Annotated in this window: 356 protein-coding genes, 3 tRNA genes, 1 other RNA gene and 2 riboswitches (2 of these 362 cut by a window edge); of the genes, 152 read left to right on the forward strand and 208 right to left on the reverse strand. The window is 54.7% G+C overall.

Annotation, left to right across the window (positions count from 1 at the left end):
* Positions 1-260: the 5' portion of a hypothetical protein gene (locus HBA55_RS09835; protein WP_166989969.1), read on the reverse strand. Its footprint begins 94 nt before the window's first position; only the first 260 of its 354 coding nucleotides appear in the window; its start codon is at positions 258-260; its stop codon lies off the left edge, out of view.
* 162 nt (positions 261-422) lie between these two features.
* Positions 423-2732 carry a TonB-dependent receptor gene (locus HBA55_RS09840; protein WP_166989970.1) on the reverse strand — a complete coding sequence of 770 codons (2310 nt, stop codon included), beginning with the start codon at positions 2730-2732 and terminating at the stop codon, positions 423-425.
* A gap of 180 nt (positions 2733-2912) precedes the next feature.
* Here HBA55_RS09840 and HBA55_RS09845 point away from each other — a divergent pair, with 180 nt between their 5' ends.
* From HBA55_RS09845 to HBA55_RS09855, 3 genes are read left to right on the forward strand one after another with little or no spacing between them, the layout of a single operon-like run.
* The gene (locus HBA55_RS09845) at positions 2913-4088 is read left to right on the forward strand and encodes an MFS transporter (protein ID WP_166989972.1); all 1176 of its coding nucleotides are present in this window, start codon (positions 2913-2915) and stop codon (positions 4086-4088) included.
* Between the two features lie 26 nt (positions 4089-4114).
* Positions 4115-4651: an SRPBCC family protein gene (locus HBA55_RS09850; RefSeq protein WP_166989974.1), complete on the forward strand. Its 537-nt coding sequence runs from the start codon at positions 4115-4117 to the stop codon at positions 4649-4651.
* Positions 4651-5769 carry an Ldh family oxidoreductase gene (locus HBA55_RS09855; RefSeq protein WP_240945991.1) on the forward strand — a complete coding sequence of 373 codons (1119 nt, stop codon included), beginning with the start codon at positions 4651-4653 and terminating at the stop codon, positions 5767-5769. Before HBA55_RS09850 ends, HBA55_RS09855 begins: the two co-directional genes overlap by 1 nt.
* A gap of 61 nt (positions 5770-5830) precedes the next feature.
* On the opposite strand, the gene HBA55_RS09860 is transcribed toward HBA55_RS09855, so the two are convergent.
* The 3 genes from HBA55_RS09860 to HBA55_RS09870 are packed head-to-tail and all read right to left on the reverse strand — an operon-like array spanning position 5831 to position 9096.
* Entirely contained in the window at positions 5831-6907 is a 1077-nt protein-coding gene (locus HBA55_RS09860; protein ID WP_166989978.1) for an arginase family protein, read from the reverse strand.
* 32 nt (positions 6908-6939) lie between these two features.
* Positions 6940-7737 (reverse strand): SDR family NAD(P)-dependent oxidoreductase, encoded by a 798-nt coding sequence (locus tag HBA55_RS09865; RefSeq protein WP_166989980.1) that lies wholly within the window; start codon positions 7735-7737, stop codon positions 6940-6942.
* Positions 7738-7746: 9 nt separating this feature from the next.
* The gene (locus HBA55_RS09870) at positions 7747-9096 is read right to left on the reverse strand and encodes a pyridoxal phosphate-dependent decarboxylase family protein (protein ID WP_166989982.1); all 1350 of its coding nucleotides are present in this window, start codon (positions 9094-9096) and stop codon (positions 7747-7749) included.
* A 232-nt stretch (positions 9097-9328) separates the two neighbouring features.
* Here HBA55_RS09870 and HBA55_RS09875 point away from each other — a divergent pair, with 232 nt between their 5' ends.
* Positions 9329-10174 (forward strand): response regulator transcription factor, encoded by an 846-nt coding sequence (locus HBA55_RS09875; protein ID WP_166989984.1) that lies wholly within the window; start codon positions 9329-9331, stop codon positions 10172-10174.
* Here HBA55_RS09875 and HBA55_RS09880 read toward each other — a convergent pair.
* Genes HBA55_RS09880 through HBA55_RS09890 form a run of 3 tightly spaced genes read right to left on the reverse strand, consistent with a single transcriptional unit; the run spans position 10171 to position 14906 of the window.
* The gene (locus tag HBA55_RS09880) at positions 10171-12258 is read right to left on the reverse strand and encodes an EAL domain-containing protein (protein ID WP_166989986.1); all 2088 of its coding nucleotides are present in this window, start codon (positions 12256-12258) and stop codon (positions 10171-10173) included. The genes HBA55_RS09875 and HBA55_RS09880 overlap by 4 nt on opposite strands.
* Positions 12259-12264: 6 nt before the next feature.
* On the reverse strand, positions 12265-12897 hold the full coding sequence (locus HBA55_RS09885) for a YfiR family protein (RefSeq protein WP_166989988.1): 633 nt from the start codon (positions 12895-12897) through the stop codon (positions 12265-12267).
* Positions 12898-12911: 14 nt separating this feature from the next.
* Complete coding sequence (locus tag HBA55_RS09890; protein ID WP_166989990.1) at positions 12912-14906, reverse strand: TonB-dependent receptor plug domain-containing protein; 1995 nt, start codon at positions 14904-14906, stop codon at positions 12912-12914.
* A gap of 322 nt (positions 14907-15228) precedes the next feature.
* On the opposite strand from HBA55_RS09890, the gene HBA55_RS09895 reads away from it, so the two are divergent.
* From HBA55_RS09895 to HBA55_RS09915, 5 genes are all read left to right on the forward strand, one after another.
* Positions 15229-16524: an imelysin family protein gene (locus HBA55_RS09895; RefSeq protein ID WP_166989992.1), complete on the forward strand. Its 1296-nt coding sequence runs from the start codon at positions 15229-15231 to the stop codon at positions 16522-16524.
* Positions 16524-17966, forward strand: a complete 1443-nt coding sequence (locus HBA55_RS09900) for a di-heme oxidoreductase family protein (protein WP_166989994.1) — start codon at positions 16524-16526, stop codon at positions 17964-17966. The genes HBA55_RS09895 and HBA55_RS09900 overlap by 1 nt, the downstream gene beginning before the upstream one ends.
* 64 nt (positions 17967-18030) lie before the next feature.
* Positions 18031-19074 carry an imelysin family protein gene (locus HBA55_RS09905; RefSeq protein WP_166989996.1) on the forward strand — a complete coding sequence of 348 codons (1044 nt, stop codon included), beginning with the start codon at positions 18031-18033 and terminating at the stop codon, positions 19072-19074.
* Complete coding sequence (locus HBA55_RS09910; RefSeq protein WP_166989998.1) at positions 19064-20209, forward strand: DUF1513 domain-containing protein; 1146 nt, start codon at positions 19064-19066, stop codon at positions 20207-20209. Before HBA55_RS09905 ends, HBA55_RS09910 begins: the two co-directional genes overlap by 11 nt.
* Positions 20206-21609 (forward strand): multicopper oxidase family protein, encoded by a 1404-nt coding sequence (locus tag HBA55_RS09915; protein ID WP_166990000.1) that lies wholly within the window; start codon positions 20206-20208, stop codon positions 21607-21609. The genes HBA55_RS09910 and HBA55_RS09915 overlap by 4 nt, the downstream gene beginning before the upstream one ends.
* Before the next feature lie 418 nt (positions 21610-22027).
* Here the strand turns inward: HBA55_RS09915 and bfr (HBA55_RS09920) are convergent, their stop codons facing one another.
* Positions 22028-22513, reverse strand: coding sequence for a bacterioferritin (bfr, locus tag HBA55_RS09920; protein WP_166990002.1), 486 nt, complete (start codon positions 22511-22513; stop codon positions 22028-22030).
* A gap of 2 nt (positions 22514-22515) precedes the next feature.
* On the reverse strand, positions 22516-22986 hold the full coding sequence (gene bfr, locus HBA55_RS09925) for a bacterioferritin (RefSeq protein ID WP_166990004.1): 471 nt from the start codon (positions 22984-22986) through the stop codon (positions 22516-22518).
* Positions 22987-23293: 307 nt separating this feature from the next.
* Between bfr (HBA55_RS09925) and HBA55_RS09930 the strand changes: the two genes are divergently transcribed.
* Positions 23294-24673: a type 2 periplasmic-binding domain-containing protein gene (locus HBA55_RS09930; RefSeq protein WP_166990006.1), complete on the forward strand. Its 1380-nt coding sequence runs from the start codon at positions 23294-23296 to the stop codon at positions 24671-24673.
* 24 nt (positions 24674-24697) lie between these two features.
* Here HBA55_RS09930 and HBA55_RS09935 read toward each other — a convergent pair whose 3' ends face one another.
* Positions 24698-26587 carry a DUF3604 domain-containing protein gene (locus tag HBA55_RS09935; RefSeq protein ID WP_166990008.1) on the reverse strand — a complete coding sequence of 630 codons (1890 nt, stop codon included), beginning with the start codon at positions 26585-26587 and terminating at the stop codon, positions 24698-24700.
* A gap of 223 nt (positions 26588-26810) precedes the next feature.
* Here HBA55_RS09935 and HBA55_RS09940 point away from each other — a divergent pair, with 223 nt between their 5' ends.
* The 5 genes from HBA55_RS09940 to HBA55_RS09960 are packed head-to-tail and all read left to right on the forward strand — an operon-like array spanning position 26811 to position 31373.
* Positions 26811-27956, forward strand: a complete 1146-nt coding sequence (locus HBA55_RS09940; protein WP_166990010.1) for a cytochrome c oxidase subunit II — start codon at positions 26811-26813, stop codon at positions 27954-27956.
* The gene (ctaD, locus tag HBA55_RS09945) at positions 27953-29665 is read left to right on the forward strand and encodes a cytochrome c oxidase subunit I (protein ID WP_166990012.1); all 1713 of its coding nucleotides are present in this window, start codon (positions 27953-27955) and stop codon (positions 29663-29665) included. The genes HBA55_RS09940 and ctaD overlap by 4 nt, the downstream gene beginning before the upstream one ends.
* Complete coding sequence (locus HBA55_RS09950; protein WP_166990014.1) at positions 29662-30270, forward strand: cytochrome c oxidase subunit 3; 609 nt, start codon at positions 29662-29664, stop codon at positions 30268-30270. The genes ctaD and HBA55_RS09950 overlap by 4 nt, the downstream gene beginning before the upstream one ends.
* A gap of 53 nt (positions 30271-30323) precedes the next feature.
* Complete coding sequence (locus tag HBA55_RS09955; RefSeq protein ID WP_166990016.1) at positions 30324-30986, forward strand: heme-copper oxidase subunit III family protein; 663 nt, start codon at positions 30324-30326, stop codon at positions 30984-30986.
* 39 nt (positions 30987-31025) lie between these two features.
* Positions 31026-31373, forward strand: a complete 348-nt coding sequence (locus tag HBA55_RS09960; protein WP_166990018.1) for a cytochrome C oxidase subunit IV family protein — start codon at positions 31026-31028, stop codon at positions 31371-31373.
* On the opposite strand, the gene HBA55_RS09965 is transcribed toward HBA55_RS09960, so the two are convergent.
* The 5 genes from HBA55_RS09965 to HBA55_RS09985 form a co-directional block, all read right to left on the reverse strand.
* A complete protein-coding gene (locus HBA55_RS09965; protein ID WP_166990020.1) occupies positions 31370-31924 on the reverse strand; it encodes an NAD/FAD-utilizing enzyme in 555 nt (184 codons plus the stop codon). The genes HBA55_RS09960 and HBA55_RS09965 overlap by 4 nt on opposite strands.
* A gap of 312 nt (positions 31925-32236) precedes the next feature.
* On the reverse strand, positions 32237-33412 hold the full coding sequence (fadA, locus tag HBA55_RS09970) for an acetyl-CoA C-acyltransferase FadA (protein WP_166990022.1): 1176 nt from the start codon (positions 33410-33412) through the stop codon (positions 32237-32239).
* 44 nt (positions 33413-33456) lie between these two features.
* Positions 33457-35607 carry a fatty acid oxidation complex subunit alpha FadB gene (gene fadB / locus HBA55_RS09975; RefSeq protein ID WP_166990024.1) on the reverse strand — a complete coding sequence of 717 codons (2151 nt, stop codon included), beginning with the start codon at positions 35605-35607 and terminating at the stop codon, positions 33457-33459.
* Positions 35608-35798: 191 nt separating this feature from the next.
* A complete protein-coding gene (locus HBA55_RS09980) occupies positions 35799-37313 on the reverse strand; it encodes a diguanylate cyclase domain-containing protein (protein ID WP_166990026.1) in 1515 nt (504 codons plus the stop codon).
* 63 nt (positions 37314-37376) lie between these two features.
* Complete coding sequence (locus HBA55_RS09985) at positions 37377-38744, reverse strand: MATE family efflux transporter (protein WP_166990029.1); 1368 nt, start codon at positions 38742-38744, stop codon at positions 37377-37379.
* Positions 38745-38907: 163 nt separating this feature from the next.
* On the opposite strand from HBA55_RS09985, the gene HBA55_RS09990 reads away from it, so the two are divergent.
* The 5 genes from HBA55_RS09990 (at position 38908) to HBA55_RS10010 (ending at position 43265) form a co-directional block, all read left to right on the forward strand.
* Positions 38908-40101 carry a molybdopterin molybdotransferase MoeA gene (locus HBA55_RS09990; RefSeq protein WP_166990031.1) on the forward strand — a complete coding sequence of 398 codons (1194 nt, stop codon included), beginning with the start codon at positions 38908-38910 and terminating at the stop codon, positions 40099-40101.
* 33 nt (positions 40102-40134) lie between these two features.
* Positions 40135-40434: a DUF1244 domain-containing protein gene (locus tag HBA55_RS09995; protein ID WP_166990033.1), complete on the forward strand. Its 300-nt coding sequence runs from the start codon at positions 40135-40137 to the stop codon at positions 40432-40434.
* A gap of 32 nt (positions 40435-40466) precedes the next feature.
* Complete coding sequence (locus tag HBA55_RS10000; RefSeq protein ID WP_166990035.1) at positions 40467-41330, forward strand: MOSC domain-containing protein; 864 nt, start codon at positions 40467-40469, stop codon at positions 41328-41330.
* 3 nt (positions 41331-41333) lie between these two features.
* The gene (gene ansA, locus HBA55_RS10005; protein ID WP_166990037.1) at positions 41334-42350 is read left to right on the forward strand and encodes an asparaginase; all 1017 of its coding nucleotides are present in this window, start codon (positions 41334-41336) and stop codon (positions 42348-42350) included.
* A gap of 126 nt (positions 42351-42476) precedes the next feature.
* A complete protein-coding gene (locus HBA55_RS10010; RefSeq protein WP_166990962.1) occupies positions 42477-43265 on the forward strand; it encodes an esterase/lipase family protein in 789 nt (262 codons plus the stop codon).
* Between the two features lie 277 nt (positions 43266-43542).
* Here HBA55_RS10010 and HBA55_RS10015 read toward each other — a convergent pair whose 3' ends face one another.
* Together HBA55_RS10015 and HBA55_RS10020 are read right to left on the reverse strand one after the other, a co-directional pair.
* Positions 43543-44970: a WS/DGAT/MGAT family O-acyltransferase gene (locus HBA55_RS10015; protein WP_166990039.1), complete on the reverse strand. Its 1428-nt coding sequence runs from the start codon at positions 44968-44970 to the stop codon at positions 43543-43545.
* Positions 44971-45175: 205 nt separating this feature from the next.
* A complete protein-coding gene (locus HBA55_RS10020) occupies positions 45176-45739 on the reverse strand; it encodes a DUF924 family protein (RefSeq protein WP_166990041.1) in 564 nt (187 codons plus the stop codon).
* A gap of 144 nt (positions 45740-45883) precedes the next feature.
* On the opposite strand from HBA55_RS10020, the gene ydiJ reads away from it, so the two are divergent.
* Both ydiJ and HBA55_RS10030 read left to right on the forward strand, forming a co-directional pair.
* On the forward strand, positions 45884-48934 hold the full coding sequence (ydiJ, locus tag HBA55_RS10025) for a D-2-hydroxyglutarate dehydrogenase YdiJ (RefSeq protein ID WP_166990044.1): 3051 nt from the start codon (positions 45884-45886) through the stop codon (positions 48932-48934).
* Between the two features lie 49 nt (positions 48935-48983).
* On the forward strand, positions 48984-49505 hold the full coding sequence (locus tag HBA55_RS10030; RefSeq protein ID WP_166990046.1) for a DUF1993 domain-containing protein: 522 nt from the start codon (positions 48984-48986) through the stop codon (positions 49503-49505).
* Between the two features lie 18 nt (positions 49506-49523).
* Here HBA55_RS10030 and HBA55_RS10035 read toward each other — a convergent pair whose 3' ends face one another.
* The 5 genes from HBA55_RS10035 to HBA55_RS10055 form a co-directional block, all read right to left on the reverse strand.
* The gene (locus tag HBA55_RS10035; RefSeq protein WP_166990048.1) at positions 49524-52625 is read right to left on the reverse strand and encodes an ATP-binding protein; all 3102 of its coding nucleotides are present in this window, start codon (positions 52623-52625) and stop codon (positions 49524-49526) included.
* A 13-nt stretch (positions 52626-52638) separates the two neighbouring features.
* Positions 52639-56880 carry a transporter substrate-binding domain-containing protein gene (locus tag HBA55_RS10040; RefSeq protein WP_166990050.1) on the reverse strand — a complete coding sequence of 1414 codons (4242 nt, stop codon included), beginning with the start codon at positions 56878-56880 and terminating at the stop codon, positions 52639-52641.
* Entirely contained in the window at positions 56877-60017 is a 3141-nt protein-coding gene (locus HBA55_RS10045) for a hybrid sensor histidine kinase/response regulator (protein WP_166990052.1), read from the reverse strand. The genes HBA55_RS10040 and HBA55_RS10045 overlap by 4 nt, the downstream gene beginning before the upstream one ends.
* Positions 60014-61036 carry a GGDEF domain-containing response regulator gene (locus tag HBA55_RS10050; protein WP_206019699.1) on the reverse strand — a complete coding sequence of 341 codons (1023 nt, stop codon included), beginning with the start codon at positions 61034-61036 and terminating at the stop codon, positions 60014-60016. The genes HBA55_RS10045 and HBA55_RS10050 overlap by 4 nt, the downstream gene beginning before the upstream one ends.
* 284 nt (positions 61037-61320) lie before the next feature.
* Positions 61321-62796 carry a sigma-54-dependent transcriptional regulator gene (locus tag HBA55_RS10055; RefSeq protein WP_166990054.1) on the reverse strand — a complete coding sequence of 492 codons (1476 nt, stop codon included), beginning with the start codon at positions 62794-62796 and terminating at the stop codon, positions 61321-61323.
* 159 nt (positions 62797-62955) lie between these two features.
* Here HBA55_RS10055 and HBA55_RS10060 point away from each other — a divergent pair, with 159 nt between their 5' ends.
* The 3 genes from HBA55_RS10060 (at position 62956) to HBA55_RS10070 (ending at position 64192) form a co-directional block, all read left to right on the forward strand.
* On the forward strand, positions 62956-63441 hold the full coding sequence (locus HBA55_RS10060) for a cupin domain-containing protein (protein WP_420821496.1): 486 nt from the start codon (positions 62956-62958) through the stop codon (positions 63439-63441).
* A gap of 9 nt (positions 63442-63450) precedes the next feature.
* The gene (locus HBA55_RS10065) at positions 63451-63906 is read left to right on the forward strand and encodes a hypothetical protein (RefSeq protein ID WP_166990058.1); all 456 of its coding nucleotides are present in this window, start codon (positions 63451-63453) and stop codon (positions 63904-63906) included.
* Between the two features lie 124 nt (positions 63907-64030).
* Complete coding sequence (locus HBA55_RS10070) at positions 64031-64192, forward strand: YqaE/Pmp3 family membrane protein (RefSeq protein WP_166990060.1); 162 nt, start codon at positions 64031-64033, stop codon at positions 64190-64192.
* Between the two features lie 17 nt (positions 64193-64209).
* Here HBA55_RS10070 and HBA55_RS10075 read toward each other — a convergent pair whose 3' ends face one another.
* Positions 64210-65451 (reverse strand): MFS transporter, encoded by a 1242-nt coding sequence (locus HBA55_RS10075; RefSeq protein ID WP_166990062.1) that lies wholly within the window; start codon positions 65449-65451, stop codon positions 64210-64212.
* A 95-nt stretch (positions 65452-65546) separates the two neighbouring features.
* Positions 65547-66386, reverse strand: coding sequence for a helix-turn-helix transcriptional regulator (locus tag HBA55_RS10080; protein WP_166990064.1), 840 nt, complete (start codon positions 66384-66386; stop codon positions 65547-65549).
* 152 nt (positions 66387-66538) lie between these two features.
* Here HBA55_RS10080 and HBA55_RS10085 point away from each other — a divergent pair, with 152 nt between their 5' ends.
* From HBA55_RS10085 to HBA55_RS10095, 3 genes are all read left to right on the forward strand, one after another.
* A complete protein-coding gene (locus tag HBA55_RS10085) occupies positions 66539-68824 on the forward strand; it encodes a TonB-dependent receptor (protein WP_166990066.1) in 2286 nt (761 codons plus the stop codon).
* Between the two features lie 591 nt (positions 68825-69415).
* Positions 69416-70804, forward strand: coding sequence for an aminotransferase (locus HBA55_RS10090; RefSeq protein ID WP_166990068.1), 1389 nt, complete (start codon positions 69416-69418; stop codon positions 70802-70804).
* A 92-nt stretch (positions 70805-70896) separates the two neighbouring features.
* On the forward strand, positions 70897-72309 hold the full coding sequence (locus tag HBA55_RS10095) for an aldehyde dehydrogenase family protein (protein WP_166990070.1): 1413 nt from the start codon (positions 70897-70899) through the stop codon (positions 72307-72309).
* Positions 72310-73252: 943 nt separating this feature from the next.
* Here the strand turns inward: HBA55_RS10095 and speB are convergent.
* Both speB and HBA55_RS10105 read right to left on the reverse strand, forming a co-directional pair.
* Positions 73253-74194 carry an agmatinase gene (gene speB, locus HBA55_RS10100; protein WP_166990072.1) on the reverse strand — a complete coding sequence of 314 codons (942 nt, stop codon included), beginning with the start codon at positions 74192-74194 and terminating at the stop codon, positions 73253-73255.
* 89 nt (positions 74195-74283) lie between these two features.
* On the reverse strand, positions 74284-75936 hold the full coding sequence (locus HBA55_RS10105; protein WP_166990074.1) for an HAD family hydrolase: 1653 nt from the start codon (positions 75934-75936) through the stop codon (positions 74284-74286).
* Between the two features lie 138 nt (positions 75937-76074).
* Here HBA55_RS10105 and HBA55_RS10110 point away from each other — a divergent pair, with 138 nt between their 5' ends.
* The 5 genes from HBA55_RS10110 (at position 76075) to HBA55_RS10130 (ending at position 83224) form a co-directional block, all read left to right on the forward strand.
* Positions 76075-76941, forward strand: coding sequence for a helix-turn-helix domain-containing protein (locus HBA55_RS10110; protein WP_166990076.1), 867 nt, complete (start codon positions 76075-76077; stop codon positions 76939-76941).
* Between the two features lie 531 nt (positions 76942-77472).
* The gene (tal, locus tag HBA55_RS10115) at positions 77473-78444 is read left to right on the forward strand and encodes a transaldolase (RefSeq protein ID WP_166990078.1); all 972 of its coding nucleotides are present in this window, start codon (positions 77473-77475) and stop codon (positions 78442-78444) included.
* A gap of 16 nt (positions 78445-78460) precedes the next feature.
* Positions 78461-79954: a xylulokinase gene (xylB, locus tag HBA55_RS10120; protein ID WP_166990080.1), complete on the forward strand. Its 1494-nt coding sequence runs from the start codon at positions 78461-78463 to the stop codon at positions 79952-79954.
* 48 nt (positions 79955-80002) lie between these two features.
* Positions 80003-81349 (forward strand): xylose isomerase, encoded by a 1347-nt coding sequence (gene xylA, locus HBA55_RS10125; RefSeq protein WP_166990082.1) that lies wholly within the window; start codon positions 80003-80005, stop codon positions 81347-81349.
* 183 nt (positions 81350-81532) lie between these two features.
* Positions 81533-83224: a hypothetical protein gene (locus HBA55_RS10130; RefSeq protein WP_166990084.1), complete on the forward strand. Its 1692-nt coding sequence runs from the start codon at positions 81533-81535 to the stop codon at positions 83222-83224.
* A 539-nt stretch (positions 83225-83763) separates the two neighbouring features.
* Here the strand turns inward: HBA55_RS10130 and HBA55_RS10135 are convergent.
* Positions 83764-85137, reverse strand: a complete 1374-nt coding sequence (locus HBA55_RS10135) for a glycoside-pentoside-hexuronide (GPH):cation symporter (RefSeq protein ID WP_206019701.1) — start codon at positions 85135-85137, stop codon at positions 83764-83766.
* Positions 85138-85196: 59 nt separating this feature from the next.
* Positions 85197-86549: a GH1 family beta-glucosidase gene (locus tag HBA55_RS10140; protein ID WP_166990088.1), complete on the reverse strand. Its 1353-nt coding sequence runs from the start codon at positions 86547-86549 to the stop codon at positions 85197-85199.
* A 130-nt stretch (positions 86550-86679) separates the two neighbouring features.
* On the opposite strand from HBA55_RS10140, the gene HBA55_RS38020 reads away from it, so the two are divergent.
* Both HBA55_RS38020 and HBA55_RS10150 read left to right on the forward strand, forming a co-directional pair.
* Positions 86680-88326 (forward strand): sugar porter family MFS transporter, encoded by a 1647-nt coding sequence (locus tag HBA55_RS38020; protein ID WP_338109403.1) that lies wholly within the window; start codon positions 86680-86682, stop codon positions 88324-88326.
* A 58-nt stretch (positions 88327-88384) separates the two neighbouring features.
* Positions 88385-89356: a Gfo/Idh/MocA family protein gene (locus tag HBA55_RS10150; protein ID WP_166990092.1), complete on the forward strand. Its 972-nt coding sequence runs from the start codon at positions 88385-88387 to the stop codon at positions 89354-89356.
* A 577-nt stretch (positions 89357-89933) separates the two neighbouring features.
* On the opposite strand, the gene HBA55_RS10155 is transcribed toward HBA55_RS10150, so the two are convergent.
* From HBA55_RS10155 to HBA55_RS10165, 3 genes are all read right to left on the reverse strand, one after another.
* Positions 89934-92786 (reverse strand): TonB-dependent receptor, encoded by a 2853-nt coding sequence (locus HBA55_RS10155; protein ID WP_166990094.1) that lies wholly within the window; start codon positions 92784-92786, stop codon positions 89934-89936.
* Positions 92787-92949: 163 nt separating this feature from the next.
* Positions 92950-94584 carry a glycoside hydrolase family 43 protein gene (locus tag HBA55_RS10160; protein WP_166990097.1) on the reverse strand — a complete coding sequence of 545 codons (1635 nt, stop codon included), beginning with the start codon at positions 94582-94584 and terminating at the stop codon, positions 92950-92952.
* 12 nt (positions 94585-94596) lie between these two features.
* Positions 94597-95736 (reverse strand): glycoside hydrolase family 26 protein, encoded by a 1140-nt coding sequence (locus HBA55_RS10165; RefSeq protein ID WP_166990099.1) that lies wholly within the window; start codon positions 95734-95736, stop codon positions 94597-94599.
* A 272-nt stretch (positions 95737-96008) separates the two neighbouring features.
* On the opposite strand from HBA55_RS10165, the gene HBA55_RS10170 reads away from it, so the two are divergent.
* Together HBA55_RS10170 and HBA55_RS10175 are read left to right on the forward strand one after the other, a co-directional pair.
* A complete protein-coding gene (locus HBA55_RS10170; RefSeq protein WP_166990101.1) occupies positions 96009-97025 on the forward strand; it encodes a LacI family DNA-binding transcriptional regulator in 1017 nt (338 codons plus the stop codon).
* Positions 97026-97127: 102 nt separating this feature from the next.
* The gene (locus tag HBA55_RS10175; protein ID WP_166990103.1) at positions 97128-98063 is read left to right on the forward strand and encodes a GGDEF domain-containing protein; all 936 of its coding nucleotides are present in this window, start codon (positions 97128-97130) and stop codon (positions 98061-98063) included.
* Here the strand turns inward: HBA55_RS10175 and nhaA are convergent.
* The 3 genes from nhaA to HBA55_RS10190 all read right to left on the reverse strand — a co-directional run bounded on the left by nhaA (position 98060) and on the right by HBA55_RS10190 (position 101416).
* Positions 98060-99226 carry a Na+/H+ antiporter NhaA gene (nhaA, locus tag HBA55_RS10180; protein ID WP_240945992.1) on the reverse strand — a complete coding sequence of 389 codons (1167 nt, stop codon included), beginning with the start codon at positions 99224-99226 and terminating at the stop codon, positions 98060-98062. The genes HBA55_RS10175 and nhaA overlap by 4 nt on opposite strands.
* A 650-nt stretch (positions 99227-99876) precedes the next feature.
* Entirely contained in the window at positions 99877-100902 is a 1026-nt protein-coding gene (locus tag HBA55_RS10185) for an NAD-dependent epimerase/dehydratase family protein (protein WP_206019703.1), read from the reverse strand.
* Positions 100880-101416, reverse strand: a complete 537-nt coding sequence (locus HBA55_RS10190; protein WP_166990107.1) for a 2,4'-dihydroxyacetophenone dioxygenase family protein — start codon at positions 101414-101416, stop codon at positions 100880-100882. The genes HBA55_RS10185 and HBA55_RS10190 overlap by 23 nt, the downstream gene beginning before the upstream one ends.
* A gap of 133 nt (positions 101417-101549) precedes the next feature.
* On the opposite strand from HBA55_RS10190, the gene HBA55_RS10195 reads away from it, so the two are divergent.
* The 3 genes from HBA55_RS10195 (at position 101550) to HBA55_RS10205 (ending at position 105238) form a co-directional block, all read left to right on the forward strand.
* A complete protein-coding gene (locus HBA55_RS10195) occupies positions 101550-102584 on the forward strand; it encodes a helix-turn-helix transcriptional regulator (protein ID WP_166990109.1) in 1035 nt (344 codons plus the stop codon).
* Positions 102585-102681: 97 nt separating this feature from the next.
* Positions 102682-103701, forward strand: a complete 1020-nt coding sequence (locus tag HBA55_RS10200; protein WP_166990111.1) for an MBL fold metallo-hydrolase — start codon at positions 102682-102684, stop codon at positions 103699-103701.
* A 34-nt stretch (positions 103702-103735) separates the two neighbouring features.
* Positions 103736-105238 carry a PQQ-dependent sugar dehydrogenase gene (locus HBA55_RS10205; protein WP_166990113.1) on the forward strand — a complete coding sequence of 501 codons (1503 nt, stop codon included), beginning with the start codon at positions 103736-103738 and terminating at the stop codon, positions 105236-105238.
* A 44-nt stretch (positions 105239-105282) separates the two neighbouring features.
* Here HBA55_RS10205 and HBA55_RS10210 read toward each other — a convergent pair whose 3' ends face one another.
* A complete protein-coding gene (locus tag HBA55_RS10210; protein ID WP_166990115.1) occupies positions 105283-108399 on the reverse strand; it encodes an ATP-binding protein in 3117 nt (1038 codons plus the stop codon).
* A gap of 257 nt (positions 108400-108656) precedes the next feature.
* Here HBA55_RS10210 and HBA55_RS10215 point away from each other — a divergent pair, with 257 nt between their 5' ends.
* Positions 108657-109184 (forward strand): YfiR family protein, encoded by a 528-nt coding sequence (locus HBA55_RS10215; RefSeq protein WP_166990118.1) that lies wholly within the window; start codon positions 108657-108659, stop codon positions 109182-109184.
* 22 nt (positions 109185-109206) lie between these two features.
* Here HBA55_RS10215 and HBA55_RS10220 read toward each other — a convergent pair whose 3' ends face one another.
* The 6 genes from HBA55_RS10220 to HBA55_RS10245 all read right to left on the reverse strand — a co-directional run bounded on the left by HBA55_RS10220 (position 109207) and on the right by HBA55_RS10245 (position 115690).
* Positions 109207-109605 carry a hypothetical protein gene (locus tag HBA55_RS10220; protein ID WP_166990120.1) on the reverse strand — a complete coding sequence of 133 codons (399 nt, stop codon included), beginning with the start codon at positions 109603-109605 and terminating at the stop codon, positions 109207-109209.
* A gap of 321 nt (positions 109606-109926) precedes the next feature.
* Positions 109927-111036 carry an NADH:flavin oxidoreductase gene (locus tag HBA55_RS10225; RefSeq protein ID WP_166990122.1) on the reverse strand — a complete coding sequence of 370 codons (1110 nt, stop codon included), beginning with the start codon at positions 111034-111036 and terminating at the stop codon, positions 109927-109929.
* Positions 111037-111132: 96 nt separating this feature from the next.
* Positions 111133-111714: a TetR/AcrR family transcriptional regulator gene (locus tag HBA55_RS10230; protein WP_166990124.1), complete on the reverse strand. Its 582-nt coding sequence runs from the start codon at positions 111712-111714 to the stop codon at positions 111133-111135.
* Positions 111715-111782: 68 nt separating this feature from the next.
* Positions 111783-113597, reverse strand: a complete 1815-nt coding sequence (locus HBA55_RS10235) for a sugar phosphorylase (RefSeq protein WP_166990126.1) — start codon at positions 113595-113597, stop codon at positions 111783-111785.
* Positions 113594-114820 (reverse strand): glycosyltransferase family protein, encoded by a 1227-nt coding sequence (locus tag HBA55_RS10240; protein WP_166990128.1) that lies wholly within the window; start codon positions 114818-114820, stop codon positions 113594-113596. The genes HBA55_RS10235 and HBA55_RS10240 overlap by 4 nt, the downstream gene beginning before the upstream one ends.
* A 27-nt stretch (positions 114821-114847) precedes the next feature.
* A complete protein-coding gene (locus tag HBA55_RS10245; protein WP_166990129.1) occupies positions 114848-115690 on the reverse strand; it encodes an HAD-IIB family hydrolase in 843 nt (280 codons plus the stop codon).
* A gap of 177 nt (positions 115691-115867) precedes the next feature.
* Here HBA55_RS10245 and HBA55_RS10250 point away from each other — a divergent pair, with 177 nt between their 5' ends.
* The gene (locus tag HBA55_RS10250; protein ID WP_166990971.1) at positions 115868-116986 is read left to right on the forward strand and encodes a CvpA family protein; all 1119 of its coding nucleotides are present in this window, start codon (positions 115868-115870) and stop codon (positions 116984-116986) included.
* A gap of 35 nt (positions 116987-117021) precedes the next feature.
* Positions 117022-117654, forward strand: a complete 633-nt coding sequence (locus HBA55_RS10255) for a uracil-DNA glycosylase family protein (RefSeq protein ID WP_338109390.1) — start codon at positions 117022-117024, stop codon at positions 117652-117654.
* Here the strand turns inward: HBA55_RS10255 and HBA55_RS10260 are convergent.
* Positions 117647-118651 (reverse strand): diguanylate cyclase, encoded by a 1005-nt coding sequence (locus HBA55_RS10260; protein ID WP_166990131.1) that lies wholly within the window; start codon positions 118649-118651, stop codon positions 117647-117649. The genes HBA55_RS10255 and HBA55_RS10260 overlap by 8 nt on opposite strands.
* Positions 118652-118876: 225 nt before the next feature.
* On the opposite strand from HBA55_RS10260, the gene cobU reads away from it, so the two are divergent.
* From cobU to cobS, 4 genes are all read left to right on the forward strand, one after another.
* Positions 118877-119422 carry a bifunctional adenosylcobinamide kinase/adenosylcobinamide-phosphate guanylyltransferase gene (gene cobU, locus HBA55_RS10265; RefSeq protein WP_166990133.1) on the forward strand — a complete coding sequence of 182 codons (546 nt, stop codon included), beginning with the start codon at positions 118877-118879 and terminating at the stop codon, positions 119420-119422.
* A gap of 61 nt (positions 119423-119483) precedes the next feature.
* Complete coding sequence (gene cobT / locus HBA55_RS10270; RefSeq protein WP_166990135.1) at positions 119484-120533, forward strand: nicotinate-nucleotide--dimethylbenzimidazole phosphoribosyltransferase; 1050 nt, start codon at positions 119484-119486, stop codon at positions 120531-120533.
* A 2-nt stretch (positions 120534-120535) separates the two neighbouring features.
* Positions 120536-121186 (forward strand): histidine phosphatase family protein, encoded by a 651-nt coding sequence (locus tag HBA55_RS10275; RefSeq protein ID WP_166990137.1) that lies wholly within the window; start codon positions 120536-120538, stop codon positions 121184-121186.
* A complete protein-coding gene (gene cobS / locus HBA55_RS10280) occupies positions 121187-121939 on the forward strand; it encodes an adenosylcobinamide-GDP ribazoletransferase (RefSeq protein ID WP_166990139.1) in 753 nt (250 codons plus the stop codon). It abuts the gene before it with no gap.
* Here the strand turns inward: cobS and HBA55_RS10285 are convergent.
* Genes HBA55_RS10285 through HBA55_RS10320 form a run of 8 tightly spaced genes read right to left on the reverse strand, consistent with a single transcriptional unit; the run spans position 121929 to position 130739 of the window.
* Entirely contained in the window at positions 121929-123482 is a 1554-nt protein-coding gene (locus HBA55_RS10285; RefSeq protein ID WP_240945993.1) for a cobyric acid synthase, read from the reverse strand. The genes cobS and HBA55_RS10285 overlap by 11 nt on opposite strands.
* On the reverse strand, positions 123475-124170 hold the full coding sequence (bluB, locus tag HBA55_RS10290) for a 5,6-dimethylbenzimidazole synthase (RefSeq protein ID WP_166990141.1): 696 nt from the start codon (positions 124168-124170) through the stop codon (positions 123475-123477). The genes HBA55_RS10285 and bluB overlap by 8 nt, the downstream gene beginning before the upstream one ends.
* A gap of 17 nt (positions 124171-124187) precedes the next feature.
* Positions 124188-125093 (reverse strand): cobalamin-binding protein, encoded by a 906-nt coding sequence (locus HBA55_RS10295; RefSeq protein WP_206019705.1) that lies wholly within the window; start codon positions 125091-125093, stop codon positions 124188-124190.
* Between the two features lie 21 nt (positions 125094-125114).
* The gene (gene cobD, locus HBA55_RS10300) at positions 125115-126158 is read right to left on the reverse strand and encodes a threonine-phosphate decarboxylase CobD (protein WP_166990143.1); all 1044 of its coding nucleotides are present in this window, start codon (positions 126156-126158) and stop codon (positions 125115-125117) included.
* Positions 126152-127054 carry an adenosylcobinamide-phosphate synthase CbiB gene (gene cbiB / locus HBA55_RS10305; protein ID WP_166990145.1) on the reverse strand — a complete coding sequence of 301 codons (903 nt, stop codon included), beginning with the start codon at positions 127052-127054 and terminating at the stop codon, positions 126152-126154. Before cbiB ends, cobD begins: the two co-directional genes overlap by 7 nt.
* Positions 127055-127056: 2 nt before the next feature.
* A complete protein-coding gene (locus HBA55_RS10310) occupies positions 127057-127827 on the reverse strand; it encodes a heme ABC transporter ATP-binding protein (protein ID WP_166990147.1) in 771 nt (256 codons plus the stop codon).
* Positions 127827-128843 (reverse strand): FecCD family ABC transporter permease, encoded by a 1017-nt coding sequence (locus HBA55_RS10315; protein ID WP_166990149.1) that lies wholly within the window; start codon positions 128841-128843, stop codon positions 127827-127829. Before HBA55_RS10315 ends, HBA55_RS10310 begins: the two co-directional genes overlap by 1 nt.
* A gap of 9 nt (positions 128844-128852) precedes the next feature.
* The gene (locus HBA55_RS10320) at positions 128853-130739 is read right to left on the reverse strand and encodes a TonB-dependent receptor domain-containing protein (RefSeq protein ID WP_166990151.1); all 1887 of its coding nucleotides are present in this window, start codon (positions 130737-130739) and stop codon (positions 128853-128855) included.
* A 127-nt stretch (positions 130740-130866) separates the two neighbouring features.
* Positions 130867-131121, reverse strand: a riboswitch (cobalamin riboswitch).
* 192 nt (positions 131122-131313) lie between these two features.
* Between HBA55_RS10320 and HBA55_RS10325 the strand changes: the two genes are divergently transcribed.
* The gene (locus tag HBA55_RS10325) at positions 131314-131694 is read left to right on the forward strand and encodes a PilZ domain-containing protein (protein WP_166990153.1); all 381 of its coding nucleotides are present in this window, start codon (positions 131314-131316) and stop codon (positions 131692-131694) included.
* A 26-nt stretch (positions 131695-131720) separates the two neighbouring features.
* Here the strand turns inward: HBA55_RS10325 and radA are convergent, their stop codons facing one another.
* Positions 131721-133094, reverse strand: a complete 1374-nt coding sequence (gene radA, locus HBA55_RS10330; protein WP_166990155.1) for a DNA repair protein RadA — start codon at positions 133092-133094, stop codon at positions 131721-131723.
* Between the two features lie 107 nt (positions 133095-133201).
* On the opposite strand from radA, the gene HBA55_RS10335 reads away from it, so the two are divergent.
* From HBA55_RS10335 to HBA55_RS10345, 3 genes are read left to right on the forward strand one after another with little or no spacing between them, the layout of a single operon-like run.
* On the forward strand, positions 133202-134383 hold the full coding sequence (locus tag HBA55_RS10335) for a DnaT-like ssDNA-binding domain-containing protein (RefSeq protein ID WP_166990157.1): 1182 nt from the start codon (positions 133202-133204) through the stop codon (positions 134381-134383).
* Positions 134283-134990 (forward strand): replication protein P, encoded by a 708-nt coding sequence (locus tag HBA55_RS10340; RefSeq protein ID WP_166990159.1) that lies wholly within the window; start codon positions 134283-134285, stop codon positions 134988-134990. Before HBA55_RS10335 ends, HBA55_RS10340 begins: the two co-directional genes overlap by 101 nt.
* Before the next feature lie 8 nt (positions 134991-134998).
* Positions 134999-135919, forward strand: a complete 921-nt coding sequence (locus HBA55_RS10345; RefSeq protein WP_166990161.1) for a glucosaminidase domain-containing protein — start codon at positions 134999-135001, stop codon at positions 135917-135919.
* A gap of 12 nt (positions 135920-135931) precedes the next feature.
* Here the strand turns inward: HBA55_RS10345 and HBA55_RS10350 are convergent, their stop codons facing one another.
* The 16 genes from HBA55_RS10350 to HBA55_RS10425 form a co-directional block, all read right to left on the reverse strand.
* Complete coding sequence (locus tag HBA55_RS10350; protein WP_166990163.1) at positions 135932-137137, reverse strand: cyclic di-GMP phosphodiesterase; 1206 nt, start codon at positions 137135-137137, stop codon at positions 135932-135934.
* 93 nt (positions 137138-137230) lie between these two features.
* On the reverse strand, positions 137231-138262 hold the full coding sequence (locus tag HBA55_RS10355; RefSeq protein ID WP_166990165.1) for a polysaccharide deacetylase family protein: 1032 nt from the start codon (positions 138260-138262) through the stop codon (positions 137231-137233).
* 137 nt (positions 138263-138399) lie between these two features.
* On the reverse strand, positions 138400-139212 hold the full coding sequence (locus HBA55_RS10360; protein WP_166990167.1) for a substrate-binding periplasmic protein: 813 nt from the start codon (positions 139210-139212) through the stop codon (positions 138400-138402).
* A 36-nt stretch (positions 139213-139248) separates the two neighbouring features.
* A complete protein-coding gene (locus tag HBA55_RS10365) occupies positions 139249-139578 on the reverse strand; it encodes a PilZ domain-containing protein (RefSeq protein WP_166990169.1) in 330 nt (109 codons plus the stop codon).
* A gap of 268 nt (positions 139579-139846) precedes the next feature.
* Positions 139847-142096, reverse strand: coding sequence for a DNA topoisomerase IV subunit A (gene parC, locus HBA55_RS10370; RefSeq protein ID WP_166990171.1), 2250 nt, complete (start codon positions 142094-142096; stop codon positions 139847-139849).
* Positions 142097-142615: 519 nt separating this feature from the next.
* Positions 142616-143797, reverse strand: a complete 1182-nt coding sequence (locus HBA55_RS10375) for an alginate export family protein (protein WP_166990173.1) — start codon at positions 143795-143797, stop codon at positions 142616-142618.
* Positions 143798-144046: 249 nt separating this feature from the next.
* A complete protein-coding gene (locus tag HBA55_RS10380) occupies positions 144047-144892 on the reverse strand; it encodes an ABC transporter ATP-binding protein (RefSeq protein ID WP_166990175.1) in 846 nt (281 codons plus the stop codon).
* Between the two features lie 52 nt (positions 144893-144944).
* Positions 144945-145874, reverse strand: coding sequence for an ABC transporter permease (locus HBA55_RS10385; RefSeq protein ID WP_240946024.1), 930 nt, complete (start codon positions 145872-145874; stop codon positions 144945-144947).
* A gap of 94 nt (positions 145875-145968) precedes the next feature.
* The gene (locus HBA55_RS10390; protein ID WP_166990179.1) at positions 145969-147360 is read right to left on the reverse strand and encodes a CmpA/NrtA family ABC transporter substrate-binding protein; all 1392 of its coding nucleotides are present in this window, start codon (positions 147358-147360) and stop codon (positions 145969-145971) included.
* Positions 147361-147797: 437 nt separating this feature from the next.
* Positions 147798-149015 carry an EAL domain-containing protein gene (locus HBA55_RS10395; protein WP_166990181.1) on the reverse strand — a complete coding sequence of 406 codons (1218 nt, stop codon included), beginning with the start codon at positions 149013-149015 and terminating at the stop codon, positions 147798-147800.
* 103 nt (positions 149016-149118) lie between these two features.
* A complete protein-coding gene (locus tag HBA55_RS10400) occupies positions 149119-149949 on the reverse strand; it encodes a nitrate- and nitrite sensing domain-containing protein (protein WP_166990182.1) in 831 nt (276 codons plus the stop codon).
* Positions 149942-151099: a methyl-accepting chemotaxis protein gene (locus HBA55_RS10405; RefSeq protein WP_166990184.1), complete on the reverse strand. Its 1158-nt coding sequence runs from the start codon at positions 151097-151099 to the stop codon at positions 149942-149944. The genes HBA55_RS10400 and HBA55_RS10405 overlap by 8 nt, the downstream gene beginning before the upstream one ends.
* An 86-nt stretch (positions 151100-151185) precedes the next feature.
* On the reverse strand, positions 151186-151914 hold the full coding sequence (locus tag HBA55_RS38025; protein ID WP_166990186.1) for an ANTAR domain-containing protein: 729 nt from the start codon (positions 151912-151914) through the stop codon (positions 151186-151188).
* A gap of 136 nt (positions 151915-152050) precedes the next feature.
* Positions 152051-152542, reverse strand: a complete 492-nt coding sequence (rimI, locus tag HBA55_RS10415) for a ribosomal protein S18-alanine N-acetyltransferase (RefSeq protein ID WP_166990188.1) — start codon at positions 152540-152542, stop codon at positions 152051-152053.
* On the reverse strand, positions 152535-153446 hold the full coding sequence (locus tag HBA55_RS10420; protein WP_166990190.1) for a hypothetical protein: 912 nt from the start codon (positions 153444-153446) through the stop codon (positions 152535-152537). Before HBA55_RS10420 ends, rimI begins: the two co-directional genes overlap by 8 nt.
* A gap of 65 nt (positions 153447-153511) precedes the next feature.
* Positions 153512-155056 carry a 2-isopropylmalate synthase gene (locus HBA55_RS10425; RefSeq protein WP_166990192.1) on the reverse strand — a complete coding sequence of 515 codons (1545 nt, stop codon included), beginning with the start codon at positions 155054-155056 and terminating at the stop codon, positions 153512-153514.
* Positions 155057-155606: 550 nt separating this feature from the next.
* Between HBA55_RS10425 and HBA55_RS10430 the strand changes: the two genes are divergently transcribed.
* Positions 155607-156032, forward strand: coding sequence for a hypothetical protein (locus tag HBA55_RS10430; RefSeq protein WP_166990194.1), 426 nt, complete (start codon positions 155607-155609; stop codon positions 156030-156032).
* A 498-nt stretch (positions 156033-156530) separates the two neighbouring features.
* On the opposite strand, the gene groL is transcribed toward HBA55_RS10430, so the two are convergent.
* The 5 genes from groL to HBA55_RS10455 form a co-directional block, all read right to left on the reverse strand.
* Entirely contained in the window at positions 156531-158183 is a 1653-nt protein-coding gene (gene groL, locus HBA55_RS10435; RefSeq protein ID WP_166990195.1) for a chaperonin GroEL, read from the reverse strand.
* Positions 158184-158305: 122 nt separating this feature from the next.
* The gene (locus HBA55_RS10440) at positions 158306-158599 is read right to left on the reverse strand and encodes a co-chaperone GroES (protein ID WP_166990198.1); all 294 of its coding nucleotides are present in this window, start codon (positions 158597-158599) and stop codon (positions 158306-158308) included.
* Positions 158600-158797: 198 nt separating this feature from the next.
* The gene (locus tag HBA55_RS10445) at positions 158798-159286 is read right to left on the reverse strand and encodes an FxsA family protein (protein WP_166990200.1); all 489 of its coding nucleotides are present in this window, start codon (positions 159284-159286) and stop codon (positions 158798-158800) included.
* Positions 159287-159422: 136 nt separating this feature from the next.
* Complete coding sequence (locus tag HBA55_RS10450; protein ID WP_166990202.1) at positions 159423-160469, reverse strand: DUF481 domain-containing protein; 1047 nt, start codon at positions 160467-160469, stop codon at positions 159423-159425.
* A gap of 89 nt (positions 160470-160558) precedes the next feature.
* The gene (locus HBA55_RS10455; RefSeq protein ID WP_166990204.1) at positions 160559-161872 is read right to left on the reverse strand and encodes an AmpG family muropeptide MFS transporter; all 1314 of its coding nucleotides are present in this window, start codon (positions 161870-161872) and stop codon (positions 160559-160561) included.
* A 139-nt stretch (positions 161873-162011) separates the two neighbouring features.
* Here HBA55_RS10455 and HBA55_RS10460 point away from each other — a divergent pair, with 139 nt between their 5' ends.
* Positions 162012-162905: an ABC transporter ATP-binding protein gene (locus HBA55_RS10460; RefSeq protein ID WP_166990206.1), complete on the forward strand. Its 894-nt coding sequence runs from the start codon at positions 162012-162014 to the stop codon at positions 162903-162905.
* A gap of 24 nt (positions 162906-162929) precedes the next feature.
* Positions 162930-163931, forward strand: coding sequence for an ABC transporter permease (locus HBA55_RS10465; RefSeq protein ID WP_166990208.1), 1002 nt, complete (start codon positions 162930-162932; stop codon positions 163929-163931).
* 16 nt (positions 163932-163947) lie between these two features.
* On the opposite strand, the gene HBA55_RS10470 is transcribed toward HBA55_RS10465, so the two are convergent.
* From HBA55_RS10470 to HBA55_RS10490, 5 genes are all read right to left on the reverse strand, one after another.
* Positions 163948-164430 (reverse strand): YajQ family cyclic di-GMP-binding protein, encoded by a 483-nt coding sequence (locus HBA55_RS10470; protein WP_166990210.1) that lies wholly within the window; start codon positions 164428-164430, stop codon positions 163948-163950.
* Between the two features lie 438 nt (positions 164431-164868).
* Positions 164869-165603: a TetR family transcriptional regulator gene (locus HBA55_RS10475; RefSeq protein WP_166990212.1), complete on the reverse strand. Its 735-nt coding sequence runs from the start codon at positions 165601-165603 to the stop codon at positions 164869-164871.
* A 75-nt stretch (positions 165604-165678) separates the two neighbouring features.
* A complete protein-coding gene (locus tag HBA55_RS10480) occupies positions 165679-166515 on the reverse strand; it encodes a histidine kinase (RefSeq protein WP_166990214.1) in 837 nt (278 codons plus the stop codon).
* 76 nt (positions 166516-166591) lie between these two features.
* Positions 166592-167176: a 1,6-anhydro-N-acetylmuramyl-L-alanine amidase AmpD gene (ampD, locus tag HBA55_RS10485; RefSeq protein ID WP_166990215.1), complete on the reverse strand. Its 585-nt coding sequence runs from the start codon at positions 167174-167176 to the stop codon at positions 166592-166594.
* A gap of 75 nt (positions 167177-167251) precedes the next feature.
* A complete protein-coding gene (locus tag HBA55_RS10490) occupies positions 167252-169477 on the reverse strand; it encodes a DUF1631 domain-containing protein (RefSeq protein WP_338109391.1) in 2226 nt (741 codons plus the stop codon).
* A gap of 187 nt (positions 169478-169664) precedes the next feature.
* Between HBA55_RS10490 and HBA55_RS10495 the strand changes: the two genes are divergently transcribed.
* From HBA55_RS10495 to HBA55_RS10555, 13 genes are all read left to right on the forward strand, one after another.
* Entirely contained in the window at positions 169665-170198 is a 534-nt protein-coding gene (locus HBA55_RS10495) for a retropepsin-like aspartic protease family protein (RefSeq protein ID WP_166990219.1), read from the forward strand.
* An 80-nt stretch (positions 170199-170278) separates the two neighbouring features.
* Positions 170279-171136: a carboxylating nicotinate-nucleotide diphosphorylase gene (gene nadC / locus HBA55_RS10500; protein WP_166990222.1), complete on the forward strand. Its 858-nt coding sequence runs from the start codon at positions 170279-170281 to the stop codon at positions 171134-171136.
* A gap of 153 nt (positions 171137-171289) precedes the next feature.
* Positions 171290-172468 carry a glycosyltransferase gene (locus HBA55_RS10505; protein ID WP_166990224.1) on the forward strand — a complete coding sequence of 393 codons (1179 nt, stop codon included), beginning with the start codon at positions 171290-171292 and terminating at the stop codon, positions 172466-172468.
* Positions 172469-174493: a protein O-mannosyl-transferase family gene (locus tag HBA55_RS10510; RefSeq protein ID WP_166990226.1), complete on the forward strand. Its 2025-nt coding sequence runs from the start codon at positions 172469-172471 to the stop codon at positions 174491-174493. It begins immediately after the preceding gene.
* Between the two features lie 125 nt (positions 174494-174618).
* Positions 174619-176460 carry a hypothetical protein gene (locus HBA55_RS10515; protein ID WP_166990228.1) on the forward strand — a complete coding sequence of 614 codons (1842 nt, stop codon included), beginning with the start codon at positions 174619-174621 and terminating at the stop codon, positions 176458-176460.
* A 5-nt stretch (positions 176461-176465) separates the two neighbouring features.
* Positions 176466-177419 (forward strand): glycosyltransferase family 2 protein, encoded by a 954-nt coding sequence (locus tag HBA55_RS10520; RefSeq protein WP_338109392.1) that lies wholly within the window; start codon positions 176466-176468, stop codon positions 177417-177419.
* A gap of 11 nt (positions 177420-177430) precedes the next feature.
* On the forward strand, positions 177431-178156 hold the full coding sequence (locus HBA55_RS10525) for a class I SAM-dependent methyltransferase (protein ID WP_166990230.1): 726 nt from the start codon (positions 177431-177433) through the stop codon (positions 178154-178156).
* Between the two features lie 363 nt (positions 178157-178519).
* The gene (rfbA, locus tag HBA55_RS10530; protein ID WP_166990232.1) at positions 178520-179419 is read left to right on the forward strand and encodes a glucose-1-phosphate thymidylyltransferase RfbA; all 900 of its coding nucleotides are present in this window, start codon (positions 178520-178522) and stop codon (positions 179417-179419) included.
* Positions 179420-179428: 9 nt separating this feature from the next.
* A complete protein-coding gene (locus HBA55_RS10535) occupies positions 179429-180577 on the forward strand; it encodes a TDP-N-acetylfucosamine:lipid II N-acetylfucosaminyltransferase family protein (protein WP_166990234.1) in 1149 nt (382 codons plus the stop codon).
* Positions 180574-181704: a dTDP-4-amino-4,6-dideoxygalactose transaminase gene (rffA, locus tag HBA55_RS10540; protein WP_166990236.1), complete on the forward strand. Its 1131-nt coding sequence runs from the start codon at positions 180574-180576 to the stop codon at positions 181702-181704. The genes HBA55_RS10535 and rffA overlap by 4 nt, the downstream gene beginning before the upstream one ends.
* The gene (locus tag HBA55_RS10545) at positions 181694-182878 is read left to right on the forward strand and encodes an ATP-grasp domain-containing protein (RefSeq protein ID WP_166990238.1); all 1185 of its coding nucleotides are present in this window, start codon (positions 181694-181696) and stop codon (positions 182876-182878) included. Before rffA ends, HBA55_RS10545 begins: the two co-directional genes overlap by 11 nt.
* Positions 182875-184011: a Gfo/Idh/MocA family protein gene (locus HBA55_RS10550; RefSeq protein WP_166990240.1), complete on the forward strand. Its 1137-nt coding sequence runs from the start codon at positions 182875-182877 to the stop codon at positions 184009-184011. Before HBA55_RS10545 ends, HBA55_RS10550 begins: the two co-directional genes overlap by 4 nt.
* Positions 184008-186359: a glycosyltransferase gene (locus tag HBA55_RS10555; RefSeq protein ID WP_166990242.1), complete on the forward strand. Its 2352-nt coding sequence runs from the start codon at positions 184008-184010 to the stop codon at positions 186357-186359. Before HBA55_RS10550 ends, HBA55_RS10555 begins: the two co-directional genes overlap by 4 nt.
* A 79-nt stretch (positions 186360-186438) precedes the next feature.
* Here the strand turns inward: HBA55_RS10555 and HBA55_RS10560 are convergent, their stop codons facing one another.
* Complete coding sequence (locus HBA55_RS10560) at positions 186439-187371, reverse strand: lysylphosphatidylglycerol synthase domain-containing protein (protein ID WP_166990244.1); 933 nt, start codon at positions 187369-187371, stop codon at positions 186439-186441.
* Between the two features lie 39 nt (positions 187372-187410).
* A complete protein-coding gene (locus HBA55_RS10565; RefSeq protein ID WP_166990246.1) occupies positions 187411-188262 on the reverse strand; it encodes a glycosyltransferase family 2 protein in 852 nt (283 codons plus the stop codon).
* A gap of 249 nt (positions 188263-188511) precedes the next feature.
* On the opposite strand from HBA55_RS10565, the gene rfbB reads away from it, so the two are divergent.
* Positions 188512-189525, forward strand: coding sequence for a dTDP-glucose 4,6-dehydratase (gene rfbB / locus HBA55_RS10570; RefSeq protein ID WP_166990249.1), 1014 nt, complete (start codon positions 188512-188514; stop codon positions 189523-189525).
* Between the two features lie 2 nt (positions 189526-189527).
* Here rfbB and HBA55_RS10575 read toward each other — a convergent pair whose 3' ends face one another.
* The 8 genes from HBA55_RS10575 to HBA55_RS37790 all read right to left on the reverse strand — a co-directional run bounded on the left by HBA55_RS10575 (position 189528) and on the right by HBA55_RS37790 (position 199014).
* Positions 189528-190670: a CDP-glycerol glycerophosphotransferase family protein gene (locus tag HBA55_RS10575; RefSeq protein ID WP_166990251.1), complete on the reverse strand. Its 1143-nt coding sequence runs from the start codon at positions 190668-190670 to the stop codon at positions 189528-189530.
* 49 nt (positions 190671-190719) lie between these two features.
* Positions 190720-191847 carry an iron-containing alcohol dehydrogenase gene (locus HBA55_RS10580; protein WP_166990253.1) on the reverse strand — a complete coding sequence of 376 codons (1128 nt, stop codon included), beginning with the start codon at positions 191845-191847 and terminating at the stop codon, positions 190720-190722.
* Positions 191844-192983 (reverse strand): phosphonopyruvate decarboxylase, encoded by a 1140-nt coding sequence (gene aepY, locus HBA55_RS10585; RefSeq protein WP_166990255.1) that lies wholly within the window; start codon positions 192981-192983, stop codon positions 191844-191846. The genes HBA55_RS10580 and aepY overlap by 4 nt, the downstream gene beginning before the upstream one ends.
* A 4-nt stretch (positions 192984-192987) precedes the next feature.
* Positions 192988-194289 carry a phosphoenolpyruvate mutase gene (gene aepX / locus HBA55_RS10590; RefSeq protein ID WP_166990257.1) on the reverse strand — a complete coding sequence of 434 codons (1302 nt, stop codon included), beginning with the start codon at positions 194287-194289 and terminating at the stop codon, positions 192988-192990.
* 35 nt (positions 194290-194324) lie between these two features.
* Positions 194325-194582: a hypothetical protein gene (locus tag HBA55_RS10595; RefSeq protein WP_166989592.1), complete on the reverse strand. Its 258-nt coding sequence runs from the start codon at positions 194580-194582 to the stop codon at positions 194325-194327.
* 36 nt (positions 194583-194618) lie between these two features.
* Positions 194619-196379, reverse strand: a complete 1761-nt coding sequence (locus HBA55_RS10600; protein ID WP_166990260.1) for a sulfatase-like hydrolase/transferase — start codon at positions 196377-196379, stop codon at positions 194619-194621.
* Positions 196380-196554: 175 nt separating this feature from the next.
* Positions 196555-198486, reverse strand: a complete 1932-nt coding sequence (locus tag HBA55_RS10605; RefSeq protein WP_166990261.1) for a hypothetical protein — start codon at positions 198484-198486, stop codon at positions 196555-196557.
* A 111-nt stretch (positions 198487-198597) separates the two neighbouring features.
* On the reverse strand, positions 198598-199014 hold the full coding sequence (locus tag HBA55_RS37790; protein WP_166990263.1) for a pilin: 417 nt from the start codon (positions 199012-199014) through the stop codon (positions 198598-198600).
* A 342-nt stretch (positions 199015-199356) separates the two neighbouring features.
* On the opposite strand from HBA55_RS37790, the gene pilB reads away from it, so the two are divergent.
* The 6 genes from pilB to HBA55_RS10640 all read left to right on the forward strand — a co-directional run bounded on the left by pilB (position 199357) and on the right by HBA55_RS10640 (position 204971).
* Positions 199357-201087: a type IV-A pilus assembly ATPase PilB gene (gene pilB / locus HBA55_RS10615; RefSeq protein WP_166990265.1), complete on the forward strand. Its 1731-nt coding sequence runs from the start codon at positions 199357-199359 to the stop codon at positions 201085-201087.
* Positions 201088-201093: 6 nt separating this feature from the next.
* Positions 201094-202320, forward strand: a complete 1227-nt coding sequence (locus tag HBA55_RS10620; RefSeq protein WP_166990267.1) for a type II secretion system F family protein — start codon at positions 201094-201096, stop codon at positions 202318-202320.
* Between the two features lie 28 nt (positions 202321-202348).
* Positions 202349-203221, forward strand: coding sequence for a prepilin peptidase (locus HBA55_RS10625; protein WP_166990269.1), 873 nt, complete (start codon positions 202349-202351; stop codon positions 203219-203221).
* Positions 203222-203272: 51 nt separating this feature from the next.
* Positions 203273-203884 carry a dephospho-CoA kinase gene (gene coaE, locus HBA55_RS10630; RefSeq protein ID WP_166990271.1) on the forward strand — a complete coding sequence of 204 codons (612 nt, stop codon included), beginning with the start codon at positions 203273-203275 and terminating at the stop codon, positions 203882-203884.
* Complete coding sequence (gene yacG / locus HBA55_RS10635) at positions 203881-204084, forward strand: DNA gyrase inhibitor YacG (protein ID WP_166990273.1); 204 nt, start codon at positions 203881-203883, stop codon at positions 204082-204084. Before coaE ends, yacG begins: the two co-directional genes overlap by 4 nt.
* Before the next feature lie 134 nt (positions 204085-204218).
* Positions 204219-204971 (forward strand): class I SAM-dependent methyltransferase, encoded by a 753-nt coding sequence (locus tag HBA55_RS10640; RefSeq protein WP_166990275.1) that lies wholly within the window; start codon positions 204219-204221, stop codon positions 204969-204971.
* An 11-nt stretch (positions 204972-204982) separates the two neighbouring features.
* On the opposite strand, the gene HBA55_RS10645 is transcribed toward HBA55_RS10640, so the two are convergent.
* The 20 genes from HBA55_RS10645 to mraZ form a co-directional block, all read right to left on the reverse strand.
* On the reverse strand, positions 204983-205912 hold the full coding sequence (locus HBA55_RS10645; RefSeq protein ID WP_166990277.1) for a Nudix family hydrolase: 930 nt from the start codon (positions 205910-205912) through the stop codon (positions 204983-204985).
* Entirely contained in the window at positions 205909-207135 is a 1227-nt protein-coding gene (gene argJ, locus HBA55_RS10650; RefSeq protein WP_166990279.1) for a bifunctional glutamate N-acetyltransferase/amino-acid acetyltransferase ArgJ, read from the reverse strand. The genes HBA55_RS10645 and argJ overlap by 4 nt, the downstream gene beginning before the upstream one ends.
* A gap of 51 nt (positions 207136-207186) precedes the next feature.
* Positions 207187-209913, reverse strand: a complete 2727-nt coding sequence (gene secA / locus HBA55_RS10655; protein WP_166990281.1) for a preprotein translocase subunit SecA — start codon at positions 209911-209913, stop codon at positions 207187-207189.
* A gap of 168 nt (positions 209914-210081) precedes the next feature.
* Entirely contained in the window at positions 210082-211014 is a 933-nt protein-coding gene (locus HBA55_RS10660) for a peptidoglycan DD-metalloendopeptidase family protein (RefSeq protein WP_166990284.1), read from the reverse strand.
* A gap of 161 nt (positions 211015-211175) precedes the next feature.
* Positions 211176-212087 carry a UDP-3-O-acyl-N-acetylglucosamine deacetylase gene (lpxC, locus tag HBA55_RS10665; RefSeq protein WP_166990286.1) on the reverse strand — a complete coding sequence of 304 codons (912 nt, stop codon included), beginning with the start codon at positions 212085-212087 and terminating at the stop codon, positions 211176-211178.
* A gap of 229 nt (positions 212088-212316) precedes the next feature.
* Positions 212317-213483, reverse strand: a complete 1167-nt coding sequence (ftsZ, locus tag HBA55_RS10670; RefSeq protein WP_166990288.1) for a cell division protein FtsZ — start codon at positions 213481-213483, stop codon at positions 212317-212319.
* 84 nt (positions 213484-213567) lie between these two features.
* Complete coding sequence (gene ftsA, locus HBA55_RS10675) at positions 213568-214806, reverse strand: cell division protein FtsA (RefSeq protein ID WP_166990290.1); 1239 nt, start codon at positions 214804-214806, stop codon at positions 213568-213570.
* Between the two features lie 76 nt (positions 214807-214882).
* On the reverse strand, positions 214883-215710 hold the full coding sequence (locus tag HBA55_RS10680; protein ID WP_166990292.1) for a cell division protein FtsQ/DivIB: 828 nt from the start codon (positions 215708-215710) through the stop codon (positions 214883-214885).
* On the reverse strand, positions 215700-216620 hold the full coding sequence (locus HBA55_RS10685; RefSeq protein WP_166990294.1) for a D-alanine--D-alanine ligase: 921 nt from the start codon (positions 216618-216620) through the stop codon (positions 215700-215702). Before HBA55_RS10685 ends, HBA55_RS10680 begins: the two co-directional genes overlap by 11 nt.
* 30 nt (positions 216621-216650) lie before the next feature.
* Positions 216651-218072, reverse strand: coding sequence for a UDP-N-acetylmuramate--L-alanine ligase (murC, locus tag HBA55_RS10690; RefSeq protein WP_240946033.1), 1422 nt, complete (start codon positions 218070-218072; stop codon positions 216651-216653).
* Positions 218073-218112: 40 nt separating this feature from the next.
* Complete coding sequence (gene murG, locus HBA55_RS10695) at positions 218113-219192, reverse strand: undecaprenyldiphospho-muramoylpentapeptide beta-N-acetylglucosaminyltransferase (protein ID WP_166990296.1); 1080 nt, start codon at positions 219190-219192, stop codon at positions 218113-218115.
* Positions 219189-220526 (reverse strand): putative lipid II flippase FtsW, encoded by a 1338-nt coding sequence (gene ftsW / locus HBA55_RS10700; RefSeq protein WP_240945994.1) that lies wholly within the window; start codon positions 220524-220526, stop codon positions 219189-219191. Before ftsW ends, murG begins: the two co-directional genes overlap by 4 nt.
* On the reverse strand, positions 220523-221875 hold the full coding sequence (gene murD / locus HBA55_RS10705) for a UDP-N-acetylmuramoyl-L-alanine--D-glutamate ligase (protein ID WP_166990297.1): 1353 nt from the start codon (positions 221873-221875) through the stop codon (positions 220523-220525). The genes ftsW and murD overlap by 4 nt, the downstream gene beginning before the upstream one ends.
* Before the next feature lie 64 nt (positions 221876-221939).
* A complete protein-coding gene (gene mraY, locus HBA55_RS10710) occupies positions 221940-223022 on the reverse strand; it encodes a phospho-N-acetylmuramoyl-pentapeptide-transferase (protein WP_166990299.1) in 1083 nt (360 codons plus the stop codon).
* A 2-nt stretch (positions 223023-223024) separates the two neighbouring features.
* The gene (locus HBA55_RS10715; RefSeq protein WP_166990301.1) at positions 223025-224440 is read right to left on the reverse strand and encodes a UDP-N-acetylmuramoyl-tripeptide--D-alanyl-D-alanine ligase; all 1416 of its coding nucleotides are present in this window, start codon (positions 224438-224440) and stop codon (positions 223025-223027) included.
* Complete coding sequence (locus HBA55_RS10720; RefSeq protein ID WP_166990303.1) at positions 224433-225923, reverse strand: UDP-N-acetylmuramoyl-L-alanyl-D-glutamate--2,6-diaminopimelate ligase; 1491 nt, start codon at positions 225921-225923, stop codon at positions 224433-224435. The genes HBA55_RS10715 and HBA55_RS10720 overlap by 8 nt, the downstream gene beginning before the upstream one ends.
* Positions 225920-227749 (reverse strand): peptidoglycan D,D-transpeptidase FtsI family protein, encoded by a 1830-nt coding sequence (locus tag HBA55_RS10725; protein ID WP_240945995.1) that lies wholly within the window; start codon positions 227747-227749, stop codon positions 225920-225922. Before HBA55_RS10725 ends, HBA55_RS10720 begins: the two co-directional genes overlap by 4 nt.
* Positions 227746-228027 (reverse strand): cell division protein FtsL, encoded by a 282-nt coding sequence (gene ftsL / locus HBA55_RS10730; protein WP_166990305.1) that lies wholly within the window; start codon positions 228025-228027, stop codon positions 227746-227748. Before ftsL ends, HBA55_RS10725 begins: the two co-directional genes overlap by 4 nt.
* A gap of 49 nt (positions 228028-228076) precedes the next feature.
* On the reverse strand, positions 228077-229006 hold the full coding sequence (gene rsmH, locus HBA55_RS10735) for a 16S rRNA (cytosine(1402)-N(4))-methyltransferase RsmH (RefSeq protein ID WP_166990306.1): 930 nt from the start codon (positions 229004-229006) through the stop codon (positions 228077-228079).
* A 21-nt stretch (positions 229007-229027) separates the two neighbouring features.
* On the reverse strand, positions 229028-229468 hold the full coding sequence (mraZ, locus tag HBA55_RS10740) for a division/cell wall cluster transcriptional repressor MraZ (protein ID WP_166990308.1): 441 nt from the start codon (positions 229466-229468) through the stop codon (positions 229028-229030).
* 703 nt (positions 229469-230171) lie between these two features.
* On the opposite strand from mraZ, the gene HBA55_RS37795 reads away from it, so the two are divergent.
* Together HBA55_RS37795 and HBA55_RS10750 are read left to right on the forward strand one after the other, a co-directional pair.
* Positions 230172-232445 carry a nidogen-like domain-containing protein gene (locus tag HBA55_RS37795; protein WP_166990310.1) on the forward strand — a complete coding sequence of 758 codons (2274 nt, stop codon included), beginning with the start codon at positions 230172-230174 and terminating at the stop codon, positions 232443-232445.
* 63 nt (positions 232446-232508) lie between these two features.
* Positions 232509-234350, forward strand: a complete 1842-nt coding sequence (locus HBA55_RS10750; protein WP_166990312.1) for a GGDEF domain-containing protein — start codon at positions 232509-232511, stop codon at positions 234348-234350.
* A gap of 27 nt (positions 234351-234377) precedes the next feature.
* Here the strand turns inward: HBA55_RS10750 and rnpB are convergent.
* The 4 genes from rnpB to HBA55_RS10770 all read right to left on the reverse strand — a co-directional run bounded on the left by rnpB (position 234378) and on the right by HBA55_RS10770 (position 240209).
* Positions 234378-234744: RNase P RNA component class A (gene rnpB / locus HBA55_RS10755), an RNA gene on the reverse strand.
* 39 nt (positions 234745-234783) lie between these two features.
* Positions 234784-237183: a TonB-dependent receptor gene (locus tag HBA55_RS10760; RefSeq protein ID WP_166990314.1), complete on the reverse strand. Its 2400-nt coding sequence runs from the start codon at positions 237181-237183 to the stop codon at positions 234784-234786.
* Between the two features lie 268 nt (positions 237184-237451).
* A complete protein-coding gene (locus tag HBA55_RS10765) occupies positions 237452-238648 on the reverse strand; it encodes an iron-containing alcohol dehydrogenase (RefSeq protein WP_166990316.1) in 1197 nt (398 codons plus the stop codon).
* Between the two features lie 31 nt (positions 238649-238679).
* Positions 238680-240209 (reverse strand): aldehyde dehydrogenase family protein, encoded by a 1530-nt coding sequence (locus tag HBA55_RS10770; RefSeq protein WP_166990318.1) that lies wholly within the window; start codon positions 240207-240209, stop codon positions 238680-238682.
* Positions 240210-240387: 178 nt separating this feature from the next.
* On the opposite strand from HBA55_RS10770, the gene HBA55_RS10775 reads away from it, so the two are divergent.
* Complete coding sequence (locus HBA55_RS10775) at positions 240388-241239, forward strand: helix-turn-helix domain-containing protein (RefSeq protein WP_166990320.1); 852 nt, start codon at positions 240388-240390, stop codon at positions 241237-241239.
* A gap of 110 nt (positions 241240-241349) precedes the next feature.
* Here HBA55_RS10775 and HBA55_RS10780 read toward each other — a convergent pair whose 3' ends face one another.
* Positions 241350-242696 carry a glutamine synthetase family protein gene (locus HBA55_RS10780; protein WP_166990322.1) on the reverse strand — a complete coding sequence of 449 codons (1347 nt, stop codon included), beginning with the start codon at positions 242694-242696 and terminating at the stop codon, positions 241350-241352.
* A 68-nt stretch (positions 242697-242764) separates the two neighbouring features.
* Positions 242765-245029 (reverse strand): TonB-dependent receptor, encoded by a 2265-nt coding sequence (locus HBA55_RS10785; protein WP_166990324.1) that lies wholly within the window; start codon positions 245027-245029, stop codon positions 242765-242767.
* 247 nt (positions 245030-245276) lie between these two features.
* On the opposite strand from HBA55_RS10785, the gene HBA55_RS10790 reads away from it, so the two are divergent.
* The 3 genes from HBA55_RS10790 to HBA55_RS10800 all read left to right on the forward strand — a co-directional run bounded on the left by HBA55_RS10790 (position 245277) and on the right by HBA55_RS10800 (position 249385).
* Positions 245277-246641, forward strand: a complete 1365-nt coding sequence (locus tag HBA55_RS10790) for an aspartate aminotransferase family protein (RefSeq protein WP_166990326.1) — start codon at positions 245277-245279, stop codon at positions 246639-246641.
* A 162-nt stretch (positions 246642-246803) separates the two neighbouring features.
* On the forward strand, positions 246804-248201 hold the full coding sequence (locus HBA55_RS10795; protein WP_166990328.1) for an APC family permease: 1398 nt from the start codon (positions 246804-246806) through the stop codon (positions 248199-248201).
* 422 nt (positions 248202-248623) lie between these two features.
* The gene (locus HBA55_RS10800; protein ID WP_166990330.1) at positions 248624-249385 is read left to right on the forward strand and encodes an enoyl-CoA hydratase/isomerase family protein; all 762 of its coding nucleotides are present in this window, start codon (positions 248624-248626) and stop codon (positions 249383-249385) included.
* Between the two features lie 8 nt (positions 249386-249393).
* Here HBA55_RS10800 and HBA55_RS10805 read toward each other — a convergent pair whose 3' ends face one another.
* The 6 genes from HBA55_RS10805 to rsmI form a co-directional block, all read right to left on the reverse strand.
* Positions 249394-250422: an AraC family transcriptional regulator gene (locus HBA55_RS10805; RefSeq protein ID WP_166990332.1), complete on the reverse strand. Its 1029-nt coding sequence runs from the start codon at positions 250420-250422 to the stop codon at positions 249394-249396.
* Between the two features lie 76 nt (positions 250423-250498).
* The gene (locus HBA55_RS10810; protein WP_166990335.1) at positions 250499-251650 is read right to left on the reverse strand and encodes an acyl-CoA dehydrogenase family protein; all 1152 of its coding nucleotides are present in this window, start codon (positions 251648-251650) and stop codon (positions 250499-250501) included.
* Between the two features lie 24 nt (positions 251651-251674).
* Complete coding sequence (locus HBA55_RS10815; protein WP_166990338.1) at positions 251675-252094, reverse strand: MaoC family dehydratase; 420 nt, start codon at positions 252092-252094, stop codon at positions 251675-251677.
* Positions 252095-252112: 18 nt separating this feature from the next.
* Positions 252113-252553: a MaoC family dehydratase N-terminal domain-containing protein gene (locus tag HBA55_RS10820; RefSeq protein ID WP_166990340.1), complete on the reverse strand. Its 441-nt coding sequence runs from the start codon at positions 252551-252553 to the stop codon at positions 252113-252115.
* A 115-nt stretch (positions 252554-252668) separates the two neighbouring features.
* Complete coding sequence (locus tag HBA55_RS10825; RefSeq protein ID WP_166990343.1) at positions 252669-253841, reverse strand: lipid-transfer protein; 1173 nt, start codon at positions 253839-253841, stop codon at positions 252669-252671.
* Between the two features lie 154 nt (positions 253842-253995).
* On the reverse strand, positions 253996-254865 hold the full coding sequence (gene rsmI / locus HBA55_RS10830; RefSeq protein ID WP_166990345.1) for a 16S rRNA (cytidine(1402)-2'-O)-methyltransferase: 870 nt from the start codon (positions 254863-254865) through the stop codon (positions 253996-253998).
* Positions 254866-254913: 48 nt separating this feature from the next.
* Between rsmI and HBA55_RS10835 the strand changes: the two genes are divergently transcribed.
* From HBA55_RS10835 to HBA55_RS10850, 4 genes are all read left to right on the forward strand, one after another.
* Positions 254914-256803, forward strand: a complete 1890-nt coding sequence (locus HBA55_RS10835; protein WP_166990349.1) for a penicillin-binding protein activator — start codon at positions 254914-254916, stop codon at positions 256801-256803.
* Positions 256803-257180: a YraN family protein gene (locus HBA55_RS10840; protein ID WP_166990352.1), complete on the forward strand. Its 378-nt coding sequence runs from the start codon at positions 256803-256805 to the stop codon at positions 257178-257180. Before HBA55_RS10835 ends, HBA55_RS10840 begins: the two co-directional genes overlap by 1 nt.
* A 125-nt stretch (positions 257181-257305) precedes the next feature.
* Entirely contained in the window at positions 257306-257893 is a 588-nt protein-coding gene (locus HBA55_RS10845; protein ID WP_166990994.1) for an SIS domain-containing protein, read from the forward strand.
* Positions 257890-258465: a BON domain-containing protein gene (locus HBA55_RS10850; RefSeq protein WP_166990356.1), complete on the forward strand. Its 576-nt coding sequence runs from the start codon at positions 257890-257892 to the stop codon at positions 258463-258465. The genes HBA55_RS10845 and HBA55_RS10850 overlap by 4 nt, the downstream gene beginning before the upstream one ends.
* Positions 258466-258503: 38 nt before the next feature.
* On the opposite strand, the gene HBA55_RS10855 is transcribed toward HBA55_RS10850, so the two are convergent.
* Positions 258504-260606: a DUF748 domain-containing protein gene (locus HBA55_RS10855; protein ID WP_166990359.1), complete on the reverse strand. Its 2103-nt coding sequence runs from the start codon at positions 260604-260606 to the stop codon at positions 258504-258506.
* Positions 260607-260738: 132 nt separating this feature from the next.
* Here HBA55_RS10855 and HBA55_RS10860 point away from each other — a divergent pair, with 132 nt between their 5' ends.
* Entirely contained in the window at positions 260739-262391 is a 1653-nt protein-coding gene (locus HBA55_RS10860; protein WP_166990363.1) for an acetolactate synthase large subunit, read from the forward strand.
* 21 nt (positions 262392-262412) lie between these two features.
* Here HBA55_RS10860 and HBA55_RS10865 read toward each other — a convergent pair whose 3' ends face one another.
* A complete protein-coding gene (locus HBA55_RS10865; RefSeq protein ID WP_166990366.1) occupies positions 262413-262847 on the reverse strand; it encodes an Lrp/AsnC family transcriptional regulator in 435 nt (144 codons plus the stop codon).
* 111 nt (positions 262848-262958) lie between these two features.
* Between HBA55_RS10865 and HBA55_RS10870 the strand changes: the two genes are divergently transcribed.
* Together HBA55_RS10870 and HBA55_RS10875 are read left to right on the forward strand one after the other, a co-directional pair.
* Complete coding sequence (locus tag HBA55_RS10870; protein ID WP_166990369.1) at positions 262959-264098, forward strand: type III PLP-dependent enzyme; 1140 nt, start codon at positions 262959-262961, stop codon at positions 264096-264098.
* Between the two features lie 186 nt (positions 264099-264284).
* Positions 264285-264773, forward strand: coding sequence for an aminoacyl-tRNA deacylase (locus tag HBA55_RS10875; RefSeq protein WP_166990372.1), 489 nt, complete (start codon positions 264285-264287; stop codon positions 264771-264773).
* Between the two features lie 67 nt (positions 264774-264840).
* On the opposite strand, the gene HBA55_RS10880 is transcribed toward HBA55_RS10875, so the two are convergent.
* The gene (locus HBA55_RS10880) at positions 264841-265257 is read right to left on the reverse strand and encodes a biopolymer transporter ExbD (RefSeq protein WP_166990375.1); all 417 of its coding nucleotides are present in this window, start codon (positions 265255-265257) and stop codon (positions 264841-264843) included.
* 266 nt (positions 265258-265523) lie between these two features.
* Between HBA55_RS10880 and HBA55_RS10885 the strand changes: the two genes are divergently transcribed.
* The gene (locus HBA55_RS10885; RefSeq protein WP_166990378.1) at positions 265524-265874 is read left to right on the forward strand and encodes a HopJ type III effector protein; all 351 of its coding nucleotides are present in this window, start codon (positions 265524-265526) and stop codon (positions 265872-265874) included.
* Positions 265875-266312: 438 nt separating this feature from the next.
* Here the strand turns inward: HBA55_RS10885 and HBA55_RS10890 are convergent, their stop codons facing one another.
* Together HBA55_RS10890 and dinB are read right to left on the reverse strand one after the other, a co-directional pair.
* The gene (locus HBA55_RS10890; protein WP_166990381.1) at positions 266313-268016 is read right to left on the reverse strand and encodes a GIY-YIG nuclease family protein; all 1704 of its coding nucleotides are present in this window, start codon (positions 268014-268016) and stop codon (positions 266313-266315) included.
* Positions 268017-268223: 207 nt separating this feature from the next.
* On the reverse strand, positions 268224-269339 hold the full coding sequence (gene dinB / locus HBA55_RS10895; protein WP_166990385.1) for a DNA polymerase IV: 1116 nt from the start codon (positions 269337-269339) through the stop codon (positions 268224-268226).
* A 124-nt stretch (positions 269340-269463) separates the two neighbouring features.
* Between dinB and HBA55_RS10900 the strand changes: the two genes are divergently transcribed.
* Positions 269464-269871 (forward strand): hypothetical protein, encoded by a 408-nt coding sequence (locus tag HBA55_RS10900; RefSeq protein ID WP_166990392.1) that lies wholly within the window; start codon positions 269464-269466, stop codon positions 269869-269871.
* A 15-nt stretch (positions 269872-269886) separates the two neighbouring features.
* On the opposite strand, the gene HBA55_RS10905 is transcribed toward HBA55_RS10900, so the two are convergent.
* The 5 genes from HBA55_RS10905 to HBA55_RS10925 all read right to left on the reverse strand — a co-directional run bounded on the left by HBA55_RS10905 (position 269887) and on the right by HBA55_RS10925 (position 276731).
* Positions 269887-270726 (reverse strand): hypothetical protein, encoded by an 840-nt coding sequence (locus HBA55_RS10905; RefSeq protein WP_166990397.1) that lies wholly within the window; start codon positions 270724-270726, stop codon positions 269887-269889.
* Positions 270727-270735: 9 nt separating this feature from the next.
* Complete coding sequence (locus HBA55_RS10910; RefSeq protein ID WP_166990402.1) at positions 270736-271350, reverse strand: hypothetical protein; 615 nt, start codon at positions 271348-271350, stop codon at positions 270736-270738.
* Between the two features lie 95 nt (positions 271351-271445).
* On the reverse strand, positions 271446-274631 hold the full coding sequence (locus tag HBA55_RS10915) for an efflux RND transporter permease subunit (RefSeq protein ID WP_166990409.1): 3186 nt from the start codon (positions 274629-274631) through the stop codon (positions 271446-271448).
* A complete protein-coding gene (locus HBA55_RS10920; protein WP_166990414.1) occupies positions 274628-275824 on the reverse strand; it encodes an efflux RND transporter periplasmic adaptor subunit in 1197 nt (398 codons plus the stop codon). The genes HBA55_RS10915 and HBA55_RS10920 overlap by 4 nt, the downstream gene beginning before the upstream one ends.
* A gap of 214 nt (positions 275825-276038) precedes the next feature.
* Positions 276039-276731 carry a cyclic nucleotide-binding domain-containing protein gene (locus HBA55_RS10925; RefSeq protein ID WP_166990419.1) on the reverse strand — a complete coding sequence of 231 codons (693 nt, stop codon included), beginning with the start codon at positions 276729-276731 and terminating at the stop codon, positions 276039-276041.
* A gap of 358 nt (positions 276732-277089) precedes the next feature.
* On the opposite strand from HBA55_RS10925, the gene HBA55_RS10930 reads away from it, so the two are divergent.
* Entirely contained in the window at positions 277090-278253 is a 1164-nt protein-coding gene (locus HBA55_RS10930) for a TonB family protein (RefSeq protein ID WP_166990424.1), read from the forward strand.
* A 32-nt stretch (positions 278254-278285) separates the two neighbouring features.
* On the opposite strand, the gene HBA55_RS10935 is transcribed toward HBA55_RS10930, so the two are convergent.
* Complete coding sequence (locus tag HBA55_RS10935; RefSeq protein WP_206019708.1) at positions 278286-278624, reverse strand: DUF1820 family protein; 339 nt, start codon at positions 278622-278624, stop codon at positions 278286-278288.
* A 263-nt stretch (positions 278625-278887) separates the two neighbouring features.
* Here HBA55_RS10935 and miaB point away from each other — a divergent pair, with 263 nt between their 5' ends.
* The 5 genes from miaB (at position 278888) to lnt (ending at position 284453) form a co-directional block, all read left to right on the forward strand.
* On the forward strand, positions 278888-280258 hold the full coding sequence (gene miaB / locus HBA55_RS10940; RefSeq protein ID WP_166990427.1) for a tRNA (N6-isopentenyl adenosine(37)-C2)-methylthiotransferase MiaB: 1371 nt from the start codon (positions 278888-278890) through the stop codon (positions 280256-280258).
* 99 nt (positions 280259-280357) lie between these two features.
* Positions 280358-281479, forward strand: a complete 1122-nt coding sequence (locus tag HBA55_RS10945; RefSeq protein WP_166990431.1) for a PhoH family protein — start codon at positions 280358-280360, stop codon at positions 281477-281479.
* A gap of 20 nt (positions 281480-281499) precedes the next feature.
* On the forward strand, positions 281500-282015 hold the full coding sequence (ybeY, locus tag HBA55_RS10950) for an rRNA maturation RNase YbeY (protein WP_166990434.1): 516 nt from the start codon (positions 281500-281502) through the stop codon (positions 282013-282015).
* Between the two features lie 26 nt (positions 282016-282041).
* Positions 282042-282899 (forward strand): HlyC/CorC family transporter, encoded by an 858-nt coding sequence (locus HBA55_RS10955; RefSeq protein ID WP_166990437.1) that lies wholly within the window; start codon positions 282042-282044, stop codon positions 282897-282899.
* A 6-nt stretch (positions 282900-282905) separates the two neighbouring features.
* Positions 282906-284453 carry an apolipoprotein N-acyltransferase gene (gene lnt / locus HBA55_RS10960; protein WP_166990440.1) on the forward strand — a complete coding sequence of 516 codons (1548 nt, stop codon included), beginning with the start codon at positions 282906-282908 and terminating at the stop codon, positions 284451-284453.
* Here the strand turns inward: lnt and HBA55_RS10965 are convergent.
* Positions 284425-284841, reverse strand: a complete 417-nt coding sequence (locus HBA55_RS10965) for a hypothetical protein (RefSeq protein WP_166990443.1) — start codon at positions 284839-284841, stop codon at positions 284425-284427. The genes lnt and HBA55_RS10965 overlap by 29 nt on opposite strands.
* A gap of 93 nt (positions 284842-284934) precedes the next feature.
* Between HBA55_RS10965 and HBA55_RS10970 the strand changes: the two genes are divergently transcribed.
* On the forward strand, positions 284935-285912 hold the full coding sequence (locus tag HBA55_RS10970) for a DUF6279 family lipoprotein (RefSeq protein ID WP_166990446.1): 978 nt from the start codon (positions 284935-284937) through the stop codon (positions 285910-285912).
* 30 nt (positions 285913-285942) lie between these two features.
* Here HBA55_RS10970 and HBA55_RS10975 read toward each other — a convergent pair whose 3' ends face one another.
* The gene (locus HBA55_RS10975; protein ID WP_166990449.1) at positions 285943-286836 is read right to left on the reverse strand and encodes a hypothetical protein; all 894 of its coding nucleotides are present in this window, start codon (positions 286834-286836) and stop codon (positions 285943-285945) included.
* Between the two features lie 186 nt (positions 286837-287022).
* Complete coding sequence (locus HBA55_RS10980; RefSeq protein WP_166990452.1) at positions 287023-287778, reverse strand: YdcF family protein; 756 nt, start codon at positions 287776-287778, stop codon at positions 287023-287025.
* A 149-nt stretch (positions 287779-287927) separates the two neighbouring features.
* On the opposite strand from HBA55_RS10980, the gene HBA55_RS10985 reads away from it, so the two are divergent.
* The 4 genes from HBA55_RS10985 (at position 287928) to HBA55_RS11000 (ending at position 293802) form a co-directional block, all read left to right on the forward strand.
* Positions 287928-288956 (forward strand): LacI family DNA-binding transcriptional regulator, encoded by a 1029-nt coding sequence (locus HBA55_RS10985; protein WP_166990455.1) that lies wholly within the window; start codon positions 287928-287930, stop codon positions 288954-288956.
* A 200-nt stretch (positions 288957-289156) separates the two neighbouring features.
* Positions 289157-290317, forward strand: a complete 1161-nt coding sequence (gene nagA, locus HBA55_RS10990; RefSeq protein WP_166990457.1) for an N-acetylglucosamine-6-phosphate deacetylase — start codon at positions 289157-289159, stop codon at positions 290315-290317.
* A gap of 17 nt (positions 290318-290334) precedes the next feature.
* The gene (nagB, locus tag HBA55_RS10995) at positions 290335-291129 is read left to right on the forward strand and encodes a glucosamine-6-phosphate deaminase (RefSeq protein ID WP_166990460.1); all 795 of its coding nucleotides are present in this window, start codon (positions 290335-290337) and stop codon (positions 291127-291129) included.
* An 18-nt stretch (positions 291130-291147) separates the two neighbouring features.
* The gene (locus HBA55_RS11000) at positions 291148-293802 is read left to right on the forward strand and encodes a family 20 glycosylhydrolase (RefSeq protein ID WP_166990463.1); all 2655 of its coding nucleotides are present in this window, start codon (positions 291148-291150) and stop codon (positions 293800-293802) included.
* On the opposite strand, the gene HBA55_RS11005 is transcribed toward HBA55_RS11000, so the two are convergent.
* Entirely contained in the window at positions 293780-294586 is an 807-nt protein-coding gene (locus HBA55_RS11005) for an SDR family oxidoreductase (RefSeq protein ID WP_166990466.1), read from the reverse strand. The genes HBA55_RS11000 and HBA55_RS11005 overlap by 23 nt on opposite strands.
* Before the next feature lie 235 nt (positions 294587-294821).
* On the opposite strand from HBA55_RS11005, the gene mhpA reads away from it, so the two are divergent.
* On the forward strand, positions 294822-296396 hold the full coding sequence (gene mhpA, locus HBA55_RS11010) for a bifunctional 3-(3-hydroxy-phenyl)propionate/3-hydroxycinnamic acid hydroxylase MhpA (protein WP_166990469.1): 1575 nt from the start codon (positions 294822-294824) through the stop codon (positions 296394-296396).
* Between the two features lie 546 nt (positions 296397-296942).
* Here the strand turns inward: mhpA and HBA55_RS11015 are convergent.
* Positions 296943-299261, reverse strand: a complete 2319-nt coding sequence (locus tag HBA55_RS11015) for a TonB-dependent receptor (protein WP_166990472.1) — start codon at positions 299259-299261, stop codon at positions 296943-296945.
* 178 nt (positions 299262-299439) lie between these two features.
* On the opposite strand from HBA55_RS11015, the gene HBA55_RS11020 reads away from it, so the two are divergent.
* A complete protein-coding gene (locus HBA55_RS11020) occupies positions 299440-300444 on the forward strand; it encodes a zinc-binding dehydrogenase (RefSeq protein WP_166990475.1) in 1005 nt (334 codons plus the stop codon).
* Between the two features lie 6 nt (positions 300445-300450).
* Here HBA55_RS11020 and HBA55_RS11025 read toward each other — a convergent pair whose 3' ends face one another.
* A complete protein-coding gene (locus HBA55_RS11025) occupies positions 300451-301068 on the reverse strand; it encodes a TetR/AcrR family transcriptional regulator (protein WP_166990478.1) in 618 nt (205 codons plus the stop codon).
* A 191-nt stretch (positions 301069-301259) separates the two neighbouring features.
* Between HBA55_RS11025 and HBA55_RS11030 the strand changes: the two genes are divergently transcribed.
* Together HBA55_RS11030 and HBA55_RS11035 are read left to right on the forward strand one after the other, a co-directional pair.
* Entirely contained in the window at positions 301260-302366 is a 1107-nt protein-coding gene (locus HBA55_RS11030) for a VOC family protein (RefSeq protein ID WP_166990480.1), read from the forward strand.
* Between the two features lie 44 nt (positions 302367-302410).
* Complete coding sequence (locus HBA55_RS11035; RefSeq protein ID WP_166990483.1) at positions 302411-303397, forward strand: fumarylacetoacetate hydrolase family protein; 987 nt, start codon at positions 302411-302413, stop codon at positions 303395-303397.
* A gap of 65 nt (positions 303398-303462) precedes the next feature.
* Here HBA55_RS11035 and HBA55_RS11040 read toward each other — a convergent pair whose 3' ends face one another.
* The 4 genes from HBA55_RS11040 to HBA55_RS11055 form a co-directional block, all read right to left on the reverse strand.
* The gene (locus HBA55_RS11040) at positions 303463-304965 is read right to left on the reverse strand and encodes a tryptophan halogenase family protein (protein ID WP_166990486.1); all 1503 of its coding nucleotides are present in this window, start codon (positions 304963-304965) and stop codon (positions 303463-303465) included.
* A 14-nt stretch (positions 304966-304979) separates the two neighbouring features.
* Positions 304980-306290, reverse strand: coding sequence for a sugar MFS transporter (locus tag HBA55_RS11045; RefSeq protein ID WP_240945997.1), 1311 nt, complete (start codon positions 306288-306290; stop codon positions 304980-304982).
* Between the two features lie 59 nt (positions 306291-306349).
* Entirely contained in the window at positions 306350-307243 is an 894-nt protein-coding gene (nagK, locus tag HBA55_RS11050) for an N-acetylglucosamine kinase (RefSeq protein ID WP_240945998.1), read from the reverse strand.
* Between the two features lie 88 nt (positions 307244-307331).
* Positions 307332-310052 carry a TonB-dependent receptor gene (locus HBA55_RS11055; RefSeq protein ID WP_166990495.1) on the reverse strand — a complete coding sequence of 907 codons (2721 nt, stop codon included), beginning with the start codon at positions 310050-310052 and terminating at the stop codon, positions 307332-307334.
* 495 nt (positions 310053-310547) lie between these two features.
* Here HBA55_RS11055 and leuS point away from each other — a divergent pair, with 495 nt between their 5' ends.
* From leuS to holA, 3 genes are all read left to right on the forward strand, one after another.
* A complete protein-coding gene (leuS, locus tag HBA55_RS11060) occupies positions 310548-313160 on the forward strand; it encodes a leucine--tRNA ligase (protein WP_166990498.1) in 2613 nt (870 codons plus the stop codon).
* An 85-nt stretch (positions 313161-313245) separates the two neighbouring features.
* Positions 313246-313779 (forward strand): LPS-assembly lipoprotein LptE, encoded by a 534-nt coding sequence (locus HBA55_RS11065; RefSeq protein ID WP_166990502.1) that lies wholly within the window; start codon positions 313246-313248, stop codon positions 313777-313779.
* Positions 313772-314821 (forward strand): DNA polymerase III subunit delta, encoded by a 1050-nt coding sequence (gene holA, locus HBA55_RS11070; protein ID WP_166990505.1) that lies wholly within the window; start codon positions 313772-313774, stop codon positions 314819-314821. The genes HBA55_RS11065 and holA overlap by 8 nt, the downstream gene beginning before the upstream one ends.
* Before the next feature lie 7 nt (positions 314822-314828).
* Here holA and HBA55_RS11075 read toward each other — a convergent pair whose 3' ends face one another.
* The 6 genes from HBA55_RS11075 to hemA form a co-directional block, all read right to left on the reverse strand.
* Positions 314829-317096 (reverse strand): putative bifunctional diguanylate cyclase/phosphodiesterase, encoded by a 2268-nt coding sequence (locus tag HBA55_RS11075; protein WP_166990508.1) that lies wholly within the window; start codon positions 317094-317096, stop codon positions 314829-314831.
* Between the two features lie 428 nt (positions 317097-317524).
* Complete coding sequence (locus HBA55_RS11080) at positions 317525-318901, reverse strand: SLC13 family permease (protein ID WP_166990510.1); 1377 nt, start codon at positions 318899-318901, stop codon at positions 317525-317527.
* 76 nt (positions 318902-318977) lie between these two features.
* Entirely contained in the window at positions 318978-319724 is a 747-nt protein-coding gene (locus HBA55_RS11085) for a molybdopterin-synthase adenylyltransferase MoeB (RefSeq protein ID WP_166990513.1), read from the reverse strand.
* Positions 319725-319775: 51 nt separating this feature from the next.
* Complete coding sequence (gene prmC / locus HBA55_RS11090; protein ID WP_338109396.1) at positions 319776-320603, reverse strand: peptide chain release factor N(5)-glutamine methyltransferase; 828 nt, start codon at positions 320601-320603, stop codon at positions 319776-319778.
* A 12-nt stretch (positions 320604-320615) separates the two neighbouring features.
* Positions 320616-321698, reverse strand: a complete 1083-nt coding sequence (gene prfA / locus HBA55_RS11095; protein ID WP_166990516.1) for a peptide chain release factor 1 — start codon at positions 321696-321698, stop codon at positions 320616-320618.
* A 68-nt stretch (positions 321699-321766) separates the two neighbouring features.
* A complete protein-coding gene (gene hemA / locus HBA55_RS11100) occupies positions 321767-323059 on the reverse strand; it encodes a glutamyl-tRNA reductase (RefSeq protein ID WP_166990519.1) in 1293 nt (430 codons plus the stop codon).
* Between hemA and HBA55_RS11105 the strand changes: the two genes are divergently transcribed.
* The 11 genes from HBA55_RS11105 to ychF all read left to right on the forward strand — a co-directional run bounded on the left by HBA55_RS11105 (position 323030) and on the right by ychF (position 334428).
* Entirely contained in the window at positions 323030-323299 is a 270-nt protein-coding gene (locus HBA55_RS11105; RefSeq protein WP_166990522.1) for a hypothetical protein, read from the forward strand. The genes hemA and HBA55_RS11105 overlap by 30 nt on opposite strands.
* Before the next feature lie 43 nt (positions 323300-323342).
* Entirely contained in the window at positions 323343-325082 is a 1740-nt protein-coding gene (locus HBA55_RS11110; protein WP_166990525.1) for a tetratricopeptide repeat protein, read from the forward strand.
* A 6-nt stretch (positions 325083-325088) separates the two neighbouring features.
* Complete coding sequence (lolB, locus tag HBA55_RS11115; RefSeq protein WP_166990528.1) at positions 325089-325706, forward strand: lipoprotein insertase outer membrane protein LolB; 618 nt, start codon at positions 325089-325091, stop codon at positions 325704-325706.
* Between the two features lie 38 nt (positions 325707-325744).
* On the forward strand, positions 325745-326584 hold the full coding sequence (ispE, locus tag HBA55_RS11120) for a 4-(cytidine 5'-diphospho)-2-C-methyl-D-erythritol kinase (RefSeq protein ID WP_166990531.1): 840 nt from the start codon (positions 325745-325747) through the stop codon (positions 326582-326584).
* 7 nt (positions 326585-326591) lie between these two features.
* Positions 326592-326666: transfer RNA gene (locus HBA55_RS11125), tRNA-Gln, on the forward strand.
* A 156-nt stretch (positions 326667-326822) separates the two neighbouring features.
* Positions 326823-327752: a ribose-phosphate pyrophosphokinase gene (locus HBA55_RS11130; RefSeq protein WP_166991003.1), complete on the forward strand. Its 930-nt coding sequence runs from the start codon at positions 326823-326825 to the stop codon at positions 327750-327752.
* Between the two features lie 128 nt (positions 327753-327880).
* Positions 327881-328516 (forward strand): 50S ribosomal protein L25/general stress protein Ctc, encoded by a 636-nt coding sequence (locus HBA55_RS11135; protein ID WP_166990533.1) that lies wholly within the window; start codon positions 327881-327883, stop codon positions 328514-328516.
* Positions 328517-328640: 124 nt separating this feature from the next.
* Positions 328641-329222: an aminoacyl-tRNA hydrolase gene (gene pth / locus HBA55_RS11140; protein WP_166990536.1), complete on the forward strand. Its 582-nt coding sequence runs from the start codon at positions 328641-328643 to the stop codon at positions 329220-329222.
* A 290-nt stretch (positions 329223-329512) separates the two neighbouring features.
* Positions 329513-330250, forward strand: a complete 738-nt coding sequence (locus HBA55_RS11145) for a glutathione peroxidase (protein ID WP_166990539.1) — start codon at positions 329513-329515, stop codon at positions 330248-330250.
* A gap of 513 nt (positions 330251-330763) precedes the next feature.
* Positions 330764-333262 (forward strand): TonB-dependent receptor, encoded by a 2499-nt coding sequence (locus tag HBA55_RS11150; RefSeq protein ID WP_166990542.1) that lies wholly within the window; start codon positions 330764-330766, stop codon positions 333260-333262.
* Positions 333263-333336: 74 nt separating this feature from the next.
* Positions 333337-334428 carry a redox-regulated ATPase YchF gene (ychF, locus tag HBA55_RS11155; protein ID WP_166990545.1) on the forward strand — a complete coding sequence of 364 codons (1092 nt, stop codon included), beginning with the start codon at positions 333337-333339 and terminating at the stop codon, positions 334426-334428.
* A gap of 160 nt (positions 334429-334588) precedes the next feature.
* Here the strand turns inward: ychF and HBA55_RS11160 are convergent, their stop codons facing one another.
* A complete protein-coding gene (locus HBA55_RS11160) occupies positions 334589-335824 on the reverse strand; it encodes a sterol desaturase family protein (RefSeq protein ID WP_166990547.1) in 1236 nt (411 codons plus the stop codon).
* A 227-nt stretch (positions 335825-336051) separates the two neighbouring features.
* Between HBA55_RS11160 and HBA55_RS11165 the strand changes: the two genes are divergently transcribed.
* Positions 336052-336128: transfer RNA gene (locus HBA55_RS11165), tRNA-Met, on the forward strand.
* A gap of 440 nt (positions 336129-336568) precedes the next feature.
* On the opposite strand, the gene HBA55_RS11170 is transcribed toward HBA55_RS11165, so the two are convergent.
* From HBA55_RS11170 to HBA55_RS11185, 4 genes are all read right to left on the reverse strand, one after another.
* Entirely contained in the window at positions 336569-337240 is a 672-nt protein-coding gene (locus HBA55_RS11170) for a hypothetical protein (RefSeq protein WP_166990549.1), read from the reverse strand.
* Positions 337241-337326: 86 nt separating this feature from the next.
* On the reverse strand, positions 337327-342120 hold the full coding sequence (locus HBA55_RS11175) for a DUF4214 domain-containing protein (protein WP_166990552.1): 4794 nt from the start codon (positions 342118-342120) through the stop codon (positions 337327-337329).
* 124 nt (positions 342121-342244) lie between these two features.
* Complete coding sequence (locus HBA55_RS11180; RefSeq protein WP_166990555.1) at positions 342245-344053, reverse strand: hypothetical protein; 1809 nt, start codon at positions 344051-344053, stop codon at positions 342245-342247.
* 239 nt (positions 344054-344292) lie between these two features.
* Positions 344293-344658, reverse strand: a complete 366-nt coding sequence (locus tag HBA55_RS11185; RefSeq protein ID WP_166990558.1) for a nuclear transport factor 2 family protein — start codon at positions 344656-344658, stop codon at positions 344293-344295.
* Between the two features lie 312 nt (positions 344659-344970).
* Between HBA55_RS11185 and HBA55_RS11190 the strand changes: the two genes are divergently transcribed.
* Positions 344971-345744: a tyrosine-protein phosphatase gene (locus HBA55_RS11190; RefSeq protein ID WP_166990560.1), complete on the forward strand. Its 774-nt coding sequence runs from the start codon at positions 344971-344973 to the stop codon at positions 345742-345744.
* Between the two features lie 51 nt (positions 345745-345795).
* Here the strand turns inward: HBA55_RS11190 and HBA55_RS11195 are convergent, their stop codons facing one another.
* From HBA55_RS11195 to HBA55_RS11205, 3 genes are all read right to left on the reverse strand, one after another.
* On the reverse strand, positions 345796-345957 hold the full coding sequence (locus HBA55_RS11195) for a hypothetical protein (RefSeq protein WP_166990563.1): 162 nt from the start codon (positions 345955-345957) through the stop codon (positions 345796-345798).
* Positions 345958-346115: 158 nt separating this feature from the next.
* On the reverse strand, positions 346116-347297 hold the full coding sequence (locus HBA55_RS11200; protein WP_166990566.1) for a PqqD family peptide modification chaperone: 1182 nt from the start codon (positions 347295-347297) through the stop codon (positions 346116-346118).
* Positions 347284-348504 (reverse strand): nucleotidyltransferase family protein, encoded by a 1221-nt coding sequence (locus HBA55_RS11205; RefSeq protein ID WP_166990569.1) that lies wholly within the window; start codon positions 348502-348504, stop codon positions 347284-347286. The genes HBA55_RS11200 and HBA55_RS11205 overlap by 14 nt, the downstream gene beginning before the upstream one ends.
* A gap of 192 nt (positions 348505-348696) precedes the next feature.
* Here HBA55_RS11205 and HBA55_RS11210 point away from each other — a divergent pair, with 192 nt between their 5' ends.
* The 3 genes from HBA55_RS11210 to HBA55_RS11220 all read left to right on the forward strand — a co-directional run bounded on the left by HBA55_RS11210 (position 348697) and on the right by HBA55_RS11220 (position 350858).
* The gene (locus HBA55_RS11210; protein ID WP_166990572.1) at positions 348697-348897 is read left to right on the forward strand and encodes a hypothetical protein; all 201 of its coding nucleotides are present in this window, start codon (positions 348697-348699) and stop codon (positions 348895-348897) included.
* Positions 348898-349030: 133 nt separating this feature from the next.
* A complete protein-coding gene (locus HBA55_RS11215) occupies positions 349031-349441 on the forward strand; it encodes a hypothetical protein (protein ID WP_166990575.1) in 411 nt (136 codons plus the stop codon).
* Positions 349442-349772: 331 nt separating this feature from the next.
* Entirely contained in the window at positions 349773-350858 is a 1086-nt protein-coding gene (locus tag HBA55_RS11220; protein WP_166990577.1) for a cyclic nucleotide-binding domain-containing protein, read from the forward strand.
* Between the two features lie 20 nt (positions 350859-350878).
* Here the strand turns inward: HBA55_RS11220 and HBA55_RS11225 are convergent, their stop codons facing one another.
* The gene (locus HBA55_RS11225) at positions 350879-351796 is read right to left on the reverse strand and encodes a methyl-accepting chemotaxis protein (RefSeq protein ID WP_166990580.1); all 918 of its coding nucleotides are present in this window, start codon (positions 351794-351796) and stop codon (positions 350879-350881) included.
* Between the two features lie 78 nt (positions 351797-351874).
* Here HBA55_RS11225 and HBA55_RS11230 point away from each other — a divergent pair, with 78 nt between their 5' ends.
* Positions 351875-352279: a hypothetical protein gene (locus tag HBA55_RS11230; RefSeq protein ID WP_166990583.1), complete on the forward strand. Its 405-nt coding sequence runs from the start codon at positions 351875-351877 to the stop codon at positions 352277-352279.
* A gap of 143 nt (positions 352280-352422) precedes the next feature.
* On the opposite strand, the gene HBA55_RS11235 is transcribed toward HBA55_RS11230, so the two are convergent.
* On the reverse strand, positions 352423-354384 hold the full coding sequence (locus tag HBA55_RS11235; RefSeq protein ID WP_166990586.1) for a TonB-dependent receptor plug domain-containing protein: 1962 nt from the start codon (positions 354382-354384) through the stop codon (positions 352423-352425).
* Between the two features lie 109 nt (positions 354385-354493).
* Here HBA55_RS11235 and HBA55_RS11240 point away from each other — a divergent pair, with 109 nt between their 5' ends.
* The 3 genes from HBA55_RS11240 (at position 354494) to HBA55_RS11250 (ending at position 357192) form a co-directional block, all read left to right on the forward strand.
* Entirely contained in the window at positions 354494-354997 is a 504-nt protein-coding gene (locus tag HBA55_RS11240; RefSeq protein WP_166990590.1) for an MOSC domain-containing protein, read from the forward strand.
* A 60-nt stretch (positions 354998-355057) separates the two neighbouring features.
* A complete protein-coding gene (locus HBA55_RS11245) occupies positions 355058-356236 on the forward strand; it encodes a cation:proton antiporter (protein ID WP_277345562.1) in 1179 nt (392 codons plus the stop codon).
* 65 nt (positions 356237-356301) lie between these two features.
* The gene (locus tag HBA55_RS11250) at positions 356302-357192 is read left to right on the forward strand and encodes an LIC_10091 family protein (RefSeq protein WP_166990596.1); all 891 of its coding nucleotides are present in this window, start codon (positions 356302-356304) and stop codon (positions 357190-357192) included.
* On the opposite strand, the gene HBA55_RS11255 is transcribed toward HBA55_RS11250, so the two are convergent.
* The 5 genes from HBA55_RS11255 to HBA55_RS11275 all read right to left on the reverse strand — a co-directional run bounded on the left by HBA55_RS11255 (position 357165) and on the right by HBA55_RS11275 (position 365016).
* Positions 357165-358403, reverse strand: coding sequence for a DUF1501 domain-containing protein (locus HBA55_RS11255; protein WP_166990599.1), 1239 nt, complete (start codon positions 358401-358403; stop codon positions 357165-357167). The genes HBA55_RS11250 and HBA55_RS11255 overlap by 28 nt on opposite strands.
* A 14-nt stretch (positions 358404-358417) precedes the next feature.
* The gene (locus HBA55_RS11260) at positions 358418-363076 is read right to left on the reverse strand and encodes a DUF1800 domain-containing protein (protein WP_166990601.1); all 4659 of its coding nucleotides are present in this window, start codon (positions 363074-363076) and stop codon (positions 358418-358420) included.
* Positions 363077-363297: 221 nt separating this feature from the next.
* Positions 363298-363374, reverse strand: a tRNA-Pro gene (locus HBA55_RS11265).
* 51 nt (positions 363375-363425) lie between these two features.
* Positions 363426-364052 carry a cob(I)yrinic acid a,c-diamide adenosyltransferase gene (gene cobO / locus HBA55_RS11270; protein WP_166990604.1) on the reverse strand — a complete coding sequence of 209 codons (627 nt, stop codon included), beginning with the start codon at positions 364050-364052 and terminating at the stop codon, positions 363426-363428.
* A 173-nt stretch (positions 364053-364225) separates the two neighbouring features.
* A riboswitch (cobalamin riboswitch) is annotated at positions 364226-364313 on the reverse strand.
* A gap of 40 nt (positions 364314-364353) precedes the next feature.
* Positions 364354-365016 carry a TetR/AcrR family transcriptional regulator gene (locus HBA55_RS11275; protein WP_166990607.1) on the reverse strand — a complete coding sequence of 221 codons (663 nt, stop codon included), beginning with the start codon at positions 365014-365016 and terminating at the stop codon, positions 364354-364356.
* Between the two features lie 259 nt (positions 365017-365275).
* Here HBA55_RS11275 and HBA55_RS11280 point away from each other — a divergent pair, with 259 nt between their 5' ends.
* From HBA55_RS11280 to qhpG, 4 genes are all read left to right on the forward strand, one after another.
* The gene (locus HBA55_RS11280) at positions 365276-366337 is read left to right on the forward strand and encodes a GGDEF domain-containing protein (protein ID WP_166990610.1); all 1062 of its coding nucleotides are present in this window, start codon (positions 365276-365278) and stop codon (positions 366335-366337) included.
* A 32-nt stretch (positions 366338-366369) separates the two neighbouring features.
* Positions 366370-367419 (forward strand): helix-turn-helix transcriptional regulator, encoded by a 1050-nt coding sequence (locus tag HBA55_RS11285; RefSeq protein WP_166990613.1) that lies wholly within the window; start codon positions 366370-366372, stop codon positions 367417-367419.
* A gap of 50 nt (positions 367420-367469) precedes the next feature.
* A complete protein-coding gene (locus tag HBA55_RS11290; RefSeq protein WP_166990617.1) occupies positions 367470-368960 on the forward strand; it encodes a DNA-3-methyladenine glycosylase 2 family protein in 1491 nt (496 codons plus the stop codon).
* Between the two features lie 72 nt (positions 368961-369032).
* On the forward strand, positions 369033-370364 hold the full coding sequence (qhpG, locus tag HBA55_RS11295; protein WP_166990621.1) for a flavin-dependent monooxygenase QhpG: 1332 nt from the start codon (positions 369033-369035) through the stop codon (positions 370362-370364).
* Positions 370365-370834: 470 nt separating this feature from the next.
* Here qhpG and HBA55_RS11300 read toward each other — a convergent pair whose 3' ends face one another.
* The 6 genes from HBA55_RS11300 to HBA55_RS11325 form a co-directional block, all read right to left on the reverse strand.
* Positions 370835-373147, reverse strand: coding sequence for a TonB-dependent receptor (locus tag HBA55_RS11300; protein ID WP_206019710.1), 2313 nt, complete (start codon positions 373145-373147; stop codon positions 370835-370837).
* 103 nt (positions 373148-373250) lie between these two features.
* The gene (gene peaD, locus HBA55_RS11305; protein ID WP_166990624.1) at positions 373251-374372 is read right to left on the reverse strand and encodes a quinohemoprotein amine dehydrogenase subunit beta; all 1122 of its coding nucleotides are present in this window, start codon (positions 374370-374372) and stop codon (positions 373251-373253) included.
* 42 nt (positions 374373-374414) lie between these two features.
* The gene (gene qhpC / locus HBA55_RS11310; protein ID WP_166990628.1) at positions 374415-374738 is read right to left on the reverse strand and encodes a quinohemoprotein amine dehydrogenase subunit gamma; all 324 of its coding nucleotides are present in this window, start codon (positions 374736-374738) and stop codon (positions 374415-374417) included.
* A gap of 11 nt (positions 374739-374749) precedes the next feature.
* Positions 374750-376126: a quinohemoprotein amine dehydrogenase maturation protein gene (gene peaB / locus HBA55_RS11315; protein WP_166990632.1), complete on the reverse strand. Its 1377-nt coding sequence runs from the start codon at positions 376124-376126 to the stop codon at positions 374750-374752.
* Between the two features lie 13 nt (positions 376127-376139).
* Entirely contained in the window at positions 376140-377753 is a 1614-nt protein-coding gene (peaA, locus tag HBA55_RS11320) for a quinohemoprotein amine dehydrogenase subunit alpha (RefSeq protein ID WP_206019712.1), read from the reverse strand.
* A gap of 79 nt (positions 377754-377832) precedes the next feature.
* Positions 377833-379224 (reverse strand): aldehyde dehydrogenase family protein, encoded by a 1392-nt coding sequence (locus tag HBA55_RS11325; protein WP_166990635.1) that lies wholly within the window; start codon positions 379222-379224, stop codon positions 377833-377835.
* Positions 379225-379493: 269 nt separating this feature from the next.
* On the opposite strand from HBA55_RS11325, the gene HBA55_RS11330 reads away from it, so the two are divergent.
* Positions 379494-380168: a TetR/AcrR family transcriptional regulator gene (locus HBA55_RS11330; protein ID WP_166990637.1), complete on the forward strand. Its 675-nt coding sequence runs from the start codon at positions 379494-379496 to the stop codon at positions 380166-380168.
* An 11-nt stretch (positions 380169-380179) separates the two neighbouring features.
* On the opposite strand, the gene qhpE is transcribed toward HBA55_RS11330, so the two are convergent.
* Together qhpE and HBA55_RS11340 are read right to left on the reverse strand one after the other, a co-directional pair.
* Complete coding sequence (gene qhpE, locus HBA55_RS11335; protein WP_166990640.1) at positions 380180-380836, reverse strand: subtilisin-like serine protease QhpE; 657 nt, start codon at positions 380834-380836, stop codon at positions 380180-380182.
* On the reverse strand, positions 380833-382557 hold the full coding sequence (locus tag HBA55_RS11340; protein ID WP_166990643.1) for an ABC transporter ATP-binding protein: 1725 nt from the start codon (positions 382555-382557) through the stop codon (positions 380833-380835). Before HBA55_RS11340 ends, qhpE begins: the two co-directional genes overlap by 4 nt.
* A 171-nt stretch (positions 382558-382728) precedes the next feature.
* Between HBA55_RS11340 and HBA55_RS11345 the strand changes: the two genes are divergently transcribed.
* Positions 382729-383202, forward strand: a complete 474-nt coding sequence (locus tag HBA55_RS11345; RefSeq protein ID WP_338109398.1) for a methylated-DNA--[protein]-cysteine S-methyltransferase — start codon at positions 382729-382731, stop codon at positions 383200-383202.
* A 530-nt stretch (positions 383203-383732) separates the two neighbouring features.
* Here the strand turns inward: HBA55_RS11345 and HBA55_RS11350 are convergent.
* From HBA55_RS11350 to HBA55_RS11360, 3 genes are all read right to left on the reverse strand, one after another.
* Positions 383733-384836, reverse strand: a complete 1104-nt coding sequence (locus HBA55_RS11350) for a class II histone deacetylase (protein ID WP_166990649.1) — start codon at positions 384834-384836, stop codon at positions 383733-383735.
* A 51-nt stretch (positions 384837-384887) separates the two neighbouring features.
* Positions 384888-387113, reverse strand: a complete 2226-nt coding sequence (locus tag HBA55_RS11355; protein ID WP_166990653.1) for a TonB-dependent receptor — start codon at positions 387111-387113, stop codon at positions 384888-384890.
* 129 nt (positions 387114-387242) lie between these two features.
* Entirely contained in the window at positions 387243-390122 is a 2880-nt protein-coding gene (locus HBA55_RS11360) for a winged helix-turn-helix domain-containing protein (protein WP_166990655.1), read from the reverse strand.
* A 218-nt stretch (positions 390123-390340) separates the two neighbouring features.
* Here HBA55_RS11360 and fbp point away from each other — a divergent pair, with 218 nt between their 5' ends.
* Positions 390341-391342, forward strand: a complete 1002-nt coding sequence (gene fbp / locus HBA55_RS11365) for a class 1 fructose-bisphosphatase (protein ID WP_166990658.1) — start codon at positions 390341-390343, stop codon at positions 391340-391342.
* Between the two features lie 19 nt (positions 391343-391361).
* On the opposite strand, the gene HBA55_RS11370 is transcribed toward fbp, so the two are convergent.
* Genes HBA55_RS11370 through HBA55_RS11380 form a run of 3 tightly spaced genes read right to left on the reverse strand, consistent with a single transcriptional unit; the run spans position 391362 to position 393696 of the window.
* Positions 391362-392228 (reverse strand): pirin family protein, encoded by an 867-nt coding sequence (locus HBA55_RS11370; protein ID WP_166990661.1) that lies wholly within the window; start codon positions 392226-392228, stop codon positions 391362-391364.
* Positions 392228-393211: a glutathione S-transferase family protein gene (locus HBA55_RS11375; RefSeq protein WP_166990664.1), complete on the reverse strand. Its 984-nt coding sequence runs from the start codon at positions 393209-393211 to the stop codon at positions 392228-392230. Before HBA55_RS11375 ends, HBA55_RS11370 begins: the two co-directional genes overlap by 1 nt.
* A 35-nt stretch (positions 393212-393246) precedes the next feature.
* On the reverse strand, positions 393247-393696 hold the full coding sequence (locus HBA55_RS11380; protein ID WP_166990667.1) for a DoxX family protein: 450 nt from the start codon (positions 393694-393696) through the stop codon (positions 393247-393249).
* Between the two features lie 123 nt (positions 393697-393819).
* On the opposite strand from HBA55_RS11380, the gene HBA55_RS11385 reads away from it, so the two are divergent.
* The 3 genes from HBA55_RS11385 (at position 393820) to HBA55_RS11395 (ending at position 398860) form a co-directional block, all read left to right on the forward strand.
* On the forward strand, positions 393820-394734 hold the full coding sequence (locus HBA55_RS11385; protein ID WP_166990670.1) for a LysR substrate-binding domain-containing protein: 915 nt from the start codon (positions 393820-393822) through the stop codon (positions 394732-394734).
* Positions 394735-394796: 62 nt separating this feature from the next.
* Positions 394797-396797 (forward strand): hypothetical protein, encoded by a 2001-nt coding sequence (locus tag HBA55_RS11390; RefSeq protein WP_166990673.1) that lies wholly within the window; start codon positions 394797-394799, stop codon positions 396795-396797.
* A gap of 2 nt (positions 396798-396799) precedes the next feature.
* The gene (locus HBA55_RS11395; protein WP_166990676.1) at positions 396800-398860 is read left to right on the forward strand and encodes an FHA domain-containing protein; all 2061 of its coding nucleotides are present in this window, start codon (positions 396800-396802) and stop codon (positions 398858-398860) included.
* Between the two features lie 25 nt (positions 398861-398885).
* Here the strand turns inward: HBA55_RS11395 and HBA55_RS11400 are convergent, their stop codons facing one another.
* Entirely contained in the window at positions 398886-400859 is a 1974-nt protein-coding gene (locus HBA55_RS11400; protein WP_166990679.1) for an EAL domain-containing protein, read from the reverse strand.
* Positions 400860-401146: 287 nt separating this feature from the next.
* Here HBA55_RS11400 and HBA55_RS11405 point away from each other — a divergent pair, with 287 nt between their 5' ends.
* Positions 401147-401980, forward strand: a complete 834-nt coding sequence (locus HBA55_RS11405; protein ID WP_166990682.1) for a hypothetical protein — start codon at positions 401147-401149, stop codon at positions 401978-401980.
* Between the two features lie 21 nt (positions 401981-402001).
* Here the strand turns inward: HBA55_RS11405 and HBA55_RS11410 are convergent, their stop codons facing one another.
* From HBA55_RS11410 to HBA55_RS11425, 4 genes are all read right to left on the reverse strand, one after another.
* Positions 402002-402400: a YkvA family protein gene (locus HBA55_RS11410; RefSeq protein ID WP_166990685.1), complete on the reverse strand. Its 399-nt coding sequence runs from the start codon at positions 402398-402400 to the stop codon at positions 402002-402004.
* Positions 402401-402480: 80 nt separating this feature from the next.
* A complete protein-coding gene (locus tag HBA55_RS11415; RefSeq protein ID WP_206019714.1) occupies positions 402481-403635 on the reverse strand; it encodes a lipocalin-like domain-containing protein in 1155 nt (384 codons plus the stop codon).
* Complete coding sequence (locus tag HBA55_RS11420; protein WP_166990687.1) at positions 403616-406150, reverse strand: ABC transporter permease; 2535 nt, start codon at positions 406148-406150, stop codon at positions 403616-403618. The genes HBA55_RS11415 and HBA55_RS11420 overlap by 20 nt, the downstream gene beginning before the upstream one ends.
* An 8-nt stretch (positions 406151-406158) precedes the next feature.
* Positions 406159-406893: an ABC transporter ATP-binding protein gene (locus HBA55_RS11425; protein WP_166990690.1), complete on the reverse strand. Its 735-nt coding sequence runs from the start codon at positions 406891-406893 to the stop codon at positions 406159-406161.
* A gap of 126 nt (positions 406894-407019) precedes the next feature.
* Here HBA55_RS11425 and HBA55_RS11430 point away from each other — a divergent pair, with 126 nt between their 5' ends.
* Entirely contained in the window at positions 407020-407631 is a 612-nt protein-coding gene (locus tag HBA55_RS11430) for a flavodoxin family protein (protein WP_240946001.1), read from the forward strand.
* A 276-nt stretch (positions 407632-407907) separates the two neighbouring features.
* On the opposite strand, the gene HBA55_RS11435 is transcribed toward HBA55_RS11430, so the two are convergent.
* The 7 genes from HBA55_RS11435 to HBA55_RS11465 all read right to left on the reverse strand — a co-directional run bounded on the left by HBA55_RS11435 (position 407908) and on the right by HBA55_RS11465 (position 418935).
* Positions 407908-408825: a substrate-binding periplasmic protein gene (locus HBA55_RS11435; RefSeq protein WP_166990693.1), complete on the reverse strand. Its 918-nt coding sequence runs from the start codon at positions 408823-408825 to the stop codon at positions 407908-407910.
* Positions 408826-408892: 67 nt separating this feature from the next.
* Positions 408893-411736 carry an aminomethyl-transferring glycine dehydrogenase gene (gene gcvP / locus HBA55_RS11440; protein WP_166990696.1) on the reverse strand — a complete coding sequence of 948 codons (2844 nt, stop codon included), beginning with the start codon at positions 411734-411736 and terminating at the stop codon, positions 408893-408895.
* Between the two features lie 109 nt (positions 411737-411845).
* A complete protein-coding gene (gene gcvT, locus HBA55_RS11445) occupies positions 411846-412976 on the reverse strand; it encodes a glycine cleavage system aminomethyltransferase GcvT (RefSeq protein WP_166990699.1) in 1131 nt (376 codons plus the stop codon).
* Between the two features lie 177 nt (positions 412977-413153).
* Positions 413154-416111, reverse strand: coding sequence for a serine/threonine-protein kinase (locus HBA55_RS11450; protein ID WP_166990702.1), 2958 nt, complete (start codon positions 416109-416111; stop codon positions 413154-413156).
* A gap of 167 nt (positions 416112-416278) precedes the next feature.
* Positions 416279-417079: a PepSY domain-containing protein gene (locus HBA55_RS11455; protein WP_240946043.1), complete on the reverse strand. Its 801-nt coding sequence runs from the start codon at positions 417077-417079 to the stop codon at positions 416279-416281.
* Positions 417054-417599 (reverse strand): FMN-binding protein, encoded by a 546-nt coding sequence (locus HBA55_RS11460; RefSeq protein WP_166990707.1) that lies wholly within the window; start codon positions 417597-417599, stop codon positions 417054-417056. Before HBA55_RS11460 ends, HBA55_RS11455 begins: the two co-directional genes overlap by 26 nt.
* 118 nt (positions 417600-417717) lie before the next feature.
* A complete protein-coding gene (locus HBA55_RS11465; protein ID WP_166990710.1) occupies positions 417718-418935 on the reverse strand; it encodes a porin in 1218 nt (405 codons plus the stop codon).
* Positions 418936-419154: 219 nt separating this feature from the next.
* Here HBA55_RS11465 and HBA55_RS11470 point away from each other — a divergent pair, with 219 nt between their 5' ends.
* Complete coding sequence (locus tag HBA55_RS11470; RefSeq protein WP_166990712.1) at positions 419155-420834, forward strand: caspase family protein; 1680 nt, start codon at positions 419155-419157, stop codon at positions 420832-420834.
* Positions 420806-422080, forward strand: coding sequence for an autotransporter outer membrane beta-barrel domain-containing protein (locus tag HBA55_RS11475; RefSeq protein WP_166990715.1), 1275 nt, complete (start codon positions 420806-420808; stop codon positions 422078-422080). The genes HBA55_RS11470 and HBA55_RS11475 overlap by 29 nt, the downstream gene beginning before the upstream one ends.
* 12 nt (positions 422081-422092) lie before the next feature.
* Here HBA55_RS11475 and HBA55_RS11480 read toward each other — a convergent pair whose 3' ends face one another.
* Both HBA55_RS11480 and grxD read right to left on the reverse strand, forming a co-directional pair.
* Positions 422093-422707 (reverse strand): OmpA family protein, encoded by a 615-nt coding sequence (locus tag HBA55_RS11480; RefSeq protein WP_166990718.1) that lies wholly within the window; start codon positions 422705-422707, stop codon positions 422093-422095.
* Between the two features lie 105 nt (positions 422708-422812).
* Complete coding sequence (grxD, locus tag HBA55_RS11485) at positions 422813-423136, reverse strand: Grx4 family monothiol glutaredoxin (RefSeq protein ID WP_166990721.1); 324 nt, start codon at positions 423134-423136, stop codon at positions 422813-422815.
* Positions 423137-423491: 355 nt separating this feature from the next.
* On the opposite strand from grxD, the gene HBA55_RS11490 reads away from it, so the two are divergent.
* From HBA55_RS11490 to HBA55_RS11500, 3 genes are all read left to right on the forward strand, one after another.
* The gene (locus tag HBA55_RS11490) at positions 423492-424655 is read left to right on the forward strand and encodes an acetylornithine transaminase (RefSeq protein ID WP_166990724.1); all 1164 of its coding nucleotides are present in this window, start codon (positions 423492-423494) and stop codon (positions 424653-424655) included.
* 71 nt (positions 424656-424726) lie between these two features.
* Positions 424727-425638, forward strand: a complete 912-nt coding sequence (argF, locus tag HBA55_RS11495) for an ornithine carbamoyltransferase (RefSeq protein WP_166990726.1) — start codon at positions 424727-424729, stop codon at positions 425636-425638.
* Between the two features lie 61 nt (positions 425639-425699).
* Complete coding sequence (locus HBA55_RS11500) at positions 425700-426764, forward strand: ABC transporter ATP-binding protein (RefSeq protein ID WP_166990729.1); 1065 nt, start codon at positions 425700-425702, stop codon at positions 426762-426764.
* Positions 426765-426773: 9 nt separating this feature from the next.
* On the opposite strand, the gene HBA55_RS11505 is transcribed toward HBA55_RS11500, so the two are convergent.
* Entirely contained in the window at positions 426774-428216 is a 1443-nt protein-coding gene (locus HBA55_RS11505; RefSeq protein WP_166990732.1) for a C1 family peptidase, read from the reverse strand.
* Positions 428217-428385: 169 nt separating this feature from the next.
* On the opposite strand from HBA55_RS11505, the gene HBA55_RS11510 reads away from it, so the two are divergent.
* The 3 genes from HBA55_RS11510 to HBA55_RS11520 are packed head-to-tail and all read left to right on the forward strand — an operon-like array spanning position 428386 to position 431503.
* Complete coding sequence (locus HBA55_RS11510) at positions 428386-429564, forward strand: hypothetical protein (RefSeq protein WP_166990735.1); 1179 nt, start codon at positions 428386-428388, stop codon at positions 429562-429564.
* The gene (locus tag HBA55_RS11515; RefSeq protein WP_166990738.1) at positions 429557-430636 is read left to right on the forward strand and encodes a hypothetical protein; all 1080 of its coding nucleotides are present in this window, start codon (positions 429557-429559) and stop codon (positions 430634-430636) included. The genes HBA55_RS11510 and HBA55_RS11515 overlap by 8 nt, the downstream gene beginning before the upstream one ends.
* Before the next feature lie 21 nt (positions 430637-430657).
* Entirely contained in the window at positions 430658-431503 is an 846-nt protein-coding gene (locus HBA55_RS11520; protein WP_166990741.1) for a hypothetical protein, read from the forward strand.
* Between the two features lie 74 nt (positions 431504-431577).
* Here HBA55_RS11520 and HBA55_RS11525 read toward each other — a convergent pair whose 3' ends face one another.
* The 5 genes from HBA55_RS11525 to HBA55_RS11545 form a co-directional block, all read right to left on the reverse strand.
* Positions 431578-434427, reverse strand: coding sequence for a bifunctional serine/threonine-protein kinase/formylglycine-generating enzyme family protein (locus tag HBA55_RS11525; protein WP_166990744.1), 2850 nt, complete (start codon positions 434425-434427; stop codon positions 431578-431580).
* 13 nt (positions 434428-434440) lie between these two features.
* Positions 434441-434953, reverse strand: a complete 513-nt coding sequence (locus HBA55_RS11530; protein ID WP_166990747.1) for an FHA domain-containing protein — start codon at positions 434951-434953, stop codon at positions 434441-434443.
* An 88-nt stretch (positions 434954-435041) separates the two neighbouring features.
* Positions 435042-435593, reverse strand: a complete 552-nt coding sequence (locus HBA55_RS11535; RefSeq protein ID WP_166990750.1) for a class I SAM-dependent methyltransferase — start codon at positions 435591-435593, stop codon at positions 435042-435044.
* 77 nt (positions 435594-435670) lie between these two features.
* Positions 435671-436162: an acetolactate synthase small subunit gene (gene ilvN, locus HBA55_RS11540; RefSeq protein WP_166990753.1), complete on the reverse strand. Its 492-nt coding sequence runs from the start codon at positions 436160-436162 to the stop codon at positions 435671-435673.
* A gap of 1 nt (position 436163) precedes the next feature.
* Positions 436164-437900, reverse strand: coding sequence for an acetolactate synthase 3 large subunit (locus tag HBA55_RS11545; protein ID WP_166990756.1), 1737 nt, complete (start codon positions 437898-437900; stop codon positions 436164-436166).
* Between the two features lie 562 nt (positions 437901-438462).
* On the opposite strand from HBA55_RS11545, the gene HBA55_RS11550 reads away from it, so the two are divergent.
* Positions 438463-438891, forward strand: coding sequence for a DUF4124 domain-containing protein (locus HBA55_RS11550; protein ID WP_166990759.1), 429 nt, complete (start codon positions 438463-438465; stop codon positions 438889-438891).
* Here HBA55_RS11550 and HBA55_RS11555 read toward each other — a convergent pair whose 3' ends face one another.
* The 6 genes from HBA55_RS11555 to HBA55_RS11580 all read right to left on the reverse strand — a co-directional run bounded on the left by HBA55_RS11555 (position 438892) and on the right by HBA55_RS11580 (position 445689).
* Positions 438892-439569, reverse strand: coding sequence for a 3'-5' exonuclease (locus tag HBA55_RS11555; protein WP_166990762.1), 678 nt, complete (start codon positions 439567-439569; stop codon positions 438892-438894). It lies immediately after the preceding gene.
* A gap of 10 nt (positions 439570-439579) precedes the next feature.
* Positions 439580-441463, reverse strand: coding sequence for a DUF294 nucleotidyltransferase-like domain-containing protein (locus HBA55_RS11560; protein WP_166990765.1), 1884 nt, complete (start codon positions 441461-441463; stop codon positions 439580-439582).
* 41 nt (positions 441464-441504) lie between these two features.
* The gene (locus HBA55_RS11565; protein ID WP_166990768.1) at positions 441505-442002 is read right to left on the reverse strand and encodes a hypothetical protein; all 498 of its coding nucleotides are present in this window, start codon (positions 442000-442002) and stop codon (positions 441505-441507) included.
* A gap of 211 nt (positions 442003-442213) precedes the next feature.
* Positions 442214-443944 (reverse strand): sodium:solute symporter family protein, encoded by a 1731-nt coding sequence (locus HBA55_RS11570; protein WP_166990771.1) that lies wholly within the window; start codon positions 443942-443944, stop codon positions 442214-442216.
* 14 nt (positions 443945-443958) lie between these two features.
* The gene (locus HBA55_RS11575) at positions 443959-444225 is read right to left on the reverse strand and encodes a DUF4212 domain-containing protein (RefSeq protein ID WP_166990774.1); all 267 of its coding nucleotides are present in this window, start codon (positions 444223-444225) and stop codon (positions 443959-443961) included.
* A 153-nt stretch (positions 444226-444378) separates the two neighbouring features.
* Positions 444379-445689, reverse strand: a complete 1311-nt coding sequence (locus HBA55_RS11580) for a DcaP family trimeric outer membrane transporter (RefSeq protein WP_166990777.1) — start codon at positions 445687-445689, stop codon at positions 444379-444381.
* Positions 445690-446235: 546 nt separating this feature from the next.
* Between HBA55_RS11580 and HBA55_RS11585 the strand changes: the two genes are divergently transcribed.
* A complete protein-coding gene (locus tag HBA55_RS11585) occupies positions 446236-446907 on the forward strand; it encodes a response regulator transcription factor (RefSeq protein WP_166990780.1) in 672 nt (223 codons plus the stop codon).
* A gap of 1 nt (position 446908) precedes the next feature.
* On the opposite strand, the gene HBA55_RS11590 is transcribed toward HBA55_RS11585, so the two are convergent.
* The 4 genes from HBA55_RS11590 to rluD form a co-directional block, all read right to left on the reverse strand.
* Positions 446909-450442 carry a PAS domain-containing hybrid sensor histidine kinase/response regulator gene (locus HBA55_RS11590; protein WP_166990783.1) on the reverse strand — a complete coding sequence of 1178 codons (3534 nt, stop codon included), beginning with the start codon at positions 450440-450442 and terminating at the stop codon, positions 446909-446911.
* A 95-nt stretch (positions 450443-450537) separates the two neighbouring features.
* Positions 450538-453186: an ATP-dependent chaperone ClpB gene (gene clpB, locus HBA55_RS11595; protein ID WP_166990786.1), complete on the reverse strand. Its 2649-nt coding sequence runs from the start codon at positions 453184-453186 to the stop codon at positions 450538-450540.
* Positions 453187-453293: 107 nt separating this feature from the next.
* Positions 453294-454067: a peptidoglycan editing factor PgeF gene (gene pgeF, locus HBA55_RS11600; protein WP_166990789.1), complete on the reverse strand. Its 774-nt coding sequence runs from the start codon at positions 454065-454067 to the stop codon at positions 453294-453296.
* 51 nt (positions 454068-454118) lie between these two features.
* Positions 454119-455066: a 23S rRNA pseudouridine(1911/1915/1917) synthase RluD gene (rluD, locus tag HBA55_RS11605; protein ID WP_166990792.1), complete on the reverse strand. Its 948-nt coding sequence runs from the start codon at positions 455064-455066 to the stop codon at positions 454119-454121.
* A 190-nt stretch (positions 455067-455256) separates the two neighbouring features.
* On the opposite strand from rluD, the gene HBA55_RS11610 reads away from it, so the two are divergent.
* Entirely contained in the window at positions 455257-456228 is a 972-nt protein-coding gene (locus tag HBA55_RS11610; RefSeq protein WP_166990796.1) for an outer membrane protein assembly factor BamD, read from the forward strand.
* An 82-nt stretch (positions 456229-456310) separates the two neighbouring features.
* Here HBA55_RS11610 and HBA55_RS11615 read toward each other — a convergent pair whose 3' ends face one another.
* Positions 456311-457939 carry an NAD+ synthase gene (locus HBA55_RS11615; protein ID WP_166990798.1) on the reverse strand — a complete coding sequence of 543 codons (1629 nt, stop codon included), beginning with the start codon at positions 457937-457939 and terminating at the stop codon, positions 456311-456313.
* A gap of 108 nt (positions 457940-458047) precedes the next feature.
* Between HBA55_RS11615 and HBA55_RS11620 the strand changes: the two genes are divergently transcribed.
* Entirely contained in the window at positions 458048-459658 is a 1611-nt protein-coding gene (locus HBA55_RS11620; RefSeq protein WP_166990801.1) for a sensor histidine kinase, read from the forward strand.
* Positions 459659-459663: 5 nt separating this feature from the next.
* On the forward strand, positions 459664-461031 hold the full coding sequence (locus HBA55_RS11625; protein WP_166990804.1) for a sigma-54-dependent transcriptional regulator: 1368 nt from the start codon (positions 459664-459666) through the stop codon (positions 461029-461031).
* 11 nt (positions 461032-461042) lie between these two features.
* Here HBA55_RS11625 and HBA55_RS37400 read toward each other — a convergent pair whose 3' ends face one another.
* A protein-coding gene (locus tag HBA55_RS37400) for a type IV pilin protein (protein WP_166990807.1) crosses the window boundary here: on the reverse strand, positions 461043-461373 show its 3' portion. It continues 101 nt past the right edge of the window; 331 of the gene's 432 nt are visible here — the last part of the coding sequence; the start codon falls outside the window, past its right edge; the stop codon is at positions 461043-461045.

The following is a 461373-nucleotide window of genomic DNA, read 5'->3' on the forward strand; positions in this document are numbered from 1 at the left end:
CCACGGAGCAGTTCCTGCCCTTTGGGCGTGATCGTGAGAGGCACTGATTTCCAACAGACCCGGCCGTCAGGGCCGATCTCATAACCCATTTCGCCATTGGGTGTCGCAATCAGGTCCTGGCGAATAAGGTCAATATAGGCCGCCAGAAACACGATCAGGGAAGTATCATAACCATGCCGCTCAAAGACAGTAAAATCGGCGGTTTCACCCTCCGAGTCCTGTAGCACAGACAATAGATCACGCTGGTCGTAACCAGTCACGGGTCTCCTCTCAATCGCCGCAACAGCGAAGTTATTTGTAGTGGAGGCCAGTCTACGCTCGCTTCACAGCGAGCGCCTTAGCTTTGTCTTCACGTTGCGGACTGGGTCACAAAATATTTGCTTATGCGCGAGAGAGAAGTCCCGTGCCAACCCAGAGGTGATTTAGTGATAGTGAAAGGTCAGAGACATACCGTAGGTCCTGGGAGCCTCAAACATGTATCCCGCAGTGCCGTTAAAGGTACCGAGATCAAACCCAAAGCCATGGTATTGCTCGTCGCCCAGATTTTTGCCCCACAGCGCCAGCTCCCATTTACCTGCCTCATCACTGAGCGCTGCCCGGGCATTGACAGTGGTATAGGCATCCGTTTCCAACAGATCCATGTTAAAGGCCTCGATATACTTGCTATCGGTGTATTTAAAATCTGACTGCAGTGCCAGAATAACCCCCTCCGCCACATCAAACTCATAGCGGACCAATCCGGTCAGCTGCAGATCTGCCGTGCTGGGAATATGATTCCCCAGGCCCTCATCATCCAGCTCGTGATCCAGATAACCCAATCCCGCACGCAGCTCCAATCCCTGTAGAGGCAACCACTGCAGTTCCAACTCCAACCCGGCGACACTCGCCTGATCGGCATTGGCCAGGGGGAACACCGTACCGGCGGGAGTATCCACGGGAACCAGAGTCTGCATGTCTTGATAGTCGTAGTAGAACACCGCACCATTTAGCTGCATAGTGCTATCGAGCAGCGTGGATTTAAAACCGGCCTCCCAGGCCACCACTTCCTCACTGTCGTAGGGCTCATAGGCGATCTGATCAAAAACAAAATCACCGACAAATCCACCGCTCTTGAATCCGTTGGCCACATAGCCGTAGATCAGTAGATCATTGTTGGGGCGATAGTCGAGCCCCACACGGCCCGAAAGCTGCTCTTCGTCAATCGAATCCTGCGTCGACCATTGGCTGGTGGCGATGGTAGCCTCCGCCAGTGTCGCGGCCGGAGTCAGGGCGCCGACAAAAAACAAGTCGACAACATCCACAGCCAGGGCGTCAAAGTAAGCGTAGGTGGCACCCTCAAAGTCGCGCTCCTCTTCAGAATAACGCAGCCCCAGATTCAACGTGAGCGTATCTGACAGTTCAATTTCGCCACTGGCAAACAGAGCTCCAGACCGCGTTTCCTGCTGATAAGCCCAACGAGCATCAAAGCCAATGAGAGGCAGATTTTTGAAATCGGCATAATTGTCGGTGTCGACATCGTCCTCGCTAAAGAAAACACCCAGCATCCAGCTGTAGCCATCTGCGGCGTAGCTCATGCGCAACTCCTGACTGAACTGCTCAATACGTTCATCCTTGGTAATCGCCGAAACAATGCCCGTGCTGCGTCCATCCAAAGTTATATTGGTCTGGGCCTGAGGGTCGTGGTCTGAAGCCCCTTCCGCCCAGTCCCGGTCCAGTCGGCTCCAACCCGTAACAGAGGTAAGACTGTAGTCTCCAAGATCCCAGTTCAACTTGACCACGGCCATGTCACTGTCGACCTGATTGTCGTTAAACAGCGATTCTTCTTCTGCATTAAGCCAGTGCCTGAGTGGATCGTCACTGGGGCGCTGCCAGCCTTGATCATTCACACACCGATTGGCGAGAATTGCAGAGTTGCCGCAGAGGCTTCCATCGGCAGGGTTAATCACCCCGAAGTTGGCAAAAGGAATTGTGCCGAATTCCTGCTCGCCATGGGTGTAGCCGATAGACGCGGTAAAACTCTCGCCATTGTCATAAGCCAGTTGAGCCCGAACGGCCTGGGTCTGGTTGAAGCCAAGATCACCGCCGGTCACAACGTTATCGTGATAACCCTCACGATCGTCGTAGCGAAAGCTGATACGACCACTCACTGATTCGGAAAGCGCGCCTCCCAATGCCCCCTCCACCTCGCGCATCTGGTAATCCCCTACACCTGCCGTTACATAAGCTTGCATTTCCGAAGTGGGCTGTGCGGCAATGATATTGATCGCACCGCCGTTGGAGTTGCGGCCGTAGAGAGTACCCTGAGGGCCCTTTAACACCTCAACACGATCGATATCGAACATGGTGAAGTTCATCATCGCCGGCGAGGTGACAAACACCTCATCCACATACACGCCTACCGAAGGGTTATTGTTAACATTGAAGTCATTGAGACCAATGCCGCGAATGGTAATGGCCGGATTGGCACCACCCAGGGTGCTCTTGAAATCAACATTGGGGGCAATCGCCGCAATGTCGTTGGGAGAAGACATTCGCAGCGTCTTGATATCCTCAGCGGAAGCCGCGTTGACTGCAACACTGACATCGTTCAGAGACTGCTCTCGCTTCTGCGCGGTAACGACTACCTCCTCGATCATCCAGCCCTGGTCAAGGCTGTAAACGGGTGTACTCATGCCTATAGCAAGGGCGAGTGCTGACAAGGAACTGAGGGCTTGCAGGTTTTGACGGGTCATGGACTTCTCCTCTCGGGCATCTTGTTATGAATGTCGGTGTCTATAGTTATCCCACTAGACCCCGCTCATCGAAATACCCACAACGGGTAAACGCCCACCGGGCATGTACCCCGATGTTGTTAATGCGATTCCCGTGCTAATAGTTACTATAGCCCCAACTCACTTTGGTCGAGCCAGCCTATGACTACCGATGTCGCACCACACGCAGAAAGGCCTTTATCAGTCTCAACCACAGGCATCCAGTCAAACCGGGCATTGGTGGCCGCCTGCAGCAATGGTGTCGCCGGCGTTCTGGTGTTTTCCACTTTACCTTTGGTTCTCGGTGGGTTTGCGCAAAGTTATGGACTCAGCGATTTGCAGACCGGCACGCTCGGTTCTATATACTTCGGTTTATATTCCCTGGTGGCATTAAGCTCCGTATTCTGGATTCAGCGCAGCTCCTGGCGTGTTATGAGCACTCTGGGATTGCTACTGATGTTAGCGGGATTAGTGACCTGCCTGCTGTTCAGACACTACACCGGTGCCATCGCCGGTCTGTCTGTCTCTGCGATGGGGGCGGCAATTGTCACGCCCATCAGCTTTAGCGTGATTGCCCAACGACAGGAGACCGAACGTGATTACGCGATCAAGTTAATTCCCGAGCAACTGGTGCCCGGCATATTGATTGTGGTGGTGGCGAGTCTGTTTGCGGAACAGCTGTCGATATTTCCCTTTTTACTTCTACTGTGTGGCTTGATGTTGGTTTGTCTGGGGTTAAGCCAATGGATTCCCGCGAGGCCACAAGCCCTGAATACATGCCAGAGCACCACCGTAAAGCACACACCCGTGCTGCTGGCACTGCTCGCCCTTAACCTTTACTTCCTGGGTTTCGCCGGGCTCTGGGCGTTTCTGGAACGTATTGGTGACAGCGGTCAACTTGATACCGCTGTGGTTGGGCAATTGCTGGCCCTGGGCCTGATGACCTCGGCACTGGGCCCGCTGTGCGCCGCGTTGTTGGGTGAGCGATGGGGGCGCACTCTGCCGTTACTGATCGCGCTCGTCGGTTGTCTGTTGTCGCTCGGCTTATTGATATCAGACATCACATTAGTCCGCTTTGGCCTGATGGTGGCACTACTGCCCCTGGCCTACTACTTTGGCATTGGCTATTTCTTTGCCGCTGTAGCAGACGCCGATAAAGGGGGGGCCTATACCGCGTTAATGCCTTTTTCTCTGGCACTTGGAGCTGCACTGGGTCCCTACCTGTTTGCGCTCTGTAAAACGTTTGCAGGCTTGCCCGGTGCCTTGGCGCTGGTGGCAGTAACCCTTACAGCGGGAACCCTGTTACTGCTCAGTTTGCAAAAAAATGATCTCCAATAACGTTTCCAACAACGACAGGAATCACCATGCCCCACCAATCCTCTGAATTTGATATGACCCCCTTCACCCAGGCACCGTTACGCATGGAGGGAATCATTGAGTACGAAGGCAAAACACCGTGGCAGGTTTTTGAAACACTGGGTGATCCAGAGCAAATTCCCCATTGGTATCTGCTGGCCCGAGAAGTCAATATGCACCCACGCAAAGCAGGCGAAGAACAAACCTTCAACGTCGTATTTACCTTTTTTGGTGACGTCTATGAGGAAGTACTGCACTGGGATCCTCCGCACCGCTACGTTTACCTGGCACAAGGCGATGACTTTCCGATTCGCGATTATGTTTCCCAGATTGAAGTCGTCGATCACGGCAACCAACGCGGCACAATGAGCTGGCGGGTGTACTGCAATCAGATTGACGGCGAACACTTTCAGAAAATCCTGCCCGTGATGCTGCCCGCCATTAACGAGGCCAGCTTGCAACGCCTGGCACCTCTGATTGGCGGTACAAGTGTTCGTTGCCGCAACTTTTTTGACACAACTATTTTGACACCCGGGATAAAATGATGAGTGAGACACGCACTGAAGATATCGGCTTTTTGGAATTCGCCATTAAACGGGTATGGATGGCCGCCGGCGCCAGCGCCGAACACGCAGACACCGTTGCCTATGCCATCGGCTTTGCTCACCGGCAAGGTAAACTCAATCAGGGCCTGGGCGTGTACGAAGCGATTGATATCGCCCTGCAGGCCGGCGTGCTGGACATCACCGCGGAACCGGAGCTGATCGACGAAGGTCCCAGCTGGGCAGTCTTTGACGGCAAACAATCAAGTGGCTACTGGACCTTAATGAAGATGGCTCGCACCGCTATCAAAAAAGCCAAAGAACACGCCATCAGTATATGCTACGGCGGCAATCACAACGATGCGGGCTCGTTTGCCGCCTACGCCTGGCTCGCCCATCAAGAGGGCATGGCGGCCATGACCTCCAACAATTCCGTGCCCCTGGCGGCCCCTTATGGAGGCATGAGCAATCTGCTGTCCTGCCCGCCGTTTGATGCCATTATCCCCTCGGGCGAACAGCCACCCCTGTGGACCAGCGTTAAGTTTGCGGAGTTTTATGACGCCGACATCGCTGAAGCCATGTTACACCGGGAAAAGATGAAAGGCCGATGGCTGATTGATCCCGCCAGTGGCAAACTGACAGACGATCCCACTGACTATGCCCGCCCGCTGGAAGGCTATGGGCGGGTCATGGATTACACCTGCGGCGGCCAGATTGAATCACCCCGCACCTACGCGCTGAATCTGTGGAACGAGGGCATGACCTCGGTGCTCAACCCCATTGGCGTAACCGCAGCGCAGATGCCCACCATTGAAGATGTGGAAGCCGGCACCATGCCCAGCGTGGGAGGCAGCTACTTTCTCTGCATTGATCCGTCCCACTTCGGTCCCTTGAACAAAGTCACTGAGCGTGCGGACGACTTTGTGGCTGCGATCAAGAAGGTAAATCCACGCCCCGGCCATCATGTCCGCGTACCAGGCGAGGGTGGCTACCGGAACTTACAACAAGACAGTACTCAGGTTGAAGTGCTGGAGAATCACTGGCAGCCGTTTTTTGAGAATATTGCCGGGCGCTATGGTCTAAGTGAACAAAAGCTGAGAGAGGAATTTTCAAAGCGTTAAACACAAAAAGCGAGATCCCAATAAGAGATCTCGCCTATTAGGTGATAAGAAACAGTTGTTTTTAAATCTTGAGCCACCGTGTTGGGTTAGCCCTGCCGACAGACTTCAGGCGGCAATCGGCCAATAAACAGAGCAATTCAAAGAACAGCCCCGTCGCCAGATGCGACGCCATCTGATTCGAGTCCCGATTGGGGTTCAGCTCCACCATATCCGCACCGATAACATCAAACTCGCGACTGGCGAGGATGATATCCCGCACCTGCCTCGGCGTCAAGCCAAAGGGCTCCGGACCGGTGGTGCCCATCATATAGCTGCTGTCGAGGCCATCCACATCAAATGAAAAATACGTCTTTTCCGCACCCACCCGCTCACGCACACAGTCCATCACCCAAGCGACGCCTTTTTCGAACACTTCATCTGCGGAGATGACCTTCATACCGGTGTCGTGGGCGAACTCCCAGAGGAAATCGGAACGGCCACGAATACCGATTTGCACGGTTCGCTCCGGATCAACAAAACCCTGTAACACCGCCTGGCGAAACACCGAGCCGTCGTTAACGGCATCGCCGCCCCAGCTGGCCATGGTATCGCTGTGGGCATCAATATGGATCAGACTGAAGCTGTCGTCATGCACTTCCGACAGCGCTTTGAGCACACCGTAGGAAGAGGTGTGTTCACCGCCACAGGACAAGGTGTAGGCGCCTGCCTCGGCCGCTCTTTTGGCGTGCTGGTAAATGTCCTGTTCGACCCGCACGTTTAACTGCGCAGATGACCACTCCACATCGCCAAAGTCCACGATCTGGCATTGCTCAAAGGGGATCTGCCCGGTGGCATCGTTATAGGGGCCAAAAAAGCGCGAGCGTTCCCGCACGGCTCTGGGGCCATGTCGGGTCCCGCCCAAGCCTATGGCTCCGAGATCGCAGGGGCAACCGAAGACGGCGATATCCGCACCGGTGGGGTCCTGCACATGTGGAGCCTGGAAAAAACCCTGATGTTGATGAAACGCCTCGGGATCCAGGTTGTAACCTTGCGCCTGGGCTCGTGCGAAAAACGATTGTACTTGTGTATTCTTAAACTCAAACGCCGCTGCATCCAATTGGCGATAGGATTCGAGTCGTTGTGGAGATACTTTGGCCATTGAGAACCTTACCTCTTGAAGATAATTCGTGTTTACAGGCCCGGCGACATGCCACCAGCCACCGGCAGCGTGATACCAGTGATATAGCTGGCGGACGGTCCGGCCAGGTAACTTACGGCATCCGCCACTTGAGCCGGTTGTGCGGAATAGCCCATGGGAATATGCGCATCCTCGCGCTGTTGCGCCTGTTCGAGGCTGATGCCCTCCTGCTCGGCAATCAGCTCCAGTGTCTGTTCGTGCATCTGTGTCACTATCGAACCCGGACACACCGCATTACAGAGGATTTTGTCCCGTGCATAGTTGCTCGCCAGCTGTTTGGTCAGCCCAATCACAGCGAACTTGGAGGCGGTATAACAGGCCGGTATTGCCTCGATTGCTCCTAACCCGGCCAATGAGGCAATATTGATAATGCGACCGCCACCCTGAGCCTGCATTGTCGGTATCACAGAACGACAACCGTTGACCACGCCTCGAAGATTCACACCGAGGGACAGTTCCCAGTCATTGTCGGTCAGTTCCAGAAAATCCGCTGAACCGACGCCAACCCCGGCGTTGTTAACCAAAACATCGATGCGACCAAAGCGCTCAACCACTCTCGCCATCGTCTCCTGTACCTGTGCGGAATCAGTCACATCACACGGTAGCGCCAGACTGCCGACGCCCAGGTTTTCGATGGATTTGGCACTTTCAAAAAGATCCGCCGACGATGGCAAATCGGTGATGGCCACATCGGCGCCCTGGCGGGCCAGACTGGCCGCTATCGCGTAACCAATTCCTCTGGGATGCCCGGCGCCGGTGACGACGGCTACCTGCCCTTGCAGCTGTGCCATGATCCTACCTCACTTTTCTGGCGATTGTTGTTCGAAAATCTCGACGGCGCTGAGCAACCACTTGGGGGCAGTTTCCACGGCTCCCACGCCTCCATAGGACAAGAGACCTTCGCTGTTCAGCTCTCCACAGCGAATTTGATCCACCACTTCCTTAAGATCCACCAAAAACTTCTGTAAATAGTCTTCTTCCATCACATCCAGCGTCAGGTGAATCGCCGGAGGGTTATTCACCCCAAGCAATCGCCATCCCCGTTCTTCCATGCCACCGACGACTAATTCGATGTTGAATCCGTCCGCCGCAATCATCAGCAACGGACCATCGGTTGGCCAGGTCGTCAACCCTTCAATGCGTTGGCATTGATCAATAATGGCGTTTTTGACATGGAGTATGCGACGTGCGTTATCCAGATACCCCTGTTTACCCCAGTAGTGCATCAGCGCCCAGATTCCCGCCACCGGCCCGAGCGTACGGCTGCCGACAAAGCCTTGAGACAGGTAGAGACCGCAGGCCCATTCCGTTATCGGCATATAGTGGTAACCCTGTTCCCGTTGGCTGCGCCATAGAACGGAAGAGCAGGGCTTGGGCGCGTATCCGTATTTGTGCAAATCTGCCGAGATGGAATTTACGCCTTCGACACTGAAGTCATAGGCGGGCACCTGGACGCCAAGCTCTCGAAAAAAGGGCAGAATATACCCACCCACGCAGGCATCAACATGCAGCCACAAGTCGTGCTTCAACGCGAGTTGACCAAAGGCCTCGATGGGGTCAACCGTGCCATAGGGCCAGTTGGGCGCCGAACCCACAATGCCAATGGTATTGGGACCGATCGCCTTGGCAAGGCCTTCCACATCCGCCGACAGGTCTGCCAGCTGGGGTACCGTTACCACCTTGAGGTCCAGATATTTGGCGGTCTTGTGAACCGTGGAGTGGGTGGAATAAGGAGCCACGATTTCGGGCTCAGTAATATGGGGTTTAGCCTCCCGTGCCCACTTGCGCATCGCATGCAGGGCGTTGAAGTTCGACTCGGTGCCGCCACTGGTGAGATTGCCACGCCCCTGCTCACCCCCATTCATAATGTCTACACAGATATCAATAACGTCGTTTTCCAGGCGCGCGGCCGGCGCCTCCTGAAAGGTAAACAGACCGTTCCAATCCATAAACTCCCCAAAAGCATCGTGCAGAACCCGCTGCATTTCCTCCTGCCCCTGAAAGGTGGTACTGGCCAGCTTGCCTCTCTGCCCCTCCGTCATGGCATTGCGCAGCTCGCGTACCCTGCCCATTACGGTATCGTAGTTGCTGCCCTGTGGAGGCAATTGGTAGAGTTTGGCTCTGGTCTGTTGCGGTTTGGGAGTCGACATCTTGGGCTCCTGAAGCTCTATTAAGGAGTTTAGTTGAATCATACTTCGTTCGCGGTCAGAGCCCGCTGCTACAGGGTAATGTGGGTTCGTAGCAGCCCGCTCTGAAGGCGACATCAATAGGTTGCATCAGGTGTTATCAGACCACGGCGGGGCACCGCCGCCCAGTACCCGTAGTGGGTACAGCCCCAGCGGATGGGATCTATAGGCTATAGTCAATAAGAAGGAGAGAACTATGGCACTGGAACACTGGCAACCGCTGCTGGCGGAGGCGATTGAAGCGCTGGGCGAAGAGGCTTTTTACGCTCGGTTGGCGCGAGTGTGTGAGCAGGTAGCGGGTTACGAGAGCTCGGTGGTAATCATATACACCGAGGGTCAGTGTCCGGTGGTGGTGTTCGACGACCTGCCCAGCGACTACTCCAGCAGTTACCGACGCAATTTGCCGGCGGAATATATACTCGACCCCTATTTCACCCTGTTTGAAAACCGGGCTCCCAGCGGCATTTACCGGTTGCAGGACATCTCTCCAGACCATTTTTTCAAAAGCGAAATCTACAAGACTTACTACGAACCTCAGGGCATCAAGGATGAAACCGGCGTTTTCTGCAAGCTCGACGAGCACCGCTACCTGTTGGTTGATATGGCCAATCGTTTGCAGGGCAAGGTGGGTATCGGCAACATCCGTCGGCTACAATCCATTTTTTCCATGCTGGCGGCACTGGCGATTAAACACGAAGAATTGCTGGCTATTACCGGAGAGGCGCAGAAGTTAATCGGTGCGCCGCTGGATCGTGCGTTTTACAATTTTGGTAAAGACTTTCTCAGTGCCCGCGAGTGTGAAGTGATTCAGTTAATTCTAAAGGGGCATTCCAGCAAATCCATCGCGCGATTACTGGAAATCAGTGAGGACACCGTTAAAGTGCACCGCAAGCGCTTCCACGCCAAGCTGGAAATATCGTCTCAGGCGGAACTGTTTTCGTTGTTTCTGGAAGCCATTGCCCTGTTGCCTCTGGGCAGTGACGAAGATCCGCTGAGTTACTACTTCAGCGGAGAACGAACCAGCGCCGGCCCAACCCGCTAACTGGCCCTGCCCTGAGCGTCGTGCCGCTCCACCAAAAGCTCACGAAGCTCTTCAATCGGCATGGGGCGACCATAGAGAAAACCCTGCACCATATCGCAGTGGTGGTGTTTTACAAACTCGTACTGTTCGCGGGTTTCCACGCCTTCCGCCACCACTTTAAGACCCAGGTTGTGCGCCAGTGTGATAATGGTGCGTACCAGAATTTCATCGTCCGCATCCTGCCCCAGATCACGCACAAACGACTGGTCGATCTTAAGCGTATTCAGTGGCAACTGTTTGAGACGGCTCAATGAAGAGTATGCGGTACCGAAGTCATCGATCGAGATTTCCACGCCCTGATCGCGAATGGCCCGCAGCTGCCGGTGGACATCTCCCGCGTCGGGGCCTAACAGACTTTCTGTAATTTCCAACTCCAGATACTGACCGGGATAGCCGGTGGACTGCAGGGTTTTGGCCACTTGCTGTGCGGCATCGTGATGAATAAAGTGTGAGGGTGAGAAGTTGACGGAGAGGTGCAAGGGCAAATTGCAGTCCCGCTGCAGCTGCCGGATCTCCCGACAGGCGGTTTCCAATACGCACTGGTCAATGGCGTGAATCAGACCGCACTCTTCAGCCAATGGAATAAATTCACCCGGAGAAATCCAACCCTCCTGCGAGTCGCGCCAGCGAACCAGTGCCTCTACACCGGTAATTTCCAGGGTTTCGCAATCTCGTTTGGGCTGATAATACAAAAAGAACAGCGAGTCTTTAATGGCCCGACGCAATTTGTTTTCCAGCACCAGCCTTCTCTCCACGCGGGAGTTCATATTGGACTCGAAAAATGTAAAACAGTTACGGCCCTTGTCTTTTGAGCGGTACATCGCGGTATCAGCGTTCTTCAACAGTGTCGCGGCATCTTGGCCATCACCGGGGAACACACTGATACCAATACTGGTACTGAGATGCAACTGATGGCCATCGATCAACATGGGCATAACGATACTTTCTGTTACCTTGGCCGCCACATCGCCGGTAGCCCCCGGTTCGATATCAGACAGTAGAATGGCGAATTCGTCGCCCCCCAAACGCGCCAGTGTATCGCTGCTGCGCAGGCACTCCTCCAGCCGACTGGCCACTTCGATCAACAGTTTGTCACCCAGCGCATGCCCCAGGGTGTCATTGATCACTTTGAAGCGATCCAGATCCAAAAACAGGACCGATAGATGATTGTTCTGACGCTTGGCCAGATCAATGGATTCCTGCAATCGGTGGTCAAAGGTGATGCGATTGGCAAGTCCGGTCAAAGAGTCGTGATAGGCCTGGTGCTCAAATCGATTGGCCAGCTCCTCCAGTTCCGCGGTGCGCTCGGCCACTTTTTCTTCCAGCTGTTCCTGGGCGCGCTTGAGTTCGTTGTCACGCATCTGAACCTGGTTGACCATTTCATTAAAGTCGTCGGCAAGGCGACCGATTTCGTCCCGGGATAGCTTGTCAGCCCGCAGGCTGTAGTCCTGATTTTGGGTAATGCGTCTGGCCGTCTGCGCGAGTTTCAATACCGGGTCGGTAACGAGTCTTTGCAATCGACTCGACACCAATGCCGCCACCAACAGCGACATGATGAACAAGGCCAGTACGATTCCAGCTCGAAACCACTGCTGCTCCTGCCACTGCGTGTGGTCCGACAACAGTACAATTGTTCCGACCCGCTCCGCATCCAGTTCAATCGGCATCTGCACATACAGGCGGCCATCTATCGAGCCGGATTGATTGTCAGGGAGATTAAATGACACCGGATAACGACCGCGATGATAACTGGCAAAAATGCCGCCGTCGCCAGTCAGAATCCAGGCGGCAACGATTTCTGTTTCACTGTGCAGGCTGGCAAGCGTGCGTGCGGCAGAATCCTGATCTTCGAAAGTCAACGCCGCCACCGAGTTATTGCCGATAATGGCGGCCTGTGAGCGCATGCGTTCCATCATCTGATGGCGTGAGCTGATCCAGTCGTTGACCGCAAAACCCAGTGTGGTGAGAGTCAGCGCCGCACTGCTGGTAATCAACAGTACCATCTGTAGTGTTTTTCGGATCGAGTTGCTGCCCAGAATCTTCACCGCCACTCACCTGTGGTTGTCATCGTCGCCACTCTCTGGCGACACGGATTCGATGGCGGTGTTGGCATCACGCACAATGTTGGCCAATTTAAGCAACTGAGAACTGAGCTGTAGGCCGGTGCGGTTAACAGCGCTCAGGTTGACTTCAAACCCAATGCGGGCACCGTCCCGAACCAGGGCCAACAGAATACCTGGATGCGCAATACCCTCTGCCTCACGGGAGGTCAGATCGACGATCGTCAATACCGGTTGATCAAAGCCCAGGGCCGCCTCTTCGCTCAGTGCCGGCAATTGTTCTTCCGGCACCAGCAGAATATCGCATTCACTGCTATCGACCAGACTCTGGCGTGGTTGCGATAACAGTTGACGACCACCGACCTTGCGCTCGCGAATAGTCTCGAAACCTTTGCCTAGAAAATCCCCCTGATAATGGCACATCAGCAATTGCTCGGGGCGCGCCTGGTAGACCTCCGCCGGCCAGGAAACAAATTTGGCGATATTAAGCACAAAAGCCGCTTTGACGTGGCGCAGTTTGTCGCTTTGTGTATCCGCGTAGCTGACCTGAGCACAGATGCTGAACAACACCGCCAGTAATAGCTGCCAGTGCCGGACTGGCTTTGCTCCTACTGGTCGAGACAACCTCCAGCGCCTCATCAGAGAACTGGCTTCCAGGTCAGTCGCACCCACACCTGGCGGACGCTTTTTTCAGTATTGTACTGACCACCGAAGTCCGCGGCCGGATCCTGCACGTCGCGATCAAACAGATTATCGACACCCAAGCTGTAGTCGAGATTGGTTAACAGTTTGCCACTGGCAAAGAAACTGCCGATCACAAAGTCATCGGCGGCGTCATCCGCATGGCTGTTGGTGTCGCCTCTGGGGCTGTTGTGAACCAGAGAAAAGCCTACGCGGTGATCGCTGTTCCAGCGGTAATTCACATTGAAGCTGCTGCTCCAGGAGGCGACATAGGGCAGCTCATCCAATTCGGAACGATCCAGGTCGGAATCCACATGCGATAGCGCAAAGCGCACATTGAGGTTGTCGCTGGGATTGAGATCGAGCAGCACCTCCGCACCATGCAGTTTCAGTTTGCCAGTGGAATTGGTAAAGAACTCATCCTCGCCGTCCGGCGTTGGTGCCTCGCTGATAAAATCTTCGAAGTGATTGTCGTACAACGTCACACTGAAGTTATGTTTTTGCCCCTGGTAGACATAGGCCAGCTCGGTTGATTCTATGCTCTCGGCATCCGGGGTCGGCGGCATAAAATCCGTACCCTCCAGCACCTTCAGGTATTCCCTCAGGCCGGGAGTGCGAATGGCCGTGCCGTGCATCAGCTTCCACACATGATGCGTATTGTGGGTGTAAACCAGCGCAGCACGGTAGTTAAAGTAGTCGTCGAACTGCTCAAAGTCGTCGTAGCGGCCACTGAGTGTCAGCTGCAGATTCTCGTCGATATCCCAGACGTCCTGGGCAAACAGGGCATACTCATCATTGCTGATACCCGGAATTGACAGAAGATCACCCGACACGGTGGGGTCGAGAAAGCCATCACGGAAGTGGAACCAGCGCTCAAACTCGGTATCCTCTGCCTCCTCACGGCGCCAACTGAAGCCAGCCGCCAGGGTGTGGGTGTTGATCGCCCGAAAGCCCGTCAGGGTAATGCCCGCCATAGTGGCATCCTGAAACTCCTCGTAGCCCAGACGCCTTGTTTGCTGCTCCACCTCATACTCGCGGGCATCGTCCTGGTGGTAAAACAGATTCGCCTCCAAGCGCCCGGACTGCAAATCACCGGCTTTGTAATCAGCTGACAAAAACAGCGACTCTTCTTCGATGAATGCATCCTGGTCGGAGGGGATAAACAGGAACGGCGCCTCGCTTTCACTGTAGTCCAGTGAAAGTGTCAGCCCCGGCAGGGGTCGCGCCTTGACCTGCAAGGTTGTGTAATCTTCGTCCAGAGGTTGGAGGACATCCCGGCCGATAAAGCTCTTGCGGTCTTCGTCGAAAGGCGCTTCCTGATCCAAATAGCTGCCGAAAATCTGCACACGCCGGCTGTTGTAGAGTCCTGTGGTTTTGATGCGCTCGTTATTGCCGGCCTCCATACTGATTTCCAGCTTTGGCTGATCGCTGAAGTCCCTGGTTGTGACCGAGATAACGCCGGCAAAAGCGTTGGCGCCGTACAGACTGGAGGCGGGTCCGAGAATGACCTCGACACGCTCAATCCTCTCCAGCGGGAAATTGTCCCCTAGAGAAAAGTGGCCGTAGTACAGGTGCTGACGTCGAACGCCATCCACCATCAGGATCATTTTGTCGTTGTAGCGATCAAGCACACCACGTGCCCAGAGCGAGTTATGGCGCTTGCGATACTGGTTCACTTGCATGCCAGGTACAAATTGCAGCAAGTCATCGAGGCGACGTACCCCGTAACGAGCAAAGTCGTCCCGAGTGAAGCTGTATACGGTGCCAGGCGCCTTTGAGATCGGTGTCGGCATCAGGGTGGCTGACACAAATACGTCCATGCCCATCAGGTCTTGCAGGGACATATCAGCCAAGGCGTCGCGGGCTCCTTCCTGAGCCAGGGCGGGAATTGCGGGCAGGACGGCCACTGCCATTCTCAAGGGCATTGATCCGAACTTGGAAATCAATCTCATGTGCTTTTATACCTGTCCATTGGACAGGTAAGCCGGTTATTTTCCACGCCTGCCACCTGTCGACAGGGGCGGCACTTTAATTTCTGCCGTGTCGCCCAATACATCACGTTATTATTGGCGCAAGTATACACACAATGCCGGTAAATGATGACCGCAATGTAGCAACAGGCGCCCGATATTGAGTATGACTTGACTCACAACGCCAGCCGCGTGAACGGGATCGTTTCAGCCAAACGTTATTGATAGCCATTCCCATTTGCCGTACCATCTCGCCAGCCCGGATTCCGGGTAACGACCCGCTATCGCCAGTTAAGGAGCAACCATGCCCGCCGAGACAACCCGCAAGCCCTGGAAGGCTCAAGCCAATCGCTTGATCACTGCTGTGGTCACCGCCTTCTGCCTGACGGCAGGAGCTCATATCCATGCGGGCGAAAGAGAAGTGGTCACTCACTATGCAGACATTGCCCACGCCACCTTTGAAGATTCTCTCATCGCGGCTCAGCAATTGGAGCAGAAGTTGCTGGCACTGACCGCCAACCCCTCTGACAAAACTCTGCAGGACGCCCGCCAGGCATGGAAAGCGGCACGAGTGCCCTACCAGCAATCCGAAGTGTTTCGCTTTGGCAACGCCGTCGTGGATGACTGGGAGGGCCAGCTCAATGCCTGGCCTCTGGACGAAGGACTGATCGACTATGTCGAGCAAGACAGCTACGAATCCGAACTTGGCAATGTTGGTGCCAATGCCAATATTATTGCCAATACCCAGCTGCAACTGGGCAGCGAAATTCTGGACACCGGCGAGCTGACCCCGGAGCTGCTGGCCAGCCTCAATGAGCTGGGAGGTTCTGAGGCCAATGTTGCCACTGGCTACCATGCCATCGAGTTTCTGCTCTGGGGCCAGGATTTGAATGGCACCGGCTCGGGCGCCGGCGATCGCCCTCATACCGATTACGCCAAAGGCTCGAACTGCACCAACGGCCACTGCGCGCGCCGAAGCGCCTACCTGCAGGCAACAGCCCGCCTGCTGGTCATGGATCTGGAAGACATGGTGCAACAGTGGGCACCTGAGGGACAGGATAATTACCGCCAGCAGCTACTGCAGCTGCCGGCCACCGAGGGTCTGATCCGCATGCTGTTTGGCATGGGCAGCCTGGCGCTGGGAGAACTGGCCGGTGAACGCCTCAAGGTAGCCCTGGAGGCCAACTCTCCGGAAGATGAACACGACTGTTTCAGCGACAATACGCATTTCTCTCACTATTATAATGGTATGGGCATTCGCAATGTGTATTTGGGTGAGTACCGTCGCATCGATGGCACTCAGGTCCAGGGAGCCAGCCTGGCTGGCTTGGTTCATGCCAGGGACGCAGTCCTGGACGGGGAACTGCGTGCCAGCCTGAACCGCATGCACGACTCCTTACAGCTGCTGGTGGACAGCGCGGAACGCAACGATCACCCACTCAAATTTGACCAGCTGATCGCCGAGGGCAACCAGGAAGGTACCCGCATGATCGAGCAGGCTATTGCCACGCTGGTTGACAGCACCCGGCAATTGGAGCGGGCGGCCCGGGTTTTGGGTATCGACAACCTGAACCCGGACAGTGCCGATCACGATTTCTGATGATCCTGCGTCGGGCGTTGGTCACACTAGCCATACTGCCTTGCCTTCAGGCATTCGCCGCCACGCAAACCACACTGACCGCCCTCTCCGGCGGTCAGGCCAGCGTCAGAGCTACCGACCATCGTGCCTTTTCCAGGCCCTCTGCCAATATGCCTCTGATGAAACGTCTGGACTTTAGCGTCGGCCACAGCTTTTTCCGCAACCCCTGGGTTGCCGCGCCGGCCAGCACCGACGCCCGCGACGGCCTGGGTCCTCTGTTTAACACCAATGCCTGCCAAAACTGCCATATTCGGGATGGTCGCGGTCACGCACCCGCAGCGAATGGCGACCAGGTCGTCTCCATGCTGGTGCGCCTGAGTATCGACTCTGATCAACCACTGCCACCGTTCCTGCCCAACCACCCGGAGCCCAACTATGGCTCCCAACTGCAGGACTTTGCCCTGCCCGGCTTTCAACCCGAGGCACGGGTCAATATCAGATACATCAGCCACTGGATCACCCTGGACGATGGTGAGCAAGTGGAACTGCGCCGACCGCAACTGGAGCTGAGCGACCCGGCCTATGGCGAATTACACCCGGACCTGCGCACCTCGGCCCGAATCGCTCCGCCGATGATCGGGCTTGGGCTCCTGGAAGCTATCCCCGCAACACAACTGGAGGCCGCAGCGGACCCGACCGACCGCGATGGTGACGGCATATCCGGTCGAATCAACCTGGTCTGGGACCAGAGTAAACAGCGGCTGGTGCCAGGGCGTTTTGGCTGGAAAGCCGCCCAACCCAACCTGCGTCAACAAAATGCGGCTGCCTTTCACGGTGATATGGGCATCACCTCGGATTTGTTTGTGGCCGAAAACTGCACCGAGGCACAATTACCCTGCGGCTCACAGACCACTGGCACTGCGCCCAACAAGAGTGGTTCGCAGGAAACCGACGCCTCACAAAGTGCCGACACTGTCCCGGAAATCAGTTCTCACCTGCTCGATCAGGTCACTTTCTATACTCGCAACCTGGCGGTGCCCACGCGGAGAAATCCGGACCACCCGCAGGTGCAACGGGGTGAAAAGCTGTTCAAGGAGTTTGGCTGTCACCAATGCCATATCAGCCGCCAGCGAACCGCCCCCGATTACGAACTGTCGTGGCTCGCCGACCAGACCATTTTCCCTTACACCGACCTGCTGCTGCACGATATGGGTGAGGGGTTGGCCGATCAGAGTCGTGAATTTGTCGCCAACGGGAGTGAATGGCGCACTCCGCCATTATGGGGTATCGGTCTCACTTTTACCGTTGGCGGTGTAGAGAGTTACCTGCACGATGGTCGCGCCCGCAACCTTCAGGAAGCGATTCTCTGGCACGGCGGCGAAGCCCAGAAATCCCGTGACGCCTACAAAGCCGCACCCAAGGATCAGCGCCGTGCCCTGTTACAGTTTTTACAGGATCTTTAGTGTCCTGTAGACTGCCGCCCCCATAGGACTTCACCTCAGAACACATCCAGACAAGATCAACCCCATGACATTTTTCAGAGCCCTGCTCGTTTCCACTCTGGCGGCCGTTGTTGGTTGCAGCTCAAAAACGCCGGAAACCGCGTTTGTGGAAACCGCCATTAACACAACCATTGTGCCAGCTTATCAGCAGCTCGCTGAACGCTCGCAGATGTTTTCGATCTCAGTAACCAATGTCTGCACCAGCTCTGACGATATTCAGACTCTGCAAAACCGGTGGCACGACTCCATGGCTGCCTGGCAGTCCGTCCAGGGCATCCAGTTTGGACCGATTCGGGACAACAACACCACCTGGGAAATGCAGTTTTGGCCAGATAAGAAAAATCTTGTGGGTAAAAAACTGCGTGCCCTGCTGAAGGAAGACACCCAGTTGACACAGGAGCAGCTGCAAAAAAGCAGCGTCGTGGTACGTGGACTTCCCGCCCTGGAATACCTGCTGTTTGACCCCGCGGCCGGAGAGGGCCAACGTAATTGCGAAGCCCTGTCGCTGATCGCCCAACATCAGGCACAGATCACTCAACAGCTTCACAATCGCTGGCAGCAGGACTACCGGCAACTGATGCTGACCCCTGGCCCCGACAACCCGGAATATCCTGAACCCATGCACGCCGTTGCCGTGATTATCGACAGCTACGCCAGCCTGCTCGATCAACTCAGAGACCGCAAACTGACCCAGGCTCTGGGGCTGAACAGCCGCAAACCCCGACTCAACGGCTACTTGTTGGAATCCTGGCGTTCCCAAACCTCACGGGACAACCTCAAGGCCAATCTCGCCGCTTTCGAACAGCTCATGAACTCCGGTGGCCTTAGTGCCTACTTGCAGGAAAAAGACCATGGCGCGCTGGCCACTGAACTGGAACAACGCATCCAGGCCGTTCAGACCGCCCTCCAGGCTTCAGACGAGCCACTGTTCAAGCTGCTACAGCAACAACAGCCCGACAACGCAATCGCTATCCAAGAGGCGCTGACAGCTCTCCATCAGACCTTTAAGACCGACCTGCCTCAGGCACTGGGCATCCGACTGGGTTTCAATGACAACGATGGCGACTGAAAGTAAAACTCTGACGCGGCGGCAGCTTTTTAAAGGCACAGGAGCACTTGCCACCGCGACAATGCTCACTGGCTGCAACCTGTTTGGCAGTAAACCGGGTGTTTACCTGTCAGCATTCCGAGATCACCTTGGTCAGAACCATATCGCAGGGCTCAACACCGACGGCGAAAGCCTGTTTTCCATCGCCGTCCCCCAGCGGGCCCACGACAGCCTGATGTTGCCCGGTGCCGGTCTGGCCCTGTTCTTTGCGCGCCGCCCCGGCAATCTGATCTACATCGTCGACCTGGCCCGCGGCCAGTGGCTGCGATCACTGCAAGCCCCAGAGGGCCACCACTTTTACGGCCACGGTTGCGTCAGCGGCGGCGGCCGTTATCTGCTGACCACCGAGAACCACATTGCCGACGGCAATGGTCACATCGGCGTCTATGATATCAATGACGAATTTCGGCGGGTCGAACAACTGCCCAGCCATGGTATCGGACCCCATCAACTTAAATCCCTGTCAGATGGCAAAACACTGGCCATTGCCAACGGCGGTATTCTCACCCACCCCGACAAGGGCCGGGAAAAACTGAACCTCGACACCATGCAACCCGGGCTCGCCTACGTCGAACTCAACTCCGGCAAATTACTGAGTCAATACCACCCACCCCATCACCAGCAGAGTATTCGCCATATGGACATTACCTCTGCGGATGAAGTAGTGGTGGGAGTTCAGTTCGAAGGCGACCCCGACCAAGTCGTGCCGCTGGCCTACACCCATCGCGGTGAAGACCAACTGCAGCCGCTGCCGGCCACGGACGCCAGTTGGCGCCAGCATCGCAACTATATCGCCAGCGTCTGTGTGGACGCCGACGGTGAACGTCTGCTGCTCAGCTCACCTCGCGGTGGTGTTGTCAGTGGTTGGGATCTGTCAAAGCGCCAGCTGTTGGCCATCCAGACGCAGCGCGACGGGGCGGGCATTGCCTTTAACGGAGTCGCCCGCCGGTTTTTAATCAGCAATGGTCTGGGGCAACTCACCGCCGTTGATCAACAACAACTGCAGCGGCAAACCCACCACAGCCGTTTCTACCAGAACCGTATCTGGGACAACCATATGAGCTTTTCGGAACTGCCAACGGGAACATCCGCATGAACACACTAGACCGTCGGCATTTTCTGAAATCCGGACTGCTCGCCGCTGCCGGAGCCTCCCTGGCCGCTTGTGTACCCATGGCGCGGTTGCGACAGACAGACCAATACCAATACACCTTAACGCTGGAACCGGCGCCCTTTGAGCTGATACCCGGTACTCAAACACCGGGGCTGGGTTTTAACGGGCAATACCCCTCGCCGATACTGCGCGCTAAACAAGGGCAACCGCTGACCGTTACCGTCATCAACAAACTGGACCAACCCACCACCATCCACTGGCACGGCATCCGCATCGATATCGCCATGGACGGAGTCCCGTTTCTGAGCCAAAAGCCGATTATGCCGGGTGAGCGTTTTGTGTATCGCTTTACGCCTCCCGATGCCGGTACCTTCTGGTACCACCCACACGTCAACAGCGTAGAGCAACTGGGCAAGGGTCTGGTGGGTATGCTGCTGGTGGAAGAAGCCGACTCTCCCGATTTCTCACCGTCGGAATTTGCGGCTGACCTGCCGTTAATGCTGAAAAACTGGCACCTGAACGACGACGGCAGTTTTAAACCGCTGACCATACCCCGCTACGCCGCGCGTATGGGAACCCCCGGCAACTATGAAACCATCAACGGCTTACACAAACCCGAGATGGAGGTGCCGGCAAACCGCTGGGTGCGGTTGCGTTTTGCCAATGTCGACAACACCGTCATGTATAAACTGCGCATTAAAAACCGCCCCGCGTTTATTGCCAGCATTGATGCCAATCCGTTGCCAAGGCCCAAAAAACTGAAGCACCACACGATTGGCGCCGGCATGCGAGTGGACATCGTTTTAAAAACGCCGCCCGCCGGTGAAGAGGTTATTATCCAGAACGGCAAGGGCAAACTGTTTTTTGACTTTATGCGGTTAAAAACGGTGCAGGCCCGCGATGGTCTGACCGGAGATGCTCCGATGCCTCGGTTGCCTCTGAACCCTTTGCCGGAACCCGATTTGGCCAATGCGGAAACAAAGCGCTTTGTGTTTGAGTGGGAAGGCGCGGTCACCCCGGCGGATGATCAAGGCAAGGCCAATCATAAATTCTGGACGATTAACCGCCGTGCCTGGGAAGGTATGAGTGCGGATAATATCCCGGCACCGCTGGCGACTCTGGACCTTGGCAAGAGTTATGTATTCGATTTAAAAAACAATACACCCCATGCCCATCCGATTCATATCCATGGTGTAATGTTTAAGGTCATCAAGTCGAACAAAAAGCGCATTGAACCGTTTTTTACGGATACCGTTCTGATGGCAAAGAACGAACGGGTAAAAATTGCGTTTGTGGCGGACAACCCCGGCCGGTGGATGTATCACTGCCACGTGATTGAGCATATGAAAACCGGATTGATGGGTTATATTGAGATTCGATAGATTGCGCGGGGTGCGATCTGATCGTCAGAAACGCCATAACCGGAAGTTCATAATCCTGGTTCAGAGCACCATGGGCGTTCGATAATGTCCGCAACGGCCGCACGACGTAGGGTGGATTAGAAGCGCTTTGCGCTTCGTAATCCACCGATCCGCCGAAGGTTTAAATTGGCGGCGGCCGTGTACAAATCACCTGTTGCAGGCACATTCAAGGGTGTTAAAAACCGGGCCGAAGCCAACGAACATCTCCGGCAGAACCGACGGATTACGGCGCAAGCGCCTAATCCGCCCTACGCATAAACAACGCCGTCAGAGCACCAATCCTGCGAATTTCTAAGACCGGTTATGGCACGAATCTGACCTTAGCCCCCACACACGAGGCCGCCCTCACGGAACGATCAACTACCTACAGCAACCAAATTTAACTGGGAGAGCCACCGCCCATCTGAGACTGAATATAATTCTGAATCCCAATCTTATCGATCAAACCCAGATGCTGCTCCAGCCAATAAATATGATCCATCTCGGTATCATCCAGCAGCGACTCCAACATCTCGCGGCTCACATAATCCCGCTCCTGCTCACAAACCTCAATAATATCGCGCAGACTCTCAGCCACCACACGCTCAGCCGCCAGATCATTCTCCAACATCTCCTTCACATTGGAGCCCACATTGATCGAATCGCGGGAATGCGTATCCGGAGTCCCCTCAAGAAACAAAATCCGCTCAATCAACTTCTTCGAATGATCCAGCTCCTCCTCATACTCATGAGCGAGTTTCTCATGCAGCTTGTGAATCCCCCAATCCTCATACATCTTCGAATGAGCCAGATACTGATCCATAGAGGTCAGCTCCAGAGTCAGCTGCTTATTCAGCAAATCAACGACTTTTTTGACACCTTGCATGATCAATCCTCCATCATCGACTGCAGCCAGTTCTGTACACCCGTGTTCTGGATCAGGAACTGCTGTGCCTCAATCCAATCCACATGCTCCTCCTCGTACTCGAGAATATCCTCCAGCAACTCACGGCTGACATAGTCCCGCTCCTTCTCGCACAGCTCAATAGCATCGCGCAGCAGAGCAATCTGGTCCATCTGCAAATCCATATCACACTGGATCATCTCCTCGGCATGCTCACCAATGCGGATCTTGCCCAGATCCTGCAGGTTCGGCAGCCCCTCCAGAAACAGAATGCGTTCGATCAGATCGTCCGCCTGTTTCATATCCTTGATAGACTTTTTGTACTCCTTCTCATTGAGCTCCTCCAGTCCCCAATTGCGGAACATACGCGCATGGAGAAAATACTGGTTAATGGAGGTCAACTCATGAAAGAGCACCTTGTTGAGCATTTTTATAACATCGCTATTGCCTTTCATTGCGCACTCCCGGGGTTGTTCTTGTTGGCGACGTTCAAGGTTGATTCTTACCGGCGCAGCCACTCACCGACATGAATGCAGTCGGTGTCATAAGCATAGCCGTTTAAACAGCAAGGAAAATATCATTTCCGCATAAACGTTGAAAGCAATATTTCCTTATTTTTCAGTAAGTTAAAATGATACTGAGAGGCGCTCTCATTAGCTTTTAGAATGCGCATCGGAGGTGTACAGCGTCTATACTGAAGTTGTCGCGTAAATCTTCAGAACAAGCGTTGATCCAATTAATGTCAAAAGAATACCCAACACCATGCTGACATCGACCAAAGGACTGCCCCTCCTGAGAGATTACTTTTTACTCCTGACGTTCCTTTGCACCTGTAGTGTCACTTCCGCCAACGATACCAAAACCATACGGTTTGTCTGCGAACCCACTCCCCAGCAATCCAACTACCGCCTGGCGCAGCGCTTCCTGGGGAGCGTCTTCCAGCGCCTCGGATACCGTTATGTCCAAACCCACGCCAATGTGGATGACGCCATCGACCAACTGCGTTCAGGGGAAGCGGACGGCGACTGTGGTCGACTGCAGGGGTTTACCGAAACCAACAACCTCAACAACCTGGCCACCTTACGCCCCGCCTATGGCTTTGCCTCTATTGCCGCCTGGTACACTCACCTCAACCGCAAACCCCGGTCAGAGCAGATTGCGGGCTACAACGCCAATGCCCTCATGATCGAGACCCATTTGCGCAAGATGGGTTACCAAAAGATTGTCCCGATTCAAGGCCAGACGGAACAGATTCGTCAAATACTATCCGGCGAAATCGATCTTTTTTTTAACTATGGCCGAGCCTTTGATCATCTGACGCTGGAGAACTTTAGCCCAAGAATTTATCGATCCGACATTTTGGTCACCCTGCCCATTCGGCCGCTGATTCAGAAGCGTTATCAAGAATTGATCCACAATTGGAGACGGGTTGCCCGGCAGGTAATGCAGGAAAATCAACGCCGTGAGCTCCCACCCGTCATCGATGGGGACAGAGAAATCCTGTTTGGTTGTTCTGTCGCTCAACAAGACCGGATTTTTTCCGAATTACTGCCGATCTACACCGAAGCCTTTCGACGACTGAACCTTAATTTCCGGATGGTGTCCCTGCCACGGGCTCGGGAGGCCCATGAGCTGGCCCGCGGCAATCTGGACGGCACCTGCGCGCGCACTCTCGCTTTTGATACCCGTCGCAGCGACACAGTTCGTATCGATGTGCCACTCATCACAACCCAACTGCGAATCTGGAGCCTGGATGCCCAAAGGGAAATTCACAGCCTCGAACAGATCACAGCAACAGATCGCGTGGCCATGGTGCGAGGCACCTCGTATCTGGAAGAGAAATTCAAGGGATTTGAGGGTAAGCTCGAACGCCTGCCGAATATGATCACCGGCCTGAAGATGCTGGCCAGCGACCACCTGGACTTTCTGGTGGGATTTGAGGTGGCTTACATGACCACACTGGGTAGTGACGTGATCGATGTACCAATATACTCTGTCGGCAAACTGGGCGAGATCAATATCTATCCGTTTTTACAACGCAAGAATGAGAGTCTGGCGCCCCGGCTGGAACAAACCCTGAAGGCGATCATCACCGAACGACGACGCCAGACCCTGCCACAGGACCTGGCACCATTTCGTTAAGACCGTTTCCTTAAAACAGGACCACTAATTCGACGGTGAGTACCAGACCGGGGAGCTGTATGCGCGCTCCTGCAGCGTGGGCGGATGCTCCTGGGTGGGTTCCGACTGCAAGGCAATCGCATCATAAGTGGAATGTCGGGGTGTGGGTATTTCCAATACCCGCACATAGTAGAAAGCACGTTGCGAAGCATCGAATTGTGGATCCGTCCAGAGTACGGACAATTCAGGGGCACCTATGCTGTTGTCATAGCTAGGCACGCTTATGTCCACCGTAGAGCCGACACTTGGCAATTTACCCTGGGCATCCAGGGCGCGATCTCCTGACCAGGCGACGTTGTATACTTGCTCGCGCTGAGAACCATCGGAGTCAATCCAACCCTTTACTACCTGCACGCGGTCCAGATTGGCCCCTTTCGGGTCCTTGCGTGCTCTGATAAGCAGCTGGGGTATCTGTCCGGCGGTGGCCGCTGTTAAATCCGCCCCCATGGGAACACCCTGTTCGTAGCCAATTTGCGCCAAGCGCTTGGATGTTGCGGCATCCTGAGGGAAATCCCAGCCGGCAAACAGGCGCACGCTCATGCGCGAACCGGTGGTGGCGTAAACCTCTTTGCGTTTAAAGGCTTCGAAAATCGCCTCGCGGGTATTTTCCTCAGCCCAGACCGCCGCCAGACCTCCGGCCCCCATGCTCCATCCGGTGGCGCGACTGCCGCCGATCTTGTCGCCCAGTTTGGTTTCCGGGGTGGAGTCCACCGCCAGCTTGCCCCAGAAATTGTCTTCCTCATAGGCCGCCATACCGGTATGTGAGTCCGTGGAACCGATCATGCCAAATTTGTAGGGATTGACACCGATGTTCTGTTCAATCGCCAGGCCCTGCTTAAGACCGGAACGAGCGTAGTCTGCAGGTGCCACTTTGTAGGACTCGGGAGTCTGTTGAATATAATGGCCATAGGTTTCGAAATCAGCGAATTCGTCATTGGGCGACAGGTCGGGGTGCGTTTCCGAATCCCCTTTGTACTGCGTCACCTCCGCAACCGGCTCCCACTTCATGCGACGACGGGCATAGGCCGCAGTAATCGGCTCGCCCTTCAAGGTGGTTTCGGCAAACATGTAGCCCTTGGAAATATTGGAATTGTGCGGAATAGCGATAAAGCGGGCACCGCTTGACGCGCTGGTATTTTCCAGCCAGTTCCACAGGTCTTGCGGGTATTGGCTTTGATCGGAACCAAAGGGAATATATTGCCTGGCCGTGTCACCGCCGTCCGGGCTCATCACCACGCGATGCAGGTTGGCACCCGTGGGAATGGAACTCCACTCCCAACCGATCATGGAGGTAAACACACCCGGTTGGTTATGTCGCTCGGCGGCGTCCACAATATTTTGCCAGGCACTGCGAGCCATCATGGTGGGGTCGCCCAGCGCACTGGAGATTTCGTTATTGGGGTCCTGCACCGGATCTCCGCCAGGGTTTGCGGGCGACATGGGCAGCAGATCCGTAAAGATGTCGCTGCCACCACCGCCATCAATGGCGTCTATAAGAAAGTGCACGGCCAACCAGCGTTTGAAGTTGCCCCATAATCCCAAATCGTCGAATTGTTCCTCGCCGTTATAGATGGCCTTCATGCCGCCAAGTAATTCAGCGTGATCCGACACCACCAGAAAATCCAGGGGAGTATTAATTTGAACCCGTGCGCGGTGATAGGGATGAATAACGGGTTGCCCCTTGGCGTAGCGATAAGCCGTATCCGGGTCGGCGGAGTGATTGCGGTTGAGAAACGCATCGAAAGAATAGGAGGTATGAAGATGTGTATCACCAAACAAGAGCGTTGTCGGTTCTTCGTCGGCCACAACGGACTGACTGACGGCTGCAATCGCCAACGCCAATATCACCTTCTTACTTAAAGACTGTTTGGTCATTTCCACTCTCTCTGTTATGCGCGTTTTGACTATAAAACGATTATAGGCTGCCGTAGCACGGCAATCTCGACATTCAGCGACAATTCGCAGTGATGCTCCGCCACTGCACGCAGTTGGCGGACTTTGGGTTCCCTGACTAAGCTTGCAAGAGGATCATTCTCCGTCCAGACGTAGAAGCCCATAAAAGCGCAGTTGGGCATAAGCATAATAGGGAACCAAACCCATGCCTTTGGCAATCGCACTGATTCTGATCGTGGTGTTGTCGGTACTGTTCCAGGTGTTCACGCCCTGGTGGTCGACACCCGTGGCGTCCAATTGGGGGCATATTGACGACACCCTGGTGATTACCGGTCTGATCACTGGCGTGGTGTTTATTGCCGTTAATATCTTTATCGCCGTCGCCATTATTCGCTACCGACACCGCGAAGGTCACAAAGCCGATTACCAACCGGAAAATAAGAAACTGGAGTGGACCCTGATCGGACTCACCACTCTGGGTATTGTCGGCATGTTGGCCCCGGGCCTGTTTGTGTATTCCGAATTTGTGGATGTACCGGAAGAGGCTGATCACTTCGAGGTAGTCGGTCAACAATGGCAATGGAGCTTCCGTTTCCCGGGTGAAGACGGGGTGCTTGGGCACGCCGACAATCGATTTATCACCCCTGATAATCCCTTTGGTCTCAAACCTGACGACCCCAACGGTGCCGATGATCGACTGGTGCTCAGCAACGAAGTACACCTGCCGCTAAACAGACCCGTGAAGGTATTGATGCGCTCCAAGGATGTCCTGCACGATTTTTACGTACCGCAATTCCGCGCCAAAATGGACTTGGTGCCCGGTACCGTTTCCTATTTCTGGTTCACCCCCACACGCCCCGGTCAATTCGAAATTCTCTGCGCCGAACTCTGCGGCGTCGGTCACTACAATATGCGCGGCAAAGTGGTGGTGGAAACCGAGCGCGCCTACCGCGAATGGATGGCTGGCCTGCCCACCTTTGCCAAACTGCAGGAGGGCACCACACTCACCGACAGCTCGGATCTGAGCTTTGAAGAACTGGTGGAACAAGGCAGACAACTATCCCAGGCTCAAGGTTGTATCGGTTGTCACAGCCTCGATGGCAGCCCCACTCCGGGTCCCACCTGGCTCAATCTCTACGGCAAACAGGAAGAGCTGGCCGATGGCAGCAGCGTGCTGGTAGATGACGGCTATCTGCGTGAAGCCATCGTCAACCCCAACAGCCAGATCGTCAAGGGCTTCGCCCCGATGATGCCGCCCTATCCGTTTACCGATGTCCAGCTCGACGCCACCGTCGCATTTATCAAATCTCTTTCCGATAAGGCGCCAAATCAGGAGGGGGATACGCAATGAACGAACCTCAGAGCTTCTGGACCAAATACGTCTGGAGCCAGGATCACAAAGTGATCGCGGTGCAATACTCCATCACGGCCATAGTCGCCGGCATTGTCGCTCTGGTTTTGTCAGTGCTGATGCGCATGCAGCTGGGTTTCCCCGACAGCGTGCCCTTTATGGACTCGGAGGCCTATTACCAGGCGATGACACTGCACGGCATGATCATGGTGATCTACCTGCTGACGGCGTTGTTCCTGGGTGGTTTTGGCAATTACATGATTCCGCTGATGGTGGGGGCCAGAGACATGGTGTTCCCCTACCTCAATATGCTCAGCTATTGGTTCTATCTGCTCTCGGTCATTGTATTAATGGCCAGTTTCTTTGTCCCCGGGGGGCCCACCGGTGCCGGCTGGACCCTTTATCCACCCCAGGCCATTCTGACGGGAACGCCGGGAACAGACTGGGGCATTATCACTATGCTGATCTCGCTGGCAATTTTTATTGTCGCCGCCACCATGGGCGGGCTTAACTACGTCACTACCGTTCTGCAGGCACGTTGCCGCGGCATGACATTGATGCGCATGCCTTTAACCGTCTGGGGTATTTTTGTCGCCACTATTATGGCGCTGCTGGCATTTCCCGCTCTGTTTGTCAGCGCGGTGATGATGTTGTTCGACAAGCTGCTGGGCACCAGCTTTTTTATGCCGGCGGTGGTGTCCATGGGGCAGGCGCTGGATTACGACGGCGGCAGCCCGGTGCTGTTCCAGCACCTGTTTTGGTTTTTTGGCCATCCCGAAGTTTATATTGTTGCGCTGCCCGCCTTTGGCATCGTCTCGGATCTGATCAGCGTACACGCGCGCAAGAATATCTTTGGCTTTCGCATGATGGTCTGGGCGATTGTGTTTATCGGCGTGTTGAGTTTTGTGGTCTGGGCACACCACATGTACGTAAGCGGTATGAACCCCTATTTCGGTTTCTTCTTTGCCATCACCACGCTGGTGATTGCCGTCCCTACCGCCATCAAAGTCTATAACTGGGTATTGACGCTCTGGCGCGGCGATATTCACTTAACGGTACCCATGCTCTACGCCATTGCCTTTATCAGTACCTTTGTGATCGGTGGGCTGACCGGACTGTTCCTGGGCAACGTGATTGTGGATATCCCCTTATCCGATACCTATTTTGTCGTTGCTCATTTTCATATGGTGATGGGTGTGTCACCGATTCTCGTTATCTTCGGGGCCATTTATCACTGGTATCCGAAAATTACCGGGCGTATGTTGAACGACACCATTGGCAAGACCCATTTCTGGATCACCTTTATCGGCACCTATGCCATTTACTTCCCCATGCACTACCTGGGGATTCTCGGCATGCCGAGGCGTTACTACGCCTACGAAAACTACGAGTTTATTCCCCAATCCGCTCACGATCTCAACAGTTTTATCAGCGCCATGGCGATAGTCGTCGCTGTCGCCCAGGTACTGTATATCTACAATCTGTTCTGGAGTTACTGGAAAGGTAAAGAGGCGGGCCCCAACCCGTGGGGTGCCACCAGCCTGGAATGGCAAACCCCACAAACGCCACCAGTGCATGGCAATTGGGGCGAGAAACTGCCAGAGGTACATCGCTGGGCCTACGACTATAGCGTGCCCGGTTACGACGAAGATTTTGTACCCCAAACCCAGCCGCAACCCGAAGACCGCCCGGCGGGAGAAATGGCATGAGTGAGCCCAAGGCGTATCCCAGTCTGGAAGAAAACCCTGTACGGGATTTTTCCCTGCCCACTCCTACCGACCTGACCTTGGCGCGGGGTGGCTTGCGTATGTTGTTTGCAGTGTTAGGGGTAATGTTTGCTCTGTTTGCCGTGGCCTACAGTATGCGCATGCATATGGGCGACTGGCAAGTGTTGGTAGATCCGTGGCAGCTGTGGCTGAACACGGCTATGCTGATAGCTGGCAGTGTTGCCATGGAGATCGCCAGACAATCCTGGCGCCGCGGCCGAACCCAATGGGTTGGTCCGGCACTGTTGATCGGCGGTGGCTTCGCCGTAGTGTTTTTGGCCGGTCAGTTGTGGGTGTGGTCAATGCTGACCTCGGAAGGCTATCTGGTGAACGGCAACCCCGCCACCAGCTTTTTTTACTTGATTACCGGCCTCCACGGCTTGCACATCGTCGTGGGACTGGGTTTTTGGGCCTATGGTACAGGTAAGGTTTTGCGCGGCGCAGAGAGCGCACAACGCGCCGGTGTCAGCATCGAGCTCTGCAGCAGCTACTGGCATTTTTTACTGGTGGTGTGGCTGGGGCTGTTCGCCCTGTTGGCCAACACCTAGCAGTCAGGACTAAATTCAATGGGCGCAAGGACGCCAAAGGGTGAGGTAGACCCATGGCACATTTACTTTCTGAAGATTCGCAATTGGTAAAAGACTGGGCCTCTGACCAGGATGCCTTTAAAGGCGTTTCCTGGGGCAAGGCCATGATGTGGATCTTCCTGCTCAGCGATACGTTTATCTTCTCCAGTTTTCTGGTGGGCTATATGACGGTGCGCATGTCCGTCACCGAGCCCTGGCCCAATGCCAGCGAGGTGTTTGCGCTGACCATTGCCGGCCATCACATTCCCCTGATCCTGATCGCCATCATGACGTTTATCCTGATCACCAGCAGCGGCACTATGGCCATGGCGGTAAACATGGGCTATGCGCGCAAACGCAAACAGGCGGCGCGACTGATGTTTGTCACCGCCTTGCTGGGTGCCAGCTTCGTGGGCATGCAGGCATTCGAGTGGACCAAACTGATTGAAGAGGGTGTGCGCCCCTGGGGCAACCCGTTTGGAGCCGCTCAATTCGGCTCAACCTTTTTTATGGTAACCGGCTTTCACGGCCTTCACGTAAGCGCCGGTGTGATTTACCTGTTAATCGTTGCCCGCAAGATCCAGCTGGGCCATTACGAAAAAGAGGGCAATTATCAGATCGTGGAAATTGCCGGCCTCTATTGGCACTTCGTGGATCTGGTGTGGGTCTTTATTTTTGCATTTTTCTATCTGTGGTAACTATTGTTCAAAATGGAAGATGATGTCGGGAGGTAACCGATGAGTACGTCTAACGCCCTTGGCCAGGAATCCCAGGAACATAACACCCAGGAACACCCGATTGGACTCTATTTGAAAATCTGGGTGCTGCTGTTTGTTCTCAGCACATTATCCTACATGGTGGACTACATGCAGCTGCAGGGCTACCTGCGCTGGACACTGATCATCATATTTATGCTGCTGAAGGCGGGCTTGATCGTTGCGGTATTTATGCACATGATGTGGGAGCGGCTGGCTTTGATCTATGCGATCCTGCTGCCGCCTCTGTGTTTGCTGGTGCTTATCGGCCTCATGGCGATTGAGGCCGACTACACCATTTTGATGCGATACGATTTCTTTGGTCGTTAAGGCATTGACTTCATAAACGCTTTAAATTTGTTTTGAGCACCAATGACCAAAGCCGGTGTTGCCGCGCCCACACCGGCCACTTCCATAGCGGGATGATGGCTGATCACCTTCTCCAGCACAGGCTCTTCTTTTTCGTTCACATCCACAAACAACACATGCTTGCCTTTGGCGAGCACATCCTGAAAGCGCTTGAAGTCAGTATGGGGAACCTGAATACCAAACAGGCCACCCTCCCAGGTACAAAAACCCAGGGCAACAATCGCCAGGAAAATAAACGGAACCCAGGTTGTGGTTTCCGGAACACCGGAGACATAGGCCAGCCCTAATATCACGGCAGCCACAATAACGCCCACCAATGCTCCGATTTCTGTGGAATGCACCACGTCTTTTTTCAACACGGATTCCACTTCATGCAAATGATGCTGCTCGACCTCAAGGTCGTTTTCACTGAGAATGTGGATTTGCGGAAGGGTCAGCCCTTCATCTTCGAGCTCGTGCTCTACCGCTTCCAGCTCGTCGATGTTGTCGCTGATATAGTAATGCCTTTTCATTTCGGCCTCCGTCGATCACTCCATCCCTGGGATTAACCAAATTCCACATCGTCACAGCTTCGGTGTGGAGTCACTTTCACTAACAGTATAGTACGTAGTACGCACTCACAAACTCGACGGATGTCTTACGTCAAGCGGTTATTAGACGGATAGGAAATTAGTAATGGACCGCTAATAATCCAATGGACTTAAAAACAGGAAGGAGGCAGTTTCCGGAAGAACAACAACAAGCGGGGAAAAGCGAAGAAAGAGACAACAACAGAGGAAAAGACGGCGCCAGCCGAAGCGGAACTGACGCCGTGGGATGGAAACTTACACGCGCTCGATAATGGTGGTGATACCCTGACCCAGGCCCACACACATGGTGGACACACCCAGAGTACCCTCACGCTGGCGCATCACGTTCAACAGTGTGCCGGTAATACGGGCACCTGAACAACCGAACGGGTGGCCCAGAGCAATGGCGCCGCCGTGCAGGTTGACCTTGTCGTCCATTTTGTCCAGCAGATCCAGATCTTTCAACACAGGCAAGGCCTGGGCGGCAAAGGCTTCGTTGAGTTCAACAAAGTCGATATCGTCCATAGTCAGACCGGCGCGCTTGAGCGCCTTTTGGGTGGAAGGCACAGGACCATAACCCATGATAGAAGGATCAACACCGGCAACAGCCATGGCGCGAATGCGGGCCAGAGGCTGCACCCCCAGAGCCTGGGCGCGTTCGGCACTCATCACAATCATGGCGGAGGCACCATCGGTGATCTGTGAAGAAGTACCGGCAGTCACAGTGCCGCCTTTGGGGTTAAACGCAGGTTTCAGCTGCGACAGACCTTCAACGGTGGTTTCAGGGCGAATGGTTTCGTCCTTGGTCATGCGGACTTTAAAACCATTGTCGTCGTGACCATCAATAGCAACGATCTCTTCGCTGAAACGACCTTCTTCCGTGGCCTGGTGAGCCAACTGATGGGAACGTGCACCGAATTCGTCCTGCTGCTCGCGGGTAATACCGTGCATCATACCCAGTACTTCGGCGGTCATGCCCATCATACCGGCAGCCTTGGCCACGTGCTTGGCCAGACGCGGATTGGGATCCACGCCGTGGGTCATTTGTACATGGCCCATATGCTCAACACCACCCACTACAAACATATCACCGTTGCCGGTCATAATGGCCTGAGCGGCGGTGTGCAGCGCGGACATGGAAGAACCACACAGACGGCTCACCGTTTGACCGGCAGCCTGGTGAGGAATCACAGTCATCAGTGACATCATGCGGGCGATGTTCATGCCCTGCTCCTTGGTCTGGTTCACACAACCCCAGATCACATCTTCCACTTCAGCGGGATCCAGCTTTTCGTTGCGGGCAAACAGGCCGTTGACCAAATCAGCAGACATGTTTTCCGCGCGGGTGTAACGGTAGGCACCATTCTTGGAGCGGCCCATGGCGGTACGACCAAAATCTACAATTACCGCATCTCTCGGATTCAAGCTCATCACTTAATCTCCATCAAATTCTTTGTCAGTGTCAGTCAGTGGTATCAGGCGAAGAACACTTCGCCGTTGGCCGCCATCTCGCGCAGTTTCTCAGTCACCTGATATGACTCGCCGAGCTCGGTGTACTTGTCAGCGCGAGCAACAAATTCCGCGATACCCATATCCTGAATGTAATGCAGGGCGCCACCACGGAAGGGAGGGAAGCCAATGCCGTAGATCAGCGACATATCCACATCCACCGCAGATGCCGCGATGCCCTCTTCCAGACAGCGAACCGCTTCCAGACACATGGGGATCATCATACGATCAAGGATTTCCTCATCGCTGAAGTCATTGGCGCCGTCGACAACCGGCGCCAGCAATGCAACCACCGACTCATCCACAACCTTCTTGGGCTTGCCTTTGCGATCCACTTCGTAGCTGTAGTAACCCTTGCCATTTTTCTGACCGTAACGGTCGTTCTCAAACAGCACTTCGTGAGACGTTTTAAAGTCACGGCCCATGCGCGTCGGGAAGCCTTCTGCCATCACCTCGCCGGCGTGAACACCGGTGTCAATGCCCACCACGTCTGCCAGGTAAGCGGGGCCCATGGGCATACCAAACTTCTCCATCACCTTGTCGATCTTGGTAAAGTCGGCACCGTCTTTCACCAGACGCATAAAGCCGCCAAAGTATGGCGAGAGAATACGGTTGACCAGAAATCCCGGGCAGTCGTTAACCACAACCGGTTTCTTGCCCATGGCCAGTGCGTAGGCAACGGTGCGGGCAACGGCTTCGTCTGACGTCTTTTCGCCACGAATCACTTCCACCAATGGCATTTGGTGCACCGGGTTAAAGAAGTGCATACCACAGAAGTTCTGTGGGCGCTGCAGCGCTTCGGCCAGGTAAGTAATGGAAATGGTTGAAGTGTTGGAAGCGAGGATGGCGTCTTCGCGAATCTGCTTTTCGGTCTCAGCCAGTACAGCGTGTTTAACCTTCGGATTTTCAACGACGGCTTCTACAATCACGTCGGGAGTGTCGAAACCGTCGAAGCCCAGCTGCGGCTGAATATTGCTGAGAATAGCGGCCATTTTTTCGGGGGTCATGCGGCCGCGGCTGACACGCTTGGACAGCAGTTTACTGGCCTCAGACAGCCCCAGATCGATTCCGGCCTGGGCAATGTCCTTCATGATAATTGGCGTACCTTTGAGGGCTGACTGATAGGCGATACCACCACCCATGATGCCGGCACCCAGTACCGCGCCACGCTCTACCTTGCCGCCCTTCTTGGCCCAGGTCTTGCCGGTTTTCGCCAGTTCCTGATCGCCCAGGAACAGGCCCACCAGATTGCGGGCCACTTCGGTCTTGGCCAGTTTGGCAATGCCCTTGGCTTCCTCAGCCAGCGCATCGTCGCGACCCAGCTTCGCCGCTTTTTGAATGACCTTGACGGCAGTCACAGGAGCCGGGTAATTGGGTCCTGCCTGACCGCCAACAAACGCCTTGGCAGTTTCGAAAGACATCATGGCTTCAATATCATTCAGCTTCAGCGGATCGAGTTTTTCCTGACGCTTGGCTTTATAGTCGAACTCACCGTCGATACATTTTTGTACCAGGTCCAGAGCTGCGTCGCGCAGCTGCTCGGGTGCAACCACAGCGTCAACCGCGCCAGCGGTCAGAGCGGCCTCTGGCTTTTGTTCTTTACCGGCGGCGATCCACTCAACGGCGTTATCGGCACCGATCAGGCGTGGCAGACGTACGGTACCACCGAAACCTGGAATAATGCCCAACTTGGTTTCAGGCAGGCCGATCTTGGCAGCGGTGGACATGACCCTGTAGTCGGTAGTCATGGCCATTTCCAGACCGCCCCCCAGCGCAAAACCATTGATCGCGGTTACCGTCGGGAAAGGCAGGTCTTCGATCGGGTTAAAAACCGTCTTGTTGGTTTCCAGTGTGGCGGCGGCGATGGCCTCTTCGTCATTGCTGAAGTTATCGCCAAACTCGGTAATATCGGCGCCAACGATAAAAACATCTTTGCTACTGGTGACGATCAGGCCGGTGACGCCTTCGGCACTGGCCAGTGCCTCGCCGGCTTGCTTCAGTTCGTTGACGGTCAACGCGTTAAATTTGTTTACCGACTCACCTTCCAGATTGAAGTTGAGCTCGGCAATGCCATTGTCCAGGGCAGTTACCGTTATGGCTTTACCTGAATAGATCATCTATCAGCCTCACACTCTAGGGTTATGGGGACCCGCACGCGCGTGCGTCGCGGACCTAAATCTTAGCGGTGTCTAGATTAGAGGCAGGCGGCAAGGCTTCCAATTGCAAAATCGACCGGAACCGGTGACGAATAAGAGCAATCGGGTCAGATTGGGTGGTTGATTGTGACTGTCAAGCAGTGACTGTCAGGTCATGGACGCTCTGTATAGATCAGGCGATTACGCCCTTCGCTTTTGGCCTGGTAGAGGCGTTGGTCCGCTTCGGCGAGCAACTGTTGTGGCGATACATTAAGTTGGGGTACCTGAGTGACAGCCCCAATGCTGAGACTCAGCTGCCTGTAATCAGGTGATGCCTGATGCTCAATCTCCAGCTTTTCCACCATCCGCTGGATGTTTTCGACACTGCGCTCAACAGCCCGACCCTCGACTCCCGGAAGTAAAGCCACAAATTCCTCACCGCCGTAACGGGCGACAAACTCGCCGCTGCGACTCAGGCAGCGTCCCAACACCTCACCCAAACGGCGTAGACATTCATCGCCGGCCAGATGGCCATAGTGATCGTTATAGGCTTTAAAGTGATCCACATCGATAAACAACAGCGTCAGAGGAGCCTGAACCCGGCAGGCCCGGCGCCATTCATTCTCAAGCACATGTTCGAACTCACGGCGATTGTGCAGCCCGGTGAGACTGTCATAATTTGCCCGCACCTCCAGGATTTCTGTCATGCGACGCAGCTGCAGATGCGTTTTCATTCGCGCCTGCAGTATCACCGGTGACCCACCCTTGCGCAAAAAATCTGCGGCGCCGTATTGCAAACCTTTTACTTCGGCTTCTTCGCTGTAGTCCTCAGCCAACAGAAAAATGGGCAGACGGGTGGTTTTCTCCTGTGATTTCAGGTGGCGGCAGAGTTCAAACCCATCGCCTTCTCCCAGCGATACAGACACCAACACCAGATCCGGGGGTTCGGCTTCCTGGCAGAGGCTAACGACGCGGGCACTGGTATGAACCACACGCACATCAAAGGCATCTTTCAATTGTGCCTGCAGCTTATGGGCATAATTAATGTCATCATCTGCGATCAGGATGTTGGCCACTGATTGACGCTCGCACACCAATGTGGATTGATTGTCTGCGAGCGCGTGCTGATCGAAAAAAGTTTTGAACTGGGAAGGTAACGGCAAACCCAAAAAAGTGGTCTGATCGGGCAACCACTGCAGTGAAGGAATGCGTAACTGAAAGGGGCCCTGCTCCCAGGCCTGCTGCCATTGGGCTAACAAATGATTAACGGCTTTATCCTCAACCCTGGAAGACAGACCACTGAGTAATACCAGCTCTTGCAGCACGTCTGGTGAGGAAATATCTTTCCCTTCGATCCAGTAGGCCCGGTAGATAAGACCTCGCAGCACCACAGCCCGTGCCGGATCGGACAGATAAGCGGCGGCAATTGCGCGATTGGCTGTGCCGGTGTTTACCCGGCCGCCGGGCAAGGTGATCACCAATCCGGGCGCTTTTGTACGCACCCTCAGCAGCTCTTCCTCCAGTTCGTCCTTGATTGAAGGATCCATGCGGTGCAGATCCGCCTCGGGCTCATGCTCTATGGAGCGCCACTGGACTTTGCGTTCCAGGCCCAGTGTGATCAGATGCTCATTGAGCGCATAACAAAAGGGGCAATTAAAATCCCCATAAACGACGAGCAGAGGCTCCATCTACACCTCCAGACCGAAAGCTGTTATTTACAGCTTAGTCTAGTACACCTTCGAGGTATGCATTCATTTGGCAGACACTATCGACACCGGCCTCCGAGCGATAACCAGCAAACGGCTTCCCAACAGCAAGGCCGTCATTATCAGCCCGGTCACCAGGGCAATCCAGAAGCCTTCGGCGGCCAGCGGAGGCCCCAGCAGATCGGTTCTCGCCAGCGTATAACCCAAGGGCAGCGCCACCCCCCAATAGGACACCAGGATTAACAGCATGGGCACGCGCCCATCCTGATAGGCTCGTAGCGCGGCATTGGCGGAGATCTGGAGTTGATCGGGAATCTGGTAAAAGGCCATCCACAAGAACAGAGCCACAGCCGCGCTGTGCACCGCCGCGTCATTAGTAAACCAGCTGACGATGGATTCGCGCCCCAGCAATATCAGAGTCATGGTGCTCAGGCTCACCAGCAGAGAAGCTGAAACCCCCGTACCCGCCGCAAAATTGGCGAGATTCTGCTCCCCCCTGCCCAAATAATGCCCAACGCGGATAGTAATCGCCTGAGCCATACTCAGGGGCAGCATAAAGATGATATGGGACACCGTCAGGGCAATCTGATGACCCGCCACCACCAATGCCCCCAGCGGCGCCAACAACAGTGCAATTGCTGAAAAAATAGACACTTCGGCAAACACCGCCAATGATATCGGCAGGCCCAGTTTCAGAATCTTGCGAATCTCACTCCAACTCGGCGCCTGCCATTGACGGTACCAGCTCACTCCATCGTAGTTGCGGCGACTGGACGTCAGCCACACCATCATGACCACCTGCAACCACAGACAGATGGCAGTTGCCACGCCGCAACCCACACCGCCCATTTCGGGCATGCCCCAACGGCCATAAATCAAGGCAAAATTAAGTGGGATATTGGCCAGGAACGCCACCAGGCTACTGATCATATAAGGCCGAGTCCGGCCCATACCTTCAGTAAACGAACGCAGGCTGCTGAAGATGGCCGCGGCTGGAAGGCCAAACGCCATGGCCTGAAGGTAACCACGGGTAATGTCGATAAGCTTTGGGTCCACCTCCATCCAGACCAATAACCGTCCCGTATTAAGCAGCAATACAACGCCCGGAACCGCTGCAAACAGTACCATCCACATACTCTGCTGTACGGTGGTGACGATGGCGGCGTGATCTTTCGCTCCATGCAAGCGGGCAATCATTGACGTGGCAGCAATCAGCAGTCCGGTCAACAACAGATAAATGGGCAGCCAGATACTATTGCCCACTGCTACCGCGGCCAGATCTTCGGCACCGTAGCGGCCTGACATCAGGGTATCCACCGCGCCCATACTGGTGGTCAGCAACTGCGCCGCCAGTAGGGGCGAAGCCAGCTTCACCAACTGTTTTAACTCGGAAACCCAGGAATTCAGCACCACAAAACCTCAAGACCAAAAATCAGCCCGCCATTCTATCGATTTGACGACCACTTTGCTCGGCTTACTTCCTTTCCCACCAGCACTGCACTACCCCAAAAGTTCAGCTGCGGTCGGAGCCCGGGGCGGAGTATAATGCCGGACTACTGCCCGATTGAGATGAATTATGAAGCCGGTACAAGACGCACTAAACGCCATTCTGGACACAGCCAAACCCGTCTCCGCGACCGAAACCCTACCTCTGATGCAGGCCCATCAACGGGTTCTGGCAGCTGCCCAAACATCACCGGTGGACGTGCCGCCTGCGGACAACAGCGCAATGGACGGTTACGTGTTCTGTACCAGTGACTACAACGGTGAACAACAACAGTGGTTTGAAATCAGTCAGCGGATTCCGGCCGGTACCGCCCCACAGCGGCTGGAACCCGGTACGGCCGCTCGAATTTTCACCGGCTCCGAGATACCCGAGGGTGCCAATTGCGTGGTGATGCAAGAGCACTGCGAAACGGAAGACAACCGCGTGCGTGTGCCCGGCGGAAAACCGGTCAACAATAATATTCGTCCACGCGGCCAGGACATCCGCCAGGGCGCCGAGGTGGTCTCACCCGGCGATCGTTTGACCCCTCAAGCCCTGGGGCTTCTCGCTTCTGTCGGCGTCGCAGAGGTGCCGGTGTATCGACGCCTGAAGGTCGCGATTCTATCCACCGGCGATGAATTGGTGGAACCCGGCGAGACATTGGCCAAAGGCCAGATCTACAATTCCAACCGCTATCTGCTGGCTGGTCTGCTGGACAAAATGGGTATCCAGGCCATTGACCTGGGACGCGTGGAGGATACGCCGGAAGCCACCTTGAAGGCACTTAGCCGTGCCACTCTGGAAGCCGATGTGATTCTAAGCACTGGCGGAGTATCCGTCGGCGAAGAAGACCATATCAAGGGCGCGGTTGAAAAACTTGGCGAGTTGCAGCTCTGGCGCATGGCCATTAAACCCGGCAAACCACTGGCGTTTGGACGCGTGGGAGACACACCCTTTTTCGGGTTGCCCGGCAACCCGGTCTCAACCTTTGTCACCTTTCTGTTATTTGCCCGCCCCTATCTGCAAAAAATGCAGGGACTTGAACCACGCTTACCGCAAGGCATCGAGATGCCCGCCAGCTTTGAGCGCAGAAAGAAGAGCATCCGCCAGGAATACGTGCGTGTTCAGGTCGATGACGCAGGCAAAATGCACCACCACCCCAACCAGAGTTCCGGTGTCCTCTCCTCTACTGCCTGGGCCAACGCCCTGGCGGTGGTGCCGGCAGACACCGAAATCAGCGAAGGCGATCCCGTGCGGGTGATTCGCTATGACCAACTGTTTTAACGCCAACCGGTTATGACATAAGAGGAGAACACCATGGACAAGCAAACCCAAACCGAACTGGAAGCCGCTACCTTTCGCCGCCTGCTCAAGCACCTGGACGAGCGCAAAGATGTTCAAAACATCGAACTGATGATTCTGGCCGGCTTCTGCCGCAATTGTCTCAGCAAATGGTACATGGCGGCCGCCGACGAAAAAGGCCTGGAAGTCAACTACGACCAGGCTCGGGAGCTGGTGTATGGCATGCCCTACGACGAGTGGAAAGACAAGTACCAGCAACCCGCCACTGCGGAGCAACTGGCCGCGTTCGAAGAACACCAGAAAAAGAATCACTGATCAACAACGTTTAGACGCAGGAACACAGACTCATGGCAGAGATCACCATTCGTGAACTCAACGTATATCCGGTTAAGTCTTTGCGCGGCATCAGCGTGCGGCAATGGCCGTTGCAGCGCACCGGCCTGGCCTGGGATCGCCACTGGATGCTGGTTATGCCCAATGGTCGCTTCGTCACCCAACGCCAGCTTCCGTCAATGGCATTGATAGACACCGCCATTGAAAACGAACAGCTGCTCCTCAGTGCCAACGGCAAAGGTCAGGTCAGTCTGCCTCTGCACGCGACCGCGGGAGACATCTTCAACGCAACCGTCTGGCGCGACCAGTGCGAAGTCATTGCCGCCAGCGAAGAAGCCTCCGCCTGGCTCACCGACGTTCTCAATGCGCCCCAGCCCCTGAAACTGGTCCGTATGGCTCCGGGCTCTGAACGAGAGCAATCTTGCGCAGATCGTTTTGGCAGTCACCAGACTTATTTTGCCGATGCGGCGCCACTGCTGGTTGCCAACCAGGCTTCTCTGGATGCACTCAACCAGACGCTGCAGGAACGTCAACTGGGTACCGTCGACATGCGCCGTTTCCGCCCCAATATTGTCGTGGAGGGTCTGAATGCCTTTGAAGAACAACGCCCGCAAGAATGGTCCGGCGGCGACGCAACCATTCAGCTGGTGGATCACTGTGAGCGCTGCATTATGACCACCATTGATCCGGACAGCGCCGAGAAACATCCAGACATGCAGCCCTATAAAACCCTCGCCGAAATTAACCCTATGCCGGATAACCCGCGTGCGGCTGCCTTTGGTGTGAACGCCGTTGTTACCAGAATGACGGGTGATGCCAGCCCCTCAGAACATTCCATGTTAGCCGTGGGTGATCGACTCAGTGTTTCCGGGCGTTAAGCAATGACTCGTAAATCCATCTATATTGCCTATACCGGCGGCACCATTGGAATGCAGCCCTCTCCCCAGGGCTATGTGCCGGCCGCCAACTTTCTGGCCGACCACCTGGCGGGCATGTCCGAATTCCAGCGGCCGGAACTGCCAGAGTTTACCCTCAGGGAATACAGTCCGCTGATGGACTCCTCCGACATGAGTCCAGCCGACTGGCAACATATCGCCAACGACATTGCAGCCCATTACGATCAATACGACGGCTTTGTCGTATTGCACGGCACCGACACCATGGCGTTTACCGCCTCGGCTCTGTCGTTTATGCTGGAAGATCTCACCAAACCGGTCATCGTCACCGGCTCACAGATTCCACTGGCACAACTGCGTTCTGATGGCCACGCCAACCTACTGAATGCCTTGTACGTGGCCGCCAACTACCCCATTTACGAAGTGGGTTTGTTCTTCAACAATCGCCTGTATCGCGGCAACCGCAGTATCAAAGCCCATGCCGACGGATTTAACGCATTTGATTCACCCAACTTTCCACCGCTGTTGGAAGCCGGCATTGATATCAGACTGGTAACTGGCCAGTTGGGTGGTACTGCTAAAGACATGGGCACTTTACGAGTACAAACCATCGAACCACAACCCATTGCAGTGGCCACTCTCTATCCCGGAATCTGCGCCGATGTATTGGGTAACATCCTGCAACGCCCTATCAATGCACTGGTACTGCGGAGTTTTGGTGTAGGCAACGCTCCCCAGAGCGGAGACTTCCTGGCCAAGCTTAAAGCCGCCTGCGACGCCGGCATTGTGGTCGTCAACACCACCCAGTGCAACCAGGGTAAAGTCAACATGGGCGGCTATGCCGGCGGCAACGCCCTGGCCGAGGCAGGCGTCATCAGCGGCGGTGACATGACTTTTGAAGCCACGCTGGCGAAACTGCATTACCTGCTCAGCAAGAAGCTGCCAGTGGATGAAGTACGTCGATTGATGGGACAAAACCTTCGCGGCGAACTCACCGTCTGAGCCTGATACGGCGTTTAGCCCAAACGTCATGAACCACCGGTCGGCAATTTTCCTCGAAAAACCCACCCCCGTCGTCTAAGCTGGATCTCCAAGAAAACGGGTTATCATGGAGGTCCAACCGTGGCCATGGGAAAATTGCGCAAAGCCCAATTTACGCTTTGCCGTCTTGCAGAACCTCGCGCATTGCTGGAATGGCAGAGCTTTTACGCCCTGCGCCCACTACTGAAAACCCTGCCCCAAGGAGACGGACACCCCGTGATCGTCTTTCCCGGATTTGGCGGCAGCGACCGGTCAACACGCCCCATGCGCGATCTCCTTAACGACCTGGGCTACCAAAGCCACGGCTGGGGCCTGGGTTCCAACATCCTTTTTGACCACAGCCTCGAAGACGAAATGCTGGCCCTGGTTAAAGAAGTTGCCGAAAACTCTGGCCAAAAAGTTTCGCTCATTGGCTGGAGCCTCGGTGGGGTTTATGCCCGAGAACTGGCCAAATCCTGCCCCGATCAGGTTCGCTGCGTCATTTCTCTGGGCAGCCCCATCTCCGGTGATTCCAACCACTCCAACGCCAGCAGAATCTACCAGGCTATCAACGGCAAACCCTCGCAAGCCGCCCAAGTTCGACGCAGCCATTTAAACGAAGCACCGCCGGTGCCCACCACTTCCATTTATTCCAAAACCGATGGTATCGTCGCCTGGGAAGGTTCGGTTCAACATGGCGGTGAACAAACCGAAAATATTGAAGTACCGGCCAGTCACCTGGGCATTGGAGTGAATCCGTTGGTGATGTATTTACTCGCTGAGCGACTGTTACAGTCTCCCGATAACTGGCAACCGTTTGAGAACACTGGTTTGAGGAGCTTAGTGTTTCGAAAACCTGGCCAATGTTGGCCGATGTCAGCCCGTCCGGCTTATTGACAAAAACATGTAGATCTTCAGGAAGATTTGTGGACTGTTTGAGTTCAGGCTTTAGCTGCAGTGTGCCATACCGGCAATTCATAAATGCGCTCTTCGAGCGCAATCGCCCTCAGAGCGGGCTCCTACAAGCTGCTCCAACCAGATCGGGACCACTGCGAGATTCTCTGACCAACCGTAGCAGCGGGCTCCGACCGCAACCGGTCTTCTCCATAGTAACGGTTCAAAGCTTCGAAGTTCAGAACGACAAAGTGCGCGATACTTTGAGAACTCTTTAAACCTAAGCCGCCTCTTCCAGAGCAACCGCTGCTTCCAGCAATTCCTCAAAAGACTCCCGCAAACACTGCGCATAAAACGCCGGATCGGGCATCATCTCGCGACAGCTGCTTACGCCGATATTAAACTTACCGCAGTAAGACAAAAGCCCGTGGAACAGTCCCATCCCATCCACCGGCGGCCCCAGGGCAAAATTGCTTAACATCTTCGCACCGGTAAAATACAGGGGTATCTGCGGTCCCGGCACATTGGTAATCACACAGTTATAGGCAGGTTTGATACGATTGGCCAACGCTAACCGACTCGACAATCGCGCCGCCGAAGCCGTCAAGGTAGAAGGAATAAACTGCGCATAGTCTGTCATGGTCTTGGCACCAATTGCGTTAGTCAACTCCTTGGCCGTGGCTGTGCCCGCGTTCACCTCGCGCAACCGTTCAATCGGGTCGCCAATATTACTGCCGATACGAACCGTCATTTGCGACACCTGATTGCCCGCCGTACCCTCCTGATCACGGCTACGAACATTAATCGGCGCCATAGCCGCCAGCGACGCCTCCGGCAATTCACCTTTACTGTCCAGGTAACGACGTAGTCCGCCGCCACAGATGGACAAGGCCACATCATTCAGCGTCACACCCGCAACCGCATTTTTAATGCGCTTGAGATCCTTCAGATCAAACTCCACGGCATCAAACACCCGGTAAGGTGACACCGTGGAATTAAAACGCGTACGCGGAATATCTGTCACCCGCTTCAGCTTGCCACGGGCCAATCCGGTCACCATCCTGGCAAAACCCGGCACGGTATTTTTGGCTACTTCAAATACCCGCAGAGGCGTTTTTATCGTATTGATCTGAGAACGCCAGAGCAGTTCGATATTACCGGGGCGCCGGTCCTTATACACCGGATCACGATGCATATTAGTATCGTAATCCGGGCTCAGGTCGTGGATCGCCGCTGAAATCTCAACCCCCGAAGCGCCATCGATGGCAGCATGATGCATCTTGCTGACCACCGCAAAACACCCGGGTGGATAGCCCTCAACGTTATCCAGCCCCTCGATGATATAAAATTCCCAGAGTGGACGCGCCCGGTCCAATGGCCGCGCGTGCAACCTCGACACCTGAATACACAGTTGACGCCAGTCTCCGGGTTTTGGCAACGCGATATGGCGAATATGGAATTCAGGATCAAAGGGACCATCTGACTTCCAGTAAGGGTGATCCAACCCCATGGGCACTTCCACCAACACATTGTTCATGGCTGCCACCCTGCCGGCGCGCCTCAAGGTGTTTTCAAGGATCTGCTTGAAGCCAACCGCCCCACCGGGCGCCGTTGCAGGATCGTAAATTCCCAAACCACCGATGTGCATTGGGGAATTGGCCGTTTCAAGATATAGGAACGAGGCGTCCAATCCGCTGAGCTGTTGCAATGGCTTTCTCCTTATTGTCGCGACCGCCGAGTGGTTTGAGTCTGCCTGTTCAGTTCTCGAGCGTCCAGGCCAGACCTTGACCACGCAGTCAGATCCCTATATGGGGACGGCGAGGGCTACTGGTCGCGCTCAGAGCGCGCTGCTACGGTATGTATCGAGCCATTTGATTGCCATAGCATCGCGGTCTTGGCAGCTGTTACCGCGCTCAAAAGCTCGACCCTGGCCCGGCCAAAAACTCCAGCTCCTCCGCCGTCGACTCCCTCTCCAAAATAGCATTGCGGTGCGGGTAGCGCCCGAATCGCTCGATGATATCGCGGTGTTGCTCAGCAAATCGCTGGTTATCTTCGAGACCGGGCTGAGCAAACAGACGCATACTCTCGGCCTGAATCAACCGGGATTCACTGTGCATATAGGGCATGAGTATAAACGCCAGCTCCCGTGGTGACAGATCCGAGGCGGCCTCCGGATGCCCCTCAATCAGCCCCACCGCCTCCTGGGCCAGACACAACGCCAGAGCGTCTGCCGCAAACGCCCCCGCCTGATCCCGGTAGATATTGCGCGAAAATTGATCCAATACAATAATCTCCGCCAAGCGCCCGCGAAGACTGGAACGCCAGCTGTACAACTCCCCTGCACGAGCCTGCTGCAACAGCGGACCAAACCGTTGCTTAATCAACTGATCCAGCGCCTCATCCTTGGCAAATTGCTGCTTGGGCTCAAGCTCCTCAAACCAAAACCTCAGTACCGATTCTGCACTTTCAGTCATCATCACAACCTCCTTTTTAAACCCTATCACTTGTCAAAATCCGCCGATGAGGCTTTCTGTCTTTTCTGGCCCTCAATCGGTAGAATATCGGCCCTTTTGAGACTGCCGAGCGTATAACAGCCAGCGCTGTTTGGAAATCGACGTATTATGATCCCCAGTATTCGCGAGACCTCCCCCGTCCAGGCCCAGTACCTGGCCTTTATCGACGCCCTCAAGGCCTGTGGCTTCGAGGGGGACCTGAACCCTGACTATGCCAACCGCACGGTGTTGGCCACCGACAACTCCATCTACCAGGTGTTGCCCCAGGGTATTATCTACCCCAGGAACGCCGCCGATCTGGTAAGGGTAGCCGAGCTGAGCAACCTCAAGCAGTTTCGCGATATTGTGTTAAGCCCCCGCGGCGGTGGCACCGGCACTAATGGTCAATCTTTGACCGATGGCCTGGTGGTGGATATTTCCCGGCACATGAACCGCGTCCTGGAAATTAACGCCAAAGAAGGCTGGGTGCGGGTTCAGGGTGGCGTGGTCAAAGACCAGCTCAATGCCGCCCTCAAACCACACGGGCTGTTTTTTGCTCCAGAACTATCCACCAGTAACCGCGCCACCATTGGCGGCATGATCAACACCGACGCCTCCGGCCAGGGCTCCTGTCTGTACGGCAAAACCCGCGATCATGTATTGGAACTGACCAGTGTTTTCCTCGATGGCAGCGAATGGACCTCCAAGGCGCTGAGCGATGAAGAATTCACCGCCGTTGCCAGCCGACAAGACCGGGTGGGCGAGCTTCACCGGGTCGTCAATGACATTCAAAAAGAACACTCTCAGGCCATCGAAGAAAAGTTCCCGAAACTCAATCGCTGCCTGACCGGCTACGACCTGGCGCACATCCGCGATGACGAGGGCTGTTTTAACCTCAACAACATCCTCTGCGGCAGCGAAGGCACCCTGGGCTTTATCAGCGAAGCCAAACTCAACGTGCTGCCCATCCCCAAATACTCGGCGCTGGTAAACGTCAAATACGAGAACTTTAACGCCGCGCTGCGCGACGCCACCGAACTGATGAAGGCCGGCCCTACTTCCATCGAAACCGTGGATTCCAAAGTGCTCAACCTGGCCATGAGTGACATCGTCTGGAATACCGTGGAAGAATTTTTCCCACCAACGGAAGGCAAGGAAATCCAGGGCATCAATCTGGTCGAATACACTGCTGATGATGAAGAAACCCTGAAGGCCAACGTACAGGTGTTAACGGCCCAACTCGATAGTCTGGTCGGAGACGAAAGCGCAGCCAGTATTGGCTACTCCGTTGCCTGGGGCTCTGACTCGGTGAAGAAAATCTGGGCCATGCGCAAAAAATCCGTCGGTTTGCTCGGCAATGCCCAGGGCGAGGCGCGCCCGATTCCCTTTGTCGAAGACACCGCCGTGCCTCCCGAAAACCTGGCCGACTTTATTCTGGAATTCCGCCAGCTTCTGGACGACCACAACCTCGCCTATGGCATGTTCGGGCACGTGGACGCCGGCGTACTGCATGTACGCCCTGCTATCGACATGAAAGATCCGGCCCAGGAACCCCTGGTTCGCCAGATCTCCGACCAAGTGGCAGCCCTGACCCACAAATACAATGGACTGCTCTGGGGCGAACACGGCAAAGGCCTTCGCTCCGAATACGCTCCCAAGTTCTTTGGCGACCTCTACCCGCAACTGCAGCGGATAAAGGCCACCGCCGACCCTCGCAACCAGCTCAACCCAGGTAAAATCGCAACCCCGGACGACCATCACCAGCTGACTAAAGTGGACGAAGCCCCCACAAGAGGCCAGGAAGATCGCAAAATCCCTGTGCAAGTGTGGGAGGGCTACAGCGAAGGCATGTACTGCAACGGCAACGGCGCCTGCTACAACTGGAACCCCAACGACGCCATGTGCCCTTCGTGGAAAGGCACCCGCGAACGTGTACACTCACCAAAGGGACGCTCGGCGCTGGTGAGAGAATGGCTGAAACAACTGAGCGAACGCGGCGTCGACCCCATTACCGAAAGCGCCAGGGTTAAGGAGCAATCGTTCCTGGGCTCACTGTACGAACGCACCAAGAACACTCTGGCCAAACGCAATGGTGAGTACGACTTCTCCCATGAAGTTATGGATTCCATGGCCGGCTGCCTGGCCTGTAAATCCTGCGTCGGCCAATGCCCCATCAAAGTCGACGTCCCCAGCTTTCGCAGCAAATTCCTGGAACTCTACTACGGCCGCTACCTGCGCCCGCTCAAGGACTACTTTATTGGCGGTCTGGAATTCCTGATGCCGACTCTGTCCAAAGTGCCCTGGCTCTACAACGCCCTGATCGCACCGCGATTTATGCAAGCCATCCTCGCACGCACCGCCGGCATGGTCGACAGCCCTCTGCTCTCCGGCATTAATCTGGATCGAAAACTGCGCCAGATGGGTGTGCGTTACGCGGTTCCGGAAAACATCCGCAGTCTTAGCGACGAGGAGCGCGAGAATGCCGTTATCATCGTTCAAGACGCCTTCACCAGCTACTTTGAAACCGAAGTCGTACTGGACCTGCTGAAACTGCTCCAGGGCGTCGGCTTTGTGCCATTACTGGCACCGTTTAAGCCCAATGGCAAGCCCCTGCACGTACACGGCTTCCTCAAAGCATTTGAAAAAACCGCCACCAACACCGGCGAATTCCTCAACGCCCTGGGCGACTCCGGTATACCTATGGTGGGCATAGACCCCTCCATGACCCTCGCCTACCGCAGCGAATACGAAAAAGTCCTGGGCAACCGCACTCCCAACGTACAACTGCTGCAAGAATGGCTGGTTAACCACACCGACCGTTTGAAAAAGCAACGTGAACGATTCCGCGGCGCCCACTTCAAGTTGCTGGCCCACTGCACCGAGAAAACCAATGCCGCCGCCTCGCTCAAAGACTGGGGAGCCATCTTCGACTCTCTCGGCCTGCAGCTTGCCATGGTTGACGTGGGCTGCTGTGGTATGGCCGGCACCTATGGCCACGAAGCCCAGAATCTCGAAACGTCCAAGCGCATCTACGACCTGTCCTGGTCCGAAGTCGTCAATGCACCGGAAAACCGCGGCAAGCTGGTGGCCACCGGCTACTCCTGCCGCAGCCAGACCAAACGCATAGACGCACTTGAACTGCCTCATCCTTTCCAGGTACTGTTGCGGCAGATGCGCTGATTCGATACCCGAAGGGCAATCCAAACGGTGTATTTACGGAGACAACAACATGGGTTTATCTGAAAGCTCGGTGTCACCCAAAACTGTGTTATTGCGCTACCTGGGACAACTGCGTTTACTACTCGACACACTTGAACGACAGGGACCGCAGGATATCCTGGAACGGCGTCTGACGCCGGAAATGTTCCCCCTGCGGACCCAAGTGCGGATCTGTGCGAACTTTGCACTGCGCATCTGGTGCCCTCTTACCGGTGGGGAGCCGGTCTCATTTGACAACGACGACAATACATTTGCCGGCTTGCGACGTCAGCTGCAACAAACTCAGCACTACCTTGAAGCCACTGACGACGATGGCCTGAACTGGGACAAGCCTGTCACTGAGCGCGCCGGCTTTGGCGAATTCACCCTGCCCATGGTGGATTTCACTTACCAGTACGCCCTACCCAACTTCTATTTCCACCTGAGCATGGTCTACGCCATTGGTCGCGCTTCGGGTGTCAATTTGAGTAAGGGTCACTACGACGGTTTTCACAGTTATCCGCCCGGCTTTTCGTTTGAGAATCCGAGTTGATCGCGGTCATAGAAGACGTTAAACCTGTTCTTCGAGTTCCTGTTTCAACAACTCCAGCGTCCTTGCCGCCGCATCGAAATCAAAGGTTTCAACATTGTGTTGCAAGCGCTCAAGCGAATCTGTATGAGCGTCCGTCATTAATTGCCGGATCGCCAGTACCGATTCCAGGGCCTCAGGGCTGGCGTCTCTAATGTGCCGCCTTAGTTGGTCCATCAACTCGGGCAGCTTGTGGCGGTCTGGCAGTTGAGCCGTCGACTCCTCTGAATCTGTCGTCGTCAGGATCATCAAACCCCGAACAACCCGGCTCAATGCCGTCTCCAGTTGTAATTGCTCCGCACTTCCGTCGCGCCCGTCCGCCAGTGCCCTTTCCAGCCCTGCAGCTGCAGCTGACAGCTCGATCGCTCCCAGTGTTGCTGCCGAACCTTTCAGCGTGTGGGCCAACCCCTGAGCTACCTCCCTTTGCCCCAACTTCAACATCGTGGCCAGTTTGTCCGCGGTTGTTCTGTTATCGTGAAGAAAGTCCAGCAGTAAGCGACGCAGAAGACGCCTGTTGTTCCGCACCGCCGTCAATCCCCGCGCCAAATCAATCCCCGGCAAGGCCAGCGTCAGCACGTCAGAGTCATCCGCGTTAGTGTCGGCATCTTCCCCAAGGTAGTGGTCCCGAGCCAACCAACTACCCAACATCTGGTACAGGCGCTCCGGATCAATGGGTTTGGAAAGATGGTCGTTCATGCCGGCCGCCAGACATCGGTCACGGTCTGAGGCCAATGCATGAGCAGTCATGGCAATAATAGGACATTCACGCCGTTGCAACTTTTCGCGGATCATTTTCGTAGCCTGATAGCCGTCCATCTCCGGCATCTGAATATCCATCAGTACCAGATCGAACGATTCGCAGGACATGATTTCCACCGCCTCCTGCCCATTATTAGCCACCATAACCCGCAGGCCTGCCGCTTCCATCAGTTCTCGGGCTACCTGTTGGTTAGTTCTATTGTCCTCCACCAGCAAGACCCGCTGTGATAGAAAGCGGGGAATAGTACCGGTTGTCAATCGGGATGCTTTGGGCAAGCACACCGACGCTTCCCCGGCCACGGCAAACGGCAATTCAAAAGTGAAGCAGCTGCCTTTGCCCAGTGTACTTTGAACGGCCAGATCACCTCCCATCAAGGTCACCAACCGCTGGCAGATCGACAGTCCGAGACCGGTACCCCCATATTTTCGAGTGGTGGAGCCATCAGCCTGGGTGAACGCCTGAAAAATATTTTGCAAGTCGCCCTGATCAAGGCCGATACCAGTGTCACAGACCGAGAATTGAACCCACTGTACCTCCGGCGTAACCCGGCGGGGTTTAAGACTAACACTGACAGTACCCCGCTCAGTGAATTTGAGCGCATTACTGATCAAGTTGGCCAGCACCTGCTCCAGTCGCAAGGCATCCCCTAACAACACTTCCGGCAATTGCGGAGAGATCTCGACCGTCAGCTGAAGTTGTTTCTCCTGTGCCTTAACGCCGTAAAGATCGCGCAGGTTTTGCATTACCCGCTCCAAAGAAAAGGGCATTTTTTCAGCGGTTTGCTTGTCGGCCTCAAGCTTGGAGAAATCAAGAATATCGTTGATCAGCAACAGTAGCGACTGAGACGACACCTGGATTTTGTTGAGATAATCCCTCACCCGGGCGCTGGGTTCGGCTTGAAGAGCCAAATGCGTCAGGCCGATGATGGGATTGAGCGGGGTGCGAATTTCGTGACTCATATTGGCGAGAAAACGGGACTTCTCCTGATTGGCGGACTCGGCTTGCTCCTTGGCCGCGCGCAGTTCGATGGTTCTGTCCTCAACCAATTGCTCCAGGTTTTGATTGTTAGACTCCAGTTCTCTGGACATGGACTCGACCAAATCAAAAGCAATAGAAAAGCGCTGGGAAATCACCACCGCCTGGGCAAATACGAAACCGATCATCCCCAGCGAGGAGAAGGAATAGGCAATGGCTTCTACGATGTTAAGAATAACATCCAGAATGATCATCGCCCCCAGGAACAGAAATGACAACATAAAGGGAATCGACGCCTGGCGCTTGCGACACACCGCCCGGGCGGTAATCACCGGGCAGGCGATTACCGCCAGCACCAACACCACCTGAAAACCAATCACCAGCTGGGAGGAAAGCTCCGGTGGCAGCATCACTGTGGCCATAAAGCCCGCACAGGTAAATACGAAAGTATTTCTCGCCCATACAGGCAATTCCTGGGGAAACAGTTCCCGGGTAAAAAAGGCAATACATGGCACCATTCCATAGAGTGTGAGGTACTCCAGGGCCAGGTCAATCTCGAAGTTCAGTTCTGGAAGAAAGATATGAATTATCTCTTCTCCGGTAATAAACGTCCTATAAGACATCAACACTGTCAGACTTCCAAACCAGAAAGCTGCACTGTTGGAACGGATGATATGCAATACGATATGGTAGAGACCAAAAATGAGAAACACGGCCACCGCCATTCCCTGCCAGACCTGTTGCGTCACCGTCTCGCGCAGGATATCGGTAGACAGACCCAATAACGGCGCCTGCAACATACCGCCGCTTTGATGATGGAAGTTGGCGACATCGATTGAAATTACAAGTTCTGTTCCCTGGGGATTGAGGGGAATGATTTCGCGCCGCGTTACCGGCCTTGTATCGTCACGGGACGTCGCTGGCTCACCGATAGAAATAGTTTGATCTGGTAAATAGATGCGAGCGGCGGAGTGGTAGTATCCCGCCTTCAGTGACAATGGTGGTGTCTTTTCCGGCAACAGGATTTTTATCCGATAGGAGCCATAGCCGAGCTCTCCCACAGGCTGGCCGTCAAGTTTGAAATCATCCCACTTGCCGGGGCTGATCAGGGCTGCAGGCCGATCAGCGATTTCATTGCTAAAGGTTCGCCAATAGAACTGCCACTGGCCGTCCAGTGCCACCGATCCGGATTGATGGAAATCCCAGTCTCTGAGGTCCAATACACCCGCAACCGCCTGCGGTATCTGGGTTGGCTGGACCGCTGGATGAACTTGAGATGCACCCCAGGCACTGCCTAATATCGCCCACAGCAGAACGCCAATTCCAACAGACTGTATCCGTGTCAACATCGATGCTCTTCCATTAGGCCCGGGTGCCACTTTCAGCACCAGGGCCATGTTGTTCCAGGTGGGCTTCGAACAGATCCAGTGCCTGCTCAGCTTGCTCAAACTGATACGCCTCCAGATGTGCCTTTAGACTGTGAAAGCAACTCGGCAAAGCGCTACCTAAACCACTTCCAATTTCTTCCATCGGCTCACAGGCCTTGGGGCTGGCCATCCGTAAATGGAACCTCAGCTGCTCAATCAACCTCGACAACTGCTCAGCCTCAAGCTTGCAGCTTCCTGAATTCGACGGCCCGTCCTCAATCAGATTCAGCCCGTCCAGCACTCGCTGCAAAGCCGTTGCCAGTGCTGTCTGCACCGTCATGTTCTGTGGATCCCGCACCAACGCCTCTTCACAGTTCTTCGCCGCCTGTGCCAGAGACTCAGCACCCAATGTGCCGGCGGCGCCTTTAATTGTGTGTGCCCAAGAACGAGCCACTTTCGCTGGCGCCTGTTCCAGCTCTGTCACCACTTGGCGATAATCCTCGCGAAACTCCAGTAATAACTTGCGGTACAACTGCTGATTATCGCGAACGTTGGCAAGGCCCGCCATCATATCGATGCCTGGCAAACGTTGTGGAAGGGCGGGTCCTGTTTGCACCTCAGATTCATCACCGTGTTCTGATGACGCATCCAGCGCTGGCAGCCAACGAGCCAGAGTGCGATAGAACACGGCTGGCTCTATGGGTTTGGCAATATGATCATTCATCCCGGCGGCTCTGCACTTTTCGCGATCCTGGGCCAGAGCATGGGCTGTCATGGCGACAATGGGCAATTCCCGCAACCCGAGTTCATCACGAATGACGGCGGTGGCTTGATAACCATCCATCTCAGGCATCTGAATATCCATCAGTATCAGGTCAAAGTGATGAAGCGCGGCCTGGTTTACACCCTGGCGACCATCGGTGGCCTCAACCACTGTCAATCCGGCGGTTTGCAACAATTCTCGTGCCACCTGCTGGTTGGTGGCATTATCTTCCACCAGCAGCACCCGCTGACCGCCGAAATGAGGATAGGTGCCCCAATCCCTTTCCTGCTCCTCTTGCTCCAGCGTTTTCTCGCGGTCACGCTCTAAAACCACCACGAAAGAAAAACAACTGCCCTGCCCCGGCCGACTGCTGGCCTTGATTTCGCCCCCCATCAGGGAGACCAGATGCTGACAGATCGCCAGCCCCAGTCCGGTGCCCCCATACTTGCGCGTGGTGGACCCATCAGCCTGGGTAAAGGCCTCAAAGACCTCCTCCAGACGATCCTCATCCATGCCGATACCGGTATCGGTTACGGAGAAAGACAGACTGAGTTCTGTCTCTGTCAAGTTTACAGGTTTGGCCTCCAACACCACACTGCCGTACTCCGTGAATTTGATGGCGTTGCTGATCAGATTACCCAACACCTGCTCTATTCGCAGGCTGTCACCCAGCAGCGCTCGCGGCATGTCCGGAGCCAGATTGATCTCCAATTGCAACTGCTTTTCACTGGCCTTTACACTGTAAAGGCTGCGCAGATTTTCCACCACTTGATCGAGACAGAATGGCGAATGATCGACCACCAATTTGCCCGCTTCAATCTTGGAATAGTCCAGTATGTCATTGATAAGACTCAGCAGGGACCGGGATGAAGTTTGGATCTTGGACAGGTAATCACGTACCCTGACCTCTGGATCAGTCTCAAGAGCCAGGTGCGTCAGCCCAATAATAGGATTGAGCGGCGTGCGGATTTCGTGGCTCATATTGGCAAGGAACTCACTTTTCGCGCGGCTAGCCACCTCGGCCCGTTCCTTAGCCTGTTGCAACTCCGACTCTCGTCTTTTTTGATCGGTAATGTCAAACATAAAACCATGTAATTGTTGCGGCCCATCCCGGTCCGACAAGACAGTAATCATCTCACGAATCCACACAATGCGTCCGTCCGCCGCCCTCAGGCGAAACTGCAGTTCATGATCCAGCCCCAGCCCCGTGTCCCTCATACAGGAGGCCACCGCAGCCTCGCGATCCTCAGGCACAATTCTGTTGGCCCAAGACTCCATATCCGTCCAACTTGAGACAGGATAACCCAACCATTTTTCCACCTGAGCCGCAATGTAAGTATAACGATTAGTTGCCAGATCAAAACTGAAGTGAACGGCCTGGGCTGATTCGACCAGATAACGAAATCTGGCCTCACTGCGTTTAAGGGCATCTTCGGCCAGTTGACGTTCGGTAATATCTTCGAAGCTCCACACCCTGCCGTGGAGTTTTCCCTGCCTCTCCAATGGATGGGAATAACAGTTGATGATCCTGCCATCGGTCAGGTGAATCAGTTTCTCGAACAATCCGCGACGCTGGTTCAGTCCGGCCACACAGTCGGCCAATGTCCCTGCGTCATCCAACATCGGCTGCAAACGTTTCAGCAAGCTACTGCTGTCCAGTGCCAGCAGCGGCTTGTCGGACAATGCCCACAGCTGCTGAAAGCGTTCATTGACATGTGTCACGCGCCCGTTTTCATCCACTACCAGCACACCATCCCGGCTGGATTCAATGGTGGCCCGCAAGAGTGCCTCCTGTTGGCTGATCAACTTGCCAAAAGATGCGAGTTTGCGGTTCCAATAAAGCACCGTTACCACTACGAGAGCGACCAGCAGCAATAACAACCATAAGCGCTGAAAATCGAAGACTCGCTCGATCTGAATCGAAGACCATTTATCAGCCAAAGCTTTCCTTTCGCCGCTGGAAAAACTGTTTAAGGCCTTCTGCAAAGAGGTCAGCAGTTCTGGTGGTTGCTGGCGATGCACCGCCAGGGACAATTGCAACGGTGAATCCAGCTTTGCGCCAATGGTCAAATCTTCGTACCCATGGCGCCGCAAGGTATAGCTAATGGCTGGCGCCACATCCAGATAGCCGAACAGCTCGCCGCGTCTGACCCGTTGCAAACCTTCGGTTGCACTGTCTACAGTCACCCAATGCAGGTTAGGGTAATCGACGGCCAGTTGCCCTACCGAAACCCGCCCGGTGACTAACCCCAGTTTACTGTTGTCGAGTGTTCGTAAATCGTCTACGAATAAGTGTTCATTGCGTACTGCCATCACCAGTGGGAATTCGGCGTAGTGATTAGTGAACCGCAGTTCCTCTCGCAAGCTCTTGTCCGTAGCGGTATCCAGACCAGTGGCGACGAACTGACACCGCCCTTGAAGAAGGTATCGCCGGGTCTGCTTCCAGTCGGAGGTTGGCTGTGGGCTCAGGACAACACCCAGACGCTGTTGCAAGCCGCGCATGAGCTCAGCATTGAATCCCTGATGCTGCTCTTTGTCGTCGAACCACTCGATTGGCCGCCAATCGGGACCCGTGCAAAAGGTCAGGGATGGGTTACGTTTGAGATACGCCTGTTCCGACTCAGACAACCGCACCGAGTCGCTGCCTGGTGCGATCTGTTCGGCGCCCAACTCAGGAGACAGTGCAATCCAGCGACGAAAAATAGCCTGCCTGGTGTCGACGTTAATACTTGCCAGCGCCTTCTCCATAATGCTCGCTAACTCCGGCCAATCTTTGCGCACAGCAATTCTGCCCAGAAAAGGTTCGGCAAAATCTCCGCTGAATCTGAGGTTGGCAATACCCTCCCGCTCCAGATAGTAAGAAGCCGTTGGCATAAAGGCCGCCATTGCGTCCACTTGACCTGAGGACGCCAACCGCAATCCCGCGGGCACGTTATTGACAGGGACAACCTGCACCAGAGGGTGTTTGTCCCGGATGTAGATCTCTTCCGGGTATTGAGTAGTGACCGCGACTTTCTTCCCGGCAAGATCATTCAGCGTCAGGGATGTAACACCTCCCTGGCGGGTAATCAGAACCATGGGAAATTCGAAAAAGGCGGAGGTGAAATTCAGATACTCAAGGTTATCATCGTCAATGGCATTGGCTCCCATAAGATCCAGTTCGCCCCGCTGAATTGCACTGACGACTTGGTCCCAGTTGTCCAATCGCTGTACATCGAAGGTGATGCCGGTGCGCTCACTGATCAGTGTCAGAATGTCTGCCGCAATGCCCACGTAGCGACCCTGTTGATCAAAGAACTCGATGGGGGGGAAATGCGGGTCCGGCGCTATGCGGATACTGGGATGCCTTTGAATAAAAGCTCTTTCACTATCAGTCAGATTCAGAAGAGTGGTGGCGTGTTCCCGCCCCACCGTGGACGATGCAAACATCAAGCACAACAGCGATATCAACCAACGGCACATGTGCTTGCTCATGGATCGCCTTTGCACTCCTCGTCCAGAGCCATCACCAGCGAGTGAAGAGCTGCTTCTGCATCCTCGAATTGAAACGCGTTGATCTGCTGTTCCAACTCTTCCAACAACTCTGCTCGCCGCCCCTGCAATGCTGCCCGAATATCACGCATGAGTTCTAGTGCTTGAGGATTGGCATCGTGCAACAGTGCACGCAGAGATTGTAGCTGCGCGCTTAATGTGGGCCATGATACAGCCACAGCGGACGTGGCAGGCGCCCTCAATTTTCGATCAGCCAGGGGGGCAAGGCCATCCAATACCTGCTGCAGACAGGCACGAAGCGGTTCGATATTAACGCTAATGGTCGCAGCGCCGGCCAGAGTCCGTTCCACTTCCGCAGCCATCGCCGACAAATCCTGAGCCCCGAGATTGCCCGCCGCCCCCTTGAGGTTATGGGCTATTTTCCGCACTCGCTTCATGTCTCCTTCCGCCAGGGCCGCGTTCAGTTCTTCAGGCTGGCGGCGATGATCCTCAAAGAATTCCACCAGCAATTTATAGAATAATTGCCGGTTGCCGCGTACCCGGTTCAGTCCGGAGGTAAGATCGACTCCGGGTAAACCCTGCGGCAAGTGATAGTCTCCCGCTGATCGTTTTACGGTCTCGGCAGGAGGTTGCAATTCGAGGGGCAACCAGCGAGCCAGGGTGTGATAAAGTGAATGCGGGTCCACTGGTTTACTGATATGCCCATTCATGCCGGCGCTGAAGCAGCGTTCCTGGTCATCAATCAGTGCGTGAGCTGTCATAGCCACAATGGGCACGGTGTTGAAGCGCTCATCTGCTCGAACCATGGCAGTTGCCTGATAACCATCCATGAAGGGCATTTGAACATCCATCAGTATCAAGTCAATGCTCTGCTCTTCCAGCTTCTTCAATGCTTCCAGCCCATTGTTGGCTATGGTGACCCGCAGTCCTGCTGTCTCCAGTAATTCCCGGGCGACCTGTTGATTGGTGGCATTGTCCTCCACCAGTAGCACATGAGCCGCGGCAAACTGTGGCGGAGGAGCTGACCCGAGCGATTTTACTGATGTCGCTTGGGGCGTATTCACCACCACAAAGGGTAGACTGAAACGAAACTCACTACCCTCTTCCAGAGCGCTGCTGACCTCAATATTGCCGCCCATCTGAGAGACCAGACGCTGACTGATAGTAAGCCCAAGGCCGGTGCCGCCGTATTCGCGAGTGGTGGAGTCATCAGCCTGGGCGAACTCCTGAAACAATGCCTGTTGCTGCTCGGTACTCATACCGATACCCGAATCCCTGACGGAAAAAGTCAGTATCACCGTGTCCTTCCCCCGACTCTCCTCAAGTTCGATATGCAGCTGTATCCCGCCCTCACGGGTAAACTTGACCGCATTGCCAATCAAGTTGACCAGTACTTGTTTCAAACGCAGGGGATCGCCCATCAGTCGCGCGGGTATCTGCTGCGCCACCCGAGTCCGAAAATCTAAATTCCGAGTCTGGGCTCTGGCCACAAACAGGCTGGAAATGTCCGCCATCACTTCATCGAGAGAAAACTCAATATGTTCAACCTTGAGTTTGCCCGCCTCGATTTTGGAAAAGTCCAAAATATTGTTAATGATCTCCAGCAGGTATTGCGCCGACGATTGGATCCTATCGAGATGATGTCGATTATCCAGGCCGGAATTGCTGTTAAGTGCCAGGTAGGTACTGCCGAGAATACCGTTCATCGGCGTTCGGATTTCATGACTCATGGTGGCAAGAAAGGCACTCTTGGCGCGACTGGCCTGGTCGGCTTCTTGTCTGGCGAGCTCCAGGTCCCGGGTTCTCTGTCGTACCTTCTGCTCCAGTTCTTCGTGAGCATCGAGCAGGATTTTTTGTTCCCGGCTCTTGGCGGACTCTTGCTCCCGACGCAACAGATTGATGTGGTCAGCCAGTGCAAACGAAAACAGAATTGCTTCGAACCAAAGCCCGATGCGCCCACCCCAGAGCGATAGAAAACTGGTTTCGCTCAGCCCCAGCCAGCGCATCAATGACACGCAAAAGAAGGCTGCTGCCACCACCCAGCCCAAGGTGTAGTAGCGAACCCTGCGCTCACCACGGCGCCATAACCAGATACTCAGAACTGGAAGCACCAACAGAAAGACACCCAGCCCTCGCAGGATATAGGTTGTGATTACTTTATTACCCAGCAGCAGGGCCACAATGCCCACACCCGCAATTACCAGGCTGATCTGCAACAGTCGATCAAGTTTGGGGGTAGACTCCGCCGTGCGCAGGAAGGTGCGACTGAACTGAATCAACATCACCATGGTCAGCATCATCAGTATGATATGCAGATGATTGGTCAGAAAAACTGAATCCGCATAAAGATACCGGTGCCCGAGCCCAAGATTGGCAACAGCGAAACACAGAGATACTCCCAGATAACAGACATAATGGAAATACTCCCGCATGTGTGTTGAGCAATAGATGAACAGGTTGTACAACAGCATCAACAGCATTCCGCCAAAATAGGCCCCCATAATCAGGGCGTAACGCTCCTTGTTATCGATAAACGCCTGTGGAGACCAGAGGCGTACCTGAGTATCGAGCAAGCCGTAATCGGAGTAAGCCATGCGGATCATAACCTGAGTGCGCGCCCTAGCTTCGGTCTCCACTGGAACCACAAAAGACTCGTGACTGAGCGGACGCTGATGAAATGGACGCATATCGCCCAATGGCAGTTGCTCGACCCCACCGGTTTCATCAATCAAGTAGACATCGACAAAGTCTACATGGGGATAGACGGTTTCCAGCATCCAGTTGATGGACGACGATGTCGGATTGTGGGCCGTGAACGCCAGCCAGTAAGCTGAATCACTCATACCGAGATTGCTGCGGCCATTGACCAGCGGCCGCAATTCTCCGTTCTCCATCAACCTCATCACATCTCGAAGTTGCAGTCGGCGTTCTGGGTCTTCCAGCAAGGTAACGAAAGGACTCGCCGCCTGACCGTCAAGCGGAAGCGACAGATCCACAACCGGTGATTGGGAGAAGGCGCCGGCGCGCACTGTCAGTAATCCGAGCAACAGCAGACACAGCGCTGCGGTTCTGGCCTTTACCCCCCCTTGGCATCGCTGCGACTCAACGGTACTCATCATTGGCCAGCGACATCGTTTTGGCGAGAACCGGAAACCACTAAAGTGTCTCGACCGCGACGTTTGGCTTCGTAGAGTAATTGGTCGGCCTTCTGCAGAAACTGTTGGGTAGTGTGCTCCCCGTGAGGGACTATGCTGGTGCCACCGATGCTAACCGAAACCCAAGCGCTGCCGGGACAGCCCCCGTGAGGCCGATTCAACTCCCGCACCGCCTGTAACATGGCCTGGCCAACCTGCCGCACACCCTCTAATCCTGTGTCGGGCAGCACGCAGACAAATTCCTCACCACCAAAACGGGCCAACAGATCCGAAGGTCTGCGGACCTGTTCCGCCAGAGTAATGGCCAGCTGTTGCAGGCAATCGTCACCCTGCAGATGGCCATAGTGATCGTTGTAGCATTTGAAGTGGTCCACATCCAACATCAACAATCCCAAGTGGGAGCCGCTGCGCAGACAACGGGACCACTCCCTTTGCAAAAACTCGTCAAAGCCACGCCGATTGGTCAACCCGGTCAATGGGTCCTGAATGGACAACGCCAGCAACTTTTGGTGCATCACTTGCAACTCTCGCTTTTGACGCAATTGGGTCAAGTGGGTTTTGACCCGAGCCCGGACAATCTCCGGACGAATAGGCTTGCTGATGAAGTCTGCGCCGCCGAGGCTGAGTCCCCGAATTTCGTCCTCCTCGCTGGTCCTGGCGGTGATGAACAGAACAGGAATATCAGCGGTGGCGGCTTCACGCTTGAGCTGTTCGCATACCTCGAAGCCAGTGAGTTTGGGCATAACCACGTCCATCAAAATCAGATCCGGACGCGGCTCCATCCTAGCCCTCTGCAGTGCCTGCTGCCCGTCCAGTGCCACCCTGATACGGTGTCCATCCTTTAGCAGATCATTGAGTAGATTGAGGTTCAGTCGATCGTCATCAACAATCAGAATGATTGGCTCCTCGGCAACCTTTGTGTTCTCATCATAATCATGCTCTGTCATTGCGCCGACACCTGACACCACCTTCAGTGAATTCATACCCGCTACCAACTTGTGCAATACCGTTGATCAACCCTTGAGAAACAGCATCAAGAATTGGGCCAAGCCAATGGGTGAGAAAAAAGTGCAATAACATCAAAGAGATAGCGAAGAGAGGCGAAAACTACAAACCCCATTGAGGGGTGAGCCAGAATGCACAGGGACAGAAGACGAGATTCTGTCAAAAAGATAAACTGCTTTAGATTCAAAGACTTAAATAGATCCAGGAAGTTCGGAGTCGGGTGTGCATGTGTGCAAATTGGCACACCCCCCTTCAAGGCAGCTCAGTACTGCTCATCCAGACGCTGCTGAAGTCGGCGACTGAGACGGCGGTTTAGAGCAGTGCGGGATATACCCAGCAGCGAGGCGGCAATCCCCTGGTTATTGCCTGCCTGGCGCATGGCTTCGTCAATTAACGACGTTTCCGCCTCCTCCAGGGTAGGTAAGCGTCCCTTGAATGAGAGTGAAATAGATTCCTCTTCGTTGGTGTGTGCCGAAGGGGACTGTGTGGCCTTGCGAGATTCAATGGCACTGCGAATCGATTTCATGGACAAGGTGGGACCCCCTCGATGCTGTGCTACTGCATCAACAATCAGTCCCCGCAATTCACGCACATTACCGGGGAAATCGTACAACTTCAGCAGGCTGATTAACTCCGGGGGCGCCTCCAGCGAATCCCATTGCGCGGTGTGACAAGCTTGCTCCAAAAAGTAAGCCACCAGGGGCGCGATATCCTCTGGCCGCTGCCGCAACGCTGGAATATGGATATGGTGGCCTGACAAACGGTAAAACAGATCAGTCCGAAAGCGATCCTGACGCATCAGCGCCTGCAGATCTTGATGAGTTGCAGCCATGATACGTGCGTCCATTGTCTGCAACTGATCGTCACCCAGCGCGTGATAGGATCGTTCCTGCAACAGCCTCAATAGCTTAATCTGAGAAGAGGGCGCCAGGTCTCCAATTTCATCGAGAAACAAAGTCCCCTTTTCAGCCCCCTTGACCAGACCACTGCGGTCCCGATCCGCCCCCGTAAAAGCGCCTTTTTTGTGACCAAACAAGGCATCGGCAAAGGTGGGATCATCCAGTCCTGCCAGATTGACCGCCACCAGATCCCCGCTCCGTTGGGACAGTCGATGCAAGGCACGTACAAACAACTCCTTGCCAACACCGGTTTCGCCGGTAATCAGCACGGGCTCACCGGTATCGGCCACCGCTTCCATATAGTGGAATAACCCATGCATCTCCGGGCTGCTGGTGACGATATCTGCGAAGGCTTGCGGATGTTTGAGGACTTCATTGGACAGACTGCGGGTCAATGCACCGACCTGGGTTCGTAACGACTGCGCCTGACGCTTTGCCTCCAGTGTTTCCCGCACACTGCGCCTTAAACTGAGATGGGTATTAATGCGCGCACGAACCACCGCTGGGGACAGGGGTTTGGTAATATAGTCCACCGCACCCAACTCCAGCCCCCGGGCCTCATCCTCCTCCGCATCGCGAGCGGTCAGGAAGATGACCGGAATATCGCGACTGCGCGGGTCTGACTGCAGCTGCCGGAGCACCTCAAAGCCATCCATATCCGGCATTTGAATATCCAGCAGAATCAGATCGGGGCGCGGATCGCTCAGGGAGCGCTCTACAGCTTGTCGTCCATTCAGTGCGACCTTGATAGCATGCTCGCTCTTGAGCATGTCGTTCAGGATATTAATATGAAGACGCTCATCGTCAACGATTAAAATTCGGGTCTTGTCGCCAGTCATTCCCTTTGCCACAACTGCAATGTCAGTGATTTATGGAGCGTTTATGTTACCGCCAATTGCCAAGCTTATGAAACGGCAATCTATCTAATACACTACACTAGGCTTACACACACCCTCGGGCGTATTCGCTTGAGAAAACATGCATAGGAGTCGATGCCTGTGAAACCCCTGCTCAACCTCAACGATATCCGAGACTTTCAGCATCACCGGAAAGGTCCCTTTAACGCCAGCTTTGCGGCCATCAGCGAAACCATTGGGGCGCAAAAACTGGGGTATAGCCTTACTGTATTGGAGCCAGGCTTTAAGGTCTGCCCGTTTCACAATCACCGCGTCAATGAAGAAATGTTCCTGATTCTGGAAGGCGAGGGAACCCTGCGCTTTGGTGTTCAACAATATCCGCTCAAACCACTGGATATTATCGCCTGCCCACCCGGTGGTCGCGAGGTGGCACACCAGATTATCAATACCGGTGACCACACATTGAAGTATCTCAGCCTGAGCACCAATGAGCCTGTCGATATCTGTGAATATCCGGATTCCGACAAAATCTACTCATTTATTGGTCAGCCTGGCCAACGGGAATTCGGCCACCTGACTCGTGCCGCCGATGCGGTAGACTATTTCGATGGTGAACTGGAACAATAAGGGCAAACTATGAAAGCACAAGTCAACTTCAGCGGATGGCAGGCGGTGGTTGCGCTGGTGGCTGTCATCATTTTCGTCATCATCCGCATCACATCCATGAGTGACCAGCTCGACAATAAGCCCCTTATGGAGAAGCTGCAGAGGGAATTGAACGGTCGCCACTTTTCCGCTCAGATGCAACAGATTCAGATGTCATTGGCCGCTGGAGACGCTGATGTGGCGGATCAAGCCCGGAAATTGGCAGCCGGAGGTGTTCAGATTTTGGAAGTGACTACCAGTGCACCACTCTTGGGGTTTTCTTCCAATGAGAGAGTGGTGGTCAAAGTCGGGTACTTTATTACCATGGGACCGCGCAAGGACGACTACGTGACTGAATACTTTTGGTTTACCCATGCGGCCCTCGGCAACCGCTGGCATCTGGAAAGAAGAGCAACGCCGTTTTCGTACTACCTGAATTTTATGTAGCGGTTGAATAGCAGTATTGTCACTGCGCTTATTTCACACAAATTTTACAGGTCTGCCATGTCCGGGTTATGAGAACTGGCGTAGACTTTTTGCATCAAAGATAAGCTCTTAAACGGAGAACCCCATGAACAAAGTCGTACTGATCATCCTGGCCCTGTTGTTACCACCCATTGCTGTCTTTTTGAAAAACGGCGCAGGTAAAGACCTCATCATTAATATCGTACTGTGCCTGATCTTTTTCTTCCCGGGCATGGTTCACGCCTTGTGGCTGACCACAAAGTCCTGAGCCCGAAGAAGCCCTGATCAGGCGGCGTCCGCAACCTCGGGCACTCGCAGCTTGAGTTGTCGATACACAATGCGATAGCCGACGAAGGCTATCGCGGTACCCACCGCGCACAGCAACATCACACCTGCATAGCCGGTTCCCTGCACCAACAAATAACCGGCAAAGGCTGGCGCTATCGACTGGGTCAGCCCCTGAGCAGCCGGTACCAGCGCCGCATAGCGACCACTGTGGTCGATATTGCCGATAGTGCCCAACTGAAAGATATCGATAAACAACCACATAAAATTAAACAGGGTGGCCCCTATAACATAGGACACGGGATTGATATCAAACGCCAGACCCACCAACAGAAACGTCATGATGACCAGCGCACTCAGAAGCGGCTTCGACTGCCCTACCCGGTTGCTTACCCAAGTGGCCACCGCACACCCCGTCAATGTAAACAAGGTACCCGCCGCCAAGGTGTTGGCGATAAAGTCATCGCCCAATCCAGCATCCACACCCGCTCGTTCAATAAACGCCCAAAACGCCCCAACATTGACATACACCGCTGACACCGAGGCCAGGCACACCCAGGGCACCCAGGCCGGCAATTTATCCAGCGCAGAGTCTTCTTTGGTCTCGGGGGTCACCTCCACCTTGGCAGACGCATCCGGCGTCAGGGGCCCGGCCGGTAACCAGCGAACAAAACCTGCCACCAGTACAAATGCAAAGCAGAAAAACAGAAAAATACCGTCTACATTCCAGCGCTCGGAAATCACCGGAAAGCTGTATAGCTCGATCGCATTGACCGCCACCAGGGCAAACAACAGGATACTGTAATTGCGACCGGTATGATGAGAGCCCGCCAGAGTAGCCACTCCCAGCGCATAACAGATTCCGCCACCGATACCGGACAATACCCTCACCGCCACCAGTGGCTCAAAGGTATTCAATGTGGTGGAGAGGTAATTGGTGACAATAGCGATGGCAATCCCCAGATACGCCATCGCCCTTCGGTTGACCCGATTTAACAGGAGGGAGGTGACGATAGAGGCCACAAAAATGCCGGATAAGTCCGCCGAGGCCAACCAGCCCAGCTGCTGCTCATCGAAGCCGAGGGAGTCCGCCATAGCACCCACCAGCATCGGCATCCCGATAAACACTGCATTGCCGACAATACTGATGATTACCGCAGCGGCGATGGTTTTGGGGGCGTCAAAATCGGTCAAAACGGGGGCTTGGGAAGGGGCCGGGGCAACAGCGGCGGCAGTGGTCATGGGCACGGACTCTTATCATTGTGATGGCCCTGATTGTGTCAGTATTGCGGTGACTCCCCTATCCCCCGATAAGGTGACCTCCCCCAAGCCTCTAATCAGCGCTCGTACAAGGCCAGAGGATCCTGATCCGGGGTGGCCGGACTGTGCCGCACAGCTTCGATAAACAGGTAAAACAGCTCTGACTGTGAAGTGATATCGAGCTTACTGTAGATGTTCTTACGATGGTGTTTAATGGTCTCCAGGCTGTTGTCCAGCCTCTGAGCGATGCTCTTCATGCTGTGCCCATGCAACAACAGGGACACCACTTCCGATTCCTTCGGGGTCAACACCGAGGAGCCGAAATTCTTGAGCGCGCAGTCAAGGTGCGCCTCCAGGTTCATCTTGTCGCCATGCAATGAACGCACCCAACGCAACAAGACCTCACGCACCAGAGGTCCCACACGTCGCAATCGTTGCAGCTCATTACCGGTAAATGGCTGACTGCCCTCTCGCCGGCCCAGTGACACGCTCACAATGATGCGATGATCAGCCTTATATATGAAGCAAATCTCGTCGACCAGCCCCGCCTGGCAATAGTAGACATTGTAATACTCAGACTCATCAAACCCTGTGGGAGCCACCTCCTGCAGGCTATAAACGCCCTCCAGTCCCTGATCCAGGGCGCCTCGATAGTGGGGATCCAGCAGATAGGCCACCGTCTCATACTTTTCCACATGCAATTGACGGCTTTCGTTGGCCAACAAACGAGAGTGGGTAATGTGGGGAGACTGCCCCGGGGGGTACAGCAGCACCATGCTGGATTCGCCATCGACCAGCCTTTCCAGGCCTTTCAACAGCTCGCCAATGGCATCATTGCCAAAGTCCTTCTCAATTACCGACGCCAGTGTTTCATGCCAACCAGCGCCCAGCTCTGGTGCAAAATCCGATGAATTCAAACGTGTCCTCCTGCCGCTCGGGACGCTCATCCCCTCTTCAGGGGATCAACAGTCCGCCGTAAAACTGGAATAGTGAGATCCTCAAAAAAGCATAACAACAACACCTACAAATGCAAATTGCGACAAATACCCACGATATTGAGGAGCAACACATGATGCCCAAGTTTCGCAACGCCCTTCTGGGCGCCGCTTTGATCACCACCGCCCCACACACGCTCTCCGCCGTGATCGAGGAAGTGATCATCACAGCCCAAAAGCGGGCTGAATCCGTCAACGACATCGGCGTCTCCGCCAGTGCCTTTTCCGGCGATCAACTCAAAGACGTGGGGATCGACTCCGCCGTCGACCTCGGCAGCCACACACCCGGGTTGGTAACCGTTAACTCCACCTCCGGTGGCACTCCGATCTTCGCCATCCGCGGCATTGGCCTGGATGATTTCAGTGCCAACAATTCCAGTGGCGTGGGCGTCTACACCGACGAAGTTTTCGCCAGCAGCCCCGCCTACCTCGGCGGCCAGCTGTTCGATATCGAGCGAGTGGAAGTCCTCAAAGGCCCTCAGGGCACCCTTTACGGCAAAAACACCACCGGTGGCGCCATCAACTTCATCACCAACAAGCCCACCGAAACCCTCGAAGGTTATGTGGAAGCCGACTACAGCCGCTTTGACACTCTTGAAGTCACCGCCGCCGTCAGCAATGCCCTGAGCGACAACGTACGCGGTCGGGTCAGTCTCAACTACGTCAAATCCCAGGACGGCTGGCAGCAAGACGACACCACCGGTGAAGAGTTCGGCCTGCAGGACCGCTTCGCCATCCGCGGCCAGCTGGCCTTCGATTTCGGCGACAACGGCGATGGTAACCTGCGCGTCTACTACAGCAGCGACGAATCCAAACCCCTGTCTCCCGACAGCGAAGGCATTGGCGACGCTCTGTTTATTCCCGAACTCAACGTCCTCAATTCCAATAGCGATGCCCGCAAAGTCAATGTCGGCAACCTCGACGTCAAACGCGACGAATCCGGCCACGGTATTGCCCTGACCCTCAACTACAGCTTCGAAAACTTTGACTTCGTCTCCATCAGTGCCTATGACGCCTACGAGCGCGACATCGTCGACAACTACGATGGCTCCGCCGCCTCCACCATGACCCTGCTGCAGGACAACGAACTGAGCCAGTGGTCCCAGGAACTGCGCTTCGTCAGCAACAGCACCGATGGTTTCAACTGGGTGGCCGGATTTAACATCTCCAATGAAAATGTTGAAGTCATCGACATCTTCGACGACTCCTTCCTCGTCACCGACGCCGCTGCCACCGGCGTGCTGACCCAGGAAGACATTGACGCCTTCGGCCTCGACCAGTTTATCTCCGACTACACTCAGGAAACTGACTCCTACGGCTTCTATCTGCACACTGAAACCGAGCTTTCCGATGTACTGGCACTGACCGTAGGCGTACGCTACTCCTACGACGACCGCTCCTTCGACGGCAACAACACCAACCTCAGTTTTGGTGAAAGCTTTGACATCGTGCGCCTCGACGAAGCCCACGACGAAGACGCACTGACCGGAAAGATCGGCATCGACTGGGACGTTAACGAAGACATCCTGGCCTATGCCAGCGTCTCCACCAGCTACAAAAGCGGCGTGTATTACGGCGCGGCGGTGGTCGACAGCGACGCCTGGAGCTACATCAAACCCGAAGACGTGCTCGCCTGGGAAGCCGGTTTCAAATGGAACCTGTTCGACGGCAGCATGCAGCTGAACGGCGCCGTGTTTATGCTCGAATACGAAAACCGTCAATCCCTGTTCACCTTCGTCTCCGATGAATTCAGCGAACTGCTGGGCTTCCCGGTACTGGATACCACCCTGGCCTCCATCCCCGAATCCGAAACCAAAGGTTTCGAAATGGACCTCTACTGGCTGCCCACTGACGAACTCACCATCTCCGCTGGCGTCGCCTACCTCGACACCGAAGTCACCAAAGCCCCAAGCATGGCGGAACTGCGCGGTATCAACCCCGACCCCACCGCCAACGACCAGGCCACCGAAGACGGCTTCGGCTTCGTTGACGCCCTGGGCGCCGCGCTGCCCGAAGGCACCCCCCTGTCCCAGGCACCCCAGTGGAGCTACAACGGCCTGATCGCCTACGAAACTCCACTCACCGAAGACTGGAACATCCGCCTGCAGACCAGCTACAGCTGGGTGGACGAACAATTCGCACAGCTGGCTGACGCCAACGCCCAATACGGCGAAATCGAAAGCCTCGATGCCATGATCTCGTTCAACAGCAGCGATGAAACCCTGAGCGTGTCGCTGTGGGGACGTAATCTGCAGAACAATGACGCGGACACTTATTCATTTACGGGTTTCGCCGGTCGTACCGTTTATCGCCAGCAACCAACGACTTATGGCGTAAATGTAAAGTACAACTTTATGTAACCGACTCTCCTCTCCGACCCAATTATTGGTTAGGAATCTTCAGGGCAGCTAAGGCTGCCTTTTTTTTTGGAAAAAGCTGAGAGCCCTTCAAATACGTGCATCCCTTCTGGCTTGTCTTTATTGCAAGTTTGGTTGTGGTCTAGTAGTCAGCATAGTGCCATAACCGGTCTTAGAAATTCGCAGGATTGGTACTCTGACGGCGTTGTTTATGCGTAGGGCGGATTAGGCGCTTGCGCCGTAATCCGCCGGTTCTGCCGGAGATGTTCGTTGGCTGCGGCCCAGTTTTTAACACCCTTGAATGTGCCTGCAGCAGGTGATTTGTACACGGCCGCCGCCAATTTAAACCTTCGGCGGATCGGTGGATTACGAAGCGCAAAGCGCTTCGTAATCCACCCTACGTCGTGCGGCCGTTGCGGACATTATCGAACGCCCATGGTGCCCTGAACCAGGATTATGAACTTCCGGTTATGGCACGAAGCTGCCTGTCTGAAGCAAACCTCTCAATCCGGCATCCCCCCTAAGCGGGATACCGAAAGATCCCACAATTTCCCATACTGTCAACATCACGAAAGACACACCAGAGAGAACAAAATGACTGACTACAGCACCCAACAACTGGTAGAAAAAGACAAGGCCCACTTCACCCACCCCTGGACTGTCTGGGACGTCTACAACACCGAAGGCGCCCTGCCTATTGCCAAAGCCGAGGGCGCTTACATCTACGACACCGACGGCAACCGCTACCTCGACGCCGTCGGCGGCCTCTGGTGCAACAACATTGGTACCGGCCGCGACGAAATGGCTGAAGCCATCGCTGAACAAGTCAAAATGATGTCCTACTCCAGCCCCTTCGTGGACCTCACCAACGTCCCCGCAACCCTGCTGGCCGAAAAACTCGCCCAACTGGCACCGGGTAACATCAACCACGTTTTCTACAGCTGCGGCGGCTCCACCGCGGTAGACACCGCCTTCCGCCTGATTCACTACTACCAGAACTGCCGCGGCAAGCACGATAAAAAGCACATCATCTCGCGCAAATCCTCCTACCATGGCTCCACCTTTGCCGCCATGTCCATCGGAGGCAAAGCCGGCGACCATCCGCCCGAGTTTGACTATCTGAGCGACACCATCCACCACATCTCCGCGCCCAAGTACTACGGCGACGACAGTGGTAAAACCGAAGCCGAATTCCTGGACAGCCTGGTACAAGAACTCGAAGACAAAATCCTCGAACTGGGTGCCGACAAAGTCGCCGCCTTCTTCGCAGAGCCCATCCTCGGCGCCGGCGGCGTTATCGTACCGCCCGAAGGCTACCACCGTCGCACCTGGGAAACCTGCAAGAAATACGACATCCTTTACGTCTCCGACGAAGTGGTTACCGCCTTCGGCCGCCTCGGTCACTGGTTCGCCTCCGAAGACGTCTTCGGTTTCCAGCCAGACATCATCACCTGCGCCAAAGGCCTGACCTCCGGATACCAGCCCCTGGGCGCCACCCTGTATTCTGATGAAATCCACAACGTCATCAGCGAAGAAGGCCACGGCCGCTGCTTTGCACACGGCTTTACTTACTCCGGCCACCCCGTTGCCTGCGCCGCCGCTCTGAAAAACATCGAAATCATGGAGCGCGAGCAAATGATGGCCAACGTTAAAGAACTTGGCCCCTACTTCGAAGATCGCCTCGCCAGCCTGCGCGACCTGCCCATCGTCGGTGACGTACGCGGCAAAGGCTTTATGTGGTGCGTGGAATTTGTTGCCAATAAAGAAAACGGCGAACTCTTCCCCGAAGAACTGGATATCGGCAAGCGTATTTCCAACAACGCCGACAAAAAAGGCCTTATCGTTCGCCCTATCGTGCACCTGAACGTGATGTCGCCGCCGTTGAACCTGACTCGCGAAGACATCGACTTTATCGTTGACACCCTGCGCGCCAGCATCGAAGAAACCGTTGCCGAGCTAAACAACGAAGGTTACTCCTTGTAATACCCAATTGATGAACACCATGTGCTGACAGACTGATTCGGGGGCCGATGAAAACCAAGTTTTCGTCCGCCCCCTTTTTTTGGAGAACACCTATGCAAAACCTCGACAAACTGTTTTTCAATGGCGACTGGAGCGCCTCTCGCGGGAACGAATGGCTGCCTGTTATCAACCCCGCCACCGAAACCGAAATCGCACGCGTGCCAGCCGGCACGGCAACTGATGTAGATGCGGCCGTCGCCGCTGCCAAAGCCGCTTTTCCCGCCTGGTCCGCAACCACTATCGAGGAACGCAAACAACTATTGGTTGCCATTGCCGACGGCATGCAGGCGCGCTTCGATGAATTGGTCGATGCCGTATCCAGCAGTATGGGCTGCCCTGCCGCCACCGCCGCCTGGTTGCAGATAGAAGGCCCCATCGAAGGCATGCGACTGTTTGCAGATTCCCTGGATCAGATTGAGATCGAGCAAACCATGGGCAACTCCCTGGTTGTGCGGGAAGCAGTGGGTGTGTGCGGATTTATCAATCCGTGGAACTATCCGCTGCACCAATTCGTCGGTAAAGTTGGTGCCGCTCTTGCCGCGGGTTGCACTATGGTGGTTAAACCCTCCGAGCAAACTCCGCTGCAGGATTACCTGATGGCAGAAATTATGGCGGACGCAGGCGTACCCGCCGGTGTGTTCAATTTGGTCCCTGGTCGGGGCCAAGTCGTCGGCTCCCGGCTGAGCCAACACCCGGATGTGGATATGGTGTCTTTTACCGGTTCCACCCGCGCAGGTATCGAAATTGCCAAAGCCGCCGCTCCTAGCGTTAAACGCGTTACTCAAGAGCTGGGAGGCAAGTCTCCATACATCATTACACCGGAAGCCGATCTGGCAGCCGCCGTGCGCTACGGTGTTGAAGACGTTATGCTTAACAGCGGCCAGACCTGTACGGCATTGACTCGTATGTTGGTTCACCGCAGTCAATACCAGCAAGCTACCGAAATTGCCAAAGGCGTGGCTGAATCCCTGGTAGTCGGCACCGGCGAAGACGCGTTCCTGGGACCAATGAGTTCTTCAATGCAACAGCAGCGAGTCTTGGAGTACATTGCAAAAGGTCAAGACGAAGGTGCACGTCTGTTGTGTGGTGGTAAAGCACAGCAGGTAGACGGCAAGGGTTTCTATGTCGAGCCGACGATTTTTGCGGATGTCAGCAATGAAATGGAGATAGCTCGTGAGGAGATCTTTGGTCCGGTTCTGTGCATGATTGCTTACGACTCTGTTGAAGAAGCGGTGGAGATTGCCAACGATACACCTTACGGTCTTTCTTCTGCGGTTTACGCCGATAACGAAGAAAATGCGCTGAAGTTGGCGCGGCAGATTCGTGCTGGTCAGTGTTATATGAATGGTGCACAGTTTAGCTATCACGCGCCGTTTGGTGGTTATAAACAGTCTGGTAATGGGCGTGAGTTTTCTGTGATTGGGGTTGAGGAATTTATGGAGGTTAAGGCGATTCAGCGGCCTTGATTTTTGGGTTGTTTTTAAAGCTGGAATATCGGGCTCTGTGAGGACGAAAGTGGCGTCTGGTATGGGTGCCTCATAGCGACTGGGTATTCCGCTTTCTGCCCTGATTTGCGCCCCTCCGGGGTCCCCTCCCTCCCCAAAGAGCCCGGCAAAAAACGCCGGTCTCTTTGACTCGCTCGGCGCGGCATCTTTACGGGCCGAAATCGAAACACCCAGCCGCCTTTACTCCGCAGTTCTCGTTGTTGGGTGGTTTTAATGGGGGGTTGTTTGTTTTGGGCTTGTAGTGAATTTTAGCTACGTTTTGAACACCTTGGTTCCCTGCCGTTACACCTTACTTTGTATGCGCTCAGTCGCTAGCAAGATTGCACCGATTTTTTAATGGTCACACCCATAGTTTTTCTGTCTTAATCAGGCTTTGTCTTGAATTTTCCCTACCGGAAACCAGACTGCTGCTGACCGTCCCCGCGAACACGAAAAACCAGGCAGATATTGCAGATCCGTCTCCAATTCCCTACTTTGGTGTACTGAAAAACTACTCAACATAGGATGGATTAGCGCAGCGCCATCTACCATGAATACCGCACTTACCGGAAAACTCAGGTAAGCTGAATCGGGAAGGGTTTTAGTAACAATGAGGCAATAAACTTGATGAACTACGGTGTTAGCGGTGTCTGGGGGTTTCGTTTTCCGAGCATTAAAGAGGGCGCCGAAAGAGCCAAAAAGACCGGCGTTTTTTGCCGGGCTTTTTGGTGACTGAGGGCAGCCGGGACGGCCGCCCGACAGCTCGGAAAACGAAACCCCCAGGCGCCGCTTGAGGCACAGAACTTGAAACCAACGAACTAAGGAAAGAACTCGTAGTCCCCAGACAACAAGAAAAGGGGGCAGGGCATTTTTCAAAAAGAACGCGAAAATCTAGTCTGAACCCTGAGTTTCGTTAGAACTGAGATTACCGAGGTCTACGAGCAAACAAACACAACATATCCAATGCCAGACTCGCTCCCGCCAGCGCCGTCATCTCCGCGTGATCATAAGCAGGCGCCACCTCAACCTGATCCATACCAACCAGATTAATTCCCTCCAACCCACGCAATATTCGCTGCGCCTGATAACTGCTCAAACCACCGATCACCGGCGTACCCGTTCCAGGCGCAAAACTCGGGTCCAGACAATCAATATCAAAGGTCAAATAGGTCGGATGATCCCCCACCCGCTCACGAATCGCCTCAACCACTGCATCGACACCATTTTGATGCACCCAATGGGCATCCAACACCTTAAAGCCTATGGTGTCATCAATCGCCGTGCGCATACCAATCTGAATCGAACGAGACGGGTCCACAATCCCCTGCTTGGCTGCATGGTAAAACATCGTTCCATGATCAATCGTACCCTTACTGTCATTCCAGGTATCATAGTGGGCATCAAAATGAATCAGCGAAATCGGCCCGTGTTTCTTCGCATAGGCCTTGAGCGCCGGATAGGTTACAAAATGATCCCCACCCAACATCAATGTGGCCGGCCCCTGCTCAATAATATTGGCAATGTGGCTCTCAATAACCTCAGGCACCTCACTGGGACAACTGCTGTCAAAGCCGCAGTCACCGTAGTCAACAACGGCCAACTCCTCAAACGGATCAAAGCCCCAGTGAGCGACCGTACCCCAGGCCAGATTGGAAGACGCCGCTCGCAGCGCCCGCGGGCCCATACGCGCCCCGGAACGGTTAGAGACCGCCAAATCAAAGGGAACACCAGTAACCGCCACATCCACACCCTCCAGGTCGCGGCTGTACTTGCGGCGCATAAAACTCAGCACACCGGCATAGGTAGGCTCTACATCGCTACCTTTCAGGTCCTCACGGGTAATGGCAAAATCGGTGGGACGGGACATGCTCTTCCTCTCTCCTGATACATGAACCCACCAGTGTAGAGATCGGGAAATTCACCGCCATCCCCCACCTGGGGGAGACAAACAACAGACTATTCCGCGCGACAGGCCAATACCAGCGCCCAGAATTCCGAAAAGTCGTTAACCACCACATCCGGCTTATGGGGAAAACGCTCATTACCCGGAAAAATCTTATTCAGCCAGGGCAAATCCCACTGTGCACCATTAAAAAACACGCTGGTCGTACCGGCACTTTTTGCAGCAATGGTATCCGTAGTACTGTCCCCCACATACCAAACCTCGGGACCCAATGCCCGCCCCAAATTGTCCACCGCCTTTTGCAGCTGATCCGTATGAGGTTTACGTTTCACCGTATCGTCGCCACAAACATCCGTCAAAAAATAACCCGACCAATCCTCCCCATTCACATTACCCAACTCCGCCACAAAAAACTCCCGGTCACGATTGGTAATAACCCCCACTGGCATACCGATCTCGTTCAACCCCTGCAGCACCTGCCGAACCTGCGGTTCAAACGGTAACGCCGTGCCGTAATACTTACGATAGTGACGGGTAAAATGCCCATGAGCAATGCGTTTGGCTTCATCGTCCTCACCAAACAATACCTCGAAAATATCCGTACGTGAAATTTTCCGGTCCGCCTTTATTTTAGGATGCAACTGCTGATACTCCCGAACATGAGAAACCAGCTTCATGTCCTCCGGTGACTTCGCCCGCTCCGGAGTTACTAACCGAATCATCAAATCCAATTCATCAAATTCCGCCAACATATCATCCACTGCGTGATACATCGCATCGAGCGTATCTACCAGGGTCGCATGCCAATCAAACAGGATCAAAGAAGGTGGTGTTAGCTGAGCAACCGCTGGATGCCAGTCAGGTTCAATTCGTGGTACAGGTGGCTGGCGCGGCGGCAAGCGCTCTGGACGCTGTTCAAAACCGACACCACAATGCTCCAGCAAATCCAGTAACCCGTCAAAGTCCGGCACCACCGCATCCGGCGAATAATGACTCTGGCTGCCGCTAAACGTTCGCTCGAACCAATCGTCCGGCCAGAGCGCGCCGTTATAAAACACCCTCGTCACACCGGCGCGACGGGCAGTCGCCATATCACTTTGACTGTCGCCCACATACCACACCGACTCCTCCGCCGTCAGCCCGACGGCCTCCGCCGACTCCTCCAAAACATCCGGCGCCGGTTTATAACGTTTGGCCTCACTGCCGCACAAACTGACATCAAAAAACGATCGCCAACGGCCTCCATCCACCACCGACATCTCGGCATCCAGAAACTCCCGACTGCGATTGGTGGCGACACCCAGTTTGATTCCCGCCCCTTTCAAACACTGCAGATAACCGTAGATTCCGTCCTGAAAAGGTGTCACCTCACCGTAAAACTGACGGTAGTTATGGTTGTACGCCTGATGAGCCGTATTCTTCGCCAGCTCATCACCACCGAACAGCACATCAAAAATATCCGTACGGGAAACACGGCGCTCCGCCAGAATCCGCGGGTGCAAATGACGAAAAATCCGAATATAGCGCAACAACTTCTCATCATCCGCGTTGCGTGCCTGGGATTCGGGAATCAGATAAGGTAAGAGCTCCAACTCATCCAGCTGGGCCAGCAACGCCTCGACCGCCTGATACATCGCATCCAGCGTATTGACCAAAGTTCCATGCCAATCGAAGAGAATCAACCGTGGAGGTGTTAAGGCATTCATTCTTATACTTTCCTGTCTGCAACCGTCCCTTTAAGACTAGTCCATTGAGCGCTCCGGCGCCCCACACTCATCACAGTTGAAACGGCAGCCGTAAAAGCGCTACCCTAAAAACACTCAAACACACATTCGACCCGTGCTATGGACCCGACCTTCGAAACCGTCCAGCTCGATGGCAACGACTCCATCCGCTCCCTGCACTTCCAGTGCGAAGCGTTCCAGCAGGACCACAGCTGGCACTACCACCCCCAGTGCGAACTGGCCCACATCGTGCGTGGTGCAGGCACCCGCTACGTGGGAGACAGCGTCGAAACCTTCCAGCCCGGTGATCTGGTCTTTATCGGCCCCAACATCCCCCACTGCTGGGTCAGCGACCCCGACCAGCACAACAACGAAATGCAAGTTCTGCAATTCGACCCCGCCTGCCTCGGCAACGACTTCTTGCGCCTGCCCGAAGCCTCTCCCCTGGCAGGACTGCTGCAGCAAGCCAAACGCGGCCTCCACTTCGACGGCGGACAGCTTAACCCCATCCTGGACCTGCTCACCCAAATCGAACAACAGCGCGGTCTCTACCGCCTGTCACTGTTCGTTCAACTGCTCGATCAACTCTGCCAGGCAACTGGCACCAGTCCGCTGACCAGCGAAGTCTACGTCGTGGACAACAGCCAATTCCACAGCGCCCGCCTCAACAAAGTGATGGACTACCTCAAGCGCAACCTGCAAGAGGAAATCAAACAAACCGACGTCGCCGACCTTGTCCACATGACACCCCAGAGCTTCAGCCGCTTCTTTCGCGCAACAACGGGCCGCACCTTCGTCTCCTTCGTCAACCTTATGCGCATCACCGAAGCCTGCCGTCAACTGGCCAGCAGCGACGACGACATCATGGATATTGCCTTTCGCTGCGGCTACGCCAACCTCTCCAACTTCAACCGCCGCTTTGTCGAAATCAAACAAGTTACCCCCAGTGAATATCGCAGACAGCAGCGGCAGCTTGTCAGCAATTAATCTCAGGCCTTGAAATCGAAGGGTTCTGTGGAAATCTTGTCGGCAGTTTGTGTCCAGGCTTTGACGGCAATGTGCCATAACCGGTCTTAGAAATTCGCAGGATTGGTACTCTGACGGCGTTGTTTATGCGTAGGGCGGATTAGGCGCTTGCGCCGTAATCCGCCGGTTCTGCCGGAGATGTTCGTTGGCTTCGGCCCGGTTTTTAACACCCTTGAATGTGCCTGCAACAGGTGATTTGTACACGGCCGCCGCCAATTTAAACCTTCGGCGGATCGGTGGATTACGAAGCGCAAAGCGCTTCTAATCCACCCTACCTCGTGCGGCCGTTGCGGACATTATCGAACGCCCATGGTGCCCTGAACCAGGATTATGAACTTCCGGTTATGGCACTCTGCTGCCTACTCGACCCTGCCAGTGCAGAAACCGGCAGCCACAAAAAAGTACCACCCCACAGCCAACTGCGACGTAACACCCCATCGCCCCCCAGCGCTACCTTATGACCACGACTGGCAATAACCCAAAGCGCTCACAATGAACAAACTCGAACAACTCAAAACCATGACCGAAGTGGTCGCCGATACCGGTGATATCGACGCCATCGCCCAATTCAAACCCCAGGATGCCACCACCAACCCCTCACTGCTGCTCAAGGCCGCGCAACTGCCCAAGTACCGCAATCTGGTAGTCAACTGCATCCGCGCCGCCCAACTCGACAACGGCAGCAGTCAAGACCAGCTCAACACCTGCATGGACCAGCTCTCCGTCGCCATCGCCTGCGAAATCCTGCAAATCATCCCAGGCCGTATCTCCGTCGAAGTGGACGCACGCCTCTCCTACGACACCGACGCCACCCTGCGCCGCGCCCGCCACCTGATGGCACTGTTTGAACAACGCGGTATCGGTAGCGAGAGAATACTGATCAAAATCGCCTCCACCTGGGAAGGCATCCAGGCCGCCCGACAACTTGAGCAGGAAGACATCCAATGCAACCTGACCCTGCTGTTCGGCTTCTCCCAGGCCGCCGCCTGCGCCGACGCGGGCGTATTCCTGATCTCCCCCTTTGTCGGCCGCATCCTCGACTGGCACAAAAAACACAGTGGCCGCGACCACTACCCGCCAGAACAAGACCCCGGCGTACTCTCCGTCACCCGCATCTACGACTACTACAAGCAGCACACCTACAACACCGTGGTGATGGGTGCCAGCTTCCGCAACCTGGGCGAAATCGAACAACTGGCCGGCTGTGACAAGCTCACCATCAGCCCCGCTCTGCTGGCACAACTGGCCGCTGAAGAAAGTCCACTGGAGCGCAAACTCAATCCCAACAACCGCAGCGCCCCCCAGGCGATGCTGATCGAGCCGGAACCCCGCTTCCGCTGGTCCATGAACGAAGACGCCATGGCCACCGAAAAACTGGCCGAAGGCATCCGCAACTTCGCCGTGGACCAACGCCAGCTGGAACTGCTGCTGGTCAAGCAGGCTGATCTGCTCACCTGTGCCTGAGACGAGGAACGTAACCATGAAAACCGTTGTCGGCATCGACCTGGGTACCCAGAGCATCAAAGTCCTGTTCTACAGGGCAGATACCCGAGAAGTGGTGGCCAGCGCCAGCCACGAGCTGGAACTGATCACTGATGCGGACGGACGTGCCGAACAGCTGGCGTCCTGGTGGATCGAAGCCCTGCATGAAGCCTTTGCCGAGATACCGGCGGAAGTCCGCCGCAGCGCCACAGCCATGGCAGTCTCCGGCCAACAGCACGGCTTCGTGCCCGTCGGCAGCGATGGCCAGGTGCTGGCCCCGGTAAAGCTCTGGTGCGATACCACCACCACAGCGGAATGCGAAGCGCTGATGAACGCCTTTGGCGGCGAACGACGCTGCCTGACCGTGTTGGGTAATCCCATCGTCACTGGCTATACCGCCCCCAAAATTCTATGGCTGAAGAAACATCATCCCGAGCTGTTCGCCCAGATGCGCCATGTATTGCTACCCCATGACTACCTCAACTTCCACCTCAGCGGCGAAGTGGCTATGGAATACGGGGACGCCTCCGGCACCGGCCTGCTCAACGTTCGTGAGCGCTGCTGGAACCAGGAGATGGTCAACAATATCGACCCGGGCCTGATGACCTGCCTGCCCAAATTATTGCCCGCCGATGCCCGACTGGGGCAACTGCAGCCAGCAATCGCGGAACAATTGGGCCTGCCCGCCGGCATTCCCATTGCCACCGGCGGTGGTGACAACATGATGGCCGCCATCGGCACCGGCAATGTCGGCAATGGCGTGGTCACCATCAGCCTCGGCAGCTCCGGCACCGTATACAGCCTCAGTGACAAACCCATTACCGATGACATGGGTCGGTTGGCGGCTTTTTGCTCCTCCACCGGTGGCTGGCTGCCATTGCTGTGCACTATGAACTGTACACTCAGTACAGAGCTGCTCAGGGGTTTATTGGATACAGACCTGGAAGAATTTGAAACCGCGCTGAGAGAGACCCGACCCGGAGCAAATGGCGTACTGACACTGCCGTTTTTCAATGGCGAACGCACACCCAATCTGCCCGATGCCAAAGGCTGCATCCTGGGATTGGACAGCTCCAACTGCTTGCCCCGAAACCTGCTGCGCTCGGCCACCGAAGGCGCCAGCTATGGCCTGCGCCTGGGCATAGATGCCCTGCGCGAACAGGGTGTGGAGGTGAAAGAAATTCATCTGACCGGCGGCGGCAGCAACAGCCCCGGCTGGCGCCAAATGCTGGCGGATATTTGCCAGGCACCGGTTACCCTGTTGACCCCCGACGAAGGCGCCGCCTTTGGCGCAGCCATGCAGGCCCTGGCGCTAATACAAACTCAGGCCGGGCAGAGCGTCGATATTAACGAACTGGTGACAGAGCACCTGCAAAAAGACCCTGATCGCAGCTGTCAGCCCATCGCCGAAAACGTAACCCTCTATGAAAACCTCTACCGCAACTATCTGGATGCGGTAGAAACCTTAACACCCTGGTTCCAGCGCCGCTGAGCCGACCATCAAACACACAACAGACCAGACACTTTAAGAGAGGTCACTATGAGCACTTCACCCTATATCGGCGACCGCGAATACTTCCCCGGCATCGGCAAGATCGCCTATGAAGGCCCCGAGTCCGACAACCCACTGGCATTTAAACGCTACGACGCCAACAAACGGGTCGCTGGTAAAACCATGGCCGAACACCTGCGTTATGCCACCTGTTACTGGCACAGTTTCTGCGGCGATGGCAGCGATCCCTTCGGCCCCGGATCGCGCAGTTACCTTTGGAACGACAGTAGCGATCCTATGACCAACGCCCGCCAGAAAATGGATGCCGCATTCGAGTTTTTCACCAAGCTGGGCACCCCCTACTATTGCTTCCACGACCGCGACATGGCCCCCGAAGGCGACAGTGTTGCGCAATCGGAAGAAAACCTGTTTGCCATGGTCGAGTTAGCCAAACAGCGTCAGGCAGAGACCGGCATGAAACTGCTCTGGGGTACCGCCAACGCCTTTAGCAACCCCCGCTACATGAACGGTGCCTCCACCAACCCCAACTTCGACGTCGTCGCCCACGCCGGTGCCCAGGTCAAAGCCGCCCTCGACGCCACCGTCGCCCTGGGTGGTGAAAACTACGTCTTCTGGGGCGGCCGCGAAGGCTACATCTCGCTGCTCAACACCTCCACCAAACGCGAGCTGGAGCATATGGCCCGCTTCCTTACCATGGCCAGAGACTACGGTCGCAGCATCGGCTTCAAGGGCACCTTCCTGATCGAACCCAAACCCATGGAACCCACCAAACACCAGTACGACTTCGACGCCCAGACCGTTATCGGCTTCCTGCGTCACCATGGACTGGCCGGTGACTTCCAGCTCAACATCGAAGCCAACCACGCCACCCTCTCCGGCCATACCTTCGAGCACGAACTGCAATTGTGCGCCGATGCAGGTCTGCTCGGCTCCATTGATGCCAACCGCGGTGACGCGCAAAACGGCTGGGACACCGACCAGTTCCCTGTTGACCTTTACGACGCTGCACGAGGCATGCTGGTGGTCCTGGAAGCCGGTGGTTTCAAAACCGGCGGACTCAACTTTGACGCCAAGGTGCGGCGTGAATCCACCGACAATGAAGACCTTTTCCTCGGACATATCGGTGCCATGGACACCTTTGCCCATGGATTGGAAGTGGCAAACGCCATTATTGAAGATGAAGCCCTGAGTGCACCTTTGGCCCAGCGCTATTCCAGTTTTGATTCCGGTGCGGGAAAAGACTTTGCAGATGGCAAACTGGATTTGGCGGCACTGCGTGACCATGCCGCCAGTGCAGGAGAACCAGAGAAGATTTCCGGTAAGCAAGAACAGCTGGAAAATCTGGTTAACCAGTACCTGCTGAAGTCATTTTGAACCAGTTCCCCCGTGAGGCAGTGTCACGGGGGCTGAAATGACATACGGTTCCTTGTCTCTTGGACCTTTGGGCACCGAGCAACTGCTCCAAGTGCCCTTTTTTGGCCCTGAAAAACCTAAAGTTCTCTTCCAGCCCGCCGATAACCCCGTTTGGTGCCAAACAGATGCACAGGGAGGGGTTCCGTGAACAGCATCGGCTCACAGGGAATAACCAATGTTATCCAAAGCCTGCACAGTCGCAAAGCTGACGAACCGCGCAACGCGGACGCGTCCGCTAAACTCGCCTCATCGCAGCGCCTCTCCTCCCAAACTGAGGCAAAAACCGAGCCCACCAACTTCCTCTCCAACCGCCCGCAGAATCTGGCAACGGACCACTCCGCCAAACTCTATACCCACCTCGAGCGAGAGCTCACCCGCGAGCAGCTGGACCTGACCGATATTCGAGCCACCCTGGCCCGCGTACAAGACTATGCCGGCGACACCAACAGTTTTAAGGGAATTCTGACGGGCGACACCCAGCAATCACAGAACACAGTGGCACTGCAACCGCATCAATCAGATGGCGGCCGGGAACCCGACAACAAAGCGGCGAACAGCGGCAAACTCTTCAGCCTGACCGTAACCACCGCCGACGGCGACCAGGTAGAAATTGAAATCAACAAAGGCCACGGCGACGACGAAACCACCATCACCTTCAAAGTCGACGGCGAACTCGACCTCGACGAACAGGAAGCCCTGACCAAGCTTACCAATAAGCTCGGTGCTCTCGCCGATAACTACCGCAGTGACGCCTGGGTACAAATGGGTAACCTAGATGCCTTCGACCACACTGAACTGACCGGATTCAGTCTGCAGGTAAAAGGAGCCTCTGACCAAATCTTTAAGCTGCAATACACCATCGACGAAAACGCCGGCTACCGCAGCCTGAGCAGCAACCTCAATGGCTACAACTTCAATATCCGCGTCGACCTGGACGGCCTCAAACTCGACCCCGATATCGCCACAAATCACCAATACCAACAATACCTCGACCTGATCAGCGAAACCGCCCATGCGTACCGACAGGGTGAAGACGCAGGCGGAGAAAGCACCAGCCGCACCGCCGTATTCTTCCTCGAAGGCATGAACGCCGTATTTGGCGTAGACCACAACACCCACGCAGACGACGCTACAGCCACCTCCCAAACGACAGATACAACTGTGCAGGGCGAAGCCCCCCTATTCCCCCAGCACAATCCAGCGGCCGCAGAACCGTTTGGCGATCTGACAACCCGCAATCAGAAACTGATCGACAACTTTACCAGCGGCCTGCCCGACTTTATCGCCTCCTTCGACACTCCAGTATTCAGACCCAACCCGGACCAGCCGATGGAAATCTCCACCCTGTCACTCGACATCCGGCAGATTACCGAAATCACCAGCCGGCGTGACGACCAACACCGCTATACCAACATCAACCAGAGAAGTGAATACGAATCCAGAGTCTCCCAACACCTGGGCCTGGCGGGCGACAGCGTTGAACACGCCAACCTCGCCCCCCAGGAAGAAGGCGGCCAATCCTACCTCTACCGAACCGACATCAGAGCCGCCTCCATCGAACGCTCAATGACCTTCGAAGATCGCAGTAAACTCATCGCTGTCGACCAGATACGGGAACAAGAACATATTCGCAAGGAAAAACTGGTGGTGGGCGGAGAAATAGAACGCGCCACCATAGAAGACCTGAGCGCCGCCTTTAAAAATGTCGACCAACACTACAGCATTGCCAACACGCCGGCACAACAACGCCAAGCCGAAAAATTCCTGAATGACTACCGAACTATCGAGCAACTGAATGACTTTATGGACGGCAACAAAGTAGAGCTCTTTCTATAAAAAGGTTCCTCCGAAGAATTTGTGGGTATAATTTGCCCGGAAAGATGACTAAATTATTGAAAGTTCGGCTATTCGTGTTGCACATCTAGCTCTATTACTTGAGCATTATTCACAACAAGCGTTGGGCGGGATCGGATAGGCCGCAAAGTGCCATAACCGGTCTTAGAAATTCGCAGGATTGGTACTCTGACGGCGTTGTTTATGCGTAGGGCGGATTAGGCGCTTGCGCCGTAATCCGCCGGTTCTGCCGGAGATGTTCGTTGGCTGCGGCCCAGTTTTTAACACCCTTGAATGTGCCTGCAGCAGGTGATTTGTACACGGCCGCCGCCAATTTAAACCTTCGGCGGATCGGTGGATTACGAAGCGCAAAGCGCTTCTATTCCACCCTACGTCGTGCGGCCGTTGCGGACATTATCGAACGCCCATGGTGCCCTGAACCAGGATTATGAACTTCCGGTTATGGCACTTTACCGTCATAGCTTGAACCAAAACAACTTACAAATGTTCCCGAAGACCCATGAAAAAAACTCTGATCTCACTTAACGGCCAACATCTCGCCCCAACTCCCGATGCACCTCATCCAAATACCGATTCGTCAACTTATAAAGCCGCATCACAACCGCAATCGCCACCCCACAAACGACCCCACTCAACGAAAACACCACCAAAATCCCAGACATCGCCGATTCCGACTGCAGCTGATTCGGCACATACCCATAAAAATCCAACAACCACCCCGTCAGTGCACCGCCAATCGCCAGCCCCAACTTAATTGCCAACAAGTGCGCCGAATAACTCATCGCCATGTTCTTCTTACCCGTCTTCAGCGCCCCATAATCCACCGTATCCGGAATCATCGAAAACATCAGCGGCACAAGAATCAACTGGAAGAAATTCGCCAACCCGAACAACAAAAATGCCCCGATCACCTGCCCGGGTGGCAAGAAAAACAACGCCCCATGGAAAACGATCGCTCCCAAAATCGCAAAATTAAACAACCGCACCTTACAAACATAGCGAGTCAGGAAATTCGTACAGCAAGCACCGGCAACCCCCGTCAGCATTCCAAAGGTAAAAAACCAGGACACCAAATCCTCACGTTGTAAAAAATAAATCACATAATAAGGCGTAGCCGCCCCACGCATGGCCACCAAAATCAACAACAACACCGCAACCAGTGCCACCAGATTCCACTGATCATTCTTAAGCAATGCGAAAAAGTCCTGCGCAATATTCGACTTGACCGCCTGTGATTCTTCCACCACCCGTTCACGAGTCGTATAAAAACAGATCCAGAAGCACAACACCGCGATACTCGCCAAGACACCCATCGTCAACTGAAACCCAAGGGCCTTATCCCCGGCCCCGAGCAAATCCACCATTGGCAAGGTCAAGGCGGTGACAATCGCACCACCCACCATCGCCATGGCAAAACGAAACGACTGCACAGAGGCCCGCTCTGTGGGGTCCTCTGTTAACACCCCGCCCAGCGCGGAATAGGGAATATTGATCGCCGTATAGATCGTCATCAACACGGCATAAGTCACATAGGCATACACCAGCTTGGCATTGTCACCCAAATCCGGCGTGGTAAACGCCAGCACCGCCAATACACCGTAGGGAATGGAAATCCAGATCAGATAGGGACGATAACGCCCCCAGCGGGTGCGAGTCCGGTCAGCGAGCCCTCCCATCAACGGATCCGTAACCCCATCAAACAGCCTCACCACCAACATCAGTGTTCCTACAGCCGCCGCCTCCAGCCCGAATACGTCGGTATAGAAAATCATCATGAAATTGATAACGACCTGAAAGATAATATTGCTGGCTGTATCCCCCAGGCCATAGCCGATTTTCTCTCGAACACCCAGGGTCGTGCTTTCGCCGCTCAGGGCTGTATTGTTTCCGCTCAAGGCTGTTTTTTTCCCGCTCACGGCTGTGTTTTCCCCGCTCACGGCTGCTCCACTCTCGCTCATACCACACCCCTCTGCTTGCGCTCCAACAGTCGTTGCTGCAGCCATTGACCGCTACGCTTGAGAGTGCGCTCTTGACTATCATAGTCCACATAGACCAAGCCAAACCGTTTGCGATAACCCTCAGCCCATTCGAAGTTGTCCATCAGGCTCCAGGCAAAATAACCGCGAACATTCACCCCGGACTCCATAGCCCGCTCCAGCGCAGACAAATGTTGCTGCAGATAAGTGAGTCGCTGATCATCCACTACCGCTCCGTCGAACAGCTGGTCGTCACTGGCCATGCCATTTTCCGTAATCAGCAGCGGTGGCAGGCGATACTCCCGATGTAACTGCTGCAACAGATCTGTCAGACCAGAGGGACAAATCTCCCATCCCATCGCCGTTACCGGTACATTCGATGCAGGCTCCTGCACTTTGTAGGGAGGCCAATCGACATCGGTCGGCTCACAGGCAAGCACTCGCTGGCAGCTGTAATAGTTAATTCCCAGATAATCCAGAGGCTGCGAAATGATCTCCATATCACCAGGGCATATCGCCGGCCGAAATCTATCGTAGTAATCCCACACCTTCTGGGGATAACGGCCCTGCAACAATGCCTGTAAATACCAATGGTTATTCTCAAGGGCAGCAAACTCCGCCGCGGCCTGGTCACCGGGAGTCTCAGCAGCTGAATAATAAGGAGACAGATTCAGCACAATTCCATGCTGCGCCTGAGGCGCATTTTTGCGCAGCGCATCCAGGGCCATACCATGGGCCAGCAACAAATGGTGGGCAGCCTGCAGCGCCGCGGCACGATCCTGGATTCCCGGCGCATGCACGCCAAACCAGTGCCCCAGCACAGCACTGCACCAGGGTTCATTCAACGTGCACCAGGATTGCACCAGATCACCCAGTTCACTGGCAGCCACCTGTGCATAATGTCGAAAGGCCAGCGCAGTATCACGATTCAGCCAGCCACCCTGATCCTGCAAAAACTGAGGCAAATCCCAGTGGTAAAGTGTCACATAGGCCTTGACACCTCGCTCTGCCAATCCCTCCAGCAGCTGGCGGTAAAACATAAGCCCCTGCTGGTTCACCCTACCGTCCACATCAGAAATAATTCTCGGCCAGGCAATCGAAAAACGATACGCATCCACGCCCAGCGAGGCAATCAGGTCGAAATCCTGCTCCCAGCGCCGATAATGCTCGCAGGCGACCCGACCATCGCCGGCATCAGCGATAGCACCATCCCGGCGGCAAAAAGTGTCCCAGATTGACTCCACCTTGCCGTCGATATCCACCGCCCCCTCTATCTGGAACGCCGATGTAGCCACGCCGAACACAAATTGGGGATCTTGCCAAAGTCTCATAAGCTCCTCGTGATTTTCCGATACAAGCGGTCATGCCTGGCCAAGACCCCCAAAAGCGTTCTGGTCGCGTAATTCCGTTGCCAGATGAGGGACTTACTGATACCTTTACGATCATAATGTAAACGTTTACATCAACAAATACCAGAAACATAATAAAATCGCCATGACCCCAAAACTCCCTCTGTTCTCCCCCACTGTCACCATCGCCCTGATTGTCTCCATGGGTGGCTTCCTGTTTGGATTCGACGCCTCCGTCATATCCGGTGTTATTGGCTACGTCGGCGAGGAATACCGACTGGGGGACTGGGAAATCGGCCTAATGGTAAGCGCCCCCACTCTGGGCGGCATTATCGCAGGCTCCACCGTCGGCCCCCTGAGCGACCGCTTTGGCCGACGCCGCCTGCTGTTGATTATCGCCATACTCTACACCGCCTCTGCAATAGCCTCCGCGCTGGCCCCCAGCATCACCTGGCTGGTGGTCGCACGGTTTATCGGCGGGCTCGGATTCGCCTCACTGGGACTGGCGCCCATCTATATTGCTGAGATCTCCCCAGCCCATCAGAGGGGCCGCATGATTTCCATCAATCAGCTCAATATTGTGTTGGGATTCTCCGCCGCCTACTTCTGTAACTACTTTTTCCAACAGGTGGCACAGTCCGAAGCCGAATGGGTCAGCCAACTTGGGATCGACCGCCACACCTGGCGCTGGATGCTAGGACTCGAAATCATACCGGCATTGATTTACGTCACCCTGCTGACCCGCGTCCCGGAAAGCCCGCGTTGGCTTCTGACCCAAAAACGCTGCGACGAAGCCGAGCGGGTACTCAATCAACTAAGCAATGGCACATCCGTACAAACCCAGTTGCAGGAAATCGAAAACAGCTCCGCCCGGGAAACCGCACCCTTACTCGAACGCCTGCGTCGAGTACTCAAACCCAGCATGAGAATGGTGCTGATATTGGGCCTGTTTCTGGCCATGATTCAGCAAATCACCGGCATCAATGCCATCTACTTTTACGCCCCCAGCATCTTCGAACAAAGCGGCATCGGCACAGACGCCGCCTTTGCACAGGCCGTATGGGTTGGCATCATCAACGTTATCTTCACCTTGATCGCCATGGCACTGATCGACCACATCGGTCGCAAACCATTATTATTGATAGGATTAAGCGGCATCGCGTTGAGCATGCTTCTGTGCGCCTACGGATTCCACAGCGCCAGTTATCAACTTGACGCGGCGGCACTGGCCGCTCTCGACCCGCACCTGCAAACCGCGCTGGCCCCTCTGCAAGACCAACACTTCGCAAACGACGTCGACTACAAACAGGCACTCGCCGCCCAGCTGGGAGCCACGGAAGCCCGTTTACGACACAGCGAACTGATTGCCGCCGCCATCAACATGAACGCCACCATCGCATTGGTCGCCATTCTCGGATTTGTCGCCTCCTTTGCCGTCTCTCTGGGACCTGTTATGTGGGTCATGCTGCCGGAAATTTTTCCCAACCAACTGCGCGGCGTAGCCATGGCTATTACCGGCTTTGCCAACAGCGCCGCCAGCTTCGGCATCCAATTCTTCTTCCCTTGGCAGTTGACCAATATGGGAGCGGCCTGGACTTTTCTGAACTACGGTGTATTTGCGCTGCTGGGATTTATGGTCGTACTTTGGTTTCTGCCCGAAACCCGCAACAAAAGCCTCGAACAACTGGAGCGGGAACTGGCAGACAATGCGGTCGAAGAGAATATCCCCCAGGCCGTCGATGCCCGCACAACCTTGTGACTCGCTCAATGCCCTGAGCTTTTCAACAACCTGCTGACCCAACCAACTGGAGACATCAATGACGCCATCCGACAAGAAAATCCGCTGGGGCATTATCGGCGCCGGCCGTATCGCCCACGCCTTTGCCGGCGACTGTAACTTCGCACCTTCCGCCGAACTGGTTGCCGTCGCCTCCCGCTCTCAGGAAAATGCCGAACAGTTCGCACAACAATACAGCCTCGAAAAAAGCTACGGCGATTACCAGAGTCTCTATAGCGACCCAGAGGTAGACGCCGTCTACATCGCCACCCCCCACACCCACCATCTGCGACAAGCCACCGACGCTATGGAAGCCGGCAAAGCCGTCATGTGCGAAAAACCCCTGGTGATCAGTGCCGAAGAATGCCAGACCCTGATAGAAACCCAGAAACGCACCGGCATCTACCTGCTCGAAGCCATGTGGACCCACTTTCTGCCCGCCATACAAAAAGCCCGGCAGTGGGTGGAAGAAGGACGCATCGGAAAAGTTGAGCATTTGAAGGCAGACTTTGCCTATCCACTGTTGCCTTATCGATCAGACCTGCGCGAATACAACAAAGAACTCGCCGGCGGTGCACTGCTCGAAATGGGCATCTACCCGGTGGCTATCGCCTGGTGGTTTATGCGGCGCGACCCTGTAAACATGCAGGTAACTGCAGGTTATGCCCCCAATGGCGTGGAAGACGATGTGATTGCGGTAATGGACTATGGTGATGCTATCGCCTCCCTCGCCACATCCTTTCGCTGCCGGCTGCACAACTTTTGCCATATCATTGGCGACAAGGGCTATATAGCGATTCCGGATTTTTTTCGGGCTTCAGAGTGTCACTTATATGAACTGGATACATTGGTCGATACTTTCAGTGAACCTCGCGAGACTCACGGATTTAATTACGAGATTGAAGCCGCCAGCCAGGACATACTGCAAGGTCGTACTCAATCTGAAATTGTTCCACTGTCTAGCAGCCTCAGTTTTCAAAAGCATATGGACCTGATTCGATCGCATTTTTAATACCACTTTCAATTCCGAGCAGGGTACTTGCGAAGATTTGTAGCCTAATTTAGAGGGGTCAGAGTCAGACCCCATGGTTTTTGACTCAGTGCTTGAACTTATCCTGGCAGCGGGCTGCTACAGAGAAGGTGCCATCGGTCTCAAACCCCATGAAAACTATTAATGGGGCAACAAATTTGACGTACTACAGTGTAAAGGGTGGCTGGTGTGTTGTTTTCGGAGCATTAAAGAGGGAGCCGAAGGAGTGAAAAAGACCGGCGTTTTTTGCCGGACTTTTTCGGGACTGAGGGCAGCCCGGAGGGCCGACCGACAGCTCCGAAAACAACACACCAGCCGCCCGTTGAGGCACAAAACCCGAAGCCTAAGAGCCAACACTCCGTCACCTGTCGAAACACGAAACCCGAAGCCTAAGAGCCAACACTCCGTCCCCTGTCGAGGCACAAAACCCGAAGCCTAAGAGCCAACACTCCGCCCCCCGTTAAAGCACTAAACCAAAAACCACTCCAGAACAAACCTGCCACCCACAAAAAAGCCACCCGAAGGTGGCTTTCCCAAACTCAACGACAGAAGACAACTATCAGAAATTCACCCGAACCCCAGCCGCAAAACGTGCCTCCTGGTCATCCTCATAAATAAACTGATTATCAAAACGCCCATGGGCCTTGGCATCCTCACCAAAGATATTCAGACCTTCAAAGAACACAGAAAAATTGTCATTGATATCATAACTGGCACTGATATCCCACTGACCATACTCCTCCACAAACACCGGCTCGTTCGCCTGACGCAACTGGTTCATCGACAGCAAAAACTCATCGCGCCAATTATAAGCCAAACGCACCTGCCAATTATCCGCCTCATAAAATCCAACAAAATTCGCAGAATCACTGAGCCCAGTCAGTGCAATCGTCTGATCGAGAGACGTCTCATCATACTCCACGTCCCCATCCACAAACGTAACATTCGCCTGCAGGCCGAAACCGGAGTCCCCAAACATATGCTGGACAGCCAACTCGATACCATCCACCTTGGCGGCCTCGCCATTCTCAAAGCTGGAGATATCCCACAGAATCACCTCATCATCCGGACCGCCCGCCACATTCGTCGGGAAATTAATATCCGCAGATGGATTCGGATCCGTCAATGCATAACCACCGGCTCCCATTATCGTATCCTGAGTGATTGTGGTAACTACATAATTATCCACCCACTTCTTGAAGTAACTGATTGCCGCATAACTGCCCTCAGCGTAATACCACTCCAGTGACATATCCAGATTGTCCGATTCATAGGGTATCAGGCCGGGATTACCCTGAGCAGCCCCATAAGGACCTCCAGGACGAGCGTCCACAATATTCAGAGCAGGCTTCATGCTGTTTAGATCAGAACGTGTCAGCGTACGTCCCGCAGAAAAACGAGCCATCAGATCGTGACGGATCTCCAGACTGACATCCAGACTCGGCAGCCACATGTCATAATCACTTTCCAGAGAATACTCCACCTCTTCAGTCGTGTAATTCGGACGAAACTCCGTTGAACTCACATACTGCATGGAAATCGGTGAAACCTGCAAGGTCGTGCCAGTCACATCTGTCTGTTCATAACGCATACCTGCCAGAATATTCACGGCCATACCGTTGAACTCAGTCTCCAGCTCAAACTGCACGTAATAAGCGTCCGTCTCCTCCGTAATCGTGTTGGTATTGGTAAACAACAGATCAAACACGCTGGGAAGACCATTGTCGCCATCCAGATAAGTATTAAATACATCGGCCGCGTTAAAGGACAACAGATAAGGGAAGGTATCGGAAAACTCGGTAGATTCCACACTCAGCATGTTTTCCAACCCGGCACAGCTGCCATTAACCACACACTGCGGCTGGCCCTGCACACCCAGATCAAAATACCAACCGGTCTGGATCTCGTATTCCGTGCGAGACACGCCAAAATTAATAGACTTTAAAGCACCCTCATCGGCATTAGCCCACTTGCCGTGCAATTGAAACTGCTCCACATCATTCTTGGCGCTCTTGTTGCGGGCCAGATCAATGTTCGGACGAATCGCATTGGGGTCCAGATAATCCGCCGGCGTATAAGGTGTATTGGCACCAGTCACTGCCGAAGTATTGTCAATCAACTCAATAGTTGGACGACTGCCACTGAAATCGGTAACCGAACTCATACCCAACGGGCCGGACAAAATCACCAGAAAATCGCTGATCTGGTCTCCCGGCTGCGCCTCGGAGGTGGAATCGTGATAGTCAAACTCCAGACTCAGATTGTCGGTGACATCCCATTCGAAGTTAAAGCCCACCGACTCGTTTTCGGTTTTCTCCACATCAGAATAGCCCTGCCAATCCAACGCTCCGTAGCCGGCACCAAAATTCTCCTGAATCATGACCGTAGTCACAGTACCATTGGCATCGGCAATACCGCTCGGAGCGTTAGGGGCACCCACGCCACCTTCCTCAATCCACAGACCTGCCTGGCTACGCTCAATCTTGTCCTCATAATCCGACATGGTGTAGTCAAGGGTCAAACGCATGCGGTCATTGGGCTCAAACTGCAACACCCCTTGAAAATTAGTACGCTCGCGCTCATGGTCCGCCTGCTCCACCACCACATTACGGGGCAACCAGATCTGACCCAGACCGGACGTCACCGCACTGGTATCGATGTTATTACCGTTCACTCGCATCCAGCCATCAGTCTTTGCAGATTCCTGGCGGCTGTGACGCTCGGAATAGGAACCCGTCAGCAGTATGCCCACGCGCTCATCAAACAGTTTGTGGCTCCAAATACCGGAGATCTCGGGGGTAACTTCATCGCCCTCTTCCACCGTCTGGTCCATATTGCCCTTGATGGAAAGATTGCCGACGTTTTCGCTCATTTGCAGCGGCCGGGCGGTGCGCACATCAACCGTGGCACCTATGCCGCCAGTGGGCTGGTCGGCGCGGGCCGTTTTGTAGACGTTCACGCCGTTGACCGATTCGGCAGCAATCTCCGCGAAGTTAAAGGCGCGGCTTTGTTCGGCGCTGCTGTCGCTTTCCTGCTTGGCGGTGGCAGCGGAGGGCATCTGACGACCGTTGAGGGTGACCATGTTAAAACTGGGTCCGAAGCCTCGCACGGATACCTGGTTACCTTCGTTGTTGCGTCGGTCGATAGATACGCCAGGAATGCGCTGCAGCGATTCAGCCAGATTGGAATCGGGAAACTTGCCGATGTCTTCTGCGGAGATGGCGTCCACCACGCCGCTGGCGTCACGTTTGATATCCATGGCCGCCTCCAGAGAGCGGCGGATACCGGTAACTGTGACCTCCTCGATCAGGTCTGCTCTGTCTTGCGTGTCGTTCTGTTGAGCCAGCACAGGCAGGGCAAAACCTGCGTTGGCCAGCGCTATGGATACTACCAGAGGTTTTATCTTAATCATCTTACGCTCCAAACCCATTATTATGATTTTAGTCTCCAGCTGGCTTCTGGGACATTCTGCATCTCACCAGCCTTGACACTGATTGTAAACGTTTACATCTTTAAATGTAAACGTTTACAAAAACCGTTTTTTCATAAAGCCGCACGCTTTTCATAGCCAAAGGTTAGTCCTCTGCGCCATGATGTTCGAGATACTCAAAAAACGAAAAATCAGCGTGTTTTCTCTGTCCGGACAGATCCTGGCAACACAATCCGTAGAATGCGCCGGTAAAACAGGGTTTAAAAATACCACTGCTCACCTCGACATAATCATCGGAGAGAATACTGCCATCCAATACCGATCCCACCGGCTGCCAGTCGCCCTCACTCAGCGCGTAGTAAAACTGCAGCTCCGCACCATTGAAGTCCGCCCTCAAGTAGACCTGATCGGCACCGGTAATATCAATCGGCTGGTCCAGGGCATCACTGACGCGCCCGGAATCACAGCAAGTAATATTCAGAAACTTGCGCACCGACTCACCCTTGGCCCGGCGACCAAAATCGTCGCCCGTAATGTGCAGGTAATAGTAGTGAGACGTGTTGTAGTAACACACTAAACCTGCCATCTGCTGAAAGGTTTCCGGTTCAAACTCCACACAGGTAGACGCTTCCGTCGCGTGATTTTGTACCCGCCGAGCCACCAGGCTTTGCTCAAAGCAGGAACTGAGCGAATCACGCCCCACTACGCGCAAATACCCCTTGCGTTGCGTCTGGCTCACCCAGTCTGAAGAAAATGGCACACGCAACGACTGGAAGTTGAGATCGATCTCATCGCTGTCAAAGTCCGTGCGTTGCTTCGGTGCATCAAATGGGTGATCCGGTAAATCCGGCGCCTCAACAACCCGGCGGGCGGCCCTGCCGCCACAGGCCAGGTACAACCAGTCATCCTCACGCCACTCTACCCGTTCAATGGCGGTTTCACGGCCGGTAATGCAGCGCCCGCGCTCGGTCAGCGGTCGTCCGGTTAAGAAGGTTGCATACCAATCGCCGTTCTGAACCTGTACCAGATCACCGTGGCCGGTTTTCTGAAGATAGGCCTCGGGGTTGTACTTTGAGGTAATAAAGGGATTCTCGGGATGCACATCATAAGGCCCGGTAATGGACCGGGAACGCGCCAATGTCATACAGTGCTCGTAGCCGGTACCACCCTCGGCCGTCATTAGATAGTAGTAACCGTTGCGCTTATAAAGATGTGGCCCCTCAGTGCGCCCGTGCTCTGTGCCTTCAAATAGATAATGGACTTCTCCGACCAGCTTTTGCTGTTCCTTGTCGTACTCCTGCATCACAATACCGCCAAAAAAACGGCCCTTGCGGTGATCCATAAGCATATTCAGCAGCCAACAGCGACTATCGTCATCATGGAATAATGAACCGTCAAAACCACTGGAATTCATGTAGATCGGCTCAGACCACTCTCCGAGAATATCATTGGTGGTTACCAGGTAATTGGGCATATCTTTCCAATCGCCCTTAAAGCTTCTTACATTGGTATACAGGAGGTAGAAAGTGCCGTCGTTGTAGGTCAAACAGGGCGCCCAGACACCGCAGGAATCGGGCACGCCCCTCATATCCAATTGGCTGACCCGATTCAGTGGTCGTCCTACCAACTGCCAATTGCGCAGATCCCGTGAATGATGAATCTGATAACCGGGAAACCATTCAAAGGTCGAGGTGACGATATAATAGTCGTCACCAACCCGGCAGATACTCGGGTCGGGATTAAACCCCTTGATGATGGGATTGGTAATGTACTTGGTCATTTGCCTTTATCTCTATTGTGCATTTAAAAACATGGGCCGACGAACATAGCTGGCCCAATAGGCTTCAAGGGTGGCGTTATCCTGGAGACGTGAATTGGAGCGGGCAAAAAAGCCGCCGCAATTGTGATCCTGTTGATCATCCCACATGGGGGCGTAGGTTTTGTCCGACCAGTTTTCGTTGATGTAGGCAAAGCCACCGATCACATCCCGGTGCTTTTCCAGGTAGGCAAAAAAACTGTCTATCCACTGTTTGCCCAACGCCGTATTTTTGGCAAGATCAATCTGCCGCTGGCAATCACCGGTGTGAGGCGCGACCTCCCCCAGAAACACCGGCAAGTTTTTACGCCGTGCAAACGCCAGCTCATTGGCCCCCACCGTGTCTGAATCCAGGGCAAAGTAGGAATACCCCACCCAGTCCACATAGCGCTCGCTAGTGGCGTCGGGTTCGGGAAAGTAACGCTGCAAAGTCTCTTCGCTGGCATAACCAAACGAGTGCCAGACAAACTCCACATTGCTGACGCCAGCGCGATTGAGAAACCGGTGGATGTATTTGTAGGCCGCGATAAACTGATTCGGGTCATAGCCATTCCAACTGCCATCAAACTCGTAACCAACCCGCAGCAATACACGGTGACTACGGTATTCGGTGAGCCAGTCCGCCAGTTCCCGCAATTGGGAATCCATTTCACCACGAACCATTTTTTGCGTGTTGCAGTCTGGCCTGGCGCTGCAGAGGGAGCCATCGTCATAGCGTGGCCCGGCCAGATACATGCCTATGTTGATGATCGCATTACTGAATTCGGGTCGAGCCAGGTTACAGGCCACACATTGTTCACCGCTGCCCCAGTTGGTGGCCGTTTTGAGCCCATCATTGCCCCGATAGATGGCGGGATAGTCCGGCGCCAACGCCAAGTAGGGCGTGCCAACATCATAGGAAATATAATCTGAAAAACCCGCCGGACGCGGAAGCGCCGGTGACTGGTAATAATCCAGTGTGGCACGAACACTCTGGCCGGCCAGCACCAATATGGAGTCCCTGGTGTGACCAGAAACAGGATCATCCGCTACTGACACGGGTGGCGCGACTGCCAGCAACGCTATGAGTGCCACCAGAATAGTTCTGATCCCATCGGGGTTGCACCATTTAGACATAAGGCTCTCCGATTTATTGGCCACACCGCGAGACACAATGAAAACCTGCCCTTATTGTGTTGGAGATTGATTCCACAAACTTCCATTACAATGTAAACGTTTACATTTAAACGGTCAACACCTATCCAAAAGATCGATACGAACGAGAAGAAACGGCCTGATTGCTATAAATCCTCTCAAATTGGGGTAAACTAGGCTGAAAACGTTAACAGCGACTAGGCACTCATGATGCCGTGGTCGACTGTAAACCCTCATTTAGGAACAGCTGTTTTATGGTTTCCATTAAGGACGTGGCCAAAATTGCCGGAGTTTCCATCGCCACTGTCTCGCGATATCTCAATTCTCCGGACCAGGTACGGGAAAACACCCGTAACAAGGTGGAAAAGGCCATCAAGGACACCGGCTATGCCCCCAACACCTTGGCCCGCAATTTTCGCCGTGGCAAAACCCATATGATCGTGGTGGTGGTGCCTTCCATTGGTATTCCGTTTTTTGAAGCGGTGATGGAAGGTATCTGGCATGTGGCCGAAGAACAGGACTACAGCATTCTGGTTCGCGACACGCGCTACAACACCGTCGACTTCGATGAGTTCAGCAAAATGATCTTCTCCAAAGAGGCGGACGGCATCATCCTGCTCAGCACTTTGTCACCCTTTACCTATGACGAACAGGTCCTTTCCGGTCGCAAGCACCCGCCGATTGTGCTCAGTTGCGAAAGCGTTACCTCTGAAATGAGTCAATTCCCCAGTGTTCGTATCGACAATGAGGCCGCCGCCAGGGAGGCCACGCAATACCTGATCTCCCTTGGCCATAAAAAGATCGCCTTTATGAAAGGCCGTTCTGATTCCACTCTCACCCAGGGGCGCGAGCAGGGGTACCGGCGGGCCATGAGTGATGCCAAATTACCTATTGAACCGGATTGGCTGCTGGAAGGACAGATGTCCCTGGAGGGTGCCCGTCGCAGCACTCGCAAACTGTTACACCAAAGCGATCGGCCCACGGCCGTGTTTTGCGCCAATGATGAAATGGCCATGGCCGCTATACACGAAATAAAAACGGCGGGATTGAAAGTCCCGGACGACATTTCCATTATCGGCTTTGACGACATTCGTTTTTCAGAAGTCATGGACCCACCATTGACGACAGTTGCCCAACCGGCGGAGGAGATCGGCGAACGTACCATGTACCGTCTGTGCCGCGCCATAGAGGGCAAGGAAATAGGTCAGGCCACCGAAACGGTGCCACACAAGCTGGTGGTGCGCCGCTCGACAGCCCCCCCACCCGGTTAAAAACAGGTCCGCCATATAACTCTTCGCAATCGTACTCGCGTTGCCCTATACCTAAGCCTTGTCTAGGCTTAGAGGGAGCATCCACGAATTGAGTACTGAGCCATGCAATCCCAACCACAGCTCAACACCCCCGCTGAAGCCCACCTGCACGAACTGAAGCTGAATCAGATTCTTGAAAAGAAGCTCGAAGCGGCCTCCACGCGATTACTGGAAAGCGGTGCATACAGTCTGCATGTGGACTTGGAAACCATATGCAGAGATTTCAGCGCCAGCGAACCTTTTGAGCTGATGCTGATCGAATTGAACTATAGGGATTTTCATCTCACCTGCGGTGAAATGGGCGGCACTCCCAGTGACCCCCAGGCCAGAGACGCCAGCGCGCCAATTCGTGACCAGGAGCACCACTATGGTGTTATTCGGTGTCGGTGGATTGCCGATAATGAGCACGAAATCCTGTTGAGCAGTTTGCAGGTATCCATTGCCAACCTGATTGCAGCCACGGCCAAGCGCATTGAGCTGGAACAGAAGCTGGAACGATTAACTCGCGAGGATACCCTGACCCGGTTAAATAACCGCGGACAGTTTATACGGCTTTGTGACAGCGAAGTGGAGAGAGGATTGCGCTATGGTCACAATGCGGCGTTATTGATGATGGACATTGATAATTTCAAACTGATCAACGACCACTATGGCCATGACATGGGGGACCGGGTACTACAGGAGCTGGGGCGCATTTTGATTGAAACGGTACGGCCCAGCGATCTTCTGGGCCGCCTGGGCGGCGAAGAGTTTGCACTGTTCCTGCCAGAGACCAGTTTGAGCGCTGCGATGGAAACTGCCGAACGTATCCGTCAATTGGTTGAGGACAGCCCGATAGCTGTTGAGGATAAACTGCTGTCCATTACACTCAGTCTCGGAGTCTGCCCGCTCGACCACAGCGCGGAAGACCCTATGCAACAGGCGTTGGAAATGGCCGACCAGGGGCTCTACGACGCCAAGCAGCAGGGACGCAATCGAGTCTGCTCTGTTTGTGTTTAGGCGCCATCTGATGAGGCACTGGTTTTTGGCAGTACCATGGCCAACACCAGATAACCGGCTACACCGGACAATAACGAGCCCGCGAGAATACCCAGACGTTCATCGAACAGCAGATTTACACCACTGGCTTCAAACGCCAGAGATCCGATAAACAAACTCATCGTGAAGCCAACACCACAGAGCAGCGATACACCATAGAGACTGCGGAAGTTGAGACCGTTCGGCAACTTTACCAGCCCCAAGACCACACTCAACCAACAAAGCCCGAAGATTCCAATCTGTTTGCCCACCAGCAAACCCAGAGCAATCCCCACCGGTACCGGGTGCAGAAAACTGTCAAAACTGACACCTACCATCTGCACTCCGGCATTGGCAAAAGCAAACACAGGAAGAATACCAAAGGCCACTACGCCATGCAGGTCGTGCTCAAGCTCTTTGAGCGGTGACTCGCTGGAACCTGCTGCCGGTTTTATGGGGATAAACAGGGCCAGAATCACACCCGCCAATGTCGCGTGCACGCCTGACTTCAGCACCGCCACCCACATCACCATGCCAACAAACAAATAGGGCGAAAACGAAGTCACGTGGCGCTTATTCATAACCGCCAATACCGCAATACAGCCGGCAGCCACAATCAGCGCCGACGTGGACAGATCACTGGTGTAAAACAAAGCGATGATAACAATCGCCCCGATGTCATCAAAAATCGCCAGGGACACCAGGAAAATTTTCAAGGCGAGCGGAACTCGCGAGCCCAGCAGTGCCAGAATGCCCAACGAAAAAGCGATATCCGTGGCCGCCGGAATGGCCCAGCCATTCATGGCTGTGGCGTCACCCTGATTAAAATAGGCGTAAATCAGTGCAGGAGCGACCATACCTCCGACCGCACCAACGCCTGGCAGCACTATGGCGCTGAGGTTGGACAACTCCCCTTCCAACAACTCCCGTTTAAGCTCCAGCCCGATCAAAAAGAAAAACACCGCCATCAAACCGTCATTGATCCACAACAACAGCGGTTTGGCAATTTCAAAGGCACCGATGCGCACTGCGACCGGCATTTCGATCAGGGCGTCATAGAAGATATGCAGCGGTGTGTTTGCCGCCACCATCGCCAGGACCGCCGCAATCATCAATAAGATGCCACTGGCGGATTCCGTATTCATAAACTTCTTAAATTCATCAAACATGAGTTAGTAGGCGCTCACACATTATACATTGCCCCCTATTCGGGCTCGACAGCTTTACACAAAGTCTACACGAAACAAAAGCAATATCGGATTAATGATGGGCTATTATTTGGGCGGATATCGGCGGCTTGTAGGATATATCTCACACTCAAAAAGGATTTTTGCGACTATCGCCGCCGGCAGCATTGCGAGAGAATACACCCATACAAGGAAGTAAACAGGAACGATGCTCCGGGATCGGGCATCACATGACCAGGGAGGTCACAGGGACACCAGATTAATGAGACGGCAATCACAGGGACATGGCTAGGGATTGGCTATAGCGGTCAGGGAATGGGATACAATTGATCGTCTCGTGAGGGACCACAGGCGGGCTGAACCGAAAGGTTTAGCCCGCTTTACTTTTCAGCACTGATAAAAATTGGTGCGTTTCTGCCGCGCCAGATTGTCCGTATTAAGTCTCCTGATTCTGCCCTAGTGTCGTGAGTCTGAAGTTCGTTGAATTAATTTCAAAGCCAAAAATTAGAGAACAAGGCGGCTGGACGCAGGCGTAGTGGTGCTACGTCAAGTTCAGCCAACGCCGTTATCTGATTTTTGGCGAAGAAATTTTTCAACGAACTTCGGATTCACGACACGAGGAAGTGCTGTTGCAATTGTTGCATCGCCTCGTCAAATCTTGTTGTGGGTGTAAACCCAAGTTTCAAGCGTGCTTTATCCGTGCAGAATTCATTAGCCCCTCCCATCAACCGCAAGGATTGCCGGGTTAACAATGGGCGCTCTTTTTGTTTCCGCACGCGACCAATAAATTCCAGTATTGGCGCCCCCAAGCGAGCCACAGCATTGGGTATCGAGCGCGGTGGCGGTGTACCCGCAACACTTGCCAATCTTTGCAGATAGGTTTTCCAGCTAACACCTTGTCCATCAGCCGCAATAAAAATATCCCCTGCATCGGCACGATCACAGGCCAGAAGCAGGGATACCAGGTTGTCGACATGGCAGAGTCCTGCGTCCCACTCACCACTTCCCAGCAAACAGGGTTTACGCTCGCGAAGCATCTCCACCATTAGATTTACCCAAGGCCCACTGCCGACGCCGTAAACATTTCCCGGGCGAACAATAACGCCTTTTAATCCGCTCGCCCGAACGGCTTCGAGGGTAATACGCTCTTGCTCCTGCTTGCAGATCTCGTAGGGAGAAGTGGCTCGACCCAATGGCGTGATCTCATTCACCCCGCCTTTGGCAAGCGCATCACCATAAGCGCAAACACTGGTGGTCACGACAAAACGCGCTTGCCAGAGCAATGCCAGCTCAATGGCTTCTCTGGTGCCGCCAACCGTGATATCCACATGGGTTTGCTGCGCACCCCAATCACTGACCACCGCTGCCAGATGATAAATCACATCTCTCGGAGCGAGGCATTTCGCCAGAGAAACCAGTTCTCTGACATCGCCGCTAATGATGTCGACACGATCTTCCCACTCATCGGGAATGGGCTCGTCCGGCAACATCAGCGCCGTTACTGAATGATTGTGCTGCAGGAGCGCACGCACTAAATGTCGACCGATAAAACCACCGGCGCCTGTGATCAAAGCCGAATCCGGCTTACGCTCATTACTGGACATAATCAGCTTATTCGCCGAAGACGATGACATTGTCACAGTTGCTGCCCTGTGCTTGGCACAGTGCGCGATAGAGCTTCAGAACGGTACGTGCATCGAGAACACTGGTCACGTCTCCATCGTCGTTGATATTGACGTTACTGCCGAAGATGGCAAACCAGACCACGGCGTCCTCTTTCGCATCGTCGGCAACCGTCAGTGTATGCACAGAGTGTGCAGGTTCGAACAGATAGGAGCCGGCCTTATTCACCTTGCCCGGGTATTCCTTGTAGAACCACTCGCCCGATTGAGTGACCGCAAACACCGGCCCCGTGTGATAGTGAGTATCAATACCAAAGCCGGGCTTGAATCGATTTCGTACTACCCATAGATTCTGGTTCAAATCCACATGCAGAAGCTGCAGGGTGGAACCATCAGGTAGCGGTACCTGTGGCAACTCCTCATCGTGGATCAGAATTGCCTCGCGGGAGTCCTCGCGATTAATGACTCCGCCAGACATCATCTCGGCCAGCATTTCCAGAACGGGGGTTTTATTCTCGGCATTCATAGTTGTGGGTTCCTGCAGTGAGGGCTGAAAGTGAAGACAGGGGCAGTCTATGAAAGCAGAGCCTCCTAAACTTGATATTTTACGAACATAAATTGATACTTTACGAACAATGTCAGTAGATAGGAAGCCCACCATGTACCTGATTAGAAGTGGCGCCATTGAAGGATTTTGGGCACTGATCAGCAGCCTCGGAGAAAACCCTCATCCATTGCTGGAATGGGCTGGCATCAGTGCCGCGCAGTTGCGCCAGCCCGACGCTTTGGTCTCCTATACCCGTCTCGCGGACTTACTGGATTACAGTGCGGGCATCTGCCGGGAGCCCCTGCTGGGGCTGCGCCTCGCTGCAACGCAGAATCCCCTGGTGATTGGCGAATTGGCGCTTTCCAGTGGCCAGCAGGCGACACTGGAGGAATCCCTTCACTATTCCAACCAGCATCTTCATCTGCACGCACATGGTGTGCATATAGCCCATCATAAGACCGGCGAACGTGTACAGATACACCTCCAGTTCGACTTCAGCAATAGCGAGGGTCTGTGCCAACTGCGCCAGATGAGCTGTGGCCACCTGTACATCACCACCGAAGCGATGCTGGATCGCCGGAACGCCGGATCCCCGGATCGGCAACTGCACATGCACCTGCGGCAAGCTCAACCGCACTCATCCTGGCAGCCTGAGAAGCGCTTTGGCAGCATCCACTACGACGCGGAGTTTGACGGTATCTCGCTGCCGGCCCAGTGGCTGGGGCGAAGGCCCAATGCCGACACCATCAGCCTTCGACACCACTTTGAACAAAGGGTCGAGCTGCTGGAACAGCGTTACCCGGACAACCTTCAGGCCCAGATCAGCTACATCATTGGTAACTTGCTGGGCAGCGGTGAATGCAGTCTCGAACGGGTCGCCAATGCCCTCAATATGCATCCCAGAGTGTTGCAGAAGAGGCTCGCACGGCAACAGCTCACCTTTCGAAACATACTGCGCGAGAGCCGTCAGCGACTGGCTGAACAACATCTGCGCTACAGTCATATCAGCGTCACCGAACTGGCTCTGCAACTGGGGTACGCGGAGGTTGCCGTGTTCAGCCGCAACTTCCGTCAGTGGACCGGCCAGTCACCCCGCCAATGGCGTCTGCAGTATCAGAAGGGCGCTGCCGCGCCATCTCCTGAGTGAGCCAAATGGCAATTCGATTGTCACTTTTGGATATTGTCTGAAGCCGATACATAGATAAGACTCCGATTGAGTTTTATTACAAAAGTGGCACCCTTCTATGGCGGCATTGCAGTATACCGAACACCAACCGCCGGAACAGACGCAGCTGGTTGAGCTTAAACCCGGTATTTACTGGGCACGCATGCCGTTGCCGTTTCCGCCCAATCACATCAACGTATACCTTCTCGAAGGCGACGACGGCTGGACGGTGATAGACACGGGCATGAATCTGGCGGAGGCCAGGGAACGCTGGTTGGGGATTTTCGATCGGTATCTCGGCAACAAACCGGTTACCGCTGTAGTCGTCACCCACATGCATTTCGATCATTGCGGGCTCAGTACGTTTTTGACCGATCATTGGCGGGCACCCTTGTGGATGAGCCGGAGTGAATATTTGGCGGCCCGCAGCGGTCGCCCGGAAAATAGAGCCGGCAGTTGGCAGCTTCAGCAACACTACCAGCGGGCCGGTATGGACGAACAATACCTTCAGCGTGTGGCGGAGAAATTCGAATCATTTGAAAAAGTGCACGAACCTGTACCACTGAGTTTTGAAAGGTTGCATGAAGGTCAGGCGCTTCGGTTTGGGGCGGATGAATGGCGTGTGATGATGGGCCTTGGTCATTCTCCCGAACATGTGTGTCTCTATAGCGAAAATAGCAGCGTGTTGATTTCCGGCGACCACATATTGCCGCGCATTTCTCCCAACATCAGTGTATCGGCGGAGTGCCCTGGCGCCGACCCGCTCGCAGACTATCTGGATAGCCTGCTGCCATTTGCGGAGCTGCCGGAAGACACTTTGGTGCTGCCCTCCCACGGGCTGCCGTTCCAGCAATTACATCTGCGCATCGAGCAGCTACGGGAAGATCACCAGGGCAATCTCGATAAGCTGTTGAGCTTGTGCCAAAACGAACGCAGCTTGAAGCAGATCATACCCGGCATCTTTACCCGTAAACTGTCACCTGTGGAGTATCACCTTGCCATGGGCGAATCTTTGGCTCTGGTTAATCGCCTGTGGCATTTGGGTCTGCTGCAACGGCGACTCGATGATCGAGGTGTGTTCCTATACAAAACCGGTTAATGCGCTAGGCTGATAAGAAAAGGAACCAGGGCCCATGCTCCTGCTGTTAAAACGAACTCTGCTCATCTTGGCCCTGTTGCTGATACTGGCCCTGGCAGCCCTGGCGGGTTACATTGCCTTTGGACCGGTCTCCAGCACAGCTATTCTGCACGTGCTACTGGGCTCAGGCATTGAATCTCCGGACCAATCCACCATACGCCAGCGCCTCAAATTGCCTTCGGGATTCAGCCTGGGTGTCTATGCCCGAGGCCTGAAGAATGTTCGCTTTATGGAATTTTCCGAGACTGGTGATCTGGTGGTAACTCAGCCGCGCCAGGGACGTGTTGTGCTGCTGCAACGGGATAATAATAGCGATGGGCAGCATGACGGTGAACAGGTTCTACTGGATCAATTGCGTCGCCCCCATGGTTTGGAGTTTTATCAGGGCTGGTTGTATATCGCCGAGTCACACGCTGTTGGGCGGGTCCGTTTCAATCACACCAAGGGCACTCTCGAAGGCCCCTATGAACATATCATTACCGGCTTGACCGACGACGGCAATCACTGGAGCAAGTCGATCCGCATTGGCGATGACCATCTGTATGTGAGCATGGGCTCAACCTGCAACGTTTGTGAAGAAGACGATCCCCGTCGCGCCACCATTATGCGCTTCAACGCCGACGGCAGTAACGGCACTATTTATGCCACCGGCCTGCGCAACAGTGTGGGGCTGGATTTTGCCCCCTGGGATGGCAGCCTCTACGCCACCGACAACGGGCGCGACTTGTTGGGCGACGACTACCCGGTCTGTGAGTTGAACAAGATTGAGGAAGGGCAGTTTTACGGCTGGCCCTACATCAACGCCTTTGGCGATCTGGATCCGGATTTCAGCCAGGGCCATGAACACCGGCTAGAATCAGCGCGTTCGCCGGTGTTTGGTTTTGCCGCCCATAATGCACCGCTGGGTATGCGTTTTGTCCGTAATTCCCAGCTGCCCGAACATTTCCACCGCAGCGCCCTGGTTGCTCTTCACGGTTCCTGGAACCGCAGCCAGCCGGATGGCTACCGTGTGGTCTCCCTGCACTGGCAGGAGGACGGCAGTATTACCCAACAGGACTTCCTCAGCGGATTCGAACTCGACGGCCATGTGATCGGCCGGCCAGTTGACATCGCAGAAGGTCGGGATGGCTGTTTCTATATTTCAGACGATTACGCCGGTAGCATCTATCGCGCATGTTACGGCATTGAACAGAATCTGGATGACAGCGACCAACAACCGCGAATTGACCCACTCTGGCAGGGGCTGGATAAACAGCAACGGCAACAGCTGGTCAATGCAGGTAGGATACTCTACGAAAATCAGGGCTGCGCCGCCTGTCACCGTCTTCAGGGCCGGGGAGCACCCAGTGGCAAAGCACTGGAACAACTGCATCAGCGTTACGGTCTGGCAGAATTGCAGGAATACTTTCTGACACCGAATCCACCCATGCCCCAATACGCCTTGCCGCAAGCTCAGCGCCAACAGCTGGCCGCTTATTTATTGCAGGCCACCCGTTAGTGTCCGGAGCCTGAAATCATTCAACCCGGTTCGGATTCAGGACACTACGGCAGATATTGGTCAGCATTTTCCAGGTATCGCCGTGCCTCCTGTCGAAAATCTGCAACAGCCTTGACCACTTTGTTCAGGCAAAGCTCTGCTTCGCTCGGCTCGCCCTGCAAAACGTCTTCGCCTTCATCGCGAACCAGAGCTTCCAGTTGCGCACTGTATTCACTGACAACTTCAGCGCCGATATTGGCAGCAGCCCCTTTGAGTCCATGGGCTTGAAAACGCAGATTGTTGACCTCGCCCTCTTTGAGGGCGTGCTTCATTTGCGCCAGGATGTCGTCCAGACGTTGTGAAAAGGATTGAGTCAGCGTCTGCGCACGATCGCGCCGATTGCGAACCCGTTTTTCCAGAGCGCTACTGTCAAAGACCTTGATTACCCTGTCGCTATGTCCTCCAAGGCCAGTCCGTTGTTTCGGCGTCTCTTTGACATTAATCACGTCGAGGAAGCGGCTCAATACCGCCGCGAGTTCCTGCTCTGAGACAGGCTTGGACAGATATTCGTTCATGCCTGCCAGCGTCACCTGGCTGCGGGTCTCTTTGATGACGTCGGCAGTCAAGGCAATGATGGGCACCTCTGCATGACCATGGCGCTGTTCATATCGGCGAATTTCGCCGGCAGCCTGAAGTCCGTCCATATCCGGCATATGCAGATCCATCAGTACCAGGTCGATATTTTCTCCGGAAGACTCCGTAAACGCTTGCACGGCCTCTCGACCATTGGCAGCACTAATAACCTCCAGGCCCAGGCCCCTCAGCATTTCGGTGGCAATATCGCGGTTAAACTCAACGTCCTCCACCAGCAGTACCCGCCCTTTCAACAGGTACTCACGCTCCAGGAATGCATTTTCTGATGCAATTGCGTCGCAGTACGTCTTCAACGAATCCACATCTTCAGCCAGGTTTAACAGTTGTCGCAGCTGATCGCTTTTGAGCCATGCCGGCAACACCAAGCGATAACCCTCAGCTTGGTTGTCGGTGATCAGTTGAATGCTTGACTGATGGCTATCGATGGCGATAACGGCCTTACTGCCGACACTTAAGCCGAATGCAGGTTCGAGGGCGATAACCGGTAAGGCTCCGGAGGCTGCAGTAACCCTTTGCACACGAAAGCCCCAGTAGCGCAGACGCTGCAACCAGATATCCGATCCGCCGAGCACCTCAAATTCTCCGCTTCCTTCGTTCCACCCCACATCCACATGGCTTTTCAGCAGGGGTAGCCGCACGCTAAAACGGCTGCCCTGGTCAGGCTGGCTGCTGACCTCGATAGTCCCCCCCATCAGTTCTGCCAGCCGCTTGCAGATCGACAATCCCAGGCCGGTGCCACCGTAACGACGATTGATGGAGCTGTCTGCTTGAACGAAAGGGTCAAACAAGTGCTTTTGCCCCTCTTCGGAAATACCGATGCCGGTATCATGCACCTCCAAAATCAGCTGTCGTGACTCTCTGTACAGACAACGAAGGGTGACGAACCCCTCCTCGGTGAATTTAATGGCATTGGACAGCAGGTTAAGGACAATTTGTTTGATACGTACCTCATCGCCGCGCCAGATTCCTTCGCAGACTGGGTCAAAATCCCAGACCAGCCGCAAGGGTTTACCCTGCAGTCGCAGACTGAACAAACTCAACTGATCGATCAATAGCTGTTCCAGGTCGAACTCGACTTCGTCCAACATCAACTCATCGGCTTCAATCTTGGAAAAGTCCAGAATATCGTTAATCAGATCCAACAAGGTTGCACCCGAGTTTTGGATCAGTGCCAGGGTATCACGCTGGCGCCCGGACAGCTCAGACTTACCTAGCAGGCCAGCGCCACCCAGGACAGCATTGAGCGGCGTGCGGATCTCATGGCTCATTGACGCCAGAAACAGACTCTTGGCTTTATTGGCCGAATCCGCCTGCTCGGCCAGGTTTTCCGCGGTGCGCTTCTGCTCCAACAGATGTCGATTAAGTTGTTCCGTTTGCTGTTGGGCCTGAATCACTTCCCTGGTGCGTTTTTCAATCGCCTGTTCCAGCATTTCATTCTGCAGTGCCAGATTGCCGGCGTTAAGCCGAATATTCTTGACCAGGTAATAACCCAACAGTAGAGCCAATAAAACCATGATGCCCACCACCCAGAGAACGGTATTGCGCCAACGATTGATCTGCTGCTGCTGTTGGTAATAACTTTGCAGCAATCCCCCCTGAAGATACGCCTCATAGGTGATGGTACGATTAATCAGAAAATCAAATTCACCGGCCAGCGACTGCACTTCCTGATTGATTGCTCCGCGGGCTCCTTGCGCTCCCTCAAGCACGCCCGCAAACAGCAAACGACGCTTCTTCTCCAGCAGTTTTTCCGCGTTGGTCAATAATGCGGACAGACGTTCGGCGAAATCACGGTTGCCGCGTCGTGACAACCACTGGGGATCGAGGTATAAGCGATCGAGCTGCGCCCGATACTCGATGACCCGATCAATATAGTTTTTTATGGTTTCATTGGTATCAGCATCCACTCTGGCGTTAAGCAAACGCACCATGCCGGCCGCACCCACATTGAGATTACCAATCAACGCCGGCAGCAGTTCAGTGACCTGAGTGGCGACAATTCTCGGGGTGGCGTCCTCTCCAGCCTGAAAACGCGAGACCCGGCCTATTGCAGCAATCAGCTGCAAAAACTCTTCGTTCAGCATTCGCAACTGTTCCAGCTGATAGGCTGAACCGCTGACGTGCTGCCGGCGAACACCCTCTTCCAGACGCTGCCAGGACCATAATTGTTCGGGGTAGTATTGCTCGACCCCCTGCCTGGAGCGGCTAAGCAGTTGCTCCAGATCACTGGGTAGGGTGTCTGATCGTCGGGGTGCATAAATGGTGTCGATACCTGCCGGCATGGTGTACTGGAGACTGCGCCGAACCATCTGAGCCTGTACGCGGCTGATCGAGATCATCAGCTCCATGCCCCGGACTTTGCCTTGAATTTCCCGCTGATCGGAAGACAGCTCCCCCATATACAGGTAGACTAACCCCATCAAAGGCAAGATCAACACCAGCGCCGTAATCACCAGGCGATAGCCAACTCGCCCGGAACGGAATGCCTGTTCTGCCGCAATAGGGTGGTACTCAAGTTCGTCCGACATGCTCAAATATTATTTTCGCTGTAACAAGCGCATTGTTATTCTGTTATCTTTGACTTTGACGTTTTTTCGCCAGACCTTGGGGATGGAGAACATCATATGGGGCTAGCCATAATATAGCCGTTTGCAATAACGAATACCTTATCCTGCCAGCCACATTTGAAAAGAAGCCATCTTACCTTGAAGTTAAACCAATACCGTCGATCAACACAAGCGAATCAAGGGCCGGCTCCAGGAAAGCCGGGGTAGACGCTGCAGTTATGAACGCATCCTTGCGGGAATGGCCGGTTATAAAATGGACAGCCCTGTGGCTCAGCGGCTGGATTGCCGTGGCCGCCAATGTCTGTGCGAGACCACTGCCCACGGAATTGACATCAGCGCTGTTGCTGAAAGCAGTGGAACTGGAAACCAGGCTTGGTGCAAAAGATGCCTTGACGATATTGGTACTGGGTAACCGGGAGCTGTTCTCTGCGTTACGGGCCAGGCGCCGGGACGTGATAGGTACAGGCAATCTCCAGGAGATCCTCCGAGACGAGCTACCCACCAAAGTCAAACCGGATGTCATATTTATCGGCCGACATACCGACCTGACCGCCATTCTTGAGTACGCTCAGCGCCATCAAATATTAACAGTCTCCGATAACATTGCGCTTGCAAGTCGCGGTGTGGCAATGATTCTTTACGACGACGACGGCCTGCCCGGCATCCTCTTGAACATTACCGTTTCCAAACAGCGGGGACTGGTGTGGAAACCGGAAATCCTGGAATTTGTCGAGCCGATCTACTGAACAGTCCTACCCGATAGCCGGTTCATGCGGCGCGTGTCGGCAGACGATACTGAATCTCGCGTGACTGGTCTTTCAGATTAAAACTACGGGCAATCTCGGCGCAGGCGTTGTAATACATATTGCCACCCATGCTGCGCATGCGTGACTTCTGCTCTTCCAGCCAATCGCTTTCAAATGCCAGTTCCACCTCATTGAAGGTGCTGTAAAAGCTGGCTGGTTTATCGTCTTCGATTTGAAACCAGAACAGACTGCAGTCATCGACATCGAAAGCCATACCCTGGTTGTAGAGTTCTTCCGTGATATTGCGAAGTGCCGGGTCGCGCTTCTCCAACGCCCCATTAATAACGGTTGCGCCATTGTGTGAAAATCCTGCTTCCGCGTGATAGTAGGATTTCAGACGCACAGCAATATGTTTTTTCATGTAAAACTAGAATGCCACTCTTCAGAAGTACGTGCGAGATACAGGAAATACGCACGGATTACCGCTCAACATGTGCATTAAACGCTCAGGAAGCGATCCATTTAGCACTTTGCTTGAGTCGAATACAACAGCCTGCATCAAGTCAATAGGGAGAAGCCCCGACCCGATGTTGAATTGACTGAATCACATGGGAGCTGCAGAGAAAATTGCAACCGACCGGGTGCTGATGATAGCAAGTTGCTGCGGAAAGGTACAGACATGGGAGGCCCACTGCACACGCGGTGCAGTGGGGAGAAGCTATTGAGGTCAAAATCGCCAATATCAGACCAGCTCGGCCAACAAACCTTTGTCGTAGGATTTAAGCTGTTCGAAATTGCCGTCACGAACCTGATTGCTCCAATCCGGGTTGGCAATCAATGCGCGACCCACGGCAACCAGGTCAAATTCGTTGGCATCCATACGCTGTAACAAATTGTCGAGGCTGGCCGGCTCAGCACTGCGGAAATCAGCAGTTCCGTCCTCCGGCAGAAAATCCGCATTCAGCCCGACGCTGCCCACAGTGATAACAGGTTTACCGATTAACTTGCGGGTCCAGCCTGCCAGATTCAGGTCACTGCCCTCGAACTCCGGCTCCCAGAAACGGCGGGTGGAACAGTGGAAAATGTCCACACCGGCATCGCTCAGCGGCTGCAGAAACGCCTGCAATTGCTCTGGAGTTTCCACCAAACGCGCACTGTAATCCTGCTGCTTCCACTGCGACCAACGCAGAATAATCGGAAAGTCGGGACCAACGGCCGCGCGTACCGCACTGACAATTTCAAGGGCAAAGCGCGAGCGCGCCGCCAGATCGCCACCGTAACCGTCTTCGCGCTGATTGGTGCCATCCCAAAAAAACTGGTCGATCAGGTAACCGTGCGCACCGTGAATTTCAACGGCATCAAAACCAATACGCTTGGCATCAACCGCTGCCTTGGCGAATGCGGCCACCACCTCATCGATGTCTTCTTGACTCATGGCGTGACCCCGAACCTTTCCGGGCACCGCCATGCCACTGGGACTGTGGCCCGGAGTATCGCCACCGGGGTTCACGCCGGGCTTGCGAATAGCACCCACGTGCCAAAGCTGAGGCGCTATCTTGCCGCCCTCCGCGTGAACCGCATCCACCACTTTTTTCCAGCCGGCCAGGGCTTCTTCGCCGTGAAAGCTGGGTACATTGGGATAACCGTGAGCCGCCTTGTGATCAATACAGGTGCCCTCGGTAATAATCAGCCCCACACCACCGGCTGCACGACGGCGATAATATTCAATCACCTTTTCGTTGGGCACGTTACCCGGCGAGTAGGTCCGCGTCATAGGCGCCATCACCACACGGTTTGGCAGCGTCAGTTTTTTCAACTCCAGGGGTTGAAACAGGCTATCGGTATTGCTCATTAGTGACCTCCGTCTTTCATGTTGGCCCCACCCAACTAACCTACTAGTAGGATGGTTATCAGGCCAAAAAATTTTGCCCTGACAGGGGCGGTTCCGCTATTGCGAAGCCACCATTAATTGCTTCATCTGCGCCATAGCCTCATCAAACATCTCGCTGCCATGTACGCGTGAATACTGCAGTGCCGCCTTGCAGGTCAGCACAACAAGTACTGCCTGGGCCCGCACATCTCCCGGAAAGCTCAGCTCACCGTTATCCCGCCCCTGTTGCAGCAGTTCCGCCACAAACTCCAGCTCATGGTCATCCAGCCGTTTAAGCGCGGGCCGCATGGCCTCCGGCAGTGATGCGATATCAGCCTGCAGGCTGCTGAGGGGGCAAATTTTTTTCTCGCAACCGCCATAGCGCAGAGTGCCTCGCACATAGCGATCAAGCTTTTCCAGAGCGGAGCCGGCAAAAGCGCGAGACTTACTGAATTCCCGTTCATGCCAATCCTGAATGGCCTGACACAGGGCCACACCCAGATCTTCCTTTTTGGGAAAATGGTGATGGATACTGGCCTTGGTAATACCCAACTGGCGCGCCAGGTCCTGGTAGCTGAAATTTTCAAACCCACGGGTCTGCAGTAATTCCAGGGCCAGATCCACGATCTGCTGTTTGCGGTTCTTCAGTCTGACTTGCATGGCCAGCGATACTAACCTACCTCAAGGTCAGTTAGCAACTATTGTATGAGACCGGGAAGTCACCGGAATTATTGAGAATCACGCAGATTACTGATCCAAAGCGTTTGGTAGGGCGCAAGCGCCAGTACGGCGTCATCCTCCGGTAACTCTTCGCTGCCGATCAGATCCCACCACTGGTCCGTGGAAATCAGGTTGATATCGGACAACTGCAAAGACTGCTCTTGAGCACTGATGTTACTGATGCAGAAGATGCTCTGGCGACGGTCGTGGGACTGGCGCCAGAAGCCGAACAGTTTATCGCCCAGCTGCAGAGTAAATTGAGTGGCATTGGGATGAAACGCTGGCTGGCGGCGACGGATTGCCAACAGGTTTTTCAGCGCTTTAAACACCCGTGCATGGGAACTGCTCTGATTGGCCAGTTCTGACTCAAGGCTATCGTAAGACCACTGGTGACGATTGATGGACCGGTTGTGACCGGTGTGCTCCATGCGGGCGTAGTCATTGCGGGTCCCCAACAGACTGTGCACGTAAATTCCTGGAATCCCCTCCAGCCCCAACATAATGGCATGGGCGCAAACAAATCTCTGCAGACCATACCCATCAGCGCCGTCGACAGTACCTTGCAAGGCATCGAACAGGGAGATATTAATTTCATAGGGTCGGGTTTCACCACTGCCCAAGGCCCGCCAGGAAATTCGCCCCCCAAAGTCTTGCATGGTCTTCACAAGTGTATCGGTCTCTGTCTCGGTCAACAGGCCTTCAACAGGTCGTAAACCGATACCGTCGTGGGAGGCGATAAAATTAAAGTAAGTGGTGCCGTTCTGAGCCGGTGGCATGCTCATCAGCCAGAGTTTGAGATGATGGCTGCTTCCAGTCACCAGTGTATTGACCAGCAATGGCGGCAGCGAAAAATTGTAGACACAGTGTGCTTCGTTGGCATTGCCGAAATACGACAGGTTTTCCCGATTGGGGATATTGGTTTCCGTGATGATCACCGCCTCACTTTCAGCGTGCTCAATCAACAATCGCAAAAGGCGGATAATTGCATGGGTTTCGTCCAGATTGATGCAGCTGGTGCCGGCTTTTTTCCATAGAAATGCCACGGCATCCAAGCGAAAAATACGCACCCCCATATCCAGGTATTGCCGCACAATTGAGACAAATTGTTTAAGAACGGCGGGATTGGCAAAGTCTAGATCGGCCTGATCGTGACTGAAGGTGCACCAAACATGCCGTTCCCCCTTTGCAGTTTTAACGGGCCGTAACAGATCGCTGGTTCGAGGCCTGACCACATGGGAATAATCGTCCTGGGGATCGGCACAAACGAAATAGTCATGGCCCGGCCCTTCACCTTTGATAAAATTCTGAAACCAGAGACTGCGGCTGGAGCAGTGATTGATCACAAGATCACTCATCAATCGATACTGACTGGAGATTTCGAAAATATGACTCCAATCACCCAGCGCCTCGTTTACGCTGGAGAAATCGATAACCGCAAATCCGTCGTCGGAGCTGAATGGAAAAAACGGCAGGATATGCACACTGTTGATGAGGCCATCGCCGTGTTCATCCAGAAATTGTTTGAGCACCTGCAACGGCTTGGGATCAACATCCGTCCGCGCCTTCTCTTGCGGAATAAACGTATCACCATAGGTAATCAGGATAACGTCTTCCTGACTCCAGGGGTTGTGATGGGGTTCCGGACAGCTGATTTCCTGATCCAACCGCATTAGCTCGATCAGCTGCTCGGTAAGAGCCTCATAGCCAATATTCAGAGGCGTTTGGTGATAGATTAAATCCAGATGATGCACCAGTCGCGCTTTAAGGGACTGCAACTGTTGTTCATCAATCGATCGCTGATCAACTGAACCGGAGGCTGTCATTTGATACAAAACTCCTTATGGTCCGACTCTACCGCTTCGCGCAGACGCTCCAACACATCCGGCATGGCACTGATTACCCGGTTCCAACTTGGAATAAACGGAGTTTCCATCGGACGATCCAAAAATGCCTCACCCGCTTTCATGATATTCTGCGCAAACAGCTCCACCGCTTTTTCTTCCTGATGGATGTCCAGTGTCAAACCATTCATGACTGCATCGTTGTGATAGGTTTCGATAAAGTCGAGCGCAATACGGAAATAAGTCGCCTTGATAGACCGAAAAGTTTCGGTGTTAAAGGTCTTACCCTGGGTAGCCAGCTTGCGGAATAACGCCTTGGAAATATCGATGGACATTTTCGACAAGCCGCCATGTTCATTGTCATAGGACAAATCCTGATGTTTGTGATCGTACACATCCGCGATATCCACCTGGCACAAACGGTTGTTAGCGTAGTTGCGATGCATTTCTGACAACACGCCGATCTCCAGTCCCCAGTCACTGGGAATACGGATATCGTTCAAAACATCCTTGCGAAAAGAAAATTCGCCGGCCAGTGAATAACGATAGCTGTCCATATACTGCAAATATTCGAGCTCACCAAAGATCTTCTTGAGTGCACGCAATAAAGGCGTCACCAGTAACCGGCACACCCGCCCGTTGATTTTCCCATCGGCGACCCGCGCATAAAAACCCTTGCAAAACTCGTAATTGAAACGAGGGTTGGCCACCGGGTAAATCAGACGCGCCAGTAATTCACGATCATAGGTCACAATATCGCAGTCGTGCAGCGCCACAGATTCTGCCCTTCCCGATGCCAGTGTATAACCCATGCAATACCAGACATTGCGCCCTTTGCCCAATTCCTTGGGTGCCAGATTGAGTGCCTGCAATTCGGCGTCCAGCGCTTTTAACCGAGGGCCGTCATTCCACAGCACGCGATGGTCCTGGGGCAGCTTGGAGAAAAATTCCAGGGCATATCGATACTGTTCCTCTGTTGCGCGATCCAGGCCGATCACAATTTCCGAGAGATAATCGGCATCGACCAGATGATCGACGATATTGGGAAGAGCCTCCCCCTCCAGCTCAGAAAACAGCGATGGTAAAATAAGGGACATGGGACGAGACTTGCTGAAACCGCGCAAATCGTCCTCCAAATCCGCCAGAGGCCGTTTCGACAAATTGTGAAGGGTGGTCACGATTCCGTTCTGATAAAAGTCTGCCAAGGTCTGCTCCTTTAATCCGTAATCAATTTATTGAGAAATACCTAAGTGTCTTAACCAATGTTCGACGCCCTCGCTCCAGCCTTCGGGACCGCACTTGTGCGAAACCACGCTATTGCCAGCGCCTCGCAAGACCGGAGGTTCCTGCACGGGAGAGCGAACCACAACCGCGTAATCGGCGGCTTCCAGCATCGCCACGTCATTGTGGCTGTCTCCCGCCGCGATGGAGACCACGGGCATGTCGGGCTCACGTTGGCGCCACTGCTCGGTTAACCAACGCAGTGCCTGTCCTTTATCGGATTCGCCGGCCAGGTGCACAAACCGCCCGCCTCGTAGAACCCGAGCGCCACGAGAGCCAAACCACTCGCTGAATGCGGTCAGCTCTTCGTCAGTGCCTAGCCATCGTAAGGGTTCACCATATTCCCGCGCGCGTGCCCTGCCCGCTTCGACAAGGTTCAATCCGGTCAGCTCCGCCACTCGTGCATCGCCCATGGCGGCAAAATGCTCGAATAGCCCGCCGAATTGCGGTTTCACCTCTTCTATTAAGGTTAGCCAATGCTGACGGGGAGGGCAGAAATCCCGCACCCAATAATCGTTTACCAGTCGCGCACCTTGCGGCGTTGCAGAAAGTTGTTCTGCAGGAATAAAGACGGCGGCCCCGTTTTCGACGATAAAGGGACTGTGATTGCCGATGTGTTTGCGCAGATGCTCTACCTCAGCCCGGGTTTTGCTGGTACAGAATACGACGGGCACCCCTGCTGCTTGCAGTCGTTCAAGCATGGGCAATGCCGGTTCGTAGCTGTAGCTATGGTGGTCAAGCAGCGTTCCGTCCAGATCTGTAAATACCATCAATTGCATTTTGTTTGCCGTCATAACACCTGTACCTTAGCTCAGCAATTAACATGCCCCTTTTGCACAATAGCAGCGGATAGGTCTCTTTGCCCGGGAGCATAGGCCTCCTTATGCACCAAACATGAGCACAGTAAAGGAGCAGCCGTCCTGTATTCGCTCTTTTTTGAGGCACTTGGATTGGTTTACACTGGCACGTCTATGGATATCGCCAATACCGTTATACTGATTTGCATTGCTTTTTTCGCCTGGCGCGGCTATCGCGCCGGCGCGTTAAAGGCCTGCGGCCAGATTCTGGCGCTGATTGCCGGTTATGCGGGGTCACTGCGATTCACAGAATCCGTTGCGCAGACGCTGGAAGCTCAAATCCAGTCACCCGCCATACGTTATCTGACCGTTGCCGTCGGGCTGTTTGTGGCCGCCAGCCTGGCCGTGAAGCTGCTTGTGTATTTGATGGCCAAACCCCTGCCAGAAGGCTTTGTCAAAGTGCCCATTGTCCGCTGGGGTGGTGCCAGCGTTGGTGCGGTAGCTGGTTTCGTGATTGCCCTGTTGGTGCTCTGGTTTTACGGGATTCTGACCGCTGCCCTGCAGCAGATGCCGTCTACCGGGATCTATGCGCAACTGCGTGAGAACAACCCTCCCCCGGACAGCGACAGTATTGGCCAGAAATTGGTGGATCGGGCATCCCACATGGTGGTCCACCAGATAGTGCAGCTCAGCGATGATACCTCGCCTTCGGGCACGGCTATGGCGCAGCTGATGACCCAACCCGCCGAAACATTGCAGACTTTCCAGCGACTTAGCCAGAGCTCTCCTCTAAAAGCCTTGTTAAGTAAGCCTGCCAATCAGCAAGTACTGCTCGGGGGCGATAAGAACGCCATTACCAACCTCCCGGACTTTCAAGCACTGCGCGAGCAGGAAGATATGCGCTCACTGTTCCCCCCTGGTCAGGTGAGCGACCAGCAACTGGCTGATGTCATGATCACCTATTTGCAGCGCGGTTTGGCATTGCGACAAGACCCCGAGTTACAGGCCCTGCTACAGGATCCCGAGGTACAGCAACAATTACAGTCGGGCAACCCTATTGGATTACTGACTCATCCAAAAACCTCTCGTTTGATGACTGCGCTACTTTCTACCGCTGAACCCTCTGCCGCAGCTTCAGAACAAGAAGCCCCCAGAGGGGAAAGATCACCGCCGCCCGCCGACGTCAGCCAAGAGGACGCTATGCCGGCATTACCTGAGCCGGCAACCCGTATCTACCGCTGGGTGGACGAAAACGGGCATACTCACTATTCCGACCAAGCGCGCCCCGACTAGGGCAATTCGACCATCTTTAATGTGACCATTTAAACGTGACCGACGCTTCCCACGCTCTGATTCCCAGCCAGGACTTGACCGAACTGCTCGGCCAGGTGCGCGACTGCTCGATTTGCGAGGCACATCTGCCCCTGGGGCCTCGCCCCGTCGTGCAGATAGACCCGAACGCACGTCTGCTGATCATCGGCCAGGCTCCGGGCACACGGGTACACAATACCGGCGTCCCCTGGAATGATCCGTCCGGTGATCGCCTGCGAAAGTGGCTTGAGATGGATCGGGAGGTCTTTTATGACCCCCGCAAAGTGGCCATCATGCCCATGGGGTTTTGCTATCCGGGCAAGGGCAAAAGTGGGGACTTGCCACCTCGAAAAGAATGCGCCCCGCAGTGGCACGATGCCCTATTGAGCCGGATGCCCAATATCGAGTTAACCCTGTTGATCGGCCAGTACGCCCAGGCCTACTACCTGAGCGCCGACGACAGCGAAAGGGCTGGCAACTACCGTACGCTTACCGAACGTGTCATGGATTGGCAGGCCTTCACCCCGAAGTTTCTGCCGCTGCCTCATCCTTCGCCACGCAACCTTCGCTGGTTCAAGAACAATCCCTGGTTTGAATCCGAGGTGGTACCCTGGTTACGGCAACAGACCCAGTCGCTGCTGGTCAAGTGAGCTTCTTTACCTCATCGATCCAGACCAACTGATTGCGACCGCCCTCCTTGGCTCTATACAGGCGCTTATCCGCCGCCTCCACCGCATCCTGCCACTCGGAAATATGGTCATCGCCACCCTTGGCATCCACTGCACTCAAACCTGCGCTGAGGGTCAACTTCCCAAAAGGACTGTGTTCGTGTGTCACCGATATTTGCTGCAGATTGCCGATAACACGTTCGACCACCATGGCACCATCTTCGATCAACGTCTCAGGCAGCAGCAGTAACAGCTCCTCGCCGCCATAACGGTAGAGCCTGTCTGAGCTGCGAATGCTGGCCTTGGTACAGCTGGCAACCTCTTGCAGGGCTTCATCTCCGGCCTGGTGACCGTAATGGTCGTTATACTTTTTAAAGAAGTCCACATCCAGCAACGCCATGCAGTAGGGGCGGTTATAGCGGCTGGCGTTGGAGTGGGTAAACTGGATATCAACTTCCATGGCCCGGCGATTGCCAATTCCCATCAGAGCATCCTGCAGAGACAGCGCCTTGAGTTCCTCATTGGCTTCGATCAATTCCTGAGTGCGTTCGCTGATTTGGCGCTCAATGATCTCCCGCTGCTGCTCTACCGCCTGGAAGTGAGCACCGGCAATATCCCCCTGGGTCAAAATGCCAATAATATTCTCCTGCGCATCCAACACGGGCAAATGGCGGATACGTCGCGCCTGAGTAATCACCAAAGCTTCATAGAGAGAGGCGTCCTGATTAATGCAGACGGGTGGCGCAGACATATAGTCCGACACGGTAAACTTGCGCGTCGGACACATCACCAGCAGCTCCGACAGAATCTTCACCATATCCCGTTCTGTAATGATTCCCACGGGGCTGCGGCCATCAACGATAACGATGCAGGATCGCCGCTTGGTATGCATCAGCTCGATGACGCGGTCCAATGAAGCATCGGGTTCAATACACAATACATCCCTGGTCATTAAGTCCCGTATCGGGAGTTGATTCATAGAGTCCTCCGTTAGGGCGTGCTTTTGCTTTTATACGCGGACACCACTTTCTAAGTGTAGAAAAAATCTTGTCCCCAAGTCGCTGACTCCCGGTCTTTTGCCTCTCCGATTTTGTTATTACTAAAGGCAATATCGGCGTTTTTTGTAATAAGTACGGCGGTTTTGAAGTACAATCCACCTACTTTAGGTACCCGCAAAACCCACTGTTGAGAACGACACTCTGACATGAAACAACTGATATTCGGCGGTGCCCGCTCCGGTAAGAGCCGCCTGGCGGAGCAACTCTGTGAGTTGCAGGGCGACTCCGTGGCTTATATTGCCACCGCAGACCCGCGTTTTCACGATGACGAAATGCAAGCCAGGGTGCGGCATCACCGCAATCAACGGCCGGCGCATTGGCAAACCATAGAGGAACCCCTGGAATTGGGTGCCCGATTACTGCAGCTCGATGGGCAAGTGGACGCCATTATGGTGGATTGTCTGACGCTGTGGCTGAGTAATTGCCTGCTGCTCCGAAGTGAGGACTACGCCGAGGGTGAGGCCTGGACAAAGCAACGGGCGGCCTTGTTGGAGGCGCTTACTCAAGTGACGACACCGGTCACTCTGGTCAGCAATGAGGTGGGTATGGGCATAGTGCCTCTGGGAGAAATCAATCGGCGATTTGTGGATGAATCCGGCTTTCTCAACCAGGCCTGTGCCGGGCTCTGCGATCGGGTCATCTTTACCGCCGCCGGTCTGCCGATGGTGCTAAAAGGTCCACCCCTGAGCTAAGATCCTTGCCACCAAGGATTCAACTCACTATTTTCACAACCACTAGCAAGCAGGAAATGTCATGAGCTGGTACCACCTTGAAGCCGCCCCCATCAGTGAATCGCATCGGCAAAAGGCCAAAGAGCGTCAAGGCAGCCTCACCAAACCAAACGGTTCTTTGGGTCAGCTGGAACAACTGGCGATTACCCTGGCCGGCATGCAGGCCAGTGAGACTCCCAACTGCGAACAGGTGGCCATTGATATCTTTGCTGCCGACCACGGCGTTGCCGCGGAAGGGGTTTCCGCATTTCCGCAGTCCGTCACCGTGCAAATGGTTCAGAATTTCTCCAGTGGCGGCGCTGCCATCTGTGTACTCGCCAAGTCCCTGGGTGCTCAATTGCAAGTTACCAATGCGGGTACCGCCACTGCTCTGGAACAGCTGCCCGGCGTAAACGACCAACGTATCGCAGACGGCACAGCAAATTTTGTTGACCGCGCCGCCATGTCGGAAGCGCAGTTACAAACGGCCCTGGGAATAGGCCGTGACCGCGTTCTGGCGGCCGCAGAATCCGGTGCACAATTGTGGATCGGCGGCGAAATGGGCATTGCCAACACCACCTCAGCCACAGCTCTGGCCTGTGCCTGGTTCGATCAACCCGCCTCACAGTTTGTCGGGCCGGGCACAGGGCTGAACAACAGCGGCCAGATTCATAAAGCGGCCGTCATTCAGCGGGCGCTGGATTTATTTCACGCGTCATCCCAAACACCGTTAAAGACGCTTCAGTATCTCGGGGGATTTGAAATTGCCGCGCTGACGGGCGCCTATATTGCCTGTGCACAGCGAGGCTTACCGGCATTGGTGGACGGCTATATTTGTAGCGTAGCGGCGCTCTACGCGCGCACCATTAATCCCGCAGTCGCGCCGTGGTTACTGATCGCCCATCGCTCGGCGGAGCCGGGGCACAAGCGCTTGCTACAGGAGTTTGACCAATCCCCTCTGCTGGATTTGGGCATGCGTCTGGGTGAAGGCAGCGGTGCAGCCGTCGCCGTTCCCCTTTTGCGTTTGGCCTGTGCACTGCACAACCAGATGGCGACGTTTGCAACTGCCGGTGTCGATAACCGCGAGCGGTGATCATGACGTATTCTTTCACAGGCTTTGACCTGCTGCGGCACGGCGAATGTACAGATGGCTCTATCTTCCGGGGTCATACGGATTCTGCACTCTCTCCGCAGGGATGGCAGCAAATGGTGACCGCTGTGGATAGCGCCCGGCAGCACCCGGCATTTGAATCCTGGGATGTTATTGTCAGTTCGCCGCTGCAGCGATGCCAAACATTTGCGCAACACCTTGCTGAGAAGCTGGCGCTGCCATTGGACATTGAAACTGATTTGCAGGAAATTTTTTTCGGACACTGGGAAGGCCGCAATATTGTCGACATCGAGCAACAGGACCCGACAACCCTGGCCCTGTTTTGGAGAACCCCCGATAAGGTAACGATACCTGGCGCAGAGTCACTGCAAGACTTTCACACACGGATCGAACAGTGTTTTGCGCGCTTGCAGCAACAATTTCGCCATCGTCAATGTCTGCTCATCACCCACGGCGGGGTCATTCGCAGTTTGTTGGGCAGCGCTCTGGGCATGCCCCTCAGTCACTTGCCGAGGCTCGCGGTTGCGCACGCCGGCTTCAGTCAACTGCGCATCCACCATCAACAAGGTGAACCCGATTGGGTTCAGCTGCAGCAACATATCACAGCCTGGCCGAGTGAAACGCGGAGTGAATAAATGCTGTCACATCCTATCGTACGTGCTTTTATCACCGCACTCGCCTTTTTGACGCGTCTGCCAGTACCCACCTTGCCGGACTACCGGCCTCAGGATGCGGGCCGTGCATTTCCATTGTTTCCGTTGGTAGGATTCATCATTGGCGCTCTGCTTGCGCTGGCGGGCTGGTGGCTCCACACGGTATTGCCCGTCACAGCAGTTGCCGCGGTAATGGTAGCACTTTGGGCGGCGCTAACCGGCGGTTTGCATCTGGATGGATTGGGAGACAGTGCCGACGGTTGGTTGGCCGGCGGCGACCGTGAACGAACCCTGACAATTATGAAAGACCCCCGCAGCGGAAGCGCGGCCGTGATCGCCATTGTCTGTGTGTTACTGATCAAATTCGCGGCACTGCAGACGCTGATCGAGCATCAGCAGTGGCTGATCATCGCTGTCACCCCCATGCTGGGTAGAACTGCCGCACTGGCGTTAATGCTGAGTACGGACTACGTCAGCGAGTCCGGCATCGCCACCGATTTTCTGGAATACGCGTCAGTGCTGGCAATGGCGATCTCTGTTTTGTTGGCGTTAGTTGTGAGCCTGGCATTGTTACCAGGTTCGCAAGTGTTCAGCATGCTAATGGCAGGCATTCTATTGTTGTGGGCATTACGCCGGCTGATGTGCCATCGGTTAGGCGGCAGCACCGGAGACACCACCGGCGCCAGCATTGAAATACTTGAGGCCGCACTGCTATGCGCGGCGCTTATCCACTGACAGGTGTTTTTTCCTTTAAAAAGCCAGGCAACGCCGCTTGCCAGGCTTCCCAGTCCAGACGTTGCTCAAGGGTATCGGCCAACCGGGAAACTTCCCGTTCTCGCAATGCTTCGTAATCGAAAGCTTGCACCTGTTTTAACCCCGCCCACTGCAGCATTTTTTCCAGCGCGGGTGGATGGTCGAACAAGCCATGCAAATAGGTTCCGAATATTTGACCATCGGCGGAGATGGCGCCATCGTTTTGTAGCGGTTGCTGTGGCTGACTGTCAGCCACCTTGTCGTCCCGCAAATGCACCGCCGGGCGCAATAGCGCTTCGCCGCGGGTGCGACCAGCATGAATCTCATAGCCGCTTACCGGTGTTTGACCATCGAACAACAGACCGCGACGATTAATCAATTGCTTGGTCGGGTACAGCCGTGTCTTGAGCTTTAGCAGGCCCAAACCGTCACAACTGGCAACATTGCCTTCCACGCCGTCAGGGTCTTTGATCTTGCGACCCAGCATTTGATAGCCACCGCAGATACCAATCAATTTACCGCCATAACGCAGGTGGCGGTCAATCGCCTCGGGCCATCCCTGGCTTTTGAGAAATTCAAGATCCGCCATGACGTGTTTGCTGCCGGGCAAAATAATCAGATCGGCAGGAGGAATGGTCTGACCCGGCCCAACATAGGTGAAATCCACTTGTGGGTGTAACCGCAGCGCATCGAAGTCGGTATGATTGCTGATGCGGGGTATCGCGGGCACCACAATTTTTAACCTGGGCACGCCTTGTTCAACCGTCGCTTGCGTACTCGCCGTCAATGCGTCTTCTGCCTCCAGGTGAAAGCCCTGCAGGTAGGGTAAAACCGCCAACACCGGCCGACCGGTTTTGTTCTCCAGCCAATCCAGCCCCGATTTCAGCAAATCGATATCGCCGCGAAAGCGATTAATCACAAAGCCCACCACCCGTTGCTGCTCCGAAGGCGACAAGAGCTCGAGTGTACCCACCAAATGTGCAAAAACACCGCCTTTATCAATGTCAGCGATCAGAATTACCGGACAGTCGACTGCCTCGGCAAAGCCCATATTGGCAATATCGCCTTCGCGCAGATTAATCTCTGCCGGACTGCCCGCACCTTCTACAAATACATAACGATAGTTGGCCTGGAGCCGCTGGTGAGATTCCAACACCGCATCCATGGCAACACGCTTATAGTCGTGATAAGTCGTGGCCTCCATATTGCTGATAGCGCGACCATGGACAATCACCTGTGCGCCGGTATCGCTGTTGGGCTTCAGCAATATCGGGTTCATGTCAGTGTGTGGCGGCAAGCCGGCGGCAAACGCCTGTACGGCCTGCGCCCGGCCGATTTCACCGCCGTCTTGGGTGACAGCACTGTTGAGCGCCATATTTTGCGGTTTAAAGGGAACGACATTGTGGCCGCGTCGGGAAAACAGCCGACACAATGCAGTCACCAGCGTGCTCTTACCGGCATCAGAAGTGGTGCCCTGAACCATCAGGGTTGTTGGCGAACCCCAGTCTCGGGCGTGTTCACTCATCGGTTGTCTCCCACTGTTGCTGTGCGCGGATGGCTTTGTCTTCATCCCAAGCATCCAGCATCACATAATCGTTCAAGTCGCCGCGCTGCGCCCAACCCTCCTTAGCCAGCATCGGTTGATCATAGAATTCCGGGACTTGTCCGATACACAGAATGGCAATCGGATCGGCTCCGTCGGGCATTCCCAACAGCGATCTGAGATCCTCTGGTTCAAACAGAGATACCCATCCAACACCCACACCTTCGGCCCGGGCTGCCAGCCACAGATTTTGAATGGCACAACTGGCAGAGGCGAGATCCATTTGTGGCATGGTGCGCCGCCCGAACAGGTGTCGCTCCCGGGCCTCCATCAAACTCACCACCCAGACTTCGCCACAATCGAGAATGCCCTGAACTTTCAGCTGCATAAATTCGTCCGAGCGTTTGCCCAGGGCTTTGGCGGTTGTCTGGCGCTCCTTTTCCACCAGCCCATGCAATGCTTCACGGGTGGCCCGGGCCCGAATTCGCAAAATGCGCCAGGGTTGCATATAACCTACGCTGGGGGCAGCGTGGGCGGCCGACAAGAGTTTTTCGATCAGAGCTTCATCAAGAGGGTCTGGCAGAAAGTGGCGCATATCGCGACGCTGGTAAATCGCCCGATAAACACCGGCCTTTTCCGATTCAGGAAAACTGTCTTTAGAATCGCTCAACGAAGACTCTCCTCATGTCAGTGGGCCTGACGGCCTTGCGCATAATGCCGTCGCGATTGCTGCAAGTGTTCACACATCATGGTGGCACCATCAAGTACCCGAGGGGTGTGGCGCTGCAAGATATCCGGGGGAATAAACTTCAACTGCTCCTGCGCCACTGCCTGCAGTGCCGGCCAGCGACGCCATTCGTCCAGCCACTCCGGTCGCTCCTCGCCCATGCCGCTGGCAAGAATCACCTGAGGGTTTAACCGCAGCACCGCTTCCACACTCACCTTGGGTGCCAGGGAATGAGCATCGGCGAACACATTGCGCCCGCCACACAACTTCATCACATCACTGATCAAGTGCTTGCCATTGAGGGTTTGCAGTGGCTGGTTCCACACTTGGTAAAACACACTGATCGGTTCACGGTCGGCGTAACGGGAGCGCAGCGCCTGTAATCTTTGTTCGAAAGCTTTGCGAGCCGCCGCTGCCCCCGCGCTGCCGGTCAGGCGGCCGATCTTTTCCAGCGAGTGGCCAATATCTTCCAAGGCTCGCGCTTCCGAGTAGTACACCGGAATACCGAGAGCCTCGATGGGCGCCACCCGCTGGCGGCCATTACCCGATGACCAGGCCAATACCAGATCCGGCTGCAACCGCAGAATGGTTTCGCTGCTGAATGACTTATAGGTCCCTACCCTTGGCAGCGTTTTGGCCGCCTCAGGATAATTACTGTAGTTCACCGCGCCCACCAGACGCTCGCCACTGCCTACCGCGTACACCTGCTCCACGATGTGTGGCGCCAGAGCCACCACCCGTTGGGCCGCCGCCGACAAGGTCACCTCACGACCCAGGTCGTCAGTAACACTCACCGATTGCGCTACCACCATAGGAGTGCACAACACACCCAAGAGCAGCAACAGTTTGCATCCAATTCTTAACATTGTTTCTGTTTCCGTTTGTTGTCAGTCTTGAGCCAATCGCTCAAGGGCATGCTGCAGGCGCGCGAGTCCCTCAGCATCGGCCAACCCAAACCTCAGGCAGGAGCGACCGTCGACGGGTTGAAACAGGCGCAGCCAGATACCCTGTTCAGCCACGCCTTGATGAATGGCTGCAAGTAGGGCCGGATCTCCAAACACAGTCAAAAACAGCGGCCCTCTGTACAGTGTTGCCCTGGATGCTTCCTGCAACGCCTTTGCCAGCGCCGGGCAGGTGCGCAGCACTGCCTCCAGACGGTTCCGAAAAGTGGTAATGCGCTGCCTTTGAGCCTGCTGCCAGGCCCGATCCTGCAGCATTCGTTGCCCCGCCCATAGCGCCGGTCCCGATACAGACCACAGCGGAATCCGCTGTGACAATATTTCCTGCACTGCGGCATCCGCAACCACAAATCCCAATCGCAGACCGGCCATCCCGAAAAATTTGCCCACAGAGCGCAGCACCAAAACACCGGGTGCTCCCTGCAGACCCAACCCCGGCGTGGTGGCGTCCACATCTGCAAAAGCGGCATCCAGCAGCAGGTAGCCGTTGTTGCGCAGCAGCCTCTGCCTCCAATTCTCCAATTGCACCTCATCAATGCAGGCACCGGTTGGATTGTTGGGCTGAATAACCACCACGTACTGCACCCGGCCTTGCTGCAGCCATGTTTCTACCTGTGCAGCATTGTCGTAATAGTGAACCCGGTGCCCCTGACGCTGCCAGTGACGAGCGTGTTCGCCATAACCCCAGCGGGGTATCGCTACCGATGCCTGATCAAATACCTGGGGAATGCCTTCGATGGCCACCTGGGAGCCGGCCACAGTTATCAGTTTTGCGCTATCCACCCCGTAATAGTCGGCCGCGGCCTCACGCAAGGGCGCATCGCTTTCGGGCAGGCGCTGCCAGATAGCGTTGGGAATCTCCGACACCGGCCAGCTCCAGGGCGCAATTCCCGTGGAGAGATCCAGCCAGGGTTGCGGGGCCCGAGGGAACAGTTGCTTTGCTTTATTGAGTTGGCCGCCGTGATTTAGCAAATCGAACCTCCCAACAACAGTACAGCCGCCCATAACAGAACCGTACGGTCCACCAGCGTTACTCCACGTTTGACATCCACCATCGCAGCTCGCTCTCCTTCTCCCATCAAAGGACGCTGCTGAAGGGCACCGTGATAATGGGTGGGGCCGCCCAGACTCACACCCAACGCGCCCGCTCCACTGCACATCACTGGCCCGCCATTTGGACTGGCGCAGGAAGACGCTTGTCGGCGCCAGCAATCCAAGGCTGCGCCCGTGCGCCCCAAAAGCGCATAACAAAGCGCTGTTAAACGGGCCGGAATCAGATTAAGCACATCGTCGGCGCGAGCACTGAAGGTACCGAAGCGTTGGAAGCGTTGATTGCGATAACCCCACATGGCATCCAGGGTATTGGCGAACCGATACAAGACCGCACCGGCGGGCCCCGCCAGACAGAACCAAAACAAAGGGGCGAAGATGGCGTCGCTGCCGTTTTCCAGTACGGACTCCAGCGTGGCACGAGACACTTCGGCTTCGTTCATAGCCTGGGTATCGCGGCTGACAATCAAACTGACTTTTTGACGGGCCGCTTCGATACCTCCGAGGTCAAAGGCGACGCAAACCGCGGTTGCATGTTCGCGCAGACTTTGCCAACCAATGGTCAGGTACAGGACCGGCATGGAAAACAGCCAGAGCGCGATACCCTGCAGGTTTTCTTGCAGCAACCAAAGCACAGCGGGAATAGGCAATACCATTAACAGCCAGGCCACAGCGCCCTTTAACATCAACCAATGGCCACGATTCAGGTGCTTCTCAACAGCACCGGCAAGATTTCCAAAACCCACCAGCGGATGCCATCGACGTGGTTCCCCTATATAGCGATCGAGTAACAGCGCGAAAAAAACTGACCAGCCCATCGTCAACTCAACAGCCAGGGTTTGCCGGTTTGCGGATGCGTCACCCGGTGAAAATCCACTTCGAACACTTCGCGCAGAAGATCCTCCTGCATCACTTCTTCCGGGGTTCCTTCAGCAAAAATACGACCACAGCGCATCAGCACGATGCGATCAGCACAGCCCGCCGCCAGGTTAAGATCGTGCAGAGCCGTAAGCACGGCGACACCGTTATCCGCCAACCGCCGCATGATATCGCCGACCATGCGCTGATGGGCATAGTCCAATGCAGAGGTGGGCTCATCCAGAATCAACAGACGATCGCCTTCGCCGCCCGCCTCCCAGATTTGGGTCAGCACCCGCGCCATCTGCACGCGCTGTTTCTCACCGCCTGAGAGTTGTGTGTACAGCTGCCGGCGCAGGTAATGGGCATCCACGGCCCTGAGCGCTTCATCGACAATGCGTCGATCCGCTTCGATTCCGGTATCGTGGGGCGTACGTCCCAGCAACACCACTTCGTCGACCTGAAAAGGGAAATTAAGCAACGATAACTGCGGCAACACTGCCATATGGCGCGCTTTCAGCTGTACCGGTAATGAGCGCAACGGGTCGCCATTAAACTGTGCGTCACCGTCGACGGGCAATAACTCTCCGCTGGCAACTTTCAGCAAAGAGGACTTGCCGGCGCCATTGGGACCGAGGACGGCGACCACCTCACCCGCCTGCAAGTGCAGGTCAATGTCCTGAAGGATCGGTACAGAACCGAAGCGCAATTGAATGTTGTTTAATCGCAGCATCACATGGCCCCCGTACTGCCGCCCTGGCGACGCAGCAGAGACAGGAAAAAGGGGGCTCCCAACAGCGCCGTCACCACACCGATGGGTAATTCTCCCGGCGCTAACAGATAGCGGGAAAAGGCATCGGCCAGGATCAACAGAATGGCTCCCGCCAGGGCTGAACAGGGAATCAGGTGACGGTGATCAGGACCGATCAGCAGCCGTACCATGTGAGGCGTTATCAGCCCCACAAACGCGATAGTACCGGAAAGAGCAACGGCAACACCCACCGTCAACGCCACCAGAACAATGATGTGCATTTTGATACGGTCAACATCCACCCCCAGGTGCCGCGCCTCGGATTCCCCCAGCAATAACGCATTTAGCGCCTGACTGTAACGCGGAAACAGAATCAACATCGCACCCACAGCCAGGGCCGCAAAGCCGGTTTTGGTCCAGGTGGCACCACTGAGCGAGCCCATTTGCCACAGACTGATCTGACGCAGCATATGGTTGTCGGCGATAAAACTCAGAAAGCTGTTCAATGCGCCGGCCATAGCGCTGATGGCGATGCCGGCCAATAGCATAGTGGCAACAGAGGTGCCGGTGTCGCTGGCAGCCAAACGGTACACCACCAGTGTGGCCGCCATTGCCCCGAGAAACGCCCCCAGCGCAATCAGTGAAACACCCAGCAGAGCCTGGCTGCCCAACCAACCGCTGGCCAGCACAATCACAAAACTGGCCCCTGCAGAGGCACCGGATGACACCCCGATCAGCGATGGGTCTGCCAGAGGGTTGCGAAACAGGCCCTGCATCACCACACCGGATACTGCCAGAGCGGCGCCAATAATCGCGGCGAGCAGTGTTCTCGGCAGACGAATTTGTTCGATGATCATGCGGTTGGATATCACCGCGTGATCATTACCGAAACTGAAGGGCAGAATCCATTCCGGGCCGATCATCAACCCGAACACACACGCCACTGGCAAGAACACCAGCAGCGCGAGCAGGCAATGTCGGGGAAGGATTCTTTGCATCACATTGAATTAAAGACTGTAAGAAACCCCAACTTTAAAACCGCGACCCTGCTCGTTGTAACCTACGTGCTGGGTGTATTCCTTATCGAGCACGTTAGTCAGGCTGGCATCAATGCGCAGTGTTTCGCTAAAGCGGTAGTTGGCGCGCAGGTCCAGTACACCGAAGCCGGGCAGAGTTGGGGTTTGCCAGTCACGGGTTGTCCGATCACCCCGCAGGCGCAGTCCCGCCCCTACCTGCCAATTGCCAAATCCGTAATCGATATCGGCATTAAAAGTTTTGCGGGGACGATTGGGTAATGGGTCGTCGATTGCCAGATCCACCGCGTCGGTCCAGGCGTAGTTAACCGAGGCCGACCAGGCACCCTGGCTAAAGGCGTAATCCACTTCAAAACCTTCCACCAGCACGTCATCCAGATTGGATGGCGTCCACTGACCGCCGAAATCGAAAGGAATCACCGGAGCCCAGTTGATCATGCCATCCACACGGTTGCGGTACACCGCCAGATTGGCGCGATGCGGACCTTGCGCGAATTTCAAAGCCAGTTCTGAGTTTTCGCTTTCCTCGGGATCCAGATCGGGATTACCCACTCCGAACGGATTTTCCGGCCAATAGAGATCATTAAAGGTCGGCGCACGGAATGCAGTACCCCAGCTCGCGATCAGTCGCAATTGGTCGTTCAGACGGTAACCCCAAGCCAATGTCTGTGTGGTGTGAGAACCATAGGCTTCGTTGTCGTCGTTACGCAAACCCAGTTGAATATTGTGGTTGCCCAGATCGAACTGCCCCTGCACAAACCAGGCAACGTTATCGCGCTCGTCATCGAGATAGGCGTTGGTCGACTCCACTTCATCGTTGTAATACTCACCGCCGGCAGTCAGTGCCACTTTTTCATTGAGGTTCCAGTGGGCTTGAACGGCGTAAGTGTCTTTGGTGGTTTCGAACGCTGAGTCGCTGCCGGACACCTCTTCACCGGTCACCAGGTCATCCCCATTGTCGGTTTCATCAATGGTACGGGCGATCTGCGCCTGCAAGCGCAGACTGTCATTGACTTGCCACAGCTCCTCCAGATTCAGAACCTCTTGGCGAGTGTCGGCGAAAGGAAGGCACGCCACTTGTGCAAACGAACCGTTTCGGCAAATGCTGTCGATTTCGCTATGACCCTCGTTGAGCATATAGGTCGCACGAAAGGTGTGGTTTTGGGTCCAGTTATGGGTGAAGCTGGCATTAAATTGAGTATTGCGGTAATTGTCGTCATCGTCATTGCCGAAGGTATCTGTCTCGCGACGATCAAAACCGTTCATGGCTTCGTGGGTAGCCCCCAGGGTCAGATGGGTATCGTCGTTACCAAACCCGGCGCGAAAACCGGTACGACTCCATTCCTGACTGCCGAATTCCGCCTTCAGAGTCAGCGTATCCGCTTGCTGTTTTTTGGTGAATACCTGTAAAACCCCAGCGACAGCATCAGCACCGTAGAGCGCCGATGCAGGCCCACGAACCAATTCCACGCGCTCCACATTGGACAGGTCCAGCAACTCAATCTGAGTCTGCCCCAAGGTCGCGGAATTCACGCGGACACCGTCGATCAGTACCAGGGTATGAACCGTATTGCCACCGCGAATATAAATACTGTTGTTGGAACCAGGCCCGCCGCTGGTAGTGGTATCCACGCCCGTCATGCGTGACAAGACTTCGTTCATGTTGGTGATCTGCAGCGCCTCGATATCGGCAGCCGTAATCACACTGACAGGGGCCAAGACATCGGTAATCGGGGTTTCAACCCGGTTGGCGGTTACAATCATGGTTTCGTCAACGGCGGCAGGGGCGGCCTGAACGGCGTGCGTCGCAGAGGCCAGACCAATCGCGGCGGCCAGAGGTAGTACATTTGATGGTTTCACAGGGGTTTCTCCTCAACCTGAATATTGGATTGAGGGAGGGACAGCAAGCAGGGAGGAAGCACCGGACAAACGGCCTTCGCAGAATTCCTACCGATAAAGCCCTCCGCTTCATCGTTAAGCGCGCGGTAACGCGCCATTACTCGAGGCCGGTATCGGGCTTATCGCCTTAAGGTTTTTACCCAACAGGGTTTTAACCAAGAGGCGAATTACCGTTGCGGGGGCAGCGTTGGTTTTGTCCGGAACCGTTTTGGGTTCCCAAGTTGGCCTGATCCGTGTCCGGGCAGGACATCGGCCAAGAGACTCACCACTCTTCCCGTTTACCCTTGAGTCACCTAAATGCTCCTGAAAAGGAGCGCCAGTAACCTCAAGGCACCTTGAATAACGGCGGGCAGACTAAGTCCGGCGTTGCTTTTAGTCAAGCAGACGTGAGCGTATTTATCCAAATTCCTGCTAAAAAACCACCAATTTGGACATAATCGCTCAATTTCTGAGCCAAGGTGGAGCCCTGAAAGCTGGTGACAACAGTCATCTGCCTCTACAATGGGGCAGTATCCACTGTGCGACGACAGATGCTATGACCCAATCACAGGAGAGACGCCGTTTCAGCCGCGTGCCGTTTAATGCCTGGACGGAGCTGCGCCAACAGCAACATTCCTGGCAGTGCCGCCTGATTGACCTGTCACTGAAAGGACTGCTGATCGCCGAGCCGGAAAAGTGTGCTGTAGACCCACACCACATGGCCACGGCCACTATCCGTCTGGCTGACCAGACAGAGATTCGTATGAAGGTGAAACTGGTACGTCAGCAGGAGGGCCATTTGGCCTTTGCCTGCCAGGGTATTGATGTGGAAAGCATCAGCCACCTGCGGCGCCTGGTGGAGCTGAATTTGGGCGACCCGCGTGCCTCGGAACGAGAACTCAACGAACTCATGTCGCCCATCAGCGACGAAGACTGATTCGCGCGAGCTTACTGCAGAGGGGTTTATTCAATCGCCGCCAGGGCCTCCTGCAAGGTCTTCACGGCAACGATTTTGATGCCCTCCACGGGCTCACGCGGCGCATTACCTGCCGGAACAATAGCCCGTTTGAAACCGTGCTTGGCCGCTTCCCGCAGACGCTCCTGGCCACTTGGGACAGGGCGAATTTCTCCCGACAGGCCCACCTCGCCAAACACCATCAGGTCATAACCCAGGGGACGATCGCGAAAGCTGGAAACCACCGCCAGTAGCAGCGCCAGGTCAGCGCTGGTTTCCATGACTTTGACACCACCCACGACATTGACAAACACATCCTGATCTCCGATCAATACACCGCCGTGACGATGCAAAACCGCCAGTAGCATACTGAGCCGGTTTTGATCCAAACCAACGGCCACCCGGCGGGGATTACCGACGTGGCTGTCATCCACCAGTGCCTGAATCTCAACCAGCAGTGGCCGAGTGCCCTCCCACACCACCATCACCACCGAGCCGGCGGAAATCTCGTCGGCTCGCTGCAAAAAGATTGCGGATGGATTGCTGACTTCCCGCAGCCCCTGTTCAGTCATGGCAAACACGCCGAGTTCATTTACCGCACCAAAGCGGTTTTTATTTCCGCGCAGTGTGCGAAAACGCGAGTCATGGCCGCCATCAAGCAGAATGGAACAGTCAATCATATGCTCCAGAACCTTGGGGCCCGCCAGGCTGCCATCTTTGGTAACGTGCCCTACCAGCATCAGTACCGTACCGGTTTGTTTGGCGAAACGGGTGAGGTAAGCGGCACTTTCCCGCACCTGCGACACCGAACCTGGCGCAGACTGAATATCCGCCATGTGCATCACTTGAATGGAGTCCACGACCATCACTTTGGGCTTCAGCTTCTGGGCCGTAGCCACCAGCGCCTCTACACTGGTTTCGGACAGGGTTTTGAGTTTATCCGTGGGGAGATTCAGCCGTTGGGCCCGCATGGCCACCTGTTGCAGGGATTCTTCCCCGGTACAGTAGAGCGCTTCCATCGTGCCGGCCAGATAACACATGGTCTGCAGCAGCAATGTCGATTTACCGGCACCGGGATTGCCGCCGATCAACACGACAGACCCGGGTACCAGCCCGCCCCCGAGCACGCGATCAAACTCGCCCGCTCCCGAGGAAAATCTCGGCAGCGCCTGCAGGTCGATCTGCGCCAGGGTTTGTACATCTGTGTCAGCCCCGGCATTACCGGCGTAGCCGCTGAATTTTTCTCCGCGATTGGAGGGGGTGGGCCCGAGCTTAACTTCCGTGAGACTGTTCCAGGTGCCGCAATCACTGCATTGGCCCTGCCATTTGCTGTAATCAGAGCCACATTCGTTGCAAACATAGGCAGTTTTGTTTTTGGCCAAGGCGGTGATCTCCGGGAGCTGAGTTGTTCTGAGAACGATATGTTACATGCAGGCTGCTGCGTCATTCTATAGCGACTTATGGACGGAAAAATGCTACAGTCCGCCCCATGACTTCGTCCCTCATTCCGGAACGACCGATACTGGTCTCTCCCTCTCTGGCCGCCACCATTGGCCTGGAGGAGGCAACCATGCTCAGCGTTCTGGATGAATTGACCCGCCCGCTGCATCCGGTGGCCAGTCAGGGCTACCATTGGTTTGAGCTCAATGACGGGCAGCTGCACGCCTCTCTGCCATTCTGGAATGATCACGATATCCAGCGCATCAGCCAAAGCATGAGAGCAAAAGGCATCCTCTTGTTGAAATCCGCGCCATTCAGCCAGTGCCAGCAGCTGATCTTCGCCTTTAACGAGCCCGCCTCCGAGGCTGAACCGGTCATTGTCAGCGGCGTACGCCGCCCTACAGCACCACCGGCGACCACGCCGGTAACTGCCCCCACGGCGTTAAATGCGATAGGCGCAACCCCGATTGCACCCAATTGGCAGCCCTCCCAGGAAACCCTGGCGCGCATCGCGCAGCACAATATTCCCGAACAATACATGCGCGAACAGGTACCGGAATTCGTGACCTTTTGGCGTGAAAGCGGAGAAGCACAGCGCTCCTGGGGCTCAAAATTTCACAAGCACGTGGTCAATCAGTGGCGCAAGCGGGAAACATTTACAACCCAGAAGGATCAAGAGATTTCCATGCACAACCAGTGGCGCCCAAGCGGCGATGCACTGGATGTACTCTGCCGCCACGCGGGCATCAATGCCCAGTTTGTCGAGGATGCCATTCCCGAGTTTGTGCTCTATTGGACGGAGAGAGGGGAGCGCTCACGCACCTGGAACAGCAAATTTATTCAACACGTGCGACGTCAGTGGGCGAGATACACCGCGGCATTGGAACACGACAGCGAACCGCGACGGATTCCAGACAACTGGCAACCGGGCGACGATGTCTACGATATTTTACGCATGGCCAATATCGATCTGAAATTCGCCCGTCAGCTGTTGCCGGAGTTTGTGATCTTCTGGCGCGACAGCAATCAGGTGTACGCCTCCTGGAACACCAAGTTTCTGCAACATGTTAAATACCACTGGGCCAAGCGACATGCGCTGACCCCGGTCGGAACCACTCAGGGTAAAGGTAATGAAGGACAGCAACCAGCTGCTGCAACAGGTCACTCAACAGGTCGCACCCGGGACAGATCCCTCGCCGAAGACCTCAACGACCGCAGCTGGGCCTTCTGAGGGCCAGCCCTCGGAGGGTCACAAACAAAGACCATCGGCCCCCAGCCCCGAACTCATTGATGCCATCAATCAGGTATTCGCCCTGTTTCGCATCAATTACCATAATCAGTACCACAGCGCTTTTGGCGATGTCTCCACGGTCAATCAGGCGAAACGCCTGTGGGTGGAATCGCTGCAGAGATTTGCGCCGGAGGCCATTTTGCGCGGCGCCAAAAAAGCGATCGAGGATTCGGAATATTTGCCCACGCTGCACAAGATGATTGGCTTCTGCCAGGGTACTCCGCAAATGCACGGCCTTCCCGATGTGCACAGCGCCTACCTGGAAGCCTGCCAGGCCCCCTCGCCCAAGGCACAACACCATTGGAGCCATGCTGCCGTCTATCACGCCGGTCGCGCCAGCGACTGGTATTTTCTGGGTAACAATCCCGAGCGATTGACCTTTCCCGTCTTTCGCGATCACTACCAGCAGCTGTGTCAACGAGTTGTGGAAGGAGAGCAGTTGCCGGCGCCCGAGATCCAACGTCTGCCCCAACATTCCGAAACACCGCTGACCAAAGAAGAAAATGCCGAACGCATGGCAGAGCTGCGCCGACAGCTGGATATCTGAGACGCCCTATGTCACCACCTGATAATTCGGCCGTAGCGCCGGCCCCTGGAACGCTTCCAGGATTGCTGCTGGTCCTTTTTTGTCTGCTCTGCATCCCCTGGTCCCTGTATCTGGCTCACTGGCCCAGACCCGAGCCACCCAAGCCTGTTGTCGCAACCCCGCCACCCCCAGTGGTCAGAGAAGATATTCGCGTGGTAAAAAAACGCTTTTATGGACATTTGCTGCCCGCGATCAAGCGCCAAAACCGGGAGACACGGTCTGAGCGTCAACAACTGTTGGACTCTCGCAATCAGTTGAAGCTGGGCGAATCTCTGGAAGCGGATCTGATCAACGATATTTCCCGGCTGGCCGTAAAGTATCGAATCAGCAAAACCTCACCCGATAAGGTCAATCCGGAACTGATCGATGCCCTGTTGCTGCGCGTTGACGAAATTCCACCGTCCATGGCGCTGGCACAATCGGCAATGGAATCCGCCTGGGGCCGCTCCCGCTTTGCCAAGCAAGGCAATAACTATTTTGGTCAATGGTGCTTTAGTGCCGGCTGCGGCATGGTACCCGGCCGCCGCACTCCAGGCGCCACCCACGAGGTCGCGCGCTACCACAGCATTGATGACGCCGTCGGCGCCTACTTGCTGAACATTAACTCCCACCCGGCCTACGAACAGGTTCGCCTGCTCAGGGCGGAGCAACGGCAGCAAGCGGGAACCGCATTGGATAGTCTGCAGCTGGTCCGAGGATTGGAGAAGTACTCTGCCAAAGGACTGATTTATATCGAAGAACTGCAGAGCATTATCCGTTTTAACCGCCTGCAACAGTACGACGACTTGCCAATAACGCGCGCTGCTGTTGATTCAAACACTGCAGCGAGCGTAAAGAAAAAGGATCTGCCATCAGGCCAACACAATGGCGAATCCGATCCGGCGCTGTGAGCCGCTTGTGCGTTATAAATAGTCTTCCGGTTTAAGCCCGAATTTATTGGGAGACACCGCCCCTTTGATCTCGCCGAGCCGATCCTCCTTCATCAGATCCACCACCTGCCCGGCGAGTTTGACACTGCGCTTGGGATCAAACACCAGCCTCACTACCGGTCGGGTCGGCTTGCGCCTGTTGACCTCTTGCACCACGGCCACCACACCGCTCTTGAGTTGCACCAGCGCTCCGGCCGGATAGACACTGATGCAACGAATCAGCTGGTAGACCAGATCGCGATCAAGGTGGTCTCCGCCCCACTCCAGCATCTTTTTCAACGCAGTGGTGGGCTCCATGCCGGAGTGATAAACACGTTCGGCAGTGATCGCATCGTAGACATCCACCACGGAAGCCATACGTCCGTGGCGACTGATCTGCTCCTGTGACAGACCGTAGGGATAGCCGCTGCCATCCAGGCGCTCATGGTGCTGAGAACAGATGTCCATTGCGATGGGGGGAATTTGTTCAACCTCCTTCAAGGCTTCGACACCATACTCCACATGCCGCTGCATCTCCGCCCACTCTTCCGCCTCCAGACGACCGGGCTTGTGGAGGATATTCTGATCCACACGCATCTTGCCGATATCGTGCACAAATGCACCAAACACCAACTGGTGCAATTCCTCACCGGCAATGTTCATGGAACGCGCGAGCACACCCATCAACACCGCGACATTCATGGAATGCTCCAATAGGTACTGATCCTTGTGCCGCATGCGCATCAAACTGCTGAGGGCGTTTTGATTGTTGATCAGAGAGTGATTGATTTCTTCAGTAATGGCGTTGACCGCTCCACGGTCAAAGGAGCGCCCCATCTTGACGTCCTGCATCACATCACTCACCAGAGACAGGGCCTTTTCCCGCACCGCCTGGGCCTGTTTACGTTCTTGCTCGAAAGGCACTCGGGCCTCAAGCGGATCACCCGTGGTGGAGCGCAACTGCTCACCGCTGCGGCGATGCAGCTCGGAGACCGGCTCCCCGCCAGCACAATCGGCGCCCTTTTCGACATCAATGTAAATCTGGCGGATACCCATGGCCCTGATGTTGTCCACGGTATCCTGGCGGCTGACCAGCCCTTCGGCTCTGAGATTGGATTCTGTGGCCCATTCATCGTTGAGCTCGGCAATGTACATCCCCACCTTGAGCTGATCTATCGAGATCCTTTTGATGTTATCCATAGACGTCACTTGATACCCTTCTACCTGATGCAAGTATAGGTGCATTCGGGTCATTGCAAAGAGAATTTAGCCCTCATATCTGCTGCCGAAGTACTACTCCGGCAGCCAGTTTCCTTCCGCATCCGTGCTGACGAAAGGCCGAGAGAACCAGTAGAAACGCCCCTTCCCTGCGGGTGCGGTGCAGTTAAAACGCTGCCTGCCTGGTGACAGCGGCCTGGCACTGGTGACCTCGACAGTCGTCTCTCGCCTGTTCATCAACGCCTTGCCCTGGCCACTGACAAAACAGGTCAGCCGCGTCGCCACGGAGGCGTCCGCCAGCGTCAGGCGCAAACGGGGGGCCATCAACTCCCCCTCGGCATTCGGGTGAATAAGAGGGTGTTCCTCGCCCCGCCACTTGCCCCTCACAATATCGTACTGGCTCACGCCCACCAGTGGCAGCGGCAGGGTCGCCACTTTCAAACGAAAGTCATCGAGAGTGCCGTAGTCACCGCCCATGGGAAATCTGGGCAGTGCTTGCTGTGACTGCCAGCCAGCGGACGATGGCAGAGCCCCTGAATGCTGGCCAAAGGCGGTGAACCGCTTGCCGTTCAACAGCTGTAGCAATTCGGGATCATACTCACCATAGGGATAAGCCAACAGGCGATGAGCCTGACCGGTTTCTTGAGTGATGCGTTGTTCCGCCTGATACACATCCTGCCACACCCGATCTTGCCAGTGTTCCTCTGACTCGTCCGGGCGACGACGAACCAGGTGGTCATGGGTAACCGTGTGATTGGCAATACTGGCGCCATGTTTTGCCATTTCACGCAACTGATCCCAGCTGACAAATTGATTCCATCCTTCGTCAATGGGTTTGGTATTCACAAATACCGTAAATGGCCAACGCCGCTCTCGCAGCAGCGGAAACGCTTCCGTGAAGACACTGAGATACCCATCATCGAAGGTGATTGCCAGAGTGCGATCAGGCAGCGCTTCGCCTGCCTTTAAGCTCGCTACCAGCTGTGGCAATGGCACCACCTTGAATCCCTGCTGCTGAATGTGTTCGAGATGCTGCCGAAACAATGCGGGAGATGTGGACGTACTGCGGGGGGAATGGTCGTCGATATGGTGATATTGCAAGACCACTGCCGCCTCTGCGTATGGCGAGAGAAGCAATTGCCAACAACACAAAAAAACGAACAGTTTGAGCGAAGCTGATACTGGCGCAGACGACATAACATCCTGATCCTCGGAACGGATGTCTATCTTATTTTATTGGGATTCTAATAACTATTCACGATCTGCTGCAGCCGACCATCGGATTCCAGCCGTTCCAGCGCGCGATTCATTGCCATCACATATTCAGACGGCATATCACCAGACATAACCATGGCCACCTCACGTGCCGGCAGCGCCAACACCGCAAAATTGAATGCATTATCAGCCGCCATGGAAGCCTCTAACTGGCGGGCGCGAGCTACGAATCGCGCCCGCCGCAGATCCTCCAGATACACATCTGCGCGCCCCATTTCCAACATACTGAGAGCATCATAGGAGTCTTCTGCATACTCCAGCCGGGTACCGAGCTTTTGCAACTGGGACAACACCGGACCGTAATCGAAGCCACGAATCAACACCACAACTTTATCAGCCACATCGTCCAAAGAACGAATTTCCAGGCGGCGATCCGCTCTGGTCACCACGCCCGGTTGAAAACTGAACAGATTGATTTTGGAAAAATGGTGATCTTGCCAAGCCGGGTCGTTTTCCCAGGCGCGTTGACCATAGCTGATCCAACGCTGATAGCGTTTGCTGGCAATACTGCGCTTGAGGCGCCGGGCCGGTTCTTCCAGAGAAAGAATCTGAAAGCCGGCCTCCCGGGCGATTTCTTCCGCCAGGCGACAGACAATACCCACCGTCGCAAGCCCCAGCTCTTTGAGCTGCGGATTGGAAAATTGGTAGGGCGGATTTTCCGCACCATAGACCAAGTACTGGACCTGCTGTGGCGTTTTCTGTTCCGTGCCCCACACCTGGCACGCACAGCACCACAACGCCAGCCCTATAGGCCAGAGTTTAAGGCTCTTAACGCTTTTCAAGAGTTTCTTCCTGCCGTGAAACCTGAACTTATTTTCTTATATAAATTTTAAGCCCAGTCCCTCGGGGTCGGAACGCACCACCTGCAGCTGTAAAAGAGGGCCATCACCGCCTGGCAAGTCCAATACCTGTGCCTGTAACACCTCGCCCACCGAGGGCGCCGGATTACGGTTAAACAACAGGTACACACCGCCGTCGGAGATATCCCGTGTAGTGGTTTCCACCTTGCCAATGGCTTCGTGAAGAATACTGATGCGACACCGAAATGGCGTGCGTACGCCAATTCGCTCTCCTCCCAGGCCTGCAGATTTTTGATTATGTTGCTGCTGATCCGAACTTTCTGGTTTATCAGTTATTCCCGGATTCATTGGTCGCTCGTTTTTTTTCGCGTTTTTGTTATAACCGCTTTTCGCGTTTACCAATTTGCTATTGCAGCAGGTCTGTACAACTTTTTTTGCCTGGTGGTGCCGATCAAACGAAGTCCGTTGACGCTCCGAACGACCAGTATAACCACACAACTGAATAAAAATCACCCAAAAAATAAGGGACGAATGTTCTAATTTCGTCCCTTCGGATTTCTAACTGTCGAGCAAATCTGACATTAACCGTTTAAGCCATTCGGGAAGTGTGGATAAATCAGGCTTTGATTTCCGCGCCGTCCACCTTCTGGAATCCCCTTGGCAGTTTATTGCCCCGTCGCCCACGTTCCCCCATATAGTGGTCAAGATCGGTGATTTTCAGAGTCAGATGACGCTTACCGGAGAACACTACCAACTGCTCGCCAACACTGATCACCTCCAGGGCGACCACATACTCCTCACGGGCCTGAACTCTGGCGGAAGGAATATTCATGATCTTATTGCCCTTACCGCGGGCCAACTCCGGCAATTCACTGACAGGGAACACCAACAAGCGCCCCTCGCTGCTGATCGCCGCCAGCAGATCCGTAGTGGCGTCCTTCACCATTAACGGCTTGAGCACCCGGCCCCCTTTGGGCAGCGTAAGCGCCGCTTTGCCGGACTTGTTTTTACTGTAGAGGTCACCCAGATTACCCACAAAACCGTAACCGGCATCCGAAGCCAACAACACCTTCTGGTCATCCGGCCCCATCAATGCTCCCTCGGGCGTGGAACCACTGGGCAAGTTAAGGCGGCCACTGACCGGCTCCCCCTGCCCCCGCGCCGACGGCAGAGTATGTGCCCCCAAGGCGTAACTGCGGCCGGTAGAATCGAGCAGAATCACATTTTGATTCGACTTGCCCTGTGCAGACAATTTGTAGCTGTCACCGGATTTATAATTCAGTGCCGTCGGGTCAATATCATGCCCCTTGGCGGCGCGAATCCAGCCCTTCTCGGAAATCACCACCGTGACCGGATCACTGCCCAGAAGATCGCTCTCGCTAAATGCCTGAGCCTCTGCGCGACTGACAATGGGAGAACGGCGCTCATCACCGAACTCCTCCGCAGCGGCCAATAGCTCCTTCTTCACCAGCGTTTTCAGACGACGGGCGGAATCCAGAGTCTGCTTCAGGTTCTCGCGTTCCTTCTCCAGAGCCTCCTGCTCCTCACGGATTTTCATCTCCTCCAGTCGCGCCAACTGACGCAATTTGGTATCGAGAATATACTCCGCCTGCATCTCGGTCAGATCAAAGCGCTTGATCAAAACCGGCTTGGGATACTCCTCATTGCGGATGATATGAATCACTTCATCCACATTCAGGAACACGATCATCAACGCCGCCAGGCGCTCCAGACGCTCCTCAACCTTGGTCAGACGATACTGCAAACGCCGACGCACCGTAACCATACGGAAGCTGAGCCACTCCGTCAGGATCTTATCGAGCGACTTCACCTGAGGCAGACCGTCAATGCCGATCATATTCAAATTGACCCGGTAGGTACGCTCCAGATCCGTGGTGGCAAACAAATGATTCATCATCGCATCGATATCAATACGATTGGAGCGCGGCACAATCACCAGACGGGTCGGATTCTCATGATCCGACTCATCGCGCAAATCCGCCACCATCGGCAACTTCTTAGCCTGCATCTGAGCCGCGATCTGCTCCAGCACCTTGGCGCCACTGACCTGGTGCGGCAATGCGGTGACCACTACGTCACCCCCATCCGTGGACCACAGCGCCCGCATTCGCACACTGCCGCGCCCGGTTTCGTATAGTTTCTGCAGATCCGCCTTGGGCGTAATAATCTCCGCCTCGGTCGGCATATCAGGACCGGGGATAAACTCCACCAGATCCGCCACCGTGGCAGCCGGGTTTTCCAGCATATGAACCGTGGCATTCACCACCTCTCGCAGGTTATGCGGCGGGATATCCGTCGCCATACCCACTGCGATACCTGTGGTGCCATTGAGCAATACATTGGGAACCCTGGAGGGCAAAACCGAAGGCTCGTCCATGGTGCCATCAAAGTTCGGCACCCAGTCAACCGTGCCCTGACCCAGCTCCGAGAGCAGCGCCTGACTGTACTTCGTCAATCGGGATTCGGTGTACCGCATCGCCGCAAACGACTTGGGATCATCCGGAGAACCCCAGTTACCCTGCCCGTCCACCAACGGATAGCGATAGGAAAACGACTGCGCCATCAGCACCATTGCCTCATAGGCAGCAGAATCACCATGGGGATGGAACTTACCGATCACATCACCCACGGTACGGGCGGACTTCTTGAACTTGGCCGTCGCACTGAGTCCCAATTCGCTCATGGCGTAGACAATACGCCGCTGCACCGGCTTCAGGCCATCGCCGATATTGGGCAGGGCCCGATCCAGAATCACGTACATGGAATAGTCCAGATAGGCCTTTTCCGCGTAAGTCTTCAGGGAAATCTGTTCAGTGGCGTCCTGAGAGGTCACCTCGGTGGTCATAAAACATCCTAACTGTGCAAAAGACGAATTCCCCTGCTGATTATTTGAGCCAAAAGCGGCGTTATTGCGGGGGACTGCAAGGGAGTAAGCTTATACCAGAACCTGGGGGGAGACTCTAGTGTCTTGATTCCTAAGCTCGATATGAAATGGCAGCAAAGTGCCATAACCGGTCTTAGAAATTCGCAGGATTGGTACTCTGACGGCGTTGTTTATGCGTAGGGCGGATTAGGCGCTTGCGCCGTAATCCGCCGGTTCTTCCGGAGATGTTCGTTGGCTTCGGCCCGGTTTTTAACACCCTTGAATGTGCCTGCAACAGGTGATTTATACACGGCCGCCGCCAATTTAAACCTTCGGAGGATCGGTGGATTACGAAGCGCAAAGCGCTTCTAATCCACCCTACGTCGTGCGGCCGTTGCGGACATCATCGAAGGCCCATGGTGCCCTGAACCAGGATTATGAACTTCCGGTTATGGCACCTTGCCGACAACGCCCGAGTTCCATTTCTTTAGGGTTTAAAGCTTAAAACTTGGCAGAAGCGGTCAACCACAACTTATCGGTATCCACACTGAAATCATCCGCGGAATAATCGGAATACTTCAGACTCAAACCAACAGGACCAAATTTCTTGGCAACCACAAAGCCAATTTCGCTACCCAAATCATCCATACCAGACGCATCGGAATCATCGGACGCAAGACTGTGATAAACCACACTCAACTTCACACCAGCCAATTTGGTGGAAGCCGACACGTACAAATCCTCGATGCCACCCGTGATATTGCCGGTACCGCCACCCAAGAACTTATCATTCCAACCCTGGAACTTATGCAGTGTTGCCAACGGAGTACTAAACTGACCGTCAGTACCATCAGCACCCAACAACTCATAACCACCCTTCAGAGTGACACCACCCAGCTTATAAGAAGCCTCGGCAAACACATAATCTGCATCATAGCTGTTAGGGTTATCACCGCCATCAGACTGAGTCGCGTACTCCAATGCATAACCGAAATCACCACTCTTACCGGCAAAACGCAGACCATAAGTATCCGACGAATAGTGCAGCGCATTCTCGTTATCAATCAAATACGCATAACCCGTCAAAGTACCTGCCGACAGACCCGTATACTTAACATTCAAAAGATAGGTGTCATTCTCGTGATCACCAATCGCACTGTCTTCACCGAAGATGCGATTCACATTGTTAATGTTGGCGAAAAAGATCGTCGTATCCGGCAGACTCTTGTTCGTGATACTCACACCATCGTAAGTCTGCTCATTCTGACGAAATCCCACACCACCGATAAAACGCTGGTTATCCAACAAGATCCGCTGACGACCATACTTCACCGTCGTCTCACCAAACTTATAGGCCAGATAAGCCTGATTAACCTCAGTACCTTCGGGGTCGGCCACCCCACCCTCGAAATCAGAAATATGAGTCGTATCGTCCATCTCGATCAACGCACTGACACCCTGATAGGCAGCACTTTTATAGGTCAGGCGAGTCTTGAGCGAAGTCAAATCGACCTTATCGCCACCATCAACGTCTACCTGTTCCGCACGCATGCGCAAACTCAAAGTGACATCGCCCTCTTTCAGGGCGCCTGCGATAGTGTCTGCAGCAAATGAAGGCATAGCAGATGCCGTTGCGGCGATAGCGACGGCACTGGCCAGCAGGTTTTTCTTCAGTGATTTCATGGTTATCTCCTAACTTTTCCTAAATTAAAAATCTGTGTCTGTCTATTCCCGGCGCTTTTGACTGGCATTTCCGCCTATTTTTGGTCCGATTTGATATTTTTGTTTCAGACCTGATTTATTTAGAACCTTTGCCAGCTTGCTGCTGTGTCACTCCTTCGGGAGTTACCTCAAACCTACTTTATGAACTACCTTTCATTGAGCAACTTCCGGGCCAGCTTTAAGCATTCACATATCTACAAATTTCAAGACTTATGCAGCCTCACTCTTGCTTTCGTTTGCGGTAGCGGTCGCCTTCTTCTGGGTCATGGGCTCCACCTTACGCTGCTTCTCGTACAGGAACTTCAGTACCTCAGAACGCAGATGCGTATACTCGGCATCCTCCGCCAGTGCCAGGCGATCACGAGGTCTTTCCAGATTGATATCGAGAATTTCACCCACGGTCGCGGCCGGGCCATTGGTCATCATTACAATGCGATCAGACAACAGTACGGCCTCGTCCACATCGTGTGTGATCATAATGACGGTATTATTCAACTCCGCCTGGATCTCCATCAACGAATCCTGCATATGCGCACGAGTCAATGCATCCAGAGCACCAAAAGGCTCATCCATCAGCAAAATCTCAGGCTGCATGGCCAGTGCACGAGCAATACCGACACGCTGCTTCATACCGCCGGAAATTTCATCAGGGCGCTTGTACATGGCGTGGTCCATGTGCACCAATTGCAGATTGTGTTCAATCCATTCCTTTTTCTCGGCCTTGCTTTTGTTTTTGCCGAACACCTGATCGACTGCCAACTCAACATTTTGGTACGCAGTCAACCAAGGCAATAGCGAATGATTTTGAAATACCACAGCCCGCTCCGGCCCCGGCTCCGTCACCTCCTTGTCGTTTAGCAACACGCCGCCGTTGGTCGCCTGGTAAAGACCGGCCACAACGTTCAACACTGTAGACTTGCCACAGCCGGAGTGGCCAATCAGAGAAACAAATTCACCTTTTTTGATTTTTAGGCTCACATCACTCAGCGCGGTGAAGGGTCCTTTTGGTGTGGGAAACACCATGTCGATGTGACTGATATCCAGCAATACACTCATGTTGATTCTCCTTTAATTCCTTGATTCAAATGGGTCAGGTTAAGATGCACAATTAGCGGTCAGCGCTGCTCTTGTCCCAGGAAACATAGCGCTGCAGCTGCAACATGCCCCGGTCAAGCAGGAAACCGATAAAACCAATCACCAGAACCGCCGCCATAATTCGAGCCAGAGAGTTGGAGCTGCCGTTCTGAAATTCATCCCAGACAAATTTGCCCAACCCCGGATTCTGCGCCAGCATTTCCGCGGCGATCAGCACCATCCAGGCAACCCCCAGCGACAATCGCATACCGGTAAAAATCATGGGAATAGATGCCGGCAATACAATCTTGCGCACGTGGGTCATTGCCGGCAGACGCAACACACGGCTGACGTTTACCAGATCACTGTCGATGGACGCCACTCCCACGGAAGTGTTGATCACCATCGGCCACAGGCAACACAGCGTCACCGTTATCATAGAGTTGAGGAACGACTTGGATACCATCGGATCGGGAGACACATAGAGCGCACTGACCACCATCGTCACCAGAGGCAACCACGCCAGCGGTGATACCGGTTTAAAAATCTGCACGATCGGGTTGATCGCAGAGTTCAGGGTTTTGCTCAACCCCACTGCAATGCCGAGGGGAATCGCCATAGCAGCAGCAACCAGAAAACCACTCATTACCGTCACCAGACTGGTGGCGATCTGATCGAGAAAGGTTTCTTTGCCCGTGTAGGCGCGAATTTTGGGCACATAGTCGGGATCCTTTTCCATTCGTGCCGCGTTGCGTTTTTCCTGGCGCTCGTAAAAGGCGGCTTCCTTGCCGCGTTCAGTGGTGTGCTCCTCATAGAGCGAACCAAACTGTTCCCACACCGCCGCAGGGCCAGGGAACTTGCCCAGGGAGGTATCGATATTTTGTGCGGCAGCAGACCACAACAGCAGGAACCCGAGGATACCCAGCAGAGGGATGACCGCCATCCTGGTGATGTTATTAACCATGTCTTTCGCCTTCGGCGAGAGCACCTGGTTGTCGCTCAACTTACTGACAATAGATGTTGCTGTCATGATCTGTTCCTATTTCTTTTTTCCGCGTTTAGATCTTGTCGCCGGACTTCAAACCGATGGCAAACTTGTTGATGTACTCGTTGGGCTTGGTGCCATCGTAAACAATGCCGTCGATAAAGTGAGTCTGGGGATCGCGAAAGCCATCTTCGGTGGCAAAGTCAGGAAACTCTTCGGCTTTGATCAAACCTTCGTCCACCAGAGATTCAGCCGCCGCTTTGTAGATGTCGGGGCGATAGACTTTAGCCGCCAACTCTTTATACCACTCGTCGCTTTTATCATCAGAGATCTGACCCCAACGACGCATCTGCGTCAGATACCAAATCGCGTCGGAGTAGTAGGGATAGGTCGCGTTGTAACGGAAGAACACGTTAAAGTCGGGCACTTCACGCTTGTCACCCTTCTCGTATTCAAAGGTACCGGTCATACTGTTAGCGATCACATCGTAGTCCGCGCCAACATAGTTGGACTGCGACAGAATCTTCACGGCTTCAGGGCGGTTGGAGTTGTTGTTTTCATCCAGCCACTTGGCGGCACGGATCAGCGCGCGAGTCAGACGAACGGTAGTATTGGGGTACTTCTTGGCGAACTCAGCAGTGATACCAAAAACCTTTTCCGGATTGTCCTTCCAGATTTCGTAGTCGGTAACAACAGGAACGCCGATGCCCTTGAACACGGCCTGCTGGTTCCAGGGTTCACCCACGCAGTAACCGTAGATGGTTCCCGCCTCAAGAGTCGCCGGCATCTGTGGCGGAGGCGTTACGGACAACAATGCATCCGCGTCGATTTGACCGGAGGTATCGCCTTTGTGCGGGGCATAATAACCGGGGTGGATGCCACCGGCGGCCAGCCAGTAACGCAGCTCATAATTGTGAGTGGAAACCGGGAATACCATACCCATATTAAAAGGCTTACCGTCGGACTTGTATTTTTCAACCACCGGTTTGAGAGCATCTGCTTTGATAGGGTGAACCGGGCGACCGTCGTCCATCTTGGGAATATTTGGCTTCATTTGTTCCCAGATATCGTTGGATACCGTGATGCCGTTACCATTCAGGTCCATCGAAAACGGCGTAATAATATGTGCTTCGGTTCCAAAGCCCATGGTGGCTGCAATGGGCTGGCCGGCAAGCATATGGGCACCATCGAGACGACCGTCGATAACACCATCCAACAATACCTTCCAGTTGGCCTGAGCTTCGATCGTGACGTACAGGCCTTCATCTTCGAAGTAGCCTTTTTCATAGGCAATGGCAATGGGAGCCATGTCCGTCAGCTTGATAAACCCGAAACGAAGCTCCTCTTTTTCCGGATACCCCAGTTCTTCAGCCTGAACAACGCTGGCGGTAAAACTCACTCCCACACAGGTTGCGCTGATCACAGTCGCGGATAACGCGCGCTTAAACGGCTTTAACCAATTCATGTTGCTTCCTCTTTTCCAAGTTCAAAAAAAAACGCCCATACTCAACACGCCGACTATCAGCATCTTGGGTATGAGCGCCTTTGCTCGGAGAGGTAAGACTCCGCTGTCTTACCTCAATCTCATTTGTGTCCAAGCGGGAGACTGGTGAGAAACCATCGCCGTTGACGGTTCGCCCTTATAAGCTCCCTGGATCGTTTGCTCTGAACATTCAGTGCATATTTTTAATAATGCAGACAGTGTGCCAACTTCCAAAAGCGGGAATTAAAGGGGAATTTCGTTGGATTTTACGGGTCTCTGCACCAGCTTTGCGCAACATTGCACTCAATTGTGGCCAGCGGATGCAATTTTGGAGTTTCGGACTCAGAAATGGATGACAGGGAGCGGCTCAATATAGGGCAAAATGAACTGTGTTGGGGCACCCTGCATTTGAGATGCCCCTAGCGCAACTGAAACAACACATCGTCCTTGACCCACACATCAAACAGCAACACTTGGTCATCACCGGCAAATATACCGTAGGTTTTGCAGAAACTGCCGCTGCTGATGTCCCGGTAAGGGGTCGAGACCACAATGTGATCCGGTTGAATCTGCCTCATGGCGATTAACTGGGCGAAGTAAGGCCGATGACTCCAGTTGCTGCCCAAATAGTGGCTTTCCCGGGCCACCTCGCCCGGAGAAAACTCCAGATTACCGGATAACTGAGTCCCGCTGCTATCACATAAGTAGCAGCGTAAGATGCCGAGCCGTTGCATCAACTGAAGATCAATGGCGGTTGTCAGTGTTTCAAGGCACCCGGCGTGAGTAAATATTTCACCCAGCTGGCGAACCTGAGCCGCCACCTTGCGATTGTGTTCGAAGCTGCCCGATAAATGTTGGCTCTTACGTTGAAGATAGCTTGATTTCAATTCTGTCAGCTGCTCACAGTAGTAATCACCTGCCACTGGCGCCGGCAAAGCACCGTCAAACAGCCAGCCCTGGATCAGATCCGCACCGCACTCAATCGCAAAATGCAGCTCCTGCTCGGTCTCCACCCCCTCGCAGATAATCCGACTGCCCGCTCGCTGTGCCAGGGCGGTGATTGACAGAACCACATTGGCTTCCGCTCCACCTTTTGAAGCCCGGCGGAACAGATCCATATCCAGCTTGATGTAGTCCGGTTGCAACGCAATCAGGCGATCCATCTGTGAGGCTCCGGCGCCAAAGTCATCAATGGCGAGGCGAAAGCCGGCCTGTTGGTACTGACGTGCCAAACGCTGCAGATTGGCAATCTGTCCGTTGCACTCCGTAATTTCAACCAACACCCTCGATGGATCAATACCACTTTCCCGAACCATGCTGACAGTCGGGCTGATCGCCTCCTCGGACAACATATCCACCCAGTCCGGAGATATGTTGAGAGAAATAAACCCGGCATCAACATTGTTACTAAAGCAACGCAAAGATTGTCGACGCAACTGACGGTCCAATGCCAGTTTACGTGCCGCTGGAATGCCGGGATTGAAAAACATCGCTCCCGCAGAAATCAGTTTGCCGCTTTCCAGTCGCTGACGGGCCAATGACTCGTAGCCCGCTACGCGTCCGCTCGCCAAATGAATGAGTGGCTGAAAGTGTGCCTCAAAACGGTCCATCGCAATGATCGGGTCCTGCTGATTCAACCTGCGTACTGATGAAAGATTTAAAGAAATAGTAACCTCCTCTGGCAAGGTTCGCGCAGAAGAGGTCATGAGTTAGAGACGCCTCTGCATTCCCTGTTCCGCGTCAGGCGGGTTGTTGCTGAAATTGCTGGTCCTTGATGATGTCATCATACTGTTCGTGGAGACCATCCAGAGCTGCCGAAGCCAATGCGAAGAAGTCTTCGGCGCTGATCTCCGGTGTATCTTTGATCACCTTGCTGTTGATACAGGTTAATAGATCAGAAACTTTCCGCCGCTGGTGCTCGCTGGGTTCAATTTCACGCCACAACCGACCTGTATTGGCCTCAATCATCTGGCACAAATAGTTCAATCGAATTCTGGACACGCTGTCACAGTGCTGAGCAGCCGATACCCCAGTACCGATCGCTCGTGCCTGGCCAATATATTCAGCCGCACCAAGCATCTCTCGCCAGGATAGGTGCAGAGGCTTGTTGTTCACACTCCTCAGCGTCATAAGATCACACTGGCGCGCCATGTCGTCGATCAGATACAGTACACTCTGAATCAGGTTGTTGTGCTGCGTCAGATTGTTTTCCGGCGACAGGTTTTTGAAGTTGCCCGCCAATCTTGCCCAATGCTGGGTAATATTCTGCCAGCGTTCATTTTCCTCTATCAGCACATCCACTCTGGAGGCTTGCCGCAGATCCTGACTCACTCGCCCCTGAATCTGTTGTAAATCGGCGCTGGCCGCGTGGTTTCCATGCAGGTATCCGTTACTGAGCCCACGGTGTTTTTGAATATTTGACAGCAGCGACTTGAGATTCTTTAACCATTGCAGGCCTTTTTCCTGGCGGCGCTGCAAAGTAACCTGGTGCTGGCGCAGAGCAATAACGATAATTCCCGCAAGTAGCAGCGGAATGACCAAAACTGAATAGGAAAGTGCGAATTCAGGCATAGTGCTCCTCCTTCTGACCACACAGCTGATACAGATGACCGGCAATATTCGACGACTGCACCGCCATTCGACTGTTTTCTCCAGCGGCTACGGCAACTTCTTCGATATTTTCCGAGATTTCCCGAACTGCCTGATTCTGCTGCGAGGCGGCCTCCGAAATCGCACTGACCATGGAGGAAACCGACTCAGTATGTTCAGCAATTTTTGCAAACATATCCTGGGTACCCAGCGTCTGCTCCAGGGTTTTATCCGCTCGTGCGACCACCCCATCCATACTGGTTTTGACGTCCGCCATACTGCCTTGAATATCTTCGACAGTAACGCCGATTTCCTGGGCGGATTCGTAACTGCGAGTGGCCAGCGCCCTGACCTCTTCCGCAACCACAGCGAATCCACGTCCATGTTCACCCGCACGCGCCGCTTCGATAGCTGCATTCAGGGCCAACAAATTTGTTTGCTCGGCGATGTCGCGGATCACAGTGGACATCGAAGCCACCTGCTGGGTTTTGTCGTTGAGTTGTGACATTTGTTCAAAGGTATCAGAGGCGCCGCGGGAGACTTCTTCCATCTGCGCCTTCATTGCCTCCACTGCCGCCATGCCCTCGCATCCGAGCTGATTGGTTTCGTCGGCGGAGTGATAAGCCCCTTGTATACGACCGGAAACTTCCTCAATACTATGACTGATTTCGGTGACCGCCGCCGCAATAGAGTTGGTTGCCTGGGATTGCTGAAGGGTATTACTGGCGAGAAGCTCGGAATTGGAATTCAACTCGCTGGCTGAAAAACCGATTTCCGATACCGTATTGAGGAAACCCTCGTTGAGTCGGCGCTCCTTACTGGCGAGCAACAACAAAGAACGGTCTACATCAACCAAAAGACCATCGGATTCCAGGATCAGGTCTTCTCCGTTGCCACCAGCATCGAGATCAAGTTTTTCCAAAATTTCCGCCGTTGCCAACAGACTGCTGCGCAGCACATAGATAAACCCAAAAGACAGATATACGAGACTCAGCAACAGACCCCACCGCACCGCTGACCACTGAGGCTGCGCCAGTGTTATTGCCAGAGAGGCAAACAGCACGAGAAGAAGTGCGCATCCGCTGCGAACACCCAGAGCTCTGAGTAAAATTCTGGCTGGAGCGAGTATCATAGTCACCTGCTTGCCCCGCAAGGCAGTTAATGCTTTAAGTTGAAGCGCGGAACTTCCCGTAGCTTCAGAGTCATTCCGCGCGCGGTCTAACTGCTGGCCTGAGTCTCCAACAGCGACAGAACGTCGATAATCGATTCCGCAACCGCGGACAGCGTCTTGCCTTTGTCCATCGCCATTTTACGCAGGGCTTTATAGGCCTCGTCTTCACTCAACTGACGATGCTTCATCAACATCCCTTTTGCCCTGTCTATCACACGCCGTTCAGCCAATTTGCCTTTGGTTTGCTCCAGCTCTTCGCGTAACTTCTGATTTTCCGAAAAACGAGCCATGGCAATGGAAATAATCGGGCGCAGTCGATGCGCCTGAATGTCATTTACGACAAAGGCATTCACCCCGGCCTTTACAACCGTTTCAATTAACCTGGGCGCTTCCTTTTCCGCAAACATCACAACAGGCCTTGGGTCTTGATCACGCATACTGCTCAGCTGACCCAAGGTATCCGAATCCGGCTCGTCAATACCGATAACCAGCACGTCGGGCCGCTGCAACTGCACCTCATGCGTTAAATTACTGCTGTGGGTCAGCCGCGCCACCAGATTAAAGCCAGAGTCCAGCAAGCCGCGCTTAAGCACAGAATGCCGTTCTGGATCAGCATCCAACAACAACACCGTTCTGGCGTCCACGCCAGCGTCATAATCGCTGTCAGATGATGGGAGTCGTCGAGACAATGAGTTCACCGCCGTCACCGTTACTACACCGAGAGCTCCCCAGTGCACCAATACCAAGGCGTCAGCACGAGGTACAAACGCCGCCACCAAGTTCTTTTGCCAAAACCGTGCCAACCGGTTATTAACGGCTAAATGTCGACTTCTGGCGGTGCCTTGAAGGGCAGTGATGCACTAAATACAGGCAGGAATCGGGAACTGAACACTTGATTGGGGCGAAGAGAGGCTAATCAACCAGCTCCATAGCCATCAGAATGGCGTCCTCACGGCCACCATTGGGGGCAGGGTAGTAATTCTGTCGAATCCCCACTTCGGCAAATCCGGCTCCGAGATACAAGGCAATGGCAGGCTCGTTGGATTGCCGAACTTCCAGAAACACCCGGCAGGCGGGTGGCGAAATCTGTTTGAGACAGAGGCCGAGAAACGCACCTCCCAGCCCCAGCCCCTGCTGCGCAGGATCCACGACAAAATCGAGCAACTCGGCTTCATCGAGAACCAGCGAAAAGACCGCAAAGGCCCTTATCTCTTGCCCCTCAAGCAAGCCAAAGACCCGCTGCCGCTGCAGCGAACGGCTCATGTTGGTTTCGCTCCAGGGGTGTGAATGGGCATCGCGTTCGAGCACCATCAGTTGAGACAGTGCCGATTCATCGAGAGTGTGCAGCCGCAGAGTGCGCCCGTTGAATTCCAGGGCATGCGCGGAGGCTATTGGGTCAACCATCTGCCGGGAAGCGTCGCAGAGGCTGCAGCGCCCGCCAGGCATCGGCCTTTTGCTCGGGGTGTTGCAACAAATCCGACAGGCTGGGGATCACCGCAACCTTGATCGACAACTCAGGCAGGTTCAGGATTTTGCCGAGACACTGGCGATAGAAGTCGTCGTCAACAAAATTAGAGGTGATATTGTCCTGCTGCTGGGGGGCGATATAGCGGCAGGCATCCTCGCCCATCAACAGCAGATGCTTGACTGGCTGACTCTCCAACATGGTCTCGATCATGGCCGCCAGGGTATCGCGTGCCTCGCCCGCACCTTGGGCCGCATGGGGATTGTTCACCATGGGCCATCTGACCACTTCTGCCGGCGGCAGGGGCGCCCTGGGAAAACCCAAGGCCGAGAGCATGTTGATCAGCAGGGGTTCGGTAGGCAGCGCCAGTTCCGCATGACGGCTGTCGATCACCAACAGCTCTTCACCAATACGCCACCAGGACAGCGCAAATTTGGGAACCGGGGCGTCCAGCGAAGCCAGCAAAGAGGCCGCCGGTGAGGCTTTTTGCGGGCCGGCGCCACCTGAGATGGCTGGATCACTGGAAGCCGGAGACTCTTGGGCGGGTGTTTCAGCCAGCACTTTGAGCGCGTCGGCGGGAGCGCCAACCTCAGCGGTTGGTGCCCGTTGAGGCGCTGCTGACGGGTCAGCTGAACTGGCGGCGGTAACTGTCGAAGCATCGGCAGCAACACCTGGAGATGCACCAGCAGCTTCTGCAGGTCGTTCAGCCTCATCATTGCCCGGTGACAACACCGGCTGACAATACTGGGGCTGGGGGGCCATCGGCAGGATCCAGCGAGGCATATAGCTGTCGATACCCATGGCATCGAGATAGGTCTGTCGCTGGATTTCGTTGATTGCCATCGGCGCCCCTGTCGTTATGGAAAATAGTTATGCAGAATCCGTTGATGCAGAAAGAATCCGTTTGGTCACACCCCGGTATGCTGGGGATGCGCCTTGACGCCGGATTCTAACAGATTCAGCGCATGCAGGTAGGCCTTCGCGGATGCCGCAACTACGTCAGTATCGGCGCCAACGCCATTAACGATGCTGCCAGCGCGGGAAAGACGCACCGTCACATCACCTTGAGCCTCTGTACCCGCTGTAATCGCGTTCACCGAATACAGCGCCAGCTCCGCATTACTGTTGGCCACCTTTTCAATGGCCTTGAATACCGCATCCACCGGACCACTGCCGTCGGACTCGGTGGACACGTTTTCGCCATTTTTGGTAAAGCTGAGCTTTGCCAGGGGCTTTTCGCCGGTTTTGCAGTTAACTTCCATGGACTCAAACGCGTATATCTCTGCGGTAAATTCCGCTTCAGCGTCTGATACCAGAGCCTGCAGGTCTTCATCGAAGATTTCGTGCTTTTTGTCCGCCAGCTCCTTAAAGCGCTTGAAGGCGTCGTTAAGAGACTCCTGGGAATCAAAGGAAATACCCAACTCTTCAAAACGTGCCTTCACCGCGGCACGGCCAGAGTGCTTGCCCAGTACCAACTTGTTGGTGTTCCAGCCTACATCCTCGGCCTTCATGATTTCGTAGGTTTCACGGTGCTTAAGCACACCATCCTGATGAATACCGGATTCGTGGGCAAAGGCGTTGGCGCCGACGATGGCCTTGTTAGGCTGCACGGGGAATCCGGTTACTGTTGCCACCAAGCGCGAAGTGGGCACGATATGCACAGGATCGATGCGCGACTCCACCGGGTAGAAGTCTTTGCGGGTATTCACCGCCATTACCACCTCTTCCAGAGAGGCGTTACCGGCACGCTCACCCAGACCATTGATGGTACATTCCACCTGCCGTACGCCGTTCATCACCGCTTCCATAGAGTTGGCGACGGCCAGACCGAGATCGTTGTGGCAGTGGGCCGAGAAAATAGCCAGATCGGAGTTAGGCACATTCTCGATCACATTCTTAAACATCACACCATATTCAGCAGGAGTGCCATAACCCACGGTATCGGGAATATTAATGGTGCGGGCACCGGCCGCGATCACCGCCTCAACAATGCGATACATAAACTCGGGCTCTGTACGACTGCCGTCCTCCAGCGAGAACTCCACGTCGTCACAGAGATTGCGCGCCATTTTGACCGCTTCAACCGCTTGAGCCAGAACCTGATCCGGCTCCAGCTGCAGCTTGTACTTCATGTGGATCGGCGAAGTGGCGATAAAGGTATGAATACGGCCGGAATTGGCGCCTTTGACCGCATCACCGGCACGCTCAATATCGGGGCGCACGGCGCGGGCCAGACTGCAGATGGTGGAGTCCTTAACAGCGGCGGCCACAGCCTGGACCGCTTCAAAATCGCCGGGGCTGGCAATCGCGAAACCGGCCTCGATCACATCGACCTTCATCTTCTCCAGCATTTTGGCAATGCGGATCTTTTCGTCTTTGGTCATGGAGGCGCCGGGGCTCTGCTCGCCGTCGCGCAAGGTAGTATCAAAAATTACCAGATTATCTTTTTGCATGAATTCTGCCTCAGTCGTCACTCACACCGAGTAACAACACATAAACACCCAGGTATTGGGCGCGGATTTAAAGTATAGGTTTCTTTCTGGGGTGTACGCTTAGAGGTACGCTGCGATGGAAAAAATAATTACACTGCCCAAGGCAGTCGCAGCTGAGCGCGCAGTAGAGTCACCGCCAGCCCGGAGGGACGGATCAACAACTGGGAATGTTGGCAAAAAGCGCGCATGGGGGGTATCCGGTTCAGGATGGTCTATGGAGCACATTATGGAAGAGGCAGCCCTCTCAAATCAACAGTCATCCTAAAAGAAAGTGAAAATTGGGACAGAATAACAAAATCACCACTTTATAGCCTTTCTTATGCAAGGACCATCATATAAATTTCCATAATTTAGGATAGTTTAGACTCAGAATAAAGTTAAGCCTGCCCCGGGAAAGACCCCCACACGACAATTTGTGACAATTCGCACGGACTGTGGCATAACAGCGGCAAGAATCCTTGCTTGAATAGCTTGCGGCAACCTTTCAATCCCGCCGACCCGGAGATACCAGATGCGCGCCATTGCGAAAACCTCTCTCACCCTGCTTGCAGCCGGCCTGATGTTATCGGCCTGCAGCAGTAACGACACCAAACTGCACAAGAGCCTGAGAGAAACCTTCGACACTGAAATTACCGCCAATGGCAGCAAGATGTTCACCTTCGAACTCACCACCAAACGCCCAAGCGGACCGAGAGAAACCCCCAGAGTCAAAACCGAACGCAACGGTGATAAACCCAGATCCTCTGGCCTGAGCAAGAAAAAGCTCAAATCCCACCTGCATAACCGCCTGGACCAGAAGCTGGTGGAAAACGGCTACTGCCGTGAAGGCTACCTCGTCCTGGACAGCTTCGTCGCCAGAGGCCACGCCAGTCTCAGGGGCGAATGCCGGGAAACCGCCACCAGCGGCGACAGAGAAAAATTTCCGAACCAGGCGTGATTGGTATCAACCGGCGCAACGGCCGCTGAAATCCCGTGTTCAGGTTGGATTCTGCTACATCGATGGCGGGCTCTGACCTTATTACCTGGACCAGTGCCACAATCATGGTGGGTTACGCCTTCGGCTAACCCACCCTACGCGCAATTCCGTAGCAGCGCGCTCCGAGCGCGACCGATACGAAGTGCCCAAACCTGTCGCGCTCGGAGCGCGCTGCTACAGCTAACTCGCCACAAACTGGCAGCGGCCGATCCCCATCTAACCACTGACCCTAAACGAAAAAGGGCTCGCAAACGCGAGCCCTTTTTCGTTTAGGGAGGCAATCCGAGCGCTGCACCAATGCAGCCACAACGCTCGGGATTGGCCGCCCAGGGGCGAGGATTTTCTTTCGAGATCAAGGCGGTTGAGAGACCTGGAGCGCAGCGTACTACAAGTACGTGAGCACCAGCAGCTCTCAACCAACGCAGAGATCGGAAGAAAAGACCGCCCCTGGGTGGTCAATCACATCATGCCTGGCATTCCGCCCATTCCACCCATGCCACCCATATCAGGCATGGCAGGACCACCGGCACCGTCTTCAGGCGCATCAGCAACCATGGCCTCGGTGGTAATCATCAGACCAGCAACAGAACCGGCAGCCTGCAGCGCAGTACGGGTTACTTTGGCAGGATCCAGAATACCCATTTCCAGCATGTCGCCGTACTCACCGGTACCAGCGTTGTAACCCTGGTTGCCGTCGGACTTCTTCACCTGGTCAGCAACAACAGAAGCTTCGTCACCGGCGTTGGCAACGATCTGACGCAGAGGGGCTTCCATGGCACGGCGAGCGATGGCGATACCAGCGTCCTGATCTTCATTGTCACCTTTCAGGTCAGCGATAGCAGCAACGGCACGGATCAGAGCGGTACCACCGCCAGGAACCACACCCTCTTCTACCGCAGCGCGAGTAGCGTGCAGCGCATCTTCAACGCGAGCCTTCTTCTCTTTCATTTCAACTTCGGTCATGGCGCCAACCTTGATCACGGCAACACCACCAGCCAGCTTGGCTACGCGCTCTTGCAGCTTCTCACGGTCGTAGTCGGACGAGGACTCTTCGATCTGAGCGCGGATCTGACCAACGCGGGCTTCGATGTCAGCCGCAGCGCCGGCACCGTCAACAATAACGGTGTTCTCTTTGCTCATAGTCACGCGCTTGGCAGTACCCAGGTGCTCCAGAGTGGTGCTTTCCAGGTCCAGGCCAACTTCTTCAGAGATAACGGTGGCGCCGGTCAGGATAGCGATATCCTGCAGCATGGCCTTGCGACGATCGCCGAAGCCAGGTGCTTTACAGGCAGAAACCTTAACGATGCCACGCATGTTGTTCACAACCAGAGTGGCCAGGGCTTCGCCTTCGATGTCTTCAGCGATGATTACCAGAGGCTTGCCAGCCTTGGCAACGGCTTCCAGAGTCGGCAGCAGCTCACGGATGTTGGAAACCTTCTTGTCAACCAACAGGATGAACGGAGACTCTTGCTCAACGCTCATGTTTTCCTGGTTGGTGATGAAGTAAGGAGACAGGTAGCCACGGTCGAACTGCATACCTTCAACCACGTCCAGCTCGTTTTCCAGAGCCTGGCCTTCTTCAACGGTGATAACACCTTCTTTACCCACTTTTTCCATGGCTTCGGCGATGATGTCACCGATGGAAGTGTCGGAGTTGGCGGAGATGGTACCTACCTGAGCGATGGACTTGGAGTCTTCACAAGGCTGGGCGATAGACTGAACGTGAGCAACAGCAGCGGCAGTCGCCTTGTCGATACCACGCTTGAGGTCCATTGGGTTCATGCCGGCAGCAACAGATTTCAGACCTTCGTTAACAATGGCCTGGGCCAGAACGGTAGCGGTAGTGGTACCGTCACCGGCGTCGTCAGAAGCCTTGGAAGCCACTTCCTTGACCATCTGCGCGCCCATGTTTTCGTACTTGTCTTTCAGTTCGATTTCCTTGGCAACGGAAACACCGTCTTTGGTGACGGTAGGGGCGCCAAAGGACTTGTCCAGAACTACGTTACGACCCTTGGGGCCCAGAGTGGTTTTTACTGCGTCGGCCAGGACGTTTACACCAGCCAGCATGCCCTGGCGAGCTTCGTCGCCGAATTTTACGATCTTAGCAGCCATGTTACTTAGCTCCCTTGTATGTGTTTGTTTAGCAGTATGTGCGCTTGGCAGTCCATCTGCTGAATTCTAGAACTTATTAGTTTTCAATCACTTAGCTTTCTTTAGCGATGAGTGAGCGAAAATTAACCTTCGATAACAGCTTTGATGTCGCTTTCGCTGAGGATCACCAGCTCTTCGCCATTGACTTCGATGGTGTCGCTGCCGGCGTACTTACCGAAAACCACGATGTCACCCACCTTAACGTCAACAGCACGAACCTCACCGTTATCCAGAGTACGGCCGTTGCCAACGGCAACAACTTCACCCTGATTGGGCTTTTCCTGGGCAGAACCGGGCAGCACGATACCGCCGGCGGAGGTAGTTTCTTCTTCCTTGCGGCGAACCACAACGCGGTCGTGAAGAGGACGAATATTCATGTGTTTGTTCTCCAAAACGTCTGTTTCTGGACAATTGCCGGGCTTGGGGCCCGATTTCTTTAGATTTACGCCCCAGCCTGCCTTAGCACGGCCTGGTCTGGAACACCCGCTCCAGGCCGGGACCCGAAGCGCTAAAACCAAGTGATAAGGAAAATGGGGACCGAAAAACGGATTTCAACACCCAAACGCAAAAAAAATTTAAGGCAGGCGGTCTCGGTCTGAAGAAGGGTCGTGGCGACGGAATTCGCCATCGATAATGTCGCCCTGATTGTGGGATTGATGAGGCCCCTGGCGCTGCCCGCGGCCAGGACCATAGCCCGAGTTGATCACAGTGGCGCGAAATACCAACCCCTTGAGCAGGCGCCCGATCACCAGCTGGCGCAGCCCGGGAATCAGGCAGCTCATCCCAATGGCATCGGTGATAAAACCCGGCGTCAGCAGCAGGGCTCCACCCACGGCCAGGAAAATCCCCTCGACCATCTCCTGAGCGGGAAGTTCTCCGGCCTCCATACGGCGATTGGCGCGAGTCAGGGTGGATATGCCCTGACGCCGCAACAGCGCCAGACCGATCATGGCCGTCAATAGCACCAGGCCGATGGTGGGTAAGGCGCCGATAACGGCACCCACTTCAATCAACACCCACATTTCGACAATGGGCATCACAATAAACAGGAAAAGCAGTGGCATGAGCGCCTCAGTTAACAGATCAATAGGGTAATCATGGCGGCAACCGCACAAACTACAAGGTTGCCACCTTTTGAATTTACCCTACTTTACGACTTTCCAGGCCACTCTTGCCACACCGGTAACAGCTCTGGCGTGATCACCACTCGTAGCCGATGCCGACGGTAACCTTGGTGTCTTCCTTGGAGGCTTCGGTTGGCGGGAAGTTGTCGTAGTCGTATTCGATCTTATATTCCGAGAACAAGCCCGGCCCCAGGGGCATACTCAGACCCAAATCGGCACTGAATTCCCAATCGTCGCTCGCCTCAAAGGAGTAGAGAAACTCATTGGTATTGACCAGCTCGGCATTAAACGGCAACTTGTAGCGAAAGTCGGTAGCGAATCGCCAGGCCGCCCGCTCCTGACTGGACTCCCAGCTGGGATCAGCCAGATCGGTATCCGTCGGGTCCAGCAGTTCCTTGACGTAGTCAAAACCGCTTTCCAGCGCCAGCGCCGTATCCGGGTACTCCCACATCTGTACGCCCACACCCGTACCATAGAGGTAGCGTTCGTCGATATTCTTCGATTCTTCCATGCTGACCCGCAGCTCGTTGTACCAGAACCAGCGCTCCTGGAAGAACCAATCCAGTCGATAACGAGCCTCGTAGTCCTCCACAGCCGCCTCGTCATTGACGGACTTGCTGTCCACATCGAGCGCCATGACATGGCGGAAATCGCCGTGGCGGTATTTGACACTGGCATCCAGATCCAGGTCTTCTTCAATCTTGTTACCCCGGGAGAAGGTTCCGGCGAGCGCCATTTTGCCTTCGTAGATATGGCCATTGGCCTGGAAGGTGGAAAACGGTTCGACCTTATCCAGCGCCAACAGCTCTGTACGCATCTCCCGAGAACGGTCACCACAGACATAGCTCAAGCTGTGATTGCTCACCCCAGTGACCTGGCAGGATTCTTCCTGGCCCTGGATCTTGACCGCCTCGGTAATCGCCAGATCAGCAATTTTGGTCTTATCGATGGTCAGGCTGCCAAAGTTGTCGGACTGCCAGACCAACGATTTTTGATCCATGCGCACCAACTTGCCCTGGATACGGTCACCGTTATTGAGCACCAACTCATCGGCAAACACACATTGGGACAAAAACAGGGTCCCGGCACCCCAAACCAACCGGGAAAGGTAATTGAGCTTCATAACACCACTCATCAAAGGCTGAAAATTAGAATCTGTCAGGGAAGGAATGGCCGCGATTCTAACGAATTCCAACTAAACTGAACAGGTGCTTAACGGCTCTCTCGTCGCATCAATACGATCGCCAGAATAATCGCCGGAATCCCCATCACTGCGGCATAGATAAAAAAGTGGGTATAGCTGCTGGCATCCACAATCACGCCGGAAAAGCCGCTTACGAATTTACCCGGCAATGTCATCACAGAGCTGAACAGCGCATACTGTGTTGCGGTGTAGGCACGGTTGGTCAAACCGGAAAGATAAGCGATAAAGACCGCATTGGAAAACCCGCCACTGAGATTGTCTGCGCTGATCACCAACGCCAGCCATGGCAGCTCCGGCCCCACCAGAGATAACTGGGCAAACAGGAGATTGGTTAACGCAACCAAAACCGCACCCGCCACCAATGGGCGGAACACCCCGTAACGCACCACCAGCAATCCTCCCAGAAAGGAACCGGCAATGGTCATAAAAAAACCGAACACTTTGCCGATAGAGGCAATATCGGATTTACTGAATCCCAAATCCAGGTAAAAGGGATTGGCCATGATCCCCATCACAATATCACTGAGGCGGAACAGGCCGATAAACAACAGAATAAGCAACGCAAAGCGTCCGTTGCGGCGAAAGAACTCAACAAAAGGCGCCACCACCGCATCCACAAACCAATTCAGCGCTCGATTACCACCGGATACTTTATGATGCAGCTCTTGCTCGATTAACTCACTTTCCGAGACCTTGGGATGGGCCGGCTCACTGATCAGCAACACGGTGATCACCCCCACTCCCATCAACAGAGCCATACACAGATAAGCCAGCGGCCAGGAGCCAAAATCGGCGATATATAAAGCACCGGCACCGGCCACCAACATGGCAATGCGATAGCCCAGAATATAAGTGGAAGCCATTGCTCCCTGATATTCAGTGATCGCCGCCTCGATACGAAACGCATCAATCGCGACATCCTGTGTCGACGAAGAGAAGGCCACCAACAGAGCCAATAGAGCCACCTGAACCAACTGCTGCTGCGGATCCGTCATCGCCATCCCCAGCAAACCGATGACGACGCCAATCTGCCCCGCCAACATCCAACTGCGACGCTGGCCGAGACGGCGGGTTAACAATGGCAGCGGCAATCGATCCACCACCGGTGCCCACAGCACTTTGATGGAATAGGTAATGCCCACCCAGCCAAAAAAACCAATAGCCGTGCGACTGACATTCATATCCGCCAGCCAGGCCGACAAGGTGGAAAATACCAACAACAATGGCAGACCGGCAGAGAAGCCCAAAAAGAAAAGCGTCACAACGCGAGGATGCAGATAAACGCGCAGGGCTTCGGACCAGGAAATGGAGTCTGTGGGCATAGTGGACGGCAGTTAACAAATAGTGGCTGGCGGTTAATGAACTGGGCACAGACTATCAGATCATGCCCCTCACCGACAGGATGTACCCGCGGTGGCGATGCTTTATACTGACGGCCACTCTTTGCAGCGAAGTCCCTTTATGAGCGCGAGCGAGTCGCCCATTATCGAAGTCCGAAATCTGGTCAAGCGCTTCAAACACGTTGAGGCCGTCAAAGGCGTATCCTTCTCTATCCCGAAAGGTGTTTGCTTTGGTTTACTGGGTCCGAACGGAGCCGGCAAAACCACAACCATTGAAATGATGGAGGGCATCACCCGACCCGACAGCGGCGAGATCCTCTATAAAGGCACCAGCAACAATCCCCACTTTAAACAGGAAGCCGGCATTCAGTTCCAGTCCACGTCACTGATGGACTATCTCACCGTTCGGGAAGTGCTGGAGCTGTTTGCCAGCTTCTATAAAAAGCCAGTGCCATTGGAGCCGTTGATTCATCGCTGCCATTTGGGGGAGTTCCCTGACCAGCCCGCCGCCAAATTGTCGGGCGGCCAACGCCAGCGTCTGCTGCTGGCTCTTGCGCTCATCAACGACCCCGACATTATTTTTCTGGACGAACCCACCACTGGACTCGACCCTCAGTCTCGTCGCAATTTCTGGAAGCTGATTACAGAGATCAAGCAGCAGGGTAAAACCGTCGTTCTTACCACCCATTATATGGATGAGGCCGAACAACTCTGCGACCAACTGATCATTGTTGATCGAGGCCAGATCATTGCGGAAGGAAGCCCCGAGCAACTCTTGAAAACCCACTTTGAACAGGTGTTCGTCTGCCTGAACAAACACGACCTGCCTGCTCATCTGCAAGAACAGATGGTGGACGAAGGCCCCAACGGTCAGTGGGTAATCGAAACCACCTCGGTTGAAAATACGCTGCAGGATCTGATCCGTCAGGGGGTGCCGCTCAGCTCCTTGCAGGTACGCACACCCACCCTGGACGATCTGTTTCTAAAACTGACCGGTCACAGCCTTCGTGAATAGCAGCGCATTCTACAGGAGACCTGAGTGAATCAGATTACCGCCCTGACTTGGGCGCGAACCAAAGAATACTATCGCGATAAGGGCTCTCTGCTGTGGTCCTTTGTGCTGCCCCCTCTGATTATTGCGGTGGTGGCTCTGGCCTTTTCCCGAGAGGACGGCCACCTGTTTAAAGTCGGATACTATCCCGGCGAACAGGCCCCCACTGTCCTCAACAGCCTGAATTATGTACAGAAAGTCCCCTTCTCTAATGAGGAGGAAGCGGTACGCAAGGTACGTCATCACCAGATCGACCTACTGCTCTACACTGATGGCAACCACCGCTTTCTCTATAACCCCGACTCCCACAATGCCAGAGTGCTGCAGGACCTGATTAACGCTTCACCCACGCAAGCCTGGCAGGGCGAAGTTGCCGAAGGTCGGCGTGTGCGCTATGTGGACTGGGTCATACCGGGGATTCTCGCCATGAACATGATGTTCAGCGGCCTGTTCGGGGTGGGTTATGTCATTGTTCGCTATCGAAAGAATGGTGTGCTGAAACGGTTGCAGGCGGCTCCGGTCTCCCCCGCTGCTTTTCTGTGCGCGCAAATGCTATCGCGGCTGATCATCATGCTGGCCGTGAGCGTTATCGTGTATACGGCCAGCGACTGGTTCCTGGACTTTCTGATGCTGGGCAGCTATCTCAACCTGCTACTGGTCGCCGCGCTCGGTAATTTATGCATCCTGTCGCTGGGTCTGATTGTGGCCAGCCGCCTGGCCAACGAAGAGCTCGCCAACGGGCTGCTCAACTTTCTGACCTTCCCCATGCTGCTGCTCTCAGAGGTCTGGTTTTCGCTTGATGGCGCCCCGGAGTGGATGAGCGATGCCTCCCAGTTGCTTCCGCTGACCCACATGGTGCAGGCTGCCCGGGCCATCATGATTGAAGGCGGCGGTCTGGCTGATATCAGTCATCATCTCATCGCCATGGCATTGATGACCACTGTATTTCTGGGATTGGCCGCCCGACTGTTCAAATGGCGGGCAGACTGACGAAAGACAGAGGGGATCAGTCCCTGAAGTTGGTGAACTGCAGCGGCATATCGATATCCGATCCTCGCAGCAGCGCCATAACCGCCTGCAGGTCATCGCGTTTCTTGCCGGTCACGCGCACCTGATCACCCTGTACCTGAGCCTGAACCTTGAGCTTGGCACCTTTGATCATCTTGACCATCTTGCGGCACAAATCGGCATCAAGCCCGGTACGCACCTTGATGCCCTGTTTGACCTGCTTGCCCGAGGCCTGGGACTCCCCCTCCTCCAGGCAAGCGATATCGATGCCATTTTTGTGCAGGGCGCTCTTGAGCACGTCCAGCATCTGCTGTAACTGAAAATCGACCTCTGCCCAGATAATGACCTGGTACTCTTCCAGCTCAAAACGGGCATCCACTCCTTTAAAATCAAAACGGTTACCAATCAGGCGATTGGCCTGGTCCACCGAGTTCATAAGCTGGTGCTTGTCGACTTCGGATACCGCGTCAAATGATGGCATGGATACTCCCTCTGAATCATTTTGAATATGGCAGCGGATTATAGTGCCCAGAGCACAGGCGCACAAAGCCGGGCATTGGAGATACAGGGTAGCGGTGGAGATGTGTCGATAAAGGAGCTGGGGGGGGGAAATTGGACTTACTGGCAGAGCGCAAAGTTGCAGCTCATGTGCTGTGTTAGTGGTTGCATCCTTGCAGTCGAGGAGAACTGTATACATATACAGCCCTGCCAGTAAGTGTTTCCATCATAGGCCTGGCGGGCCTTCAGGGTCAACCCTTTTTATGCTCTTAGAGCAAAATATTTCTAAGCCAACACCCCCTATACAACGGGCTTCTCACGGGTAGCAAGCACTAACAAACTCCGTAGACACTGAATTCTAGGGGGCAATTTTTCAGAGATCCGCCGATGAAAACAATTTCATCCGCGCCAGCCATAGCGCTCAGCTATAAGTCTTTACAGAGTGATCGCCATGGCTGTCTTCAGCAACCGACGAGGTGGGGATTGGCCACAGAGAACACAGCAGCCGCTGCATCTGAGCCTTGATGCGCTCTGCATTGGTATGCTCCGGCACCGATAACGCCTCGTACTGAAGACGCTGAATGGTCCCGGTGATCAGTTCAGCATCTGCCTGGGGATCCGGAGAACCCAAGGCCGCACAAAGGGCGGCTATTTCCTCTACAAACTTTTGCCGCAGCTCAAATGCCACCTGACGGAAGTATTCGGGCATGTGCAGGTCAAAGAAGAAGGCCATCTCAATGGCGAGCCCTTCATTGCGCTCAGCCACCTGATTGAGCACAAACGCGCAGATTCGGTCCGCCAAGTGCCTGACCCCTCGACCCACGGCCTCCCAGTCGCCCGCGGCCCGGTCCCGTTCCATCTGTTCCACAGTGGCATCGTACTCGATCAAATAGGGCCGCAGGGCCTCATAGAGCTCAAACTTGTGCAGACGCAGCGCCTCAATCTGCATTTCCGCCAGATCTTTGAAGTAATAGGTGGTCAGCGACAGACTGACGCCCGCCTCCTTGGCAACCGCCCTGTGAGATACGCCCTGACGCCCCTGGGTAGCCAAGAGCCGCAAGGTCGCCTGGAGGATCGTCTGGCGGGTTTTCTCGCCCTTGGTGGTCTTATCCGATCGAGTGCTGCGGGCAAAGGGGTTTTCGTGGGCTTGGGTCACAACAGTACAACTTTCACACAACTGGCTTTCGATAACAGCGAATTATGGCACAGGTGCACCGCCAAACAACCCGTTCTAAAGCAGCGACAACAATGCCAGCACACAGAGCCACAGCATCAGGCTGCGGCTGAGCAGGGGTACCAGCGCTTCCACCTCCTGCTCGGTGACACCATCCAGCGTCAACTCCTGGTCATTCACATTGAGCGCCCCATGGACATAGTGCTCCATAACCCTCTGGGTGGACTGATCAACGCAAAAAAAGTGCTCCCGCCAGCGACTGAAGCAACCCACAAAATTGCCGGTCAGGGCAAAGCTCAACCCCAGCAGACGGGCCACGGGCCACTCCAGCAACCACATCAGTCGCAGGGACAACTCCCGTGATTCCTCACCCTGCTCCTCATGGGTCGCCCCCAGGCTGGTCAGGCGATAGAGTACAGCGCCAACCGGTCCCAGCAGCACAAACCAGAAAATGGCGATAAACCAGCGCTCCAAGCCACGATAGCTGGCCTGGCGCAAGACTTGATGGTGAAGGTCGTCCCAATTGTCGGTTTCGGAGACGTCCACACCCAGGCGAGAGGCGTATTCCGTGGCGGTCTCATTGTCGTTGCGATGAAAGGCATCGGTATACCCCTTAACCCATTCGACAAAATCGCCACGCCCCAGACTGTAGAGCAACACCGGGATATAAGCCGCAAACAACAGCCAGGAGGAGATATCGGCGAGCATGTCCAGCACCCACCAGAGCAGCAGCAACGGGAGAGAAAGCTGCAGCAGCAACTGCATCTCCGCACCCAGTCCCCAGCCCTGAACTGTGCGCCCCCAACTGCGATACCAGCCGTCGTTGTGTGCCGGATCGGCTGAGCCCCAGTACTGCACCAACGCAAATACAATCACAATTGCCAAAAACGTCATCCCACTCCCCCAAATGTCCTTAGATCGATGCCTTGAAACACCGGTCTGCCCAACCAAAGCCCTGAACCAGTACCAATTACGAAGTAGCCTCAAGCGATCGCCGAAAGCGTTCCCAATCAAAGCCCGGTCCCGGGTCGGTCTTGCGTCCCGGCGCAATATCGCTGTGTCCCGTAATTCTATGCGGATGAATAGCAGGGTATCTTTGCCACAAGACCTTCGTCACCCCAACCAAAGTCCGATACTGTGCATCAGTGTAGGGCTGATCATCGGTCCCTTCCAGTTCGATACCTACCGAGAAATCATTGCACCCCTCGCGCCCCTCAAAAACGCTGACACCGGCATGCCAGGCCCGATCATCCGTGCTCACAAATTGAGTCACCTCCCCCTCCCGATCAATCAGAAAGTGAGCCGACACTTCAACTCCGCGGATCTCGTCGAAAAAGGGATGCCGGTCATGATCCAGTTGATTGCAAAAGAAATCCTCCACGCAGCCACCACCGAACTCACCCGGAGGCAGGCTGATATTGTGGATCACCAACAGAGAAACGGATTCGCCCTCGGGACGGGCATTGAAATTGGGTGAGGGGCAGGCCCTGGCGCCGGTCAGCCAACCGTCGGCCTGAAAAGAAAAAGTGCGGTCTTCAATGGAATTGGCTGGCATGGGCGCGGTCGCGACGGTGCAAACGCGCCCATGGTTACATATGTCAGGTCGGCAGCCAAGCCCCGGCGAACGGGTTTAAGCTACACCGGATCGGGATTTACGCAGATCGCCAATCACAGATTCCAGTGCTCGATCAAACAGCTTGCCATCATCCAACATACGCACCGACTCATTCTGCAGAGCCATGGCCAGCTGTTCACGGGATTTCTCCGCCACTTTGACACCGGTGCGATTGACAAAGATGTATTTGTCGACAGATTTGATCACGGCCGCCAAACGACAACGAACCGGCGCGGAATCGGGCTCCTGAAATTCAAACCAGCAGCCCTGCACAAACCCATCCACCTGAACCAGCAGCTGCGGGTCCAGCGCATCCACCTTGCTGGTGGGCTCCGGTGTTGCCTCTGAAGCCACTTCCGATACTTGAGCTGTGGGCTCAGGCACCGCAGGTGTCACTTCCGCGGAGGGTAGAGATGGCTGAGAGGGCTCTGCCGCCTGTGCCTGCACAGGGTGCTCCATGCGCAGACGCTTGAGATGTTCCAGCTTAAGATCATCCAGCAGCTTGTTGGTTTCAAACGGACTGTGGGAGATGCCCTCAAAACCCTTCTGCAAACGCATCAACAGATCGGGCAAGAGCTTCATCAATCGGGGCTTGCCTTCGCGATCCAGTGGAGCGGTCACACTCCAGATCAGATCCTGTGCGGTATCGCAGTGGGCAGACCACTCTTCGCTCTCCTGACCCTGTTTCAGGCAGGTGAGAAACAGTAGATTGTGCCAGGGTTCATTCAGAATCTTGTGAACACAGTGCGGCAAAGTCCTGTTGTCAATAATGGCATCCAGTTGCTCCGAAACCAGTGCCCGGGCCTGCTCCGATCGGGCCTTACCGTCCTCAGCGTCAACCGTTCTGCGCTCCAGCACGGTAGCGCGCCGGGTTTCCTTATCAAGAAAGGCAATAAAATCCTGTAGCAGTTTTTCGAACAAAGTGACGTCATTGTCGAAATCCGCCAGCAGGCACCGCACCAATTCCGACATTTTTTTGTAAAGGGGATCGTCCAGACTGCCATCCTCAGCTGCCTGCCACCCCAACCCCGCGGTGGCCATTTCGTTCAGCAGCCGCCGTGCAGGATGCCCCGGCCGGTTAAAGAAATCATTGTCGGCCACAGCCACTTTGAGCAGCGGAATCTGCAACCGTGCGATCAAAGCCTTCATGGGCTCTGCCAGATTGCCGTCATCGAGTACAAACTGAAACAGCATATTGATCAAGTTGATCACATCGCGATCAACTTGTGCCAGTTCCCTGCCTCGATTCTGCTGCTGGATCATCTCCACCAGCTGAGCCACGCTGAGCAACGCACCCAATTGACCACCCGTTGCCAACGCATCAACCTGGGACTGCTGCAATTGAGTCAGCACCTGACCCAAATCACCGCTGGGCAAAGACGAAACCGCCGCTCCCCGGCCCGCTTCGGACTCCTGCGCAGCACCGTGTAGCAGCCCTCGCAACTGGCTTAGCACCGGTGAACCGGCCCCCTCCCCGGAGCCTTGCGCTTTGGCTTTGGGACGCCGCCGGGCATCCCCCTTCACCGTTAACGAAGGCAACACATTCTGCTGGATCAGCAGGTTGTTAAGTACCGTATAAATTTTGTCCAACTTCGCCACCACAGCCTTGTCGAACAATTTCAACAACACCAGCTTGACCTTAATATCCACCTGTAGTGATTCGATCGCGCTGTAAAAGCTGTTGCAAAGCACATCGGGCCCCAGCGGATTGTTCTGCTGGTAGACCTTGATGGGCACCAGGCTGTCAAGACGCAGAGCGATGTGTTGAGCGGGTTCCGCTACCCGCTCCAGAGCTTTCGAGACCATACTCTCCACGGCCACGTGACACTCAAGCTGTTCATTGTCCACCAGCGAGAGATTATCAAGATCGACCGCAATATCGGGTGTCTCCGCTTCTGCTTCGGATGGGCCACCGCCGTTGCCCGTGCGCAATAACCCGGAAAAGGCCTCATCCAGCCTGGCAATATAGCCTGCCTCGATGTCCCGGCGACGAAGGCGAACCTCCCTCATGGCTTCAAAATAGAGGTTCTGATCGTGATTGCTGGAGGCTTTGTCGGCGAGATCAAAAAGGGCGTCATCGGCACCGTCAAACAATGCCTTCAACCGCTGCTGCAGCAACTGTTCAGCTTTTTCCCGCAGGCGATGCACCTGAGCCGGTAGCCGAGCCAACCTCGCCCGGTTAAAACCGCCCGTTTCACCGGCAATCGATATCACGCTCGCCTTGTTTGAATCCTTAACCACCCTCATACCCCCGGGATGTGATCATCGCATGCGCAGCACGCTGTTAAATTGGGTCTCTCTGGAGTATAAATCACACTGATAATGTCCACAGTGGCAAATTTACTATTCGAGAGACCGATCACAAGTTTGAAACCATCATCCCTGGACCGGTCCGTTTGTTAGAATATTTTCGTATCAATAACCGCTTATGAATAACAACGACAGCCCCGAAGACAGCCGCCCCATGGGACGTGGCATGCTAATGATCTTTTGGGTCATGGTATTGGGATTGATGACCTGGGCGCTCGGCGGCTGGCAGGAGAGGAAAGACAATCCCAACCGGGACCCCTTGAGCGCAGATACGGGCCAGTACCGGGAGGTGATACTGGAAAGCAATCGCCAGCACCACTACGTCGCGGGGGGCAAGATCAATAATCGCCCCGTCACCTTCCTGCTGGATACCGGCGCCACAGACGTGGTTGTGCCGGAACAACTGGCACGCTCGCTGGGACTGCAAAAGGGCCAGTCCCACATGGCCTCGACCGCCAATGGCAATGTGCGGGTATACAGTACATTAATTGATCGATTGCAGCTGGGCAGTATCGAGCTCAGGGATGTGCGCGCCAGCATTAACCCCGGCATGAAAGGCAAAGGCGTGTTACTGGGCATGAGCGCCCTGCGCAATATCGAATTCCGACAACGGGATGGCAAGTTAACCCTGCGCCAATACCCCGCAGGATAAGATCAGAGCGCGGTGAATTCGAGCCCTTGTCCTGCTAGAATTCCCGCCTTTAGACGTTATTGAACACAGCAGGTTAATTTATGATCGACACCATCCCAGGCCTTGAAGAAGATATGCGCAACAGCGTCAAGGCGGCCCTGGCCGAAGACATCAAGGATGGCGACATCACAGCCCAACTGATTCCGGCCACCACACCGGGCGAAGCGACCATCATTACCCGCGACGACTGCGTGATTGCCGGCCGCGCCTGGGTGGACGAGGTGTTTAACCAGCTCGACAATAGCGTGGAAATCACCTGGCACGTCAGCGACGGCGACCGGGTCGCCGCCAACAGCCCACTGTTCAGCCTCAAGGGCTCCGCCAGATCCCTGCTTACCGGCGAACGCAGCGCACTGAACTTTCTGCAACTGCTCTCCGGCACCGCCACCACCAGCCAGCGCTACGCCGATCTGGTGTCCGGCACCCAGGTTCGCCTGTTGGACACCCGCAAAACCATTCCCGGTCTGCGCACCGCCCAAAAATACGCGGTCACCTGCGGCGGCTGCTACAACCACCGTATTGGTCTCTACGACGCCTTCCTGATCAAGGAAAACCATATTGCGGCCTGTGGTGGCATTGAAAAAGCCGTCAAGACTGCCCAGCAGCAGGCACCCGGCAAGCCGGTGGAAGTCGAAGTGGAGAATTTGGCCGAATTCCAGCAAGCCGTCGATGCGGGTGCCAATATTGTGATGCTCGACAACTTTTCCCTTGAGAATATGAGAGAAGCTGTGCAGCGGAATAAGGAGCTAAACGGTGGTGCCGCGAAGCTGGAGGCGTCTGGGGGGATTACGGATGCGACACTCAGGCCGATTGCGGAGACCGGGGTGGATTATATTTCCATTGGGGCGTTGACGAAGGACTGTAAAGCGGTGGATTTGTCGATGCGGTTTGAGATGTAGGCTGAGCGCTTCGATCGCCGGACAGACCAAAATGCTAAGACGAAGTTAACTCCGTTTCTATTTGGCAACGCCACTCCCATCCAACCACTCGCATTGGTGTGTCTCTGCACTCAGCATCTGCACCGCGATCATAAAAGTGAGGAAGAATAATAAATGCAGCAAGCAGATCAACTTCCCACATCGGTTGTATCACCTCTGGAAGCAGAAACAACTGTGGACGCAGGCCAGCTAAAAGACGGAAAACCCGCCCTGAAGCCAACCCTTACCATTGTTGTCCCCACCTTCAACGAGCGTGAAAACATTGAACCGCTGATCGAATGCTTGCAGCGAGCCCTCACAGGGGTTGACTGGGAAGTTCTGTTTGTCGACGACGATTCTCCCGACGGAACCCACCAAGCGGTGCAAGAATTCTGCGAGCACAATCCACGAGTACGACTACTACGAAGAATCGGACGGCGCGGATTATCATCAGCCTGTATAGAAGGCTTCTTGGCATGCTCATCTCCGTTCGTGGCTGTTATTGATGCGGATATGCAGCACGATGAACGCTGTCTCGTCGAAATGCTCAGACCGCTACAGAATGAGGAAGCCGATTTGGTTATCGGAACCCGCTACGCCTCGGGAGGCAGCACCGGCGAACTGGCCAGCAACCGGGTGCTCATCAGCAAGCTTTCCTCCCTGGCGGGCAAACTGCTGTTAAAGCATGATGTCTCCGACCCCATGAGCGGCTTTTTTATGCTCAACCGCAAATCCATGGAATCGGTCATACACGATCTATCGGGCGTTGGTTTCAAAATCTTGATCGATATTTTGTCGTCGTCTTCGAAAACACTCAGGGTTTTGGAAGTACCCTATCAGATGCGGGCCCGAACTCGCGGAGACAGCAAACTCGATGCATTGGTGGCACTGGAATATCTGTCTCTATTATTGGAAAAGACGCTTGGGCGGTATATCCCGGTCCGTTTTCTGTCATTCGTCAGTGTCGGCGCTATCGGAGTCCTGGTGCACGTTTTCACCCTGTGGTTTGCACACATACACCTGGGAAATGACTTTGTCCTGTCACAAAGCCTGGCCATCCTGGTCGCCATGCTCAACAACTTCTTACTCAACAACATTTTTACCCACAGAGAACGACAATTAAAGGGCTGGCAGCTGCTCGGGGGCTTCGCCAGCTTTTCTCTGGCTTGTTCCATTGGGGCCTTGTTCAATGTGCAATTTGCCAGTTTTATCTTTGAACACAGCCAGGTCTGGTGGTTATCCGGCATCCTAGGAGCCACCGTGGGCTCTATCTGGAACTATGCTATGACGGCAAAATTCACCTGGAAGCATTGAATGCAAGTACATCCCCGGAATACAACACCGCAATCCCTGGAAACCCGTTCGATCATCTCTGCGATAGCCGTTGCCGCTACCCTGTTCAGCCTCTATCTGCTTTCCATGCCACGAATCGTCGCCCTTGAAGATGATGGGCTGTTTATTCTCTCGGCCTACTTCAATGGAGTTCCTCATCCACCCGGCTACCCTCTGCACTCGATATTGTCGCGACTGGCAATGGAGATCCCCATCGGCACTGTTACCGAGCGCATCCATGCCCTAAGCGGCCTGTTGGCAGCGCTGACCTGTGCTCTGCTGGTACGAATCCTGATGCTCCTGAAAACTTCACTGCCCATTGCTATATTGGTTTCTCTTAGCTTCGGTGCTTCACAAACCCTATGGTCGCAAGCCATTATCGCAGAAGTCTACACTCTCAATGTATTCCTGTTTTCCATTCTGCTGTACCTGTCATTGCGCATTTATCAAGCCAACGACGAACAGTGTCTATCCCAACTGCGTTGGCTGGCACTGTGCTACGGACTGGCAATCAGCAATCATTGGCCTTTGATTGTTCTGAGTAGCCCTGGGTTATTCTTACTACTGATCCATCGCTGGAAACTGATTTGTACCCAGCTGCCCGTGTTGATTACCTTGTTATGTTTGGGGCTATCACCCTATTTGTACCTGTATTGGAATAGCCAGACCAATCCCGCAATCAGTTTCCTAGGTCCAATTGACAACCTCAGGGAGTTTTTCTACTACGTCTTACGGCAGAACTACAGTCAGATTGACGCGAGTCCGAGTGCAGGCTATCTCGACAAAATCAATTTCCTCTGGTTTTATCTGAAACAACTAACCGGTGAGTTTTCACTGATAGGCTTTGCCCTTGGGGTTTGGGGCGCTGTCGGCCTATATCGGAATGCAGGTTATCGACTTCTGTCCGCCATTTGCCTGATCATTGTTGGTAACAGCCTACTACTTATTGCACTGCTCAATTTCGATTTTGATCGTTTGATGGTACTGGCATTTCGCGTCTATCCATTAATCTCATTTCTGGTCTTCAGCCTCCTGATCGCTCTCGGCCTTCAGCAATTAGCCCAAATTCGAAACCACTTCAGAACGCAACGGCTACTACCAACAGTAGCTGCGATGGCGATTCTGATATTGACCCTGGCGGGCTCAGCCAAGGTCAATTTGCGCAGTGACTACAACTGGACTCGCGAGTACGCCAGCGCCGTATTCGAGCGCATAGAAGATAAGGGGATTGTGTTTCTTTCCGGTGATATCCAGGTCGGCGTCCTGAGCTTCTATCACTTGCTTGAACAAGAACGCTCGGACCTCGATCTCTACAATCCCTATGGCCTGTTCTATGCTAACAGGCTATTTCCACATGACGCTGAGCCACAGCAACGGGCGAGAGAGATCAACCACTTAATAAATACTACCCGTCGCCCTATATACTCCGATACAAGCTTTATTCAAGGACCACCAAAGCAAGACCTGTGGCTGATTCAGCAGTATTTTCCTGGGAAACCTGATGACACCATGCAGCAACAGCAAGCAGATTCCGATAGTATCTTCGCAGCTACTCTGGTCAATCATCCAGACGCCTCCGATGCATGGACCAACGAACACCAGCGACGCTTGAAGGCTGGCTATGCCCGCAGCATCGTTACCGATCTTGCCAGGCTTCGTGCAAATGACAACTCCGAAAGCTCACTTGAGCTACAACAGCAAAAACTTACTCTGCTCAATAGCCTGTTTGATAACTTTTCAGTCGGCGTCGCCATCCTTGATCAGATCAACAGACTACATACGCCAGCACCACTGAAAGTTCCCGAAGTTCTCGCAAGAACTCTGGAATTGCAACAAGGAGACGAGATAAAGTCGGAACAAGCAACGCTGTGGCTGAACGTCGCGATTCATCTCCAGCGAATGGGCAAACATAAAGAAGCGCAGACCATGCTGGACAAAGCGGTATCTGTCTGGCGTCATCCTCAAAACACTGCGGCATCGCAATTCCAAACGGCGGCAAACATATGAGCGGGATTTGAGCCCCCCCCTTTGAACGGAAGGACCTACACATTCAAACACACTTATCTGGCTGACTAGCCAACCTCAGGTTAATATGAGTACTTGACCCAACACGGACACTTGATGGTCAATTAATGAACAACCCTGCTCTCCACCCCGCTGATGTTCGCCCTGACACCCCAGGACGACTGGCATGGATTCCATCATTCGGCTTTTTTGTGGCGAGCCTGGTGTTTTATGGCGTTCTATATGGCTCGAATCTCGATCCCGATCAAGGCTCCATTGGCCATGATTTCAGCTATTTTCTCCCCCATTTGCTGGATGGCTTTCTCTGGTACAGCAATAACGGGCTCTTCTCCCCTCAATGGTTCAGTCCTGCTTTTTGCGGTGGCGTCCCTGCAATGGCGAACCCTCAGCATCTCGGCTGGTCAGTACCCCAATTGCTGTTTAATCTGTGGGGCCCCGGGGCAGCACTAGAACTCACCTTTTATTCGTTTGCCTCTCTTGGGTACTGGAGTACTTGGTGGCTAGTCCGCAAATGTTTCGGACTTTCTACCGCGGCCGCTACTGGTGCGGCTTTGCTGTTTATGTTCAATGGCTTTTACCTCAGCCACATGAGTGTCGGCCATCTGACCTTTCATGCCATTGCCACAGTGCCAATGCTCGGTATTTTTCTGATCCAGGGCACACTTTATCATGGCTCCGGCCGGGCTCTTCACTTTTGCCTGTATACGGTTACTCTGGGCTACTACATCCTGGCTGGAGCCCTGACCCTGCTGCCAATCGCCGTGCTATCTTCTGTACTCATTGGGCTCTGCCATTGCTGCCGGGTGGGTGGAACCTGGCGGCTGCTATTATTTGCCTGTGCCGGATTCTGCGCCGCATTGATGCTTGGCGCCTACCGCCTATACCCCACTCTTGCCCTACTGTCTCACTTCCCGCGAGACTTTTACCCGATAGCAGGATTCGACAGTCTTGGCAGTTTATTGACAAACCTGTTGAGCAATTTCGCCTGGGGTGGTGTCCCGCCAGATTCCCACTCCTGGGTTAACAGTAAAATTGGACTGGGTAATCACGAATGGGACTACAACGTTACCATTGCGCCTCTGCTTCTGACGATAGCTGCATGTTTGCGCTACCACTTCACTCGGCGCCAGAAGCAACAACACCCATCAGTTTTTGGACAATGGCGGATGCTACCCCTGTGCCTGATGGCGGGCGGCCTGTTAATCCCCCTACTACTGAATATCTATCATCCGTGGATTGAATCATTACTGAAAGAGCTGCCTTACTTCAGGAGCAGCAGCTCTAATGTTCGTTGGTTCTTTGTCTATATTCCGATCCTTATTCTTATCGCTGCCTTCGCTCTTGACCTCAGCGCCCATCTCACCAGAGCAAGATATGCCGGCCTGCTGTTGGTGACTGTAGTCATTGCCCTGACCCATGCCAGCATGGACAAATCCAGGTATCTCACCCACAGCTATGATCCATCCGCGATAGTGCAAACTTATGAAGAACTGAAACAAAACGATGCTACTCTCTCTATCCGCCACATGGTCGGCGGAGCCTTAAAGATTGGCGGCACCGAGCAACTATACGTTGGCAACGATCTTTTGATCATGGGCGCTTCCCAATTGAAGTGCTATGAACCTCTGTTCGGCTATCGACTAGAGGCACTGCCGACGTTCGAGCTGCGCAATGGCCCATACGACAAGCAGTTGGGATCGGGCATCAACGTAGCCCGGCCCGAGTGCTATGTGTTTCCCAAAAGCAATCAATGCCAGCCTGGGGACCGATTTTCAGTGCATCAAATGAACGACGCTGAACGGCTGTTAAACTACCAGCCCTATCCTTTCGAATATCCTCCGGCGCTGGCGATTTATCGAGCAATGAGCACTTTAATCGGTTTATTGCTTGCCACCTGTATCATATATTGCATCCTCAAGAACAACAGAGTCGAAAGGAACGAGGGTTAGTTATAGTGTCTGCCGTTGGCAAAGTATCTATTATTGTTCCAGTCTGGAACGAACGTGGCCTGATTCAGGATTTTCTTGCACGAATTACCGGTATCCTTGACAGCGTCGACTGCGCCTATGAAATCGTTTTTGTAAACGATGGCAGTAACGATGGCACCGACAACATCATTGCAGAGGCTGCAAGGGACGATGAACGAGTCAAACTGGTGTCCTTATCAAGGAATTTTGGCAAGGAAGCCGCACTCACTGCCGGCCTGGATCATTGTGACGGCGACTGTGCCATCCCCATGGATGTGGATATGCAAGACCCTCCAGAGCTGATCCCGGAGATGATCCAACAGTGGATTCGGGGCTTTGAAGTTGTTAACGCCATCAGATCGGACCGTTCGGCAGACACCCTAGGCAAGCGCCTGACCGCCGACCTGTTTTATCGACTCTTCAATTATACCGCTGACAGTCGTATTCCCTCACACGCAGGGGATTTTCGTTTGCTCGACCGCAAAGTTATTGAAGCGATTCGCTCTCTGCCGGAGCGCAATCGGTTTATGAAGGGCATCTTCGCTTGGGTCGGCTTCAAACAAACTCAGGTTTACTTTCAGCGCTGCCCCAGGCAGCAGGGAAATAGCAAGTGGAATTACTGGAAACTCTGGAATTACGCTATAGATGCGCTCACCGCGTTTGGCTCATGGCCACTGAAGATCTGGACTTATGTAGGTACAATAATTGCCATGCTCAGTGCCCTCTACGGCTTATTTCTGATCACCCGCGTACTTATCTCGGGCGTAGATGTTCCCGGTTACGCCTCACTGATGGTGGTGGTTCTTTTTTTTGGAGGTATTCAGCTACTCACGCTCGGCATTCTCGGCGAATATATCGGCAGGATTTACACTGAAAGTAAACACCGCCCGATATATCTCGTTTCCGAAATGATGAACATTAAACAACCCAACGACAGATAGAGATCCGCCCCATGGATAAGGAGCTATATCTGGAAATGCGCGCAATGGAGGACCACCATTGGTGGTTTACTGCTCGCCGGGAAATTCTGACGTCGATACTGCGTACACAGATACCCCTAACAAATTTGCGAATCCTCGAAATTGGGTGCGGTACCGGGGGCAATCTGGAGATGCTCAGCCGTTTCGGGCAGTTATCTGCGCTTGAACCTCAAGTAAACGCCTGGGCAATGGCGAAGGCAAGAGGTATTTGCCCGGTTTATAATTTGCCACTGAACGAACAGTTTAACCCTGAACAGCCGGTAGAACTGGCCTGCATGCTTGACGTATTGGAACATATCGAAGATCAACAACAAGCCCTGGCCCATGTCAGACGGATTCTGACCCCAGGTGGACGCTTACTGCTGACCGTTCCGGCATTTCAGTTTCTCTGGAGTGGTCACGACGAAAAACACCATCATTATCGCCGCTATCGAAGACCACAATTGGTAGAACTGTTAACGAGAGAAGGCTTTCGCGTGGACTACTGCAGTTATTTCAACACTCTGCTGTTTCCGCTAATCACCTCAGTACGGCTGCTGCAAAAGACCATAGGGATGGAAGGATCGCATGTCACTGCAACTTCTAAACCGCTGAATACGCTACTTCATCATCTGTTTGCATTCGAGCGCAGGTTGTTGGCAAGGTGGACACTGCCCTTTGGAGTGTCTGTGGTAACAATCGCATCGTTGAGCGAATAGCCGAAGGTAATACCCTTATAACCAAAGTGAATATCAATCAGAGCCAACCGCTTCTATTGCCCGCAGTACGAAGGCTGATAACACTCCAGGAGCGATCACGGCAGCGCAGCATCCAAAGTGAATTCAAGCCCCCATGCTGCTAGAATTCCAGCCTCTGGCGATGTGAAAGTGCCGTCGCTCAGAGCAAACAGCAACAACGTAGTTGATGCAGGTGCCTATATTGTGATGCTCGACAACTTTTCTCTTGAGGATATGAGAGAAGCTTTATAACGGGATAAAGATGGCAGCGGTGGAGTGGCAAAACCGAGGAGGGCTCTGCGAAGGCATCGCTACCCCTCTGAAGCCAAATGAGGAGATTTTTTCATGAAAGGAATAGTTCTGGCCGGGGGTACTGGCACCAGGCTCTATCCGACAACACTAAGTGTGTGTAAGCATCTTCTCCCCGTGTACGATAAACCGATGATCTATTACCCCATTTCTGTATTGATGCTGGCGGGAATCCGGGACATTCTCATTATTACCACGCCAGAGGATCGCACCACCTTCGAACGCCTTTTGGGGAACGGACAACGCATCGGAGTTCGGTTGAGCTATCGGAGCCAGGAACAACCTCGCGGCATCGCCGAAGCCATTTTGATTGGAGACGATTTTATCGGCTCGGATCCCGCCTGCCTGGTTCTGGGTGATAACCTTTTTTTTGGTCAGGGCTTTACTCCTGTCTTGGAAAGGGCCTCTAGGAAAATCAGAGAGAACGGCGGCGCGCTTGTATTCGCCTATCCAGTCAAGGACCCGAATCGTTTTGGTGTCATCGAATTTGATGATCAATACAACGCGGTCAGCGTCGAAGAAAAACCACAGAGGCCGCGTTCAAACTACGCGATAACCGGACTCTATTTCTTCGATTCAAAGGCCGTGGATTTTGCCAAAAGTACAACACCCTCCGCCCGGGGAGAACTGGAAATCACCGACATCCTGCAGCGCTACCTCCTGGAACATCAATTGTCAGTCGAGCTTCTCGGCCGGGGGTTCGCGTGGCTGGATACAGGCACCCACGACTCCCTGCTCGAAGCCAGTACCTTTGTGCAAATCATCGAGCAACGCCAGGGGTTTAAAATTGCTTGCCTGGAAGAAATCGCATTTAACCGCGGCTGGATGAGCGAAGAACAGGTTGAGATCGCTGCAGGAACCCAGGTGAGCAGTATCTACGGTGATTATTTGCGATCCATTCTCGCAGAACATCGGCAACAATCCACAGAACAATAATTTTGCATCTTGATAACGCAAATCGAACTATCACATGAAGTTGTCATGACCAATCGAAAATCCAACGAAAAACTGCACATCTTTTCAAGCGGAAACTTCACTCAGGGATTTTTCGACTTTCTTCGGCGTCACCAATTTGATCTCGACGAACACGTTCTGTTTCAATACAGACGTCGTAAACCCTTCGAAGGGCTGGCCCATCTGGATGCCATCTATTGCCATTCTTTTTTTTCCCCCCTTGCGAACCTGAAACTACTGCTCCGTATGTTCCGGGCCAAGAACATCATTATTCACTGCCTGTCGTCTCCTGTTTTGCTACTTTATTTGCTGGCATTTCCCTCGCTTCGCGCTAAGAGTTATTGGGCTATCTGGGGAAAAGATCTGTACTTTTACCAGGTACTGGATAAGCCCGGCATTCACCATCGCGCCTATGAGTTTTTGCGCCGAAGGGTAATTAAACGCCTGCCTCACATCATCACCTTTAATGGTGGCGATTATCGGCTGGCACAAACGCTGTATGGCGCCAAAGGAACCAGGCACAGTTGCTTCCTCTACCCCAGCAACGTCTTTAAGGAAGTAGCGAAAGCTCCCCCAGAACCAGACCTTACCGTAATATTACTGGGCAACTCTGCCGACCCCAGCAACAACCATCTTGATCTTATGCAGATGCTGGAGCCCTACAGACATTTGAATCTAGAGATCATTACCCCTCTGGCGTATGGGGATTCCAACCACGCCGAAAAGGTCATCGAAGAAGGCAAAAGACTCTTCGGCAGTAGGTTTAAGCCGCTGACAAATTTGCTACCGTCATCCCAGTACAATCAGCTGCTCGCACGAGTGGACATCGGGGTGTTCGGCCACAAACGGCAACAAGCCATGGGAAATATTGTTTCTCTTCTGGGAATGGGTAAGAAAGTCTATATCCGAACCGATATCACCTCGCACAGGTTGCTGCAGGATAACGGAATCAAAACCTTTGACCTCAACGAATTTGAACCCTCTCCTATCGATGACGATATCGCCGAACATAACGTTCTGGCCATCAAAACTACCTTTTCGGAAGAGAACCTGCGAACGCAATGGCAGGAACTTTTCGCCAAAATGAGTAATCAGCGGAAGTCAATGAATCAAAGCACGTCGAGCGAATCCCTCACATGATACCATTTCATAAACCTTATCACGCGCCTTCCTCTCAGGATTACCTGAATCAAGTCATAGAAAGTGGGCATCATGGCGGCGATGGTCCCTTTGGAAGACGCTGTGAACAGTATCTACAGGATCTGATTGGTTGTCATCGCGCTCTACTGACAACGTCATGTAGCGTCGCTCTCGACATGTGTGCCATGCTGATCGATGCCAAACCTGGCGACGAAGTTCTGGTGCCCTCCTTTACCTTTGTAACCACCGCCAACGCATTCTACAACCGGGGGGCCAAGCCAGTGTTTGTCGACTGCCTGCCTGGCACGCTCAATATGGACCCGGATCACGCAGAAGCCCTTGTGAATAGTAACACCGTAGCGATAGTGCCAATGCACTACGGCGGTGTCGCCTGTGACATGAATGCCATTATGAAACTGGCAAATAAAGAAGGGTTGCTTGTCATTGAAGATGCAGCCCAGGCCATAGATGGCTACTATGATGGCCAACCTTTGGGGTCATTAGGTCATCTTTCCACACTGAGCTTTCATGAGACCAAAAACATCACCTGTGGCGAGGGCGGTGCGCTGCTGATCAATGATCAACAGTTTAAGGAGAGGGCTGAGATTATTAGAGAAAAAGGCACCAATCGCCGCCGTTTTTTTGAAGGTCTAGTGGACAAATATAGTTGGCTCGACATTGGCTCCTCCTACGTGCAATCAGATTTACTCTCTTCATACCTGTTGGGTCAACTCGAAGCCCACAAGATCATAAAACAGAAACGCCGTGACATCTGGAACGAATACTACCAACGACTGAAACCATTGGAGAACGCCGGGCATCTCTGCCTTCCACAAATAGGTAAAGATTGCGATCCATCCTGGCATTTGTTTTTTGTGTTAACGGAAGACAACCACACTAGAAAACGCTTGTTAACCTTCCTGAAAGACAGGGGTGTTATGGCACAATTTCATTATTTGCCATTGCATTTGTCGGATGTAGGAGTCCGTCTTGGTAGCAAGCCTGGCGATTGTCCAAATTCGGAACGCTTTTCTGAGACGCTGGTGCGACTGCCTTTCTATACAGACATGCCTCACGAAGAAGTGGAGCTAGTATGCCGTCACCTGGGAGCATTTTATGGCCACTGAAAAGCGACTGTTGCTCGTGGGAGGAGGCCACGCCGAAATACCTTTGATTAAGGCTGCTCAGGCGCAGGGCTACTATGTGATCACAAGCGGCAACCGTCCGCAAGATCTCGGACACCAATATGGCAATGAATATCGTCCCGCCGACTACTCAAATATCGAGGCAATGCTCACTCTCGCAGAACAACTCGACATCGATGCCATCGTACCTTGCTGTAATGACTTTGCCGCTATCTCCTGCGCCTACGTGGCCCAGAAGCTTGGCCTTCCCGGACATGACAGTGTTGAAATCTGTCGGCAGATTCACCATAAGGACCAATATCGGGCATTCGCTCAGAAACACGGCATCGCCTCACCCGAGGCCAACAGATTTGATGACATCAACGAGGCCATTGTATCAACCCGGAACAGCCGGCTGCCAGTTATCGTCAAACCTGTTGACCTTACCGGCGGAAAGGGCGTCAGCAAGATTTCTCAACCGCAACAAATCTCAACAGCGATAACAAACGCTTTTGAGGTCTGCCGAGCCAACAGGATAGTCGTTGAAGAGTTTATCGAAGGCAGCCACCACGGATTTTCATCTTTCATAGTCGATGGCAAGGTGGTATTTCACTTCACTGACAACGAGTACTACTACATCAACCCTTATCTGGTTTCGGGGGCTTCAGCCCCCAGCCATACAGCGGCGGCAGCCGAACAGGAGCTGTGTCGCAGCGTCGAAACCATCGCCAGTGCACTTAACCTATGCGATGGTATTGTGCATGTTCAGTTTATTTTTCAGGCCGGTCGGCCTGTGATTATTGAAATCTGCAGACGCCCTCCAGGTGATCTGTATATAGACCTGGTTCGGCATGCTACTGGTTTGGATTACGCCCACTGGCTGATCAAGGCCTACACCGGACAGGATTGCTCAGATCTAAAGAACAAACCCGCCAAGAACTTCATCTTGCGCCATTGCGTTATGGGGGCGCATCCCGGTACTCTGAAGAACATCGAATTTGAAGACTCCATCAAAAACAAAATTGTCGATCAGTGCCTTTGGTACAAACCCGGCGACATCGTCAGTGATGTATTGACTCATAAGCACGGTATTGTATTTCTGAAATTTGATTCAGAGGAAGAGCTGCAAAGGAAGTCCGAAACTATGCAACAGCGGATTAAGGTAATCGTAGAATGAAAGACTCAGCCCTGAAACTAGGCTTTATCGGCGGCGGACTCAATTCCGCCATTGGGTACACCCACAAGATTGCCGCGCAGATGGACAACCGCTGGGAGCTGGTTTCCGGATGTTTCAGTCGAGACCCTGAGGTCAGCAGAGATACAGGCATCAACTGGGCACTCAATGAAAATCGCATTTTTCATGACTGGCGGGAATTTCTCGCGCGTGAACGAGGCAAGTTGGACGCCGTTGCAGTACTTACACCTATTTTCTCTCATACCGAGGTTATTCTGCAGGCATTAGAGGCGGGCTATCATGTCATTTCCGAAAAGCCGTTGACTGGAACCGCTGAGCAAGCTCATGCTATTGCCGAGATGGCTCAGACTCATAACCGCTTTGTCGGGGTAACGTACAATTACACAGGCTACCCGATGTTGCGAGAACTCCAATCAATGATCAAGGAAGGGCGACTGGGAAGAATTCATCAAATCAATATCCATACTCCACTGGAGGGCTACCTGAAGCTTGACAGCCAGGATCACGCTATCGTGCCACAAAAATGGCGGCTGGAGGATAGCGCCAAGGCTCCCACCATTTCGCTGGATCTCGGTACCCACGCCTTTCATATGGTCAACTTTCTAACTGGGGAAACCCCTTTGGAAACAATTTCCACCATGCAGAGTTGCGGAAATTTTAGAGGTGTCATTGATAATGTTTCGGCGATCGTCGAGTACAGCAACCAGCTTCACTGCAATATCTGGTACAGCAAGGCCGCCCTTGGGCATAGCAATGGACTTCGCATTTGGATCTATGGGGACAAAGGTTCTGCTGAGTGGTTTCAGATGGAGCCGGAGTACCTCATATTTAACGAACAACACGGCAGACGACTGATTCTTGACCGCGCCAACCCGGACGTGAGGATCGCCAACCAGAACCGTTACACCCGCTTCAAGGCTGGCCACCCAGCAGGATTTATAGAAGCATTTGCCAACTACTATGCCGATCTGGCCGACAGCCTCATACGCTTTACAGAAGGCAATTCTCCGTACTGTGATTTCGTTCAACCATTGTCAGTGTCCGAGGACATTCTCAGAACCATGGAGGCAATGGAGCGCTCGACTCACAGTAGAACCTGGGAGAAAGTGCGATGAGCACAACGGGCTTTACGGTCATTGTCCCTGTTTATAATGCTGAGGACACCCTTGTCAATTGTGTCAACAGCATTATTGAGGCGAGCAAACTGGTTACCGGTTGCCTGGAAGTATTACTGATTGACGACTGCTCAACGGACAATTCGCCTGTGGTCATTTCCCGCCTTGTGGATGAACATAACGCCGTTCGTGCGTTCAAAACCCAGTCTAACAGCGGTCCCGGTGCGGCGCGTAACATTGGCATCGAACAGGCCCAAGAACCGTGGATTCTGTTTGTTGACGCCGACGACCAGTTAGATAGTTCTGCCTTCCAGAGCCTGACGTCATTTCTCGGCACCAATAGCGGCAAAGATTGTGAGATCATCGCGTTTGACTGGGACTATGGGCAACACTCCAATGCGCAGATACACACTCAGCACTGCGGCCGCTCGGACACCCACTATCTGGGACTCGGAAAGGCCAAGCTCATATCCAGTTATCTGCGAATGCACCTTGATCATTCAGTCATTTACTGTGCTTTCCGCACGGACCTGTTGAAACGCAACCAACTGACGTTCAGTAACGATTACCACGAGGACGTTGATTTCCTATTTAAAGCCTATTGGCACGCGGAGTGCATTCACGTTCTGGAGGCTCTCCTATATCACAAAAACTCGAGACAGCACTCTATCGTCAATACCATTTCCACCAAACATCTGGATGGTTTTATTCGCGCCTATGTAGAACTGGCGGGCTTCCTTGACCGACATTGTGTCTTCCAGGATTACGCCAGTGCCTATAGCTCCGGGATTATCGCCCTGCTGGCCACCCGAGCAAGAGAGATCTGTCGCCACGGCCAGCAACCATCGAAACGTGCGGAGCTGTTTCAACACCTATATAACAGCATGTCCGCTGCCGGCCTGTTGCAGCGGGTACACCTGGCAGCCGCAGACAGATCGCTTTATCGCATGATATTCGACCGTTTCGTTGAAGTTATGGGGAGCAAATCGCTCCCGCAAAACATCAAGGAAGTGAAGGTCTACGACTTTATCAATAGTAACTCTTCGAAGCGCTGGAGTTGCTCCTATTTGCACCACGGCATCTACCTGAGACCTGAAGAAATTCGCACCTGTTGCAAGCGCTTTTTCGTGGACGATCTCATGCAGGGCGACGTCACAATACTGGATAACACCCAAATCCAGCCCAACGGACTGATGGTGGACGAGGTCATTGCCGCCAAATCCCGGCTATTTAACAGTATCAATCGCGGCGAAGCGACCCCCTGCGATGGCTGCCCGTTTATGGAGTTCAAAGAGTGGCCCTCCATCGAACAGTCAAAGATTACTACACTCTCCTTTGAATACCATTCTGTCTGTAATCTGGTTTGTACCTATTGCTCAGATGAATACTACGGTGGACTGAAAGTACAATATGACATCGAAGCATTTGTTCAGCAATTGCTGCAAAAGAATAGTCTCGCCGAGGATGCCACCATAATCTGGGGGGGTGGAGAGCCTGTGGCTGACAAGGCATTTCCCCGTTTGATCACCTCTATACTCAATGCATTACCAAGATCCCGCCATCGTGTTATCACCAATGCAGTCAAGTATTGTAAAACGACGGCTGAGCTGCTTGGGCAGGGCAAGGTAATGGTGTACAGCAGTTTGGATGCTGGTACTAGAGAAACCTATGAAAGAGTCCGAGGTAAAGACCGATTCAGGAAGCAGTTAACTAATCTGCAAAGATATGCCGAGGCGGGCGCTGAAAACACCTTTGTAAAGTATATCTTCACTGAGGGTAACAGCTCCGAACAGGAAGTGCTGGCATTTGTTGATACGATTCAAGAGTACAAGTTATTGAGCTGCACATTTCAAATCAGCTATGACTTCACGGAAGAGCGTGTTGAACCATTCGATTTGGCATTGATGGCATTGATGTACAAGTGCCTGAGTGACCTGGGGGTTGATTTGGTATTCGTTGACGAGTTGATTCGTCAGCGGGTCGCAAACTTTACAACTGACGACACTCTACGGTTTGAACGAGAACTTGAGAAATTAGGCATAAGTGATGTGCTATTCAAACCTAACAGGGAAAATCCATTAATTATCTGGGGTGCCGGAGAACAGTCCCGGTTACTACTGGAAAACTCGCTGTTTCTGAAACCGGAATATGTCGATTTCTTTGCTGATTCGACCCCAAACAAACTGGGCACCACATACTTTGGCCGAGAGATACGGTCTCCGGACACAGTCGGGCAATCAGATCACCCGATACTGATCGCGGCGACGCAGAATTTCGCACCCATTTTCCGGCAATTCAGAGAGCTGGGTATTGATGAAGGCCGGTTGGTTCGAAAGTTTATCATCTAGTGTTTGTCCAAAAACAAACTTTCTGTATAAACCGGATTAAGCCTGCAGCTCTTGTGCCCATTCTTGGGGTAACTCCCTCCTAAGAACAACTACGCTGAAAACCCGGTAGAGAAATCAAAGCCACACAGACCAGCTCCTGCAAAACCTGCCACCCACGAACCAGTACCGCCACACTGATCAAGACGTCCGCAGGTATCTCAGGCAATACCCAGCCAGCCCCACCGATAAAGATCAGTTCCCTGACACCCATTCCAGCGGGGACAACCAGTGTCAGAGCTGCTGCCACCCAAGAAAGGGCCAATAAGGCGGTGTAAACACTGGCCTCACCAATATCCAAACCAAATATCGCCTTCAACATAAGGATGTTGGACATGGTATAGGACAGGAAGAAAAGGCTGAAGAACACGCTCCCTTCTTTCAAGCTCGTTTCGAATGTTTGATGCGAATCACTGGTCAGGAGCTGCTGCCAACGTCGGGGGAGAAATCTGGCGCTAATTGACACCAAATCCAGGCTATAGAGGTACAGGAAAGCCATTAACCCAATGACAACAATAAACACTGATAACGGCAGATTGACACCACTAGAGAACAAACTGGCGGCAATCACAAGAGTCATCCCCAGTGAAACCAACATAAGCTCAATGTTGGCCACGACAATGCCTTTAACCCCCTTTGTATCAGGAAGGTGGGAAGATTGATAAACAACTCCCCAGATCTTTCCTGGTATGTACTTCGCTATCTGCCCGACAACATACATTTTTATTGCAAGTCGGTCACCGATTTCCACCCCGTATTTACGTAGCAGACGATTAAAATAGATAGCGAGTGTAAAATTGCCCAGCACCCCAACCAGCACCGAGCCGACAAAAATCGACACATCCGCTCGATGCAGCGACGTAGTCAAGGTAGTCCAGCTGTCTCGCGATAGCAGGACCAAGAAACCAAGCCCAATCAGGAACAGACTGTAGCCAAATTTACCCTTGAATTTATTATATTGAGTGAAGATGGACATGGCTCGACACCAGTGGAGAAACCGAATGTAATATCCGGATCACTTCTTGTAGTAAAGTGTGGAAATTTGCTCTGCTACCAGGCCAAATAGAAAAATCTCCACCGAAGTCGTAAATAGCAAGGCACTCATATTAGTGAAGCGCTCAAAGTTTATATAGGTGTAAACATAATACGCTAAACCGGCAGAGAACGTCCCCGCCGCCAGCAAGGTAAATAACTTGAGGGGTGAATAGAGGGTGCCGATTTTAAAGATAATCAAGAGAAATTTCAGACCATCTCTGAAAAGCCGAATATGGCTTTTACCCAGCCTTTCGTGGACCTTAATAGGCAGGTAACCCACTGAGTAGCCGGACCGGAAGAAAGCCATCGTAATAGTGGTGGGATAGGAGAAACCATTTGGCAGGAGAGATAGAAACTCCTTGAACTTAGTGGCATCCACCGCCCGAAATCCAGACGTCAAGTCCTCTACCTTACGCTCCACCATCCAGCTGGCAAAACCATTGTACAGTGCATTGCCAGCCCACCTCGCACCGCTCGCTTGACCGGAGGAGGAGCGCGCACCGACAACCATATCGTAACCTTCTGACATCGCGTTTAGTAACCGAGGAATGTCAGACGGCTGGTGCTGGCCATCACCATCCATAAAGACAAAAATATCTCCACTGGCCTCACGTGCTCCGGTTTTGATCGCGGCACCATTCCCTTTTGAGTAAGCGTGTGAAACTACTTTTGCACCGTATTCCTTTGCAACGCTGGCTGTAGCATCGGTAGAGCCATCATCGATCACTAGTAGCTCCAGCTCATACTCGAATGACATGGACTTTAATTCGGGTAGGATTTTGGCTAGTCCCTCCTCCTCATTTTTTGTAGGAATTATCACAGAAACTCGCATATATCACCCATTTTCTCCGGAATCGTCTAGAATACGGTAAGTAATAGTCAGTGTCTGTCCAGAAACCGGTCCGCTGCAAGCATAGGGTTTCGGATAAACACCAGTTAAAACCTGGTCGATTATAATTCATCGACTTGTATAATGATAACTGAACTGTCGCTGTCAAGAGCTTTTGATGTTTACCAGTTCCGACGTCAGCTATTGTAAAACCAATCTAGAAGTCAACTTTAGGTATCGAACGAAGGCCCCATGAAGATCTTGCTAACCGGCGGCGCCGGATTTATCGGCTCAGCCCTGGTCAGACACCTGATCGCAGACACCTCCCATGAAGTCTGCAATGTGGACAAACTCACCTATTCAGGTAATCTGAAGAATCTGATCGGCTTCGATTCAGGCCCCCGATACCAATTTCATCAGGTCGACATTTGCGATCGAGATGCCATAACGACACTGTTATTTGATTTCCAACCTGATTGCGTTATACATCTCGCCGCAGAATCACACGTGGACCGCTCCATTCAATCCACCGCAGAATTTATTGAGACCAATATTCTTGGTACCCATTGCCTGCTCGAAGTCTGTCTGGATTACCAAAAAAGCCTGGACGCCCCCGGACAAGCGGCATTTCGATTTCTCCATGTGTCTACCGATGAAGTGTATGGCAGCCTCGGGGAGCAAGGCAGCTTCACAGAATCCAGCCCCTATAAACCCAATTCACCTTATTCTGCCTCAAAAGCATCAGCTGATCACTTGGTTCGAGCCTGGCACGTGACTTATGGCTTAAATTGTCTGACAACCAACTGCAGTAATAATTACGGCAGTCATCAACACCCTGAAAAACTGGTTCCAAAGACCATTATCAACTGCATATTGGGCGAAAAGATTCCAATTTACGGTCAGGGCAAACAAGTGAGAGATTGGCTATTCGTAAACGACCATGTCAATGCCCTTATGAAGGTTGCGCTAGAGGCGCCAATAGGCTCCGATTTCAATATCGGCAGCCGCTGTGAACGTAGCAATATCGAGCTGGTGCAGATGATTTGCTTGCAGATGTCCAAACTGAAGCCGCTGAGGACCGGAGAATATACCGACCTTATTGAGTTCGTCTCGGACCGACCGGGTCACGATTTTCGGTACGCGATTGATCCCGGGAAAATCGAAAAGGAATTAGACTGGAAAGCTTCTACGCCGATACAACGCGGCATTGAAGAAACCATACTCTGGTATTTAAACAATAGAGAATGGTGGGAATCATCGATTTAGATCTAAAGGTCTTTTTCCTTCCCATGCTGCCTGGCGATACGAAGTAATTCGATGACGGCGGGCTCAACAGAGTTGTGCAGATTAAAAACACTTTCATCACGAACCCTTCGAATTTCTTCAATAAACTGAGAAGCATCTCTGTAAATAGCCTCGATTTCCTTCGGGACTTGAATCAAGTCCTGAGGATCAACTATCCGGCCGATCTGTCCGCGAATAGTAACCTCCACAGGTGTTAATTGGAGTTTGTCTGCCTCAGGGTTATGGCACTTCTTTGGCACATCGATATAGATTACCGGTCTCTCACAGCTGAACGCGTACTCCATGCCCACGCCGGACCAATCACTGATCATTACGTGACTTTGATACAGGTCACACTTCTCGCGAATATCTGTCTGTAGTTCAAAGCGGGGATTCCCTCCAAAGGTTCGTTGCAATTGTTCCAGCAATACCGAATTGTGTTTAACAGTCATGGGATGTGGTCTGACGATCACCCGATACTGATGATCAAGCAACACCTTCACCAAGTCATGTCCACAAATTTCTATCAGGCTGTTTTCACCCCAAGTCGGAGCGACAATGATCGTTTTTGTCCCGCTGTCCGAGGGGTTGCCGTGTTCTTTTCGGTAGACTTTCACCTCATCAATAAGGGCTTCCAGGCGTCGATAACCGTCGGCGTACAGGTGTTTTTCCGGCAGCTGGTATACCTGTTCCGTTTTACGTATTTCCTCTATTTGAAACGGACTGGTACAGAAAATAGTGTCGAAATGGTCGAAAGCGCCCTGCCGATAGTTTGAATGAGTACTTACCATTGCATGAAACAGATACAGATAATGCACCTTATCAGCACGAGAGCGCTTGATATGATACTTTTCCAGATCAGGCATGGTCATGACCAGAATATTTGCCCGCATCCCCATAAACAAGCTTGTTCTGACACTGCCTTCGCCTATGTAAAATGCTTTTATTTTGTCATTTGACGACTCTAGTATGGGATCATTTTTCTCGGACGTCAGGTAACAGATCAATTCGTTGTGTCGTTTGGTAAGGCACTCAATCAAAGCTTCGAAGTGCATCATGGAGTGAGCGTCTTCTGCGTAAAAGACAATGTTGCGTTCACTATTGGGCAGTGCAAGAAAGCTTTTCATACCCTTCCTTGCCAGAGAGAAGTCATTGTAGGTTTGCAGTATCCCCATGTTAATCATTGCCACTTTTGCAAGGTATGGATCCAAAAGCCCCGAACAGTTGAGACTTACTTAACTCAACAGGATGGTTCGACAAACGCTCAATATTGACCTGATCAACGATGTAACCCCGTTCATGCTCTCCTATCTTCAAACAGCGCAGATCGTATTCCAATCCACAATCGTTCATCAGCTTGTACCACTTTGCCTTGGCGGAGCCACCGCTTTCGACCCCCATCAGCGACATCAACACATGATGCCTCTGCTCAAAGGCTTCATCTTTTTCTAAGGATTCGTGCAACTCAAAGAAACTGCCCAAAGTTAAGGCCACAGCATGCCCATGGGGCAGGCCATATTTGGAAGTAATCGTATAAGAAAGGGCGTGCGGCGCAGTTGTCTTGCTAATATTGATAGCTTTACCTGAAAGATGCGCCCCTTGCATCATATTTTCGCGCACTTGTGTAGTAGGTGAGTTAACCGCCAGCGGCAGATTTTTCAACAATATCTCGATGCTTTCCTGGGCAAATTGACGACTTTCTCCTGTCGCTGATTTAGCCCAATAGGACTCAATAGCTTGCGATAGCGCATCAAACCCGCAACAGGCACTGATGTATGGCGTCATTGACTCGGTGAATACCGGGTCCAGCACTGCAACATCGGGCAAGAGCATCGGCGAAGCCAGCGAATACTTCCTGTTTTCGAAATACAGCACTGCAAAATGCGTCGCTTCGCTGCCGGTGCCAGCGGTGGTGGGGACGGCAACGCTCGGTAAAAGAGGACCAGTAAGAGGCAGGTCACCTCGCAAGATATCGAGGGCTCTCTCTGGATGCGCCTGAAAAGCATTAATGGACTTCGCAACGTCAATACTGCTACCACCGCCGACGGAAATAATAGCCTGACACCGATTCTCCCTGCACAAATCCGATCCGGCTTGCGCCTCAGAAAAAGCGGGATTAACCGAGAAGTCTTGAAAATGAACCACCGAAAAAGGCTTCAAGAGCCCATTAAATACTTTACGGGCCCCGCTCAGGGAATATGAGTCTTTACCCGTAACCAGCAGTACATTCTTGATGTTCCGCTCCAACAGGAAATCAGCAAGGAATGAAACTTCGGTTTGGATGACCAACTTCTTCGCCGTCACGGTATGCTCGTCGACCTAATATAATTCATAAACGCCTGCTTGTTTTCATCAGGAGTCGTCGTTGGACGGCCGATGTCATGCCTATATCCGGGGCGAGTTCTGACTTCCAATAATCCGGCGCCAGATTGTGAGAATAGCTGATTCAACTTCAACGCAAGATCACATCGGCGTTCACACCGATCAGCGTAACGATATCCGGAAGCAGTCGCCAGGCCCACAAAATCTATAGAGAAGCCTTGTGTGGGTTGAGCCCCCACAGAATCGTGAGCGGCGTTATTGATAATGATGTGTTTGAACCCGGCTTGTCTCTTGGCTGCATTAATAGCGAACGCGCCCAGATGCATCAGTGCTGCCCCGTCACCATCTATACATATCACTTGCCTGTCGGGCTGCTGCTCAGCAATCGCTACCGCAATATGCGAAGCATGGCCCATTCCACCGACAGTCAGGAAATCTCTATCGTGCGACTGCCCGGAGTGGAACCGATGTTCAAACAGCTCTCTTGATGCCATCCCGGTAGTGGCCACTATGAGGTCCCTGTCACTACTTTCACGTACAACAGAATGAACAACTTCCTCTCTAGTGAGCTCGTAGCGGCTGTTTTGCGCCTTTTTTGAGCTGTATTCAAAAAAAGAGTTCTTTCGCACCAATAGTGCATGGGGTGAAGAATTTTGCTTGGCCGACTTCACCGCCTGAGCCACTAACTGTAATGCCTGAGTATCTTCGCCATCGATAATCGAATAGGGAATTTCCATCGCCTCAAGCAGAGAAGTCGTAACGCGCCCTTGCTTGATGTGCTGAGGTTCATCACTGACACCCGGCTCGCCTCGCCAACCAACGAGCAGAAGCATCGGAATACTGTAGACTTCCTTGTCAGCGAGGGATAATAAAGGATTGATAATATTTCCCAACCCCGAATTTTGTAAATAGACCAGCGGTACATTTCCAGTGGCTAGGTAATTGCCAATCGCCAACGCTATGGCGCCGCCTTCATTGGCCGTAATAATATGATTTTTATCGTCGACATAATCAGCTATGCAAGAACAAAAGTTCTTCAATAGCGAATCGGGTACACCTGCGTAGTAGTGGACGCCCAGCCTCTTCAGCTGTTCACAGAAATCATCAGGTGCCAGCATGGAATTAACGTGTCCCGGGTATCAAGTTAAGAATCTCATTAAGCGGCATGCATTCACCTTCACTCTCATAGGTACGGCCATTACGCAAAATCGAATGCGCAACCTTTTGCATTGCAGGATACGCTGCCCTAAGCATATGATTGGCATATATAACGACGTTGACACCAGCTGACGCCAGCTCTTCATCTGTAATAGAATTATAGCTGGATGGAACCGCAACCAGAGGCACCTGTTTCTCCATCTGCTTATACAATCTGCAGAATTCGAGCACTTCATCTGCTGACCCTTGCCGACTGTGAATCATAATGGCGTCGGCACCGGCGCCGATATATGCGCCAGCTCTTTCCAGGGCGTCGCCCATGCCCTTATCCAGGATCAGACTCTCAATTCTCGCGATAATCATAAAATCCTGAGTAATTTGCGCCTTTTTCCCTACGCTAATTTTATGGCAAAATTCTTCTATACTTTCTTGTTGCTGCGCAACCTGATTGCCCAGCAACGAATTTTTCTTCAAACCAATCTTATCTTCAATAATCGTGGCCGAAACCCCCAAGCGCTCGAGACTTTTTACGGTAAACGCAAAGTGCTCTGGCTTTCCGCCAGTATCCGCATCATAGATAAGTGGTTTAGTAGTAACTTCAAAAGTATCATTAATCGTTTGTAAACGAGCGGTCAAATCCAGCGCTTCAATGTCCGGTTTTCCTTTGAGCGTGGAATCAGTCAGAGAGCTTGACCACATTGCATCAAACTCCCTGGGAACATTGTCGACAACTTCCCTCGCGTGTTCGATGATGAGGCCACACAGAGGCGTGTGAGACTCGAGCACTCGAACTATATTTTTAGCATCTATGAGCCGCCTGAGTCGTTTCAATCTAATATCCGGAGTGGTTCCTACTTCCTTGATACTGCCATGCAACTGAGTCGATGAAATCCCTGGCGTGTAGCCGACCTCAACAAGCTCTCCTCCCCATTGCGCCAAAACATCAATAACCTGTTGGCGTGTTTTGGCTTGAACTCCGGTCTTCCAGTCATCGCCATGAACCACGTAGTCCGGGCGAAGTTCTTGTAAATTCGGACGATAATCGAGAGTCTCCTGTGCGACGACACGCGCAACACCCCGAATGTTCTCTACTACTGTCTTGCGTTGCTGATAACTCAGGTAGGGTAATCGCTTATAGCTCGCAATCGCTTTATCGGTCAACACGCCGACAGTGACATCACCTAACTTGGCTGCTTGATCAATAATATTGATATGGCCGGGATGCAGTAAATCTGCACTCATTCCAACATAGACGGATTTTTTCATTTCATCTGGAACTTGCTTTAGTTTCGTTTAGGGCGTTATTGATCAGTATCTTGATCTTTTTTTTCCACACCATCGTCCGCTTCATTTCGCTCAACATCCTTACCCATCCACTCTCCCACCAAGGCCTTCAACCTGTACCAGTACATCTTGATGGTATAAAAAGCACCCACCAAACCGGCGATCAGCATTTGGATCAGGAAACTGCCGGACCCGGGATCCAGGTAGGCGTAGGCGAATTGAGGCGATAACATCGCAGCTGTTAGGGCCAGTATTGATAAACACAACTTTTTCATGCAAGTAACCCACTTTGATATTCAGTATTGATGTAACTATTGCACTTGCTTCCTACTTGTATCGATTGGGTGAATCACCCTCTTTTCAATCCACTGACTTTCGTAGTGGCTTCCATTAATTTCGAACTCAACAATGGGGCCAGCAAATTCTGTTTCCCATGCATCTCGCTGCCATGCATAAAAATAGAATGAACGCGACCCTAAGTCGTCATCAGCCATATCAAGTATGGACTGCTGACCAAATTCATCTTGCCACTGCAAGATATCTGATATGGTATCTGGCAATTGCAACAGCGATGTCAGCTTATCGGAAGTTTTAAGCGGTTCAGCTGCCGAGGGAGGTTTAATCGCCAACAAGGGGGAAGCCAGAGAACTGAGCCAGTCGGGAGCGACATTGCCATTGGGAAATCGAATTGGGGGGCCTTTGCGTCGGTTGCCGGGCCAACCGCCATGATCACCTTGTATAATAATCAGGCTATCATCATACAAGCCACGTTCCTTCAGGACATTAAAGAAACTGGCCAAGGTGTCTAGCGTACATTTGGATTGATAAGTGAGTAACTGTCTGTTCATTCCATCCGCCCTGCCCGAATAGTGACAACGTCCATCCACCACCATTGGATTGTGGGTATTCATGATATGGAAATACTTGTATACCGGCGCGTCACGATCAACTCTTATTTCACGTTCAAAGTTCAGCAGGAAAATCGTATGCTTGAAGTAAAGATGCTGCAGTCCATTTCCCTGACTGAACCAAGATGACAGCAGCCAGGACTGCCCTCTATAGACTGCCGGTTTTAAGAAATGGGGCAGTGATCGAAACAGGCTCAGATCCATAAGTTTAACAAATTGAGTATGTACTGACCCTGTTAATGCGTCACTATTTAGAGCGAATATGTTCTTATAACTGGTATTGCTATAACGTTTCAGCCAATAATCTCCGGAAATTCCAAGATCCACTTCATATCCTTGTTCGGAAGCGGAATTCAGAATATTTTTCCCTGAAAAAACGTCATCTATAAAGCTATCCTTGGATGTCTGATTGTCGTATACCCTCCCCGCCAGAAAAGCGGGTATTGCGAAACGTGTGTAGGGGAAAACGCCAAGATTCTCTCTGTAATAGGTGAAACCTGTAAACGATTCCCGATAGGCCGCCCCCAACTCTGAGCGGTTAATCAGCTCATCAAATACATCGGCCTGAAATCCGTCAACCGTTAAATGTATGACATTGTGCTTACTGGAAAAACGATATAGCTGATCCAAGCTCTCAGTTGAATCAAAACTTTGTATAGACGCCAGCTCATGTCGACTTTCATAGATTTGTGCCGCCAAAGGAGCCAGCTGAATCAACAGAATTAGCGCAAGAAGTTTGCTTAAACGCTGTAAGTGGGGAGAACCAAACCTAAATACGGCGATAAACACCGCTATCCAGATACTTGCATCTACCCACCCCTGCCACGGATACTGCCCCCAATCAATTGCCCGACCATCGAGAATACCGTAGTCCCATAAGATTGCATTGGCCTGGAGCCACAAACAGACTATCAAAGCAAATTGCAGAAGCTGCAAATAAAGCCAGACCCGACCAGCCAAGAGCCTCTGCAGAATAAATAAAACAAGGACCAACAAGACTGCTGGAATCAAGCATAACCTTAAGAAGGTCCCTAAGGTAATTCCCACCTCTTGCAAATTGGTCAGATAAAGTGACAATGGCGTCAGAATAAACAACTGGGCTGCCAGCGTGGTGCTTATGACTAATGCCACAATACTGTTTCGTAACGAATCTACTGTCGGCATCAATCACACCCCGGAGATATCTTATTCACGTATCGGTTAACGGATAGCGTTGCCCAGACAAGGCCCACCATCCTTTTTATCTTGAGTCTAGTTACCATATTGCCACTTCATTTTGTCGTTTCATTGGTAGCTATGGCAACCCCTTACGGGAAGGACACAGCCCTGAATTCAGAACCTAGCCTCGCTGCACGCCCATTTTCAACTCAACCGAGGCCCTCTTTTTTACCAGCTCTCGCAGCTGTGAATACCTTTCCCTATGCATACTCGGCACCAAAGGAAGAGCATCCAGCGCTCTTTCGTATCCTTCCAGATAGGAGTCTGCGAGACTGTAGTTCTTCAAACTCATCGCAATAGAAAGTTGCCACTGATAAACATCCAATCTGGCGGGATAGACACCAACAGATGCTTCCAGATTCTGCAAGGCAAGGTCAGCCTCCCCCCTGAACACGTGAATTTTAGCCAGGAAGAAAAACAAACTCGATAAGGTGTAAGGCTCTGCGTAGGCGGGGTCTGCAACGTAGAGTTTGAAGATCTTGACCATGTCCATGGTAGTAGCACTCTGACATCGACCTTCCAAGAATTCGTTGACAAGTTTATCAAGCGTAGCGGCGATACCGACATGCCCCACACTTCCCGGAATCATTCTCTGGTAATTGGCGATATCCTCAGAAGTATCAATGGAAAGTCTACAGCGCAGGTTTAACCGCACTGTTTGCATCATGGCGTGCCGAGGGTATTGTCCAGAGATTTTGGAATAGACCTTATCGGCTTCGTAGGGGTAATCTTCTGATAACCAGTACTCGGCCAGGTTATGCTGCGCTCTCATAGAAGCCGGTTTAGTCAGCGCCCAGTTGACAGCGATGTTTCTAGAGCTACTCCACACATCAGAGTTCCACAACGCGATTCCTCCCGTCACGGTCATTGCCACAACACAGAGCATTCCACTAAGTATTCTGTGCTGCCTTGCCAACCCCACCACCACAGATGCAAACAGAAAAATACAACCGAAGATAGGCAGATAATTCCGGTGCTCGAATGCAATCTCCAGCGGCAAGGCCGTAGATTCCATCACATGCCCCAGAAAGTACCAGCCTATTGCAAAGCAAAGAATTGGCGCCCTTTTCCTGCTGGCAAACCCCAGCGTGATCAAGGCGGCCAGGAACAGCAGACTGTATAGAGTGGTCACCGGAGTCAACAAATCAACGGACTTGATGATATCGTCATGAAACAGGCCTGAATTCCCCAGTGACGGAATCCAGATTTGATATAAATATAGACACAATACCCGGGTCTGGGTCAGCAACCTTTCGATGGGCGTGAAATCGCGGGTAATAAAGACTTGGTCTAATTGGGGAAACCTAAGGGCAAGTACCACTGCCAATGCCGAGAGAGGTACTGCCAACAACAGTAAATAGAAGGAAGTCCGGTGTTCCAGCGGTTTAACCAGGCGATTAGCGCCTAGCCAGTATTCAAGCATGGCAATATAGAAAATCAACAGAAAGGCACTCTGCTTACACAGACCACCGAGCACCACAAAACTATATACAACTCCTATTAAACAGCCCAACTGATACCAGCTGGAAGCATTGTAATGACGCCTGAGGTAGCAGTAGCTGCAACAGCCCAACAGCACAAAGAATGTTGACATGGACGTCATGCGCTGGACAACGTAGAAAACCGTCGACTGCTGCTGCGGATGGACCGCCCAGATCAGTGCCACCATCGCTGCCAGCATTAACGTCTCACGGCTGCGCAACCCTGCCGGCGATATCAGCAGAGACAGGACATAAACCAATACCACATTCAGAAGATGGACAATCAGATTAAAACGCTTTAACGCCTCAGTGTTGCCAACAAGATAGTGATCGAGCTGCAGATAAAAGGATGCAAACGGCAGCACCCGGTCACGCACCTTCGGGTCAGATGCCGCCAACTCCCAAAAGCTCAGGTTCTCCTCCACCACCAACGGTAAAAGAAAATTCAGATTTAGGGTGTCGTCGAGTAACAGCGGCCCACTTAAACCCGGATACAGAATAGCGGTGGCTACCAGTAGCACGATCCCCAGCAGGGAAATCGGCGTGTAATCGCCTGTCAGGTTTAATCTCAAATCTATACACCTCTGCGCCTGGCAAAAAAAAACCACCCCATCAAGGGTGGTTTTTGTATTCCATTATATAGAGCCGGAGACCTCAGGCCGCGCCGGCTCTAGACAATGTAATTAACCACGGCAGCTACTGGGAGCAACACTGTCGTTGGTTGAATCACAAGTCCAGGTCACGACATCTTCGTTACCCAAAGCTGGAGTCAAAGTAATAGTGATAGTCGCGCCGATGTTGGCAGTTACGCCCTGCACGGTGACCACGCCGTTAGCGGTAATGGCTGCTTCACTGACCATGTCGCCTGCGGTAGACAGTGTCAGGCCAGAACCGGAGCCCGTCAGGGTACCGTTCACCTGGGCAAATTCTGATACTTGCTGCTTGACCGAAGACGCCACTAACACGAGCTCGGTAGTACGGGCGCGAGCGGTATAGTCTTGATAGGCCGGCAGCGCCACGGCCGCCAGAATGCCGATGATTGCAATAACAATCATCAATTCAATCAATGTGAAACCTTTTTGGTTTTGCTGTTGAGTCATGATAACGATCTCCAAAAATTTACTGTTATACTGCCAGGATAGAGCTTGCCGGGTTCTACAAGCAAACCCCATGCCACAGCCAGAAGGCCCGCAGAAATACTGGCTCCATACCACACAGAAAGGTAGACCGACACCTCTCTTTGACAACAGCAATGTCAGTTTGTGACGCTTTTTGTCACCCAGGGCATAACCCTCAGTCATAGGCTATTCTCTAGAGAGCAATAGAATCACGCTTTAGTCTACTTATGGCACCTGTACAATTTACAAAAGATGCATAATTTCATAGAGTTATAGGCTAAATTTAAAGGATATCGCCATTAGGGGATAACAAGGTCACTTGATATGAATGCTCCCGCCACCGTGCTCAGTGGATTAGCCAGGCGACTCGTCTCCGATGGTATTCTGCAAGAAGAGCTTGCGCGAGAAGCGCTTGCCAGTGCCAGCAGAAACAAAATCACCTTTGTCTTCGAGCTAATTCAACACCAGGGCATTTCAGCCAAGACAATTGCCAGTGCGGCCTCCGATGAATTCGGCAGTCCGATATTTGACCTCAATGCGATTCAACAGGACAGCCTGCCACAGGATCTGGTCGACTCCAAGCTCATCCAAAAACACCAGGTACTGCCGCTGTTTCGGCGCGGCAATCGTCTGTACCTGGCAGTAGCAGACCCGACCAACCTCCATGCGCTAGACGAAATCAAGTTTCATACAGGCCTGAACACCGACGCTATCCTGGTTGAGGGTGACAAGCTCCACAGCAGCATTGACGTCTTTCTGGAAAAACAAGAGGGATCGATTGGTGACGCATTGGGAGGGCTCGACGACGAGACCCTGGATGCTCTAGATATCGAGGCAGTGGATGAAGACGGCCCCACCGACGAAGGAACAGACCAAGAGGCTGACGAGGCCCCCATAGTCAAATTTGTTAACAAAGTACTGCTGGATGCCATCAAGACTGGCGCTTCGGACATTCACTTCGAACCCTACGAAAAAACCTATCGTGTGAGATTCCGCACCGATGGTATTTTGTATGAGGTTGCAAAGCCCCCCACGGCACTGGCAACCCGCCTGGCAGCTCGCCTGAAGGTTATGTCACAAATGGACATCTCAGAGCGTCGAGTTCCCCAGGACGGTCGCATCAAATTAAAAATAACCAAAACGCGAGCCATTGACTTCCGGGTCAACTCCCTTCCTACGCTGTTTGGCGAAAAGATAGTGCTGCGGATTTTGGACCCAAGTAGCGCGAAACTGGGTATTGATGCACTGGGTTATGAAGATAATCAAAAACAGCTCTACATGGACGCACTGGCGCAACCACAGGGCATGATTCTTGTGACCGGGCCTACGGGCTCAGGTAAAACCGTTTCTCTCTACACCGGCCTCAACATTCTCAACACCAGCGAACGCAACATCTCCACCGCTGAGGACCCCGTGGAAATCAACCTGGAAGGAATCAACCAGGTCAACGTCAACCACAAAGTGGGTTTAACCTTTGCCGAAGCTTTGAGGTCCTTTCTACGACAAGATCCCGATATCGTTATGGTCGGAGAGATTCGGGATCTGGAGACAGCAGAGATTGCTATCAAGGCAGCTCAAACAGGGCACTTGGTTCTCTCGACGCTTCATACCAACAGCGCCCCGGAAACTCTTACCCGCCTGTTGAACATGGGGGTCCCCGCGTTTAACGTGGCGACTACCGTAAGCCTGATTATTGCCCAACGATTGGCACGACGACTCTGCACACAGTGTAAGAAGCCCGCAGACGACATTCCCGATGATATTCTCAGTGCAGAGGGCTTTGACAACATCGGAATGGACAGGGAAGAACTGCAACTCTTTCACCCTGTCGGATGTGACGGCTGCACCAATGGCTACAAGGGTCGAGTAGGGGTCTATGAAGTAGTTCGCATCACTTCCTCCATTTCCAGGATTATAATGGAGGGCGGCAATGCCATTGAGATTGCTGATGCCGCCCGAGAAGAAGGATTCAATAACCTCCGGATTTCAGCGCTCAGAAAGGCGGCTCAGGGGCTTACCAGCTTGGAAGAAGCAAACCGTGTAACCAAGGACTAATCAGTTATGGCTACGGCAACAGCAACAGCAACAACCGCCACCTTTATCTATAAAGGCGTAGACAGGAAGGGGGCAAAGGTTGAAGGCGAGATCACCGGGACCAGCTCTGCCTTGGTCAAGGCACAGCTCGTCAAGCAAGGCATCAACGCTCGTACGGTGCGCAAGAAGCCAAAACCCATGTTTGGAGGTGGCGGCAAGAGCATCAAGCCTATTGACATAGCCATTTTCACCCGTCAAATGGCCACCATGATGAAAGCCGGTGTTCCACTGGTGCAGAGTTTTGAAATTGTGGCCGAAGGGCTCGACAATGAGTCACTGAAAAAGCTCATTATGACCATCCGTGAAGATGTAGCAGCGGGCTCCTCTTTCGCAGCGGCACTGGAAAAACACCCCAAGTATTTCGATGATTTGTTTTGCAGCCTGGTGGAATCAGGTGAGCAATCGGGTGCCCTGGAAACCATGCTGGACAGGGTAGCCACTTACAAGGAAAAAACGGAAGCGATTAAGGCCAAGATTAAAAAGGCCATGACCTACCCCATCGCGGTGGTGGTGGTTGCCATTGTGGTAACCGGCATTTTGCTCGTTAAGGTGGTTCCGCAATTTGCTGAAACCTTTAGCAGCTTTGGCGCCGATCTACCCGCTTTTACTCTGTTTGTGCTCGGAATCTCAGAAACGATGCAGGAATGGTGGTGGATTATCCTGATTAGCATGATTGGCGGGGTCTTTGCGTTTACCGAAGCCAGACAACGGAGCGAGTCTTTCTCCCACAACGTAGATCGTGCCATTCTTAAATTTCCAATTATTGGTGGCATCGTTTATAACGCCATTGTTGCCCGTTTTGCACGAACCCTGGCAACCACATTCTCTGCTGGTGTACCTCTGATCGATGCCCTTGAATCTGTGGCAGGCGCTACCGGCAATTGGGTTTATGAAAGTGCCGTTCACAAAATTCGAGAAGAAGTATCAACAGGGATTCAGCTTAATATATCCCTGAGAAAGGCCAACATCTTCCCGACAATGCTCCTGCAGATGACCGCAATCGGCGAAGAATCCGGTGCTCTGGACGAGATGTTGGACAAAGTAGCAACCTACTACGAAGAACAGGTCGACAACATGGTAGACGGTCTTACCTCACTGCTCGAACCTCTAATCATGTCAGTCCTGGGTGTCCTCGTAGGCGGTCTGATGATCGCCATGTACCTCCCGATTTTCCAACTGGGCAGCGTGGTTTAAACCAGACGAAACAAGGACTTACCCCCACATGACCGCAACCGAACTGGCCGGCGACTCCACCGGCCTTTTTATTGCCCTGGCCACAATCCTGGGCCTGGTCGTCGGCAGCTTTCTCAACGTGGTGATCCACCGCTTGCCAAAGATGATGCAAAACGCTTGGCGGCAAGACTGCTGCGAACTGCTGGAAGTGGAAAACCCCGAAGCAGGTAAACCCTATAACCTGCTAAAACCGGACTCCCACTGCCCAAAATGCCGGACACCCATCAAACCCTGGCAGAACATCCCCATTGTCAGCTATCTGATGTTGAAAGGCCGTTGTGGCAATTGCCAGGAGCCCATCAGCAAGCGCTACCCTATTATTGAAGCGGTAACGGGACTGATCAGCGGCTATGTCGCCTTCCAGTTTGGCTGGTCGGAGCAAGCCATTGCTGTGTTGCTGCTGTCCTGGGCCTTGATCTCCCTGACGATGATCGATATTGATCATCAATTGCTGCCAGACAATATCACTCTACCTCTGGTGTGGCTGGGCGTATTGGTGAACAGCCAAGGGCTGTTTACCGATCTGGAGTCCTCGGTATTCGGCGCTATAGGGGGCTATTTGTCGTTGTGGTCAGTATTCTGGCTGTTCAAGATATTGACCGGAAAAGAAGGCATGGGCTATGGGGATTTCAAGCTATTAGCGGCTCTGGGCGCCTGGATGGGCTGGCAAATGCTGCCTCTGGTTATCATTCTGTCTTCTTTCGTCGGCGCCGCCATCGGCATCATTGGCATTGTTGTCCAGGGCCGTGACAAGAGTGTACCCATCCCTTTTGGCCCCTATTTGGCTATTGCCGGCTGGATTGCGCTGCTTTGGGGGGATATCATCACCAACCAATACCTGCAGTTTGCCGGGGTGAATTAATTCCCGGGCAATCTGCATAGAGCTAGAGATCAGCAACGAGTTTTATCCTGAATGACCTTTGTAGTAGGCCTGACCGGCGGCATCGGCTCCGGCAAAACGGCGGTTTCTGACCATTTTCAAACCCTTGGCATCTGTGTGGTGGATGCCGATCTGGCCTCTCGTGTGGTGGTTGAACCGGGGCGCCCGGCGCTAGAGAAGATCGCTGACCACTTTGGCGCAGAAATGCTTCTCCCCGATGGCAATATGAATCGTGCATTGATGAGAGAAAAGATATTTGCCAGTCCTGACGAAAAACGCTGGCTCGAAGCCTTACTTCATCCTCTGATTCGGGAAGAGATTGTCTCCGGCCTGGAGAACGCCACATCACCCTATGCTCTTCTCGTTTCACCACTGTTGGTAGAAACAGGGCAAAACACGCTGACCCGCAGGGTGTTAGTCGTGGATGTCCCTGAAGAACTACAGTTGTCTCGAACCATGTTACGCGACAGCAACAGTGCTGAGCAGGTGCACGCCATTATGGCCAGTCAGGCCAGTCGTGAGCAGCGACTTGGTTATGCGGATGATGTGATCGTTAACGACAGCAGTCTTGAAGCTCTGCAACAGAAAGTCAATGGGTTACACCAACGCTATCTGCAAATGGTAAATGAGGAGGGAACTCAGTGAACACACCAGTCCCTACGCTTAATTGTCCCACCTGCCAGAAGACCATCGAGTACTCCAACAAGTATCCTTACAGACCTTTTTGCAGTGAACGCTGCAAATTTATCGATTTGGGAGAGTGGGGCGATGAAAACCGCAGAATCAGGGGCAACTCAGTGTACGATGATTTGTTATCGGGAGATTTGAACGATCCTGACTTATAGTCTGCGATTATCATACACAACACCACTCACACCTTGATATGACCTGCTTGTTTTCAGAGAAGACACTTTTTGGTACTTGGGGCGTATATCAAATCGTATTACCCCCCACAAAATAGCAAAGAGGAGACATCGACTTGGACAGAGGTTATCAATACGAATTTTCCGACAAGGGAACGGAGATGTTCAATGCCTCAGGCAGGCAGAAAAAGGCGATGACCATGGTCAACGTTTTGTCTGAGTTTATTGATGAACCTCTTGATACGCTGACAGTACTGAATGTTGGAGGTTCCGCAGGTATTATCGATGAATATCTGTCCCGATATTTTGGCCAGGTAACCGGTATAGATATTGATGAAAAAGCAATATCTTATGCAAATCAACATTTCCGAAAAGGCAATTTACGCTTCGAATTAGGCGATGCGATGGGCATGAAGTATCAGCCCAATACATTTGATGTTGTCGTTTGCTCACAGGTTTATGAGCATGTGCCGGATGCCGAAATTTTGATGTCTGAAATTTTCCGGGTTTTACGGCCAAAAGGAACCGTTTATTTTGCCGCAGGCAATCGAATAATGGTAAATGAGCCTCATTACAACCTGCCGTTTCTCTCTGTAATCCCGCGCCCCCTCGCACATAAATATGTAAGAATGGCTGGTAAAGGTGAATTTTATCATGAGAAACACTTCACCTATTGGGGTCTAAAAAGGCTCGTAAATCGGTTTGAAGTGACTGACTATACGCCACTGATTCTAGCTGACCCCGAAAAATATGGTGCAGATTATATGGTAAAGCCGGGATCAAGAAAGCAGAAACTTGCCGTGTTTGTTTCAACACACATGATTTGGTTAGTACCTGGATATATATGGGTACTAAAAAAACCTGAATAATAACGAAGGAACTACCACCAAGCCCTAATCCCAGCAATCCCCTGCGCACCCGCTGCACGAGCCTGTTCAAGCTCAGCATCAGTCATACCGCCAAGAGCATAAACAGGCAGCTTTGACACAGCAACCAACTCGGCAAAACGCTCCCACCCCAGCGGCTCAGCATCAGGATGTGAAGCAGTCGCAGCCACGGGAGACAGGGTCACAAAGTCCACCCCCAAGGCCTCGGCGTGGTCCAATTCGGCTTTATTGTGGCAGGAGGCACTGACCAGTTGTCCGGGAGATTTGGTCAGCTCCTTTGTGCCCATCAACTGAGCGCTGGTCAGGTGAATGCCATCCGCAGTACCGGCATCACCCTTGGTGGAGTTCAATATCAATCGGGCGTTATGTCTCTCGCAGAGCTCCTTGGCGCGAATTCCCAAGCTCTGCCATTGCGGATCGCCCCAGGTCGTCTGACGCAATTGCACCAGACGAATCCCCTGATCCAAAGCCACCGCCAAACGCTTTAGTACTGTGTCCGGCTCCGACTCGTCACCAGTGATTAGCAGTCTCTGAGGCAGACGCGCCGCCGTAACAATGGGCACATTGGCGGCTGGAAATTGAAAATCCTGTAACCCATCCGGGCGCACCCAGGTAATGGGCTGCCCCTCTTTGCCATGAGCCTGGCCATCAAAAGCAGTGACATCCCACACATCCAGCAATACGGATTTGTCGGGATAATCGTGACGAATCTGGATAAGCGGAGCCATTTTGGTCGGGCGAATGCCCAACTCTTCCTGCAACTCACGGCCCAGTGCCTCCTGCACCGATTCACCGGATTCCAGCTTGCCACCGGGAAATTCCCACAGGCCGCCCTGATGGGTGTGGTCAGGACGACGGGCAATCAGGATTTGGCCAAGACCGTCTCTGATGACGCCGGCAGCCACATGGATAACTTTGCTCACGTGCGGTATTCGGCGTTGATGGTCACATAATCGTGGGACAGATCGGTGGTCCAGACACGGTCGCTCGCATCCCCCCGATCCAGATGAATGCGGATGGTGATATTTTCCTGGTTCATCACCGCCTGGCCCGCCTCTTCGGTGTAGCTGGGGGCACGACCACCGTTTTCGACAATCAGTACGTCACCCAACCACACTTTGATGCGATCCGAGTCCAACCCGTCCACACCGGCATAACCGATGGCCGCCACAATACGGCCCCAGTTTGGGTCCGAGGCAAACAAGGCGGTTTTTACCAGCGGAGATTGCGCAACACTGTAGGCTACCTTGACGGCTTCTTCCGACGAAGTCGCGGCCTCCACCTCGATAGTGACAAATTTGGTCGCGCCTTCGCCATCGGTCACAATCGCCTGAGCCAGCTGAATATGAATATCGGTAACCGCTGCCGTCAGCTTGGCATAGAGTTCTGAATCGGCATCGGTGATCTCCGGCAGCTTGCTCTGCCCGGTGGCAACCAACATACAGGAATCATTGGTAGACGTGTCACCGTCAACGGTAATGCGGTTAAACGAAGCATCTGCCGCGTGCTTGACCAATTGATTCAGCAGATCCTGCGAAACCGCCGCATCGGTGGCGATATAGCCCAACATGGTTGCCATATTGGGTTTGATCATGCCGGAACCCTTGGAGATACCACTGACGGTGACCGTTTCACCATCGTGATCAAACTGGACGGTAGCACCTTTGGGCCGAGTGTCGGTGGTCATAATGCCCTGGGCAGCGGCTTCCCATCCATCGGCGGTCAGGTTTTGCAGTGCCTCCGGCAGTGCTGCCAACAGACGATCCATCGGTAGCCTTTCGCCAATCACACCGGTGGAAAAAGGCAGTACTTGCTCCGCGCTGACATCGCCACCCGCAAGTTTGGCCAGCTCCTCACAGGAGCTGAGAGCATCACTGAGACCTTCATCCCCGGTACAGGCGTTGGCGTTGCCGCTATTGATCAACAGATAACGGGTTTCAGCACTGGGCAGGTTACGCTTACACAGGGTTACCGGGGCGGCGCAGAAGGCGTTTTGGGTAAACACGCCAGAGGTTCGGCTGCCCGGCGCCAGCTCCAACACCACCAAGTCCCGTCGCCCCGGGGTTTTGATGCCCGCGCTGGCAGTACCCAACTTAACGCCGGGAACAGGATGCATTGTGGGAAAAGGAAACTCGCCAACCGCCATGGTCTACCTCGTTGTTTTCTGTGTCAGCCCGGTATCTATACCGGCGCAGTTTTATGCCAGCTTACCGTGGCACTGTTTGTATTTTTTACCGGAACCACAGGGACAGGGGTCGTTACGACCCACCTTGGGCTGCTCGCGAATAAAGGGCTTGTGCTCTTCGTCGTGTTCTTCCATGCCTTCTTCAGACATGGCAGAGGCCTGAGCGTGCTCCAGCTGCATGCGCTGCTGCTCCATCTGCAGACGACGCTGCTCTTCCAGCAGAGCCATTTCTTCTTCGGTAATGGGCTCTACTCGAGCCAGCATTCTGACCACTTCGCTCTTGAGCGAGTCAAGCATCTGCTGGAACAGCTCAAAGGATTCCCGCTTGTATTCCTGCTTGGGGTTTTTCTGGGCAAAGGCGCGCAGACCAATACCCTGACGCAGGTGGTCCATGTTGGCCAGATGCTCCTTCCAAAGCATATCCAGCACCTGCAGCATGATCTGCTTTTCCACCTCGCGCATAACAGGGCCGAAACGTTCGCACTTTTCGTCATAGGCGCCCTGGATTTGCTCCAGAATCTTATCGCGCAGACTTTCTTCGTGCAGTTTTTTGTCTTCCTCCAGCCACTGACCGATGGGCAGCTGTTGACCGAATTCCGCTTCCAGATGCTGTTCCAGACCGGGAACATCCCACTGCTCTTCCATGGATTGTGGTGGAATAAAGCCGGACACGGTATCGAAGATCACGTCCTGGCGGATAGCGGTTACGGAGTCGGCGATATCGTCTGACTCCAGCAGTTCGTTACGCTGCTGGTAAACCACCTGGCGCTGGTCGTTGGCGACATCGTCGAATTCCAGCAGCTGTTTGCGAATATCGAAGTTGCGGCCTTCGACTTTGCGCTGGGCTTTTTCGATGGCGTTGGTCACCATGCGATGCTCAATGGCTTCGCCTTTTTCCATGCCCAGGGCCTGCATAAAACCACGCACCCGGTCAGAGGCGAAGATGCGCATCAGGCTGTCCTCCATGGACAGGTAGAAACGGGACATACCCGGGTCACCCTGCCGACCCGCGCGGCCGCGCAGCTGGTTATCGATACGACGGGATTCGTGGCGCTCGGTACCGATAATGTGCAGACCGCCGGCATCAAGCACCTGCTGATGGCGCTGTTTCCACTCCTCGCGGGCGGCTTCGATCTGGGCTTCACTGGGGTTGTCCATACCCGCAACTTCGGCTTCGAAGTTACCACCCAAGACGATATCGGTACCACGGCCCGCCATATTGGTGGCGATGGTGACGGTGCCGGGACGACCGGCTTCGGCAATAATCTGGGCTTCTTTTTCGTGGAATTTGGCGTTCAACACCTGGTGCTTGATACCGGCTTTTTTCAAACGCTGAGACATTTCCTCGGACGATTCGATCGAGGCGGTACCCACCAATACCGGTGCTTTCTGAGTCTGCAACTCCTTCACCGCATCGGTGATAGCGTCGAACTTCTCCTCAATCGACAGGTAGACCAGGTCGTTCAGATCTTCACGGGCAATCGGTTTATTGGTCGGGATCACCACTACGTCGAGGGCGTAGATCTGGCGGAATTCGAACGCTTCGGTATCCGCCGTACCGGTCATACCGGACAGTTTCGGGAACAGACGGAAATAATTCTGGAAAGTCGTGGAAGCGAGGGTCTGGCTTTCATTCTGAATGGCAGCACCTTCTTTGGCCTCAAGCGCCTGGTGCAGACCTTCGGACAGACGACGACCGGGCATGGTGCGACCGGTGTGCTCGTCGATCAGTACCACCTGGTTGTCCTGCACAATATAGTCAACATCACGTTGGAACAACGTGTGAGCCTTGAGCGCGGCGTGCACATGATGCAACAGGCCGAGGTTGCCGGCGGCATAGAGACTGTCGTTTTCCTGCAGCAACCCCTGGCTGACCAGCAGATCTTCCACGCGCTGGTGGCCCTGCTCCGTCAGCTCGACGGTGCGGCTCTTTTCATCGACCACATAGTCGCCGGGCTCTACCTCAACTTCGGCTCCAGGCTCAACGGCATCCTGAGGCTGTAGCTTGGGCAACAACAGGTTCATCTGCATATACAGCTTGGAACTGTCTTCGGCCGCACCGGAGATGATCAGCGGCGTACGGGCCTCGTCGATCAGGATCGAGTCGACCTCGTCCACGATGGCAAAGTTCAGGGGCCGCTGCATCTTATCTTCTTTGCGCAGGGCCATATTGTCGCGCAGGTAGTCAAAACCGAACTCGTTGTTGGTACCGTAGGTGATGTCGGCACGGTAGGCGTCGTACTTGCTCTGGGGGTCCTGCATGGACTGGATCACGCCAACGGACATACCCAGGGCTTCATAGAGCGGGCGCATCCATTCGGCATCCCGGTGAGCCAGGTAGTCGTTCACCGTCACAATATGGACGCCGTTGCCGGACAGCGCATTGAGGTACGCGGCCAGTGTCGACATCAGGGTTTTACCCTCACCGGTGCGCATCTCAGCAATACGGCCTTCGTGCAGGGTAATACCACCGATCAGCTGCACGTCAAAGTGGCGCATACCCAGGGCGCGACGGCTTGCCTCACGACAGGTGGCAAAGGCTTCGGGCAGCAGATCGTCCAGGGATTCGCCGTTCTGGACTCTTTCTTTATAGGCGGTACTTTTCAGCCGCAGCTGCTCATCCGAGAGCCCCTGCAGCTCTTCTTCCAGGGCATTAACGCGCTTGACCAGCTTGCCCATGCGCTTGAGTTCCCGGCTGTTCTTGGTGCCGAAAACGGATTTGACCAATTTACCTAACATGTCAGAGTCCAAAAATTGTCAGTTTTGAGGCTGTAGACGGCTCTTTCAGCACTTTCTGTCAGCCCTGGCACAGCTGCTGAGTCTCTTATGTCAGCAGCGGCCGGATAAAGGGCACAAGTAAACCGAAAGGCGCCTGCGGAAGCAAGCAAAAAGATGGCGCCAGGGGGCTCAGCGCAGGGTGCGGTGAATATATCGGGAGGGGTCCACGGCGCGGCCGTGTTTGAAGACTTCGAAATGGACGTGAGGGCCGGTGGATCGACCGGAGCTGCCCATCAGGGCGACCACCTGGCCTTTTTTGATCACATCACCAACCTTGACCTTGTTTTCGCTGTTGTGGGCGTAGCGGGTGGTAAAGCCATTACCGTGGTTGACCTCAACCATCTCGCCATAGCCACTGCGCTCGCCGGACCAGGTCACCACACCGGCCGCCACTGCGATCACATCGGAGCCCATTTTGCCGGCGAAATCCACGCCGTTATGCCAGGCGATATGGCCTTTAAAGGGGTCGGTACGGCGACCGTAGCGGGAAGACATCCAACCCTTTTTGACAGGACGACCGGCAATAAACACGTCGCGCTGAATTTTGCGCTTGGCCAGTAGCGCTTCCAGGGTTTCCAGCTGCTGCTGGCGATCAGAGATCTGCTCCGTCAGCTGGTCGATGGTCTGCAGAAAATCGGGGGGTTCATAGGCCTCACCCAGGACCACGCCTTCGGGGCCGCCCACGGCAGGCGTCTGACTGAAGTCGAACTCGCCGCGGTCCAGTTTGGCAATGGTGGTCAGGCGTTCACCCAGGGCATCGAGCCGTAACAGCCGGGCCTGCAGCTCCGCCATACGCAGGGTCAAAGCCGCCAGCTTTTCCTCGGCGTCGCGGCGGGCCTGTTCCATATCGCGATGCTGCTGATCCAGGGCATCTTCCCAGCTGCGAGCGGTATCGCGGGTAATGACGTCCGAGGCCTCTTTGGCACTCATCTCGTGACCCAGCAAGGCACCAAGGCCTACGGGAATCCCCAGCAAACAGACAGACAACATTGCACGAGTCCAGCCCCCGAGGGTAAAACTGCGTGTACGGCCATGGTGTTTGCTGACGACGATGATTTTCACAGTGAATGCTTAATTTGTGGTTGGCTTATTTAGTTATTGACTTATAGATACAAGCTTTCGGGCCAATATGGCATAAAAAACAACCAATTACCAATCTTTGTTAAGACCTGACTTAAAGCTGGCGCGATATTCTCTTTTGGCCCGATTTTTCGGGCCGGATGCTATACCGCCAGAATCGGCTTGATATAGGAAATCGGAGCGACGGCTTCGTCTTCGAAGGTAACCACTTCCCAGCAATCTTCTTGAGTAATCAGCTGGCGCAGGGACTTGTTGTTGAGGCCGTGACCGGATTTGTGGGCCTTGAACTCACCAATCAGGCTGTTGCCCAGCAGATAGAGGTCACCAATGGCGTCGAGAATTTTGTGTTTGACGAATTCATCTTCGTAGCGCAGGCCATCTTCATTGAGGATGCGATACTCGTCCACGACGATGGCATTGTCGACACTGCCGCCTTTGGCCAGGCCTTTAGAGCGCAGATACTCAATTTCGTGCATAAAACCGAAGGTGCGGGCGCGGCTGACTTCTTTCACAAACGAGGTGCTGGAGAAGTCCACCTCGGCATCCAGGGTACGGCCACGGAATACCGGATGATCGAAATCGATGGAAAAGGACACTTTAAAGCCATCAAACGGCAGAAAACTGGCCACTTTGTCGCCATCTTCAACCACAACGGGCTTCTTAATACGGATAAACTTCTTGGGGGCCGTCTGCTCTTCGATACCAGCGGACTGGATCAGGAATACAAAGGGTCCCGCGCTGCCGTCCATAATCGGCACTTCTGCCGCGCTGACTTCGACAATGGCATTGTCGATACCCATTCCCGCCATCGCTGAGAGCAGATGCTCAACGGTGGAAACTCTCACATCCCCGTTCACCAGGGTTGTGGACAAAGTGGTATCACCCACATTCACCGCTTTCGCCTGGATTTCCACCACGGGATCCAGATCCACCCGCCGAAATACAATGCCGGTATCAACCGGAGCGGGCAAGAGCGTCAAGTAGATTTTGTCGCCAGTGTGCAAACCTACGCCTGTGGCCCGAATTGCATTTTTTAGTGTGCGTTGTTTGATCATTTAAGTGATTTTCACCTGGCCGGGTCAATTAATCGGCGAATACTACCAAGTTAGTGCTTCTAAACCAATAGTGGGATTATCAAAACTCCCGCTGGCTCCCCTCGTGCCGGTTGAGATTCGCAAATCCGGCATCCTTGCCTGGAGGGGTGTTTTGGATTTGCGAACCTGTCCATACCCGCTTCTTTATATGTCTCCATATAAAAAGCAGGATGGATTTACCGCGACCGGATCAGTCCGCCTGACGACGCAGGAAAGCCGGAATGTCCAGATATTCCATATCCTTGTCTTCCACCGGCTTTTGCACGGCTGAGCCAGTGGTCTTGACCGGCTGCTGACGCATGACGGTGGGCTTGTCCAACTCACTGTAATCGCGCTGGCCATTCGGACGCTGGGTATTGTCCACAACCATACGGGTAGGCGCAGGCGCTGTGGCTGCCCGAACTTCGCCCAGGCCAGTGGCAACCACAGTCACGCGCAGCTCGTCGCTCATCTCCGGATCGATTACGGTACCTACCACGACAGTGGCATCCGCAGAGGCGAATTCTTCAACGGTATCACCCACTTCAGAAAACTCACCCAGAGACAGGTCCAGACCGGCCGTGATGTTAACCAGAATACCGCGAGCACCCTGCAGGTTGATATCTTCCAGTAGCGGGCTGCGAATGGCGGCTTCGGCGGCTTCACGTGCACGGTTTTCACCGCTGGCGCTGCCGGTGCCCATCATGGCCATGCCCATTTCGGACATCACGGTGCGAACGTCTGCAAAGTCCACGTTGATCATACCCGGGCGGATAATCAAATCGGCAATACCCTGAACCGCGCCCAGCAGAACATCGTTGGCTTCTTTAAAGGCATCCAGCAGGCTGGTGGCTTTGCCCAATACTGCCAACAGTTTCTCGTTGGGAACGGTGATGAGTGAATCCACACGCTCTTGCAGTTCGCGGATACCGGCGTCGGCAATGGCCATGCGCTTTTTACCCTCGAACGGGAACGGCTTGGTCACCACCGCAACGGTAAGGATACCCAGCTCTTTGGCCACCTCGGCAACCACTGGGGCGCCACCGGTACCGGTACCGCCACCCATGCCAGCGGTGATAAAGACCATGTCGGCGCCATTCAGAACTTCAGCGATACGCTCGCGATCCTCGATGGCAGCCTGGCGGCCCACCTCTGGATTGGCGCCGGCACCGAGGCCTTTGGTGATATTGTTGCCCAACTGCAATACCGTGCGGGCATCAATGTCTTTCAGTGCCTGAGCGTCTGTGTTGGCACAGACAAACTCGACACCATCCACATCATTGGCAATCATGTGCTTAACGGCGTTACCGCCACCACCACCGACACCGACGACTTTGATTACTGCGTTTTGTGGAACGCTATCGACCAGTTCAAACATAGTTTTTCCCCTCTTTTTCCCTGACCAGAACTCCGACTAAAGAGTTCTTTCACTAACAAACGGTTACATCAAACGAATTAACAATTAAAAATTACCCTGAAACCAGGCTCTGACTTTTTCCCACCAGGAGTTTTCCTCAGCGACGACTGGCGGCTGCGGCGTGCGCGTTTCGCCCTGTTGCTGTTTGGCATAGAGCAACAGTCCGACTCCAGTGGAGTAAATCGGATTGTTGACAATATCCGTCAGACCACTGACGTGTTGTGGATTACCCAGACGCACCGGCATATGGAAGATTTCTTCAGCCAGCTCCACAACACCCTCCATTTTTGCGGTACCACCGGTAAGAACGATGCCCGCCGCCACCAGGTCTTCAAAACCGCTGCGACGCAGCTCAGCCTGCACCAGCGTAAACAGTTCGTCATATCTCGGCTCAACAACTTCGGCCAGAGCCTGGCGGGACAAATCCCTGGGCTCACGATCACCGACGCTGGGTACCTTGATGGTTTCCTCCGGGCCGGTAAGCTTCGCCAGCGCGCAGGCATACTTGATTTTGATGTCTTCTGCGTGTGGCGTCGGTGTGCGCAACGCCATGGCGATATCGTTGGTTACCTGATCGCCGGCAATCGGAATCACTCCGGTGTGGCGAATGGAGCCTTCGGTAAAGACGGCAATATCTGTGGTGCCTCCGCCGATATCCACCAGGCATACACCCAGCTCTTTTTCATCTTCAGTAAGGACAGAATGACTGGAAGCAAGCTGCTCCAGAATTACATCTTCCACTTCAAGCCCGCACCGGCGAATACATTTTTCAATATTCTGGGCCGCATTGACGGCACAGGTCACCAAGTGCACCTTTGCCTCCAGACGCACGCCGGACATGCCCAGTGGCTCCTTGACGCCCTCTTGCTCGTCAATGAGATATTCCTGCGGCAGAATGTGCAGGATTTTCTGGTCCGCCGGAATTGCCACTGCCTGGGCCGCGTCAATCACGCGGTCCAGATCCTGGCTGAAAACCTCGCGATCCTTAATGGCGACAATACCGTGCGAGTTAAGGCTGCGAATGTGGCTGCCCGCAATGCCGGCGTAGACCGAGTGGATCTGGCACCCCGCCATCAACTCGGCCTCTTCCACGGCTCGCTGAATCGACTGCACCGTAGACTCGATATTGACAACCACGCCCTTTTTCAGACCGGTCGAGCGGTGCGAACCGATACCAACGATTTCAAGCTCCCCATCGCTGGAAATCTCGCCGACGATGGCAACCACCTTAGACGTGCCAATGTCTAGGCCTACGATCATGCGATTTTCATTTGCCTGCGCCATTACACACCCTCGCTGTTGGGCTTGCCGGATTGTATTTGCATCATTGTGTTTCTGTTCATAATGGTCATGTTTTTATCTATTGCGCCTGGCGCCAATGAACGGCAACGCCGTTAAAATACCTCAAATCTATTCTGTCCAGCTCCGCCCAACGCTGTTTCAATTGTCTTTCATAGACCTTCAAAAACCGTTTTGCCCGAGCCGCCACCTGTTCTCTGCCAATATTTATTTCAGTGCCGTCTTCCAGCGTCGCACTCCAGCTGCGGGTTGCATCCATTTGCAACTGCGCCAGCACCAGCCCCCGCTCCGATAACATTTTGCTGAGCGTCTGATACTGCTCCATAACTTCAGCTTCCATACCGCTCAAACCGGACAGCCGGGGCAGACCTTGCAACAGTTGTTGCACGCGCTCATCCTGCGCTTGCTTCAGCTCAATCACTTCACCCCGGTGATTGAGTGCATCACTGGTTCCCCAGCGAGCAATGGGCTTGTGCTCAATCACCGTCACTTCCAACTGATCCGGCCAACGGCGCTCTACCCTCACCCGGTCAATCCAGGGTTGCCTCTCCAGCTGCGCTTTGATGTTGTCCAGTTTCAACGTCATAAACGAACTGCCCATGGCTTCGTACACTTGGTCAGCCACCTGTTGGCGACTCACCAGCAGAAACTCGCCGCGAATTTTAACGCTGGTTACCGGTTTATCCAGCTGAATCATCAGCCATTGTCCGGCAAAGTTCAGCATCACTCCCAACGCTGCCAGGATCAATCCGCCCCGCAACCACCGCAGTATCTTAAAGACACCCGGCGGCCATTCGCTCACCTTCCAGTTAAAACCCCGCGCTCGGCGCGACCTTTGTTTTTTGGCAGCCGGCTTGCGGCTTGCGCCCTTCTTTTTTTCACTGCTCACCGGTCAAAATTGCCATGACCAGGTCTTCAAACGACAAACCTTTGGCAGCCGCAGCCATCGGCACCAGGCTGTGATCTGTCATCCCCGGCACGGTGTTCACCTCAAGCGTATAAAAGTTGCCTTGTTCATCGGCCATAAAATCGACACGCCCCCAGCCGGTGCATCCCAAGGCATCAAAGGCTTCTTTTGCCAGCGCCAGCAGACGCTGTTCATCCTCTGCCGGCAGACCACAAGGACAGATATAACGGGTGTCGTCCGCAATATATTTGGCGTCGTAGTCATAGAACTGGTGATCGGTTTCCAGCTTGATGGCGGGCAGCGCTTCGCCATTGAGGATGGCCACGGTATATTCCGCGCCTTCGACCAGCGCTTCGGCAAATACATCCCGATCGTAGCTGGCCGCCAGTTCGAAAGCCTGGTCAAGCTGCGAGCGATCCAGGACTTTTGTCATACCGATACTGGAGCCTTCGTGGGCCGGCTTGATCATCAGCTTCTCGCCAAGTTTGGCCACCACATCATCCAAATCCGCGATTGACTCAATCGCCGCATAGCGAGGTGTGGAAATGCCGGCAGCGGTAAAAATCTGTTTCGACTTCCACTTGTCCATGGCCAGGGCGGATGCCTGTACACCACTGCCGGTATAGGGCAGACCGAGGAATTCCAGTAACGCCTGCATACGCCCGTCTTCACCACCTGGCCCATGCAGAGCGATAAATACGCGAGCGGGATCGAGGTCACGCAGTTGATCAATAATGTCCGGGTCAACATCCACCAGGTGCGCGTCCACGCCGCGACTGACCAATGCCTTGTGCACGGCCGCACCGCTATTGAGAGACACTTCCCTCTCGGCGGACTGACCACCGTAGAGGACTGCCACTCGACCTAGTTGTTCCGGCTCAGTTGTTGTCATACCACTCACTTCTCTCTTCAACTTGCCCAATTAACGCTGCAACTTGCGTTTGGCCAGCTCCACGGCCAGCAAACCCACATTACCGGCGCCCTGGGTCAGGACGATGTCACCGGCTTGAACAATATCGCCAATGATCTCCGGCACACCATCGATGCCTTCGACAAAAATCGGGTCCACCTGGCCGCGACCGCGAATACTGCGGCACAGGTGCCGGCTGTCGGCACCGGCAATTGGTGATTCACCGGCGCTGTAGACTTCCAGCAGTACCAATTGGTCCACTTGGGACAAGACGTCAACAAAATCTTCGTACAGGTCCCGGGTGCGGGAATAGCGGTGCGGCTGGTAAATCATCAGCAGCCTGCGATCGGGCCAGCCCTTGCGGATGGCGGCAATGGTCGCAGCCACTTCACGGGGGTGATGACCGTAATCGTCGACCAGCTTGGCTTCGCCCTGAGCGTTACCCTCGCCGACAGCATATTCCCCATAAACCTGAAAACGTCGCCCCACTCCCTGGAATTCCTTCAGGCCACGTTGAATAGCGTCATCATCAAGCCCTTCGTCGGTGGCTACGGCGATGGCAGCCAACGCATTTAACACATTGTGGTGCCCGGGCATTGCCACGGTTACCTGAAGATCCGTGTAACCCTCCGGGCGAATCGCCGTAAAGCGGGTCTCGGCGCCGTCCTGAACAACGTCGATGGCGCGGTAGTCATTGGCTGCACCCACACCATAGGTCAGAACCGGACGGGCGATATCGGGAATAATCTCCTGGACTATCGGATCGTCACCGCAGACAACTGCAAGCCCGTAGAATGGCAGATTATGCAGAAATTCTACGAACGCATTTTTGACGTTGGCAAAATCACCACCGTAGGTATCCATGTGGTCGGCGTCGATATTGGTTACCACCGCCACCATCGGCTGCAAGTGCAGGAAGGAGGCATCACTTTCGTCCGCCTCTGCGACCAGATAGCGGCTACCACCCAACTGCGCATTTGCCCCGGCGCTGTTCAGCAGGCCGCCGATCACAAACGTCGGGTCTTTATCGCCTGCACCCAATACAGAAGCAATCAGACTGGTGGTGGTGGTTTTGCCATGGGTACCGGCAACGGCAATACCGTGTCGATAGCGCATCAGCTCACCGAGCATCTCGGCACGGCGGACCACCGGAATACGGTTTTCCCTGGCGCCAACCATCTCCGGATTAAACTCATCAACCGCCGATGAATTCACCACAACGTCTGCACCCAAAACGTTGCTTTCACTGTGGCCAATAAAAATGGTGGCGCCCTTGCCTGTTAAGCGGTTGGTGACATTGGTTTCGCGCAGGTCAGAACCTGAGATCTCATACCCCTGGTTCAGCAGTACCTCGGCGATGCCACTCATGCCTGCCCCGCCAATACCAATAAAATGAATCCGCTTGATGCGACGCATCTCAGGAATATCGATCATTTTCTTGTCGAAATTTTGCATCGCTGTTTCCGTGTTTGTTTTAGCCATGGGCCACCTGCTGGCATCGGTCTGCCACATCGCTGGCGGCGTTGGGCATTGCCAGAGAGCGGGCCGCCGCTCCCATTGCCACGCAACGTTCTGGCTGAGACGTTATTTCCTGAATAAACTCAGCCAGGTTCTCCGGCGTTAACTCCTTTTGCTGACACAAACGAGCTGCACCCTTTTGCTCCAGCCAGCGGGCATTCAAAGTCTGATGATCATCGATGGCGAAGGGGAAAGGCACCAGCAGCGCTCCCCGTCCGGCCAGAGTAAGTTCAGAGACCGTCAGTGCACCTGACCGACACACAACGACATCCGCCCACTCATAAGCCGCGGCCATATCTTCGATAAAATCCACCACCTCAGCATCCACACCCGCTGCCCCGTAGTGATCTTTAGCACTTTGGAGGTGGCGCTTACCCGTCTGATGTCGAACCTGTGGTCGCTGCTCCGCAGACAACAACGCCAGCGCCTTGGGCACCAGCTCATTCAAGGCCAATGCCCCCAGGCTGCCGCCCAACACCAACAAACGTAGCGGACGCTGCTGGCGCACTTTGAGGTCGGCAATTGCTCCGATGCTGGTGCGCACCGGGTTGCCTACATGGCGAGCTTTCGGCAGACTGCCCGGGAACGCTTCCAATGCATGGGGCGTCAGTTTTGCCAGCCAGCGATTAGTGGTCCCGGCCACCGCATTCTGTTCATGCACTACCAAAGGCACTCCCATCAACCAGGCGGCAACCCCACCGGGGCCAGACGCAAATCCGCCGAGTCCGAGGACCACATCCACGGGTTCGGACTTTAAAACCTTGCGCGCCTGCCAGACGGCTTTGAGCAGCAGCCAGGGCGCCTTGAGTTTGGTCAACGCCCCCTTGCCTCTCACACCTTCAATGGTCAAACAGTGAAGATCAATATTGGCTGCCGGCACCAGCTCGGCCTCAATACCGCGAGCTGTTCCCAGCCAGCGAACCCTGGCGCCACGTTCGCGCAACTCTTCAGCGACGGACAGCGCCGGGAAAACGTGGCCTCCGGTGCCGCCCGCCATGACAACGACATTCAGTGGTGCGTTTGCAGAGGTCGTCATGCCATGACCTCCTCAGCGGGCCGCTGCTCGATAACTTGCGTTAACACAGGAACCTCGACGGGTTTGTCTTTAACGGGCGCTTTTTTATTTTCCTGCCCTTTTGCTTTCTGTTTCACATTCGCCGACTTGGATTTTTTCTGTTTGGCCGTCTCAGGCGCGGCCAATTCTTCGCGCCGGAGCTCCCAATCAATGCGCAGCACCAACGCCATCAGCGCGCAGGACACCAGCAAACTGCTGCCGCCGTAACTGATAAAGGGCATGGTCAAGCCCTTGGTGGGCAGCAGACCGGAGGCCACACCGACATTGATAAAAGCCTGGCCCGCGAACATCACGCCGGTGCCGAAGGTGGCAAAGCTGGCGAACAGCTTGCCGCGCATCATCGCCCGCCGGGAAATATCCAGCACACTCACCACCAAAGCAAGGAAAACCAAAACCACTAAAGCCACACCAACCAGCCCAAATTCTTCGGCGATAATCGCAAAGATAAAATCGGTATGAGCTTCAGGAAGATAGAAGAGTTTCTGTACGCTGTTGCCGAGACCGAGACCAAACCATTCACCCCGACCGAAAGCAATCAAGGATTGCGTCAACTGATAGCCACTGTTGAATTGGTCAGCCCAGGGATCCTGATAAGTGACCAGACGCTGCACTCGATAGGGTGACAGCAATGCCAGTCCGGCCAGGCAGGCTGCGCCACCCACCAACAACCATAAAAAGTGAAACAGGCGCAAACCCGCCACAAACAACATGGCCATCACCGTACCCGTTAAAACAACAGTGGCTCCAAAATCCGGCTCCAGCAGCAACAGCGCAATCATCCCAATCAGAATGACCAGCGGTTTGAGCACACCGGACCAATGCCTGAGAACCTCCTGGCCCCGTCTGGCCAGATAGCTGGCGTAAAACACAATGACACAGAACTTCACCATCTCAGACGCCTGCAGCGCCAGTGGCCCTATCTGCAACCAGCGCTGGCTGCCATTCACCTTGCGCCCCAGTCCTGGAATCAGCACCAGCGTCAATAGCATCAGTGCAACAATCAGGAACAGGCTGCCATAGTTTTCCCAGATACTGGCAGGTACGGCGGCGACCAACAACGCACCCGCAAAGCCAAGACTCCAAAATACCGCGTAACGTTTAGCGTAAAACCAACCGTCGTTGTAATTGACCTCTGCGAATGACATGGATGCCGAAGTGACCATAACCAGACCAATGGAAGACAGCGCCATGATCAGCGCCACCAGCGTCCAGTTGATGCAGTCACTCCAGTGAGTGCCACCTGGCTGCAAGGACAGTTGCCGGGGCATCATGGCTGAGGCTCTGGAAGTGCTCATTGCAGCACCTCCTTCACAGCAGTCACAAAGGCATTACCCCGGTCTTCAAAGCCTTTGAACATATCAAAACTCGCGCAGGCGGGAGAGAGCAAAACATCGTCGCCCGGTTGCGCCAGTTTCTCAGCCTGTGCAACGGCCTCGTTCATCGACTTGACGAAAATCACCTGAGTATGGGTTTTCAACAGGTCTCCGATTTTGTTGGCATCTTCGCCCATCAGCACCGCAGCCCGTAGCTCCCCGGCCTCACTTTGCAATGGAGAAAAATCAGCGCCTTTGCCCACACCGCCAGCGATCAACACAATACGGCCATCGTCTTTTTTCAGCCCTTGAAGCGCCGCCAGTGTGGCCCCGACGTTGGTTCCTTTGGAATCGTTGTACCAAGTCACACCATCGCACTCCGCCACCCATTGGCAACGGTGAGGCAGGCCTTCGAAGCGCTGCAGGGTCTGCAACATGGACGCCATGGGAAGGTTAACGGCGTGTCCCAGTGCCAGAGCGGCCAACGCATTGGCCACATTGTGGCGCCCGGGCAGTTTGATATTGGCGGCTGGCATCAGTGGCTTGAATTCGAAGGTGAGCTGCTCAACACCATCGACTTGTGTCAATCCGAATCCGGCGCGATCCGGGCGATTCAGCCCGAAGCTGTACTGCTCTACCCCACCTGCCAGAGGAGGAACTGTCAAAGGATCCTCGCGATTAACCACAACCTTGCGAGCCCCAAAGTAGATTCGCTGCTTGGCCAAATGGTACTGGGCCAGAGAATCGTAGCGATCCATATGGTCTTCGCTGATATTCAGGATGGTCGCCACTTCGGCATTGAGCTGTTTTACCGTCTCCAGTTGAAAACTGGACAGTTCCAGCACATACAGTTCAGGGGCTTCTTCGGCGGTTAAGAGATCGAGTACCGGCACGCCGATGTTGCCGCCAACGGCGACACGCAGACCCGCATCGGCCGCCATTTCGCCCACCAATGCGGTGACCGTGCTTTTGGCGTTGGAACCGGTGATTGCGACCACGGGTGCCTTAGCTTCGCGCAGAAACAGATCAATATCACCCAGCACATCAATACCGGCATCGATCGCCTTGGCAATCGCTGGATGAGACAGGGCGACGCCGGGGCTCACCACGATTTGCTCCGCCGACAATAAAGTGTCGGGATTGAGCGCACCCAGTTCCAGATTAACTTGCGGGAACTCTTCACGAATCGCGTCCAACGCGGGCGGCTGTTCGCGGGTGTCCAGCCACACGAACGGGCGGCCGCTGGCCACAAAGAAACGCGCAGCCGAACGCCCGGTAATCCCCGTACCGATGATCACTGCAATGTTGCTGTTAGCGATCAAGTTGCCCACTTTCTTTACTTCCCGTTGTGTCTCTATGTCTGTTTCAAAAAACAAGTGCAATTGGGTTGCGTGATTACCGCAGTTTCAAGGTCGCCAGGCCAAACAGCACCAGCATCACCGTAATAATCCAAAAGCGTACGATCACCCGCGGCTCTGGCCAGCCCTTGAGTTCAAAGTGATGATGAAGGGGCGCCATGCGAAAAATGCGACGGCCCGTTAATTTGAACGAACCCACCTGCAGGATCACTGATACGGTTTCCATCACGAACACGCCGCCCATGATGAAAAACACAATTTCGTGGCGCACGATTACGGCCATGACTCCCAGCGCAGCCCCTAATGCCAGGGCACCCACATCCCCCATAAATACCTGGGCGGGATAGGTGTTGAACCAGAGAAAACCAAGCCCGGCTCCGGCCAGCGCCGCACAGAACACTATCAACTCACCGGCACCGGCGATGTAGGGAATATGCAGATAGCTCGCGAACTGGGAGTTACCCACCACATACGCCAACAAACCCAGCGCACCGCCCACCATGACCGTGGGCATAATGGCCAGGCCATCGAGACCATCGGTGAGGTTCACCGCATTGCTGGAGCCCACGATCACAAAGTACGTCAATACAATGTAAAAAAGCCCCATATCCAGGGCGACGTTTTTAAAGAAAGGCACGATCAGTTGGGTTTCCGCCGGGCTGATCGCGCTGGTGTATAGAAATACCGCAGCCCCCAAACCGGCCACTGATTGCCAGAAGTACTTCCAGCGAGCCGGCAGACCACGGGAATTTGCCTCTACCACTTTGCGGTAGTCATCCACCCAGCCCACGGCACCGAAAATGGCCGTCACTACCAACACCACCCAGACGTAGCGGTTGCTGAGATCCGACCAGAGCAGAGCGCTGACAAAAATGGCCGCCAGAATCAGGGTCCCGCCCATTGTGGGGGTACCGGATTTACTCAGGTGCGATTCCGGCCCATCATCGCGCACAGACTGGCCGATCTGCAGGTAATTCAGTTTGCGAATCATCCAGGGCCCCAGAATCAGGGAAATCGCCAGCGCCGTCAGCACCCCCAAAATGCCACGCAAGGTCAGATACTGAAACACCGCGAACAGCGATGAGTATTGTTGTAAATATTCGGCAAGCCACAAGAGCATTGTTATTGTTCTCCGCCAGAGGTCAGTGCCTGCACGATGCACTCCGTTCGTGCACTCCGGGATCCTTTCACCAGTACCACCGTGTCGTCTGTGATGTGTTGTTGTAAATGTGTGATTAACTCACCCTGAGTTTTAAAGTGCTGTCCATGAGCTGTTGTATTGATGCCATAAAAGGCATCGCTGGCGTGTTGACTGTTGTTGCCCACTGTCAGCAGCCGGCCAATACCAAGAGCTTTGAGATCCAGCCCTAGCTGTTGCAGTGCCGCGTCGCCATCTTCCCCCAGTTCTGCGAGGTCGCCCAGCACCAGTACGGTCTCTCGACCCGTGTCTTGCAGATCCGTCAACACCCGGGCCGCCGCCATCACCGAACCCGGGTTGGCGTTGTAACTGTCGTCGATAATCACACTGGTGCCGGGCCCGACCAGAGGCAGCAGCCGACCTTTTACCGGTGTGACCTTAGCCAGACCTCGGGAGATCTGTTCAAGGCTTGCGTCGCATGCCATGGCGCAAGCCGCAGCCGCCAGCGCATTGGCAATATTCTGTCGTCCCATTAAAGGCAGCTGAACGTCAATCTCGCCTTTGCCACTGTTCAGACGGAAACCGTAGCAACCCAGCGAATCCAGTTTGATCTCAGAGGCGTAGAGGTCCGCTGCCGGATTTTCCGCTGCAAATCTCAACAGCTTGAGATCAGAGCGATTGCTTTGCAGCCATTGCATCCAACCATCGGCGTAAGGCTCGTCGAGGTTGATCACCGCAGTCCCACCGGCTTGCAAATGGCGATAGATCATCGCTTTTTCGCTGGCGACGACTTCTTCAGAACCGAAGCCCTCCAGATGGGCCGCCATGACGTTGTTTACCAGAGCCACCGTGGGTTGTGCCAGTGACGCCAGATAGTCGATCTCGCCCAACCCGTTGGCGCCCATTTCGACAACCGCAAGTTGACAGTCCGCCGGCATGGCCAACAGGGTTTGGGGCACACCAATGTGATTATTTAAATTACCTGCGGTGGCATGCACCGCACCAACTTCTGACAGAATGCTCGTCAGCATGGCCTTGACTGTGGTTTTACCGCAACTGCCCGTCAATGCGACCAAATGACTCGCATAATCCTCATGGCTTATTTTGGCCAGCTCGCCCAGGGCGCGAATTGTGTCGTCGACTTGCACCTGAGGAATGGACACTTGTGTACTGAATTCTTCCACCAGTGCCGCTGCCGCACCACAATCCGCCGCTTGTTGCAGAAAGTTATGGGCATCAAAACGCTCGCCGCGCAGAGCGACAAATAAATCCCCCGGCTGAATCGAGCGGGTGTCTGTACTTACGCGACTGATCTTCAATTGTTGCCCAGTCGTGAAACCGCTTTGCAGCTTGCCATTGAGGCGTTGCTGCAGCTGTTGCAGATCCAAAGTCTTATTCACCTTGAACCTCCCGTCGCTCCAGCGCTTCCCGCGCCACCTCCACGTCACTGAATGGCAGTTTTTCTCCCGCAATCAGTTGATAGTCTTCGTGGCCTTTGCCGGCCAGCAACACGCAGTCTCCCGGGCGGGCATTGGCAATCACGTATTCGATAGCTTCTCGACGGTCGACGATAGACTCTACCTGTTCCGGGCGGGCAAACCCGGCCATCACCTCTTCCAGGATCGCTTGCGGGTTCTCACTGCGGGGGTTATCACTGGTCGCCACCACCCGATCGGCCAATGCCTCACTGACACGCGCCATCAGTGGACGCTTGCCTCGATCGCGGTCTCCGCCACAGCCGAACAGGCACCAGAGATCACCCTCCGTCTGTTCACGAATTGCCCGCAGCACAGACTGCAACGCATCGGCGGTGTGAGCGAAATCCACCAGCACCGTCAAATCATCATCCGCTCCGCTAACGGCTTCAAGGCGACCGGGCACGGGACGAATACTCTTTAATGCCTCTCCCAGGTCCTGCTTGTCCAAAGCCCAACAACTGGCCGCCACCGCCAGTAAATTGCTGAGGTTAAATTCACCCCAAAGCGCCAACTCCAGCGGAATTTCAGCAGCCGGGGTATGCAGGGTTGCGCTCACCCCATGAGAACTGAATTGAACATTACTCAGATAGAAGTCCGCTGCGGGATTGTCCAGGCTATAGCGCCAAATCTTCACTGCGGGGGCGAGCCGCTGCTGGAATCGCTCCGCATAGGCATCATCAATATTAATGACCGCCGCTTTGAGTGATGGGCAATCCATTAACGCCACCTTGGCGTCGACGTAGCTGTCCAGATCACCGTGGTAGTCCAGGTGGTCGCGGCCAATGTTCGTGACCACCGCCACATCAAAAGCAAGGGCGGCCACCCGCCCCTGATCCAGGCTGTGAGAAGAAACTTCCATGGCGACTGTGTCGACACCTTGCGCCTGCATCTGGGCAAGGATGTGTTGTACTGTGATGGAATCCGGTGTTGTCATGCCGGTGTCAGTAAGCGACTGCGTTGCCGGGCCGTAGCCCAATGTTCCCAGACTTCCAGAGTTCTCACCTAAATGATGCAGAACCTGAGTCAGCCATTGGCTGCAGGTGGTTTTACCGTTGGTTCCGGTAATGCCGACCACTGACATCGCTTTTGAGGGTTCGTTATACCAGCGCCCGGCAATCAAACTTAAACGTCGGCTCAAATTGGGAACATCGATCTGCAGATGTGACCCCAGCATCTGCTCGCGCCAGGTATCGGCTTCCACCAAAACCAGCGCAGCACCGGCTTCAACCGCCGCGGGAATGTAGGAGGCACCGTGTTCGCGGCTGCCCTTCAGTGCCACAAACGTGTCCCCTGTATTGACCTTGCGACTGTCCAGACACAGGGGACCAACACTACGATCAGCACAGAGTTCAATGGCGGCATCCGGCAACAACTGACTTAGCGTTTTGTCGGCTCGCGGCGTCATGACAGCGGCCCCTTTTCAGCGCTTTGGGCTTTTCCGGAATCGGCCAGCGTTGCTTTGGTTGTCTGTGTGATTTTTGGCGGTACGTGCAGAAGGCGCAGCGCCCCTTCGGCTACTTTTGAAAACACCGGTGCAGCGACTTCTCCGCCAAAGTACTGGCCTGATTTGGGCTCTTCAATCACCACTACAGCCACAACCCGCGGATCAGCTGCAGGTGCCATTCCCGCGAATACGGAACGGTAACGGTCGTCGGCATAACCCTCCTTACCCACCTGGTGTACCGTGCCGGTTTTGCCCGCAGCCGGGTAAGATTCGATTTGTGCCTGACGGGCGGTACCCTCGGATTGCAAAACCGTCTTCAGCATGGCCACCAATTGCTGGGAAACCTCGCCATCCACTACTCGCTCCGGCTGAACCGTGCCGGCCTGACGCAGCAGACTGACCGGTTTTTTAAGGCCATGGTTGGCGACCACATTATAAGCCTGTGCCAACTGCAGTGCTGTCACGCTCATACCGTAACCAAAGCTGAAGTTGGCGTGCTCAATGTCAGTCCAGCGACGCCGATTTGGCAGCACACCAACGCTTTCACCGGGGAATCCGATGCCGGTTCCCTGCCCCAACCCCAAGCGGAAGAACATATCGCGAATTTGATCCGGCGTAAGGTCCAGGGCCACCTTGCTGATGCCCACCTGGCTGGATTTTGTGATCACTCGTGTGAGACTGATGCGGCCGTAGTTTTTGGGATCCAGCAGCGTTTTTTGTCCAACGCGAATATAGCCAGGGTGTGTATTAATGATGGTCCCTGGCGTGTAACGACCGGTTTCCAGCGCCGCCATTACGGTTAAGGGCTTCATGGTGGAGCCCGGCTCAAATTGATCAGTTACCGCACGATTGCGCAACGCCGCCATGCGAATGCCCTGGCGGTTGTTCGGGTTGTAGGAAGGCTGATTGACCATCGCCAGGATTTCACCTGTGTGGGTATCGAGCAACACCAGCGAGCCGGACTGTGCCTGGTGGCGAATCACCGCTTCTTTTAATTCACGGTAGGCAAGGTACTGCATGCGAAGATCAATACTGAGCTGAACATCCTTACCGGTTCTGGGGGCACGCAGCTCACCATCATCGCGAATAATGCGTCCCTTGAGATCCTTCAGCACGCGCTTGGAACCGGGAATGCCCGTAAGCCACTGGTCAAACGCCAGCTCCACACCCTCTTGGCCCTGTTCGTCAATGTTGGTGAAACCAACGACGTGCGCGGCCACCTCGGCCGCAGGATAATAGCGCTGGTACTCGGTGCGCCCGTAGACACCGGGCCAACCATTGGCGAGTACTGCCTCAGCTTCCTGTGGCGGCATTTTGCGCTTGAGATACATAAACTCTTTGCCAGCGTAGCGGGAAAACTTCTTTTCCAGACTCGCCGCATCCATTTTGATGGCTTTGGCCAAAGCGGCCACTCCCATGGCACCGGCCTGCCACTCTTTGGGATTGACCCACAGAGTCACTACAGGAGTGCTGACGGCCAGTGGCTCACCGTGACGATCAGTGATGACCCCCCGGTGGGCAGGCAACTCTTCGGTACGAACAGTACGTGCGTTGCCCTGGCCCTGGAGAAACTCAAAGCCCCGATCATTGCCGGGGACAACCTGCAACATGGCGACGTGCCACAGCAGACCCGCCATCAGGGCGGCAAGCAGCGTTAGCGCCAGAACAAATCGCCAACGGGCGATAGGCAGCACGGCATTTTCTGCACCCTTTTTCTCCGCAGCACGCCTGACCGCTCCCCTTGCCGGGCTGGCCGAATCGTTCTTGTCGCGACTCATACGACTCATGGCTGTACCATCACCAGCTGTTCGCCCTTGGGCACAATCATTTGCAATTGCTCACGCGCCTGCTGCTCAATACGACCGTAGGCAGACCAGGCACTCTGCTCCAACAGATACTGCCCCCACTGCTCATGCAAAAACGCCGCCTCACGCCGCAGCACTTCCAACTCATTAAGTTGCGTGCGGGATTCGTGGGTGCTGCGCACGACCGCCAGGGCGCTGCCAAGCACCAGTAGCCACAGCACCGCCAACACCGCTTTTGCCTTGAGATTGCTGCTGGTCATCGACCCGTCCGTTCAGCCCCGTTGATCCGTTATTCAGTCGTAGAAATGGTTATTGTAATTTTTCAGCAACCCGCATAACAGCGCTTCTGGAGCGCTGGTTAGCATTTACTTCGCCCGATTTTGCCTTGACCGCCTTGCCGATGGATTTAAGGCGACGGTTAAGCTGGGATTCCATCAACGGCAGCCCCGCGGGAACATCCTGGCCCCTCTCATGGTGGCGAATAAATCGCTTCACCATACGATCTTCCAGGGAGTGGAAACTGATCACCACCAATCGCCCTCCCGGGCGCAGGACTTCCAGCGCCTGATCCAGGAAACTCTCCAGATCTCCAAGCTCATTATTCACTTCGATGCGGATGGCCTGAAATGCTCGAGTGGCAGGATGTTTGCCTTTTTCCCAGGCGGGATTGGCCTCGGCAACGATGTTGGCCAGGCGACCTGTACGGGTAATGGGCGCCTCTTCGCGAGCTTTGACGATGGCACGCGCCATGCGCTTGGCGAAGCGCTCCTCGCCGTACACTTTTAGCACACGAGCGATTTCAGTTTCATCGGTGGTATTCACCCACTGCTCCGCGCTGATGCCCGATGTGGTATCCATGCGCATATCCAGCGGCCCGTCATTGAGAAAGGAAAACCCCCGCTCCGCCACATCCAGCTGCGGAGATGACACCCCCAGGTCGACCAGTACGCCATCCACTTGGCCGTCCCAGCCCCGGGCATCCATATAAGAACGCAGTTGAGCAAAAGATCCATGTTCAATAGAGAAACGGGCGTCGGCCTGCTCAAGCGCCTGTCCCTCAGCGATGGCCGTTGGGTCTTTATCGATGCCTACAAGCTGCCCCTGTGGTCCCAACTGGTCGAGTACCAGACGGGAGTGACCGCCGCGACCGAAGGTGCCGTCGACATAGATGCCGTCGACATTGCTCACCAGTGCATCGACAGCCTCTTGCAGCAATACCGTTATATGTTGGTCACTCATGGCGGCCACCCAGTGGTTTCATTACAGCGTCAGCCCCTGCAGCTCTTCAGCCAGTTCATCGTCATCCTGCTCTTCCAACAGAGCATTCCAGCTTTCCTCACTCCAGAGTTCGGCTTTTTCGTTCAATCCCACCAACACCAGTTTTTTATCCAGCCCGGCATATTCACGCAGTATGGCGGGCAGCAGCACACGGCCATTGCCATCCATCTCCAATTCAGTGGCGTTACCCAGAACCAGGCGCTGAATGCGGCGGACCGATTTTTTGGCATTGGGGAGAGCACTCAAGGTGGCAGCGACATCGCGCCACTGATGCTCCGGATAAATGTTCAAACAGCGCTCATAGGGGTTGGCAGTAACGACCAGACGGCCGCTACAGGCAGCAGTAAGCACATCGCGATACTTGCTAGGTATCGCCATGCGTCCTTTTGCATCCATATTAATGGATTGGCTGCCCTGAAACACGTTTCACCCCAAGTTGGAAAGATTGGGCACTGACCACCACTCAGCACCACAAATACTCCACGAAAAAACACTTATATCCACTTTTTACCACACTGCCACTATAAGTCGGCACACTGCAAAGTCAAGGAATTGCGCAGCTAAATAGAGGAAACATGAAGGGAATATCGGCGAACTGGCCGCGAACGGGCCTGAAACCCCAATACGAATGCGTATGAATTTTCTTAAATTACAATAGACTAAAGCACAAACTTAAAGTATTACTTTAAGTATGGTATTTTCTTGGCATTGATAAGGATAAACAGAAGGGGAAGGAGTGGGGATTTGACCCACTGGAAGCCGCCTGGCGCCTTGCTTTGCATCAAAGGCCGATGCAGGGCATCCTAACCGCGTCTTTTCGCTGCAACAAAGGAGAATTAACCTTTGTATTGCACGATATTAAAAGATCTTTTGCCTGGCAACCCCTTTATTGAGATTGACAGCTTTGATTTTGAACCAGGTTTTACCTGTATGCAAGTACAGCAGTTTAAGAAAAGGGCAATATAAAGATGAGCAGGATGCCACCTGGCTCACAGAATTGCCCTTCAAAGCTTTGAGCGGTGGGTGCTACACTCATGAGGTAGTAGCGCCTTTTTGGATCATAGTGCCTGATGCCCGCAGAGGATGTCCCCTGCGCTAACAATTATTTTTAACAAGGAAGCCTGACATGGGATCACTGAACAGCCCCTTCCCCTCCGATGGAAGCTCTGGAGGCTCTTCCGATAGCCAAAACCCCCTCCTGCCGGATGACGCTGAAGTTTCTGAAGACGCGGGCGAACTGGTCGACGGCCTGGGCGGCGAATTCGGGTTTGGAGAAAATGTCGTATCGCGTAACGATGACGGTTCCAGCCCACTGGTGGATATCACGAGCGTATTCCCGGATGGTATCGATTTCTTCGGCACCACCTGGACAGGCATCTACATCAATACCAACGGTAATATTACCTTCGAACGGGCGCTCTCCTCTTTTACTCCCAACGTCATCGGCGAGAATTTTGGCTCCCCAATTATTGCGCCATTTTGGGCGGACGTAGATACCCGCGCCGAAAGCACCTCGTTCACCAACGGTGGCAATTCCCGGGGTACAAACCAAGTCTGGTACGACCTGGATACAGAGACCAACACCATCACCGTTACCTGGGATGATGTGGGCTATTACAGTCGCCATACCGACAAACTCAACGCCTTCCAGTTGCAATTGGTTAATACCGGTGACGCCGGCGACTTTGACATCATTTATCGCTATGAGGCCATCAACTGGGTGACCGGCGACGCCAGTGGCGGCACCAACGGATTGGGCGGAACCCCGGCCCGAGCGGGATTTGCCGCCGGCGACGGCATTAATTATTTCGAATTTTTCTTCTCCGGCGACGAAGCTTTTATGCTCAACCTTGAGCGCCTGCTGCTCGCTGGCTCAGAAGAGCCCGGCGTCTGGCGCTTCTCCGTCCGGGATGGTCGCGTCGTAGGTGTCGGTCAGGAAAACGTCGATGACGTTCTGGAAGGCACCGAAAACGCTGACATCATGGATGGCCGCAGCGGTAATGACACCCTGATTGGCCTGGGCGGCGACGACACCATGGTGGGCGGAGAAGGAGACGATACCCTGCGCGGCGGTGATGGCGACGATGACCTGATTGGCGGCACCGGTACCAACGCTATCTTTGGCGACGCCGGCGACGATACGGCCGTGTATGCCATCACCCGGGATCAGGCCAATATTGCCCATCTGGGCGGCACCACCTATACCGTCAGCGGCCAAATCGGCGGTGTAGACTTCAGCGACACCTTGAACGACGTTGAACATTTGCAGTTCGAAGACGTGACTTTAACCTTCGGCGTCGATGAGATCAGCAACGTCATTGAGGGCACTGAAGAAGGCGAAAGCCTGACTGGCAGTACCGGCAACGATACCATCAACGGCCTGGGCGGCGATGACACCATTAATGCCGCCGGTGGCGACGATGTGCTTGATGGCGGCGACGGAGATGACACTCTGAATGCAGGCGATGGTAACGACCGCTTGATCGGAGGCACCGGTACCAATGCCCTGTCCGGTGAAGACGGCGATGACAGTGCCGTATTCGCGCTGGCTCATACGGACGCCACCATTATCGAAAACGAAGACGGCACCATTAGCGTCAGCGGCCAATTGGGCGAAAACCCATTTGCTGACACCTTGACCGGCATTGAACGCCTGAGCTTTACAGACTTCGACTTGCTGTTCGGCCAGGACGATGCCGATGACAACCTGACAGGCAGCGCCAACAACGACAAAATGGAAGGTCGCGGTGGCGATGACACCCTTACCGGCGGCGCCGGTGACGACTTCCTGATTGGCGGCACCGGCACCAATACGCTGATGGGTGACGATGGCACCGATACTGCCGCCTATGCTGCGATCCGCAATAGTGTTGAGATCGCAGACAATGGCGACGGCACTTATGCGCTGACAGGCCTGCTCGGTGAAACCGCATTCTCCGACAGTCTCTCCGGTATGGAACGCCTCAACTTCTCAGACGGCGATATGACCATCGAGAGAGCCATAGAGATCCGCGAGACACAGAAAGAAGTGGCACGGCTCTTTAGCGCGCTCTTCGACCGGATGCCGGCTGAAGAAGGCTTACGGTACTGGGTCAACGACATCAGCACCTCCATAACGATCCAGGGCGCAGCACACGCGTTCACCCAATCTCAGGAGTTTATCGATCTCTATGGCGCGGCGGTATCCGACGAAGAGTTCGTCACGCTGCTGTATAACAATATTCTGGATCGAGATCCTGCAGCTGCGGGTTTGGAGTATTGGCTGGCTGAGCTGGCGGTGACTGAGGATCGTGGAGCGGTGATTGTCAGCTTTTCTAACTCTGAGGAATTTATTAATAACACAGAGGCCGAGATTGATAACTACCTCGCCAACATTGCCCTGACAGATTACATCCTCTAACCCAATGGGGCCGAGCGTCGCCACGCGACAAAGTCTCGGCCCCTGATTTCTATTACAGTTGTCATGGATGTATTCAGCTGTCTGCTGCGCTCCCTATTGGTACTGCTGCTCACCGGATTCGCTTCCTATTTGAGTGCCCAGACCAAAACTCTTGACTGCCCAACTGCCCCGGTTGAACAAGCAAGCGTCAACCTGCAGTGCCTGCACATCAGCAACCAGATCGAGCTTAGGGGGCACTGGCAGCTGGATTTTAAAGCTGAGCAGGGCAATTTTCACTTTCAAGGGCTGGCCCCGGTGCCTCTGCGCTGGATGCAGCTGGTTGGTAATGAGAGCAGACTTTTCCGCGGAAAGGGGGTTTACCGGCTCAGTTTATCGGGCGGGCAGAACCTGCCACCGTTATCCCTGGCGTTGCCTCGCATCTGGGCGGGCCGGGAGATTTCCATTTTGCATACCGACGGTCGGGTAACGACTTTACTCCGCGCCGGCGATCTTGACGACAGAAACAACATCCACCGTGCACCGGTTTCGGAACAACTGTTATCCCTGCCTCCATTGGAAGAGGGTGCACAGTTGCAGATTTCCTTGGGGAGTTATGAAACCCGGTTTGCCGGACTCTGGCAGGCGCCAGTCATCGGCATCAACACCGAGCTACAAAGGCAGTTTGTCGCCCGCAAGAGTGGCGCCATTGCCGTCTCCACAACCCTACTGTTGTTTGTCGGCGTGATTCTGGCGTTGCGACGGATACAGATTCGCGAACAAGGTATGCTGGCACTCGCCTTCACAGCCACTTGCCTGGCCACCCGACAAATCAACAATTCGGGGGTTATTTATGACCTGTTCCCGACGCTTACCTCAAGTACCGATGCGTACATCAGTTGGCTGAGTTTTCTGTTTGGCGTATTGGCAGGTTTCTATTACCTGTTCTTGCGTTTTCAGCCCCGTATTCCCATTTGGGTAGCCTCGCTGCCAATGGGCGCCGCACTGCTGCACATCGGTCTGGTCGTGACCGCCGACCTTAACACGGTGCAACAATTCGGGAACATCCTGCGTCCGCTTATCGCACTGATGGCCTTTGTTTCCTTCGGATATATGATCCGGCATCTGGCCAACAGCTCCCTGGATGACCTGCTGACACTGGGTGGCTTTTGTCTGATTGTCGTTGCCTTGGGATTCGACATCGCCTACTTTCACTTTTCCCAGAGCGATTTACTGGTCCCCATGACCTCTCTTGCCTGGATCGTGTTCATTGGTTCCCAGACTTATCTCTTTTCCCGACGCTATTTCGACACACTTCAACAGAATGCTCTTCTGAACCAAGAGTTATCCGAACTGAACCAACACCTGGAACAACGTATTCTCGCGAGAACCCAAGAGCTGGACGCTAAAAACCGGGAATTGGAAATACTCTCTCGAACAGATACCCTCACGGGCCTGGCAAACCGCTGGGTGGTGCAAGAGTTTGTCCAACAGGAATTTTCTCGTTTAAAACGGCAGCCATCCACGCTGTCGGCTGCACTGCTGGACGTGGACTTCTTTAAGAAAGTCAATGATTGCCACGGTCACCAGGCCGGTGATGAGGTATTGAAAGCTGTAGGCAAACTGCTGAGCGAATCGGTACGGGAGATGGATTTGGTGGCACGCTGGGGCGGTGAAGAATTCTGTGTCATATTCCCCACCATCAATGAGCAGGAAGCTTTTCAGATTATGGAGCGCATACGAACCAAACTCTCGACCTCCCCCATCAAAACCTCAAACGGTAGCGTTGTCGAAGTTACCTGCAGCACCGGCGTCGCCTCTACAGACCAACCGATACCGCTGGAGCGTTTAATGGAAGAGGCAGACCGTGCGCTATATGACGCCAAGAAACAGGGCAGGAATCAGACCAAGCTTGCGCAGGCGCTTTGAGCACTGCCAGAGAAAACACCTGAAGAAAAATAGAGCAGGTCGATAAGCCGGGTTCTGTCGCGGACAATCATTCATCTAGGGCCAGCGTCGCCACTGGCCTCAAGCAACCTACCCGCCTTCAGTGCGGGTCACACCAACGAAGGCCTATTTGGTCTTGCTCCGAACGGGGTTTACCATGCCGCAAGCTGTTGCCAGTTGCGCGGTGCGCTCTTACCGCACCCTTTCACCCTTACCTGTGCTGCCCCTTGCCGAAACAAGAGATAGCCATCGGCGGTCTGCTCTCTGCTGCACTTTCCGTAGGCTCGCGCCCCCCAGGCGTTACCTGGCGTTCTACCCTATGGAGCCCGGACTTTCCTCCCCCCGCAAAGCGGGCGGCGATTGTCTGACCTGCTCTGGGGCGCAGGGTAGCGCCTAAGCAGGCAGATAGCAATAGTTAGAACCTCAATGTGCCCTGCAGGGCGACACTGGAGGAGCGGTCATAGAAGCCGTAGTAAACCGCACCTGCTCCACCGGTAAAGGTTGTCGCCAGAGGGGCGATATTGCCAAAGCTCACGACCTCCTCATCGGTCAGATTCTTACCCACCAGGGCGAGGTCCCACTGGCCATCTGCCGCACCGATGGATATCCGCGCATTGACCTTGGTAAATGAATCTTGCTCCAGATTCGGATCCAGTGCCGGTGACGCCAGATAGGAATCGCTATAAACAAAATCCACGGTCCCCCGCAGCTCCAGCGTATCGCCTAGCGGACGGACATAATCCGCCGACAAACTGGCCTGATATTCCGGAGTAAACTCTCGCCTTTTGCCGGTGACGTCACACAGCCCCGGATTGCTGGTGCTGTTAGGCTCTTGACCGAAATAACATTGAGCATTGGGAAATTTGTCATATTCAAAGTCAAGGTACGCGGCAGATCCTGACAGCGTCAAACCTTCACTGACTCTCCAGCGCCCATCGAGCTCAAGCCCCTGGCTGGTGGCTTCACCTGCATTAGTTACATTGAACCCAAGAGTGCCATCAAACTGACTGGTTTGAAGATCCGTATATTCAGTTCTGAAGAGCGCCACGTTGAGCTCAGCCGCACCGTCAGCCAGAGTGAATTTGCCGCCAAATTCGATGCTTTCAGCCTCCTCTTCTTCGTATTCGAATACGCCCTGCAGATCGATCGCGAATGCTCTCATCGCATTGACAACCGATGAATCAGGATGAGCATTGGAACGCACGTCAAATCCACCGGATTTAAAGCCCGTGGTGTAGGTGGCATAGAGCATAGCGTCCGGTGTTACGTCATACTGGAAAGTGACCAGAGGAGTGAACGCTCCTTCGTTGCGATCATCCGCAATCTGCGCGTATGGTTCGATACGAAACAACCCATAAAAAACATTGAGATCGTCCGCCATTGTACCTACCGGTGTTGGTGTTCCCGTTTGATCGATATGCACCTGCAGGCGAGACGCTTCTTTATCTTCATCGGTATATCGAGCTCCCAATGTCAGGCGCGCTGCATCACTGATATTCCAAGTGACCTGAGCGAAGATCGACCAAAGATCCGTATCCTGCTCAAACGCCCGATTCGTCGATGTATTTGCAACTACCGTAGGGTCCTCAAGGCCCAGAGCTCCCAAAGTTCCGGCCAACCCTGGCACCAATAAACTGTCGGAAGGAATAATGATGGCATCAGTAAAATCCAGCTCTGAACTCTGGTAAAAGAAACCTGCAATGTAATCCAGAGTTTCTCCACCCGGCGAGGTTATGCGAATTTCCTGACTGAATTGCTCAAAATCTTCAGTCGTATCGACGGTGAAGATTGATGCACCCGTAAAGTCACAATCACATATTTCCCTGTACTCGTAGGCGTTGTAACCTGTGACCAGGGTCAGCGTGTGATCACCAATTGCGTAATCGATATTCAGCGTTACGTTTTCAGTGTCATTGACACTGGTGTCACCATTGGCCTGTCGATTAAAGTCCTGATCTGTATCCAGAACATACTGACCACCGGTGAGCAGGGACAAAACCCCCGCATAGGACGCCCCAACAGGATTCACGATTTCCAAAAACCGGCCCTTGGTATCAAAAGAACCATCTTCCACTTTTAGGTTAATCGTCAAATCGTTGTTCACGTCCCACTTCAAACTACCGCGAATAACTCTTTCTTCCTCATCCGACTCCGGGCGATCCAGAGTGTCATTGTCATAGTAACCATCAATGGTGCGATCCAGGATCGCCAGGCGACCCGACAGGTTATCCGTCAGCGGGCCTGACAACACCAGGCGAACATCCGTTTCTTCGTGGTCCGGCTCGTAGAGCGCCGAGATCGAGCCCTCAAATTCATCCGTAGGTTTGGCAGTGAGCATACTGATGGCACCGGCAATACTGTTCTTGCCAAACAGAATACTCTGCGGCCCACGCAACACCTCCACCCGTTCCAGATCCATAAACGGCGCCCGCGCCAGTTGCGCACGACCGTAATAGATACCATCCACATATTGGCCCACTGACTGCTCAAAGCCCTGATTGATACCGGAACTGATACCGCGAATGGCGATAATGGTTCCGATACCCGTCTGATTCATGGTGAGGTTGGGCACATAGGCTGTCATGCCTTCCAGATTGGTAATGCCCGCCTCATTCATCTTGGCGCCATCCACCGCATTGACGGAGATGGGCACGTCCATAAGGCTTTGCTCGCGCTTCTGTGCGGTCACTACAACCTCTTCGAGCGCATAGGTTTCCGCATGGGATAAATGTGGCACGGCCAAACCAGCGGCGGCAACCATTGCAGTGGATATCGAAGTGGAAAGAAGGGTGCGACGAAGAGTGTGCTTGCTCATAAAGCCTGCTCCAATTTCTCTCTGTAGGATTATTTATTGGACTTCCAACAGTGATGACGCATGGTGTTGTGCAATGGGGACAATGCGCCTTGTCCATTAAGTTTTGTTCAAGATTCCGGGTCTCGCAAGTTGAATCACTTCGATATCTGGTTATTTTTAATCGCTTTTTAACTCATTTTGGCCCAACAGGAAAACAAAGGCGCCACCTTGCCACAATCTGCCGAAGAAGCGCCTGAACAGTATTCACCGTGACCGGCCGGTCTTGACCTTAACCCACCGCCTTGGTGGCAATCCGCTGAATGCGATCCACAGGTATGGGGTAGAAAAGCGCGGCCGGATCGGACGCAATCGCCACTATCTGACGCTCCAGGTCTTCGACACTGACATGCCAACGCTTAAAGTCCGTGGCACAGCCAATACGCTGCTGAAACTGACGCAGATGCTCCACCACATCGGCCAACAAAGATTCGCCGCTGGCGTTGCTGTCGAGGTTAAGTGCCTGTGCCAATCGGGACGCATTGGCCGCATAAAATTCCGGCAGAGCTTCCATCACAATCGGCAATAACACGGCATTGGCATCACCATGGGGCACATGATAGAGACCACCAAAGGCATGGGCACAGTTGTGCACCGGGATAGCATTCAGGGACATCATAAAGGCGTTGATTGCCATGGTGCTGGCCTGGATCATATTGTTGCGCGCGTCGATATCCTTACCGTTTTGCACCACCTTGGGCAGGTTCTGTTCAATCAATTGAGCCGCCAACAACGCATGCGCATCCGAGAAGTGATTGGCACTGGGGGAGGCAACCGCCTCCAACGCATGGGTCAGTGCATCCATACCGGTTGAAGCCGTTAAGCCAGCAGGTAACCCAACCGTCAACTGGGCATCCAGCAGCGCCATATCCGCTTCAATAAATGGTGCCGCCAGGTTGCACTTGATGCCCGTCTCTTCGTTCAGGAATACGGCACCAGCGGACACTTCGGCCCCTGTCCCGGCGGTCGTGGGTACCGCAATATGGGGAATAGAAATGGGCTGGGCGCTTGGCCAGCTCTCCAGACGAATCCCACCGTCAACCACTTCCCGAAAGTCAGTCAGATTGTGATGCAATGCGTACTTAACACCTTTGGCGGCATCCAGAACACTGCCGCCGCCCACGGCAAGAATTGAATCGGCCGCGATTTCCCGGGCATACCTCAGGGCTGCATTGACGGCATCACAACCGGCGTCCGGTGTAATTTCCGGGTAAACTCCCACCAACTTTGGCGTGGTGCCGGAGTTCATGTTTTCAAACACCTGCACGACTTTATCAACGATGCCCACCTGCTTTAGACCAGCGTCGCTGAGCAGCAAAACCCGTTTGGCACCGAGCCCTTCGAACAAACTGGGCAAGCGCACGATTCCACCCACCGCACAGTGTACCGCGGTGCGCATGTTGTATTGAAAGTATCCTGTCTTAGACATGTTATTTGCCTCGATAAATTTGCAGCGGTGATTACGGCATTTGGGTGTGGACAATACGATGCAGCTTCTTGGCCGCCGGATTGCGCTCAAACGATGTGGATACCGACTTGGTTTCCACATAGCTGCTCAAACTGTACTTACCAAATTCACGGCCGTAGCCACTTTGCTTAAAACCACCGAAAGCGGCATCACCACGCATCATGTGCCAGTCGTTGATCCATACCGAACCCGCCTGCAATTCCCGGGCGATGGTTTGCGCCTGCACCAGATCCTCCGTCCAGACGCCCGCGGACAGTCCATAGTCAGAGTCATTGGCCATCGCAACAGCATCGTCAAGATCACTGTATTTAATAACCGATAGCACCGGTCCGAAAATTTCTTCTCTGGCAACCTTCATGGCGTTGGTCACATCGGCAATAACCGTGGGCTCGACGAAAAAGCCGCCTTCACAACCCTCAACATCAGCGCGCTTACCACCCGTGACAATACGAGCACCCTCAGCCTTGGCTGAGTCAATATATTGCAGGACTTTGTGAAAGTGGCTCTCGCTGGACATGGGGCCCATGCCCGTCGCCGGATCCATGGGATTACCCAGCACCACCCGCTCGGAGAGGGTTTTTAAGCGCTGCAGAAGATCCTCGTAAATGCTCTCATGCACCAGCAATCGCGTACCGGATTCGCACGCCTGACCGGCATTGAGATAAACGCCCCAAAGCGCGCCATAGGCGACTCGCTCCAGGTCGGCATCGGGCAGTACTATACCCGGCCCCTTGCCACCAAGCTCCAGGGTGACTCGCTTCATGGTTAGCGCGGCATTCTGTTGAACGCGGCGGCCCATGTTGGTGGAGCCGGTAAAAGAAACCTTATCGACATCCGGGTGCAGCGTCAGCGCCTCACCGACGACCGAGCCCGGCCCGGAAACCACATTCAACACCCCCTTGGGCAGCACCTGATTGAGCAATTCCACCAACCTAACCGTAGAGGTTGGTGTATTCTCTGCGGGCTTGACCACCATGGTATTGCCGGCTGCGAGCGCCGGTGCCACCTTCATGGCAAACAGCAGCATTGGGAAGTTCCAGGCGGTAATCAGCGCACAAACACCGATCGGTTCGCGCCAGATTTGCGTATGCGTCAGCTCGGGCAGAGGCTTGGCGGGCAAGGACTCCACAAAGGGAAATTGTTTGACTTCATCGGCGAGGGTGGTGAAGAGATCGGCCACCGCCAGCAAATCCAGACCGCTAACCCGATTCAGGGTACCGCCGGAACAGGTTACCTCCAGCACTGCCAGTTCCCGGGCATTGGCCAGCACCACCTGAGCGCACTGCTGTAGGATTCTAGCGCGATTTTCCGGTGCCATACGCCGCCAATTGGCATCGCCATAAAATGCCTTTCGGGCCGCCGCCACGGCACAATCCACATCATTCTGATTGCCGCAGGCGGCTTCGGCCACGACGTCTCCGGTAGCCGGATTGATCACCGGCGAATACTCGCCACTGTCCGGCTCGCAAAATTCGCCGTTGATAAACAGTGGAAAGCGCTGCAGCTGGTTCGCTGTTGGCATCTCTTGTCTCCCAGGTAAGAATAGAAGGGTCTCACTCAATCTCGACGCCCAGTATAGAAACACCCCGCCTTCGCCATTTGCCCCTACGCGCCAGATGCCAGTCGAGATTTGACCGTTAGCGCCAACGGGCAACTTCAGCTACCATTGCCCGAACAGCATTAATAAGACTGACAACGCTATGTCTCGTCCATCGCCGTCCCGCCTGGCCACTTTCAGCCATCACGCCAGCTCCCTGCTGGAACACCTGCAGAGTGATGACTACCCCACCCGGCTGACCGACATGTTCAAGGATCTGATCGACCTGGACGACGTCTCCATTATTCTGTACCCGTTTGAGGATATGCCGCTGTGCGAATACCTGGAATCCCCCGACCAGGGCGGCAGCCTGCATATGGACAGTTTCGTCAAGGCGCCGTTTTTGCTCGACCCCTTTTACCTGGCTTCCGTAGAAGGTAACTATGGGTTTTTCCGGTTAAAGGACCTGGCGCCCAAAGGGTTTCGGCAAAGTGAGTACTACAACAGCTGGTACCGCTTGTCTGGCTTGCATGACGAATGCGGTTACATCATCGATCTGGGCGGGGGCAGCTTTGTCAACGTTTCTCTGGGGCGCACGCTGAACCCGGCCAACTTCCGCAAGGCGGAGCTGGATCTGTTGCGGGACATCACACCGATGGTTAACACCCTGGTGCAGAAACGCTGGGCTTCGGCACCGGGCCAGCAGAACAAACTGCGACTGCAACTCCAGACCGCTCTCAACTCCTTTGGCGACAGCCTGCTCACCGAACGGGAAAAGCAGGTCATCAATATGATTTTGCGCGGCCACAGCACCCGCTCGCTGTCGGAGAAGCTATCGATTTCAATGGAGACAGTAAAGCTGCACAGAAAACACGCCTACGCCAAGCTGGAAGTCAGCAGCCAGGCGGAACTGTTTTATCTGTTTATCGATTCGCTGATGAGCGTAGAGAATTATGAGGAGGGCGATGCGCTGGCGACTTATCTGAACCTGCGCACCGGGGGGCAAGCCACTTAGCTCCACGCCAACCCAGGAACGTAAAACTAAGGTGGATTACGCTTCGCTAATCCACCCTACAATTACAATGAATATGCATTAAACCATTTCATATCACGCGGGAATGGATACTAAAGATACGTTTCGTACTCCAGCGCTGAAATCTGGCCGCTAAACTCATCCAGCTCCTGCAGTTTCACGGCACTAAACGTGCGCTGAAAAGGCTCGCCCAGATAGCGGCCCACAAACTCGGAGTGGGCAAATCGATGGTGCGCCAGAAACCATTGCGTAGGCAGATCCGGCTCGCTTTGTTCATAACCATTACCCTCGATAGGCGCGGGCGCATCCAGGCGCTCTTCAATGCCACGCAGGATACCCGCCAGGATCGCCGCCACCACCAGATAAGGATTGGCATCCGCTCCGGCCACTCGATGCTCGATTCGCTTCGCCTGAGGTTTATCCGCCGGCACACGAACGGAGACGGTGCGGTTTTCGTAGCCCCAATTGGCCGCCAGTGGTGCGTGTGAACCGCGCTGAAAACGTCGATAAGAATTGAGATGAGGAGCAAACATTAACATGGTGTCGGCCATGCCAGCCAGGCAGCCGGCGATGGCGTGCCGCAATAACTCGCTGCCCTCCTCAGTACCGTTATTGAAAGCATTTGCTCCGGCTTTGTCTATCACGCTGCAATGCACGTGCATACCATTGCCCGCTTGATCACCAAAGGGCTTGGCCATAAACGAGGCCCGATAGCCATGTCGCTTCGCCACGCCTTTGATAACTCGCTGTAACATAAATGCCTGATCGGCGGTGCGCAGGGCATCATCCTGGTGATAGAGATTGATTTCGTATTGGGACGGTGCCGCCTCTTTAATCAGTGTGTCCACCGGCAATCCCTGCACCTCGCAGGCGTCGTAGATATCGTGCATCAGATCACTGACGTCCTGCATGGCTTCGATGCCGTAGGTACTGCCCGCCCCCATAGTCGCTCCGAGTTCGGACTGGGTATGACAGGGCCGCCCCTGCTCGTCCAACTCCTGTCGAAACAGGGAAAACTCCATTTCGCAGGCCACTACCGGAGTCAGGCCCAAGCGCTGAAAACGCTCCATCAGTGCCCGCACCACATTGCGGCCGTCGTAGGCGCAGGGCTCCCCGGTGACTTCACTCATGGACAACAACACCTGACCGGTTTTGCGCTTTAACCAAGGTACCGGTACCAGGGTGTTAATATCCGCAACAGCCAGACCATCAGCGTCACCGCTGTCAAACACCAGTGCTTCGGGATCGCGGCCCCAGATATCAAAGGCCAGACTGCTGATGGGCAACTTGAGACTGCCGGCAAAGGCTTTTTCGATCTTGTCTCTGGCGATCCACTTGCCGCGCTGGCGGCCATTGAGATCGGGAAGTATCACCTCGAACATTTCGATATCGGGGTGTTGTTCCAGAAACTGTTGCAGATCCGTATGTTGAGTTGGCATAAATTGTCCCAAAGTCGCTGTAGGGTGTGAGGAGAACATGGGGGGCAATGCCCCCCCGAAAGATTTGATCAGAAGCTCATGTCCAGCGTCAGACCAATAGTGCGTGGTTTGGCGGGCCAGACCAAAGAGTTCAACAAACCGAATCCGGCAGTGTCGTCTTCATCCGCGTTTTCCCAACCCCGCTCGAAGTACTCTTCTTCGAAAATATTGGTTGCCCACAGGGTCAGGGACCATTCGTCATCGCTCTCGTAACCCAGCCGCAGGTCCACTTGATCCCAGGCATCAACCTTGGCGAGATCGAAATTACCGGTACCGCCAAACATTTCATCCTGGTACACGTACTGCACGGTGTAGAACATGTTGCCGCCTGACACCGGCTGGTTATAGGTTGCAATCAGGCTGCCGCTGACTTCCGGTGCCATCGGTAAGTGGTTGCCCTTACTGCCATCACCCTCTTCAATTTCTTCAGTGATCTCACTGTCTTGCCAGGCAAAGGCGGCACGGATATCCCAATTTTCACCGGGGGTCCAGTGGGCATCCATTTCAATGCCCTGGTTCTCCGCCTCGCCCAGATTTTTCACCAGCTGGGAGCCACTTTCAAAGATAATCAGTTGCAGATCGGTATAGGTGTAAAAGAAGTACGCCACGTTCAGGTGCAGACTGCCATCCAATAATTTGGTCTTGGCGCCGACCTCGTAGCTATCAGTCTCCTCTGGCTCAAACGCCAGAGGCATTCCCGCTTCCAGCTGCCCGCCAAATTCGAAGGTACCGTCATTGGCGATACCGAACGTGGAATAACCACCGGTTTTGTAGCCTTTGGAGTAGTTGGCGTAGAGGCCGATATCTTCGTTAACCATGTAGTTAGCGGCGATACGGGGCGTGAATTCGCTCCAGGAATCGTCGTCTTCGACAAAGCCGTCAGTGTAAAACTCCCAAGAGAAGGTGTTGCCAAGTGCACCGCCACTGTCAAGCACCTGGGTTTTCATCTCTTTGTTGTCGACGGTATAACGACCACCGATGGTGATATCCAGATCCGCGGTCGCCTGCCAGGTCACATCTCCGTAAACAGACCAACCATCGCTTTCCAGTTCATTGATATTCACTTCCGCTTTATCGGTCAGAATGTCCGCCGGATCAATATCGTCTTCCCAGTAAGCTTCAAACACCGGATCGTCACAACCAGCGGCGCCACCGCCCTCATCCGTTTCAATAATAGCGATACAGAGATGGTCTTCGTTGTAAGCGTTGGTGAAGGTGGCATCCACCGTCTCGCGGTAAATACTGGCGCCGGCAAACCAGGTAATGTCGCCGCCACCATCGTAGTTAAGACGGAATTCCTGACTGAAATAATCCACTTCCTGCGATTGGCCGTAGTTGTTCACATACAACGCCGTGCCGTCGAAATCTTCCAGATAGTCAAAATCGTAAGTCTTGTAGCCGGTGGTGGAAACCAGCGTGTAATTTTCTGCCAAATCCCAGGTAATATTGGCGGTGACGGTAAGAATTTCGCCGCGGTCAAAACCTTCGCCACTGAGATCAGACGCAACCTTGTCTTCCGGCAAACCATTGGTGGGCGTCCAGTAAACAGACGGCGCCTGCTCACGATCTTCGTAAGTCAAACGGAATACCGCATCCACTTCATCGCCGGCATAGCGCAGTGCCAGACGGGTGGAGGAGAGTTCTTTTTCCCCCAGCTCCTTGCCGTCAACGGTATTGTCGAGCCAGCCATCTGCTTCGCTCCAATAGGCGGAGCCACGGAAGTAAAGACTGTCGGTCAGGGGCAGGTTAACCGTTCCCACGGCTTCGATTTCGCCGTATTCGGCTATCGTCAAACTGATATTGCCCTCGAACTCATCCACCGGCTTATTACTCAGGATATTGATCCCACCGGCAATGGCATTACGACCAAACAGGGTGCTTTGGGGCCCCTTTACCACCTCAGCGCGAGCCAGGTCATAGAAGGCCATTTGCACACCACCGTTGCGACCGGCCCAGATGCCATCCTGGAAAATCGCCACAGAAGGGTCACCACCGATACCAAAGTCATTGGTACCAATACCGCGAATGGCAAGGGCATCAATAAAGCTGTCTTCCGTTTTGCCATTGAAGCCCGGCGTTAAATCCACCAGGCCGCGCACATCACCGATGCCCATTTTGGCCATCATGTCCCCTTCAAAGGCGGACACCGCCACCGGCACCTCCTGCAGGGTCTGTTCGCGCTTCTGCACTGTGACGATCACCTCCTCGATCACCGCCGCCAGCAGCGTCGGGCTAAAGGCCGATAGACCTAAAACGGAAGCGATAATGGGTTGCTTTAGTCGTGATATGTTCATAATCCGCTCTTCTGTGAATAGTTGGTTTTTTGAATTCTTGTTATGAGGCTTACGCCCACCACCGTCAGCTGTGACGGCGGATGCTAAACACCTTATGCCCGTTGGCGCAAAGAAAACATAACCCCAAAGGGTTGTACGGGCAGTGCGCGAACCACCCCTATGGGGTTAAGTTCATTTGCCTCAGGCTGTGTCAGACTGTGTGACAGGATCAAATACACAACCTTATGATTTATAGAGGAGATTCACGATGACGCAAGCGCGCAGCACTCAGCAGTGGCAGGCCCTGGACCAATCTCACCACTTACATCCTTTTACCGACTTCCAGCAGTACGCTGGTAAGGGCGGCCGCATTGTGACCGGCGCTGAGCACATCTATATCATGGACTCCGATGGCAACCAGATCCTCGACGGCATGTCCGGCCTCTGGTGCTGCAACCTGGGCTACAGCCAGAGCACCATCAACGAAGCCATTACCAATCAGTTGCAGCAACTTCCTTACTACAACAACTTCTTTAATTGCTCCAATCAGCCCGCGGTGGAACTGGCCAAAGCACTGGTCGACGTCACCCCGGCCGGTTTTAACCACGTTTTCTTCACCAACTCCGGCTCTGAAGCCAACGACACCAACATTCGCCTGGTGCACCGCTACTACGACCTGCTGGGCAAACCCGAGAAAAAACACATCATCAGCCGCAAGAACGGCTACCACGGCAGCACCATCGCCGCCGCCTCCCTGGGCGGAATGGACTACATGCACAAGCAGTTCACCGGCCTGAACTATGTACACCACATCGCCCAGCCCCACTGGTTTGCCGATGGCGGTGACCTCAGTCCCGAAGAATTTGGCCTGCAAGCTGCCAAAGAACTTGAGGCCAAAATTGACGAACTGGGTGAAGACAAAGTCGCCGCCTTTATCGCCGAGCCGGTACAAGGTGCCGGTGGCGTTATCGTGCCGCCTGCAACCTACTGGCCCGAAATCCAGCGTATATGCCGCGAGCGCGACATCCTGCTGATCTCCGACGAAGTCATCTGCGGATTTGGCCGCACCGGCAACTGGTTCGGCTGTGAGACCTTCGGCTACGAGCCTGACCTGATCACCTTCGCCAAAGCCGTCACCAACGGCTACCAGCCCCTGGGCGGTGTTATGGTGGGTGACAAGATCGCCAACGTGCTTATGGCCCACGAAGGCGAATTCGCCCATGGTCTCACCTACTCCGGCCACCCGGCGGCGGCAGCGGCGGGTATTGCCACATTGGACATTCTCAAGAACAGCCAGATCATCGAAAACAGTGGCGAAATCATGGACTATTTCCAGCAGCAACTGCGCACCCTGGCAGACCACCCCATTGTGGGCGAAGTTCGCGGCCTGGGCATGTTCGCCGCGCTGGAGCTGGTTAAAGACAAATCCTCCCGTGAACGCCTGGCGCCAGAGTCGGCAGGTGCGGTCTACTGTCGCGACCAGGCCATCGGCAATGGTCTTATGGTGCGAGCCGTGGGCGATGCCATGGTCAGCGCCCCACCACTGATCTGCAACCGCGAGGAAATCGACACTCTGGTTGATCGCCTCAATCGTGCACTGGATGCCACTGCCGGTCACTATGGTTTGAAATAATTTGGGGTTTGAAATAATTTGGGGTTTGAAATAACTATCCCGCTATCGGGGGATGGCTTTAGCGCCATCCCCGTGGCAAAAATCTACTTTCAACCCTATGCTGACTGAACAGATCGGACCTCCCAACCCCGACCGTCAACAATAAAAAGAGATCCTGACGCCATGACCGACGCCATCACTCACCGCAAGACGCTGGGTCAAAAGGACATGGTGTTGTTCACCGTCTCCGCCATCCTGCTGCTGGACACACTGGCGGCAGCCGCTTCCGTGGGTGCTTCAGCGATCACCTGGTGGCTACTGCTGGGAATCATATTCCTGGCACCCTTCGCCCTGATCTGCGCCGAAATGGGTTGCGCCTACCCCGAGCAAGGCGGCATCTACGCCTGGGTCAGAGACGCCTTCGGCCGCCGCTGGGCCTCCCGCGCCACCTGGGGCTACTGGGTTAACACCGCTGTCTGGGTTCCGGCCATCTACATCCTCTTTGCCGGTATCTACAAACAACTGTTCGACCCCGATCTCTCCCTGGTTGGCCAAATCACCATTGGCATCGTACTCACCTGGGTCGCCGTCGCCGTCAACGTCATCACCCTCAACGTCGGCAAATGGATCCCCAACCTCGGCGCCATCCTCAAAGTCGTTATCTTTGTCGCCATTGTGATCGGTGGCTTCCTTTACACCCAAAACCATGGCATGGCCAACCCACTGACCTTCGAAACCCTCAAACCCGACTGGGGCAGCAGCCTGCAATACATCCCCGCCATCATCTACGGCATGCTCGGATTCGAACTGGTCAGCGCCGGCAGCGACGAAATGAAAAACCCGGCGCGAGACGTCCCCCGCTCCATCTTTATCTCCGCCATCGTCATCATCGCCCTCTACGTCCTGGGCACCACTGCCGTACTCGCCGCCATCCCCTCCGCCGACATCAACCTCGTCGAAGGCTTGATGGACACCTTGAACCTGTTCTTTGGCGGCAGCGACACCGGCAAACTATTCGCCCTCACCCTGGGCGTCGCCGCCCTCTTTACCTTCTTCTCCAACGGCGTCACCTGGGCCATGGGCTGCAACCGCGCCGCCGCCGAAGCCGCCAACGAAGGCGAACTGCCCCGCTTCTTCGGCATCGAAAGCAAAACCCGCGGCACCCCGGTGGGCGCCGCCATCCTTATGGGCATCGTCAGCACCCTGACCCTCAGTCTCTACGGATTTATGGCCGGCTCCAACGAAGACCTGTTCTGGTCCCTGTTCGCCTTCAGCGCCGTCATCTTCCTGCTGCCCTACCAGGGCATGCTGCTGGCCTTTGTCAAAATGCGCATTACCGACCCAGAGCACCCGCGCCCCTACAAAATTCCCGGCGGACTGCTTACCGCCCGAATACTGGCCTACACCTGCATGGCGGTACTGGCACTGAGCATCGTCCTGTTTGTTTACACCCCGGGCGAAGGCATTCAGTGGCCAGTACTGATCGGCGTCATCGTCACACTGGCGATTGGAGAAATGGTGATCCGCTCCGCCGAAGGTCACAGAGTCAACAGTAACCCACTGTCTCACGAAGCGGCATAAAATTGAGGCACAAAACCCAGCGCACCTCGATGCAAAGGTGGCTGGGCGTTTCGTTTTCAGAGCATTAAAGAGGGCGCCGAAAGAGCCAAAAAGACCGGCGTTTTTTGCCGGGCTTTTTGGTGACTGAGGGTAGGCCGGAGGGCCGACCGACCGCTCTGAAAACGGAACGCCCAGCCGCCGATTGAGGCACCCAACCCGACGCCTTCCCAGATTCGGGCAAGTGCCTACTGTTGAAACCCGCCACATCGTGGCCAATTAAACGGCGGATTACGCCGCTTCGCGACTAATCCGCCCTACGAAATCGGTGCAACCACCTTAATTAAGTGCCATCCGAGTCTGATCCCGGCTCTGCCGCAACAACCATCGAAATGCCCCTCTCCTCTGCTATAATCCGCCTCCGATACAACCCCTCGGAGCCCAAAATGCCAGACACCAGCGTTCTACTTACCACCGAAGGCACCATCGCCACCCTCACCCTTAACATCCCCGAACGCCACAACTCCCTGGCCGGCCCGCAAATCGACCTGATCAGACAATACCTCGACCAAATCGAAGCCAACCCCGAACTCAGAGTCCTGATCGTCACCGGCGCCGGCGAAAAAACCTTCTGCTCCGGCGCCGCCCTCGACGAACTCGGCTCTGGCTCCATCAGCGGCGAACTCTTCGCCGACATGACCGACCACCTGGCCGCACTGCCCATCCCCACCATCTGCGCCTTCAACGGCAGCGCCTACGGTGGCGGCTCCGAAATCGGTCTCGCCTGCGACTTTCGCATCGGCATCAATGGCATGCGCCTGTTTGTACCACCCGCACGTATTGGACTTTGCTATCCGGTAAATGGCATCCAGCGATTCGTCACCACCCTCGGCATCAACACCGCCAAACGCCTGCTTATCGCCAGCGAAGAATTCGACGCCCAAGAACTCAAAAACGTCGGCTACCTGACCCACCTGGTTGAGCGAGACCAACTCCAAGACACCGTTCGCCACCTGGCCGAACGCATCGCCGGCTACGCCCCACTGGCCGTCAAAGCCATGAAAAATATCTGCAACCACAGTGCCCTCGGCGACCTCAACCTCGACGCCGCCAACGCCATCGCTCAACACTGCAACAACTCAGAAGATTTGAAAGAAGGATTTCGCTCCGTCAGCGAAAAGCGCAAACCGGTTTTTCACGGACGCTAGCAAGTCTCTCAGGTATCAGAACGAGCTCGATACTGGGCCGGGCTGACACCGGTCCACTGCTTAAACGCCCGGGTAAAAGACGCGGGTTCGACAAAACCCACCAACTGACCGATATCGGCTACCGGCAGATCCTCATTGATCAGCTTATCCACGGCGATATCCCGCCGCAGCAAATCCTTGATTGCCTGATAACTCGTATTTTCAGCCTGCAGCTTGCGACGCAACGTCTGAGGGCTCACACATAACTCCGAAGCCACAGTAACAAAATCCGGGAAGCCCCGCCCCTCCTTCTGCTGCTTCAGCGCCATACCCTTGATACGGGTGGTATAACTGTTATCGGTACCGGACATCACCATCAACTGCGCAGGCGCCGACTCCAACAGCACCTTCATTTCCTCAGAAGAGCGCACCAGCGGACTGGACAAATGTTTAAGATCAAACGCAAACCCGCAGCGCTGTTGATCGAAATGATGTTCACAATTAAACAGATCCCGATAATGCTGATAGTGGGAGGGTTTGCTATAAGCAAAAAAACACTGGGTCGGGTGTATTCTTGTACCCGTAATCCAACAGAAAAGCCGATGCGACGCCACCAGCAGAAACTCTATGAGAAAGTGATCCGGATCGTTACGGGCGTCTACCAAATCACAATACCAGCGAACCTCTGAATCCGTGATTTCGTATTCCATCCGCACGTCGTCGCGTGTGGAGCGATAAAAGCGCTGATACTCCTTCAGTAATGCACGAAGCGTATCAAAATGAAGAACATAACGAACCATTAAGGCGAACAGACCCGGCTTGCAGCGCTCCGCGCCCATGCCAAGAAATTCGTCATCCATCAAATGCCAACAGCGCTTGACCAAGCCTACGTATTGGGCAGGCTCGAGTACCCCATCGGTGGCCACAACCACTTGCAGTGGCAGCTTGGCCTCGCGGCATACCTGCTCAAAATCATGCCCGGCATCGGCCAACACCTGCCTGAACACACGCGCATAATGGCTGGGAATGGTAATGCGTTGATCGAAATTGAGTTCCATACCGGGATTCCCAAGGGCCATACAATTGCAAAATTCACATTATTGTAAGCCCTGACAGGAAAAACAACAGTGGAACCTAGGCACTCAACACGGAGCGCGAAATCAGCTCCTTCATAATCTCCGAGGTGCCACCGTAGATACGTTGGATACGCGCATCCACAAACGCCCGCGACACCCCGTATTCGCGCATGTAGCCATAACCGCCATGTAACTGCAGACAACCGTCAGCAACACGATTCTGCATTTCTGTGGTCGACAGTTTGGCCATACTGACCGTTGCCACATCGAGAGTGCCTTCGATAAAGCTGCGTTTGCATTCTTCCGTAAACGCCTTGTTCACCCGCACATCCGTGGCCATCTCTGCCATCTTGAACTTGGTATTCTGAAGCTGGGCGATAGGCGCACCAAATGCCTGACGCTCGTTCACATAGGCAACCGTCTCATCCAGAATCCCTTCAGCCGCTGCGACTGCCGAAATCGCCAACGACAACCGCTCACGCTGCAGCTCACCCATCAACACCGCAAAACCGGCATCCAACTGCCCCAGAATAGCGGAAGCGGGAACCCTGACGTCCTCAAAAAACAACTCAGAAGTGTCACTGGCGTGAAGCCCGATCTTCTCCAGATTGCGGCCACGACTGAAACCAGGAGTGTCGGAATCCACCAGAAACAGTGTGGTTCCCTTGGCACCGGGCACATCCAAATTGGTTTTGGCCACGACAACGACGACATCACCGTGCTGACCGTTGGTGATAAAGGTCTTGCTACCGTTAATAATGTAATCATCACCATCACGCTTGGCCGTAGTGCGAATACCCTGCAAATCGCTGCCGGCACCTGGCTCCGTCATGGCCACAGCGCCGATACATTCACCACTGACCATCCTGGGCAGATATTTCTGTTTTTGCTCCTCGGTTCCGTTATTGAGGATATAGTGAGCCACGATATCTGAGTGGACAATCATGGGGCCGCCCAGGGCACCGCAGTTGGAACGACAGAACTCTTCCGCGACCACCATGGAAAACTCATAGTTGCTGCCATAGCCACCGTACTCCTCAGGAACATCCACCGCCAAAAAGCCCTGTTCACCCAGCTGATTCCAGACCTCTCTGGGAAAGATCTCAGCTTTTTCCCAGCCTTCGTAGTGGGGTAATATCTTGTCCTGGATATATCGTTTGACATTATCGCGAAACAGTTGCAGTTCCGATCGGTCGGCAAATTGAGACATGGTGATTCCTCCCATCAGATTCGCTTAGGCGTTCACTGCAACCAGTGCTTCACCCACCAGAGTGATTTCACCGGTAGCCTTGACGGCTTGAATTTCGCAGCGCGCCAGGGTTTCACCCTCTTGCTCCAGCAACTCAACCACCTTGCCACTGCAGGTAATCGCATCCTGCAGGTTAGTAATGGCCGCGAAGCGGTTACTGAACTTGCGCAGTTTTGACTGGGGCTGCCAACGGGTCAGCATACGACCGAGGTAGGCCATCGATAACATGCCGTGGGCAAAGACATCATCCATACCTGCCTGTTTGGCAAAATCGATATCGATATGGATGGGGTTGTGATCGCCGGAGGCGCCGGCAAACAGGGCCAGCGTTGTCCGGGTAATCGGGGGTAATTCCAGGGCCGGGATCTCGGTACCGACTTTCACTTCGGTGTTAATCTCTGACATAAATCTTCTCCCGACAACTCAGTTGCGATAAACGATGCTCTGCGTGGAACGAACCACGAGTTCACCGTCCTGATTGGTAAAGGTGACTTCCATTACGACGAATTCCAGAGCTCCGCCCTTTTTGTCAAACATGTCTTTGATGGAAGCCTGACAAGTAATGGTGTCGCCGGCACAGATCTGGCCAAAGTACTCAAAAGTCTGATCACCGTGCAGAATGCGACCGATATCCATGTCCAGTAACTGCAGGAATGGCAGAAACTCGGGCGCCTCCAGATCAATGGAAAATGGATAAGATGGCGGCGCCGGAATATTGCGGTAACCGGCATCGCGAGCCGCAGATTCTTCGAAGTAAATGGGGTCCGTTTCGCCGATGGCCTTGGCGAAAAAGCGCAGCTTGCCTTTTTCTACCTCTACCGTATGAGGTTCAAAGGTATGGCCGATAAAACTGCGATCAAGCATGATGTGGTTCTCCTGGCAATTATTCAGAGCGCAGAAAGCCCCGCGCTTGTCCGACAAGGACAACCGTTGCTGAAAAGCGGGGGCAGATTTCTGTTTACGTAGTGCGGGTTGGCCTTTAGGAAGCCTTGTACATGGTCACCACAGCGGCGCCACCCAGACCCAGATTATGCTGCAGTGCAATGCGGGCGCCTTCCACCTGGCGTTGTTCCGCCGTGCCGCGCAATTGATTGACCAGCTCATAACACTGAGCCAGACCGGTTGCCCCCAGGGGGTGTCCCTTGGACATCAGGCCACCGGACGGATTCACCACAAACTTGCCGCCATAGGTGTTGTCGCCATCGGCGACAAAGCGAGTGGCCTCACCTTCACCACAAAGACCCAGTCCTTCGTAGGTGATGACCTCGTTGGTGGTAAAACAGTCGTGCAACTCCACCACCTGCACATCCTCGGGGCCGATACCGGCTTCGTCATAGACCTTGCGGGCCGCACGGTGAGTCATATCCGCACCGACAAGCTTGATGGGGTCCACCCAACTGTCTGGGGTATCGGTGGTCATCGCCTGACCCACAATCTCCACCCCGTTGCTGATACCGTGTTTTTTGGCAAAAGCGTCACTGACAACAACCGCAGCACCGGCACCACACGTAGGAGGGCAGCACATAAAGCGGGTCAGGTAATCCATAAATACCACTGGCGCGTCCAGGACTTCCTGCTCAGTCAGGGGGGTATTCAGCAGCGAATAAGGGTTGTTGAGCGCGTGATTGCGGGTTTTGACGGAGACCTTGGCGAACAGGTCAGAGGTGGCTCCGTACTTTTCCATATAGTAGTGACCGGCTGCACCAAAACAACGCAGGGCCAGCGGCGCCTGAGGATAATCCTTTTCATCCAGGATATTCATAAAACGATCGAAAGGCCCTTCACGATCGTCCCAGTGGGAACCCAGTGCGCCGGGCTGCATTTCTTCAAAACCAAACGCCAACGCACACTCGACCGACCCGCTGGCCACCGCCTGGCGGGCCAGAAACAGCGCCGTGGAACCGGTGGAACAGTTGTTATTGACATTCACCACCGGAATGCCGGTCTGGAAGGCATCATACAGGGCATGTTGGCCACAGGTGGAATCACCGTAGACGTAGCCGGCAAACGCCTGCTCGATGTCCGAGGGCTGGATGCCCGCCTCTTTCACCGCGCCTAGAATGGCCTTGGAAGCCATGACGCGATAGGGTTCGGACTGGCCTGGCTTGGCAAATTTGACCATGTCCACGCCGGCGACGATTGCTTTTGACATTGAAGTTCTCCCTGGGCACTGAGGTTTTGGACGATACTGTCTATTAGGCGAGTACTGTGTTTTAAAACCAGTACTATGTCCTAAAACCAGTACTATGCGCGTCCCGGTGCCTGATCGGAATGATCAGATGCCACAAGCGAATTGTCGAAAAGAATCAGCCCCTATGTTCCTGTTGCTCTAGGGCCCACTGGTAGAGCGCCTTCTTCTTCAACCCGGTGATCTCGGCCCCGATCTGACTGGCCTGCTTTACAGAGAGTGATTCCAACAAGATAGTCATAATGCGTGCCGCTTCGGCATCCAGTGTTTGTTCTGCGGCCTTATCCTGCCCGCGCACCATCACCACCATCTCGCCCTTGCGCTGGTTGGGATCGGCCGCCACAAAAGCCTGCAGTTCCTCAAGAGTACCACCGCGGATGGTCTCAAAGGTCTTGCTGATCTCCCGCGCCAGCACCGCCTCTCGGGAAGCCCCAAAGGTGGCACCCATATCCTTGAGGCAATCCTCAATACGATGAGGCGCCTCGTAGAAAATCAGTGTTCGGCTCTCTGCAGCCAATGGTTGCAGTCGATTGAGGCGCTGGCCGGTCTTGGGGGGCAGAAAACCCTCAAAGGAAAACCGGTCAGAGGGCAGACCAGAAGCACTGAGCGCAGCAATCAGTGCACAGGCGCCCGGTATTGGTATGACCCTTATCCCCGCCTGTCGGGCGCTGCGCACCAAGCGGTAGCCGGGATCAGAGACCAGAGGTGTGCCTGCGTCCGAAATCAGCGCCAGGTTCTGGCCCTGTTGCAATCGCTCCACTAAAGACTGCACCTGGCGCTCATCGGAATGATCGTGGTAGGCCACCAGGGGCGTACGAATCTGGAAATGGTCCATCAAACGACTACTGTGGCGGGTATCTTCGGCGGCAATCAGGTCTACCGTTTGTAGAACCTCAACCGCTCGCGGTACCATATCGCCCAGATTGCCGATGGGGGTGGCAACCACGTAGAGTGCGGGTTCGTTCCCCGGAGTGGATGGCTGTGTCATAACAGAAATTCAGTCTTGGCTAATGTAATTGATTTTGGACACCGCGCTATGGACATCCGCTTACAGATACGACATTGGCGACGGCTGGGGCTGACCGCTCTGGCATTGGCCTTGTTCGGCTGCGGTGGCAGCACGCCCGTCGTAAAGGGCCCAATAACACCGGAACCCCAGCCCCAACAGGAGCAGGTGGACATTAATGGCCTGCTTAATCGCGCACAGCTGGCCCGTTCACCGGTGCGCGAACAGCTGCTGCTGGAAGCCGCCAGCCACCTGCATCAGCGCCAGGAAAGCCACTGGGCTCGCAATCTACTGTCATCCGTTGATCCGGCGCTGCTGGACGACTCACGCTTTGTCCACTACACCTTGCTGTTCAGTGATATCGCTTTGGGCGACGACGCCTACTTCCTGGCCCAGCGCATTCTAACCAACCCGCGCCTGGATCAACAGTGGCAACTGCTGACAGAGCAGCAGCAAATCACGCTGCGACAGCGTCGCGCCGACCTGTTTATGTTACTGGGTGAAACCAACGCCAGCATCAAGGAGCGCCTGGCGCTGCAGCCGCTGCTGGATGAAACCACACTGGGGCTGTCCAACCAGGATGTGCTGTGGCGGACACTGATGACCATGCCCCTGCCCGAGCTCCAGTACCGCGCTGAGCGCAGCAAGCATGCAGAGCTCAAGGGCTGGTACCAGCTGGCACTGATCAGCAAGAATAATCAGTCCAACCTGGAAAAACAGCAGACTCAGGTAAATCTGTGGCGCCAGCGCTGGCCCGAGCACCCCGCCAGTCAGCGCCTGCCTAAAGATCTGCAACTGCTGCAACAACTGATCGATGAACGACCACAGCAGGTCGCTTTATTGCTGCCGCAGCAAGGGCGCCTGAGCAAAGCGGGCAAGGCCGTCAGGGACGGTTTTGTCGCCGCCTATTACCAGGCACTGAAAAAGCAGAGCAGCGTGCCAGAGCTGAAATTCTACGACAGCGCCTCCGGCGATATTCGCCAGACCTATCAACAGGCTGTGGCAGACGGAGCCGACATGATTATCGGCCCCCTGGACAAGGACCGGGTCACGCAGCTGAGCCAGCTCGACGAGCTTGCGGTACCGACTCTGGCCGTCAACTACGCCAATGCCCAGGCCGGGAGCGGACAACAATTAGCGAAGGAACCGCCGCGACAACTGTTTCAATTTGGCCTGTCCGCCGAAGATGAAGCACGCCAGATTGCCCGTCGCGCCTGGGTGGAAGGCCATCGCTACGCCATGATTCTGACCACCGCCGCCGGCTGGGGAGTTCGCAGCGCCGAGGCATTCCGCGAGGCCTGGGAGGCCCAGGGAGGCACAATCCTGCGCGAAGACCAGTTCACCGGGCAGGGGGATTTTTCCAAGGTGATCAAATCTGCCATGCATATTGATCAGAGCCAGAAACGGGCTCGGGATCTGCGGGCCATCCTCAATAAACCCATGGAATTCGAACCCCGTCGCCGCCAGGACGCGGACATGATCTTTCTGGTGGCCAGACCCAATGAGGCGCGCCAGATCAAGCCGACTCTGGATTTCCACTACGCCAGCAAACTGCCGGTTTATGCCACCAGCCATATTTACGGCGGCACTTCTGATCAAAAGATAGACCGTGATCTCAATAATATCCGCTTCTCCACGCTGCCCTGGTTCTTTGACCGGGACAGCGCTGAAAAACGCAGTATCAATGCAGCAGCCAATCCGGCGCCATCGTACCAGCGCCTGTATGCGCTTGGAGTGGACAGCTTTCAGCTCTATCCCCGCCTCAAACAACTGCAACAATCAGCCGAGACCCGTCTCTATGGCGTAACAGGTTCACTGAGCATGACCATGGACAGGCGCATAGAACGGCAGCAAATCTGGGCTCAGATGCGAAACGGCCGCGCCAGCGCCATGCCAATGGTCGTCAGTAGCCGCCCGTGATGGATCAGCAATCCCTACCGGCTCACCTGTTGGCGGGCCAGGAAAAAGAACGAACTGCGGAACAGTTCCTGCTTGCACGCGGTCTTAAACTGCAACAACGCAACTTTCGCAGCAAAGTGGGGGAAATCGACCTGATCATGATGGATAACGACACCCTGGTGTTTGTAGAAGTGCGCTACCGCAGCAACCCGAACTTCGGCCACCCCGCCGAAACTGTGGACTATCGCAAACAGCGCAAGTTGATCCGTTGTGCTCAATTCTACTTGCAGCAACAATACGGGGATCATCCGCCTCCCTGCCGGTTCGATGTCATGGCCGCCAGCGAAGAACAAGGTGAATCCCGATTTGAGTGGATCAAGGATGCCATTGGCGCTTAACATTGATGCCTGAAGCGCCTGCGGCCACCAAAGCAAACATAACCCGAATTTACTGAGTCTCAGACATGTACGAGCACTCCTCTATGGAACCCATACCTCCCCATTCACAAGACCCCCATGAGACCATGGAACAGCACATTATTACCCTGTTTCATGAGAGCATTGAGGCCAAGATGCAGGCCGGCGAATACCTGGCACCACTGTTGTGCGAGGCCAGCGAAATTATCGTCCACTGCCTGCTCAATGAAGGCAAAATCCTGACTGCGGGCAATGGCATCTCCGCCGCCAACGCTCAGGTGATGAGCGCCAACCTCTGCAATCGCTTTGAACGTGAGCGCCCCAGCTTGCCGGCACTGACTCTGGGAACAGACTTCACGACTCAAACTTCCATCGCCAACGATTACAGCTTTAATGAGATCTTTGCCAAGCAGGTTCGAGCCCTGGGACAACCTGGGGACTGCCTGCTGTTGCTGACCACCAGCGGCAATCCCAGCAACTTGGTGCAGGCGGTGGCTGCCGCCCACGAGCGGGAGATGAACGTGATCGCCTTTTCCGGCCGCGATGGCGGTAATGTCGCCTCTGTATTGGATATGAACGACCTGGAATTGCGGGTACCGGTCTCTTCCCGCACCCGCATTTACGAAATTCACCTGTTAAGCCTGTTTTGTCTTTGCGACCTGATCGACCAACAACTGTTTGGAGTTGAAGAATGATGACTCTTGCCAAACGTGGCTTCGCCGCACTCGCGATTCTGGCCCTGGCCGGCTGCACCAGCCTGATCGACGCCACCACCGACAAACCCATCGATATCAATCCGGGCAAACGCACCCTGGGTACCATAATCGATGACCAGCAGCTGCAAACTGTGGCGGAGGTCAATATCGGTAAAGCCGATCCTTCGCTGGATAGTGCCAACATCAGTGCGGTGGCCTTTAATGGCATCGTCCTGATCACCGGTCAAGTGGCGGACAACCGCCTGCGCGAACTTGCCGGCGCAACGGTGACCAGAATCCACGGTGTGCGCCAGGTGTTTAATGAAATTCAGGTACAGGGCAAGACGTCCTTTTTGTCACGTACCAACGACTCCTGGCTGACCACTAAAGTCAAATCCTCTCTGCTCGGCAATAAAGATATCGATAGCAGTCGCATCAAAGTGGTCACGGAAGACGGGGTGGTATACCTGCTCGGCTTATTGTCTCAGATGGAAGCCTCACGCGCCGCAGAGCATGTCAGCACCATCGGTGGGGTACAGAAGGTGGTCAAAGCCGTCGAGTACATTGATTAAGACTTTATCCGGCGGCCACTAGTTTCGGATTCACGACACTAAAGACTGATCGCTACATTGGGCTTGGCGCTGCTGTTTAGTGCCAACTGCGGCTGGCACAGAATCAACTGACCCGCCCCTGCACCGGCATCCAGCAGCGAACGCTGGATTGACACGCTGCGCTGTCTACCCAGTTCCAGCAGCTGTTGATGCTGCTGCTCTGTCAATTTCCAGTCTTTTTCAGGCGCAGATGCCAAACCACTGACCGACAGCGCATCCGCTGCGGTGAGCTCTGGACAAAAGCTCAGACTGATCTGAGGCTTGGCCGCCAAGAGACTGGCCAGCTGCGACAGGCGTTCGTTGTGGCTGCCATCGGAGCGGGTTGAACCGGCCTGAAAATACAGGGGGTCGAACCGCAACTTGGTAGCCGACTTCACCACGGCTCCGGCGATATCCACCAGTCCATAGGGCGTGTAGTAATTGATTACCGCGGTGGTCAGGGCCTTGCGAGCCACCGTGGCGTAAAGGTCCCGCAGGGAAAAGTCTGGAGCATCCACATTCCCTTTTATAGGCAACTCCAATTCGATATTGTCATCGCTGTCGCGCAGCAGGTTCAACGCCAAGCCAACAGGAATATCTTCAGCAGCGGATTCCTCTTGCGGTTGTTTCGCCTCGTTCACAACCGGCTTTTCGGGCGGCGCCTGCAGGTAAAATTTGCTCAGCTTGATGTTGGTTTTGACATCCAAAATATTGTCGGCAACCGCGATTTTGCTATGTGAAGCGACCTGACCTCGCTCAATCTGGAAGCCACTTGCCTGTTCCACATAGGGCGAAAAGGGCAACACATCCAAGGCTTCGAGTCCTCCTTCCAGTACCAGATTGAGCTGTTGCTTGAATGGCCACAGCTCTCCCTGCAAGAAGAAGCGTCCCGCTTCATTGATTTGCGTGTCCAGGCTCACCGGCGTCGGCATCTCAGCCTGCTCCGAATCCAGAGAACCCACCTGTATGGCAATATTGCCAAGACGCTGCTGTTGCGCAGGCTCCAATCCCTCGTCCAGCCACACCACTTCAGAAGCACCGCCGATTTGTGCAGATTGCAGCTGCAACCTCAAGGTGCCGGGCTCTTTATCCCCATCCCCAGCCTCCGTTTTCTCGGCAGCGGTCGTGTTCGATTGAGTATTGTCCTGCCACAGTGCCAATTGTTGCTGCAATCCTTCAATCGCCTTCAGCGCGGGTAAGGCCTCACTACTATCCCGATGACCGGCTAGCTGCAGCCGCTGCAGTGTCAGGTTGCCCAATGTCAGGCTTTGCCCCATATTCATGGCAGCGCGATCCAGACTGATCGACTGCAGCTGCCCGGCAAAAGGAAATTGCGCCGATAAGTACGCCGTCTCGCTGCGCTCAAGCAGACCGAACCCTGTCAGACCAAAGCTTTGCAACTCCAGTCTGTCTGGTCCCATCTGCAGATCTTTAAACTGCAACTCCTTGAACTTAAGCAGCCCCTGATCCTGCAATTTATCTGTGACTTCCCAGCCGGAAAGTGCAACGCCGGGGATTTTTAACTGCAGGGGCGACAGCCCCAGCACCTGCAATCCTTGTTCAAGCTTCAAACCTTCAAAGCCTGCACACAAATGGCTGCGGTCTTTACCACTCTCATTGACTAACGCACAGAGGGCCCAGTGTTCCAGCTCCAGATTTCGGATCTCCACACGCCATTCGGCCAACGCATTGGAGTCCTCTTGAGGTTGAGGCGGGGTAGTGGAATCGGCTTGCGCTTGGGGATCAATGCCACCAATTCGTAAACGGCCATCGTGGCGTTGCACATCCAGGTACAGTCCCTTGACACTGAGGCTCTCAATGATCAACTGGCGTTTCCATAGAGGCGCTATGGCTATATTGACTTTGAGTTCGTCCAGATCCAGTTTGCGCCCCTGCCCATCTCGGGTACTGAGCCCGCCGAGGGTAAAGACACCGGCACCGGGCGAGAGGGAAACATGCTCCAATTGCGCCGCAATACCCTGAGATCGAAACCAGTCCAGCAGCAGAAATCGACCCGCGAGCGGAGCCAGCGACAACGCCAGCAGAAACACCAGCACCAGACACAGCACTGCCCAACCCTGATATTTGAGAAACCGCTTCAGACGCTGAGAGCGAATCGCCATATTGACCTCTTCCTTGCCTATACCTCTGGCGTGTCACTTTAGGTGATTCCCGTCGATGCGTCCATTTATGAACTAAGCTGAAAGCCACAAACCAACAAACCCTGTTCCCCCACCTGCAAATGAGGCAGCGCGATGAAAGCATCAGACCTGATGGTGAAATGCCTGGAAGAAGAAGGCATCGAATATATCTTTGGTGTTCCCGGTGAGGAAAACGCTGACTTTATGATGTCGCTGGAGCAGTCAGAGTCGATTCGTTTTGTATTGACACGGCATGAACAGGGTGCGGCGTTTATGGCTGAGATCTACGGCCGCCTGACCGGCAACCCCGCCGGCTGCCTTGGCACCCTCGGTCCCGGTGCCACCAATTTGATTACCGGCGTGGCGGACTCCAATATGGACCGCGCGCCCATGCTCGTCCTGACCGGGCAGGGGGCATCCACCCGACTGCACAAGGAATCCCACCAGGTGATGGATGTCGTGGATATGTTTAAGCCGGTGACGAAATGGGCAACCACCGTCTGGCACCCGGAAAACATTCCCGAGATTGTGCGCAAGGCCGTGCGCCTGGCGCGTACCGAAAAGCCGGGCGCCGTGCATATCGAACTGCCGGAGGATATCGCCAAACTGCCCTGTGACAAATCACCTTTGCCGGTCCGCAAGTTCCGTCGTGCAGTGCCGGCCGACAAAATTATGGACATGGCCTTCGAACGGATTGGCGCAGCCAAACGTCCACTGATCATCGCCGGCAACGGCTGTATACGCCGCCGGGCCAGCAAACAATTGCGCATCCTCTGTGAAAAAACCGGTATCGGCGTTATCAGCACCTTTATGGCCAAGGGCTGCGTGGACATGGACGCCCCCTATTGCCTCTACACCATTGGCCTGGGCGCCAAAGACATTCCCGCCTGTGCGGTGGATGCCGCCGACCTGATCATCACCCTGGGCTACGACATGGTGGAATACCATCCCAAGCTCTGGAACGAAGGCCGCTCCAAAGACGTTCTGCACATCGACTTCCTGCCGGCGGAGATCGACGAACACTACCACCCCGAGATCGAAGTGGTGGGCGATCTGGCCCATTCACTGTGGATGCTGAACGAGCGGATAGATGCCAGCGATGGGCTCAAGTTCGATCTGGAACAGCAAGCTGCGGTCAGACGGGATATGACCGAAGAATTAGAGAGACACGCCAAGGACGATACCGAAAGCAGTATTCGTCCCCAGAAGGTGCTCTGGGACGCGCGCCAATTGATGGCACCTGAAGACATCCTGTTGTCGGATGTGGGCGCCCACAAAATGTGGATCGCGCGCCACTATCAATGCCACGAGCCCAACACCTGCCTGATTCCCAACGGCTTTTGTTCGATGGGATTCGCCCTGCCCGGCGCTATCGCCGCCAGTCTGGTTTACCCGGACAGGCGTATTCTGGGCATCTGTGGCGACGGGGGTTTTCTGATGAATATGCAGGAAATGGAAACCGCACGCCGGCTTAACTGCAAACTGACCATAATGGTGTGGGAAGACGGTGGATACGGATTGATCGGCTGGAAGCAAAACAACGAATTTGGCCGACAGACCGACCTGGCTTTTGGCAACCCCGATTGGGTCGCCCTGGCTCAGGCTTTTGGCTGGCACGGACACAAGATCGACAGCGCCAAAGAGCTCAGCCCGGCGTTGCGACAAGCCTTGGATGAAGACGGCCCGAGCCTGTTGGTGCTGCCGATAGATTACCGCGAAAATCTGGAGCTTACGCGCCGCCTGGGTGAAATGACCTGCCCAATTTGAAGGGCGGTTTTTTGCTGAATATCAGCGGGAGAACTTCTGCGACAGCAACACTGAACTGTGGCCACGATTGACCCCTTTAATCTGGGTAATACGATCCATCGCCTGGTCCAGTTCGCGGGTGCTGTTGGCCCGCAACTCGGCAACCAGATCATATTCCCCACTGATGGAATGGAGCGTTCGAATCTCGTCGATCTTCTCCAATGCCCTTACTACCGGTCCAATCATCTTCTGATCGGTGGCGATCAGCATATGTGCACCGATCTGCCGCTCGGTGTAATCCCCGTGTAACCGCACGGTATAACCCTGAATCACCTTTTGCTGCTCCAGCCGCTGCATATGACTCTGCACCGTCAAACGGCTGGCCCCCAGGGCTCTGGCCAGATCGGCAACACTGACACGGGCATCTTCTGTCAGCAACCGCAGCAGCTTTTGATCGAATTCGCTGAGATTCTGCATAATTGATCACTTTCTATAATTGATTTGCCATTTTATATAATTATGACATCAACTTTATAAAGTATGAATATACCAAGTGTATAGCCAACCTCCTAACCTATCGGCAATAACATGAACTTCCAAGAGACCATTGTCGTGAATATGCCCGCCAAATCCCCAGAGAACCTGCAACCCGTCCAGCACCAAGATTACTGCGGACCCGAACTGCACATCAGCACCGACAGTCTGACTCATCAGGTACAAGCTTTTCGCAAGGCGCTGCCCGGCATTCGCCCCCACTTTGCCGTCAAAGCCAATCCGGCCCCCGAGCTGTTGGCTCACCTGGACGCCCAAGGTGTGGATTTTGAAATCGCCTCGGAAGGTGAACTGGCACTGATGCAACAACTGGGCATCTGCGGCAAACGCATCATCTTCAGTAACCCCATCAAAACGCCCCGCAGCATCCAACAGGCCGTTAGTTACGGAATCGAGTGGTACGCCTTCGATTGCCTGGAAGAACTGCAGAGCCTCCAACAGCATGCCCCCGAAGGCCGCTTTGAACTGCGCATCAGCACTGATGGCAAAGGTGCCGTCTGGCCCCTGAGCCACAAATTTGGCGCCGGCCCTGACGACGCCGAAGCCATCCTGAAATACGCCGCTGAAAACGGACTGCAAGTCCAGGGCGTCACCTTCCATGTGGGGTCACAGTGCCTCGACCCGCAGGCGTGGGTGCGCGCCATCGAGCGCAGCCGGGAACTGCTGTCAAGAATGCAAGAACTCGGACTCAAACCCGCTCTACTGAACCTGGGAGGTGGATTCCCGTGCCAAACCTCCGCCCACGTGCCCTCCATCAACGCCATCGGCACCGCCATCCTGTCAGCCCTGGAAACATTGCCCCAAGGCCTGGAAATCGTGGCCGAACCAGGTCGTTTCCTGGTGGCTCCCGCCGGCACCATTCGCTGCCAGATCATCAATACCACTCTGCGGCAGGGACGCCCCTGGGCTTTCCTGGATTGCGGTTACTATAATGGTCTGATCGAAATGACCACCGACTTCGGCTTTACCCCTCGGAGCTCCAGGTGCGGCGATCTTTGCGACTGGGTCATCGCAGGGCCAACCTGTGACTCCATCGACCACTTCAGTCCCAATTACCAACTGCCTGCTGACAGCCGTGCTGGCGACCTGATCGAAATCCCCAATATGGGCGCCTACAGTAACGCCTGCGCCGTCAGTTTTAACGGCTTTCCCGGTCCGAGGCTGATTTTCGACTGATCGACACAACAGCCGCCCCCTCGACTGCGCGAATTTCCAGAATTGTGCTTATACTTATTCGTGAGAGTACCATTCAAGCGTCGTCAAAGTCGGCGCCAGCTCTTTGGTGGGGGCTCTTCCAATAGGCTGATCCCACCAGAGCGACAGCGTGGCCGCGACGATTGCATACTGCACTGGAGGTAGGTTATGGGCGTTGCGATCACGCTGGAGAATTATCTCAACACCAAAGCGGTTGACTACGATATTCTCGAACACAAATACAGTGAAGGCTCTTACAACACCGCGCTCTGCGCCCGCGTCCCGGCTGAACGGCTGGTCAAGGGGGTTGTGTTTCGTGATGAAGACCTGCACTACACCATGGCGGTACTGCCCGCCAGTCACCGGGTGCTGAGACACACCCTAAACCAAATCATGGACCGCCGACTCGAACTCGCCGATGAAGAAGAACTGGAAGACATCTTCTTTGACTGTGAGCGAGGCGCCATACCCTGCCTGGGCCAGGCCTACGGCATCAATGTCATCTGGGACGACGGTCTCGCACAAGGCAACGAAGTCTGGCTGGAAGCCGGAGATCACGAACACCTGATTCACTTCCGGGGTTCGGACTTCAAGCGCCTGATGCAAGACTTTATGCACGAACGTATCAGCTGCGATCGCAATACGGCCGCCCGCTGACCAACCTCAAGATAAAAAAAAGCCACCGAAAGGTGGCTTTTTTATCGCATCCGGGCTACGTCTGAAATCAGGACTCAGGCGGCACCAGGGATACGTTATAGACGTTCGCTTCACGAGCGGCATCGGCAATGGCAACAAACACCTTCGAGGTGGAGTTGGCATCGGCCTTGACAACCACAGGCGCCTTGGGGTTCTCGGCGTGCAGACGCTCAATATTCGCCCGTACCGCGCGCACATCCACGCGACGCTCTTCCATCCAGATCTCATCGTTAGCGGTCACTGTGACCAGGATAGCCGCATTATCTTCCGAGGGAGGTGGTGGGTTTTCCTGACTCTCAGGAATGTTCACATCGATACTGGATTCCTTAACAAAGGACGCCGTCACGATAAAGAAAATCAACATGATGAACACCACGTCCAGCATCGGCGTCAGGTCGATATCGCTGCTATCCTCTTCGGCTCCGCGGCCCTTTCTACGTCTCACTATCTAACTACCTCTTTTCAGCACGGCCATCACACCTGGCCTGTCCCTTCGTTATTAACTCGCACAACAGGCGGCCCCTCTGTTGGAGACCTGACTGAAGCACAGTGGTTGAGATTGCCTCATCACTCAGGGTCGCCATCTTAACAGCTAATTCCTCAAGAAACTAACCTTCAGACAACCTCTACACACTTTGTTAAGCTTGCCGCCAAAATCCCCGGTGGCGGTAGCATTCGCCACCACAAACTGTAACCCAAGGTAACAAATCCATGAAAATTGACGACTTTTTGGCCACATTACGAAACACACCCGAGAGCGTCCAGTTCGAAGACACCATGGCCGTCATCGCCGCCAACTACCAATTCACCCCCACCGCCTTTAGCAACGGCGACCTGCAAAATGCCCCCGATCAGAACCAGGGCTCCTGCAAACTGCTGGCCTTCGCCAAACTCCAACAACTGAGCCCCGAGGCTACGCTGGCCTGTTTCGGCAAATACTACCGCGAAGACGTGCTCCAGAACCCCGAAGGCAACGACCACCAGAATATTCGCAACTTTATGACCACCGGCTGGGAAGGAGTCTCGTTCGAGGGCGAGCCGTTGGCGGCCAACCAGACATAATGTATTCAATAGATTGCCCGATATCAGCCTTCGACGGAACGTCGGATTACGGCTTCGCCTAATCCAACCTACATCGATGAAGTCGTTACAAACATAGGGAGTTGCGAAGTAAAGGAGAGTACCCCTACACAGAAATCCAGCCTTTCCCATGAGGCAAGAAACCCCAAAAGAAACCCCTAAAAGGAAGAGGCACCCGACTCCGAGCACTACAGAACCAAGGTGGCTGGGGGTTTCGTTTTCCGAGCATCAAAGAGGGCGCCGAAAGAGCCAAAAAGACCGGCGTTTTTTGCCGGGCTTTTTGGTGACTGAGGGCAGCCGGGACGGCCGCCCGACCGCTCGGAAAGCGGAACCCCCAGCCGCCGATTAAGGCACCAAACCCCGAGTCCATAAAAACTCAACGACGCCGCTTGAGGCACCAAAACCCGAGCCCATAGGAACTCAACGACGCCGCTTAATCCGCTCAGCCTCTTTCCCACGAGCATCCAGACGCGACAAAATCGCCGCCATCTCATCGGCCTCCGCAGCCCGGCGACTGTTCAAATTCGCCTCCCGCATCGCCTTCTCCTGCTCAATTGCCTCCCGAATCCGCCGCTCCTTCGCCGCCGATCCTGTGCGGCCGCTGGCAAGCCGTGTCGGCACCCGCACATCCGCCTGCACCTTGGGACCGGAAGACTTGGGATGAGGCGCCACTTCCACCGCAGGAGACCCGGCATCCACTGCATCAGCCTCCGCCACCTCCTGGCGAGCGGCCTGACGACGAGCCCGAGCCTCACGCCGCTTACGATCCGCCTCAGTCCGGGCATCGCGCTCAGCCTTCTGAGCCAGGCGCCTCCCTTCAATCTCAGCAACAAGCTCCCGTATCTGTACCTGCTGCTGACGACTGCGGGTCTGATGGCGCAATGCCCCCTCAGGCGAACTCACCTCTGCGCTGGCGGCCTCTACTTCCCGACTCACCCGCTTCGCCTTCGCCAACTCTCCCGTGGTCGATCCAATGGGTTCAGGTGGCACAGCCGTCCCGCTCGATGTGGAAACAGAGTCGCCAGCCGCTCCACTGCCCGCGGAAGACTCAACCAACGATTGCTCTGCAACGGCAACCGCCGCAGATGCCCTGCCAGCTTCCTGCTTCGCGCTGTCCTGTTTTGCTGCCTCCTGAGCTGCCTTCTTAGCCTCAGCCTCTTGAGCTGCCTGCTTTCGAGCTGCCCTCGCCTCCGCCGCCTTGCGCGCCTTGGCCGCCTCCTTGGACTTGACTGACGTCGCCTTCTTCTGCGCGATACGTCGCATCTCAATGCGCGCCATCACCGCATTCATCTCCGCCTGCTCATCGCGCCCCTTTACCTGCCGGAGACTTTCACGACGCTCACGCTCAGCTTCAATCGCCTCGCGGATACGCTTCTCCTTGGCGCTGGAACCCGTACGACCGGAGGCGATCTTCGCTTTGGTCTCAACAGCCGCAGGTGTCTGGGCTGAGATCTTTGTTTTGGCCGGTTTGGATTTACTGCTTCCAGACAGACCACGACGACGCATCTGAATCCGCGCCATCAACGCATTCATCTGAGCCTGCTCATCACTGTCGGCGCTATGACGAAGTACCGACGTCTCCGAATTCACAGTCTCCCTTTGCACGACAGTTGACGGCTGTTGAACCCTTGCGGAGGTCTGATCCGTCTCCGCATGCACTATTCCAGCCGCTCCTGAATCCTTGGCGGTCTCCCGCTCAGACTCCGCAGACTTCGACGACGAGCGCTCGCCGATACCCTCGAAAGCCTCATCCTCATCCACAGGACCGCTATCGCCTTGCATAGCCTCCTCGAACTCAGACATCAGCGCCTTCATACTGGCGCTGCGAATCTTGCTGGTGCTGCTTCCAGCCGGCTTCTGCCGACTGATTCGAATTTGCTCCGCGCCAAGATCCTCGCGCGCCTCCCGCAGAGACGCCCTCGCCTCCGCCGGATTATCACTGTAGGCCCAGGTTTCCACCCTGAAGCCATCGCTGCGCACTTCCCGCAGCTGATCAAAAAAGCGGCCTTCTGCGCCGCCATCTGCCTGGGACAAAAGACTTGCCCACTCCTCCTCGACACTGTCTCGTGCTGTGCCGACAAATACATCCTGGGTTTGAACATTGGTGGCGGTAAAAACAATCACCCAGCCTTACCTCTCCTTAACGCTGCGCCTGAAAAAATGAGCTTTTCCCGAATGGAAATCCGCCCGGGCGCGCGATTATAGTGGGGATAAAAAAAATGACTAGAATTGACAGCAAAGCAATCTTATGGCGGTCATAGTCCAGACAGAAAGAGAGAGAAAGAATTGTTTTTTGCAACCCCAATCAGAGGTTAATTATGGGCAGAATTTTTACAGATTTTGCTCATCAGACAGGATATCCCCTTCGTCGGAACCCGAGATCTCCGGCTCAAAAAAATCCAGTTGAACCGCCTCACTGGATTCCCGCAGATCAACCAGCCGAACGCCGATACCCAACAACCTGACCGGCCGCCCGCCGCGCTCGTATGCCTCTGTCATCAACTGCTGGTAATCCGGTAATTGTGCGCCGGTGCCAACCCGCTCCAATGTGGTGGTCGAAAAATCCTCAAACTTAACCTTTACAAATGCCTTAACCACCCGATAGCCGTCGTCAATGCGCTTAAGGCGACCACGCAACTGTAAAAACAACTCCGGCAGCTGGCGCAGGCAGGCTTTCGCATCCGGCAAATCCTGCGAGTAGGTGTGCTCCACACTGAGCGACTTGCGACGCCGACTGGGCTTCACCTGGCGCTCATCCCGGCCACGGCTGAGCTCATGCAGTCGGGGCCCAAAACTGCCAAACCATTCGCTTAACTCGAATACCGAGTATTGACGCAGATCGCCACACCGTCTAATGCCCCGCCGGTGCATCTTTTCCGCCGTCACCTTACCCACACCAAAGATACGCTCCACCGGTAACTGCTTCACAAAATCATCCACCTGATCCGGTGCCACCACCGTCAGGCCATCAGGCTTTTGCCAATCACTGGACACCTTCGCCAGAAACTTATTGGGTGCCACTCCTGCAGAAACAGTGATATTCAAGGTTTCTTTGATACGCTGGCGAATCTCAGTGGCAATCAGAGTGGCGCTGCCATGGCAACGCTGGCAGTCGGACACATCGAGAAAGGCCTCGTCCAGGGATAAAGGTTCCACCAGATCGGTGTAATCAAAAAAGATCTCCCGCATGGCCTGAGAAGCCTTGCGGTACTTATCCATGTTGCCGGGAATAATCAGCAGATCCGGACACAGTCGTTTGGCATGGGCGGACGCCATTGCCGATCGCACTCCAAATTCCCGGGCTTCGTAGTTACAGGTGGAAATAACGCCGCGCTTGCCCGGATCCCCACCCACCGCCAGCGGACGATTACGCAGCGATGGGTCATCCCGCATTTCGATGGCGGCATAAAAGCAATCGGCATCTATGTGGATGATCTTGCGGCTCACGGAATAACAAATAGCATGACTACTGGCTGTTTATACAGGCTACCTTAATCCAGGGCGAAATCCCACGGTTTTTTCCTGGCAGCAGGCGTATAATCAGCGCCACTATCAAAGACAGGAATCAGCTATGACTGTGGGTGATTGGGATCCCAACGCCGCCGCTCAGGCGCAAAGTTTCGAAGTGGATGAAAGCATACTGGATCGGTTTGCCGACCTCAGCCGTCAACAACAGCTGGACCAGCTTGCCGATCAGCTCGACCGTGAGCTGATCGTGCAGCAAGCACCACTGATGACGCTGGGCAAAGCCCATTGGTTTGAAATCGGGGAGACTCTGGACACTGACCAGATCATCGAATTGGTTCGCTTCTTCACGGTTGCCGAAGCTCAGCTGCCCGGCTGGGAAGCCGGCGCCGAATCGCCGGTGGTGTGGCTGGTAAAACTGCTGCGCCAGCGCAAGCAGCCGCCCTCAAAAGAGCTGCTACTGTGGATCAAAGCCAATTCGGAGAATCGCTTTCTTCCCAACGGTGCTCTCTAATCACCGGGACCAGCCCTAACCTCTTTCCAGCAATCGTTCGATTCGTGGCCCCAGCTCTCTCAGGGTTGGCGGTTGACGGAAGTTAAGGCTGCGTTCGAACAACAGCGGCGGTGATTTCGATCGCTGCGATTTATCCACCGCCGGCAGTAGCGCCAATGCCGGCCTTAGCGCGTGCTCGGGGCCAGGCAAACAGGCGCTGCCACCTCGCAACCACAGCCCCAGCCGCTGGCAACCGCCGCCGTCTCTGTCGTACCAGACATGGCAACCCATATCCTGAGCTGACTTTGCCCAGCCCGGGATCGATTCGGCAAAGATAATCGCGCACTGCGACGCGGACACCTCACCGCCACTTTGCAAGTAAGCCAGCAGCTCGCGCATTGCGATCCGGGCATGGGGATTCCAGTGACTGTGCACAAACAACATCAGTCTTACACCCCGCTGCTCGGCGCTGACCTGCCTGCCTTCTTTATCCAGAAAAAGCTCGCTCGACAGGGCGTCGACTTGACCGCGATCTTCCCGCACTCCCAACGATAAACGGGAAACCAGAAACAGATAAAACAACAGTGCGAACAACCCTCCAAGCGACCACCACAGAACGGCATCACGCTGACCCGTCATCAAAACCAGACCGATGCCCGCCAACGCCAGCGCCATCACACCACTCTCGCGCTCGTCGCCCTGCTCCAGGCTCCGTCCGAAGTAGCGTTTGATACTTACCCCCCAGAGTGGCAACCACACCAACAAGGGAGAAATCCAGGCCCACTGCCCCTGCATCAGTTGCCAGGCGGCCAGTAACGTCAAAACCAATGCAGTCAGCCCGTAGGCCGCCAGAAACAGGGATTTTAGAAAGAACATAGGCGGCGATTATTGTCCCGGTTTGCGGGCACGGATTTTTAAAGTGGCCGCAGTTTCTTCGTCGGGCGAAAAGCAATGAGCCCGATACAACAGTGGTTTGCCTTGAAGGGTCTGCGCATCAAAGTCGATGTCAAATCCCACTTCGCCGGTAGCCTTTGCCTGTGGGTCAGGGCGGCCTTCCTGAAGTCGCTTGAGCTTGCGCATAAAACGCGTCTTGGATTCGAACTTGGCCTCACAATCCTCCCAGACAGCCGCCACCCGCTTTCTCAATTCCTTCCCCACGTACACTTTGGTCTCATCGAGAGGCACCATGTAGGTGAGTTCCAATGAGTTGGCATCGGCCAGCACAGAAAAGGTTTTACGCTCGGGGTCGCGGCAGACCAGGAGAAACACCGCCTGCTCCATGCCCTGTGTGGAATCGTGCAAACTGCCGCGCAGAACCTTATCACAACGCGGCGTGGCCTCCAGCTTAAGGGCGGCCCGTCTGAGTTTATGGGCCAGCTTGGTGTAGCTGCCAGGCAGCCACAGAGCGTCGTTTTCCACGGCTTGCACACTGGCAGAACTGGCGAGAATCAACAGTAAACCCGACAGCGCCGCCATCAGGGTTGAATGAAAACGAATCATAAGTAGGGCGCGAAGTTTTCCAAGGCTCTAAACCTTCACACCATAAACGCGGATAGCGCCGCCGTCCAGTATTGTCCGCCCTTCTTGAAAAACCGCTAACTGCGCTCCAGGCGCCGGCCTCGCAGGTGTCTCAGCCCGCGGCGAATGGGCGGCATCACAAACAGTTTCCACAGGTAGCTCAATCGACCGGGCACCACCAGCATGACCGGTGTTACCACCAGCGTCAGCAAGGTGGAGAAGAGTAGTCCGGAAACAATGGCACTGGCCAGAGGCTGGAACATGGAGGTCACGACACCGTCAGGCACCACACTGCGCGACAGCAGGTCCACACTCACCCCCATGGAGATGGGTAAAAGACCCAGAATGGTCGTGGCTGTGGTCAAAAATACCGGCCGCAGTCGCTGCGCGCAGGCAATGACCACCGCTTCTTTCGGTGTCAGATCGCGATTTTCCTGACGCACCACATTATAGGTATCGATCAGCACGATATTGTTATTCACCACAATACCCGCGAGTGCAACTATGCCCACACCGGTCAAAATTGTGCTGAATACCTGGCCGGTTACCAACAGACCCAGCATAACACCGGCGGTAGACATCACCACCGCCGACAAGATAAGAAAACCCTGATAAAAACTGTTGAACTGGGTCACCAGCAACACAAACATCAGGAACAGCGCCAGAGAAAATGCGACCGCCAAAAACGCCTGGGCATCGTTTTGCTCTTCGTTGGCCCCCCGGAATAAGACCTTGACCTGGGACGGCGGCGGATTTTCCTGCAGCCACTGCTCGATCTCCCGAACTTTGGCTTCTACCAACACACCGGGCAAGACATCCGCCTTGACCGTCATCACCTGAACGCCGTCAATATGCTTGACGTTGTCTACTTTAGGCTGAGCCTCGCGAGTCACAAAACCACTGATGGGGACCGGGCCATTGCGCGTATTCACCCGCAATTCATCCAGCACCTGAATACCGCGGGACTGGGCCGGATAGCGCACCCGAATTTCCACCTCGTCATCGGCATCATCCGGACGATAATCGCCGATCCGCACACCGTTGGTCACCAACTGCACGGCGCGACCAACCTCGGCGACATTGACTCCCGCCTGCGCGGCTAACGAACGATCAACACTCATCTCCCACTCAATCCCTGGCAGCGGCGTGGAGTCTGTAACATCTCGCAGCCCCTGGATGTTGTTAGCAAGATGATCGCGAAGATATCGGGTGGTGGCCAGAAGCTGGTCGCTGTCGATGGATTCCAGCTGCAACTGAATCGGCTTGCCCACCGGCGGCCCACCTTCAAACGGGCCGGCACTGACAAGAATACCGGGAACATCCGCAATCTCTTCGCGAATGTGTTCAAAAACGGTGTGAGTGGAGTAACCGATCAGGGCCGGGTCCCACAATTCCACCATAATGTTACCGATTTCGTCCTTATCCGTATCACGTCCGCCATTGCTGCTACTCGAAGAATAAGTAGAGTGTACGCCTCTGACGGTCAGTACCCGGGCTTCGACTTCGCGCACCAGTTTGCTGGATTCGGCAACCGAGAGATTGCCCATAGCCCGCACAGACACCGAACCAAATTTTTCTTCGGTTTCAGCAAAGAACTGCGAACCGTGATTGTATTTGCCATAGGTAATAAAAATGCCCGCCAATACCAGCAGAGCGCCCAGACAGAAGACCACAGGCCGCCGCAGCGCCCACGCCAACAGACGCGCGTAGCGCCCGGTATGGCCCGGCATTTCCGTGGGCGGGGAGGTTTCCAGGCTGCGCAGATAATTCTGCACATCCAGCCCCATCTCGGACTTGCCCATCAAAGAGCCGACAACCGGAGCAAAAAACAGCGCGTAGGTAAGAGAGGCCGCCAATACGGAAAATACCGTCACCGGCAGATAACTCATAAAGTCACCGGATATTCCCGGCCAGAACATCAACGGCAGAAAGGCTGCCAGGGTGGTCGCCGTGGAGGCAACCACGGGCCAGAACATGCGCCTTACCGCTATCTGATAGGCAGCCCGACTGCTCATGCCTTCAGCCATCTTGCGATCGGCAAATTCCGTGATCACAATCGAGCCATCAATCAACATACCCAGCGCCAGCATCATGCCGAACATCACCATCATGTTGAAAGAGAAGCTCATAAAGTCGAGCATAATCAGACCGACTATCAGCGAGAAGGGAATGCCCAACCCCACCAGGGCTCCCGACCGGAAACCCAGGGCCGCCACCACAATCACCATAACCAGTGCCATGGCGGTGAAAATGTTGCCCGTCATCTCTGCCACCATGGCAGAGGAAAAGTCAGACTGGTCAAAGGCAAAAACAATTTCCACACCCGGCGGAATCCGGTCTTTCATGGAAGCAACCAGGGCACGCACATCCTGAGAGACTTTAATCTGGTTGGTACCACTGCGCTTGTTGACCTGCAAGAGAATGGCAGGCCGATTGTTAACGCTGGTAAAACTGCTGGCATCCTTAAAGGTGCGTCGAATATCCGTAACATCACCCAGGGTAACCACACCCTCTGGTGTGGATTTGACCGGGATCGCATAGACGTCCTGATAGGACTCAATCAATCCCGGCACCTTGACAGAAAAACGACCGGCGCCGGTATCGATTTCTCCGGCGGGCACCAGCAGGTTGTTGCCCAGGATGGCGTTAACCAACTCATCGCTGGTGATGTTGTAATGCTCCAGCCTCGCGGGATCTATCAGCGCTTCTACCACCTCCTCGCGATGACCGGCCAAGGGAGCTTCCAAGACGTCCGTCAGCGCTTCGATCTCTCGCTGCAGCATTTTTGCCGTTCTGTGGAGAACCCGCTCCTGAACATCGCCATCTGCCAGCAGGGCGACCGTAACAGAGGGGAAGTCCATGGCCGAAATTTCCTCGACCACCGGTTCTTCAGCATCCGTTGGCAGATCCGCCTTGGCGCGGTCCACAGCGGCACGCACGTCATTTAAGGCTTTGTCGATATCAATGGCGCCGGCTTCGAATTTGACAACCAGTGAGGCGTGTGACTCTACCGCGGTCGCTGAAATTTCATCAAGGTCTTCGAGTGAACGCAGTTCCTGTTCAATGGGCCTCAATAACAGCCGTGCACCGTCCTCGGGAGAAACCCCATCCAGGACGACACCGACGTAGACATAGGGCACCTGAATTTCCGGCTGCGCCTCCACAGGCATGTGGTTGTAACTGTAGAACCCGACACCCAGCAGCAGTGCCATGATGCAGAAGGTACTGCGAAAATGGCTGACCGCCATAGAAAGGAAATTCATAACTTGTCGGCACCCACCACTGTCATTGGCTCAGATTCCGAGTGGTCGGGGAGGCCGGCTGGCTGCGTCTGCAACACCGCAGTTTGCACCGCCGGGAGGTTGTCGGCAGCAGGAGTGTTTATGGCTGGATCGTCACCAGCGGGGTTAACACCAGTGGGATTAACAATGGTCGCGTTCACCAGCTCACCAGGGCTCACATATTCCTGACCCACTGTGACCACCAGGGCCCGATCAGGCAACCCCGTCACCCAGACACCATCGCTGTGATCACCAATCAGATCCACATTGAGAAAGCTGACATGATGATCCTCGGACAGTACCCTCACCCCCACTTTGCCCCGGTCATCCAGGGACAACAAAGAGGAAGGTATTACATGGGCGGTTTGAACCGAGAGCGGTACCGTAAGGTCCGTGGTAATGCCGCTGCGCAGTGACAAATTCGGATTGGGCAGCTCCACCTCCACAAGAAAAGTGCGTGTGACGTCATCCGAGCCATAACCCACCAGCGAGACTTCACCACCAACCTGCTGCCCGGTCAACAGGCGGGCGGATGCAAAACTGCCAAGATGCAGTTGACCCACCTGGGTTTCGGAGACACGGCCGCTGGCGATCAACGGATCGAGATCCAACAACAGACCACATTCTCCGCCCCGATCCATAAAATCACCGATTTCTACTGAGTGGCGATCAAGTACACCGGCAAACGGCGCGCGGATTTTGACGTTGTCCAGATCCAACTGACGGCGTTTGAGATCTGCCTTGGCACTGTCGAGTTTGGCCTTGGCGGCCGCAATAGCTGTACGCGACTGGTAGCCGCCGGATTTCAGGCGCAGCGCACCATCGTATTCCAATTGGGCCTGGGCAACGGCGGAGCGTGCCTCCTCCACTCTGAGCAGGCGGTCTTCAGTCGCCAACTCGCAGATCACCTCGCCGGTTTTTACCTGCTGCCCTTCTGCCACCGGCAGCGCCACGACCTTGCCACTCACCTCCGCCTTCATGGAAACCTGTCGATTGGCCTGAGTACGCGCACGAATATGCAGCTGGGGCTGATAGGCTTGCGCATCAATATATCTGGCCCGCACCGACATCACAGGTTTGTGTGCCTCGCCGATTTCCTCGCTGATCACGGGCTGCGCCTTGAAGATACCGCTGCCCAACCACAGCAAGCTCGCAAGGGCGATACACGCAGACACACGATAATTCTTGTTTGACCAGAAATGGCGGCCGTACTGGGAGAAACTTCTTTGACTCATGCTTGCCTTAACAGTCTATTTAGGACAATCCTGCCAGAATCCGGCATAGTAACGGACTACAGTGCACCTCTCAGTCACTGAGCTCAAGCCAAGAAATGTAAAAATGTGGAATCACCGTTTTTGTGGCTGAATTCGAACGCTGGAACCCACGGTGCTAGCCCGCCCGCCCCAGTGCTGCCAGTACTTGTGGACTGGGAGCAGGCGTCTGGGAAACAGACAAATAACCGAACTCCTGGTTCCATTCAACCAGCAGCCGCGCCAGCTGAGCCGCCTGTTCATGCATGCCGGCCAATTCTTCCAGGGTATCTTTGCTGCCGAGATAGAGTTTGACCGAGCGATGCCGGTTGGCAAGAGGGTGTGAGGCGTATTTTGAGCGGTAGACTTCGAGCTTCCAACGGAGACTGTGAACCAGATTGCGAAAGTAGATCAGCTTGGTGGCCAAGGTAACGCGGCTGAAATCCTCCAGTTCGCCAAACAGCGAAAAGTCGGTGCAAAACACCACCGCCTCGCGACTGAGGCTGTCGGCCACAACCGTTGCGGTCCGGGCCTGTTTCAACAGCATTGCCAGATCACCGAATACCTCCCCCGGTGTAATCTGGTTCACCTCCTGGCGGGGCTCACCGGCCAGAACCTGTAATTGCCCCTTCAGCAAAAAACACAGCCAGTGGCCTGCATCCCCCTGTTCCAGCACCACTTCACCCGGCCCATAGGTCATCACCCGGGAATGTTGCAGCAACAGCTCATACTGACCGCCATCGCTCTGTTGCAGCTGCTTATAAAAGGGAATGGCCCCGACCAGACGGTCAATGGCCGCCCTGGGGTATTCATTCACCGCATCTTTCTGCATAGCTTCCCCGCGTTTCCTTGCCGGTGAGGTCTGGCACCAGATCAAGCAACTAGTTCACCATTAAACTGTGATGTAAATCCAGTGCCATCTTCCAGAGTTAGAACTTTTTCACAACTATGACGCCTATCTGGCAGCATGGATAGCTTCAGCCCCGGGAAACTTGCAGTAGAGAGCAATATCGTAGACCATGTACGGCCGATAATTTTAACGCCAATGCCGACTTTGACCTCATAGTTTATGGTGGATGGGCAGTCAGGCTATGGTGAGACACAATAATAAGAGCCAGGTCGCTATGTTGTTTGCCCCTCTCCGGAACCCTACGTTCTCGAGGCTTCCCCTATTGTGGATAATCTGTCTGATGCTGCCCAGCGCCGCTGTGCTGTCAGACACCCTGATCAATGGCTTGGCCAGCCACAAGGCATTAAACAAGGAACTGTTTATTGGCGCTCTCTACAGTGACCGCCTGTCCGGCAATGGCGCCGACATTCTCGCCGACAGTGGCGAAAAGCGCATGGAATTGCGGGTAGTTGCGCGGCGACTTTCGGCCCGCCAGCTCAATCGCCTGTGGATTGAGGGCATGGCCATTAACAACCCACCGGCCCTGTTGACCCGGGAAGCCCAGAACATGGTTGCCTTCACCGCCTTGATCAAGCGTTCGCTAAAGGCCGGCGACCGCCTGCAGATCCAGGCATCCGGGAATTCGACCCACGTCATTCTCAATGACATTGAGCTCGGCAGTATCGACTCCCCTGACTTCTTTAACATGGTGCTGCGCACCTGGATCGGCCCCGTGCCACTGTCCTCGGATTTTCGCGACAGCCTGCTCACCGCCGGTGAAGTGGACAATCAGATCCTGGGACGTTACGAGAGCCTTTCACCCAGTGACGAGCGTCGCCTCGCCATTGCAGCCTGGAAAACGCCCAAACCGGGACCGACTCCGCAGAGCACTGCTTCCCCGGTTGAGGCTCTGGCTGCCGCCCCCAGCATTGCCCCTCCTTCCATCGCAGCGCCGGTGACGGTGCCACAACCCACCTTGGCGCAGGCAGATGCCGGCCTGGAAGCCTCAGCGGAAACCGCACAAGCGGCAGAGTCTGAAACGGCAGTCGCCGATGCCGATGACCCACAATCGTCCATTGAACAGTCGCAAACTGAGACTGTTGAAGCCAGCGGGGTCGAAGATGCCGCGGAGGAAGTGGAAGAGCCGGAACAGCTGACCGCCGAGTCCTTGCTGAGTCGACAGCTCTACCATTCGCAGCTGCTGAAATGGACCTACAAATATATTCGCTATCCCAAGCGCGCCATCAATCGCAACCAAGAGGGTAGCGTCAGGATTTCAGTGGTGATTGATCGAGACGGCAAGGTCAAGCAGGTGTCAGAATTAGAGCCATCCCGTCACTCCACCCTCAACCAGGAGGCGGTGCGAGCGGTCGGTAGAGCGGACCCCTTCCCGCCGGTACCGGAGGAGATCAACGGGGATGAGTTTTCCTTCTCCCTGCCGATTGTCTTTCGACTGCCGAAATAACAACCCGGCAACCACATAGAGGCGGCAAAGGTTTAATCGCCGCCGGAGGGAGGCGTTGCCCCACCGGGGAAGGGAAACTGGGCTACTTTGTCACCGCCTTTAATGTCGGTCACCTTGACAGGACCCTCTTTATCCACCTCATCAATGCGGATAACGGAATGCATGGGTATGTACGAGCGTGACACCTGGTCAAACTCACTTTTCAGCTTCTCCTCGGAGGGGTCCACGATCATTTGTGTACGCTCGCCAAACACGAACTCCTCTACCTCGATAAATCCGTACATATCGCTCTGGTAGATTGCCCGGGCATAAACCTCGTAAACCTGGTTCTGGTTGTAGAAAATGACCTTGTAAATGGGTTTGGCTGGCATAACTTAACTCAAATTTGACTGTGGTTGCCCAAAGGCGCGCAAGCATAGCACAGGCTGGCAGCGGTTATCATCCGGCAAATTTGTATGGCTTTTGACACCCCGGCTGCGACTCTCAATCCAGGCATATCCACAAATGTATCGACCAGCTGAAGCTCAGCTATGGGCATCAGCCCTCAGCACCAGTATAATGCCCGGCCTTATTTCTATTGGCTAATTTTTGTTCAGCCTGTTGGCTGGCAACACGATCCAGGGTTTTTTCCTCCATGTCAGACCAGTCACCCGCCCCCAAGAAGCTGTTTATCCAGACCCACGGCTGCCAGATGAACGAATACGACTCCAATCGTATGCGGGATCTGCTGGGTGAATCACACCAGATGGTGACCACGGATGACCCCAATGAAGCGGATGTGGTGCTGGTAAACACCTGCTCGATTCGCGAAAAAGCCCAGGAAAAGCTGTTTCATCAATTGGGCCGCTGGAAGAATCTGAAGGACAAAAACCCGGAGCTGATTATCGGTGTTGGTGGCTGCGTTGCCAGCCAGGAAGGCGAGGCCATTGCCAAGCGCGCGCCCCATGTGGATCTGATTTTTGGCCCACAGACCCTGCACCGCCTGCCAGAGATGATAGAAACTCCGAAGGACAACGGTGCCGTCGTGGTCGACATCAGCTTTCCGGAGATTGAGAAGTTTGACAAGCTGCCGGAACCCGAGGCCGATGGTGTCAGTGCCTTTGTCTCCATCATGGAAGGCTGCTCGAAATACTGTACCTTCTGCGTGGTGCCCTACACCCGCGGTGAAGAGGTGAGTCGCCCGGTGGCTGATGTCCTCCATGAAGTGGCGCATCTCGCCACCCAGGGTGTACGTGAGATCAATCTGCTGGGCCAGAACGTTAACGCCTACCGGGCGGAAGGCACCGACGGCGGAATTGTGGATCTCGCCGAGCTGATTACCTATGTCGCCGCTATCGATGGCATCGACCGCATTCGCTACACCACCTCACACCCGGTTGAGTTCTCGGACAGTCTGATTGAGGTCTACGGCGAGGTTCCGGAATTGGTCAGCCATCTGCATCTTCCGGTTCAGAGCGGCTCAGACCGTATCCTGGCGGCCATGAAACGCGGCCACATGGTATTGGAGTACAAATCCAAACTCCGCCGCCTGAAAAAGATTCGCCCGGATATCTGCTTCTCTTCAGACTTTATTGTGGGCTTCCCCGGCGAAACAGACGCCGACTTCGAGGCCACCATGAACCTGATCCAGGAAATTGGCTTCGACATGAGCTTCAGCTTTGTCTACAGCCCCCGCCCCGGCACACCGGCGGCGGATCTGCCCGACAACACCCCGGAAGAGGTCAAGAAAGAACGCCTCAAGCTGTTGCAGCAGCGCATCAACCAGCAGGCTCAGGATATTGCCCGCAAGATGGTGGGCAATACCGAGCGGGTGCTGGTGAGTGGCTATTCCAAGAAGGACCCCGGACAATTATCAGGTCGAACCGAGAATAACCGGGTCGTGAACTTCCGCTGTGACAACCCGGCACTGATTGGTCACTTTGCCGATATCCTGATCGAGGAAGCACTGCCCAATTCGCTGCGTGGCACCCTTCTGGGCTCTGAGCTCGATGATGATTGGTGTTAAACCAATCTTGACCGGGTATAAAAAGCCTATTTCTATAGAACCGAATATCAGAAGCACGGCCTTTCCCCACCCCCTCGACTTGGGGTAGGCTAAGTGGGAATGCAGCCGACAAAGGACGGATTTTCTAACATTTTGGACAGTTCCGCACCGACTCAAACCCCGCCACCTCTGCAGGTGGTGCTGGAACCCGATGATACCCGCCGCCTGGCGGCCCTCTGCGGCCAGTTTGACGAGCACCTGCGTCAGATAGAGCGCCGTCTCAATATCGAAATCCGCAACCGTGGCAACCAGTTTGCCCTGCTGGGAGAGCCCAGCACCACTCGTACCGCCGGCCAGCTCCTGAAGTCGCTCTATCGCGACACGGATGGTGGCGTCGAACTCACCCCCGATGAAGTCCATCTGGCCCTGCAACAATCCGAGCTGGAAAGCTTCCGGCATGGCCAGCACCAGGAAGAGATATCCATGCAAGATGCACCCGGCAGTTCCGCCGATAACAATGTCGAGCCCCTCACCCTGATTCGTACCAAGAAATGTACGGTCAAACCCCGCGGGCAGCACCAGCAACAGTATGTTCGTGCCGTGCAGACCAACGACATCAACTTCGGTATCGGGCCCGCCGGTACGGGTAAAACCTATCTGGCGGTTGCCTGTGCGGTTGAGGCCCTGCTCAAGGACGAAGTGGAAAGAATCCTGCTGGTGCGCCCGGCCGTCGAGGCCGGTGAAAAACTCGGCTTTCTGCCCGGCGACCTGTCCCAGAAAGTCGATCCCTATCTGCGCCCCCTTTATGACGCACTTTACGAGATGCTGGGCTTCGAAACCGTTGGCAAGTTGATTGAACGCAATGTGATTGAAGTGGCACCGCTGGCGTATATGCGCGGCCGCACACTCAACAATTCGTTTGTCATCCTTGATGAGAGCCAGAACACCACCCGCGAGCAGATGAAAATGTTCCTGACCAGGATCGGCTTTGGCTCCACCGCCGTGATCACCGGTGACCCCTCCCAGGTGGACCTGCCTCGGGGCCACGCCTCCGGGCTCAAGCATGCCGTGGGCATCCTGGAAAAGGTCAAGGGCATCAGCTTCACGTTCTTTAACGCCCGCGATGTTGTTCGTCATCCGCTGGTGCAGCGCATTGTAGAAGCTTATGACACTGTTGAGGCCGAGCAACAATCTGAGCACCAAAGCCTCTCCAATGGCGTGAACCACCCCCATTCGGACTGAGTTTAGCGAAGATACCCCTTATGGAACTGTGCCTGGACCTGCAGGTGGCTATCGCCGCCGGCGATCACGACTTTCTCCCCAGCCAGGAACAGCTGGAAGACTGGACGCTGGCCGCCGTTGAAAACCGGCGCGACCAAGCCGAGCTGAGTCTGCGTATCGTGGATGCTGCCGAAAGCCGGCAACTCAATCACGAGTATCGCGGCAAGGACAAGCCTACCAATGTGCTCTCCTTCCCCGCGGACCTTCCCCCCGAGCTGGAGCTGCCCCTGCTGGGGGATCTGGTGATCTGCGCCGACGTTGTCAAACGAGAAGCCGTGGACCAAAACAAGACTCTGGAGGCTCACTGGGCCCATATGGTGATACATGGCACCTTGCATTTGCTGGGCTTCGACCATATAGAGGACTCTGAAGCGGACGAAATGGAAGCTTTGGAGACTGCAATTTTAACCAAACTCGGTTACCCTCCGCCCTATGAGACCATTGACTCAGAAATCGAAAGTAACCGCATCGGATTAACCGGCGCCCGGGTAGATTAGGCCGGAGCAAGGAGATTGACAAAACCATGAGTGAAGACCCATCGAGTAGCCAGACCACGTCGAGTCGGCAACAGGAAAAAAGCTGGCTCGACAAGGTACTCAACGCCTTTTCCGCGGAACCCAAGTCCCGCGAGGAACTGCTCGAAATTATTCGGGAGGCCGCTGATAACAAGGTAGTCAATCCCGATGAGCTGGAAATCATTCAGGGCGCCCTGGACGTTGCTGACCAGCAGGTTCGCGAAATCCAGGTACCACGCTCGCAGATGGTCTGCATCAATATTGATGATCAACCGGCAGATTTGCTGCCCACTGTCATTGAATCCGGACACTCCCGTTTCCCCGTGGTGGGAGAATCCACGGATGACATCCGTGGCATCCTGCTGGCCAAGGATCTGCTCTCCCTGATTCTCAACGGCACAGACAACTTTGTGCTCGAAAACATCATTCGCCCCGCCACCATTATTCCCGAGAGCAAGCGCCTCAATGTGCTTTTGCGCGAATTCCGGGAAAACCGCTATCACATGGCTCTGGTGATTGATGAATATGGTGGCATTTCCGGGCTGGTGACCATTGAAGACATTCTTGAGGAAATTGTCGGCGAGATCGAAGACGAAACCGATGATGATGCCGATGACGCCTTCATTCGCAAAGTGGCCGACAATGACTATATCGTCAAGGCTCTGACCCCCATTGAAGACTTTAATGAATTCTTCGGCAGCGGCTTTGATGAAGACGAGTTCGACACCATTGGCGGCATCCTGATGCGCGCGTTCGGTCATCTGCCGCAACGCAATGAGGTCGCGGACATCGACGGATACCAGTTCCGGGTACTCTACGCGGACAACCGCCAAATCCACCTGCTGCGCCTGACCTCCCCCAGCTGATTGGTGATGGATGCCAACTCCAGTACGGATTCCCACAGAACGGCGGTCGCGGGACTCGGCCTGAGCTGGTCGGCGCGGCTCACGCCCTGGCTGGCCCTGCTCGGCGGCGCCCTCACACCGCTGTCTCTGGCGCCCCTTAATCTCTGGCCGCTGGCCTTTGTTGGCCCAGCACTGCTGGCATTGCTGCTGTACGGCCAGTCTCCCCGCCAGTGCGCCAGGCTCGCCTTTTTCTTTGGCCTTGGCCTGTTCGGTGTTGGCGCCTCCTGGGTTTATGTCAGCATTCATGATTTCGGCCAGGCCTCGATTACGCTGGCAATATTGTTGACGGCACTTTTTGTTGCCGGACTGGCCCTCGTCTTTGCACTGCCGCTTGCCATTGTCAATCTGAGTCGAGAAAGACACTTCGGTGCTTACCTGCTGCGCTTTGGAGCCCTGTGGGTATTAGGCGAATGGCTGCGCAGCTGGTTGCTGACCGGCTTTCCGTGGCTGTTTATCGGCTATAGCCAAATGGCCACGCCGCTGGCGGGCTGGGCACCGGTGGCCGGTGTGTTCGGTGTCTCCTTGATCACCGTGTTGACAGCCATAGCGCTGGCATTTTGTTGCTCCCAACATACCCGCCGCTCTGCCAAACTGATGCTCACTGCCGCCGTTGCGGGCCTTTGGCTGACGGGAGGCATACTGCAAAACAACCAATGGACCACTGAACAGGGTGAGCCTGTCAGGGTGGCGCTGGTACAGGCCAATATCCCCCAGGAAAAAAAGTGGCAGCCCAGCTTTTTGTTGCCCACCCTGGAACGCTATCGGCAGCTGTCACGGACGGCCTGGAGTAATGACTGGGTAATCTGGCCCGAGGCAGCCATTCCCATGCTCTATCACCGGGCATTACCCTTTCTTGAAGAGATGCAGGAAAAGGCCGCGAATACACAAACGGCTCTGATCACGGGTATCCTCTACGATACTCCCGGCAACCCGGTCTACCATAACAGCGCAGTGGGCCTGGGCATGGCCACCGGCATGTATCACAAGACCCGGCTGGTTCCCTTTGGTGAGTACGTGCCCCTGGAGCAGTGGCTGCGGGGCCTGATCGAATTCTTTAATTTGCCCACCTCCATCATCAGCTCGGGCGACTCACAGCAACATGGCCTTCAGATAGGCAGCCTGATGCTGGCCACGGCGATTTGCTACGAAATCGTCTATCCGGATCTAGTGGCTGAGCAAAGCAGTGACCGCAGTGTCATCTTAACGATCAGTAACGACGCCTGGTTTGGCCATTCCTGGGGGCCGCTGCAACATCTGCAAATGGCCCAGATGCGAGCCCTGGAAACCGGCCGCTATGTCATTCGGGGCACCAATAATGGCGTCAGCGCGATCATCTCACCGGATGGGAGCTTACAGCAGGCCAGTGATCAATTTGTGCAGGCGGTGGTTGAGGGTGAGGTACAGCCAAGACTCGGCGACACCCCCTTTATGAGCACAGGCAGCCTGCCAACTCTGTTGGTTTGTGCCCTGATGCTGGCAGCGGGCTTCAGGCGACCGCTGGCACCTCGCCATTGAGTAATGAGAAAGGCTGCCCACCACTGAGCAGAGGTTCCAGATAGCGGCTTCTCGAGGCTTCATTGACCGCAATACACTCGCCTTTTAACGGTGACATCCCCACCCACTGAAACCGCCAGCGCAACCATTCCGGCTCCTCTCCGGGCTGGTACTGCAAAAAGTCCACTTCTGCCGGTCTGGCGCCCAATTTCTGCACCAACTGGTGCGCTATGTGCTCGGCACTCTTACTCAGTCGACGGGCGGGCATTTCCTGGCTCGCCACCAGAATCACGGTATAGCGCTTGCGATAGACCAGGCAACACAACTGAACCGGGATAAGGCGACTCAGGCGGTCTTGCAGTTGTAAATGATCTAATTGCAGACGTTCGGGATCGAGGGAGATGTTCATAAGGTACAACGCTTTTGAATTATTGTTATTATCTCGGTCTATTATGTCGTTAAGATGATTCGTTTCCTGACCGCTGACCGGGGGAACCAACCTATGCGATGCATCAACGTACCGGAATTGGCACGTATTTCGACATTGCTACGAGAGAAGCGGGATTCTAGCACGGCCGCATTCAATCGGGTAGTGCTGAAAAGAGCTGCTGTTTTGCTGGTGATTATCGGCTGCCTCGGATTGAGCGGTTGCACACTGCGAGTCAGCTATACCTTTCTGGACTGGTGGATCGGCTGGCAGATCAGAGACCACGTCTCCCTGAGTCGGGACCAGCGCAAAACCATGGAACAGGCGTTGGACCGGTTTCATCTCTGGCATCAAAGTACCCAATTGCCCCGTTATCTGGCCGCCAGTGAACGTCTGCAGGAGCAATTACAGGCCCCCTCACTGCCCCCTCAAAGCTGGCAGGACATCGCCCTGGAAGGTCAATTGCTCTATGAAGACAGCCTTAAACAGCTGATGCCTGACCTCGTCACTCTGTTTATTGAGCTCAACGACGAGCAATGGCTGGAATTCAAACAGAGCATTGGCAAGAAGCACGAGAAATACGCCAAACGCTATATAGACGTCACCCCCGAGGAGAGGCTGAAAAAGCGGCGGGAGCACACCCTCGAAGTTCTGAAACCCTGGATCGGCAAACCCTCCGAACAGCAGCAGCAGCTGATTGATGACTGGAACCAGGCCCTGAAACCTATTGCCGAAATGTCACTTCAGCAGCGGCAAACCATGCTGGCCCGGGCTGACAGCATTTACCAACAACGAACCGAACTGGCCCGTAACGACCTGAGTCAACAACTGTGGCAGCTGATCACCAATGATCGCTCGCTGTATTCTGAGTCTCATTTAGAACTTATCAGAGACAATCAGCAGCTGACGTTTGAGCTGTCCAGCCAGTTGCACGCCAGCCTCAGTGACAAGCAGCGCAAGAGACTGTTAGAGGAACTGCAGAGCTATCAGCAGGATTTCGCTTACCTGCACGAGCGATACCTTAAAAACACCCAGGTGCATCCGGCAATCTAAGGGCGTGGGCAGTTCTCAGGGTTCTCAGTATCAGTGACTGGCGAGCCAGGCTTCGAGTTCCTTCTCCAGCTGATCCCTTAACAGGTGGATTCCCCCATCAACACCCTCCACGTAGGCCTGGATAATTTCTGACCCCAGTGAGAATAACTGCCTGGCGTCGGCTTTGTGGCAATCGCCGTGGAGAATGTCCCGCTTGATGGTATTGAGGAAGAAAGCCAACTTGAGCTCGTAGTTCTTGAGCTCCTGCAACGACTTCCAACCGCCCTTTAACTGGGCATCCATATTGTCAATCTGAAGCACCAGCTCGCGATTTTGCTGCTCAGCGCACTGCAGCCAATAGCGCAACTTTTTGTCATGCTCTTCGTCACACTCACTCACTACCGCAGCGTGGGTCGCCAGACCACGGATGCGGGCTAATTGCTCCACCAGTTCGGGCACCTGACGACTGACCAGCGGTAATACATTGTCGACAACTTCAGTGCCCGCAGGCAGCACCTCCTGCCAGTGCAACTTTTGGAATTGGCGGGCCAGCCCCGTCATTAACTGTAACAACTGCTCGATCAGAAAGGAGTGGTACTCAAAGTTCTCAAGCAGTGCATCCCCTTCCCAGTCATGGCAAACGGTACTCCAGCCGTGACGAACATTGCGTTGCTCTGCATCCGGCACCAGCCTGTCGAATTCGGTACAGGTATGGCGCAACGCCAGCAGGCGGCGATTTACCTGAGTCTGAACCTGATTCATATCCTCGGTAAACAAGCCGTCTCCGGCCAGGTGAGCGAGGCAGACTCCGCGGTGTTGCTGGATGGAATTGATCAGGCGATTGAACTGGCGCATCAACGTCAGAGCGGCGTTGCGTTCGCGATAACGGGCGGTGACGGCATCTACCTGCGATCGCTGCTCCAAAAGCGTATCGGCTTCCACCATAGTCTCTGTGTTCCTTGTATCTACAACCGTGTCGGTCTTGTTGTCTTTCAATCTTCTTTTGGTTCTGCAAAGACTACGCCAATCCGAAACTATCGTTGGGGAGCCCCGATAGCGCGATCACAATTCGCGCGCTGCGGTCATTATTCGGGCAGCGACTGCTATTGCCGCGCCAAAAGTGTGCAGTTGCTACGGGCTCAGTCGATACACCCATCCTCCCAGCCACTCATGCAGCATATAGCGGCTGCTTCGCAAGGCGTTGGCACTGGGCAAAAAATCCAACACCTCCGGGCCCAACTGTTGGCGGGCGAATCCCAGCCCCGCCGGTACCACCTCAAAACCGGCATTCTGGAAGACTCGTTCGGCCCGCGCCATATGCCAGGAATGAGTGACCAACAGGATGCGACTGAAACCCTGATCAGCCAGCAGTGCGTAAGAATGGAGGCCATTCTCGGCGGTGTTGCGGCTACCTCCCTCGCGCCACTCTACCGGTACACCAAACTCCTGGATCAATGTATCCGCCATCATCTCGGCTTCCGGCCGGGCATCCTCCCGAAAAACCGATCCACCGGAAACAAGAACTGGCAGCTCGGTTTGCCGATGCAGAGTTGCGGCATACCTCAGGCGCTCCAGGGCCAGGCGGTTCACAGTATCCTGATATCCGTATTCCGGGGCCTCACGGCGTCTCCCCGCCCCCAGCACCACAATAGCCTGGGCGGACGCAGCCTGCGTCAAATCGATTGGGGCATAGTTCCATTCCAGCCCTCTTTGCAGAGACCAGGACACCACCGGTAACGCCAGCAACCACAGGCTGATCAAACCCAGTAGCCCCAGGGCGCGGGATATTTTCGGGTAGCGCCTCCAGCAGACGATCGCCAATGCGATACAGACTAATTGCAGGGCGGGGGGCAGAATCAGTGTTTTGGCTATGGAACGAATCAACATCGGTGTAGTATTCGGTAGAAACAATAGTCGTTAATGGTCATAAATCGCAGGCCTAACCCTACCACGATTGATGAACAAATCGCATTTGCACCCAAGTCATAAACCTTCTACCCTGTGCGGCTTTGCGCCGAAGACCCCTTGTAGACCCTATGAAACCGACCATTAAGGATGTGGCCAAGCTGGCCGGAGTGTCATTTAAAACTGTTTCCCGGGTGATCAACAACGAGCCGTCGGTGGGTGAAGCCCTTAAAGAGAAAGTCTGGAAAGCGGTCAAGGAACTGAATTATCAGCCTAACCTCTCCGCCCGGCACCTGCGTGGCGGCTCTTCGTTTATCGGGTTTATTTACGACAATCCCAACAGCCATTACGTCATCAGCATGCAGCACGGTATCCTGCAGGAGTGTCGTCGGCAGGGATTCGAACTAGTGATCCACCCCTGCGATGCCAAGTCAGACACCATCACCGACGAATTGGCTGAGATGGTCGAACGGGGGCACCTGGCGGGGCTGGTGCTGACACCGCCGGTATCCGAAACCCGCGAGATTATTGAGGACCTCGGCCGGCGGGGCATCAAATTTGTACGCATTATCTCCGGCTCGGAAGAGCCGGATGATCTGTCTCCCTGCGTTTACATTGACGATCGCAATGCGGCGCGGGAGATTACCCAATATCTGATCGATCTGGGGCACACACGCATCGGATTCCTCTCAGGTGATACCGTGCATTCCTCATCCGGAGAGCGGGAAGAGGGTTACCGCCAGGCACTGCATGAAAATGGACTGACAGTGGACGAATCCCTGGTCCTGCAGGGCCAATACTCGTTTGAGTCGGGGGTGGAGCGCACCAAGCAACTACTCAGCCTTGAATCCCCACCCTCAGCCGTATTCGCCTGTAACGATGAAATTGCGGCAGGGACTCTGTTTGCCGCCAGACTGCTGGGTACCGAAGTGCCGGGCAAGCTCTCTATTGTCGGCTTTGAGGATAATCCCTTTTCCCGCCAGACCTGGCCCAAGCTGACGACCGCTGCCCAGCCCACCAGCCAGATTGCCGCCAGTGCAGCCGCCCTCCTGATTCAATCAACCCGAACAACGCGCAGCGGGCAGAATCCCACAGAAGCCATCGAAAACGGCTTTCACCCCCAGCTGGTGGTACGGGATTCCACGGCAGAACCGGCTTAAACGCCACCAGCCCTGTTTGATTGGCTGAATCCTGCCCCCACTTAGCCCTACCTCAAATTAGCCTGCTGGCTGCTGGTTTGCCTTTCAAACTGCTACTCCATAATGATGACAACGTTGTCCCAAAGAAAAACTCGTGCTACAGTGGCCAGACTTTAACCAATTCGATAACCATTAACCCATTCCAGGAGAGCAGGTTTTCAATGCTGACCGCACTTACCAATGCCCGCGTATTTGACGGCCATCAATGTCTGGAAGGCTACGCCGTCGTTCTGAACGGCTCCAGAATTCACGCGCTGTTGCCGGAAAAGGAACTCGACACTGACATCGAAAGACAAAATCTTGAAGGCGGTGTTCTGGCGCCGGGATTTATTGACCTGCAAGTCAATGGCGGTGGCGGCATTCTGTTTAACAACAGCCCCGATCTGGATGGCATCCGTCAAATGCTGGAGGGTCATCGCAACGGCGGTACCACCTCCATGACCCCAACTCTGATCAGCGATTCGCTGGTACAGCAACAACAGGGAGTGGCAGCCGTGTGCCAGGCGCTGGAGGAAAAACTGCCGGGGGTGCTGGGTGTGCATATTGAGGGCCCCTTCTTTAATCCCGATCGCCGCGGCACTCATAAACAGGATTACATCCGCCCTATGTCCGCTGAGGATCTCGAATGGTTAGCGAGCATCAGACGACATCATCCCGACATGACCCTGTTAATCACTCTGGCACCGGAACAGACCAAAGCCGGCCAGATCCAAACACTGGCGGATGCAGGCATCCGTGTCTGCGCAGGGCACACCGATGCCAATCACGAGCAGATCAAGGCGGCACTCGCCGAGGGCCTGAGCGGATTTACCCACCTATACAACGCTATGCGTCCGCTCACCGGGCGCGACCCCGGTGTGGTTGGCGCGGCTCTGGCCGACAATGACAGCTGGTGTGGCATCATCGCCGATGGCCACCATGTCGATCCGACAGCCATTCAGGTTGCCCTTAACGCCAAACCCGCCGGTAAGGTTTTTCTGGTCACCGACGCCATGGCAACCGTCGGTTCAAACGAGAACAGCTTTTCCCTATACAACGAAGTGATTAGCGAACAGGACGGCTGCCTGGTGAACGCCGAAGGCAATCTGGCCGGCAGCGCCATCGGCATGATCGACGCCGTGCGCTTTTGCGTGGAATCCGTTGGCGCTTCATTGCAAGAGGCCCTTCGTATGGCTTCACTTTACCCGGCTCAATACATTGGCAAGGCAGATCAGCTCGGTCGAATTCGCAGTGGTTATCGCGCCGACCTTGTCCACTTCGATGACGCTTTTCGCGTTCAGCACACCTGGGTGGCCGGCAGCAAGCGCCGGCACATGAATTAATTTCGGAGCGTAACTTCATGCAAGTAGTCATTCTCGACAACGCCGATGCCGTCGCCAACTATGGCGCGAACATTTTTGTACGCCGGTTACAGCGACAACCTGCCAGTGTGTTTGGCCTGGCGACGGGCTCCACACCCGTCGCGTTGTATCAAAAGTTGATTCAAACTTATGAACGCGGAGAGGTATCGTTTCGCGATGTGACCACCTTTAATCTCGATGAATATCTCGGCCTCAGCGGCGATCATCCCCAAAGCTATCGCCACTTTATGAACCAACAGCTGTTTGAGCACATCGACATCAATCCGGGCAACACCTACGTGCCACCGGGCAACGCCAGCAATCCCATCAGTGCCTGCGAAGAGTATGAACAACTGATTGAAAAACACGGCGGCATTGATATTCAACTGTTGGGCATCGGGCGCAATGGCCATATCGGTTTTAACGAACCCTCCTCCGGTCTGCGCTCACGCACCCGTGTCAAGACGTTAACGCCGGCCACCATTGACGATAACGCCCGCTTCTTTGAAGACGATGAGTACCAACCCCATCTGTCCATCACCATGGGTATTGGCACGATTCTGGACAGCCGCCAAGTGGTGTTGCTCGCAACGGGCAGCCACAAGGCCGATGCGATTCGCGATACCGTTGAAGGTCCGCTGTCAGCCGCCTGCCCCGCTTCGGCCCTGCAGATGCACACCAACGCTGTAGTCATTGTGGACGAAGCTGCGGCAGCCAGATTGCAACACGCGGATTTTTACAAGCATATCGAACGGGAAAACCAACAATTGTTGGCACAGCTTGGAATTAACTAAAGGCGCGGAATCAGTACCATGATAAAAATAACACCGAGCTACACGCTGTCGTTTTTTTTATTGGCGATAGCGGGATGCCAGTGGGAGGGTGCGGCCCGACCGGACACCCAATCAACCCGGGATGATCTCAAAACACAACAGCAACTGTCGGTGCTTGGCAAACAGCTTCAAGTCACCTACCAGGTTCTGGATAACCGCCCCGGTGCCCATTGTGACAAGAATCGGGCCGATGGCCTGTGTTTCCAATCACAGTTGTTATTGACGATGCCCGAAGACTGGCAGGCCAGCAACTGGTCAATGTACTTTTCCCATATGTCACCTATTCAGCGAGACTTTAGCGATGACTTCGACATTGAATTTTTAAACGGTGACTTACACCGCCTGACCCCTACCTCCAACTTTGAAGGCTTTGAAGCCGGGCAACCCATTGCTGTTCCTTTGCAAGCGGATTACTGGCACCTGGCCAAGACCGACATCATGCCCAACTACTACGTCGTCAGCGGATCACTGCAACCAGAGCTGGTCAACAGTACGATAGCTCGAATTGATGATGCCACCGGGCTCGAAATCCTGCCCCACGCAGGTGGATTTACGGAACAGGAAAAACATCTCAAACGCAGCTCCGGTGACCAGACTCTGTTTGCCTCGGCAGAGAATCAGTTTCGGCGTATTACGACTGATAACATCGCGGCAGAACAACTCCGCTCGGAAATGATACCGACGCCCAGGACCATCGAAATGACCGATGGGAAATTGGATATATCTCGCGGCATAAAACTTACCGGGCAAATTCCATCACTTGATGCCATCGACACTGCGCTGCAGGGTTTATCACGCCTGGGCGTTCATCAGTCGGGAGACGGGGCAGTTGTCTCGTTCAGGCAACTGGCGGATGAGAGCCTGAACTCGCCGGAAGCCTACCGCCTTGAGATTTCTGCCGCAGAGATTGAAATCAGCTTTAAAACCGCTGTCGGTGCCCACTATGCGCTGCGCTCCCTGGCCAGCCTGCTGTTTGTGGGAGAAACCCAACTGCCGGCATTGCGCATCGCCGATTCGCCACGTTACCCGTTTCGCGGTATGCACCTGGACGTGGCGCGAAATTTCCGCGACAAACACTATGTGATCCGATTGCTGGAACAAATGGCCCGTTACAAACTTAACCGTCTGCATTTGCATCTCGGCGACGATGAAGGCTGGCGTGTGGAAATTCCCGATCTGCCGGAACTGACAGACATCGGCAGCCAACGCTGCCACGATCCCGAAGAAAAACTCTGCATCATGCCACAGCTCGGCAGCGGTCCGTTCGCCCATGGCGCGGCCAACGGCTACTACAGCCGCCGAGACTATCAGGAGATCCTGCATGCCGCGCAGGCGAGACATATCGAAGTGATTCCCTCCTTTGATATGCCCGGTCACTCCCGCGCCGCCGTGGCCGCGATGGAAGCCCGTTACCAGCGCTTGATTGCTGCTGAACAACCGCACGAGGCCAGTCGTTACCGTCTGATCGACCCGCTGGACAAAACGGTCTACCAATCCATCCAGTATTATAACGACAATACGTTGAATGTCTGTCTGGATTCCAGCTACACCTTTGTCGAAAAAGTTATCGACGAAATGATAACCCTGCATGCTCAAGCCGGTGTGCCGCTGACCCGCTATCACATTGGCGCCGATGAAACCGCCGGAGCCTGGATTCAATCTCCCGCCTGTGAATCATTGCTTACCAACCCTGATCTGGAACTGGAAGACCACCACGACCTGACCGGTTACTTTGTTGAACGCGTTGCCAATATGGTTGCCGACAAAGGAGTGATGCCCGCGGGCTGGAACGATGGCCTCTCCACCACCGACACAGGCAAAATGCCGAACGCAGTGCAATCCAATGCCTGGACACCTCTGTTTTGGGACGGCCACAAAGTTGCCCACGAGCAAGTCAATCGCCACTGGCAGGTAGTGGTGTCCACGCCGGACACCACCTACTTTGATTTCCCCTATGCCGCTGATCCGGAGGAACGCGGTTACTACTGGGCAAGTCGAGCCACGGGGACACTGGACGTATTTGAGTTTATGCCCGACAACCTGCCGGCTCACGCCGAATTTCGCGGCGACCGGGAGCAACGCCCCATGAGCTTGGATGACCGCAACAGCGCCATCAAAGAACAACGCCGGTTTTACGGTCTACAGGGACACCTGTGGACGGAAACCACCCGCACTGATGCCCAGGCGGACTATATGATATTCCCGCGTTTGATCGCACTGGCCGAACGCGCCTGGCATCGCCCGGATTGGGAGCTCGCCTACGACTATCGAGGTGCGCTCTACAACAAGGACAGCCAACACTTTGACCAGAAACGCCGGCAACTGCGGCAACGGGATTGGAACCGATTTGCCAACCTGCTGGCTCAAAAAGAGCTGCAGAAACTGGATATACAGGGTGTGCGCTATAGGGTGCCCACCCCCGGTGCCAGCATTGTGGATGGCAAACTGCACATGAAGTCCCCATTTCCGGGGCTAACCATGCAATACCGACTCGCGGCCGGTGAATGGAAGGAATACCTGAACCCCATTGAACTGACAAACTCAACAACGGTAGAGGTGCGACTGCGCTCGGCGGATGGAGCCCGCGCCGGTCGCAGCCTAAAGCTGATGCCTACCCCATCACATCACCCATAAAACGGAGCACAATCTTATTCATCATGGGCCCAGGTAACAGGCGTTTGACCACTGACATGACCTTGGCCCGATCCATCGGCACTCGCAGAGGTTTTTTCTGCGATGTAATCACCTCGTAGATCTTGGCCGATACCATCTCCGGTGTCAGCTTGCTGGCGGCCGTATCCGCGGCCATGCGCTCCACCATCTTATGCGTGCGGGAATTGGCCGGCACATTTTTTACCGTACGCAAATGACTGCCCGTGGCCGGGCGATCCATGTGCATCGCCACCGGCTGCATAATCACCACATCGATATTATGCGGCTTCATTTCGTAATACAGCGCTTCACTCATGGCCTCCAGACAAAACTTCGCGGAAGTATAAGCACTCATAAACGGCACCGCGAGAATGCCACCCAGCGAACTCATATTGACTATGGTGCCACCGCGTTGCTTCTTCATCACCGGGATGACTGCCTTGCAGACCCGCATCACACCAAAGATATTGGCATTGAATAAATCCTGAACCTCCTCGACGGATTGCTCTTCCACGGAACCGATAATCATCTGGTTCACACAGTTAATCAGGACATCAATACGACCTTCGCGCTCAACCACCTCATCCACACAGGCCTGCACAGACTCATCACTGTTGACCTCCATCGGCAGCAGCGTAAAGGGGTAATCGCTCTCTCTGCCCTCCGGATTGCGCATGGTGCCGTACACCTTCAACCCCTTGCGACTGAGCAACGAGCCCAACACCGTTCCCAGACCTCCCGAGGCCCCCGTAATCAGTACCACCATACGACATCTCCAGCTATAAAGTGAATCATATTCAATTCTGATTATAAACCCATAATAAGACATTAAGTCAATATATGAATTCTTGTTTGCCGACCCCGAAGGTAAAAAGGCCAATAATCACCGGCATTTTCGTGTCTCTCGAAAACTTAATTGAATTATTACTCATAACTGAATATTATTACAACTAAGTGGATTTTCCACGATGGCCTGACTAATAACTTTGGGAGAGCGTACTATGCCCACTCACTACAAAACTGCCGTTGCCATCATTGGCGCCGGCCCCGCCGGACTGACACTGGCCCACCTGCTCGGCAGCCTGGGCGTGGACACCCTGGTCCTGGAAAAACTACCCAACACCATGGAAGAACCGCGAGCCATTGGCATCGACAGCGAAACCCTGCGAACACTGCAATCCGCAGACATCCTCGATGCCGTACGAGAGGAGATATTCTCCGGCATCGAAAGCTCCGATTACCTCAACGCCGACGGCAAACTCCTGTTCTCACTCAATACACTCAACCAGACTCCCTACGGCCATCCACTGTTCAACACCTTCGATCAACCCGCCTTCGATCGCATACTGGCCAACACCATCGCCAAACGTCCCACCGTTGACATCCACTTCCAGCACGAAATGCTCAACTTCACCCAGGATGCCAATGGCGTATTTATTGAAGCCGTCGACGCCAACGGTGAAGGCGTATCCATTGATACTCAATTCCTCGTCGGCTGTGACGGCGGCCGCTCAAAAGTGCGTGATCTGCTCGGCATCCAGATGACCGGCGACAGCAACGAATATCCCTGGCTGGTCATCGACACCATCGACCCACAGTTCGACGATGGCCCCGGCAGCCGCTTCTTCTGCGACCCAGCCCGCCCCGGCATGACCATCAAACGCGGCGCTAACCAACGCCGCTGGGAATGGATGCTGATGCCAGGCGAACAACCGGAACAACTGCTCAAAACCGAAACCATCAACGAACTGCTGGCTCCACATACAGACCCGGCGCAAGTGGACATCTTCCGCCGCCGCGTCTACAACTTCGCCGCCATCATCGCCGAACGCTGGCAACAGGGCCGCGCGTTCCTCGCCGGTGACGCTGCCCACATGACCCCTCCATTCGCCGGCCAGGGGCTTAACAGCGGCATGCGCGACGTGCGCAACCTCTCCTGGAAGCTGGCCATGGTGGTCAACAAACAAGCCGCGCCCACCCTACTTGAAAGCTACCAACAAGAACGCTGGCAGCACGCCCAGGAGCTCATCCAATTCGCCCTCTCGCTGGGTGAACAGATCCAACCCATCGACCCACAAAAAGCTGCCGAACGCGACGCCTTCTTCTTCGCCATGCAGCAAGACCCGGCCGCCATGGACAACTTCTCCCAGGACATGGCGCAATCGGTATTGGTTCGCGCTATCGACAAAGGCGTTGTCGCCAACCAACAAGACAACGCCATCAACGGGCAGATGCTGCCTCAGCCCCAGATCAAAACAGAAAGCGGCGAAACCTGTCTGCTGGATGAAAAACTCGGTAAAGGCTTTAGCATCCTCGGCTACAACTGCGACCCCAAAACGCTACTCACCGAATCACAATTGCAAGACTGGCAAGCGCTCGGCACCACACTCATCAGCGTTGGCGACACCAACTGCGACTACCAGGAATGCGGCGCACAACGCTTAAAGGCGTTATTTACTGACAACAACTGCAACATGATTCTGGTCAGACCCGACAAATTTATTCTGGTCGCCCTTAACCAGGACACTGCAGACATGGCACTGCAACAAGCCAGACAACTTCTCCAACTGATTTAGAAAACCCAAAGCCCTGCTTAAAACCGGCCCTGCGCCGGTTTTTTTGTGTCGTTGATATAATCAAGTACCGGCAGGATTTATCTACGTACGTAGCAGCGGGCTCTGACCGCGACCGGGTCTGCCCCCATTTTATGAAGCACCTGAATCGAGATTGAACCACACCCCACCGGACCTTAACTTTGAGCACTTAATTCTGTACGGGGAAACCCAGTCGCGGTCAGAGCCCGCTGCTACAGAGAGTAGTGCCAAATTGGCTTAAGCAAGTGCCATTGGCGCCTGCCCTCTTGATGAACATAAAGACGAACATAACAATGAGGCACCACAGGTGAAGAACCGCGGTGTAAAAGGTGGCTGGGGCGTTGTTTGCGGAGCATCAAAGAGGGCGCCGAAGGAGTAAAAAAGACAAGCGCTTTTTGCTTGGCTTTTTTGGGACTGAGGGCAGCCCGGAGGGCCGCCCGACCGCTCCGGAAACAACGCCCCAGCCGCCACTTGTGGCACAAAACGACGGGGCATGAAGTCTGCCCCATGGCCAGCCAGAAAATAAAATCAATAAGCCAAACTAAACTGCAGCTCCAAAGTCCGAGGCGCGTTGTAGTAGGAAAAATAGGCCCCCGCCACCAAAAACGGATCATTGGACCAACTCCGAACCTCCTCATCCGTCAGATTTTTACCCAACAGCGCCAACTCCCAACCACCGTCAGAACCCGCCAACGCCAAGCGACCATTCACCGTCGTATGCGCCTCCTCAAGCGTCGCCTCATCCAAATCCAACGCCAGATACTGCTCCGATACATAAGCCACATTCAAATGCGCCCGCAGCAGCAAACCATCACCCAGAGAAAACTCCTGATCCAGGGATAAATTACCCGTCCACTCCGGCGCATTCGCCAACTCACGATCCGTCAAATCCTGACTGCAGCCCACCGGCATCACCAACGTTTGAGGCGAGGTACAAGGAGCATTCTCGTACTTACTGTAATACGCATCCAAATACGCCACAGACGCATTCAAAAACAGCGTTTCACTCAACCGCACCGTACCATCAATCTCCACCCCCTGACTGACGGCCTGAGCCGCGTTGCCGACGCGGAACACATCCCCCTGGAAACTGCTCACCTGCAAATCATCATAATTGGTACGGAAGATCGCAAAATTCACATTGGCGGCGCCATCCATTAACGTCGTCTTACCGCCCAACTCAAACGCCAGCGCCTCCTCCTCATCAAAATCAAACGATTCCGGCGTACTGCCATACTCGCCCGGATCATCCCCAACATTACCAATCGCATTGAATCCGCCCGACTTAAAAGCCTGACTGACACTCGCATACAGCATTACCGACGCACTCACATCGTATTGTAACTTCAGCGAAGGAGAGACATTCTCCGCCCGACGATCGCCATCCAATTCATGCTCATAAATGCCCGCCGCCTGCATACCGCCGACCGCCAACATAAACTCATTAAAGGGCAGAGGACCGGCCGGCGCCGCCATTGGATCGTACACCGCTGCCAAGGGCAAATTTGTGTTGAAACCCGTATAGACCATATCTCTCTGCGCCTGCTTCTCCTCGATGGTATAGCGCAGCCCTGCCGTCAAATGCCAAATCTCATTCAAGTGCCAACTCATCGAACCAAATAGCGCATAGCTGTCAGTGGTTTGATTAAAATCGGATACAGCACCCGAGGCAGGCACAACGGCCAACGACGGATTCAATGCCTGGTATGCCGACAAATTGGTGTGCAACCCACGCTGCAGATCATAATCAGACGTTTGCATGTACAAACCGGCAATAAAATCAAACGACTCACCCAGTGGCGACGCGATTCGAACCTCCTGGCTCCACTGATCAAAATCCTGTGCCTGCGGCATCAACAACGCGTTCAGTGGAGATTGATCCCCATCCACCACCTCATCAAACCGATAGCCGGAATATCCCGTGATAGACGTCAGTTCATACTCGCCAATCTGGTAGTTCACCGTTAGGGTAAAGTTGTCGCTGTTGGTATTGCCTCGCTCAGCGACATCCGTATAACGCCGCTCATCATCGCCTGGATCAAAACCGGCGAACGCCTGCTGATACATCGGTAACCAGGGCCCGACTTTATCCAATCGATAATTGCGGCCCGCCCCATCCGCACGCCCCCACTCATACTTGGCCAGAACCTCCAGATCCGCCGATGGCTCCCAGCGCAAAGTGGCTCGCGCGGCCGTCGATAAAGTGTCCGGCTCGTCCGTACCCAACACCGGATTTTCCAGATAACCGCCACTTTCATTTTGCTGAACAGCGAGACGACCACTGAGCGATTCCGTCAGCGGCCCGGAAACCACACCTTCAACGCTGTAACTGTCGTAGCGGGGTTCAAACCCGGCGCGAAACGAAGCCTCCAACTCATCAGTCGGCTGGGCGGATGTCACCGTCATGGCACCGGCAATCGTATTCTTGCCAAACAATGTGCCCTGTGGACCACGCAATACTTCAACGGAAGCCAAATCCATCAACGGCGCTTGAAACTGCTTGGATCGCCCCGCATAAACACCATCGACAAACAATCCAACGGACTGTTCGAACCCCTGGTTATCCCGCGACCCCAACCCGCGAATATAAATGCTCAAGTTCTGGGGGCTCTGGTTAATCACCAGATTGGGCACTTGAGCAGACAGATCTTCCAGATCCCCCAGTCCGGTTTCTTTAATCGTGTCTCCACCGACCACATTCACCGATACCGGTACGTCCTGCAAGCTCTGTTCCCGTTTTTGCGCAGTGACCACCAGCTCTTCAAGAACAAAGGTTTCGGCCTGCAATCCCGTGGAAGTCAGAGTGGCTATCGCTGCGGCAAGCAGATTTCTCGTCGTAAGTGTCATTTATTGTCTCTCCGTTTTTTTGTGTGCAAACGGGCCACGAAAGACGCATCTTCATAACCCGAATACTGTAATGAACTATATTCAGTTTTGATTTTAAACACAACTATGATTAATATAACAATTATGTCTGAGAACCCCTGCCTCTCAGATACAAATCCACAGGCCAGAGGAATCCAACGTGAAAAACCGCCAAGTCGTACTGAAACAGCGCCCCAACGGCATACCCGCACCCCAGCATTTTGAGGCAGTCACTGCAGACATCGAGTTGACACCGGCCGAGGGCCAGATCGCTGTAAAAAATCTGTATCTGTCCATCGATCCAGCCATGCGTGGATGGGTGTCTCTGGAGGAGAATTACCTGCCACCCGTACAGATCGGTGAGGTCATGCGCTCAGTAACGGTGGGCGAGGTGGTCGCATCGGCGCACCCCAACTACCGAACGGGCGATATCGTTTATGGACTGTTTGGCTGGCAAAAATACGCCGTCACAGAGGTAGACCCGTTAGTAAGAAAAGTGGATCCCGAGCTCGCGCCTATTTCCACGGCCTTGGGGGCACTGGGCCCGAATGGATTGACGGCGCTACTGGTATTGGAACAGATCGGCAAGGTTCAGCCCGGACAGACCGTGCTGATCTCCACGGCTGCCGGTGGTGTCGGCAGTATTGCCGGGCAAATCGCCAAGCTTAAGGGCGCGCGCTGTATCGGCTTGACCGGCAGTGACGAAAAGCGTGCTCTCTGTACGGAGGAATTTGGTTATGACATTGCCATCAATTACAAAACCAGCGCCGATCTGGCGGCAGAAATAAGGGAAGCCGCACCTGAGGGCATTCACTTCTTTTTTGACAACACCTCAGGGACTATTGCCGATGCGGTGTATCCGTCCATGGCGCAGGGCGGTCGGGTTGCACAGGTGGGTACCGCCGCCATTGCCAGCTGGGATGAGCTGCCCATGGGACCGAGGCGCGACCGTTTTATCTTGACCAAACGCCTGACCATTCAGGGGTTTGTGATGCTGGATTACTTCGCTCTGTACCCCGATGCTCTGAAGAGCCTCGCCGGCTGGTACCAGCGGGGAGAACTTAACTATCGGGAGTCCATTACTGAGGGACTGGAGAATGCGCCGCTGGCGCTGACGCAATTGTACGAAGGCACCAATACCGGCAAACAGCTGGTAAAGATATAGAGAAGTTCAACCGGCGTCAGGCAGCGGCTTTTCCATCAGCTGCCTGGCTTCGGCTTCGTCCAGCCCCAGCAGCCGTAAAAAATAGGTCACAAAGGTGTCCGCCTGCTCTGTGGTCACGGCCCCGTCGGACAACCCGGACATTATGCCAATCACGGAACTGTCGAGAAACCGGCAAAATTCCTCAGCGCTGTCGATCTTGAAACGACCGGTTTCAATACCCCGATTGATATCCCGCTCACTGCGCGCTTCTATGCGATCACGGATCAGGTGATTGGGAAACTGGCGAATGATATTCCAGCCCGCCTTGTCCTGAGCACTCCTGATGGTGAAACGATAGGAAACCAGGAACACCTCAGCGGGATCTTCCAGTTCACACACCAACTCATCCAGCGCGTGATCGTATTGAGTCAGATAGTCCTCTGCCATGCCCGCCAGCAAATCCTGCTTGGACTCAAAGTGATTGTAAAATGTGCCCAAGCCTACGTCAGCGGCCTCGGTAATATCGACAATGCTGATGTCTTCAATGCTCTGCTCGCTGCACAGCGCTGCGGCCGCCTCCAGCAGTTTTTTGCGGGTCCTTGCCTTGCGCCTTGCGCCACGATCCATTTTTTCCGCTTCCGCCATAACGTCTCTATACCTTGATTCTGCCGGGCTTGTTGCCAAAGTCGGGCATTTTAGCAGTTAAATCCTCCATTCACACCTGAATCTGGCTCACTCTCACCCCCGCCAACGCTTAACTCTTTTTAATTGTAATATGGTTCACTTTTGAATAAATATACAATAGACTATTGAAAAGCTGACAAGGGGCCGCACCTATGACCATTGCCGTAACTCCCGATACCCTCTCCACCAACGAATTCAAGTCCTGCTGCCAAGTCCGCGAACGCAGCCCCGACCCATTGATAAAAGCCCAGGGGCTGGCCTATGTGGTGTTGCAGCGGCCCGATCTGGATCGCGCAGCAGACTTTTTTACCAGTTTTGGCTTGTTGACCTCCCACCGCACCAGTCAGCGAATTCTGATGCGAGGACGCACCAGCGAGCATCACATTCTGGTGCTGGAAAAAGGGCCCGCACGCTACGCCCGCATGGGTCTCTATGCTGAACGCGAGAGCCTGGATACTCTCTCCACCAAACTGGGGTTGCCCGTTGAAAAGCACGACCCGGAGCTGGGAGGGGAATATGTCACCCTGACCGATCCGGCCGGTCTGACCATCGAAGTCAACGCCGGACTGCGCAGTCTGCCCGATATCGAAAAACCTGCCGCCAACCCCTGGAATTTGTCTGATCACAAACCCCGTATTAATCGCACAGTACGCAAACAAGTGGCGCCAGTGCAGGTACATAAACTCGGCCATACGGTCCACAGTGTCAGCGACATCAAAGGCACCATCGAGTGGTACCAGGACACCCTGGGAATGATTGTTTCTGACTTCCAGTTGCTGAATCAGGAAGAGATTCCCAGCGTCGCCTTTATGCGCTGCGATCGGGGAGATATTCCTGTGGATCACCACACCATTGCCCTCGGTCTGACCCCGGAATTGGGACACCTGCACACCGCCTTCGAACTCGATTCAATGGAAGAGATTGCCATCGCCCAGGAGTGGTTGCAGAAACAGGATTACACCCATTCCTGGGGCATCGGCCGACACATTCTCGGCAGCCAGATCTTTGACTACTGGCGGGATCCCGATGGCGACCTGTTCGAGCACTATGCCGATGGTGATTTGTTCGACAGTTCGGTGGCCACCGGATACCACCCCTTTCACAAAGATGCCCAGCATCAGTGGGGGCCCCATATGAGCGCCGATTTCGCTGGCACCAATCACCCCTGGCGCATGCTTAAGAGTGTTGTCCGCCGGCTCTTTAATAAGGATGACTTGAACCTGGCGCGCATCAAAAAACTTAATAAAGCGCTGAACTGATATTGACTGCGCAGATTTAGATTGAATTTACCAAGAGGTGCACGATGATTTGTCACGTTGTCCACTACCGACTCCCCAACAGCGACACGCAAGGTGATTTCTGGGGAGTGCTGGAGAATGAAACCCTTTTCCCATTACAGGATACCTATTGCTCAACCGCCGACTTTCTGAAACGCGGTCGTGAACAAGCTTATAACCGACTGCGACGGTTAAAGGGGGGTAACGACAAAGACGGCATTCCAGTCAACCAGGTGGAACTGCTGAGTCCGGTGACAAAGCCTTGTCGCGTATTGTGTCAGGGAGCCAACTACCGCCAGCATATGATTGAGTCGGGTATGAACCCTGACGCCAAGTCCTTCAATATGTTTTTCAACAAATCCTCCGCCAGCGTCTGTTCAGGCGATAGCGACGTGGTACGCCCCAATCACGTGCAGCTGTTGGATTACGAGGTGGAATTGGGATTGGTGATCGGCGCGGATACCGACACCAGTATGGAGATTAGCGATGACAATATTCACGAAGTCATTGCCGGTATTGTGATCGGCAACGATATTTCCGCGCGGGATGTACAGGTACCGCAGATGCAGTTTTTCAAGGGCAAGAGCTACCGATCCTTCTGCCCCACCGGCCCTGTGTTATGTCTGATGGAAAAGGAAGATATGCACTACCTGCACAAACTCAATCTGGAATTGCGGGTCAACGGCGAGGTGCGCCAGCGTGACAACACCGCCAATCTGGTGTTCAAGCCCGCCGAATCCCTGTCCGAATTTACCCAGGTCAGCGATCTCAGCGTCGGGGATCTCGTACTGACGGGCACGCCCAGTGGCTGCGCCATGCAGATTCCATCGGCCTTTTTAGTCAAAGCACTGTCGCTACTGCCCGAAGCCACCAAGTGGAAACTGTTTGTCAAAGGCCAGAGCCGCAGTAAAAAGTATTTGCAGCCCGGCGACACCATGAGTACCAGCATCCGCAGCCAGGATGGCAACATTAACCTGGGCACTCAGAACAACCGTGTGGTTGAAGCCGTTTAACTTACACTCGATTTACTCTCTCTGCACGGGTGTCGGTCCCTACGACGGCGCCCCTTTTTTATCGATCAATTCATCTGCGCCAGCCAGGCCGCGCGATGCGGATGAAACCGGTGCGCCAGGCTTTCACATAATTGCCGGGCCGCTTTGGCCGAACGGGTAAACTTGGCCTCGGCCACATTGTCAAATCGACCCATGCCGGAAAAAATGCAATACCAGGAAGGTCGCATATAAGCCTGAGAGGTTTTTTCCGCGGTCAGTGCCGCATCAAAATCTCTGCCTTCGTCCCACGCTGCCATAATACGCTGCAGACTCGGTGACGATAATGCCTGCTCCCGGTTATCGGTCCAGTAGGTCGTATCAGCGCGACTGTTAAGGCGATAATGTAGTGACACATAGTCCTTCACGCCATCAAAGGATTTATTGACCTCCGCATTGAATTCATCGCGGTATTGATCGGTAAATTCGCCTTTTTCAAAGAAATCGATAAAGCGTTCGATGGTAAACTGAATCAATCCGATCGCAGTGGCCTCCAAGGGTTCGATAAAGCCCTGGGACAAACCCGCTGCCACGCAGTTCTTTTGCCAGTGATTGTCCACGCGGCCAACCCGCATTTTCAGGTGTCGCGCCTCAATGCCCTCAGCTTCCGCCCCCAGCACTTTCCTGAGTTCGGCCTCGGCCTGCTCAGGCTGCAGATATTTTGAGGAGTATGCGTAACCATTACCGTAACGGCTGGTCAGGGGAATCCGCCAGATCCAGCCGTGGCCCGCGGCTCGCGATACGGTTTCGGAAGGAATCGGCTGTTCCGGATTCAGCGGCGATGGCATGGCCACAGCACTGTCGTTAAACAGGGTATCGGCGAAAGAGTGAAAAGGCTCTTGCAAGGTTTTGCCGATTAACAGCGACGCAAAGCCGCTGCAATCAAAGAACCAGTCAGCCCCAAGTCGTCCATGTTGATGGGTTTGCAGGGCGGCCAGGGAACCATCTTGATTTTGTTCGACGTGTTTTACCGTGTCGATCACATGACGAACTCCCCGCTCAAGGGCAAAACTTTTCAGAAAACTCGCCAACAACCCCGCATCAAAATGGTAGGCATAGTCGTGCTCAAAACCCAGATCTTCCAGGGGAATAGGGGCCTTTTTCTGCCGGGCCAACTCGGCCGCCACAAAGTAATCGTTGGGATGGCACGCAATCGACTTACCCCGCCGGCGCCTGTTGCAGTTAGTAAAGAAGTCCGCCGCCGGCTCAAGATCCAGGCGCGAAAAAAACGGATGGAAATAGGTTTCAAAACCCGGCTTGGTGGACCAGCCGGGAAAACTGATGCCGCACTTGTAGGTGGCATTGCAGGCTGGCATCCAGTCCTTTTCCGCAATGCCCAGACGCGAGAAAAACTGACGCATGTAAGGTGTCGATCCTTCACCGACACCGATGGTGGCAATATCGCTGGATTCGATCAATGTAACCTGGGTTCGATGACTATCGTCTCCTCCCCAGGCGTGATTGAGCAGGCAGGCTGCCATCCAACCGGCGGTACCGCCCCCTACGACCACAATGTGATTCGGCTTCGACATGACAACCTCCCGCCTTACTTGCCCCAGGCCTCCAGTTTATGACCCTTCAAGGCGTAATAAAGAATAAAGAGATAACAGGGAATCATCACCCAGTAAGCGCCCTGGGAATCACCACTGGCTTCAGCCAACGCTCCGTAAATAAACGGGAAAATGGCTCCGCCGGAAATACCCATAATCAGCAGAGCGGAACCGGTACTGGTCAGGCTGCCCAGACCGGAGAGCGCCATGGGCCAGATGGCCGGCCATACCAGTGCGTTGGCAAAACCCAGCAGCGCCAGAAACAGTACCGCATTGGGAACAGCCGGAACACCAGTCCAGGCGAACAGCGCGTTCCAGAGTCCGAGGCTGTCGCCGCTGCTCGACATAATCAGCAAGGAGAAAAAAGCACCTAGCGTGGCTGAGGCCACCAGCGCCGTCTCCTGGCTGATCCAGCGCGGAATCACCAGCATACCCACAATATAGCCCACCACCATAAAGGTCATGGTGTAGGAGGTCAGCTGGCCAAAGTTCTCAACGCCCATCTCTTTACCAAACAGGCCGATGGTGTCGCCGGCTATCACTTCCACACCCACATAGAAAAACAGTGCAACCACCCCCAATACCAAACGCGGGTGTTGCAGAATACGCGCGATACTGCCCTGCTCGGACTCATCCTCTTCAAATTTCAGCTCGGGCAGAGGAGAAAAGTGCACCAATGCCGCCAGTGCCAGTAACATGGCAGCCATCAACAGATAGGGGATGACCAGTCGAGACGACAGTTCTGTCAGTTCCGCGGCACGTTGCGCGGCATCCAGACTGGCCAGACGCGTTTCCGTAAACTGAGACATATCGCTGAGAATAAAAGCGGTAAACACCAGCGGCGCCACAACACCGGCGCCCTTGTTCATCAGCCCCATGATGCTGATGCGCACCGCGGCGGTTTCATGGGGACCAATATGGACAATATAAGGATTGGACGCCGTCTGCAAAATCGTCAGCCCGGTACCGAGGATAAACAGCGCTATTAGAAATACCGAGAACATTCTGGCTTCCGCCGCGGGAATAAAGACCAGCGAACCCACGGCCATAATCACCAGCCCCAACATCATGCCTCGGCGGTAACCGGTACGTTTGAGGATAACCGACATGGGCAGTGCCATCACGGTATACGAAATATAAAACGCCATGGTCACCAGGTACGCCTGCATATGATTCAGTTCGCAGGCAATTTGCAGAAACGGAATCAGTGATCCGTTCAGCCAGGTCACAAAACCAAAAATAAAGAACAGGGCTCCCACAATCATCATCGGCAGGTAACTGCTGCGTGTGTTTGCGGTTTGATTCATTACCGTATCCATATCCCAACCTCGTTTAAGCATAGCCGCAGTGGCGGTGTTTGTTGTGTTTATTCGACGGTGACCAGGGATTGCTCCCGGGCATAGTGTATGGCACCAATTTCCGGTTGCCCCAATGGCGGTTCAATGCGGGCCACAATCTCGGCCGACATCCACTGTTGCATCAGGCCCGATAAACCTCCGATTACCGAAAAACGGGGAGGTTTTTCCAGCAGCAGCTTGCGCGCCAAAGCATCAAGATATGCCGCACCTTCACGGACAATCTCCAATGCTGCCGCATCGCCACGATCCGCCGCCTGCAAGACCAAAGACGCCAGGCGGCCAAAGTCCGATGAGGCGGAATGACTGAGCTTCTGCACAATATCCAGACCCGACACCCCATAGGTTTCCATAACCGCCTCACTCAACCGGGTTGCCGGTGCCAGGCCATCTTCGGCCAGTAACACCGCCTTAATGCCGCGCAGACCCAGCCAGGCACCGCTGCCTTTGTCACCCAACAGGAAACCGTGACCACCCAGCAGACAACTGCGGCCTTCAACACTGGCAAAACCACAAGAGCCGGTGCCAATCACCATAACCGCGCCGTCTTCACCGTGATGAGCGCCCAAACAGGCGGCGTGCAGATCCGTCATCAAATGCATCTGGGCAAACGGGTGCCGCCAGTCGTTCACCGCAGCGAACAGCGAGGGCAAATTAACACCTGCCAACGCCACGCCTGCCACCACTCGCTGCATATCGCCCTGCTTGAGACCGGCATCACTCAACGCTTGTCTGGCAGCGTCATCAATAGAGTTAAGTGCACGAGACATTCCATGTAGCGGGTTGGCTGGGCCCGACAACCCCACCCCCAGCACTTCGCCGGAAGCGGACACCAGGCTGGAACGACACTTGCTGCCGCCCCCGTCGATCCCCAGATATAACAGTTCATCTTTTACCGCAGCCATGGACATGAATTACCCTCGTGAAACTTATTGTTGATTCGGTGGCGGTCATCCATGACCGCAAATGCATCCCTGTGCGAGAGAGGAAGTTTTAGAACTTGAAGTTGGCGCCGACGAAGAAGCGGCGGCCGTTATAGAGTTGAGTACCTTTGACCTCGGTGCCGTCACCGGCGACATAGATATCTTCGATGATTTCATCGGTGATATTCAGCAATTCGGCACGCAGCACGATGTTGTCAGTGAGATTATAGGATACCTGGGCATCCCACTGTTTTTGCTCGTCGCCCCACAATTCGCCGTTTTCCTGCAAGCCTTTGAAAAACTCGGAACGGTAGCTGTAGTTCAAGCGAGCCGTAAACAGTTCACCTTCGTAGTAGGCCGTCGCGTTAAATACATCCTCAGAAGTGCCCGGGAAGATCACTTCACGCTCGACCAGGCTACCGTCGACCACTTCGGGCACCTGCGCAGCACCCAAATCGGTGTAAGTGTAGTTGGCACCGACACCAAAGCCGTTATCGAAACTGTACTGTGCACTGAGTTCAATACCTTCGAGCTCGGCGCGAGTACCGTTGTCAAACGTCGACAGCGCGTTGATAAATACACCATTGATGGTGGCAGACTTGGTGGTGCTGTAGACGAAGTCAGAAATATCCTTGTTAAAGTAAGTGGCGCTGACCATGGACGCTTCAGACAGATACCACTCAAAGCCCAGTTCGTACTGGTTGGCCTGAGTAGGCGTCAGACTGGGATTACCCGCAGTACCGGAGCTGGTCTCCGGCGTCAGGTTCACCGCGTAGGACAACGCAAAGGGCGCTGGACGGTTGATGGACTTACCGGCAGCGAAACGCAACAGCATATCTTCGGTCAAATCGTATACAACGTTAACACTTGGCAGCACATTGTCGTAGGAACCGCTTTCGCTGATGGGCGCGTCGTTATTGAAATCCCAGCCACTGGAATCCGTGTCGGTATCCACGTAGCGGATACCGACATTGCCGCGGATATGGTCACCCTGAAAGTTGGCCATGGCGTAAATCGAGGTGATGTCTTCTTCAATCTTATAAGAGGACGCGTTCTCAATCGCATACTCCGGACGACACAGAGAGGGGCCACTATCGCTACACATTGGCAAGGCAAAGAACGCCTCATGCATTGCAGATTGATTCGGCAGGAAGAACGTCTGACTGCCCAGGCTGGTCTCGGAGTGATCTACTGTAAAGGATCCCGCATTAAATGCACTGGCCCAACCCAAAGATTCGGTACCCGGTGCACCGCCCTGCATTTCAGACTTAAAACGAGTCTGCTCAAATGAACGCTCGCGCATTTTAGCACCAAACTTCAGCTCATTGACCGCCCCGAAGTCGACATCAAGCACTACATCAATCTGGACATAGTCTTCCGTATCTTCAGTTTTGTTCTGCTGATCGAATACGCCGGTCAACGCCATCTCATCCGTGGGATTGGAGACCCAGGGACTGCGCTCATAACTGATAGATGGCGCCTGGCCACCGGGATTGGAGAAATCGAAGTTAACTCTCGGATCCTGAGAGTGTGCAAAAAACTCGGTAAAGAAGTCGTTGTTAATACCTTCACCGGTGGTCGTACCAATCTGACCATGCACGCTGAAACCGTCGCCCTGGAAGTCCACTTCGAGGTCTACAATTTCAGTTTCCATGCTGGAACCATCACGGTAAATATTATCGAAGGCCACATGATTGGCCCATCCCGCGGGATCACCACCGTCTACCGCCAGACTGGTCACGACGCCATTTTCAACAGTTCCTTCAGAGACATTGTTGGCCGCAAAAATACCGCGGAAAGGAATACCGATAAAATTGGAGTTAACATTGTCGGCTTCCATTTCGGAATTAAAGTAGTGCAGGTTGGTGCTTAGGGCTTCAGTCGGCGCCCACTGCAGATTGACATCAACACCGGTACGGACACGTTCCTGCTCAAACAGCGCTGAACCCACACCCCATGGGATCATGCCCTGCTCGCTGGCACCCGCCGGAGCATTAAATGGGGTATTGGGATTTGTATCAGCGTTCCAGTCTCGATCGAACTGGGTAAAATAAGCGGGGGTAAACAGCTCGGTGGCCTCGCGGCGAACTGTGCGCTCCTGGCGGGAGAAAGCAACCAGCGCACCAAAGGTTTCTGCCTCGTTTTTCCAACTGTACAGTCCGGAGAAAGAAGGATCGGTTTCTTCCGAAAGATCACCGTACTGGGCGTCGATGGACAGATTAACGGTGCCGGAATCCAGATCAAGGGGTTTGCGGGTTTTAAGAACCACAGTGCCGCCCAGTCCACCTTCATCAATGTCGGCCTGCGCAGATTTGTACACCTCCACGCTACCCACCATTTCGGGCGATAGCATTTCATAGTTGAAGTTACGAGTCGCGTCGGACAGCACAAACCACTGTGCCGTGCCCACTGCCTGTCCATTCACCAATGTCAGATTCAACGCCGGCTCCAGTCCGCGAATGGTCACACCCTGCCCTTCGCCGAAATCCCGTGAAATCGCCACACCGGGTACACGAGCCAGTGATTCCGCAACATTCTTATCCGGAAACTTACCAATATCTTCCGAGGTAATGGCATCCACTACCGAGCTGGAGAACCGTTTGACGTCCATACTCGCCTGCAGGCTCTTGCGAATCCCCAATACCTGGATCTCTTCGATCTGGTTGCTTTCAGCCACCTCATCGGACTGCTGCGCCATTGCCGCACCGGACAACGCCAGTGCACTTAGAGATCCGCACACCAGCGCAGCGTGGTTGATTGAACGGATCGCCCTTCTCAGATTAATCGCCATCTTATAACTCTCCTTAGGAGATGATTTGAGTGGTTTTGTTATGTTCGTCATTTTTCAGGAAGCGCTTTCGCCAGCACCTTCCCAACAACTGGCTGCCTGGATACCGACCGAGGACAACGTTGTCTGAAGCCTAAGTTACGCCCGCAGGACAACGTTGTCAACACTATTTGCTCAATACTTGTGCATTAAGCCTAGTTCCTGATGCGAGCAATCAGAACAAAAAACACTCGAAGTGGTACTTTTGTACAACTAAGAGACTGAAAAATAAGCCAATTTCAGTTGAAACACCTTTTTGTCAACCAAGGTTCCTGGCAAGTCGGAAGGGTTGTTTTTTGAACCGGCCGTGGCAGGCAAAATAATCTTCCAGCGGTATGGGCTCCGATAGCGACTTCTGCCCCTCAAGCCCCTATAATGCAGCGTTTGTTTTGCCGCCCAGACCGGCGGTCACTGAAGCGATTGAGGGCCCGGCGCCCGGCACACAGGTTTACGGAGATAATGGAAGAGCAATACCATCCATCGGCGATTGAAGCCCAGGCCCAGCAAGACTGGGAGACCCAGAACAGTTTCGTGGTCACAGAAGATCCATCCCGCGAAAAATTTTACTGCCTGGCCATGTTCCCCTACCCCAGCGGCAAGCTGCACATGGGGCACGTTCGCAACTACACCATCACCGATGTCATCTCCCGCTATCAGCGTATGCAGGGTAAAAACGTGTTGCACCCCATGGGCTGGGACGCCTTTGGTCTGCCGGCGGAAAATGCCGCCATTGCCAACAAGACCGCTCCGGCCAAGTGGACCTACAGTAACGTTGAATACATGAAAGGCCAGCTCAAGAGCCTCGGTTTCGGTTTTGACTGGACCCGTGAACTGGCCACCTGCCAGCCCGACTACTACAAGTGGGAACAGTGGTTCTTTACCCGCCTTTATGAGAAAGGTCTGGTCTACAAAAAGATGGCCACCGTTAACTGGGACCCCATCGACCAGACGGTTCTGGCCAACGAGCAGGTCATAGACGGAAAAGGCTGGCGCTCCGGCGCTGTGGTGGAGCGCAAGGAAATCCCCCAGTGGTTTATCAAGATCACCGAATACGCCGACGAACTGCTGCGCAGCCTGGATGATTTGCCCAATTGGCCAGAGCAGGTCAAAACCATGCAGAAGAACTGGATTGGCAAATCCAAAGGCGTGGAAATGACCTTTGACCTGGCAACCGCCGTGGGTGACATTAACAGCTTCGACGTCTACACCACCCGCCCGGATACACTTATGGGTGTGACCTATGTTTCTCTCGCCGCTGAACATCCCATCAGCCTGGCTCTGGCAGAGAATAACCCGGAGTTGGCGGCATTTATTCAGGAATGCAAATCCAACTCCGTGGCCGAGGCCGACATGGCCACCATGGAGAAAAAAGGCCTGGATACCGGCTTGAAAGCCGTACACCCGTTGACTGGAGAACAAGTTCCGGTTTGGGTCGCCAATTATGTGCTGATGGATTACGGTTCCGGCGCTGTGATGGCGGTACCCGGTCACGACGAACGGGACTTTGCCTTTGCCAATAACTACGGGCTGCCGATTGTGCAGGTCATCGCCAGCACCAAGAAAAACGACGAGGCTTTTGACAGTCAAGTCTGGAACGAGTGGTATGCCCGCAAGACCGATATCGAGCTGGTAAATTCCAGCCAGTTCGACGGCCTGAGTTTCAAGAAAGCCTTCGACGCCATTGCCAAGGCCTTGTTTGATGCTGGCAAGGGCAAGGTGAAAACCAATTTCCGCCTGCGCGACTGGGGTGTCTCCCGTCAGCGCTACTGGGGCGCGCCGATCCCCATGCTGAATCTGCCCGATGGCGGCGAGATTCCAGTGCCCCTCGAAAAGTTGCCCGTGCTGCTGCCGGAAGACGTGGAAATGGACGGTGTACATTCGCCCATCAAGGCCGACCCCGAGTGGAGCAAGGCCGATTGGCACAGTGCCGGCGCCGAGCACGAAACCGATACCTTTGACACTTTTATGGAGTCTTCCTGGTATTACGCTCGTTACACCTGCCCCGATTTTGACGAGGGCATGCTGGACTCCGAACGCGCCAACTACTGGCTGCCTGTAGACCAATATGTCGGTGGCATTGAGCACGCCATCCTGCACCTGCTCTACGCGCGCTTCTATCACAAGCTGTTACGTGACGAAGGCCTGGTCAACAGCGACGAGCCGTTCAAGCAACTGCTGTGTCAGGGCATGGTACTGGCCGACTCTTTCTATCAGCAAAACGACGACGGCAGCAAGACCTGGTTTAACCCGGCCGATGTGGAGCTGAACAAGGACGACAAGGGCAAAATTATTGGTGCCTCCCACCCTGATGCCGGCGAATTGCAGATGGGTGGCATGACCAAGATGTCCAAGTCCAAGAACAACGGTATCGACCCGCAAACTGCCGTTGATCAATACGGTGCCGACACCGTACGCCTGTTTACCATGTTTGCAGCCCCCCCGGAGCAGACTCTGGAGTGGAGCGACTCCGGTGTGGAGGGTGCCAGCCGCTTCCTGCGTCGCCTGTGGAAGACGGTGCACGCGCACCTGGAAGCCGGTGACATTGCCGAATTTGACGCGGAGGCGCTCAACGATCAGCAGAAAGACCTGCGTCGCAAGACCCACGAAACCATCGCCAAGGTCAGCGATGATTGCGGCCGCCGTCAACATTTCAACACCGCCATTGCCGCGGTGATGGAACTGCTGAACGAAGTGGGCAAACTGGCTGATCGCAGTACTGCCGAAAACCGTGCGGTGGAACGTGAAGCGCTGGAATCCGCCACGCTGTTGCTGGCCCCAATCGTACCTCATATTGCTCACGAGCTCTGGAAGGCGTTTGGCAATGGCGACCAGGTGATCGATGCCGCCTGGCCTCAGGTGGACGAAGCTGCGCTGGTGAAAACGTCCATCCAGCTGGTGGTGCAGATCAACGGAAAAGTTCGCGCCAAGCTGGACGTCGCCGCCGATGCCGACGAAGACAGCATCATCGCCGATGCCAAAGCCAATCCCAACGTGCAGAAGTTTCTGGAAGGCAAGGAAATTAAAATGTGCAAAGTGATTCCAGGAAAGCTGGTCACCTTTGCCGTTAAGTAAATCTCTGGCCGTTAAGTAAATTTCTGGCGGTTAAGTAAATCTTTGGCCGTTAAGTAAAAAAAGGCAGTTAAACGAAAGGACTGTTATGAAAAAATTGCTTTTGTTGGTATTGAGCCTGTCGCTGTTGACCGGTTGCGGCTGGCATCTGCGCGGCTCGGTGGAAATGCCCGAAGGCGTTTCGGCCATCTATGTTACCGCAGACAACAGCCACGGCGCTCTGGCCAGCGGCCTGAAAAAAGCCCTGGTCGCCTACCGCATTGAAGCCAGTGACACGATGGACAATGCGCAGTACCGTATTCACCTGAGTAACGAACAATCCCGTCGCCGCACGGCCTCTGTGGGCAACAATGCGTTGGCGGCGGAGTACGAACTCAACATGAGCGTTGACTACCGCATTGAAGACGCCACCGGCAAGGTGCTGGTGCCACGCGCCACGGCGGAAGCACAGCGGGTTTACGATTTCGACCGCGATGCGGTGGTCGCCAAAGCCCAGGAGGAAAAACTGATCGACGCCGAAATGCGCAACCAGTTGATCCAACAGATCCTGCGGCGCCTGCGCTTTTTGTCGAGCGCTGCCGCCAACAAAGGCAGTACCCCAGCGGAAAGCGGCAATGGCTAAACTGCGTGCCGACCAGCTCGATAGCGCCCTGCGCAAGCAATTGGCACCCGTCTACCTGGTCAGCGGCGATGAACCGCTGCTGGTTCAGGAAGCCTGCGACACCATTCGGGAAGCTGCCCGCAGGGCCGGCTTTACCGAGCGCGAACGCCACCATGTGGAGGCCGGTTTTGATTGGGAGGAACTGCTGACCTCCGCCAACAGCCTTTCGCTGTTCGCCGATAAAAAAATCCTTGAATTACGCATCGACAATGGCAAACCCGGGGATAAAGGTGGCAAAGCGCTGCTGAGCTACTGCGAACAGCCGTCTGAAGATAACCTGCTGCTGATCGTCACCCCCAAGTTGGACGGCAGTGCTCAGCGCAGCAAATGGTTTAAGGCGGTTGAAAAAACCGGTGCCTTTGTACAAATCTGGCCCATCGCCGCACCTCAGCTGCCTCGCTGGATTGATCAACGCATGCAGCAGGCAGGGCTGCGCGCCGATCGAGATGCCATCGATATGCTGGCCGCCCGAGTGGAGGGCAATCTGCTGGCCGCCACTCAAGAGATCGAAAAACTCAAACTACTGGCCAATGACGACGGTCTGGTCAGCACCGAGACCGTCGCCGGTGCCGTTGCCGACAGTGCCCGCTACGACGTGTTCAATCTGATCGATAAAGCCCTGCACGGCGACGCCAGATCGGCTATCAAAACCCTGCAGGGTCTGCGCGGCGAAGGCACCGACGCCACCGTGGTGCTCTGGGCCCTTGCGCGGGAAATCCGCACACTAAGCCAAATGGCGCACGCCTTGCAGCAGGGCAACTCCATGGACCGCGCCGCCAAAAGCGCCGGTGTCTGGGACAAGCGCAAACCGCTGGTCAACAATGCTTTGAGGAGACTCAAGCAGCCGCAGCTGCAAATGCTGCTGCGCAAGGCAAACGGTGTCGACAAGGCCATTAAAGGCCTGCGCAATGCGGATGCGTGGGATGAGCTGATGGATTTGACGCTGAACCTGAGCGGTGTCTTCAGTTTGTCGCCCGCTGTACAAAGGCTGTCTTTGCTCTGACGCTGCTCTACACCTGGAATTCCAGTTTCACCACATTTGAAGAGCTGGAGAATGATCCCTCTTTCAAATGATGGTTCATCTGCTCAACCGTCAACGGCTTCGCGTAATAAAAACCCTGAGCCATGTCGCAGCCCCGGCGACGTAACCAATCCACCTGGACGTCGTGCTCAACACCTTCGGCGACCACATTCAACGACATATTGTGCGCGAGACTGATGATGGAACGGGCAATGGCCGCATCATTCTGGTCAGTGGCGATATCGTTGATAAAACTGCGGTCGATCTTGAGTTTTTGGATGGGAAAACGCTTGAGGTAGGCCAGTGAGGAATAGCCGGTACCAAAGTCATCAATCGCCAGTGAGACGCCCATCGCATTGAGTTCGTTCATCATGGTGATGGTTTCACCGGCATTTTCCATCGCCGAGCTTTCGGTGATTTCCAGCTCCAGATACTTGGCCGGCAGTTCCATCATATTGAGGATTTCCGCCACCCGCTGGGGAAAGTTTTCCTGTCGGAATTGGCGTGGCGACAGATTCACCGCCACCTTGTTGCTATAGCGCCCCTGCTGCAACCAAATGCGCTGCTGCTTGCAGGCCTCGCGCAATACCCAATCACCCAGGGCCACAATCAAACCCGTCTCTTCGGCCAGGGGGATAAAGTGCACCGGTGACACCATACCCCGATCCGGATGATTCCAGCGAACCAACGCCTCCATGCCCAACAGGCTGCCCGTCTGCAAATCTATTTGGGGCTGATACATCAGCATCAGCTGATCGGTCTCGATGGCGCGACGAAGATCGTTTTCCAGCAGCAGGTAATTCACCGCGGTGGCATTCATGCCCTCGGTGTAATACTTGAAGTTGTTCTTGCCGGCCTCTTTAGCCTTGTACATGGCAATATCTGCGTTCTTCAACAGGGTATCGGTGTCTTCTCCATCCTCGGGATACATGGAAATACCGATACTCACCGTGGAGGCGATATCATGGCCGGAAATATTGATCGACTTGGAGACACCGCTCAGTAGCTTATTGGCCACCTGGCCGATATCTTCTTCATCCTGGATGCCTTCCAGCACCACCACAAATTCATCACCGCCCAGACGAGCCACGGTGTCCATATCCCGAACATTGTCCTGCAGGCGCTTCGACACCGCTTTTAACAGCAGATCGCCGGCGTCATGCCCGAGACTGTCGTTGATATTTTTAAAACGGTCGAGGTCGAGCAGCATCAGCGCCAACTTGTTTCCGCTGCGTTTGGCCCGGGCCAAACCATGATTGATGCGATCATAGAACAAGGCGCGATTCGGCAGGCCGGTCAGGGAATCGTGAAAGGCCATATAATTCAACCGTGATTGTTGTTCCCGCAGGGTGTCTTCAGCCTCTTTACGCTCGGAGATGTCGGTGCAAATCGTACAGACACCAAACGTCTGATGGTGCTTGTCCTTAAGCGGGAACTTCACCATCAGATAGGTATGCAGGTTGCCGTCTTTGTGGCGGATTTCGATCTCTTCCTCAACCTTGATATGGGTATCCAGAGCAGACTGGTCCGCTTCCCAAAGCTTGCGGGCCAGCTCTTCTTCGTAGACATCGAACACGTTCTTGCCTACGTAGCCGCTCTCGTCGATACCGTCAACATGCATAAAGTGATCACTGGCCAGCACCACATTTCCGTCGAGGTCCTTGACCGAAATCAGTGTGGGCGAGTGATATAGAATGGCATTGAGATAAGTTTCGCTGGCCCAGAGCGCCTGCTCAGCGATGCGGAATTTTTCGGCTTGCTCTTCGTGGCTGCGGGTCTGTACAAGCTGGTGCACTAGCAGCGTACTAAATACCCATAAGCTTTCCAGCGGCTTGAGTGCCTCCTGGAGCTGCTCCAAAGATTCGGTGGACTCGCACACGTAGGCGGCCATGGGCCGATTTTCGTCCCCCACCATCTGAATAACCAGGCTGTTGCTCGCGGGCAAGGTCGACAGGCTGGGCGCATGCTCCAGATCCAAAGCAACTCCGCTGCCCAGCTGAAAACAGTCCTGCAACAGATTGCCCGGTAGATTCTTGAGACTCTTGAGAGGTGCGGATGGACAAGCGGTGGAATCAGGTAAGGCAATGGCCTCTACATACAGACTATCATCGCGCTGAACGACCAGGGCGCAGCGGCTCAGCCCCGGTTGGGCTACCACCTGCTTGACCAGTCGTTCGGCAATTTGCCGATGATTGAGATCCGCGAACAGTTGCTGAAACTTGCGTATCAGCTCTACCGCGCCCTGTTTAATCTGCATAACGTGCTTTCTAAAGCTACCCTTTCTAGGTTCGGTATAAACCTACTGGCATAAAAAAGCCGCAAGCTCACGTCGGGGCATTCAATCGCTCCCGAGGCGGGCCTCCGGCACCTCTATTACTACCTCTACTGCTTCGCGTTTACCGCCATCAGTGGGCCGTATCTCCTACGACTCCCGGCAAACGGAAAATCAATCCCGCGCCACGGTAAAATCGAGCATCATCTTAGCAGAGCGAATAATTTATAGCCAACCTCTACTAAGCAGAATGTCTCTTATATCCGTTTGATAGGTTCAGGAATATTTCTGCGCCAAGGCCCCTGGGGGGATAATTTCGCCCCATAGGGAGGTTATCGGCAATGGCGCGTAAATCTACAATGGAAATTTCGCATTTTTCCTGCCTTTTTGCCCCGGCCCCAACAGGGTCGGAACTACAGCAGAAAATACAGCAATGAAGAGATCAGCAATGCTCCCATGAGGTTCAGCCCTATTCCCTCGCGCACCATATCCACCACCTGCACTCGCCCGGAGGCAATCACAATGGCATTGGGCGCGGTAGCCACGGGTAGCATAAAGGCACAACTGGCGCTCAGAGCCGCAGGAATCATCAGCATCATGGGGTCCCAGCTGGTACTGGCGGCGGCCGCTGCCAGAATGGGCATCAACAGCGTGGTGGTGGCGGTATTGCTGGTTACCTCGGTCAGGAAGGTCACCGCCAGGCAGATGGTCAGCATCACTGCAAACAGCGGCCAGCCCGCTATCCCGGACAGTTGCTTACCCAATGCCTCGCTCAAGCCCGTCACCATAAAAGCCTTGGCAATGGCGATGCCGCCGGCAAACAGAATCATCACACCCCAGTGGATGGAATTGGCTGCCGGCCAATCGAGCAATCGGCCATCTTCACCATCCGGGCAGAGGAACATCACCACCACAGCGGCAAAGGCCACGGCGGCATAGTTGGCATAGGGCAGCCCCAGCCAGCCGCTCCACCCCCCGGCCGGGTTTTTGAGGGTCATCCACGCAATGATCACCAGCGCAAACACCCAAAGTACCCTAGACTCGGCTTTTGACATCGGACCAACGCCCTGAATGTCAACATCCCGGGAAAAACCCAGGCCGCGGGTAAGCCACAGTGCCGCCAGGGGCAACAACAGCAATACCACCGGCAAGCCAATCGCCATCCATTCCACAAAGGAAATCTCGCGACCGGTAAACTCCTTGTACACCGACAGGAAAATCAGATTGGGGGGAGTGCCTATAGGTGTCGCCAGGCCTCCAATGCTGGCCGAATAGGCGATGCCCAGCAGTAATGCCACTGTTAAACGGCGGTCTTTGACGGTCTCCAACACCGCCATGGCCACCGGCACCAGCATCAAGGTAGTGGCGGTATTGGAGATCCACATGGACAAGAATGCGGAGGCGGCCATAAAGCCCATCACCACCCGGCGCAGGCTGCTGGTACCAATCCCCCGAATCATCCACAGGGCAATACGACGATGAGCACCGCTTTTTTCCATGCCTTTTGACAACATGGCGCCGCCCACCAACAGCAGAATAATAGGGCTACCGTAGGCCGCGGCAATTTGCTGCCCATTAAGGACGCCCAGCAAAGGAAGACCGCCGAGGGGAATCAGGGAAGTTGCAGGAATGGGGATGGGTTCAAAGATCCACCAGACCGCACACAGAACCGTGATACCCGCGGCAAAACATGCCTCTTGTGCCCAGCCACCATTGTCAAGACTGAAGCCGACCAGCAACGCCAACAGGGGCCCCAGCCATAAAGAAAGTCGTTTGGCCTGTTCAGTCATGACCAAATCCGAGTGGTTTACGCATCGTCATCCCTTCTTACTCGTTGCGTGAATCGTTGTTGTTATTAATCAGCTGTTATAAATCTCCACAGACCGGGCAAGCCGGGTCTCGGGGCAGCTTCAGACTGCGCCACTCCATTGTGGTGGCGTCTAGCAGCAGCAACTTACCGGCCAGAGGCTCCCCAAAGTCTGCCAGCAGCTTTAAGGCCTCCAGCGCTTGTACGGAACCGATAATACCCACCAGTGGTGCCAGAACGCCACTTTCTGAACAGCTGAGATTTTCATCATTGTCCAGGGCATAAAGACACCGGTAGCAGGGGGTACCCTCACGACGGGGATCAAAAACGGCAACCTGCCCTTCCAATCGAATCGCCGCGCCGGAAACCAGAGGTGTGGTGTTGGTGACGCAGGCGCGATTGATAGCATGGCGAATACTGAAGTTATCCGTACAATCAACCACAATGTCGGCCGCAGCAACCTGTTGTTCCAGTTCGGCTTCGTCGAGCTTTTTGTGGAGTGCAGTCACTTGCGTGGCGGGGTTCAGCTGATGAATTTTATCCCGCGCCGATTCCACTTTGGGCCGGCCGATATCGCTCTGGTGGTGGGCGATCTGTCGCTGCAGATTGGTCAGATCCACCTCATCAAAATCGGCTAACACCAGATGACCCACACCCGCCGCGGCCAGGTACATCGCCACCGGGCAACCCAGCCCTCCCAGACCTACAACCAGCACCTGCGCGTTGAGAATTTTCTCCTGGCCGGCGACATCCACCTGCGGCAACATGATTTGGCGGCTATAGCGCAGTAATTGTTCGTCGTTCACTTTGGTGCCTCCAAGTTAGGTGCCTCCAATAAGTGCCTGTTTCCAGGCTCTTTATAGGTACTTCCCGAGGGTCACCCGGTCGTTACCACCGAGATCCTGTCGGGTTCGCACGGAATCATAACCGGCTTGCAGCATCAGCTCACGTACCGCTTGCGCTTGCCGATATCCGTGCTCCAACAGCAACCAGCCTTCCTTTATAAGGTATTCGCGACTGCTGTCGATAATGTGTTGAATGTCAGCCAACCCCTGATCTTCCGCCACCAGCGCGGTCAAGGGTTCAAAGCGCACATCGCCCTGCTGCAAATGGGGGTCAGCCGCATCAATATAAGGAGGGTTGCTGACAATGATATGGAATCCTGAGGCGTCCACCGATTGAAACCAGTCGCTTTGGCGCACGGCGACATTTTCGAGCCCCAGTTTCCGGCGGTTGCCCTCTGCCAGAGCCACCGCATCCTCACTGCGGTCGACCGCCAATAACTGCCACTGGCGTTTTTCGCTGGCCAGGGCCAGAGCGATCGCTCCGGTTCCGGTACCCAAGTCCAATACACTGGCGTTTTCAGGAACCTCCAGTTCCAGGGTCACCTCAACCAGCGTTTCGGTGTCCGCACGGGGTATCAAGGTGGAGGCGTCCACCGACAGGTCCAACCCCCAAAATTCTCTCTCCCCCAACAGGTGTGCGACGGGCCGGCCTTGCCTGCGCTGCTTGAAAAGCGATTCAAAAGCTTCCAGTTGTGAATCCGACAGGGCTTGATCGGGCCAGGTATAAAGATAAGTACGGCCCTTGTCCAACACCCGTGCCAACAATAACTCGACATCCAGACGTGCGGAATCGCTGTCGAGTTCATCGGCCCGCTGCAGACACTCTCGGATGCTGGTCACAGGGATTCGTCCTTAATCCGACAAGGCCGCCAGCTGATCGGCCTGGTATTCGTTAATCAAAGGCTGCACCACTTCGCCCAATTCGCCCTCCATCACTTCATTGAGTTTGTAGAGTGTGAGATTGATGCGATGATCCGTCACCCGCCCCTGGGGGAAGTTGTAGGTGCGGATACGCTCGGAGCGGTCGCCACTGCCGACCAGATTGCGGCGCTCATCAGCAATGCTCTGCGCGGCCTGCTCTTCCTGAGCGTTTTTGAGTCTGGCCGCCAACAACGACATGGCACGGGCGCGGTTTTTGTGTTGCGAACGCTCATCCTGACATTCCACCACCACACCGGTAGGCAGGTGGGTAATACGAATCGCGGAATCGGTTTTGTTCACGTGCTGACCACCGGCACCACTGGCCCGAAAGGTATCGATACGCAGATCGGCCTTGTTGATTTCCACCTCTTCCATTTCATCGGCTTCCGGCATAATCGCCACCGTGCAGGCGGAGGTATGGATGCGCCCCTGGGATTCGGTTTCCGGCACCCGCTGCACGCGATGGGCACCCGATTCGAATTTCAATTTGGAGTAAACGCCCTGGCCCACCACACGGGTAATGATCTCTTTGTAGCCGCCATGTTCGCCGGGGTTTTCGCTGAGAATTTCCACCTGCCACTTCTGGCGCTCGGCAAATTTGGAATACATGCGGAACAGGTCTCCGGAAAAGATCGCTGCCTCATCGCCACCGGTTCCCGCACGGATTTCCAGGAATACATTTTTTTCATCATTGGGGTCTTTGGGCAGCAACAGTTTTTGCAGTTCCTCTTCCAAGGGTTCCTGACGCGACTCGCACTCTTTCAATTCTTCCTGGGCCATTTCGCGCATATCGGCATCACCGTCTTTCAGCAACCCCTTGGCCTCTTCAATATCGTCCATCACCTGGCGGTATTCAGAGAAACACTTTACCACCGGTTCCAGCTCGGCATACTCCTTGGATAAGTCGCGAAAGCGGTTTTGGTCGGAAATAATGTCCGCATCACCCAGCAGCGCCGACACTTCGTCGTAGCGGTCCTGCAGCAGTTCCAGTTTTTCCAGAATGGATGTTTTCATATTGGCGCCTATTAAGATTCAAAGTAATACCCGCAGGGCGCGGAGGCGAACGCGGGCGCACGAGCCCGCTAAAGGTCGTGTTGTTCGATATCCGCTTCAGAGAGGTCGAACAGTTGCTGTGTCAGGTCTATCAGTTGGCTGTCACCCTGAGCGCCGGCTCGCTTGAGCTGGGCGGTGGGGCTGTGCAATAACTTGTTGGTGAGGCCGCGTGCCAGCTGGTTCATCACCTGGCGGGGGTCAGCGCCGCCTTCGAGCAGTTTCAGGGCTTTGGCCAGTTCCTGGTCACGCAGGTCTTCGGCCTTCTGACGGTAGGCCTTAATGGTGGCAACGGAATCCAGCGCCCGCAGCTCACCCGTGTATTGCTGTACGCCCTCGGCGACAATTTCCTCGGCTTTGGTGGCCGCCTCTACACGACTGCGGCGGTTTTCGTCGATGACCTCACGCAGATCATCGACACTATAAAGATAGACATCGTCCAACTCGCCAACCTCGGGTTCGATATCCCGGGGCACTGCGATATCCACCATAAACATGGGTTTGTGACGGCGCTTTCGCAACGCCGACTCCACCGCGCCCTTACCCAGCAAGGGCAACTGACTGGCGGTAGAGGTAATCACGATGTCGGCACGATGCAGATGCTCGGGAATATCCGACAACAAGATGGCTTCGGCCGAGAATTTTTCAGCCAGCTGGTAGGCGCGCTCCAAGGTGCGATTGGCTACAATCAGACGACCCACCCCCTGGCGAGCCAGATGTTGCGCTACCAACTCGATGGTTTCCCCGGCTCCGACCAGTAAGGCCGTGTCTTTTTTAAGGTCGGAAAAAATCTGCTGCGCCAGACTGACGGCGGCATAGGCCACAGACACCGGGTTTTCACCAATCGCGGTCTCGGTCCTTACCCGTTTGGCGATGGCAAACACCTGATGAAAAGCATTGTGCAGAAAACGCCCCACCGTACCGGCATCGCAGGCAACGGTATAAGCGGATTTCATCTGACCCAGAATCTGGGGTTCACCCAGCACCAGCGAATCCAGGCCACTGGCCACCTTCATCATATGGCTGACCGCCGCTGCGCCCTCATGCCAATAGTGGCAATCCTCAAGGGCATCCTGGTCGAGGCGATGATAGGCCTCTACCCACGCCTGCAGCACTTGATGAGCCTGTACCTGCCCCTTGCCTGCGCGCAGCTGCGCGTAGACCTCCGTGCGGTTGCAGGTGGAAAGAATGGCCACTTCCTCAACGCCGATCTGGCCACAGGCCAGATTCAGTGCGTCGTGCATCTGTTCAGGGGCAAACGACACCCGTTCGCGGATGTCTAGCGAGGCCGTATTGTGATTAATGCCGAAGGCGAGCAGTGTCATAAAACTAAGGTGACTGGGGTTTCATCCGCCATCGCTGCGATTCCCGCAGGCGGCAAGCCTCAAAAAGTGCCAATTATGACAAAGAACCGTCTGCTTTGCTTCTCTAAATTAACCCCGGCCGGCGAAGCGGCCTGGGCGAATCTGGCGCAGGATTCTCCTTTGCTACCTATACTGGTATTGAGGTGGGCAACCTTTCAGGGGTATGGTTGTCTGATGTATGGAATCTTTGAACAGTTGTAAATAGATGACTCAACGTCCTAAAAGGCTTTTCAGGCTTGCCTCTATGGCCCTGGCCTTCAGCCTGCTGCAAGGCTGCGTCAACCAGCTACTCCAAAGCGATATGGAGCCACCCGCACCCGAGGTGGAAGTCGCTGCAGAGCCCGAACCCGCAGCCGTTCCTGAGCGCTCCTTCCCGGCGGAAACCCTCTACGCCCTGCTGGTGGCGGAAATGGCCGGCAGTCGCGAGCGCTACGATATCGCTCTGGGCAACTATGTGCAGCAGGCCCATATGACCCGCGATCCAGGCGTTGCCGCCCGAGCCACCCGAATTGCCCGCTACCTCAATGCCCGCCAGGCAGCCTTGAATACCTCCTTATTATGGGTGGAAATCAGTCCCGAAGATCTGGAAGCCCGGTTTATCGCTGCGACGGAACTGGCCCAGAGCGGACGCTTGCTGGAGGCGCTGGAACAATCCAACTATCTGCTCGAAAATCACAGTACCCCGATTTACCAGAGCATTGCCGCCCGTGCGGCCAAGGCCACCGATACCCAACGGGAACAGTTGGTTGAACAATATCAACAGCTGCAACAACTGCATCCGGGAAATACCGAGCTGTTAATCGGCCTGGGCCTGCTGTATCAGCAGCAAAATCAACCCGAGCTGGCCCTTGAAAAAGCCCGCGAGGCATTGGCGATTAACAACGAGCTGATTCCCGCAGCCGTGCTGGAAGCCAAACTGCTCAGCCAACTGAAGAAACCCGAAGAGGCGATTAAACGCCTGGCCGAACTGCTGGCGAGCCACCCGGAAAACACACGGCTGAGACTGCAGTATGCACGCCTGTTGGCGAGCCTGGATCTGGCCAAAGCCCAACAGCAGTTTGCACTACTGGTGGAAAAGTCTCCCAACGACCCCGAAATGTTGTTTTCCCTGGCATTGATCAGCCACGAGCGCGATCAACTGGAAGATGCCAAGGAGCTGTTCGAACGGTTGACCCAATTCGACAAGCGCCGCTCGTCTGCCCACTACTACCTGGGCCGCATCTCTGAAAAGCAACAGCGCTGGGACGACGCCCTCAATCACTATATCCAGGTGGAACCCGGTCCCGACTTTATGGCGGCACTGTTACAGACCACTGACATTTTGGTGCGAGGCAATCAGGCAGAGGCGGCCAACAAACGCCTCAGTGCCGCACGTGAACGTTTCCCCAGCCAGGCCGAACGCTTCTACCTGCTGGAAGCCGAGGTGCTGAGCAAACACCTGCACCTGAATTCTGCTGAAAAGGTGCTCACCGAAGGTCTGGGCCAGTTCCCCGCCAGCATTCAGTTGCTGTATAGCCGCGCTATGGTGAACGAGCAGTTGGATATGATGGGGGCGCTGGAGACCGACCTGCGCACCATTCTCAAATACGATCCCAACAACGCCACCGCCCTCAACGCACTCGGCTATACCCTGGCGGACCGTACCGATCGCTACGAAGAAGCCTATGTCCTGATCAGCCAGGCCCTGCAGATCAAACCCGACGATCCTGCCATTATCGATTCCATGGGCTGGGTCCAATACCGCCTCGGCAACTATGAAGAAGCGCTGTTGCGTCTGAGACAGGCCATGCAGGCATTCCCGGACCATGAAATAGCCGCACACCTGGGCGAAGTGCTGTGGATAACAGGGCAAAAAGAGGAAGCCAGACTGGTGTGGGAAGAAGGGCTTAAACTCAAGCCCGGCAGCCGAGTGATCCCCGAGGTGATCGACCGCCTGCAAAACACCGAAACGGCGACTCCAGCACCTGAAGACCCAGAACAGTAATCCCTCATGCGTCATTCATCCAAAAGGCCCTTGTCTCTCTCAAGGGCGTTCGTTCAACTCTGCCTGTTACTTGTTGTCTTTGCCGGGCTGGCCGGTTGTGCCAGCCACAGCCCTTATAAAAGTACCAACCCAGCACAAACATTGGCCGAACTGCAGCAATGGCAACTCAAGGGTAAACTGGGCATCCGCGCGCCAGGCCAATCCGGCAGCGCCTATTTTGACTGGCGCCAGGAAATTGAACACTACCGGATTCAGCTTACCGGCCCCTTTGGTCAGGGCGCGACCCGTATAGTCGGCCGGGACGGAGGTGTCACTCTGGAACAGGGCGATCAACCACCGCTGCACGCCGACACCCCCGAAGCCCTGATGTATGATGCCATGGGTTGGTGGCTGCCCGTCAGTGAACTGCACTACTGGGTGCGGGGCCTGCCGGCACCGAACTCTGCCTTTGATGAGATCCGCGACGAAACCACCGGTTTGCTGCAACAACTGCAGCAGCGGGGTTGGACTCTGAACTACAAACGTTTCGAGCAGCAGGGCCCCTGGCAACTGCCCGCCAGATTGACTGCCAGCCGCGACCAGATCCGGCTGACCTTTATTATCAAAGACTGGCAACTTGACTAGCCTTTCTCCCAGGGAATTACGACCGTTTAGGAACCCATGTGACCAGAATAACGTTGCCCGCGCCGGCCAAGCTCAATCTGTTCCTGCACATTACCGGCCGCCGAACGGACGGCTACCACAATCTGCAGACCCTGTTTCAACTGCTGGACCGGGGCGACCAACTGAGCTTTGAGTTGCGCGACGATAATCGGCTGACCTTAGCCCCGGAGATGGATACCGTACCGTTCGAGGATAACCTGATCATCCGTGCCGCCCGCCTGCTGCAACAGAGGTCGAACATAGCCTGCGGTGCCGACATTCAGTTGCAAAAAAAACTGCCCATGGGCGGAGGTATCGGCGGCGGCAGCAGCAACGCCGCCACGACACTGCTGGCCCTGAACCGCCTCTGGCAATTGGATCTCTCCCTGGATCAATTGGCTGAACTGGGCCGCCAGCTGGGTGCGGATGTTCCGGTGTTTGTGAGAGGCCAAACCGCCTGGGCGGAGGGGGTCGGAGAAAAGCTGCAACCTATTGATATGCCTGAAAAATGGTATCTTGTGGTGACACCCGATTGCCACGTTTCCACCGCAGAAATTTTTTCACATAAAGATTTGACAAGAGACAGTTCGAACATTACAGTAGCGGCCTTTCTTGAGCAGGGCGCCACAAACGACTGCCAGGAGCTGGTGCAAACGCTGTATCCGCCAGTGGATAAAGCGTTGCAGTGGCTCGGTCAGCATGCCTCTGCCAAGATGACTGGAACAGGTGCCAGCGTGTTTGCACCCTTTGATTCCGAAGCGGCCGCCAGCGCGGTACTGGAGCAAGCTCCAGCGGAGTTTTCCGGCTTTGTTGCCAAGGGCGTCAATCAGTCACCAGCACACAAACTGTTAAACCAGTAAATACCACTGGGGTGTAGCCAAGCGGTAAGGCAGCGGGTTTTGATCCCGTCATGCGAAGGTTCGAATCCTTCCACCCCAGCCATATCCCGAAGACAGCTGACCTGAAAAGGTCGGCTGTTTTTGTATTGTGGCTCACCGAATGGACTCGAATCAGGCAAAAACAGCCTGGGCTGCTACTCTCTTTTAGTTAACGATCGACAGCAACGACAAACAAAAGGTACCGCACGTGGCAGACTTAATGGTCTTTACCGGCAACGCCAACCCCGAACTGGCTCACCAAATCGTCGAACGCCTGGGCATCCCCATGGGCGACGCCACCGTGAGCAAATTCTCCGACGGCGAAGTCGCCGTTGAGCTGAATGAAAACGTACGCGGACGCGATGTATTTGTGGTTCAGTCCACCTGCGCACCCACCAACGACAACCTGATTGAGCTGATTGTGATGGTCGACGCTCTGCGCCGCGCCTCCGCTGGTCGCATCACCGCGGTTGTACCTTACTTCGGTTACGCCCGCCAGGATCGCCGGGTTCGCTCCTCCCGGGTACCCATTACCGCCAAAGTGGTTGCCGACATGATGGTAGGCGCCGGCGTCGACCGCGTTCTCACCGTCGACCTGCACGCTGAACAGATCCAGGGCTTCTTCGACGTACCCGTGGACAACGTCTACGGCTCCCCGGTGCTGCTGGACGACATCAACTCCCAGAGCTATGAAGACCTGATCGTGGTCTCCCCCGACATCGGCGGTGTGGTTCGTGCCCGTGCACTGGCAAAGCAGCTGGACATTGACCTGGCCATTATTGACAAGCGTCGCCCCAAAGCCAACGTCGCTGAAGTGATGAACCTGATTGGTGACGTCGAAGGTCGCACTTGCCTGCTGGTAGACGACATGGTCGACACCGCCGGCACCCTCTGCGGCGCAGCCAAGGCACTGAAAGAATTCGGCGCCAAGAAAGTCGTCGCCTACTGTACTCACCCGGTACTGTCCGGCAACGCCCTGAACAACATCACCAACTCCGTACTGGATGAGCTGGTCGTAGCCGATTCCATCCCACTGAGTGACGACGCCAAGAATTGTGGTAGAATCCGCCAGCTCACACTGTCGGTCATGCTGGCCGAGGCGGTACGCCGCCTGAGCAACGAAGAATCTCTGAGCGCAATGTTCCGCTAATCAAGGGCGCAAGCCTTTGATTTAAAAGACTATTGCCTTGAGAAAACCGCCGTACAGCGGCGATTTTTAGCAACCTGCCGGTGTTTCTGGTCGCGGAACCCGAGCAGATTTAGATTGAGGAAAGACACATGTCTGAAGATTTTGTACTGAATGCCGAAATCCGTGAGGATGCAGGGAAAGGTGCGAGCCGCCGCCTGCGTCGTCTGGAAGGCCAAGCTCCCGCCATCATTTACGGCGGTGACAAGGCGCCTGTTAACATCCAGATCCCACACAAGGATCTGATCAAGCAGCTGGAAAACGAAGCTTTCTACTCTCACGTGATCACCATTAACGTGGGCGGCGATGCCGAGTCCGTACTGCTGAAAGACCTGCAGCGTCACCCGGCCAAAGCCATCGTAATGCACGCTGACTTCCTGCGCGTTGATGCGAACAAGAAGGTTACTGTTAAGGTACCTCTGCACTTCGTCAACGAAGACACCAGCAAGGGCGTCAAACTGCAGGGCGGCAAGGTTTCTCACAACCTGACCGAGCTGGAAGTTTCCTGCCTGCCATCCAACCTGCCTGAGTTCATCGAAGTGGACCTGGCTGAAGTTGAAGCTGGTCAGATCGTTCACATCTCCGATCTGAAGCTGCCAGAAGGTGTTACCTCCGTAGCCCTGTCTCACGGTGCTGACCACGACTCTGCTGTTGCTTCTATCAACAAGCCCAAGGGCAGCGCTGCTGACGAAGGCGAAGCAGAAGGTGGCGAAGAGGCTGCCGAGTAAGGCACACTCAACGCAACAAGCGCCTGCCCCGGTAGCAGGCCTTGACGAACGGCCGGAGAGTGGCGACACTCCCGGCCGTTTTTATTTTTCAGCGCTCTAAATTGCGACAGGACACGAGCCCACTATGGACACCCCGATTCAGATGATCGTCGGCCTCGGCAACCCCGGCGCCGAGTATGACCTTACCCGCCACAACGCCGGCGCCGACTTCGTAACCGAAGTGGCACGCCAGTGTGGCGCCAGCCTGGCCCCCGAGAAAAAATTCTTCGGCCATGTGGCCCAGATCAACATCGACAACCGTCCCGTGCGCCTGCTCATCCCCACCACCTTTATGAACCGCAGCGGACAGTCTGTAGCTGCCCTGGCCAACTTCTACAAAATTGCGCCCGAAGCCATCCTTGTCGCCCACGACGAACTCGACATGGAACCCGGCATCGCCAAACTCAAAATCGGCGGTGGCCATGGCGGTCACAACGGCCTGCGCGACATCATCAGCGCCCTGGGCAACAACAAGAACTTCGCCCGCCTGCGGCTCGGCATCGGCCACCCCGGCAACGCCAAACAAGTGGCCAGCTACGTCCTCAAAAAAGCCCCAACCGAAGACTTCAACAAAACCGAAGACGCCATCTATCAGTCCACCAAAATCCTGCCACTGCTGGTAAAGGGCGAGTGGAACAACGCCATGAAGGAACTTCATACCGCCTGATTCGATGGGCAACCCTTGTACCCGCTACCCGGAGAAGCGTTGTAGCAGCCCGCTCAGAGGGCGACGGGGTTTGGCACTCTGGATCGGTCGCGCTCAGAGCGCGCTGCTACAGACTGAAGGGACTCTACAGCGGTCCGAGGACGACTGATCCAACAACACTCTCTCATCTCTGAGACCATCTCCCACCCATTAATTGATAAAAGCTATCGATTGAATTCATTCAATTAATTTTATCTAACCAAAAGATCACCCCATACTTACTCCCAACTTCAACCAACGGGAGAAAACCAATGTTAGAGAATCGCGAAGGCCAAAGAATTCCCCAAGTTACCTTCCACACCCGCGTCGGCAACGACTGGGTCGACGTCACCACCGAAGAACTCTTCGCCGGCAAAAAAGTCATCCTCTTTGCCCTTCCCGGAGCCTTCACCCCCACCTGCTCCTCCACACATCTGCCGCGTTTTAACGAACTGGCGCCGGTGTTTGCCGCCGAAGGCATCGACGACATCATCTGCCTCTCCGTTAACGACACCTTCGTCATGAACGCCTGGAAAGAAGATCAAGACGCCGACAACATCCGCTTCCTGCCTGACGGCAACGGCGACTTCAGCCGCGGCATGGGCATGCTCGTCAACAAAGCCGACCTTGGCTTCGGCGAACGCACCTGGCGCTACTCCATGCTCGTCAGCGACGGTGTGGTCCAAAAACAATTTATCGAACCCGACGTGCCCGGCGACCCCTTCCAGGTCTCCGATGCCGACACCATGCTCAACTACATCAACCCCAACGCTGAGCAACCCAAGCGCATCACTGTTCTGTCCAAACCCGGCTGCCCCCACTGCGCCCGCGCCAAACAAGTCCTCACCGACAACGGCCTGCGCTACGAAGCAATAGAACTGGGCAGTCACGGCGTCAGCTATAGCTCATTGGCCGCCATCAGCGGCCAGGGCACAACGCCTCAGATCTTCGTCGATGGCGAAAGAATCGGCGGCGCCGACGAACTGGAAGCCTGGATCAAAACCCAGTAAATCTCACCACCGAGGATTGTCGGACTCGCCTTTGGCGGATCCGACCGAATCATCAACCAACAAACCCGATCAAATCCTAAACAATGAGGCACCCACCTAAACGCACCACGATGTAAAAGGTGGCTGGGGATTTCGTTTTGGAGCATCAAAAGCCAGCGCTGAAGGCGCCAAAAAGACCAACGTTTTTTGTTGGGCTTTTTGGCAACTGAAGGCACCCTGGAGGGGCGCGGCTTCGCTCCAAAACGGAAGCCCCAGCCACCGCTTGAGGCAACCAACCCCGAGCCTACAAATCTACCCGCTCCACCTTGCACCTATCAAACGCGAAACCTGACGGCAAACAGTCGTCCTCCCCATCGGACATACTGCCCAAACCAGCGTTGCTACCCCCAAAACAAGGATTTAAGAAATCCATCAGCCCAATTTCGCCTACGAATTTCAAAAATGCGTTAGCGCCCACTCCACTTTGCGTCCAAATTAACCCCCAGAGACAACAATAACGATCCGGAGAGCCCCATGCGCAACATACGCCACCTCACCCCCGTGCCACTGGCCCTGGCCATCGCCCTGAGCGCCCAACCCACCCAAGCCGCCGGCTACAGCCTCGAAGAAGTCGTAGTCACAGCACAAAAACGTGAACAAAGCGCCATGGACGTCCCCATCGCCATCGACACCTTCTCCGCCAGCAACATGGAAAACACCGGTGCCCTCGCCCTCGGCGACATCGCCGACTACATCCCGGGATTCGAAGTGGGCGACGGCGTCACCCAGGCCACCATGAAAATCCGCGGCGTCGGCAGCGCCAACATCAGCTCCGGTGGAGACGCCTCCGTAGCCACCTTCTATGACGGCGTCTACCTGCCCAGAGCCGCCACCACCATCGCCTTCTCCGACATGGAACGGATCGAAATCCTCAAAGGCCCCCAAGGCACCCTCGCCGGTCGTAACGCCGCCGCCGGCAGCATCAACATGGTGCCCAACAAACCCACCAGCGACGAAATCGAAGGCTTCGTTCAACTCAAGGCCGGCAACTACGACCTTATGCGCTGGGAAGGCATGGCCAACATACCTCTTACAGATAACCTTGCCATCCGCGCCAACCTGCTTTCCAACCAACGGGACGGCTACCTCGACAACACAGCCCCCGGCGGCGAAGACCTGGACACCCAAGACTCCCTCACCGGCCGCCTGGCCCTGCTGTGGGACATCTCCGAACGCACCAGCCTGCAAATCAACTACGACTTTGACGACACCGACAACGGCCCCCGCTCAGCAGTCGGCTACAATAGCGGCAACCTCTCCTTCGACCGCACCGCCAACGACACACCCAACGGCGAAGAAACCCGCGACATGTACTCCGCCGGCTTCCGCCTCAACCACGAACTCAACGACAACTGGTCCCTCAGCTGGTGGGCCAACCACCGCGAATTCGACGTCACCAACCTTGACGACCAGGACGGCACCGGCAACATCTTCACCTACCTGGACACCAACAACATCGAAAGCTCAGAACTGACCTACACCGAACTGCAGTTCAACTACGACTCCGAGCGCGTCCACTTCGTCACCGGCCTGACCTGGTCATCCGAAAACAAAAGCCAGCAAACCGACATCACCAGTACCGCCGAAACCGCGTCAGGCCTGGCCACTCAGGTATCCAACGGCCTGCTGCAAGCCCTGGGCGCCCCCTTTGGCATCAGCAGCCTCTGGGACCCCACCGACTGGGCCATGTTCTCAGCTGCGCTCACCGGCGCCCCATTGGGGCAATCCAACGCCGAATACCAGGGCCTGCTGGGCGGACTCTACGCCCTGGGCTACGGCGACCTGCTCGCCCCCTATAACAGCATTCTGTCTGCCGGGTTTATCGACCCCTCCTACGCCGGCAGCCGCTGGACCGAATCCGTGATCAACAGCGGCAAGTTCACCAACATGGGTATCTACGCCGATATCGACCTGGCGGTCAGCGACAAACTCAACCTGATCATGGGAGTGCGCTATTCACGAGACGAGAAAGACTTCACCTGGGAAAACCCCACCGCCACCCTCGCCTCGACACTCAACGCCGAACGCCAACTGTTGGCACAATTTGGAGTGCCGGCTGCGGCCCTGATTCCTACGGCGGCCAACTTCCTGTCCCCCTTAAGCCTTAGCGGTGTCGGCCTGGTGAGTGACACCGAAGTCAAAGCCTCCGACAGTTGGAGCAAACTCACCGGGCGCATGGTCGTCCAGTACCAACTGAGCGAAGATGCCATGACCTTCCTCACCTACTCGACGGGATACACCTCCGGCGGCTACGACAGCTTTGTGCTGAACTCCTCAGTCACCCCACTGGAGCCTGAAGAAGTCACCAACCTGGAATGGGGTATCAAAGGCGACTTCTTTGGCGGCCGCCTGCGCGCCCAATTCAGCTATTTCGATATGGAAATGGAAAACCGCCAGAAGTCGGTCACCTCCGCCGACCCGGAAGTACCTGGCTTAGCGGCCCCAATCATTATCAGCGGCGACGAAGACATCAGCGGCTGGGAGCTTTCGTTGACCTGGATCCCCGTCGACAGGCTGCAGCTGGGGCTGGTCACCACCATGCGTGACAATGACAGCCAGTACCAGAACTATGTAGACGCCCAGGGCAACCCCGCCGGAGGCGAAAAAGAAGAGGAAGAAACCCTCTCCGCCTACACCCTGACCCTGGATTGGGCCCCGAAGATCCCAGTGGGCTCTCTCAATGTCCATATCGACTACATCTTTGAGGAGCAGGATTTTGGCCCGGATGATGCGGACTATCTGCCCATCTACGAACATCTGGAAAACTTTGGCGCCGACAAGAAAACCCTCAACGCCCGCCTGGCCTGGAGCAGCGACGATGAACGCTATTTACTGGCCCTTTGGGGTAAAAACCTGCTCGACCAACAGTACACCGGCATACCCGGTGGGCTTGCCGCCAGCGATCTGGGCGCCGCTTATACAGATGTCAGTGCACCTCTGACCTGGGGCATTGATGCCCGTTACCAGTTCTAGTCCCTGACGGTAGAGCTTAAAGCCCGCGGTGGTGTAGAATAGCCGACTTTTTCGAGTATCGACGAGACACCACCATGGGTTTTAATTGCGGCATTGTCGGCCTGCCAAATGTAGGCAAATCCACCCTGTTTAACGCCTTGACCAAAAACGGCATTGCGGCGGAAAACTTCCCCTTCTGTACCATCGAGCCCAACTCCGGGGTGGTACCCGTACCCGATCCACGCCAGGACAAACTGGCCGAACTTGTGAGCCCTGAGCGGGTGGTACCCACCACCATGGAATTTGTCGATATTGCCGGCCTGGTTGCCGGAGCCTCCAAGGGCGAGGGCCTGGGCAACCAGTTTCTGGCCAACATCCGCGAGACCGACGCCATCGCCCACGTTGTGCGCTGCTTTGACGACGAAAACGTCATCCATGTAGAGGGCAAGATCAACCCCGAGGCCGACATCGACGTCATCAACACCGAATTGGCCCTGGCGGATCTGGAAACCTGCGAAAAGGCCCTGGCCCGCTTTACCAAAGCCGCCAAGGGGCAGGACAAGCACGCCATCAAAATGAAGGCGCTGATGGAAAAAATCCTGCCGCACCTGAACGAGGCCAAGCCCCTGCGCAGCTTCACACTCAATGACGACGAGCTGAAGGCATTGAAGGAGCTTTCTCTGCTGACCCTCAAGCCCACCATGTACATCGCCAACGTGGACGAAGACGGCTTTGAGGACAACCCTCACCTGGACACCGTGAAAGCCATCGCCGCAGAAGAAAACGCCGTTGTCGTACCCATCTGTAACAAGCTCGAAGCGGAAATTGCCGAACTGGACGACGAAGAAAAACTGGAATTCCTGCAAGACCTGGGCATGGACGAGCCGGGCCTTAACCGAGTGATCCGGGGCGGCTACGACCTGCTGGGTTTGCACACCTACTTCACCGCAGGTGTGAAAGAAGTGCGCGCGTGGACCATTCCCGTTGGCGCCACCGCGCCACAAGCCGCCGGTAAAATTCACACCGACTTTGAAAAAGGTTTTATCCGCGCCGAGATCGTCAGTTATAACGACTTCGTTGAAAACAACGGCGAACAAGGCGCCAAGGATGCAGGCAAGTGGCGCCTGGAAGGCAAGGATTATATCGTTGCCGATGGCGACGTGATTCACTTCCGCTTTAACGTCTAAACGGCTTAACGGATAGAATCACTTAACGAATGAAATCGCTCGGGCCGGCATTCTCAACGCTGGCCCGATTATCCTCAGTACATTTCCAAGATGTCCATAGTGCATTAGACAATAGACTGCACAAGCGCAGTTTCTCTACAGCGGAAGAGATCACTGAATATCAAGTCGAAGAGCTTAACTGACTTGAAGCACCCTGCCAGCCCCAAAGCCATAGATATAACACCGAATTAAACGACAGATAAATACCAAACACCGCAACACTGCTCGACGCCAATGTCGGCCACGCCAAGACAAACCCCACCCAACACCCCAACAAGCGTCGCCACTCCCAAAAACGTCCTCTGCCTTCCAACATCCAACTGGTGGTTACCAGAGGCAGCGTTACCATGGCAAAACCCAACAGCAGCATCCCGTAGCTCAATCCATCGAAGTGGAGCATAAAATACACCAACAAAGGCACACCGGCGGCCAGCTGAAACAGCGTGTAAAATCTGGTTTTAACGTCGCAGGGGGGATCAAACTTTTCAAACGCCTGCAGATCACTCGAGGCAATGGGATAGGCATCCACCACATCCGCTGGACGCCAACCCGTCGGCATAAACCAGATACGCAACTTGTCCCACCAGGAACGAGTATGCCAGGCATCCGCCGCCAGCGATGCCCAGACTTGCAGATTGGCCCGCACAGGATTGAGCGAGCGTAACGGCCGACTCACTCCATAGATAATCTCCACACCCTCCAATTCAGGCTGGAAACTGCCGAACATTCTGTCCCAAACGATAAACACACCGCCGTGATTTTTATCGATGTACTCCGGATTCTGACCATGGTGCACCCGATGGTTGGACGGAGTCACCATCACCCACTCCATCCAACCCAACTTATCCACCACCTGAGTGTGCACCCAAAACTGGTAAATCAAATTCAAGGCTGCGCAGGCGAGAAACACATCCACCGGCACGCCCAATACCAACAACGGGGCATAGAACACCCAATCCCAAATGCCGGTACTGGTCTGGCGCAGTGCCGTGGAAAGGTTGTAATCCTCACTTTGGTGATGAATGGAATGCCCGGCCCAGAGGATATTGATGGTATGCCCCATGCGGTGATACCAGTAATAGAGAAAGTCGTAAGCCACAAAAGTAAACACCCAAGTCCAGACACTGCCCGCCGGCCACTGCATCAAACGAGCCTCCGGCAGCACCCGATCCATAAACAGTGCCCCCAGGCTCAGCAGCATCAGCTTGGTGGTACGGCTCATCATACCCAGTGTAAGACTGCCAAATGCATCATTGAGTCGATACAACCCCAGCCCCCGACGGCGATCCCACCACAGCTCCAGCGCCATCAGCAGCAGAAACCCCGGTATGGCAGCCATTAGAATCAGGTCTTTCATAGCTTTTCTCTATCAATTAACTCCCCTCCCTACTTGCGATGAGGAGATAAAACTACTTTAGACTGACAGGAAATGGCCAGCAACGACCATTGGAGACATAGGGCTCACAATTTGAACCACAGGCCGGCTCAGAAATTCGAAAAAACACCGAAAACCATCAAAAATCAGCAAGTTAGAGCCTTGACATCGACCACCCAAATCAGCAGAATAGCGCCCCTCGAAACGATGGCTAGGTAGCTCAGCTGGTTAGAGCACAGCACTCATAATGCTGGGGTCGGCGGTTCAAGTCCGCCCCTAGCTACCATCTTCGAAAGGGTTAGCAGGTTAACAGCCGCTAACCCTTTTTTATTGGTGCTACCATGGTGCTACCGTAGAGCCAATAAACTCCTCCCGAATTCTTTCTTGCCGAATTTACCCGCTCATCGACAAGCAACACACTTCCGCCAGATGTAGCCCTGAAAGCTCCCGCAACCCACTTGCAGCCTGTGACCGCATGGCACCAGGTCGTCACAAGCATATCCACCACAAACCCCAGACACTTTTCTTCAGGCAATAAAAAGCCCCGATCAAAGCCGAGGCAAAGAGGAGAGAGTCATGAAATCTACTTACTCAGAACGCGAGTTATAGAAAAAGTTTCATGGGCACTTCAATATATTCAGAAACGAACCTTCAACCCTGCTGAAAAGCTCTCATTATCCAGAGAACCGGTTTCGAACTCCGCACCGCCACCCAGCGTGCACACCATCAATCCGAATGAGTCCGACTCAGAACAATGCCCCTCGGGCTGTAAGCATTATGCAGTGGGTAATCGCGCTTTTGCCGGCCATAAGATAGCCCAACAGCATAGTTATAATCTGCCCAGGCACCGAGATGGCGAAAGCTAATGCCATACCCATCTGTCTCGGTGCCCTGGCGATAATCCTCTTCTGCTCGAGAGAGGCTAAAGGCCAGCGTCGTGTTCCCCGCGAGATACTTGCCAACCGTCACCCTGTAGTCTTCAACGTCGAATTCGCTCACCCCCAAGTCCACCTCTTCGCGATGCAGGCGGCCCGCGGCGGCATACCAGCCACTGGCGGCATGGGTGTAGGTACCTGACAACAAAAAAGCATCTGTTGAAGTGTCGGTTGACGCCTGATCGAAGTATCGGACAACATCAGAATGCCTATCTCCATAGATCAGACTCACGCCACTGGCACGACTGACAAATATCGCTTCACTCCGCGGAGCGCCTCTGGCATCGACAGGCGCGAAGAAATAACGAGCCTGCAGATACAGTGCACGACCCTCATCCACCAGGTCATTGGCAGTGGCATCATCGTACTGCAGCTGCACCTCAGACTGAAAGGGTTCCGCTATCGACAAGGGGGCGATGAAGCCCGATAAAAAAACGCGGCGTACAAACGAGCTGATTGACATGGGATAACCTCCTTTTGGTACAACTTTCCATGCATTGCAAATCGGACCCCCGATTGCGGGTCCGATTTTAAGGTGCGGTTCGCTGGCTACATGAAATCTGCAAAGTTTTCTGAACTCATCACGGTAGCATCGGCCACCCCCGCCAAAGTCAGAATATGGCTCACTTCACCTTCGTCAACCGCCGAATTGCCGTTGCCGTCGTCGAACAGAAACAGAGCCGAATCCACGCCATTGTCAGTCAGATAATAGAAGGCGTCGAAGCCATTAATCTGTGTGTTGAGCAGTACAAGTTCGGCCATCTGCGATGCAGCCTCCAGGTCAACAACATCGCTGCCAGTGTTTACCAACAATCCAGCATCGACGTTCAGAACGAAGCCCTCACCGGCGACATCACCTAGTTGAAACAAGGTGCCATCCCCCCGCAGATTGTCGCTGACCAGATGCGGGATCAGCACCGAGTCCGTGTCTGGGTTAAATGATTCTGCGGCGTCTCCAATAGACTCTGCCGCCAGCGAATAGAGTCCGTCCGCCTGTGCGGAAAGGATTACCGAACCCTCCCCACTGGCGAGGATCAATTGTTGTTCGAGATCCAGCTCCTCTAACAGCGCCTGCGGCAAGATCAGTTGACTGCCTGCTGTTAGTAACAAACCGCCGACACCATCCAGAGCGGCAACTGTAGACATATCTACCTCACCCTCGATGATGAGATCTGCTCCGCCCAGGTTTAATCGACCCGCTGTCAGTCGAGTATCAGACGTAAAGGTGATCTGGTCGCCCTCCTGGAGATCAAGGTTCCAGGTATAGTTAACACTGATATTCTCCTGAGTACCGGAGTCACCCGCACTAACGGCAGCGCCAAAAGCATAGTTGACAAAGTCATCTGGATTGTCTGCTGCTGCCGCCAACGTTTGGTAGGCCCCCAGTAAAGTGGCTTCTCTGGCTTCGCTGGGAGCTTGCTCAAATGCCTGCAGCGCCGCGTCGTAGGCAACCACTTTGGCTTCAAAGGCCGACCCGTCCATCTCTCCGATCAGGGTAGCGTCTACAACGACGTCTGCACCTTGGTTGGCCAGCCTGAAATCATCGGGGGAGACACCATCAATCACACTCAGGTTGACACTGCCGGATCCAGAGCCACTGATCTCGATCAATCGCAACGATTCACCAATAATCGCCGCCTCAGCGTCCGTTCCGAGAAGGCTCACATCAGCGATTCCGGACATGGCAATGCGCAACGTTTCTATATCACCATCGATGAGGTTCAAACTCACGATCTCAATGGCGGCATCGCCGCCGGTCGTTAATACCGCTGTGTTCTCGCCGACAACACTGGAAAATTCGATTGCTCCAATGGCCAGCTGCGCACCGTAAGTGTTGAGCGCGATGTTCATGAGATCCAAGCCGGCATTCTCGCCTGCACGGATATCGCCTACGACATTCAGATCTCCTGGTAATGGTGTCTCACCCTGCTCTGACATGAATTCGGAGGAAATTTTAAGACTGCTGAAATTCACATTGCCTGCATTTGGGGCTATCACGCCAGCGAGAGGAAAATCGCCAATGCTGGAACCCCCCTGTAATGTAAGACTCACGGACTCGGCCGAAAACTCTGGCTGTTGATTCAAAAACGCGTCTTCCGGCACCTGCGCAAAAGGTTCGACAACGATCTGGCGATGAAGGTATGACGGAAATCCAGGAATGGACTCTACAGAGAATATCTGAAGCGGAATATCCGCATGCAACCCCTCTATGAGAGATTCGATGTCGACACCCGACACCAGACTGTCGAGAGCCTGGATAGCGCCCAGCTCTTGTCCATAACCGGAGGCGTCTATGGTGCCATTGAAAAAGCTGGAATCCCAAACAACGCGCGTGTCGCGATCGGACGCCCCATTGCCCAGGACGGTTATCGCACGTCCGGCCTGCTCCGCAGTCGTGAATATGATGCGTTCGCCAGCAGGGGCCTGTATCTCGCTGCCGGTACCATTGAAATCATACAGGCCTACGATGAAGCCACCCAAAATCGACGAATCGGATAGGGCCACATCTGCATTTCCGCCTGCAACAGTAGCATATTGACCATTGGACAGAGCACCAAGCAGCAATGTACTGCTGCCACTGACGGAGACCCCACCAAAATCAATATCGATTCGATCACTGGAATCTCCCACATTCTCCAGAGCTTCCAATTGATCGATCAGAACATTGGCAACGTACCCGCAGTCGCTGTCACCACTGACGACGCTCCCACCATCGATCCCCTGAAACTGAGCCGCGGTCATTTCGAGGGTAGCATCCATGACCAAGGGATCGATCAACACGGTGTCAGCCCCACCCAGAGTGGTTTCGGCATGCAACTCCGCCCCTGCAGCCCAGATGGTCACCAGACCAACGTTGATTCCGTTGCCAGCCATCAAATCCAGGTCCAGAGCATGGTCATTTAAATCCGTTACATTGACGGTAACCTCGGCGCCCTCTGCAGGCAGGAAGTTCTCAACCCCAACCGCTTCAATAAAGTCGGCGCTGAAGGTCCAGGTACCACTGCCCAGGGACTTCAAGCCCTCCAGATCCACCGGCGTGCGCTCATAACCGTCCTCGCTCTGTAGCAAGGTGACATTCGAGGGCGACTCCAGTGATGTTCCCGCGGGCAGGGTTCCTCCCTTCACACCGGTAAACACCGTGGTGTAGGGATTGAAATCCAGGCCCGCGTCGGTGATTACCACATTGCCTTCTGCGTACTGAACTCCAGCTTCGGTGAAATATTTATCCAGTTGCTCCGCACTCAGGGTCAAGGTAGCGCCGTTTGCCACGTAAACCTGCAACTGCAGATGCTCCCCCAACAGACTCAGGTCCAGCATCTCGCTCAGGGTGGCATCTTGCTCCAGGTGGATGTTCAATACTGCCTGCTGCTGACCAAACTCGTCAGGCATCACTTGCCAGCTGGCTTCACTGAGCTGGTCCAATTGCGAAGCATTCATGGACAGGTAGCCGCCATGGGGAATTTCTATGGCATCAATACCCGTCAGGGTGACATTCGTGAAATTGTTATGACAATCCGCCATCTGCAAGGTCAGCTTCCCCGTCACCCGACTGGCATCCACCGATTCCAGCTCGGGAAGACCGACCAAACCACCAGCCAGGGTGACATCCGCCGATGAAGACAGCACCAGGTTCTTGACACTGTCGCCCGCCAGGGACTCAATGACAGAATCACCACCCACTACATCGACTTGAAGGCGCTCGGTATTATTGATGTCAATCCCAGCCACCTTTAGGGTACGGGGTGCAAAGCTCTCTGCCAGACTGGTCACCGTCACCACGGACTGCTCCACCAGTTCAGCATAACTGGCGGACAAACTACCGATACTGTCGTAGCCACCGGAAAACGTCTGCAGGCCATCACCTTCCATCAGAAAGTGGGTGCTGGTCGGTACGTTCAGAAAGCTGACGGTGCCCAAGGGATTGCTCTTCAAGCCCAGAATTTCAATATCCCTGCTATCGCTGCTGAACATAATGTGGTGCTTTAGATCCTCCCCATCTGCCGCATCGTAGAGCGAAGTGACCATATAGATGGGCACACCAGCCGTACTAAAACCGTGACCCGTACCTTCGACGTTTCCACCAAGTCCAATATCAATGCGTGTCCCTGAATTGTTGCCCTGTATAATCCAGTGCTCACACCCTGCCGGGACCGGCTGAATGTCGTCAACCTTCACCTCGTGAAAGTTGAGGAGGCTCATCCCCAGCAGCTGGCCCTCCAACGCACTGAAATCAACGCTAAACCCTGACCCCAACTCAACCGGCTGCAGAAAAGTCAGGTCCTCGCTGGCCGTGATAATCAGCTCATTGCCAATATACGAGTCTCTGGAGATATCTATAAGGGGCGACTCTGGAAAATTAATAATAATTGTAGAGAAGTACGAATAGGGACCATCGTGCAAGGGCCTATCAAATCCTGTCAGGGACCGCTGTATCTCAATGTCGTTGGCAGTATCGAAGCTGTCGGACAGGCTGCCGGCGTAGTCATAGTGAAGAACATCACAGGGGTCGACTGAAAAATAGGGTTGAAACCCAATGTCCGCATCCACTACCACAACCTTGCCCTGCTGCCCTGCAACCTTTCTTACGCCTTCATTGACAAACACTCCGGCCAGCTGCTCCGCACTCAGCGTTAAGACTGCTTCGTTTGAGATATTGGCAACCAGGTGGACATCGGGATTGGCCTCAAGGTTCGACATCTCCGACAGTTGCAGGTCCTGGGCCACGTCAATCTCTATTGTGGGCGTAACATCAATGATTGAATTGTCAAAGTCGTAGGGGCTCAGGTACTCAATATCAATAGCGTCGGAAGCCAGTATATACGCCTGATCGGCTGACAGAGTCAGCGTCACACTGCCCAGCAACGTCAATTGCTTTACTTCACCAACATCGACACCGACCATCGCCAACAGTTCATCAAGAGTCGTGTCCTGCGCCACTAACAGCTCTAGCTGACCATCCGAGTCAATCCCCGCGCCAACGGCCTCTATCTTCTTGGCCAAGTTGAATTGGTCAGACGCCCCTGCCCCATTGATCAACGCCAAAACCAACTGATCGGCATTCACCCCGGCGCCACCGCCACTGACCCAGTACTCCAACCCCTCGGGATTGGGCTCCCTATTGAACAGATTGTGGTACAGATCGATAACCATCTCTTCACGGCTCATAGAGCCTTGACCCTGAAGATATTCGGGTTGTTCATTGACGATGTTGGCGCGAAACTGCTCTAAGGTGAGATGACCGCTTTCGATCTCCTCTGCCCAGTAGGCAAGTCCTGCGTCAGCGGCAGGGCGACCGAGAAGGCCCATAAATATTTGTTGAATCTGCTCCGAAACGGTAGGCACACGGCACTCCTTTGCATGTATCGATGGTCAAATAGCCGGGAATTATAGAGGGAAGTGGTTGATACAAACAACGCCCATTCATCGCGGCCTTCTTCCCATGAACCGTCTTGGGACTAACGGGGTTCTAGACAAGAATGGCCTCTGCCTGGCTTGGCTGACCCAACAGAGGAACAATTTGATCTGTAGTCGAAGGTGGATATTTGACGCGAATTTCTGAGCCGACAGGAAGCTCAGAAAACACCTCCTCTCCAACTTCATCATAAAGGGCGCCCCATAACTCGATATATCCCAATTCAGCTGCGTAACCGGAAAGATCGATATCACCTTCCTGCTTTGTCCCCTCTAGATCGGAGAAGTCCCAGATGACATGTGTATTGCGCTCAGGCTCTCCATATACCTGGATGGGGCGTTCAGCCTGCACGGCTGTCGAAAAAACGACTTCGTCAGCAGGCAAGGTGTCACCATAGTCAACCAGAATCACGGAGAAATCGCCTAGGTCTGCCGATTCTGCGAATACGACCTCGTGGCCCCCGAACTCACTGTCTGATAAAGCACCCTCGTAATGATCCCATAGAAACAATTCGGTGCTGCCAGAGACAGCGACGTTGCTTAGATTGATATCAACGTCTGCGCTTTGGAGCATAGCCAGCTGATCCACAACCACATTGACGGGATGTTCAGTGCCCTCCTCAATAATAACGCCAGACTCTATGCCCATAAATTGCGCTGCGGTTAGATCGAAAGTTTCGGGGCCAAACTCAGCTTCTACTCTGACCTCGTCGGCTCCGCCAAGGTTTGTGGATTCGTGTAATTCAGCCCCTTGGCCATCTATGGTGACTACACCGATGTCGAAACCAGCTGCTTGTAACACATCCAAGTCGAGCCGCTGCCCCCCAAGATCCAAGACGTTAATAGTAGCCTCGGCACTGTCTGCAAGTGAGAAGTTCTCTACTCCGATCCTATCGATCTGATTCGCAGTTAACGTATAGACACCCGATGACAACGATTGAGCATCCAAAGACCCGAAGGCGCGTTCGTGCCCGTAAAGATTCCTCTCTACTGTCACCGCCTCCCCGAATGCTGGCGTCTCCGATAGGGTGCCACCAAGTCCGAAGTATCTGGAATGGTCAAAAGGATCGAACCCCAGCCCCGCATCGGTGATAGTTATTGACCCTGATTGTTCCTCGGAAAGACGGATACCCTGACGGGCGAAATTAACCTCCAGTTCTTCAGCACTGATAGTCAACGATGCTCCTCCTGAAATCACCGCCTTTAGCTTCAATCCAGGTATGCCCAATTCCGGACCGATAGCTTCGGACAACAGCAAATCAGAGGAGACATTCAGTTCAACACTCGCCTGGGCATCCACTTCATGGTATTTAACGCTCAGAATCCTCGCGCTAAACAGTTCAGCATAATTATCCTCAATCGAGAGGGTCGCTCCCCGGTCTAAGACAATCTGCTGGATTCCGCTCAAATCAGAGGCATCTGTACCCAACAACTCTGCCAAGGAGGTATCTTCGGTGACAACCAGCACTTTCCCACCGGCACCATTAGAGGGGAGTTGAGATACCTCTACCTTCAACTCCAGCACTTCTCGGTCCCGTTCAGAGGCCCCGTTGATCAACGCCAACACCAGTTGATCAAAGTTCACACTGGAGCCACCACCATTCAACCAGTATTCCAGACCTGCTGGCTCAGGAGCTCGCTGAAACAGATTGTCGTATAAGGTGATGATCGCTTGCTCGCGATCCATAGAGCCCAGGCCTTCGGCGTAGTCTGGTTGCTCATTAACAATATTGGCTCTAAATTGCTCAATGGTCAGCTTGCCGGTAGAGATCTCCTCTTCCCAGTAGTCGTGTCCTTGCTGATTAGCGACACGGCCAAGCAGGCCTATATAGATTTGTTGAATTTGCTCAGAGAGGGTGACCACAGGCACTCCTTTGCTCGTGTAGATGTGTAGAAAACCGTGGGATTATAGGGATTGAAGAGTCATTAGGGAATCGGAGCCGTCAGGAATCCTTGTTTCTACTCCCCTGCCGAGTCTACGAGATATTCCGCAATTACCGAAATCCTGTCATTTTTAAAAGCAAGCTCAAACCAACAGCGGACCGGCGCATCTATCGACCGCCGGCCGCAACCGACGGAGCCCGACAACTCTTTGGTAAAACACTATTGTTTATGTGATAGGTGTAAGCACTGGGCTTTCCATTGATCACCATCCTTCAGCCAAAATTCACTGAAGTTGAATCGGCGTATGACCTGGTCGCCAACCACAATAGTGCCGGAGCCGATAACCTGGCAGGCGCAGTCATTGCCCAGATAGGAGACGTCAGTTTCTTGCTTTTCAGCCCCTGGCGGAAACCAAACCCCGGTAGCTATTTTGTTAGCAATGGAGCTTAGTCGCTCTTCCTGGTCTTCCAGGCCCAGCTCAGAAAGAACCATATAGTTGGGAAACTCCATGGTTTTTAAAGCCTCGATATCTCCAGCAAAATAGGTTTCAATCCACTTTTTGCGTACTGCTTTTAAATCTTCCATTGTTGACTACCACGTAAAATTTAACCGAATGATATACCTTGCCTCAGGCTTGTATATCGCCTTTTCTGTAGTGGGTGTGTAAGTGCCATGGACTTGTGGTGCTGTCCATATAAATATCACCCCCCTTGATTAAGCCTGCAAACCGCTGGTTGACTCTCATCTCGCACAACTTTAATATGACATTGTCATATATAAAAAGATGTTGAGCAACAGTACAAAACCTCGCTGAAATAAACACGGTTATTTGCCTTGCGGATAGGTACAAGAAACCTGGCAACAGCAGACTTAAAACAACAGAAAAGGAACCACGGAGTGAGTCGCAGAATCGCTATGGACAATTGCCCCAATTTTCGCCAATTGGGTGGTTATCAATCTCGCTCTGGCGGCACAGTAAAGCATAACCTGTTATTTCGCTCCGGCTCCCTGGCCGAGCTGAGCGACAGTGATCTGCAACGCCTCGCCGACCTAAACCTGTCTATTATTATTGACTTCCGTCGTGACAGCGAAGTGCAACAAAACCCTTATCGCCTGCCTGCCAACCTCGCAGACAAGCAAAAGCAATTGACTGTAGCTCCTGGCAGTCTGGCGGCTGCGTTTGAAAAAGGCTGCGCCACTCATGCCGCGCAATATATGGTCGACGTCAATCGCACCCTCGCACTTGAACATAGAGATGCCTTTTCCGATTTTTTACACGAGGCACTGAATGTTGAAAACGGTGGCCTCCTCTTTCACTGCAACGCTGGCAAAGATCGCACAGGTATCGCCGCCGCGTTGATTCTTATGGCTTTGGACATCCCTCGCGAGCAAATTATCGGGGATTACTTGCTGACAGGGGAATATTTTGTACCTGAAGAGCAGGCGCCCACGGTACTGCAGCGCCTGAAGGATTTCGACGATGACATTGATATCGAAAAAGGTTCTGCCATGGAAGCTCTTCTGCCCCTGATGAGTGTAAGGCGCGAGTATATACAATCTGCACTTGATGCAGTCGATACAGTCTACGGCAACGAGAGCAACTATCTCAGCGAGGCATTAAATTTCGACAGTAAAAAACAACAGGCATTAAGAGTAAAATATCTCGACTAGAAGAAGTGTTTACTCTGCAATGTAGATACCGCAGTCCTGTCCGCCACGACTTCAGTTAATTGTAGATTCAGATTCGTAAGGATCAAACTGTGCGCTGGCCTGCTCTGCTGTCAGTAACAATGTGACGGCTGGCGCCACCACAGCTGCTTTGCCTGCAGTTTCAAGGAACTTGCGACGGGATTCATTTTCAAGCTGTTCGTTGTCGTTAGTCATTGTGGTTTTTCCTTAAGGCATTATTCTCGCCGATAGCTCCAGCAAAAAACGTTCCTCACAATCGGATAACGCATTGAGATCAATGAGTTACTGAGTGGATCGCACCATTTCGAACCAATTCAAACACCCGTTTGTCAATAGGGCTGACACCCAGATCACTAACTGGGTTTATGTGCCAATTCTCGCGATAAATGGCGCATTAACTCCACCGCCTGATTCAAGCTGTCCACCTCCAGTCGATAGCTTGGGGTCCTCTCAATCCAACTGAGTAAGGCCGCGACCTTCTCAGCATTCAGTATCGTGTCAACAATCAAACACTCCGCCATCAGCATTTGCAGAGTATCCAGGGCCGACAAGGGCTTCAACGTGGACGGGCCACCAGGGGTGTACTGCGGAAACACCAGTGCCCCCACTGGCCTTAGCGTATCTGCAGAGGGGATTGAGCCAGACGGCGGCCGCAGGTAGCGAACCCTTTTGCCGTCACCTCGATTGTGCATTGTTAGACCGGGGAGATGTGGGCAAAGACTGCTGAGCACTTCCACGCCCGTGTCTTTTACACAAGTTGCCAGGGGAACCGGCTGCACCATCATTCCCGGCAGCTGGAGCAATGCAACTTCGTCAGAAAAGTATTCGAAACCATTGCGTGTCAATGCCGTGGTTAGCGTTGATTTTCCGCTGCCGGGAGCAGCAGGCAGCAGATAGCAGCGCTCTCCGTCGCCAACCACACCAGCGTGGATGTCCAAAAAGAAGCCATGTTGGATTACGGCTGTCTGCCACACTTGGCTCTTCACCACCGGTGCCAGCTCCTGAAGGGAAGCGCATTGGTTGACCTGTCGGCGATCTTTGAATAGCGACAAACCTTCACCTTCAGTCGTCACCACGTCCAGTGTCGCCGTGGGTTCCGTCGCAGCCTGTGTGGTTAGATGTTCCAACACCGGGTGCACCAGCGCCAACTGCTTTTCATTGTTAAACCTCACGCGAAAGCAGCTGCTCAACAAACCATAGTGACGCTCGGCCACGAAGATTGAATCAGAGTAAGTAGCTGCCACGCCAGGAAGCTCCTCGTGCGGCTCCTGACGTTTAACCTCATACCCCTTGAGCACACCGAGCGATTGCAGAAACTCTCTCGTTTGAAGACAATATTCCTGGGCAGTGAATTCAGTCACGTTGAACGTAGCTTGCAGGCTCTGTTCAATCTCAGCCTCATTCTTGCCCTCTTCCAACAAACACCAGATATAGGTCGCGGTGGTATTGAGATGGAAGAGTTTCTGAGCCTGTTCATCAAACAGCACGCCCTGATTGTCCAGGAAAAACAGTCGAGTCCCTTCAGCGGGTTGCATCAATTTCCTCCGTGCCCGATTGACGATGTTTTAGTGCTTTCAGCCATTGCCACAAGGGAAGTGCCAGATAGTCGTGTAACAGCTTGTAGGGGATGTACAGAACGAATAGGGCATCCGGAATAGCGATACTGTTGAAGTGCTGAACGCGCGGCTGCAACAGTGTGCGCAGCAGGTAGCGCCAGCGGTCCCGGGCACGTTCACGCATCCGCCAGTGCAGGTGATTGAAATCGTATATCGAACGCTCAGCTTCGTCACCCTCGAAGTATCTGGTCGTTATTTGGTCGGTCAGGCGCTGTGCCTCGCGGTCGTTGTTAAGCCAACGTTGTGCATGTTGAGGTAGCGACGCAGATAGCAGCCTATGCGCGAGCCCCAGTCCGAGAAGGGTTGCCCTGGCAACCCCCTGCGCCTGCGCCCGTTGCCGGAGTATAGACCAGTCAAGGTCCGGATGGCTGTGAACGTACGCGGCTACATCCGCCACCCACTTGAGCTTTGTCCACCGCTCTTTGCTGCCATGAAGGCAGACGGCCATCAGCTCGTCCTCCGGGGTCAGGCTGAGCAGCTCTTTACCGGAGATGGTAACCGGCTTTACCCGTGACCATATGGCACTGTAGTCGAGGTCGTAGGCCACCGTGCGCGGCGCAAAATGCCAATGGGGCTCGATGGGTAATCCAGGCCCAAATAGGATCTCCTCGCCGGCATACTGGAGAAAACTCTTCCATTGACGGGGCGTCAGCTCCCAGTCATGGGTGTAGCCGAGTTTTTTGAGCTGGTCCAGGCAAGGTTGGGTCTGAGCCTGGAGAATAAGAAAATCGAGATCACGAAAGCTGCGAAGGTTGAGTGCGCCATAGGCGTTTAACGCCAGAGTTGGGCCTTTAAAAGGAACCGCAGGTATACCGGCGTTTGACAGATGTTCAAGTATACTCACCAGCTGCACAAACAGTGCTTCATTGCCTGCTTGTTGCTGTTCAAGATGCGTCCGGCTCGCTTCGAGGATATCCCCAGGAACGCAATCTGAGGCTGATCCAATAAGATTGTGGCAAAGCAGGCCGGTCACTCCATGATCCAGGGCGCTTTGCACCAGAACGGTCCAATCTACTGTGTCAGCGTAGGCAAGAAGTTGACTGGTGAGCAGGTCATTCGCAGCTGGCGAAGACGCGGCCAGCAGTAGCGACTGCTCAGGAGATAGCTTATGCGTGTTGATTTGCACTCAAAACTGACCCAGGCTTTGCATCGAGTATCGCCCCCTTTTCACTGAATTATGGCGTAAGTTTCGATTTCTTGCCGTTTTTTGTTTTCTTCTGCTTAGTGTTGAAGCCGTGAGACTCACCTCACAGAATGTTGTTTTACGCGCCACTATACTCTGTACCCACGTTAGGCGAATGTTGGGGGACAAATTCTGATGACGCCGCAAGAGGAAAACAATGCATCCAACTCGGAAATCCTGGAATCGCTACTGGAGGATATCGACTTCCTGACGGCCAGGATTCAGACTCTGCAAGAACACCCGTTCGCCTTCGCGTCTCTGCGTGAGGCGAAGAAGCAGCTCGCCGACAAGCGCAAGCAACTCGTGGAGAGGCTGAGAGATTCAGCTTCGAATTGATGCTTTCGGTGAACTGGCAGTACGACATAATGCAAACAGCAAATCACTGAGATCAGAGACTGAGTGGAACAGCTGCTTCACCTGTGCTGTAATGAGTACATGCGCTAAAGATCTTGATCACAAGTTGAAACTCATGGACGAGCAGACACACGATAAAAAGCGCCCAAACCGGGCCTCTACAGAACCCCCCCTGCAACCACGCCAATACTGCACCCGACTGGTCATCGGCACGCTTGTCGCATTGCTGGCCGTATCGACCGTAATAGCCCATCGATACGTCACCGGCCAAATGGCGCTTTTAAAGCCTGCTGCTGTGGACACGACGCTGAAGGTCACCGCCTCTCGCATCGATTCGGGTCTTGAGGATTCCTTCCAGGCCCATTATGTACCGCCGAGAGTGTGCAGTGACGGATATGCCGGCACATCGCTGCCTGGCTGTATCGAGCACCGACGGGAGGCGCGAAGTCGCTTCCTGTCTGCCTGGGCGGAGAGTCAGGCTTCGGGCAAGCAAATGTGCCCACCTGTCGAACAGGCTGCATTTTAGAGACGACAGGCTTCTATTACGCCGGCTGGCCTTATCTGACCCCAAAGAAGCAAGTTCAACGGTGTGATAAGTCGCACAGAATATCGAGTTTAAGAGCACTAGTATTAGCAGCTCTTCCGGGCCTAAGTTCCTTCTCAGCGGTAATTTAAACAGGAGATGACCTTTGAACTCACTATCCCATATTGCTCAATATATTACTCAAAGTTATAAAAATTACTTTGGAATAAAGGCATCCCTCTAGTCCTGCCCTGCCGCGTTTCTATACTTAAATAGCCAAACTGTCGGCAACGGACCTGCCTGCGATTTAACCCAGCATGCAGGAGGTTTGCCCATGAGCACTCCAGAATCCCTCATTGAGGTGTTTCGCCAGCTCCAGCCATTAAATGACATTTCTGATGTCTATCTGGAGCAGCTGGCCCAAAAAGCCATGGTTGCTGAATTTAACACCAATGAGACACTGCTCAGAAAGCTCGCCGGCCCCTCTCAACTCTATCATTATCTGCTGGAAGGCGAGATCGAGTACCGCATCAGTATGATGGAGCGCACCCACCTGTTCCATTCAGAGACTGAAGACTGGTGTCGCCGGCCTCTGGAGGAGCTGCTGGAAGAAAACGGTGGCAGCATTCGCGCCAAGACCGCCTGTCGCCTGTTGGTGCTCAGTAAGAGCTATGTCGAGGAACTGCTCAGCAGCTCACTCGACAGCAGTTCGACGGTTACGCCGATGATCGATGTCGAGGAGACACTGGACGAGATACAAATCGATGATCAATACGAGGATGACTGGAACTCGGTTTTTCTGAATTCACCGTTGGCGACCAACCTCTCGCCAAGGGTACTTCACAAGCTGTTCCAGCTGATGGAAGATCAGGAATTTTCCGCCGGCGAAACCGTCATCAAAGAGAACGAGCCAGGCGAAATGTTCTATTTAATCAAAAGTGGCTATGTCCAAGTCAGTAGCGGCCCTGCGGGCCCATTGGAGGAAGCTATTGAGCTCTGGCCGGGAGACTACTTTGGTGATGAATCCCTGGTTGCCAACACACCTCGCAATGCCACAGTTACCATGGTGGAAGATGGCATACTGGGCTGTCTGAACCGTAGCGGTTTTGATGAGATACTGCGGCAGTCTCTGATAAAAACGATTAATGACCGGGACCTCGGAGAGTTGCAAGATGATAGGCCCGCTCTCTGGATTGATGTGCGGCTGCCCATCGAATTCAAGCACGACCATAAACAGGGCAGCATCAATCGGCCGGTGGGATCTTTGCGAAAGCACCTCTCCGAACTGGACGCTTCCTCGCGATATTTTGTCTGCGCGAACGGCGGTTGCCGCAGCGAGCTGGCCACCTACCTTCTGCGCCAGCATGGCCTGGATGCCTACTTATACAATGCTGACGAGAAGGTTGCTAACACAGGGTAGCACCGGATATATCTTCCCTATCAAGTAGTCACAAAAGCCGTTGATATCGTTTGTAGATTGGCGGCCATCCGCGCCTGCTCATTGGCAACCACTTTGATTTGTTCCGCACCAGAAACCGTTTCAAGTGTCATTTGGTTGATGGTTTCTATGTTGCGGGTGATTTCCGCCGTGGTGGCCATGTCGGAAATCGCCATAACCTCAGCGTGGATGTTCTCCAGAGCACCTTCAAGCCCCCCGGTTTGGGACGCCGTCTGGTTTGCCAGTTCCGTGCTTTCCTGAATCGCTTCGAATGCTCTCTGAGACATCTGATTAAAGCTGGAAATAATCGCTTCACGACCAGTACTCACTTCAACCGTTGTTGCGGTTTCTTCCGCCGCACTGGCCAGCTGGACGCTGGCTTTGCCAATCTCATCAATAGCGCCGGAGAAGACATCGAACATTTGATTTAGATGACTCGCTGTCTTTCCCAGTTCGTCCTGAGCCAAGACTTTCGCCTTTACCGTAAGGTCCTTGTTTTTAGCCGATTCCGAGACCGCTATGGTCAGACAGGAAAGCTGCTTTGAAATGGCACTGACCAGAAACCAACCAGTCAGCATTGTCACAACGGCGAGCACCAGGGACAAGGTCAAAAAAGTCGCGAAAGCGTTGGTCGCTTCTTGTTGTTGACGGGCACTGTAGTACCAAGTCAATAATGACGCAGTTCGAGGGAGTGTCAAGTTACTGAGACAGGATTTTGGTTTTTTACGTTTTGTTAATTTGATGGGTTGTGGGAGCGGGCAATAAAGGGGCAGATTGATCTGGATGCACCAAAATGAGGCACGGCGCATGAGTACTTCCCTAGCCACACTCCTAAGAACAATGCTTCCCAAAATAACCAAAAATGAGCCCCGAAGACCGATCAAAAAATAACCAGGCCACCTGTTTTTTGCATCCTGCACGATAGCTGATATCCTTCCCCCATTTTACGTATCCAAATACCCGCATACCTTTATCCATAATCAACATACGGAGAACAAATGTTATTCCACACAGATGCCACCGCCCCGGAGAAAAAGCGATTTATCAATGGTTTTATCAAAGCGCTGGAACTGGCAAAAGCTGATGGTACCAACCAGGTTCTGTTCAAAATTTCTACACTGACCAGTTTGGGTGGAATAGTCGCCGAATCATTGGGTGAGGACTTTGCAAAGGCCTTCTCCAAGAACCGCACGGCCAAGTTTGGCAGGGTTGAGTTCTTCCTGGAAACGGAGAAAATCACATCAACCTTTAATCAAGGCATTGCATTCACACCATTTGCGCCTGAAAAGCTGTTGAGCAAAGTTCACAACGACGAGAGAGTGAACGGGGCGGTCTATGTACCTGGGAATTCTTCCGAGCTCGAAAGCTATACGCAGGAATATACCGACTCCAAGGCGCTGTAGTCCGTACTTTTGGGCGTCGAGCAAAGGCGCCGCAACGAGTAAACTCTACGGATTCGGAGAAGCTGCCCATTCCGCTAAAGGCGATTCTCCCTCCAGTTCTTCGTCGCGGTGTAAAAAAGACTCTGCAACAGCAGGGACTGCTTTCAGAAGGACTTTTCCAGAGTCACCATAAAGAATCGCCCCGCCAGCACCGGTTTGGTATTCAGGCCGGAACTGTCGGTGGAATGCACCGGCAGAAAAATTTCTTCGTCCAGCAGATTATCGACGTAGGCCTCCAGACTCCAACCAGCAAAAGAAGCAGGATGATAACGCCAATTTACCGATAAACGATTATGACTTTCGGGTTCGGGATTTACCGCGACCCGACTTGGTTTGACCTTCTCATTGGAGTGGTGGGCGGCAAAGTGGGAGTTAAAAACACCCAGAGACCATTCCGCCGTCGCGTAACCAAGGCCACTCTTAAAGATATTGTCGGGCTGCAAGGTGGTCTCGTCCAGATTGTCACCATCGCTATTGCGTTGCGCACCGAAGCTGCCCGTCACATACCAATTACCCTTTTGGTATTTGCCTTCGAGTTCCAGGCCTTCGATAACCAACTCTCCTTTGTTGGCAAATACCAGCTCTCTGGGTCCTACTGGGTCGCGAAAGATCAGGTCTTCCTGTTCATTGCGAAATAGTGTGGCGGAGCCACTGAAGACTTGACCATTGTAAAAGTATTGCAAGTCCCAAGTCGTTACAATCTCCGGTTCCAGGTCTTCATTACCGCTGAGGTCCAACGTGGGGATGGCGATATCAATCTTGAGTTCAGTGACGTATGGCGCGCGAAACGCCTGTCCATACAACAGTTTAATGCCCGACTGCGTATTAAAATGATGGACCAGACCCAAACGAGGTACCAAACTCTCGTAGCCGGTCTCGGCGTGATTGTATTGCGCCCCCAATGTCAGCTGGGTTGAACCCAGCTTGATTTCGTACTGCCCGTAGACTGCCAACAAGTAGTCATTCCAGTCGGGAACAATCCGACTGGGTGACGGCGTGGAACCGGTAAAGTAGTCTACCGTGCCGCCTAACAACAGACCGCTGTTTTCACTGAGGCGCCCGCGAGCGGTCAGTTCAATGCGGGAATCGTCGGTTTCATAGAGAATGGTTTGCAGCTGTGCAGGATCTGAGGACGCCACCTTGTGGTCGGTGCGACCTCCGACATGAGACAGATTTGTGGTCATACGCCAGCGGTCGTTGAAATCCCATTCATACCCCAGCATCAATGCGTATTTTTCATTTTCCGTATTGCCGGCAATGGCCTCACCGTCTCTTCCGCGCAGGGTAAACTGTTCGGTGATTCCCCAATACAGGTTCGCACTAAAACCGTTCTTCTTGAGATTCGCAATCAGCGCCGGGGATTCGGCAAAAACATCCTCTGAAAAAGACTCACCATCGGTGTCCGTCATTTCCAACGGCCAGCCATCGGTTTCCATCCATCGCAGCGACGTCGTCCACTGCCAGCCCTGATGAGCCTCTGACCAATTCAGGTTAACACCTCGGGTGCCATAGCGACCCGCCCTAACCGAAACGCTGTTGCTCATCTCGGATTGGGGTTTGGTCAAAATATTCACCACCCCGGCGAAGGCGTTTGTACCATAAAGTACCGAGCCAGGTCCTCGCACCACCTCGAGTTGCCGAATGCTGCCGAGGGGAATGCTCTGCAACATGGTCTGATTCCAAATGCCCCCGGTGTAACTTTCGCGGTTCAAGGGCACACCATTGAGCAAGAACAGCACGTGGTTATTGTTAATGATGGGAAAATCGGACCGAATCGTCACCATATTGCGACCGATGCTGAGATTGTTGTATTCCTCGAAACCCAGAATCCGCGACAGGACTTCACCCAGGTCACGGCCACCAAACAGCTCAATCTCCCGGGCGTTGTAGGTGGTCACTATGCCGGGGCTGTCCGCCGCGGACTGTTCAGCTTTCGAGGGAGTGATCACCACACTCGCCATGAGTTCCCGCAGGCTCAACGCATACAGATCGTCTTCGGCCACGACCTTGGACGCCGCAGCAATGCTGACAGCCAGTGCAATCGATGAGGTTCTGATGAGAGGCAAGGGGCTTTTTCTCACTATGGCGGCAATCTATAGAAACTATCACGATAGTGTAACAGCACCGTTCGCATTCTCTCAATTTACTGTTCCTGATATGACTATACTGATTGCTATGAGATCCCAACAACAACTGTTTGCACGTTACCTGCAGGATTTGCCTGCCGGAGAACTGAGCTGGATCGGCCTGAGACCGACCCGACGTGAGCCTCTGATAGAAGTTGAGGAGGTGATGGCATTGGCAGGGTTAGGACTGGAGGGAGACCATCGCTGCCGGAAATCACCAGGCTCAGCCCGCCAGATCAGCCTGATTTCGAACGAGCATATCGGCCTGATCGCTCACTACCTTAAACTGGAAAAGATTCATCCCGGACAATTGCGGCGCAATCTGGTGGTTCGCAATATCAACCTGACAGCTCTGCGACACCAGCGCTTTCGCATTGGTGAGGCCTTGTTTGAAGCCACCGCCCTCTGTCATCCCTGCTCGCGTATGAGTGAGGCTCTGGGCCCAGGCGCGGTAGCCGCCATGCTGGGTCAGGGTGGGCTCTGCGCCAGAGTCTTGGAATCCGGCCGGATTCGCCTTCACGACCCGGTCCAGCTGGTGTTGCCTGAAGTTTGAAATCAGGGAACCCCTCCGCCGCAGAGGCATCTATACAGTACTATGGACTTGCCAATATTAATGGGTCAGATTTTGAGTCTTTGCGGGATCGCTCTCGGCGGACTCCTGATACAGCGGATATTACGTTTGGATCTGACCCTCGCCAGTTTGCTCAGTGGTACGCTGGCGGCCATCGTCATTCCGGCCATGGAGTTGGATATCGGTCTGCGTGCCCACCACGTCAAAGACCTGGTGTTCTTTGTGTTTCTGCCATTATTGGTGTTTGAGGCTGCCTGGCATATTCAGCCAGCGCAGCTTAAGCGTTGGTTAATCCCCGCCCTGCTATTGGCGACACTGGGGTTGCTGATTTCGGCGTTTGTCACTGGCGTGGGTATATATTTGGGCATCAATCACCCGATTGGCTTTCCCTGGGTGGCGGCATTTTTAACCGGTGCCATTCTGGCTGCCACGGACCCCGTTGCCGTCATCGCCAAGCTAAAAGCCTTGAAAGCACCAGAAGGCCTGACGACCCTGTTTGAAGGTGAAAGTCTGTTTAACGACACCACCGCGGTCGTTCTGTTTGGCCTGATGTTATCGCTGGCATTGCACCAGACGAATTCCGCTTCCATCGGCGGATTGTTTTTATCCGTGCTGTTTGGCGGTATCGCTATTGGTTTGGTCAGCGGTACCCTGACCTTGCTGGCGATTCATTTTATTCAGCAACCGCCCGCCACCATCGCTCTGCTGGTGTTCTGCGCCTTCGGCAGCTTTTATGTTGCCGAACACAGCTTTCACGTCTCAGGCATTATGGCGGTGATGAGCGCCGCCATGCTGACCCGAGTGCGCCTGGGCCAGAGCGCTCAACATTGCGCGGGCGTGGACCTCACCTGGGAATGGCTTGGCCTGGTGCTTAACACCCTCCTGTTCGCCCTGATGGGATTGGTTCTGACTCTGGATATGTTTGTGGAACAGTGGCTGGCAATGCTGATTGCCATTGGCGCGGCACTGCTGGCACGCCTGGCGGCAGTCTGGTTTTGTGTGGGCCTGCTGCAGCTGGGGCAATACCCGTTGCCAGAAGGCTGGGGCTGGATACTCTGTGCCGGCGGGCTGCGCGGCGGCATCGCCGTGGCCCTGGTGCTGTCACTGCCGGTTGAGCTGCCCTATTGGTGGACCATTCAATCCATGGTGTTTGGGGTGGTGCTGTTTTCACTACTGGTACAGGGTGCGATCAGTGGTCGGTTGATTCAGCGACTTTGTTAAAATCCGTCTTTACCTTCGCCCTAAAATCCTTCACATTGTCGACTGGAATGAGGGATAAACAATTGATGGAAAACTGGACGCTGGGTCAACTGATTGGCCAGGACTGGACGCCACCACTGCACACCGATCGAGGCGGCTACACGGTGACCATGCGCGAGACCAGCGGCTCGGAACCGGTGATCCGAGCGCTGCGACAAGAGTCGCTTTCCAATACGACAAACACCGGTAAGCTCCACCTGGGTTGGGGCAGCTTTCGCAATCTGGACATCATGGCCGCCCGACAGTGTCAGTGGGGGCTGTTACTGGACATCAATATCCACCAGTTCACGGTGTGGGACGCCGTTTTTGAAGCCCTCAGGCAGACAGATCGACAGGAAGATTTTGTGGATTGTGTTGTGCCATTGATTCCGGACTCCCCCAAACCCCGGCAATTTGCCAACAGTACTGCACACTGGCTCAAGGCAGATTTCTTGCGCCCGGACAGCTGGCTCAACTTTGAACATCCTGATCGCTTTTCTCATATCCAGCGCATGGTGATCGAAGGTCGTATTATTACCGCTTGCCTGGATATGCGCGGCAGCACCAACGGCCACTCCCCACTGTTTGACGAACTGGCGCAGAACCTCAAAGTTGCCAGGGAATTGGGCGTAAGCCTGGATACATTGTACGTGTCCAATATTCCCTGGATGCTAAACCAGCAGGAGGGGTTCTTTGGCGAGTCCCACCAGCTGCACCTGCATGATCAATCCGTTCAGGCCACGCGTCAGGCGAAACATAACCTTCAAAAGATCGTGCAAGAGGAGTGTCACATCATCTCTGCCATGCACCTCACCCCCACCGCCACTGCTGAAAATCTGCACTGGGACACACGACTATATACCCCAGCGCAGTTTTTCTCCGATGCCGTCTGGCAGGAAATGTCGGTCGCTCAGCCAAACAAACCCAGTGGCGAATAGTTGTGCTCGGGAACCACAGCCGATACATCATTATTGGCCAGGAACCCGGTAAGCAAATCGCCGTATATGTCACGATAGTCGGTGGCCATGGCCAGATAGCGGCCGCGCTCCATGGCGGATTCATCCAACGTCGGCCAATCGCCGTAAATACCACCGATGACACCGCCGCCCAACAACATCCAGGTAGAGGCAAAACCGTGGTCGGTGCCAAAACTGCCATTCTCGTCTGGCGTGCGACCAAACTCGGTACCCACCATGATGCAGATATCCGCCATGCGATCGCCCATGTCCATGTAGAACGCGTTGATACCCTGAGACAGGGCTGCCAGGCCATTAGCCTGACGGCCCACGGCGGCACCCTGGTCGGCGTGGGTATCCCATCCGCCAATATTGACATTTGCCAGTTCCAGCCCCACATCGGCCTTGATAATACGAGCAAGTGTCATCAACTGGTTACCGAAACCGTTGGCCGGGTATTGGGCACCATTGGCCGGGCTGTAGGGCATTTCGTTGATGGCATTGAGCGTGTCGATGTCCGCAATAAACTGCTGGCCGGCGGAGTGCACCAATTGATGATTGGCTAGCTCCTGGGCCGGATGTTGATAGATTTCCTGCAGACGCGCCAACAACGCTGCCTCTTCCTCGCCATTGACGCCGAACCCGACATTGTCGAGACGCGACAGTGTCGTCACCGACGCTCGCCCACGCAGGGCTTGGACCAGATCGTTACCGATACTGACCGCCCGCAGGAGTCCATCCTGATTGAGACTGGAAAGGTGCCGGTTCATCCAACCGGTATCGCTGTCTTCCGCGATAGCGCTTTCAATATAGTGCTGGGATTGAAAATGAGAGCGACTGGCGTCGGGATAGTGAGTGGCGGGCAGCAATGCCAGCTGCCCCTGCAGGAACAGATTGTGAAGCTCAGCCATGGCCGGATGCAAACCAAAGAAGCCATTGAGATCCAGCGCAGTGCCATCACCACCCGGCGGCGCAATAGCAATGGTGGGGCGCAAATCGTAGTAGCGTTGCTCACCATAGGGGACGACCACATTGAGTCCGTCGCAGCCACCGCGCTGAAAAATATTCACCAGTGTTTTGCCTTCTGCCGCCAAAGCTTTTGGCAGCGTCAACTGAAACGGTGTACCGGAAGCCAGACCTCCCAGGGCGGCACCGGACAACATGAGCTGCTTGATAAACTGTCTACGTTGCATTGTGGTGCACTCCTTTACTGATACTGAAATCCAGGGTAACTGATCAACAGGGCCAATAGTCTCTGCAATTTAAGCGGTGCATCTTCGGCGCCCATCGCAAAATCTCCGCCTTCGTTGAGAATCGCCAGCGCTTGCTCTCGCTCCAGTTCGCCACTGTGATTCAACAGCAGGTTAAAGAGATAACCTACGATAGCGTCTGCGGTGCGAATACCCCGCTGATCCAACTGCTGATGCAGGTCGAAATCACCACCGGCATTGTCGAAGGCCATCGCCGTGGCAAAACGGGTGCGTTGCAACATGGCATCAACGTTAATCCAGTCGGCCCCCACTTCTGAATAACCGTCCGGAGCCGGGCGAGCGAACAACGGCATGCCAAGATCTGCCAAGAGTTCTATGCCCACATCCGGCTCTGCGTCCACATCCAAGGCGCGCATGGCGCTCAGATAGAATTCCAGGGGTGTCTTCACTTTGGTGGCGAGATTATCGGGGCTACTGAAGGCATCTGATTCCAGAATCACACGAACCACTGCCGCGATGTCTCCATCAGTGGCGAGGAAGGTGCTGGCGCATTGACCCTGCAGATCAGGCTGCGACGTTTCGGAAACCCAGAAAGTCACCAGTTTGCCGCAGACGAAACGTGCCGTGGAGGGATGACGACTGAGCAGATCCAAAACCTGCTCCCCCTCTTCCAGGCCACCACCGGTAATGGTCTGCCCCAGGAACAGTTTATCCTCAGAGTCATGGTTGTTGCTGAAGAACATAAACTGTCCATCAGCTACGCCCCAGCCCGTCAGAATGCGAGCCAGCGCGATTACATCCTCTTGGGTATAACCGCCATCCACACCCAATGTGTGCAGCTCCATCAACTCACGGGCATAGTTTTCGTTGATGTTGTTGGCACGACTCTGCACATTGTTGAGGTATTCCAGCATTGCCGGACTCTTGGCGCTGATACCCAGCAGATCACGAAAGCGCCCCAAGGCGTTGTCTCGAAATCCATCGTTCTCGGCAGCCTCATAGAGCGTGTTATTGTGGGCACGGTAATTGGTGCTGAAGTGATTTTCCCAAAACCAGGCCATCACCTGCTGCAACTGTCGCTCACTGAATATCTGATAGATCAGCTCGCGGCGACGCAGGTCGTCGATCTCTTCCAATGGCAACTGACTGATGAGTGCCTCCAACGGAGAATCGTCGATGCCGGCCGGATTAAGCTGGGCGTCCAGCCAGTTTTGGACGCCCACGGCGTTGACCTCAGTTTCCAAATCCGGTGTCATGCCAAAGGTACCGCGTTGCAGTAACTGGCGCACCAACGGATCGGCACGAAAGGTACTGAGTTGCAATTCCACCTGAGCACTATTACCACTGTTGTCCAAAGCCAACAGTACTAATTGCAAATCGCTGTTCTCAGCAACCAGACCATTACTGACAAAATAGGCCCATTGGTCTGACCCCAACTGCACCGGTTGCTCGTCCAGAACGGTTCCCAAAGCGCTGTCTTGCAGTGTCAGCGTCAGCGAGGCAACACCGATGTCATCCGTAACGGTACCAGCAAGCGTAAATCCGGAGACTCGAACATCGTCACCGTTCTGGTGTGAGGTCACTGCCAATTGCGGTGCCGTAGCGTCCTCCACCACCTCGTAAGTGGCGCTGACACTGTCGCGGTTGCCCATTCGATCGGAGGCGGTTGCGGTTATGATCAACTCCGAATTGAGCGCCAGCCAGGCAGCGGGAATATCCACCGACCATTCGCCATTACCTTCCGGCGTCAGCGTCAGTTGCTGCGCATTGCCAAGGTTGTCCTGAGCTTGAATCTGAATACTGACCAGTTGGCGATCATCGCTGGCGATACCACGCAGCTGGAACCCGCCCAATGCAATCTGCTGTTGCTGCGGCGCCACTATCTCGATACTGGGGGCTTGGGTGTCGATGCCCTGATCATCATCCGGAGCGATGGCAAACTGGTATGGGCCGGCGTTAAAAATCCCGCTGCTATAGATCCGGCTGACATTATCAAAGGGTTCAACCGCTTTTAGAACATAGGCAGCGCTACCCAGGTGCTGCAGATCAAAAACCACTTGGCCTTGAGCGTCAGTATAACCCGATGCCTCGTACGCCAGAGAGCCGCCATCGGCCAGGCGGTAGGCTTGCACTCGCACATTCGACAGCACCGAATTAGTGTCGCGGTTTACCAGGGTAACGGGCAATGCACCCACCTCCAGCGTCAAGGCGCCGGGTTGCGTGACAACATCGCTATAGGCGTAGCCGGCATACTTGCGGGTGCGAAAACGAAATTGCCTGCCCTCAGTAATACCGGGCAGATCAAATACGGCCACACCATTGGGATTGGTTTTGATGGCGAAGAGATTTTGCCACTGCTGCTCCTCATTGAGCGTCTGTACTTTTACGTATTGCTCCACCACCGGTTCATCGCTGAGTAAATCCACGACTTGCACTTGCACCGGCGGATTCCCGACCACAAATTCGAAGTTGCCTTCGGCACCAAGATCACCGCTGGTCTTGTAGCGTCCATCAGACAATGCCCTGGACTTCAATCGGTAGACTTCCCCTTGCCCCAAGGCTGGCGGATCGATCAGGAGCTTGCCCTGAGCATCGGAAGTGGCCCGACCAACCCAGCGGCTTTCACCGGTTTCTAATTGGTAGGCTCGCAGATCAACCACGTGATCCACCAACGGGGGTTGCTCTGTCTGACTACCATCACGCACCTGAACAACCAACTTACCCAGTTCCCAGCGCCGATCTTCCGGCTCCGTAAAAGATTCGCTGTGAGCCGTATAGTTGTTAAAGGCACGCACTCTTAAGCGAAAGGAATTGTTGCCGTCAAATGCTGCGGTACTAAACTGTGCAAGGCCGGCAGCATCCGTTACCGCTTTGGCGTGATAACGGTACTTGCCCTCCTCGTCCAGGCGGGTCAGCACAACCTCCCGCTCTGGCAGAGGGGTTCCGTTGCCGGCTTGTACCAGACTGACCTGCATGGGCGCATGCCCGACAACCAGATCGAAGGCGCCGGGACCATCAATGCGCTGCTGATACAGGGTGCGCCCGTCGAAGGCACTTCTGGCGGAAACCAGGAATGCATCCGCCTCCACGTTTGGAGGAAGATCCAACAATACAAGACCCTGCTCATCGCTCGTGTAGGAAGCAATGCGTGTGGTTTCACTGCCCTTCTGTGCCAATAAATCCAGCCGATGTTCGGCCAGGGGCTCCAGAGGGGAATCACTACCTGCGCTGTTGTCCGTTACATTACCATTGAACAATCGGACTTGAATGCTGCCCACTGCCCAATCCCTTTCGCCGGGTTCGGTAATGGCCTCGCTGACGGACCATTTATTGTTGAATTGTTTGGTGTTCAGAAATATTTTTTGGCCGTTTCCCAAACGAGGCAAGTCGGCAACCAGAACGCCGTTGGAATCGGTAACTTTCTTACCCACCCATTTGTATTCTCCAGTGTCCAGCAGCTCTCGCAATACCACTTCGATTCCGGCCATTGGCGCGCCGGTCTGACCGTGCTGGACAGCAACCGTTAGAGGAATATTACCCACCACAAAACGGTGTTCACCGGGATTATTAAACGGATAGTAATAACTCGTACGGCCATCCGTTGGACTGACCGAGCGCAGCTGGTAATTTTGAGGTTCATCAGATTCCAACAAATCGAATTGCACTTGCCCCTGTTCATCGGATTGCAAAGTGGCAATGGAACGAAAGCCGTCTTCCGTTTCCCGCTGCAAAACCACACTGTGATTGGTAAGTGCGGGGTGCTGACTCAAAGTACCGTTGAGCAGCTGGAGTTTGACAGTACCAATGATCCAATTCAGATCACCGGACTCGGTGACAGTTTTGATCGAACTTAATGGCCCCAGATGGCGTGTAGAGAGCTGGAAAGCCTGCCCTTCATTGAGCCCTTCCAACTCCCACTCAATACGGCCATCCGCATCGGTCAGCAGCTTGCCGTACCAGTGCAGCCCATCATCGGTAACCCGTTTGGCCACCACTTCCACGTTGGGAATCGACGTACCTGTCTTGGCATTGGTTACCTGTAGGGACAGAGGCAGTTCACCCACTGTAAAGTCGACACCTTCAGAACCATCGAATTCCTCGGAGACTTTCCAGCGCCCGGAGATCGGGCTCCTGGCCATCAGTCGGTAGCGATGCTCCGCAAGGTCCAGTTTCAGCAGCCCAAGTGAATTGGTGGTGAGGTACGCGATGGTGCGGAACACCCCCTCATCATCTGTGCGCTGCAATTTAACCGTTTGCTCTGCGAATGCCGGTGTACCCTCTTGGGTGCCGTCGAGAACAGCTATGCGCAGGTTACCCACGGAAAGTTCGGTAGGCCCGGCCTCACTGACAGGTCCCAATCGCGCTCGAAAGCCGTTAAACGCGGTCAGCTCAAACAGGTAACTCTGACCACTGGAGAAATCCAGATCAAACTCGGCGACACCCCCCTCGCCGGTATCACGGCGCTGGCGCCAACTGAGGCTGCCATCGGCCTTTACTTCCTTGGCCACCACTTGTATGCCCACCAGCGGTTCACCACTGTCCGCATCCAACAGGGTCAGCGGCAAAGCATCTGCCAGCGCTCCCGAGGAAAAGCTTGCCACTAATAGGGTCAGAAATCCCAACCACTGGGATAACCAGCGCTTGTAAGTTTGCATACTGCCTCCTGCATTGCCCGGCTTGGATCGTCGGGCAAAGTCTAGGAGTTTTTGACAGAGAAATTTGTCAACCGGATCACATAAGCCACGGGGAACAGCTTGTGATTGAAAAAAAAGACACGCAAAACCTTGCCACGGCACGTATTGCTTTTTGTAAAACCGGATGGCCGCTGACGGTCACCCTATATTCGGGGACTGTTCAGGTTGGATCTGAATCGAACTGGTCGGCGTGAGAGGATTCGAACCTCCGACCCCTTCGTCCCGAACGAAGTGCGCTACCAGGCTGCGCTACACGCCGAAGGCTTGAAGATAACCAAGATTGGAGGGCTCCACAAGCCCTCCGTCCGTTTTAGAGGTCCACACCCTGGCGAGCCTTGATGCCGGCCTTAAACGCATGTTTCACTTCTTTGACCTCAGACACGGTATCCATAATATCTTGCAGGGCAGAGCCGCCACCCCGGCCGGTGACCACCACGCTTTGCTCAACCGGGCGGTTCTTGAGGGCATTGAGGACCGTGTCCTCGTCCAGGTATTTGTAGGCGAGCATATAGGTCAACTCGTCCAGTACCACCACATCATAGCTGCCATCCTTGAGCATGGGCTCAGCGATAGCCCAGGTTTTTTCCGCCGCCGCAATATCCCCACTGCGGTCCTGGGTATTCCAGGTAAAGCCAGTACCCATCTGGTGAAAGTCCACTTGCGGGCAATGATCTTTGATGTACATCTCCTCACCGGAGAGTTGCTGGCCCTTGATAAACTGAACCACACCCACCTTCTGGCCGTACCCCAAAGCACGCATGACGATGCCAAATGCCGAACTGGACTTGCCCTTGCCGTTGCCAGTCAGCAGCAGGGCCACGCCACGCTCGGTGGAAGCCTCCTCAATGCGGGCATCCACCTTGGCCTTTTGTTTTTCCATGGCAGCTTTGTGTTTCTGGTTTTTCTTGTCCTGCTGTGAAGTATCTTGTTCACTCATACCGTTATGTCTCCTGGCAATCGGACGGTTTGAGAGAGGACTACAGCGAGCGGGCACGCGCAACAGCGCGTGCTTGTGGCTACCGCCGCCGGCCCTCCGCCAGCTCGTCAGTGATGTATTTCGCAGGTGCCTCTAGTACTCCTTGAAGGAATACCAGGCACCCCGGCGTGGATTGGTGTCGGGCTGGCCGCAGCTACTCGTTTGAGCAGCACTGAGGCTTACCGTTGCGGGGGCAGCGCCGGATTTACACCGGTCTTCCCAACCCTCTGGAAGCGCAGCTTAGGTCTCAGGTGGCGGCTTGTCAAACTGACTCAGGGGGCTCGTAGGGAGTATTAATGGCCTTTTCCGCCAGGTAACGCTCCAACTCTTCCGTCAACTGGCGGGTAAGCTCCGCCTTGGCACCTTGCTGACGAATGCGGGTGGCATAACCGAAGTGGTTTATACAGAAGAGATACTCCGCCAGATCCATCAGAGGCTGGTCGGGCCAGGTGGAGCCGTAATGCCGCATGATGCGGCAGAGGCAGATGAACAGTTGGTCCAACACCGGTGCCACCGCCTTGCGCAACTCGGGATCCTCTCCCATGGCCTTGTCCAGGGCCACATCTTCTTCGCTGCCCCAACCCACGGAGCGAATGGCTCGCTTGAGTTCAACCCAGGACTGGCCAAAAGCCAGCTGGTTCAGTCGCTCGGGCGGCAGCTTGCGCTCAATAGCCTCAACCGTCTGTTGTATGCGACGGCCATAGAGTTCGTAAAGAATCGCTTCTTTGTTGGGAAAATACTGATAGATCGAACCTGTGCGAACACCGGACACCTCGGCAATCGCCCGGGTGTTAACGGCATCCGCACCCCGTTCACGCAGCAGTTGGCGGGCGCCAGTCAGGATGCGTTCAACCGTTGCCCGGGCCCTGGCCTGGCTGGGCGCTTTGCGCGGAGACAATGTGTTATCTAGAGGCTGAGTAGGCATATAACCGGTTCTGTGAGGAGCGCAACAACCTTAGCAGTCCGGTGTTGTCATCTCAAGCAGGCCCAATTTACGGACATATGTTCACTTATAATTCAAATCAACGCCTGAAATCGCAAAATTCGATTACCGAATCTCGAATAGCAGTGGTTTCTTGCCCTAAGATGCCGTCGGCTTATACTTCATGCTTCAGATAAGTGCCGTATTGCGACTATACTTGTAACAAAGCCGCCGATAGCGCACCTGAGTCGAAGTAAAACAGATGTCTCCCAAAACTCACGCCACCATCCGAATTGTCGACAGCCTCGCTGAAATCACCCGTTACCACGACCGGCACATTGTGGAAAAGAGCCTGCTTAAGTCAGTTGATGATCTTCTGGAAGGCAATACCACGCGTCTGTATCGAGTCGAGAAAGAGGACAATAGTATTGACATCCACTTGCTGGCCTTTTGCCGGCACGGTGTCATCGACAGTCTGCCGAACGGCGATAATATATCCATGCCCTCAAGTGCAGCGTTCGAAAAGGTGTTGGAGACCGGGTGTGTGCTGTCGGTTCCCCACCAACAGGACCCCGAGCTGCTGGACAGTATCTACCCCGCGTTTGATGCCGAAGATGAAATATTCGCGGTACTCATCCATACCGGCCCCAGGCCATCGACGACCGAACAACGGCTGGTTCATGGCATTCTCAAGGTCTATGCCAACTATCTGACGCTGATCGAGAAGACTCAACGGGATAAGCTCACGGGGCTGTTCAACCGCGAGACGCTCGACAGAGAACTGACGAAGATTCTTGTCAGTGGCAATTCGTCGCCGATTACCATGGCCGGGGAAAGCAATGATCGGCGTCAGAGAAGCGGCAAGCTGCTGCCCTTTGTGGGTGTTATTGATATCGACCACTTCAAGTCCATCAATGATCGATTCGGTCATTTGTTCGGTGATGAAATTCTGGTTCTCGTTTCCCGATTGCTGGCCGAGAATTTTTTCCGCCAAAGTGATCTGGTGTTTCGCTACGGCGGAGAGGAATTTGTGGTGATTATTCACTCAGCAACCCGAGAGGATGCCCGCAGTGCCTTTGAACGGCTACGGGAGAGCATCGAGCAGCATCGCTTTTCTCAGCTCGACCGCGTCACCATCAGCGTGGGATTTGTGGAAGTGGCAAACCAGCAGACGGCGGCCGATATTATCGGTGATGCTGACGAAGCGCTGTATTACGCCAAACACAATGGTCGTAATCAGGTGGTGAGCTTTGACCATTTGATAGAACAGGGTGAGATCCGGTTGCCGGAAAAAGTCGAGCACAACGACATCGAATTGTTTTGAAATCTTATTAGGACCTGCGGGACAGGGAACCCATGAATCAAGTAAGAACGGACGACCTCCAGAATACTCCTCTGGTCGCCAGTGGCAGCTTCAGCGACATTGATGAATATCGCCAGACGCTGATCGACTGGGACCTGGAAGTTGAACAACTCCAGGCGGGCGGCACTCAGGTGAACAAAAGCGCCTATGTCAATTCCGACCTCTCGTATCTTAAATTCAGCCATCAGGCCGTCAGCGCTCAACTGGCCCTGGCGAAGCGCCCGGGAATATCCTTTCTGGTCACCGAAAAACGCAGGGACCAATACCTGCTCTATGGCAATCCCACCTCCACAGACACGCTCTGCTGTGTACCCGAAGGCTCTGAGATTGATCTTGTCAGCCACCAGGATTTTCATGCCTACACCTTTAGTGCCTCCTACGACACACTGGCACTTACGGCAGACAGCATGAAGCTGGATCTGGATGCGTTACAACTGTGGCGAGGCTGTCGGACCTTTGCGATGCCGGCACCGGCCGCAGAACGGCTGCGCAACTGCATGCGCCATCTGGCTACCCAGTTGAGTCGTTTTCAGGTGGACCCGGTTCTCGGCAACGACGGTGTCACTCACTTCTTTCACTACCGCCTGCTACCGGAAGTGATCCGGATTCTCTGCGCGGACGGCCAGGGGGGCAGCAATGCGCAGATAGCCGTTGCGCAAAGCCTGATTGGACAGATGATGACTCGCATCGACCAGCATCTGGATGCCCCACCGAGTATTCAGGAGCTGGCTGATGGTGTCGGCATCACCACTCGCTATGCCCAGCAACTGTTCCAGCGCTACTGCCAGATGACACCCAAGCAATACATTCAGGCCCGGCGCCTGCAAGCGGTACGGCGCAATCTGCGAGCATCGAGCCTGGGGCGCGGTGTGGTGAGTGAACAGGCCAGGCATCTGGGCTTTTGGCACATGGGCCAGTTTTCGCGGGATTACAAACGCTTTTTTGGAGAATTGCCCAAACACTCGATTGGCAAGGCGAAATCTCAGTCATCGCCCCGAGCAGAGGTGGAGATCGCTGAAAGCAGCGTGACCGAATTCGGCTAGTCTCACGCCCTCCTGCTTGCTAGTCTGGTGATGTTTTTAATGAGCACATTATGAACTTCACAGGCGATGGCATGCAGTACCCACAACCCTCAGAAATTCCCGGCCAGTGGCGGCAGGCCCGACTGGCGCGGGACCCCCGCTTCGACGGCCAGTTTTTTGTCGGCGTGCTCACCACGGGTATTTTCTGTCGCCCGATCTGCCCCGCGCGCCTGCCCCGTGAAGACAACATCCGCTATCTGTTGACACCGGCCCAGGCCCTTGAACAGGGTTTTAGACCCTGCCGGCGCTGCAGACCTGAATATTCCCCACCCCGTCATCAACAGTGGCCCGATGAACGCCTGCAGCAGGCCATGGACGCCATCGAGCAGGGCTTTCTCGATCAAAGCGACTGCCAGCACCTGGCAGAAAAAGTGGGGTTGGGCGAACGTCAGTTGCGACGGCTGTTTCAGCAGAGCCTGGGCGTGTCACCCAACCAGGTAGCGCAAACCCGCAGGCTGCTTTTGGCTCGGCAGCTGTTGTGCGAATCCAATCTCGGCATTACCCAGGTCGCCCTGGCCGCCGGATACAACAGCATTCGTCGCTTCAATCACCAGTTCCGGGAGTTTTATCATCAGACACCCTCCGAGGTGCGTCGTCAGCAGCGGGCTGCCAGCTCGGATAGCACAGAAATTGTGATCGATCTGCCCCATGCTGCCGATTACCCCTGGCGGCAGGTTTTTGGCTTCTACCGACAACGGGCCATAGAACCCTTTGAAAGCGCCGCTGAAAACAGTTTCGTCCGCAGCCTGATGTTTGACAGCACTCCGATGCAAATTCGCTGCGAAAAGCTGCCTCGCAAACAGCGCATACGCCTGAGTATTGTTGGTGCCAGTGCGACACAACTGCCCGCCCTGATCGCCCACTGCCGCCGAGTACTGGACCTTAACAGCAACCATCGCGTTATAGCCGAGCATCTGCGTTCAGATCCGCTGCTGAACAAGATTATCGCCGAGGAAGCCCGTATCGCACTGCCCGGCGCCTGGGATGGATTTGAATATCTGGTGCGGGCGATTATTGGCCAGCAGGTATCCGTGAAAGCCGCCCGCACACTGACCCGGCGATTGCTGCAGCGATGCGGTTCCAGCCATCAACTTGCCGGTGAAGAAGTTTACTTTTTCCCCGACGCCGAGGCGTTGGCCAATGCAGACCTTGGCGGTTTAGGTCTGACAGGTCGACGAATCGACACATTGAAACGGGTGGCGCAGGCACAGCTCGAAGAAACGCTACAGCTGCAGGCGGGTTCACTGGCTAACCGCGAAGACTTGCAAACACTGCGCAAATCGCTACTGGCGATCAATGGCATAGGCCCCTGGACGGTTGACTACCTGATGATGCGTGCCGCGTTTCAACCGGATATCTGGTTGCATACCGATCTTGGCGTGGTTAACGCGCTCAAGCAGCTCGGCGAGGACCTGGACAAGAAATCCCTGGCACGGCGAGCCGATGACTGGGCGCCCTGGCGCTCCTACGGTGTACTGGCGCTTTGGTCCTGTTTGACTTGAGCCTTCGGTTTATTGCAGATTGCCAGTGGGTTACACTCGAGGCTCTCAGGCGACGGAAGCAAGAGCAGCGTAGTGAACGAAGCAAGTTATGATATCGCCGTTATTGGCGCCGGTCCCGCCGGCAGCGCCACAGCAATTGGTCTTAGCCGTTTGGGTTATCGCGTTGTTTTGATTCACCAGCCTCGTCGTCGCCTGTCGATCGAAGGTATCTCACATCACACACTGTCTGCGCTGCAACAATTGCACTGTCACCATGCCGTCGACGCAGCCGGAGAACAGGTGGCCAGACACATCGTCTGGAATGGTGAAGAAACTTCCCGTAATCGCGAATTTGTGCTTAACCGCCCTCGTTTCGATGCCGCATTATTGGAAGACGCCATAGCCGCAGGCGTAACCCTTATTGCCGGTAAAATGGTAAAAAACCATAGAGACTCCGATCACTGGACACTAAAGATCGAACAGGAAGGCGGGCGGCAAGCTCAGCGCGCTCGCTTTTTTGTTGAAGCCCGGGGTCGCGGCGCACCGGCTCATGGCTCCAGAGCCAGCCTCGGCCCCGCGGCACTGGCCATGTCCCGCCCCTGGCGTTTGCCGCCGAACAGTAGCGCCAGTCACCTGGCCACCTTTGCCCAAGGCTGGGGCTGGTACATTTGTGATGCCGAGGGCAACGCCGTACTGCAGATAATGACGGCAGCGAAGCTCAAAGACGAAACTCAAACACAGGGCTTATCCCTTCAACAAAGATACGACCAACTCCTGAACGGGTTCTCCGCTGCACGTAACTGGATCCGCCAGGGCACTCCTGCCGGTGAAGTCAGAGCCTGTGGTGCAGGCATGACGTTACACAGCGATCTGGTGCAAGAGAATTATCTGCGCGTGGGTGATGCGGCACTGGCACCTGACCCACTCTCGGGCCACGGAATTTTCGAATCCTTGAGCGGCGCGATGACAGCGATTGCCGTGATTCACACTCTGCGACAGAAGCCTGAACGGCTGCAACTGGCCGCCGACTTTTATCGCCGTCGTATAGAACAACGTTACGGACAACTGGCGCGGGTGGGGCGGGATTTTTATCAGCAAGAGACTCATTGGCCGCAACAACGCTTCTGGCAACAGCGGCGCGACTGGCCGGATCTGGAACCTGCACACCCGGAACCACTGTCAAAACCGGCGCGGATTGAAACACGACCGGTGATTCTGGAGGGGATGATTGATTCACAGCCGGTTGTGGTGACGGCGGACCAGCCCCTGGGGGTTTGGCAGGTCAATGGAGTGCCTCTGGTTCCGTTGTTGGAATTATTGAAATCCAAAAAGATTACGCCCGAGACCGCTGCGCAACAGCTGCAATGCCCATTGCAAGAAGTGAAACAAGCTTACGCATGGTTGAGACAGTATCGTTTAACATAGCCGTTTAGTGCCATAACCGGTCTTAGAAACTCGCAGGATTGGTACTCTGACGGCGTTGTTTATGCGTAGGGCGGATTAGGCGCTTGCGCCGTAATCCGCCGGTTCTGCCGGAGATGTTCGTTGGCTGCGGCCCGGTTTTTAACACCCTTGAATGTTCCTGCAACAGGTGATTTATACACGGCCGCCACCAATTTAAACCTTCGGCGGATCGGTGGATTACGAAGCGCAAAGCGCTTCTAATCCACCCTACGTCGTGCGGCCGTTGCGGACATCATCGAAGGCCCATGGTGCCCTGAACCAGGATTATGAACTTCCGGTTATGGCACTAAAGAGACATTGCCACTAAAGCCGAAATTCAATCAACATCCGTTTTTTCTGTAACTTCAAATAAAAAAACGCCCCGCGAATGCGGGGCAAGTAAGGGAGGTTGACAAAAATACGACGATGGTTAAATCGTCGCAGAACAACACTTAATTCCAGTTATAGGAAAAGCTGACACCCCACCAACGCGGCGCCCCGTAATAGTTTTCCGCCATACCAAAGCCACCCTCAGCCGGGGTACCAGCCAGGTCAAATACCATCGTACGGTACTCTTCGTCGGTCAGGTTATTCACAAATGCCGCCACTACCCAGGTATCGTCCTCACTGGTATAAGAAACACGAGCGTTGGATAAGGTATAAGCGTCCTCAGCACCCACCGGCGAGTTCTTCAACTGGAAGTAGTGATCATCCATATAAGTGAAATCGGCCTGTACCGCCACCATGCCGGCGCCTACCGGCCACTCGTAACGTACCAGGCCGTTCAGGTTCCACTCCGGTGTCAATACCGCCGTGCGATCCACCAGCTCCCCGGAAGGCAACTGGTAGGCATCTTCCACTACGTTGTCGATATAGCCGACGCCCAACAATACATCGAGACCTTCGACAGGCGTGGCCTGCAGCTCCAGCTCCCAGCCTTTAACCTCGGCATCGGTGTTAAAAACATATTGAGTCAGCCCCTCCAAACGGAAAGCCTGGTAGTCATTGTAGTCATAGTAATAGGCCGCACCGTTCAAACGGGCCAAGCCATCAAACAATGTGGTTTTAAAACCGATTTCGTAGGCGTTCAGCACCTCTTCATCGAACTTCATTTCTTCGGGACCACCATTGGACGGATCACCATCAATCAGATCGGTGGAGTCCAGCGGTGCGTTAAAACCACCCGCCTTGATGCCACGGTTAAAACTGGCATAAAGCAGGGTATCTTCTCCGACACGCCAATCCAATTCCAGCTTCGCGGTGAGGAGATCGTCGTCGATTTCTGCCCAATCAGGGCTGAAGGCACCACCGGAAACATCCATGCCGGAGCTCGTGGCTCCCGCCTTACTGAAACTGAAATAGGTACCACCCAGTCCCAGGGGATCGGGATCAATAACGTTGAGATTTTCCGGCGAATCAAAACTCACCAATGATGAATGATACTCCGTGGTTTTCTCTTCACGGGACCAACGCAATCCGGCGATCGCCGTCAGGTTGGGAGTAATATCAAATTCCAACTGGCCAAAGATGGCATAGGAATCCGTCTCAGTTTCGAACGGATTGTCCAGCCCCGCACCGGTGCCCTGCAACGGAACCCCAAGTGCGGCAGAGAAGAAGTTCTCGGCATAACCGCCATTGCCAAATTCACCGTCGATATTCAGGTAGAACACACCGGCTACCCAACGCAGGTTGTCGCTGTCGCCGCTGATACGAAATTCCTGAGAAAACTGATCGAGGTCACTGCGCAGATAGAAATTAAAAAACTCCGCCGGGCTTGCGTCCGAGTCTTCCACGTAGTCCTTTTCCAGGTGCCAGAAATCGGTGATTGCGACAAAATCAAAGTTTTCAAAACTCCACTGGAAGTTGCTGGTCACCCCCTGGGATTCAATCTTGTTATGACCGATAAAGTTATAGGAACCTCGGTGCACACCATCGTCGGGCTCCTGCCAGGGTGTCTGGTCAGAACCACCGTCGCCCACCAGGTCAGGGCCGTTAAAGTCTTCACCCAGACCGGTTTCCGGGTTCACTCGTGCCGAGCTGTGCTCAAAGAAACCGGCATCGATATCCTGCTCACCGGCTCGGGCACTCAGCAGCCACTCACCGTTGTCGCCCAGATCAAACAGCAGCTGTGCACGTACTGCCCAATCATCGCCGTTGCTCAAATCCTTGCCGATATTGTTTTTTACGAAACCGTCGTGCTCATTGCGAACAAACGAGAAACGACCGGCAACCCCATCGGCCAGACCACCACTGACGGCTCCTTCGACTGTGCGTTTATTAAAGCGGCCGATTTTTGCTTCGGCGTAGGCTTCAAAATCCTCGGTGGGCTTACGGGTTACATAGTGCACCAGACCGCCGGTGGCGTTGCGACCAAACAGTGTACCCTGGGGGCCACGCAAGACTTCCGTGCGTTCGATATCAAACAGCTGGAAACCGGCACCGGACGCCGCACTCACATAGGCCTCATCAATATAGATCGCTACAGGGGATTCCTGGTGGTCTCCGGAGAAATCGTTCTGGCCCACACCACGAACGCTAACGAAGTAGGAAGACGGCCCGTTGGGCTGAATGGTGGTCACACCCGGCGACATGGCCGTCACCTGCTGAGCATTGGAGTAGCCGAGTTGCTTGAGCTGATCACCGGTGAACGCCGTTACGGCGATACCTACGTCCTGCATGCTTTGCTCGCGTTTTTGTGCCGTAACCACAACCTCCTCTAGCACCGAGGCGCTGGCACCACCGGCAGCAACTGCGGCGGACAACAACAGCGGAGTAAAAACTTTACGGGTTGGATTTATCGTTTTGATAACACTCTCTCCTCTCAACAAAGTGTTTTTTGGGTATTGGTTTTTGTTATTAAACAAACTATCAGTTACTGGCTAATCGAGAGACCGGTGCGGAAAACACCTGACTGGTCGCCATGGACATATCGCCGCCGGGCAAATGAATATTGCCCAGCTTTTCCAGAGTCTCCGCGTTATAAACCGCAATATCGTTATAGGTTCCCGCCAGGTACAGCTTGCTGCCATCCGTGGAAAAGTTAATGCAGTAGTAAGTACGCTCCAGATCAATACTCTTGATCACTTTTTTGGCCTTAACGTCGTGACGCTTGAGCTGGGTTAACACCGCATAGAACTCATTGGGGTGGCCGGGGCGGTGCATACCGGTGAACAATACCTGTTCCAATGGTGCAAAATCCTCAACCGCTGTCTCGCCAGTAGTGAGATCAACCCGTTCATATCCCCAGAAGTACTCAGTTGCCTCCGGGCTCTTTTCAACATCGCCATACTTGGCCACGGAATACATACGAATAAATTCATTGCTGACACGGCCGATGGGCCACACAGTAAGAATATCCGGCTGGCCGTAGCCGGGACGAACACCGGAACGACTGGCAATAGCAACGCTCAGATCACCGCTCTTGGGATCCATCGCATAGACGTCCGCGCCGGACATATACACCATGCCGTTGTCGCCGGTCTGCATGATATTGATCTGACGGGGGACCGGGTACAAACGCTGTGGTTTGGCATCGAGACCATCACCCGCGTGATAAACCGCAAATTGGCTGTCCAGCACTTTATAGTGATCGTTCATAATCCGAGTGGGGTTGTGGATGGTGTAAATCTCCTTGCCATCCGGACTGACTGCCAGCGACGCCAGACTTTTCACCCGTACATTGTCGTAAGAAAGCTCGGCCGAGAAGGTGAGCTCGCAGTTACTGATATCCACACCCCAGATTTTTCCAAACCGACCCGCCAAGACGTAGGCAATACGATTATCCGGCGACATGGCCACGGTGCCCGGCGCCGAATCGCCCGGCAGCGTACAACTGCGTTCCAGTTGCTCCTTGGCCAGGTCGATGACGTGTAGGTTATTGGGTCGATTCACCACCACCATGTAATCCCGCTCATCGGCCGCCGCGACCTGCAGGCTCCCGCCAATACCACTCAGGGCCAGTGCGGCAGTGAACATCCATCGCATCAACATAGTCTCTCTCACCATCTTTTATAATGTCATTGTGTTATTTGCTTATTTGTCGCTGGGGAAGACTTCGCCCAGCTTGCGCCAGTCGCTACCGGCAGAATCCGCCCCCTTATCCCAGTCCGGATAGGTGTTCATCACATCGGGCACCTGTGCAGGCCACCAGCAGGGATCGGCGCAACCGTACAAATCGGATTCCATCGGCTGGCAGAGCCCGGCCACGCCACCAAAGGCATCCACTTCCCAACCCGGATCGGTGGTACCGGTGCAGCCTACGACGGTCTGCATGGCGACGACTTCTTCGAGGGTGTCCTCTTTACGGGCCGCGGTAACCTGATGGGCTTTGCTGTTGATGGGTTTAAGGTGTTTCATGGCAAATCTCCTTACTGGGTGCCTCGCCGGGGGGCAATGACCCGAGCGATAAATTCCGGATTTTCGCGCATGATGCGCGCATAGCCCTGCAGCGCGAAGTCGATCCAGTCGCGCATCAGGTCACAGTAGTGATAAGTGGGTTGCTGCGGATCGTTATAGCGGGCGTAGCTTTCGTGATAGCAGCCACCGGAACAAAGATTCCGAATCCAGCAGGTGTTGCAACCTTTGTCCGCACGATCCAGGCGCTCGGACAAGAACGCCTTGAGACCGTCCGTATCGAGACCAGAGGATACAGAGCCGAACAGTGGCAAATCAGAACCCGTAAAACGGTGGCAGAGGTTAACGCCACCGGCATGGTCGATCGCCACCATGCCCACGCCTGCACCACAGGGCAGCGCCTTTTTTGTGCCCTCGTGAATATCGGTCAGAATCTGATGAAAATTGGAAAAGCCGATATTGATGTTGTTGCAGGCGGCATCGATGTAACGCTGCCCCAGCGCCTTCATATTATCGAACACCTGCTGCAGCTCGTCTTCGGGCAGGTTATAGTCACTGACATCGCCTGACGTCACCGGCGCAAACCCTACCTCATCAAATCCCACTTCGTTTTTGAGGTGATCCCAAATGGCTTCGATATCGGTGGTGCCTTTGGTCAGGGTTACCCGCGCACCCACAGGACGAGCGTTGTAGTTTTGCAGCAAATAATCCACTTTGCGGCGAACCACATGATAAGTGCCCTGCCCACCGACGGTAATGCGATTTTTGTTATGGATGGTTTCCGGCCCGTCCATACTAATGGCCACACCGATGCGATGCTGCTGGAAGAAATCGACAATTTCCGGCGTCAGCATGGTGGCGTTGGTCGTCAGAGAAAAGTCCACCGGTTTGCCAAGCGACTCAAAGCGATGCTCGGCGTAGGCGACAACCTCTTTGATCAGTGGCATATTGGTGAGCGGCTCACCGCCAAAAAACACCAGATTATAGCGCGGCTGGTCGGGCGACTCCGCAATCAGCATTTCAATGGAACCCTTGGCGGTGTCGAAACTCATGCGCTGGCTGTTGGCGGGCGTATCCAGATCTTCCTTGTAGCAATAGCTGCAGCTCAGGTTACAGCCCGTGTTCACATTGAGCACCAGGGTTGCCAGCGGTAAGTCTCCGATATCGGGTATGGTCGACTTTTCACTGGAGTCCCGCCCGACAATTTGCAGAGCCTGGAAATCGTCCAACAGGGCCTCATCCACGTCGCTGGCGTTTGGCGACTCCAGCGCCGCCGAGGACGCCTGGTCCAGCTCAAAGACGCTGGATGTCGGCACGTGGAACAGCATTTCACGTTCACCGTCTCGAAAGCGGTGGCTGTTTTGCGGAATGATTTTAACTACGGAGTTCATATCCCAACCTCTATCAGCGAATCGGAGGATTGTTCCAGCGTTGCACGGTCACAATCAGTTCGGCCTTGGCTTCCTGTTTGTTGTCACCTTGACCTACCGATGCAATCACACTCATACGACCGGCATTGTTAGTGCCGTATTTGCGCTTGCTGTTGGGACCGGCGGCAGCGGGTGTAAACACACCGGTGCGGCGATCAATTTTGCCAACGAAATCCAGATCGCGGTCTTCAATGGCCTGCTGATCGAAGGGAGCCAGGCTCCAGTTTGCCGGCATAGTGCCGATATAAATATCGTCCGCGGTGCCATTCACACCGTCTTCACCGGCGCCGTAGGCGCGGGCTTCAAACGCCGCTTTCACTTTCTCCTGACTGCCACCACCGTCGCCAACACGAGCCACCGCATAGGCGGGTGACACCTGCAGAGAATCAATGCGGTCATACACTCGCAGACCACCGGCCAGATTCTGCTCACCCACGCGCACATCCAGCGCCTGGGTCTCAAGTCCTTTGCGAGCACGTACTTTCAGACGAATCTCGTTTTTACCGCGCTTGAGAACCTTCAGAACTTCGATACCCGGCCCTAAAGATACATCGCCACTCAATTGAGTACCGCGTACAGAAATTTGCTGAGACTTGCCTGCTTCGATAAACGCCGGGCTCACCGCCAACAGACTTGGCTTGTCAGCGCGTGACGCCGTCAGATTTACACCAAGGGTTTCCTGCTGTTTCAGAAACATGCGGCCTTCGAAGCGATCACCCTGTGGGTTCATTGCCAGCACCTGCTGGAATTTCTCTTTGCCCAAAGTGATATCGGCGCGCCATTCGTAACCACTGTAGACCAGCGCCTGACCTTTACCACGCAGTGATTTACCATCCGCAAACTTGCCGGTCAAATTAAGGCGATAGCGATCTTCGCCGTCGGCAATCACCTTCATGACACCGTGAAAGTCACCTCGACCGGGCATGCTGCCCACCAATCGCCACTCGCCGATTGGAGAGGCTTTTTCGGAATCCAACCATTGCTGCCAGTGATCTTTTTGCAGGCCGTAGTTTTTATCCAGAAACGGAACCACCTCATTCAGGGCCAGGCCCAGCCAATCTCGATCGCGACCCATGGCGGAATATTCAATGCTGGGCCATTGGCCCAGATGAAAATTCACCAAGTGTTCCCATTCACCGGCATCCCGACGTTGCAATCCGACCCGCGCTTCGGAGTGACAGCGGGCACACATTTCGGCCAGTTGCGGTTGTTTGTCTTCGATGTGATTGAGACGACGCTCCAGAATATAGCGATAGGGCGCACTCTCCTGCGGCGTCAGGCCCTGGGTGTCCGCGAGGAACTTGACCAGGGTGCGACGCTCGTCTGAGGTAATCTGCGCACCGTGTACCATTTGCATGCGGGCGATACTCATCAGCCAGCCCTCGGGCGTCTTACGCTGATGGCTGATGCGACTGAGCTGCAAAGGCTCATTCTGTTCAGGCACATGACAACCCATACAGCGGTTGCGCAACAACTCCTCTCCGGCATTGATTTCCGCTGTCGCATACAGCGGAGCCAACATGGTTGCCGTCCACAGACCCACCGGTGCCACCAGGCGCCGTACAACCGAGTTCAAACTTTTTACCACTATCGTTCTCCCATTTTCTTCAATCACATCCCGGCTGCCTGCCGGCAATTTCACCGGCAGGCAGTGCCGTCTGACAGACTTAGCTTGCGAGAGCAGACTCAATGCCACCCATCTGAATGGAGGGATCAGAGTCGTAAGCCACATAGGTGTGCTGAATCAAATGTTGAGGCCCGATATTTTCGTCGGAAGAGCTGCCACCAAAGAAGCCGGTACCGACCATTCCAGTTTCCGCCAGAGCTGTGGTCAGGCCGGCGTTGCCGGTCATACCCGGTGAGTTGACGGCAATGCGACAGACGGGCAGCGCAGAGGTATAACGTGCGACCACATCGGCATCATTGGCATGGATTACGGCCGAGTGTCCCTTGCCCATCAGATCGAGCATATCCAGTGCGGTTTTTACGCCGCCCTCAATGCCTCCATCGACGGTCATAAAGCCCATTACCGGGAACATTTTCTCTTTGCTCACCGGCTCATCGTGGCTGATACGATCGATTTCAAAGACAATGGATTTAACACCTTCCGCAATCGCAACGCCGGCGGCGTCACCCATCCACTGTGGGCTCTTGCCCAGTGCGGCAGGATTACCAACGCCATTGGGGAACAAAAAGTCACGCAACTTTTGGGCATCCTCACCATCAACAAAAAGGCCACCGCCGGCAATAATTGCCTGCTTAAGCTGATCGGAGATTTTGCGATCTGCCAATACCACAGACTCGCTGGTACAAGGCAGAGAATTATCAAAACTGTTACCGATCACTGCTTTGGCACCGGCCTGTTCAATGTCGGCACTCTCGTGAACATAACAGGGGACGTTGGCGGCACCGACACCTACCGCAGGATTGCCGGAACTGTAGGCGGCGTGTACGAGCGCGGCTCCACCGGTGGCCATAATCAGACTGGTACGCGGATCACGCATCAGAACATTCACCAGTTCGATATTGGGTTCGCGGATAATCTGCACACATCCCTTGGGAGCGCCCATGCATTCGGCCACTTCGGCCAGGAATTCCGCGGCGTGTACGGAACACTCCTTGGCCGCCGGATGCGGACACAGAATCACCGCGTTGCGGGCAATCAGATTGGCCAAAACTTTAAAATTAACGGTCATAATGGGGTTGGTGCAGGGCATGGGCGCCAGCACCACGCCAGCAGGCTTGGGAATGCGGAACATCTTCTTTTCCGCATCGATGGAAGGTTCGATATAGTCGGCAATATTGTAGGTTTTGAGCAGATCCACAGAGGTCGCCAGGTTTTTGGCCACTTTGGCCTGCACATCCCCATAACCCGTTTCGCGTACTGCCCAGTCGGCGTAGTATTCGGCCTTATCACCCGCCGCAGCCGCGACCCGGTCCACGATGGCCTGAACCTGTTCAAGCCGGAAGTGGCTGAACTCCTGTGCGGCCCTTTGGGCCACTTCGTAAATGCTGTCGATTTCCTGTTGCAGTTCAGGGCTCAGTGAAGCATCGCTCATCGTTATCTCTCCGTTATGCTAAACGTGGCTTTTTAAGTCGATTTATAAGATCGATTAAATTTATAGGACGGTCGATCTATTTCTTAATCATGCTAGCAGAGGAGCCTTGCCTTGAAAATAGATCTACCGTCCTAAATTTGAAAAAAACTAGATCATTTTGTTATTTAGCCGAATACCCGGTTTTTCAGTTGATTATAAAATTTGACCGGTCGTCCTAAATTGGGCACACTCGGTTTACAGTCCCCCAATGTGCTTCTTGGATGTACTCTATGAAAAAACTAGAGCAGCTGCACCGCCCCGGAACCGGCACCTACGTTAAGGGCCAGGAAAGAATCCTGCAGATTCTGGAGGCCTCCAGAGACATACTCATCACCAACGGCTACGCCGGCTTGAGCATGCGCAAAATTGCCACTGCCGTTGGAATTACGGTGGGCAACCTGCACTACTACTACCCGACCAAGAAAGACCTGATCGCCAATCTGCTCGACCACGTCATCGTAGGCTACCTGCAGGATTTCGAAAACGTTCGAACCGAGGCCGGCACCGCTCCCGAGGATCAGTTCGTCGCTGTCATCCGATTGATCATTGAAGATTTAAACACCCCGGAAACCACTAACTTCTTCCCTGAGCTCTGGGCCATGGCCAACCATGACGAGACGGCGGCGGAGCGGATGAACGAGCTGTATCACAAAGCGCGGTTGGACATTAACGAGTTGGTTGGACTGATTAATCCGGGGCTGAGTGATGACGAAAGAGAACAGGTATCGCTGTTTATCTCCGCCTCCATGGAAGGTTTGACCCCGTTTATCGGCTCCGGCAAACCCTGGCGCTCGAAAACACCGGGCATCACCAACATTGCTGCCTACAGCTTTCTGCATTTGGTGAAAACCATCGACAGCGAGACCATCGGTGAACTGCCGCTAGCGGCTCAAGCCCAGGCGTAAGTTGATGTAAATTAGCGCTGCTCTTCGCCCTGGAAACGACAACGTTGGCGGAGTTTCAATAACGCCTCTTGTCGGCTCAAGCCTGAAGCAATCAGTTTGGCCAAGCCTGCGCAAATGTAAGGCACGGCGAAACTGGCACCGCCGATCTGGCGCTGCTCCTGATCCTCCTTGCGATAATAGGGACAAGCCCCAAAGTCTGCCCTCTGACTCTGCAAGTTGGAAAACTCCCCGGGGGAGCAACGAATATCTCCGGTGACACTCACGACTTGAGCATAAGAGGCTGGAAATACCCTTGCACCCCGCGCCGGTGTGGATGCCACCAATAACACCTGTCTCTGTTCCGCGTAGTCGCAGGCCTCACGCAACACATCCCGGTTTTCACGCAAACCGAAACTCATATTGATAACATCGGCCCCGGCATCCACCAGCCAACGAATACCCTGGGCGACGGCATCCGCCGAGGTTACCGGCCGATCATCAAAGATCTTTGCCACCAATAACCCGACACCCGGTGCCTGTTGCCACAATATTCGAGAAAGCGGTGTGCCGTGGCCAATGCGGTCAATCAGAGCTTCACCGGGCTCTCCCGTTAAAGCAACACTTGCGCAAACCCGATCCACCAACTCAGGGGCCAGCCCGCTGTCCAGCAGTCCAACTTTCACACTCATTGGAATAAGGCCTCATCAGAGGTATCCACCGGTTCGAACTGCCCCTTACGCAGTCTTAACAACTGATCCGCATTGCGAAGAGGACCGGCCTGATGACTGATCACCACCCGCGTGCAATCACCGAACAGGGTATCGACCTCCTCAATAATGGCCGCCTCGGTGGCGAGATCAACACCCGCCGTAGCCTCATCCAGAATCAGGATGCGCGGATTCTGCAACAACGCCCGCGCAATCGACAGACGTTGCCGCTGGCCACCGGACAGCAAACGCCCCTGCTCCCCCACCTCTGAGTCATAACCCTGCGGCAGTGAATCAATCCAATCGTGCAGCTGTGCGGCACGAGCCACCTGCTCAATACGATCTCGACTGGCATCGGGACTGGCATAGGCAATATTCTCGGCGATACTGCCGGCAAACAACACCGTCTCCTGCCCCACCACCGCGACACGCTGGCGAAGATTGCGCAGCGATAGCTCCTGCAGCGGCGTGCCATCAATAGCAATAAACCCCTGTTGCGGATCCCAGTGACGATGCAGCAAATCAATCAACGTCGACTTACCCGTGCCGGAAGCACCAAACACCCCCACCTTACTGCCAGCCGCAATACTGAGATCGACATTACTCAAGACAGATTCATGCCGACCTTCATAGGAAAAACTCACTCCCTGCAAGACAATCGCTCCGGGCGTATTCGCGGCCAGCGTTTTTGGACTGGCAACCTCCTCCACCGCAGGTTGCGCCAACATCAACTCACCGATCCTGTCCAGACTGACCCGCGCCCGCTGACTGGCCACATACAAACCCAACAACGTCTGCACTGGCCCTGTGGCACGACTGAGGTAAATCGTAAACGCCATCAGTGTTCCCAGCGTAAACTCCCCGCTCACCACCCAATAACCGCCGATCAAGAAAATCAATGCCGTATTCGCAACCAGCAACAGGCCCGGCACACTGGAGGTCACATAATTCAGAATATTCAGACGCAAGAGATCGCCAAGGTATGCCTCACTCAGATCCTCCAGGCGCCTGCTCTCCCGCCCCTGCGCATTGGAAGCCTGAATAAACTTCATCGCCGACAGCGTAGAGACAAAAAAATCACCGAGCTTACCCGTATGATCCCGCACCACATGAGTCTGCTTCTCAATCCGTGGCCGCATACGACGCAAATACATTACCTGCAATGGCAACAGCGCAAACGCAAACAACGACAACAGCGGGCTCAGACTCACCAGAATCACCAGACTGCCCATCAACGCCAATACACCATTAAAAGACGCCAATACACCGTCCGTGGCAAAACGTTGAATCTCCGCCACATCGCCATTCACCCGGCTGAGCAAATCCCCGCGACTGCGACGGGCATAAAATGCCGGCGACAACCGCTGCAAATGCTGGTACACACTGGAGCGCAGAGAAAACAAAATATGCGCCGACAGTCGGGTATAAAAATACTGGTTCACCCCGCCCAATACACTCGACACCAGACTCAGCACCACCATCGCGCCGCACAACCACGCCAGCAACGGCAGATTGCGACCCAGCAAGCCATCATCGATCAACAACTTGGTAATCCAGGGTTGAGCGAGCGACATACCCGTGGCCAGTGTTGACAGACACAACACCCCCAGCAACCCACGCCAGCGGGGTTTGACAAAACCGAACAACCAGCCCAAATGGGCCGGCGTCTCTGTCGCACGGTCATGGTGACCAGACGTCGTCATCTCTGGACGCACTCCTCTCCCAGGAAATACTGTTACACAACAGACATGGTAATCAGACACGCAGGCAGACGCCAGATCAAAAACCGTGAACATGTCCGAATTCGGCTAGTCCTCTCACTGGCCTTGGCGTATGCTCACCACAACACCTACTCAATCACACGGAGCAGCGGCGTGTACTACGACACCTTTGACAGCCCCGTCGGCGAAATCATCGTTGTGGCCAACGACGAAGGCATCTGCAACATCGACTTCCAGGACAGTCCCTGCCCCCTGCCCATAGACCCGTCCTGGCAGCAAAACCCCGAACCCTGCGCCGAAGCCAAACGCCAACTGCTCGCCTACTTTGCCGGAGAACTCAAACAATTCCAGCTGCCCCTCTCACCCCAGGGCACCGACTTCCAAAAAAGCGTCTGGAAAATACTCGCCAGCATCCCCTACGGCCAGCACACCAGCTACGGCGCCATGGCCAAACAACTGGGCAACCCCGGCGCCTCCCGCGCCGTCGGCATGGCCAATGGCCGCAACCCCATCTCCATCGTACTGCCCTGCCATCGCGTTATCGGCAGCAACGGCAAACTCACAGGTTATCGGGGCGGGCTTCCCATCAAAACCAAATTGCTGAAACTGGAAGGGATAAAATTATAGCCCGGAGTGAATTTGAGCAGCGCCGCTCCCGGCACTTGCACTCGTATTCGGGTGTACATTACATCCCGTAAATAAAAAACAGGCCGGCAAAACCGGCCCCAAGAGGAGAGATCTTAATTTGAACAGTGTTTACTTCACCGGCTGTGGCACTACTTGCCGTAGCAGCCCGAGGTCGACCGGTCGCTCTCGGAGTACGCTGTTGTGTTGTCAGTCAGCCATCAAAAACACGAGCACTACAGAACCAAGGGTGGCTGGCGGCAGTGTTTTCGGAGCATTAAAGAGGGCGCCGAAAGAGCCAAAAAGACCGGCGTTTTTTGCCGGGCTTTTTGGTGACTGAGGGCAGCCAGGATGGCCGCCCGACCGCTCCGAAAACACTGCCGCCAGCCACCCGATTGAGGCACCCAACTCCCAGAACGGCTTCCCCAACCACCAATTGAGGCACCCAACTCCCAGAACGGCTACCCCCAACCACCAATTAAGGCACCCAACTCCCAGAACGGCTTCCCCAACCACCAATTGAGGCACCCAAATTACCCAACCCGATAAACCAACTCCCGGGCATTCTCAATCACCTGCTCCTGATGCGGCTGCAACTCCTGCCCGGCGAACCCGCTCACCATCTCCAAAAACGGATCCGCCACTCCGGTATCAATACCACTCAGCTCCTCCATCACCGCCAACCCATAAAACGGCACCGTCGCCCGGGAGTACCCCCCCTCATGGCACATCAACAAACGGCCATCACAAACCTCATCCGCCACCGCCATCAACATCCGAGTCAGCTGACGATACCCATCACTGTGCATCATATTGCGACCAAACGGATCCATTGCCCCCGCATCAAACCCCGAAGGCACAACAATCAACTCTGGCTTATAACGACGCAGCGCCGGCACCACCACCCGCTCAAACGCCGCCACATAAGCCCCAACCCCGGACCCGGGAGGCATCGGCAAATTAATGTTATACCCTTCACCGTCGCCCTCACCCATCTGATGAATCAAACCCCGGTCCGCCGGAAAAAAACGATCCTGATGAATCGAAATCGTCAGCCCACGGGAATCACTCCAGAACGCCGCCTCTGTGCCGTTACCATGATGCACATCCCAATCCACAAACGCGACACGCTCCAGCCCCCGCTCCGCCAGCGCCACCTTGCCGGCAATGGCCGCATTGCCAAACAAACAAAACCCCTGCCCTTCGTCCGGCATCGCATGATGACCCGGCGGCCTCACCAACGCATAGGCATTGTTAACATCACCATTCAACACCGCATCCATTGCAGCCAAGACACCACCCGTCGAGCGCAATGCAATCTCGTAACTGCCCGGCGCACAGACCGTCAACGGCCCTGCCTCGCCGCCACCATTGGCACTCAGATGCTTCACCCTCTCCAGATAATCCCTCGTATGGAAACGCAACACATCCTCCTCCGTCGCCATACGCGGTTTAATCTGCTGCAGCTCATCCCACAAACCACTCATCTCCAGCAAATTGCGAAAACGCCGCTTGGTTTCCGGATCCTCGCCATGCGTATCCGGCTGCACCGTTTTTCCGTCCGCCGGAATCAGTGCCGCATGACTGCCGGTATCATGCCACGCGTAACTTTCATGCCAGACAAAACCTGTTTTCATTGTTTACCTCCACATCGCAATAAACTTGCAGACAATATTCAGACAAGCGAATTATTGAAACTGATAAGAAAAAGAAACACCGTAGTTAGCGGGTTCAGCATTGATGGCGAGAAACAGACCAAACGCCGGCACATCGTTGATATAACGCAGATAATCCTCGTCCGTTACATTCTTGCCCCAGGCCGTCACCCGCCAGCGTCCATCCTCCCCCACCAGAGAAGCGCTCAAATCCAACGTGTGATAACTGTCCACCCAGTGATCGTCAGCATTTTGTATCTCCAAATAGCGCTCGTCGTTCCAGCTGTAGTTGGCCACCAACTCAAGACCTATTGAGTCAGACAGCGAGCGGTGATAACCGACAATGGCCCCCAAGCTCAGCTCAGGTGTATTTACCGGTTGATTGCCCTTTAAAGGCACACCGTCTACCGAGAAAGGTTGCCCGCTTGCATCCAGATTAACCTCTGCAATTTCCGCGTCGGTATAACCCGCAGACAGCTGAATTCGCCAGTGGTGGTTGGGCTGCCACACGGCTTCCAGTTCCAAACCCTGACTTTCCAACACACCGATATTGCGTCGACGGGGCACCAGCTCACCAGCCAGATTCACGTTGGTCTGGTAATCCTCCACCTCGGTATAAAACAGAGAAGCATTTAACGTTAAGGTGTCCTCCCACCATGAAGATTTGTAGCCCAGCTCCCAAGCGGTTACATCTTCCGGATCAAAGGTTTCCAACGACGTGGCACCAAAGGCGAGATCAAAACCGCCGCTGCGAAAACCGGTAGAGACCGACGCAAACAGCAATTGATCCGCGCTTGGAAAATAATTGACACCCAACTTGATATTAAAATCCTCGTCACTGCGATCGCGGCGAATATCCGCGGGATCGGCACCGAACACCTCTGGAATATCAAAGCGGTCCAGTTCAAGAATGCGATTTTCATCGCCGTGCGATAGCGCTGACGGCAAAGCCGCAAATGTATCGCCTTCAATCTCATTGTCCTCTTTGGTATAGCGGGCACCGAGAATCACACTGAGGTTGTCACTGAGAGAAAACTCGTGGGAAGTAAACAGTGCCAAGGAATCTGTGGTGATCTCATGATCCGCTCCCAGCTGCAAACCGATCAGATCGGAGGCATTGGTACGCTCGACGGTGGTTAATTCATCGCGTTCGTAATAGACGCCGACCAGATAAGTCCAGCTGTCACGGCTGCCACCAAGGCGCAGCTCCTGGGTAAACTGATCAATATCGGAATACCAATCGATATTCACCGTGGCCAGGGGAGTGTTGTCGCTGTCTTCGCGATTATCCCGTTCAAAAGTTTCGTAAGCGGTCAGAGATGTCAAAGTACCCAATGCCGTTTCATGTTCAATACGCAGGCTGGCTCCTACAGCCTCACTGTCGGTGGTCGGAAAATAATCCTGATTGACGGTATAGCGGGCAATGGGATCCGTGCTCGGAGCGGTATCTGGAGCTCCACCCGGCACGGTTTGAAATAAATTATCATAAGGGGTCAACTCAGCTTCTTTCGAACCCCAGTGCATACTCAACAGAACATCGGTTTCCTCTCCCTGCCAGTTTAGCTGGCCACGCACCTGATACTGTTCCATCTCACCGGGCTGATCACCGTTAAAGAGATTGCGATAAGGCCCTTCCTGCTGGTCGATGGCTTGCACTGCCACCCGACCCAGCAAATTCTCACTGAGTGGACCGCTTACAAATGCCTCGGTTTCGAATCGCTGATGGCGACCATAACTGGCCTTGAGGCCCGCCTCGAACTCCTGACTGGGGCGGTTGCTGTAATAGTTCACAGCACCACCGGTGGTGTTGCGACCAAACACGGTTCCCTGCGGCCCCTTCAGGGCTTCAACCCGATGTACATCAAAAAAGCCCATAGAGGCCAGGAAAGGCTTGCTCAGAAATACCTCATCGAGGTGAATACCCACCGGGCTGTCAAAGCCCGCCTGAAACTCGTTCAGCCCCACGCCGCGAATCCGGAATGACGGCAGACCCGCCGCCTCGTCCAGCGCCTGGAGGTTGGGAATGGCTGCCGCCAACTGCTCCATATCCCCCAGCCCCAGCTTTTCAATGGCATCTTCGCCAAACGCGGAAATACTGATACCGACGTCCTGCTGGGATTGTTCTCGCTTTTGAGCGGTGACCACTATCTCCTCAATACTAAAACCCTGGGCACTCGCGGCGCCATGAAAGCCGCCAACGGCTGCGGTGGCCAATAGTGATACCAGAGTCTGACTCAATGGATGTTTTTTGTTGTTCATGATTATTCTCTGCCTCTCGACCGGTGTTATTTCCGATTAAGATAGCGAAGGGCAGTATCAAATAACCGATGCAAATGGACGGTATTGTCGCCATCAGGCGACCCGTCCAAAAGGACGGGTGGACGGGCACTAGCTAAGAGACAATTCCCGTGCGCGGGTAACCGCTTCTGTGCGGTTGCTGGCGCCGAGCTTGGAGAGGATATTGCTGACGTGCCAGCGTATGGTGTTGACGGATAGCGACAGCTCACTGGCTATTTGTTTGTTGGACTGGCCCCGGGACATCAACGACAGGACGGAGCTTTCCCGGGGGCTGAGGGGCTCTACCAGATCGTGCGCTGAGGTCTGTTCACTTCCTGCCAGGGGCTTCTCATCAACCCCATCCGCGAGAGGCTCTTGATCTTCTGCGGACCTGCTGGCGCCTGAGGGCTCTATTGCGGTGGCTGAGGGCTCTATTGCGGTGGCTGAGGGCTCTATGACGCCGGCGCGATCATACTGGGGCTGAGGCTTGCGTGTCGCCGCGAGAATCCCGTCCACTTGCTCGCTGACGGGCGCCGGGTTGCTGCTCTCTTGCAAGTATTGTTGCAGCCCCAGCCAAAGCGATCTGGCCTGATCCCCTTCGTCCAGGAATAATCGCTGGTAATGTTCACGACGCGAAGCTTCCAGCACCTCCAAGGCACAGGAAAATGCCCGCTGGCGTTCACCGGCCTGCAGCAGTGTCCGCGCCTGCAGCAATCCCACCTCCAGCGCCATGGCCTCCCTGCCTGCCTTGCGGGTCAAGGACTGTAGCGCTGGCAGCGCCATCAGTGTTTGCGAAGTATTGCCTCGCGCCAGCCATAAGCGTGCGGCAATCAGCGTTCGATAGTAATGGCCATCGTTCCATTGGGGCGGTGCCGGCTCGGAGCTAGTCAGATCAATCCCCAGCTCTGCCGCTTGGGATTCCAGCGCTGTCAGGAGGGAGTCCCTGGTCCCATGCTCCGCTTTGGCGAGAGATGACTTGATCTGCTGATACCCCAAATACAAGCGGGTCCGGTCAATACCCCGTTCACGAAAACTGACCAATGCCCGCTCATAGCACTCATGCACCGCCTGTTCATGCCCCTGGGCCTGCTCGATACCCGCCAGTGTCACAAACGCCAGATTGCGAATATCCAGCGCCGCGCATTCCTCCACCAGGGCCAGACTGTCAGCGACCAAATCTCTGGCACGATCCAACTGGTTCCACTCGTAGTAGATAGAGCCTTTGAGCACATTGATCATGGCCGCACTGAAACCATGGTGATTAAGCTCGTTAATCACCAGTCTCTCCGCCGCCTCCATCAGTTCCAATGTTTCGCGCAGAGCGCCGCGGGCCAGCAACGATAAGCCCATCAACACATGAGCGTAGACCTGTCCATAGACCGAGCCGCTCTGGCGGTGACGCACCAGCGCCTTTTGCCCCCAGGCCAGCGCCTGACTCAGTTCGCTGCGGGACATACTCAGAAACCCCATGGCATTGGCCTGGGTGCCCGCAAAATAGGAAAACTCCTGTTCATCCGGCAGAGGTTCAGCGCCCAGTCTCGCGGCACCGGCAAAATCATCACTGATCACGGCATTGGCCAGCCGCAGCACATTGATCTCCGCTTGAATCAAACGGGCCCGCCGCTCACTCAGGGGGTCATGAGACTGCTGTTGCCGGTGCAAGTCCCGTTCGGTGTTGTCCAGAATGCGATCCGTCTTCTGCCATAGCCCCATATGCATCAGCGCCCAGCAGTGATAGGAGCGCAGACGATAGCTATGGCTGTAAATTTCCTCCGGCACCCGACGCAACCAGCGATCCACCTGTGGCAGCCGACCGTCATAGATAAGGGCCAATGCGTGGGTTTCCAGCAGCTGCGCTGCGTGATGAGCTTCATCCGACTCCAGCGCGTAATTGATGGCTTCTTCCGCCATGCCCTTGTCGAGAAACCACTGCGATGCTTTGAGGGATAACCGGGAAATCTGATGGGGCATATCCCGCTGTAGACGCGCCAGCAGAAAATCACGAAACAAATGATGGTAACGGTACCAGCGGCGAACATCGTCCAATGGCACCAGGAACAGGTTGCTCTCTTCAAGCTGCTCCAACAGCTTTTGACCATTGGCAGCGCCCGTGAGGCGGTCAGCCAACTCCGCGTTTACTCGCTCCAATACTGCCGTTTTCAGTAGAAAGTTCTGTACCTCTTGACTCTGCTGGCTCAGCACTTCGGCGGCGAGATAGTCCGCGACGGCTCTAATATCACCGCGGAAGCCATCGATGAACCGCTGGCGTTGTTCGGCGTCCTGCAGCGACAGCGTTGCCAGTTGCAAACCGGCGATCCAGCCTTCGGTTTTGCGGTTAAGCTCCTGCACCTCCAGGGTGCTGAGATCCAACCCGCGAAGATCAAGGAAAAACCTGGTGGCCTCCTGTTGATCAAATCGCATGTCCGCTTCGCTGATTTCAGTAATCCCGCCGGAAGCCCTCAGGCTCGCTACCGGCAATGACGGCATTGTCCGCGAAGCAATCACCAGATGAAAGTTGGCGGGAGAGAAGTTGATCAAATCTTGAATGACCGCAGCCACTTCCGGGCAGTCCACCAGATGGTAGTCGTCCAGAAACAGGGTCAGGGGCTGATCCAGGTCGACAATTTCATTGATCAGGCAACCCACCACGTCATGGGCTCGCAGCTGGCCGCCCCCATCCAGACAGCGCTGGGCTTCCTCGCCGTTGATAAGACCGGTGGCCTGCAAGGCGGCAATCAGATAGTTGAGCAGCCGGCCTGGATCGGCATCGTCCTTGTCCAGCGATAACCAGGCGCTGGCCCCGGCAAGCCGATCCCGCCACTGGGCCAACACGGTACTCTTGCCAAACCCCGCTGACGATTGCAGCAGCGTCAGTCGCGCCGGCCCTTGCTTTAGGAGACTGCTCAACAGGCGCTCTCTCAGCACGGTCGCCGACAAAGACACCGGGGGAAACAGCTTGGTCTGGATAATCGTGACCGGCGAAGTCTTCATAGGTGCGATCTTCTCAATAAGGTCTTCTGTAGCCAGGTTAAAAACAAGGGAAATCCCTTAATTTAGCTTTTCACAAACCGACATTATTTTCCACAACGGCACTTTATCCCCCATTTCACAGCCTGTTTGCAATCTGTCGTCCAATTGCCATTGACAAATCATCGCCAAAAGCGACACTTACACCTTTGCTCACCAGCCCTCAGGAATAAGTACCCTCCATGTCCATGACCAAAACCCTCGGCGAATTCATTGTTGAATGCCAGTCCGAATATCCCGACGCCACTGGCGCACTCAGCTCGCTGTTTTCCTCCATTCGCCTGGCGGCCAAGGTGGTCAACCGCGAAATCAACAAAGCCGGCCTGGTAGACATTACCGGCGCCGCCGGTGCTGAGAACGTGCAGGGGGAGCAACAGCAAAAGCTCGACATCTACGCCAACGACAAATTCAAGTCGGCGCTGCAGGCGCGCGGTGAGGTCTGCGGAATCGCCTCAGAGGAGGAAGACAAGTACGTCAATTTTGAAGGCAACAGCCAGGACGGAGACTATGTGGTCTTGATGGATCCCCTGGACGGCTCCTCCAATATCGATGTTAACGTATCGGTGGGCACCATTTTCTCGATCTATCGCCGGGTTTCCGCCAAGGGGCAACCGGTTACTGATGAGGACTTCCTGCAGCCGGGCAACAAGCAGGTGGCTGCCGGCTATGTGATCTACGGCTCCTCCACCATGCTGGTTTACACCACCGGCAATGGCGTAAACGGGTTCACCTATGACCCGAGCCTGGGGGTTTTCTGCCTCTCGCATCCGAATATGACCACGCCTGAAGACGGCAACATCTACTCGGTTAACGAAGGCAACTATGTTCACTTCCCGGAGGGTGTGAAGAAGTACATTAAATACTGTCAGGAAGAAGACGTGGCCACCCATCGGCCTTATACCTCCCGTTACATTGGCTCGTTGGTGTCGGATTTCCACCGCAACCTGATCAAGGGCGGCATCTACCTGTACCCAACCTCGTCCAGCCACCCGAACGGCAAACTGCGCCTACTCTACGAGTGCAACCCCATCGCTTTCCTGGCGGAACAGGCCGGTGGCAAGGCGGTTGCCAGCCCCGGCCAGCGTATCCTCGACCTTAAGCCCGGTGAACTGCACGAGCGCACTCCGTTTATCGTAGGGTCCACTAAAATGGTGGAAAAAGTCGAGGAATTTCTGGCTGACTGATGCATTTCCCGAGAGCGGATTATTGGACCAGGCGGTTGTGCTGATAATCCTCCAGCGCCTGTTCCAATTGCTCTCGGGTATTCATCACAAACGGGCCATACTGGGCGATAGGCTCTGCCAGGGGCTTGCCGGCGAGCACCAGCGCCCGGGCACCTTCCGACCCCGCCTGCAATAGCAGCCTGTCGCCTGGACCGTAAAAACCCATCTGCCGCCGGTTAAGTTCCAGCGTACTGCCGCCGTAAACGTAAACCATGGCTGGGTTCTCGCCGGCAAAGCTCAAATCCACTGCCGCTCCCGACGGCAGCATCACATCTGCCAGTACCGGCTCAGTGGTAAAAGCGGGTAGCGCCCCGTGAACGGTTTGAACCGCGTCGCTGTGCTGCGGATCAGCCACCTCAATATCACCAGCGATCGATCTCACTACCGCGCCGGAGGCCAACGCAGCTTGTGCAATTTCCGCAGAGCGGATGTCACGGTAAGCGGCCGGTTTCATTTTTTCATCAGCCGGCAAATTCAGCCAGATCTGGAATCCGTGCAACAAGCCCTGCTCCTGCTCGGGCATCTCGGAGTGAATAACACCGCGGCCGGCTGTCATCCACTGCACATCCCCGGCCTCAATCACACCTTCATTGCCCATATGGTCCCGATGGCGCATGCGCCCTGCTTTCATATAGGTGATGGTTTCAAACCCGCGATGAGGATGAGAAGGGAAACCACCGACATAATCACTGGCAGCATCGGAGTTGATTTCGTCAAGCATTAGAAACGGGTCCATCGCCGCGTTCAACTGCCGGCCTGCCAGGCGTGAGATCTTTACACCGTCACCATCACTGGCCGCCATCGCATTGACGGTCTGCAACAGCGATCGCTTGGATAATGGGCTCATCAGGCCACCTCCCGTGATTCGCTCAAGGATTGCCTTGCGTGTGCGACCGTATAATCGATATCCGGCCCCACTGGCACAACGCCCGTTGGATTAATGGTTTTGTGGCTACCGTAGTAGTGCTCTTTGATGTGCCCAAAGTCCACAGTGTCGGCCACGCCTGGCACCTGGTAGAGTTCGCGCACATAGGCGGAGATCGCCGGATAATCCTCAAGACGCTGGCGGTTGCACTTAAAGTGGCCATGGTAGACAGCATCAAACCGTATCAGCGTGGTAAACAGGCGCCAGTCGGCTTCGGTGATGCAATCGCCCACCAGATAACGCTGCTGTTGCAATTGCGCCTCCAGGCAATCCAGCGTCTCAAACAGTTCCCGGTATGCCGTTTCGTAGGCCTCCTGGGTGGTCGCGAAGCCCGCCCGATACACACCGTTGTTAATGTTGTGGTACACGCGCTCATTGATCGCATCTATGTCGGCCAACAGCACTTCAGGCGCATAGTTGTCAGTGTTGTCAGTCAGGTGGTCAAAGGCGCTGTTGAACATCCGAATGATTTCCGCCGACTCGTTGTTAACAATCGTCTGGGTCTTTTTGTCCCAGAGTACCGGCACGGTTACCCTTCCTTCGTAATCCGGAGCGGCTTTCAAATAGACTTGGTAGAGGTGATGGAGACCGTAGAGGTCGTCTCCGCCACTAAAACTCCAGCCATGCTCCAGCATCAAGGGGTCCACAACACTGACACTGATCAGGGACTCCAGCCCCTTGAGCTTGCGAAAGATCAGCGTCCGATGAGCCCAGGGACAAGCCAGGGATACGTACAGGTGATAGCGACCCGGCTCAGCCTTAAAACCTCCATTGCCTGTAGGACCAGCGCTTCCGTCGGGGGTAATCCAATGGCGGAAGCGGCTTTCCTGGCGCTTGAATTCCCCCTGATTGTTTTTGGTGTCATACCACTGGTCTACCCATTGGCCGTTTTGCAGTAATCCCATTGTTAAATCCTCTCGTTGATGTATTCGGTCTGCTTTCAGGACACTTGAACGCGGTTATGGATGAACTGGTCTGCGCTTATGCTGCCCGCACCTCGCACAACCAGTGCGGCACTGATCACAAACAATGCCAGGCCAAATTCGTAGCCGTTGTTGCTCATAAACAGGCCATTGCCAATGTGCACTGCAAAAATAGCCACCAGCATGGTTACCGCCAGCACCAGTGCCGCCGGGCGAACGAGCAATCCGACGATAAGCGCCAGACCGCCGAAAAACTCCGCGCCACCGGCCAGTGCGGCCATCAGCTCTCCGGGGTTAAGTCCGATCGATGCCATCCAGGCACCGGTGCCTTCCAGGCCGTAGCCACCAAACCAGCCAAACAGTTTCTGCGCACCGTGGGCCGCAAATACAATTCCTGCGCCTACACGCAGCGGAAGGGTGTCAATACCGGAGGTACTTTCTGTGAGCTTCGCAATCAGGGTATTCATGTTTTCGATCCTCTTTGTTGCCTTTGTTTGTGGGGTTGCTTAACGATGAGTCCAGTTTACGGATTGCCAAAAATTCAATAACCGGCTATTTTTGAGTAATTAATTCAAATTATTTGAACATTTATGAATTATAAAAATCCCTTAACTTTAGAGGCCTTACAAGTTATTGACTGTATTGAGCGGCGAGAGAGCTTTGCAAAGGCAGCGGAAGAATTGAACAAAGTACCGTCTGCACTCTCCTACATCGTGCAGAAGCTGGAAGAACAGCTGGGCGTCACGCTGTTTCAGCGTCAGGGGCGGCGCTCCGTGCTGACTCCAGCCGGTCGTGTTCTACTGGAGCAGGGTCGTGAGTTACTGGCGGCCAGTCAGCGTCTGGTGGATTTAACGCGGGAAACGGCAACCGGTTGGGAGCCTCGGCTGCGCATTGCCGTGGAAGGCATTATCGACAGTGAAGAGCTGTTTGGTTGGATTACCCCCTTTTTGCATCAACACCCCAATGTGGAGCTGGATATCTCGGAGGTCATATTGGGCGGGGGCTGGGAAGCTCTGGAACAGGATCGGGTCGATCTCGTCATCGGTGCCCCCGCCCCCAAACCGACGCACCAGGGATTTCGCACAGAACCCCTGGGCTGCGCTCAAATGGTGTTCGTGGTACGGAAAGACGACCCCATCGCCTCTCTGCCGCAACCGGTAGCTGCCGACCATCCATTGCTGCTGCAGCGGCCCATGGTGGTGGCTCACGACACTTCGGTGCAGGGGGTGCGTCGCTCCATTGGTCTGTTCGGCGGCTCGAAGTACTTGTATGTACAAACCATGGAACAGAAAATCGCCGCCCAGAGGGCTGGAGCGGGTGTCGGGCGCCTTCCTCGGAAACGAGTACAACCGCAGCTGGACTCCGGTGAGCTGGTTGAAATAGAGATTCAGAACCCGCAAACCGGCGCGGGTGGAGACACCAATCTTCTTCTGGCCTGGAGAATCAGCCATAAGGGTAAGGCGCTCAAAGCACTCGTGGACTTGATTCTGGCAGAGAGGCATTGAGTGCCAACCTCCCATGTGGATGCTATCCTTAGGACGCCACGACGGATGGGAATAAAAAAGGGATGACGATTCGTTCCGCCAAGAGGTTAACTCAAATCGCCCTGAGCTATCTGCTCTGGGCGGGACTGCTTTGGAGCACAGCAACCGCGGCACTGCCCGGACCACCCTGGGGAGGGCAGCTGACACTCACTGAGTCCTGCACAGAGTTTGTTGCCGACGTGCCCGTGCAACAGCTTTGTATCGAAGCACTGGAAGTGACCTGGCAGGCTTACGAGGACGGTGGCACACCCCGCTTCGAATGGCAGACGAATTGGCAGTGGCGCAGTGGTGTGCGTGTGGCGGGTTTTGCCAATACCATTGCTATTCACCAGTTGCCCGCGGCCGCTCGCTGGAGCCTGCGGCAATCCAGGCCGGATACCGGCAGCCTGTTCCTGGCCCAGGTTTTTGATCGGCGGCGACCGGACATTATCGCCGCCTGGCTGCTGATACAACCCAGGCATTACGCGGCCAGTGGCAAAACTTCAGCGTCCTTCCCTTCCAACCACGATGCATGGGACACGCTGTTTATCCGCCCGGACCGGCTGGCGCAGCTGGGTGAATTCTGTGGCGCTGGCACCAAGCTGACACCGAGTGATTATTTATCCCCGGACAGCTCTCGAGAACTGTTTGCGGCCGGCTTCGAGTTGTCTCAGTTGCGAACCTGTAAGCTGACCGTTGCGCGCGGTGCATTGCAGCAGGCTCTGGCGGTTAATTGTGGAGTCGTGCCTCGCACCCGGGAATGCCTGTTACAGCAACGACAATCGCGGCAAGCCCTGCGCCAATGGCAGCGTCAGTTTGATCAGCTGCTTGGCTCTGAACACTCCCAGGAGCCGACTCCTTTAGCAGCCAAACTGAACGCCACCGAACCCTTTGAAAATTCGCCGGTGTCACTGGCGGCCCAACACTGGCAGCGTGACCAAGGCTTGCAGTATTTTCAATCGGCTCGCCAGCAGGCCCGTCGCGGCAAATCCGGTCCCGCCGCTGCGCTGCAACAAGCCAGTCGGCCTCACAGCGCGCTAACCGATCTCAGCGCCGAACTGGCATGGGAGCAACGGCAAGCCAATCAGTCCCCATTGACGCGGTACAGTTCCAGCTTTATTCGCACACGCCTGGACCTTGCCGATCGATTTTTGCAGAATCCAACAGCTCGCGATGGCTCTAAGGCAATCGCTGCCGTAGAGCAGATTCTGGTCGCCAACCCGGACAACCTTAAAGCCCGCGACTATTCACTCAAACTCGCCACCCACTATCTGCGACGTATTAATCAGGCGACCAAGGCCGGGCGTCTCAAAGACGCCGAGCGTCTGGTGGCACAGCTGATGGAGCTCAATCTTTCTGCAGATCTGCTGGAAGTCATTGTCCAGGGCCTGAAGCTGCGCCGCAGCCCACCGTCGCCCAAACCCGCCGATAGTGACAAGGCGGAACAGGACAAATTGTTGCAACAAGCCCTGGCGAAAGCGGAACAGGCGCGAACACAACTGCAGCGGGCGCAACGGCAGATGGCGTCTCTGGAGCAACGCATCTCACAACAGAAAACCGACTCGGCCGACATTGCACGCCTGCGTCAGGAGCTGGAACGACTGCGCAGCCAGGGTCGCAGCGAAGCGGAGCTGGGGGAAGAAAACCGGCTGTTGGCGCAAATGCTGGCGGAACGGGAGCAATCGCTTAAGCGCTTGCATCTGCAGCAGCAGGACCTGCACCAACAACTGGCCAATGGACAGCGCCAACTGAACAAGCTCGATGCCGACAAACAGTACCTTCAACAGGAGTTGCAACAGGTCAATGGGGTACTGAGTCAGTTTGGCATCAACCGGCAGTCCATTGACAAATTCCCGCCCATTCGCGAGGCAGTGGCCGCCGAAGACTTTGAGCGTGCTATCAAACTGATGGCGGACGCCGGCCTGATCGCCCCCAACCCGGGTTTCCTGGAAAAAACCATGATCAAGCAAGGCCTCAAGATCGTCGCCAAGATTAACCGCCAGAATGAGGCGCGCACCACCTCTGAATCCGGGGCAGCGAGATAACCATGAGTGCAGACAACCCCCTGCAGTGGCAGCTGCGCCCACTGCCCAACAACCCCGAAACCGAGCTGCTCCCCCTGCGGCATGACGCCGTTATTGGACGAGACCAAAAGTGCGAGCTGGTCGTTCATTCCAACCGATTATCCCGACGTCACGCCCGCATTCAGTTGCAGGGTAACCACCTGATCATTGAAGACCTGAATTCAACCAACGGCACCCGCGTCAATGGCCAAAAAGTACATGCCAGCGCCCTCAAACCCGGCGATCAGGTCGCACTGGGCACCCTCGCTTACGAAGTCGAGTTGTTAGAGCCTTCAGCGCAATATAAAGAGCCTTCAGCACCTGAACCAGTGCCACCTGCAAAAGCCAGAATACCTTCGCCGCAGGTAGAGCCCTCAGCGGGTGAAATGCCCTCAGCGGGTGAAATGCCCTCAGCGAATAAAAAGCCAACAGAAAGTCCCGAAGCCTCAGCGGAGGAAAATGCCGCCTCCCAGAACAAAAAGGGCAACAGTACCAAGATGCTCTCACTGGGCGCCCAACCCCTGCGTCTGACCGGCCTGAGTGGTGCCATTTACGGCAAACATTTTGTCCTGCACAGCCCTCCTCTGGTAATCGGCAAGAACGACGACTGCGATATCGTCATCGCTGATGACGCTTCCATTTCCGGGCGCCACGCCGAGCTGTATTGTGAAGGCAAGAACTGGCAGATCCGCGACCTGGATTCCACCAACGGCGTACTTCGCAACAGCAAGACCTGTAAGCAAGCTCGCATCAACCCCGGTGACCTGTTAACACTCGGTCAAGTGCAGTTTCGCGTCGAACACCTGGGCGAAGATTCCAGACAACCCCAGGAGAAAGCCGGATCCGGCCACTGGAAACTGGTCGTAATGTTATGCCTGCTGTTATTTAACGCGTGGTTGTGGTTCCAACTTCGCCCGGATAGCGCACCGAAACTGCTGCGTGCGCCGCTGCAGATTGTGCTGAACTGGCGACAGCCGCTCAATCCGGGCACCCCGTTAAACAGTCCGGTACAAAGTCAGGATACCCTCGGCAACCGCTTGTTGGCTGTAAGCGATGTGGAAGGCAATCTCTTTGTTCTGGATAGCGAAGACGGAAACCGAAAGGAACACCTTTCCGGAGGCGGCGCCTTCCATAATCGCCCCCTAGCTTCCACCTCCGGGTGGCTATTGACGAACAGCGAGGGAAAACTTCAACTTGCCAGCCGCGACATCCAGACATTGAGCGAAGGCCACGGTGCTTTCTATCACGATCCACTGCTGCTGGATATCAACGGGGACGGGATAGCGGAAATCTTGGCTCTGTCCACAAAGCAGGGTGTGCTAGTTTTTGATGAGCAGGGTAACTCCGTCTGGAACAGTCAGGGCGCGAACACTTCACGGGTCCAAAGTTTTGCTGCATCCGAAAGTGAAGAGGGAAGCTTTTTTATTGCCGACGAGAACGGCGCACTGATCGCACTGGCCCCCTCACCTTCAGGTATTCAACCACTTTGGAAGCAACAAACATCCAACCAAACGCTGCACCTGCTCATGCCGAAAGATGAGCTACAGACGCTGCTGTTTGCATTTTCGCCGACTGCCGTTAGCGGGTATCAAATTGATGATGGCAATCCTGCCTGGGAGGTATCTCTGGGCGAAGCCGGTCTGAGCTTACCCACATCGGCGGATCTGAATCGGGACGGCCAGGGAGATATTATTGTTTTGGGGCTCTCCGGAGAAGTCCGCGTCCTCAACGGCGCCAATGGTCAGTCGCTATGGAGTCAGGCCCTGGAATATCGAACAATGGCGCCACCCGCCGTGGGGGAACTCAGTGGTGACAGCATTCCTGATCTGGTGCTGATCGACGACTTGGGAGGTCTGCACTTGCTGAGCGGTAAGGATGGCAAACCACTCCTGCCCAGACAACAATTGCTACAGGCAGATGTCTTGTCAGCGCCATTGTTGGCGGACATCGATGGGGACGGGTTGCTGAATTTGGTTATTGCCACGGAAGACGGAGTTGTGCACAACTACTGGCTCAACCGCACACCCCCAACTGCGACACAATAATGCAGGGCTAGTGTATTCAATAGATTCATTCTTGCTGGGACACCAGTGCGTATTGGGCAACCAGCTCAGCCAGCGGCATCGGTTTGGCAACACCATAGCCCTGGGCAAAATCCACTCCAAGCCTCTTCAGCAGCTGCTTGCAGGCGTCGTCCTCGACAAATTCCGCTACCGTTCGCTTTCCCATTAAATGCGCCAGCTCATTAATGCTGCGCACCATCGCCAGATCGATCGGATCCTTCGCCATGTCCCGCACAAAACTGCCATCGATTTTGACGTAGTCGACAGGTAGATTTTTGAGATAACCGAAAGACGACAAGCCACTGCCAAAATCATCCAACGCGAAGCGACAGCCCAGCGATTGCAACTGTTCAATAAACTGCGTGGCTCGCTGAAGATTACTGATGGCCGCCGTTTCCGTGATTTCGAAACAGATCCGGCCCGACAGCTCAGGAAAATTCGTCATCTGCTCACTGGCAAAGGGCAGAAAATCCGAATCGCCCAATGTAAGGCCAGACAGATTGATGCTAAAGGTGTTAAAGACTTGCAACAGCTCAGGCACTTGCCGCAGGTGTTCAAGCGCGGCCACCAACACGTAGCGATCCAGCTTGGCCGATATACCGTAGCGCTCCGCTGCGGGCAGGAAAGCCCCCGGGGGGGCCAGGCTGCCGTCTTCATTGCGATAGCGAATCAACAGCTCAACATGGCGGCTGTGTTCATCATCTGCCAGCGCCTCAATCACTTGCCCGACAATAATAAACCGACGCTGCTCAATACCTTCGTGAATGGTGGACACCCAGTGCATTTCACCTTGGTGACGAGCGGTGACATCGTCGTCGCGGCGATGCTCCTGAATACGATTTCTGCCCTGTTCTTTGGCCATGTAGCAGGCGGTGTCCGCATCTCGCAGGATATCACTGACCTGCGCATCGGACTGATCGAAAATAACGACACCAATACTGGCGGTAACCTTAAACTGACGCCCCTCCCAGGGAAAATTAAATTCATCAATGGCAGACCGCAACTTCTCCGCCAACTCCCTGGCTTCAATCTCGGCGCAGTACTGTAACAACACTGCAAATTCGTCACCGCCGAGACGGGCGACACTGTCCTGCTGCCGAACCTGATCGCGAATGATCTCGCCAAGCTGTTTGAGCAGCTGGTCACCCGCCAGATGACCACAGGTATCGTTGATCACTTTGAATTGGTCTGCGTCGATAAAGAATACCGCGTGGGTGCTCTTATCGGTGATCGCTAACGCCAGGCTGGTTTCCACCCGACGCTCAAATTCGTGCCGATTGATCAGCCCGGTCAGCAAATCATGGCTGGCCTGGTAACTGAGCCTGGCCGCCATTTGCTTGGCGCGGGTGATGTCCCGGGTCATCGCCAGATGGGCAATCACCTTGCCGTCATTGTCATGCAGCGGCACGGCATGGCTTTCAACCGATTTGCGCGTGCCTTTGAGCCCTATGACATCGTACTCAATCTGCTCCGACTTCCCCGCAAAGATACGGGCGTTGAAGTCGATATAGAGCTGCCGATGCTCCGGCGCAATCAAGTCATAAACCGACTGCCCTTGTACCTCGCCCAGACTGTCGGCCTCGACAATATTCAATCCGGCAGGGTTCATCTCCATCAGGGTACCGTCGCGGGCCACGGTCTTGACACACTCGGGGGCAAACTGGATCACCTGACTCAGTTTTTCCCGCTCCATCATCAGTGCCTGTTTTTGCGACTGCACACGCAGAGAGGAAACGGTCGATGTCACGCCTATCAACAGAATCAGCAACGACAGGGTCGAGCGGAAGTAGATCTCTGCGGCTTCAGGGTGAAACAGCTGCTGTAACCATGTTCCCTCACCCAGCATCAGGGCATCAACAAAGGGGTCAACCACCCAAACCGCCACCACTGCCAACAGCGAGAGCCTGCAGGCAAAGGAGCGAAAGACATCTGACAAGGACGCTTCCGGGGGCAAATTAAGCAGGGCTCTGAATAATGTCACTAGGGCTCTCAGGTGGTTGGTTATATATGGCCAGAATTCACCGGCGCAGCTGCTCTACAAAAAAGCCCGATATTGTACTGCAAAAATAGCTGCCCGGATGAGTTGTCAATAAATTCCCCCTACTTTTGCGTGATTTCCCACGGATCTGTTGCGAAATTTGCGTTTCCGCTTGGATTAGGCTCTTGTTGTGGAGCCTGCCGGCCGGCATCCTGACACACCCTTCGGATCAATGGATGACCCGTAAGAGACCTTCGCCACAAAAGATCAAACAAAAAGGAATTTGACTCATGATCTCTTCTTCAAAGTACGCCTCCCATTTAACCTTCAAACTGCTGCTGGGTTTCGAGCTCTGCCTGATTTGCGCCACCGGATGTGCCGACATTGTTGCCTATGACCTGGTCAAAGGGGGCAGCCAGAACCTGCTGGCCTATAACAACCCCTTTCGCAACGCCTTTGCTTCAACGGATGATACCTTTCAGATTCACCACCTTGGCAATGCTCCGATTGGCGAAAATTTGATAGATCGCTCAGCTGCACCGCCCTTTGATGACAACTTTGGTATCCTGCAGCCCTCGGACCCCTATCCGTTTTTTGCCGCCCAGGATATCGACAACAGTGACAACCCCAACGGCAGCGCGGAAGCCACCTGGCGCTTTGCCATTGGAGGGTTTGACCAGCTCAAGCTGCTGATTGATATCGCTGCCATGGGCGACTTTGAAAGTGGAGACCGCTTCAGCTTTGATTACGCCCTGGATGGTGGCGTTCGTCAAACCTTGTTCGACCTCAATGCAGAAACCTCACTGCAACAGACCTATACACTGGCTTCAGGTCTGACCAGAGTGCTCAATGATCCTCTGGCCATCGACGGCAGACTGCTGGATAACAGATTACAAACCTTTCAGCGATCAATTGATGGAACGGCCCGAGAGCTGGATCTGTTTTTCTTTGGCAGCCAGAACGGCGGCGAAGAGGTGCTGGCGTTTCGCAATATCATTGTGGAAGGAGAGCGCCTGGCACCGGCATCCAGCGTGCCTGCACCCTCAACGCTGGGGCTGATCGCCTTACCGCTGCTGTTTTGGCGGCGCTGGCGACGCTATCAAGACAGGGAAGCCCTAAAATAGCCGCATGGCAATAAGCAAAGATTAGTCCCGGTTAAACCACCGCCCCATGGTCTCACGCGCTTTTTCCTTATGCTCTACCTTGATATGTGCAGCAATGGCCGCTACGGCCGCCACCAGCACGCCGAGATCGTCGGAATAACCCGCCAGCGGCGTCAGATCGGGAATCGCGTCCAGAGGAGTAATGAAATAGCCCAACGCGGCGTAAACCACCGATTTGGCCCAGGCAGGGGTGTCGTCATCCTGGGCGGCATAAAACAACCGCAAGGCGGGCTCCAATACGCTCTCGCCGGCCACTCTGGCGTAATTCTTGATCTTGTCCCAAAAACCCTTTTCAGAATATTCCTGCTCAAACTTGTTGTCGGTTTTTTCCTTTTTTTCACTGTTGTCCGCAGCTTCCACTTTATCCACTTCCTCCGTCATCGTCGCCTCCTCTTTGAGATTGGCATGGGTTTGAGATTGGCAGGGGTTGAGATTCGCTTAGGTATCAGATTACCACAGCGTTAACCCTCAGGGTTTATGCGGGTCATCTCCAGGTAGCCGCGGCCAACTGGCTTTCTGTTCGGTAATTCATAGATGACAACCGCCCCTTCCCAGTATTTGACCGCCAGATCCATATACTGATTTCGCACCGGCGCTTCAATCAACCATTGTTCCCCGGTAGTCCGGTCGCTCATCCGCCATCGGACTGCATAATCGAATCCGTTGGGCGCACGCCAGTGATCCAGCTCCACAAGATCTATATCGTTCCTGCTGAGCAATTCATATTGGCCATTCGCTGCCACCCGGCCACCCTGGCTATTGGGATGGGCACCGCCTGTAAATTCTCGCAATTGGTAATACATCAGGTCACGGCCGTCATCGAACTGCAAGGCAAACCAGTCCCAGCCCTCCATATCATCATCCAAAGCGCTGGTACTCCATTCCCGGTCAAACCAACTCAAGCCATCCACCTCATACACAACGTCACCGACGCGGACCTTTCCGCGACTGTGAATTCGAGTGATCGAGTAATAATAGGAGGCGTTACCGGGGGCACGCCCTTTTTGACTTAGGCCCTTGTTTCCCTGCAATACCGGAGGCTTCGCAGAACGAAGATCGAGTTCGATGGCGAAGTTCCGGTCAATAACTTTTAATTGCCAGTGCTTCTGTCCGGACAAAGACCAATCGTCCAACCATACGCGCAGAGGATTTGCCTGCGCGCCTGCAAGCCCCGGAGACGAGCGGGAAAAGCGTTGCCCATACAGATGCTGACCGTCACCAAGATCACTGACGGCTGCATGCGCCATCCAGGCTGAGTCACTCAACCACTGCGAAGGGTTTTGCTGTTTGAGTGACTGCGCTTCTTCGATGGGGCTGAGAGCGTTTCGAAAAAACGTGACTTGGTAGCCGAGCCGATGGCCGTCTTTAGCCACCAGATTTCCAGTCAAATACCACCATTCATTGCGAAACGCCGGGTGGGGGCCATGGTCACGTGGAAATTCAAACACACGCGGTGTGGTTGCACGATCATAACCCGACACGTCACTGCCACCCAGCAGCTGCCCCAGCTGTAGTGGATCTTGTCTGGGTGTTTTTTCCACACAGCCTGTCAGACACAGTACCAGCAGAATCAACCCGAGGCGCAGGCACATGGCACTATTGCTCTCGCAAGCCATTGGCCGGTTGCAGCCGGGCCGCACGCCAGGCGGGATACAAGCCGGCCACCAGCGCGGAGAGAATACCCAACGCAAACGCCTGCAGGAAGGTTTCCCAGGCCCAGTAAAACTGTATGCTCCAACCAAAAGAGCGACGATTAATAACATCAATCAATACATCCGCCATCACCACGCCCATGGGCATTGCCAATAGCGCCGCCACCAAACCCATCAGTCCGGTTTCTGTAAGCACCATTGCCATCAATTGACCGGGTTTCATTCCCATCGCGCGCAACAGGGCATACTGTTGCTGTCGCTCGAGTTGCAACGCCAACAGGGCGCTGATGATGGCAACCATGGCCACAACAATCACCAATAAACGCAGAGCTTGCGTGATCGTAAAGGTGCGATCAAACAAAGCCAGACTCAGGGTGCGGATACCTTCACTGGAATGCCATTGCAGAGTTTCACTGTATGGCACCAGTCTCTCTGCAACGCGTTGGTGCCATAGCTCCGCAGAAACATTCGGGGGACGAGAGAGGCTTATTGCCGTCACCCGCTGATCACGCCACCATTGCCGATAGACCTGGTCGTCCATCAGCAGCAAACCCCGGCTGGAGGTATAGTCGTAAAACACGCCCAAAACACTGAAGGTCTTCTCGCCCACGTCAGTGAGCAGGGTGATCGAATCGCCGCTGCTGAGGCTGCGATGATATGCCAGGGTTTCGGATATCATCACCCCCTCGTCCTCTTGAAGACGCGTCTGCCAATTTGCTTCTGATGCCATTATCAATTCCGGTGTGACCAGTGGCGTTGGACTGGCAACGGCCATCAATCGCAGGGGACCAAACTGTGTTTCTACCAGGGTTCGCCGTATTTGCCGTAATTGAAAAACCTCTGCGGAGTGGCGCAGATCATCAATCAAATCAGCGGGTACGCTTTGAGTATTGCGATTCCGTACGCTGATATGCATGTCGCCCTGGAGGCTTTGTTCCAGCCAGTGAATCACTGTCTGGCGAAAGCTGCCAATCATCACCCCGACACCAACGGTAACCGAGAGTGCCAACGCCAATGCCGCCACGGCCAGACCGGAACGGCTGACTCCGCGGGCAATGCCGCGAACGGCCATACGGGTACTGATGCCAAAACCATAGCCGAACACCGCCATAATCAACTTGACCAGCAACATCAACAGCGCTGGTATGCATAGACAGAAACCCACCACCTGCAGCCCCAGGGCGGCAAATCCACCCCACAGGGAGCCGGAGGGCCACTGCAACCACGCGCTTCCCAGAGCTGCGAGAACCGCCCCAAACAATAGCATCCATGGCAATCGCCGGTGCCAACCGGACTCAACCACCGAACGCTGCAACACCTGCACGGGAAGACTCTTGCCAGCCTCCCAAGCTGGCACCAAAGACGATATGAACGCTGTCCCAAGTCCCAGCACAAATCCCTTGGCTATTGAGCGGTAGTCGAGCAAGAATGCGGTAACGTGCAGATGAAAATACAAATCACTGATGGTGCCACTGACAAACCGCACCAACACCTGCCCCAGCGCCACTCCGAACGCACAACCCAAAACCCCAAACACCACAGCAACGATCAGCGTTTCTATGCAAATCAAACGTATTAACTCTGAGCGGGTAACACCCAGCGATCTCAAAATACCCAGCGACGTGCGACGCTTGAGCACGGAAAAGGTTACTGTGTTGACAATGAGTAGCGCGGCGACTAGCAGCGCCAACAAACTCATGGCTGTGAGATTGTGGTGAAAGGCGGCGCTCATCTGCATCAATCTCTGCTGACGATTCCCGGTATCTATAAGCGTCAAACCTGCAGGCAACCATTCCCGCAGCGGTTCAACCTCGTCGTTTTGCAGATGCAGATCAATGCTGTCGATAACACCAAATCGGCCCAGCAACCATTGCGCCGTGGACATATCGGCAAATACCAGTCCTTCGGCGGCGGCGGCATTGTCCGCTTCGAAAGTCGCCGCCAGTACCACCGACTTGATAGCCCCATCAATATCAAGGTTGAATGACTCCGAAGACTTAAGCCCGAGCTGCTGAGCGGTTTGCTGGCTTAACACCACGGAAGGCTGTTGCAGTAGAACCCGGATGGGATTAATCCTGACTTTGGCATCGGCCAGCGCAAGAGAATCAGGCTGCACCCCATTGAGCGCCACCTCACTAAAAGGATCCGTACCGAGCAAGATCAAGGTTCTGCCCTGAACCCGGACACGCCCCCGTATTACTGGAGCGCTGGAACGGAATCCCAGATCCGTTCGCAACGATGTATAAATCCGTTCATCAATGCCGGAAGGTCCGCCGAGGATCTGATGGCTCGCCCCAGCGGTCACCGATTCCAGCGTTAGCGCAAAGGCCCGCCGGGCACTGGCATTGGCAACATCCACGGCGACCACCATGGCCACAGCCAGAGCAATACCCAACCCCATCAGACCCGTCTGCCAGGGATGTCGTCGCAGGTAGCCCCAGCTGCTGCGATGCAACAGCGACACGCTCTTTAACGACATTGGCATGGTCACCAGGCGAACTCCCCCTCCCGTTCGAACAGCTTTCCCTGCTCCAGCGTCAATACCCGTTCAGCACTGCGAGCTACGGCCAGACTGTGTGTCACCATCACCAGCAACCCGTGTTGTTGACTGACCAGTGAATGCATAAGCGCCAACATGGATCGACCGCTGTCTTCGTCCAGATTACCCGTGGGCTCATCGGCCAATACCAGTTTGGGGCGATGCACTAACGCCCGCGCAATGGCTATGCGCTGCTGCTCACCGCCGGAGAGCTGGTCCGGGTAGCTGCCGCCCCGATCCGACAAACCGATATCATCCAGCATGGTTGCGGTACGCCGCTTCAACTCACCACCGCGCACATCATTAAGTTCCAGCACCAGGGCAATGTTCTCAAAGGCGGTTAATGTCGGTATCAGCAAGAAGGATTGATAAATAAACCCCACCTGGCGGCGGCGAAAATCCGTGCGTTCGCTGTCGGTGAGATGCGACTGATGGCGGCCATTAACCAAGACCTCGCCGGCATCAGGTTGATCAATGCCCGCGAGCAGGTTTAACAGGGTGGATTTACCGGAGCCACTGCGACCCAACAGGGCAACTGTCTGGCCGGCCTGTGCCTGAAAATCCAGACCATTAAGTACGGAGCGGCGCACACGACCTTGGCCGTAGGACTTTTCAAGCCTTCGAAGCTCGATCTGGAAGGCGGGCTCCGTATTGCTGGGCTGAGGATCTTCCGCTGTTGTCATATTCCCAAACGATTTACCCGATTCCGCGTAGCCTGTTAACACTCTGCTGCCAATCTATTGAGTGTAGTTGAGCCAGCGAAAACAAAGATGAAATCGGCGCTTTACCTTAACCATGGTTGAGGTTTTATGCTGCATACCCACAGCAGCCAGCTGATCTTCAATCACAACCAGGGATACCGCATGACAACTATTGCCGTTATTTACCACTCCGTCACCGGAACCACCCAGCAATTGGCCGAGGCAATCGCCGAAGGTGTTAACGACACGAACACCGCCAGTGCATTGATGCTGTCGATTTCAGGCAAAGACATTGTCGATGGCCGTTTTGTGAACCACGAATTGCTGGCGCAAATTGACTCTGTGGATGGGGTGGCATTTGGCTCTCCCACCTATATGGGCTGCGTTTCCGCACAATTTAAAGCCTTCGCCGATGCCACCGGTGAAATCTGGTGCGACCAGGTTTGGGCCAACAAAGTCGCAGCCGGCTTCACCATCGGATCGAATTACAGCGGCGATCAGCTCAATACGATCCAGTACCTCAACACATTTGCCAACCAGCATGGCATGCTGTGGGTAGGGCTGGATATCCCCGGCGGCTACGACCCGCAAGGCAGAAACCGGCTCGGCGCCCAATGCGGCGTGATCGCGCAAACCACTGACACCAACGTGCATGAAACCGATCTGGCCACCGCCAGACATCTGGGCAAACGGGTTGCCAGCCTTGCCCGCGCGGTGTGATCTAGGGATCTAGTACTCCTTCAAGGTGATATTGCCTAGTGCAGTCAAAATCTAAGCGGCCCAGTGCTAGGCGTTTCCTCGAAGGCATAGTGGTTCTACGTCGAGAGGGAACAACAACGCAATGGGCCGCTTAGATTTTGACCCGAAGGGCGCCAATCAGGGCGTCTTCTGCTGTGTTGCACTGGCTTGACATAGCCCCACTATGCCTTCGCCAGCGCGCCTTGCAGAAAACGCCCTGATTGGCGCTGCATTAGGCAATATCACCTTGAAGGAGTACTAGTTACCGGCGTATTCGGAGGCGACGACATGAGGATCCAGCCACAGCTCGGAACGCCGCAGCGGGGTCTTGTCCGTCAAATAGGGATTTTGTAAGGAGAAGACCCGCCGCTTGTGCATACGCGCCCGAGCCAGAATATCGCCATAATGACGAAAGAAAAGCTGTTCGTATTCACCGGTTTTTATCAATGTTTCGAGTCCGTTCTCAATGCTGACAGCCAAGACATTATTGCTTCGATTAACGTAGAAGTAATAGGCTGAGGGATAGTGGATCAATGCATGTTCATCGATATGGAACCCCATGCCCGTGCGATCTTCGTATTCATGCCAGACTTCCATAATTGAGCGGGGAAAGTAGTCGAAGCGTCCCCCCTTGAGCATGCGATAAAGAGAATCCGTTGAAGTGCCTTTTTCAACCTTGATGCCGTTAAATCCAAGAATACGGGTATCTGTCCAGGCATGGACTTGTCCGGGCACAAGCTGCTTCAACTGTTCAAGCGTTGTTATGCCGCTGAACATGTCTTGGCTATCGCGCTTCACGACGGCAATACGCCAGCCGATCATGCCTCTGTAGATGGGAATTCGAACGGGCAACAACCTTGTCTCCCGCTCGCGAGTCGCGCTGCCCCAGAGAACGTCGATTTCCCTGTTTTGGTTGAGCAGGCGAAAATCCCGACCACGCGGGAGACGAACCCCATGGGGTTTGGGTTTGTACTGCCCTCCGTCGGCCTTTAATGCCAGCGTTAATAACTCCAGGGCAAACTCGACTCGGTGCTCTCCCGAGTAGACAACTGGAATCGCCTCAGCCGCTGCCACGGACCGGATTGCCAACGAAAAAATAAGCAGCAACCATGCCCAGGGAATCAGCACCACTCTGGCATGTTGGTTCCAGTTACAAGAAACATTGCAGAGGGTCATTGAGGGCCATACCTGTCGAAATAGAGTGGCATGACCTCAAGATAGCACTAAATAACCAAAATCAGAATCAAGACTCCATATAGGCCTCAATCGGCGCACAGCTGCACGCCAGGTTGCGGTCACCGTAGACATTGTCAATACGACCCACGGGTGGCCAGTACTTGTTCTGCCGCAGGCTTTCCAGCGGGAAGCCACCTTGTGAGCGAGGATAGGGTTTGTCCCACTCATCGGCGGAAACCATCTCCACAGTATGCGGCGCGCTGACCAGAGGACTGTCCGCCAGCTGCACCTCACCACTGCGAACCGCCTGAATCTCTTCGCCGATTTTCAACAGGGCATCGCAAAACCGATCCAACTCATACAGGCTTTCGCTTTCGGTGGGTTCGATCATCAGGGTACCCGCTACCGGGAAGCTCATGGTCGGCGCATGGAAGCCGTAGTCGATCAGACGCTTGGCCACATCTTCCACGTCCACACCGGTTTCTTCTTTAATGGGGCGCAGATCCACAATGCATTCGTGGGCCACCAGCCCGGCGTTACCGGTGTAGAGAATCGGGTAAGCGGCAGACAAACGCTTGGCCACGTAGTTGGCATTAAGAATAGCCAGCTCCGTGGCGGATTGCAGTCCGGCAGCCCCCATCATGGTGATGTACATCCAGGTGATGGGCAGAATGCTGGCGCTTCCCAGCTGCGCAGCGGAAACGGCGTGCGTGGGATTGTCCAACTGTGCGTGGCCAGGCAGGTAGGGTGCCAGGTGAGACTTCACTGCCACCGGGCCCACACCGGGACCTCCTCCTCCATGAGGAATACAGAAGGTTTTGTGCAGGTTCAGGTGTGACACATCGCCACCAAACTTGCCGGGCTTGCACAGGCCCACCATAGCGTTAAAGTTGGCGCCATCCACATACACCTGACCGCCGTGGCTGTGGATCAGTTCGCAGATCTCGCGAACGTTTTCCTCAAACACACCATGGGTGGACGGATAGGTGATCATGATTGCCGCCAGGTTGTCGCTGTGCAGTTCGGTTTTGGCCTTGAGATCGGCCATGTCCACTTCACCGTTGCTGTCACAGGCAGTGACCACCACTTTCATACCACACATTTGTGCGGAAGCGGGGTTGGTACCGTGAGCAGAACTTGGGATCAGGCAGATGTTGCGATGACCTTCACCACGGGATTCATGGTAACCACGAATGGCCAGCAGGCCGGCGTATTCCCCTTGGGAGCCGGCATTGGGCTGGAATGAAATATCATCGTAGCCGGTGGCTTCACACAGCATCCGATTCAATTCGCGATCCAACTGGCGATAACCCTCGGCCTGTTCGGTCGGTACAAACGGATGCATGCTGGAAAACTCCGGCCAGGTTACCGGGATCATTTCCGCTGTGGCGTTAAGTTTCATGGTGCAGGAACCGAGTGGGATCATGGCACGGTCCAGCGCCAGATCCTTGTCCGCCAATCCCCGCAAGTAGCGCAACATTTCGGTCTCGGAATGATAACTGCTGAATACCGGATGGGTCAGGTAATCGCTGTTGCGCAACAGCTCGGCGGGAATCACCGGCTCTTGTTCAGCGCCACTGATCTGCTCGACGCCAAACGCAGACAAAATCGCCTGCAGGTCTTCGGCTTCGACGGTTTCGTCCAGAGAGACGCCCACGCGGCTGTCGTCGATAACGCGCAGGTTAATGCCGTTGGACAGAGCGCGAGCGTGAATGTCCGCCGTTTTGTCGCCGGTGTTAACTGTCAGGGTGTCGAACCAGCTGTTGTTTTCCAGAGTCAGTCCGGCCGCTTGCAGTTCACCCGCCAAGGTACTGGTTTTGGCATGAATGGATTCGGCCATGGCCTTCAAACCTTCAGGGCCATGATAGACCGCGTACATGCTGGCCATCACTGCCAACAATACCTGAGCGGTACAGATATTGGAGGTCGCCTTTTCGCGGCGAATATGCTGCTCTCGTGTTTGCAGGGCCAGGCGCAGAGCCTCATTGCCCTGACTGTCTACAGAGCGGCCGACCAGACGCCCGGGCAAGGAACGCTTGTACTTCTCGCGAGTGGCCATGTAAGCAGCGTGCGGACCACCATAACCCAGGGGTACACCAAAGCGTTGAGTGGAACCAATGGCAACATCGGCGCCCAACTCGGCAGGAGACGCCAGCAGGGTCAGAGCGAGAATGTCGGCCGCCATGGCCACCAATCCTTTACCGGCGTGCACCGCGTCAATCACGTCGCGGTAATCATTGATCTGACCACTGGCGCCCGGGTATTGCAGCAACACACCAAAGACATCGTCAGCCTGAAGGTCACTGCTCGGGTTCCCAATAATGACATTGATATCCAGCGGCTCTGCACGGGTCTGTATGACATCAATGGTTTGGGGCAGACAGTCCTGGTCCACAAAAAAGTTCAGGGACTTGGATTTGGACATACGCTGACACAGTGTCATGGCTTCGGCAGCCGCCGTGGCTTCGTCCAACATGGAGGCGTTGGCCAGTTCCATACCGGTAAGGTCGCAAACCATGGTCTGATAGTTCAGCAGTGCTTCCAGGCGCCCCTGAGAAATTTCCGGCTGATAAGGCGTATAAGCCGTATACCAGGCGGGATTCTCCATCACGTTGCGCAGAATCACGTTGGGCGTATGCGTGTTGTAGTAACCCTGGCCGATGAAAGAGCGCAGCACCTGATTACCTTCTGCCAGCGCCTTGAGTTTTTTCAGAGCCTGAATTTCACTCAACCCATCCTCAAGCGCCAGTGCTTCCGGCAGCCGAATATTGTCGGGAATCACATCGCCGATAAAATCGGACAACGTGTTGTAACCCAGAGTATTCAGCATCTGCTGTTGATCGGTACTGGCCGGGCCAATGTGGCGAGGTACAAAAGAGTGGCGTGAATCGAAACCGGTATTGTTGGTCATGGCGAATCTCGAATGTGTGTCAGTTTGGATCTGGCTTTTTGGATCTTTAAATCAGCAAAGACGCGCGCGACGCGCATCTTTCTTTATCAGCTTGCCGCAGTGTAGCTGATCAGCCGCGGAAGTAGTTTTGTGGAACGAAGGGCGTCCTGGCGACAGTCATGGCTCTTGGCTTGCCACGCACCAGCGCAAATACCTGTGTGTCGACGGCCGCAAACTCTGCTTTCACATAACCCATCGCCACAGGTGCATTGAGGCTGGGCGCAAAACCACCACTGGTGACACGGCCAATCAGATTACCTTCGGCGTCGACGATGTCGGCATCTTCACGCACCGGCGCCTTGCCGTCGACCAGAAATCCAACTCTCTTTTCGCTGGCGCCTTCGGTCTGCTTGGCGAAAATGGCATCGGCACCGATAAACCCGCCGGCTCTTTGACCGGCGCGACGGCGCTCTTTGCTCACCGCCCACATCAAGGTTGCCTCAACGGGCGAACGGGCATCATCCATATCGTGGCCATAGAGACAGAGGCCGGCTTCCAGGCGCAATGAATCGCGGGCACCCAGACCAATCCACTTGACCTTGGGTGACGTCAGCAGACATTTGGCCAGGGTTTCTGCACTGGCCGCCGGAACGGAAATTTCGAAGCCATCCTCACCGGTATATCCGGAGCGGGTCACATAACAGTCCACGTGATTGATGGACAGGTGCTTGCCGGTCATAAACACCAGGGCGGCAGTATCGCTGTTAAGGACACTCAGCACCTCAGCGGCGGCTGGTCCCTGCAGGGCCAATAACGCTCGGTCCTCCAGCAGCTCCAACGTGCTGGCGTCGGACAGATTGGCCTGGAAGTGGGCGATATCCTTTTCCTTGCAGGCAGCATTAAAGACCATAAAGTAGGTTTGCTCATCCCAGCAGGTCACAATCAGGTCATCAATGATGCCGCCATCGGCATTGGGCAGAAATGTGTATACGGAATGGCCTGGCGCCAGCGCATCCAGATCCAGCGGCAGCATTTTTTCAAGGTCGGTTTTGGCGCCGGCGCCCTTGACCAGGGCCTGCCCCATATGGGAAACATCGAACAGGCCCGCCTCTGCACGAGTGTGCAGGTGCTCGGTCTTGATGCCGTCGGGGTAGGTGACCGGCATGTCATAGCCGGCAAAGGGCACCATTTTGGCACCGGCGTCTACATGCATGGCGTGCAGCGGGGTCTTGAGCAATTCTGTGGTCGTCGATGTGGTCATGGGAACCTGCCTCCGGAAACATATCGGGGGCGACTACGACAGTATTTACCGCCAAAAAAGACGCCCGGCCATCAAAAAGCAGCCATCATAAGCATCATCGGCCAATGATAAAAATTAATACTAATTATTTGGCGATTAAAATTCCTAATGACAAGCCCCTACGCTTCAGAAGAGACACTAGAGGCCCGCAGTATTCTTGACCTGAAAAGCCGCCGAAATCAGACGTTTATTCTCCAACAACAGATCGATGTGGTAACCACCGTCCACAAAGCCCACAGCCGGCCCCTCAATACGGAAGAACTGCACCCCTGACTGGCCGATGACAATAACCGGCACTTGGGCAATCTGCATCTGATGGGCACCGTCAAAGAGGATAGCCTGCACCACCGTGGTGGCGGATTCAAAATTGTTGAATTCGAAGCCCACGTGGATGGTTCGGTCCACCTCCAGGGCCGCCGGTTGGTCTCCGTTGACACTGGAGAGCTGGGTATTGCTGATCAGTACACGGGAGATTCTGGGTTTACTGTCGACGATCGCCTGTTCATTGCGCTGCTTCAGTTCCTGCAGGCGAGCACTGTCGGGAAAGTACACCATTGCGCGGGCGATATTACCGCGCGCCCTGTCAAAGTCTTTGTCTGCGATTGCCTGCTCCACTTCACTTGCCAGGCGATCTTCCATCGCCGCCAGGCCATTGAGTGCCATCTCATTCTCGGGATCCAGGCGCAGAATTTTCTGGAGCGTGGCGCGCAGACTGCTGCCGTTGGGCTCCAGAATCTGGCCTGCGTCCCGCTGCTGCTGGGCCTGCTGCAACAAGGCCTGGAGCTTGCCCTGACGCTCAACACGGCCCTGGAGGCGGGTCAAGGCGGGGTGGCCCGGTTCAATCTGCAGAGCACGCTTGATCAGCGATTGGGCCTGATCCCACTCTTCGCGACTAATGTGGGACTGCACCATGGAGCGATAGCGGTCCAACACATCCTTGATACCCTGGCGCGCCTCGCGGTTTTTGGGGTCTACCTTCAACACCTGCCGGAAGGATTCCAGGGCATTGGCGCCGGCCGGTGTCGTCAGGGCATTGGCCTGCAGATAGGATCTGCCCTGCTCCAACCCCTTTTCTACCGATTCGAGTTTTTCCAGCTTGCGAACCAATGGTTGAAAACGAATGTTACTGGCGGCATTGGGGAACACCTGCCGGCCAAGCTGCATATATTCACGAGCCTGATCCAGGTCCCTCTGCTCCAGACCATCCTGAACACGCCCGGCAATAAAATCTCTGATTCTTTGCAAGCCGGACTTGGCCTCTTGGTCGTCAGGGTTTTGGGACATCAACAGGCGATAGATTTCTGCAGCACCAATGGCCATGTGCGGCTCGCTGTGCATACGGGAGTAGAGTTCATCGGCGCGCTGCAGCTGGCGCAGACGTTCCTGGGAATTGCCATTGGTCGCTACCGTCACTTGCTGCGCCGGCGGAGCTGCGGCCACGGGCGCCTTCGGTGCCGGCGCCGTCAATTCGGGTTGCGCCGCGACAGGCGCCGCGGGCTGAGTTGTCGCCGCCGGTTGTGCCTGTGGCAGGGTTGTCTTTGCAACAGGTTGCGGATTGGCCGCCGGTGCCGGGGATTGCACTACCGCAGCCGGCTGTGGCTCGGGAGCGGCAGGAGTCGTTTTAACGGCCAGGGTTGGTTGCGGAGCGGCTACCTGTGGTGCGGTGGTTGTGGTCGCTGGCTGAGGTGCCGGGGAGGTCGCTACTGGCGCTACCGCCGGCTGGCTGCCGGGCTGATTCTTGGATAACGCCTTATCCACCAGTGCGAACAAATCTTCGATATCGGCCACCCGCTGGGCCGCCGGTAGCTGCTGCTGATAATAAACCCCATAGGCGACCGCACAGGCGACCGCCAGACTCAGCAACCAGGGCCATAGAGAATGGCGCTGGGCAACCGGCGCTTCGGCATGGGTCGCACCTGCGGAAGGTATGCGGTTGGCGACCGCATGAGCCCCAGGCACTGCGACCGTCGCTGCCTGGGCATCGGCTTGCGCCGACCCAGGGGGAGGTGTTGCTGCTATCGGTGGAGCCGTAGCAACATTGCCGGTATCCGGGCCGGTTTCTGCCGCTCCCACACGCGCTGACGGCGTATTTTGAAAGTTGGCGGTATTCGCTCCCGCTGCCATAGTGGCGGCGAGTGTTTCCATCACGGTGTCGTCAATGCCACTGACTGTGGGAGCCGATGCATCGCTGAGATCAGTCACACTGGTCATAGTAGCGCCCATTACCGTCGGGGCATCGGCATCAGACTGCATCACTGCCCTGGCCTGTTGCTGCTGCAGACGCTCATCGATCTTGTCGATCTCTTCCTTCGGCAGTGCATCCAGGGCGGCAATAAACTCTTCTCCAGTCTGGAATCGATGTGCCGGGTCCTTGGACAGTACTCTGTTGATAATGGGCTGGAACAGCTGCACATGCGCTGGCAGCATGGGGATGGGTTCGGCCACATGTTTGATGCCAATAGCCACGGCAGATTCGGCGTCAAAGGGAATATGGCCAGCCAACAACAGGAACAGCACAATGCCCAAGCTATAAACGTCAGAACGCTGGTCAACAGCCTGCCCACGGGCCTGCTCCGGACTCATATAGTGTGGCGTGCCAATCGCAGTGCCCGTTTGGGTCATGCTGGAGGCAACGTCCTGGGGCCGCGCGATACCGAAGTCCATCAATACCGCACGACCGTCTTCCTCATGCAGCATGATGTTTTCGGGTTTGACGTCCCGGTGGACGATGCCTTTTTTGCCGGCGTAACTCAGTGCCCGCCCAACATCCCGGATCACCTCGAGACGTCGCTTAAGGCTGAGCCCGTGGCGGGCTTTTTTCAGGTCGTCACCAGGTATGTACTCCATGGAGAGAAAGTGGGAATCACCCACCACCCCCACGTCATAGACAGTAACGATATTGGGATGAACCAGGCGGCTGACGATTTTGGCCTCACGGATAAAGCGCTCACTGAAACTGCTGTCGGGCGCCAGATGCAGGGACATGACCTTGATTGCCACTTCCCGCTCAAAGCTCTCCTGTATGGCCAGATAGACCTCCGCCATCCCCCCTTTGCCCAGGGTTCGCAGGATTCTATAGCCGGGAATATCAATCATTTAGGTATTATCGTTTTGTCAGCCGGAAGTCTTTTATGCCGTTATCTTGGGGCTGAGTCAATCGTTGAGGGACGCTGAAGCGGCCTAATTACACCGCATAGATGACAATCGTACGAATTGCGACCAACATCATCCTTGATCTCATGCCAATTGGCTCCATTTGCCTGTCAGCGGTCGCGCTTTGGACCTCGATACCACAGCCAAAAGCCGCTAAACGCCAGGAACACTAACAGGATAGCCGCTGCATCCACAATCAGCACGCCGCCCGTTCCAAAAATTCGACCGCTGTGCAGATCCAACAGGACTCGCTCCCAGGATAACGGGCTGCCAATCTGTTCGCTCAGCAGCCGAGCGCGAATGTCTGCAGGTAATGGCGACTCCGCACCAGGCTGGGGCAACAATTGCTGTGCAGCCAATGGCGTCCACACCAATTGTTGAAAGTCAGCCTGCAGCCAGCTTTGGCCGGATTGTACACAGAGAGACTCGCCACAGGTGCCAATGGCAGAAAGCGGCACCGGCAGCCCGTAGGTGGCTCCCAGCCGTTCGACCACTTCGCCATCGTCAGTCAGCAGCAACAGCTCTTGCTCGCAGGCAGCAACAAGCAGGCCTTCATTGAGCGCCCCCCCGACCAGGCGACCATTGCAATAGGCCACCTGATGAGCATCCATATAAAGGTAATTACTATCGTCGCCGCTCAGCCAGTGGCCATTGACCTTATAACTGCGCAGGCTGGGCAACTCAACACCGTAATGCTCCAGCAACCAGGCCTGCCTGACCGATGCCTTGCCCAGCTGCAGTTCACTGGTGTGATTCAGTGCGATACCGGTTATGGCAACCAACAATACGATCAGCGCTGCGGCCAAGCCCGCGCGCTTGTGCCAGCGCCAGAAAAAAGGCCGCAGCCGGTTGCGGCGGATTTTTCTGGCCAGGTGTACCTTGGGATCAGGGGCTGGCTGGTGTACGTTCATGCTCGGCAAATGGGGTCAGCTGGTGACAAAAAAGCGCCAGTGTAGCGATTTTCTTCATGGCTCGCACGGACAGGGTTGCACCGGTAATGCCGTCAACATGCCCGTCGAGCTTTGGCGGCGACTCCGTTCGCAGGGCAACCCCTTTGAATTGATCGGTAAAAAACGGGTAGCGTACTTCACCACCGCGACTCTCCCGATACTCCATGACGGCCATGTCGGCAATGGTGCCCGCGTCCACCGTCACACCAATTGTGATCGGTAACTCTTTACCAATCTCCTCAAAAATCCACACAGTTCGAGAACCCTCACCCCAGTAACGGATGCGGATGCCTCTAAAGCTGTGGTTGAGAATACGCTCGATACTCTGACGCTGATCCTTGGTGATCCACAGGGTCTTCCAGCTCATGTCCTGACCGGGAAACGCTCTTTCATGCAACTGCTCTGCGCTAAGAAAAAGCCCTTTCTGAGCACAGACAAAGGGCGACAATAACAGTGCCAAGACTACAACCAGTTGTTTCAAAACTTCTGCCTCTCGTGTTTCCCGAAACGCACGAAAGGGACATTGCTATCGGCAATGTCCCTTTCAAAGGTATGCGGCGATGACAAAATAGTTGAGGAGCAACTATTTTGTCGCGAGGTTAGTAGGACCAGCCAACACCCAGATTGAAGGCATCGCCTTCATCGCCATCACCAACGGTATCAGTGTAATCGGCTTTCAGGACAACGTTGGGATTCAACCAGTAGTTAACGCCGAAATCGTAGGTCTCAAAGTCTGTGTTCAGTTTGTTACCACGGTCGTACTCGCTGTAGCGGACGAACACACCCAGCTTCTCGGTCAGTTTGTAAGAAGGCTCGACGTACCAGCCGCTGAGGTCGTCAGCACCAGCGATTTCAAAATCATCACCATCAATGTCCCACTCAGCCCACAGTGCGCGGAAACCGAAATTACCGCTGTTGTAGATCGCGTGAGCGGTCAACAGGGTCGCTTCCGCGTCGTCTATGGCAGCACCCTGGGTGATGTCCTGCTGCATTTGAACACCCGCCGCCAGCTCCAATCCTTTTATGCCGGTGTACTTCAGACGGCCGGTGAAGGCCAGATCTTCTGCGATTGCCTCAGCGCTCTTCTGACGACCGCTGCGAATGCGGTAGGCACTGCTGCCGCTGACGGGCACTTCCAGACCACTGTGCACAGCTGCGTTATAGGTCAGGCCAGGTGCCAGCTCACCTTTGAACTGAATACCGGTCTCCCACCAGGTCGCCGGCAGAACTTCACTCTCCACCTTGTTGCGCTCGGTGCCGTAGAAAGTGTCCGGCTCGTGGGTCTCGTTGAGAATGCCCACGGGCACCAGGAATTGACCAAACTGAACGCTGTGATTCTGGGCAAAGTCCCACTCCACATAAGCCTGTTCCAGCTCCACCTCACCGGGCTTGCCGTCACCGGCCAGACTGTGCTCCAGCTCCCACTCCGAGAAGAAGCGCAAAGTGTCGCTGTATTGGTGAGAGATATAAAGCACGTAGCGGTGCGCATCGATCTGATCGTCGGAATCTTCTTTGTGGTTGAAGTGGTGCTCACCGTAGCCACCGACAGCAGTCTTCTCCGCCCATGAAGCCAGCTTGGACAGCTTGCCGCTGGTTGCAGCGCCCTGCTCAACTGCATCGGCAGTGGCAGCAACCATCACTTTGGTTTCCTGGATGTTGTTTTCTGCGCTGTTCAGCTGCGACTTGAGGGACTTGATTTCGGCCTGCTGGGCCTGAATGATTTTCCACATCTCTTCAAGAGAAGGGGCTTTTTCGGCAGCCTGTGCGGCAACCGATGCGAAACTGACGGCCAGCGCCAACGCGGATTTCTTTAACATGGTGTTCTCCTTGACTCCTAATGCAGAACCTCTTTTTGGTTTCAGGTTGAGGCCCTTAGCGTTGTGGCGCGCACCTTATCCTAATTGATAATAATTATCAATAGAAATTGCATTTGCACCTTCTCTTGCAAATGCTTTTGCACCTGCAACCCCCATTTTTTGCTGCACTGACTATACTCAGGACTGACCGCGGGACACGGACTAAACAGGGAGAGCGACGTGTCAGGCAATCGCTATTTAACAGGCCTACTGCTCAGTCTCGTGCTGGTGAGTGGTGCCCCCACCTCCTTCAGTGCCGCTGTGGACGCGCTGCTGCCCGTCGACTGCCTGCTGCCCGGACAGGTGAGACGTCTGGGCAGCATGACCTACCTGAGCAAGCGTCAGGCCCTCAAAACCACCGCTGGCGAATGCGAGCGTCGCGGTGGAGAATATGTGGCCTACGACCGCGCCAACACAGCTTCGACACTGAAAATCTGGTTACCACTGGCCGAACAAGGTGACCCAGGCGCACAGACCTACGTCGGCGAAGCCTACGAAAAAAGCGATCAGGGCCCCGATTACGCCAGTGCCGCCATCTGGTACACCAAGGCAGCGGAGCAGGGTTATGCGCGTGCGGCAGTAAATCTGGGCAATCTGTTTGCCCAGGGGCTGGGGTTCAACAAAGATCCCAAACTCGCTCGCTACTGGTATCAGCAAGCCTCGCAATCGCACACGCCTTCTGTGGAGCAAGCTGAGGAAGCAGCACCCCTCATTGAAATCGTCGAGCCGGAGCTGGTCACCCGAGGTGGCGGTCTGTTTATGCGCAAGCAGCGCAGCCTGAACTCAGGCGAGCTGCTGATTGTGGGCAATGTCAGCAATATGGAGCGGGTTGCAAGGGTGGAAGTCAACGGCCGCCCCGCCAAACTGGTCGGTGGCACTTTGTTTCGAGCACAGATAGACACCAACCAGGCAAAGGTCGACGTCGTTGCATTCGATCCGCACAACAATACCACCAGCCTGAGCTTCCAGCTTGGAGACCGTTCCGCACCGGTTCCTGCAGAACCTCTACCGGCGATACCCTCCCCCCCGGACGATGAGGCCGATAACAAGGGGCGCTACTTTGCGCTGGTGGTGGGCAACAATCGCTACCAATCCTTGCCCCATCTCGACACGGCGATCAATGATGCTGAGGTACTGGCAAAACTGTTGCAGGATCACTATGGGTTTGAGACCGAATTGCTGATCGACACCAATCGTTACGATTTGTTGTCTGCCCTGAACCGACTGAACAAACGATTCCAGCCGGAGGATCATCTACTGATTTATTACGCCGGCCATGGCGAACTTGACCGCATAAACAATCGGGGTCACTGGTTGCCCGTGGATGCGGAGCCCAACAGTTACGCCAACTGGGTTTCCAATATCGCCATTACCGATCTGCTGAACATTATTCCCGTGCGTCGCCTGATGGTGATCGCCGACTCCTGTTACTCCGGCATGATGTCGCGCTCGGCGCTTGGCACCCTGGAGCGGCAGCTGTCTCCCAAAGAACGGGCGCGCCTGTTACTGAGCCTGTCTCAGCGCAAAAGCCGAACGGCGTTGACGTCGGGCGGAGTGGCGCCGGTCATAGACGGGCTCGGCGGAGGGCATTCGGTGTTTGCCGCCCAGCTGCTCAAAGCGCTGCAACAAAACCGCGATACCCTGACGGGATATGAGCTGTTCCGCCAGGTTGCCCCCAAGGTGACGGCCGCTGCCGCCGGCGTCGGCTTTGAGCAAACCCCGGAATACGCGCCCTTGAAGTTCGCCGGTCACGAAGCCGGTGATTTTGTGTTTCGGCGCCGCTCATCACAGAACGACCCTACATCCTCTAACAACAAAGAGAGTTCGAGCCATGTTCAACGATTCACATCAACGGATTAAAGTCGACCAAACACCAAACAGTCCCCTGTCCTGCCTGCTGGTATTGGGTGTTTCACTGGTATTACCGCAAACGGCTACAGCCGCAAATGCGCAATTCCAGGGTTTTCTGTTCGAGGCCTGCCGCGATGCCCGAGGCGATCTGGCCAGACGCTGCGATGAATCCTTTGGCGGCGACCTGTCCGGCGACAGCGAAGACTCTCTCAACCCCACCCAGACGCTCGCCAACAGCACCACGGCGCTGGCGGAGACCCGAGCGCGCATTCAAGCATTGACCGACAAGCTGCAAAAACATCGCGCCAATCAGAAGACGGGGGAATCCAAGGACACCATGGAAGTCTTTCGTATGCGCGGCCTCAGTGTGTTGTTGTTGGCGGAAAGCTCTCGATTAGAGCGCGATGCCAATGAGCTGGAACGGGGCTACGACAGCGATGGATCGCAGCTGCAAGTGGGATTCGATTACCGTATCACCGACGCTTGGTCCGTGGGTGCAATTGTGGGGGCACACCGTTTGGAAACCGATTTTGACGCGGATTCGGCAGGTCGCAATTTCGACCCGGGCAATAGCGAAGGCGATATCGAATCGGACAGCGTCAGCCTCAATCTCTTCACCAGCGTGCAACTGACGGAAAAGCTCTACGCAGAGGCACTGTTGTCCTACAGTTGGTCTGACTACGACCTAGAACGCATTGGTATCTTTCAGGAATCCACCCGCGACCTGACCTTTAACCAGGCGGTTGTCACCCGGGCAAGTACCGACGGCAACCAGATGGGGGCCAGCCTGGGGTTGGGCTACAACCACTACCAGGGCAGCTACGCCTTTAATCTTTACGGTCGTGTAGACTACTTTCGCTCTGAGATCGATGCTTATACCGAAGAGGGAGGCGTCGGCTTTGCGCTGCGGGTGGATGATGATGAATCGGACAACGGTATCGCCAACCTGGGTATCAAGATTGCCCGCAATATCAACACCGATCACGGCGTTTGGGTGCCGCAAATCTACGCAGAGGCGGAACACCGCTTTACCGCGGACCGCGCCGCCACCCGGTCAAGCCTGGTGGAAGACAATAGCAATACGCTGCTCAATCTGAGTGGCGATGACAAGGACAAGTCTCTGTGGCGCGCCGGATTCGATCTGGTGCTGGTGCGCCCCAACGGCTGGAGCGGCTTTCTGCGCATCAGCCGTACCCTGGGTCTGGAGGATGTGGACCAGACCCAGTTTAACTTCGGCCTGCGTATGGAGTTCTGATGCTGACGACTGTTACAGCGGATGAAACTCCACACGGCGATTGAGACCGTCGAAGGGATCTGCCTTGGGCAGCGGTGATGTTTCGCCAAAGCCCTTGGTCATAATACGATCGGGCTCAATATTGAATTTCTGCGTCAGGTATTTGGCCACTTCCTTGGCGCGCCCCTCGGACAGATTCAAGTTGTAGTCCGCCTCACCCGAAGCATCCGCGTGGCCGGTGATCATCAGCTTGACGCCACTGGTCTGCTCCAACACCATCATTTCCCCAATGGCGTCCAGGTACTCTTGGGTTGCCGGCAGAATGCGGGTGGAGTTCACGTCAAAGCTGATATTAAAGCCAACTGCCATGCCCTGCTCCGGTGCTTCTGACTCGTTCATGGTGGAGGTCTGTGGAGCGGAAGCGCCTTGGGCGGGATCGTCACTGAAACGGATACCGCGCAGTTTGAACTTGGGCTTTTTGGCCTGAGTGTGGGGAAACATAATGGACGCCAGGGCCTTGGCATCGGGCTTTTCCTGAATCAGGAAGACCTCTTTGGACAGGCCTTCCTCTACAGTCGCCGCCCCCAGGGGCAAGCTGGCCAGCCCCACCAACAGGGCGCCCAGAACGGCATTTTTTGTTCGAATCATCGTTGCAACTCCCTCTGTTTGTTCTTCACCTGCCATTAAGTCTGACCCTTGCGGCCAATGACCGCAAGGGATAAGACAGGCGTTTGGCACAGAGGAAGGGAGCGATTACTCGGCAGCAGGGGCTGCGGCGTCTATCAGCGGCTTGAGCTCGCCATTTTCGTGCATTTCGGTGACGATATCGCAGCCGCCTACCAACTCACCTTTCACCCACAATTGCGGGAAGGTAGGCCAATTGGCGTATTTGGGAAGGTTTTCGCGGATGTCCGGGTTGGACAGAACGTCAACATAGGCAAAACGCTGGCCGCAGGCCATAACCGCCTGGGAGGTGCGCATGGAAAAACCGCACTGGGGCGCATTGGGAGAACCCTTCATGTACAGAATGATGTCGTTTTCTTCAATCTGCTGTTTGATGGTATCCATGATATCCATAGGAGACGTATTACCTCGCTAACGCTTTACTAATTCACAATTGACGAATATTCACGACCATTGATACGGGCAAAACCTGGAACAGGGCCAAAAACCAAGTATCACAGTCGGGTATTTGACCGGCATTCTACCCCAGATTTCCGCCAGCACCTAACACCGGTCATCAATAACGGGCGCCAGCAGGCAATAGCGGGGCAAAAACCCCATGACTGGCGGGCCACGGGCATTGCCATGACCTGGTTTTGCTTATAGTATCTCCTGCTCTCCAGACCAGGCAGCTCTCCGGCTGCCTGTTTTTGTTTGGGGCCTTACAAATCAATCCATACTCAACGAGGACAAAACAGGAGTTTCAGCCATGGCAACCACAGCCCTGATGAATACCTACGGTGAGCGGCAGCTTACTCTGGTGAAAGGTGAAGGCATGTATTTGTGGGACGACCAGGGCCGACGTTACCTGGACGCCCTCAGCGGTATTGCGGTATGCGGCCTCGGACACAGCCACAAAGGTCTGGCTGATGCTTTGCACACCCAGGCCAGCACCCTGCTGCATATTTCGAATCTCTACAATATCGAACCCCAGCAGCGCCTGGCGGATCTGTTGTGTGAGCAGTCCGGTATGGAAAAGGTTTTTTTCTCCAATTCCGGCGCCGAAGCCAACGAGGCCGCCATCAAGCTGGCACGCAAATATGGCAATGACCGGGGTATCACCAACCCGACGGTGATCACCATGAACGGCAGTTTCCACGGCCGCACCATGGCCACCCTCAGCGCCACCGGCAACCCGAAGGTGAAAGAGGGGTTTGCACCGCTGCTGGAAGGCTTTGTGCATGTGGACTACAACGATATTGAGGCCGTGCGCGCCGCCGCCCAGGACAATGTCGTGGCGGTACTGGTGGAACCGGTTCAAGGCGAGGGCGGTGTCAATGTGCCGGCCGCGGACTACCTCAACCAATTGCGCGAGCTTTGCGACGAAAAAGGCTGGTTGCTGATGCTGGACGAGATCCAGACCGGCAATGGCCGCACCGGCCAGCTGTTTGCCTTCCAGCATAACGGCATTACCCCTGATGTGGTCACTACCGCCAAGGGGCTGGGCAACGGTCTGCCCGTCGGTGCCTGTCTGGCCCGCGGTCAAGCCGCCGAGGTTCTGCAACCGGGCAATCATGGCTCCACCTACGGCGGCAACCCCCTGGTCTGTCAGGGCGCCTGGACAGTGATCAGCACCCTGTTGGATGAAGGCCTGATCGACAACGCGGCCGCCCAGGGCGAGTATTTTCTGTCTCAGCTGGGCCACCGCCTTGGCGACAATGCCAAAGTGGTAAACATCCGAGGCAAGGGCCTGATGATCGGCATCGAGCTTGATCGCCCCTGCGCCGAGCTGGTGGGCAAGGCGACCGACGAAGGTGTGCTGCTGAACGTGACGGCCGGCAATACCATCCGCTTGTTACCGCCGCTCATTATTAACCGTGAGCAGGCCGACGAAGTCATCGACACTGTGTGCAAGCTGGTCGAAGCTGTTTAGGGCAATATTTAGACCAATAGGATTCAACCAGGGCGGCTGCGCAGCCGCCCGACCCTACGGGAGAAAGTACCGTGACTGTAAGACATTTTCTGACTCTGAGAGACCTGACCCCGGCCGAACTGAGCCACATTATCGACCGTGCCATCGAGCTGAAAGCCCTGCACCGCCAGGGGGCCGCCGGTGAGCCTTTCAAGAATAAAGTGCTGGGCATGATCTTTGAAAAATCCTCCACCCGTACCCGGGTTTCCTTCGAGGCCGGTATGGCACAGCTGGGCGGCTCCGCCCTGTTTTTGTCTCCCCGTGACACGCAGCTGGGCCGCGGTGAGCCCATAGAGGACTCCTCAAGAGTACTGTCGCGGATGGTGGACATTATGATGATCCGGACCTTTGAGCACGAAAAGATCGAGCGCTTCGCCCAATTCTCCAAGGTGCCGGTGATTAACGCGCTGACCGACGACTACCACCCCTGCCAGCTGCTGGCGGATATCCAGACTTATGTGGAACACCGCGGCAGCCCCAAGGGCAAAACGGTGGCCTGGGTGGGTGACGGTAACAACATGTGCCACTCTTACATCAATGCGGCTGCCCTGTGTGACTTTAAGTTGAACATTGCCTGTCCCGAGGGCTTTGATCCCAATGCGCAGTTGGTGGCGGAGAATGCTGACCGCGTGTCCGTGACTCGTGACCCGCGCGAAGCCGTTAAGGATGCCGACTGGATTGTGACGGATGTTTGGGCATCCATGGGACAGGAAGAAGAGCAGAAAGAACGCGAGGACAAGTTTGCCGGCTACCAGGTCAACCACGACATGATGACACTGGCCCACAGCGATGCGCTCTTTATGCACTGCCTGCCCGCCCACCGAGGTGAAGAAGTCAGTGCAGAACTGCTGGAAGACGACAGCATTTCTGTTGTTTGGGATGAGGCGGAGAACCGTCTGCACGCGCAGAAGGCACTGATGGAGTTCCTGCTCCTCAATAACTGATCGCTTATATCCAGGGCCGCCAGGGTGCGGCCTCGTTGTTGTCACCAAGAACCGCCAGCCTATGACCGCCGCTGAACACTCCCTGCTGCTAAACCTCGACCACATCCACTGCTCCTATGAAGGTCATACCGTGGTCGAAAATTTACACCTCAATGTCTACAGCGGCGATATCTGCTGCCTGCTGGGCCCCAGCGGCTGCGGTAAAACCACCATCTTGCGTGCTATTGCCGGCTTTCATGATCTGGATGCCGGTAATATCCACCTCGAAGGCCACACCCTCTCCTCCCGTGGCATGACCCTCCCGCCGGAGAAGCGTCGTGTGGGCATGGTGTTTCAAGATTATGCGCTCTTCCCACACCTTAACGTGTGCGACAACATTACCTACGGGCTGCAGCATTTGACACCTCAAGAACGGGAAAACGTTTGCGAGGAAATGCTGAGCCTGGTCAAGCTGCCGGATTTGGGGCACCGTTACCCTCACGAACTGTCGGGCGGCCAGCAACAACGCATCGCTCTGGCCCGGGCACTGGCCCCCAATCCCACCCTGTTACTGATGGATGAGCCCTTTTCCAGTCTGGATGTGGACCTGCGTCGCAGCCTCGCCATCGAAGTACGGGGAATTCTGAAGTCACGAAACATCACGGCCATTATGGTCACCCACGACCAGGAAGAGGCCTTTGCCTTTGCCGACAAGGTTGGTGTCATGAACCATGGCAAGATCCAGCAGTGGGCCCCGCCATTTGATCTCTACCACGAACCGAGCAACCGTTTTGTGGCCAGTTTCGTAGGCCAGGGGGTGTTCCTGCCGGGTCACGTGATCGATAACTCCACTGTCGCCACTGAACTGGGCGAGATCCGGGGCAATCGCTGCTACGATTGGCTGCCCGACAGCCCGGTGGAGGTGCTGCTGCGTCCGGACGATATTGTTCACGACGACACCAGTGTCAAAAGTGCCGTCGTGGTCAGCAAGGTCTTTGCCGGCACCTCAACGCTCTATACCTTGAAACTGCCCACCGGCAGTGAGGTCGTCTCTGCCTTTCCCAGTCATCATGACTACCAGATTGGCGATCGGGTCAGTATCGACATTGAAGCGGATCACCTGATCGCATTTGCCACCGGGGAATAAATCGGCGATTTAGTTCACCTCATACTTGCTGAGGAATTTATCCGTGACGGAAACGGCCTCCATCGACACATAGTAGTTGCCGTTAATCTTCAGCCATTTCTCCGTGAGACAGGCGTGCCCACCGCGCCCCCAACCAATACCCCAGCTGTTGGCCACCAGGGCGCAGTAGCGCCCTTCACTGGCCATAGCATCCGGCAACTTGATCAGGCCCACAAACGTCACGGCATGACCACCCGCATGTTTACGTTTGGCCGGCGGGTCGTTGGCATCCTCTGCCGCGGTGATAAATCCCCGGTTCTCCCACCATTGCAAGGTCAGTTTCAAAGAGGCGATGACCGGACGGTTCTTTAGCAATTCCCCGGGAAGCAGGGCCGGATCTTCCGTGGCCCTCAGCGCACCCGTCTGGGGTCTGGCAGCGGGAACCCCACTGCGATGACAGTTTTTCAAGGGTGTAAAGGTAATATTGCTCGATACCGGCACAGGGATGTAAGGGCACTGATCTTCCAGGAAAGTAAAAGGTGACTGGTGGGTGGCTGCAGAGGTAATTGCCTTGTAGGTGTTAACACCTTCGGGCTCGTTGGCCGAGTTACAGGCCTTGGACTGGCACTTGGGTTTACTGGCCCAATAAAAGTGTTGCTCGGACAGATCACTGAAGATATCGTGCTGCGTCAGCAAGGTCTCCATGGCCCTGACGGAGGCGAAGGCGGAACAGGTGCCACGCTCTGCCTGATTGCGCACCGCCAATGTCATAGCGCCCGGCAGCACATGATATTCCCCACCTTTTAGCTGATGCAGCTGTTTTGGCGCCGCTGCGGATTCCGCCCGGCTGGTTTCGGCGCCAGACGGCAGCTCGAATACTGAGGCCGGGTAGGCTTCCGCCGCCTGCTGGTACTTTTCTTTGTTTTTTTCAAACACCTTGCGGGCCTTGGCCCAACGCTTCAAGGTGTTCTGATACTCTTTGTCCCAGGCCGCCACCGTGCGCTCAAACTCGTCATCCATATCGGTGACGGCATCGTCAAAACCAACGTCATCGCTAAAGAAGCCGTCGTCATCATCCCAGAAGTCATCGTCGCCGGCCGGCTTGCCGGGTTTGACAACTGGCTCGGGGCGGGGCTCAGTTTTTGGGGCAGGCTTCGGAGAGGGCTTTGGAGTGGGCCTGGGTGAAGGCTGAGGTGAGGGCTTGGGAACCGGCGGCTGGATGGTTTTCTTGTGCGGCGGTAAATCCAACCCCATTTCTTCCAGAATCCGTTGTAGAATCTGACGGGTCTGCACGGAATCCTGAGCATCTGCCTGGGGCGTGGTGGCCTGCAATTGCCTGACCTGGGCAACGGCTTCCCCTGCCACAAGCGCACAGAGGCATAGCGCCAAGGTTATGGCAAGACGATACCCCGTGCCTGATGCAGGGCATCGATACGATGGCCTGGAGGGAAAAGAGAGCGATTTAGGCGACATGTTGCGAAATCCTTTTGCGGTTGTGCACTTGGTACGATTGTACTACCATCTTTCCGGCTAAAGGAAGACGCCGCGAGCGAACTGATGCAAGCACACTGAAGGAGCAGGAGCTATGGAATACGGATGCCGGATACTCGCTGATAGCCAAGGCTAAAAGTGAACCCAGGCCATGAAGTCCAGGACGCGCCACTACTTACCTGCAACGGTGTTACTGACACTGGGGCTATGCTTTTGCCTGTCGATCGCCGCCGGCACTTCCAATCCAAAGGTGTTTTACGCCGGAATCGCCTACCTTGGCAGCCACGAACTGGTTGAATCCAATTACCCCCACGCTCTCAAGCTCAACCGCGCCTCGTCCGAAGGTCCCGGGCGCCTCGATCAAACTCTCAAAGCCCTGCTCGAGGAGACTTCCCCCTCCGAAATGGACCTTGCCTACGGTCTCGCCAACCTGCGTAAAGGTGAATCCCTGACAATGGCCATTGCCATCGATAAAGAGCAGGTCAGCGTTGAAAGCTTCAACTTCGATGGACAGGCCACCTATAAGGTTATCGCTGAGGTCTCTGCCCAGATTCTCTTCTACGACTATGAATCCATGACGCTGGTGACAAGCTATCCCGATGCACTGGCCCTCAATCACGTTATTGAGAGTGCCTCCCGCCAACAGGTCGACAAAGAATTGCCGGCTCTGTTTGAGGTGCTGTACTTCGGTGACGAGCAAGGACCGGGGCTGCTGCAAAACCTGGTTAACAGACTCAGCACTCTGCAGCTGGATCAGCGCCCCGGCCTGCGCTTTCAGATGGAAAGTATTGATACCAGCAATAAAGCGGCGGACCAATTACCGCATCAACTTTCTCTCAACCAATTCAAGCAATACCTTGGGCAATACTTTTCCAGCCAGCTCAGCAATCAGACCAGCGCCGCGGTGCTGCCCTATATCCGTGGTTATGCCCTGGGACGACAAATGCCCGGGCGATTTGCCAATGGCGAGGTGTTTGTGCTGACGCTGCCGGAACCCGATTTTGTCTTTAACCTGGCAGTGGAACGGTTTATTGCCAATGCCAATGCGCAGCAACTTTTACATGGCGCCCAGGTGCGTTTCTCGCTGCGCGAGCCCGTGCGACAAAAAATCTATATCGACGATCAGTTTATGTTCGCCGTAGCCAAACCCAATTCCGCCGAGCGAGTGCAGACGGACGATTGGAGTGCCTATGAGGACGCCCTGGAAAGCCTGATTGACAACCTGGTGGTGCAGCTCAAGGAGCCCTCCAGAAAGTGGTTCAAAACCCACGCCCGCAACGCTGCCAGCTACCGACAATTCAAAGATCGAAAGGACATGTTCAATGACTAGATGCTTTCCGCGAAAGACCGTCTGGCAAGTATTGGCGCTGCCGCCCCTGCTAATCTGCCTGTTTTTCGGAGCCGCGGCCCAGGGCTCGGAGTCCAAGGGTTCGGCCAAGGTCAGCTATAGCGGCTGGCTCAAGAAGGAACACCGCGAAACCGCGGAAACCGATGCGCTGCGTAACGCACTGGAGCAGTGGATCGTCAAGAAACACAAGTCACACTACCCAAACTACACAAAATCAAAAGCTGATTTTGACCGCAATATCCGCGACTACATTATTGCCTACACGGTTCTGGATCGCGATCAGGACAAAAAAAACAAAGTCTTCGAAGTCTTGCTCAGAGCTGAGATCAATGAGCCCAAGGTGATGTCCCTATTACTCAGTCACTCTCCATCCGCTTCCGAGTATATGACCTTTGTGTTTGTGGCGCGCGAGCAGGTGGGCAAAGTCAAGCACTCCGAGCAAGAGTCGGCGCTGACCAAGTCAAAGACCCAGGCCATCGGAAAATCCCGACAAGACAACCAGGCCAGCCAGACCAAGTCCCAGACCAAGAGCATCAAAAAAACGAAAACTGAAACCATCCATAAAGACAAGGTGGTTTGGGATGTGACCACTACCAATGAAGTGGACGTCGCCATGGGCAACGTGTTTGCCGATGCCAACTACCTGGTAATTGACGCCGCTATGCTGGAAGACGAAACCGGCAACATGCTCAGTGTCGAGAACTTTATCTCGGATTACCAGGCCGGTAACGACCTTCGCCCCGCCACTAAGAAGGAAGCCTTGAGGGGGCTCAAAAGTCTTGAAGACCCCGTTCACTACCTGGCGATCGGCACATTGGATATCGACGAGATGCTGACCGACAAAACCACTGGCAATATCAAAGTGGCGGTGTCCGTCACCGGTCAGGTTCTCGCGGTTCACAAACGTGGCGCGGCTGTGGCCAAAGTTGGCCCGGAGACCATGTTCGGAGAAGGCCCCACCCCCATGGTGGCCAAGAACAATGCACTTAAGGCGGCGGCGGAAGCCGTTGCTGAACAGCTGGTAGCTCAACTGAGCGCCAAATCGATTCGCTAGATGATGATCCAAGGAGGAACCATGAATACCCTGACTCACTCTTATTCGGCCCTGACCAACCGGGTCTTAAAAATGATTGCCGGCTCCACCTTAGCCCTGGTGGCGCTGGCGCAAAATGCACTGGGCGCGGCTGAAATCGACCCGGCCTGGAGCGAAGATCCGGTCATCGCATCCGAAGACTGCGCTGACCTGAGCTACCCTAAAGCGATCAAGTTCCTGGAAAAGTACTACTACCCACTGCTGGATTATTCGGATGAAAGCAAAGAAGCCGGGGTGGAGATGATGGGCACTTACCTGATTGCGGAGTCCCTGATTTCCCGCTCTCAAATCTGTCTGGCCGAGGCCCTGGAACTCAAATCACTGAAGGCAGATCTGCAGAAACGCCAGCAGATACTGACAAGCGGCACCAGCATGAGCCGCAAGGAAATGAAAAAACAGCGCAAATTGTCGGCCAAGGCCAACAAGGCAATCACTCGCACCGCGAACAAAACTGACGAGCTGACACCGAAGCAGAGAAAAGTCTTTACCGCTGGCTCGGCAACATTTCTCGCCGGCACCTATGCAACCTCCCGCCTGAAGGATGCTATCGCAGCTTACGCGGCAGAATCGGGAGAGGACATTCAGAAAGCCGCTGAAGTGGATCGCAGCAAGGGCATCCTCGGCCTGGTCAATAAAGAAAATGTTAAGACCGTAACCAGCCTGTTCGGCAAGGCCAATACGGTATCTACATTAACATCAGGCCTGAAGGAGCATATCCCCAACCTGTTTAAAACCGGCAAGTTCCTGGTTCGCTACGCGGAACAGCAGAAACTCGACCTGCCTCCGGACGCCACCCAACAGTTGTCGTCAGTGGTTGGCTGGGAATAAGGGCTGTTTGTTATCTCGTGGGGTGGATTTACCCACAAGAGGCCTAATCCACCATACAAGACGAGCGCTATTGATTATTGTTGAGTTTGCGGCAGCGGCTTATCCTGAGCCAGGCGAAAGCCCCTGTCGTGACTTCGACTAAAACGCGATACCGCCATCTGCTGGCCCACCTGCAAGAACTTGGGCGCGCTAAACCAGGACCCGCCTTTGGCAATACGCCGGTTGCAGTTGCTATCCGACCCAGCCCCCCCGGAACAGTCCGCCGTCCACTCCCAGACATTGCCCGCCATGTCGTGCAAACCAAAGTCATTGGCCGGATAGGTCGCTACCGGAGCTGAATAGGTTTCGCCATCTTCCCGCCAACCCAGCTTTTGGGAGCCATTGGCAAATCGGCCGTTGACCGAATTGCCCCAGGGATACAACCCCGACTGACCCGCCTGGGCCCCGTATTGCCACTCCTGCAAGGACGGCAATCGAAACTGCTCGCCGGTCTTACGGTTCAACCAGGGAATAAACTCCGACACAATGTCTTCGTAACTGACATTGATGACTGGCCTCTGGCCTCTGCCCCACCCCTGATCATCCGGTCGATGCTGGCAGTCACCGTCAGCCACACAGGCGTCCCACTGCGCAAATGTCACCTCGGTCTTGCCCAGTTTCAGTTGAGAGCTTGCACCTTTCTCAAGCGGCAACTCAACCAACTCACCGCTAAAGCGTTCGACCTTTTCAGCGTATTGGCGTCGTGCCTCTGCCAGGGATTGCTTCAGGGATTTATCTTCCGCGCCTCCACTCGCTTGATGTGCCTGCAACAAATTTTCGGCCTGTGAAAAGTGGTAACCCTTTAGCAATTGCTGAAACCTCTGCACGAACTCCCGCTGACGCTGATCCTGACCTTTTTTCTCGACCGCCTGGCGGGCTTCCTTTAACTTCTGAACCAACGCACCTTGATCTTCACCGGGAAAGTGCTTTCCGAGCAACGACAACAGATCTTCAGCGTCTTTAAAACGCTGCTTATCAATGGCCTGCTTCAGTTGGTGCTGATAGTTCTGCAACAATGCGGAGATTCCCTGCCTGGCTTCAGGGTTGTCGTCACGATGCTGCAGAATCAAACGATACAAGGCCAAGGCGCCTACCCTGGGCGTGAGTTTGTTACCGGCCTTGACTTGCTCCTCCGCCGCTTGCAACAGAGTCTCCACCGTCAGCCAGCGGTCGCCCAAGGGTAACAATTGATTCGCCACTAATGTGGGTTTAATCAGCTCGGTGGCTCCGTGATCTACCTCCACCCTGCCGGCGTAGTAGGCATCCTTAAACCCCACCTCAATGCGGTATTCACCCGCCGCAATCGCATCCAAGGTTAATGGGGTTTTCTGATCCAGCAACTCGCCATTCAATCGCACCCAGGCATCGGCCTCAGTCGGAACCACCGACAGGCCACCGCGTCCTCGGGCCAAAACAATTTCACCTTTGGTGACCTGACTATCCTGCAGGGACAGTTGCTGCTTGCCATCGGCAAAATATCGCTTGCGAACGACGACTTCCACATCTCCCGCTGCCAGATTTTCCACAAACAATGGCGTCACCCCCAGCTTGTGCTCCCCCAGATACACCTCCGCCCCGCTCGGCTGACTGCGCAACTGGAGGATGGCGTTGCCCGCCAGGACTGCGGGAAATGCGGGAGCATTCGACTTGACTACCGGTGGAGCCTCTGTCGTAGAGGTCGTTGCATAGTAGTAACCTCCAGCCCCCAACAGTGCGCAGACCAGCAGCGTCGCGACAATGGCAAGCCACTTACCTTGCCGGGGTTCTGATTGAGTGTCATTGCCGCTCCGTTGGGAGCTTGCTATTTCTGGCTGAGGGCTATTATTTGCTGGCTGAGGGCCATTATTTTCTCGCTGAGGGCTCTCACTCTCTGGCTGAGGGCTATTCTTTTCTGGCTGAGGGCTCTTATCTTCTGGCTGAAGGCTCTTGCTACTGGGCTGAAGGCTCCCTTCCAAAACCTGCTGGCCCGATGGGGCAAGCTCAGTCTCGGCCATTTCGTCACCAGGCGTTATCACTACAGATGGGTCTGTGGGATAAAACTCCGTAGCCTCAAGCTCAGCAGGAGAATCGGGCTCACTCAGATCCACCCCCTGCGCAAGACGCTTCAGAGCCTCGGCCAATTCTGCTGCACTCTGGTATCGATCCTCCGGGCGCTTGGCAACCAACTTATCCATAATCGGCTGAAAGCGTGCATGCTCTGGCGGTAACTCCGGCGGGGGGTCGTTGATATGACACAACGCAATCGTAAACGAGTCCTCTGCATCAAATAGATGGACGCCGGTAAGCATTTTATAGAGCAGCACACCCGCACTGTACAAATCACTGCGGCCGTCCACGGGTTCGCCCTTCGACTGCTCCGGGCTCATATAGTAGGGCGTACCGATAGACATCCCGGTCCGGGTCATGGTGCTATCAAGCGTCTTGGCGATACCCAGGTCCGTCAATACCGCCCGGCCGTGCGCATCAAACATGACATTCTCGGGCTTCAGATCCCGGTGCACAAACCCCTTCGCATGGGCATGACCCAAGGCTTCAGCGATCTCGCCAAGAATGGTGCACACCTGCTCGTGATCCAAACCGTGACGAATCTTGTTTCTCAACTCTCCGCCCGGCAACAGTGCCATGGTGTAATACAACACGCCATTGTCACAGCCCGTGTCATACACGGTTACGATATTGGGGTGATCAAGCTTGGCGGTAGACTTTATCTCCTGCTGAAAGCGCGCAACCCTCTCCTGCTCCCGCGAAAACTCCGCAGGCAGCACTTTCAACGCGACATGGCGATCCAGACGTTCATCCAGCGCCTCATAGACATCCGCCATACCACCAGAGCCAAGGCGGCGAATAACCCGATAATGATCAAGCTGTTGCGGCTGATCCTGCATAGAGTGTCCCTCTCTAAACGCGAATAATGTGACAACTGCCCAAACTGATTTCACCCCGCCGTGGCACTGGTGCCACCTGTACAGGATGACCATTCAACCGCGTGCCCTGAACAGTATTCAAGTCCGCGACCCACCAACGCTCACCATCAAACGTCAGTATCAAATGCTTTGGCGCCACCTGCGGATCCCGCAGCACAATCGAATTCCCCCGCGAAGAACCCACCGTGATTGCAGTCCCACCCAACACCTCGCGGCGGCGCTCCTCACCCTGTTCCACCAGCCAGCACGACTGACTCCCCGGATCACCACACAGGCGATCATAGTCATCCCGCAGCGACGCCATCAACGCCTCCTTTACCGAAGCCGAGCGATTCCCGGTGGAATCCGTCTCCTCCAACAGCTGCCGAAGATAATTTGGCCAGGTCTCACCCTCCGCCGTGGCGCGACACTCCAGCTCCCGCCAGAAGGTATCCTCCAAAAACAGAGAAGTCGTTTTCCCGTCCAGTTTAATACTTCGTTTAGGCATGATAACCCCGACCCCAACAAGTAGCATTATCGTACTACTCAAACGGTGAGATTGCACCCTTCCTATGGCAAAAACACAGAGCTAGAAACTACCGAACCTCAAAGCAGTAGTCGTCCATAAAATCCCCACCCCGCTCAACAGACTGATGCAGAACACAAGACCACCGAGGCAGGCTCACAAACTCATCGGGCAACAAACAAAAGCGTCGGGAAAAGCCATTCACTTCATGATGCTGCAGATTAAATGTCGACAACCACAATCGAGACCCTGGCGCGGCCACCAATGCCAAAGAATCCAACAACTCCAAAGAAGGCTTAAAGTGCGCCATCACAATATGATCATAGCGGCCCGCATGAGCCGACCAATCGTACTCATCAAAATCAACACACAAAGTATGAACAACCCGAGGCTCCGCAAACCGCTGCAACCGCTGCAGTGCCACCTCAGAAATATCCGCCGCCGTCACATCAAAGCCACGCTCCGCCAGAAACAGGCTGGCGGCACCATCACCGCTGGCCACATCCAACACCCGCGAAGGCTCCAACCCGACAAATTGCTCTGCCAAGAACCCTGGTACGCCAGGAGCCCGCATTGGCTTATCCGAAAAACGTTTATTCCAGCGCTGCCTGTCTTCCTGCATAACCCATCCACCAACATTCAACACCCACAAAAAACCCGGCCAAGGCCGGGTTTTTCAGACGCAAAAAGAAGCCGACCCTACAGGCTCAACACCTTCTCACCACGGGAAATTCCCGACACACCGGAACGTACCACCTCCAGTATGGCCGCATCCCCTACAGACTGCACAAACGCATCCAACTTATCGCTGGTACCCACAATCTGTACCGTATAAACACTGCTGGTCACATCAATGATCTGCCCGCGGAAAATATCAACGCAACGCTTGATCTCCGCACGCTGAGCACCCGTGGCCTTAACCTTGATCATCATCAACTCACGTTCAATATGCGAGCCTTCCGTCAAGTCCACCAGCTTGACCACGTCAATCAACTTATTGAGATTCTTGGTGATCTGCTCAATCTTATGATCATCGCCAATCGTCGTCACCGTCAGACGCGACAAGGTCTCGTCCTCGGTGGGCGCAACCGTCAGCGTCTCAATGTTATAACCACGCTGGGAAAACAACCCAACAACCCGCGACAAGGCGCCTGGCTCATTCTCCATGAGTACAGAAATAATACGTCTCATCTTAGGTGCGCTCCGTCTTACTGATCCACATATCACGCATGGAGCCCTCCGGGGCCACCAGCATCGGGTACACGTGTTCGGTCGGGTCAACATAAACATTAACGAAGACCACGCGATCCTTCATGGCAAATGCCTCTTCCATCTTCTCGCGCAGGTCTTCGCGCTTGTGGATATCAATACCCACGTGACCGTATGCCTCCATCAACTTGGTAAAGTCTGGCAGTGAGTCCTCGTAGTGAATCTCCGAATAACGGCTGTCGTAAACCATGTCCTGCCACTGCTTGACCATACCCAGAGCCTGGTTATTCAGGCACACGATCTTGACCGGCAAACCGTATTGAGTCAGGGTCGACAACTCCTGAATACACATCTGGATCGAGCCCTCACCGGTCACACAGACCACATCCTTATCGCGAACAGCAAACGCCGCCCCCATGGCTGCAGGCAGACCAAAGCCCATGGTGCCCAGACCACCGGAGTTGAGCCACTGGCGTGGACGCTTGAACGGATAGTATTGAGCCGCAAACATCTGATGCTGGCCTACGTCCGAGGCGACGATGGCATCGCCATTGGTGACGTCGTACAGGGTCTTGATCACCTCTTGGGGCATGATCTTGTCGCCATCAGTGCGATAGCGCGGTTGAGTGTAGATCCCGTGACGCTCGCGCCATTCGTTGATCTGCTGCCACCAATCCGATAGCGACTTTTCATCCGGCTTTTGATCCGCCGATTTAACCAGCTCCAGCATCTCCTTCAGAACACTGTCCACTGCACCCACGATGGGCACATCGGCGGTGATGGTCTTGGAAATGGAGGCCGGATCAATATCAATGTGAATGATCTTGGCATTCGGGCAGAACTTATTGGGTGTATTGGTTACACGATCATCAAAGCGCGCGCCCACGGCCAGAATCAGGTCGCAGTGGTGCATGGCCGTATTGGCCTCGAAGGTACCATGCATACCCAACATACCCAGGAACTGCTTGTCATCACCGGGATAGGCACCGAGCCCCATCAATGTGTTGGTGACCGGGTAATTCAGGTTTTGGGCCAGTTCCGTCAGCAGGTGACTGGCCTCGCCTTGCACCACACCACCGCCGGAGTAGATTACCGGACGCTTGGCCTGCAGCAACATGCTGACGGCTTTCTTGATCTGGCCGCTGTGGCCCTTGGCCGCCGGCGTATAAGAACGCATCTTGACCTTCTTCGGATACTCGAAGGGGAAGGTCTCAGCCGGATTGACCGTATTTTTGGGCACGTCGATCACCACCGGTCCCGGACGGCCGGTAGAGGCAATGTAATAGGCTTTCTTCACCACCTCAGGGATCTCAGAGGCGTGTTTGACCAGAAAGCTGTGCTTAACGATTGGGCGCGACACGCCCACCATGTCAGTCTCCTGGAAGGCATCTTCGCCAATCTTCTCGGCCGGTACCTGCCCGGAGATCACCACCATGGGGATCGAATCCATATAGGCCGTGGCAATGCCGGTAATGGCATTGGTGGCGCCGGGACCCGAAGTCACCAGCACGGTGCCGACTTTACCGGTGGCGCGGGTATAACCGTCCGCCGCATGGGTGGCACTTTGTTCGTGACGCACCAGAATGTGCTTGACTTTGTCTTGCTTGAAAATTGCGTCGTATATGTGCAGGGCTGCCCCGCCCGGGTAACCAAAGACGAGATCTACGCCTTCTTCCTGCAGGGAGCGAATCAACATATCGCCGCCGGAGAGCATTTCCACCTGTTATCCCCTTTAAAAATATAAGTTACTGCCGCAGGCCGGATGACCATAGACTCATCCGCCGTCCAGTGGCTACCAGACAGCATCCCGCGTGCAAATAAAAGATGACTGAAGCTTCCCCGGCCTGCTGCGCCTGTTAGCACGACAGCCGACCGGGCAGGCAACGTCGGTGGACGTACCTACGCAACTGGGATGGTTCGGCAAGCGGTTGGCTCACCGGAGGTAGATGCCGGAATTTGGTTAAAATTCCGGCAAGAGACCGAGGTTACGGCTATGATCTACTACGCCATCTAGCGAACCCGCAATTCTGTCAACTTATCGCCTAAAGTCAAGGGGTTAGCGCGGTTCAAGGCCCATTAATTGTGGGTTTTGGAGGATTTTGTTGCCGCTCGGCTCGAGGGAGTGCGACCGCTGCCACAAAACCTTCATGCGGAGCACAATGGACAGTGGTGCCGATACATCAAAAGGGCAATAATGGCGCCTGCTCAGCGAGCGGGACTATAATGACGTACAGGGGCCCCAATTCGGAGCAACCTCATCAGCCAGAAAGGACTTGCGCGGTATGATTACAGTCAAACTGACCCCAACGACTCTGCTCTTTGTGGTAGCCCTGCTGGGCGCCTTAATCAGCAGTGCACCTGCCAGCGCCAAGGAGTTTTACAAGTGGCAGGATGACCAGGGGGTAACTCACTACTCCGCACACCCTCCCAAGGACCGCAACTCCGTTAAAGTGCGAGCCACCAATACTCAGGGCACCCCTCCCGCGGAAGCATCAGAGGAAGAGAACACGGAGCAGCAGGCCAATGCCACAGCCACGGCTGCGCGCGCCAAGAATCCCGAGCGCTGCGCCCAGGCCCGCAAGAACCTTAACGCCCTCAACAACAAACCACGGGTAAGAATCAAGGAGGGCGACAGCTACCGTTACCTGACGGCCGAAGAGGTGACGGAACATCGCAGGACGGCCCAAAAGATCATTCGCGACGAGTGCTGATTACAGCAAATCCCCCAGCCTCTGGTCCTCTCCCCGGTGGCTCAATTGAGCCAGCAACAACTCCGCCGTGGCCAGCGCGTCCATCAGCGCATTGTGAGCCGGGTAAACCGGCAGGTTGTAGCGCGAACGACAACTTCCCAGTCTCAAGGCATTGGCTCCGATGGGAAGCTGGCGCCTCTCCAGAGATTGTTTCTCCAACTGCAATGTATCCACCCAGGGTAACAATAACGGGGCTCGATATAGCCGCTGGCTGATGCTGTTGAGAAACGCCAAGTCCATAGGCGCATGATGAAATGCCAGCACCCGCCCCTCGGCTGCTTGCAAAAGCTCCGGCATCATGGATTCCACACTGATACCTGCGGACAACTCACAATCTCGAAGCTGGTGAATAGCGGCACTGCTGCCTACGGAGCGACGTGGCTTGAGCAGAATATGGCGGGTACTGCCGAGGCGAACACTGCCAGCGGCAATCACCACCCAGCCGATACTCAGCAGCTCCCCCTCGCTGACATTGAGCGCCGATGTCTCGGTATCCACAACCAGAAATTCGAGCTGCCGCCAGCAATTCCGGCGATGCAATGCACTGCGCTGCCAACACTGTAACAACGGAGGGGCGACCGAATTCCCTTGTAAGCGGCTTCGCAGTCGGTAGAACTGTCGTCTTGCTGTCAACAACATCAAAGACTCGCTACATGCCCGGCCGATAGCTGAGTTTGACCGCTTGCTGGGCGTCCACAACAACCCCGAAGGCATCGCGGAGTTGCTTTTTGACCAGCTTGGGCAGATGGTCGGGATTAAGATAATTGCCGGGTTTCTCGCCGTTCATTAACTGCCGTACCTGCCCTTCCACCCGGGTCTGTTGAATAACACGCAGAGCATCCTCCAGATTGCGACTATCGCCTATGGTCAGAGCCTTTTGGCGCACCAGAGCGTGCAGGCGTCTCAAGGTGTTCACTTCCGTAATGCCGTGGGCCAAGGCATGAATCCGCACAATATCCACAATCGGTATCACAGCACGCTTCTTGAGGTTCAATTCGTCGGCATGCTCACCATTGTGTTCCACCACGAAACGTCGGAATATCCCTAGCGGTGGCGGCGAATCCAGAACATTTTCCGCCAGTGCCGCCAGAAAAATGGTGTTGCCACCGGTGCGTTTGAGCATATGCTGCTGCAATTGACGACAAAGAGAGGCATCACCATGAATCGCCCTGAGATCGAAAAAGATGCTGACCCTCATCACGGCATCGGCTGTAGGGCTGCGTGTCCAGCGGTCCACAGTATTGCACCAGCCACTGAGGGGCTGACGCCATTCATCTGTCGTGGCCATAACACCGCCCGGGCAATAGACATAACCGCAGGCGTTCAAACCATCGCATACCCGATGGGCCAGCTTTTCGAACCAGACCGCTTCGGCGGGCTCCAATCCGTCGGCAATCAGTAAGGCGTTATCCTGATCCCCTCCCAGCAACTGCTCATCACGACCCTGGGAGCCAAAACCCAGCCAACAGTATGGACGTGGCGGCGGTCCCAGTTCCTGTTCGGCCAGTGTGATTAATTTAACCGTCACTGCATCGCTGATGGCTGTCAGCAAATGGGCCACCTGCGAGGCACGAATACCCGCATTAACCCATTGCACCAACAGATCGGGCAGCAAACCAATAATTTTCCTGAGCCCCTCCACCGACTGCTGTCGGCTGATATGTTGAACCAGATACACGGGATCATCACGCCTCGCCAGCATCAGGTCGGAAGAGGTGATCATACCAACAATGGTATCTTTATCTTTTACCGGAATATGGTGAAAGCCCCGCTGTGTCATAAACAAGGTTGCATCAAACAGGGTTTCCTCAGCGTCAATGGTGACCGGATCTTTGGTCATAATGTTGTCAATACCGGCCTGCGCATCTATGCCAGTGGCCATGGCCCGGGAGCGTATATCCCGGTCCGTCACAATGCCCAGCAGACGACCACCCTGCTCTGGCCCATGGTCCATAATCATGGCGGATGAAACACGCCTTTCCGTCATTTTTTGCGCGGTCTGCTGAATGCTGACACCCGGCTCAACCCAGAGTAATTGCGTACTCATCAGATCACGGAGTTGCTTCATCATCTCGGAAGGGTTGGTTTCCCGGCGCGCGGCACGGCGCACCCTGCGGTTGCGCTGACTGTGAAAAAAGCGGTCAAAATCCCGATGCTGCAGTCGCAGCTGCTGGTAGGCCGGTTCCGGCAAGCGATAAATCAGGCTGTCTTCAATCAGCGTTGCGCGAATGCCAGGCTGCTCCTGGCTCAGCCCCATCAGGTTAAAACTGATGGTTTCGCCAAAGCGATCCACCAAACGTCCGTCTTCGGCGCGTAATTCGGCAGCGCCACTGCGCAGAATTCTCAGCCCTCCCGGATCTTCGTGACTGGTGAACACGTGTCCCCGGCGAAAATAATCGATTTCCATGGCTCCTGCTATGCGGTCCAGCTCGCCATCGGCAAGCTGTTCGAACGGCATGCACTCTGCCAGAAAATCGCGAATAGCCTGCAGCTCGGGCGACAAAGCGGCGGAAGGAAAAGATTCGGCTTTCATATCGCATTCCCTACATAGATGCACGGCCAAGGGTCAGGCCATTAGCGGAAGTCCTTATCAAATGACGTTTTGTACAGTGTGAATTTGGTAGCGGCATCACCGTAATAGAGGGTTTGCTCCGACGATACCACCAGGCGCAGCCGGTGCCGTTCCGGGTCGACCCGGGGCATATCCAGGGACCACCGTAAACCTTCATGATCTACCGCTTTCATGCCCACCGGAGGCGCGTCACCCTGATCACCTTGCACCAACGCGACCATGGCGCCCTCCAGGGGGAACAGGGATTTGAGTTGCAGCAGCATGCGATCACCGTCCTGCCACTGTGTTGACAATGTGATTTCAAAATCGCCATTTTTGAGGCCGCACTGTCCGCTGTTATAGCGACAGTTGGGCTTGGATATCAATTCGTAGCTGCCACCGGACTTTGCGGCATGGGGCTTTTCGCTAACCATGGAGTCCACCGCGAAGTAGCTGATCAATGCCAGTACCGGTGCCACCAGCAGTGCCACCACCAGATGCTTGTTCTTGAGAATATCCATCTGACATCACCCGTAGTTTGTATTCAGTATTGCAGAATCTACCTGTTGTTTTTTGATTTGGAACAGTCAATGGGAAATAACCCTGAATGCCCTGCTTTTGCGTGGTGTCTCTGGAAAAAAAGCCCCGGTTAAGGGGCCAAGAGGATTTATGTTCGGGTTTTGGCGGCCGCTACACAGGTAGAAGATGTACCGGCCACCTCTTGCTCAGTGTTTAGTGATCGTGCGCTTCGGTTACGCCCATGGGGACACGAATGTGCTCGACCAGCTCCTGTACTTCTTCCGGAGGCTCCGCGGTCAGGCGCGATACCAGGTTGGCAACACCGAAGTTCACCAGGGCGCCAATCACACCGAAGGCGTTAGGCTCGATACCCAGGAACCAGTTGGCGTCCATTCCACCCAGGAAGGAAGTACCCGGGATAAACATGATGCCCTTGTGCTGGAACACGTACAGCAGGGTCACAGTGATACCGCCGATCATGCCCCAGATGGCACCTTCCTTGTTGATGCGCTTGGAGAAAATACCCATCATCAGCGCAGGGAAGATAGACGAGGCCGCCAGACCAAAGGCCAGGGCTACTGTACCCGCGGCAAAGTCCGGCGGATTGAATCCCAGATAACCGGCACCGGCGATGGCCACCGCCATGGCAATCCGCGATGCCATCAGCTCCTGTTTCTCACTGATATCCGGCATGATCACACCTTTAAGCAGATCGTGTGAAATTGCCGAGGAGATTGCCAATAGCAGACCTGCCGCCGTAGACAGAGCCGCTGCCAGACCACCGGCGGCCACCAGGGCAATCACCCAATTAGGCAGCTGTGCGATTTCCGGGTTGGCCAGAACCATAATGTCGCGGTCCACTTTCACCATTTCATTGGTAGCGGTATCAGCGGTGTACTGGATACGTCCGTCGCCATTTTTATCCTCGAACTTCAGCAGACCGGTAGTCTCCCAGTTCTTGAACCACTGTGGGCGCTCATCGTAGGCCAGGTGCTGACCGGGCGCCGGCTCGATGGTGCTCATCAGATTCAGGCGAGCCATACCGGCAACCGCAGGTGCAGTGGTGTACAGGATGGCGATAAACACCAAGGCCCAACCCGCAGAAGAACGGGCATCCTTCACCTTGGGAACGGTAAAGAAGCGGATGATCACGTGAGGCAGACCCGCAGTGCCGATCATCAGTGACATGGTATAGGCGAACATATTAGTCGTGCTGAGACGCACCTGCGTGGTGTATTCAGCGAAGCCCAGCTCCGTCACCACTTGGTCCAATCGGTCAAGCAGATAGACGTCAGTGCCCACCAGGGTGGAACCGAAGCCCAACTGTGGCAGCGGATTGCCGGTCAGGTTCAGGGAGATAAAGATCGCTGGGATGGTGTAAGCCAGAATCAATACGCAGTACTGGGCAATCTGGGTGTAGGTAATGCCCTTCATGCCACCCAGTACGGCGTAGAAGAATACGATAAACATACCCACCAGCAGGCCGGTATCGTAGCTTACTTCCAGGAAGCGGGAGAAGGCCACACCGATGCCCTTCATCTGGCCGATTACATAGGTCACGGAACAGATAATCAGACAGATAACGGCCACAATACGGGCCCCGCGTGAGTAGAAGCGGTCACCGATAAACTCGGGCACGGTGAACTTGCCGTACTTGCGCAGGTAAGGTGCCAGCAACATCGCCAGTACGACAAAGCCGCCGGTCCAGCCCATCAGGAAGACAGAACCGCCGTAGCCCATAAAGGCGATGAGGCCGGCCATACCGATAAAAGAAGCCGCGGACATCCAGTCGGCGCCGGTGGCCATACCGTTAGCGACCGGGTGAATGCCCCCGCCGGCAACATAGAACTCCTTGGTGGAACCGGCCCGTGCCCAGACGGCGATCCCCATGTAGAGGGCGAAGGTAAAGCCCACTACGATATAGGTTAAGGTTTGCAGATCCATGGTTCACTGTCCTCTTATTCTTCGTGTACGCCGTACTTACGGTCGAGCGCACCCATTTTGCGTGAATAGTAGAAAATCAGGGCAACAAAGGTGTAAATGGCACCTTGCTGGGCAAACCAGAACCCCAATTTATAACCGCCCAGTTGGATGTTGTTGAGAACGTCCACCAGCAGAATGCCGCAACCAAAGGACACCACAAACCACACCACCATCAGCTTGACCATTAAGCTGACGTTTTCTTTCCAATACGCTTTTGCGTCTTCTTCTGATTTGAAAGCCATTGTTCTTTCCTCCTCAAACGATGTTTTTCATCACTGTCAGTTTCACCGCTTTGGGGTCGGGAAGCCATTGGACCATCGTCTATAGACTGGAGGTCGTATAGACCTTGGTCTTATGGCAACCGCCCCGCACTGGCAGCAATGCCCGAGAGCGCCTTAGAACGCCCACTTACCCATCAGTTGCAGACGGGTCAGATCGCCATCCAGGCCGCTCTCGACCTCGCGTTCGGCGAATATATACTCAGCACCAAAAGACAGTTTCTTGGTGGGCGAGTAAATCAGGTTGACGTTGGCATTGGCAATCGTCTCGGTGACGTCCGCCAGGATGTCATCCGCGTTATCGGCACTGGACCAGGCATAGCTGAAGGTACTGCGCAGCTTGTCATTCCAGTGGTGGCGATAAGCCAGGTAGCCGCCGGTGACGTCGATCAGGTCAATATCCCCGTCGGCCTCGACGGCGCCATCACGGAAGGTATTAAGCGCCACATAGCGACCCAGATTGCCGTGGTTGACCATAAACTTGAGGTCGTCCCCGTTTTCAAACAGATATTTGCCGGACAGGCTCAGACCATAACCAAGGGCGCTATCATCACTGCTGCCGCTGTCATAGGTAATCTCGCGCGCCATGGCAGCCAGAGAGTAGCTGAAGGCGCCCGATTTGCCGTTGTAGCGAGCCACCAGATCTGGCATGACACTGTCGTCGATGTCGCGGGCATCATAGCCACCGCCGGCATCGTAGAGACTGACGGAGGGGTTCTCCGCACTCAGCATAAACGAAGTGCCGCCGCCAAGCTTTTTGGTCCAGCGCGCCTGACTCTGGCGAATAAACACGGTGCCGGAAGTGGGGCCTACGAAGTCGAGGGTCTCCGGCAGAGCGCCGACGTTGAAGAAGGTACTCCAGGTCTGCCCCACCAGCAGTGAAGCACTGTCGGAGTAATCCCAGGACACAAACGCGTGGCGTAATCCACTGGAAGACTGGTTGGTTAAGCGCTCATCGTTGGACGCATTAAAGTCCATTTCGATATAACTTTTGATCGCACCGGCTTTGGTATCGGTTTGGGTTTTGAACCACAAACGGGAAAACTTGGCATTGGAATCCATCACGGTATCACCGTCGTTATCACCATCGCCCACGGCGATAGTGGCGGGTACCAGGAAGTCGTCGCCGACATTGTTGGCGCGCTGCTGATCGGAATAATTACTCCAGGAGGTATCGAGTTTTACGTAACCGCCGTATTGAAAACGGGTACCCTTTTTGAGCTCTACACCTTTTTTGTGCTGCAGTTGTTCTTTCTGTTGCAGCTGCGATTTCAGCGCCTGCAACTCACGCTCAAGCATCTCCACGCGCTTGGCCATATCGCTGTCAGCCGCCGCAGGCATGGATGTTGCGGCAAGGCAGGCTGCGAGGGCCAGTGGCGTTTTGCACAATGTGCGCAAGCGGATTGGATTTCGCTTTTGTGGATTCATCGTTATTGTCCTCTCCAATGTGGGTATTGTGATTAGTGTTTGTTTTTGACAATAACTTTTTAGTCCTCCAGCGCCCTTTAAGGTATTACCCATTGGTCTAGTGTCGACCAAAGTCTATGTTAAAGTCGGCACTTATCGGGAAGCTAGACCAAGGTCTAATGGAGCGAGGTATATCGCTTTGTTAAAAATATCAGTGTCGCCGGGAGTGACATGAACCGGCTAATCGTTGTCCGGTTATTTCTCCATATCCGGACGGTTCGGTCTCTGCCGCGACAATGGGTAAACCGACAATGGTTAAACCGTTGTTTCCCCCTCAATCCTTGGACCACAGAGTCAGTTCTCTGCACAGCCTTGCGCCTTTCACCCTGGCCAGGGCTGTGACTTTTTTTCTGACATTTCATTGATCCAGGACAATTTGTCGCAAATCGGAACAAATTGTTAGGCGGCGGGGATTGGGATACCCTGTGTGGGTACAGGTCTGCAAGTACGCCAGCTGAGGAGTACTGGACTACAATAATAACGACCCCAACATTCGGTAACTAAAACATGGTGACCCATCCGTGCATTATCATCGCTGACGATCATCCGCTGTTTCGGTCGGCGCTGAGTACAACCTTGTCGCGCGAACTTGATCAGCCAGTGCTGGTGGAGGCTGAAGACTTTAACAGCCTGCAATCACAGGTGGAGTCGCACCCCAGTGCCAGCCTGATTCTGCTGGATTTGCATATGCCCGGTGCCGAGGGCTTCAGCGCCCTGGTGTATCTTACGTCCCATTTCCCCCAGATCCCGGTGATGATCGTATCGGCCCACGAAGAACCTGAGATTATCCGCCGAGCCATGGATCACGGCGCCTGTGGTTTTCTGCCCAAGAGCGCCCCCATCGAAACCATGAGCGAAGCACTGCTGACGGCACTCAAAGGCGGCCTTTGGGTACCCGAGGGCCTCAGTCAAGCCCCCATCGCCAACGATGACGAGTTGGACATTGCCGAAGCCCTGGCCAATCTCACCCCACAACAGTTCCGGGTGGCCACCATGGTCAGCCAGGGATTATTGAACAAACAGATCGCGTTTGAATTAAACGTGACCGAAGCCACCATCAAGGCCCATATGACCGAGATTTTCCGTAAGCTGGGCGTACATTCGCGCACCCAGGCCGCGGTGGCCATTGGTCAGCTGGCCGTGCATCCGACCAATAGCGTCGCGGATTTCAAGAATTAGCCTACTCGACGCCCACCTTCTGACGACGTAGCGCTCGCCGCATCAGCGCCCGCAGAGCCGCAGGCTGCACGGGCTTGGCCAGAAACAGACAACCGGCCTGCTGCACCTGCCCCCGAACCTCGTCACTGTTATCCGCACTGATAATCACTGCCGGCAGTTTTCGCTGCCAGTGATAGCCCAACGCCTCCAAGACATCCAGGCCGGTTTCTTCTTCCAGGTGAAAATCAGCCAACACCAGCTGTGGCGCCTGATCGTGAGACCAGAGAGATAACGCCTGCCCCAGATCCGCAGCGGTGGTGACACGGCAACCCCACTGCTCCAACAGCGATTGCATGCCCGCCAGAATGGTGGCTTCGTTGTCCACACACAGTACTCTCAAACCCGTGAGGCGCGAATCGGCCACGGAGCGAACGCGGGTCTCTGTCTGGACCTCTCCCAACGCCACTGTAATGCGAAACACCGAGCCTTTGCCCGGTGTGGAATCAAGACTGATGGGGTGCCCCAGTAACTGTGCAATACGCTGGGCGATAGACAAACCCAATCCCAGCCCCTGGTTGCTCATACTGGCTGAGGGCAGACGTTCGAATTCTTCAAAGATGCGCTGGCGGTCCTGCTCCGCGATACCCGGCCCGGTATCCCAGACTTCCAGCGTGATGCCCTCACGATGACGGCGACAACCCAGCAGCACTTTTCCTTCGCGCGTATAACGCAGGGCGTTGGAAATAAAATTTTGTAGCACCCGCCGCAATAAATGGGGATCGCTGTTGACCCAGAGAGAACAGGGCACCCATCGGAATTCCAGCCCCTGCTTTCCTGCCAGTGCACTGGCCTCCCCGGCCAGCGAACTCAGCAGCCGTTCGATCGGAAAGTTTTCGCGCTTGGGCCGCTCTTTACCCGACCCCAAACGGGAAATTTCCCGCAGGGAACTGATTAATTGTTCCGCCTGGTTCAGTGCATCATCCAGGTGATTAACGTCGCCTTTGAGGTTGCAATCCTTTATGTCCGTTTCTTCCAGTTTCGCACTCATGGACGAAACAAATAAACGTGCCGCATTGATCGGCTGGAGCAGATCGTGACTCGCGGCCGCCAGAAAGCGACTCTTACTTGCGTGTACTTCCTTAAGCTCCTGTTCCACACGGGCCCGCAGGTCGTTTTCCCGTTGCAGGGATTGGTTAACATGCTGCATGCGTTCATTGACAGACTGCAGCTGTGCCGTGCGCGAATTGACCCGTTCCTCCAGGGTGTTGCGAGCATGCTCCAGCTGCAGCAACATGCCATGATATTCGCTGACGTCCGTATAGGTGGTCACATAACCCCCATTAGCCAGTGGTGTACCGCGGATTTCCACAACTTCGCCGCTGGGCAACTGCCTTTCAATACGATGAGGACTGCCGGATCTCAGCTGTTGCAGCCGACGACTCACCAACACATCCGGATCATCACTGGAATCCCCCAGATAACCGCGCATGGCGTTGTAGTGGTAAATTTTTTCGATATCACAACCGACGTAAAGCAGCCGCTGAGGATAGTCGAACAGCTTTTGGTATTGCTGGTTCCAGGCCACCAGACGCAGATCTTTATCGACCACGCTGATGCCCTGGGGAATGGTTTCCAGGGTCGTCTGCAGCAACGTCTGACTGAATTGCAGCTGCCGTGAGCTGCCCCCCACCAGGGATACAAAGTCCTGCAGTTGCAGCGGCTGCTGACTGATCAGCAATTGCATGGCGCGATGCGCCGAAACGGCGCCGATGATGGCCGCGAGATCACTCTCGATAGTGGTCACGGCAAACCGTGGCGTCTGGTCGTGAGGCAACAGTCGATGACCAATGCGGTGCTCAAACTCCTGCCACATATCCTGGGTGCGTTCCGGCCCGAACAATGGCTCCATCAAGGCCTGCAACTGCCTCACCTCAATACCGGAAGGCTCCAGATCCAGCTCTTTGCGCTGAACCTTCCAGCGCAGGCGAGTAAAGGCGTCGGCCTGGCGAATATCCAGCAGACGAAATGTGGAACGCTTGGACACAAAGACGAAGACCAGAGCGTTAACCAGCAAACTCCAGAACACGCCATGACTGAGCGGATCCAACCAGCCCAATCCAAGAATATTTTGCGGCGCCAGCCAAGTAACGCCAAACAGGCCGGAGATGATAAAAGGGTGATCCGCGTGCAACACTGCCGGCAGTAACAGGCAGTAAAGCCACAGCACCATACCGCTGAGCACACCCGCAACAACGCCACGGGCATGGCCACCGGGCCAATAGAGTGCGCCCAGTACAGCCGGCATCAGCTGGGCGGTTGCCGCAAAAGAAATCAGGCCCATGGACGCCAGGGTTTCACCACTGCTCATCAATTGTTCCAGGCCCCAGCCCAGCAACAGAATGGCGACGATGGACACCCGGCGAATCAACCGCAGCGACCAGCCCAGGTCCGCTGCCGTGCGCCCGCGACTTGAAGTGGAGCGCAGCCAGATGGGGACGATCAATTCGTTGGAGATCATAATCGACAGGGCCACGGTCGCCACCACCACCATGCCCGTGGCGGCGGACAGTGCACCGATAAACGTCAGTGCCAGGATGGGTTCAGCGCCGGCCCAGCGCGGCAACGTCAACACGTAGCTGTCCGGATCTACATCCAGGCCTGAAAATAATTGCGCACCCGCGTGCGCCAACGGCAGCACCAACATCGCAAACGTTGCCAGATAGGCGGGCAACAGGAAACGTGTATAGCGCAGATCGCTGCGGTGGTGGTATTCCACCACCATGACATGAAATTGGCGGGGCAGGCAGACAATGGCCACCGCCGCCAACAACATCTCAGTAAAAAACAGGGGGGCCGAAAGCTGGTCAACGGAGAAATTGGGCGCGACATTGGCAACATCCACACCGCTCCCTTGCATCAGTCGAACCGCCAGCATCGCCACCACCACGAACGCCACCACTTTCACCACGGATTCAACGGCAACGGCGGTAATCATGCCACGGTGTCGATCCGGTCCATCAATCACCCGTGTGCCAAATAAAATCGCAAACCAGGCCATGGCGATGGCGGCGATCAAACTGGACAAGGCGTCAAAGCCGCCGTTTCCATCGGTGCCCCACTGAATGGACGACCAGGCGATGCCGACACCTCGCAGCTGCAAAGTGATATAGGGCAAAGTCCCCACCACCAGCACCAGGGTAACAATGGCCGCCAGGCGTTGGCTCTTGCCATAACGGGAACCGATAAAATCGGCAATAGACGTGACCTTGTTGCGGGAACTGATCACCAGCAGCCGGCGCAGAAAACGCCAGCCAAACAAAACCAATAATATCGGCCCCAAATAGATCGGCAGAAAAATCCAGCCGTTTTCGACGGCCTGGCCAACCGCACCGAGAAAGGTCCAGGAACTGCAGTACACACCTATGGACAGAGTGTAAACCAACGGCCGCCACCAGGGCTGCTGCAGGCGGTGGCCGTAGCGCTCAGCCAGCCAGGCCACCCCGAACAAGAGGGCGGAATAGACACAGACCAGAAACAGGAGTAATTGGCTGTCCATCGGGGAAGCGGTCTCCGCAACAAAAAATGGTTACACTCCCAAGGAGTGTAACCATTTTTTCATAAGGCAGGTATTCGACCTAGGTCGCGTCGCTTTTAATGGGTCGTCAAGGGTTCCATAACAATCTTATCGCCCTCTACCCGAGTGCCGACGGTATCACCCGGTGCAAATTTGCCGGCCAGCACATCCTGGGCCAGGGGGTTTTCGATATACTGCTGGATCGCCCGCTTGAGCGGACGGGCACCATACACCGGATCGAAACCAACCGCTGCCAGTCGGTCCAGCGCCTCTTCACTGACATCCAGCCCCAATTCGCGTTCTGCCAGTCGCTTGCGCAACAACTCCAGCTGAATATTGGCGATGCCGCGAATCTGCTCCTTGCCGAGGGGATGGAAAACCACCACTTCGTCAATGCGGTTGATAAACTCAGGGCGGAAGTGACCGCCGACCACCTCCATTACCGCGGCCTTCATCGCTTCGTAGCGGTTTTCGTTTTCTATACCTCCGGCATCGGCATCCGTGTTGTTAAAGTCGATGGTGTCGAATGAACGGTTGCGGGCGATATCCTGAACCGCGTCCGACCCCAGATTGGAGGTCATCACCACCACGGTATTACGGAAGTCCACCGTACGCCCCTGCCCATCTGTGAGGCGACCGTCTTCCAACACCTGCAATAAAATGTTGAATACGTCCGGATGAGCTTTTTCCACTTCGTCCAGCAACAGTACCGAGTAGGGCTTGCGTCTAACCGCTTCCGTCAGATACCCCCCCTCCTCATAGCCAACGTAGCCGGGAGGTGCGCCGATCAAACGTGCCACCGAGTGCTTCTCCATAAACTCGGACATGTCGATGCGAACCATGGCGTCCTGGCTGTCAAACAGGAATTCCGCCAGCGATTTACACAACTCGGTTTTACCCACACCGGTGGGCCCCAGGAAGAGGAACGAACCGTTGGGTCGATTCGGATCCGACAACCCGGCGCGCGCGCGGCGAACGGCATTGGATACCGCCACCACAGCCTCGCCCTGGCCAATCACCCGCTTATGCAGTTCCGACTCCATACGCAGCAGCTTCTCGCGCTCCCCTTCCAGCATTTTGCTGACGGGTATTCCGGTCCACTTGGACACCACCTCGGCGATTTCCTCATCGGTGACGTTGTTGCGCAGCAGCCGCATGTCCGTCATTTCCGCCTGACTGGCCATGTCCAATTGTTTTTCCAGCTCGGGAATAATGCCGTACTGCAATTCCGACATGCGACCCAGATCGCCGGCGCGACGGGCGGAATCCAGATCCAGCCGAGCCTGCTCCAGGTTGGCCTTGATCTCCACAGAGCCGTGCAGCGCCGCTTTTTCCGCGCGCCAGACCTCATCCAGATCGGCAAAGGCCCGTTCGTTTTTCTCAATTTCCTTGTCCAGCAGGGTCAGCTGTTTTTTGGCCGCTTCGCTGTCATCCTTCTTCACCGCCTCGCGTTCAATCTTTAACTGAATCAGACGGCGCTCCAGACGGTCCATTTCCTCCGGCTTGGAATCAATTTCCATGCGAATACGGCTGGCAGCTTCATCAATCAGGTCGATGGCTTTGTCGGGCAATTGACGATCCGTAATGTAACGTTGAGACAGTTTTGCAGAAGCGATAATCGCCGCGTCGGTGATGTCGACACCATGATGTACTTCGTAGCGCTCTTTCAGACCGCGCAGGATGGCAATGGTATCTTCCTCTGTGGGCTCATCCACCAGTACCTTTTGGAAACGCCGCTCCAGGGCCGCGTCCTTTTCAATGTACTGGCGATATTCATCCAGCGTGGTAGCGCCAACACAGTGCAGCTCCCCCCTCGCCAGTGCCGGCTTAAGCATATTACCGGCGTCCATGGCGCCTTCTGCTTTACCGGCGCCCACCATGGTGTGCAATTCGTCGATAAACAGGATGATGCGCCCTTCCTGCTTGGACAGTTCGTTAAGTACCGACTTCAGGCGCTCTTCAAATTCGCCCCGAAACTTGGCTCCGGCCAGCAGCGAGCCGAGGTCCAGAGACAGTAAACGCTTGTTTTTCAGTCCTTCGGGCACCTCACCATTAATGATCCGCTGGGCCAGCCCTTCAACAATGGCCGTTTTACCCACACCCGGCTCTCCGATCAGTACCGGATTGTTTTTGGTACGGCGCTGCAACACCTGTACGGTGCGACGAATTTCATCATCGCGACCGATCACCGGATCGAGCTTGCCCGCTTCGGCGCGTGCGGTGAGGTCAATCGTATACTTGTCCAGCGCCTGCCGGTTGCCTTCGGCGTCGGGGTTGTCCACGGCTTCACCGCCGCGAACTTTGTTGATCGCCTCATCCAGCTTTTTGGCATCTCCGTATTGGGCCAGAATTTTGCCCAAGCTGTTGGAGCTGTCCTGCATAGCGGCCTGCAGCACACATTCACTGGAGATATAGGCATCGCCATTTTGCTGCGCCTGCTTGTCCGCCAGATTCAACAGGCGTCCCATCTCGTTGGACATGTGGACATCGCCAGTGGGGTTTTGAACCCGCGGCAGGCTGTCCAGGGCAATGGCCAAACCATTGCGCAAACCGGTGACATCAAATCCGGCCTGGGCCAATAGCGGCCGCACCGCACCGCCCTGTTGGTCGAGCATCGCCAAGAGCACGTGGGAGGGCTCCAGTTGGGTATGGTCACGGCCGACGGCCAGAGACTGCGCGTCTGACAACGCCATTTGCAGCTGGTTGGTTAAACGATCTATACGCATGTTCTACCTCAATTGAGTCTGTAGACAATCCATGGCACTGATCTGGGGGCGCTGCTGGGAAAATCAACAGCCGGGGGTGCAGAAATGTAAAACAGGTTTGATTTAGGTCAAATGGGGTCCAGCCAGATAATAGAGGCCATACGACCGGTGCGACCATCACGACGGTAGGAATAGAAGCGGTCGGAGTCCTCAAATGTGCAGTAGTCACCGCCATAAACTTCCGTGACGCCCAGGGCAGCCAGCTCAGCGCGGGCCAATGCACAGAGATCAGCCTGGTACTTCATCGGTTTTTGCAGGCTTGGCCGGAAGGCTGCGCTGACAGCAGCACCGTGATTTTCGTCAATGGCGCTGTCAAAAAACGCCTCCAGCACATCGATGCCCACCTCGAAGTGTTTTTGGCTGATAGCGGGCCCGAGGTAGACCAGGGTGTCTTGGGGCGCTATCTGTAACTGCTCCAGGCTGTCGCGCACGATGCCGGCGGCAAGCCCTCGCCAACCCGCGTGAATTGCCGCCACCCGGGTACCCTCACGGTCACAGACCAATAAAGGCAGGCAGTCGGCGGTCATCACTGTACAGGCCACCCCCGGCTGATCACTCCAGCAGGCATCGGCAGTACGCACCACGCCATCATTGTCAGCTTCCACCAGTTTGGTGCCATGCACCTGCTGTAGCCACTGGGGATGGTCGGGCATGGCAGCAGCCTCGGCCAGACGTGAGCGGTTGATCGCCACCTGATCGGCATCATCCTCAACATGCTGCGCCAGGTTAAGACTATCGAAGGGAGGCTCACTGGCGCCTCCCGATCGGGTGGATATCAGGGCTCGGACGTGGGCAGCTGCCGGCCAGTCCGGCGCAATCCATTGGGGGCGAGAGTTTTCCATGTTCTAGTAAGCTACCGATGTTAACGGTGAGTCAACTTCACCAGACGTTATTCAACCTTTTGCCAGCGTCTCAAGCAACTGTTGCATATCATCAGGCCGGTGCGCCTGCCACTCCATATACTCTCCGGTGGCGGGATGAATCAGGCCCAATTGGGCGGCATGCAGCGCCTGGCGACGAAAGCCCTTCAGTTGCTCCAGCAATTCGGGTGAGGCCTGCTTGGGAATCTTGAAGCGGCCGGCGTAAGTCGAATCACCCACAAGAGGATAACCGATGTGGGCCATATGCACCCGGATCTGGTGGGTCCGACCGGTCTCCAGCTTCAGGCGCACATGGGTGTGATTATCAAAGCGTTGGGTAACCCGATAGTGCGTCACGGCCTCTTTGCCGCCGAAGTCGACCACCGCCATTTTCTGGCGCTGACGGGGATGTCTGCCGATAGCCCCCTCAACGCGACCTCCGCCGGTCATTACTCCCTGAACCACCGCTTCGTATTCGCGGCTGACGCTGCGCTCCTGCAGCTGAGCCACCAGATCGGCGTGGGCCTGCAGGGTTTTGGCCACCACCATCAATCCCGTGGTGTCTTTATCAAGCCGGTGCACAATGCCGGCCCGTGGCACATTGATGAGATCAGGCTGATGATGCAATAAACCGTTGAGCAGGGTACCGCTGCGGTTGCCCGCCGCCGGATGCACCACCAGTCCCTCGGGCTTGTTAATGACCAGGATATGCTCATCTTCAAACACGATGTCGAGAGGGATATCCTCGGCTTCCCAGTCGCCCTGCTCTTCGGGCTCGGCGATCAGGACCAACTCCTCGCCTCCCATCATCTTGTCTTTCGGCTTGGCTTGCTGGCCATTGACCGTCAGATCGGCGGATTTGATCCAGGCCTGCAGGCGGGAACGGGAATAGTCGGGGAACAGTTCGGCGGCCGCGAAGTCTAATCTCGAGCCCATCAGGCTATCGGGGACTACGGCGGTCAATTCTAGGGCTTCTGCCATGGAGTAACTCAATAAATGTCGGCGTTGTCTGGAGTATTCAGCTGTTGGCTTGGGTCTGAGGAGTCTCTGTGGTTAAATACGTGCTTCTCGGCGCAGCCCGGGCCTCTCGGCCAGTCGCTGAACCGCCTAGTTTAAACAAGCTCCCGGGAATAATCATTTAAATATCCCCTGGAATCGACGAGAAGAATTTATGTACGTGCGTCTGTTAATGATCGCCGCCAGCCTGTTTCTGCTGGCCGCCTGCTCCTCGCAAGAGGAACAGGGCCCCTCCTACACCACTGAAAAAGACTTTTACGAGGCTGCACAGCGCCAGCTGAAGAGCCGCCAGTGGGAGCTGGCGATCGAAAACCTGCAGGCCCTGGAGGCCAACTTCCCCTTCGGCACCTATGCGGAACAGGCCCAGCTGGAGCTGATCTACGCCTACTACCGCAACTTTGAACACGAAGCCTCCTCTGCTGCGGCGGATCGTTTTATTCGCCTGCACCCCCAGCACCGCAATGTGGACTACGCCTATTATATGAAGGGGCTGGCTTCCTTCACTGAGGGCAGTGGCATGTTTGAGCGCTTCCTGCCAACGGATTTGACCCAACGGGATCCCGGCTCGGCGCGTCAGTCCTTCGCCTATTTCTCGCAACTGCTGGCCCGCTACCCCAAGAGCCAGTACGCACCGGATGCCCGCAAACGCATGATTTACCTGCGCAACCTGCTGGCCCGCTACGAGATCCATGTCGCCAACTACTACCTCAAGCGCGGCGCTTATGTGGCAGCCGCCAACCGTGGCCGCTATGTGGTCGAGAACTTCCAGCAGACCCCCGCGGTTCCCGATGCGCTGGCGGTGATGGTGCAGAGCTATGACCTGCTGGAGATGAAAGAGCTAGGTGATAACGCTCTAAAGACACTGGCCAGCAATTACCCCAACCACCCCGCACTTGAGAGCGGTGAATTCGATTATCAGTACCGCTCCCGCTTGGGTGAACGCTCCTGGGTCAGCTACGCCACCTTTGGCCTGTTCGACAAGAAAGAGCCCCCCGGCTTTGACAGCCGCGAGCTGTATAACCCCGAGTACCTGAATCGCGACATCAATGATCCAATTGAATCCGATCAGGTAGCCGACAAAGAGCGCTCCTGGCTGAACTGGATTACTTTTGGGCTGGTGGACTAACTCCGAAGTCCAATGTCTCCAAACAAAAAAGGCGGCCTATGGCCGCCTTTTTTATGTTCACCAATGAATACTTGCGGCTGATTCAGTCGCCCAACTTCCAGCCATTGGTAATGGGATAGCGACGATCCCGGCCAAAGCCTCGCTGAGTGATCCGGGGGCCAATGGGCGCCTGACGGCGCTTGTATTCATTGATATCCACCAGACGCAGCACCCGGTGCACCACATCGGCGTCATAGCCCTCCTCGATAATGGCTTTGGCGCTGAAGTCACGCTCCACATACATCTCCAGAATATCGTCCAGAACATCGTATGGAGGCAGACTGTCTTCATCCTTCTGATCCGGCGCCAGCTCCGCCGAGGGCGGCCTTTCGATCACGCTGACCGGGATCACCTCGCCCAGGGTATTGCGGTAGCGGCTGAGCTCAAAAACCAGCACTTTGGGAATGTCCTTAAGCACGTCAAAACCACCGGCCATGTCGCCGTAGAGGGTGGAATAGCCCACCGCCATCTCGCTCTTGTTGCCCGTGGTGAGCACCAGATAGCCCTTCTTATTGGATATTGCCATCAGCAGCACACCCCGGCAGCGGGCCTGCAGGTTCTCTTCCGTTGTGTCGCGGCTGGTGCCTTTAAACTCGTCTTCCAGAGCCGCCATAAAGGCCTCGAACATGGGCTCGATAGAGATCGACTGGTAGCGCACACCCAGCCGCTGAGCTTCGTCAGCGGCATCATTTTTACTCAGGTCCGAGGTATAGCGGAACGGCATCATTACCGCCTCGACCCGCTCCTTGCCCAAGGCGTCCACCGCGATGGCCAGCGTCAGTGCGGAGTCGATCCCCCCGGACAGGCCAAGAACAACACCTTTAAAACCGTTCTTATTGACGTAATCGCGTACACCCACAACCAGGGCCTGGTAAATATTCGCCAGGCGCTCGGGTTCAGGTTCTTTGTCACCTTCAATGATGGTGCACTGGCCATCGGCCACAGAGATTTCCACAGGCATCAGCTGAGACTCATAACATTGAGCCTGGGCCATCACCTCGCCTTCGGCGCTCACCGCCATGGAAGCGCCATCGAACACCAATTCGTCCTGGGCTCCGACCTGATTGACATAGAGAATCGGCATCTGGCCCTCGCGGGCGCGGTCATGCAGCAACTCTCGACGCTCTTCCACCTTACCGATATGGAAGGGCGAGGCATTGAGGTTCAGCATCAGCTGTGCCCCGGCCTGCTTGGCCTGCAGCATGGGCTCCAGCTGCCAGATGTCTTCACAGATGGTGATGGCCGCCTTAATACCCCGTAAACGTACGACACAGGAGCTGTCTCCGGGCAGGAAGTAGCGCATTTCATCAAATACCCGGTAGTTAGGCAGGTGTTGCTTGGCGTATTCGGCAGTGAGTTCACCGTCGTCGATGACGCCCGCCATATTAAACACCCTGCCAGCCACCAACCGCGGGTAGCCAAGAACCACGGCCGCCTGCAGCGAGGCTGAACAGATCCCCTTCAGCGCGCGATTGATACGCACCTCCATACTGGCCCGCAGCAACAGGTCCTCGGGCGGATAACCGGTCAACGTCAGTTCGGGGAACACCACCACGTCGGCGCCATGCTCCAATTCCGCCTGGCGGACGGTCTCAATCACCAGTTCGGTATTGCCCTGGATATCTCCCACCAGAGGGTTTACCTGAGCCATGACAATCTTTAGGGTTGGCATATGTGAACTACTCCAGACTCACCTGCAGGCGCGGCAGGCTGTCATTTACAATGAGACAAAAAACAGGGCGCTATTTTCGGATAAACCAAGGGATTAAGCAAAACAAACATGGTGGAGCAATACGAAGACACGAACTACCCCTTACTGCGCATCTACGCCTACTACCGCACGGGCTTGAGCAGTGTTTTGCTGGCGATGTTCCACTCCCGCATCACCTCCAACATTCTGGGCCACAGCGATCCCGAACTCTTCTCCGCCACCTCGGCAGCCTATACTCTGTTTAGCCTGCTCGCCCTGGTTTCCCTGTGGCGGAAACGCTTTATTCCCACTCATGAACAGATCTTTGTCCTGCTGTTTATCGATATTCTGGCGCTGTTGCTGATGATCCACGCCAGCGAGGGTCTGGACAGCAGCCTGGGCTTTCTGCTGCTGATCACGGCGGCGGTCGGGGGCATTTTCCTCAATACCCAGGTCAGTACCGCCCTGGCGGCCATCTCCACCCTGCTGATACTGGGCGAGAGTCTCTATCGCATCAACTATAGCAACGCCGATCCATCGGTATTATTTGTCGCCGGCACGCTGGGTATCCTGCTGTTCGCCATGTCGCTGACCTTTAACTACCTCAGTACCAAGCTGCGCCTGAGTGCCGCCGAGGCCCAGGTTCAGGCCCAACATGCCGCTCACCTGCAACAGTTGGCCCAGCTGATTATCGAGCGTATGCAGACCGGTGTGGTGGTCAGCAATCCCTCCGGTGAGGTGGAACTCATCAACCGCTCCGCGCGCAAGCTGCTCGACTGGCCCAAGAGCAAAAAGCGGCATTTGCAGGATCTGCCGGAGCTGGCGGACCATGTGCAGCTATGGCAAGCCTACCCCCACACGCGCACGCCCAATCTCAAGATCGGCACCGACGAAGTTCGGCTAAGATTTGCACAATTGGCCCCCGAGGGTGAGGAGCGCTCCGAAGTGCTGACGTTTGTAGAGGACCACCGCGCACTGACCCTGGAGGCGCAGCATTTGAAGCTCGCCTCACTGGGACGCCTGACCGCCAGCATTGCCCACGAAATCCGCAATCCCCTGGGCGCCATCAGCCATGCCGGTCAACTGCTGGCGGAATCTCCGGAGCTCAATCGTGCCGACCGCCGCCTGACGGAGATCATCGAGACCAATGCACAGCGGGTTAACCAGATTATCGAGAACGTATTGCAGCTGTCCCGACGGCGTCCCACCAAACCCGAGCTGCTCAAGCTCAATGAATGGCTTGAGCAGTTTGTTCGTGATTATCTTGAACACTATGTGGACAAACACGGGGGAGAGCCCGTGACCACGCCCCATATCGAGCTTCGATTATCAGAAAAGACGGTATGTGCCCGAATTGACAGCAGCCACCTGAGCCAAGTGCTGACCAATCTGGCCGATAACGGCTTGCGATACAGCGAAAAAACCATTGGTGCCGCCAACATCCAGCTGCACTGTGATACCGATCCCGATTCTGAGCTGCCCTATGTGGAAGTGATTGACGAAGGTGACGGCATTGCCGAAGATAGCCTCGCCCACGTCTTTGAACCCTTTTATACTACCGAAGCCTCGGGCTCTGGCCTGGGCTTGTACCTGTCCAAGGAGATGTGCGAGGCCAACCACGCCAGCCTGCATTACCGCAGAAATGAAGCGGGAAAAAGCTGTTTCCGTATCGACTTTGCCCACCCGGACCGAATATTCTAACCGCCATGAGTGAAGACAAAACCACCGTACTGATTATCGACGACGAACCGGACATCCGCGAGTTGTTGGAAATTACCCTGTCGCGCATGGGTATCGACTGCGACAGCGCCGGCAGTATTGGCAGCGCCCGGGAGCTGCTGTCCAAGCGTGAGTACCATGCCTGCCTGACCGATCTGCGCCTGCCTGACGGCGATGGCATCGAACTGGTGCAATGGGTTCAGAAACAGCTGCCACAGTTGCCAATTGCGGTGTTTACCGCTCACGGCAATATGGACACCGCCATTGCCGCCATGAAGGCCGGCGCCTTCGACTTTATCTCCAAACCGGTGGAGCTGGAGCACCTGCGCTCCCTGATTAATACCGCCCTGTCACTGTCCCGAGCCCGCGAGGCGGCGGCCGACAACAGCCCACCGCTGCGGGGCGATACCGACGGCATCAAGAAACTGCGCAAACAGATTCTCAAGGTCTCCCGCAGCCAGGCGCCGGTGTATATCAGCGGCGAATCCGGCACCGGCAAGGAGCTGGTGGCCAGAGCGATACACTACCAGGGTGGGCGAGCGGAAGGGCCCTTTATCCCCGTCAACTGCGGTGCCATTCCCAAGGAACTGATGGAAAGCGAGTTTTTCGGTCACAAAAAAGGCAGCTTTACCGGCGCCACCGCTGATAAGCAGGGACTGTTTCAGGCAGCCAATGGCGGCACCCTGTTTCTCGATGAAGTTGCGGATCTGCCACTGGATATGCAGGTAAAACTGCTGCGGGCCATCCAGGAAAAAGCCGTGCGGCCCATCGGAGCGGATAAAGAGTTGGCGATTGATGTGAGGGTGCTTAGCGCGACTCATAAAGATCTGGCACAGGAAGTTCAGAAAGAGCGCTTTCGTAACGACCTCTTCTATCGCATCAATGTGATTCAGATTGATATCCCGCCGCTACGCGAGCGCCAGGATGACATCCCTCTGCTGGCTGAGAATTTTCTGGAACGCTTTGCCAGCGAATGCGGCCTGGAGGCACCGGTTCTTTCCAAGGAAGCTCTGGCAGCACTTCGGGAATACAGGTTTCCCGGTAATGTGCGCGAACTGGAGAATATTCTGGAGCGGGCATTTACGCTCTGTGAGGACGATGTGATCAGCTTGGAGGATTTACAATTGAGCGGCGGGAAAACCTCTGCCGCCCCTCAAACACAGGTCTCACACACCACGGATACCGACAGCATTCACTCGCTGGACGAATATCTGGAAGAGATCGAAAAGGAAGTGATCTGCAACACCCTGGAGAAAACCAAGTGGAACCGGACGGCGGCAGCGAAAAAGCTGGGCATCAGCTTTCGGTCTTTTCGCTACCGGTTGAAGAAGCTGGGGCTGGATAGTGAGGATTAGGCTGTTGCCACCTACCAACAATCGGTGACGGTGCCGGTGCCACCTTCTCCCTTGACGCCCAAGTGGGTCAGTGTGAGCGTGCCGCATTCTGCGTCATTCAACTGACTTCCTGTACGAACAGCCTGAACAGTAAAGGTTGTTGCTGTGGCTACACTGAGCGAAACATCGTAAACACCTGTGCCTGAACCCGCTACGCGACTCTCACTATCCACCCCAACCGTAGTGGCAGCGTAACCCAACTGAACCATGGTGCCATAGCGATTGTTATTAACAAAATACTGCTCCTGTCGACCTGCCACTTCCAGCAGCACAGCACGCCCGACAGCTCGATTACTTGCAATC

It is taken from the genome of Pseudomaricurvus alkylphenolicus, assembly GCF_011683955.1.
Taxonomy (GTDB): Bacteria; Pseudomonadota; Gammaproteobacteria; order Pseudomonadales; family Cellvibrionaceae; genus Pseudomaricurvus; species Pseudomaricurvus alkylphenolicus.

Excerpts from the sequence above, each read along its gene's own strand:
- HBA55_RS11220 (WP_166990577.1), top strand. The coding sequence starts at position 349,773 with ATGAGCACTCCAGAATCCCTCATTGAGGTGTTTCGCCAGCTCCAGCCA.
- HBA55_RS10155 (WP_166990094.1), bottom strand. The coding sequence starts at position 92,786 with ATGATTAAGATAAAACCTCTGGTAGTATCCATAGCGCTGGCCAACGCA.
- HBA55_RS09995 (WP_166990033.1), top strand. The coding sequence starts at position 40,135 with ATGGACAAGCAAACCCAAACCGAACTGGAAGCCGCTACCTTTCGCCGC.
- xylB (WP_166990080.1), top strand. The coding sequence starts at position 78,461 with ATGAAAACCGTTGTCGGCATCGACCTGGGTACCCAGAGCATCAAAGTC.
- HBA55_RS37795 (WP_166990310.1), top strand. The coding sequence starts at position 230,172 with ATGGGATCACTGAACAGCCCCTTCCCCTCCGATGGAAGCTCTGGAGGC.
- HBA55_RS10575 (WP_166990251.1), bottom strand. The coding sequence starts at position 190,670 with ATGAAAAGCTTTCTTGCACTGCCCAATAGTGAACGCAACATTGTCTTT.
- HBA55_RS10325 (WP_166990153.1), top strand. The coding sequence starts at position 131,314 with ATGACCCAATCACAGGAGAGACGCCGTTTCAGCCGCGTGCCGTTTAAT.
- fbp (WP_166990658.1), top strand. The coding sequence starts at position 390,341 with ATGTCCATGACCAAAACCCTCGGCGAATTCATTGTTGAATGCCAGTCC.
- ydiJ (WP_166990044.1), top strand. The coding sequence starts at position 45,884 with ATGATCCCCAGTATTCGCGAGACCTCCCCCGTCCAGGCCCAGTACCTG.
- HBA55_RS09875 (WP_166989984.1), top strand. The coding sequence starts at position 9,329 with ATGGCACTGGAACACTGGCAACCGCTGCTGGCGGAGGCGATTGAAGCG.
- HBA55_RS10965 (WP_166990443.1), bottom strand. The coding sequence starts at position 284,841 with ATGAACATCTCCCTCGATCCCGAACGTCTGCAATTAGATCATTTACAA.
- HBA55_RS10430 (WP_166990194.1), top strand. The coding sequence starts at position 155,607 with ATGCGCGCCATTGCGAAAACCTCTCTCACCCTGCTTGCAGCCGGCCTG.
- HBA55_RS10170 (WP_166990101.1), top strand. The coding sequence starts at position 96,009 with ATGGTTTCCATTAAGGACGTGGCCAAAATTGCCGGAGTTTCCATCGCC.
- grxD (WP_166990721.1), bottom strand. The coding sequence starts at position 423,136 with ATGGATATCATGGATACCATCAAACAGCAGATTGAAGAAAACGACATC.
- HBA55_RS10595 (WP_166989592.1), bottom strand. The coding sequence starts at position 194,582 with ATGAAAAAGTTGTGTTTATCAATACTGGCCCTAACAGCTGCGATGTTA.
- HBA55_RS10225 (WP_166990122.1), bottom strand. The coding sequence starts at position 111,036 with ATGAGCAATACCGATAGCCTGTTTCAACCCCTGGAGTTGAAAAAACTG.
- HBA55_RS10450 (WP_166990202.1), bottom strand. The coding sequence starts at position 160,469 with ATGAAGCTCAATTACCTTTCCCGGTTGGTTTGGGGTGCCGGGACCCTG.
- HBA55_RS11290 (WP_166990617.1), top strand. The coding sequence starts at position 367,470 with ATGAACTTCACAGGCGATGGCATGCAGTACCCACAACCCTCAGAAATT.
- HBA55_RS11360 (WP_166990655.1), bottom strand. The coding sequence starts at position 390,122 with ATGAAGACTTCGCCGGTCACGATTATCCAGACCAAGCTGTTTCCCCCG.
- HBA55_RS10365 (WP_166990169.1), bottom strand. The coding sequence starts at position 139,578 with ATGAATCCGGGAATAACTGATAAACCAGAAAGTTCGGATCAGCAGCAA.
- argJ (WP_166990279.1), bottom strand. The coding sequence starts at position 207,135 with ATGGCGGTTGGCGAGTTTCCTTTTCCCACAATGCATCCTGTTCCCGGC.
- rfbA (WP_166990232.1), top strand. The coding sequence starts at position 178,520 with ATGAAAGGAATAGTTCTGGCCGGGGGTACTGGCACCAGGCTCTATCCG.
- pilB (WP_166990265.1), top strand. The coding sequence starts at position 199,357 with ATGAATGCTCCCGCCACCGTGCTCAGTGGATTAGCCAGGCGACTCGTC.
- HBA55_RS10845 (WP_166990994.1), top strand. The coding sequence starts at position 257,306 with ATGGAACAGCACATTATTACCCTGTTTCATGAGAGCATTGAGGCCAAG.
- HBA55_RS10505 (WP_166990224.1), top strand. The coding sequence starts at position 171,290 with ATGCAGCAAGCAGATCAACTTCCCACATCGGTTGTATCACCTCTGGAA.
- HBA55_RS10185 (WP_206019703.1), bottom strand. The coding sequence starts at position 100,902 with ATGTCATCGTCTTCGGCGAATAAGCTGATTATGTCCAGTAATGAGCGT.
- HBA55_RS11145 (WP_166990539.1), top strand. The coding sequence starts at position 329,513 with ATGTTAGAGAATCGCGAAGGCCAAAGAATTCCCCAAGTTACCTTCCAC.
- HBA55_RS10425 (WP_166990192.1), bottom strand. The coding sequence starts at position 155,056 with ATGCAAAAAGATAATCTGGTAATTTTTGATACTACCTTGCGCGACGGC.
- nagB (WP_166990460.1), top strand. The coding sequence starts at position 290,335 with ATGCAAGTAGTCATTCTCGACAACGCCGATGCCGTCGCCAACTATGGC.
- HBA55_RS11565 (WP_166990768.1), bottom strand. The coding sequence starts at position 442,002 with ATGGATATTCTCAAGAACAAGCATCTGGTGGTGGCACTGCTGGTGGCA.
- HBA55_RS09895 (WP_166989992.1), top strand. The coding sequence starts at position 15,229 with ATGCCCGCCGAGACAACCCGCAAGCCCTGGAAGGCTCAAGCCAATCGC.
- HBA55_RS10160 (WP_166990097.1), bottom strand. The coding sequence starts at position 94,584 with ATGACCAAGTACATTACCAATCCCATCATCAAGGGGTTTAATCCCGAC.
- HBA55_RS11515 (WP_166990738.1), top strand. The coding sequence starts at position 429,557 with ATGACTAGATGCTTTCCGCGAAAGACCGTCTGGCAAGTATTGGCGCTG.
- HBA55_RS10855 (WP_166990359.1), bottom strand. The coding sequence starts at position 260,606 with ATGGCGATTCGCTCTCAGCGTCTGAAGCGGTTTCTCAAATATCAGGGT.
- HBA55_RS10260 (WP_166990131.1), bottom strand. The coding sequence starts at position 118,651 with ATGAATCAACTCCCGATACGGGACTTAATGACCAGGGATGTATTGTGT.
- HBA55_RS09850 (WP_166989974.1), top strand. The coding sequence starts at position 4,115 with ATGCCCCACCAATCCTCTGAATTTGATATGACCCCCTTCACCCAGGCA.
- HBA55_RS11525 (WP_166990744.1), bottom strand. The coding sequence starts at position 434,427 with ATGCAGGATCAGCCGCAACAGCTTGATCATTATCGGGTTATTCGCCGC.
- HBA55_RS10780 (WP_166990322.1), bottom strand. The coding sequence starts at position 242,696 with ATGCCAACTCAACATACGGATCTGCAACAGTTTCTGGAACAACACCCC.
- HBA55_RS11555 (WP_166990762.1), bottom strand. The coding sequence starts at position 439,569 with ATGTTGTTGACAGCAAGACGACAGTTCTACCGACTGCGAAGCCGCTTA.
- HBA55_RS11240 (WP_166990590.1), top strand. The coding sequence starts at position 354,494 with ATGAGATCCCAACAACAACTGTTTGCACGTTACCTGCAGGATTTGCCT.
- qhpC (WP_166990628.1), bottom strand. The coding sequence starts at position 374,738 with ATGAAACACCTTAAACCCATCAACAGCAAAGCCCATCAGGTTACCGCG.
- HBA55_RS10165 (WP_166990099.1), bottom strand. The coding sequence starts at position 95,736 with ATGTCTAAATGGTGCAACCCCGATGGGATCAGAACTATTCTGGTGGCA.
- HBA55_RS11530 (WP_166990747.1), bottom strand. The coding sequence starts at position 434,953 with ATGCCTAAACGAAGTATTAAACTGGACGGGAAAACGACTTCTCTGTTT.
- bfr (WP_166990002.1), bottom strand. The coding sequence starts at position 22,513 with ATGCAAGGTGTCAAAAAAGTCGTTGATTTGCTGAATAAGCAGCTGACT.
- rffA (WP_166990236.1), top strand. The coding sequence starts at position 180,574 with ATGATACCATTTCATAAACCTTATCACGCGCCTTCCTCTCAGGATTAC.
- mraY (WP_166990299.1), bottom strand. The coding sequence starts at position 223,022 with ATGCTCTTGTGGCTTGCCGAATATTTACAACAATACTCATCGCTGTTC.
- HBA55_RS10850 (WP_166990356.1), top strand. The coding sequence starts at position 257,890 with ATGATGACTCTTGCCAAACGTGGCTTCGCCGCACTCGCGATTCTGGCC.
- HBA55_RS10800 (WP_166990330.1), top strand. The coding sequence starts at position 248,624 with ATGCCAGACACCAGCGTTCTACTTACCACCGAAGGCACCATCGCCACC.
- HBA55_RS11045 (WP_240945997.1), bottom strand. The coding sequence starts at position 306,290 with ATGAATCAAACCGCAAACACACGCAGCAGTTACCTGCCGATGATGATT.
- HBA55_RS09900 (WP_166989994.1), top strand. The coding sequence starts at position 16,524 with ATGATCCTGCGTCGGGCGTTGGTCACACTAGCCATACTGCCTTGCCTT.
- HBA55_RS10795 (WP_166990328.1), top strand. The coding sequence starts at position 246,804 with ATGACCGACGCCATCACTCACCGCAAGACGCTGGGTCAAAAGGACATG.
- leuS (WP_166990498.1), top strand. The coding sequence starts at position 310,548 with ATGGAAGAGCAATACCATCCATCGGCGATTGAAGCCCAGGCCCAGCAA.
- HBA55_RS09930 (WP_166990006.1), top strand. The coding sequence starts at position 23,294 with ATGCTGACATCGACCAAAGGACTGCCCCTCCTGAGAGATTACTTTTTA.
- HBA55_RS11585 (WP_166990780.1), top strand. The coding sequence starts at position 446,236 with ATGGTGACCCATCCGTGCATTATCATCGCTGACGATCATCCGCTGTTT.
- HBA55_RS11160 (WP_166990547.1), bottom strand. The coding sequence starts at position 335,824 with ATGAAAGACCTGATTCTAATGGCTGCCATACCGGGGTTTCTGCTGCTG.
- HBA55_RS11035 (WP_166990483.1), top strand. The coding sequence starts at position 302,411 with ATGATTTGTCACGTTGTCCACTACCGACTCCCCAACAGCGACACGCAA.
- nagA (WP_166990457.1), top strand. The coding sequence starts at position 289,157 with ATGCTGACCGCACTTACCAATGCCCGCGTATTTGACGGCCATCAATGT.
- HBA55_RS10885 (WP_166990378.1), top strand. The coding sequence starts at position 265,524 with ATGAAAATTGACGACTTTTTGGCCACATTACGAAACACACCCGAGAGC.
- cobO (WP_166990604.1), bottom strand. The coding sequence starts at position 364,052 with ATGAGTGAACAAGATACTTCACAGCAGGACAAGAAAAACCAGAAACAC.
- groL (WP_166990195.1), bottom strand. The coding sequence starts at position 158,183 with ATGGCTGCTAAGATCGTAAAATTCGGCGACGAAGCTCGCCAGGGCATG.
- HBA55_RS11505 (WP_166990732.1), bottom strand. The coding sequence starts at position 428,216 with ATGTCGCCTAAATCGCTCTCTTTTCCCTCCAGGCCATCGTATCGATGC.
- hemA (WP_166990519.1), bottom strand. The coding sequence starts at position 323,059 with ATGACACTGCTCGCCTTCGGCATTAATCACAATACGGCCTCGCTAGAC.
- HBA55_RS11260 (WP_166990601.1), bottom strand. The coding sequence starts at position 363,076 with ATGCAAACTTACAAGCGCTGGTTATCCCAGTGGTTGGGATTTCTGACC.
- ampD (WP_166990215.1), bottom strand. The coding sequence starts at position 167,176 with ATGCCAGCCAATTCCATTGAAGACCGCACTTTTTCTTTTCAGGCCGAC.
- HBA55_RS10200 (WP_166990111.1), top strand. The coding sequence starts at position 102,682 with ATGGCGGCATTGCAGTATACCGAACACCAACCGCCGGAACAGACGCAG.
- HBA55_RS10405 (WP_166990184.1), bottom strand. The coding sequence starts at position 151,099 with ATGATACTCGCTCCAGCCAGAATTTTACTCAGAGCTCTGGGTGTTCGC.
- HBA55_RS10760 (WP_166990314.1), bottom strand. The coding sequence starts at position 237,183 with ATGAGCAAGCACACTCTTCGTCGCACCCTTCTTTCCACTTCGATATCC.
- HBA55_RS10790 (WP_166990326.1), top strand. The coding sequence starts at position 245,277 with ATGACGCAAGCGCGCAGCACTCAGCAGTGGCAGGCCCTGGACCAATCT.
- ychF (WP_166990545.1), top strand. The coding sequence starts at position 333,337 with ATGGGTTTTAATTGCGGCATTGTCGGCCTGCCAAATGTAGGCAAATCC.
- HBA55_RS10440 (WP_166990198.1), bottom strand. The coding sequence starts at position 158,599 with ATGAATATTCGTCCTCTTCACGACCGCGTTGTGGTTCGCCGCAAGGAA.
- HBA55_RS11535 (WP_166990750.1), bottom strand. The coding sequence starts at position 435,593 with ATGCAGGAAGACAGGCAGCGCTGGAATAAACGTTTTTCGGATAAGCCA.
- HBA55_RS11000 (WP_166990463.1), top strand. The coding sequence starts at position 291,148 with ATGATAAAAATAACACCGAGCTACACGCTGTCGTTTTTTTTATTGGCG.
- HBA55_RS10040 (WP_166990050.1), bottom strand. The coding sequence starts at position 56,880 with ATGAGCAAGCACATGTGCCGTTGGTTGATATCGCTGTTGTGCTTGATG.
- HBA55_RS10550 (WP_166990240.1), top strand. The coding sequence starts at position 182,875 with ATGAAAGACTCAGCCCTGAAACTAGGCTTTATCGGCGGCGGACTCAAT.
- HBA55_RS11200 (WP_166990566.1), bottom strand. The coding sequence starts at position 347,297 with ATGCAACCCGCTGAAGGGACTCGACTGTTTTTCCTGGACAATCAGGGC.
- HBA55_RS10445 (WP_166990200.1), bottom strand. The coding sequence starts at position 159,286 with ATGCCACTGCTTTTCCTGTTTATTGTGATGCCCATTGTCGAAATGTGG.
- miaB (WP_166990427.1), top strand. The coding sequence starts at position 278,888 with ATGTCAGACCAGTCACCCGCCCCCAAGAAGCTGTTTATCCAGACCCAC.
- HBA55_RS11475 (WP_166990715.1), top strand. The coding sequence starts at position 420,806 with ATGTTCAACGATTCACATCAACGGATTAAAGTCGACCAAACACCAAAC.
- HBA55_RS09980 (WP_166990026.1), bottom strand. The coding sequence starts at position 37,313 with ATGGAGCCTCTGCTCGTCGTTTATGGGGATTTTAATTGCCCCTTTTGT.
- HBA55_RS11450 (WP_166990702.1), bottom strand. The coding sequence starts at position 416,111 with ATGATTGATATTCCCGGCTATAGAATCCTGCGAACCCTGGGCAAAGGG.
- nagK (WP_240945998.1), bottom strand. The coding sequence starts at position 307,243 with ATGGCTGCGGTAAAAGATGAACTGTTATATCTGGGGATCGACGGGGGC.
- HBA55_RS10345 (WP_166990161.1), top strand. The coding sequence starts at position 134,999 with ATGTCACCACCTGATAATTCGGCCGTAGCGCCGGCCCCTGGAACGCTT.
- ftsL (WP_166990305.1), bottom strand. The coding sequence starts at position 228,027 with ATGACCAGCAGCAATCTCAAGGCAAAAGCGGTGTTGGCGGTGCTGTGG.
- qhpE (WP_166990640.1), bottom strand. The coding sequence starts at position 380,836 with ATGAGTGTGAAAGTTGGACTGCTGGACAGCGGGCTGGCCCCTGAGTTG.
- HBA55_RS11230 (WP_166990583.1), top strand. The coding sequence starts at position 351,875 with ATGTTATTCCACACAGATGCCACCGCCCCGGAGAAAAAGCGATTTATC.
- rluD (WP_166990792.1), bottom strand. The coding sequence starts at position 455,066 with ATGGCAGAAGCCCTAGAATTGACCGCCGTAGTCCCCGATAGCCTGATG.
- HBA55_RS10720 (WP_166990303.1), bottom strand. The coding sequence starts at position 225,923 with ATGACGCCGCGAGCCGACAAAACGCTAAGTCAGTTGTTGCCGGATGCC.
- HBA55_RS10765 (WP_166990316.1), bottom strand. The coding sequence starts at position 238,648 with ATGTCTAAGACAGGATACTTTCAATACAACATGCGCACCGCGGTACAC.
- HBA55_RS11510 (WP_166990735.1), top strand. The coding sequence starts at position 428,386 with ATGAAGTCCAGGACGCGCCACTACTTACCTGCAACGGTGTTACTGACA.
- HBA55_RS10840 (WP_166990352.1), top strand. The coding sequence starts at position 256,803 with ATGGATCAGCAATCCCTACCGGCTCACCTGTTGGCGGGCCAGGAAAAA.
- HBA55_RS09855 (WP_240945991.1), top strand. The coding sequence starts at position 4,651 with ATGAGTGAGACACGCACTGAAGATATCGGCTTTTTGGAATTCGCCATT.
- HBA55_RS10625 (WP_166990269.1), top strand. The coding sequence starts at position 202,349 with ATGACCGCAACCGAACTGGCCGGCGACTCCACCGGCCTTTTTATTGCC.
- HBA55_RS10620 (WP_166990267.1), top strand. The coding sequence starts at position 201,094 with ATGGCTACGGCAACAGCAACAGCAACAACCGCCACCTTTATCTATAAA.
- HBA55_RS11410 (WP_166990685.1), bottom strand. The coding sequence starts at position 402,400 with ATGACGGAGGAAGTGGATAAAGTGGAAGCTGCGGACAACAGTGAAAAA.
- ftsW (WP_240945994.1), bottom strand. The coding sequence starts at position 220,526 with ATGAGCACTTCCAGAGCCTCAGCCATGATGCCCCGGCAACTGTCCTTG.
- HBA55_RS09840 (WP_166989970.1), bottom strand. The coding sequence starts at position 2,732 with ATGACCCGTCAAAACCTGCAAGCCCTCAGTTCCTTGTCAGCACTCGCC.
- HBA55_RS10385 (WP_240946024.1), bottom strand. The coding sequence starts at position 145,874 with ATGGTTAATAACATCACCAGGATGGCGGTCATCCCTCTGCTGGGTATC.
- HBA55_RS11005 (WP_166990466.1), bottom strand. The coding sequence starts at position 294,586 with ATGGTGGTACTGATTACGGGGGCCTCGGGAGGTCTGGGAACGGTGTTG.
- HBA55_RS10970 (WP_166990446.1), top strand. The coding sequence starts at position 284,935 with ATGCGATGCATCAACGTACCGGAATTGGCACGTATTTCGACATTGCTA.
- HBA55_RS10555 (WP_166990242.1), top strand. The coding sequence starts at position 184,008 with ATGAGCACAACGGGCTTTACGGTCATTGTCCCTGTTTATAATGCTGAG.
- gcvP (WP_166990696.1), bottom strand. The coding sequence starts at position 411,736 with ATGACCAACAATACCGGTTTCGATTCACGCCACTCTTTTGTACCTCGC.
- cobU (WP_166990133.1), top strand. The coding sequence starts at position 118,877 with ATGAAACAACTGATATTCGGCGGTGCCCGCTCCGGTAAGAGCCGCCTG.
- HBA55_RS09870 (WP_166989982.1), bottom strand. The coding sequence starts at position 9,096 with ATGTCGACTCCCAAACCGCAACAGACCAGAGCCAAACTCTACCAATTG.
- HBA55_RS11110 (WP_166990525.1), top strand. The coding sequence starts at position 323,343 with ATGGCCCTGGCCTTCAGCCTGCTGCAAGGCTGCGTCAACCAGCTACTC.
- HBA55_RS10910 (WP_166990402.1), bottom strand. The coding sequence starts at position 271,350 with ATGATTCGTTTTCATTCAACCCTGATGGCGGCGCTGTCGGGTTTACTG.
- HBA55_RS11430 (WP_240946001.1), top strand. The coding sequence starts at position 407,020 with ATGCTGCATACCCACAGCAGCCAGCTGATCTTCAATCACAACCAGGGA.
- gcvT (WP_166990699.1), bottom strand. The coding sequence starts at position 412,976 with ATGACCACATCGACGACCACAGAATTGCTCAAGACCCCGCTGCACGCC.
- HBA55_RS10085 (WP_166990066.1), top strand. The coding sequence starts at position 66,539 with ATGATGCCCAAGTTTCGCAACGCCCTTCTGGGCGCCGCTTTGATCACC.
- HBA55_RS10785 (WP_166990324.1), bottom strand. The coding sequence starts at position 245,029 with ATGAACATATCACGACTAAAGCAACCCATTATCGCTTCCGTTTTAGGT.
- HBA55_RS10035 (WP_166990048.1), bottom strand. The coding sequence starts at position 52,625 with ATGTTGACACGGATACAGTCTGTTGGAATTGGCGTTCTGCTGTGGGCG.
- HBA55_RS11395 (WP_166990676.1), top strand. The coding sequence starts at position 396,800 with ATGAGTGCAGACAACCCCCTGCAGTGGCAGCTGCGCCCACTGCCCAAC.
- HBA55_RS11170 (WP_166990549.1), bottom strand. The coding sequence starts at position 337,240 with ATGTCAATCAGCTCGTTTGTACGCCGCGTTTTTTTATCGGGCTTCATC.
- HBA55_RS10495 (WP_166990219.1), top strand. The coding sequence starts at position 169,665 with ATGAATAACAACGACAGCCCCGAAGACAGCCGCCCCATGGGACGTGGC.
- HBA55_RS10105 (WP_166990074.1), bottom strand. The coding sequence starts at position 75,936 with ATGAATGCCTTAACACCTCCACGGTTGATTCTCTTCGATTGGCATGGA.
- HBA55_RS09935 (WP_166990008.1), bottom strand. The coding sequence starts at position 26,587 with ATGACCAAACAGTCTTTAAGTAAGAAGGTGATATTGGCGTTGGCGATT.
- ftsZ (WP_166990288.1), bottom strand. The coding sequence starts at position 213,483 with ATGTTTGAACTGGTCGATAGCGTTCCACAAAACGCAGTAATCAAAGTC.
- HBA55_RS11620 (WP_166990801.1), top strand. The coding sequence starts at position 458,048 with ATGGTGGAGCAATACGAAGACACGAACTACCCCTTACTGCGCATCTAC.
- HBA55_RS10285 (WP_240945993.1), bottom strand. The coding sequence starts at position 123,482 with ATGAGTGAACACGCCCGAGACTGGGGTTCGCCAACAACCCTGATGGTT.
- HBA55_RS11610 (WP_166990796.1), top strand. The coding sequence starts at position 455,257 with ATGTACGTGCGTCTGTTAATGATCGCCGCCAGCCTGTTTCTGCTGGCC.
- HBA55_RS10150 (WP_166990092.1), top strand. The coding sequence starts at position 88,385 with ATGACGCCATCCGACAAGAAAATCCGCTGGGGCATTATCGGCGCCGGC.
- HBA55_RS09910 (WP_166989998.1), top strand. The coding sequence starts at position 19,064 with ATGGCGACTGAAAGTAAAACTCTGACGCGGCGGCAGCTTTTTAAAGGC.
- HBA55_RS10230 (WP_166990124.1), bottom strand. The coding sequence starts at position 111,714 with ATGCAAGTCAGACTGAAGAACCGCAAACAGCAGATCGTGGATCTGGCC.
- aepY (WP_166990255.1), bottom strand. The coding sequence starts at position 192,983 with ATGCTGGCACCTGATGATTTCTGTGAACAGCTGAAGAGGCTGGGCGTC.
- HBA55_RS11330 (WP_166990637.1), top strand. The coding sequence starts at position 379,494 with ATGAAAAAACTAGAGCAGCTGCACCGCCCCGGAACCGGCACCTACGTT.
- HBA55_RS11030 (WP_166990480.1), top strand. The coding sequence starts at position 301,260 with ATGACCATTGCCGTAACTCCCGATACCCTCTCCACCAACGAATTCAAG.
- HBA55_RS09860 (WP_166989978.1), bottom strand. The coding sequence starts at position 6,907 with ATGGCCAAAGTATCTCCACAACGACTCGAATCCTATCGCCAATTGGAT.
- HBA55_RS10820 (WP_166990340.1), bottom strand. The coding sequence starts at position 252,553 with ATGCTTGATCGCAGTTTTATCGGCCATACCTTTGAACCTCATACGGTA.
- HBA55_RS11055 (WP_166990495.1), bottom strand. The coding sequence starts at position 310,052 with ATGGCGATTAATCTGAGAAGGGCGATCCGTTCAATCAACCACGCTGCG.
- HBA55_RS10335 (WP_166990157.1), top strand. The coding sequence starts at position 133,202 with ATGACTTCGTCCCTCATTCCGGAACGACCGATACTGGTCTCTCCCTCT.
- fadB (WP_166990024.1), bottom strand. The coding sequence starts at position 35,607 with ATGATCTATTCAGGTAAAGCCATAACGGTAACTGCCCTGGACAATGGC.
- HBA55_RS11615 (WP_166990798.1), bottom strand. The coding sequence starts at position 457,939 with ATGCCAACCCTAAAGATTGTCATGGCTCAGGTAAACCCTCTGGTGGGA.
- HBA55_RS10010 (WP_166990962.1), top strand. The coding sequence starts at position 42,477 with ATGGGAAAATTGCGCAAAGCCCAATTTACGCTTTGCCGTCTTGCAGAA.
- HBA55_RS10825 (WP_166990343.1), bottom strand. The coding sequence starts at position 253,841 with ATGTCAAAAGCAATCGTCGCCGGCGTGGACATGGTCAAATTTGCCAAG.
- HBA55_RS10020 (WP_166990041.1), bottom strand. The coding sequence starts at position 45,739 with ATGATGACTGAAAGTGCAGAATCGGTACTGAGGTTTTGGTTTGAGGAG.
- HBA55_RS10095 (WP_166990070.1), top strand. The coding sequence starts at position 70,897 with ATGCAAAACCTCGACAAACTGTTTTTCAATGGCGACTGGAGCGCCTCT.
- rimI (WP_166990188.1), bottom strand. The coding sequence starts at position 152,542 with ATGGTTGACCCAATAGCCTCCGCGCATGCCCTGGAATTCAACGGGCGC.
- HBA55_RS10875 (WP_166990372.1), top strand. The coding sequence starts at position 264,285 with ATGGGCGTTGCGATCACGCTGGAGAATTATCTCAACACCAAAGCGGTT.
- HBA55_RS10945 (WP_166990431.1), top strand. The coding sequence starts at position 280,358 with ATGCAGCCGACAAAGGACGGATTTTCTAACATTTTGGACAGTTCCGCA.
- peaB (WP_166990632.1), bottom strand. The coding sequence starts at position 376,126 with ATGAACTCCGTAGTTAAAATCATTCCGCAAAACAGCCACCGCTTTCGA.
- HBA55_RS10350 (WP_166990163.1), bottom strand. The coding sequence starts at position 137,137 with ATGGATAACATCAAAAGGATCTCGATAGATCAGCTCAAGGTGGGGATG.
- HBA55_RS10070 (WP_166990060.1), top strand. The coding sequence starts at position 64,031 with ATGAACAAAGTCGTACTGATCATCCTGGCCCTGTTGTTACCACCCATT.
- HBA55_RS11255 (WP_166990599.1), bottom strand. The coding sequence starts at position 358,403 with ATGCAACGTAGACAGTTTATCAAGCAGCTCATGTTGTCCGGTGCCGCC.
- HBA55_RS11375 (WP_166990664.1), bottom strand. The coding sequence starts at position 393,211 with ATGGGATTACTGCAAAACGGCCAATGGGTAGACCAGTGGTATGACACC.
- HBA55_RS10980 (WP_166990452.1), bottom strand. The coding sequence starts at position 287,778 with ATGTTGATTCGTTCCATAGCCAAAACACTGATTCTGCCCCCCGCCCTG.
- HBA55_RS09990 (WP_166990031.1), top strand. The coding sequence starts at position 38,908 with ATGAAGCCGGTACAAGACGCACTAAACGCCATTCTGGACACAGCCAAA.
- HBA55_RS10835 (WP_166990349.1), top strand. The coding sequence starts at position 254,914 with ATGGACATCCGCTTACAGATACGACATTGGCGACGGCTGGGGCTGACC.
- HBA55_RS10090 (WP_166990068.1), top strand. The coding sequence starts at position 69,416 with ATGACTGACTACAGCACCCAACAACTGGTAGAAAAAGACAAGGCCCAC.
- HBA55_RS10340 (WP_166990159.1), top strand. The coding sequence starts at position 134,283 with ATGAAGGACAGCAACCAGCTGCTGCAACAGGTCACTCAACAGGTCGCA.
- HBA55_RS10925 (WP_166990419.1), bottom strand. The coding sequence starts at position 276,731 with ATGCAGAAAGATGCGGTGAATGAATACCCCAGGGCGGCCATTGACCGT.
- HBA55_RS10545 (WP_166990238.1), top strand. The coding sequence starts at position 181,694 with ATGGCCACTGAAAAGCGACTGTTGCTCGTGGGAGGAGGCCACGCCGAA.
- HBA55_RS10140 (WP_166990088.1), bottom strand. The coding sequence starts at position 86,549 with ATGAGACTTTGGCAAGATCCCCAATTTGTGTTCGGCGTGGCTACATCG.
- HBA55_RS10525 (WP_166990230.1), top strand. The coding sequence starts at position 177,431 with ATGGATAAGGAGCTATATCTGGAAATGCGCGCAATGGAGGACCACCAT.
- prfA (WP_166990516.1), bottom strand. The coding sequence starts at position 321,698 with ATGAAAACATCCATTCTGGAAAAACTGGAACTGCTGCAGGACCGCTAC.
- HBA55_RS09950 (WP_166990014.1), top strand. The coding sequence starts at position 29,662 with ATGAGTGAGCCCAAGGCGTATCCCAGTCTGGAAGAAAACCCTGTACGG.
- fadA (WP_166990022.1), bottom strand. The coding sequence starts at position 33,412 with ATGAGCTTGAATCCGAGAGATGCGGTAATTGTAGATTTTGGTCGTACC.
- HBA55_RS10275 (WP_166990137.1), top strand. The coding sequence starts at position 120,536 with ATGACGTATTCTTTCACAGGCTTTGACCTGCTGCGGCACGGCGAATGT.
- pgeF (WP_166990789.1), bottom strand. The coding sequence starts at position 454,067 with ATGGAAAACTCTCGCCCCCAATGGATTGCGCCGGACTGGCCGGCAGCT.
- HBA55_RS10455 (WP_166990204.1), bottom strand. The coding sequence starts at position 161,872 with ATGCCCACAGACTCCATTTCCTGGTCCGAAGCCCTGCGCGTTTATCTG.
- HBA55_RS09965 (WP_166990020.1), bottom strand. The coding sequence starts at position 31,924 with ATGAAAAGGCATTACTATATCAGCGACAACATCGACGAGCTGGAAGCG.
- HBA55_RS10770 (WP_166990318.1), bottom strand. The coding sequence starts at position 240,209 with ATGCCAACAGCGAACCAGCTGCAGCGCTTTCCACTGTTTATCAACGGC.
- HBA55_RS10295 (WP_206019705.1), bottom strand. The coding sequence starts at position 125,093 with ATGTTAAGAATTGGATGCAAACTGTTGCTGCTCTTGGGTGTGTTGTGC.
- HBA55_RS11280 (WP_166990610.1), top strand. The coding sequence starts at position 365,276 with ATGTCTCCCAAAACTCACGCCACCATCCGAATTGTCGACAGCCTCGCT.
- HBA55_RS11575 (WP_166990774.1), bottom strand. The coding sequence starts at position 444,225 with ATGGCTTTCAAATCAGAAGAAGACGCAAAAGCGTATTGGAAAGAAAAC.
- HBA55_RS10210 (WP_166990115.1), bottom strand. The coding sequence starts at position 108,399 with ATGTCGGACGAACTTGAGTACCACCCTATTGCGGCAGAACAGGCATTC.
- HBA55_RS11325 (WP_166990635.1), bottom strand. The coding sequence starts at position 379,224 with ATGAGCGATGCTTCACTGAGCCCTGAACTGCAACAGGAAATCGACAGC.
- bfr (WP_166990004.1), bottom strand. The coding sequence starts at position 22,986 with ATGAAAGGCAATAGCGATGTTATAAAAATGCTCAACAAGGTGCTCTTT.
- lpxC (WP_166990286.1), bottom strand. The coding sequence starts at position 212,087 with ATGATCAAACAACGCACACTAAAAAATGCAATTCGGGCCACAGGCGTA.
- HBA55_RS11275 (WP_166990607.1), bottom strand. The coding sequence starts at position 365,016 with ATGCCTACTCAGCCTCTAGATAACACATTGTCTCCGCGCAAAGCGCCC.
- HBA55_RS10310 (WP_166990147.1), bottom strand. The coding sequence starts at position 127,827 with ATGCTGCGATTAAACAACATTCAATTGCGCTTCGGTTCTGTACCGATC.
- HBA55_RS09890 (WP_166989990.1), bottom strand. The coding sequence starts at position 14,906 with ATGAGATTGATTTCCAAGTTCGGATCAATGCCCTTGAGAATGGCAGTG.
- HBA55_RS10560 (WP_166990244.1), bottom strand. The coding sequence starts at position 187,371 with ATGTCCATCTTCACTCAATATAATAAATTCAAGGGTAAATTTGGCTAC.
- HBA55_RS11455 (WP_240946043.1), bottom strand. The coding sequence starts at position 417,079 with ATGAACGTACACCAGCCAGCCCCTGATCCCAAGGTACACCTGGCCAGA.
- HBA55_RS11550 (WP_166990759.1), top strand. The coding sequence starts at position 438,463 with ATGATTACAGTCAAACTGACCCCAACGACTCTGCTCTTTGTGGTAGCC.
- ybeY (WP_166990434.1), top strand. The coding sequence starts at position 281,500 with ATGGAACTGTGCCTGGACCTGCAGGTGGCTATCGCCGCCGGCGATCAC.
- cobS (WP_166990139.1), top strand. The coding sequence starts at position 121,187 with ATGCTGTCACATCCTATCGTACGTGCTTTTATCACCGCACTCGCCTTT.
- HBA55_RS11135 (WP_166990533.1), top strand. The coding sequence starts at position 327,881 with ATGTCTGAAGATTTTGTACTGAATGCCGAAATCCGTGAGGATGCAGGG.
- HBA55_RS10900 (WP_166990392.1), top strand. The coding sequence starts at position 269,464 with ATGACTGTGGGTGATTGGGATCCCAACGCCGCCGCTCAGGCGCAAAGT.
- HBA55_RS10390 (WP_166990179.1), bottom strand. The coding sequence starts at position 147,360 with ATGAATTGGTTAAAGCCGTTTAAGCGCGCGTTATCCGCGACTGTGATC.
- xylA (WP_166990082.1), top strand. The coding sequence starts at position 80,003 with ATGAGCACTTCACCCTATATCGGCGACCGCGAATACTTCCCCGGCATC.
- lolB (WP_166990528.1), top strand. The coding sequence starts at position 325,089 with ATGCGTCATTCATCCAAAAGGCCCTTGTCTCTCTCAAGGGCGTTCGTT.
- HBA55_RS10685 (WP_166990294.1), bottom strand. The coding sequence starts at position 216,620 with ATGACAACAACTGAGCCGGAACAACTAGGTCGAGTGGCAGTCCTCTAC.
- HBA55_RS11210 (WP_166990572.1), top strand. The coding sequence starts at position 348,697 with ATGACGCCGCAAGAGGAAAACAATGCATCCAACTCGGAAATCCTGGAA.
- HBA55_RS10815 (WP_166990338.1), bottom strand. The coding sequence starts at position 252,094 with ATGTCAGAGATTAACACCGAAGTGAAAGTCGGTACCGAGATCCCGGCC.
- lnt (WP_166990440.1), top strand. The coding sequence starts at position 282,906 with ATGGATGCCAACTCCAGTACGGATTCCCACAGAACGGCGGTCGCGGGA.
- HBA55_RS11245 (WP_277345562.1), top strand. The coding sequence starts at position 355,058 with ATGGGTCAGATTTTGAGTCTTTGCGGGATCGCTCTCGGCGGACTCCTG.
- rsmI (WP_166990345.1), bottom strand. The coding sequence starts at position 254,865 with ATGACACAGCCATCCACTCCGGGGAACGAACCCGCACTCTACGTGGTT.
- HBA55_RS09865 (WP_166989980.1), bottom strand. The coding sequence starts at position 7,737 with ATGGCACAGCTGCAAGGGCAGGTAGCCGTCGTCACCGGCGCCGGGCAT.
- nadC (WP_166990222.1), top strand. The coding sequence starts at position 170,279 with ATGATCGACACCATCCCAGGCCTTGAAGAAGATATGCGCAACAGCGTC.
- HBA55_RS10075 (WP_166990062.1), bottom strand. The coding sequence starts at position 65,451 with ATGACCACTGCCGCCGCTGTTGCCCCGGCCCCTTCCCAAGCCCCCGTT.
- HBA55_RS11015 (WP_166990472.1), bottom strand. The coding sequence starts at position 299,261 with ATGACACTTACGACGAGAAATCTGCTTGCCGCAGCGATAGCCACTCTG.
- ctaD (WP_166990012.1), top strand. The coding sequence starts at position 27,953 with ATGAACGAACCTCAGAGCTTCTGGACCAAATACGTCTGGAGCCAGGAT.
- HBA55_RS11340 (WP_166990643.1), bottom strand. The coding sequence starts at position 382,557 with ATGACGACGTCTGGTCACCATGACCGTGCGACAGAGACGCCGGCCCAT.
- HBA55_RS11385 (WP_166990670.1), top strand. The coding sequence starts at position 393,820 with ATGAATTATAAAAATCCCTTAACTTTAGAGGCCTTACAAGTTATTGAC.
- HBA55_RS11465 (WP_166990710.1), bottom strand. The coding sequence starts at position 418,935 with ATGTTAAAGAAATCCGCGTTGGCGCTGGCCGTCAGTTTCGCATCGGTT.
- murC (WP_240946033.1), bottom strand. The coding sequence starts at position 218,072 with ATGATCGATATTCCTGAGATGCGTCGCATCAAGCGGATTCATTTTATT.
- HBA55_RS10050 (WP_206019699.1), bottom strand. The coding sequence starts at position 61,036 with ATGAATTCACTGAAGGTGGTGTCAGGTGTCGGCGCAATGACAGAGCAT.
- HBA55_RS11025 (WP_166990478.1), bottom strand. The coding sequence starts at position 301,068 with ATGGCGGAAGCGGAAAAAATGGATCGTGGCGCAAGGCGCAAGGCAAGG.
- HBA55_RS10480 (WP_166990214.1), bottom strand. The coding sequence starts at position 166,515 with ATGACGTTTTTGGCAATTGTGATTGTATTTGCGTTGGTGCAGTACTGG.
- speB (WP_166990072.1), bottom strand. The coding sequence starts at position 74,194 with ATGTCCCGTCCCACCGATTTTGCCATTACCCGTGAGGACCTGAAAGGT.
- HBA55_RS11370 (WP_166990661.1), bottom strand. The coding sequence starts at position 392,228 with ATGAGCCCATTATCCAAGCGATCGCTGTTGCAGACCGTCAATGCGATG.
- HBA55_RS10725 (WP_240945995.1), bottom strand. The coding sequence starts at position 227,749 with ATGAGTCGTATGAGTCGCGACAAGAACGATTCGGCCAGCCCGGCAAGG.
- clpB (WP_166990786.1), bottom strand. The coding sequence starts at position 453,186 with ATGCGTATAGATCGTTTAACCAACCAGCTGCAAATGGCGTTGTCAGAC.
- HBA55_RS10915 (WP_166990409.1), bottom strand. The coding sequence starts at position 274,631 with ATGAATTTCCTTTCTATGGCGGTCAGCCATTTTCGCAGTACCTTCTGC.
- HBA55_RS11065 (WP_166990502.1), top strand. The coding sequence starts at position 313,246 with ATGAAAAAATTGCTTTTGTTGGTATTGAGCCTGTCGCTGTTGACCGGT.
- HBA55_RS11185 (WP_166990558.1), bottom strand. The coding sequence starts at position 344,658 with ATGGAAGATTTAAAAGCAGTACGCAAAAAGTGGATTGAAACCTATTTT.
- HBA55_RS10460 (WP_166990206.1), top strand. The coding sequence starts at position 162,012 with ATGAGCGCGAGCGAGTCGCCCATTATCGAAGTCCGAAATCTGGTCAAG.
- HBA55_RS09905 (WP_166989996.1), top strand. The coding sequence starts at position 18,031 with ATGACATTTTTCAGAGCCCTGCTCGTTTCCACTCTGGCGGCCGTTGTT.
- HBA55_RS10195 (WP_166990109.1), top strand. The coding sequence starts at position 101,550 with ATGTACCTGATTAGAAGTGGCGCCATTGAAGGATTTTGGGCACTGATC.
- HBA55_RS10420 (WP_166990190.1), bottom strand. The coding sequence starts at position 153,446 with ATGGCAATCAACGAAATCCAGCGACAGACCTATCTCGATGCCATGGGT.
- secA (WP_166990281.1), bottom strand. The coding sequence starts at position 209,913 with ATGTTAGGTAAATTGGTCAAATCCGTTTTCGGCACCAAGAACAGCCGG.
- holA (WP_166990505.1), top strand. The coding sequence starts at position 313,772 with ATGGCTAAACTGCGTGCCGACCAGCTCGATAGCGCCCTGCGCAAGCAA.
- cbiB (WP_166990145.1), bottom strand. The coding sequence starts at position 127,054 with ATGGGCTGGTCAGTTTTTTTCGCGCTGTTACTCGATCGCTATATAGGG.
- coaE (WP_166990271.1), top strand. The coding sequence starts at position 203,273 with ATGACCTTTGTAGTAGGCCTGACCGGCGGCATCGGCTCCGGCAAAACG.
- HBA55_RS10220 (WP_166990120.1), bottom strand. The coding sequence starts at position 109,605 with ATGAAAAAACATATTGCTGTGCGTCTGAAATCCTACTATCACGCGGAA.
- parC (WP_166990171.1), bottom strand. The coding sequence starts at position 142,096 with ATGACCACCGAGGTGACCTCTCAGGACGCCACTGAACAGATTTCCCTG.
- HBA55_RS10515 (WP_166990228.1), top strand. The coding sequence starts at position 174,619 with ATGAACAACCCTGCTCTCCACCCCGCTGATGTTCGCCCTGACACCCCA.
- HBA55_RS11500 (WP_166990729.1), top strand. The coding sequence starts at position 425,700 with ATGACCGCCGCTGAACACTCCCTGCTGCTAAACCTCGACCACATCCAC.
- HBA55_RS09915 (WP_166990000.1), top strand. The coding sequence starts at position 20,206 with ATGAACACACTAGACCGTCGGCATTTTCTGAAATCCGGACTGCTCGCC.
- HBA55_RS10810 (WP_166990335.1), bottom strand. The coding sequence starts at position 251,650 with ATGTCTCAATTTGCCGACCGATCGGAACTGCAACTGTTTCGCGATAAT.
- HBA55_RS11195 (WP_166990563.1), bottom strand. The coding sequence starts at position 345,957 with ATGACTAACGACAACGAACAGCTTGAAAATGAATCCCGTCGCAAGTTC.
- HBA55_RS10805 (WP_166990332.1), bottom strand. The coding sequence starts at position 250,422 with ATGGAACTCAATTTCGATCAACGCATTACCATTCCCAGCCATTATGCG.
- rfbB (WP_166990249.1), top strand. The coding sequence starts at position 188,512 with ATGAAGATCTTGCTAACCGGCGGCGCCGGATTTATCGGCTCAGCCCTG.
- HBA55_RS10110 (WP_166990076.1), top strand. The coding sequence starts at position 76,075 with ATGGACCCGACCTTCGAAACCGTCCAGCTCGATGGCAACGACTCCATC.
- HBA55_RS10055 (WP_166990054.1), bottom strand. The coding sequence starts at position 62,796 with ATGACTGGCGACAAGACCCGAATTTTAATCGTTGACGATGAGCGTCTT.
- HBA55_RS11080 (WP_166990510.1), bottom strand. The coding sequence starts at position 318,901 with ATGACTGAACAGGCCAAACGACTTTCTTTATGGCTGGGGCCCCTGTTG.
- HBA55_RS10380 (WP_166990175.1), bottom strand. The coding sequence starts at position 144,892 with ATGAGTGTATTGCTGGATATCAGTCACATCGACATGGTGTTTCCCACA.
- HBA55_RS10870 (WP_166990369.1), top strand. The coding sequence starts at position 262,959 with ATGAACTTCCAAGAGACCATTGTCGTGAATATGCCCGCCAAATCCCCA.
- HBA55_RS11405 (WP_166990682.1), top strand. The coding sequence starts at position 401,147 with ATGATCTCTTCTTCAAAGTACGCCTCCCATTTAACCTTCAAACTGCTG.
- HBA55_RS10975 (WP_166990449.1), bottom strand. The coding sequence starts at position 286,836 with ATGGTGGAAGCCGATACGCTTTTGGAGCAGCGATCGCAGGTAGATGCC.
- HBA55_RS10190 (WP_166990107.1), bottom strand. The coding sequence starts at position 101,416 with ATGAATGCCGAGAATAAAACCCCCGTTCTGGAAATGCTGGCCGAGATG.
- HBA55_RS10750 (WP_166990312.1), top strand. The coding sequence starts at position 232,509 with ATGGATGTATTCAGCTGTCTGCTGCGCTCCCTATTGGTACTGCTGCTC.
- HBA55_RS10400 (WP_166990182.1), bottom strand. The coding sequence starts at position 149,949 with ATGCCTGAATTCGCACTTTCCTATTCAGTTTTGGTCATTCCGCTGCTA.
- HBA55_RS10935 (WP_206019708.1), bottom strand. The coding sequence starts at position 278,624 with ATGCCAGCCAAACCCATTTACAAGGTCATTTTCTACAACCAGAACCAG.
- HBA55_RS11480 (WP_166990718.1), bottom strand. The coding sequence starts at position 422,707 with ATGATTCGAACAAAAAATGCCGTTCTGGGCGCCCTGTTGGTGGGGCTG.
- HBA55_RS10470 (WP_166990210.1), bottom strand. The coding sequence starts at position 164,430 with ATGCCATCATTTGACGCGGTATCCGAAGTCGACAAGCACCAGCTTATG.
- cobT (WP_166990135.1), top strand. The coding sequence starts at position 119,484 with ATGAGCTGGTACCACCTTGAAGCCGCCCCCATCAGTGAATCGCATCGG.
- HBA55_RS10865 (WP_166990366.1), bottom strand. The coding sequence starts at position 262,847 with ATGCAGAATCTCAGCGAATTCGATCAAAAGCTGCTGCGGTTGCTGACA.
- HBA55_RS11390 (WP_166990673.1), top strand. The coding sequence starts at position 394,797 with ATGACGATTCGTTCCGCCAAGAGGTTAACTCAAATCGCCCTGAGCTAT.
- HBA55_RS10510 (WP_166990226.1), top strand. The coding sequence starts at position 172,469 with ATGCAAGTACATCCCCGGAATACAACACCGCAATCCCTGGAAACCCGT.
- HBA55_RS10860 (WP_166990363.1), top strand. The coding sequence starts at position 260,739 with ATGAAAGCATCAGACCTGATGGTGAAATGCCTGGAAGAAGAAGGCATC.
- HBA55_RS10065 (WP_166990058.1), top strand. The coding sequence starts at position 63,451 with ATGAAAGCACAAGTCAACTTCAGCGGATGGCAGGCGGTGGTTGCGCTG.
- HBA55_RS11040 (WP_166990486.1), bottom strand. The coding sequence starts at position 304,965 with ATGTCGAAGCCGAATCACATTGTGGTCGTAGGGGGCGGTACCGCCGGT.
- HBA55_RS10030 (WP_166990046.1), top strand. The coding sequence starts at position 48,984 with ATGGGTTTATCTGAAAGCTCGGTGTCACCCAAAACTGTGTTATTGCGC.
- HBA55_RS11250 (WP_166990596.1), top strand. The coding sequence starts at position 356,302 with ATGGAAAACTGGACGCTGGGTCAACTGATTGGCCAGGACTGGACGCCA.
- ftsA (WP_166990290.1), bottom strand. The coding sequence starts at position 214,806 with ATGGCGCAGGCAAATGAAAATCGCATGATCGTAGGCCTAGACATTGGC.
- HBA55_RS11130 (WP_166991003.1), top strand. The coding sequence starts at position 326,823 with ATGGTCTTTACCGGCAACGCCAACCCCGAACTGGCTCACCAAATCGTC.
- HBA55_RS10215 (WP_166990118.1), top strand. The coding sequence starts at position 108,657 with ATGAACGCATCCTTGCGGGAATGGCCGGTTATAAAATGGACAGCCCTG.
- HBA55_RS11520 (WP_166990741.1), top strand. The coding sequence starts at position 430,658 with ATGAATACCCTGACTCACTCTTATTCGGCCCTGACCAACCGGGTCTTA.
- HBA55_RS11285 (WP_166990613.1), top strand. The coding sequence starts at position 366,370 with ATGAATCAAGTAAGAACGGACGACCTCCAGAATACTCCTCTGGTCGCC.
- HBA55_RS10205 (WP_166990113.1), top strand. The coding sequence starts at position 103,736 with ATGCTCCTGCTGTTAAAACGAACTCTGCTCATCTTGGCCCTGTTGCTG.
- pth (WP_166990536.1), top strand. The coding sequence starts at position 328,641 with ATGGACACCCCGATTCAGATGATCGTCGGCCTCGGCAACCCCGGCGCC.
- HBA55_RS10315 (WP_166990149.1), bottom strand. The coding sequence starts at position 128,843 with ATGCAAAGAATCCTTCCCCGACATTGCCTGCTCGCGCTGCTGGTGTTC.
- HBA55_RS11490 (WP_166990724.1), top strand. The coding sequence starts at position 423,492 with ATGGCAACCACAGCCCTGATGAATACCTACGGTGAGCGGCAGCTTACT.
- HBA55_RS10905 (WP_166990397.1), bottom strand. The coding sequence starts at position 270,726 with ATGTTCTTTCTAAAATCCCTGTTTCTGGCGGCCTACGGGCTGACTGCA.
- HBA55_RS10955 (WP_166990437.1), top strand. The coding sequence starts at position 282,042 with ATGAGTGAAGACCCATCGAGTAGCCAGACCACGTCGAGTCGGCAACAG.
- HBA55_RS37790 (WP_166990263.1), bottom strand. The coding sequence starts at position 199,014 with ATGACTCAACAGCAAAACCAAAAAGGTTTCACATTGATTGAATTGATG.
- HBA55_RS09960 (WP_166990018.1), top strand. The coding sequence starts at position 31,026 with ATGAGTACGTCTAACGCCCTTGGCCAGGAATCCCAGGAACATAACACC.
- HBA55_RS11355 (WP_166990653.1), bottom strand. The coding sequence starts at position 387,113 with ATGAACAACAAAAAACATCCATTGAGTCAGACTCTGGTATCACTATTG.
- HBA55_RS10175 (WP_166990103.1), top strand. The coding sequence starts at position 97,128 with ATGCAATCCCAACCACAGCTCAACACCCCCGCTGAAGCCCACCTGCAC.
- HBA55_RS11075 (WP_166990508.1), bottom strand. The coding sequence starts at position 317,096 with ATGCAGATTAAACAGGGCGCGGTAGAGCTGATACGCAAGTTTCAGCAA.
- murG (WP_166990296.1), bottom strand. The coding sequence starts at position 219,192 with ATGACGACCTCTGCAAACGCACCACTGAATGTCGTTGTCATGGCGGGC.
- HBA55_RS10600 (WP_166990260.1), bottom strand. The coding sequence starts at position 196,379 with ATGCCGACAGTAGATTCGTTACGAAACAGTATTGTGGCATTAGTCATA.
- rsmH (WP_166990306.1), bottom strand. The coding sequence starts at position 229,006 with ATGAGTGACCAACATATAACGGTATTGCTGCAAGAGGCTGTCGATGCA.
- HBA55_RS11435 (WP_166990693.1), bottom strand. The coding sequence starts at position 408,825 with ATGACCCTCTGCAATGTTTCTTGTAACTGGAACCAACATGCCAGAGTG.
- HBA55_RS11150 (WP_166990542.1), top strand. The coding sequence starts at position 330,764 with ATGCGCAACATACGCCACCTCACCCCCGTGCCACTGGCCCTGGCCATC.
- HBA55_RS10245 (WP_166990129.1), bottom strand. The coding sequence starts at position 115,690 with ATGACGGCAAACAAAATGCAATTGATGGTATTTACAGATCTGGACGGA.
- HBA55_RS11570 (WP_166990771.1), bottom strand. The coding sequence starts at position 443,944 with ATGGATCTGCAAACCTTAACCTATATCGTAGTGGGCTTTACCTTCGCC.
- HBA55_RS11625 (WP_166990804.1), top strand. The coding sequence starts at position 459,664 with ATGAGTGAAGACAAAACCACCGTACTGATTATCGACGACGAACCGGAC.
- peaD (WP_166990624.1), bottom strand. The coding sequence starts at position 374,372 with ATGTTGATGCGATGGATGTTCACTGCCGCACTGGCCCTGAGTGGTATT.
- ilvN (WP_166990753.1), bottom strand. The coding sequence starts at position 436,162 with ATGAGACGTATTATTTCTGTACTCATGGAGAATGAGCCAGGCGCCTTG.
- HBA55_RS10250 (WP_166990971.1), top strand. The coding sequence starts at position 115,868 with ATGGATATCGCCAATACCGTTATACTGATTTGCATTGCTTTTTTCGCC.
- HBA55_RS10775 (WP_166990320.1), top strand. The coding sequence starts at position 240,388 with ATGTCTCGTCCATCGCCGTCCCGCCTGGCCACTTTCAGCCATCACGCC.
- HBA55_RS09845 (WP_166989972.1), top strand. The coding sequence starts at position 2,913 with ATGACTACCGATGTCGCACCACACGCAGAAAGGCCTTTATCAGTCTCA.
- HBA55_RS11380 (WP_166990667.1), bottom strand. The coding sequence starts at position 393,696 with ATGAATACCCTGATTGCGAAGCTCACAGAAAGTACCTCCGGTATTGAC.
- HBA55_RS10045 (WP_166990052.1), bottom strand. The coding sequence starts at position 60,017 with ATGATGAGTACCGTTGAGTCGCAGCGATGCCAAGGGGGGGTAAAGGCC.
- HBA55_RS11420 (WP_166990687.1), bottom strand. The coding sequence starts at position 406,150 with ATGTCGTTAAAGAGCGTGTCGCTGTTGCATCGCAGCAGCTGGGGCTAC.
- ansA (WP_166990037.1), top strand. The coding sequence starts at position 41,334 with ATGACTCGTAAATCCATCTATATTGCCTATACCGGCGGCACCATTGGA.
- nhaA (WP_240945992.1), bottom strand. The coding sequence starts at position 99,226 with ATGAATACGGAATCCGCCAGTGGCATCTTATTGATGATTGCGGCGGTC.
- HBA55_RS09955 (WP_166990016.1), top strand. The coding sequence starts at position 30,324 with ATGGCACATTTACTTTCTGAAGATTCGCAATTGGTAAAAGACTGGGCC.
- HBA55_RS11215 (WP_166990575.1), top strand. The coding sequence starts at position 349,031 with ATGGACGAGCAGACACACGATAAAAAGCGCCCAAACCGGGCCTCTACA.
- HBA55_RS10375 (WP_166990173.1), bottom strand. The coding sequence starts at position 143,797 with ATGAAATCACTGAAGAAAAACCTGCTGGCCAGTGCCGTCGCTATCGCC.
- HBA55_RS10000 (WP_166990035.1), top strand. The coding sequence starts at position 40,467 with ATGGCAGAGATCACCATTCGTGAACTCAACGTATATCCGGTTAAGTCT.
- HBA55_RS10930 (WP_166990424.1), top strand. The coding sequence starts at position 277,090 with ATGCTGCCCAGCGCCGCTGTGCTGTCAGACACCCTGATCAATGGCTTG.
- HBA55_RS10985 (WP_166990455.1), top strand. The coding sequence starts at position 287,928 with ATGAAACCGACCATTAAGGATGTGGCCAAGCTGGCCGGAGTGTCATTT.
- HBA55_RS11580 (WP_166990777.1), bottom strand. The coding sequence starts at position 445,689 with ATGAATCCACAAAAGCGAAATCCAATCCGCTTGCGCACATTGTGCAAA.
- mhpA (WP_166990469.1), top strand. The coding sequence starts at position 294,822 with ATGCCCACTCACTACAAAACTGCCGTTGCCATCATTGGCGCCGGCCCC.
- HBA55_RS11590 (WP_166990783.1), bottom strand. The coding sequence starts at position 450,442 with ATGGACAGCCAATTACTCCTGTTTCTGGTCTGTGTCTATTCCGCCCTC.
- HBA55_RS11560 (WP_166990765.1), bottom strand. The coding sequence starts at position 441,463 with ATGAAAGCCGAATCTTTTCCTTCCGCCGCTTTGTCGCCCGAGCTGCAG.
- tal (WP_166990078.1), top strand. The coding sequence starts at position 77,473 with ATGAACAAACTCGAACAACTCAAAACCATGACCGAAGTGGTCGCCGAT.
- HBA55_RS11415 (WP_206019714.1), bottom strand. The coding sequence starts at position 403,635 with ATGGCTTGCGAGAGCAATAGTGCCATGTGCCTGCGCCTCGGGTTGATT.
- HBA55_RS10565 (WP_166990246.1), bottom strand. The coding sequence starts at position 188,262 with ATGCGAGTTTCTGTGATAATTCCTACAAAAAATGAGGAGGAGGGACTA.
- HBA55_RS11350 (WP_166990649.1), bottom strand. The coding sequence starts at position 384,836 with ATGAAAACAGGTTTTGTCTGGCATGAAAGTTACGCGTGGCATGATACC.
- aepX (WP_166990257.1), bottom strand. The coding sequence starts at position 194,289 with ATGAAAAAATCCGTCTATGTTGGAATGAGTGCAGATTTACTGCATCCC.
- HBA55_RS11425 (WP_166990690.1), bottom strand. The coding sequence starts at position 406,893 with ATGACAACAGCGGAAGATCCTCAGCCCAGCAATACGGAGCCCGCCTTC.
- HBA55_RS09940 (WP_166990010.1), top strand. The coding sequence starts at position 26,811 with ATGCCTTTGGCAATCGCACTGATTCTGATCGTGGTGTTGTCGGTACTG.
- HBA55_RS10235 (WP_166990126.1), bottom strand. The coding sequence starts at position 113,597 with ATGACAGCCTCCGGTTCAGTTGATCAGCGATCGATTGATGAACAACAG.